This window comes from Vibrio mediterranei (genome assembly GCF_013364395.1).
Taxonomy (GTDB): domain Bacteria; phylum Pseudomonadota; class Gammaproteobacteria; order Enterobacterales; family Vibrionaceae; genus Vibrio; species Vibrio mediterranei.
In genome coordinates this window covers 1841468-2302840 of record NZ_JABXGK010000001.1, presented here as the reverse complement: position 1 = coordinate 2302840, position 461373 = coordinate 1841468, and the positions used below count along the sequence as shown (strand labels likewise).

Here is a 461373-nt window from a genome sequence, read left to right as displayed (position 1 = left end):
TCATTATTTTGACGTAAGTGCCACTAAACATCGCGATGGCAACGCTTCTATTCGCGGCAAACACGACTCCTATAATGACAATCCCCCAAAATATAAACAGCCATCGGTAAACCGGATGCCAGTAAAGCTGTATTTTTCCACTAATTAAGGTATGCCAAAGTAACGCGGACAGGGCGGCAGCCGAGAGCATTAACGGAATTTTCAATGGATAGAGTGCGGGAAAAACTTCATGAATTCGGAAAAAAGAAAATACGATAAATAGCGTTACCAACCAAAAGGTCTGACTCAAAACAACCAATATAGCGATTGGAATTAGTCCGATAGCCAGACCCACAATAGGGTGAGGTACCAATGCCCATATAAGGCCTACCAGAGCGCACAACGTAACACTCAGTAGTGTATGTTTAGAGTGGTTAGAAGAAGGAGTGGCGGTATTCATCGCCATACCTTGCTTACAACGACATCTAGCCCATTCCAATTGGAATCGTGCTCATCGACGCTAGTCATGACTAAGCTCCAACTCAAGAATGGAATTGCATGTAGCGAGTACGTAAGTAGTGATTGGGCGATAACTCTTCTCAGCATCGTAACACTGAGCAACCTTCATCGCTTCGACGGCAATCGCATCCCTTGAGAAGGGGTCTTTGTAACAATGGTGGAGAACTTTTGCGAGAGAACTGGGTTCATTGCCATTATATTTCAGACAGCTGTAACCGTCTGATAACACTCGACCCCAATATCCATTGTCCCTCGGAATGATAGGGCACATGCCCGCAGCCATCGCTTCTAAAATTAACAGGTTAGCCGATTCATCAGGCGCAGTTGATACAAAAATACTGCATTGCTGTCTTATTTCATCGATATTTCGACAGCCCTGATACCAATGTAGCCCTTTAATTGGGCGGGGGATAGAGGTGCTTTTATCAGCTGATTTCAGTAATGATTGAGAGTAGTAACAGATGTCTCCGTCAATAGGCCGAGGAACTTGTGCCACCGCAGTTAAAAGGTGCTCGATATGATCTTGATTAAGGTCTCCTGCCCAGAAAATTCTCGAGTCTGCGGTTTTTCTTACGGTTGGCCAATCAGCGATTGTGATACCACTTTGGAAGCTTTGCCAGTTTTCATCTTTCAACGTGTTGTTTTGTTGTAGCAGATGTCTGTTTAATTCTTCAGTACCAGCTAGGTAGAAAACTTTCGTGGCTTTTGTTAGGCACCACAGGTTTGTGGCAGAGTCATAGAGTTTTGAATAAACCAAGTGAACGAGCGCATAGCCCCAACACACTCTCAACCAGTAGACTGGGAGGGCCATTTGAGGCTGAGAAAACGATAGCATCACATGCACCTTTGGGAGTGTTGTTAAGAAGTAGAGACAGTAACAAAGCTGGCAGAAGCTTTTGAGCCAATCAGTAATTGATAACCGCTTTTTAGAGTCAATAGGGAAAGGGAGTGAGTATATCTGCAACGGGATTTCGTAGTCTTTCAGTCGTGTCCAATGACTGGCTTTCGCGGCTAAGACGCTTATCTGCACACTTTCATTACCGAGCTGACGCAGCAAAGAGTGCAACGCTAAAGTATCGTTGTCTTTAGTGGAATAAGCATCGAAGACTACAATATGTTTTTGGCATTGTTTGGTCATATCTAAGGCCTGATTGAGATGAATAACTATCTCGAGGGATAGCCCATCAATTTGCGTAATAGATATGTTTAGAGCAAGTAAGATGCCACGTTACTAACTCTTTATATTACAAATAGTTAAGGATAAAACTCTTCAGGTGCGGTTGCACTTGATAATGGAATTCTCAATATAGGAATCACAATGACAGCTTAATGATAGGTGTTACTGGGTTACGGCATCGCCAAAACCATAAATGGAGAGTACTTGGGGAATGATGACTTTGGTGGAGTAGTTCTGTTCTATCGTTTGTTGCGCGTTAAGCTTTACTTGCGCTTTTTCAGCGGGGGAGAGTGAAAACCAGTGCTTTAGCGCGTCATACATCTCCTGGTTACTGTCAACGATCCATCCATTGATCCCCGAGTCTATCATGCTAGGCAGTTCACCCAGTTTAAAGCTAATAAGTGGAATGCCACGAGACATCGCCTCTAACGCAGCCATGGGCAGCCCTTCATACTTCGAGGTGATGAGTAATACATCGATGTCAGGCCATACACGGGCCATCTCTTTTTGGTGGCCATGGAAAGTGACGTTAGGTGAATTGTGTTGTTTTAACTCTAGCTCCATATCACCAGAGCCATAAACATGAAAGGCATTGCGAGGAAACCGATTTGCGATATCTAGAAAAGTGTCTGGGCCTTTTTCTGGACTTAATCGCCCTACGAACGCTACGTTTTGATTTGTGGATTCAAGAAACTCAGTTTGTGGGACAAAGTTATTGACCAGTACACTAGAATAAGGAACTTTCCCTTGGATCGCGCGACTTACACAAATCCGCTTATGACTGACTATGGCACTGACTCGATCTACAGCGTCGTACCAGCGAACTTTTCCGATCGGTGTTTCACCAGCATGAAAAGTCGATACTATGTTAATTGCAGATGTCGCGCCGCAAAGGCGAGATAAGCGAAGTAGTATGTTCGCTTTGTAGCCATGTGCATGAATAACAGTGGGTTTTTGGTTTTGCGAAGCCGCTTTGTCAATGGCTTTGTTTAGCCTCAGCCAAATAGAGTGTTGCGGATAGTCGACATCCAATATAGTGGTATCAATATTAGCGGTTTGAAGCTGCGCAATGAGTGGCGGCGTAGGTTTATGCGACGTTAAAAATACAACTTTTACGTTTTGCTTAAAGGCAATCAAGCCTTTTGCTAGCTCAAGGACGTGCGTCTCTATACCGCCAAAAGTACTACTGTCTAACAGTAGCCAAACCCGCTTGCTACGAGGCACTGTCTTCTGCCTCCCAAGCTTGTTTTTTTCGGTAGACAGTGGATGGGCTTAACTCTAGAAGCACGGCCGCATTGAGCACATTGCCATCACAAAAATCGATAGCCTGCTGTATGGTTTCTCGCTCAACCTGCCACATAGGACGAATGTTAGGTGTTCTAGGCTCAGTATCGCTGTCAGGCTGAGGTTGCACGGCGGCCATTTGGACCGTCTCTACCATATTGTGGTCAACGGTGCTTTCCTGCGTTGGGTGTTGTACAACTGAGAGCATACTTTGCGGAGTGCTAGGACGAACAACTGTTGCTGGTCTTGTTTGGACCATTTCGGCGGGCAGATGATTAACGCCCAAAGATTTGTCGTCGTTAAGAACCACAATGTTACGTATTACGTTTTGCAACTGTCGAACGTTCCCAGGCCAGTCATATCGTTTGAGATAACGCTGTGCTTCTTTGGAAATGGATTCAAAACGGCGTTTATCTTGCTTCGCGTAACCTTTCAAGAAGTGTTCTGCCAGAGTGACGATGTCACGGTCTCGCTCACGCAGTGGCGGCATATGAATTGGAACTACATGCACGCGATAATAAAGGTCTTCACGGAAACGACCTTCTTTTACTTCAGCTAATGGGTCACGGTTCGTCGCGCAAATAATGCGAACATCTACTTTTTGTTCTTTGGTTGCACCTAGTGGTGTAAACGTGCCAGTTTGCAAAAAGCGCAGAAGTTTCTTCTGCATTTCTAAGTCCATTTCGCACAATTCGTCCAGGAACAAAGTACCGCCGTGTGCAAGTGACGCAGCGCCCTTACGATCCGTTGTCGCCCCTGTAAATGCGCCTTTGACATGTCCAAAAACTTCACTTTCCATTAAATCTTTAGGAATAGCGCCACAGTTTATGGCAATAAAAGGCTGCTCTCGACGTTCGCTTTCGTTGTGAATGGCGTTGGCGCAAACCTCTTTACCGGTGCCACTTTCACCAATAATAAACACGCTGGCGTTGGTATCCGCTACTGCATCGATAATTTTGTAAACACCTTGCATGGGAATACTGGCGCCAATAAAATCATGAAATCGCTCACGTTCCATCTGCTGTTGAATATCATCGAGCATAGTTTCCAATTGAACTTGCTTTAGATGAATGTTGACGGACGTTTTTAAGCGGTCAGCTCGAATTGGTTTTTCAAGGAAGTCTTTCGCGCCTTTTTGAATAAGCTTGACGGCAGTATCTACACTGCCATGTGCGGTAGCGACGATAACCGGAATCTGCAGGTTTTTTTCTTCCATCCATTCAAGGATCTCGTCTCCCTGCATATCGGGCAATTGCAGATCTAGGATTATCAATGAAGGCAAGGTTCGTTCTAACAGACGCTTTGCTTCCGCGCCGGTAGCCACATGCAATAATTCGTAGGGCTCGTTCTGCAAAAACTGTTTATAAAGTACTGCGAGTGAAGAAGAGTCTTCAATAAGGAGCACTTTCGGTGTCATATTTACTTCCTTGTTTAATATCACTGCTGATTAAAGGATAGTACAAATAACGACGATTTTTAGTAAATTACTGTCTAACGCGCTGAATATAAAGAATTTGCGCAAAAGAGTGTCAAATAGGCAACGACAGGAATCTATTGCTGATCACTTTCTTCTTAGCCCACGATGTTATTTTGGAAGGTAACCAACCCAGACGATCAATCTCGCGGCAAATCTCACTTGCTAGTGAAGGTTGATCCCGGTAGTTAAGTACGGTTCCCAATAAGTGGGTGTGGGTACCTTCTTGTAATGCCTGAACTGCATCGGCTACTTGGTTGGTGAGCGTGACCCCGCTTAGCACAACCAAATAAGTACCATCACATGCGTTAGCGACACAGTGCGCTGGGATGTTGTTTTGATTAACGTTGAGGATAGGTGACGTATCAATAACCACTCGATCGTATTGAGTTAGCCATTCCGCAACTTGTTGCCTTAAGTTGGTTGGGTCCTTATACAACAAACGAGTTCGTGGGTCGCTAGGTGCGGATACCCCAAGAAACACTTTTGGGGAGTGTTTATCTTGCACCCAGTGGCTGTTCTTCGGCGTGAGTTCTGATGAAAGAGAGGGAACATCAGACAGTTCTATGCTCATCAGACTTGGGTGGTATAGATTGAGGTCGACCAACAGTGTTTTATGACCAGCAAGAAGGTAGCGCTCAGTCAAAGCTTGCGCTATCGAAGAGGTGCCTTCTTCGCTGTTGCAGGCTGTAATACTGATTGAGCGGCATTGCTTCAATTCTGCATTGAGATAAAGCTCTTCAATTTCAGCATGAGTCGCGGGAATAGACATTATAGCGCTCCTATTACAGCGATCGTCGAGACGATCCTGAAGATATCGGTTAAGCCCAGTCGAGCTTGTTCTGCAAAGCTATTACGGCGGTCCGGGATATAAATAGTATCGCCTGCGCGAATCACGGGTAACATTTTGATATCAGCAGTTTTACTGAACTCCACCAGATCAAAGGTTCTTGCTTGTCCTTGGCAGCAAGACATGTTGACGACGCTAATCTTCTCTACATAAGCTCTATCACTTGGTCCTCCTGCCTCTGCTAAAACGTCAAGAATTGTCATATTGTCGTTAAACACGTATCGTCCGGGGTTATTGACAGCACCTAATATGCGAATGGTTTTCTCTTTAGGCGTATCTAACCAGTTACGGTTTTTCTCTGGGACATAAATCGTATCTCCGCGCTTAACCAGTGGAATAATGGACTCATCACCGGTCTCAAAGTAAAGCGAGAGATTGAGCTTGCTTACTTTCGAATAAGGCTTGTCTCGGTGAGTCACGCGAATGTTGTGAATGTCCGCGTCTTTAGTTGGTCCGTCTGCCGCAGATAAAATATCAAGAAAATGCATATCGTCCGTGAATCGATAACGGCCCGGAGCATTGACTTGGCCGAACACGTAGATGGAGGCATCGGAGCTTTGTCTTACCCACTGAGCTTTGTTATCTGATGGATCTTGTGGTAAATCATGAACACGGACAATAGCGCCAGCTGAAATGTAAGGCAGCTCTGATTGAGGAGCCCCTCGTTTTATGAAGGCATCAAGATCAAACACCACCATTTTATTGCCGTTAGCGACTTCGATTTTTGAGGTGTCTGCGCGGCCGCTTGGACCTCCAACATGCGCCAGTAAGTCCATCAGATCCATTTCATCTGACCATTCAATTCGGCCAGGTCGAACTACTTCACCGATTACGTTGACTGCTCGGTCTGGGGATACTTTAAGCCACGATTTCTCGTTGATATCGGTTTTCTCTGGTACAAAGATAGCGTCACCAGGCTCTATTTTTGGTGCTTGACTGCCTTTTAGACCTTCGGTGTACGCCGTCATATCAAAAGGGACTACTCGGCCATCGGACTTTATTACGCGAATCTGTCTAGACTCTGCAAATCGTGTTGGGCCTCCGGCATTGGCAAGGATATCCATAAAGGTCGCACCTTTTTTACCTTCAAAAGCACCGGGAGCGGCTACTTCACCCATGACATACACGGTATTGGAGCCGGATTTAATTTCCTCTTCTTGTTTGGGTACAAAAATCGTCGCTCCGGCTTGCAGAGGAGGTAACAAGGAAACATCACCACTGTCTAAATAGCGTTTTAAGTTGAATAGTGTAGGGGTGTTATTGCTGATTACTCGAATTTGCTCCACGCTAGCATAACGCGTAACGCCGCCTGCTCGCATCAGCACGTCTACTAGGTCGCTATTCGATTTATAGGAGAAGGAGCCAGGTGCATTCACTTCACCAAATACTTTAATGGCTTGGCGTGAGTCGGCACTATCACCCGAATCAGCAAGTTTAGCCGGGTCAAACTCTTGTTCAATATTACCGACTAATGGGGAAGCTGGTACAAATAAGGTGTCCAAAGATTGCAGGGCTGGGAGGTTTTTGTCATCACCAGTATCAAGGAATCGCTTGTAGTCGAATTCCTGTCTATCTGCACCTCGTTTTAACAACATTTTGTTTAACTGGGCTCCGGAGCGCAGTCCGCCAGCGGCGTGCAATGCCATTTGGACATTTGAGTTGTAGGGAAGCGTATATTCTCCTGGTGAGGCAACATAGCCTTGCACTGAAATTAGAATTTGCCGTTCTGCGACATAAACTTGGACGTTTGAGGTGTCACGAAAAACTTTATCAAGCGCACCCTTTACCGCCGTGGTGAGCTGTTCTTCGTTATAGCCGGCAACGAATACAGGGCCTACTTCTGGTAGTGTAATTCGACCACGTTTATCAACCTGAAATCCCCTATTTAAGCTCGATTCGCCAGGCAAATCGACTTGAATGAGGTCGCCGACTTGTACCTGCTTCTCGTTAGCTAGGGAAAGTGGTGCAAATAAGGCGAAGAGAACAGTTACGCATAGTAGTACTATTACTTTAGCTTGGTTCATCACAACGCTCCTTGAGTGGCATTGCTATTTTTATCCGCGATGACTTCAATGCTGACTCTTCGGTTGGTAAGTCGAACTCCCGGGCTGTCACCCTCGTAGAGAGGCAGTTCTTCACCAAGTGAGTGTGTTTCGATACGACCAGGAGCTAGGCCAAATATAGTTAGGTAACGCTTAACTTGCTGCGCACGTCCTTTCGCAATCTTTTCATTGTATTCGGTACCTCCGGTAGCATCGGCGTGTCCGGTAACAGAAAGGCGAATGGTAGGATGTTGCTTAAGGATGTTTGCTGCTTCCGCGAGATGACCCATGTATTTGGGATTAACTTCGACAGAGTTATACGCGAACTGGTTATCGACATTAAGAAGTTGGTAGACACGCTTAACCACTTGCATTAGATCATCAAAATCCTTGCCTTTGAGAGGGGGCGCACATGTCGCCTCATTCAATACGTAGTCGAGACGCAACTCCAAATCATTGAGCTTTTTACGTTGAATGACGATGTCGTTAGCAGCGTCAATCCATAGGCCGCCCTCTAACTCTCTTGCGATGCGATTTTGTTTTTCTTGTGCCTGAAGAACGGCAGCGGGGAAGCACCATTGTGCTCCTTCTTCAATCAAGGAATCTAGGTGCAGCGCGGCTAGCTTCCAGTCAAATCGCAAACCGTGCTCAGGTCCCAAGGGTTCATCTGGCATCACTGGTGAAAAATCAGAACCTGCATAGTTCTCGGCAATACCACCTGTTCCCTCATCTGGGTAGCTTGTACAAGCTAAAAGGAGATATGCCGAGAGACAGGTAATGCATAGCTTTACACCCGTTTTTACGTCCATGTAGTTACCACCTATTCTGCCAACAAATTAGTATAATTATGTGTTACAGGTATTCGTTACTCGCATGCGTGTTCACAGGAATTGCCTGACCAATTCGAAGCAACTGTATGATTTGTAGCGGTTGTCCCGTTACGTTCTCTAATCGCATTTTGCGTTCGCGTTCAACTAGACGCTTATATAGATAAACAATAGCACCGATGCCTGAAGAATCCATAAAGCGGACTTGACTTAGGTCAACCTCTATCTCTTGGTGCCAATCATTGTGGATAATGTCATCGATTTGAGGCTGTGCTTCACGGCTTCCTCGAGCATCAAAATCACCATACAGTTCTAGTTTCAAAGTGTGGTTGTTGGTCTCTGCTCTTAGTAGTTCCATCTTGCTGTCCTTATCAAGGGGAGTGTGTTTCGAGTAACAGAGCACGGACTGTGCCAAACTTATAAATATCAATAATTCAATGGCTTATTTGCATGCAATAGGGTCTGTCGCAAAATAAAAAAAGCGCTTCTCAAATTGAGAGGCGCTTTTTTATATTGACGTTAGGCTTAACGAGGTCGTCGTTTAGGGCTTCTGGATGGTTTTCCATTGCCAGATGGTTGCCCAGACTTTTTCTTGGGTTTCGAACCTTTACCTGAGTTTCTTTGGCCGTCAGTTCTGATATCCGGTTGACCTTTAGTATGTTTGGTCGCGAATCTGTTTGCACCGTGTCGACCTGACTTTCTTCGTTGGGCTGGCGTCTTAGCATCAAGATCTTCTGCAGGGACTAAACAGCCCGGTTTGTCACCGATCAGGTACTGCTTGCCCATGCTCGTTAATGCTTCTCGGAGCAAAGGCCAGTTTGCTGGGTCATGATAACGTAACAGCGCTTTATGCAACCGACGTTGACGATCTCCTTTAGCAACAGGCACATCCTCACGTTTTTTATACTTCACACGCTTGAGTGGGTTGGTCTCTGAGTAATACATTGATGTGGCATTACACATCGGTGATGGATAGAAGTTCTGAACCTGATCACATTCGTAGTTGTTCTTTTTCAACCACAACGCGAGGTTCAACATATCTTCATCTTCAGTGCCGGGGTGCGCAGAGATAAAGTAAGGAATGAGGTATTGTTTTTTACCAGCCTCTTCACTGTACTTTTGGAACATCTCCTTGAAGCGGTCGTAAGTTCCCATACCCGGTTTCATCATTAAGTCGAGCGGATTCTTCTCGGTATGCTCAGGAGCAATCTTCAAATAACCACCGACGTGATGCGTAACAAGCTCTTTCACATATTCCGGTGATTCTATTGCCAAGTCGTAGCGAACACCCGATGCAATCATCACCTTTTTGACCCCTTTAACTTTGCGAGCTGCACGATAAAGGTCAATAGTGTGTTTGTGGTCAGTATTGAGCTTGTTACAGATGCCAGGGAAGACGCAAGAAGGACGACGACAGTTGGCTTCTGCTTTTGGATCTGAACAGCCAAGACGATACATGTTAGCTGTTGGACCACCTAGATCAGAAATCGTACCCGTGAAGCCTGGAACTTTATCGCGAATCTCTTCAAGTTCGTTAAGAATTGAGTCTTGCGAACGGTTTTGAATAATGCGGCCTTCATGCTCAGTAATCGAACAGAATGAGCAGCCACCAAAACAGCCACGCATGATGTTCACAGAAGTCTTGATCATGTCATAGGCAGGAATCTTGGCCTTACCGTACATAGGATGTGGTACACGTGCATAAGGTAGACCGAATACGTAATCCATCTCTTCGGTAGAAAGTGGGATTGGTGCTTGGTTTACCCAAAGCTCACGATTACCGTGCTTTTGAATCAAAGCACGCCCCGAATAAGGGTTTGTTTCCAGATGCATGACACGACTGGCGTGCGCGTACAAAATACGGTCGTTGTTAAGTTTCTCGTACGGTGGCAGTCTCACTGCCGTTGTTTTTGCATCATGACGAGAAGGGCGAATCGTAATTGGCTTAGTTTCAGGTTCTTTCTTTTGTGTATCGCAATTTGATTCTACTTCGTAGGGGTTTTGAGGCACGAATGCTTTACCCGGCTTTTCAATGCGAGAAGAATCAATAATCGTGTAGTTTTCTGGTTCTGCAGGAAGGTTAACAGCAGTCCCGCGAATATTGGTCATGTTGCTAACAGTTTCTCCATCAGCAAGACGGTGTGCGACCTCAACTAAGGCACGCTCGGCATTACCAAATAGCAAAATATCCGCTTTAGCATCAAATAACACAGAGCGGCGAACTTTATCAGACCAATAGTCATAGTGCGCAATTCGGCGCAAACTCGCTTCGATACCACCCAATACAATGGGTGTCTCTTTATAAGCTTCACGACAACGCTGAGAATAAACAAGTGTTGCACGATCGGGTCTTTTTCCACCTTCGTTATTCGGCGTGTACGCGTCATCGTGACGTAGCTTACGATCGGCAGTATAGCGGTTTATCATCGAGTCCATGTTACCTGCAGTAATACCGAAAAACAGATTCGGTTGACCAAGCTTCATGAAGTCATTTTTGTTGCTCCAATCTGGTTGGGCAATAATGCCAACGCGAAAGCCCTGCGCTTCTAATAAGCGTCCGATGATCGCCATGCCAAAACTAGGGTGATCGACGTAGGCATCACCAGTAACAATGATGATGTCGCAGCTGTCCCAACCAAGGGCATCCATTTCTTTTCTGCTAGTTGGCAGAAAACGAGCCACACCGAAGCACTCGGCCCAGTATTTTTTATGCTCATGGATTGGGGAAACGTCGTTGTACATATTTTAACCTCTAGTTTTGGAGGCGGGCATTATATACCCCTACGTTGATGACTTCAAAGCCCAAAGAAATTGTGGTTTTTCAATGTGAATAGCATTCGAGGGTTACCTGATATATTATCAGCGCCATCAATTACCACTTTGAATGTCAAACCATGATTACCGCTGTTTTAACCCTTCTAGCGCCTGCTTTAACGGTAGCTCTGCTTATCCTGACCCTAATACTGGCAAAAGGTGATATTTGCCCTGGTCAACGCGGACGTATCCACAAGTTGTTTCCAGCTATCGGAATTTTGTGGTTAGCAATCGCATCATTAAAAGTTGAGGCGTTTCTTGTGGTATTCGCGGTGTTTTACTTCTATTCCCAAGTTAAAACTGGCAAAACGCGAGAGAAAGGCCCTTTTTGGGTAGTGCATTTAGCCAATGGTTTCAGTATTGCGTTTGCGGGTATCATTGTTGCTCAACAGCCAAATTTAGCTCAGTCTCTTTCTCTAGTCTGTTCTGGCCTACTGCTAGGTACGGCTTTTGCTCACCTGCTTTTGACTATCGCGAGAACCCGCTTACAGGCGTTTCATCGTATTTTGCCTGTCTCTGGGGTGATCTTTTCAATGCTTCTTGCGGTGAGCTTTGTCGTAAATGCTTACCAGTGGGAACCAGAAATCGTGACTCAATACACGTCTGCTGTGGTTAGTTCATTGGTGATGCTGGTGGTCGGAATAGTTATCTGGAGTTGGCACATCATTCGTCATAGCACGCCAACCAAAGGTCAATTGACGATCGCTTTTCTTAGTTTAATGGTTACTAACGTCGGGTTGTTGCAACTCTATTGGCTGGCGTAATCTGCCACTTAGGTCACTTTCTATTTTACTAAATAAGGCTAGTCTTTAAAGGCTAGCTTTTTTTATGGAGTACGATTATGGATTTAAGTAACGTGAGCCGTTTTGATAGCATTATCTTATTGGGCATCGTTAATGAAAAGCTTCGCTTAGAATGTGATTCGTTCGAAGAGCTTGTTAGCATGTACGAAATGGATGTAGAAGGGGTCGTTGGCAAGCTAGATATGCTGGGTTATCAATATGATCCTTTAACCAATCAGTTTAAAGCGTATGAACGCTAACTCCAGTTCAGCGCTCAGTCGTAGCGAATCCAATGTATGAAATAAGGGAAAGTGAGTTGATTCGCTTTCCCTTATGATCCTCTATCCGCAGCACTTTTTGTATTTCTTGCCGCTGCCACACACACATGGATCGTTTCTGCCGACCTTGAGCGCTTGCGTGGTGAGTGGGCGAGGCGGAATAGAATCGTCTAACTCGCCATCGATGTAATACCATTGATCGTCTTCAAAAATGAAGCGAGATCGTTCGGTAAGACAATATTCAAAGCCGTCCTCTTCAAGATAAGCTTCAAAAGACACGAAACCTTCATGTTCATTCGTTCCGCTCTCAGTACCAGTAACCTTGAGCTTGGTCCAATTGCTATTAATTGAATCAGCGATTGAACTGCGTTCGGCTTCGGCATCGCAGCTAGGGTGATAGGTGGCGACAACAAAGTCGACGTTTTTTGTCTTATGAGCACTAAACCGAGCGCGCATAAGCTGTTCAGGCTTGTTCGCCTTGCGAACGTCTTGGTGTATTGGTAGGCAGCACGACTCAAACGGTGCATCGTTACCGCAATAGCATGATGTCATAAAAAATCCAAGTTAAGCGTGGGTGTGGTATTCCGTTTCGATCGCTAATAGATCTTCGGTCCATTTGATGGCTTCATCGTAATACTTAGCTAACATCTCGTCATTAAGAGCAAGTTTATCTCTGCAGGCAATCACCGTCGTCCAGTCTGCGGCTTCATAAGCTTTCACCAAGGTTAAGAGTTTTCCAAGTGTGCCTTGTTTGGTCACAAGGGCACTTTTAACCAGATTATCAATTGGCATCTTTTGAACCAACTCTTCTAGAGGTTGATCGAATAACGAGTCAAGTAATGAGAACATGCCAGTCAGAAAACCCAATCCATCATCCAAGTTGGTGTTCATGTCATTAAGCAATAATTCACAAAAACGGGCGCGCTGAATCGATAAGCTATATAAGCTGTCAGGCTTATCGTCTTGCGTTGAAGTGATTGCGACTAACGAAATGAACTTTCTCAGGCGATCTTCGCCGAGATAGACCAGAGCTTGTTTAAATGACTTTATCTCTGCTCGTATCAGGTATGAGGCGTTAACAAATGTGAGCAGCTTATATGAAAGCGTGACATCTAGAGAGATAAGTCGCTCAAGCTCATCGTAATTGATATTTGGGTTTGAAATCTCTTTACAAAGCTGAACTACAGTCAAAAAGGAAGGTTTGATCTGTTTTCTTCTTATCAGCTGAGGACGGCTAAAAAAGTAGCCCTGAAACTGGGTGAAACCAACTTGTTTTGCGAGCTCAAACTCTTCATAGGTTTCAACCTTTTCCGCAAGAAACACGATGTTTTGATCCTTGAGACGCTCGATCAAAGTCTCAGCTTTCGACAAAGAATATTGGCGAATGTCGATCTTGATAATCGAAGTATACGGCAAGAATGGTAGCCATTCTTTACGTGGCACAAAGTCATCAAGTGCAATGGTATAGCCTGCTTTCGACATCTTCTTTATCGCGGCGAGGAGTTCCGCAGTGGGCTCGCAACTCTCTAAGATTTCGATCACCAAGTTATCTTTAGGGAATAGAGTAGGGACCAAATTCACTAAACTCTGGTACGGAAAGTTAACAAAACCTAGCTTATCACCAATAGTACTATAGTGAGTTGCAAGGAAGTGCTCAGAAAGGAGACGGTTTGTCGCCAGTTCTGGATCGATATCTGGAAAGGTATTGTTCGGCCCGTCTCTAAATAGCAACTCATAGCCAACAGTCTTCTGTTCGCTATTTAAAATAGGTTGCCGAGCAATGTAGGAGTATTTCAAATTTTGCATCGTGATCTCAAAAACGTTGGACTATCTTAACGTTTTATTGCAGTCCTTGACTAATTATATGTCGAATTTTCTGCGGTTTGGCTCATGCTTTAAGCAAAACGGCGTACTTCTAAATGTTGCGACTCTGGTGTACAAACCAAAACAGATCCTTGTTGGTACCAGTCACCAAGTACGATGCGTGTGTAAGGCTTATTATCAACCTCGAATTGGTGAATATTAGGTCGGTGTGTATGACCATGAATCATCAAGTCGGTTCCGCATTGTTTCATCAGTGTTTCCACTTCTGATTGAGTGACATCCATGATATCGAGCGATTTTTGCGCCTTTACATCACGAATATCGCCTTGGATTTTATTTACGATATGCTGTCTTGTAAAGAATGGAAGCCGATTAAATATCCACTGCAGCCAAGGCATATGAACCTTGGCTCTGAATGCTTGATACTTGTGATCTTCAGTGCATAACGTATCGCCGTGAAGGATCACGGTTTTGCGACCATAAAGATCGATCACGCTATGTTCATCGAGTAGTTTTATCCCTGTTTCTTTGCAAAAACGTCTGTTAAGCAAAAAATCACGATTTCCCTGGATGAAATAGCAGGAGACACCTGATTGAGTGAGAGTTTTGAATTCGGCTTTGATCGCTTGAGCAAAATCAGAGGGGTCATCATCGCCAATCCAAAATTCAAACAGATCGCCTAACACATAGAGTGCTTCTGCGTGAACTGCTTCTTCGCGCATAAACTTAACGAAACAATCCGTTATTTGGGGCTGAGAGGGAGAAAGATGAAGGTCGGAAATAAATAGTGTAGTCATAGTTGAGTTAGGGAGGGCAATGCCCTCCCTCGAACGATTATTCGTGAATCGTAGTACCAGTGATGATGACTTCTTCTAGTGGTACGTCTTGGTGCATACCCATAGAACCTGTGCTCACGCCTTTGATCTTGTTGACGATGTCCATGCCTTCAACAACTTCACCAAATACACAGTAACCCCAACCATCTAGGCTTTCTGAGCGGAAGTCTAAGAAAGTGTTGTCGTTTACGTTGATGAAGAATTGAGAACTAGCAGAATGCGGTTCCATTGTACGAGCCATTGCTAAAGTGCCTACTTTGTTGCTCAGGCCATTGTTAGCTTCGTTTTTAATTGGCGCGCGAGTTGCTTTTTCTTTAAGGCCAGACGTCATGCCGCCACCTTGAATCATGAAACCATCGATAACACGGTGAAATAGTGTGTTGTCGTAAAAACCATCGCGGCAGTACTGAGCAAAGTTAGCACTCGTTTCTGGTGCTTTTTCTTCATTTAGCTGAATCTTAACGTCGCCGAAATTAGTATGAAGGGTGATCATGATGAATACCTATTCTGTGTTTTTTATGTTAGAGACAACGATTCTAGCCTAACTGCTGTCACAAGCAAACGTCGAAATCCGGTTATCTGGCATTATTGAGCTCGTTTTTATGCTGACTCGATTGGAGTTAGCTCATTCTTCACGCAAAATGCAAGATTTATTCGCTTAATGACTCCATTATGACAAGGATTATGGTTATAATCGCCGTTACTTTTTAAACGTAATAATCCAGATAGAGATCATGTTAAAAATATACAACACACTGACGAGACAAAAAGAGGAATTCAAACCTATCCATGCGGGCAAAGTCGGCATGTATGTCTGTGGGGTCACTATTTACGATCTCTGTCATATCGGCCATGGTCGTACTTTTGTATCTTTCGATGTGGTTTCACGTTACCTTCGTTATGTTGGTTACGATTTGAAATTCGTGCGTAATATCACTGATATCGATGATAAAATTATCAAACGTGCTAACGAAAATGGTGAATCGTGCGAGTCGTTGACTGAACGCCTTATCGGTGAAATGCACGCGGACTTTGATGCGCTAAATATGAAGCGTCCAGATGTGGAGCCTCGTGCTACTGAATTCATTGCGGAAATCATTGAGCTGGTTGAAAAACTGATCGATCGTGGCTTTGCTTACGTTGCCGATAACGGTGACGTTATGTTTGAAGTATCGAAGTTCGATGAATACGGTAAGCTTTCAAAGCAAGATCTTGACCAGCTTCAAGCTGGTGCTCGTGTAGATGTTGAGAGTGCGAAGCGTAGTCCACTGGATTTCGTACTTTGGAAGATGTCTAAGCCAGGTGAACCTACGTGGGAGTCGCCATGGGGACCTGGACGCCCAGGTTGGCACATTGAATGCTCGGCAATGAACTCATCGATTTTAGGTAATCATTTTGACATTCATGGCGGTGGTTCAGACCTTCAATTCCCACACCATGAAAATGAAATTGCTCAATCTTGCTGCGCACACGACACTCAATATGTGAACACTTGGATGCACAGCGGTATGGTGATGGTTGATAAAGAGAAAATGTCTAAGTCTCTTGGCAACTTCTTTACGATTCGCGATGTATTGGATCATTACGATCCAGAGACGGTTCGCTATTTCTTAATGTCAGGTCACTACCGTAGTCAACTGAACTACAGTGAAGACAACTTAAATCAAGCTCGTTCAGCACTTGAGCGTCTATACACTTCACTTCGTGGTTTGGATTTAGATGCAGAACCAACGGGTGGCGAAGAGTACGTGACTCGCTTTACCGCAGCCATGAACGATGATTTCAACACACCTGAAGCGTACTCAGTGCTATTTGATATGGCACGTGAAATCAACCGTCTGAAAACGGTGGATTTAGGTCAGGCGAGCCAACTTGGTGCGCTAATGCGTGAATTGGCTGATGTTATCGGTATCCTTCATCAGGATCCAGAAGCTTTCTTGAAAGGTGATGCAGGCGATAACGATGAGGTGGCTGAAATTGAAGCTTTGATTAAGCTACGTAACGACTCTCGTGCATCTAAAGATTGGGCGAATGCTGACATGGCACGCGACAAGCTGACGGAAATGGGCATTGTTCTAGAAGATGGTCCTGAAGGTACGACGTGGCGTCGTAAGTAATTTCTCGTAGCCCTTGCATGCAAGGGCTTCTTTTTAAGTTTTGAATTTGGTGTATCACTTTGGCTCAGATGTACTTCTATTACTCAGCAATGAATGCGGGTAAGTCGACAACTCTTCTTCAGTCTTCTTTCAATTACCAAGAGCGAGGAATGAATCCTCTAATCTTCACTGCCGCACTTGATGATCGCTATGGCATTGGTAAGGTTAGCTCACGTATTGGGCTTCAGTCCGAAGCGCAGCTTTTCCAGCCAGACTCCAATTTGTTTGATGAAATCGCAACGCTGAATGCCGAGACTAAACGACACTGTATCCTCATTGATGAATGTCAGTTCTTGTCAAAGGAACAAGTTTATCAACTTACAGAAGTGGTTGATAAGCTGAATATTCCAGTTCTTTGCTACGGTTTGAGAACAGACTTCTTGGGTGAGTTATTTGAAGGCAGTAAACACCTACTGGCGTGGGCGGATAAATTAGTCGAGCTAAAGACAATTTGCCACTGTGGTCGTAAAGCCAATATGGTAATCCGAACCGATGAAGACGGTAAAGCTATCGCAGAAGGTGACCAAGTAGCGATTGGTGGTAATGATAAATATGTCTCAGTTTGCCGTCAGCATTATAAAGAAGCGCTGGGCAAGTAAAGCACATAATGAAAGTAAAAAAGGAAGCATAATGCTTCCTTTTTTAGTAGTGGACTATTCAGTAATCTATAGCGCATCAAGCGTATGATGGAATTTGAAGTGATAACCCAGACCTTGCAGTTTTTCACTAGAGATGGTTTTGTCTGGCTCTGAGTTCACTAAATTCAACGAGGTATCTAAACCTACCGAACGCAAGGCAGCACGATAAAAGGTCACTTTGTCGCAGGTCTCTGGTGTGGTGGCGTTTACCACGCTCGCATCCACATGTTCTAAACAAAAAATAATTGCGCCAACAGCGTCGTCAAGGTGCAGCATATTTGCGGATGCTTGATCACTCACAGTCTTGAGTTTCGAGGCAAATCGAGATGGATGACGATTTGGACCAAACAAACCACTGCAACGCACGATGACATAATCTAAAGTTGAGTTTCTAACGTGTTCTTCTGCAGTGAGCATAATAATAGACTTAGCGCTAAAGTCTTCTCTGCCTTTTGCTATCGGTAGCCTAGCCATATCTTCAGTCATGATTTCGGCTCGTTCTGGATAAACAGAGCTAGAGCTAATCATGATGATCTTTTCCACACCAATTCGTTTTGCCACTTGAACAAGCTGCGCCCATTGAGAAGCGTAAAGCGCACCGCCTCCTTGCCTAAAGCCTGGAGGAAAGCAGCCAATAATCACATTTATCTGCTTCTTGATGAGTTGATCTGTTAGTGTCAGCTCCTCTTCTTCTGAACGGATAGCATTCAGATCCAAGCAGAGGCTATCCACGCCAGCTTGGGAGATTTCAGCTACGCCTTCAACGCTGGTTCTTGTTGCTATAACCTTATAGCCTCGGCTTTGCAAAGCATGGGCCAGCGGTAGGCCAAGCCAACCTGCCCCTACGACGAGTATTTGCTTTTCTGTCATGTTATACATCCTCGAAACGGTGTCGAAGTAATTCTCGCAGTCGCTTATGACCGGCATCTTTACTCTTACTTGAGTGTTGGATTAGATCGATGTTGGTGATTGCGGATATCTTTTCAAATTCTATCGGAACCTGCACTAACTTACCTTGAGCAAGCGCTTCTTTTGCCATATAAGAAGGAGCATAGGTCCACCCAAATCCTGCAAGGCACCATTCTATAATCATAGCGTAGCTATCAGAGTACCAAACATCAGGACTAAGCACTTGATGAAAGCTACTCTTTTGAGAACTTCTCGAGCTGACGACAAGCTGTCGGTGCAAACTCAACATTTCAAGGTGGGGAGTGATAGTTTTAGCGAGCGGGTGCTCTGAAGACACAAAAATGTCGAACTCTAAATCCCCAACATGTTCAAAGTCTAATGAGAAGGGGATAACGTGCTCGCCATAGACTAAACCTGAGGTTGCTCTGCCTGATTGAACCATTTCTATAATATCGACACTGGAGGCAAGCAAACATTCCAATTGTAGAGAGGGGAACTCTTTCGAGAGTGTTTTGAGTATTGGGGTGATTCTTTCCAGTGGAATACCTTCATCTACTGCTAAAACGATAGGTTGTATCTCATCATGTCCTAGTGTGTCGACTAAATCCGCAAGTCGCTGGTGTTGGGTAATTGCTGCGCGAGCATAGGGAAGTAGTTTATTACCAGCATCGGTAAGAACTGGATAACGACCGCTTCGGTCAAAAACATCAACACCACAATCGATCTCAAGATTCATGATGTTCTGACTAACAGCAGATTGGACCTTGCCAAGCTTTCGTGCTGCAGCGGAAAAAGAACCGGTTTCAACCGTAGTAATAAATGCTTCTAATTGTTCGATACTAAACATATCAGGTTTCCTGATGTTATCTCGTTTCCGTCTTTCTAAAGCATAACGGATAATTACTTTATTGGTAAACGATGTTTCATATTTACAAGGTAACTTCATGAATAATAAAGAAAGAATGTTTCATGCCGTTCTGTTTGAGGCGTTAGCATTAGCTATCATAATTCCTATTGCATCTATAGCTACAAGTAGTAAATCAATGGAACTAATGGTTGTAGGTGTCGGTATGAGCTTATTCACCGTAGTATGGAACTATCTCTATAATGTATTGTTTGATAGATATATTCCTGGTGAGAGGAGCAAGCGTTCCTTGCTTTTGCGTATCGGTCATGCAGTAGGATTTGAAGCTGGGTTGATTGTCATGACCATACCGGCCATAGCATGGTTCTTGCAGGTTTCATTACTGACAGCTTTGATTATTGAAGCAGGTTTTCTTGTATTCTTTTTCTTCTACACGACGGGGTTTAATTGGGTGTATGACAGATGGCAGCCCTATCGTCGTCTTTTTTTAGCTTAAGAGGTAGGAGTTAATTACAGCGGCAATGAGATGCCGCTGCTAGAGACATATCACGTTAGTGCTAAGACGTTAAGACACGAAGGACTCTGTCTGCGTGCTCCGCCACTTCAATTCCCTCGTCCGTAAGGTAGCCACCGTCAGGTAGGGTACAAAGTCCTTTATCGAATAATCGTTGGACTGCTTCTTGCATCTCTTTGCTTGCATCGTGATGGACCTTGATACCTGTTGCCGCGCTGCTTAAGTCAAATTGCAATAACAGGTTCATTTCAGAAAGATGCGCTGGAGTGAATTTCATAGATTTGCCTCTTGGTTGAGATTCTCCACTCAACATAGTGGGGATTGAACGAGTTGACAATCACACAGTTAATAAAGTGTTAGCTTGCGCCGCCTTCTAAAGGAAAACGGTAAATTTTTGTTATTAAGTGGATGAAATATAATCACTTAGGGCTCTATGTGATGTATTTTAGTGAGTAATTTGAATATAGTTCGTAGGTTATGGCCTGTCGATTTGATAGGACGATTTTTCTTGGTTCATATGATGAATTCAAGTTATTAGGAGAGTAGATGTCTACACGCAATTTGGCTGTTGTATTAATGTGTGTTTTGGGCCTTGCATCGTGTGCGAGTACCCCAACGGCTAATGAGTCCCATGCCAATTTGACGCCGGAAGAGGTTCGTCAAACAAGAAGTAGGGTATTTAGCGAGATTTCAGGCACCTATGCCGTATGGTCGAAGAAATTGGAAGGTGCGGATGCACTTCGAATTTATGCGCCAGAAAACTACCGCGATATGATGTCATCTTGGAAAAGTGCGCATGATCTATTCATAGAAATGCGTAAAGACCCGACGCAAGTCGATGCGAAGCATTCCGTCTTTTCTAGTGAGACGTATGCGGTTGGTTTCCGAGACCGCATTAATTCTGTGGAGTATAACTATAAAGCAATTCAAGGACTCAAAAAGCAAGCGGATGTCTTGCTCGCACCAGCGATGAGTCAAATGGCCTACCTCAATAAAATAGAGGCTGGCAAATATTTCAGACATGCGATGAACAACTTAAATCGTGATTATCAGCGCTTGTTTGAGTATCTAGTCGTATCTGAAACTGAGCATGCTGAAAGCTATCAAGAGACATTCCTCAATAACGCTTTGGCACTTGAAGTTCGCGTTATTGATGCCATGTACGTCAAGCCATTGGAGCAGCGACTGGCAGATCTAAGTCGGCTAAAATACAATACATTGGCACCGGTGAGCTATGGCTATGTAGAGCAGGGGACCGCTGAATTGGCGAAGTATGTTGCTAAGTCACCGCGAAGTTTTGCTGAGATAGAACATCAAGTCGATCAGATCAACTTTCAGTTCCGTCGCCTCGAGGCGGTTGTCGCTGAAGTAAACAAGTTGATTAATGTCGAGAAATCTCAATTTGAACCCATGGTGCTAGAGGCTGAATCACGTTTGCACAAGATATCTTCGGTGGCAAAGGGTAACGATTATCGAGATCAATCTCTTACAGCACAGTCTGAACGTATTGCTCATGATGTTGAGCAATTGAGGAAGGCGGATCGTTCTGAAGCGCTACAGAAAGAAAATCAACTACTGAAACAGCAAATAGCTCTGTTACAAGAGCAAAATACCGAAGGACATTCAGAGGATACTCAAGTAGCACTAGACCGAGCCGAGCAGAATCAAGCAGACATTGAAGCTTTGAAGAAATTGGTGTCCGCACTTCAAGAGAAATCAGACAAATCTTAATGGCTTGTTTTAAAGTCTCGCATCTTTCAAACCAACGCCGCTTCATGCGGCGTTTTTTTATCAGTTATCTTTATTACCGATATTCAAGTTCAACATTTTCAATAGTGAAATATAAACACTTATTTTTGAAAATCGACGAGTGATCCTTGTCACATAAACCTTAATGCGGATTCATTTTCCACCTGTCAAGAAAAACGCGATTAAAGTGATAAATAGATCTTGCTTTATCTATTGATTGGAGCGATTATCCGCGCCCAGTTGACATGTAACCAAATATGTATAGAGCAAAATGGAAATGAATCAGTTTGATGCCTTACTGCCACCACAAATGGCAGAACGTGCGGCCGAGGCCGGTGTAGGTAAAGCAACAAAAGACCCAATGAAGTCTTTTCTTTTGGCGATTACTGCAGGTCTGCACATAGGTATCGCATTTATATTTTATACAACCATTACAACGGGTGCTGGTGATCTCCCTTGGGGTATCACTCGCTTTCTTGGTGGACTGGCGTTCAGTTTAGGTTTAGTACTGGTCATTATTACTGGTGGAGAACTCTTTACCAGTTCGGTACTGACGTTAGTTGCTCGTGCCAGTGGCAAGATTACATGGCGCTCACTGTTCAAGAACTGGTTCGTTGTTTATTTTGGCAATATGCTAGGGGCGCTACTTCTTGTTGGAATCATGCTTACAGCAAAACAATATATGTTTGATGCAGGGCAGGTGGGACTGAACACCATGCATATCGCTCAGCACAAACTGCATCATGGTTTCTGGCAAGCGGTTGCACTTGGTATTATGTGTAACGTACTGGTGTGCGTAGCTGTCTGGATGACATTCAGTGGTAGAACCTTAACTGACAAAATCATTGTGATGGTTTTGCCAGTGGCGATGTTTGTCTCTGCGGGCTTTGAGCACTGTATTGCGAACTTATTTCAAGTACCAATGGCGATCGGTATTAAGAACTTTGCGTCACCAGAGTTTTGGCAAATGATTGGCGCAAATCCTTCCGACTTTGCAGATTTGAATGTTGCTACGTTTGTTGTCAACAATTTGATTCCGGTAACACTGGGCAACATTATCGGCGGTGGTGTTTTCGTCGGTATGCTTTACTGGTTGATCTACCTAAGAGATTAAATAACGGACTCATTGTAGAAAAGCGCCTTTTGGCGCTTTTTTTGTGTCGGTCTAAATGGCTTTAAGATATAACCACTCTTTTGGTACTGCTGCCTTCCATAAAAAAGGGAATGTCAGCCATTATGTCCTTAAGCTCTTCAGGTTCGTGAATGAGCCAGTTTTTAGCCTCGTTATCTATACCGTCTTCAAAATCTATGTTATTCGGCATGGGTTCCTTCCTCTCTTCGATAATACGAACTGCGTTAAGCCACTGCCCGAGTGTGTTTCTATATAGGAGTGACTGTTTAGAACACAAAATAACCAGAAGGTATGACAATAAGATGAAGAAATCTGATCCAGTATGATCAGTACACCATATGTAGTAGTGATAACCAATAATTATACTAAACTCAATAGCTTGGTTATCCACATAAGCTGTGGATAACTTGGTTTAAATTTGGTGAGTAACAATGAAGGTTGAAGATCTATTGAGGATCAATAAATCGAATTTTCGGCTTGCCGGCTTCGTTGAAACTTCGGCGTACTACTAAGTTAAGACTGATGGTTATTGAGATCGTCATCATTACAAAAATCGCAATCATAATGACAAGCTGATATTTGATCGCTATCAGCGGGCTAGCACCGCCTAAAATTTGACCAGTCATCATGCCAGGGAGAGAGACTAACCCGGTTGTCGCCATAGTCGCTAAAATAGGAGCTAAGGACTTCTGGAGTGCGACCTTAATAAAAGGCAGGGTCGCTAGAGGAATCGGTGCTCCTAACGCGATAGAGGCTTCATATTCGCTCCATCGGTTTTCTAGAGAGCCAAAAAAGTTTTGTAACGCGACGATATTGCCACTTAGGCTGTTTCCTAACAGCATACCCGCCAAAGGAATGACGTATTGAGCACTGTAAAATGGTTCTGGTTGAATGATGGCAATGCACAACAACCCGACAATAGGAAATAGACCGACTACTAGACCAATGCTGACGAAGCCCATCAATGGGTATTTTGGCAGCTTTGCTTTATTAACAATAGCGTTTGAGCCTACCACTATCATCACCGCTAACCATATAAGATTGATGACTAAGCTATTTAAATAAAACAAGTATTCAAGGTAGAGACCGACTAATGCCAGTTGTACAGTCATTCTCACCAAACCGACAATGGCATCGCGTCCAATGTTGATTTTGTAGTAGCTATTGATAGAAAACGGGATCAGCAGAGTGAGTGAAAACAAGAGTATTTGCCACCAACTTATATCGACGACTTGCTGCATATTGACCCTATTTAGTGGTGTTCGAGAGACTAAATTCTACCGCAAACTGAATGCTTAACCACCTATTTTTAAACGAGAAAAGATACATTTCATTAACAAATGTGTTGTTTAAATCTAAAAATATCACGTCAAAAATCGAATTTCCGAGCTTACTCTAAAGGGTTAAAGTTGCAAACTTGTAATGTGTTTCACATACTTATAACGATATTATTTTTTCATAACTGTTAACAAAATTACACATCGATTTTTAATTAAATACAACTCTGGATGAACTCAAAAAACGGTTGATTAATAAGGTATGAATGGTCGGAATTGATTGAACCACACGGTTAGTATGGTTTAGCATTTTCCAATAGAGATATTAAATAATTGAGTTGCAAACTAGTGCAATTCGCAAACTATACACGATACAAAATAGGCAAATGTATGAGTGATGTTAACAAAGTTGAGAGTGCTGAAAAGCATGGTATGGAGTGGAAATCATTTTTCTTCATCTGCGCCGTCTTCTTCCCTCTTTTGAGTGTAGCTATCGTAGGTGGTTACGGATTTATCGTTTGGATGCTTCAAATCTTCGTATTTGGTCCTCCTGGTGTACACGGCTAATTCCATAGCCCTTTATTCATTTACGATATTCAAGAGAGTTAGTCATGAAATCCTTTTTAATCAAACTTTGGCGTACTATCAGTCGCCCAGCAGTTCACATCAGCTTGGGTGTGTTGACTGCTGGTGGTTTTATCGCAGGTGTTATTTTCTGGGGTGGTTTTAACACTGCGCTAGAAGCAACAAACACAGAAGAATTCTGTATTAGTTGTCACACGATGCGTGACAACGTATACGTAGAGCTACAAGAAACCGTTCACTGGAAAAACCACTCAGGTGTTCGTGCTACTTGTCCAGACTGTCACGTTCCTCATAACTGGACGGACAAAATTGCACGTAAGATGCAGGCTTCTAAAGAAGTATTCGCGCAAGTATTTGGCGATCTAGATACACCAGAGAAATTCGAAGCGCGTCGTTTCGAGCTCGCTCGTCACGAGTGGGATCGTTTCTCTGCCAACAAATCTTTAGAATGTAAAAACTGTCACAACTATGAGTCAATGGACTTTGAGCAAATGTCTCCAACGGCTCGTATCCAAATGAAATCAGCGGCTGAACGTGACCAAAGCTGCGTTGACTGTCACAAAGGTATTGCGCACAACTTGCCTAAAGATATGGCTAAAGCAAGCGGTATTGTGGGTGACCTAGAGCAAGTTGCAAATAGCACGTCTTACTCTAAAGGCGGTGAAGTGGTGTCCATTCGTCACTTACCTCTTTATACAGACGAAACGGGTACAACTGAAGCGGGTCTACTAAGCCCTGCAAGTAAAGTTGAAATCCTAGATGTGAAAGGTGACATGATTAAAGTTGAAATTGATGGCTGGCGTAAGGCGAAAGGCTTCGGTCGCGTTATTCAAGAAGACTTTGGTAAGAACATTTCTACCGCGATTCTAACTCGTGAAGTATCTCAGAGCAGTGACGTTCATGTCGGCGAGAAGAAAGAAGATGAGTTAACGGGTCTTCCTTGGGAGAAAGTTGCTGTGGATCTTTGGATGAAACAAGGTTCTATGGTGTCTGACTTCAATCCAATTTGGGATGCAGCTGGTGAAGCGTATCAAACCAACTGTTCTACATGTCACACACAACCGGATGTTGCGCACTTCAGTGCTAACGGTTGGGTAGGTATGCTAGACGGTATGATCGCATTCGTGAACTTCGACACAGATACAGAAGCGCTTGTTCTTAAGTATCTACAGAAGCACTCTTCAGATTATTCTGAAGGTCACCACTAATAGACGTCAATTGGAGTAATAAAATGGCAATTACAAGAAGAAGCTTCCTTAAAGGCGCAGCTGGCTCAAGTGCAGCAGCACTGATTGGACCAAGTTTGCTGGCTTCGGCGTCTGCAAGTGCAGCGGAAACTGATGGTACTTGGAAGACATCTGGTTCTCACTGGGGCGCGTTTCGCGCCCGTGTATGGGGCGGAAAAGTTCAAGAAATTAAACCGTTAGAACTTGATAAATACCCAACTGACATGCTTAACGGCATTAAGGGTATTATTTACAGCCCATCACGTGTGCGTTACCCAATGGTTCGCCTTGATTGGTTGAAGAAGCACAAATATGCTGCTGAAACTCGTGGTAACAACCGTTTTGTACGTGTGACGTGGGATGAGGCACTTGACCTGTTCTACCGTGAACTAGAACGTGTACAGAAAGATTACGGTCCATGGGCACTGCACACAGGTCAAACAGGTTGGCGTCAAACAGGTCAGTTCCACAGCTGTACTAACCACATGATGCGTGCCATGGGCCTACACGGCTATTCTGTTAAGAAAGTGGGTGACTACTCAACTGGTGCAGGTCAGACAATCCTACCTTACGTGCTTGGCTCTACAGAAGTTTACGCACAGGGTACGTCTTGGGAACTGATCCTTGAGAATAGTGACAACATTATTCTTTGGGCTAACGATCCAGTGAAAAACCTGCAGGTAGGTTGGACTTGTGAAACACATGAGTCGTTTGCTTACCTAGAACAGCTTAAAGAAAAAGTAGCGAAGAAAGAGATCAATGTTATTTCTGTTGACCCAGTTAAAAACAAGACTCAACGCTATCTAGAAAACGAACACCTATATGTGAACCCGCAAACAGACGTGGCGTTCATGCTAGGTATGGCTCACACTCTTTATAACGAAGACTTGTATGATAAAAAGTTCATCGATACGTATTGCCTAGGTTTCGAAGACTTCATCAAGTACGTTCAGGGTGAGACCAAAGACAAGGTTGAGAAAACTCCAGAGTGGGCTGCAGACATCTGTGGTGTTCCTGCGGACAAGATTCGTGAGTTTGCACGTATGCTGGTTCAAGGGCGCACTCAAATCCTATTTGGTTGGTGTGTACAACGCCAAGAACATGGTGAGCAACCATACTGGATGGGTGCCGTACTTGCCTCAATGATCGGTCAAATCGGTCTGCCAGGCGGCGGTGTATCATACGGTCACCACTACTCAGGTATTGGCGTACCATCAACAGGCTTCGCAGCACCGGGTTCATTCCCATTGAATATCGACCAAGGTCAAAAGCCTAAGTACACCAACCAAGACTTCAACGGTTACAGCCGAGTTATTCCTGTAGCGCGTTGGGTAGACAGTCTTGTGGAGCCGGGTAAGAAGATTAATTCAAACGGTTCTGTTGTAACGCTACCAGATCTTAAGATGATGGTGTTTAGTGGTAACAACCCTTGGCATCACCATCAAGATCGCAACCGCATGAAGAAAGCGTTCCGTAACCTTCACACTGTTGTCGCTGTTGATTTTGCTTGGACGGCAACGTGTCGTTTCTCTGATATCGTATTACCTGCTTGTACTCAGTGGGAACGTAACGATATTGATGGTTATGGTGCATACTCTGGCCGTGGCCTAATCGCGATGCATAAGCTGGTCGACCCGCTATTCCAATCGAAGACAGACTTCGAGATCATGACTGAGCTTACTCGTCGTTGGGGTCGTTCAGACGATTACACTCGTGGTATGTCTGAAATGGAATGGGTTAAGTCGCTTTATAACAACTGTAAAGAAGCGAACAAAGGCAAGTTTGAATTGCCAGAGTTTGAAGAGTTCTGGGAAAAAGGCTTCCTTGACTTCGGTACTGGTAAACCTTGGGTTCGCCACGCCGACTTCCGTGAAGATCCAGAGATCAATGCACTGGGTACGCCTTCAGGCTTTATCGAAATTACTAGCCGCACCATCGGCAACATGGGTTACGAATATTGCCAAGAGCACCCAATGTGGTTTGAAAAGTCTGAGCGTTCACATGGTGGTCCTGGTTCTGACAAGCACCCGTACTGGCTACAATCGTGCCACCCGGACAAGCGTCTTCACTCACAAATGTGTGAATCTGAAGAATTCCGCGCGACTTATGCTGTACAGGGGCGTGAGCCAATCTACATCAACCCTCAAGATGCGAAAGCAAAAGGCATTAAAGACGGTGATTTGGTTCGCGTATTCAATGACCGTGGTCAGCTTCTAGCGGGTGCTGTGGTTACTGATAGCTATGCACCTGGTGTGGTTCGTATTGAAGAGGGTGCTTGGTATGGTCCTCTAAACGAAAAAATCGGTGCGATCGATACCTATGGTGATCCAAATACGCTAACTCAAGATATTCCTTCTTCTGAGCTGGCACAGGCGACATCTGCAAATACTTGTCTTGTAAACTTCGAGAAGTTCACAGGCAAAGTGCCGCCAGTGACGTCGTTCGGTGGACCGATCGAAGTAGCTTAATTGCAATTGGTCTCCCATAGTTTTAACTAGTACACAAAACCCATCCATTAGGATGGGTTTTTTTTTACCTAACAATATACTTATTAAGCAACTTCCTAATTTATGGTCGAGGGTTCAATGACCGAATATATCCCTGTATCTCAAGAGCTTGATGCATTGGCTATCAATCCTGAAATTAAGGTAACCAAACAAGGCAAAGAGCTGCATTTTGAAAATGTTAGTCTTCATTTCTCTCCTTTGTCGTCCCGTACCGCATTAGTGCAGTTTGAAAATCAGATCGAATCTGGAGCGTACGTTCTTGGTGATGGTTTCCAAATGCTGTGCCAAACCGCAGGAAAACTTGATGGCTTTATCGATATAGGCCGATGCCCAGACAACAACAGTAGTTATCGAATATATCCTGAAGATGCTCCGCGCCGTTTCTACAATTATCTGGTTGTTGAGCAGTCTACTGGCTTTCACCTATATGGTTTTACCTCATGTCATCGCTTCGCCGGTTATTTTGAACTGCAACATACCGGTCATGGCGTAGACATTGTGGCCTTGATTGATGGTGAGGAAAGCTCTCCGCAGCATTGGGAAAACAACCAATTGGAATCGCTAACGGTCTTGCATGGCGATAGCCTAGAGTCGGTCTACAACGAATACGCTAACCTCATTTCAAATCATCATCCCACCAGAATTGGCGTCTCAGGTGACAGTCCCATCGGTTGGTGTTCTTGGTACGCATACTATGCCGATGTAACTAAGCAAAACGTGCTTGAAAACGTCGAAATCATGGCTGATAAGATGTTTGACTTGGAGTGGGTGCTGCTTGATGACGGTTACCAATCTTTTATGGGAGACTGGTTAACACCGTCGGAAAAATTTGAAGGTGGCGTAAAATCACTGATCAACAATATTCGTGAAAAAGGAAAAAAACCGGCCATATGGATGGCACCATTTATCGCTCAAGCGGAATCGGAAGTATTTAAAAATCACCCTGAATGGTTTCTAAAGCATGACAATGGTGAACTGCTTAAGGCGGAGGATATTACTTATGGCGGTTGGCGCTGTACGCCATGGTACATCCTTGATGCGTCACATCCAGAAGTTCAAGAGCACTTAACTCGTGTTGTTAAAACCATGAGAGAAGAGTGGGGTGTGGAGCTGTTCAAGCTGGATGCCAACTACTGGGGAACCTTAAAAGGTCAACGTTACCAGAAAGGAGTCACTGGTGTTGAAGCTTATCGCCTAGGTATGGCAGCAATAAACGAAGGTGCTGGCGACGCCTTAGTTCTGGGTTGCAACGCACCAATGTGGCCTTCACTTGGGTTGGTTGATGCAATGCGTGTTTCTGATGACGTAGCACGCGATCCACATCGATTTGAACAAATTGCCAAGGAGACGTTCTATCGCAGTTGGCAACATCAGAGGTTGTGGTTGATTGACCCAGATTGTGCCACGTTTACTTCACTACCTAATCAAGGCACCGATAGAGCCAGTTACGAATTCCATCGTAATGTTCTGTTGGCGAGTGGCGGGTTGTTGTTATCGGGAGACCCATTACCAGAACTCACACCATTTGCTGAGGAAACGCTCGCACGTTTGGTGTCACGCCAGCGACACTCGACCAATGCGTCAACATTTACATCACTATCGATGAATCACGCAACGTTGAAGCTGTCAGAAGATCGCAGAGTGCATTGTTTGTTCCACTATGACGATGATGTAACGGAGTACACCCTGACCGCTGAGTTACCTTGTGACTGGTTCGATTACTGGACGGGAGAAAAACTTAATAAAGAACCGGTTCAGATCCAAATTATCCCGGTTAATCGAGGCTTAGACAGTCGTGCAATCGTATCGGTCATGCACTTAACTAATTGACCAAGTTATAGTTCAAATAACCAGTAATACCCGTAGCCGACGATGATTGCGGGTATTGCCGAGTAAAATGTAGCGGCTAACGCAGCTTTAGGGGCGAGTGCAATCGCAGGAAACAGAGCATCCCCATCGTTAGAGATGGCATTCGAAATTTGTGCGGACATTGGCATCGCACCAGTAATATAAAGACTAGTTACCAAAATTTGCGGTCCGCAACCCGGTAGTAGACCAACCAGCATCCCTACAAGAGGCATATAAATGCCATAACCAGATAGCGCAGAACCTAAATCGAGATGTGCAAAGTGGACACTTAGCTCAAAAAACAAAAATGCCACTATGACCCAAGCACTCACAAAATGAGTGTCTTGCGCTGCTTTTTGCATTGGGTGTGATGACGCGATTTTAGCGTCTTCTGCGACCGTGCTTTGATAGTCGTTGATTTCTTTGGTGAAGGCCCACAAAAACATCATTACCACGGCTAAGACCGCACCAGTCCACTCAATACTGTTGGCTGGCAAACCAAGTACTTGGTTTATGTCGACCTGAAATGACATAGCAAAGGCAACTATCAAAGCGGGCACAATAATCCACTTCCAGAATAGTCCTTGTAGATTGATCGCTGCTCTTTGAACCCCCGTTGATTCCTGTGTGGTTTTACATGTGCAATCGGTATTATCTGTATTATTTACTTGTGAGACGCGTTTTGCCGAAGGATTAGCGGATTTCGGGCGCAGGAAATCGGCAGCGTGTATTTTGTTTACAATTAACCCTGAGATCATCCCGACAACGACACCCATCGCGACAAGGCCTAATCCCACGCTAGGTTTACTCGCTAGAATCAAGAATGCGGCATCACCCATTGTTGCCGTTAATACCGCGACGACGGAACCGAAGCCAAGTCGACCGGAAACAAACTGCGTCGTGACAATTATCGCGCCACCACAACCGGGTAGAGCTCCTAACAACGAAGAAAAGACAACTTGATGTGTTGGTGAGTGGTGATAAAGCTCGACGAGTCGGTTTTGACTAGATATCAGTTGAGATATTTGATGATAAACGACTAAGGTAAATACGACATAGCAGGAGACGGCCCAGAAAGCATCGGAAAGCGCATTTATTGTGACTTCTCTTGTAACACTAGAGGCGAGTAGGGCAGCCATAGCAATAGGTAATATTAGACGCTTATACTTTGGTGTGAACTGGTCGATAGTTAATCCATTCACGATAGCGAGGTTCTTTACCTGTTGCATACACTTTACCGATATTAAATGAGAATTATTATCATTATACATGTATGAGAATAATTCTCAATGCTATTAATGTGGTTTTCTACGCGAAGAAATAGAACGAATCTGACATCAACCGATGACAAATTTAGAAATTCAGGTAAAGTAACGACCTTTGTGAGATGTAAAGCAGGCGCATGAGCCTGATGATCAGAATTAGTTAGGAAGCAAAATGATTTTAGTTGTCGGTCATAAAAACCCAGATAGTGATAGCATTTGTGGTGCACTCGTTGCAACAGAACTTCTAAAAGCTCGTGGTCTTGAAGCACAGCCAGTTCGCCAAGGTGAAATTAACCGTGAAACTCAACATATCCTTGCAACAGCAGGTGTTGACCAACCAGAACTTCGCACTAGCGTTGCTGGTGAAAAAGTATGGTTAGTTGATTATACCGATTTAGCTCAAGCACCAGATGATATCAATGAAGCTGAAATTCTAGGTATTGTTGACCACCACCGTTTAGGTGACGTCATGACCGTTAACCCTCTTGAAGCTTGGATTTGGCCTGTGGGTTGTACATGTACTATCTTGTTCAATCTATTCAAGATGGAAAACGCTGAGATCACTCGTCCTCTCGCTATCCTAATGATGTCTGCAATTTTGTCTGACACTGTAGGCTTCGCTTCACCAACGTGTACTCAAAAAGATAAAGATGCAGTAGCGGAACTAGCAGAGATCGCTGGTGTTGAAGATCTTGATGCATTTATCAAAGATCTTCTGATTGCAAAAACAAACATTGAGGGCCTGTCTGCTGCTGAGCTAGTAGAAAAAGACCTTAAAGCATACCCATTCAATGGTCGTGACGTGGTTGTTGGCCAAGTTGAACTTGCGACTCTTGAGCAAGTAGATGGCATGATTGACGCGCTTGAAGCAGACTTAACTCGTCGTTGTGAAGAACAAGGTCTAGCGTTTGCAGCGGTAATGCTAACGGATATCACAACAGCACAAACTCGCCTAATCTACAAAGGTGAGTGGGCTGAGAAGCTGGTTAAGCACGAAGAAAACGGCATGCTTATGATGGAGAATACACTAAGTCGTAAGAAGCAAGGTTGGCCTTGGCTTCAGAACGAGCTGGTGTAATTATTCACTAAGTTTGAAAAAAGCCCTAGTATCTAAGGTACTGGGGTTTTTTAATTTTCGAATCTACATAAAGGTGTTCAGTGATGGCATTAGAGCAACAGCAAATCGATGAAATCTCCAGCTATGACGAAGAGAAACGGCTGAAGTACAGTGTGAAGACTATGGTTCAAGAACGTCAGATTTGGATTCTGACCGATGAACATGGTTGTGTCATGTTAAACACGGAAGATGAAGATTGTGTTCCAGTTTGGCCGCACCAAGAACTAGCTGAGCAATGGGCTACAGGAGAGTGGGATCACTGCAAAGCAGAAGCAATCTCTCTAAATAAATGGCATAGCCGCTGGACCTATGGTTTGGAAGATGACGAATTGGCTGTGGTCGTGTTCCCAAATCAAAATGAAGAAGGGGTTATTTTATTCCCTGATGAGTTTGATTTCGAGCTAAAGAAGCAGGCGACTAAGCTTTCCAGAAAATAAGCTTTCCAGAAAGCAACTGAGTATTGAAATAGTAAATAGACATTGCATGACGTATTCATTTTCCTGAAGTTCAGGTAGACTCTTTGCCAGTTTTCTTACGGTAAGTTTCTGTCATGCAACGTTTCTTTCTATTAATCTTGGGCGTACTTATTAGCTCGCTGGCGTCTGCCTCTAATAAGGATAACTGGGATTTATTCAGCGATATTGGCGCCTATGGATTGGTTGGTTTAGCGGCGGGGTTCCCAGCCTACCAAGAAGATTGGGAAGGTGTTTGGCAGGCAGGTTTGAGTATTGGCTCTGCCTCGGCTATCGGTTTGGTAGGAAAACATACGATCGATGCACCGAGACCGGACGGTAGCGATAACAAAAGCTTTCCATCAAACCATACGGCAAATGCATTTGCTTCTGCAACTACCTTACACATAAGGCATGGGTGGCAGGTCGGCTTACCCGCATATGGAGTCGCAACTTTAGTAGGCGTTGGCCGTGTACAAGCGGACAAACACTATTGGCGCGATGTTGCTGCGGGTGCGGCTATCGGTGTCTTTACTGGCTGGATGTTTACCGACAAGTTGGACCCAAATGTTCAACTGTTGCCGTGGGCTTCATCTCAGGGTGCCGGTATTTCTATGACCTATGTTTGGTAGTGATTTATGTCAGTACTCAATACTTAGCGTAAAACAAAAAGCTCAGCGTTTGCTGAGCTTTTTTAATGGATGGAAACCAACGATTAATCGCGCTTCCAAAGGATATGACAGAACTTATTCTCTGGATCACGGCTTACCAATAAGCGCGCGAACACATCATCAAGAACATCGTCTTCTTCGTTTACCAACCCAATACGCACTTCTGCGTAGGTTTCATCAACGTCGAATCCTACCTGTTCAGCCCAATCCAAACCTGTTTCTACAACCTCAGCAGCCCCACGGTCGTCGAACTGTGCGGTGAAAAGAATGACATCTGCAGGTTCAAGATTATCAGGGGCCATCTCTAGGAAGATGTCGTAGGCCGCTTCGATAACGTCATCGTATGAAATCAGTTCTGACATAACTTATGCTCTGTTCATGTATTTACGTTCTGCAGTGTTGATCACTACACGGTCACCTGTTGCGATGTACTCAGGTACTTGTACGGTTAGACCTGTTGACAGACGAGCTGGTTTTGTACGAGCAGATGCTGATGCGCCCTTGATTGACGGGTCAGTTTCTTCGATAACGAGCTCGACAGATGAAGGGAGTTCAAGACCCACAGCACTGCCGTTTACTAGAATAACTTGTACACCTTGAGTGTCTTCATTGATGAACAGTAGATCGTCTTCAATTTCGTTATGTTTGAACGTGAACTGGCTGTAATCTTCGTTATCCATAAAGATATACTCATCACCATCAACGTAAGAGAACGTCACGTTACGCTTGTTCATTTCAACGGTTTCTAGAGTATCATCAGACTTGAAACGCTCATCAACTCTTGAGCCTGTTGCCAAATCAGTACAACGCAATTTATAGATCTTTGCACCGCCACGACCGCCTGGAGTCGTTACTTCGATATCTTTGATTAGCAACGTTTTGCCATTTGACTCAATCGCAAAACCTTTTTTTAGCTCACTTGCCTTAGGCATGGGAATATTTCCTTCGTTTTTTGTTTAGACAGACAATTATACGTCCGAAGTCGGGCTTTGCTCAAGAAACATGTGATGCTGGCCATGATTCATTTGAGCATTGAATCTCGACATTTCGAAACGTAGAATAGATCTATCCGCAGTACTCTAAATCGATATCGTGCATACTCCGAATTCACTTTCATCGCTGGTAGCTCAACCTCAATATGTTGATGTCGTCCAGGACCTATTAGCTTGTTTGAAAGCTGGGCTTAAAGACAATCTCCACAGCGTTTATATCTATGGTTCCGTGGCGCAGGGGCGAGCCATCCCTAGCATATCCAATCTGGATGTTGTTGTGGTTACTCATCAATCATTCAGTGACAGTCGAACGTCTCTTTTCAACAGTATTAATTGGCGCTTTCAAAAAGAGTTTTCCTTTGTACGAGGTATCTCGATACGTACTGCGCTCGTAAAGCAAGTGGTATCACTTGATGCATTGTTTACGTGGGGTTTCTTACTTAAGCAGTGCTGTATTAATGTGTATGGTGAAAATTTGGCCGAGTGTTTTGGCGAGTATATTCCTAGCTGGGAAATTTCTAAGCAGTGGAATATGGATATTGCAGAGAGCTCTATCAATCTGCGTAGCGAAATTGCGCAAGCAACAACAAAAGACCAAATGCTAATGGCGCAGCGCCAGATGGCGAAGAAACTCTTACGTGCTGCTTATGGACTTGTTCTACATAAACACAAAAAGTGGATAGATGAACCCAAGGAGTGTGGTTTGCAATTCTTAAACTATTTTCCGGAGCGCCAGCAAACTGTTGAACGTCTTGGGATCTTGTTAGGTAATCGAGTCATTCCCAAACGTTCAGTGGTGGGTATCTTGGATGAATTTGGCACATGGATTGCTAATGAGTACAAGAAAACAGAATTCAAAATTGGCTAACTTTACTATTAGAAGAGCCCCATTTGAGGCGCACTCAAATCATCAAAGCTTTGACCAATAAAAGGTAATATTGCCTCAGCAATCGGCCGCAGTTGCTTATCAATGTAGTGTTGATAATCAATGGGTGAACGCTGATACTCAACCGGCTCGGGTCCATTTAAAGTAATGACATACTCTATTCTTCCCTTGTTTTGGTATTGCAATGGTCGTCCCAATTGTTGGTTGATGTCGTCTGCCATGCGAGCCGCTCGTACTTGAGGGGGAATATTCTTTTGATACTCATGCAGCTTTCTGCGCAGGCGCTTTTGATAGACTAATTGGTCATCAAACTCACCTCGTGAAGTGCTTTCCACAAATGAACGGACATAGTCAGATGGATCTTGGTTTTTGAACACCATCATATAGAGTTTTTGCTGAAACTGTTGCGCCAGTGCAGTCCAGTCGGTTCTGGCACTTTCCAATCCTTTGAAGATCAGTCGTTCCTTGTCACCATCTCCAATTAACCCTGCATAACGCTTTTTAGATCCGGTTTCGGAACCTCTTATTGTTGGCATTAGAAACTTCTGATAGTGGGTTTCATACTCCAATTCCAAAATGGACGTTAAGTTGTACTCGTTCTTGAGATGATCGGCCCACCACGTATTCAGATAGTCGATAAGTTGGTTACCAATATTATCCGCACTTTGAGCATCGAACTTACCATTCAATGAGACAAAGGTTGAATCGGTGTCACCATAAATAACTTGATATCCTTTTTCTTCAATCAAGCGTTTCGATGTTTTCATTATCTCATGGCCACGCATGGTAATTGAGGAGGCTAGACGAGTATCGAAAAATCGACAGCCTGATGAGCCCAAAACACCATAAAACGAGTTCATAATGATCTTGATGGCTTGAGAAAATGCTTTTTCATTGTTGGCTTTTGCGACATCGCGCGCTTTCCATAATTCTTCGATTAAATTTGGAAGAAAATGCTGCGTCCGATGGAATTGACCTCCTCTAAATCCTGCTACAGCTTGGTCGTCATTTTTACCAATTTCCAATTTCAAGCCTTCAATCAGTCCCATAGGATCGATCAAGAAGGAGCGAATAATGGATGGATAAAGGCTTTTAAAATCGAGCACAAGTACTGAATCATACAACCCTGGGATGGAGTCCATGACGTAACCGCCTGGACTCGCGACCCAGTTTTCAGGGTGTAAATTAGGTGCCGCGTAATGAGAGCGATGTAGACGAGGGAGATAAAGATTAGTGAAAGCTGCTACCGACCCGCCTACTCGGTCAAGCTCAACGCCTGTTAATTTGGTACGTTCAATGGCGAATTCTAGCAAGTGGGTGTGTGCAAAGATGCGGTTAACCAACACACAGTCTTGCAGGTTATACTTAGCGAGTGATGGCTTGTCTTGGCGGAACATGGTGTTAATTTCTGCCATTCGGTCATGCACGTTATGAATCGCTTTTCCTTCGCCTAACAGTTCTTGAGAAACCGACTCTAGAGACCAAGAGCGGAAACTGTAAGTGGCGGTTTTTAAGGTATCAATACCGTCTAACACCACACGTCCCGGAATAGTGATAAAGCTTTGCTGACTAGAAGGTAAGGTACGAAAGTATATATTCTGCTCGCCTCGACCCAAACTGAGCTTCACATGGTTCAATTCTGCTCGTTTATTAAGTAACTTAAAATCAAAATCAATGACACTCCACCCTACGATGACATCGGGGTCGAACGTTTTAAACCAGTCATTTAACGCTACAAGTAGGGCTTTTTCGTCGTTGACCCATTGAACTTGGGTCGCGCACGCTTGCGCTTCACCGACCATAATAACGCGACTATCCCTCGCGCTATCAAGGCCAATGGAATACAACTGGCCTTTCTCAGAGCACTCTATATCCAGAGAAACTACTTTTAATTCAGGCGTGTAGTCGTAGGCTTTGCACTTGGCATTAGTGATTCGAATGTACTGGTTGCAAGTGTTGGCATTGATCACTTCACAGTTACCAGTGACCGCTAAACTGCCTTGGATAAAACGCTCCATTAGAAAGCGATCTGCTAACTTAATATCTGCTTCAAGAACCAGAATGTCATTATTCAACAAGAGTTCGTGAAGCTTGCGCGCACCGGAAATTGATTGGCTGTAGACCGCGAAGAGGTCTTCACCCTCAAAACTTTTTAGTTCTACAGGCTTGAGGGCAATAGGAAGTCGAGCATCAGATGCCAAGTCATCGACCAGCTCTGCAAAATGTCGTGGCACGAAGAAAACTGGTTTATGACCCTCAATTAGAATTTGGACGGGCCCATTCACAGTGGAAATCCACAACTCAATCTGTGGTCCTTGATGCGTGTCTCTTGATTGTCGGGTTAATAGAAACCCTTTATGGATGTCCAACTCAGTTTTTTCCTACCGGCACAATGGCTTTGCGTAAATTTTAAGCAAAATATCATTGGTTGATAATCACATGTAAGGAAGTAGTGTAACAAAGGCTTACCAACCGCGAAAATCTATGAATATGCGCTAAACTTTAGTAACGAACAGTATAAATTAGAATAGTGATTTATATCGAGTTTTTGTGATTTTTTGGCATATGATGTGTACTGGGTTTCATAGGTGAACATTGGGAAATAATCGTAGTAAAACGAGGAGTTACGTTTAAGCACTAGGATGAGTGACTAATTTGTAACCTAATGATTTTAAAGTTTTTATGATTGACGACGCTTCATCTTCATCGTAATGTGTTTGCCAAAGTTTGCGCTTGTGCACGATTTGTACGAGAGCAATTTAGTTTCAAATGAGGTAAGATAGCTAGCCATGCTGCTATCCACTAACCTCAAGTGGTCGCAGAGCCAATAGACAAGTGTGGAGATACAAGTTTGATTAATGTTTTCCTTGTAGATGATCACGAACTGGTTCGCACAGGGATACGACGTATTATCGAAGACGTCCGTGGAATGAATGTAGCAGGAGAAGCTGACAGTGGTGAAGAAGCCGTAAAATGGTGTCGTAGCAACCATGTTGACGTCATTTTAATGGACATGAATATGCCTGGTATTGGCGGTTTAGAAGCAACAAAGAAGATTCTACGCCACAATCCAGACATTAAGATCATCGTGCTAACTGTACATACGGAAAATCCGTTTCCGACGAAAGTAATGCAAGCGGGTGCCGCCGGGTACCTAACCAAAGGTGCAGCGCCTGATGAAATGGTCAACGCTATTCGACTCGTCAATAGTGGTCAGAGATACATTTCTCCTGAAATTGCTCAGCAAATGGCACTTAGCCAATTTTCATCAGCGTCTGAAAACCCGTTTAAAGACCTGTCTGAACGTGAACTTCAAATCATGATGATGATCACCAAAGGACAGAAGGTAACAGATATTTCAGAGCAACTGAGCTTGAGCCCGAAAACAGTTAATAGCTACCGATACAGACTTTTTAGTAAGCTGGATATCAATGGTGATGTTGAACTGACTCATTTAGCTATTCGACATGGAATGTTAGATACTGAGACATTGTAGTGTCGGAACACATTTTTGATTCAACATCATTTCTAAAGACTGTAACAAACCAACCCGGCGTCTACCGAATGTACGACGCCGAGTCGGTCGTTATTTATGTCGGTAAAGCCAAAGACCTCAAAAAACGCCTTACTAGCTATTTTCGCAAACGAGTCGATAGCGAAAAGACACGTGCCTTAGTCAGCAATATTGCGAAAATCGATGTAACTGTTACTCATACAGAAACCGAAGCACTGATCCTTGAGCACAATTATATTAAGCAGTACTTGCCCAAATATAATGTATTGCTGAGAGACGATAAGTCTTATCCCTATATTTTCTTATCTGGACACAAACATCCACGGCTCTCGATGCATCGAGGGGCACGTCGTAAGAAAGGGGAGTATTTCGGTCCTTACCCTGACTCTGGCGCTGTTAGGCAAACTCTTCACCTTCTTCAAAAGATCTTTCCGGTTCGTCAGTGTGAAGACTCTGTTTATGCTAACCGTAGCCGTCCATGCCTAATGTACCAAATCGGCCGTTGTGCTGGTCCGTGTGTCAGCAGCATTATCTCCGATGAAGAATATGCAGAACTGGTTGGATTGCTACGCCTGTTCCTGCAAGGAAAAGACAGTAACGTATTGCAAATGCTGGTGGAGAAAATGGATGAAGCAAGCCGTAATCTGAAATTCGAAGATGCGGCTAAATATCGCGACCAGATACAAGCTATTAGACGGGTTCAAGAGCAGCAATTCGTTTCCGAAGACAGCGATGATGACATGGATGTACTTGGGTTTGCTCAAGAGAAAGGTGTCGCTTGTGTCCATATTCTAATGATTCGCCAAGGTAAAGTACTCGGTAGCCGCAGTCATTTCCCGAAAATCCCAAGTAACACCGACCGAAAAGAAGTGTTTTACAGTTTCTTAAGCCAATACTATCTGAATCAAACAGAATCTAGAACCATCCCTACGCGAATCATCCTCAATGATGACCTTGTGGAGGATATCAGTACGTTAGGTGAAGCGCTGTCTGAAATTGCTGGAAGGAAAGTTATTTTCCACGTCAACCCGACGGGATCCCGTGGTCGTTACCTTAAACTATCAAACACCAACGCATTAACGGCAATTACCACCAAAATCAATCATAAGATGACAATCAACCAGCGCTTCAAAGCCCTTCAAGAAGAACTTGAGTTGGAGAGCATAACTCGCATGGAATGCTTCGATATCAGTCATACGATGGGTGAAAGTACGATTGCATCTTGCGTGGTGTTTAATCAAGAAGGGCCGTTAAAGCAAGAGTATCGTCGCTACAACATTACTGGTATTACTGGCGGTGACGATTACGCTGCTATGGGACAGGTGCTTGAACGTCGCTACTCTAAGCAAATCGACGTAGATAAAATTCCTGATGTTATTTTTATTGATGGTGGTAAAGGGCAACTCAACCGTGCGGTTGAAATCGTTTCTCAGTATTGGGGAGAGTGGCCTAAGCATCCATTACTAATTGGTATCGCTAAAGGGGTGACTCGTAAACCGGGACTAGAAACTTTAATTACCCCAGAGGGGCGTGAGTTTAACTTACCAAGTGACGCTCCAGCACTTCATCTAATTCAGCATATTCGAGACGAGAGTCATGATCATGCGATAGCAGGCCATCGAGCCAAACGTGCTAAAACAAGACGTACCAGTCCGTTAGAAGGGATTGAAGGAATCGGTCCTAAGCGTCGTCAAGCCTTGCTGAAGTACATGGGTGGTTTGCAAGAACTTAAGCGAGCCAGTGTAGAAGAAATCGCCAAAGTACCCGGAATTAGCAAATCTTTGGCAGAAAACATCTATCAAGCATTGAAACACTAGAGAAAATCCCGCAACATAAAGGCGCAGTAGAAAAGAGCCGATAATAATATGCGTTTAAACATACCTAACATTCTGTCTTTGTTGAGATTATTTCTCATCCCCGTATTCATTGTAGTTTTTTATCTCCCATACAGCTGGGCGCCGTTTGCTGCCGCAATGGTGTTTTGGATGGCCGGTTTTACCGACTGGTTAGATGGGATGTTAGCAAGGAAGCTGGGTCAAACCTCTCGATTTGGCGCTTTCATCGACCCTGTCGCTGACAAAGTGTTAGTTGCTACTGCGTTGATTCTAATTACTGAACACTACCACAGCATTTGGGTAACTATTCCTGCTGTTACCATGATTGCACGTGAGATTATCATTTCTGCTTTGAGAGAGTGGATGGCTGAAATCGGCAAGCGCGCCAGTGTTGCTGTTTCATGGGTAGGCAAAGTTAAGACGCTGACACAGATGTTTGCTCTATGGGTACTTATCTGGCGCTATGACGATTGGATGGTATGGCTAGGCTTCGGTGCACTTTATGTTGCAACGGTATTAACCTACTGGTCAATGTTCCAATATCTAGCTGCTGCTAAAGATGATTTATTGAATGCAGATGATTAGAGATAATGAATAATAGAAGGCGAGCGATGAGCTCGCCTTTTTTGTCACTATTGAATGCTTTAATACTCGAAGAGAGGCACTTCGGTAAGTGATATCAGAGTTCTTAGGTTTTGTAGATATAAATACAACAACAAAGCAAAACAAGTTTTCTAGTGCTAAATGTGCATGTTTTTGCTAGAAAATTGAGCAAATTAGCGCTTTTTGGATGTTTCTTAGACAAACGATTCAAAATATAAAAAAACGTGTTGACTCATTTCTCTGATTGCGTAAAATGCCTCCCGTACTCAAGAGGAACTGCTTAAAGCAAAGCGATTAAGTTAGAGTCCAGAGTGACAAGAAGGCGCCTTGGCAGAGTGGCTATGCAGCGGATTGCAAATCCGTGGACCTCGGTTCGACTCCGGGAGGCGCCTCCATTCTCTCTTAGAGAATATGCGACACTAGCTCAGTTGGTAGAGCGCAACCTTGCCAAGGTTGAGGTCACGAGTTCGAACCTCGTGTGTCGCTCCAAGTTTTAAAGATATGGCGAAAGCGGTATCTAGATGGTGTCTCCATCACAATGAATTTTGTGTGCCCTGGTGGTGGAATTGGTAGACACAAGGGATTTAAAATCCCTCGGCGTTCGCGCTGTGCCGGTTCAAGTCCGGCCCGGGGCACCATCTCAAATTAGTCTGAAAAGACAAATGCGACACTAGCTCAGTTGGTAGAGCGCAACCTTGCCAAGGTTGAGGTCACGAGTTCGAACCTCGTGTGTCGCTCCAAACAAGAAAGCCCAGCAACTATGCTGGGCTTTTTCGTTTTTCCTTTCTACTCTCTTTATCTTCTTGATTCTTTTTGTAATGATGTCCGTACTAAAGGCACTTCACTAGTGAAATGAGGCATCTATGTTTACGGGAATTATCCAATCTGTCGCGACAATCGACAAAATTACTGATCTTAACGGCATTCGTACCTTTGAAATCGATTTTAAATCTGGGTTTTGCGTCGATGTTGAAATTGGAGCCAGTATCGCTGTGGATGGGGTATGTTTAACGGTTACCGAAATTCAAAGTGAGACGCGTCTCTCTTTTGACGTCATGCTTCAGAGCCTAAACATCACCACATTGAGTGCATTTGAAGAAGGCCAGAGAATCAATGTGGAGCGTGCGGCAAAAGATGGCGCAGAGATTGGTGGTCATCCGCTTTCAGGGCACGTGGACTTCAAAACGCCATTGGTTGCTATTCATCAACAAGAAGATAACTACCGTATACAATTTCAGTTGCCAAAAGAGTGGAAACCATACGTGTTCCCTAAAGGCTATATCGCTATCAACGGGGCAAGCTTGACGGTTTCAGAAGTAGATAAGCAAGAAGGGTGGTTTGATGTGTGGCTGATTCCAGAAACTCGCCGTATGACGACCTTTGAAGGCAAACTGGTGGGTGATGACGTTAATATAGAGATTGAGCGTGGCACTCAAGTTGTTGTTGATACCGTGCGCGATACAATTGCTGACACTTTAGGCCCACTGTTACCGATGTTTGAAAGATTCTTGGAACAAAATGGTGTTGACGTAGATACCATAGGCCAAGCGACCACCAAACGCCTAAGCGATCAAAAGGATAAGTAGCAAAATAAAATAACGCCGCCTCCCACGAGGCGGTTTTTTTATCTAACCAATTTCATATTTTTGGTAGTTGTTTCCATAAGTTAGACAAAACGTAACTGGAGAAAACGGTTGCGATGATAATGATTTCTATGTTACTTTCCCGCGCAATCTCGGAATGAATCTGGGGGAGACGCGTTGTGACCATTCAAGCTGATTGTGACACAACGTAGGGTAGGTACTGGTTATGCCAATAACCAGTAGACGGGATACTGATGCCTAGAAGGGCATGTTAATGGGAAACCCAACATTGAAACAGATTAACTCACACTCAAAAATCAGCTTTGTACTTCCAAACTGTGTATTGCGCTTAAACCGTAGTATCACAGAGCCTTGATTTCAAAACGCTAATACCTTTCTAAATGAAGCAGTTCATTTAGGCCTTTGTCACATCTGAAATACGGTGGGACTTGTTTTGCTATGCGCGTAGCGAGTGATTTCGCACGCCTAATCTAGGTTACAAAAAATGAGTACAGCATTCGAATTTGATTCCAAAGAATTCGCGTCTTCAATTTCGGTACACGTTCCACACGTTGAGGGCACCTATGACCTGACACCTGATCAGGTTCTACTTGATCAAGCGGAGCACGAATCAGAAGTTCGTTCCTATCCACGTCGTCTGCCTATCGCCATCAAGCGTGCGTTTGGTGCTTTGGTGGAAGACACTCGGGGGCAAATCTTTCTTGATTGTCTTGCTGGAGCAGGCACGCTTGCGATGGGTTACAACCATCCTGAAATCAATCAAGCTCTCAAACAGCAGCTTGATTCAGGTTTACCGTACCAAACTCTTGATATTACGACAGAAGCGAAAGATCGTTTTATCAAACGAGTGAAAGCGTTTCTACCGCAAGAATTCGCTGACCAATCGGTGATTCAGTTTTGTGGCCCTTCGGGTGCTGACGCTGTTGAAGCCGCTATCAAATTGGCGAAGCAAACTACGGGTAGAAATACTATGTTTGCCTTCCGCGGTGCATATCATGGTATGACGAATGGCACCATGGGCATGATGGGTAACCTTGGCACCAAAGCTCGTCGTACTGGGCTGATGTCCGATGTTCACTTCATGCCATTTCCTTATAGTCTTCGTTGTCCGTTTGGTCTTGGTGGCGATGCGGGCGCAAAACAGAGTATTCGTTATATCGAACGACTATTGAACGATGATGAAGCCGGTATCATGAAACCAGCTGCCATTATTGTTGAGCCAGTTCAAGGAGAAGGGGGCGTTATCCCTGCTCCGGCGTTTTGGCTGAGAGAACTACGCCGACTTTGTGATGAGCATGAGATCTTGCTCATTTTGGATGAAATCCAGTGCGGCGTAGGCAAAACAGGCTACCGTTTTGCATTTGAAGAAGCGGGGATTAGCCCAGATATTCTTTGTTTATCCAAAGCGATTGGCGGCGGCTTGCCGATGTCGCTACTGGTATTTAACAAAAAAGTGGATACGTGGAACGCAGGTGAACACACGGGCACGTTCCGCGGTAATCAACTGGCCATGGTTTCGGGCGAGAAAGCACTTGAGATCATCGAGCGCGACAATCTTGTTGAGCATGCCAGAGTCGCTGGAGAGTATTTACGTCTTGGCCTCAACAAAATAAAGCAACGTGTAGACTGTATTGCTGAGGTTCGCGGCAAAGGACTGATGCTGGGCGTCGAGATTGTCAAGCCAACGGGTGAACACAACAAGTTTGGTGAACCTGTTGCCGATGGTCAGCTTACTCTAGACATACAGCGCGCCGCGCTAGAACGCGGTTTGATGGTTGAAAAAGGTGGGCGTGATGGTGCCGTTATTCGCTTTCTTCCACCACTAATCATCAGTTTCGAGCAGATCGATTTTGCATTACGCACTATTGAAGAGGCTATCGTTGTAGCCGGTGGCGGGCAAAAGTCACAGCAAGATAACAAAGCAAAGTCGTGGAAAAAGTACTTCATCCACACGGGTGTGCAAGGTGCGACCGAGTTTTCTCAGGTAATGAATCACACCACTCAAGCGATGAAAGAAGTGTTTGAGGGTGTCTCTAAACCGTATTCGGGGTTAGATCCAAAAGTGCTTGAATCGGCCATTAACAATGTCAATCTTGACGGCAGTCATCACGATCTACAACGTGTTGTTGATGAGACTGCAAGTTTGGTTGCAGACCATTCAATATTCACTCAACACCCTAATTGTATTGCACATTTGCATACACCACCTTTAATGCCGGCTGTCGCTGCAGAGGCGATGATCGCGGCGTTGAATCAATCTATGGATTCTTGGGACCAAGCATCGGCGGCAACTTATGTTGAGCAGAAAGTACTGGATTGGCTTTGCGAGCGCTATGAGCTTGGTGCGTCAGCAGATGGTATTTTCACCAGTGGTGGCACACAGAGTAATTTAATGGGTCTTCTGTTGGCACGTGACCGAATTGCGGATGTGACGGATGGTCATTCTATCCAAAAGCAAGGTCTTCCGAGTTATGCCGATAGACTTCGTATTGTCTGTTCCGATAAGTCGCATTTTACGGTTCAAAAGTCAGCCTCGTTGTTAGGCTTGGGTGAAAAAGCCGTGCACTGCGTTGCAACCCACGACAACGGTACCATCAAAACGGATGCACTTATCACTGACTTACAAGCGATGAGAGCTGAAGGCTTGATACCTTTTGCTTTAGTCGGAACAGCAGGGACGACAGATCACGGCGCTATTGATGATCTAAACTCTCTCGCCACCATTGCTGCCGAAAACCAGCTTTGGTTTCACGTTGATGGTGCTTACGGTGGCGCCCTTATTCTAAGCAGTCACAAACACAAGCTTAATGGTATTGAAAAAGCGGACACTGTCAGCGTCGATTTCCATAAACTGTTCTATCAAACCATCAGTTGTGGCTCGTTGCTGGTAAAAGATCGCAGCAACTTTAAGTACCTGCTTCATCATGCGGATTACCTCAATCGAGAGCACGATGAGCTGCCAAACTTGGTCGATAAATCCATTGCTACAACCAAGCGTTTCGATGCTCTAAAAGTCTTCATGACGATGCAAAACGTTGGTCCACAGGCACTAGGTGATATGTATGACCATCTGATGGCACAAACGCAAGAGGTGGCCAAACTTGTTCAAGCGCATGAACGATTTGAGCTATTGGCACAGCCATCATTATCAACGGTCTTATTGCGCGTTATTAATGATGACGTCAACGATTTGAATGAGCTGAATAAAGCGATCCGTTTACAAGCACTAACACGTGGCGTTGCGGTGTTAGGGGAAACGGTAGTGAACGGTCAGTCAGCACTGAAGTTAACGATTCTAAACCCATGCTTAACGCTCTCAGATTTTGAGAGCCTACTGAATAACATTGATCAGTTAGCACTTGAGCTAGCTAACTCGTACTAACCGATAAACAGAATAAGGAAAGAAAATGGCAGTTTTACAGATTGGCGCTGGTGGTGTTGGTTGGGTAGTCGCGCACAAGGCGGCTCAGAATAACGATGTATTAGGTGATATTACGATTGCGTCACGCACCGTCGCGAAGTGTGAAAAAATCATTGAATCCATTAAAGGCAAAAACAACTTAAAAGACACGACTAAAAAGCTAGACGCTCGTGCCGTTGATGCGGACGATGTTGAAGCGCTGGTTGCCCTGATCAATGAAGTGAAGCCCGACCTAGTGATTAACGCGGGTCCTCCTTGGGTAAACATCACCATCATGGAAGCGTGTCTGCAAGCGAAAGTCTCTTATTTAGATACTTCTGTCGCTGTCGATCTATGCTCGGAAGGTCAGCAAGTTCCTCAAGCTTATGATTGGCAATGGGGTTTCCGTGACAAATTCAAAGAGGCAGGTATCACGGGTATTTTAGGCGCAGGTTTTGATCCTGGTGTTGTAAGCGTATTTGCAGCTTACGCAGTGAAGCATTTATTCGATGAAATCGACACCATCGATGTTATGGATGTCAATGCTGGCGACCACGGTAAAAAGTTTGCCACTAACTTTGATCCAGAAACCAACATGCTAGAAATTCAAGGTGACTCTTTCTATTGGGAAAACGGTGAATGGAAACAAGTTGAATGCCACACTCGTATGCTTGAGTTCGATTTCCCATTAGTCGGCAAACACAAAGTCTACTCAATGGCACATGATGAAGTTCGTTCAATGCAAGAGTTCATTCCTGCAAAGCGCATCGAGTTCTGGATGGGCTTTGGCGATAAATACTTGAACTATTTCAATTGCATGCGTGATATTGGTCTACTTAGCCCTGACCCTCTAACTCTACATGATGGCACTGTGGTTCAGCCACTACATGTGTTAAAAGCACTGCTTCCAGACCCAACTTCTTTGGCACCAGGTTACACAGGTAAAACTTGTATCGGGACTTGGGTTCAAGGTAAGAAAGACGGTAAAGAACGTTCAGTATTTATCTACAATAATGCAGACCATGAAGTGGCGTACGAAGATGTAGAGCATCAAGCCATTTCTTATACAACGGGTGTCCCAGCCATCACGGCGGCACTGCAATACTTCCGTGGTCAATGGGCAGACGCTGGAGTGTTCAATATGGAGCAATTAGACCCTGATCCGTTCCTAGAAACCATGCCTGAAATCGGTTTAGATTGGCATGTTCAAGAGCTGGAAGTCGGTGCTCCGGATATCAAGATTCTTAAATAAAGTGACAGACCCTAGGTAGCTATCTAGGGTCTTTAAACTTAGGTCTACAAAATGATTAAAAACGAACTCAAAACTCCATACTTCATGATTAATGAAGACAAACTGGTTGAGAACCTAGAGAAAGCAAAACACCTTAAAGAGGTCTCTGGCGTAAAGCTAGTGCTGGCGCTTAAGTGTTTCTCGACTTGGGGTGTGTTTGACATTATTAAACCATACTTAGATGGCTCAACCAGCAGTGGTCCATTTGAGGTAAAACTTGGCTACGAGACTTTTGGTGGTGAAACGCACGCATACAGTGTTGGTTACACCGAAGACGACGTACGCGAAGTGGCTGATATTTGTGACAAGATGATCTTCAACTCGCAGTCTCAATTAGCCGCTTATCGTCATATCGTTGAAGGCAAAACGTCCATCGGTTTACGTCTTAACCCGGGTGTAAGCTATGCAGGGCAGGACTTGGCCAACCCTGCTAGACCGTACTCTCGCCTTGGAGTGCAAGCCGATCATATCGACCCAACAATCTTCGATTCTATCGATGGTGTTATGTTTCACATGAACTGTGAAAATAAAGATGTCGATGCATTTATCGGTTTACTTGATGCTATTTCAGAGCGATTTGGTACTCATCTAGATAAGCTCGATTGGGTTAGTATGGGGGGCGGTGTGTTTTTTACGTGGCCTGGTTATGATATCGATAAACTTGGTGCTGCATTGAGTGCGTTCTCGAAAAAGCATGGTGCGCAGCTCTACCTAGAGCCAGGTGAAGCGATCATAACTAAAACGACTGACCTAGTTGTTACCGTTGTGGACATTGTAGAAAATGAGAAAAAGACGGCGATTGTAAATTCTGCGACGGAAGCGCATCGTCTGGACACGCTCATATACGATGAACCCGCTTCGATTTTAGAAGCCAATTCAGAAGGTGATCATGAATACGTCATTGGCTCATGTTCTTGCCTAGCTGGTGACCAATTCTGTGAGGCCAAGTTTGATGAGCCGTTAGAGGTGGGGCAACGACTGCATATTATGGACAGTGCTGGCTATACCATGGTGAAACTCAACTGGTTTAATGGTCTGAAGATGCCGTCAATCTACTGTGAGCGCTCAAGCGGTCAGATCGAAAAGCTTAATGAGTTTGGTTACGATGACTTTAAATGCTCATTGTCACGGTGGTCGATTAGCTAAGTTATTCTGACTAAGTTAACACTTGCCTGTGACACAAAAACACCCTACCTTTTAATAAAATAAAGCAGACTCAAAGGTCTGCTTTATTTTCTCTTATTCCGATATTCTGAGAGTGCCACCCGTTATGAAAAACAGATTCGCCAAACTCCTCTGGGCTTCATCAGTGCTGTTATTGTCAGGTTGTGTGAGTTACAGCATCACTGAACAAGAAATGACGAATTATCTCAATGACAACCTACAACTCAACCAATCTATTGGTGTTGAAAACGTCATGTATGCCAAGCTTTCAGTCGATGATCTTCAGGTCAAAATTGGACGCTCTGACGCTGATCGTGTAGCGGTATTTGCCAACACCAAGGCTCAACTACAGTTGTTGGATGAACAGGATATTAACCTTGATTTGGATATAGAGTTCAGTGCCATACCTAGATATGAACAAGAAAGTGGTGAGATTTTTCTACAATCACTCCGTCTAGAAAAAATTGATCAAGAAGGGCAGCTTCTAACCCCAGAAATCAAGAAGCTGATTAATCCCGCAGTAAGTATGATTGGTGCCGCTGTATCTACCTATCCTGTTTACAAACTCGATAGCAATACGGTTAAAGAGGCGCTACTGAAATCCTCTAATCCAGAAGTTGTGATAAAGAACAACCAGTTAGTAATAGAGTTTTTCGAATAGCTTCTTATAGCCCGTCAAATGATCACTCGTTAAACGACAATCAAATATGGCTGCGCATTAACTGAGTTTAGGCGCAGTACTGTCTCTTACTTCGAGATGGTAGGGAATAAAGCTTACGTGGTCGGTCAAATCCAGATCGGGCTTTTCAATCAGCATATGCAGTAAATGTGCACTGGTTTTACCTGACTCCTCAAAGTCATAAACCAGCGAGGTAATCTTAGGGTTGTAATAACGAGACATATTACCACCACCAACGCCACACACGCTGACATCCTCTGGGACCTTAAAGCCATGTTCAAGTAAGTAGGTAATCGCACCAATAGCCATTTTGTCGTTGGCAGCGAAAATAGCGTCTGGGCGCTGCATTCGCTCTTCATAAAGTTCCTGACAGGCGGTATAACCACTTTCTACAGAGAACTCACCATTGACCATCATATCGGCAGAAATGGGTAATCCATGCTTTTCTAAACTGTTTAAGTAACCTTGCTTTCGTTTCACACCCACAGATACGTCACTTTCAGATACACCGATAAGCGCAATATTACGATGTTGCGACGCTACAAGATAGTCAATGATTTCTTCCACCGCCGTCACTTCGTCGAACAGCACACAAGGTGTTCCATCGGTGGTGGATTGCCCCATAACTACAACGGGTTTGCCTACCTTTCTGATTTTTTCTTTGTGTTCACTCGTAATCGTAGTCGCGATTAGGATGATGCCATCGACTTGCTTTTCTGCAAATAAATCGAGAAATTCTAGCTCGCTTTTTATGCTGTGGTTGGTGTTACCTAAGATGATACTGTAGCCGTTATTGGCAAAGTATTGATCAATGCCAGCGATGTTGTCACCAGAGGAGGTGGCGTTTATTTTTGGAAGAATAACTCCGATAGTCTGACTGCGTTTTGAATGCAGTGCTTTGGCCAAGGCGTTGGGGCGATAGCCCGTTTCATCAAGCACTTTTTGAATGCGCTTTCGAACGGGCTCACTGACATAGCCAGAACTGTTTAAGACACGGGAAACACTTGAAATTGAAGTTTCTGCTAACTTGGCTATTTCTTTAATTGTCGCCATTTCCCGTTAATCCTTTGGTCAGTAATCGTATTTAATAAAGCGCTTGATTATACATGACTTTCCAGTTTCAAGTGTGATTTTTGACTGATCGGCTTGCGGGAACACGCGAGATGTAAACACGGCTTCACCATGATTGATGAAGACTTCAACAATAGACTGATCAAAGAAAATCTGCAGATTGAGGGATTGCTCACTGCCTACTTTGCACTGTCGTTTCCCCGGTAAATAGTCGGAGTTTGAACGATCTAAAGTGACTACGCCAGTCTCTGCTTGATAGTTTAATGCCAGCCAACGGTCACCTTCATCTGATAACTTGATCGTGACATCATCAGTAATATGCTCGATATCCAGATTCAATTCAAAGCAGTGGTTGCTGTCCAGTGATAAGTGATTCTGATTGGTAAGCTGCACCTCTTCAAACGAAGACATCGCACCGCGCAAAGATTCATGCTCGCGAGCGGGTTTTTGATGCACCTTCCCATCAACGACGGAAAGCTCTCGCACTAAGGATAAAGCGTGAATCCAGTCATTGGTGACGCTAGGTTGTTCATCTTCCTCAGGAATACCAACCCAAGCACTCATCAGGCGGCGTCCATCAGTCGATTCGGTGGTTTGCGGAGCATAAAACTCAAACCCATGATCGAGTGGCTCAAAGTTGCCGTGTGTATAGCACGTATTTAGGTAATCCATCTTACCTACAAAATAGCCATTATTGTGGCGATTTTGGAAGCTTAACCCATTGGGCTTAATTCCTTGTGGGCAACCTATCAAAACATCAGTGTTATCTAGATGGAACAGATCTGGGCATTCGAACATATAGCCAAAGTCGCGAAGTCCATTGATCTGGTTGCCAGCAATTGGGCCGAGAAACGCCCAGTTAGAAGCATCTTTTGAGCTGAAAAGAAGCACCTGACCAAGTTCATCATTTGTCTGAGCACCAAGCACGCAATACCAAGTGCCATCGTGTTGCCAAATTTTAGGGTCGCGAAAGTGCGCCGTATATCCCTCAGGTTGTTTTGGGATAACCGGGCCTATTTTCTCGAAATGAATGTTGTGGCTATCAATAGATTTGGCGAGACATTGAGTAGTAAGACGAACACCGTCGTCGGTTTTTACATTTCCGGTATAGAAAAGATGAAGTCGCTCATCCAATACGAACGCGCTACCTGAGTAGCAGCCGTGGCGATCGTAGCTTTCGTCTGGGACTAATGCTTGACCTTGCAGTGTCCAGTTTACTAGATCCTGACTGGTGCTGTGTCCCCAATATTTTGCCCCGTGCTCACAAGCGTGTGGGTTCCATTGGAAAAACAGATGATACTCTCCATCGTATTCAATAAAGCCGTTTGGGTCATTAATCAGTCCGTACGGTGCAGTTAGGTGAAACCGTGGGCGCAAGTGGTCAGTGTTTGGTTGGTGCGACACTGAAGATTCGCTTTGTGAACACAGTTCTGTTGAAGTCATTGCTATTAATACACTCTGTAGTTGGACTTGTTGCTAACATTGAATTATTCAATGTTTTAAAACGAACCGTGGCGGTGACCCTAAGGTACACCGCCACGAGGGGAAGTTTACTTATCTAAAGCAACCGTCATCGTTGCTTCGTTGCTTGTTGGCTTTACTAGTAATTTAGTTAGCATTGCTGCGCTACCCATACCAATAACAATCATCACTAGGTACATGCCAAGACCATTGCCTAAGTAGGCAGGAATAGCTGGAATGAAAGTGACACCCATAACAGATGGTGCGATGTGCATGATGGTTGCGAATGCACCCGCAATGGCACCGCCGATGATACCTGATACAAATACACGGCTATTAGTTAGCGTCACACCAAACAGAAGTGGTTCAGTGATGCCGAAGAAACACGGTACGATTGAAGAGTAGTTAAGCGCTTTTTGTTTCTTATCTTTGATCGACATGGTGTAGGCAATCGCTGCGCCTGCTTGACCTGCCATTGATGCAGTAATCAGTGCATTTAATGGGTTGATCTTGATAGTCGATAGGAAGTTAAGCTCTACAACCATTAAGCTGTGGTGAAGACCCGTTACAGTTAGAACCTGTTGTAGACCGCCAAAGATTGCACCGCCGATGCCCATTGGTAAGTTAATAATTGATTCTGTAGAAACCATTACGCCATGTTCAACAATGTTGAATACCGGGCCAATAATGAACAGACCTGCTAGCATGCCAATAGTGATCGTCAAAAATGGAGTAAAGATCAGCGAAACCACTGATGGCATCCATGAGTTAATCCAACGCTCTAGGTTAGCGCCCAAGATACCTACAATTAGAGCTGGAATTATGGTGCCTTGGAAGCCTTGAATCTTAAACATACCAATGCTCAGCATTTCTGCGTTACCGCTTGCCACATCCCATGCGTTTGGCAGCATCGGTGCGATAAGCATTAGACCCAGCACCATGCCGATAACAGGCGTACCACCAAAGCGTTTAAAGGCAGACCACACGACAAGCGCTGGTAGGAAGATGAATACTGTATCAGTTACAACTTGCGTCATAGTGAGTAGCTCAGGAGAGAACTCAAAGCCTAGCTGTTGGGCGAATCCGCGTAACCCCATGAACAGACCGGTCGCAACCAGCACGGGAATCAAAGGAATGAATACGTCTGCTAAAGAACGTAGGGCCTTTTGGAATGGGCTCATGTTTTCGTAAGCAGCGCCTTTCGCGCTCTCAAGTTCGCCATCTAGTTCTTGCTGGATAAGGGCGAAGACCTTGTTAACTAAGCCTGTGCCAAGGATGATTTGGTGTTGGCCCGATTGGAAGAAGTAACCAGCTACATTATCTGTTGATTTGATTTGGTCGACATCGATAAGTGCATCATCTTTTACAACAACACGAAGTCTTGTCGCGCAATGTTCTAGGGCTCGAATATTATTTTTTCCGCCGAGAGCCGCAAGCAAGCGGACCGCGATTTTCTTATTCATTTGTTCTATCCTGATACGTTTTAAGAAAAGGTTTTCACATAACATGAAAAGGTTTTCATGTTTCAATGTGGTAAGGTTTTCACATTTGCATCATTCGATCAACTTGATCAGTAGGATTAAGTATAGTTTTTATTTATGGTTTTGAAGCTTGTCACAATTGTTGAGCAGCTCAACGCGGCGTTTGTTATGTCGAATAAGCGCCAGAGTGCTATGCGTATTAATGAGCATCGTTGCTTTTGTTTTAGAGGACAATTGAAAGCATTGCTGTTGTTGGCGGGTCTATATGGCCAGTCTTCTTTATTGGAGGAGAGGCAAATGCAGCTGCGATTAACTCTTTTGGTCTTCATATTGTTGTCGTTTCCGATATCACTATTGGCGAAGGTGCTCAATGGATTCAACATAGACAATGCATCTGTGCCCTCACAATTCATTCAAAAAGGCGGGCCACCTAAAGATGGCATTCCGGCGCTCAATCAGCCCGAGTTTATTAAAGGCAACGAGGCAAAATTTATGCATGCACAGGATATCGTATTGGGGTTGCAGGTTGGTGATGTGGTGAAGGCGTATCCTATTCGAATTCTCAACTGGCATGAAATCGTTAATGACCAATTCAGCGGAACACGTTACGTTATCAGTTATTGTCCATTATGTGGCAGTGGAATGGCATTTCTTAGCCAGCCGACGGGAGAGCGTGAAGCTCTGGATTTTGGAGTTTCTGGTTTGTTGTATAACTCAGACGTACTTATGTACGACCGCAAAACTGAATCGCTATGGTCCCAAATTCATGGTGAGGCTATAGCTGGAGCATTAGTTGGCCGTAAACTCAAACAAGTGCCGCTTACACTTAGTCGTTGGTCGAATTGGCTAGCTCGTTACCCTGACTCGCTAGTTCTCTCCACCAACACAGGTTATCAACGCGATTACCAGAGAGATCCTTATGCGGGTTATGGAAAAAACGCTGCCATCTACTTTCCTGTAGCAAATCAAGCACCCAATGAGTATCACCCGAAAGAGATGGTATTAGGGTTTAAAGTGGAGCAGTCAACTATCGCGTTTCCATTTAGTGAGATATCTCAGTTAGCAACTCAGCAGCAAAGCTTTGAATTGGGCGGGGATCGCTATTATGTTCACTGGGATAGCAGCAACCAGTCAGCTTGGATAACTGATGAGAAGGGTGAAACCCAACCATCAACCTTACTATTTTGGTTCGCGTGGTACGCTTTTTATCCAGAGACCCAAGTCTATAAATGGCAATAGACAACAATACGTGTCGTGAGAACGTTGCGTTACGTTAACACGACACGAACGGTTACAGCTGTGACAAAAGTTAAGATAAAGCCGCTACGATCGCTTTTCCGACAGCGTGAGCGCTGGTTGGGTTTTGGCCTGTGATTACACGTTCGTCAACAATTACAAACTCTTGCCAAGGTTGTACTTTGCTGTACTGAGCAGCGGTGCGTGCCAGTGATTCCTCAAGTAAGAAAGGAATATCGCCGATAGTGCCGAAGTCGATTTCTTCTTCTCGTGTAAATCCAGTGACTGACTTCGATGCCAGTAATTTGTCGCCATTGCTCAGAGTAATAGGTAGAAGAGCTCCGGGGCCGTGACACACTGCTGCAATTACACCACCTTGCTCATAATGAGTAGCTGCAAGCGCAGCGACATCCTCGTTACTTGATAGATCAGATAGCAATCCAAACCCTCCCGGGTAAAAAATAGCATCGTAATCATTGATATTGATTTGCGAGACAGGAATGGTGTTGTTAATACGATTCTGAAACGCCTCGTCCGTTAGGATTTCTGTATTGACACTGTCACCCTCGATGTCAGTACCGTAAAGTGGCGCTTTGCCACCTTTAATGGATGCGATGTCATAGTCATAACCTGCCGACTGGAGTTCACGTAAAGCGTGAGTGAGTTCTGGAGCGTAAGTTCCGTTTGCTTGGTCTGTCTCACCTAATGTTGCATGGTTAGTGACGGGAATAAGTACCTTTTTCATCGTTATGTCCTTCTGGCTGATTCGTTGTTGTAATTACCTTAGTTATACTAATTGCTAACTGATTTGGTGATAATATAGCTAAATGACAAAATATTATTGCTATATGACAAAGGTGAGATGTGGATAGCTTTGAAGGAATCAACGAGTTTGTAGCGGTAGCAGAAAGCCACGGTTTTTCTGCGGCAGCTAAGCAACTTGGTTGCAGCACAAGTCATGTGAGTCGACAGGTATCGCGTTTAGAAGAACGCTTGGGCGTCGCTTTGCTTGCCCGCTCCACTCGAATGGTGAATCTCACACAGGCGGGGCAGGTGTATTATCAGCAGTGCAAAGACTTAGTTATTGGACTTCAACAAGCTAACGAGCAGCTTAGTTCCGAGCAAATACAGCTAAATGGCACTTTAAGGGTGAGTGCCGCTGGTGCGTTTGCCGAAAACCACGTTGCTCCTGCATTGATGGAATTTGCGAAAGGGTACCCGGAACTAACGGTTGAGATGGATTTTGATACTCGAATGGTCAATTTCATCGAAGATGGTATCGATTTTGCGATTCGGTACGGCCGATTAAGTGATTCGGGATTAGTTGCCCGGAAGCTGGTGGACAGGCCAATGGCAGCCGCGGCCAGTCCTGAATATCTAGAACGATACGGAGTACCAACTCATCCTGATCAACTTCGACACCATAGTTGTATCATCGCGAATAATGACCATTGGGTATTTGAAGATAATGGCAAACCGATGGGGAGTATTCGAGTAGATGGACGTTGGCGCAGCAATAACTCCAGTGCTGTGGTCAATGCTTGTGAACAGGGGTTAGGCATTGTCTATATGCCAAAAAGCAGTTTTAGTGACGCTTTCCATAACGGGCGACTGGTTCCCGTCTTAATACCCTATTGGGGCAAAGGCTCTAGTAGTTGGATTGTTTATCAGAATCGACGGTTTTTGCCAATGAGGGCTCGTTTAGCGATAGACTACTTGGTTTCGCATTTCGCCAACTGGCAGGAGTGATGGAATCAGGTAGTACCCAGTTAAGGTCTCAAATGATAAACTGCGGGCAATTTCATTTGATATTGATAAAGGTAGTGAAATGAATCCAATAATTGCAATGCTAAAAGAGAACAACATCAGTGATGAGCAAATCAGTGAAATTTTTGAAGTACTGACACAGAACCCTCTTGCAGCAATGGCAACAATCAGCCAGCTTGGTTTGCCACAAGAGCAGCTTCAAGCGCTAATGGGTCAAGTTATGCAAAACCCTGCGTTGATCAAAGAAGCAGTTGAAGAGTTAGGACTTGATTTCGCAAAAGTTGAAGCAGCAAAAGAGCAACTTCAAAAGTAATCGTTTGAGATTCCTCGTCGCCGTTTCAGGGCCTGCAGGCTCTCAAATGGCGGCTTGACTTACAAAGCGCCCACAACATCCTTTTCCTTATCGATCCATTTCGCCAGCGTCATTGTCCATACTTAACAATACAAAATCTCAGTTGCTTCTGTGAAACGAAATTAATACCCTTTTAGGGTTATTTCTTACCCTTGTAGCCACTATGGACTCCATTAAATACTACGTATTGCAGCTCGAATCTCCGATTGTTTTTTATCCAAGCAAAAATAAGCTTGAAGTCGATGGTGCAGAACTGCATTTAGAACCATTGCAATCTCGTTTGTTGAAGTATTTTGTTGAAAACCAAGGGCAAGTCCTGACGACTCAACAAATCGCAGACAATGTTTGGCAGCGTAATCATGTGTCGGACAATTTGGTTCGCCAAGTGATTAGCTCATTAAGAGGCCAGCTTAAAGACAAAACGCGGCCTTACCGTACGATCAAAACTATCCCGAAGAAAGGGTACCTATTTGATCTTGAAGTGATTGCTCACATTGAAAAAGCACCACAAGTCGTCGCGGTTGAAGTCGATGATATTGAGGAGCCACAATTTTCGGAAAAAAGTGGGCGCAAAGGCGGTAACAACAAGCTTTGGGCTACCCTTGCTGGGTGTTTAGCGATATTGGCAATGGCGTCATGGATTGTCACTTATATTGTTGAAGAGAACACAGACATCGTGGCAGAAAATACCAATCCGCTTGGTACTGTGCCGGTTTATATCCATGATATTACTTCAGATTCGATGCAAGACTATCAACTGTCGGAAAGCGTTTACAATTATCTATTCTATGGCCTCAACTCGTCGCGAGCGTTAACCGGCTATCACTTTTCCCAGTTGTCTAAGGAGAGTAAAGCGGCATTAAAGCAACAGGGTATTGAGCTTAAAGGCTGGCTTAAAAAGAGCGGCGAGAGTGAGTTCTTACTTACTTTGATGATTCAGAACAACCAATTACCATCTAAGAATCAGCGTATTGAAAAATCTTTCAACAAAGAAGATTTTTTCACCGCCATTGGCGATGTAGTATTGGAAATTAAGGCGTTGGTAGAACCTAAAGAAGGCGGGTATGAAGTGACCAGTCATCGTGTGAGTGCCATTAATAACTACGATGATTGGGAAGTGATTTCAGACGGTATTTCTCAGTTCTACTTAGGTGGCGGAAACGATGCCTTTGTAAAGCTCTCACCTATGTTAGAGAACATTCAGTCTCAAGGTCGCGGCAACTATTTAGTCAGTGCTTTACTCTCTTACTCAGCCTCCGTTGACTATTTGCAATCGGGTGATGCTCAGACACGCCTTGAGGGTCTTAAATTGGGACAAAAAGCGTTCGAACTTAACCCTCGTTGTGATATCGCGAACCTGACGTTAGGGCTTGCCTTGTTGTTAAACCAACGCGCTGACCAAGCCATTCCTTACCTTTTCTATGCTGCAGAGAGCACGCCAACTCCCATTGGCTACTACCTATTAAGTGTGGCTGACAAACAAGTTGGTAATCTAAAAGGTGCCGATTTTAACTACCAACACTATGTCGCGATGAAGAAAGAGAGTGGTGGGCAACTCTATGATTTAATTGAATCTTTACAAAAATCAAATTTAATTCAAACCTTGCCATAGTTCATAGGGCTACGGAGAATGGTTTATTTGAATTTACTTTGTAATTAACGCCGATTGCCTTGCATCAAGCGTCTTTAATAAAGGCAAACTCATAATTGTTCTTGTGTTATTTATGCTAACAGGAACAAAAAATGTTAAAGAAGCTCGCGTTTCAAATCATTCCAGTGCAAATCTTTTTATTTGTATTCTGGTTTAAGAATGGCTTTATCGACAAGGTAATGGGCGTACTACTTGGGGCTGTCACTCCTGAGACGGCCTATGCGGGTGATACTTGGGCCGGATGGAAAGGCTATATTGTGGGGACATGGGATAAAAGTCAGGTTGGTCATGCTTTGTTAAGTCCAACATTCGACTTTATGTTTCCGATTCTGATTTTGTTGCAATGCCTACCTTTTATTCTCATTATTCGTTCGGTATTGAATCTAGAATTTATGACTGATAGAGAACGTCCTTGGTTGCTTTATTCGGCAATCGCCTCTCTTTTCGTCGCAGGTTGTATGGCATTTACTCAAACGATTTCGGGAGCTAGTGACGGTCAGTACCTATGGCAATTTATGGGTTTTAGTATGGTCGCAATTATGTATATCCGAAATGAGCAAAAGCGTTAAACTAATCGAATAATGACTTGATAAAGCAGTCAATGCACTGCGGTTTTGAACTCATGGCTTGCCATAACGAAACGTTAGGCAAGCCTTTGTTATTTTGTCAAACCGTTGCATTGGCTAGCGATCAACTCCTGCTTCGTCCTGAACAATGATGTCTTGCTCATGACTTGCTTGTATTAACCACGTTTTTATTGCGTCACTATTTAGCACTTTTTGTTGATACTGCTGCGCTAAAGGTGACAGTTCAATGCCATAGGTTCGGAAACGAAGTGCAACAGGAGCAAACATGGCGTCGGCAATGGACCAATCGCCAAATAACCATTGACCATCGTGCTTTGACATCTGCTCTGCCCATAAGGTGTCAATCCGTTGGATATCTTTTCTAGCTTCTGCAGAAAGTACGACCTGGCGCTTGGCTCGGCAGTTCATTGGTAATTCATTGCGTAGAGCCAAGAATCCAGAGTGCATTTCGCAGGCTACTGCTCTTGCCTTGGCTTTTCTCACGCTGTCATTTGGCCAGCAGCAACCATTGAGATATTGCTCATTCACATATTCTAATATCGCAAGAGAGTCCCAAACTGTGGTTTCGTCATCAATGAGTGTAGGAACCTTGGCTGTTGGCGTCAGCGTTTCAAGTGTTTGATAAAACTCGGTTGAAAACAGTTTGAGTTTTTCTACTTCGACCTCAAGCTGGTAATGCTCAAAGATAAGCCACGCACGTAATGACCAACTCGAGTAATTCTGATTTCCAATATACAGTTTCATATTTGACTCCTTTGCCTGTTTGATTTTGATACTAATCAATGGTGAGATGGGTGACTAACGCAAAATTTGAATGTATTTCATCAATGAAATCGATGGATTGGGGGCGATATGGATATCGATGCGCTGAGAAGTCTTCTCGCTTTTTCCGAGACGGGGAGCTTTACGCGAGCAGCAAAACAAATAAACCGAACTCAATCTGCGTTTAGCGCGCAGATGAAAAAGTTAGAAGCCGAAACTGGGGCTGTATTGTTTGAGCGTGACGGCCGGAATATGGTGCTAAGTGAAGCTGGACTATCATTGAAAGCACACGCTGAACGCATACTCTCCTTACATGATACCGCCTTGCACCAGGTGAAACGCTATCAAAACAAAACGGCGTTGAGGCTTGGTTGCCCTGAAGACTACAATGACACTGTCCTACCGAAAGTGGTGGCGGCAATTAACGAAGTTGAACCTACTTGTTCAGTTCAAATATTCAGTCAGCCCAGCATTATGCTAAGAGAGTGGTTAGACGAGGGGAAGTTAGACGCCGCGATTGTGACGCGAGCACCTGACAGTGAAGAAGGTTATTGGTTAGAGTCAGACAAAGGCGTTTGGATTGCGGGGCATGATTTTGATACCGCCATCACCCCATTGCCGTTGGTACTGTTTCAAACCGACTGTAAGTACCACGCCGCGGCGTTGGATAGTTTAACCAAGCGTGGGATCGCTCATCGACTACTTGCTTGTTGCAATACTGCTTCAGCTCAGCGAGCATTAGTGGCTAAAGGAATGGGCGTCGGTGCGATGGGGCGTCTAAGTACTAACAAAGACGTCCAGATATTAAACGGAATGCCACCACTCCCTAGTGTGGATATTGTACTGTTGACTGGCACTAATCCTCATCCAACGTTGGCGAACGTATTTATTAAACACCATTAAATGGTATTTTTCTTTGAGATCAAATGGTGTTGATATTCATTTATAAAATGGAATGCCTATCAATACGATAATTTGCCTTTCAATTAAATGGCAAATTATTTGTTTCTATAAATGAGTGATTTAAAAATATTCCACCAAATGTCAGAGAATTGTCAATCCACTAACCATTAAGTAGTAGTGTTGATTTTTATCAACAGTTTCTAAAGGTTTCGTTAGTAACATTCGCTCGATGATGCATAACTATAATCGAGCATGTCTTTATGAATAATAAACTGAAGCAATTATTGACGCCGTCGCTGACGCGTAGAGGGTTCATAAAATCCTCTTCGGCCATCGGCGGTCTTGCTGCTGCAACCAGCGCCATTTCTCTTCCTTTTAAATCTGCCCAAGCGGAAAGCAAACCACAATCAAACGATGAAAAAGTGGTGTGGAGCGCTTGTACCGTAAACTGCGGCAGTCGATGCCCACTGCGTATGCATGTCGTTGACAGTGAAATAAAGTGGGTAGATGCAGATAATACCGGCAAAGATGATTACGCAAACAAAGATGTCCAGGTGCGCGCATGCTTACGTGGGCGTTCTATGCGTCGTCGCGTGTACAATCCAGACCGCCTGAAGTACCCAATGAAGCGTATCGGTAAACGTGGCGAAGGCAAGTTTAAGCGTATTACTTGGGATGAAGCTTACACCGAGATCGTAAATAGCCTAGACCACATTAAGAAAGAATATGGTAATGAAGCGATTTATCTTAACTATGGTACTGGCACATTAGGCGGTACGGTCACCAAGTCATGGCCTCCTGGTAGCACGTTAATCGCGCGTCTGATGAACCTAACGGGTGGTTATCTGAATCACTATGGCGATTATTCGACGGCTCAAATTGCCAAAGGCCTGAGTTATACCTATGGCGGTTGGGCGAACGGTAACTCTTTCTCAGATACCGAAAACAGTAAGCTCATTGTTCAGTTTGGCAATAACCCAGCCGAAACACGTATGTCTGGCGGTGGTTTGATTCATCACTTGATTGAAAGCAAAGAGAAATCCAACGCAAGAATGATCATGATTGATCCACGCTATAACGATACTGCGGCGGGTCGTGAAGATCAGTGGATTCCTATCAAACCGGGTACTGATGCAGCGTTCATAGCAGCAATGGCCCACGTGATGATCAAAGAAGACTTGGTCGACCAAGAGTTCTTAGATACCTACTGTGTTGGTTACGATGAGAAAACCCTGCCAGCATCTGCGCCAGCAAATAGTGATTACAAATCTTATATTTTAGGTTTGGGTGAAGATGGTATTGAGAAAACGCCAGAATGGGCGGCACCAATTACTGGTATTCCAGCGGATATCATTATCAAGACAGCTCGTGAGATTGGTTCAACTAAACCTTGTGCAATCTATCAAGGTTGGGGTCTTCAGCGTACGCAAAATGGTGAAATCGCGTCACGTGCGATTGCCATGCTAGCGCTCTTAACCGGTAACCTAGGCATTCATGGCGGTGGTTCTGGTGCTCGTGAATCGGATTATAACATTCCGTTTGTGCGCTTCCCAACCTTAGAAAACCCAGTGAAAACGTCGATCTCTATGTTCCTGTGGACTGATGCGATTGTTCGCGGTCCTGAGATGACTGCGACACGCGATGGTGTGCGTGGTAAAGACAAACTCGATGTGCCAATCAAGTTCATTTGGAACTATGCGGGCAACTGTGTCATTAACCAGCACTCAGATATCAACCGTACTCACGATATCCTTCAAGATGACAAAGCATGTGAAATGATTGTCGTGATCGATAACCACATGACGTCTTCAGCAAAGTACGCCGACATCATTTTGCCTGACCTCACTACGTCTGAGCAGGCAGATTTCTGTATGGATGGTAAAGCGGCAAACATGCCTTACTTTATCTTTGCTGACAAAGCGATCGAGCCTCAATTTGAAGCACGCAGCATCTATCAAATCTGTTCTGATTTGGCGGAGCGCATGGGTGTGGGTCAGGCATTTACCGAAGGTCGTGACCAAGAAGGTTGGCTACGTCACTTGTATGCTGAAACATTGAAGTTAGACCCGACATTGCCAGATTTCGAGACGGTACGTCAGCAAGGTATCGTCAAACGTAGCGACCCTAATGGTCACTATGTCGCTTACCAAGCTTTCCGTGCAGATCCGGTGAATAACCCGCTTAACACACCTTCAGGCAAAGTAGAGATCTACTCGGAAGAGTTAGCTCGTATTGCTGCTGAATGGGAGCTGCCAGAAGGTGATGTGATTCATCCACTACCTATTTACGTGAGCACATCAGAAGGCTGGGATTCACCAAAACGCGATAAGTATCCATTGCAGTTAACGGGCTTCCACTTTAAAGCACGTTGCCACTCAACTTACGGTAACGTCGATGTGTTGAAGCAGGCCGCACAACAAGAAATGTGGATCAACCCTGTAGATGCTGAACGTCGCGGAATTAACAATGGTGACCGAATTAAGATCTTCAACGATCGTGGTGAAGTTCGAATTAACGCTAAAGTCACGCCAAGAATGATGCCGGGAGTTGTGGCTCTCGGAGAGGGAGCATGGTATGCACCTGACGGCAACAAGGTTGACCATAATGGTTCGATCAACGTTCTGACGTCTCAACACCCAAGCCCGTTGGCGAAAGGTAACCCTCAACACACTAACTTAGTCGAAGTTCAACTGGCAAATAAGGCGTAAGGACTAACTCATGAAACAATACGGTTTTTATATCGATTCGAGTAAGTGTACTGGTTGCAAAACCTGCCAGTTAGCTTGCAAAGACTTTAAGGATCTTGGTGTTGATCGCAGCTTCCGTCGAGTTTACGAATACGCTGGTGGTAACTGGATCGAAGATAACGGCACTTACCGTCAAGACGTGTTTGCCTATTACACCTCTATTGCATGCAACCACTGTGACGAACCGGCGTGTGCAAAAGTGTGTCCATCGGGTGCAATGCACAAACGTGAAGACGGCTTTGTGGTCGTGGATGAAAAGGTGTGTATTGGCTGTAAACACTGCGCTAACGCTTGCCCTTACGGTGCGCCACAGTACAGCAAAGAAAAGGGTCACATGACGAAATGTGACGGTTGTTTCGAGCGCGTAGCAGAAGGGTTTGAGCCAATCTGCGTCGGTTCTTGCCCACTTCGTGCGTTGGAGTTCGGTCCTATTGCTGAGCTTCGTGCCAAGTATGGAACCAACGCAGACGTAGCGCCACTTCCATCGTCAACGTTAACGAAACCAAATATCGTGATCAAACCAAATCGCAATGCGCGTCCAACGAATGACACCACTGGTCACCTAGCAAACCCTAAGGAGGTTTAACATGGGATGGCATGAATGGCCTCTGATTTTCTTTACTGTATTTGCTCAAACAGCAGTCGGTGCGTTTATCGTAATGGGCTTAATCACATTATTTGGTAAGGCGGATGCACACGTTAAGACAGCGATAACTCGCAATATGTTCTTTATTTGGGTTTTCATGGGACTTGGCTTTATGGCGTCAACCATGCACTTAGGTAGCCCAATGCGTGCAATCAATGCGTTAAACCAAATTGGAACATCTTGGTTATCGCGTGAGATCCTATTTGGTTCGATGTTCTTTGGCTTAGGTGGTCTATATTGGCTATTGTCTGTCATCAATAAAGGCAGTGAATCGATTCGTAAAGGGTTGATGGTAGCGGCGATGGTGATCGGCGTGGCCTTTATGGTCGCCATGACGAACGTCTACATCATTGATACGGTTCCAACTTGGGATACACCGTTTACGGGTCAATCATTTACGCTTACGGCTGTCATTTGTGGCGTGATGCTGTCACTTATTTTGATGCGTGGCGCTAAGTTGGAATGTCCACGTTTAGGTAAAGTTACGGCGATTGTGGCAAGTGTAGCCGCAGTGACAATGGCAATGGTCACTATGTCAATGGTCGCCAACTTGCCTAATATTCATTCTGCGATTGTTGCAGCTAGTGAGTTAGTGCCAAATATGGCAGAGATTCAAAACTTACGTTTTGTCCTAGTGTTCGTTGGCCTAGCTGCATGGATGTGGGCGATGCGCTCTGAGTCTCGTTCTATGCCGATTGCCGTCATTGGCTTTGCGATGGTGTTAGTTGCGGAACTCATCGGACGCAGCGTGTTCTTTGGTCTGCACATGACAGCAGGCATGTAGCAAAGATAAGAGCAGGCTGACCGGCCTGCTCTCATTTATTGGTTCAACTTAGTCATTTTTGAAATTTGGTAAATTCATGTCAGAAAATCAATCTATCGATCTACTTAGTCTACAAACCATGGCAAAGGTATTCGGTTCGCTGTTTTATTTCCCGCTTACCGACAACAACAACCAGACCTTATTGACTGCGTTGCTACAAGATGAAAACTTAAAAGACAGTGATCTTCAGGCATGGTGTCATCAGGTTAAAGGAGAAAGCAACGAAGCACTAAATCAAGACTTCTTCTTACTTTTTGAAGGAGGAGAGGCGATGCTGGCACCACCGTGGGGCTCAGTCTATATGGATAGAGAAGAGGTGATTTTTGGTGATACCACAGTAGCGTACCGTCAGTTTCTTCGAGATCACGATATTGCCTTAGATACTGGGATGAGAGAGCCAGAAGATCAAATTGGCTTAATGTTATTTGCAGTGAGTCAATTGGTTGAGCAAGAACACGACATTGAGTCGGTCAAGGCGCTGTTTTCACAGCACTTACTGACTTGGTGTTACCGTTATTTCGAGTTGGTTGAGAAGCATGCTTCAACTCAAAGCTACAAACAACTAGCTGCCTTGGTATCGCAATGGTGTGAAGCCGTTCAGGAGCTGTTAAATATTACGCCACTTGCCGTGAAACTGTATCGTTAGGGTTGGTAAGCGCTCATGACCAGAGATGAAAAATACTACAAAGCGTATATGGAGCACAAAACCATAAGTCGTCGTGGTCTTTTTCGCGCTTTGGCGAATGGCAGTACGCGGAATTCACCTGTAATGGCCAGTGATGACTCATTATCTGCTAAGTTAGATTGCCAAGAAGTATCACGAACAATCCCTAGACCACCAAAAGCTGTTGATGAGTTGCTCTATCAACAGATTTGTAATGCTTGTGGAGATTGCGTCAAGGCTTGTCCTGAGCAGGTTATTGCTATTGAAGATGAACTGGCTCGGCTTGTACTTGATTATGGGTACTGTAGCCAATGTGGAGAATGTAGCCAAGTATGCCCAACAGGTGCATTGCATGGACAGGACAACGATACTGGTTTGATTCCGCAGTTCTCGGATGGATGTCAAAATGCACTGTTTAGTGATTGCCACTTATGCCAAGAAGCCTGCCCAAAACAGGCGATAAGTATCAAGTCGTACAGCCTACCGGAGTTGGATAAGAAAGCTTGTGATGGCTGCGGACGTTGTAAGCAGGGATGTCCTTTTTCCGCTATATCTATGGCGTTATCCATGCAGTAGCGAATACAAAAACAGCTCTATGTATTAACGAAGAGCTGTTTTTGATGGAGTTGAAGGTTAAGCTTTGATGATTCGAGCGCGGAAGTTTCGGCCCTTCATCTTGCCATTGGTAATCTTACCTAACGCTTGCTTAGCTATCGCTTTCTCGACCGCCACATAAGCACTCATTGGGAACATATTGATCTTACCAATTTGATTGCCGGAGAGTGTCTTATCACCGGTTAGCGCCCCTAAAATATCACCAGGGCGCAATTTTTGCTTCTTACCGCCTTGAATTTGAATCGTCACCATTTTTGCTTGAAATGGTTGGTTGCTTGACTTTGCAGGCAATTCGCTTGGTTCAATCGGCATATCCATGTACTCATCGATACGCGCTACACGATAGAACTCTTTCTCGCTATAGAAGCTAAAGGCTAAACCTTTATTACCGGCGCGCCCAGTACGACCAATGCGATGTACGTGTACTTCTGGGTCGCGAGACAGATCATAGTTGAATACTGCATCGAGGTTATCGACATCGAGACCACGAGCTGCAACATCCGTTGCCACTAAAATAGAAACACTTTTATTGGCGAACTGTACGAGTGCTTGGTCTCGATCTCTTTGCTCTAAATCACCGTGGATATCGATCACGCTAAAGCCACGATGATGCAGTTCATCCGCAACGTTCTGAACTTCTTTTTTAGTATTACAGAACACCACAGCAGACTCCGGTTGGTGAGTCAGAAGCAAGTTTTCAAGTGTATTATCACGTTCTTCGAGAGTGTTAGTTTGATAGAAGAACTGTTTGATGCTTGAGTGATCGTGCTTACTCTCGACCTTCACCACTTCTGGTTGCTTCATAACTCGAGCTGCAATGGTTTGGATTTGCTCAGGGAATGTAGCGCTGAAAAGCAGCGTTTGTCGCTCCTTTGGAGCTTGGTCGATAATAGCGTCTAAGGCATCTTTGAAACCCATATCTAGCATACGGTCCGCTTCATCAAGTACCAGAGTATTCAGTTCGCTTAGGTTGATACGACCTTTTTCTAGATGATCAAGGATGCGACCAGGCGTTCCCACTAGAATATGCGCACCGTGTTCCAGAGAACCAATTTGTGGTCCCATTGGCATACCGCCACACAGTGTTAGTACTTTGATATTGTGAATACCACGAGCTAGGGTGCGAATCTCTTTAGCAACTTGGTCCGCAAGCTCACGAGTTGGGCAGAGAACAAGAGACTGCACACGGAAGCGCTTTACTCTTAAGTTGCTAAGTACGCCGAGAGAGAAGGCTGCGGTTTTTCCTGAACCTGTTTTTCCTTGGCCGATAACGTCCTTACCCGCCAAAATCTTTGGTAGTGCCTCGGCTTGGATTGGCGTCATAGAAGCGTAACCAAGACTGTCTAATGTGCCGAGTAATTCAGATGGTAAGTTTAAGGTAGAAAAGGCTGGAGTGTTCAAGAGCTGTCCTCAGTCGGTATGCAGAGCGGGTATTATCAACATTCCCGCTCTAGATGCTACTTTTATCTACGCTTTTGTAGATTTAGTAGTGAGAATAGCAGCTGAAGATTATTTTGCCGTTGGTTGTGCTGTACTCATCCAATCGCGATATTCATTGGCGCCATCTTCACCTTCTGCTGGAGACCAAGGTGCGAAATCTTCTTGAGGAGTAGGGATGTATGCGCCTTCCTTGATTTCAAGGCCGACGGTGCCCGATTGCATACAAGCGTAACCATGCCAAGTGCCTGGTGGGATTTCGATAGCACGGTTAGTTTCTGGTGAGAGACTGTGACGCTCTGTGAGGTTGCCTTCATCATCAAAAATCAATAAATCCAGTTGCCCTTTAAGAACAAGGAATAATTCCCATTTGTGCTCTTCACTATGACGGTGAGGGCGCATGTAGGTTTCTGGCTCTGTAGAGATGAACAAACGTTGAACGCCAGCGTCCAATTGCTCGTGTAGGTTATGATGACTGCGTTTGCGTGGCGCTTCTTTTGCGTTTTGCGCAAATGTATCGAAGTCTTGGTTGCTGATGATTTTTAACATGACATTGTTCTTTGAAGTGTAAAGTGTCGATATTCTACCGCCTCGATAAAAAAGTTCAGTAACAAATTGCCGCCTTCGTCCGCTGTGGGATAAAGTTTAGAAAATTCTAGGTAAAAACCAGTTAGATTGTGACAGCAGTTCCAGAAATGTTTGAAAAAGCTGTACGATCTGATCAGAGTGGTATTATCGCATTGTTTAGGAAATAACCCGTAAGTAAGGTGGTACAGCAGTGGAAGCAGTCATCAGCCAACTCAAAAAAGACTTTTATGCACACCTTAAATCTGCCAATGGTGCGAGCTCGGGTGAGTCTTCCCAGACCATCTCTCTATTAACAAAAGAAGAGTTAGCGGAACTGGAAAATGTGTGGGTCCAACTCGCTGTATGGAAACAAAAACAAGCGTAAGACCTATCTTTTTATCGCCTAACTAAATGATTTTTATGGGCCTCGAGTATTGATACTCGGGGCTTTTTTAGTTTCTTATATATAGTAATTGTTATAATATAACAATTACTATATTGATCTTATTGTTGAAAAGTCGAGTACTAGCCCCCATAGTTCACTTTATGGAGAATAGAGCGATGGCTGAGATAAGTTCATTACTAGCCTCAGATAATCTAGTGAGAGAGACTATGGCGGAAGTACGTGCCAGAATACAATTAAAAGTCGGTTCCAGGAGTGATATAGACGCAGAGATGCTGTCGTTTCGTGGACTCAAGACAGATAAAGAACATGTAGCGATTATTTTTAAATCATCTGACAAGACCCAATCTTTACCTTTGGTAAGGATGCACTCAGAGTGTCTTACCGGTGATGTTTTCCACTCGTCACGTTGCGATTGTGGTGAGCAATTGGAAGAGACCATTCAGAAAATGGGCGAAGAAGGTGGCATCATCCTATATCTACGCCAGGAAGGGCGAGGAATCGGTCTTTACAACAAACTAGACGCCTACAAGCTCCAGTCTGATGGTATGAATACGTATGAAGCCAATAACCATTTAGGTTTTGGCGATGACTTACGTGACTTTACTGAAGCCGCTCAAATGCTTAAAGCGCTGGACGTACACTCTATTCGTCTGGTCACTAACAATCCTAAGAAAGTGCGCGAGCTTCGCGAGCACGGCATCAATATTGAAGAAGTTGTGAATACGCACGCTCATATCAAAGATGGTAATGAAAACTACCTTAAAGCAAAGGTCTCTCACGGTAAGCACTACCTCAAGCTTTAGTCAGTAATCTAGGTCACCAATCATAAAATTGTTAGTAAAATGATAGAAAAGCCTCACTTTTGTGAGGCTTTTTTGTATTTATTCTTGAAAATAAATTGTAACTGAGTATTATCGCACTTCGTAGTATAAATGATAATAATTCGCACTACTGATAACTATTAAGCTCAACAAGGATGCTTTTCATGAATGTAACAACCATGGTGAAGGGTGCAGTGGCAGCCTCTCTTGTAATGACTTCAAGCGCTGCATTTTCTGCAGTTACTAAAGACCAAGTGGTAGAACACTATGCTGATCTGGCTCACGCGGTATTCGCAGATGCGCTAATTACAGCAAAAGATTTAGACACATCTATTAACACATTCTTGGCAAACCCTTCAGAGAAAGGTCTTGCCGATGTTCAACAAGCATGGCTAGCGTCTCGCGTACCTTATCAGCAAACGGAAGTATTCCGTTTTGGTAATGCTATCGTTGACGATTGGGAAGGACAGCTTAACGCATGGCCACTTGATGAAGGTCTTATCGACTATGTGAGTGCGGATTACCAATATGAGCTAGGTAATGAAGGTGCACAAGCGAACATTGTTGCTAACAAGAGCCTAAAAATCGGCGCGACAACTCTTGACGTTAAAGAAATTACACCTGAAGTCATTGCCAACCTTAATGAAGTTGGTGGCTCTGAAGCAAACGTAGCATCAGGCTATCATGCGATTGAGTTCTTACTGTGGGGGCAAGACCTTAACGGAACCAACGCAGGTGCAGGTGAACGTCCTTATACTGACTATGTTGTCGGTGAAGGTTGTACTAATGGTAACTGTGAGCGTCGTGCGCAGTATCTTCAAGCTGCATCAAAACTGTTGATTCAAGATCTTCAATGGATGGAGAAACAATGGTCAGCTTCCGAGAAAGGCAACTACCGCTCTGAACTACTCGCTGACAAAGCTGACAACGGCATTCGTAAGATGCTATTTGGTATGGGTTCACTTTCTCTAGGTGAGCTTGCGGGTGAGCGCATGAAAGTGGCTCTAGAAGCCAACTCTACTGAAGATGAGCACGATTGTTTCTCTGATAACACGCATAACTCTCACTATTACAACGAGCAAGGTATCTATAACGTTTACACGGGCACTTACGTTCGCGCTGATGGAACGTTAGTTGACGGTCCAAGTATCGCTAACCTTGTTGAAGCAAAAGACAAAACAGCAGCGAAAGAGATTCAAAAGCAATTTGATCTTGCACGCGCGCAAGTTGGCAAACTTGTTACCTCGGCAGAAAAAGACAACCAACACTTTGACCAGTTGATCGCGTCTAATAATCCTCAAGGTAACAAACTAGTGAATGAGACCATTGTTGCACTTGTCGCGCAAACTGGTTCAATTGAGCGTGCCGCTGGCATCATCGGTATTGATAGCCTAAATCCAGATACTGCTGACCACGAATTCTAAGCACAATAACCATAATAAATAGGGGGCTACTGCCCCCTTTTGTCGATCTTTTTGTGAGCGCTGTATGTCAAGATCTTATCCTTTTTTAGCCACGCTACTATTTCTTTTTGTCGGCTCGGTGTTTGCCGGGTCTGAGTCTTCTCATCTGTCGGGCGGTAAAACCACAGTAAAAAAAGAGGGGCCTAATGCTTACTCAATGCCTGCAGCCAACTTGCCTATGTCAAAGCGACTAGATTTTAGCGTCGGTAACAGTTTTTTTAGAAACCCCTGGGTTCAAGCTCCCGCTTCCACAGATGCGAGGGATGGACTTGGACCACTATTTAATACCAATGGTTGTCAAAACTGTCATATCAAAGACGGTCGTGGTCATCCTCCTGAAGAAAATGATCAACATGCCGTATCTATGTTGGTTAGGTTGAGTATTCCGGCTGTGACTGCGCAGCAGAAAGCGGCCTATGAGCTTGACGGTGTAATACCTGAGCCGACGTATGGCGGTCAGTTGCAAGATTTTGCTTTGCCGAACATGCAGCCAGAAGGACAAATTGATATTACTTATGATGAGGTTGCGGTAAGTTTTAAAGATGGCACGGTCGTCATGTTACGCAAACCTAATCTCAAGATTGTTGAACTAGCCTACGGCGATATGCACCCTGACGTTTTAATGTCGGCACGAGTTGCTCCGCCAATGATTGGCTTAGGGTTGCTCGAATCGATTCCAGAGTCGACGATTTTAGCATTTGCTGAAGCGCAGAAAGCGGACAGCTCATCAGTAACAGGAAAGCCGAACTATGTAATGGATGTGCGCACCCAAAAGATGGCATTGGGGCGCTTTGGATGGAAAGCAGGCCAGCCTAATTTGATGCAGCAAAATGCGGCCGCTTTCAATGGTGACGTAGGCTTGACAAGTTCGCTGTTTCCGAATGAGAACTGTACCAGTAATCAGGACGTTTGTACGGCACAGCATAGTGGCGGAGACCCTGAGGTGAGCGACAAAATTCTCAACTTCGTCGAGTTCTATACTCAGCATTTAGCGGTGCCTCAACGACGTAATATCGATGACCCTTTGGTTGTCGCAGGTGAGAAGCTATTCAACAATGTTGGTTGCCAAAACTGCCATAGAACAGGCATTCAAACCGGTACACAAGAAGGGTTACCTGCCATTTCGAACCAGACGATTCACCCTTATACCGATATGCTATTACATGACATGGGAGAGGGACTATCAGACAATCGACCAGAATACGCAGCTTCAGGCCGTGAGTGGCGCACAGCACCGCTGTGGGGCATTGGTTACACGGAAGAAGTTAATGGTCACACCTACTTTCTTCATGATGGGCGAGCGAGAAATCTCACCGAAGCGATTTTATGGCACGGTGGCGAAGCAGAAGCCGCAAAACAAAACGTGTTAGCTTTATCTAAATCAGAACGTGATGCGCTATTGGCGTTTCTAAATTCACTGTAAGGAGAGCAACGTGAATTACAAACTTTCATCTATAGCGTTGAGCTTGCTTTTTTTAACGGCTTGTCAATCGAGTAGTGTGATCCAAGCCCCAGAGCCAGAAGCCACAACACACCTTAGCCAAGCAGTATATGAAGTTGAATTTGACTCTGCGTTGAAGTTCAAAACGGCAATGATGAACTTGCAATCGCAAACTGCACAGTTTTGCCAAGGGGAATCGGACCTGACGCAGGTGTCTGCGGCATGGCAACAAGGAATGTCTCGTTGGATGTGGTTGCAAGGGCAAGAGCGAGGTCCTGCTATGGCACTGGAGCAGAATTGGAATGTTCAATTCTGGCCAGATAAGAAGAACACCACCGGTAGGAAGATGTCGCAAGCGGTTAAAACCGACGCGTGGAGCATGGAGTCAGTACAATTGCAAAGTGTCACCATTCAGGGACTAGGAGCAATTGAATGGCTGCTTTATGATGATGCTTCAACACTAGCAAAGGGCTCACGAGAGCATTGCTCATTGGCGACTGCCATTACCGCTTCTCTTACCGATCGCGCCGACACGATATTCATGGCATGGCAAACCAATCCATGGTCCTCTTTAGACAAAGAGGGGTGGGAGTCAGAATATCTGGCTTTGCTGTCTAACCAGCTGGATTACAGCATGAAAAAACTGTCTCGTCCGTTAGCAAAAATCGGTGCTCCGCGACCTTATTTCTCTGAGTCTTGGCGCTCGAAAACGTCGATGAGCAATTTAAAAACCAACGTAGAAGCTATGCAAGCACTCTATCTGGCGAAAGGAGAAGGGCTAGATAAGCTTTTGCGTGATGAAGGTCATGCACCTTTGGCGGATAGTATCGTTCACCAATTTGAAGATACGTTGGAAACTTGGCCGAGCGAAACCAGCCTATTTGTGCTTTTGCAATCTAAACAAGGCTATCGAACAGTGCTGTCGCAATTCAATAAGCTTGAACAACTTAAGTATCTTATCAATGAAGAGGCTGCGGTTCAGTTGGGAGTAGTAATAGGATTTAATGCGACTGATGGCGATTGATATTTCTAGACGCAACTTCACAAAGTTGGCAGGCATCACGGTGATGTCGCCTTCTTTGCTTACGGCTTGCGCTTCCACGACGAAAATGGCTCAGGAAACTTTGATAGGCGGTTCGGTTCGCAACAAGGGTGACTACGAAGTTATTGTTTCTACCGAAAATGCTACTGCTATGCATCGACTGCCTTTACCAGACCGTGGCCATGGCATTGCTGTATCGCCGAATACTCATCACGCGGTGATGTTTGCTCGAAGGCCAGGTAGCTATGCCATGGTGTTTGACTATCGTGAAGGAGAAGTAAGAAAGCTCATTTTAGCGCCAAATAACCGACATTTTTACGGGCATGGCGTGTATTCAAATGATGGTCGATGGTTGTACGCTACAGAAGGGGAGCGGTCGAGCAGTCGCGGAATTATTGGCGTTTATGATGTTGCGAATGGCTATAAAAAAATAGAAGAGTTTACCGGTTTCGGGTTAGGTCCTCATGAAGTGATCGTGATGGCAGACGATTCGTTAGTCGTTGGAGTCGGTGGCGTACATACCAATGGCAGGCAACCTAAAAATCTTGCAACCATGCAACCTAGCTTGAGTTATCTTTCTCCTCAAGGAGAGCTTCTAGAGCAAGCAACGCTTGGCGACCATCATAAGAGTATTCGCCACCTTGCTCATGATGGTGACACTACGGTGTTAACAGGTCAGCAATATCGGGGTGAAGCGGAGGAATACGTCCCACTCGTAGCCATTCATCAGCGAGGTTCGGTGATGGAAGAACTGGGTGGAGAGCCAGAGCAGTGGGCAAGATTTAATCATTATATTGCCAGTATTGCAGCGACAGAAACGCATATTCTAGCTACATCACCGAGAGGAAGCTGCTACGGTATTTGGGACAAGACAACACGTGAATTACTAGAAATTAATTCGCTCCCAGATGCTTCAGGAGTGGTAGTCAGGAATGGCGACTTTCATGTGAGTTCTGGTGCAGGGCAAGTAATCAAAATTAATCCACAATTGGACAAACAACGCTTTTATTCTGGAATTCAGTGGGATAATCACTGGAGTGCCATCACATAAATGAGACGGTAGCTGGTTTAGTGTAAAATTGTCCGGTTGATAGTGTGATTTCTGCCATACTTAAGATCCTTGGTTGAAAGGAGGTTGGTAGATGCGAAACTGGCTACTCTCATTGTGTGTTGGTTTATTCTCTCTAGCTACAACCGGATTGACGGTTGCCGCGCCAGATCAGCTTGTCTCAAATTCGACCGAGCTCACCTCATATTCTGTAAAACACATCAAGCCAATTCTTCAGCAAGACAATACAAAAGGCTCAACTGAGCTTATAGATAATACCCAAGACGTGCTTCTCTATCCCTCGTTAGTTGACTACTTATATTCCAGACTGGATGCTGAGCGTATATGGAGCGGCAATGAGCTTAACGCTCAGCTAAATCTGCAACTAGATATGATGAAGCTCGCTGGCTTTAGTCCGCTGTTCCAATCAAGAGTCGAACTCCTGCAACAGTATTATCAACAAGGGGAGATGGATCGTTATGATAGAGTGGCTTCGGATACTTTCTTACTTTATTTAAGCTATGTTGCAGCGTCTCAAGAACTTGGCAAAGAGTGGTATTTTACTACCGATTTAATTGAACCTCTTCCGCGTCCTTCAGCAACTGAAGTGGATCTGATGGTAAAAGCTTTCGAAGCACAAGATGCACTGGCTTACATCACCTCGTTTGCGTCGCCAATGTTACAGCAAGATGGATTCGAGAATGCCTACATCGACTTAGTGTCGAAATCGCAAATGACCAAAATAGAGTATCAGCAAGTTGGGCTCACGAGACTCGGTGATACGTTACCTCAAGAAGCATATTTAATTCTTATTGAAAGACTGTCCGAATCCAATGTCTTCATTACCGCTAGGGAAGACCGGTATTTCGACGAATTGCTCGACCTTGCTATTAGAGAATTCCAGACCATTTACGGGTTAAACGATGATGGCATTATAGGTCCCAATACCATCGAATGGTTGAACAAGTCCGCGTCCGATAAACTGCGTATATTGGCACTCAACTCGGAACGTTCTCGTTTGTGGCCACAACAGCGCGAAAACATCATTGTCGTCAATGTGCCGAATTTTCAGCTTGAATATTGGGATGAAGGAAAGGAACGATTTGAGTCTCGCGTAATTGTAGGTAGAGCGTCGCGTCAAACGCCTTTACTGGAAACTAAAATGGACTCGCTTATCCTAAATCCTACTTGGAATGTGCCTTGGAAAATTATGGTTAAAGACATCATTCCTAAAGTAAAACAGAATCCAACTTACCTATTTTCGCAACGAATTGAAATTTTAGAAGGTTGGAACAATCAGGCACGTATCGACCCTACGATGATTGATTGGCAAGAGGTAAATGCGCGGCGCTTCCCGTATCGTATGCGTCAGCAAGCTGGGGAGTTAAACGCGCTTGGCCAGTACAAGTTCAACACACCCAACGCACAAGCCATCTTTCTACACGATACACCTAGTAAGCATCTCTTTGATGAGAGTTTACGTGCATTCAGCTCTGGTTGTGTAAGAGTGGAAAACGCTGACCAGTTCGCTCAAGTGCTACTCGAAGCACAAGGGAAAACACTAGAAGATGTCGCAACGGATCGCCCAAATAAAGCGATAGCCCTTAAGCAGCGAATTCCGGTTCATATCATTTATCAAACCGCTTGGATGTCTGATGGGAAGGCACACTTCCGCGGCGACGTATACCAATACGATGCCAAACGAGAAAGTATGAACAGTGCGGCATTTTCAAAAAATTGACACAAATTTGAACAATCTAAAAAACGCTTTCTGCTCAAAGGTTAACCACTAATGGTTGCAAAAATAATCGCTTTTCGCTCATCTCTGCATTTGAACTGGGCTTGAGAAACACGTATCTTGCGCCGCAATTCCGTAGTTTCCTTTCTTTGAGTAGTATGATCCAAACAAACATTTCTAGACGAGACGCCCTCAAACTTGCTTTGTGTGGTGCAACGGCGTCATTGGTGCCTTCACTATCTTTTGCAATGCCTTCTTCTGCACCAAGAACATTAGCAATGAATAACTTACACACAGGAGAGAGTTTAGAAAGTCGTTACTTTGACGGTGCTAAGTATATTCAAGCCGAACTTGCTCGCCTCAATACACTTTGTCGTGATCATCGACGTAATGAAACCCATAACATGGATAAGCGTTTGTTCGACCAGATATCAGAGATTCAGAGCCTATTAGGCGTTAAATCAGAGGTGTTGATCATTTCTGGCTATCGATCTCCTGAAACCAATGCTTCATTGCGTTCAGGCTCTAATGGAGTGGCGAAAAAAAGTCTTCATATGTTAGGTCAGGCTATCGACTTTAGATTAGATGGAGTAAAACTCAGTCATCTTCACGAGGCGGCGCTAACCATTAAGGCAGGTGGAGTTGGTTATTACCCAAGAAGCCAGTTCGTCCATATTGATACGGGCCCTGTGAGAAACTGGTAACACTTGTCATTCCGCTAGCGTGATGTCATAGTCCCGCTAATTGCAAAATTAATAGGGTTTATGATGAGTCTTCAATATCAAGTAGTGCCTGTCACTTCATTTGCGCAAAACTGTTCTATCGTTTGGTGTGACGAAACCATGAAAGGTGTGGTTGTTGATCCTGGCGGTGATGTAAAACAACTAGAGATGCTGATCAAAGAACTTGGAGTCCAAGTTGAACAGCTGGTACTCACCCATGGGCATTTAGATCACGTTGGCGGAACTGAGCCACTTGCAGAGGCGCTTGATGCCAACATTGTTGGTCCTCATAAAGCTGATAACTTTTGGTTACAAGGGTTAGAAAACCAGAGCCAAATGTTTGGTTTTCCGTTGACTAAAGCGTTTGAACCCAATCAATGGTTAGATGATGGTGATACTGTAGAGTTTGGTAATCAAACTTTTAACGTCATTCATACGCCGGGTCACACTCCAGGTCACGTAGTGTTGTTTAATGATGAATCAAAAGTCGCCTTTGTTGGTGATGTTCTCTTTAATGGTGGTATTGGACGCACAGATTTCCCTCAAGGTGACTACGCTACTTTGATTAACTCGATTAAGACAAAGTTGTGGCCGCTGGGTAATGACGTAACATTTGTACCGGGTCACGGCCCACAGTCTACCTTTGGTCATGAGAGAGCCTCCAATCCGTTTGTTGCCGATGAGATGCCGCTTTACTAACAGGCGCCTAAGAGAAGCGTACTGACAGTAAGCGATTAAAAGTAACGCTTCTCTAGGACAACTCTCTATCCGCCGCAGCTAAATAGCGGCGGGTAAGACCCACAAACTCGTCCGCAGACCTGTCTAAGTCTGCCTCGGCTACAAATACATCGAACCCATAAAACTCTCGCTGATAACGCATTCGATTTGCCAACATGGCGAGAAGTCCTCTGTACTCTTTTCCCTCATTGGTAACGTAAGCCTCAGAGTCCAACACTATGTCTTCAAAATTAAGTGCGGGTGAGGTTTGCTGGGCACCCAAATAAAGCAATGCACGTTGGCTTAGCAAAAGGTCGGTGGCCACTCTAGGACAGATGGCATCTAAGTAGGGTTGATAGTGTTTAAGTCTGATCCCAATCCAAGGCAGTGGTTTATGCCAACCTTCTTGGTGATGTGTGCATACGCCGATTCGTTCAATATTACTCCATTTAACGACCCAGCCACCTTTGAATACGTGTTGCTGGAAATGAGTCGCTGTCAGTGTGAAGGTGACACGGCTTTTGATAAGCATAAAGTAAGCAAAGGTCATGACCGCAGCGACGAGCGTAATAAACACCAACGCTTGCTGCCAATTGGGTGACAGTAGAAGAAAACTAAAACAGGCCAACCCTCCGACCGCAGCGACCACTTTAATGGTCGGAGATTGCCAAGTGTAGTTATGATTGCTGAAATGTAGTGTATCCATAATGACGACTGTTTTTTAACCCTATCTGGTTCTTTATACCGATGAAGCGATAATAAAGTTTATTGTTTAAATAATAGCCATAAACGTCCTGGGTCTGCATTTTTGACGCCACTTTGTGTCAATCCTCTACAAAAGCTATCAAAATTTTGGTATAAAACGCGCTTCGAATTTTGACCACTGTCTTGGTGCAGTGAATTGGAGAGAAAACTAAATGAGACTTGCTCATAAGCGCAAAGTGCAATCTAAGTTGCAAAAGCGCGTTAAAGCGGTAGTTGCCAACACAGCAGCTGCAACAAAAACAGAAAAGCCTGTTGTAGCGAAAGCGCCTGTAGTTGAAACCGCAACTGCGACAAAAAAAGTTGATGTAGCCTTAACTCCTAAGCAGCAACAAGTGCTAGACATCGTTGCTAAAAATGCTGACGGTATCAATCCAAAAGGCATCGGCCTAGAAGCTGGCCAAGAAGAAGCGAAAGCAGCATCTTGGGCGACTGGCGCACTTAAGAAGCTTCTAGAAGAAGGCTTAGTGGCTAAAGAACAGCTTGCGGGCAATAAAGTGATCTATAAAGCGCTTTAAGCGTTCACTTTACCCATTTTCAAAAAGACCCCTTATTTAGGGGTCTTTTTGATCCAGAAGACTAAAATGCACTAATGTTAGCGACTGATGTCACAAAAGTAGCGATTGTGTAATTGGTGTCTGATAATAAATGCCTAAGTGTTTTTACTATCTCCTTTCTAACCCTGCTCTATTAACTTATTGATTTATCGAAATTAAGGTTTTTGTTGTGGTTATTTCCTACGTATTTCTACGTAATACCAAGGTCTGATAACGCTAATTAATGGTTTTATCACTGCGTGCTCTCACTAATACCCGTTATTCAGAATTGCATCCATAGTTGTGTGGAATGTGAAACTTGGAGTCGCGACAGTGACTTCAACAGGGAACCTACTCAAGGAACTGAATAATGAGTCTAATCAAGAAATCAGTAACACGTGTCATGAAGAGCACGGCGATTGTTGCAGCAACGTGTTTAGCGTTTGTTGCAGGTACCGCAAATGCAGCCGATAAAGTTTATCGTTTAAAGTTAGCCGAAACATGGGGGCCAAACTTCCCTATCTTTGGTGACGCAACGAAGAACATGGCGAAAATGGCAGAAGAAATGTCAAACGGTCGTTTGCAAATCCGCATTGACTCTTCGAACAAGCACAAAGCGCCTTTCGGTGTGTTTGATATGGTTAAATCTGGTCAATATGACATGGGTCACTCAGCGTCGTATTACTGGAAAGGTAAAGTGCCAAATACCCTCTACTTTACGACAATGCCTTTTGGTATGACGGCACCAGAACAGTACGCTTGGTTCTATCACGGTGGTGGTATGGAACTAATGGAGAAAGTGTATGCACCGCATAACATGATGTCTTTCCCTGGTGGTAACACTGATGTTCAGATGGGCGGATGGTTCCAAAAAGAAATCAATAGTGTAGATGACCTACAAGGTCTGAAAATGCGTATCCCAGGTTTTGCCGGCGAAATCCTAGCAGAGGTTGGTGCTAAGCCAACAAACATCGCTTCAGGTGAGCTGTATACCTCTTTAGAACGTCGTACCATCGATGCACTTGAGTGGGTGGGACCATCACTAGACCTTCGTATGGGCTTCCACAAAATTGCGCCTTATTACTACACCGGTTGGCATGAGCCAGCAACAGAGCTGCAATTCCTAGTAAACAAACGTACTTGGAACAAACTTCCCGACGATTTGAAAGCAATTCTACAAATCGCTATGAAGACAGCTGCGTACGACATGTATATCCAATCGACTCACGAAAGTGGCAAAAACTGGGCAACTATCCAAACAGATTACCCAGATGTGAAAGTTAAAGACTTCCCACGTGAAGTAATGGATGCACTGCGTGATGCGAATGACAAGTTGCTAAAAGAGCACGCAGCTAAAGATGAGATGGCAAAAGAAATCCAAGCTTCTCAAGCCGCTTATCTACAGCAAGTGCGCTCTTGGACTGATATTGCGTCTAAAGCTTACCTAAATAAGTTCGACAATTAATACCCCCTTTAAGTGGCGCAGCTCCTGCGCCACTTTTTCCCAAAAAATGGTCATACGCCCTTAACTAAAACAATGAACTAAATATGGCGGATAGGCGGAAAGTTGTATGCGTAGTTTAATTTACATTGAAAGACTGTTTAACAAGGTAGCGGATTTGCTAGGTTGGTTATCCAGTATTTTGTTTTTGCTCTTATTGGTGAATGTTGTTTATGACGTAGTGATGCGCTACGTATTTAATGATGTTTCTATCGCCTTCCAAGAAATGGAATGGCATTTGTTCTCAGCGGTGTTTTTACTAGGCGTCCCATACGCGATTAAGGCGGGTGGACATGTACGAGTAGATGTATTCTACGAGCGTTTATCTATCAAAGCTCAAGCCATCATCGACCTACTAGGCACTTTTGTTTTTCTTTTCCCATTTTGTTTATTGGTCGCTTGGTTTGGTATCGATTTTGCCAAAGAAAGTTACGCGCTAGGAGAAACCTCTGGTGACCCTGGTGGCTTACCTTATCGCTGGATCATCAAAGCGATGATTCCTCTTTCATTCTTCTTTATGGCGATTGCTGGTGTTGGCTTAGTTCTGCACTCATTGAACAAACTGTTCAATCCACACCTCATTTACGCTAAGTCTTCCGGCTCAAACGAATAAGGACATTCTCATGATCGGTATTGTGATGTTTTTTGTAGCCTTATTCGCGCTACTACTCGGCTTTCCTGTTGCTTTCACTTTTGGCGGCATTGCGCTGATCTTCGGTGTGTGGGCGGAAGGGATAGAAATGTTTGCGTTTATGCCATATCGCATACAGTCCATTATGGAAAATACGGTATTAATGGCTGTACCTCTGTTTGTTTTTATGGGGTTAGTTTTACAAAAGACTCGACTAGCTGAACAGCTTCTTGAGTCGATGGGTCGTCTGTTTGGTGGTGTTCGTGGTGGTATTGCTATTTCAACGGTACTCGTGGGTGCATTGCTTGCAGCATCAACGGGAGTTGTAGGGGCATCCGTCGTCGCCATGGGGCTTATCTCACTGCCAGTGATGCTCAAGTACAACTATGATAAAGGGTTGGCCTGCGGCACCATTTGTGCGTCGGGTACTCTAGGGCAAATTATCCCACCATCCATCGTGCTTATTCTTTTGGGTGACGTGTTAGGTGTTCCAGTAGGGGATTTATTCCAAGCTGCGTTATGGCCGGGCTTTGTCTTAGTTGGCGCTTATGTCGTTTACATACTCATTTATGCAAAGTTAAACCCAGAGAGTGCTCAACCGATTCCAAGAGATGAAACTATTTCACGCTCAGAGGAAGTAAAAACGGCGTTGAAAGCGATTATTCCGCCGTTAGCACTAATTGTTGTGGTATTAGGCTCTATCTTTGCCGGTATTGCGACGCCGACGGAGTCTGCTGCTCTCGGTGGAGCAGGCGCAATTGTTCTATCACTTATGTATCGCCAATTCAGTTGGGGCATGCTCTATGATGCGTCCAAAGAGACGGTGAAAGTGACGGCGATGGTATTTGCGATTCTGCTTGGTGCAACAGCGTTCTCAATGGCGTTTACTTACACCGGTGGTGATATGCTGGTAGAGGAGTGGATGCTTGAACTGCCTGGTGAGAAATGGGGCTTCCTAATCATTACCATGGTGGTGATTTTGATTCTGGGTTTCTTTATCGACTTCGTAGAAATCTGTTTCATTATCGTACCGATGATTGCCCCTGTGGCAGAGCTAATGGGTATCAATATGACGTGGTTTGCTATTTTAATTGCGATGAATCTGCAAACATCGTTCTTAACCCCACCATTCGGTTTTAGCTTGTTTTATTTGAAAGGCGTAGCCCCTAATGGCGTGACCACAAGAGATATTTACCGAGGCGTAATGCCATTTATCGCGATACAAATAGTCGTCTTAGCGTCGATACTTATGTTCCCAGAATTTTATGGAATGTGATCGGAGCTGCGTTAGCTCGGCATAGTGGTTCATTTCTATTTTAGACATTGCTACTGTTTACAATAGGAAACAATAAGCTACATCCAATGCAGCTTAGAAAAAGGACTTCTATGCCGCTCAAAGCAAAACTTATCTTACTGACACTCATCCCACTTATCATTGTGACGGCGAGTGTTAGTTGGATAACTCTTCACCAAGCAAAAGCCCTCGGAGAAAATGAAATTAACATTTTCCGAGAGAGCCTTATTCGCTCAAAAGAATCTGCTCTTAAAGATAGCGTCGAAATGGCCTTTGATGCCATTGAGCAGGTCTATAACAACTCCTCATTAACTGAAACTGAAGCTCAAAGCCAGGTCAAAGAAACGCTCAATCGTCTACGTTATGGAACCGATGGCTACTTTTTTGCCTACGACAAAAACGGCACCAACCTTGTCCACCCAATTCTTCCGCAGCTTGTCGGTCGAAACTTGTTAAAACTTCAAGACCAAGATGGTGATTACCTGATTGAAGCTTTGTTGTTTCAAGCTCAATCAGGAGGGGGCTATCACCAGTACTTATGGCAAAAACCTTCTACTGGAGAAACGGTCACCAAACTTAGTTATGCAGGTTGGCTGGATAAGTGGGACTGGATGATAGGGACCGGGCTGTATATCGAAGATGTGGCGCAAGAAGTGGCAATATTAAGGGCCGCCATTGATAACAATATCGAGACCACGATATTTTCTATCGTGACAATTTTCGCAGTAACAGTAGCGGTGATTATTGTACTGACCTTAGCGGTTAATTGGCACGAACATAAATTAGCTGATAAAAATCTAAAAGAGCTCGCCCATAAAACGGTGATGTTTCAGGAGGATGAACGTAAGCATTTAGCCAGAGAGCTTCATGATGGGGTAAATCAATTGCTGGTGTCGAGTAAATGTCATCTTGAGTTGATGGACACGAGAAGCGTTGATGATCGTTCTATGGGGCACTTACAGCAATCTCAATCTTCATTGTCAGAAGCAATAATGGAAGTTCGTCGAATTTCCCATCACTTACGTCCTAGTGCTTTGGATGATATAGGTTTGGAAGCAGCGATTACCACTCTCTTGCAAGATTTTAAAACTTACTCCATGGCAAGTACTGAACTGGTTTTAGACTCCAATGCCTCGAAACTCAAATCTGAAGTGGCGACTACACTCTATAGAGTGGTTCAAGAGTCTCTTAATAATATCGAAAAGCATGCTCAGGCGACCAAGGTCACCGTGTTCTTGAAGCAATTTGGCGGTGTACTACAGTTGATCGTCACCGATGATGGAGTTGGATTTGATGTTGGAAATGCGATGAATAGCCGTGGGATTGGATTAAGAAACATGCGCGAACGAGTGGAATTCATCGGGGGAGAGTTCGAGCTGATTAGTGAATATGGAAAGGGAACAGAAATTACCGTGTTGTTAAAGGTAGAGGAGGCAGTGTAATGGATGCCAAGATCCGAGTCGTCATTGTCGATGATCATCAGGTTGTTCTTGAAGGTTTTATGGCTAGGCTAGAGCGCGAGCCGGAAATCGATGTGGTTGCAACTGCAAGCAATGGTGTAGAAGCTATTGAGGTCGTCAAAAGCACTTTGCCGGATGTAGTCTTAATGGATGTAAGTATGCCGATAATGAACGGCATTGAGTCCACGCAAGTGCTTAAAGAAGAGCTTCCCAATATCCGAGTTCTAATGTTAACGATGCATGATAATCGTGAATACATTATGAAGGTAATGCAGGCAGGAGCGGTAGGTTACATGCTAAAGGAAATCTCCGCAGAGAAAATGGTGCAGGCAATTAAGACTGTTCACCAAGGGTCGACCTACTTTTGTGAGTCAGTCACCCAAACATTGTTCTCTCAAGAGATTACCCCTGTCGTAGCAAAGTCCAACCCATTGAGTCGACGTGAAGAGTCTGTGCTCAAGCTAGTAGCTCAAGGTTGTAGTAGTAAGAAAATAGCTCAGATGTTAGACATCTCCTATCGAACGGTGGAGACTCACCGTCAAAACATCAAACATAAACTGGATCTACATTCGACGGCAGAGTTGGCAAAATACGCTCTAGAAAATGGTTTGTCGTAGGGTGCTTAAACGATTTGGTTTAATATGCTCTTAACGAGTATAAAATAGGTGTGAAGCTAGATTTAGCGAGGGTTTAGGTTGTTTAAGTGGATAAAAGCTGTGATCAATTGAGATTTTTACTAAAATCACGACGCATTCTGTTTCGCGTTCTGTTATAAAGAGCGCGCTAACTCTTTGAAAGACTGGATTGGAAATTGGAAAAACACGAAGAAGTATTGGTGGCGTTACGCCAGATTATCCGCGCGATTGACCTACACTCTAAAAAGCTTAAGAAAGAGTGCGGCTTGACGGGGCCTCAGCTTATTTTGATGAAAGCTATCAAAGATATGGGTGATGTGACAATTCGTGAACTTTCAAACTCAACCAATATCAGCCAAGCCACGGCAACGACGATCATAGACCGCCTTGAAGCTCAAGATTATGTCCAACGTATTCGGAGTCAGCAAGACAAACGCAAAGTGCACGCAACTTTGACTGAGAAGGGGGAGGAAGTATTAAAAGATTCTCCTTTACCACTTCAGGATAGTTTTGTTCAGAAATTTCAGCGTCTAGAAAGTTGGGAGCAAACTTTATTGCTGTCGTCGATCCAGCGTATTTCGTTGATGATGAATGCCGACGATATTGACGCGTCTCCGGTTCTACAACTCGATAGTAATATTTCAAAGAACTAGTATTTTATTGGAATAGTGGCTTCATCAATTTGGGGCCATATGTCTCTTCTATTTTGGCCCTTAAACTCCCGCCCACTCCGATTTAATTCGAGTTCTAATCGTTAATTGTCTCAGTTCCATTTGGTACGAATTGTCTGACTTTCCTAACATTTTGTGAAATTCCGCTTATAATTTGGTAAAATACAGCGTTTGCAAAGCAGATATCGTTAAGGGTCAGCTGTTCGTTGTAGTCCAGCATTCATAGTTTTGACCTAAAATGCTTTGAGTTGAAAGGAATGGGTCATAGAGAGGATTAATGACAAAGGGTATTGATAAGTACAGTATTGATAGTACTGACTACACTATTGGGCAAGATAATGTCCAGAAATGGGGGTTTGATGTTCACAACCCTGTCTTCGGGATTAGTGCGGGATTTATTGCACTACTTCTCTTACTAACCGTCATTGTTGACGCGGATACCGCAAAATCTGCTCTTGATGGTATCAAACTAGCAATCATTGATAAATTTGATTGGCTATTCATGTGGTCTGGGAACATATTTGTTGTTTTCTGCCTAGCATTGATAGTGTCCCCATACGGTAAAATCCGCCTTGGTGGTAAAGATGCGGTCGCGGATTATTCGTTTATGTCATGGCTTGCCATGTTGTTCGCTGCTGGTATGGGTATTGGCTTAATGTTCTGGAGTGTAGCTGAGCCCGTGGCTTACTTTACTGGCTGGTTTGAAACTCCACTAGGTGTAGAGCCAAACACTGCGGCGGCAAGAGAGCTTGCAATGGGTGCTACTATGTTCCATTGGGGTCTACACCCATGGGCAATCTACGGCGTTGTTGCTCTTTCACTTGCCTTTTTTGCCTACAACAAAGGTTTACCTTTGTCGATGCGTTCAATTTTCTATCCGATTCTTGGCGACAGAGCTTGGGGTTGGGCAGGTCACATCGTTGATATTCTTGCGGTATTGGCGACATTGTTCGGCTTAGCAACATCTCTTGGTTTAGGTGCGCAGCAAGCAGCGAGCGGTATTCATCACGTGTTTGGTGTTGAGTCAGGAATGACTTTGCAAATTGTCGTTATTGCGGTCGTAACATTATTGGCGGTTGTTTCTGTATTACGCGGTATTGATGGCGGTGTTAAGGTAATTAGTAATATCAACATGATCATCGCCTTCTTGTTGCTTATATTAGTTGCTTTTATTGGTTATGCCGTTACATTTGCCGCGATTCCTGAGACGTTGTTTGCGTATATTAAGAACATTATTCCACTAAGCAACCCTCATGGACGCGAAGATGAAGTATGGATGCACGGCTGGACTGTGTTCTACTGGGCGTGGTGGATTTCATGGTCCCCATTCGTAGGTATGTTTATCGCGCGTGTATCTAAAGGTCGTACTGTTCGCCAATTTATTACAGCTGTACTTATCGTACCGACCGCAGTGACCGTGGTGTGGATGTCAGTATTTGGTGGCATGGCTATTGATCAAGTGATTAATCAAGTTGGCTCACTGGGTACCAATGGCTTAGGTGATGTTCCATTGGCGATGTTTGAAATGTTCGATGAATTGCCTATGGGTACGATGCTCTCTATCGTTGCTGTTGTGCTTGTTTTGGTGTTCTTTATTACGTCGTCAGACTCAGGCTCTTTGGTAATCGATAGTATTACAGCGGGCGGTAAAGTCGATGCACCAGTTATTCAGCGCGTATTCTGGGCGTTTATGGAAGGTGCTATCGCAGTTGCGCTACTTTGGATTGGTGGTAATGAGGCGATTGCAGCATTGCAAGCCGGTGCGATTTCATCTGCATTACCGTTCACCATCATTTTGCTGATGATGTGTGTGAGCCTATTGCTTGGTATGAGAACTGAAAAATACTGATTGCAATCTGAGCAGATAAGAAAGAGCGGCTAATTAGCCGCTCTTTTTGTTTATCGATGTTCAAATTATGATTGCTATTAACGGCTTTCATAGAGTGTGTGAGCACTTTCAAGTGCATCGATATCGCTGGCGCAAATGAAGTGTCGTAGCGCCTCGAATTTTTCTTCCCTCCATTGATAGATATTGAGTGTTAGCAAACGCTTTATGCTGTCGGCATCAAACCTATGCTTAATGACCTTTGCTGGGTTACCGCCAACAATGGAATAAGGCGCTACATCTTTCGTCACCACGCTATTCGTCGCAACTACTGCACCTTCACCAATAGACACTCCTGGCATGAGCATCGCTCGCATGCCAATCCATGCACCATCAGAAATAATGGTATCGCCTTTCGATTGATAAGCTTGTTCGACATTGTCCAAAAATGGATAGAGTGAAAACCAATCGAGTCGATGAGTGTGGTTGCCACCCATAAGTATTATTGCTTCCGCCCCGATACAGACATAATCGCCTATATATAGTTGGTCAATGTCCCATGGCGGCGACTTATGTCGAGTTTGCTCGTCGCCATGCAGGTAGCGGACGACCGACGACTCGAAACCATTGTCGTAAGCGTCGCTGTAATAACTATGCGTACCTTTAATGTGGATATTAGGGTTAGTCACAGTTTGATGGAGTAGTTCAAACCGAGTCCAATGTTTGGAGTTCATAGTGAACCTCTAAAATTAGCCAAAGTGAATGTCGAGAAATTCTCGCGAGTTTTTGAGTGCTGTCAGCACAAAAGTCAACATTAGCTAATGAATGTGAGGTTGCTTCAAGTAGGCAATGGCCTCGACAATTGCATATTGTCTTTGGTAGATCTTTAACATGTCGAGCCCTAAAGAAATGGAGTGATCAGCCGATTATAGTGGAGTTGATTAAATCTCCAGCATAATACAAATAAAAACATTGTTTGTAAAATTAGTGGGGTCAATGAAACGTCACTACAAAATGCTTATAAGTCAATATATTGGCGCTCGATTTTGCTGCTGAATATGTATATTATTCGCACGCCACGTAGTGGTTAACAATAAAAATAACAACCAAAATCCGACAAAGACAGAATAATAAACTATGAACTTATCATTAAGACAAAAGCTTATTGCTGCCACACTCAGTGCGGTGGTGCTCATGGCGGTCGCGTTGACCATTCTTGCCGCTAATCAATTATCCTCGCAAACTAATGCTGCAATCAGTGCACGTGCGAACAACGTCTCATACGCTGCTGTAGAAGGCATTAAAAACTGGGTCGATATTCGCAAAACTATCGCCACTGCGTTCAACGGTTTTGTTGATCAAGAGGATAAAGTTCCATATTTACAGCAAGCTCGCATAGCGGGTGGCTTTGACGACATTTTCTTTGGCACTCCGGCTGGTGAAATGTTCCGCTCTCACCCTGAGCGTAATCGTGCTGATTACGATCCTCGTACCCGTCCTTGGTATCAAGAGGCTCAGGCTGCGAATAAACAGATTATCACTGAGGCCTATCAAGATGCCATTACCAACGCACTGTTGGTGACAATTGCAGAGCCAGTAAAACAGCACGGCCAACTTATGGGGGTCGTTGGGGCTGATGTTCTCATTGACCAATTAGTTAACGATGTAATCAGCTTAAACGTCGGTAATAATGCGACAGCAATGCTCATTGATCTGACTAATGGCACTTTCTTAGCGCACCCTAACAAATCGCTACTTCTAAAGCCTGTGACGGCATTGGGTCAGAGTTTTAATATCCAAACTATTCAGCAAAAAGCGTCCGATAACTCAATGTTGGAGCTTAAACTAAACGGTACTGAGAAGCTGATGTTCTTCTCGAAGGTTCCCGGAACAAACTGGGTGTTTGCGGTTGAACTTGATAAAGCGACAGAACTAGCGGGTCACAAAACGGCATTAACTCAACTGATTATTACCTCTCTGATTATTGTTATTTTGGTTGGTATTGTAGCGTCGTGGTTGATGAGTTTCTTAGTGAATGACCTCGCTCGCGTGTCAAAAGCATTGAAAGAGATTGCTTCTGGTGAAGGTGACCTAACTCAGCGTTTAGAACCGCGTAGTAAAGATGAAGTAGGGCAGTTGGCTAGAAACTTCAATACGTTCGTCAGCTATATGCATGAAACGGTCATGCACCTGAAAGATGTATCATTGGCTCTATCGGAGCAAGCTAAAGATACGGCAACGCATGCCCGAGTGCGTAGCCAGCGTATTCAAACACAGCAAGATGAAATCAACATGGTTGCGACAGCGATTAACGAGATGGCTGCGGCCACTCAAGAAATCGCAAGTAATGCCGACATGACAGCATCTAATTCGTCAGAAGCGGTTGGTGCGAGTAATCACGGTGCCGGCCAAGTTTCTCAAACTCAAGGCTCTATTCAAAATCTGGCGGCAGAAGTTCAAGTGGCGACGGGCGTAATTCAAGAGCTTGAGACGCACGGTAATAGCATCAATACCATTCTTTCGACTATTCAAGACATCGCTGAACAAACGAACTTGCTCGCTCTTAATGCAGCAATTGAAGCAGCACGTGCAGGAGAGCAGGGTCGTGGTTTTGCGGTTGTTGCGGATGAGGTTCGTGTGCTTAGTCAGCGTACTCATGCGTCGACTCAAGAAATTCAAAGTACGATTGAAACCTTGCAAGCAACCACTGCAAAAGCGGTGGGTATTATGAACGATAGTCGAAAACTGGCTGACACTAGTGTTGACGATGCGAACTGTGCAGCAGCGAGCCTAACGCAAATTCATGCGGCTGTTGAACAAATCAGTGATATGGCTGCGCAAATAGCTACGGCAGCGGAAGAACAAGCGTCTGTGACCTCTGAAATCACTCGAAATACCCAAGGTATACGTGATGTGTCTGATGAGTTAGCTGAAGAAGCTCAGGAAGCTGCACAGCAAGCCGTTGACCTATCTAATTTATCTCAGAAACTAGAGAAAGAGATTGGTCGCTTTAAGATCTAATCTTATTTCCCCTCTGACCAAACGTGGTCAGAGGGGAATGCAAAGTTATAGCCAAATCTCGCTAATCGTATGTTTGCCTTCGAAATGATAAGCAAGCTGAGCTTGCAAAAGTTCTGCTGTCGCGATGGCATCGGTCAGCGCATGATGAGGTGGGTAATCAGGTAAACCATATCGACGTCGGCTTTGGCCAAGTCTCACAGAGTCTGCTCGTTTCCCTTTCAGTTTATTAATAATGCCTCCGGTCAGGCGCGATTGATAATCCGATTCGATTTGCATGGTATCGACAACCGGAAACTCAATGCCTTCTCCAATCATTCGCTTAAGCGCACTATTTAGAAAGCCTCTCTCAATGGGTCGATAATGGACAACGATAATTTTTCCCGCTAGCGCTGAAAGGACATCGCCCAATACTTCATCCAATGTTGGGGCATCAAGAATGTCGTTGTGCGTAATCCCGTGAATGACAACGGATTCTTCTTCAAGCTTAGCTTTGGGTCTGATGGTCCAATGCGCTGCTTGCTTGAGACGAATACGAGACGCGGTAAATGGCACTAAACCGATAGAGAGAATTCCGTCCTTATCTGGATTTAGTCCGGTGGTTTCGAAATCCAGTGCAACGAACTCTAACTCACTTAATGGCGTGTCTGCGGCAGGTAGTCCAGCAGAGTAAAATGCTTGTAGACGCTCATCATTAACTCGTTCTGCCAAGGTCGCAAACTTGTTTGCCCACTGGACGGAAGGGGGCTGAAGTAATTTCTTAATCATTTGAACCTACTTTAACGCGTTATTTGCTTGGTAACGGAATTTGAGGAAATTTTGACCGTTACTTAAGATCTGGAACGCGTCTTTTAAGTTTCGACGCTCAAAGTCAGAAAGATTTTCAGGCTCGATATTGTTATCTGGTTCTATTCCTTGCTCTACGTCGATAGCTTGGTGGCTAATGCGTACCATAGAGATAAACTCAAGCGCGTCTTTGAGATCTCGGGCACGGCCTTTGGGTAATATTCCCGCTTCATGAATGTCGTCCAGTCGTTCAAATGAATTAGTAGAGCGAGAACCTACCGCCAACGCGTGTACTCGAATTAGGTCGACCAAAGGTGCAGTACCACGACGTTTGAGGTTGATGGAGTTGTTATGTTGACCATCTTTTTCCATCACAAAATCTTTAAAGAAACCGAGAGGCGGTTTTCGGTTTAAGGCATTTCGCGCCAAACAGGCGAGGAATCGGTTGTTACGACGGGCACGGCGGACAATAAAGCTATTTAGTTGCTCGGCCCATTTCAACTTGCCGTACACACCATCGAGGTCAAAGAAGATCGATGCATTCAACAGGGCTTTCGGGTTAGGATCATCAATCCAATCAGAGAAACATGCTTCCCACTCTTTGCGAGTCATGCGCCATTCCGGGTTGGTGGCCATGATGTCACCCGTGCAGTAACTGTACCCACAGTCTGCCAGAGCATCACAAATGAACTTAGCAAAGGCTTCGAAGTACTTCCCATGTTTCTTCTCATCGTAGCTGTCATCAAGAATAATGGCGTTATCCTGGTCTGTGACAACAAGTTGTTCGTCTCGTCCCATTGAGCCAAGTGCTAAGAAGCAGTAAGGGATAGGCGCACTTCCGAGTTCTTCTTCTGCAAGTTCAATTATGCGCTGCTTGAAGCTTCTGCCAATGACCGACATGGCGGTTCCTACCATGTGAGCATTAGCATCTTCGTTAACTAAACGGACAAAGCTGTCTCCAACTTGTTCGGAGAGCGATTTAAGCTCTTCAACGGACTGTTGTTGGAAAATACTGCTCACCAGTAATAACGAATTCTGCGATTCGTAACGGACGATATCGGTAGTTTCTATGATGCCGATAGGCTGTTTGTTTTTGAGTACCGGCAAGTGATGCACGTTGTAACGAAGCATGGTAAGCATGGCTTCGTAAACATAAGCATTGTGGTCGAGAGAAATCACATCGGTAGACATCACGCTACCCACTTCATCTTGTGGGTCAAGGCTCTCTGCTAGCACACGAGTACATAGGTCCCGATCAGTGATAATGCCGAGGACTGGAGAAGTGTCTTCCTCATCATTGTCTACAATTTCTGGGTCAATGATCAGTAACGATGATACTTGTTCGTCCGCCATCAATCTTGCAGCGTTTTGGATGGTACTGGAACGCTCAATAGTTGGAGCGTCACGCGTTAGTAAAGTTCTTACTTTGGATGTGGTCAGGTCATTCTCATTGGTATTATTGGAAACCGCTTGGCGTAAACGTACCGTATCTTCTACTTCTACAAAATCAGCAAATGAATCGAAGCCGTCATAAAGCTCCTGAAAGATCTCGGCTGACAAGCAGTAAACTAACGTGTCCTCGACAGCTTTTGCAGGAAAACGGACTTTGTTGTTCGTCAGCAGTCCCATCTGCCCAAATAGGTCTCCCTCATCCAGGCGATTATATAGCTCTCCTTTACGACGGTAGATTTCAACCACACCACTGCGAACCATATAAAGGTCGTGAATATCATCACCAAAATGGATGATGGGGGTGTCTTGTCGGTAGTACGCAATTTCCATATGTTGAGATACATAAAGTACGGTCTCTTCTGGAAGTTCGTCAAAAGGAGGGTGGGAGGCTAGGAAGTTTTGAATTTCCAAGATTTCTGCGTCCATGTGCGGCCTTAGCTGTCGGTCAATGCTTTAATACTACACGCAGATACAAAAAAGGTCAGCCGAAGCTGACCTATTATTTGCACCTGCTAGTTGCATTTGTTCAATGCTAAGGCTTTGATTCTATGAGCTAGAGCTTATAGAACTGCGGCGATACCTTTACATAGTGGACCCATGTTTGACTTTGTCATACCAGCAACACTGATACGTCCAGAACCAACGATGTAAATACCGAACTCTTCTTTTAAGCGGTTAACTTGCTCTTTAGTCAAGCCTGAGAAAGAGAACATGCCATTTTGGCGCTCGATGAAGCTAAAGTCTGCATCTACGCCTTCAGCTTTAAGAGTTTCAACGAATAGTTCACGCATTTCTTGGATACGGTCGCGCATTTCTGCCACTTCTTGTTCCCATTCTGCGCGCAATGCTTGGTCATTTAGAATGTGAGTGACTACTGCAGAACCGTGCGCTGGTGGGTTAGAGTAGATTGAACGGATGATGCTCTTAACTTGAGAGAAAGCCGTAGTTGCTACTTCTTCGGAAGTCGCAACCAATGTGAACGCACCAACACGCTCGTTATATAGACCAAAGTTCTTAGAGAAAGAGCTTGCCACTAGAATCTCTTTGTTGTGTTTAGCGAACGCACGTAGACCTTGAGCGTCTTCTTCTACACCTTTAGCAAAGCCTTGATAAGCAAAGTCAAATAATGGGATTAAGCCTTTTTCTGCAACAAGTTTAGCTAATTGGTCCCACTCATCGGCAGTAGGATCGATGCCTGTTGGGTTATGGCAGCAACCGTGTAGCAACACAATATCGCCAGCTGACGCTTGTTCAAGATCTGCAACCATGCCTGCAAAGTCTTTATCTTTAGTTTCAGCGTCGTAGTAACGATATTGCGCGGTTTCGATACCTGCAGCGCTAAATACGCCATTATGGTTCGCCCAAGTAGGGTTGCTGATCCAAATCTTCACTTCACCAAGCTGACGCTTGATGAACTCACCAGCAACACGAAGTGCGCCAGTACCACCTGGAGCTTGAGCTGTTTTGGCACGTTTTTCGGCAACGATCTCTGAATCAGCGCCGAAAAGCAGTTTTTGAACAGCTAGACCGTATTCAGCTGTCCCTTCAATCGTTAGATAAGATTTGGTTTTCTCAGTCTCCAGCAGTGCCGCTTCTGCTTTCTTAACAGTCGCTAGAACGGGAGTTTCACCTTGTTCATTCTTATAGATACCAACACCTAAGTTAATTTTCTCTGCGCGAGTGTCTTTTTTAAACTCTTCTGTAAGACCAAGGATTGGATCGGCGGGTGCTGCAACAACTTTTTCAAACATATTCTTCATCCATGTTAATTGAAGGGGCAATCAAAACGTTTGTTAACAAACGACAACAGCCTATTTATACCTTTCAAGGCTATAGGAGACAACCACATTAAAGAAGAAAACAGAAAATTATTTTGATTTGAAACAGAAAAGGACACTAATTCATTGTTTGTGTATGTAAAGTTCTAGAAATAGTGTTTGAGTTGCTAGGTTAAGTTATAACTAACGTGCTCTTTATGCAGCAATGGAAAGCACGTTAGCTAAGATAGATAACGATTAATCGTCTTTGCCTTTAAGCTCGTGCTCAGATTCTACAGCTTGAGTTTCTATATCTGGGTTTTGGTCTAATTTATCTTTTAGCCATTCGTTGAGATGTTTAACAATAGCGGTTGTTGCATGCTCTTTTGTTGCGCTTTCATTGTCATCCACTTCTAGCGCTTGTTTTGGGTGCAATCCGGTTTCATCTTCGGCAACATGTAGCCAATCAGGATGCCAGTAATATGGTTGACCACTTGAAGCTTGCCATTTATGAACGCCGTCTGATTCACCATAGTATTCAATGTCTTTTACTGTAAATTTTCCCATCATGAGACCTCGTTCTATATAAAGTTTACACTCTAAATGTAGTGCTAATAGGATGAATTACCAACTGAATATTCGATTCGAATTTGCAAATTAAGCATTCAGTTATCCGCTCTTGAATTGGCATGTGATGAAATAAAAAGACCACCTTAAGCGGTGGTCTTTAAATTGGATTCTATCTCTGCTCGTAAGAGCAAAATGAGTAAGAATTAGAAGTTCGCGCTGCGAGGTGCACGTGGGAACGGAATCACATCGCGGATGTTTGCCATGCCAGTCACGTAAGATACTAGACGTTCAAAGCCTAGACCAAATCCTGAGTGAGGTACTGTGCCATAACGGCGAAGATCGCGGTACCAGTTCATGTGCTCAGGGTCGATACCCATTTCTACCATACGCTTGTCTAGAAGTTCTAGACGTTCTTCACGTTGAGAACCACCGATGATTTCACCAATGCCCGGTGCCAGTACGTCCATAGCCGCTACTGTTTTACCGTCATCGTTCATACGCATGTAGAACGCTTTGATGTCTTTCGGGTAATTCTTAACAACAACTGGTGCGTTGAAGTGCTCTTCCGCTAGGTAGCGCTCATGCTCAGAAGACATATCGATACCCCATTCAACAGGGAACTCGAACTCTTTACCTGAATCAAGCAGGATTTGAATTGCGTCAGTGTAGTCTACCTGCGCGAAGTCAGATTCCACAAACTTCTCTAAACGAGTAATTGCTTCTTTGTTGATGCGTTGAGCAAAGAACTCAAGATCATCACGACGTTCTTCCAATACCGCTTTGAACACATATTTCAGCATGTCTTCAGCCAGTTTCGCTGCGTCATCAAGGTCTGCAAACGCGACTTCAGGCTCAACCATCCAGAATTCCGCTAGGTGACGGCTAGTATTTGAGTTTTCAGCACGGAAAGTTGGGCCGAATGTGTACACTTTGCTTAAAGCACAAGCATATGCTTCAGCGTTAAGTTGACCAGATACCGTCAGGAATGTTTCTTTACCGAAGAAATCTTCGTTGAAGTCTACATCACCTTGCTCTGTCAATGGCAGGTTAGCCATATCTAGCGTAGAAACGCGGAACATCTCACCAGCACCTTCTGCATCAGAAGCCGTGATAAGTGGTGCAGACATCCAGAAATAGCCTTGCTCGTGATAAAAGCGATGGATAGCTTGAGATAGGCAGTTACGTACACGCGCAACAGCACCAATAACATTGGTACGTGGACGCAGGTGAGCAACTTCACGCAGATACTCGATTGAGTGACGTGTTTTCGCCATCGGATAAGTATCAGCATCTTCAACCCAACCAACAACCTTAACGTCTGTCGCTGCAAGTTCGAAGTCTTGACCTTTTGCTGGAGACTCTACGATGGTACCTGTTACTTCAACAGAACAGCCTGTTGTTAGCTTCAGTACTTCATTCTCGTAATTATTAAGATTATTAGGGACCACGGCCTGAATCGGGTCGAAACAAGAGCCGTCGTAGATGGCAAGGAAAGAGATTCCAGCTTTGGAATCACGACGTGAACGGATCCAGCCGCGTACAGTGACTTCACTGTCAACAGCTAGCTTACCGCTTAGTACGTCAGTTACAGGCGCGTAAGTCATGTTATTAATCTTCTCCATGGAGGTAACAATACAACCCAATGACTTTGGCTAACATTTAGCCAATTCATTGGGTTGCTACTAAATTTCTTTTCAAAGGGACATATTACCTGTCAATTTTTACGGTTCAACCTTTATTGTGGTTATTCAGCATAAATTGATTCAGTAACGTATCGAGTTGGTGGGAGAGTTGCTGCAAATCCATGCTAATTTGGTGAGTTTGAGTCGCCGAGTCCGAGGCTTCATTGGCATGCTCACTAATTACGACGGTTTTTTGACCAACGTTTTCGCTGGTTTCTCGGTTAGCTTGTATTTGCTCTTGCACTTGACTAGCGATGTCAGTCGTAGCCTCAATTTGAGATACAACGGTCTGCATTTTATCTGCCAGTGCTTGAACCTCATCCGCTCTTTGGTGAGCTGTTTCGGAGACGTTTCGAACCGCTTGAACGGAATGGCTACTGCCTTGTTGGAATTTGGCAATGATATCTTCAATATCATTAGTCGCTTGCGTGGTTCTGCTAGCCAGAGAGCGAACTTCATCTGCTACAACCGCAAAACCACGCCCTTGCTCTCCAGCTCGCGCAGCTTCAATAGCAGCGTTTAGTGCAAGCAAGTTTGTTTGGTCTGCGATTCCTTTGATTGTCGACAGAATTGCTGAGACTTGCTCTGTCTGTTCATTAAGCTCAGAGATATGAGAGGAGACTTGGGTAATGTCTTGTACCAACGATTCGATATCATTACTTGCAGATTGAGCTTCGGTGCTGCTCGCTTTTGTCAGTTCACACGTCTCTTGCATCAACTGCGATGCGCGTTCGGTTGCGTCACTAACAGTGGCCTGTTGCTGTTTCAGCATCTGCATGTTGGATTCTACTGCCGCGGTTTCATCAAGCTGACGTTTGGCGATAGATTCGTTATTTTCGGCAATGCTTGTTAGTTTGTCTGCATTTGAACTGACAGTTTGCGCCGTAGATTGCACTTTAGTCAGGCTATCTGAGACCGTGTCTAGAAATGCATTGATGTCATTAGTTAAATCACCGACTTCATCATTTTGTTTTTGCGATAACCTAATGGACAGATCTTTGCTGCCACTTACACGAGTCATAAATTTGGATGTTGTCTGGACTGGCCCAACAATAAATCGACGAGCAATAAATATCGTTGCTAAGTAACCAAGAAATGCGATGGCAGCCATAATCGCGACAGCAATAGCGGTTCGCTTATTGATGAATCCATTGACTTGATTCAGGTTGTATTCGATGCGAATGGCACCCAATACTTCGCCTTCTTTTGTCATGTGGCAGGTAACGCAATTTGTACCTCGATAGTTGGTACTTGCTTCCATTGGCAGGGCAACGACTAGGCCGCTTCCCCAATCTGCTTTGAACGGCTCTATAACCGTTTCGCCATTGAGGGCACGTTTATCGATGTCATCGACCGCCACTTGGTTTTCTAAACCTTGTCCATATAGCTTGGAAACAGCATCTCCTCTAAGAACACGAACGTTTTCAATATTCTCCTGAGCTAGTGCTTTATTTCTCAGCGTTTCCTTTTGAGCCATGGTACCTGTGAGCATCATCATGTTTAAGCTATCGAAATAGTTACTTGCTTTGTCATGAAGTTGTTCACTGAGGACTGAATAGATGAGATCCCTTTGTTGGTTATATTGATAAGTTGTCGAAATAATAACCACTGTTCCAAAGACCAATATAAGCGCTATTAAAAGTTTATTTGTAATTGTTAGACGCATAGTTTTTATTGTTAATGATATGGGCTGACAGAGTGAATATTAAGTTAACTTACCGGTGCTCTGGAAGGCATTTATTGGTAAAACCTCGAAAAGCTCATGGTTTTTTATGCAACTAATCTTGGAATTGAGAAATGAGACAAATATAAGTTGAGTTGGTATTTGTTGGTATGAGTTTAAATCGATGATGAAATACAAGGTGTGGATGAGTGGTGGTTTGTACCCTAAGTTTAATTATCGGTTGATCAAATCTTAATAAGCTTCTGACTAAATGTTGACAGTCTTTCCGTTAGGCAGGAGTAAAACATCATGAAATGTAACTAGTTGTAAATTAATTATGACCGAACAAAATCTCGAAAACACAACGTCTAGAGGCAATGTTAAAGGTAAAGAGTGTCGACTTAGAACAAGTCTAATTGCCATTCTGATTACGTTGTCTGGCTACTATTTGTGGGTTTTATATTTAGCGGCAACACCTAATGTAACGGTGGGCTATCAAACGTATTACATTGATAAAGCCACGCTTTTTTGGGGCAAGGATAATAACAACTTAGTGCTGCCTTTGTCAGGAATTATTGAGCCCGGAGAGCAGTCCCCATTTATTAGTCGTGAAGGCTGGAACTACGACTTACACACCGAGCTTGAGCGTAATAAAAATGAAGGTAGGAGACTGGTTCATTCTGGCGGTGTGTATTTTAACTTTGACCAAAACCCAACTCGTTCCGTGTATGTAAAAATTGATCTAGCGAAAAGCATTACTGAGCCCGTTTACGTTTCCATCGATGGTGAACATAAGACACGATTGGAGCCTATCGGTCAGCTGTCTCTTGCAGCTACATTGCCCGCAGCAAATATCGATGCGGCGCGTCCCATCCAATATATGCAATTTGAAACTCCGGCGAGTCTAACGGTCACCAAAATAACGATTAAGGACGGGGCTGATGAAAAGTAGCAACGAGTTTAGTTTATCCATATTAGTTCCCGTGTTTAATGAAGAAGAGTCGATCATACCGTTTATTGATGCGCTGGATAATGCCCTCAATGGAATGCGTCATCAATTAGATATTGTTTTCGTCAATGATGGTAGCTCTGATCGAACTCGCACGGTTATTGAAGAATTGATAGGCAAAGATAAACGGGTCACTTTAGTGAATTTGGCCCGAAATTTCGGTAAAGAAGCGGCGATGACAGCAGGTCTTGATCATGTTAGAGGTGATGCATGTGTCATTATGGACGTTGACCTTCAAGACCCTCCTGAACTCATATTAGAGTTTGTTAAAGAGTGGCAGACAGGTGAGTGGGACACTGTTTATGGCGTGCGCGAAGATAGAAGCAAAGACACGTGGATGAAACGAGTCTCTGCTGGTGGCTTTTATCGAGTCTTCAACTGGCTCGCATCAGAAACAACCTTGCCGGAAAATGCAGGTGACTTTCGTTTGATTGATCGAGTAGTGATAGAGGCGATGCGTCAACTACCGGAGAGAAATCGCTTTATGAAAGGCTTATTGGCTTGGGGGGCATTTCGTTCTAAAGGGATTACTTTTAAGCGTCCTGAAAGACATGTTGGTGAAACCAAATTTAATTACTGGAAGTTGTGGAATTTTGCAGTAGACGGTTTACTGAGTTTTACTGCATGGCCGTTGCGAATATGGGGATTTGTAGGGTGTGTGATTTCTCTACTCGCTTTTCTGTTTATGTTAAAGATAGTGATTGGCGCAACCTTCTTTGATATTAAGACTCCGGGATATGCCTCGACTATTAGTGTTGTACTTTTCTTAGGTGGCATTCAGTTGATCTCGCTTGGCATTATCGGCGGCTATATCAGCAGAATGTATCGTGAAATGAAACAGAGACCAATTTACCTTGTAGAAGGAATATATGGTCAATATGACAAGAGAAATAACCCAGAACAACCCCCTCTATCCGGGACGCAGAAAGTCGAGAAAGTGAGTTCAGTCCATGCATAATCCAAACTCTTCAATAATGTTAACCAAAGACCAATGGATAACACTCTTGCTGGCAGTGATCACTAGTCGTATCGTTTTTGCCGCTTTTGGTTTAATAGGAACGTACTCATTCAACCCTGAAGCGATCAAGGACATCGATATTTGGCATCAAATGTGTCGCTTTGACTGTGTATGGTTTAGGCGAATAGCGGAAGATGGTTACGCGCTAGTGCCTAGCTATATGAGGCAAAGCAACGGAGCTAACTGGGCGTTTATGCCCATGTCCCCTTATCTCGCGAAAACAGTGAATTACGTCGTTAATAACATCAACCTGTCATTGGTCTTAGTGTCTAATGTGACCCTCATTGCTGGCACTGCTGCTTTAGTGATGGCATTGAAACAGATGAAGCTCAGCAATAATGCGCAAGATACGGCAATATGGTTAATGTGCTTCTCGCCTTATACGGTTTATTCATTAGCGGGCTATTCTGAGCCGCTGTATATTGCCTTGGTAGCAGGACTCTTCATTGCTTGTTATCGCCAGAATTGGTTATTGGTCGCTGTATTAGGGATGTTAGCTGCAGTGACGCGAAATCTAGGTGTGATGTTAGTATTCTCTGTACTCTTTATTGGCATCCAGCACTATGGGCTAAGTAGTTTTTATCGATTTAAAACTCGCGGTTTGGCGGTTATTGCGGCTATTTGGGTCATCCCATTAGGCTTCTTTACTTACATGGCTTATTTGTACTTCCATATGGGAGATGCATTGGCATTCGGTCATATTCAAGTGGCGTGGGGCAGAACCTTTAGTAATCCATTTGTTTGGTTGGAATATGGATTTGAAAGAGGTGGTCCAAAGCTCTATCTCACCATTGTTTCTTTACTTGGCTTCGCACTTAACGGCTATCTAATCTACAAAAAGCGTTATGCTGAAGCGCTATTTATGTTTATCAACTTAGTGATACCTTTATCATCGGGTGTCAATGCGATGCCACGTTATATCTTTGGTTTGTATCCTACTTATCTGGCGATTATCTTGTTGCTTGAATCTTACCCAAGAGCAAAAATGCCAGTACTGTTGTGCGGTGCAGCCATGTCGACATTTATATCTATCGGGTTTTTCTCGTCGTCGTTCTTTACGGTATAGCTTGAGATAGAGCTCGGTTTTCAGTAGGATTGCGTGTCATTTTTTAACAGAGATATCCTATGAAAACTGAGTTGTATAAAGAGTTCATGTTCGAAGCTGCACATCATCTTCCGCATGTGCCAGAGGGCCACAAGTGCGGTCGTCTGCATGGACACTCTTTTTTAGTGCGTCTCTATGTTGAAGGTGAAGTCGATCCGCATACTGGTTGGGTAGTCGATTTTGCAGAGATCAAAGCAGCATTCAAACCAATTTACGATCGTTTAGACCACTACTACTTGAACGATATTGAGGGACTAGAGAACCCTACCAGTGAAGTACTGGCCAAATGGATTTGGGGGCAGCTTAAGCCTAACCTACCGCTATTAAGTAAAGTAGAGATCAAAGAAACGTGTACTGCAGGTTGTATCTACAAAGGCGAATAAACCGCTAGCTGCTAAACGTTACTATGACCATAAAAAAACCGAAGCTCAGGCTTCGGTTTTTTGTTATTGGAATTTACCTATTAGCAAACAACCTTGATTGCCAAACCGCCTTGAGAGGTTTCACGGTATTTAGCATTCATGTCTTTACCCGTTTCAAGCATAGTTTCGATAACTTTATCCAATGACACACGAGGTGCAGAAGCACGACGAAGCGCCATTCGAGTCGAGTTAATTGCCTTAACCGCAGCAATACCATTACGTTCAATACATGGTACTTGAACTTGTCCTGCAACAGGGTCACAAGTTAGACCGAGGTTGTGTTCCATTGCGATTTCAGCTGCCATACAAACTTGCTCAGGGCTTCCACCCATAAGTTCAGCAAGACCTGCCGCCGCCATAGAACATGCAACACCAACTTCACCCTGACAACCTACCTCGGCACCAGAAATCGATGCATTTTGCTTGTACAGTCCACCGATTGCGCCCGACGCAGCAAAGTAGCGGATGTAGTCTTTTTCAGTCACGGTTTGGATAAACTTGTCGTAGTAAGCAAGTACCGCTGGAATGATGCCACAAGCACCATTGGTTGGAGCGGTAACAACGCGACCACCTGCTGCGTTTTCTTCGTTTACAGCAAAAGCAAACATGTTCACCCAGTCAACTACCGACATCGGGTCAGTTGTGGTTTTTTCTGATGTGATCAATTGTTGGCGAAGTGCTGCTGCACGACGTGGAACACGCAGTGGACCAGGCAGAATGCCTTCAGTGCTCATGCCGCGTTCCATACACTCACGCATTGTTTTCCAAATATTAGCGAAGTACGTACGAGTCTCTTCATCTGAGTGTACAGCGTGCTCATTAGCCATAACCAGTGTGCTGATTGATAGGCCATTTTCTTTACACAGTTCTACCAGTTCTTCTGCTGAGTTGAACTCATAAGGAGCTTTTAATGCTGATACTTCTTCTTTTCCGAAGTGCTCTTCATCAACAATAAAGCCGCCGCCAATAGAGTAGTAAGTTTTTGAATACGCTTTTTCGTCATCGATCCAAGCGTGGATCTGCATGCCGTTTTCGTGAAGCTCTAAATTAGTGGAGTGGAAATTCATGCCGCCGTCACGAGGAAATGAAACGGTGTGACAGTGCATGCCAACTGGAAGACGCTCTGTTTCTTCAACACGGGCAATGAAACTTGGGATTGAGTCGATGTCGACTTTTTCTGGTGAGTTACCAGCCAAACCCATAATGATTGCGATATCTGTGTGGTGACCTTTCCCTGTCAGTGATAGTGATCCATAAACATCTACAGTGATCTTGGTGATGTCTCTTAGCTTACCCATTGAACGCAGGTCGTCGATGAACTCTTTACCAGCTTTCATCGGGCCTACGGTGTGAGAGCTTGAAGGTCCAACACCAATTTTGTAGATATCAAAAACACTGATCATACTGATTTACCTCTAGAAAAGCCCCCAAAGTACATGGAGGCTTATATTATCGTTATTGTTTAACCGAGATGTTCAACTGACGAAGTCAATTAAAAAGCGCCGTAGATTACAGAAGTAATCGCTGCAATACCACAGATTGCTGTAAAGATTTGTACAGGTGCTGAAGTTTGGAACTTAGCCATAGCCGGAACTTTCTTCATTGCATATACAGGCATTAGGAATAGGATTGCCGCAATCATTGGCGCACCCATTGTTTCAATCATGCCTAGGATGCTTGGGTTGATGATAGAAACAATCCAAGTAGTAATAACGATGAATAGTAGAGATGCTTTCTCGATCTTAGAAACTGGTGCTTTAGAACGAGACTTACCTAGACCTACAAGACCTTCGTGTGCACCTAGGAAGTGACCAAAGTAGCTTGAAGTGATTGCGGCGAACGCAACAACAGGGCCAAGGATAGAAATCAGTGGAGATTCGTGAACGTTAGCTAAGTAAGAAAGAACAGAGATGTTTTGCTCTTGTGCAATCGCTAGTTGCTCTGGAGATAGAGATAGAACAACAGAGAATACGAAGAACATTACAAAACCCATTAGCATCATCGCTGCACCGCCAGTGATCATGTCAGTCTTCTTAACCGCATCTTCACCGTATACACGACGCTGTTCTTTAGAGAACTGGCTAATAATTGGGCTGTGGTTGAAAGAGAAAACAATGATTGGAATCGCTAGCCAGATAACTGCTGGCATTGAACCCCAGTCAGGGCTAACGCTCATCATTGAAGTATTCCAATCTGGGATTAGGTATACAGATAGAGCAAGTAGGATGAATACTAGTGGGTAAACCATCGCGGAAGTCGCTTTCAGCATAAGCTCTTTCCCGAATACTACACCACAAGTCATCGCTGCAATCAGACAGCCTGAAAGCAACCAGCGTGGGATAGATTCCATACCCATTTGGTTCACTAGGAATGAATCAACTGTGTTTGTGATACCTACACCGTAGATTAGAACGATTGGATAGATAGCGAAGAAGTATGCAAAAGTGATGAGGTTCGCACCAGTTTTACCAAAGTGTTCTTCTACTGTGTCGGTAATATCCGCTTCTGGGTTCTTAGCAGAAAGAACGAAGCGAGCTAAGCTTTTGTGTGCAAACCAAGTCATTGGTGCTGCAATTAGGGCTAGGATAACTAATGGCCAAAAGCCGCCAGCACCTGCTTTAATTGGAAGGAAAAGTACACCAGCACCAACCGCCGTACCGAATAGAGAAAGAGCCCAGGTGAAATCCTTATAGGTCCACTTAGACGAAGAACGGCTCGTTGCCGTAGTAGTTGTGGTAGTCATAGTTTGTTACTCATTTTGGGAACAGGAAATAAGTCGGGGGCATTTTGCATGCTTTTCTCACGTGAAAATTAGATCTAGGTCATGATTTGTAGCGGGATATTGATACTAATGATGGATTCGTTATTTGGGTCACGTTTTTTACGTGCCAGAGATTAGATTGACTATTGCGATGCATTAGTAAAACTAATGAAAAATAACGCAATCGATTGGCTGGTGTTGGTGGTCTGTTAACTAAGTTGCAGCTGTGTTTGTAAACTTTCAATAATTTGTGCGGTCACGCCCCAAATGAAGTGCTCTTTATATGGAATAGAGAGAACGCGGTGTGGTTTTCCACGTACAGTAAATTGCAATGCTGACATGTTTTCTGGATGAGCGAGAAACTCAAGTGGTACCTCAAATAGAAAGTCCACTTCATTAGCATCTATCGAAGGGCGGTAATTACTATCCACAAATGCAAGAACAGGTGTAACGTTAAATTGGGTAACGGTGACCAGACGAGGAAGATGGCCAATGACGGATACTTCATCATAGCGTAAGCCTATTTCCTCTTCAGCCTCGCGAAGAGCAGTGAAGGTTGCGTCTAGGTCATCTTCTTCAACTTTTCCTCCGGGAAAACTAATTTGTCCCGGATGATGCTTCAAATGGCTAGCGCGTTTCGTCAATATGACATGCAGACACTGATTTCTTTCAACTAAACCAATAAGAACGCTCGCTTCCCTGAGCGCTGATTTATCAAGATGTTCCGTCCTTGATTTAGAACCATCATGATAGTCTGCTAACTGATGTAACTGGAATCGTTCTAAAAACTCGTGCTTAGTCATTGGTGCCTTACTGTTTAGTTACACGGCGGAAGCGAGATATTCATTGATTTGCCCCTTGATAACATCGAGCTCTTGAACAACAAACTGAATATCTTCGCTGTTAGGAGCATCACTGTTTCTGGTTGAACCTTCTATAGCTTCGAGTTTTTCGACGGCCTTAGTCTCACCAAAGCTGGCTAGTATGCCTTTTAATGAATGGGCGGTAATAAATAGCTCACTCCAGTTTTGTTCGTTGAACAAGGCTTGGATTTTTTCCGCACCATCCTCGTGTTCTTCCATAAATGCCATGAATACCGCAGCGATGATATCGTCGTCATTATCCATGTAGCCGCGCAATACCTCAAAATCTATCATTGTAGCGTCCCTGTTGTTGTAAAGAGTGAATAAGTAGTGTTCCTAAGTAGATTACCTACCAACTTCAGATAGTTACCAAAATAGTATAGTTCATAGAAAATTAAAATCTGCAGAAACACACGATCTAAACTTGAACGACCATGAAACTAAATTTCTAATACTTTTATACTATTTTTAAGAGAATTTAGCTTATTCGATAGGACTAAATTTTGATGCATAGCATAAACGCGTCTATGCTTATTCGTGCGACTTAGATCACACCAATAATAATTAATTGGCTAGGAGTAGCGCCATACAAAGGAGCTAATGATGAGCACAAGGACAGAAAGGCTTAACAAACAGTATGAAGAGCGTGGTACAGATTTCTATTCAAAGTATATCCATGACGTCGTGGGTATCGACTTGCTATCGCCCGAGCAAGAGTATCATTATGCGACGTTAGCACGCCGGGGTGATAAGGCTGCTCGAGACGTATTAATCGAATCTAACTTACGATTGGTAGTAAAAATCGCCAGAAATTATACGAAGAGAGGGTTGAGTAATCACACGATTCTTGATCTCATCGAAGAAGGGAATTTGGGACTTATTAAAGCGATTGACAAATTCGAACCAGAAAAAGGTTTTCGCTTTAGCACTTACGCAGTTTGGTGGATTCGTGAAAGCATCGAGTCTTCACTAATGAACACGGGACGAACCGTTCGCCTGCCAGTTCATGTTATTAAAGAAATAAACCGATTATCGAAGCAAACTAACGAGATTATTGCTGATCTTCAACGCCCGCCATCTGTTAAGGAAATCGCTGAAAAAACCGCGAAATCTCAAGCTCAAATCAGTGATTTGATCCACATGAGTGGCTTTATTGAGTCGAGTTCATCTGTTGATACTATTGATAAAGAATTTCAAAGTTTAGAAACTTGTAAGTCAGAGGCTATCCCAGAGCCATACGATATATGTCACAACGAGAAGTTATTGCAGAGTCTAGAAAGTGTGGTCTTGTCTCTTCCAGAAAAATACCGTGACATTGTGATTCATCGGTTTGGTTTGTTTGGCAAAGAAGTGCTAACACTGGACAATCTGGGAGAAATGTTTGGGCTATCGAAAGAGCGAGTACGTCAGCTTCAACAGGAAGGGATCAGCAAGTTGCAAAACAAACTTAAATTTGACGGTTGGATCAACTAACCAGGCGAAGTGAGTTAGTGAACTTTTAAGACGTTTTCTACTTGTTCCAGCAGAAGCATTAATCGATCTTTTGAGCTCGATGGCTTCATAGCTGTCATAAGACGTTTGAACGCGGCTCTGTAAACTCGGTTTTTGATAACCAGTAATAGAGTCGCTTCTAATTTCCGTAATCGTGTTGCACTGTCCTCAGCGTCAATCGAAAGTTCGTCAATTTTGTTGGATGAACTCAGTTTGTGTTTTTCAAAACAGGGTACATACCCTGATAAATACCACGCTTCAACCATCTCTCTAACTTCAATTTCCTCAAGTGGAACCTCATTCTCAGTGAAAGTCACTTGATCAGGAAGCGATTGATTATATTCCGTGTCGAATATGTCATTTACATATTTATACATACGTATCTACGGTAGCAGTATGGCTAACGTCCGCTATCTATTGATAATATTAAATATAAGCTAACAGGATGAAAATTAAAAGTAATTGTATTAGTTGCATATCTATTCGTGTGACTCTAATCCAATATGCTTTGTTAGCAAATATTCCAAATATGCTTTCTCGATAGACCCGCGTCGCCATATTGTTGCGACACGCTTTGCAGCAAAATAGTAGGCTTTGTGTTTTAGCAGAGTATTCAAAGTACAGCTAAGCCGTGAGAAGTTATCTGCATGTGTCCAGAAATCCATTTTGATATCTGCAGCGGTTTGAAAAGGAGATAGCCCTGTTTCCATCCAGCAACGTAAAATCTCTCTTATTTCAAGTTCTTCTTCCGGAATATCGCCGCTAACGAGGTTAACTTTAAGGGGAGGTGATATTCGATATCGTTCATCGTATACGTCATCTACATACACATATCGCATGACTCGCTCCTTGCTCCTAAATCTAGTCAACAAGCTAGGAGGGAATCTGAAGTATTCAACTTTAAATTCTCAGCTAAGGTTAACTTGATTTCATATTCCTATTGCCTAGTTTACTTCTGTACACGTTGTTGGCAGATAACTATAAGAAGTGAGAGGCGAATGCTTTCTACCACACATGACGAAAATAAAACATTTTGGTCGGAAGATCTCTCGGAGATTACGTCGGTAATTTCCAAAGGCGAGTTCTGGCGTAATGTGCTGTGTTGTGAGGATAAGTTAATCACAGTTCAACCTCCGTCGATTGATTATGTTAACCAAATCTTGCTGTTGATCCGTGATGTTCAGTTTAACGGTCTACCTGCAGCTGTGCCCATTGCACTTGAAACAACAACCGAAGATCTGTTTATTGTTAAGTTCGAAATCTATCTGATTTTGGACAACAAAGTGAAAGGTAGTGTTGAACTACTGTCACAATCACAGGCTCAGATTAGTGTGTTCTCAATGATTGAACATCTGCTTGATGATCCACATCGTGGTGTTTTAGTGACTAATCATGAACATAATGTGTTATTCACCAACAACCGCTTGTGCTACGAACATAATGTATCGCCCATTAGTGTGTTGGGTAGAAACATTTCTGACATACAATTGCTCCAAAGTGATAGTAGTCATATGGAAGTGTTTAAAAGTATGATTTCTCAGGCTTCACGTTGGCAGGGCGCTGTTATCACGAGAGCTCGCGATTCCCATGCTCGTCTTGAGACGATCAGTGTGAAAAAGATCGAGTTGTCAGACGGCAAGCATATCTTTGTGTACATTTTTTTTGGCGATAATTTTACAGAGAAGAGCACGGATAAATCAGCGCATATCAATTTTAAGCAGGAGACAGCGCAGGATGAAGCCTCTTTTAGAAAAAGTGCCAGTGAGTTATCCAAAAAGAACGGAAAATATATTGTTATCAGCTTCAAGCCGCACTTTTATAGTGAGTTAGAAAAAGAGTCACGTGGCAAAGTCCTTGCTGCACTAAAGTCATCACATGACAAATCCAGCTTTGGGTATTTGGGGCGCAACACGTTCATTGCACTTGTCAAAATTCGACAAAGTGACGTCGAAGATCTGGCGACTATCAATCTATGCATCAAGCAGTTTTTCAAGGGCATGAGAAAATACCTCGATGACCATTTGGTTAATGATATAGCCGACGGTCAGGTTGGTGTTGCACTTCATGGATTCAATGGCTGTGGTATTGATGAAGTTATCTCTCAGTCGGTACAAGCTATGTTCGTTCATGACTCAAGCGGCAGTAGCGTCAATTTTTACGATGAAAAGCTAGTTCAAGGCAATATACGCAGAAAGCGCTTAGAACAGCTTTTGATAGATGCAATACGAAATAAAGCTATCGACGTCAACTTCCAACCAATTGTCGATACGCATACGGGGGAAATAGTAAAGCTTGAGGCGCTTTGCCGATTCCGTTTTCAAGATATGTCGTACACGGTTCAAGAAATGATCCACCTAGCAGAAGAACTCAAACTCATTTCTGCACTGGATCTAATGGTCGCTGAAAGAGCCATTGAGGAGTTTGTTAGCATAAACTCAGGTGTCTCTAAAAAACTATCGTTGTCACTTAATTGCTCAATTGCTGAATCGGGTCAACCTTCGATTCATCTCCTGGATTTATTCGAACTTATTAAACGGTCTCCAGTCGACAATGATGCGGTGACAATTGAAATAACAGAAACGGCCTATTTCGAAAATAATGTGAACAATGCCAACCTGTTAGAGAAAATTCGCTCTGCTGGTATTAAGATTGCGGTTGATGATTTTGGTACCGGTAGTTCGTCCTTTTCTTATTTTAACGACTTCCATTTTGATGAGCTAAAAATCGATCGTAAGTTCATTACCAATATCAATGAGGTTAAACAGAAATATTTTGCCGTAAATATGCTTCGGCAGCTTTCTCACGACTTGAATATTAAAGTCGTCGCTGAAGGGGTAGAGAAAGTCTCTGAGTTGGAAACGCTAAAGTCTATTGATGTCGATTATATCCAAGGCTATTTCTTTTATCGTCCATTGTCCTCTAGTCAGGTTCGTGAAGTTCTTAAGTATGCTTCTGACGCTAAGCGACATTGATTTTATTCAGACGGGTAGAGTATGTGATGAGTGTAGATAGCTATCGACATCAAATCGTTGAATTTCAGTCTGGCTTACTCGTGTTTTCGAGAGATTACCTAATAACTCATATTGAAAAACTCAACGGAATAACACCGGAGCAAGTTCTTTGTGACAGTGGTGTAGGTATCTTTAGAGACTATGGAAATGGTGTCTATGCTTACTTACCGAACAAAGAGTTTGGAGGAACACTGGAGCTCCGCTGCTTGATCGAAGGTGTGCCATTGCGAGTGCAATGTAATCTTCTATCGGTGCCTCACATCGTGGTTCCCGAACAATTTCAATTAGCGCAATCCAAGAGCAGTCCAATTGGTTATTCAGTCCTTTCGGACGGAACCATAGCTATCAGCCGAAGTGCTCTTGTCAAATTTGTGAATAAGAGCGCGGGTCATTCAGATGCCTCGATACAAGGAAGTGAGTTCCAAGTTAGGTCAGTAATGACTGCCACAGCAAATTATCAAAGTAAACTGACGAAAGAGTTTTGTTTTATTTCTCCACCGTATACACATTCCAACAATAGTTTTCAGCCCCTGTCTTGTGAATTGTTAGTTGAGGCGCTCAATCTTCACAGCGAGCAGAGTTTGGACTTAGTTCTGCGTTTTGATTTTACTTTGTTGAAGGACCTAATAGTAAAGACAGAGAACGGTATGTGTTCACGAAAAGCACTTGAACAAAAAGATCTTGTTGGTTCTCCTACACAGTTTGCAAGTCCGATAGTGTATGTTGATGCTGTTTATTCATTTTCAAATCAGAGCTTTTTACGTCGTTTGCCGAATGGTTCTTTCAGTCAACCCAAAACTGAGTCGGAAGGATATATTTACTTATTGTCTGATGCGGTTGACTACATTGCCACTGGAATTTTCATGCCACACATGCAAGCGGCACCGATTCAGACCAGCCTTAAAGCGTCGAACAAGTGGTGTGATATCGAAGTAAATAAAAAAGATCTTATTTCCAACTCGGTTAGCCGGCAATGTGCAAAATCTATTCACCAATTAGCGTTCGAGCATTCTGATTTAGTTCAAGTAAAATCAGAAAGCGAGGGTGACCTAACCTTGTCGTCTGTTAATCGTAGCAAAGGACTCGGAAAACTCTCTTTGTCAGGTGATGATGGAGAAAGTAGTGAAGGCTATTTAACTTTCGATCTGGTCTTTATGCCTAACTTGATTTTCGATAACTGTATTCAAACTAAAAGCGGCAACTATTGGGAAGTTTCGACTCGCGAGATTAAAGCACTGCTGAGCCGAAGAGTTCGCAAGCGTATCGCACATATTGATGTTAATTGCAGTGATGGGTTAGTGACTGCCAACAACATTAATACATTTACGTTATGGTCTGTGAACTGCCAAGCACAAACACAACTGAACTTAACCTTGAGTTTTGATGATGGAACATTGGGCTTTTCATCAATAACCATTTAACTAGGTTATTGATTGTGAACACGTATTAACTTGGATTTAGTGTGAATATTGTTCTAGAACTTAACTAAGAGGATTAATTATTCATCGAGCCTACCAATGATTAGGTTCAATATCGAAAAGAGAGTACCTCAACTCTCAATCTTGGGGAGATTGGCTATGAAAGGAATCATTTTTACCGAGTTTATGGAGCTCGTTGAAGAAAAGTTCGGCTTAGAAGTATTGGACGAAGTTCTTGAAATGTCAGGGGATGAAGGTATCTATACAGCTGTTGGGAGTTACGATCATAGAGACCTTGTGAAGCTAATTGTTAACCTTAGTAAGAAAACCGATATTGCGCCTGATACATTGCAGCAAGTGTTTGGTCAGACCGTGTTTAAAGCACTACTGGCATCTATTCCGGACAGTGCCAGTATTGGCCAAAGCACATCTACATTTCAGTTCATTCGCCACGTAGAAGATTACATTCATGTTGAGGTGAAAAAACTCTACGCGGATGCAGAACCTCCTAAATTTCATTTCATTAGTGAGACAGAAACAGAAATGGTCATGGACTATCAGAGCGCTCGCTGTATGTCTAACGTATGCTTGGGGTTAATAGAAGGGTGCGCAACCCACTTTGGGGAAACCGTAGATGTCAAAATGAGTCCTCAAACAGAAGACGGAAGCGTGGTCAGGTTTAGCTTATCTTTAGTGTGAATTGACTATGACGAGTAGTGCGGCGATTGAAAGGAAACTCAAGCGTGAAATAGCGGCCAGAAAGGCGGCTGAGAGTTTACTCGAAGCTAAAAGCTTAGAATTGTTTAATGCCAATCAACAATTAGAAGTGGCTCTAAAACAAGTAGAGCAGCGCTCAGAGGCTAGCTTTAAACGGCTGGAGTTTCAGCAGCATATTGAGCGAATTCTAATTCAGTTTGGAAGAACCTTTTTACGTAGCAACCTTGATGATGTACTACTTGCGGATTTAGTCAAACAATTAACGGATGCTGCTGAGGGCATTTCTTATAGTATTGAGTTGACTGAAAACCTTATACCTACCCTTAAACATAATCTTTTCAACTCAACTAAGGTAATAAATGAAGCCAGCACGTCTCCGGCCTTACAAGCTTCTATACCAATTCAAGTCGAACAGAAAAACGTTGGGAAATTGGAGGTTAACCTTGTTGGTGAAGATTTTGACTTGGCCTTTATTGAAAGCCAAATGTCATTAGTTTGTGAACTGTTGTCGAGCTCCATAACACGCCAGTTAATCAACTTAAGACTTGTTAAATCGAAAGAGCGCGCAGAAGCGTCGGAACGTTCGACTCGTGAGTTTCTGGCAATGATCAATCATGAATTGAGGACTCCTTTAAATGGATTACTAGGGAGCGTTGAGTTGTTGGCAGATACTGATCTGAAAGGTGCTCAACAAGAGCTTCACAGTAATTTAAGTCAATCTGGTCAACTACTTAGGTCGATTATTAATGACCTCTTGGATTTCAGTAAGATTGATGCAGGAATGTTAGAGTTAATCGAATCAACATTCAAATGGACCAACCTTCAATCAACGTTGTGCAGTATTTTTGAGCACAAAGCGGCGGAGAAGCAAATTGGATTTACAATTTGCGCTGACGGCTTCTCTAACAAGAACTTCAAAGGCGATTTAGAACGTATCACACAAATTTTCGTCAACCTTATTGGTAATGCAATTAAATTCACCGATGAAGGAAGTGTTAAAGTTACGCTAACCTCGCAGGAAGGTGGGATTGGCTTTTCAGTAACAGACACGGGAATTGGTATCAGTCAGACGGCTCAGAAGAAACTGTTTCAACCGTTTATTCAAGCAGATAGGTCGAGTTCACGTAACTACGAGGGAACAGGGCTCGGATTAGCCATCTGTAAAAGACTTGTCGAGCTAATGGGTGGCTCAATTTCGTTAACCAGTGAGTTAGGGCAGGGTACAACGTTTTATGGTTTTTTACCGTTGCAGGTTGAAGATGTTGACGATAACGAACGGATAAAACAGAACCTTGATACTGTGGTACAGGACTTTTCTGCCCTTAAAATTCTGGTCGTTGACGATATCAAAATGAATCAGGTCGTGATTACCAAAATGCTGAGCAAAGTCGGTATCACACCTGATCTTGCTGTTAATGGCCTTGAAGCGGTTGAACATGCGACCAATCAGCAATACGACATCATATTTATGGATTGTAGAATGCCAGTGATGGATGGATTTGAAGCAACGAAACGACTACGAGACGCAAGTTACGCCAAACCCATCGTGGCGCTAACCGCAGGCACAACACGAGAAGAACGACAAACTTGTTATGATGTGGGTATGGACGATATCCTATCCAAACCTTATACCGCAAAAGACTTGACCCTCACACTCTCTAAATGGGGGCCAAGCTCTGGTTTAGATGCGCTCTGACTGAAGGTTGCCAAGGGTTGGCAAAATTCTACCTAATTTATCGAAGGTTTCTTGATACTCTGCATCACATTCGCTATCGGCGACGATACCGCCACCGGCCCAAGCATAGATTTTACCTTGTTTTGCGATGAGTGTTCGAATGGTAATGCTGGTGTCCATAACGCCATGAGCACTGATGTAGCCAATGCTACCGCAATATACACTGCGAGTGTGAGGTTCTAGTTCCTCAATGATTTCCATGGCTCGTATTTTAGGTGCGCCAGTTATTGAACCTCCGGGGAAACAAGCTCTAAGAAGGTCTGTAGCGCAGTATTCTGGAGCTAACTCGCCAGTTACCGTGCTTACCAAGTGATGAACTGCAGGGAAGCTTTCGATATCAAAAAGCTTAGGCACTTTAACACTGCCTGGAGTTGCTACTCGTCCGATATCATTGCGGAGCAAATCCACAATCATCAAATTTTCTGCCTGATCTTTGGTCGCTGCTTTTAGCTCTTCTGCGTACGCTTTATCTTGTTCCACATCGACTGATCTTGGTCGAGTACCTTTAATTGGTTTGGTTTCAATACAGTTTTGATGAAGCTGTAAGAAACGCTCAGGGGAAACACTGATTATCGCGCTATCGTTGGTTCGGATAAAGGCACTAAACGGTGCTTGATTCTGGTTGTCCAATAGATTAAATGCCTGCCACTCACTACCAGTATATTGAGCTTGATGTCGTTGCGCTAAGTTAATCTGATAGCAGTCTCCTGCAGAGAGATAGTCTTGCACCGAAAGAAATTTGTCTTGGTATTGTTGTTTGGTCATGTTGGACTGCCAATTCGACACCAACGTAAACGGATCTTCTTGAGGGGAGACCTTACGTTCTAACCATTGCTTATGAAATTCAGGGTTGTTACCTACGATGGCAGCTCGCTGTTCTTGATGGTCAACGACTAATGCCCAATCATAAATACCGATAGACATATCGGCGGCTTGGATGTCGTTTTCTGCTTTTATTGGCAAACGTTCCACTCTGCGTCCTAGATCGTATGCGAAGTAACCAACCGCACCTCCAATGAATGGCCAGTTGGTAGAATCTTTCCTGAAACCAACTAAGTTCTCTATCAAATCATTAACGATGGCAAATGGATCTTGGTCACTTTCTGACACTTCGTCTCCAACTATAACTTTGGTGATAGCACCAAACGTTTCGACGGTTGCGACTGGTTGAGAGACCAAAATATCAAATCGGCTGTTCTCATGACTGGCGTCTGACGATTTCAGTAGCATCGACCAAGGAAGTTGCTCAATCTCAGCAAACTTGTCTCGGGCTAGGTCTTGGTAATAAGGAAGGTCAACGAATTGAATAGATAGTCTTTCTTTTGTGTTCATTTGCTTAAATTGTGACAGAAACGTTGTCGCACTCATGGCGCATAGTGGAAAGCAAGAGTATCATATTTTCACAATAAAAAGTCGGACAATTATCCCTGAAAATACTGCGGGTTAAGGCGTGGTACAGGTTCAAAGAAAGTTCGTAATTCTGGAAGCTAAAATTATAAAGAGGTATTCAATGGCGGTTATTCGTAAAGAAGATGTGATCAGTAGTGTTGCTGATGCATTGCAATACATCTCGTATTACCATCCCCTCGACTTTGTTCAAGCCCTAGATAAAGCTTATCAAAAGGAAGAAAGCCAAGCGGCAAAAGATGCCATCGCGCAAATTCTCATTAACTCGCGCATGTCCGCAGAAGGTCATCGACCAATTTGCCAAGATACAGGTATCGTTACCTGCTTTGTGAACATTGGTATGAATGTCCAATGGGACTCTGATCTAACTGTTCAAGAGATGATCGATGAAGGCGTTCGTCAAGGTTATACCAACCCTGACAATCCGTTGCGTGCATCTGTGCTAAAAGATCCAGCAGGTAAGCGTATTAACACCAAAGACAATACGCCAGCTGTGGTTCATATCAATATGGTGCCAGGGGATAAAGTTGAAATTCAAATCGCAGCGAAAGGCGGCGGTTCTGAAAACAAAACCAAAATGGTCATGCTTAATCCATCTGACGACATCGCAGAATGGGTAGAGAAAACCTTACCTACTATGGGGGCAGGTTGGTGTCCACCAGGTATGTTGGGTATAGGTATTGGCGGTACGGCTGAGAAAGCGGCAGTACTTGCAAAAGAATCTTTGATGGAGCATATCGATATTCAAGAGCTTATCGAACGTGGTCCTTCTAATGCAGAAGAAGAGCTTCGCCTTGATATCTTTAACCGTGTCAACAAACTGGGCATTGGTGCTCAGGGTTTGGGCGGCTTAACGACCGTCGTCGATGTTAAAATCAAAACCGCACCAACTCACGCAGCTTCTAAGCCTGTGTGTATGATTCCAAACTGTGCGGCAACCCGTCACGTTCACTTCACTCTCGATGGAACCGGCCCAGCAGAGCTTACGCCACCAAAATTGGAAGAGTGGCCAGATATTACATGGGAAGCTGGCGAAAATACTCGTCGAGTGAATCTTGACACTATCACTAAACAAGACGTTCAAGAGTGGAAAACAGGTGAGACTCTATTGCTCTCTGGGAAAATTCTGACAGGTCGTGATGCAGCGCACAAACGTATTCAAGGGATGTTGGAGAGTGGTGAAGGCTTGCCAAAAGGTGTCGACTTTAAAGGCAAATTTATCTACTACGTAGGTCCAGTAGACGCCGTTGGCGATGAAGCAGTAGGACCAGCTGGCCCAACAACATCAACTCGTATGGATAAATTTACTGACATGATGCTGTCTGAAACTGGACTAACTGGCATGATTGGTAAAGCGGAGCGTGGTCCTGCGGCGATTGAGTCTATTAAAGAGCACAAGGCTGTGTACTTAATGGCTGTCGGCGGTGCGGCATATTTGGTAGCTAAGGCGATTAAGAAAGCCAAAGTGGTTGCGTTTGAAGACTTAGGTATGGAAGCTATTTACGAGTTTGAAGTAGAAGATATGCCTGTGACTGTCGCGGTAGATTCAAGCGGAGCGAATGCTCACCAAATTGGTCCAGATACGTGGAAAGTTAAGATAGCGGAAGCAGAAAAAGTTTCTTAATCCGCTTAGAAAAAGTGGGTGTGTGAACGCATACTCACTTTTTTTTATCTATAATTCAGGCGTATACTAAAAAACATACTAGAAAAAGAACCAAGGAGAGAGCAACAATGCCTCGATTCATACAAATATTACAAATTGCGTTATTGCTAGTAGTGGGATTTTTCGTTGGCTACGATTTAATACTGCACGGTATCAGCATCTTTAATGAAAAATACGTCACCATGGCTTGTGTGCTGACGGTTCTGTTGGAAATCGCACTGTTCGTCATTTATAAGTTAATTGAAGACGATTAGGACGCTCTCAAAGTTTCACGTAAACCCCTGAATATTTTCAGGGGTTTTTTGTTCATGTTTCGTTAATCTCGTATAGTGCAAACTTATCCCATTAGTTTTATTGGAGTACGTTAAATGAGCCGAATTGGTCAAGAAGTATCTGATCTTCTGCATCGTAGTATGGACTCTCATGTTCGAATTGCCGTGACGGGTTTGTCGCGAGCAGGTAAAACGGCGTTCATCACTTCACTGGTTAATCAACTGTTGCATACCTCTACGCACGAGAATTTACCTCTGTTGGACTGTGCTAGAGATGGACGATTGATCGGCGCCAAGCGTGTCCCGCAGTCTAACTTAATGGTTCCACGTTTTGCTTATGATGACGCGATGAGTCAACTGCATGCAATGCCACCAAGTTGGCCTGAGCCTACGCGCGATGTAAGTGAAATACGATTAGCGGTTAAGTATAAGCCAGCAAAAGGGGCGAAACGTTTAATCAGCAAAACGTCGACTCTGTATATTGATGTCATTGATTATCCGGGAGAGTGGTTACTCGATTTACCACTACTCGATTTGACCTTTGAGCAGTGGAGTGAGTTGCAGTTTGAGAATCTAACGGGCATTCGCCGCGAATGTGCCCAAGACTGGCTGACTAAACTTGAGCAGTTTGATGCCACTGGAGAAGAAAACGAAAAGCAAATAGCCGACATTTCCGAGAGCTTTACTCAATATCTGTATGCCTGCAAGGAGCGTGGATTACATTGGGTGCAACCAGGGCGCTTTGTTCTTCCGGGTGAATTAAAAGGCGCACCAGTACTGCAGTTTTTCCCTTGTCAGGCTCCGTCAGACAAAGTCACGAAAACGAGCGGCTATGCGATGCTCAAGCGCCGCTATGAAGAGTATCAAACCAAAGTAGTGAAGCAATTCTACAAGAATCACTTTGCGACATTTGATCGTCAGATTGTGCTAGTGGATTGTTTACAGCCACTAATGGCAGGCTCAGAAGCGTTTCATGATATGAAAGATGCGCTGCAACAAATTATGAAGAGTTTCCGTTATGGACAATCTAGCTTACTACGTCGCTTGTTCTCTTCACGAATAGATAAAATTCTGTTTGCCGCCACAAAGGCTGATCATGTCACACCAGATCAGCACAACAACTTAGTGAGCTTGTTACAGCAAATGGTACATCCAGCGTGGCAAGATACTGCGTTCGAAAATATAGAAATGAGCTGCATGAGCGTCGCTTCCATCAGAGCGACCGAAGCAGGATTTGTAGGTAAAGGAAATGAGAGCAGTGCTGCGCTAAGAGGAACGACCTTGGATAATGAAACCATGACCTTGTATCCCGGTGATGTGCCAGCCCGCCTCCCAAAGGCTGAGTATTGGAAAAACAATCAGTTTGAGTTTACCTCATTTAGACCGCTTGAAACGGCGGTTGACGAACCTTGTGGGCATATTCGACTTGATAAAGCATTGCAGTATTTGATTGGAGATAAACTTCGATGAGTGATATCAAAGGTAGAAAAGTCTTCACTGAGGATACTTCCGAAATAGAATCTTCAGTGGATATAAACAGCCAAAAGCTGTTTGAACCAGAACAGGCGTTCATACCTGTTGAACATGAAGCAAATGATCAACAGGACGAGCTAGAGCTTGAAAGAGTAGTCAAAGGAAGCAGCAAAAAAGGCTGGATTGCCACTACTTTATTAACGGCATTTGCAGGCTTAGTTGGTTGGCAAGCGATAGATAACGTCGTGACTGCTGCCAATACCGGAGACTGGTTGTCTTTAGGTTGGTCAGGCTTGATTACCGCAGTAGCGGCAATGGGTATTGGGGCGTTTGGTAAGGAGCTGTATAAGCTTCGCAAACTGAAAGACCACTTTTCGGTTCAGGAACAGGCCGAAGCACTGATTGCCAACGATGGAGTGGGGCAGGGTGAGAAATTCTGTCAAAAGCTAGCTGATGAGGCGGGGATACAACCTGAAAACCCTTCGTTTGACCGCTGGAAGAACAGTATTCACAGTGCGCATAGTGATGCTGAAGTGCTAAATATGTACCAGTCCATGGTACTGAAAGAGCAGGATAAGCAAGCACTGGCCGCAGTGTCGAAGTTATCGGGGGAAGCGGCAATTTTGGTGGCTCTGAGTCCATTGGCTATTGCTGACATGCTTCTCATCGCTTGGCGTAATTTCCGAATGATCGACAAATTATCAGAGGTTTACGGCGTAGAGTTAGGTTACTGGTCAAGACTTAAGTTGTTCAAACTCGTATTAATGAACATTGCATTAGCGGGTGCCAGTGAACTTGCCATTGAATCAAGTGCGGATATATTGTCGATGAACTTGGCAGAAAAACTCTCAGCCCGAGCTGGACAAGGCCTTGGTGTGGGGCTGCTGACAGCTCGTTTGGGTTTGAAAACGATCAGTCTTATGCGACCAATCCCGTTTCCAAATGAGGAGCGTCCAAAACTGGGTTCAATTCGTAAGTCTGTATTGGAAAGTTTGAAGAGCAAGCTTAGTTAAGCGTTTGTTCATTTGAATCAACTGAAATAGTAACGGCAGTTCTTGTCACGAGAACTGCCGTTAATCGTCTTAAAACTCTAAACCCAAGTCTCGAAGTGCATTCTCCGCTTGTTGTGCGTCGCTGAACTGAATGGCATGCAGTCCACATTGCACTGCGCCGTCGACGTTGTATGGCATGTCATCCAAAAATACGGTCTCTTCCGCGATAAGATTGTTGCTGTTGAGTAGCGACTGATAAATGTCAGCAGAGGGTTTGAGCACACCCAACTCAGCCGATACGGTAGCAGCTTCGAATAGTGGCCAGAAGTCATAACGATGCTTTAAGTGCTCGACAATTTCATGGACGTTGTCCGTTAATGCATAAATGTTGTAGCTGGCTTGTTTCAGGCGCTTAATGAGATCGACCGTACCAAAAATCTGAATTTGGGTTTCTTTGATGTAGTAGAAGAGTCTCTCACACTCAGCCTCAGATAGCCCTAATGCAGTTTGATATTCTTCTTGTGCTTGATGTTCGGTCAATAGACCCTTGTTAAGAGCCATCCAAATATCATGTTGAAAAATAGCTTTAGCCTTTTGCTCTGCTTCATGAGCACTATACCCAAATGTTAGTCGGACGATCTCAACGGGAGACCAGCGCACAATCACGTTGCCAACGTCGAAGACCACGTTGCGAATTTTACTTGTGTTCAATTTGATACCTCGTAGTAGGGACAATGTATCCATGAAAAGAGCCGCCATCTAGTTATAGCTGCTTGGTTTTTTCTATCAAAAAATCAATCAATACACGGACACGTTTAGCCTTTTGTGTGTTTTTATGAAAGTAGACATAAAGTCCAGAATATGGGTACCAATAGTCTTCTAAAATTGGTACCAGTTGCTTTTGGGCGATATGCGATTGAATCATAGGTTCGACAAGTCTGCCTATTCCCAAACCTTTTATGGCTGCATCTACCATTAAGTTCGTGTCATTAACAACCATGGAGGTAGGCATCTCCACCGAAAGCATCTCTCCCTGTTTGTTTAGCAATAGAGGTGCAATTTTGTTTGATGAGATGAATCGATACTGTATCAGCTTGTGATGTTTCAAATCATCTGGGCATGATGGTTGTCCATAGTGTTCTATATAGGCAGGGGACGCAAAAAAGGCTTCTTTCATAGAAGTCGTAAGTGGTCGAGCGACCATGCCTTCTTCCACTTTATCACCAAAGCGGATGCCAAGATCAAAGTTCTCGTTAAGTATGTCGATTGTGGCGTCAGAAACTGAAATTTCTAGTTGTATATGAGGGTATTGCTGACAGAATTCAGCGTAAATGGGCTCGATTAAATACTGATAGACAAACCGTGGCATGGTGACGCGAACCGTGCCAGTGGGTTCTCTGCTTAAATCGCTGACACTTTCGAAAGCCAAACTCAATTCGGAAATAGAATGCAAGGTGCGTTCATGCAGTAATCGACCTGCTTCAGTGACTTCAATGCGTCGTGTTGTACGTGTAAACAACGGTAGACCTAATTCTTGCTCTAAAGCTTTCAACGCATTGCTGACTGAAGGAGGTGCCATTTCGAGCTTCTTAGCCGCTCTGGTAATGCTACCTTCCTGAACGATCGTATTAAATACAATCAGTTGGTTGAATATTGTTCCGTTCATGATTATGACCTAATACTATTATTAGCTTTAAACTAATAATTATTTAGCTAAAAGTCATCTAAAAATTATCAATGATACTAATTACACTACTCACATGTTAAGTCAGTAACCGATGAGAAAGTCATTATGAGCCAGGTTTTAGTTATTTCAGGTCATCCAAATTTGGACGCGTCAAATACCAATAAAGTTATTTTGAACCAATTAAGTGATCATTTTGATGACATTGAAGTGCGTCAACTAGACCGTTTATACCCTAACTATCAGATCGATGTAGAGGCAGAGCAAGCGGCTTTAGTGAAAGCTGACGTTGTTGTACTGCAGTTTCCGTTCTACTGGTACTCCATTCCTGCATTGCTAAAAAAATGGATTGATGATGTATTCAGCTATAACTTTGCTTATGGCGCTAAAGGCGACAAGTTAAAAGGCAAAGATTTGGTGCTATCGTTCACAATCGGTGGTCCTGAGGAGTCTTATACCCCGCTTGGCTATAACCATTTCTCAATTGAAGAGTTGTTAAAACCTTTAGAGCAAACCGCTTATCTTGCAGGAATGAATTACGTTAAGCCAATTTACACTCATAGCATGGTTTACATTGCAGGCGTGTACAACAAACTGGAGGAGGTAGAAACTCGTGCTAGGAGTCATGCTGACCGCTTGCAAACGAGGATTGAAGACCTTATCCAATCACCAGAAAACCGTATTAGTAAGTTTGTGACTCAATGGTTCGCCCAGTTTGATGAACTTCCTGAGTCGACTGATGATTTTACGCGTTATTTAAGCGCGGATATCAAATGGTCAGCGCCAGAAGGAACATTTTCAGGTCATGATGGGTTTAGAGATTGGTATTCTATCGTTAAGCGCACCTTTAAACCGGATTGTCATCATCAAATCGAGCAAATAGAAGTGCGTAGAGAAGACAATAATTACGCAGTCGAACTCAGAATACGCTTACTTGCAGACACCTATCCCGAGTCAACGCTACGTGGTGAAAGCATTAACTTGCTGGTTAACGAAGTTTGGAAAGTAAGCTTGGATGACACCAGAATCACAATTCATGATTATCATGTCGATCCAGTGAGTTAATATAAAAACAATCCAAGTGGAGCAAGGGAAGCTTATCTTAACCCTTGCTCTCTTAGGCGTTTGTACAATGTATTGCGACTGACATTAAGCGCCTTTGCAGTGGCCGAAATATTCCTTCCATATTCCTCATAAATATCAAGCCACTCTTGATTGTTTGATACTTGCTCTGTGACTTGTTCAACCAAATTTGGGGCGGCTGATAAGTCTGATGCGGTAGCGCCCAATATAGGTTGAATCGGCGCACTTTCATAAGGTTTGAGGTCATTTATGAAGTCATCAGGTAAGTGTTCTGAGTTGATGGTTTCATCGCCCGCCATGGCGGCTGCAATTTGAATCACGCTAACCATTTGTCTGATATTGCCAGGCCAAGGGTGTTGTTTGAACATCGCCAATACTTCCACGCTTAGATTTGGTACCTCGTTGCCGTATGCGTATTTTCTTAGAATGAATCGGATCAGAGCCTCTTTATCCGTTCGTTCCCTCAAAGCAGGGAGCGTGATGTTAAGACCTGTTACTCGATAATAGAGGTCTTGGCGAAACGTACCGCGCTCTACGTCAGCTTTTAGGTTCCGGTTGGTTGCGGAAACTAACTTAAAATCAACTGGGTAAGAGGTTGTGGAGCCAAGTGGTGTCACCTTGCGCTCTTGCAGTACTCGAAGCAGTCGAGCTTGAACATTTATCGGCATGTCGCCAAGTTCATCGAGAAACAGTGTTCCTTTATCGGCTTTTCTAATTAATCCCACATAGCCTTTAGTATGAGCACCGGTAAATGCCCCTTTCTCGTATCCAAACAGCTCGGATTCAACCAGTTCAGACGGGATAGCGGCACAGTTTACTGCAATGAGTGGGGCGTGACTGCGTCTACTTGATTGGTGCAGTGCGTTAACAAAAACTTCTTTACCCACCCCGGTTTCGCCATGGATCAAAATGGGTATATCGGTATCAAGGATTCGACTTGCTTGATTAATCGCTTTCGCCAATCTTGGGTCACCGGTATTCAACTGTTCTAAATCAAGTGGTCTGTCCGTTGGAGTAGCTATATCTGTGGTTTGCGGTGCCAACCTAAAATCGAGTTGACGACCTTTTGGAATCGTTGGAGGTATGGTCAAGCCATAATAATTAGACTGGCTGCGAGAAGTTAGAGCAAATGGCGTAAAAGGAGGGTGCGATAGCACTTGCTCCATCTTTACATCGAACAATTGTTCCAAACGCTGCAGCGCAAGATTCTGACCAAGTACCACTTCAGCGCGACGATTGGCTGAAACAATAATACCTTCATCGTTAAACACCAACAATGAAGACCATTGACTATCAATGTTTTCAGGAGAAGTATTGAACCAAAATAGGTGATGGGTCGCTTGAAATCGACTAGCTATTAATTGGTTCTCAATGGCCTGTGACATCAGTTTTACCATACCAAGTGTATGAGAAGAGGGCATATAAGCGTCACTTGATATCGACAAAACGCCCGTCATTCTTCTGTCTGCATCAAACAAAGGTGCTGCGGAACCTGCCATAAATCGGTTTGAACTAAGAAAGTGTTCATCGTGAAAAACTTGCACAATGGAGCCCGTCTCTAAAGCCGTGCCTATGGCGTTCGTGCCAATTAACTGTTCCTTCCATTGCACGCCATTTTGAAACACTTGTGGTTGATGTTGGGTAAAAAAACGTTGTTCTCCCCAGCTATTCAAGACCTGGCCTTTAGTATTTGCCAAGGTAATGAGGCAGTTACTGTTTGCCAATAAACTGTCGTAAAACGGCAACACTTTTTGTTGTGTAGTTTCTATTAAACCGGAGTGCTCTTCTGTTGTTCTCGCCAGTGAGGAGCCTGTCTCCATCTCTATAATTGGAGCACTGCTGTGTGACAACCCAGCTTCTCTACATCGTTGCCAAGAGTTTTTAATGATCGTGCTGTGTTTACTGTTCATTTCTACGACCAGCCAAATTAGAGTCAAAATACTAAAAGCGCGTTTGCGAACAAAGATTGTTCACCAATTGCTCAATAAACATATCATTGCTCTGAACAGTTTGAACACATTTAGTTAACAAATGTTACTTGGATCATAAAACGCTTTTGTAGGATAAGTGCTTTCTTTCTATGGGGTTAGCGTTTAAAACTACGCTCATTCAATAGTTTATCGCATGCCTTGTAATTAAATTGTTACAATTTTCGCAAGTTGGCACGACTCTAGCAATCATGAGCAATATCGAAAACGACATTGTTCGAGATGAAAGGAGTTTTTAGTGTCATTAACACTTGAGCAGGTAAGCAAAGTAGTCGACGGCGAGCATCACATATCCGATGTGAACCTCACCTTTGAAGCAGGATCGTTTAACGTTTTGCTTGGGCGAACACTCGCAGGTAAAACCTCATTGATGAGATTGATAGCAGGTTTGGATAAACCTACATCAGGACGAATTCTGGTTAACGGCGTTGATGTAACAGGGGTTTCGGTAAGAGAGCGAAACATCTCGATGGTTTACCAGCAATTTATCAATTATCCCAATCTAACGGTATTTGAAAACGTCGCTTCTCCACTGCGACTTGCTGGTACACCTGAAAAAGAAATCATCGAGCGTGTGCACGCAACAGCAGACATGCTTCGCATTACTGAACATCTAAAAAAGCACCCATTAGAACTTTCTGGTGGTCAGCAGCAAAGAACCGCAATGGCTAGAGCATTGGTCAAAGATGCTGAAATTATCTTGTTCGATGAGCCTCTGGTGAACTTAGACTACAAGCTTCGCGAGGAACTGCGTCAGGAAATGCGTGAGTTGTTCAAAACCCGTCACACGATCGCTATCTACGCTACTACAGAGCCTAACGAAGCTCTAGCACTTGGCGGAACGACAACCATTCTCCACGAAGGAAAGGTCATTCAGTCAGGCCCGACCGCAGAGGTGTATCACACCCCAGATTGCGTGACCTCAGCCACTCTGTTTAGTGAGCCTCCTATTAACTTACTAAAAGGTGACGTTACTGAAAGTGAAGTCACGTTTGATCAAAGTGCTCACTTCCCGCTTAACCAGTCGTTAAGCAAGCTTGAAAAGGGTAGCTACAAGTTTGGTATTCGACCCAGTCATCTTAGTTTGTTACCGAAAAACGACGACGATGTTGAGCTGACGGTTCAAGTGGAAGTCGCCGAAATTAGTGGCTCAGAGACATTTCTTCACGTTCGTAATGCGCATTTTGAGTTGGTGCTTCACTTGGCTGGCGTTCACAGCTATGAAGTGGACGAAACCATCAAAATCTACATTCCAATCCACAAATTCTATGTATTCGGTATGGACGAAAAACTGATTCATGCTCCGATTAATGATGTGAGAGGTTAGTCAGTCATGGTCCAAATTACACTCAATTCACTGGCTCATACTTATGACAAACAGCCAAGCGAGTCGTCGCTGTATGCCATTAAAGAAATGAACCACGTTTGGAAACAAGGTGGAGCATACGCGTTATTAGGTCCATCGGGCTGCGGAAAATCGACACTACTCAACATTATTTCTGGGCTCATGAGTCCTTCGCAAGGTGAAGTGCTTTTCGATGACATGAAAGTGAATGAACTGCGCCCTCAGGATAGAAATATTGCTCAGGTTTTCCAGTTTCCGGTGATATACGACACTATGACGGTGTACGACAACTTAGCGTTTCCGCTGCGAAATATGAAGGTGCACAAAGCTAAAATTCATTCCAAAGTGACGGAAATTGCCGAAATTCTCGAGCTGACCGCCGTGCTGAACAAAAAAGCAAAACACCTTACTGCGGATGAAAAGCAAAAGGTATCGATGGGAAGAGGGCTGGTTCGTGATGATGTCTCGGCGATTCTATTTGACGAACCACTAACGGTTATCGACCCGCAGTTGAAGTGGAAACTAAGACGCAAGCTTAAGCAGATCCACCAACAGTTCAATATCACCATGATTTACGTGACCCATGACCAACTGGAAGCGTCGACGTTCGCAGATGAAATTGCGGTTATGTACAACGGGCAAATTGTGCAATTCGGTACACCAAGAGAGCTATTCGAAACCCCTAACCACACCTTTGTCGGCTACTTCATTGGCAGTCCTGGAATGAATCTAATGGAAGTGACACCAACTGAGGTTGGCGTGCGATTTGATGATGTCGATGTGCCGTTGTCGTCAAGTTATCGAGACGCTATTGCAAAGGCATCGAGTAACAATATCAAGATTGGAATAAGACCGGAATTTGTTCATGTATGGGAGAAAGAAAACCCTTCTGCTTTAAAAGCACAGGTATTGCATGTTGAAGATTTGGGTACCTACAAAATTCTCACTTTAAAGCTGGGTGAACAGCACATCAAAGCACGCCTTCAAGAAGACCAACATGTACCTAAAAGTGTCTCGTACATCAGCTTTCCAGAGCAATGGACAATGCTCTATGTCGATGAATTCTTAGTTAATGTAGGAGGCCACTAATGGACAAGGCAGTCAACAACAAGGCATGGTTTCTAGTTCTTCCGGTTTTCGCCTTGGTGGCTTTTAGTGCCATCGTGCCATTGATGACGGTAGTGAACTACTCGCTACAAGATATCTTTGACGCTAATACCGCCTACTTCGTTGGAACGGAGTGGTATCGAGAAACATTAAATGATGAACGACTACACGGAGCGTTGCTGCGTCAGTTTGGATTTACGTTTACGGTGCTAATGATTGAAGTTCCCCTTGGGATTATTGTGGCACTCACCATGCCAACCAAAGGCAAGTGGTCGGTGTTTTGCCTAATCGTATTGGCTATTCCATTGCTTATCCCACTTAACGTCGTGGGGACTATCTGGCAGATCTTTGGTCGTGCGGACATTGGCTTATTTGGTTGGGCTCTAAACGGGCTTGGTGTTGATTATAACTATGCAGGTAATCCGGTCGATGCTTGGTTGACTGTGATTCTGATGGATGTATGGCACTGGACGTCACTCATCGCTTTGCTGTGTTATTCAGGTCTGCGCGCTATTCCGGATGCCTACTATCAAGCGGCCAATATTGATCGCGCCTCTACATGGTCAATCATCCGTTACATTCAGCTTCCAAAGTTGAAGAGTGTGTTATTGATTGGTGTGTTAGTGCGCTTCATGGACAGCTTTATGATTTACACCGAACCCTTTGTGCTTACTGGAGGGGGGCCAGGTAACTCAACCACGTTCTTAAGCCAAACCTTAACCAAGATGGCCATCGGACAATTTGATATTGGTCCTGCTGCGGCTTTCTCCATCATTTACTTCTTGATCATATTACTCGTCAGTTGGGTGTTCTATACCGCGATGACGCACGGTGAGAATAAATAAAGGGATTTAACCATGACGAAGTCAAAATACACACGCTATACCCAAATTGTCGGCTTAGCACTTTATATCATCTGCTTGATGCTGCCGATTTATTGGCTGCTCAATATGTCGTTTAAAGAAAACCAAGAGATATTGGGAAGCCTAAGCTTCTGGCCAGAAAACTGGACATTTAAAAACTATCAGACCATTTTCTCCGACCCTAGTTGGTATATGGGATACGTCAATTCCATCATCTATGTAGTAATGAATATGTGTATTACGCTGGCAGTGGCTCTGCCTGCAGCGTATGCCTTTTCACGCTACAAATTTGTCGGCGATAAACACTTGTTTTTCTGGCTGCTGACCAACCGAATGTCACCGCCTGCAGTATTTCTGTTGCCGTTCTTCCAGTTGTATTCATCGGTAGGCCTGTTCGACACCCATATTGCGGTCGCGCTCGCTCACTGCTTATTTAACGTGCCTTTGGCGGTTTGGATCCTTGAAGGATTTATGTCAGGTGTTCCAAGGGAAATCGATGAAACCGCCTATATCGATGGTTACAGCTTTCCAAAGTTCTTTATGAAGATATTTCTGCCAATGATCCGTTCCGGTATTGGTGTGACGGCGTTTTTCTGCTTCATGTTCAGCTGGGTTGAGTTGCTGCTTGCTCGAACACTTACATCAGTTGATGCCAAGCCTATTTCTGCGGTGATGACGCGAACCGTCAGTGCCTCGGGGATAGATTGGGGCGTGTTAGCTGCGGCCGGGGTACTGACTATCGTACCGGGCATTCTTGTCATTTGGTTTGTTCGCAACCACGTTGCGAAAGGTTTTGCACTGGGTCGAGTTTAAGGAGACACATTATGGCTTGGATGGCATGGACGACTCCGTCTGCACTGTTTTTTATTGGCATCGCACTGATTTTGTTAACGATGACCATTGCTGAAATTAAAGCGCCATGTATTGAGCGCAAAGGGTTTCTCCCAATCAGTACAACACGGGGAGACCGACTGTTTATTGGCTTGCTGAGTTCAGCCTATATACACCTTGGGTTTGTGGGACTAACGGAGCTCTCTATTTGGGTGCCGTTTGCGATTTCCACGGTTTGGATTTTGACCGTTTTGAAATGGGGGTAATAACAACTTTCACCGATAAGTGCCTAACCATGCTCAACATGCTGTATTTGGCTTCAATGTCATAGGGCTCGCTTAGGTGTGACTAATAACGTACGAAACAAAACACTCATAATTGGAGTAAAACAATAATGAAAAAGGATATGAAGAAGTCTTATCTTACCCGCTGCGTTGCTTTATCTATTGCATTCGCAGCACTCTCGCCAAACGCGTTTGCCGATATGGACGCGGCTAAAAAGTGGATGAGTGAAGAGTTCACTCCGACGACGTTGACCGCTGATGAGCAAGCGAAAGAGATGCAGTGGTTTATTGATGCTGCCAAACCTTTCAAAGGCATGGAAATCAACGTTGCTTCGGAAACCATCACTACCCACGAATATGAAGCAAAAGTTCTTGCTAAAGCGTTCTATGAGATAACCGGCATCAAAGTGAATCACGATTTGATTCAAGAAGGTGACGTGGTAGAAAAGCTGCAAACGCAAATGCAGACAGGTCGCAATATCTATGATGGCTATATCAATGACTCAGACTTGATCGGTACCCACATTCGATACGGAAAAGTGGTACCAATCTCTGACTTTATTGAAGGTGACGGTAAGAGTGTGACTAACCCATATTTGGATCTTCCCGACTTCATTGGCTTGGATTTCACCACAGGTCCTGACGGTAAGATTTACCAGCTGCCAGATCAGCAGTTTGCGAACCTATATTGGTTCCGTGCAGACTGGTTTGAGCGCGACGATCTTAAAGCCAAGTTTAAGAAGGAATACGGTTACGAGCTAGGAGTGCCACTTAACTGGTCTGCATACGAAGACATTGCAGAATTCTTTAGTGAGAAGGTGAAAATGATCGATGGCGAACGTGTCTATGGTCATATGGACTACGGCAAAAAAGACCCATCACTAGGTTGGCGTTTCACTGACTCGTGGTTCTCCATGGCTGGTGCGGGTGATAAAGGGATTCCTAATGGTTTACCAGTTGATGAGTGGGGGATTCGTGTAGAAGGCTGTAGCCCTGTCGGTTCTGATGTGGCTCGCGGCGGTGCGACAAATGGTCCAGCGGCGGTGTATGCGACCACCAAGTATGTGGATTGGCTAAAACAATATGCGCCACCTGAAGCCCAAGGGATGACGTTTGGCGAAGCAGGTCCGGTTCCCGCACAAGGTTCTATCGCGCAGCAGATCTTTTGGTATACCGCGTTTACTGCTGACATGACCAAGCCAGGGCTACCTGTGGTTAATGAAGATGGCACACCGAAATGGCGTATGGCACCATCACCTCGTGGCCCATACTGGGAAGATGGCATGAAGCTTGGTTATCAAGATGCGGGCTCGTGGACATTCCTAAACAGTACGCCAGTGGATCGTCGTCAAGCCGCTTGGTTGTATGCTCAGTTTGTCGTGTCTAAGTCTGTGAGCTTGAAGAAAACACTGGTTGGTTTGACGCCAATTCGTGAGTCAGACATTAACTCTCAAGCGATGACAGATGCTGCTCCTAAGCTGGGTGGTTTGGTTGAGTTCTACCGCAGTGATGCACGTAAACAGTGGACCCCAACTGGTACCAACGTGCCAGACTATCCAAAACTTGCACAGCTATGGTGGCAATATGTTTCTGAAGCGGCAAGTGGAGAAAAAACACCACAAGAAGCTCTGGACGGCCTAGCAGCAGCTCAAGACAAAGTGCTTAAGCGTCTAGAAAGAAGTGGCGCTCAGGGTGATTGTGGTCCAAAACTGAATCCTAAGAAGGATCCAGAATATTGGTTATCACAACCAGGAGCGCCTAAAGCTAAGCTCGCTAATGAGAAACCTCAAGGCAAGACTATCGCTTACAAAGACTTAATCGCGCAGTAATATCGTTAAGTTGTTCATCAATAAAGGCGACCTCTGGTCGCCTTTATTTGTTTACTTGCACATTTATTCACAAGGCGGGGCCAAATGAATTAGCGCCAATCCACCTTGCGAGGTTTCACGGTACTTCTTATTCATATCTTTGCCTGTCTGATACATAGTATCGATGACTTTATCTAAAGAGATGAGACACTTACTGGTTCGCTTAAGCGCCATGCGCGAAGCATTGATTGCCTTCATTGCACCCATGGCATTGCGTTCGATACAAGGGACTTGAACCAAACCGCCGATAGGGTCGCAGGTCATACCGAGTGAGTGCTCCATGGCAATCTCTGCCGCGATACACATTTGCTCGTTACTACCACCTCGTAGTGCGGTTAGGCCAGCCGCTGCCATGGATGATGATACGCCTACCTCACCTTGACAGCCCACTTCAGCACCGGAAATGGAGGCGTTGGTTTTGTAGAGGATACCGATGGCTCCGGAAACCGCTAAAAAGTCTTTGAGCTGTTTGGTATCAAGCTCTTTAATAAAACGATGGTAGTACATTAATACGGCTGGAATAACGCCCGCAGCTCCGTTTGTTGGAGAGGTGACCACTTGACCGCCCGCAGCATTCTCTTCACTTACGGCAAAGGCAAACAAGTTGATCCAATCCATAATTTCCATCGGATCATTTTCGATGGCGGCATTTGCTTCCAGCTTTTTCAGTAGATTAGGAGCACGACGGGTGACGTTTAGACCGCCATCCAAGATACCTTCAGTTTCAAAACCGCGCTCCATACAACGTAACATGACTCGCCAAATCTGCTCGGCTTTATCATTGATTTCTTCAAGATCTTTGAACGCCAATTCATTGCGAAGTACCATACCACCGAGGCTCATACCGTGTTCTTCTGCTAGCTCTAACATTTCGTCAGCGCTGCTAAACGGGAATTCGACACTGACGTCTTCTTCGTCTTTACCGTTTTGCAATTCATATTCTGTGGCAATAAAGCCACCGCCGATGGAATAGTAAGTCTCAAAGCCAATGCGTTCACCTTGTTTATCGAATGCAGAAATGGTCATGCCGTTTTCGTGTAAAGGCAGATTGTCTTCATGAAACAGCATGTCTGTTTCGTAGTTAAACGGAATATGGTGAGTGCCTGAGAGAGGTAACACACCATCTTCGATAGCATTTCTCATCGCTTGATTTGCGCTCGAAATCTTAATAGTGTCAGGTTTGTTGCCCAATAAGCCTAAAATAGTGGCACGATCAGTGTGGTGACCGATGCCTGTCAGTGAGAGTGAGCCGTATAAATCAACTTGAACTCGAACCACATTTTCTAGAGAGTCTGCGATCAACTTAGTGAACTGATAGCCAGCAATCATTGGACCATTAGTGTGAGAACTAGATGGGCCGACGCCAACCTTATAAATGTCGAAGATGGACAACATAACCTATTACCTTATTACAGCAGTACTGAACCAAGCCAGTCGGGGATATATATACAAATGACCACTGTGAACGCAGCGAAGGCAAATAGCCCGTAATGACTGGCTTTCGGTTTAGCGATCAAGTGCTTCTGTTTATGAATAAAGTCTAGCTGCTCGGGCGTTACTTCGCCCCATTTATAGCTAGCGGTCAATCCTACGACCAAAAATACCAATGTCCCTATTGGTGCAAACCACGGCCACGCGATGTTCATTCCTTTAGCAGCAAACACTACAACCATGCTAACAATACTTCCAAGAATAATGCCTTTTTCGTTGGCTTTCTTAGACGCTATTCCTAACACAAAAGAGCCTAGACGAATACCTACAAAAATTGAGGTCAGACTAGCGATCGTCTTTAATACGGATTCGTTGGATACCGCCAAAATTGCCGGTACGACCACCGAAGCTGCTGCAACTAAACTCATCTTTCTCGCGGTACTTTCATAATGAGCATCTTCAGCATCGGTTTTAATAAAGCGCTTATAAATATCAAATGTCGCTACGGTTGCCATTGAGTTGTAGGTTGAATCCAGTGTCGACATCGCTGCAGCTGCTAATGCTGAAATGATCAAACCGATAATAATTGGATTGGTGTGGTTGAACACAAAATCTAAGATGACTTCATTTTGGTTATCAAATACTTGACCATCGTAGAACAAGTTAAGAAGCACACCTAAAATGGAGAACAGTAGATAGATAAAAAACGCCCCGTAACCGCAAAGCAGCATCGACTTTTGGGCTGAATTAATGCACTTGGTTGCAAGAGTGCGCTGGATTATCAGTTGATTGGTGCCGTAGACGCTGAGATGTAGAAAGGCAACCGCGACTAGCCCTGCCCAAAGTGTAGTATCGACACTTGGATCCATACTCAGGTTAATGACGTTGAGCATCTCAGGTGTCGATTTCACGCCGCTATCTATGTCGAAAATTAAAATAAAGAAAATAGCGATAGTACCAATAACTAGGATCAGCGACTGAAGCATGTCTGTCCATATGACCGTCGAGATACCGCCCGCATAGGTGTAGATAGCGGTAAATACGCTTATACACAAAATCGCTTGGGTAATGGTGATGGGTAAAACCTGGACCAAAATCAATGACACCGCATACAAAATCACACCTGCAGAGATACATTGCACCACAAGAAAAACGATTGAGTTGATGGTTCTGGCATAGATACCAAAACGCATTTCTAGATACTCATAGATAGAAGTCAGTTTGAGCTTGTAGAAGATAGGAACGAAAAACACCACGGTAAAAAAGATCACCAAAGGGTAGTTGAGGTGGATCGCCATCGCTTCCATCCCTGTTCCATAGACCCAACCTGGCATTCCAATGAAGGTCATTGCACTTATATAAGTCGCGAGAATGGAAACTCCCGCAGTAAACCAACCGAATTGACGTCCACCTGTCGAAAAGTCTCCACCCGTTTTCAGCTTCTTATTTACTAAGTAGCTGATAAATATGGTTGCTGTAATGTATAGGGCGATTACAACGAGGCTTGAGTACGTAACCATTATTGATTGTTCCAAAACATATTTTGCTTCAAATTCGAGTGGATTCTATCGTCATTGTAGGCGAATGATACAGTTCTGAGTCAATAAATGTGAGATTCATCGACTAAATTGACTATAAATACATCGAAATGGCGAATTTTGCACGTTTGCGTGATCGTTGTCACCAAAATTTGCATAATGGGTGCGTATTCATTGGTTTTTGATATGGATCACGGATCTTTAAACCACAAAAAAAGTAAGATTCATCTCGCAGGACGGGGGCAGTCAAATAAAGTTTAGAAACACTGTGCTCGCCATTAAAAATACTATACCTAATTAAAATAAGGGTTTAACGGCTATGACCGCTAAAAAACACATGAGCGAAGTTCCAATGATCCAAAGGGTAGCTGCCTACTTAGCTATCTTGGTTGGTTACTTCTTTTACTGTTATAACTTTGTAATTATTGACTACGTACGCCCCTACATCGTTGAAGCGTACGACGGAATTAGCTTGTCGGATACGGCTCAGTTCTATACATGGCAGTCAGTTGGTGCCCTGATTGGTGCATTAAGCTGTGCTTGGTTCGCAACCAAGTTTGGTAAAAAGAACACCTTGATTGCTATTACGGCACTAAACGGTGGCGCAACCATCATCAATATGATGTTTACCGACTACGCAACATGGGCTGCAATGCGTTTCATCATCGGTCTATCGTTGGGTGGCTACTTCACGGTTGCTGTTTCATTGATGATTGGTCTATTCACTCCAACAGTGCGCGGTAAGTTGACTGCCTTTGCATCTTCTATGTTCTCTGTCGCTTTGATGGTAATGGGTGCGTATGCGGCATTTATCACAAGCATCGATGCTCCATGGCAAAGCCTCATGTGGGTTGGCGGTGTGCCACCACTAGCGGCAGCTGTGTTAATGATCTTCGTTCTACCAAGTGATAAGAAAGTGATTGCTTATGGTGAAGAAGAGCAAGCGAAGGCTGAGGCTTCAGCAGACTCTAACGTGACAGCGAAGAAAGGTTCTTGGGGCGAGATGCTAAGTAAGCCTTACCGCACTATCACAATTACCTGTTTGCTACTTGCCGGCCTAAACTTCTACGGTTTCCAATTCTTTGGTGGTTTCGTAACGACTTATCTACGTGAAGTGCGCATGTTTGATGGTGCAACAATCGGTCTTATCTTCTCTATCTCAGCATTTGGCTCGCTATTCGGTGCTTGGTTCTGGGGTTGGGCAGCAGATAAGTACGGTCGTAAGGTGAACGCATTTGGTTTTATCCTAGCCGGTATCATGGTGTCAATCTTCTTCATCGCACCGGGTGACAAGGTCATTGGCGGCCTGAACATGCTCGCTATTCTTGGCTTGATTTATAACTTCGGTCTGTCTTCATCAGCAGTATGGGGTGGTTACTTCTCAGAGCTATTCCCAGCACACCTTCGCAGCTACGGTGCAGCATTGTTCCACGGCGGTCGTATCCTAGGTATGTGGGCACCAATGGTACTTATCTTTATCCAAGAGCGTACCGACCTTCAAACGGCAATGTGGGGTTCACCAATCGTATGGATCATCGCAGGTCTTCTATGGCTAACATTGCCTGAGACATTAAAAGGCGGCGTGTTCCATAAAGAGAAGAAAGTAGAAAAAGCGAGCGCTTAATCAAAGAGCCTAGTCTTTAACGAATCTTATTTTTTAACGAATTTAGTCGACGGGTAAATTCTCTCCGGTATCTGAAGATACCTGTCGACGACCTAACTTAATTACGAGTCCTGTTCCAACAATGACTCATCATTAATAAGAGAGATGATTATGTCTAAATATCAAGAAGCAAAACGCGTTGTACGTGATTACTTCGACGCAATGGAAAACGCAACGCACGAAAACGTTGCTGAAGTACTAAAAGCTCACACTTCAAAAGATTACCTATGGCGTGGTGTTTACCCATTCCGTGAGCAAGAAGGTGCGGAAGCTGCTGCAGAAGTTTTCTGGGCTCCTTTGATGAAATCTATGACTCGCATGCAACGTCGCCAAGATATTTTTATCGGCGGTGAGAACGAAGTAACGTCAGGTGAAATCTGGGTTATGAGCATGGGTCACTTCATGGGTCTATTCGATGCTGAATACCTAGGTATGCGTCCAACAGGCAAAATCATGAACATCCGTTACGCTGAATTCAACTGCGTAGAGAACGGTAAAATTACTAAAACAGGTCTTTTCCTAGACCTACTAGGTGTAATGGATCAAGCGGGTTGCTACCCACTTCCACCATCAACTGGCAAGCACTTTACTTACCCAGGTCCACGTAACCATGACGGTCTTCTATTCGAAGACGCTGCGCCAGAAGAGGGAGTTGCAACACTAGCACTAGTGAACAAGATGGTTGACGATTTATCGGCACTTAACGACAGCGGTGCTATGGGGTGCCCACCAGAAGTACTAGCGAAGAGCTGGTCTGAAGATATGATCTGGTACGGTCCATGTGGTATCGGCGCGTCTTACACAATTCCTCGTTACCAACAGCAGCACCAACTGCCGTTCCGTAACAACCTAAAAGACAAGAAGTTTAACGGCCACGTATGTCGTTTCGCAGAAGGCAGTTTCTCTTGCTTCTTCGGTTGGCCAAACCTATCAAACACGCCAATCGGTGGTTTCCTAGGTATGACTGGCGGTGAAGTTCGTGCGGACATGCAAGTCGTTGACGTTTACTACCGTGACGGCGACAAGCTATCTGAGAACTGGGTACTGATCGACCTACCTTACTGGCTAAAACAGCAAGGTCTAGACGTGTTCGAGCGTACTTCAAGCATCCTTAACCCTTCTCTATAAGAGCAATACATACGGCTTGAGCGTCCTCTCAACCTCAAGCCTGCTCCCAACCGATGCCACAGGGTGTGGCATCGTTTTTCCTGATTATTATTTTTAACGGGCTGTTAGGCACGGAGGCTTTCTATTGCCTGTAAAGTAGGAAGCAAATGAAAAAGTCTGTATTAAGTGTACTAGTGGTAACTGCACTTACTTCTGCCTCTGCAATGGCCGCACACACTTTTACCAATGAAAATGGTGACTCTTTAACTATTGACGGTCGTTTTGAAGTTCGCTACCAAAACAAGGCACGTAATTTTGATGACAACGCTGGTGAGTATGAAGCTCGTACTGATGAGTTCAACAGCGGTAGCTCTCGTTTCGGTTTTAAAGGCGTTAAGCAACTTGAAAATGGTTGGCAAGGCTTTGGTCACGCAGAGTGGGGGTATAACTCTTCTTCGACTGCTAACGACATCTACAGTCGTCTTCTATACGCAGGTATAGAGCACGAAAAATGGGGTAAAATCGCTGCAGGTACTAAGCAGTGGAGTACTTTCTATGATGTGGCTTGGTACACCGACTTAGGTCGTACCTATGGTTCACGTGGTACTGGTTATTACAACCTAGCTGATTGGGGTATTGCATCAGGCACGGGTCGTGCAGAAAACTCCATCACTTATCGCAACAACTTGGGTGGAGACTGGAAATACGGCTTTACTTACCAAACAACACGTAACGATGTTGCTCTATCTGGCAATGCAACAGCAACATTGAAAAACGGTATGGGCGCTTCTACCTCTTACTCTTTTGAAAATGGTCTAACACTTGGTTTGGCTTATCACCAGAATGAACTTACTGATATCAAGAATGCGTCAAACATCAATGATGGGGACATTCAACGTATCGCGTTGCTTGGTGCGAACTATTCACTAGGCGGTTTCTATGTTGGTGCGACATACAGCGAAGGCTCAAACTGGGAAGTAAACGACAACGCTGAGTTTTATGATTCGCGTGGCGCAGAACTTTACACCTACTACCACTTTGAAAATGGTCTTCGCCCAACCCTTAACGTTAACTATCTGACTAGCACAGATGACAATGGTAGTGGCTACGAGCGTCAAACCATCATTCCAGGTCTAGAATATCACTTTACAAAGAATACCTTCCTTCTTTGGGCTGAATACCAGTTTGACCAAGGTAATGATCAATACGTTCAAGACCACTATGATAACCGTGATAACCAATTCTCTGCGGGTATTCGTTACTACTTCTAGTGGTTTGTTCCCGCAACCTTCAGTAATTTGGGAACAGGTAATTGCCGGAGGTTGATGGGTACAACCCATTTTATATGGTATCTAAGCACTAAAGCCTTACATTTAAACGATGTAAGGCTTTTCTATTTATGCATACGTACCAATTTATGCTACATTTAGCGCAACTGGCTAGATGAATTAAACAAAATAAATGAATATTCCAAAACAGACGGTCACGTCAAAAGATGTCGCTAAACTTGCAGGGGTCTCACAATCGACGGTATCTCGCGTCTTTGTTGAGGGAAGCTCTGTTTCAGAGAAGACCAAACAAAAGGTGTTTGAGGCAGCAAAAGCGCTCAACTACCGCCCCAATGCGTTCGCACGAAGTCTTACGACTAATCAGTCTAAACTTATCGGTCTAGTCTTCCCAGATGCGGATTATCCCATCCACATGAAAACGCTGCAGCTCATCAGTAGCGAGCTGCAAAAAATTGGTTACTCAGCAGTGCTAATACCGTGGCAAGTTGATGGTGAGAATCAACACTCGATTCCTAATATTTTCCAATATCGAGTAGACGGCGTCATTGCCGCATCCGCTACGTTCAACACAGCACTTTATGAAGAGTGTGAAGAGTTTAATATTCCTATCGTGCAATACGCCCGTGTCGTCGAGGGAACTAAGAGTAGTTATGTGATCAGTGATAACTACTCTGCAGGGCAAATCGCCGCACAGCGCTTTGCGGATAGCAAGTTGTCTGACGTCGTTTATCTAACGGGTGAAGTTCCTACTTTTACGAACCAAGAGCGTGTCAATGGTTTTTGCGATGAGTTTAAATCGCTGACAGGTAAGAATCCAAAAGTCGTTGAAGCCAACTACGATTATGGTGGCGCTCTAGAAGAGATCCGTGCATTGCTGAAGAGTGGGGCAAAGCCACAAGGTGTGTTCTGCGCGACAGACAACCTTGCCATGGCTTTTATGGACATCGCCCGTTTTGAGTTTGATTTGAAGATCCCGGAAGATGTTCAGGTGATTGGTTTTGATGATATTCCACAGGCTACTTGGCTAAGCTATGAGCTGTCGACCTTCCGCCAAGATTTTACACGTCTTGCGAGAGAGTCAGTAAAAATCATTTCAAATCAAATCAAAGAAAAGGACTCAAGTTTGGTTCGCTTGATGGTTCCAGTACGCTTTATTGAGCGAAATAGCACTAACTAACCTCTAATATCTTTAAACTGACTATAATAGTCGTGGTCAGACCTTATCATTTGAGTGAATTTGCCTATCCTTTGGATAGGCAAAACTTATTTTCTTTTTCTCTAGCACGCTGTTAACATTGCGTCCGCTAAACAATTGCCCCCATTGTCTAAGGAAAAAAGATGGTAATACCTGAAAACAGCAGCATCGTGATTTTTGGTGCTTCAGGCGACCTTACTTATCGTAAGTTGATCCCTGCACTTTACCATTTGTATGCTAGCGACCAGCTACCTAAATCTTTCGCAATTCTTGGTGTAAGCCGCACTCAATACAGCGACGAATCATACCGAGAAAAGCTAAAACACTCCCTTCAGGAGATGGAAAAAACAGAACCTGAAAAACTAGAAGCCTTCTGTAATCATCTTCACTATCAAGCCATTGATACTTCTGATACTCAAGACTACGCGAAACTGGCAACCCGCCTTGATGATGTTGCTGACCAATATGGTTTCGAGCAACGTAATACGCTTTTCTATTTGGCGACACCGCCAAGCCTTTATAGCATTATTCCTGCAAGTCTTGCTGCTCACGGTCTCAATGATGAAGCTGATGGCTGGAAGCGTTTGATCATCGAAAAACCATTTGGTTATGACCTAGCGTCTGCGCGCCAATTGGACAAAGAAATTCACGAGCATTTCCAAGAGCATCAAATCTATCGTATCGACCATTATCTGGGTAAAGAAACGGTACAAAACCTATTGGTTTTACGTTTCTCAAATGCCATGTTCGAGCCACTTTGGAATCACCAGTATGTCGACTATGTTGAGATCACAGGTGCCGAGTTCCTTGGTGTGGAGGAGCGCGGTGGCTACTATGATGGTTCTGGCGCGGTACGTGATATGTTCCAAAACCACTTATTGCAAGTGTTAGCAATGGTCGGTATGGAATCTCCAGCTCAAATTAACGCTGACGCTATTCGTAACGAAGTAGTTAAAGTGCTGCAGTGTTTGCGTCCTCTTTCTGATGAAGACCTGCGTAACAACCTTGTACTCGGGCAGTACACAGAATCTAACGTACGTGGTCAATTCCTACCAGGCTATCGCAACGAACATGGTGTTGCTGACGACTCTCGCACAGAGACTTACGTTGGCTTGAAAATGTTTATCGACAACTGGCGTTGGAACGGTGTTCCTTTTTATGTTCGTACAGGTAAACGATTGCCGACACGTGTGACAGAGGTAGTGATTCACTTTAAACAAACGCCGCACCCAGTGTTTGGTAAAGATGCGCCAGAGAATAAGCTGATCATCCGTATTCAACCGGATGAGGGCATTCAAATGAGCTTTGGTTTGAAAGAACCAGGTGCTGGTTTCAATGCAAAAGAAGTAAAAATGAATTTCCATTACGCATCACTGCAAGAGACACAGATGCTTACAGCTTATGAGCGTCTATTACTTGATGCACTTAATGGTGATGCTACGCTGTTCGCACGTAGCGATGCAGTTGAGGCATGTTGGGAATTTGTTCAACCAATTCTGGACTACAAGCAAGATCCGCAATCCCTGTTTGGTTATGCGTGTGGTACTTGGGGTCCACAAGAGTCAGATCAGCTACTACATAATGATGGTCGCGCGTGGCGCTTCCCATGTAAAAACCTGACTGATACCGATTACTGCGAACTGTAATCACAAATAATGTCGAGCTAGGAGAGCTGCACAACTTGGCTCGACGAAAAGATTTCAAAGCAGCAAGTTAAGTTGCCGAATTGATGGAGAGAACAATGAAAGGTGATATTGGTGTAATTGGTCTGGCGGTAATGGGTCAGAACCTTATCCTAAACATGAATGACCACGGCTTTAAAGTAGTGGCTCACAACCGTACTGCTGCAAAAGTTGACGAGTTTCTGGAAGGTCCAGCAAAAGGCACGAATATTGTTGGTGCATACTCGCTAGAAGAACTCGTTGAGAAGCTAGAAACGCCACGCAAAGTGATGCTAATGGTACGTGCTGGTGATGTTGTAGATAAGTTCATCGAAGCGCTAGTACCACTACTAGACAAAGGCGACATCATCATTGATGGCGGTAACACAAACTACCCAGACACAAACCGTCGCGTTGCTGAGCTACGTGAAAAAGGTATCCACTTTATCGGTACTGGCGTTTCTGGTGGTGAAGAAGGCGCTCGTTTTGGACCTTCAATCATGCCAGGCGGCGCAGTTGAAGCTTGGGAAGCAGTTAAGCCTATCTTCCAAGGTATCTCTGCGAAAACTGATGCTGGCGAGCCTTGCTGTGACTGGGTTGGTAACGATGGTGCAGGTCACTTCGTTAAGATGGTTCACAACGGCATCGAATACGGCGACATGCAGTTGATTACTGAAGCGTACCAGTTCATGAAAGACGGTCTAGGTATGTCTGCAGATGAAATGCAGGCTGTATTTGCAGATTGGAACAAGACAGAACTAGACAGCTACCTAGTAGAAATCACCGCCGATATTCTTGGTTACAAAGATGAAGACGGTGAGCCACTAGTAGAGAAGATCCTTGATACTGCGGGCCAAAAAGGTACGGGTAAATGGACAGGTATCAACGCACTAGACCTTGGTATTCCTCTAACGCTTATCTCTGAGTCTGTATTCTCTCGTTGTCTATCAGCTCTTAAAGACCAACGTGTTGAAGCTGAATCTCTATTCGGCAAGACTATTACTCCAGTAGAAGGTGATAAGCAAGAGTGGGTTGATGCACTGCGCCAAGCACTACTTGCATCTAAGATCATTTCTTACGCTCAAGGTTTCATGCTAATGCGTGAAGCGTCAAACGAGAACGGTTGGGATCTAAACTACGGTAACGTAGCATTAATGTGGCGTGGCGGTTGTATCATCCGTTCTGCATTCCTAGGTAATATTCGTGATGCTTACGAAGCTAACCCAGATATCGCATTCCTAGGTTCAGATGATTACTTCAAAAACATCCTACAAAGCAGCCTAGCGGCATGGCGTAAAGTAGCAGCGAAATCTCTAGAAGCGGGCATCCCAATGCCATGTACGATTTCAGCGCTATCTTTCCTAGACGGTTACACAACAGCACGTCTACCAGCTAACCTGCTTCAAGCTCAACGTGACTACTTTGGTGCTCACACTTATGAGCGCACTGACCGTCCACGTGGTGAGTTCTTCCACACAAACTGGACTGGTACAGGTGGTAACACGGCTTCAACGACTTACGACGTGTAATTCGTTTGTGAAATGACAAAGGCCTCGCTAATTAGCGAGGCCTTTTTGTTTGGTGTGAATTAGAGTGATGTCGGCTCTGGTTTAATGCCAAAGAATAGGGCATAGAATAGAGGAATCACCACCAAGGTTAAGATGGTAGCAAACAGCAAACCAAACATGATGGTTACCGCCATACTCTTGAAGAAAGGATCAACGAGCAGCGGAGCAACACCAAAGATGGTAGTGAGCGCGCCGAGTAGAACCGGTCGTGCACGACTGGTTGCCGCGTCAATAATCGCTTGGTAAGGCTGTTTACCTTGTAAGATCTCCACATCGGCTTGATCTACCAACACAATCGCATTTTTCACCATCATACCTATTAAGCTCAAGAACCCTAGGATTGCCATAAACTCAAACGGAGTTTGGAATGCAATCAGGCCAACGGTCACACCGACGACAGCCAATGGCGCTGTTAACCAAATCACGAGAGGCTGACGTATCGCGTTGAACATAAATATGACCGACAAAATCATCGCAGCAAACCCGTAAGGTGCAGAAATGACAAGACCTTCATTGGCATCTTTAGACGCTTTATATTCACCGTACCAAATCAACTCATAACCCGGTGGCAATTCGATGGTTTCTATTTTTGTACGAATCTGATTGAACGCATCAGAGGTCAAGACGCCCGGAGCTGGGTCCGCTTGAACCAAAATAGTAGGTACTCTATCGATACGGCGCAAAATCGCATCCTGCCATACCAAGTCCACCGAATCGACCAACTGACTGACCGCAATGAAACCATTTACGTTTGAGGCATAAACCTCAGTATTCTCAACGGCTCGCTGGTGGTAACGTTCTGATTCTGGAGAGCGAACCACAATAGGAATTAGATCGTTCCCTTCACGGTACACACCCACATTGCGGCCACTTAGCGTCTGAGCAATCGCTTGGTTAATTTCTTGAGTTGTTAAGCCAAAACGTTGCGCTTTTTCTGCTGAATAAATCGGACTCAACACCGGCACTTGCTGGCGCCAGTCGTCTTGAATCGCGATGAGGTTTCCGTCTTCAAGCATAATCGCCTTTGCCTGTTCGGCTAAAGAACGGAGTACCTGACTATTGGGCCCCTTAAATCCAGCTTCGATTTTCTTACCGCCCCCGCGGCCCAACATAAACTTCCAAACCTTAATCGAAGCGTCTGGGTATTTAGCGGACAGCTCGTCTTGCAGCTCACCAATTAATGGCGCGATTTTTCTATAGTCGTCAACATCGATTAATAACTGCCCATAGCTACTGTTACGTGGCTCAGGGGAGTAGGTCAACATAAAGCGTAAACCGCCACCGCCAATGAAGCTGGTGATATTGGTCACATCGCTTTTCGCTTTCACATCTTGTTCAATATTAGCGACCACACGTTCTGTGCGTGAGATATCCGAACCTTGTGGTAGATATACATCGACAACAAATTGCGGGCGCTGTGAATCCGGCATAAAACCTGGAGGCACATATTTGAGGCTATATATCGCTACCACCATTATTGCTAGCAACATACCAAGACTCATCCAACGATGGCTTAGTACCCAATTAAGTACCGCTTTGTAGGTCGTCATAATGCGGCCGGGCTTAGCACCTTGTTTACTCGCTTTGACTTTTAAAAAGTCGAAACACAGCATTGGCGTCACCGTCACGGCGAATATCCAACTCAATAGCATTGAATATAAGATAACCCAAAATAGTGACCCAGCGTATTCACCCATATCTGAAGGAGATAAGCCAATAGCACTAAACGCGCAGATACCAACGACAGTGCCTCCTAGCAGTGGCCATTTTGTTGCATCGACCACTTCAGAGACGATCGTTTCTTTATTTTGCTCTGGATTGTTTTGCAGTCGTACCAAGATGCCGTCAGTAACGACAATGGCATTATCGACAAGCATACCTAGAGCAATAATCAGCGCTCCGAGAGAGATACGTTGCATGGCAATGTCATCGATAAACATGATGCAAAGCGTACCCGAAACCGTCAGCAATAGGACAAAGCCGATAATTACGCCGGAGCGCAGCCCCATGAAGACCAACAACACGACAAATACGATGACCACTGCAGCGATAAGGTTGTCGATGAAGTTTGCTACCGATGCGCGCACTGAATCAGACTGCATCGAGATCGTGTGCAGCTCCATACCAATCGGTCGCTGGCTATCAAGCTCTAGTAGCCTTGCTTTAACCGCGTCGCCCATTTCAACGACGTTGCCGCCATTGACGTTAGAAATACCAAATCCGACAGCACGCTGACCGTTATAGCGCATAAGCATACTCGACGGTTCTTGATAGCCTCGAGTCACTGTTGCGATGTCGCCAAGTTGCATGACAGCATTATTTTGCCCAATGCCCACTTGAAGATTGCGCAAGTCATCAAACGAATGAATGTTTGAGCGTGGAATCACTGGGATGCGCATGTCTTTCGTATCGATAGCTCCGGCAACAGTGACTAAATTCTGCTTCTGCAGTACTTGAAACACTTGCTCGGCAGAGAGGCCAAATTTAGCCAGGCGTTCACCTGAAACTTCAACAAAAATGGTCTCTTGTCGCTCAGCTAAGGTTGCGGTTTTTGCAACCCCAGGAACCAGCACGAGCTCACGTCGTAGTTGATCGACATAGTCTTGTAGCTGTTTGTCGGTGTAGCCTTCCCCAGTGACTGCAAAGAATAGAGCATACACGTCTGAGAAGTCATCATTAACCATGGACGCCCCTGCTCCTGGAGGCAACAAGCGTTGTACGTCACTAACTTTTCGTCTCAGTTTGTCCCAGACTTGCTGTAGCTCGGCGCTGCTGTTAGCGAACTCAAGTTTAATCTCAACGGTCACTTCAGACATGCCTTGTTTTGAGACGGACTTGACTTCCTTCAGTTCCTGTAAGGTTTGTACTGCACCTTCAATCACATCCGTAACTTCGTCGGAAACTTCCTGAGCGGTCGCGCCAGGGTAGGAAGTATTAATCACCGCCTGACGAATGATGAACTCAGGATCTTCAAAGCGACCTAACTTTAGGTAGCTAATATATCCCCCTAGTAACGTCAGAGCGATTAATACCCAAACACTGGTGCGTTTAGCGATGGTGTAACGAACAATGTTCATTGTTGAGCCTCTTGACTACCATTGCCGACAGACAGCACTGGGCGCACTTCCATACCTTCATGCAAGCTAGAAACACCCGCGATGACCACTGACTCACCCACTGTCAGCCCCTGGCTGATTTCCAATCGATCTTGGCTAAGTGCGCCCACTTGAACATAACGACGAGTGATAAGGTTATTGTCGTTCACCAACCACACGAATTGTCTACCTTGGTTATCAGGAACAACAGAGGTGACAGGCAGCGTAATGTATTGGCTTCCTGAGACAACGTGATCGTCAACGGGTCTCACTTTTGCGGTCATACCCGGTAGTAAGCGAAACCCTTTCAAATCATCAAACCGCAAAACCACAGCGTAGCTCTGACTGATAGGGTCAGCTTGAGTAGCGTGGGTCCCTAAGCTTAGATCGAACACTTGTGAGGGGATGGCGGTAATTTCAGCGATGGCTTTGGTACTTTTAAGTCCTGACATCATCACGTTGTCAGGAATATGAATGACCACCTCCATCGTGTCGAGGTCATGTAATGTAAATATGGCCTCATTCGCCTGGATCTGCATGTGGTTGTCGACCCATTTGCGTCCGATTACGCCATCAAAAGGAGCTTCAACTTTGGTGTATTCCACCTGACGAAGCGCTTCATCACTGCGATTTTGTGCCAAGTTGTAGCGGGTCGTTAGCTCATCAAGACTACTCTTAGAAATGGCGTTGCTTTTCTCATAAATAGTCAGAGCTCTTTTGTACTCAGCGGCCAAGTTATCCAATTCTAATTCGGCAGAAGCTAATGCTATTTCTGGGTCTTTTGAATCCAATGTTGCGAGTAATTGACCACGTACAACTCGATCGCCTTCTTCAACCAGTATGTCAGTGAGTCGACCGTTGATACGAAAAGATAAATCTGCACGTTCAGCAGCTCGAACTACACCGTTAAAACTCAGATGATCGTTTTTGTGTGCTGAGACTGATTCAACAAGAGCAGGGCGAACGACAGCCGTCGTTTCGACTGTTTTTGATTGAGAGTTGCAGCCCGTTAAAAGTAATCCTGTTAGAGAGATACCAAAAAGCCATGCCATTGCTTTTGGCTTATTACGAAAAGTGGCAGTGCGCGTATCGTTCACGTTGTGCTCCAAAAAGAAGATAAGATAAAAGAGTTCATCAATATAGAGGTAAACTCATGGGTTTATTTTTTTGAATTCTATTTGAGGTTTTTTAAAAAGTAAACCTTAAAGTTTACCTGCGATAATTGATTTGTTAGACTCGGTATCAATGAATAGGAGATAACGAATGACTCGCTCAGAACAAAAGCGAAAAGCAATCCTTGATGCAGCAAAAAAAGAGTTTATCGACAACGGTTTTTCAGCTGCGAACATGAATAACGTTTGTACGTCAGCAGAAGTTTCTAAACGAACGTTATATCGACACTTTGAGAGTAAAGAAGTTTTGTTTGAAGCAGTGTTGGCGATCGTACAAGATGGTGTCGAGAGAGCGGGGCATTACCCCTACAACAGCGACAGCAGTTTGCATCAACAGTTGATGGCGATTACGGTCAATGAGGTCAATATTTCTTATGATGTTTACGGTATTGCTTTTTCGCGCACCATCATTATGGAGTTTTTCCGTCAGCCAGACTTAGCTAAGAATATCAGTCAACGAATCTATGAAACACGTGCTGTTACTCGTTGGTTCGAGCAAGCGATTGCTGATGGTAAATTGTGTGCTAAAGATGCTCAGACTATTACAAGCTTTTACCTCAGTGTTCTGCAAGGTCTACTGTTTTGGCCGCAAGTGTTAGATTTGGCGTCTAAACCGGATGAAACAGTTCTCCAAGAAAAAATTGAGCTCATTGTTGTTTCAGTACTAAAAACATTTGCACCTGAAAGTTAATCGGCAACACTTGAAAACTTAAATACCTCTAAAACTATATAGTTTTAGAGGTGGCGCACACTTTGTGATTCTGAGTTATAGTAAGTTTTAACTTTGACTCTTGCTGGATAAGAGTGTCCACCGAATATATTCAAGGAAAAACTATGTCTCTTTCTATTCCAACTCTTGGCGCTGGTACTTTTCGTTTAAAAGGCGACGATGCTTATAAGTCTGTTGAAATGGCATTAAATGCTGGCTATCGCCACATTGATACCGCTCAGATTTATGGCAATGAAAAAGAAGTGGGGCAAGCGATAGCAGATTCCGGAATTCCTCGTCAGGAGCTTTATATAACCACCAAAATCTGGATGGATAAACTGGGAAAAGACTCATTTATACCGAGCTTACAAGAGAGCTTAAAAGACCTTCAAGTAGACTACGTGGATTTACTTCTTATTCATTGGCCTCTTAAAGATGAAGCAGTATCAATGGAAGAGTACCTTAAAGAACTTAAACAAGCTCAAGATAGTGGACTCGCTCGTCATATTGGCGTATCTAATTTCACTGTTGCTCAAATGAAACAGGCAATCGAAATCTTGGGCGATAACGTGCTTTATACCAACCAAGTTGAAGTTCATCCTTACCTTCAGAATCAACAAGTAGTGGAGTATTGCCGTCAACAAAATATGATTGTGACTGGTTACATGCCATTTGCGTATGGGGATGTACTTAAAGATGGTTCAATAAAACACATTGCCGACAAACATCGAGCGACGCCTGCTCAAATCGTATTGGCTTGGATGGCGAAATGTGGATTTGTGACTATTCCATCATCGACTAAGCAAGCGAACATCGAAAGTAATTTAGCGTATGTTCACGTTAAATTAGACGATGAAGATATGGAGAGTATCTCGAAACTAGATAGAGGGCATCGATTAGCCAATCCAGACTTCGCTCCTGAGTGGGACTAAGTTTCGACTGGGTGAAAACAAACGTCAGGGTAAGCCCTGACGTTTTTCGTTTAACGCGCTTACTTTTTCTTCATCATATTTGCTAAGTCTGCAAACGGATTATGCGTAGCGGCCTGATGGTTATCTTCTCCTGGTTTTACTTCGCTACCGTATAAATCGTGCTCAGTATATTTTGAGTGCTCATGATCATGGCAGTACAAACATAGAAGTTCCCAATTACTTCCGTCATCGGGGTTATTCGTGTGGTCATGATCTTTGTGATGGACCGTTAGCTCTCTCAGGTTTGAATAAACAAACTCCCTAGCGCAGCTTCCACATACCCACGGATAAAGCTTAAGGGCTTTCTCACGGTAATCGCTCTCTTTTCGTGCGTAGGCTGCACTGGTTCCAAAGTAGTCTGAAGACATATCGATCCTTTCATCGTATTAACCGAAACAACTAATGCTGAATGTACCACAACAAAAGTGGGTTCTAACTTGATTTCGGTAGCGTTTATCGCAATGTGTGAAAACCTGAATAAATGCGAGTGAACGTTGTAAACCAGCACGCAGCCCCGAAGACGAACGCAATGGTAGCAAAATGTTCAGGTAATAAGCATAAAAGAACAAAGCAACCAATGGTCTCGGTGCCTTCGGTAAGGCCACTCATATAGTACAAAGATTTATGACGATAAACTGGATTCTCAATACCGCGTTTACCTGCCATCACAGCGAATGCCAAAAAGCTAGTTCCTGTGCCGATAAAAGAGAAAATCAAAAAAGCGCCAGCAATGGCATTCTGCTCAGGGTTGGCAATAACAAAACCAAACGGTATCAGTGAGTAGAATAAGAAATCCAAGCTTATATCTAAAAAACCTCCGGCATCTGAAATCCCTTGAATACGTGCTAAAGCGCCATCAAGACCGTCGCAAATTCGGTTTAACAAAATAAATATCAGGGCGATGGAATAATGCTCAAACGCTAAAGCAGGAAAAGCAAGGCAACCCAAAGCGAAGCCAAATAGTGTAGTTTGATTGGCTGTTATCCCTAATCGGTTAAGCACACGTGCCGATTGAGATAACGGCCAGCGAATAACTTTGATACTAATGCTGTCTAACATGCTGCACTCTCCCAAGGCCATTTAAGGACTTGGCTGCCATCAGGAATATCATCCTCATCATGTGTGACCATTAAAGCGGGAATATTGGCACTGCGAAGCTGTTCCACAACCCAATCTCTGAACTGAACCCGCAGTTCTTTATCGAGTTTACTGAATGGCTCATCAAGTAGGGCGGCCTTTGGTTCAGCGAGCAGCATTCGTGTTAAGCTGATGCGGGCACGTTGTCCTCCGGATAATTGCTCTGGGTAATGATTAGCCACACCATTGAGTTGAATACTAGCAAGAGCGTTCATTGCATGTTCTTGTCGTTCAGTTCCTTTAATTCGATTAGGCAAGGCGAAGGCAAGGTTCTCCCATACATTGAGATGAGGAAACAGCAGGTCATCTTGAAACAAAATTCCGACTTGTCTCTTGTGTGGTTCTAGCATGTCGATACGTTTGTCTTCGAGTAGAACTTGTCCTTGGTAGACAAACTCTGACGACAGATGACCCGCAACGACGTCAAGCAGCGTGGATTTTCCACAACCACTTGGGCCCATTAGCGTCAATATTTCGCCCTGTTTTACGTTGAAACTGCAGTCAGAAAACAGCACCTCGCCTTCCTTCTTACGGATGGTGAGGTTTGCCAGCGATAGTGTCATTAAATAAAAGTCCTTTGATCTTGATTCGTCGATAACGAGAGTGAATGCGATTAACCAATACGGCAACAGAGAAAAATAGTAGTGGTAAGAAAGCCTGGAAGAGTGCATAGATGGCGGTGACTCTGCGATCAAATCCACTCGATAAGGCTACCGCTTCGGTTGTAATAGTGGCAACTCGACCCGCTCCTAATACCAGCGTAGGTAAGTATTGAGCAAGGCTCACACTAATGCCTACCGCCCATGCAAATACCATTGCAGGGAAAAGAAGCGGCAATTTGACGTGCAACCAAGTATGAATAGGGCTCTTCCCAAGGCTCAGTGATACCTGGGTAAACTTACTATTGAAGCCGCGCCATGGCCCATCTAGTGCAAGGAAAACAAACGGGAAGGCGAAGAATACATGTGACCAACAAACCCAAAGCAAATAACTCGAGTCACTAAGTAATAGCGTGGTAACTTGCAATCCGAACAAGATACTTAATTGCGGCAATAGCATGGGAATCGCAATCACGTAACCTGGTATATGTAAGCGATATTTATTGCGATACTCATGCCCTACAACAGCAAGTATGAGAGCAATCGTTGCCGAGATAAGCGCGATGGCTAAGCTCTGTGCCATCACTTCAAAAATACCGTTCCATTCATATTCCCAGAAACGCAATGTATAGCGGCTTGGTAAGACGTCCGGAAAACGCCAACGCTGTGCAAATGTCCAAATAACCGTCAGCGGTATCATGGCGGCAACAATGGATACAAGTACGGTGAATATTGGTTTGCCAGGAATGCGCAGCGATGTACGGCCTGAATATTGCCATTGATTGCAAATGGCAACGACGAGATGCTCGATGAGACGAGCGATACCAATCAAGATTGAAGCAATAGCAAATAGCACAACAGCACCAGCACTGGCGCGGGGAAGCAAGCTCAGGTCGGGGTCATTGAACCATTGCCAAACTAAGACAGCGAAGGTTGGTGGGTTAGTTGGTCCGATAATTAAAGCAACGTCGACGACAGATAAACTGTAGGCAATCACTGCGAGCATCGGGAATCGAATTTTAGTAAACCATTGTGGCAGTATGATCTTCCACCAAGCTGCACTTTCAGTGTATCCGAGTGATGTAGCGATACGCAGTGACTCACTGACTCTAAGTTGTCGTAGTATTGGGATGCTCATCAGCAGTATAAACGGTACTTCCTTGAGGGCTAGCATCAACGTCAAGCCAACGCCATAAGGGTCCTTGACTAGCCAAGCTGAACTGGCAGAGTTTCCGCTTAGATCCATTCCCAAAAGGTCAACTAAGGCTCTCGCGCCAAATCCGGTAGGAGAAAACAGAAAAGCAAAACCAATAGCAAAGGCGACGTGAGGCAGAGCAAGTAAAGGAGATAGCGATAGTTCGATTCGTTTCCACCAACTACTGTTCCAACAAGAGGCAATAATGGCAAAGGATAAGAAGCAGGCGAGATAGCTGCTCAGTATTGCAGAGCTAAACGTCAGCAAAATAGAAGTTTCTACGCCTTGCCATGCAAAGACCTGATTGAATCCGGCTAAATCAAAATGATGTAGACCTAAAGGGGGGATATAACCCAAAGAGGATATCACCACCCCAAGTAAACCAGGTACTGTAGGGAAAATGCAGACAACGACTAAACAGACGTACAACAGTCTTAGCATAATCTTATTATCTCGTAAGCCGTTAGCTGCCGTAGCGCTTGAGCCACTCTTGCTCAAGGGCGCTCTGCCAGCTTGGGTGAGGCTCGGCGACAGACTTAAATTGTTGAGTTTTCGCTGCACTGCCAGTGAGATATTGCTTGCTGAGTACCGAAGGGTCACCCCAAATTGCGATATCACCTTTTCGCGATTGTGCTTCTGGACTCAGTAGGAAGTTAATAGCGACTAGAGCCCCTGCTTTAGCATTAGCATTCCAAGGGATTGCAAGAAAATGAATGTTGGACAATGCACCACTATCCATTGCATACACGGTAGTGGTATCGCTAAGGTTACCATTCGCTTGAGCAGAGTAGACAGCGTTTGGATTGAAAGTAATAGCTAGATCAAGCTGACCATCGTCTAGTAATTGGATTGTTTCAGCGGTTCCGGCAGGGAATTGCTTACCAGCCCGCCATGCAACCTTATGAAACTCATCCAGATAATCCCAAAGCGGCTTGGTGACGCCTTGAAAGTCAGCTTCTGAAACGGGTTTTGCTAACGCAGGATCGTTATCTGTAAGGTCAATTAACAGAGACTTCAAGAAGCTAGTACCATGAAACTCTGGCGGTTTTGGGTAGCTTAACTTATTCGGAAACGCTTTAGCGTAGTTGAGCATCTCCATATAAGACGTCGGTGGGTTATTGAGAGTTTGTGTATCGTGAATAAACACGAGTTGACCCACTCCCCAAGGTGCTTCAAGCCCTTCCGTTGGTTCTGAGAAGTCGCTGTCAACGGGAAGCGATTTATCGACGTATTGCCAATTCGGAAGGTTGGGTACAAAAGGTCCATAAAGTAGGGCGTTGTCCTTCATGGATTTGAAGTTCTCACCATTAATCCACACCATATCGACACTGCCACCGTCATTTTTTCCTGCTGCTTTTTCAGCGAGTAAACGAGAGCCAGTTTCGGCGATGTCGGTGACTTTTACGTGATTAAAGTTAACGCCATATTGGTCTTTTAGTTCTTTACCTGCCCACTGGAGGTAACGGTTAATTTCTTGGCTACCTCCCCATGCGTGGAAGTATACTGTTTGTCCATTGGCTTGTTCTAATACCGAATTCCATTGAGTCGTGTCGAGTGTTTCGCTAGAGACAACGGTTGACCAAGAAGAGACCGTCATTGCGAGAGTGGAAAGCACTGCAGATTTGAACATCTTATTATTCATTATGTTATCCATTTTATACTGTTTGTGGCGAACCTTGCCCTGTTGTTAACAATTGATACTAAAGGTTGAGACACGATAATCAATAGTCTTGAGGCTATCTATTGAGGTCGTCCAAAAAATATCGGTTCAAAGCACTAGACCGCTAGACAAGATATTAAATTTCAAGATGTTGATATTTAATTTGTCAGTAATAGAAGTGGGTAAATCAATAGAAATAGAAAAGGAAGGGAGATTCACATCCGTGTGACAATATTATCGGAAAATACGAGTGATCGTGCTTAGTTAACAAGACCGTTTCGAACCAATCCTCGTCTTACACTAGAACACAACTTTCCAAACCTTCGGAGTTCTTCAAAGTTGGGTGTAATCCCACGTGATAATGCCGATTCCCAGTAACTTACTTCGGTCTCTACTAATTCCATTAACTTTTTAGGACAGCCGATACAAGAATTATCAGGACCACAAACAAACGTATCTTCGGAGTAAAGAGGTAATTGTTTCTTAACGTCGGAAATGAGTTGCAGAGTAGCATCAGTAAGACTAGGTTTGGAGGTCATTGGCAAAGTACTTGTGGTTTAACTGGGGAGAATAATAAGCCAGTCACTCACGCGATAAAATGCCACTTTATAGGTAGATAAAACGCCTGTACGACAATGTCTCATTTTTGAGTAATTGATTAATAACACCATTCTATCGGGCAAGATTAAGCATATTCTGTTTAAGTTTTGGCTATAGTTTCTGAACAATAATCAAAAGACAGTCAGCATTGATGTTACATATTTTAATGTTCTGGGCTGTGTACAGTAGTGACATGTTGGCTAGCTTTCACGTGTTACGACTATAGAAAAGCGGGGATGGTATGGATAAAAATTCCGCTCAAATGGATAACTCTATTCGTCGGCTATTCGATATAACGCCGATACCAACAGCGATTAGCTTACCAACAGGTAAGTTGGAATATACTAATGCTGCTTTGCGTAAACTGCTCGGCTATTCGGAAGCCGAGTTAATGTCTGACAGTGTTGTTATTACTCACCCGGACGACCTTGCGCTAAATAAGCGGATAAGGGCGCAACTTCTTGAAAACCCAACTGACTCCGTTCAAACCCATAAACGGTATATTCACAAAGACGGCCATTCAATATTAGCTCTACTCAATATGTCTGCTGAATGTGATGATGAAGGAAATATTACCCGTTTAGTCTCGCAAATAATTGATTTGTCTGGGCCAAGACAATCGCAAGCCGCTGAATTATTACTTGACCAACTAGTGCGTAAATCACATGACGCGATTTATGTCGTCGATATGGAATTTGGTCAGATCTTGAACTGCAACGAACTTGGTTATCAACGTCTAGGCTACACCAAAGAGGAGCTGTTACGTCTAACTGTGCCAGATATCAACCCTTTGTTTAATAGAGAAATAACCTGGAAAGACCACGTTGAAAAAATGAAACAAGCTCAAAATCGTTTCGTCGAAGCAACGCACAAACGTAAAGATGGAGTTGAGATCCCTATCGAGGCTAACATCAGTATGGTGGAGTTTAATGGTGAGAACTATTTTTTGGCTATCGTCCGTGATATTTCTGAACGAAAGGCTAGAGAGCAACTCGTCATAGAAAAGCAGAACCTTGATCCTTTGACGAGTCTTCCCAACCGCCGCCTTCTAGACGTGAAACTTCAAGAAATGATCTGCCATTGTTGGAATCGTTCAGAGAAAATCGCGTTTATGTTTCTAGATATCGACAATTTTAAGGTGATCAACGATACCTATGGTCACGTGATAGGAGACGAAATATTGGTAGCGCTTGCCGAGAGATTGCAGGATTTCACTAGACAAACGGACGTGGTATCAAGATTAGGTGGAGATGAGTTCTTGGTCGTATTACCTGGACTTAATAGTCGAGAACATGTTCTAAGTATCGCTAATCATCTATTGCAAGTCTCATCTCACCCCATCGATGTTCATAATGGTGATAAGGTAACGCCAGAGCTCAGTATAGGTACCACACTGTGTTTAAGTGGACATATTGACATTCAGCAAGCAATACATATCGCTGATACTGCAATGTATGAAGCTAAGAAAACTCAAGGTTCCTCTAGCTACTTTATTGATTATAAAAAGAAAAGCCTAATGTAAATTCGCTGAGTTAAGGCCGTTAGCGACTGAAACACCATTCTGTCTCCCTAAACGCGTTTATTTAGGACCACTCTCAAACTCGTCCCACATCCCAGAGTGTCATACTTTGATGGTCAAATTCATTATTACAAATCTGTATAAGTTAATATGAATTTAGCTGGATTATCATAATAAATCGTTCCAATACAATGTCGCCATTCTGTTTGATGTCAGGCGTTGGGTTTGCGCAAACAATTGGTTTTAGAGCGCAATCTAGATTGGTTGTACAGTTATTGGAGCATACGATGTCAAAAGTCGTGGTAGTAGGCGGCGGTGCAGCCGGCCTTGAATTAGTTACTCGTTTAGGAAGAAGTTTTGGCCGTGTAGGTCAACACGAGGTCGTACTGGTGGAGTCCGCTAGTCACCATTATTGGAAGCCGCGTTTACATGAAATTGCTTCTGGTACTTTTGATTCTGAGCTTGACGCGGTGAGCTATTTACAACATAGCTATTGCAATCAATATCAATACGTTCAGGCATCGATGAAATCGCTAAATCGAGGTCAAAAGACCATTGAGATTCAAGATCAACAAGGTATGGTCTCTGAGTTGGCTTACGATTATTTGGTGATCGCCGTTGGTGCGGTGAGTAATGATTTCAAAACAGAAGGTGTTAGTGAACACTGCTTATTTTTAGACTCCGCTTTGCAAGCACAACAAGCATGGGATCAGATAAATCCATTGTTACGTACGCAAGGTGAGCAAAGAATCTCGATCGTCGGTGCTGGAGCAACCGGTGTGGAACTGGCGGCCGAATTGGCAAAAGTCAGTCAGAAACTGACACGTTATCGCCATGACATGAATCTCACCATTACTCTGATTGAAGCGTCAAGTCGAGTCTTGCCTGCTGGCCCAGGATGCATGTCAGAGAAAGTGCGTAAGGCCTTGGTAAGAAATGGTGTCGAAGTGAAAACGGAGACCCGCATTAAACGTGCCGACGCGGGTAAATTGGTGACTGATAGCGGTGAGGTTATTAACGCTAACTTGCAGCTATGGGCGGCTGGTATCAAGTGTGCACCATGGCTGGCAACGCTTGATGGTCTAGAAACCAACGCGCTAAATCAATTAAAAGTAGACGCTAATCTAGTCACCACTCTTGATGATGCCATTTTCGTGATTGGCGATAGCGCGGAATGTCCTCAGCCCAACGGCAGTTTTGTCCCGCCTCGCGCACAGGCAGCTAATCAAGCTGCAGGACATTTAGCGAATCAGATCAAACGACTGCTGAAAGGCAAAACCATTAAGCCGTTTATTTTCAAAGACGGTGGGATGGTTATCGCGGTGGGCCACAACTACGCGGTGGGTACTTTGATGAACAATAAACTGATTTTACGTGGGCGATTAGTGCGCAATCTCTACGATACTATTTTCAGACTTCACCAGCGTATCTTATTTGGGTGGGGTCGAGTCACGGCATTGGTGGTTCTGAAGCGACTAAAAAGTGCTTTGAATCCTTTTTATAGAAACAACATCTCTTAATTGTTACTAGCACCAAGGTTCAAAGATGAGAAGGCCAATGAGCCTTCTCGTTACACGTTTCATCGTTTATGGATATCACCATCATGTGGGCAAAACTGCGTCTTTCTCTACCACTGCAATTGTTGTTTGCTGCGTTTCTCGCTTGGAGTATAGCGACCTTTCTACCGTTACCTAATAACCTGACTCAGACGAGTTGGTATCAGCTGATTATGTTAGGTAAAGTCACCTATATTGGCTTGTTAAAAATGGTTGTAGGTATCGTGGTTATGCTGTCGCTACTACAAGGCATTACGAGCATAGGCTCGACGGTCAAACTGAAGAGCATCGGACGCCACACACTACTGTTTTATACTTCCACAACACTTCTAGCGGTCAGCTTAGGTCTTGGTGCTTCGCTATTGTTACCAGCATGGCAACCGCTCACTAGTCATGTGCCTTTAGAAAGTCATGTCCAACTCATTGACACAGAGTCCACAACGGGTGGCGCCATTGTGGAAAGGCTACTGAATATGGCGTTGGTGAACCCTGTAGCAGCTTTAGCTCAAGGGAATCTGCTAGCAATTGTAACATTCTCATTTTTACTAGGTATTGCATTGCTGGTTTCGTTGCCAGAGAAACACAGTATCTTTGAGTCCTTGTCTGGACTGAACAAAGCCGTCAATACGGTAGTCAGTGGTATCATTAAATTGGCACCAATCGCTGTATTTTCCATCGTGTTTGAGTTTACCACCAACGGCAACAGTGGCTTGTTTCATCAACTGATCTTATTTGCTTTACTCGTGTTCTTATTGACGGTGTTCCACGGTGCAGTTGTTCTGCCAGCAATCGCCAAGTTGGTGACGGGAATCAGTTATAGAACTCTGTTTAAAGCGATCTATGCACCGATGGCGATGGCATTTGCGACGTCATCCAGTTCGGCTACGTTACCACTCTCGATGCAAGTAGCAGAACAAGAGCTTAAAGTATCACAAAGCACGAGCAGTATGGTGTTACCGTTAGGCGCAGTTATGAATATGGATGGAACGGCTTTATTTGAGGGCGTTGCGGCAATCTTCTTAGCACAATTGTTCGGTGTTGATTTAACCACCACGGGCTTGGTGATGATCTTTATTATGGCGATGATTTCATCAATTGGGGCACCCGGTATGCCTTCTGGTTCTATGTCTGGGATGCAGATGGTTTTATTGGCGGCGGGAATCCCGCTCGAAGCAATAGCCATTCTGCTCATTATAGAACGTCCCCTTGATACTTTCAGAACGGCAGTAAATGTAGAGGGTGATTTGATTGCATCACTGGTCGTGGAAAAGTGGCATCAAGCAGATGATGTTAAGGGGATACGTTCACCTGAAGCGATGTAAAGAAGGGGGGACCGAGCATACTTAATAACATCGGTGCATGACCCAACAGGGCAAACGGCGGCGATTAGATAGGTTTCAGATGGCGCATTGTTACAAAGTATGTACTCAATAATCATAAACTCGATGTTTGAACTTTGATAGAGATGTTTTTGTGTTGCTTTTTACCGTATTACTGACATACCAAAATAAGTAGGTGGCTATAAAACAATATAGTAAACGTGAGGTGAGTAAAGGAGAGAGTTGCGTAAAGTAGGCGATAATTGTAGCGAGCAATACCCCGAAGAGTTATTTCGAGATGCCGTAATAAATCTTACAAAAATTCTGAGCTAACTTGCGAATATTATTCTAGTTTGTGGGTAGGGGGAAAGAAATCTTTCTGCTCCGTGTTGATGCCGATGTTTCAAATGACGAGTTGTAGTCAAGATTCCCTAAATCGGTGGTTCAACGGAGTGCTCACAGAATAAGGAGTCCGTGAGATGAATAAAACTATGTCACTGCTGTTTGCGTCTTTAGCCTTGAGTTCATCGGTGTCTGTCGCGGCGTTGGTGACACCAAACCCACCCACTCTTAATGCCAAAGGCTACGTGCTCATGGACTATCAGTCTGGAGCTATACTCGTGGGAGGCAACCAAGATGCCGCTTTAGCACCTGCTAGTTTAACAAAATTGATGACTGCCTATGTAGTTGGCAAAGAAATCGAAAATGGCCGTACTTCTTGGGATAGTAAAGTAGCGGTCAGTGAGAACGCGTGGTCAGTTAAATTTCCAGATTCTTCCAAAATGTTCATTAAGCCGGGTGACAACGTCACGGTTGCGGACTTGTTGCGTGGTTTGATTGTTCAATCAGGAAATGATGCCGCGGTCGCACTTGCTGAACATGTAGCCGGAACGGAAAGTGGTTTCGTTGCCTTGATGAATCAGTGGGCAGTGAACTTGGGTATGAACAATACTCAGTTCATTAATGCACATGGCTTAGACGGGCAGGGTATTCACACTACGCCAAACGATATGGCAATATTGATGAGAAAGATCATCGAAGATGTGCCAGAGGTTTATGAAATATACTCAGAAAAACGCTTTGTTTGGGCGGATATTAAGCAATACAACCGCAATCGACTGCTATGGGATAACTCTCTTAATGTCGACGGTGGAAAAACTGGATATACCTCAGATGCAGGGTACAGCCTAGTCAGTTCAGCGACACAAGGACAGATGCGTCTGATTTCCGTAGTCATGGGGACACCAAGTACTCAAACTCGCGTGGAAGCATCAAGACAACTTCTCAATTACGGTTTCCGTTTTTATGAAACAGACCAACTTGCCGTAGCGGACGAAAGTGAAGCGACGATTAGAGTTTGGAAAGGGAAAAACGCCAATATTGACGTGGGGTTTGATCATGATGTTTATGCGACTTACCTTCGCGGTAACAGCCGTGGAGTGACAAAGGAAACCGAAATCTACGCACCGTTGGTTGCTCCCGTGAAACAAGGTGATATCATTGGTAATGTCACTTGGAGTGTTGGTAATGATGAAATTGCCTCAGAGCCTCTGATTGCCATGTCTAATGTAGAGCAAGGCTCTATTTTTAAACGAGCATGGGACTCAGTTGTTCTTTGGTTTAAGTCGTTGTTCTCTGATACAAAAGGACTTTGGGAGAGTTAATTCTTTGGGATTAGTTTGAACACAAGTTCCGGTACTTACTCTTTGAATAGGTAGGTACCGGAATGAAATAGGTAGGCAAATAGGTCATTGCTGCCTAAAAAGGGGTTTCCTCAACTTCGGCAAATCCTGGAATCACATATGGAGCTTTCATGTAAGTACACCCCATCCATTTGCTCCCGACCTTTTGGCCTCCAATAACCGTCGCTCCAGCTATCATTGGTGGTAGCAACCCGTTAGGTAGAAGTGATTCTGCTCCAATATACTGTGGCATTGGGTCAGGCACCATTGTCATCCCTGTATGCATTTGAGCTGGCACAATAACTTTTAGCATCAGTTTTCCCATAGAAGCTCCTAGAATCGTTACTTGATAAGTCATAATGACAATAATGTCACTATGGCGTCTTGTTTAGGATAAGAGAGAAAACACGACTTTTCCTGTCAACTGAGAGAAATGTGAAGTAAACGGGAACAATAAGTTGAAGCCGTGCAATGCACTAGTTGTTACATTGCACGGCTATTTTATTGCTGAGCGTCTAAATTAAGAATGGTGATCGCGTTGGCGACGCTAGTCGCTAGTATGTCTACCGCTCCGGTACGCAAAGCTCCAACAATAGACAGTGGCTTACTGCTTTCTGCAGCAATAGCGATTACCTGTGGGATTTTTTGGTAGTCAGCGATGGTTAGTCCGATTACACGGTTACTCATTTTGGTATCTTGGACGTTGCCTTTAATATCGTAAAAATCATAACCGCCGACTTCACCGACTACACCTTGCTGGATTCGTGCTTCGACCATTTCCTGAACTGAAAACCAGCCTAGGTTCACCATATAGCTACTTTCATTCAAGTCACCAATTCCGACTAATGCCACATCGGCTTTTTTTGCGATGTCCATTGTTTGCTGAACGGTTTCGTCTTCAAGCAAGGCTCTACGAAGATCGGGGTTGCGAACATAAGCAGGAGCGTACAAGGTTTCACTAACGCCACCAAAAGTTTTAGCAAAGCGCCGCGAGATATGGTCCGCATTGAGCATGCCACCACGGGGATGAATACCTCCAATACTAGAAACGAATGTACATTTTTTCGGATTAACGACGCCGATATGCTCAGATACAGACGAGACGTTACGTCCTTGACCGATTGAGACAATCATGCCGTCCTTTAACGTTGAGGAAAGGTAGGTAGAAACGACACCGGCTAATAGTGCGCGTTGCTCATCTTCGGTCGGTTGATCGAGTGCTATTAAAGCTCGCTTTAAACCAAAGCGTTCTTTGAGCTGCTCCTCGAGCTTAGCGCCAAAAACAGGATGGTACTTGACTTTGATTTCGACAATGCCTTGATCTCTAGCACGTTTGAGTAAGCGTCCTATTTTGACACGTGACAGACCAAAACGTTTTGATATTTCTTCTTGTGTTGCACCATCTTGATAATAGGCTACGGCAATCTCAGTCAGAAGGTTAGTTTCTTCTGTTTGTTCTATGTTGGTTAAGTCCATTCTGTTCCTTTAAAGGCGTATCACTGCAAGCAATAGATTGCTAAGCAATAAGCTTAAGTAGTTCTTTATTGGTTTTATTTAGGTCGTGATTAGACTTTATCATTCTAATCGTTCTGTTGTGACCTTGTATAAGTAAGGTTTCAGTTGTGAGGTACGACCCATGTTTTTGAACACCATCAAGGAGGTCACCTTTGGTAATACCCGTTGCGCAGAACACAATGTTATCGTTTTTCACCATGTCGTTGAGCGATAAGATAACATTTTCACTTACCCCCATCTCCTGACAGCGTTGGCGCTCTGATTTGGCATGTTTGATATTGGCTAAGGTTTCGCCTTTGACTACATCACGTGTTAATAATCGAGCCTGCATGTCTCCATCTAATGCACGTATTACCGCTGCTGTTACAACACCTTCAGGTGCTCCACCAATACAGTACATCATATCAACATCACTTTCTGGCATGCATGTGAGTAGGGAAGCGGCGACATCCCCATCTGGGAAAGCATAGACTCTGACACCCATCGATTGCATAGTGTGAATGATGGCATCGTGTCTCGGTTTTGCGAGCGTTGCGACAACAATATCTTGTACTGGTTTATTGAGTTTCTTAGCGACAGCGAGAATGTTCTCTTCAATAGGGAGTGTTAAATCTAACGCACCTTTCGCCTCTGGGCCGACAACTAATTTTTCCATATACATGTCGGGAGCTTGAAGCAATGTACCTTTTTCAGCGGCAGCTAACACCGCGAGGGCATTCGATTGTCCCATAGCCGTCATTCGTGTGCCTTCAATAGGGTCTACAGCAATGTCAATAGCAGCTCCGCCTTTTCCTAACTGTTCACCAATATACAGCATGGGAGCATCGTCGATTTCTCCTTCCCCAATGACAATAGTCGCGTCGACATGTGACTCGTTAAGTTGATGTCGCATTGCAGCTACCGCTGCGTCGTCTGCTTTGTTCTTATCTCCACGCCCAAGCCATTTGTATCCAGCTAGTGCTGCTGATTCAGTTACTTGAGAAAGCGTTAAACCTAATTCGTTATGCATTTTGGCAAGTCCTTTTGTTATAGGTGTTGTTCATATGTTCAGTCAATATAACATCTGAACAATGCATTTAGAATGTTCGCGTTCTCATTTCTTTGTTTGTGTGAACAAACTATCAAACTGGGTGTTTTACAGTTATAGAGTAGAGCTTATGCTCTACTAAGTAAGTGGTGGTAATTTTGATAATTGATTTTAAGTTATTGAATAATTTAAAGATAAATTCTCTTCAAGATCTAAGGTGTGTTCTGTTTTATAAAAGCTACAGGCATTTATTAAATTGGAATTTAGGCTAGGTTGATCACGATAATGTTAATAAATTGTATTGTTTTGGTGATTGATATCTCATTTGAAAGATGTTCATCTGTAACTTTTAGGAATAAAAGTTCAATATCATTTGCAATCTCGATGGACAAATGAACATAAGGATAGCGACATGATAGCAATTGGATGTGATGACGCAGCAGTAGATTTGAAGGAGTGCTTGAAAGCTCATTTAGCTGCGAAAGGTATTGAGTATGTCGACTACGGAATCGACCCAGAGAACGCATCACTATATCCGGATATTGCCAAAGAAGTCAGCTTAGCAGTGAGTGCTGGAAAGCATGAACGCGGCATCATTCTTTGTGGTACCGGAATCGGTGTATCTATTGTGGCAAATAAAGTACCAGGTATTAGAGCTGCACTTTGCCACGATACGTTTTCTGCTGAGCGAGCTCGTAAGAGCAACGACGCGCAAATTATCACTATGGGTTCTCGCGTGATCGGTTCTGAGCTCGCAAAAGCGATATTAGATACATGGTTAGATTCAGAGTTTTCTGACGGACCCTCGACCCCTAAGGTAAATAGAATTAAGGAGATAGAGAAAGAATTTATTGGATAACCCTCCCTCAATGTTTAATGGAATAACGTGGAAACTAAAATGAAAAAAACAACACTTACTTTTACTGCACTCGCTGTGTCTGCTGTTCTTTCTTCAGCGACATTTGCCAAAGACCTAAAAGTGGCGACTAGCGCGCAGGTAGGTTCACTTCAATACAACACGACACAATATTTTACTGAAGTGGCAAACGAAGAATTCAAAAAACAAGGTATTGACTACAACCTTAAGTTCTTTGGTGCAGCTCAATTAGGTAAAGATAAAGATGTGCAGCAGAAGTTGAAGCTTGGCACAGTAGACTTGGCTCTACTCACTTCAACACTACCAACGCATGTATCAGAAATGGCGTTGTTTGAACTACCATTTTTAGTCTCAGATCGTGACCATGTCGCTAAGATCGAGGAGCAAGTATTCTGGCCATATATCGCGCCGGCTGCTGAAAAGAAAGGTTATAAAGTCATCGGTTTTTGGGAAAACGGCTTTAGAAACATCACTAATGCGCAGCGCCCGGTTAACACACCAGAAGATCTTGATGGTTTGAAAATTCGCACACCAAACAGTTCATGGCGCGTGAAGATGTTCAAAAACTGGGGGGCGAACCCAACGCCTATGAGCTTCAGTGAGGTATTCATTGGTCTACAAACTGGTGTTATCGATGGGCAAGAAAACCCGTATACCAACATCTATGCAGCGAAATTACATGAAGTGCAAGGCTACTTGAGTGTGACAAACCACGTGTACACACCAGCATACCTAACTGCAGGTGCACGCCACTATGGGAAATTCCCTGATGAAGTTCGAGCAGTGCTTGAAGACTCTGCTAAGCAAGCACAGCAGTGGGGTTATCAAGAAGCCGCGAAGCTAGAAGGCGAACTGAAAGATAAGCTGGTTGCTGGCGGTATGAAGCTTAACGTAGCGAACCGTCAAGCCTTCGTAGATGCAAGCCAACCTATCTACGACGATTTTGTGAAAAACGTAAACAACGGCGAAGTCATGCTAAATAAAGCAATGGCAACAGCTAACTAAGAAGTTCCTTGGCTGCACCTTGGGTGCAGCCACTCATGTGTTTTTCGCGAGGGTTTATGATGTCTTTTCTAGCTGTGTTAAATAGAGTTTCTAGCGTTCTAGAAAAAGTGTTGATCGCTATTTCAATGACGATCTTACTCGCACTCAGCACCATTATCATTGTTGCGGTTTTTTCACGCTTTAGTGGTGCTTCTCTTTATTGGTACGACGAAGTCTCCGCTATTTTGTTGGCTTGGTTAACCTTCTATGGTTCAGCGCTTTGTGCAATCAAACGATCTCATATGGGCTTTGGCGGTTTAGTGGCGAGCATGACGTTGCCATTACGTAAAGCGCTGTTCTTATTTAGTGAACTGGTGGTGATTGGATTCTTTGCAGTGATTGCTTGGGCCAGTTACTACATTTTGGAGATTTTTGGAGAAGAGACATTAACGAGTCTCGACTTTATTACACTTTCCTTTGCTCAATCCGCGTTACCTATTGGAGCGGTGCTGTTTATCGTGGCACAAATCTGCTCATTGCCAAAAGCATGGAACTTACTCTGTGATGGTTCAACGCAAGAAGACGAAGAAATAAAAGAAGCAATTCGTGATGCCAAAAAGGATATGTCAGAAGCAATGGAGGCTGTGAAATGAGTGCGTTAGTCGTTTTGTTTTGTTTGATCGCTTTAGTAATGATTAATGTACCAATTGGTGTTGCTATCGGAGCGGTTGCTATTGTTGGGATGGTCGCGACGTCAGGCATTGACGCAATTTACAACGCTGCGCTGGCAATGTTTGAGGGTGGCTCTAAATTCACGCTACTGTCTATTCCATTATTTGTCTTCGCTGGTGCACTAATGAACACCGGTGGTATTTCTCTTCGATTGATCAATTTCGTTAACGCTATTGTAGGCTTCGTTCGCGGCGGCCTATCTATGGTAAATGTTGGTGTCTCGATGATTTTTGCTGAGATTTCTGGCTCGGCAGTGGCCGACGTTGCCGCGCTAGGTTCTATCTTGATTCCAGCGATGAAAAAACGTGGTTATTCAGGAAGCTTCTCTGCGGCGGTCACATCGTCTTCAGCTTCTTTAGCGGTGATCATTCCACCATCGTTACCAATGATTATTTACGGTGCGATGGCAGATGTGTCGATTTCACAGCTGTTTGTGGCAGGCATCGTGTCGGGTCTCCTAGGCGCAGCTGGCATGTTTGGAGTGTGTTACTACTACGCGGTCAAATACAACTTGCCAAGAGAAGAGTCGTTTAGCCTTCGTAAGCTTTGGGTAGCATTTAAAGATGCATTTTGGGCGCTAACGCTGCCGTTCGCTATTCTTGGTGGCATCCTTTCAGGCTTTATGACCGCGACCGAAGCAGCGGGCATCGCGGTGTTACTAGCGTTAGTAATCAGTATCTTTATCTACCGTGAGATGGATCTAAAGCTGTTCTATAAAGCGATGATGGAAGGGGTGACAGGTACATCAGTAGTTATGCTTCTTGTCGCAACCTCGGCAGTACTAGGTCTGTTCCTAACCGAGCAAGAAGTACCACAACAAATGGCAGCTGGCATCTTAAGTATCTCTGAAAACAAGTACGTTGTTCTCATGATGCTTAACGTGATGCTTTTAATTGTTGGTGTATTCCTGCACGGCGCTGCGGCCATCATTCTAACTGTACCTATCGTACTTCCATTGATTCATGAATTAGGTATCGACCCAATTCACTTCGGAATTATGCTGGCACTGAACATCTCTATCGGTCAGCAAACGCCGCCAGTGGCAAGTGTACTTATCACGGCCTGCTCTATTGCGAAACGAGACATTTGGCAGGTAACAAAAGTCAACGCACTGTTCATTGGAGTACTGTTCTTTGTACTGCTACTGGCAACGTATGTACCCGCGCTCTCTGTAGGTTTTGTGGACTTCATTTATAAATAACTTTCAAGGAATTAAAACATGACTAAACCGACTATTGCTCTTGTATTAGGTGACCCTTCCGGAATTGGCCCTGAAGTTGCGGTTAAGGTGCTCGCTGACGAGGCAAACAGACAGCAAGCCAATATTCTTATCATTGCTGATGAATACGAACTTCGCAAAGGCATGGACATTGCTCAGGTGACATTTGATTACGATGTGGTGGATTCATTCGAGCAAGCCAAATTTGTCGACAATAAGCCTGTTCTACTGAAATTTAGCAGTTCTCATGCCGAGCCTATTGAGTACGGTAAAGCCACGGCGCAAGGCGGAACTTATGTACTTGAAACACTCAAGATAGCGGTTGATTTAACCCTAGCCCATAAAACCCACGGTATTTGCTTTGCGCCTTTGAATAAGCAGGCGATGAGCATGGCAGGTTTGGCTCACCGTGATGAACTGTCGTGGTTTGCAGAGCTAACTGGGTATCAAGGATTTGGTTGTGAAGTCAACGTTGTTGACGACATTTGGGCTGGTCGCGTTACCTCTCATATTCCATTCAAGAATGTTGTCGATAACCTCACGGTTGATTCGGTTTTGGAAACCATTGAGCTGATGGACAAAACATTGCGATCTGCAGGTTTTGAGTCGCCACGAATTGCCGTTCAAGCTCTTAACCCACACGGTGGGGAAGGTGGACTGTTCGGTGATGAGGAAGTTACCACTATTACACCGGCAATTGAAAAAGCGAAGCAAAAAGGCATCGAAGCATTCGGGCCATTCCCTGGTGACACGACTATGTGGGTTGTAGAGAAAGAATCGATGAATTCGATTGTTTCTATGTACCACGACCAAGGCGCGACAGCGCTGAAAATGATGGGCTTTGACCGCGGTGTAACAGTTCAGGGAGGAATCCCAATTCCAATCGCAACCGCTAACCACGGCTCTGCCTTTGATATTTACGGCAAGAATGTTGCCTCAACGCCTGCAATGGAAAATGCGCTGAAGCTGACCACAAGAATGGCGACTAGTTATCAACTAAAACAACAATAAATCAAATGGTGAACCCCATGAGAAAGCCAAAAAAACTGATTAATGATCCAATGGCGGTGGCAAGAGAGCAATTTGATGGTCTCTTAGTTGCGATGAATGGCAAGCTGGAAGGCTTACCGGGTATTACCGCAGCAATGCGTACCGATTTTCCTCAGGATAAAGTCGCTATCGTGACAGGTGGTGGTGCAGGTCACGAGCCATTATTTGCAGGCTACGTCGGCAAGGGGCTCGCGGATGCCGCGGCTCTGGGTGATATTTTCGCCGCTCCTGCTCCTAACGTGATTTTGCAGACGACTGAAGCGGTCAACAATGGCAAAGGCGTGATTTACATTTACGGTAACTATGCGGGCGACAATATGAATTTCGATATTGCTGCCGAACTTGCGGACGATGATGACATCAAAACTCACACCATTCGTGTTTGGGATGATGTGGCTTCTGCACCGCTAGAAAAAATCGAAGAAAGACGCGGTACAGCGGGTGATTTATACGTGCTAAAAATCGCGGGTGCAGCGTCTGAAAAATACGATGACTTTGACCAAATTGTGGCAGTGACTGAACGCGCTCGCGACTACACCCGCTCAATTGGCGTGGCATTGTCGGCGGGTTCAGTACCACAAACCAATACCTTTAACTTTGAACTGCCAGATGATGAGCTAGAAATTGGTATGGGGTTGCATGGTGAACCGGGCGTATCCCGCGAGAAAATGACCTCTGCTGACGAAGTCGTCACCCGTCTCATTAATGATCTGTGCACTGACCTTCCGTATCAATCTGGCGATGAAGTGTGTCTTTTGGTTAATAACCTAGGCGCATCGACTTATATGGAACTTCTTATTGCTACCAAGCAAGCGCATGCGCTTCTGGCAGAGCGCGGCATCACTGTTCATGACACGTTAGTCGGTAACTACTGTACGTCTCAGGAAATGTCTGGCTACTCAATTACTTTATTAAAACTGGATGATGAGCTGAAAGCGCTCTACGACCTACCTTGTGAATCATTTGCTTTGAGGAAATAACAATGGATGTATTAACAGCGAAAAACATGATGGCTTATGTGGCAAAGAACATGGTCGATAGCGAACCTATGCTGACTAAGTATGATCAAGCGATTGGTGATGGTGACCACGGCATAGGTATGGAGCGAGGCTTTCTAGCCGTTCAGACGCTGCTGACGGACGAATTTCAACCAGAAGATGTCAGTAAGCTGATGCTGAAAATTGGCTCTACTATGATGGCTACCATGGGCGGGGCTTCTGGGGCGATCTTCGGTACCTTGTTCCGTAGCGGTGCTAAGTCCATCAAAGGTGCAGAGCAACTAGATACCGAAACACTGGCGACATTCTTAGCCGGCGGCTTGCAAGGTGTTTATGACCGTGGTGGTGCAAAACCAGGGGACAAGACGATGATTGATGCCCTAGTAGCAGCTGTTGAAGCATCTGAAAAACTTTCTGGTGACTTGACGAAAAACCTACCTGCAATTGCTGCTGCCTCCAAGCAAGGTGTTGAAGCAACTAAAGATATGATTGCCACAACTGGTAAAGCGAAAACTCTTGGCGAGCGTTCACTGGGTCATCCAGACCCAGGCGCGGTTTCTATGTCTCTTATCTTACAGTTCATGTCTGAGTATGCGTGCGAGCAGGTTCCAGCATGAAGAAAATCTGGGTCGGCACAAGCTGGAAAATGAACAAAGACGCTGCCTCGGCAGCGTCATGGGCAGCGGCAGTGGAACAGGCGGTCGAACGGTCAGATGGCCGAATTCAACCTTTTGTTATTCCGCCATTCCCTTACCTTTCTCAAATGGCACAAACGATAAATGCAGATGCGCTCAAACTTGGCGCACAGAATATGTGCTGGCAAGACAGCGGAGCATTTACCGGTGAAGTGTCACCATTGATGCTGAAAGATTGTGGTGTCTCTATTGTGGAGATCGGTCATTCTGAGCGACGCGCCATGTTTGGCGAGACGGACAAAACCGTCAATCTTAAAGTACTCGCGGCTTTAAAGCATGGCCTAACGCCACTGGTTTGTGTCGGTGACACCGCAGAGGAAAAGATGTGGGGCGTATCAGTAGAGTCTGTTGTGCGTCAGGTTAAAATTGCGTTGTATGACGTTCCTCTAGATAAAGTAGCCAACGTTGTTCTTGCTTATGAGCCTGTATGGGCAATTGGGGAAGGAGGCACTCCGGCAACCAAAGAAGAAGCCGAAAAGGTACATTGCGCAATCCGTGATGCACTGGTGGAGTGCTATGGTCAAGAGGTCGCGGATAATGTGGTACTTCTATACGGTGGCAGCGTCAATCTAACTAATGCCTCAGAGCTACTAGACCAAGCCAATATTGATGGCGTGTTTGTTGGTCGTACGGCATGGAATGCCGAAGGCTACGTTGAACTGCTCAGTATTGCCAATAGCAAGTTGGAGCACTAACTATGGAGCAAGTGAAGTTACTATCACTCATTGTGTTTGGACTGTTAGTCGCCAAAACGTTACCAATCATGACGAAAAGTCGCATTGATTGGAGTAGAAATGTGGCTTTCAGTTATCTCACGCCTTGTTTGTTCTTTACTTCGCTTGTTCAGGCTGACCTCTCTCAACTTCCTTCACCAAAGCTACTAGCTACCTATGGTTTGGGATTGGGAGGTTTATTTTTCGCCGTCCGTTTCTGGCTCTCCGTCAAAGGCAATGACACTGCAGCGGCGGCGACGATCAAATCGATTTCTGCGCTGTACCCTAACGCCGTTGGTATTGGGGTGCCATTGGTGTTCTCACTGTATGGTCCAGAAGCTGAATTGATCTTGATGGGAATTATCGTGACCAATTTGGTCGTGGTGTTGCCCATGGTCAACATACTTATGATTCGTTCGGGGGAGCCGGGTTTCTACTCTTATAAAAAAGTCGTGACCGACCCGATTCTACTCGCAATTGCCACAGGGTTATTGATTAATGTATGGGGCATTACTCTTTATCCGGCAGTTGTTGATGGCCTCGCGCTCATTGGCTGGGCCGCTCTTCCGGTTATTTTATTTATTCTTGGTGCAAGCCTAAGTTGCTATCCGTTCCGCTCATTGATGCAAGAGAAAGTGTTACTTCTTCTTACTGTGAAAATCGTCGTATTTCCACTAACAATGCTGCTCTTCGCAAGCTTGGTATTTGAACTTTCTCAAATAGAAGTTCAAGTCCTGGTGATTCTAGCCAGTCTACCAACGGGTATTAACGTGTACTTATTGTCTGAGCGATACCAGGTGGCAAAAGAAGCAACGGCGAGCGTGATACTGTTCACCACTATGCTCTCGTTGGTGTCGCTAGTGACATGGGAAAAGGTGCTCCAAGTAACATAATTAAGGGATTAATGTGATGGGAATATTAGATAGATTAGCCATCAATACGGCAATTTTTGATGGACATGATTTAAAAACGTCGTTGAAAACAATCAGTCAATTGGGCTTAGGTAAAGTCGAATTTGCCTTCAACCAAGGCTATGTTGGTCAACTTGATAGTGACATGTTCTCCGAGAGCCATGCTCAATACTTATTGTCTCTGTTAGAGAAAGAGCAACTTAAATCAGATGCGCTGGGCTGTACCATGAATTTGGCGGCACCGAGTGCGATAGATGACTTTATGATGAGAATCGATTTTGCGCATCATCTAGGAGTGACTTACCTTAATACCTGTACTGGTCCCATTGCCGATCGTGCAACCATTATCGCCAATCTTAAAGTGTTATCGGAATACGCCAAAGACAAGGGCTGTGTCATCTGCATTGAGAATGGTGGTGATCATAACTTTAATGCGTTTGCGACGGCCCACGATGGTGTTCGAATGCTTTCAGAAGTTAACCATGATGCGTTAGCGCTAAATTTCGATCCGGGTAACTCAGTCTCTCTTGTACCCAATTTAAGCCCGAGTGAAGAAGCTAAGATGGCGTTGCCTTTCTGTCAGCATTTCCACATTAAAGATGTGCAAATTCATGATGACAAGTTTACGTTCCCAGCGCTAGGGCAGGGGGTAATTAACTTTGAGCCAATTATCCAGACGCTTGCTAACCGTCAACTGCCATTCAGTATTGAAAAGCCCCTGCGTATGTATCGACGCAAAGACACCTTCCCAATTCGTGGGCGCTCGCCAGAAAGTATGGAAAACATTGTAGCAGCACTACAATCTAGCGTGTCCTACATTCAACAACTTGCCGAACAATAACATAGGTTTTCTTATGCCAATTAGCTGTATCAAAGATGTCATTGAAGACTATAAACAAGGAAAAATGGTCATCCTAATGGATGATGAAGATCGTGAAAATGAAGGCGATATTATGATGGCGGCTGAATGTATCTCAGCCCAAGATATCAACTTTATGGCAACCCATGGTCGAGGGCTGATTTGTCTCACATTAACGCAGCAGCGTTGCCAAGAGTTAAATTTGTTCCCTATGGTTCAAAATCCTACTGAGCCTTGGGCAACCGCGTTTACCGTATCGATTGAAGCAGCGCAAGGTGTCACGACTGGTATTTCTGCTGAGGACCGAGCAGTGACTGTGCAGGCTGCTGTTGCCAAAGGTGCGCAACCTCAAGACTTAGTACAACCGGGGCATATTTTCCCGTTGGCGGCCAAAGATGGCGGGGTGTTGGTTCGCGCTGGGCATACAGAGGCAGGCTGCGATTTAGCGAGATTAGCTGGTCACGAGCCAGCTTCAGTTATCGTTGAAATCCTCAATGACGACGGCACGATGGCTCGACGTCCGCAATTGGAAGTGTTTGCTGAAAAGCACGGCATTAAACTAGGGACGATTGCCGATCTTATCGAATACCGAAACGCGACAGAAACGACCATTAAACGCGTTGCAAGCTGTCAGATCCCGACAGAATTTGGTGAGTTCTCAATGGTGACTTATAAAGATACCGTGGATAACCAAATTCATCACGCCATGGTGAAGGGGAGTATTGATGAGCAGCCGACTAACGTTCGAGTTCATGTGAAAGACACTTTCCAAGATGTGCTGTTCTCTACTCGCGAATCTCAATCATCATGGACACTAAACAAAGCCATGGCCACCATTGCTGATCGAGGAGGGGTATTGGTGATCCTAGAAGGGCAGGATAGTACCGAGTCGCAGATAGCAAAAGTAAAACGTTATCAGGCGTTAGACCAAGGGGAAAACTACCCACAAAGCAAGAAAACCAGCTCATCACGACAGGTAGGAGTTGGTTCCCAGATCCTTGCTGACCTCGGTGTCTCCAAGATGAATCTCCTGTCTTCGGCAGACAAAAAATATCACTCGCTGTCTGGCTTTGGTCTGGAGGTTGTGGATTATATTGAACCCATTTAATCGTTAACCATGACACTAATAATCAAAAAGCAGCTTTCGGCTGCTTTTTTGCTTGTTGGTTTAGAGCAGTTAGATTGGCAGAACCATCTTATGGCTTTCAAAAAGGGACTTCTATAGAATGGCGACAAACTTAACCTAGGATGCGCTAAAAGCGGATGAATAGTAGTCTCAAATACATTGCGGGGTATCCGCAAAACCTTATTGAACAAGTATCTTCACTAATAGAAAGCGGACGTTTTGTCACGTGGTTTGAAAAGCGTTATCCCGAACGTCATCAAATCCAAAGTGAAAAAGCCTTATTCGACTACACCATGGATATCAAGCAGCGCTACATGAAAAAAACAGCGCCGATTTCAAAAGTCATTTGGGACAACAAAATTCACTTGATAAATAACGCGCTTGGTTTGCACACCTATGTGTCCCGCTCTCATGGCGGCAAGCTAAAATCTAAGAACGAAATTCGCATTGCTAGCGTGTTTAAGCATGCGCCGGAGCCGTTGTTGCGGATGCTAGTGGTGCACGAACTTGCTCATATCAAAGAAAAAGAGCACGACAAATCGTTTTACCAATTATGCTGTCATATGGAGCCTGACTATCACCAGTTAGAGTTCGATGCGCGCCTATTTATGATCTATCAGGAACTTAAGCATGAAGCCCGACAACAATAAACGTGCTCAGAGCAAATCGGGTCACACTAAGAAGAACAAAAAGGTGAGCTCAGAAACCACGCTAGTTAAGCGTCATGCTGAGGGTCTTCACAAAGACAATTTACACCATGGACGCTACGATTTTGTAGAGCTCACGCAGGCACTCCCTGAACTGAAGGACTATGTTATCAGCAATCCTAAAGGGGAGGCGACGATTATGTTCTCTGATCCTGCTTCGGTTAAGCTCCTCAATCGCGCTCTGCTCAAGGCCTACTATGGTATAAACTTTTGGGACATTCCTGAGAGTTACTTGTGTCCTCCTATCCCCGGCAGAGCAGATTATGTACATCGACTTAATGAGTGGCTGCAATATGACTTAATGCGAGAGCAGTCTGAGAAAGCTCGTCTTAAGGTTAAAGCGCTTGATATTGGCACTGGCGCAAACTGCATCTATCCGATTGTTGGTGCGACGCGTCATCACTGGAATTGGATAGGGTCGGATATCGACCCTGTCTCGGTGAGTTGTGCCAAAGAAATCGTCAATAATAACGACAAACTGGCGCGGAAAATTGAGATTCGTCATCAGCAAAACAGCAATCATATCTTTGCTGGTGTGATTGCTCCTGATGATTTCTTCGTCGCGACCACTTGCAATCCGCCTTTCCATAAATCGATGGAAGACGCGCAAAAAGGCACAGAGCGAAAAAACAACAATCTCTCGAAAAACCAAAAGTCGCGTGGTCAGTCCGGTGCAACCAAGTTGAATGGGAAGCTCAATTTTGGCGGACAAAATGCAGAACTGTGGTGTCCCGGAGGAGAGGAAGCATTTGTCCTCAATATGGCTCAGGAAAGTAAAGACTTTGCATCACAAGTGATTTGGTTTAGCACCTTACTGTCCAAAAAAGACAATATCCGCCCACTTAGAAAGCGTCTAGAAAAACTAGGTGTCTCTGAAATTGTGATTCAAGAAATGGCACAAGGGCAGAAGAAAAGTCGTTTCTTGGCATGGACGTTCATGTCGGCAGAAGAAAGACAAGATAGGGTCAAAGCACTACTTTAATACGTTAACTTGCTCAAGCAACGCTTGGTACTTGTTGACTAACATCCAGTTCTCCGATTTTCGCTCAAGCTCGATTAATAACACGAGGTTGTTTCGCTGATAACCATAACGTTGGCTAAAGTCGAGCAATCTCAATCGAGCTTGATGCAATTGGTCCTGTTCTATTTCTAACGCCGCTAATTGCAAACTAGAGGTTGGACGCAGCGGTTGGTGTTCAACTGACTTGCTGAAATAGTATTTGGCTTGATGACTCTTTCGCGCTTTTAGAGCGCATAACCCCGCATTTTCATAGGTTTCGGCGACAGCATAATAATTAGGCTTGTCGATCGCTTGATTAAATAAGACATCAGCCCTTTGAAATTCCCCTTGCTTACACAAAAAAGTACCATAGTTATTGTAAACATTGCCGTTGTTTGGATGTTCATCAAGTGTTTTCTTGTATAGCTCTGCCGCTCTATCAACTTCTCCGACTACATCGAGATAGTACGCTAAAGACAAACTGCTTTTGTAGTAGTGGGGTGCATATTTCATGGCTTTTTCTAAGCTTTGACGTGCTTTGGAATACTGTTCAAGTTTGACGTAGTTAAGACCCAAAGCAATACGTGTATCAGCCATATCTATGGGGCTGTGTTGAGCATTGCTATTATCCTCATGCACGGTAACACAACCACTTAATGTCATCGATGCGAGCATTACGATATGAGTATGGATTTTCATAGTTCTGTCCCAAATTCCTAAATGTCATACTGTGATTTTGTTCCGATCATCATAAGTAGATGCCGGAACTAACGTAGGAAAACGGGGTAACTGTGCGAGCGAATCGTCAAAACTCAATGATGGTTGTGTAGTGCGTGCAAATCATTTTGCTTATAAAGTAGCCAGTTAAGATAGAATAATGACTCTAATCTATATCTATTGTGTGAACTTCGTTAGAGTACTCGAGACAAAATAAATAGGTGTAATAGCAATGAGCACAAATAACAAACCTTGGTTAAAGACGTACCCCGATGATGTTCCTGAGTTTGTCGATATCGACCAATACGACAACATCAATGAGATGTTCGTTAAGCCGTTCGAGCAATTCGCGGACAACACAGCGTTTGTCAACATGGGACATTCACTCACGTATCGCGATTTAAACGAGAAAAGTGATGCCTTTGCTGCCTATCTTCAGAACGAACTTAGGGCGAAAAAGGGCGATAGAATTGCTCTGATGATGCCGAACTTACTGCAATATCCGATCACCATTCTTGGTGCATTGAAGGCAGGACTTGTTGTGGTTAACGTCAACCCACTTTATACGCCAAGAGAACTTGAGCATCAGTTGCGTGACTCGGGTGCGACGATCATTGTGGCAGTGACTAACTTTGGCAACAGCTTACAACAGGTGATTGCTAAGACCAGCATCAAGCATGTCATCTTGACGAGCATTGGTGATGAACTTGCGCCACATAAACGAACGCTAGTGAATTTTGTGGTTAAGTACGTGAAAAAAATGGTGCCTAAGTACCATTTGCCAGGGGCGATTTCATTGAGACGTGCGCTTACTGACGGTAAACGTATGGACTTTAACCCTCCTGTGATTGAAAGCAGTGACCTTGCTTATCTGCAGTACACTGGCGGCACCACAGGTCTTGCGAAAGGCGCAATGCTAACCCACAGAAACATCATTGCGAACGTGCTGCAAGTCTATGGCCATTTCGGTCCTAGAACCTCGAAAGACAAAGAGCGTGCGGTAACTCCTTTACCGCTTTACCACATCTTTGCCAATTCAGTCAGTATGATGTTGATGATGTACATGGGTGGTAGCAATCTTTTGATCACGAATCCTCGTGATTTGAATAGTTTTGTCAATGACTTAAGTAAATATCCGTTCACGATGATATTTGGGCTTAATACGTTATTTGCTGCATTGAACAATCACGCCAAATTTAGAGAGTTGGATTTCTCCAATGCTGAGTTCACCATTGCTGGTGGCATGGCTACTCAAAAACACATCGCAGACGAATGGCAAAAGGTTACAGGGATGCCAATCATTGAAGGCTACGGTTTGACGGAATGCTCGCCTGTAGTCGCAGGTGGTGTTCATACGCAGCAGTCCTACGTGCCTGCGGTAGGAGTGCCCTTGCCAAGTACCGAACTGCGTATCGTAGATGAAAACGGTCAGCCACTGGGTGTAAATGAAGTCGGAGAGATTCAAATCCGTGGTGACCAAGTAATGAAAGGCTATTGGAAGCAAGAAGCGGAAACCAACGCTATCTTAACCAAAGATGGCTGGTTGTATTCGGGCGATATTGGTCGTATGGACGAAGACGGTATCTTTTATATCGAAGACCGTAAGAAAGATATGATTTTGGTTTCTGGATTCAATGTGTTCCCAACGGAAATTGAAGAGGTAGCGACGCTACACTCGAAAATTGTTGAGGCTGCAGCGGTAGGCGTGCCTGATGATGTAGCTGGGGAACGCGTCAAGTTAATCGTAGTGACTAGTGGTCCAGTTACCGTTGATGACATTAAAAAGCACTGTCGTCAACACCTCACAGGATACAAGATCCCTAAAGTAATTGAGTTTAGAGATGAGCTGCCAAAAACCAACGTAGGTAAAATTTTACGTCGAGTTCTACGTGATGAATAAGATCGGACAGCTCACGCAATAGTCGGATAAAATTGGCGCTCTGCATATTCATAAGCCACACTTTTAGTGTGGCTTTGTTTATTAGGAGGCAGCGATGAAAAACGAACTGGACCCCGGAAAAGTACTTCAAGCCTACGACAACATAATGGAACATGGCGCTGATACAGAGTTTGGCAAGATCTATGGCGGTGTTGAAGCGTTCTCAGATTATGATGGTTATAACGTGTATATGAGAGGTAATGGTGTAGAGCTGAAAGTGGGCTTTCACAATACCTATCATTTGGAATACGACCAAGAACACTTGCGTGATAGCTTTTTGAAAAAAGTAGCGTTATTGGCGAAGTAAAATCGTAGGAAAGCAGATGATATCTCCCCAATAGCTGGGGAGATAGGTAGATATTGCCGCAATAGGATTTAGAAAGTAGGTCGCAAGACTGCCTTACTCGTCTGTGGTAAACGCATCTGCACTGAAGTGTTCCAAATCGTAAGGCGTTTGCTGGTATACACAGTAGTTGAGCCAGTTGGCAAACAATAAGTGCCCATGACTTCGCCAGCTCGCAATAGGTTTATTATCAGGGTTGTTGTTCGGATAATAATTGACCGGAATTGCGGGCTCCATACCTTCACCAAGGTCACGGACATACTCGCCGTGTAGAGTGTGTGAGTCGTACTCAGGGTGACCTGTCACAAATACATTTCGTTTGTCCTTGGTTGCCGCAAGGTAGACACCTGCTACATCTGAGGTCGCTAGGATATCTAGATCCGTATGTGACTCCAGATACTCGGGCGAGAAATCCGCATAGCGCGAATGGGGGGCAAGGAAAGAATCATCAAAACCACGCAGTAGCGGGTGGTATTGATGCTGAATAGTATGGTGGTAAACACCGGACAATTTCTCTTTGCGAGTTCTTTTCGGCAGGTCGAATAACAGCTTCAGTCCCGCTTGAGCCGCCCAGCACACATACAAGGTAGAGGTCACGTGCTTGTTGGCCCAATTCATAATGGTTTGCAGATGTTCCCAGTAAATCACGTCTTCAAATTGAACTAGACCGAGTGGTGCTCCGGTAATAATAAGTCCATCGAAGTTACGATCTTTGATCGTTTCAAACTGACGGTAGAAGGTATCTAGGTGTTCCGTTGGTGTGTTCTTGCTTGGTCTGTCATCAATGCGCAGCAGCTCGACATCAACTTGTAGTGGACTATTAGAAAGCAATCTTAGGAACTGGGTTTCCGTTTCAATTTTCTTTGGCATCAAATTGAGGATCAGTACTTTGAGTGGTCGAATTTCCTGCGTGGCAGCACGCGTCTCCGACATCACGAAGATATTTTCGTTTCTCAATACGTTGGATGCAGGCAGTTGATCGGGAATCTTAATTGGCACAGCTTTCTCCCTAAGCTAATGTTTGGTCATCTGGACGTCTATACATCTAAAGTTAACGCAAACGTTTTTGCTTGTCGATAGTTAATTTTAGTTCAATTCGAGTATGACCAACGAATCAAACCGTGTACTGAGCCTGAAATTGGGTACAATGCTTGGTTCTATATGTTTGAAGGTACCAGCAATTGAAATTGACGCTAATCCGTGGCTTACCTGGCTCAGGAAAAACAACGTTAGCAAAGACATATGATGCACAACATTTCGAAGCCGACATGTATTTTGTTAATGTTCACGGAGACTACTGCTATGATCCTGACTTGATTGAACAAGCACATTTGTGGTGCCAGAAGCAGGTCGAACTGGCTCTTGCCAAAGGTGAGAATGTAGTAGTGGCAAATACCTTCGTGCGACGTTGGGAAATGAAGGCGTATAAAACGCTAGCGCAGCAATTCAATGCGGATTTGGAAATTATCGTTTGTAACGGTAAATACCAAAATATCCATGGAGTTAGTGATGCTGTCATTGCTAAAATGCGTGCTCGCTGGCAAGACTGAACGCATGAAATGTAGCGCAGTGTCGTGATAATGATGTATCAAATAACGCTGATCAAATTAAAGGCTCAATGGGACAATGGCTAAACGTTCACCCGTCATCGAAATGACGTCTTATGGTATTTATTCCACTTGGGATTCCGGCTCTAAAGAGCTGCCTAAAATTCAAGATTTCACCACCATAGTGCCAGCCGATGAGCACATTGAATTTGGCTTTATTGTTAATATCAAAAAGGCCAAAGGGGAGCGCGTTCGATACTGTATTTACCATCCTGGCATCCTTGGTAAGAAAGGGCAGGTGTTGGAACCTTTTGATGGTGAAGAGCATATCGGCAGTAATGATTGGGACTTCTATCTGGGGGACACCATTCAGCTGCTTCACCCTATCGATGGCTTTGAAAGCAATCTAGGGGAGTGGCGCATGGTACTTGAAATGCAAGGACGTGTGGTTGCGGAGAAGAAGTTCAAAGTAACAGCAAGAGATGAAGGTCAGTTTTGGAAAAATCGCGGCTTTTAATATCAGTTCGTCTTAATAGCTTCGTCCATCGAGTTGAGGATAAAGCACAGGTTATCGCAAGCGCTTCCCAATCCGGATGCACGCTCAAACGCATCCGCCGCTCACGCAATTGGCTCGTTACTGGTCGCAAAGAACAACTGGCGTCGTTCGCATTAGATGCCAGTGTAGGTTGGATATCGGTTGCGATAGAGAAAGTGTTATCGGAGTATAAGTCACCCATTCAACAAGTATTAGAGCGAAACCCTGAAGTAACCATTGCAGAATTGATGCATGAGTCGGGTTGTACTTTAGTGGAAGCTCGTGCAGCCATTGATGAATATGAGGGGCTATAAAAAACGCTGCATTCCACAGGTGTGAAATGCAGCGCTAAGTTCTATTGCTAGATTTAAGCCGTTACGTAGCCAATAACGAAGTCAGTGATTTTCACCATATCGTCAATAGCGATGTACTCTTCAGTAGTATGAACTTTTGCCATACCAGTAGAAAGGTTTACAGTTGTTAGACCTTTACCGTTGAAGTTGTTCGCGTCACTACCACCACCAGTATGTTTTGTGTTGGCTTCGATGCCGTTTGCTTCAAAGACTTGTTTAACCTTCAGAACGTGTGCGTCGTCTTCTGCGATAACAAAAGCGTCGTAGGCACGTGTTGATTCGATCTCGACTTCTGCACCGAATTTCTCAGCCGACGCTTGGAAAGTATCAACCATATGCTTAACTTGAGCGGTTAGCTTGTCGCTGTTTAGTGAACGTGCTTCGGCAACCACAGTTAGCTCTGGCATTACGATGTTAGTTGCTTGGCCACCGTTAACAGAACCGATGTTTGCTGTAGTTTCTGAATCGATGCGAAGCAGCTTCATGTTTGCGATAGCATCTGCGGCAACCATTGCTGCGCTGATGCCTTCTTCGGGAGCTAGACCTGCGTGAGCTGGGCGACCTTTGATTTTAGCAACAATTTTTTGTTGGCCCGGAGCACCCGTTACGATGGTTCCGATTGGGCCACCAGTATCAAGTACTATCGCGTTGTTTGATTGGATGTAGGACATATCGAAGTGTTCCGAACCGAACAGGCCACCTTCTTCGTGAACGGTGAAAGCAACTTCGATAGTTTTATGTTCACGGTTTTGCTCTTTAAGACAACGTACCGCTTCCATTACTGCTGCAATACCAGACTTGTCGTCTCCACCAAGAATCGTATCGCCCTTTGAGCGAATAATACCGTCTTCAATGATTGGCTCGATGCCAATACCTGGAGTTACTGTGTCCATGTGAGCACTGAATACAATGCTACCGTCAAGCGTACCTTCAAGGCGACCATATACATTAAACCCATTGGTATACTGTTCTGGTACAGGAAGTTTGCTTACGGCGAAACCTAGCTCACCCAGCTGTTCAGCAATAGCTTCAGCAATGGCTTTTTCATTGCCAGATTCGCTGTCGATTTTAACAAGATCAAAGAAGTGGTTAACAAGGCGGTCGGTATTTACTAGTGTCATAGGATTACTTCACGTTATGAAACAGGGACACTCACTTTACACCCTATGTTTACGTGCTAGACCTGAGGTAAATCAAAAAAAGTGCCGCATTTTAGGTAAATCGACTGACATCAAGGCTGTTTGTGCTTAGAAAATTGGTAACAAGCTGCAACAGTGGTGGAAATGATAAGAAAACTACCCAACCATTGAAGGTTTGTAAGTTGCTCTTGCAAGAAAATTGCCGCGAAAATCAACCCAAATAGTGGCTCTGTGCCCATCAAAAGTGATGCTTGACTTGCGTGAAGAAACTTGACGGCGTAGTTCTGCAGAAAAAACGCCATAAGGGTACAACCTAAAGCAAGATATATTAAGCAACTCGAGGTGACCCAATCAAGTTGCATCATAGTTGTTGTAAACTGGGTAGCCGACCCTTCTTTGAACATTAATAACAAGCTTACGACAGTAACAACCGAGAGTTGAATAAAAGTAATCAATTCGGTATTCAACTCGTGTCCCGTGAAGGCTTTTCGGCAGGTAACAACCATGATCGCTCTGAGTACGGCCGCGATTAGAACTAATGCGACTCCCAAATTGAAGGTAAAGTCCTGTTGAGTCACGTTGGAAAGCAAAGCGACACCTACCACCCCTATAAAACAGTATCCTACCAAGCCTTTAGGCAATGAAACCTTAAGCCATACCTTTTCCAAGAATGGAGTGAACAGGATACAGAGACTGATGAGGACAGCAACTTGTCCTGCTTGAGCGAGCATCACAGCCCATGTTTCGGTAATGAATATGCTGCTCAAGATAGCGCCAGTAAGTAATCCTACTTTTAAATAGCCAATTGCGTTGTTAGTAAATTCAATGAAGAGCTTTTTCTTATATAGGATTACGACTAGTACGGCACAGCTTAAAGCGAAACGGGCGAACAATAGTTGTGGGACACTAAGTGTTTGAAGAACCTGTTTTGACGTTCCGTAACTGGTACCCCAGACGATTGATACCGCGAGTAACCCTATAACCGCCCAATTCACTGTGAAACTTTGTGCGTAATTCCTATCCATTTGTAATTGCTCTTAAATATTTTTTGTGAATAATTCTATCGATATGCTAACTTATGAATAACAAAGTGATAATACTTCCGAAATGCATAGGACTTATGACTGATGGACACAAATAAACTCATGGCACTTTTGCCGGATATTGCTGCGTTTGTGACAGTTGTTGAAGCTGGGAGCTTCACCGCCGCCTCGCAGAGGTTGGGTATGACGCCATCAGGAGTAAGCCGCCAAATAAGTCGACTTGAGGCTGCGCTTAATGCTGACCTACTTGAACGAACAACGAGAAAACAGGTAACAACAGACACTGGCAAGGTAGTGTACGAGTTCAGTAAGAAAATCATGGAGTCTGCTTCTGATATCGCCAATATTGCCAGTCAGGAAGGGGGAGAAGCCCAAGGCGAACTAAGGATTTCAGCTCCCAAAGCTTTCAGTCGCCACATTTTAGAGCCATTAATGCTGCCGTTTCTCGATTTGTACCCGAAGGTAAAACTTCGCCTATTGGTTAGTGATGAGTTCGTTGACCCTTTTGGTCACAACCTAGATATCGTTTTCGAGCTGACACACTTCCCAAGAGAAAATTTGGTAGCAAAAACACTTGGTGAAATCAAAGCCGTGCTGTGTGCAAGCAAATCATACCTTCAAGAGCATGGTATTCCGTTCCATCCAAATAACTTATTGAATCACAATTGCTTATTTCTCAATGAACAACCAAACGATAATGTATGGCTTTTCAATAAGGATGGGGAAAACGTTAAAGTTCAAGTTGACGGCCGTTACTCAGTTAACCACTCCGAGATGCGGTTAAATGCAGTGAAAAGTGGAATTGGTATTGGTATCTTCCCAGAATTTGTGGTGGAAAAAGCTTTGAGAGAAGGTGACGTCTTACAGGTGTTACCGGAATGGCATATTAATTCTCGGTATCAAGGGGAAATAGTGATGCAATTTCCCCAGTCAAAGTTTATGCCCGCCCGAAGACGAGCATTTATTGACTATATGGTTGCGTCAATGAAGCCCACTAAAGTAAGTTCATAAATCGCTGCGGGTAGTCACTGAAAATTGCATCAACTTGTTGTAAATGCTTAAAAGATTTCGGGTTATTAACGGTATAGCACCAGATCTGTAAGCCACGGTCTCGCAACGTTCTAATGTGCTTTTGGGTAAGCCAACGATAATTGAGATGGCAGCTGAATGCCTCTACCTCATCAATAGTTTTTAAAAGACGGTTATTAAGCCGGTTACCTAGCACACCTAGGCGCACGCCAAGTTTTTCTTGATACAGTGCGAGCATTACCTCACGACTAAAACTTGAGATAAGCAACTGATTTCTGTCTATCTCACTGGCATTGAGCCGCTCTGCAAGTAGAGCAACGACGTGCTCCGCTTCATGTTTATCAACCTTGACCTCAATATTGATGCTCAGCTGGTTAGTCTGACAGTAGTTGAGTAATTCATCGAAGCTCATCAGTCGCTCACCAGCAAACTGTGGTGCTTTCCATGACCCAAAGTCGAACTGACTAAGTTGTTCGAATGTTAATTCATCGATTCTGCCAGTACCATTACTGCATCGGTTAATAGTGTGGTCGTGACAAACCACTAGTATGTCATCTTTAGTCGGTTGAACATCCACTTCAACCCAGGTGAGGCCCGCTCTTTTTGCTGCTTGAATACTTGCTAGGGTGTTTTCTGGATGGGTTCCAGCAACACCGCGATGACCCGCAATTAATGTGCTCATAAATATTCCTAGACACTTATCAATTCAACATAGATGAATGATGTTTATGTTGCAAAAATGTTACCTGAAGGCTATCTTGGTGAAAAGACATCAGACCAGTCAGTGAAAGATGAAGATTCATCAAATTAAAGGATATATACAACAAATCTATTTGGTTGAGTACCCAGATAAATTGCTCTTGTTAGACGGTGCAAGCCGAGCTGACGTGGGCACTATACTGCGTTTTATCACCGATGATTTACAGAGGCAAGTTTCTGATTTAAAAGTTATCGTCGTGACCCATATGCACCCAGACCACGCTGGAGCTGCTCATCGGCTCAAAGCTATTACAGGAGCTAAAATTGTCTCAGCGGCGAAAGAGCGCGATTGGTATTCCGGGATAGATGGCTTTTTGATGCATGTTACAGACTTAGTGTTGGCTTGGTATATGGCGAAGCGGTTAGGGCAACCTAGAAAAAACCTATGGTACAACAAGGCATTAAATGCGGATTACCAACTGATTGATGGTGATACTGTACCGTTATTTGCTGATTGGCAAATACTTGACACGCCGGGTCACACAGACCGAGATATCTCGGTCTATAACCCTAATGAGTCGATTGTTTATGTTGCGGACTTAATGGTGCAAGTGAAGCAGCATCTCATCGCACCATTTCCTATATTTCATCCAAATCAATATCGAAGATCAGTGGAGAAAGTGTACAACTTAAACGCTGAGCAGATTCTGTTGGCGCACCGAGGCCCTGTGGTTTTTGATGAGCGTGCAAAAGAGCATATTCTTGACACCGCGCCAATGAGACCAGTGACTCATTGGCGGGTAACGAAAATCAAACTTAAAGGGATGTTTAAGTCCGTGCTGACTGCCCGTTAATTTTGCTTAGGCTTATCGTGTTTAGGGAAGATAAGCGCCGATGTGTCGAATCCGGCTTCATAAGCGATTTTCAAATACTGGTCTAACTTTGCTTCCTTGATGGTAGGCGTTCTCGATAAAATCCAAAAGTAATCGGAATTGTAGCCACTGACTAGTGCAGCAGAATAATCTGGTTCTAAATAATAGACCACATAGCTACCATAAAAAGGTCCGAAGAAAGACACTTTAAGGTGCGCGATATCGGGTGACGAGACAAATTTTGCTTTGCCTTCCGCTTCCGACCATTCCTGCTCTTTTGTGTCCCAACCACGATTTAGCACTTTTACAGAGCCATCGTCATTCAATGAGTAGGTAGCGGTCACATTGTCTAGCCCCCGCTCGAAGCTATGGTCCAGTCGAGCCACCTCGTACCATTTGCCAAGATAGCGGTCGAGATCGAAACCTGTAACGGGCTGTACTTTGTCGGGAATGCCAGTACAACCGAGTAACAACAGTGGTAAGCTCACCACAAAATAGCGAAGAATTATTTTTATCAAGGTAGACTCCTTTTAATACCTAACTGACTCTTTCTAAATAGAATATACGACAAAAATCAGAGTTCAGCTTACAATGATTGCATCTATATCCTATTGCGAATACTCTGGAAACGAACATGTTCATTAATTCTAGGTATTACTGCGTCAATGTTTGAGATATTCATTGTATTAGCGTTACTGGTGGGGTTGTTCCTTGTTGCTCAGAAATATTTTGTAAAGCAGGAAGACACAAGATCGTATCAGTACAAAGTGAAGGGACCAATTCTCTCTTCGGCACAAACAGCTTTCTATAATGCATTAAAAGAAGCTGTAGGGGAGCATGGTGTCATCTTAACTAAGGTCAGCATGGCTAATGTAGTGACTCCTCAGAACATTAGTAATAAGAAGCAATGGTTCATTGCTAACAACGTGATTGCCAAAAGCTACTTCGATTTTGTTATTTGCGATCCGAGAACGATGCAGCCCAGAGTCGTGATCGAGTACGACAATGGTCAAAAGTTGGATAAAGGCAAAGTCGAACGTCAAAAGCTGATTATGCAAGTGTGTAAATCTGCAAATATCCCACTAATAGGTGCATCTGTTAAGTTGAGCTACCAAGTCAGTAAGATAAGACGTTTGCTTGCTGCACATATTGATCTTATTGAACCCGAAAAAGAAGTCCGTTTCTGTAAACGTTGTGGTAGCCCTATGACGATAAAGACGGCAACCCAAGGCGATTTCAAAGGACGACGCTTCTTCACTTGTAGTCGCCAACCATTATGCCAATACACCGAAAACTACAACGTCGTTTTCGATGATGAGGAATAAATACGTAGTACCATTAGGTTCAACAAACTGATGTAATTCACATTTTTACTGGTTAAAAGCATAAAAAAGAGTCGAATTGATGGCTTCTAAGCCAAACGATACCAAAAACACAAAAATCTACTTGCACAGCTTGGTATCTCTCGTTAATATCCATCTCGTTCCAAAGACGATGGGTCCGTAGCTCAGTTGGTTAGAGTACTACCTTGACATGGTAGGGGTCGGCGATTCGAGTTCGCCCGGACCCACCATCCTCACTTTGAATCACGATTCAAAGGGAACACAAAATTTGGGTCCGTAGCTCAGTTGGTTAGAGTACTACCTTGACATGGTAGGGGTCGGCGATTCGAGTTCGCCCGGACCCACCAAATTTTCGAAAGCCCGCTTCTCTGAAGCGGGCTTTTTCGTATGTAAAAAACTCATGTTCCAAATAGTAACTGTTTTAAGCCTAACCGTGATTTATTTGTTATCCCCAAGATAGATAACCATAATTCACATAACTTAGATACTCTTCAAATAACTAACTATGCCGTTCTTTTTTGGCAAAGTTCCCCTTCAAAAACGCTGAGAAGTACGGCTCGCCCTCAGTGATCTTTAATTTTTACATGACGCCATGTGGTTATATATATCCAAATATGAACATTATATTTACCAGAATACATAGTTCTTATGGTGAATGTGGACTATTTTTAATTTTTTCTAGCCTATTAACTGTTAATTATTCAGCATCCCATACGGAGGTTTTTATTTCTCTATGACGTAATATTACTTATTCCGACACTCCATTACCTTTTGTTCTAACATTGGTTTAAATTGAGTTGTTATTGATTTTAATGTTATTAGTGTAGTTGTGTAATGTGATCTGTGTATATTTTTAGCTCGCACTTTGCTCCTGCCCTAAAATAGAATTCTTGCTCTAAATAATAATAATCATTAAACGTCATGTCAGTTGGTCTGTTTGTTAGCATTTTCGCTTACGGGGGAGTAACTAATGGAATGTCTTAAAAGTCTTGAATGTTTTAACTGTATTCGAATTAAGAATATTGAGTACCGGTTTGATCTTCAATTAGAGAAGAGAAAGAACAAAGTAATAGACCGAAAAAGCAATCGAGTATGGAGTGAGACATGTTTAAGAATGCTTTGCTGCTTAAACCAAACACCTCAAGGTGTGGTTCTATCGAAAAATGAGATTGTTGATTTTGTTTGGGACGGAGAACCAATAAGCGAAAGTAGTTTGCTCCAATTGGTGTACTGCACGAGAAGGAATCTGGCAGATAAAAATATAAGGATTATAAGCATACGGGGCGTAGGCTACGCACTCGTAGAAGGGGAGAACGCCATTTATGTGTGTGCAAATTGACAGATTTATTAAAGGAATCAAGCATAGCAGCGCAAATTACCAGTACAAAATGCAAGGTATATATAGTGCAAGTGGGCAATGTATAGGGTATGAGGTTCTAATTGACCAAATAAGAAGTCGAGAAACTTTGCTTGGTCCCAATGTTCATAGTGACTTAACGTTTTCATCATCAGCTAATTATTTGCTAGAACGAATAAAAGTCGCCGTTGAGAATGGTAGGTTTGAATGTGATTGGTCTGGGAAGTATATCTTTCTCAACATAGAGCGAAGCAATCTATGTGATATTACCTTGTTAGCGAGACTTATTGAGTTAAATAGCTATCTATTAGAAAAACAAATTGGGCTAGTTGTGGAAATGACTGAACGAAACGTGTGTGGCAGCTGCGTACGAATCATAGAGGGGCTTACTCTGCTAAAACAGAATGGCGTAGTGACGGCAGCGGATGATTACGATATTTACAAGTCGGACTTTCGTGCTAATGAATTGGATATGAACTTATACGAGTTCATCAAAATTCAATCTCCCAGTTCGGCAAGAGAAGTGGATATGCTTGAAACCTTCGCACAGGTAAGGCCGGAAAAAATAATCATGGAACATGTTGAGTCTACGTCGATATTCAAAATGTTAGTTGGCTTAAATCGATTCTTTTGGGGATATCAAGGCTACTGCTTTGACAAAGGTACCCCAATCTATATTTAGCTGAGGGTTTAATTTTGACTGATATCGAGAAGTATGCAGAGACCGCTTCAAAGTTAGAGAGACAGCGTCAATTTAATGAAGCATCTATTTACTGGAAGAAGGCCGTAGAGCAAGCCACTGCCCGTCAGGATAAAGCGTGGTATCAAATAAGGTACCGATTTTGTGCCAAGCAAAGGGAAAAATTATGAGTTCTTTCGTTGAACAGCATACTGAAACGATTACTGCTTCTTTGCAGGAGTTTGGGTTCACTGAAGTTCAGCGTGGGAGTGATGACTCTAACTTCTTTATTATAGGAAAACTCAAATATGTAAATATCTGTATATCTTGCAACTTGATAAGTAAGAGTTACGAGTGCGATATCCTAGCTAACAATGGCTATCACAACCTTGTATCAGATATTCCAACGATGGTTTTTTCGATTGATGCGCCATTGGAGGTAAATGTACTTGGTGCCATCAGGGTGGCTCATATCCAAGAGAGAGCCTTGGCGAAGTATGTACAGACGCGTGCTAAGTTCAGTGCTATTAACCAACTAAAGAGGTTAAAAGAACAAAACCAAATAGGTTAACCTTAGAGTTTTGAAAGCTCGTGAGGCGTAAATTGCTTTACGAGTTTTGCTACATTATATTTTTCAGAAGTAAATGAAATTAACTCTATCCGTATATTTCATCTTGGTATCGAATTTATGGTTACAGTCGGTTAAAACTTAACGTTGAAATAACATGACCCCACTCCTTTAATTCGAAATAATCGTTCTGAAAATACTGAACATTCGAGAAATATTATCTAGAAGATTTTACGCTCTCGGGTTAAGCAAGAGTGCTTTGATGTAGTGACCTCAACTGACTAGTAGCTAAGTGTCATTCTTTCACGATAGCCTGTCAGTAATGAACTGTTGTACTTTACGAAATGAAAGAACGCAGCGATTCAGTCATCCGCGTTCTTTCATAATGCAATATGTTAAGCGTCTTCTGGTACTAAATTAGGAAGCTGCCAATCTCCGCCTAGTGATTTAAAGACTCCTACTGTCACTTGTGCGGTCTGCAACCTTGCCGCTAGTAATCTATCTTCCATAATACGCTGCTGGCGTTGTGCATCGAGCAATGCAAGATGGTTGATAAGGCCCGCTTTGTACAATGATTGTGCTTTACTTAATGCGTTGTCAGAGGCGTTTAGTGCTTCTTGAATACGTTGCTCATTTTGCTGGCTTCGCCCATACGCAAACAGCATAGAGTCGACCTCGGTGATTGCAGTGTTGACCGAGTGTTCGTAGCCAAGTACTGCTGCGTCAAAGCGTGCTTCGTTCAACTCAACCAGTGCTTCGCCTCTTCCTCCATCAAACACGTTCCAGCTCACGCCAACCGCACCAGCCCACCCAACAGAGTCAGAATCAAATAGATCATCAAAGCTGCTTGCCGATACTCCCGGAGTTCCAGTTAGGAAAAACTTGGGGTAACGATTGGCAATGCTAGCTGCGACTTCTTCGTTTAACGCAGCCATTTCACGCTCAGCAATGCGTATATCTGGGCGACGTTTTAGAAGATCAGATGGCAGGCCAACGGGGATAGCACCTTCTAGACTTGGCAGACCAGCACTGCTAGCAAGGCGAATATCGACTTGAGTAAGAGGTTCACCTAATAGAGTTGCCATCCGTTGTTTATGAACTTGTTGGGCGATTTCCAGTTGTGGAATAACCGACTCAGTTGCAGCCAGCATAGTTTGAGCTTGTGCTAAGTCGAGTTCAGAGCCATAGCCACTTTTTACCAGTTTCTTTACTAGCTCTAATGTCTTAGTTTGGTCGGCCAAGTTTGCGTCAATCAACGCCATTCTCTCTTGAGCGCCACGATACTGTAGGTAGTTGTGCACCAAGTCTGCGGTAATTAGGGTATTGAGCCCACTGCGGTAGATTTCTGCTTGTTCAACACGAATCTTGGCGGCGTTCGACTGTCTGTCGATACGCCCAAACAGATCCATTTCCCAACCTATGCTAGCGCCAGCAAACACGCCATCATGCTGATTATTTAGCAAGGTTGTGGAGTCTAAAGGTGTGCCAGTTGGCAGCGAGTCTCCGATAGGGTTTAATGCTGGACCTAACAGGGGATCATTCTTACTCAACTGATAGTTAAAGTAGCCCGCCCCAATGTTAACAGTAGGGACTTTAAAAGAGCTCACTACAGATTGATAACTGTTGGCCATTTTTATCCGCTCGGCTGCCATTTTAAGCGGGATATTTTGACGCTGCACATCTTGTACCATTTGATTTAGTGAGTCGTCGTTAAAGCTTGTCCACCAGTAATCGTTCTCAGCTTGTTGCTTGTTACTACTATATAAGTAAGTGTTTGATAGAGTCATCGTTGGTTCTGTGTAATCAGGCCCAACAGCACAGCCCGCTAATGTTATTGCGAGAGCCAAAGGAGCAAGTTTTATCGCCTTAAGTAGGCATTTACGTGAGTGATGCGTTTTCATGTTTTATGCCTTTTGTTCTGACGCGACGATAGTGCCGTGTGTCGATGATTTTGCTGTTGTTGGTGTCTCTTTGTAGGTCAAGCGATAAAGAGCTGGCATAACAAATAGTGACAACACCGTTGCGGCTGCCAGTCCACCAATAATGGTTGCGGCCATTTGATCAAATAACAGGTCACTGAGCAGTGGGATCATCCCCAAGGCCGTGGTTAATGCGCCCATAGATATAGCCATCGTACGATTAATCGTCGCTGACTTAATGGCTTCGGAAAGTCCCAAACCGTTCTGCCTTTCTAGTTCAATTTGATCCATGAGCACGATGCCATTTTTAATAATCATACCCATGAGCGTTACGGCACCGATGAGCGCCATGAAACCAAATGGCTTATCAAAAGCAAGTAGGGCAAAGGTGGCACCTGTTGCTGCTAATGGAATCGTAGAAAGAATAATCACAGGCTGTTTAAAGCCATTAAACATCGCGACGAGGATAATCACCATGATGAGCAGTGCTTTAGGCAGCTGCTTCAAAATGTCTGACACTGCTTTGTGTTCGTCGTAATACTCGCCACCCCACGTCATTGTGTAGCCAGGTGGCAACTCAATTGCTTCAATCTGGTCTTTAATGGCATTTCGAACTCTCGCAGGAGTGCTGGTACGTTCAACCCCCGCCTGAGCTGTGATGGTTTTCACGCGGTCACGACGCCAAATCATGCTCTCTTCGGCTTTTAACTCGAAGCCATCCACAACTTGCCCTAGTGGAACACTGTGCAATCCAAGAATGGATTTAACGGGTAATGTCTCTAGTGATGCCATGGTTTGTTCAGAACCACGAAGCTGAATGGTAATTAACTCATCATTGAGGTTCATTTGACCAAGTGGCATGCCATCCGAGGCGCGCTTCATGGCAAAGGCGATATCGGTTCGATTGATGCCTGCACGGCGCGCTTTATCTTGGTTAATAATTGGAGTCAGTACCTTACTTTGTTGGCGCCAATCGTCTCGTACGTACTTCGCTTCAGGGTGCTGGGCCATAATGGCTTTAGCTTGATTAGCGAGTTGGTGTAGTACAGCTTCATCTGGACCAGAGAAGCGAGCTTCGACCGCGTATTTATCAGCGGTGGCAAGCTTCAAGGCTCGGAATCGAGGCTCCGCATTAGGAAACTGCTCCTCTACCCAAGCATCACCACGTGCAACAAGTGCAGATATTGATTGGTAATCTTTGGTGTTAATTAGTATTTGACCGTAAGCTGGGTCAAACGGTTCTGGTTCAACCGTCACAGAGAATCGAGGAACGCTACTACCAATTGCTGTGGCGATGCTCTCCACTTCTGGTTGCTGTAACAGCCAGGATTCCATTTTCCTCATATCTATTGAGGTTTGTTCTACTTTGGCTCCATTAGGTAGCCAATAGTCGAAGAATACAATTGGGCGATCTGATTGTGGGATAAAGTTAATAGCAATGTACGGAACAGCCATTGCGGTAACCGCAATTAATGGAATCAATGCTGCTAGCGCTTTTTTTGGATTATCGACTGTCCAGTTTACGCATTGTTTGTAGCGAGCCATTTTGTCTTCGCTGCTTTCTGAATTAGGTTTGATGAACAGCCAACACATGAGAGTGGTGAATGTCATAGCAACAAGCCAAGAGAGTAAGAGTGAAGACGCTATGATATAAAATACTGAGCCTGCGAATTCGGCAGCGTCCGTTTTCGAGAATAGAACTGGACTTGCTCCCATGATGGCGATAATAGTCGCACCCAATAAAGGAACACCAGTTTCCTTAACAGAGTCTAACGCCGCTTGTGTTCGCTCAACACCTTTATTTAACTTTGCGATCATCATGTCAGTGATAACGATGGCGTTATCTACTAACATCCCAAGTGCTAAGATAAACGTACCTAGGGATACTCGGTGTAAATCTATATCGTTGATGTTCATATAGATAAGCGTTAACAGTATCGTCAGAAGAAGACTGCCGCCAACAATTGTTGCACTCTTAAAACCCATGAAGATCAGTAGCACCACAAAGACGATCGCAACACTTTCTAACAGGTTGCCGACAAAGTTGTCGATAGCTTTTTGTACTTCGTCAGGTTGAAATGCAATAGTCGAGATATCAACCCCAAGAGGCAAGCTCGCTTGGTAGTCATTGATAATATCTTGGATCGTATCGCCTAACGACACGACATTAATCCCCGGGACTGGACTTACTGCCAATGTGACCGAAGCTTGTCCGTTGTAGCGGTTTTCTGTAAGTGCTGGTGTTTGATAGCCCATGGTGACATCTGCAACGTCACCGAGTCGAATAAGCCCAGTGCCAAACTCACTGACCCCGCCTTTAATTACGAGATTGCGAATATCGGCTAGAGATTGAAATTCACTACCTTGGTGGATTCGAATACGTTCTGAACCAGCATCGAATTTACCCGTTTCGAAGGTGGTATTGGTACTATTAAGTTGATTCCAAACTTGAGCTACAGACAAGCCATACTGAGCAAGGCGTTCATCGGGAAGGTCGATATAGACCACACGTGGTTGGACACCGTGTAATTCAATTTTCTTAATGCCTTTTATGGTTTTTAAACGACGTTGGAGTTCTTCTGAATAACGACGAAGTTCTTTCGGCTGAGCATCGTTGCTATGAATGGCAAACAACATGCCATAGACTTCGGAAAACTCATCTTGCACTAGGCTGATTTGCGCTGTAGCAGGGAGCTGCAGTTTTACATCTTGTACCTTACTGCGAAGTATGTCCCATTGCTGAGGTAAGTCTTGGGAGTTCAGACTTTCTTTAAGGTCTACGAATACCATGGACATGCCTGGGCGAGACAGTGATCGTAACCGATTTAGTTCCCCCATTTCTTGCAGCTTGGTTTCGACCGTATCGGTCACCTGTTTCTCGACCTGTTCAGCCGATGCTCCTGGATATAAGGTAACGACAACCGCGGTTTTTACGGTAAAGCTTGGGTCTTCTAGTTTACCAAGATCAAAATAAGAATAGATGCCAGCGATGATACTAAGCGTGATAAAAAACAACAGAAATGTTTTTTGTCGAATGGCGAATTCGGCGAGTTTAATCATGTTCTATGTCCTATAGATCCCTAAGTACAAGTTTGTCTGCTACATCACCATCTTTTAAATAGAAAGATCCGCTCACTACTACGTAGTCGTCGCCTATCACATTTCCAGAGATACAAGCTTGATAAGCATCTAAAGATCTCAGTTCAACGGGTGTCGAGACCACCTCGTTATTGCGTACCACATTGATATGTAGTTCCTCTTTCTCTCCCACTAGCGCCGAGTAGGGAATACAGAATGAATCTTTAGCCACCGTTGTTTTTGATGACACCGTAACGGACTTGCCCGAGAAGAGATGTTGGTTTGCATTGTCCAATGTGTAGGTAACGGTATAGGTCTGTTTGATCAGATGAGGAAGTGGAGCTATCTCGGTGACATACCCGTTGATAGGAGTGTCTGATTGATACCAGCTAATAGAACCTGAATCGTTGATACTAAACTGGTCGATCATATTTTCTGGCACATCAATCTCAACGTCCAATGCGGAGTTATCTTGCATGGTTGCTACGGCAATACCGGGTAGAACCTGCTCATGGGCATCAAATTCTACGCTGGCGATAATACCGTCAAAAGGTGCGACCAACTGTGTATAGCCTAATGTGTCTTTGGCTCTCTGAATGTTTTTATTGACGACTTTCACTGCTGAAAGGCTACGTTCATAACCACTCGTGGCACGGTCTAAATTTACACTGGCAATCGCATTGTCAGCGATTGCTTGTTTAACCCGTTTTAACTCGGCTTTTGCTAGTTTGTGAGCTGACTTTGCTTCAAGCATCTTTGCTTCTAGTTCTTCGAGTGCTACTTGATAGTCATGAGGATCTAAGCGAGCAATTACGTCACCCTTTCTAACACTATCGCCTGCTTGTACGTGAACTTCGCTCAGCGTACCGGGAACTCGAAATGCCAAGTTAGCGCTATCATGAGCACGGACTACACCACTAAAATGCTTGGTTGAATTATCTTCTAAGCTATTGAGTCTGATGACCTGTAAAGTGGTTTGTTTTGGTTCAGGTTGCTCTAGCACCTTGGCTTGATTGCATCCAAGCAACGCGATGGACGTTGCGATGCAGAGTGTGATTGTGTTTATTGTTTTCATAATAGATAGCTCCGTAATAATGGAGCTATCTTAATATTGAACAGTGTTCAAATAAGCCGTCTCTGATGAGACTTACTGTCATAAAAATTATGACAATTGATTGAGGCGCGGTATTTCTGAAGAGAGGTGCTCGATGAGCACTTTACTGGCTTTATTCAATGTTTTTGGCTGAGGGTAGAGTAGCCAACCATCTTCTTTTATGGCTGTTTCTTGAGGTAGCAAAGGCACGAGCGTTCCTTGTTTTAGCTCTCGTTGTATCATCATTGTCGGTAAGAAACTAATACCTCGGCCCCTTATGGTCGCGCCTTTAATAAAGCCGACACTGTTGGCGATTAAACTTGCTTTCACAGAAGCGGTACCTGAATCAAAGTGCCACTGGCTGTCGATATCACCACTAGGCCAGCGAAAACAAATACACTTATGTTGGTCAAGTTCGTCTAACGACTCTAGAGCTCCAAACTCTTCAACATACTCAGGCGAAGCGACTAATGCTCGGCGATATTGAATCACTTTTCGGGCAACAATATCAGAGTCGAATATGGTTCCGCCGTGAATAGCGATATCTAAACCCTGCTGAAAAATCTCATTGAATCCGTTACTGATACTGCGGATGTCGAGTTGAATCTCAGGGTATTTGTCATGAAATTCGAACAAGATAGGCTGCAGAAGGTCATAAGTCTCGGGTAGGACTCCGAGCTTAATTTTCCCTGTAAGCATATCTCTAGAACTGGACAGTGATTGTTGAGCACGGTCGAACAACTCTATGGCTTGGGTAATTTCGTCAAAATAGGTGCTACCACTGTTTGTCAGCGATAGGTTGCGGGTTGTCCGGTGAAATAATTGCGACCCTACTGCCTTTTCGAGTTCATTGATTCGTCGACTGACATTGGCTCTAGGCAGATCAAGTGCATTGGCCGCGGCAGTAAAACTGCCTAGTTCTACTACTTTTGTGAACAGTTTTAGGTCTGCAATTTTCATATCAGAATCGTAGTGCTAAAAAGACGGAATTTTCGAGCGTATGATAGTAATTAAAAAGATGAACAACATGGTCTAAAAAGGACTGATTGCCTCATTAGCTAGCGTGATATGAATAGATTGGTATGGAATATTGAAGAGGAAGGGTAGGTTGGTAGTATGCATTGACTGTATCGTTTGAGTTTGCCAGCTGCATACTACCTTTGTTGTTTTAGATAATACTTTCTAGACGAGAGAGTTATTTAGCCAGAGGCATAATTTCGAAACCTTGCTTAAAGCTATCTAGCGAACTAGCCAAATCTTTGAGCGTGTTCGCATCACCTTCAACTTGAGCTTTGTTGGACTTAATCAACTCATCAAGCGTAGTTTGACCTAACACCACCTTGGTCAAATCGGTTTTGTTGATGCGTAGGGTGGTATCGGTATCTTTCACTATTTCATCGACTTCAAGGCTTGCCATATTGGCGTTAGACACTTCAACGTAATAGGTTTCTTGAACGTCCGGATGAACCACATTCATATTGAATTCTAAACCTAGTGCTTCTGCTTTAGGAGCATTGAGGCGCACGGCGATGAAATCTAGGAAACTCGAAGTTGGTGTGTTGGCGATAACATCCGCCGATGCTACTTTAGTTCCTTCACCGATTTGGTTGGTACGAAGCTCAACCGCAGCTTGTAAGTAGCTATTACGCCACGCCATGGTTTCTGACTGATAGCCTTGCTGCTCAAAGCTGTCAGCTAACAACTCGCGTGCTTGTTTGTTATCGGGATTACACATCACGACATCATTGAGCAGTTGAGAGGCTTGTTGATACTCGCCCGCCGCAAAATGTTCTCGGCCGACTTTCATGAAGGTATCGATACCAGCAGCGTTAACATAGGTACATGACTTATCAACTGTAGTCAGTGGATTGGTGTTAACTGGATTCATGTCGTAATAACCCAAATACATGTTCACAACAGCACGTGCATTATGCGAGTAGGAGCCGTGGTAACCTCTTGAAGCCCAGTTGTTTTGCTGCGTTTTCGGAATGATCTTGTCAATTTCACGCCCAACATCATTAATGGTGACACCGTGGTTAGCAAGGCGCAGCGACTGGTTATGGACAAATCCATAGTTATCGCGCTGAAGGGTAATGTAGTCGGAAATTTCATTCCCTTTATCATTCCACACCGGAGCAGAGTGAGCCGCGTGAATACTGTCGACTAATCCAGAGTCTACAAATCGCATTTTCAGCTCTGTCAGGTACTTAGTCCAGATTAACGAGTCACGGACTTTAGCACCGCGGAAGGTATAGATATTGTGTTGGCCGTCATAGGTCAGTTCTGCAGTATGCAGTGTGCGGTATTCTGGGATGTAATGAACAATCTCTGCGGGTGCTTCTGCTCCTGGCATATTGATAAAGTGGAACTCTAGCCCACCAATATCAACGGTCTCTTCTCTTTCTTCAATGTACTGAGTTGGCGCTACGAGCGTAACATTACCTTTTGATAAGCCCATGCCCAGTGCATTATCAACAATACCAGTGACATCGTTACCCAGTTCTGAGCCGTATTGATAAGCTGAACGACGTCCCATAGCGTTGCCCGCTAATACATTTTCGTCCGCCATTTCACGGATGAAATCTACCGGTGCGATAATAGGAGCACCTTCTACAAAGTCACCTGACTCGTAAATACCACGCGAGCCGCCGAAGTGGTCAACGTGCGTATGCGAGTAAATCATACCTACGATGTTATGCTTGCCGTTGATTTTCGGAAGATGCTTTTTCGCAAACTCCCAACCTGCTAGTGCGGTTTCAGCCGTTACCATAGGGTCGTGAATTATGTAGCCTGTTTTTGCTTTGTAGATAGTCATGTTTGAAAGGTCTGCACCACGAATCTGATACACACCTTCAGTGACTTGATACAGACCGCCTGACGTAAAGTTCATCTGTGCTTGTCGCCAGATCGAAGGGTTAACCGAGGCCGGGATTTCATCATTATCTAAGTGAGCCATGCGGTTTTTTAGCTCTCCTGCACGATGGTCACCAAACTCGGCTATTAGACCTCGCTTAGAACGATCAAACGCGGTGGTATCTTTCCATGGAAGTGTTTTGGCGAGCGCATTGTTGGCTTCGATAGTGTGTGAAGTTGCTGGTTTACCTTGGTAAGTCTCTACTGACTCGTAATCTGCAAATGCATGTGCAGAAACGATAGATAATACGGAAACAGCTAGAATGGATTTTTTCATAATGGCCTCATTGTTTGTGGGCTTTTAGTGTCTGAGGCGCATTGTAGATAGCGAGCTAAGGACCAACAATGCAGTGGGAGCGATAGCTGATATCACAGCGATAAATATCAGTATGTCTATTTGTGACAGAATAATGATGTCAGGTAGACTAATGGTTATGGGAAGCAAAAGAGTGTATGAGGACTAAAAACAACAAACCTCCACTCAATGAACTGAGCGGAGGTTAATAGCGACTAACTGTATGTATGACGCGTAGAACGTCTACTTATATTTCTTAAAAATAATCGATGTATTGATACCACCAAAAGCAAAGTTATTGCTCATGATGTATTCAGCGTCGATATTGCGTCCTTCGCCGGTGATGTAATCTAATGCACCACATTCTTTATCAAGGCTGTTCAGGTTTAACGTTGGGCTAAACCAGCCAGAGTTCATCATCTCTAAACTAAGCCAGGCTTCAATAGCACCACAAGCCCCTAAGGTATGACCAAAATAGCTCTTAAGAGAACTGATAGGAATGTTGCCAAAGACATTGGCTGTTGCGTTACTTTCTGCGATATCACCACGCTCTGTAGCGGTTCCATGGGCAGAAACGTAGCCGATCTTATCGGCGGTGATACCGGCATCTCGTAACGCCATCTCCATACAGATTTGCATGGTCTCCATTTGAGGCTGTGTTACATGTGCAGCATCGCAGTTACTGGCAAAACCGATGATCTCGGCGTAAATAGTCGCACCCCTAGCAACGGCGTGTTCGTAATCTTCAAGGATCAATGTGCCAGCACCTTCGCCAATAACTAAGCCGTCTCTGCTTGAGTCGTAAGGACTCGGCGTGGACTTTGGATCATCGTTTTTTAAACTGGTGGCAAATAGCGTATCGAAGACGGCCGATTCCGTTGGGCAGAGCTCTTCGCCACCGCCTGCAACCATCACCGTTTGATAGCCATGTTTGACAGCTTCAAAAGCATAGCCAATAGCCTGACTTCCTGATGTACAAGCACTACTGGTAGGAATGACGCGACCTTTAAGGCCGAAGAAGAGGCCAACATTAACCGCGGTAGTGTGGGGCATCATCTGAACATAAGTAGTTGCGGTGATGGCCTTAGTACTCTTTTCATTGAGCATCACACCAAATGCACCAATGGCATCGGTACTTCCAGTAGAAGAACCGTAAGCAATACCAGTTTGCCCATTGGTTAGAACGTCTTTGCCTATAAGCCCTGATTGCAGTAATGCATTTTCAGTAGCAACAGTAGCGAGTTTAGAAACACGCCCCATACCGCGCACTTGCTTACGTTTATAATGCTTTGGCAGTTCGAACTGATCAATTGGTGCGGCTAATTTAGTATTCAACCCGTCATATTGCTCGTAACTCGGCATATATTGAGTGGCGTTTTCACAGGCGCGAAGCTTCGGCTCGACCGCCGCCCAGTCGTTGCCAAAAGCGGTAACGCCAGACATTCCTGTCACAACAACACGGCGACTCATACTAGGCCTCCGTTAACAGAGATAACTTGGCGGGTGACATAAGAGGCAATATCAGACATCAGATAGCTTACCAGACCAGCCACTTCTTCAGGCTCACCCATTCTTCGGAGTGGAATTTGTGGCATCGCGTGCTCTTTCACGTGTTCGTCCACCATTCCAGTGTCAATCAAACCAGGTGCTACGCAGTTCACCGTGATTTTGCGCTTTGCCAGTTCTAGAGCAAGCGATTTTGTCGCGCCAATGACGCCAGCTTTTGCAGCGCTGTAGTTCGTTTGCCCGCGGTTACCCATGATTCCTGATACCGATGCAAGAGTGACGATTCTGCCGCCTTTGCGTTTTTGAACCATTGGCATTACACAAGGGTGAAGTACGTTATAAAAACTGTCTAGGTTAGTGTGAATAACCCCGTCCCATTCTTGTTCCGTCATTGCCGGAAAAGCGGTATCTCTAGTAATTCCCGCGTTGTTGACCACGCCGTAGTACGCACCATGCTCTTCAATATCCGCCTCAATTTGCTCACGACATTGCGCACGATTGCTGATATCAAACTGAATCAAGCGACCATTGCCGCCGTTCGCTTCGATGGTTGATAGCGTTGCTTGAGCGCCTTGTTTATCGCCCATGTAATGCACGGCGACGGTAAAACCATCATTAGCGAGTTGTATAGCAATGGCTTTACCAATACCTTTACTGGCACCAGTGACTAAAACTTGTCGGCTCATTGGGAGTTCCTATTTTTCATTTCTTCTAATTTTTGTTCAGATGGCACGTAAACATTGAGTTGGCATGAAGCAAGTTGAACTCCATCAAGCTCAAGTCGGGCAGAAAATACCGCCATTCCACTATCTTCAATCACTTTCTCTGCATGGACATCGAGAGTTTGTCCCTGCTCAAAACGGTCACAATCAACCTGGTAACGTCGGCTACCTAATAGAAAACCGATGGGCGGTGTCTCACCTTTTTGTTTGGCATGAAACCCTGACCAAGCAGCGATAGATTGTGCCATGAACTCGATACCGACGTATGCGGGAGTGGTCTTAGATTCGTTATCAAAAAACAATTGGTGCTCACCAATATCCACTTGGCAGTGCACAGACTCTTCTTGTACATCAATCAAACGGTCCACCAAAATCATCGGTGCATCATGAGGAAGCAGCTCGGCGATGTCTGGAAAATTAGTCATTCCATTCTCCAAAAATAAGACTGATGTTGTTGCCGCCAAAGGCAAATGAGTTACTCAATATTGCTTTTCCATTGAGTTTGAGGTCAGTCTCCACAAGGCTAATGTCGATGTCGGGTGCTTTGTTTTTGCAGGATTGCTTAGGCAAAGACAAATCCGATTTGAGTATGTGGTAAGCAATCGCTGCTTCTGTTGCACTGGCTGCGCCAAGTGTATGGCCCGTGAATGGCTTGGTAGAGCTGACTGGCACGTTAGTACCGAAAACACGAGAAATGGCTTTGCTTTCCATACTATCGTTTAATGGTGTCGCGGTTCCATGGGCATTAATATAGCCAATATCTGCAGGGCTTAATTGAGCATCTGCTAGGGCTTTTTGCATTGCTTCTTCCGCACCACGACCTTCCGGGTGAGGCGCTGAGATATGATGGGCGTCAGAACTGTCACCAGCCCCTAGCAAAGCGATTGGCTTGTTATCGGTGTCTAATGGTTGATGACCAAGCAGCATAAAGGCGGCGGACTCACCAATATTGATTCCATCTCGATCTGCATCGAATGGACGACAAAGCGTATTGGATAGCGCTTCTAAGCTATTGAATCCGTTCAGTGTTAGTGCACATAGCGTATCTGCGCCGCCTACAATAACCGCATCTACCAGCCCTGACTTGAGTAGTCGTTTCGCTGTGATGAATACACGCCCACTGGAAGAGCAGGCTGTTGAAATCGCATAACAAGGACCTTTGATGCCAAAGTACTTAGCAATAAAGTCACTACAGTTACCCAGCTCTTGTTTGGTGTAATGATATTCTTTTGGAAATTGGCCTGTAGCCAATATTTCAGTGTAAGCCATCTCACCGTCGGAAATCCCAGATGTGCTGGTCCCTACAATGACGGCGACGCGCTCTGAACCATAATGATTAATGGCGGCTCGCACATTGTCTTCTATTTGTTGCAATGCAGAAAGCGCCAATCGATTGTTTCTTGAATCGTAGCGGCTAAGCTTGGCGGGAAGCTCAGGTAGTGCTTCTTTAACGCGTCCTACGACAGTCTCTTTTCCCGAATTCAACAATCCATGGTCGCGTTCCATATGGTTGCAATAACCTTGAGACAAGCTCCGTCTTACACCTTCAGGTGTATGTCCTAGAGCTGAGTGGAACCCGCAATCTTGGATGAAAATGGGTATTGGGGGAATGCTTTGCTTCATACCTATCTATTATTTACTGCCGTTGAGTTGAAAGTTGAGCGTTTGGATTACGATTGAGTACCCCAATTGTTGGTGCTCAAAGTAAATTTTACCACGAAGTGGATCTGGGTTGCTGTAACGGATTGTGATTACCGTAGCCCCAGTCTCATCGATGAGCTGACGTTGTTGCGTGGAATCTTTGATTCGCCAACCTATTGCGCTAAGTGAGGCTTCCCAAGCGCTCTTTGGCCAGAGCGTCATCATGAGATTAAACAAAATTTGCTCCGGCTCAGGAAGTGTATTCTCCAAGCCGTTCAGTACGTTCGCCTCGATATCGTTATTCTGATAACTCAGAGACATAATGCGTGTTCCCCAAGAAGAGAACCCCGCGAGTACAAGTTTGTCTTTATCCACTTGCAACTGCACTGGCAGCTGCGAGGACTCTGGTCCCTTTGGAGTTTGCCAGGTCGCACTGATCAGTTGACTGGCGCTGAGCTGATACCCTAGTTGAGCTGGAGTCGGCAGTTCAACCGATGTATTTGGGTTTAATTGCACTTGTGTAGAGGCATCTTGTGGTTGTAAAGCACAGCCTGTCGTCACTAGGAGAAAGAGCGTTGCGATCAACATACCGATACGTTGCTTTAGCCTATTAATAATCTTTATCGGTGTGTGAGCCAGAGTAGGAGAAAAGGTTAAGGTCATTTCATTTCCTTATTATCAACAATGGCTAAAGGCGAGAGCAGCCATGCCACGAAAATACCGACTAATACGGTAATTCCGAAGCTGTGAATAGCGTGTGTTTGACTCAAAGACAGCAAACCGAATGACAATAATGTCGTGATAGCAGAAAGCGTGATCGCTAGTAAGGTGCTTTGGCATCGTTGTTGTTCAGCAAAAAACAAGGTGTAATCGATGCCAATACCAATGATTAGAATCAGTGCCAGTAGGTTAAACAGGTTTAATTCTCCACCAGACAACACTGTCACGGCCAATCCTGCAACACATGCGATGAGTGAGGGTAGAAGGATTCGTATGCTGTGAGCCAGACCATAGCGCCACACTAAAACGGCGGCGATAGTTGCAATGGCAAAACCCAACAACTCCATAATCTTGACTCGGTATTGAGCAAAAAGATCAGACACTTCTTCTGCCTTGTTCAGGTAGGTGATGTTGTTATGCTGGTGGGCTAGCTGTTTAATACTTTCAGCGCTAGACACATCTTTTAGTAAAATCACTGAGGCGACTTTACCTTCGATATCGCCGAGATATAAGAAACGAACTGGCTCAGATACCGCCTGTTTAAGGTAGTCAGTTAACGTGATCAATTGAGGCTGTTTCGCCATAGGCGGCAACTGACTTATTTGCAGCGCCGCTTTTAATGGTTCGGCTTGATCTGCGTATAAATTCTGAATTAACTCAAAATCTTGTGCCTGTCTTTGCTGCGAAGGAAGGTAGCGGCTTAGACTTTGGTAACCGGTAATCACGTGATTGTCTTGCCACGAGTCCAATTGCGGCTCTAGCGATTCTAAAGTTTGCATTAGCGCTTCGTTGTTTTGAGCGGTAATCACTAACATCTGCTGAGAGGATTGCATTCCGGTTAAACCAGAAATAGTAGATTCTTGCTGTTTTAAGTCCGCTGGCATCGCCTGCAACTGATGGATGTCATCGTTATAGCGTACTTTGGTGACAGCGATAGCGCTTAGCAGCAAAACAACCAGAGGTAGGCCCAACCAGACACTTCGATTCTGCCAATAGCCAAGCCACAGCTGACTCAACTTCTGACCCGGCAGAGCACGCGGCTGACTTGGTGTTTTTGCTAAGATTGGGTACCACGCGACTACAGTGACATAGGCCGAGATCAGTCCAATTGCCGAGAACAATGCCAACTGTTGTAAGCCGGGGAAAGGGGCAATTAATAAACCTAGGTAACCAATTAGACTAGTGAGTAGCCCAAAAGTGATCGCTACAAAAATATGTTGCAACCCTTTAAGGCTGTTCCAATTATTACCCGCTGCTAAACGGTCAGTAAGAAAGTGAAAGGCATAATCAATAGACACACCAATCAAGCTAGCACCAAACACTAAGCTAAATAGGTGAACCTGTCCAAATATCGCTGTTGTCACTGCTAAAGCAACCAACAAACCCATGGATACTGAAAGAAGTGCTAGAGCAAGTGGCACGACACTTCGAAAAACGAGAACAATTAACAGCACTACGCCAACGAGCGAAAATACGCCAATTGTACTGATTTCGGACTTAGCACTGCGAGTACCGAAATCGGCATAAAAAAGTACACCAGTATGTGCAACATCAACGTCAAACTTGTGCTTGAGTTGCTGCTGCCAGTGCTCGATGTCAGGCACGGCTTTCTGCGCCTTCATACTATAAGGTGAGTCGTTGAGTTCAGCCGTCACCAGTAAATAGGTTTTGCCTTGATATTCTGTGGTTAAGAAACCGTTCAGTAATTGGAACGCTGAAGAAGAGTGACTTACTTGACTTAAATAATCGCGAAACAGTAGAAAGGGGTCATTCTCCAATTCGCTACCTGTAACGCCAGAAAATGGGTTGTAAATCGCTTGAATAACTTGTTGTGTTTGGGCGCTAGGGTTAGTGGTTAGTCGCTCTCTTTGATCTTTGGTCAGTTGCTGCCAGCGGTGTTGAAAGTAATATTGAGCCCATTGCTTTTGTTGGTCTTGCGATATTTTCGCAGTGACCGTAGCAAAATAGGGACTGTCTTTCAGTTGATTAGCAAAAGCGTTTGCAGCGTTGAAGAGAGACGAGTGCTCTTGTGAGTTACCGTCAGTCGATAGCACAAACACCACTTTGTCACTCATACTGGCTGTCACTTTATTAAATGCACTTTCCGCGATAGGGTTTTGCTGGTTGACGGGGAGCAGCTTTAGAATGTCAGTCTCAATTGGTGAGGTCGCTGAGAATCCCCATTGCTTGATCAGTAAGAAAACAGCAAATACAACGATGCCAGCCCACAATGTGGCCAGTTGATAACAACGTGTTTGAGTGAACTGTAGGCGGCGCATAATGTTAGAACTTGAATTGAGCTTGTTCGGCATCCGTTAAGCTTTCAGGTTGGTAGCTTTGGTTGCTGAAAAGGATGTCGGTTTTATCGCCACGTATCTCTTGCAGTGTTAAGCGCTCAAGGTCGCTTTTTCCACCTAGTGTGATGGTATTAAAAACGGCATTGAGTGGTGCGGCTTTAGGCGTTAAAGCTAAGGTCCATTGGCTATTGTCGGCTTTAAACGTCATATCAAATTGCTGCTTAAGCTGGTCGGTATCACCATGAAACACGGCTAGGAAAATATGGCTAAAATAAAATGCCATAGGATTATCCTTTGCTGTGATAACTTGTGCAGGTTGGTCCGCGAAAGTCTGGCGTAACTTGTCTTTTGTTAACACTAACTGCACCGTAAAGGGCACATCTTGCCGCCATAATAAACCGTGCGTTTTATCGAGTGTAAATTGACCCGTTGAAGTTAAAGGTTGGTCAAACATTGCGAGCGTGCGCTTCTGTTCAAAATCGCCACGTACGATAGGATGTTGAGCGAGTTGCTGTTGCAACTCTTCCATTGTGTTGACTTGGGCCAACGCAAAAGGAGAAGCAATGAGCAGCATCATTGTAGCTATAGTTCTCAAGGCTGAACAATAGCGTCTAACGTGGATATTTTGTCTAATTTTCATTATTGAAATGTCCTTGTTTATGCCATTGCTCAACTTTATCGGTGAAAATAGTTGGAGAGACGAAACACATCTCTTCAGTTTCAATGGCTACTGCCACCTGTGTGGTATGCGCTTTACACATACGAGCACCAGTTTGCGCATCGTAAATCACATAGTCGACTCTCAGACGGTTTTCCCATTCAGTTAACTCTGCCGTTATTCGGATCTCATGATTGAAGGGAATGGCTTTCACGTATTTCACTCGAGTATCAATGATCGGCCACGCATAGCCAGAGGCTTGCATGGCACGATAATCGTAGCTAATTTTACTCATCAAAACTCGGCGGGCTTCTTCGAAAAATCGAAAGAAATTCCCGTGATAGATGACGCCCATAGGATCCGCATCTTGAAAAGAGGTAATGATGTTGACCTCAGCCGTAAGCGGATGTTGAATATCAGTCATAACGATTCCTAATACTGTATAAACCCATGGGGTTAACTAAACAATTTAACCAGAGAATGATTTACGTTGTAACGGTAAATCTAGCTTAATAAAGAGACCAGTGGCGCTGTTGTATGCGCTGCATGAAATGGCGCAATTCCGCTTCTAAAGGACGATCTTCAATGACCATTTCAAACTCACTTAATATGGATTCTCGAATTGCCTTCAGATTGTCGCTCATATGATGTTCATCTAACTCATTTTGGCGTTTTCTGAGTTCTATGGCTTGAATACCAGCTAACAAAGAAGCCGCGGCAACTTGCTCAGTGAGCTCTAAAACGCGTAAACAATCACGAGCAGCAATGGTACCCATGCTGACTTTATCTTGGTTGTGACACTCTGTAGAGCGAGAGAAAACACTTGCTGGCATCGTGTGTTTTAGAGCTTCAGCTGTCCAAGCCGAGATACCGATTTGTACCGCTTTAAAGCCGTGGTTAATAGGCTTACGTTCACCTTCAGCGCCCGTTAGGTTATACGGTAAACCATTGTTGAACTTGTAATCCATTAACTGTGCCATTTGACGATCAAGTAAGTCTGCGAGGTTGGCAACACCCGTCTTGAGCGTGTCCATTGCCATAGCTATATGTCCGCCATAGAAATGACCTCCGTGCAGTACGCGCTCGTTATCACCGTCAATGATCGGGTTATCGTTGGCGCTGTTAAGCTCGTTTTCAATCAGCTGTCGTAACCAAGGCAGTGAGTCTTGAACAACACCAATGACATGTGGTGCGCAGCGCAACGAATAGCGGTCTTGCAGACGGTCACTGTTACGAGGCGGTCGCTCAGCCTGAAGATCATCACGTAGCCACGCTGCAATTTGCTGCTGACCTGGGTGCGGTTTTACAGCAAATAGTGCTTCATCAAAGTGGAAGTCATTGCCGTGGATCCCTACTGAAACCATCGCAGTGATCTTGGTGCACAGTTGTGCAAGGTATTCTGCACGCTTATACGCCAAACAAGCGAGAGCAGTCATCACAGAGGTGCCGTTCATGAGTGCCAAGCCTTCTTTTGGCCGCAGCGTGATAGGCTTGATGTTCAGTTCGTCAAAGACGTCTTTAGTCTCACGAATCTTGCCTTTATACAGTACATCTCGTTCACCGATGAGGGCCGCGGCAAGGTAAGACAGCGGTGTTAAGTCACCACTGGCACCTACAGAACCTTCTTGAGGAATTCTTGGTGCTATATCGTGATTGATCAGCGTTGTAATTTGGTTGAGTAGATCGTGAGAAACGCCTGACATACCTTGCGCTAATGAGCATAAACGGGTCGCAAGCACAGCGCGAGATTGTTCATGAGTGAGTATGTCGCCCAAGCCACAGCCGTGAAAACGAGTTAAATGAAGTGGCAGCTCATCGACAAGGTTTGGTGGAATGGCAACAGTACATGAGTCGCCATACCCTGTGGTGACACCGTAAATAACGCCTTCTTCTTTAAGAAGACGTTCTAAAAAAGCCACGCTGCGGTCAATTTTGGCAACATACTCAGGAGCGCTATTCATACTAGCCGTTGCGCCAGCAGAAATGGCGACGACGTCTTCAATAGAAAGGCGCTCTGCGCCGAAGGTGATGTTATTTTTCTTGGTCATTGTGCTTACTTAGCGTCCAAAAGTTGAAAAAGTTGTACCACTGTAGTGGCGACTTTACGGCATAATGCTCTAAGCGGTTCGCATACCGCTGGACAACGTGTTCCAAAGCGTCTTGTCGATTGTTACGTGGCAAGGCTATTTTGTCACTAAAGTGCTCAAAATAGACATTAAAGTGTGGTTCTTTGCGGCTATCGTCTCGAAAACCAAAAATAAGGTAGACCGGAGCTTTGAGCACCGACGCCAACATAAACGGTCCTTGAGGAAAAGGAGCTGGTTTATCTAAGAAGTCGGCCCAGACGCAGCGTTGCTCTTTGCTTGTCGATGTTCTATCGCCAACAATAACGACCCATTCACCTTGCTCGATTTTTTGTTGCAGCATGATCGCCGTATCTGGGCCCATCTGACTGACCTGAATTAGGTTAAGGTCAGAGTTTGGATTAATTGCTCTCATTACTGAGTTAAATTGCTCAGCATGTTCTGTGAAAACTAAGGCATTAATTTTGATATGAGAATAGCGCTGGCTGAGAGCACGGCACAACTCAATATTACCAAGATGAGAACCCAGTAATAAAACACCCCGTTGGCTATCAATCAAAGGCTGAAACTGCTCTTGGCCATGAATCGTTAGATTATCTAGAGAGAAATCCCCTTGCCATGCTGCCAGTTTGTCGAGCATGGTATGACCGAACGACAATAGGTGTTTCTGACTGGTTAAATCATCTGGCAAAGCAATGTTGCGACATTCCGCGTAGTGCCTTAAATTGGCGAGGTATTGCTGCGAAGCATTACGCGCTCGGGCATTGGTTAAATGGTAGTAACCAATAACCATGGGTAAAACGAGATTGAAAGCTCGACGCCCCAGCAAACGGTAGACCCAAAGTAAGGTTTTGATGCCGACAATGGTGCCACGTTCTTTTTGTGTTGACCAATGAGCACCCGATTTGTCTGAAGAGCCATGAGGCGTGTTCACATTTTGGTTGTGAAAATGGCGGGCGATCAACTTAGGGCTACGCGGTAACATGCCAAAGAACAACTTCGTATGCATCTTGCTTATCTTTACGTTGTCCCACAAGGCATCAAAGTGAGAGATACCACCCTCTGGGTACATAACGCGGGTATCAATAAACTGAATGTCACAACCTTCCCAATACATACGAACCAAGATCTCAATATCAAAATCCATTCGCGTGCCGATATTGTATCGATTGAGAACATTGAGAGTAGCCTCAACCGGATAGGCTCTAAAGCCACACATGCTGTCTTTTATTGACAGCGAAAGTGTTTCAACCCAAACCCAAAAGTGCGTGACATAGCGCCCATACAAACGGGATTTGGGGACGCTACTGTCATAAACCGGTTTGCCAGAGATAAGCGAATATGGCTGGTTTTGTGATGTTTCGATTAAAACAGGCAGTGACTCTAAATCGTGTTGACCATCAGAGTCAATTTGTATGGCGTGAGTGAACCCAAGCGAACTTGCATGACGAATTCCTGCCATCACGGCGCCACCTTTCCCTTGATTTTGTTCAAGGGTAATAAGGTGCACGTCATGAGCGATAGCCACGGCGTTAAGCGCTGTTTTTGTAGTCTGGTCACTGCCGTCGTCGATAAGGATGATTGCAAAACCATATGGCTTTAACGATTTCACTACACTTTCAACAGTAGAGCCATGATTAAAACATGGTATGAGAAAGCAAGGCTGATACTGACGGCCTTGTTCTTGGATGCTCTCTGCATGTCCACGTTCTTTGCTGTTACTCACTCGAACTACCTAGTTTCATTTTACCGGAGGAATGCACGACGATGTCTTCTCCAGATATTGACGTATATTTAAACGCTAACTTTTGCGTCTCTTCATTCCAATTCAGAGTCAGTGTGATGATTGCATCAGGCAGAATAGGCTCTTGAAATTTAATCACTTCCATTCCTTTAAATGCAGAAGGAACGTTAAGGTACTCAACAGCGTAGTAGAGTGCCCAATCAATTTGAGTTACACCAGGAAGTAAAGGGAAGTGATTAAAGTGACCGCAAAAATCCAGAATATCGGCGTCTGCTTGAATACAAAGCGTTGCAGACGCTGATTGTACATCAGAATTTAGTACGGTCGGTTTTCTTTTTGTCATGGTCGTGTCGGTCTTAGTCTTTTAAATGTAAGTCGTGTAAATGTAAGCAGTGTTCTTTGAGATAAACGAACTATAGCGAGTCGGCAAAAAGCTTCTCGAGTTCAGATACTTGCCTTTTACCTTGGCTGTTCAATGGTATTTCTGCAACGACTCGAAAACGTCGTGGAACCGCGATTGGCTCAATCCATTGCCTCAATTCCGCGCGCAGCAGTAGCCAAAATTTACCTTTCCCAAGGGATTTAAGCTTATCAAGACCCGGGGGCGTGAGTACGATAGCAGCATTGAGTGACAAGCGTTGTTGATCGTGACAGCAGAATACGGCACTTTCGTAAATCCAGTCTAGCTGATCGAGACGTTTTTCAACCTCAACTAACGAAATGCGCTTTTCTTCTATTTTGACAATACGGTCGGTTCGTCCTTTTAATTCAAAGTGTTGTGCATCATGAAATACACAAGCATCCGCAGTTTGGTACCAGTTGTCAGCATCAATATGTGGTGATTTGAGCTTTAAACATTGTTCGTGATTTAGCTCAGCTTCGATGCCGGGAAATAGTCGCCAAAATTCACTTGGACTGTATTGTTGCTTGTAGGCAATACCACCAGTTTCCGTGCTTCCGTAGACCTCGATAGGTAATTGTCCAAAAAGTCCGTGCGCGTGCTTCGCGGCGTCGTAAGGTAATGGTCCTCCTGATGAGAACAAGGCGCGTATCTCAACAGGGTCTGTCTGGGTCGATAACCGCTTGAGTAGAGCTGGGCTGCTCACTAGCACACGATTGGCCGATGCATGAGTCATCACTTGCTCAGGATACTCTAGGTTTCGGCAAGCAAATGCACGCCCAGTGCATAGTGGCCAAAGTACGCGAAACAACAATCCGTAGATATGTTGATGAGAGACCGTGCTTTCGACTAGGGCATTGCCCAGCAGATCGCCCCAAATAGATTCTAGGATGGCAATTTCTGTGTCTAAGTGCTCGAGTGTTTTAACAATAGCTTTAGGTGTTCCACTCGAGCCAGAAGTAAATAAGATGATTTCAACTTGCTTTAAGTCAAGGGCGGAAAATGATTCTAGGTTCTCAAGGTGAGAATCAATAGCGACCTTTTCGCATTGCTTGGTCGCAATGGGTTCAATGCCAGCGTCATGGAGTAATAAATCGAATTGGGAGGAAAGCTCAGTCAATGCCGCATTTTGGTAGTTACCGGGAAGGACCACACTTTTGCCCGCATAGCAGCAGGCTAAGAATCCAACGGCAAATTGATAGCTATCTAGTGTGCACACTGCAACGCGCTGTGAGGTCGAGTGTTCGAGCATGTCACTCGTGGCACGAATGTCGTGTAGAAATTGCTGCCACGTCCACTGTTTTTCCATATCGAATGCGACAGTGTCTTCACCGATTTTAGAGGTGGAGAGTAAGTGCGCAAGCGTCCGGTGTTTGTTGTTAGGGCGGTTCATGTGATCAACATTTGCCATATTGAATTAATCCTTGCGTACAAACTGTCTGATTATCCACTCACCTGCAAAAAGACTTCCGGCTGCTAGATAGCTAATCAATCCGTTGTACAAAGTCCAAACCTCTAGTGTTTGAAAGCAAGTGTAGAGAGCAATGCCCGCGTTGATAATAAAAAAGGCACACCATACTTTGGTAACATTTCGAGTATAAGAAATGGCACTTGCGGGTAAGTCGGGTTCCTGAAGACGAGCAAAACGCTCGATGATGGATTGTGGCTGCGTTAAACTGATGGCGAAAACGGCCAACATACAAAGATTAACGACGACGGGATAAAAGGTTAGCCATCCGTGCTGTTTAAATAGAGCACCTAATACACTAAGCGTGATTCCAGTGAGGCCACTTATCCATGCGAGCTGTTTGAGTTCCTTGAACTTTGCCTGCTTGCTAGAAATGATTCTTACCACAAATACTGTGATAAGAATCAGACTGATAGCTTGGAGACCAAATCGTTCTGCACCGAAGTAGACGGCAAAAGGATAGGCAAAAATTACGATTGCAGACAGTATGGTCAGCAAAGCTCGCATTATTTATCTTTCAATAGCTCAGTCACAGAGACCACAACGTCATTAACGGTGCGTACAGCTTTGAACTCTTCAGGCTTGATTTTTTTGCCCGTTACTTTTTGCAAGTGAACTACTAGATCAACAGCATCAATGCTATCTAAATCAAGATCTTGATAAAGGTGGGCTTCAGGTTGAATATCCGCTTCGTCAATTTCAAACAGCTCCACGAGAGCGTCTTTTACTTGGTCAAATACTTGCTGTTGGTTTAATTCTGTCATGCTGATATCTATCGATTAGTTGCTAGTTTGAGACGAAATGTACTTTGCAAGGTTTGCTACAGATGCAAAGTGTTCACGTGTATTGGTATCGTCCGCGTCAATTACGATATTGAACGTTTTCTTAATGGCTAAGCCGAGTTCAAGAGCATCAATGGAATCTAGGCCTAGACCATCACCGAACAGTGGTGCATCAGTTTCGATATCGTCAATAGTAATATCTTCAAGGTTTAGGGCGTCAATAATTAGTTGTTTGATTTGGTTTTGTAGTGCTTCCACAGGGTCCTACTTATTGGTGTTCATTTTCGGGGAAAATCGCTTCGGCCAAATAACGGTTTAGTTTTCTTGCCGCTAAAGTCGGAGAATTAGTTTGCTCAATAAAGGGCGTGATTTCAATCTTACCCTTTATTTCGACATGGAAAAAGGGCTTGGTCTCTGGAACTTGGTACCACTTTTTTTGTTTCGTGAGAAAAGAGGGAGTTACAGTAATGTGAACTACCCGCAAATCACGCTGAGTACGCACGGCAATTTGAGCCGCACCTCGTTGTAGCTTTGATTCGACACTAGGAGTGGTGCGTGTTCCTTCAGGGAAAACGAGTAACACGTTGCCTTGATCAAATCGTTGCTCGCAAATTGTAATAACATCATCTGGGGCTTCATTAGGAATATAGCCTGCCGCTTGGACGATGTGCTTCATAAACGGGTTACGCCATATTGCACTTTTCACTAAGCAATCACATTGCTTAAGTTGCGAGGCAATCAAAACGTAATCAATTAGACTTGGGTGATTAGCCACAATTAGGCAATTGCGGTCGTTTTCTAACGCTTCAGCGCCAGTTATCTTGTAATCGATAGCACCAGTAAATTTCATTAACCGACAAAATACATGGAAAGAAGATTGAATCAATGCCTGTACGCGATGTTCTCTTAGTTCTGTCTCAGATGTGGTTCGGATAATGAACGGAATTAGCACAAAACTAAGCACTAATCCTCCAATGCCAAACACACTAAAGCAAAAGCCTGTCGCAGCAATGCGCCAGATCTGATTCACTTTTAGATATAGAGACTTCACTATCATGCGATTATTTTTAGGTTATGACTGCGTTGAGGCTAAAAGATGTCGAAGAAAGTCCAAAGCTTGCGGTTGATTAGACGCCGTTACGGGAGGGACTTGTATCGAATTTCCGCGAGACAATACCAAACCAAGGCTATAGCCGCAAAACTCTTGATCTTTGAATTGTTGATAAATCTCAGGTAGAGGTTCATCAAAATCTACAACCAAGACTCGATGCTCAGGGTTTTCTTCTAAGTAACTCCACGCTTCAATTAATGCACTATTAAACGTATTGTCCGATGCTGCAATGGAAGTGACTGGAATGGCCTTCTTTGCTGCAATGGTAGTGAGTCCGGCTGCCGTATTGTGTACAGATTGAGAAAAAGCCATTGGAGACGCGTCGTCACCACTGACAATAGTTTTAATTAATTCGGAACTGCGTCGTAGCTCACCATGTCTACTAGAAAAAACAATATAATCAATATCCTGTTCTTCCATAAGCTCAAGTGCACATTGGACGGCCAGCTTACTTAATGTACTCATACGACGGCGCATCATGGCAGGTATGCGGTTCACTTCTAACGTGCCTTCGCTAGGGCAGTTGCCTGTGTGGTACCAATCTTGCCAATCAGAAAAAGTATGCAGACCGTTTGATTTTGCACTCCATGCGTCAAGGTGAAAGGAAATTAATGGAGTTGAATTTGACATAAGGTATTGATTTATTTAGATACGACTGGATAATTATATCGTTTTATAAACTAAAATGTAAGGAATTAATATGAAAGCGTTAAAGTTCGCGATGGCAGTTGTTGTAGCATTGGTTGTAGTAGGTTGTGGAAGAGTCCAACCTGTACTGAATTTTGACAATGAGCCGGTAACATATGATTTGACCGCAGCACAAGTCAAGTCGGCGATTACCGAAGCTGCGACGAATCGCGGTTGGGTGATCACTGAACCTGAAGAAGGCGTTTTAAAAGCAGCAATTCTGGTTCGTAGCCATGAAGCTGAAGCTAAAATTCCTTACACTAATAAATTCTATTCAATTACTTATGTAAGCTCTAAGAACCTAAAAGCTGCAGACGGCGAAATTCATAGAAATTACAATCGCTGGATCAACAATTTGAATACTGATATAAGAAAGCAACTTGCCGCTATCGCAGCAGCAAAATAATTGAACAGAACAACCACCAGGAATTGATGTGTCAAAACAAAATATTGATCCATACAATGCATTTGAAGCAAAGACAGCGGCTCAAGAGCTGTCTTTTGCCCCAATTGTATTTCAAGCCGCTCGCACTTTACGAGACCTAGGGATTTTAGCTGAGCTCGATAAAGCGGGAGAGCAGGGACTAAGTGCTCCTGAAATTGCCCAAGCAACTGGTGTCTCTGAGTATGGTGTCAAAGTACTACTCGACATGGCAATCAGTGCCCATATCGTATTGTGGAACAAACCTAACTATTCGCTAGCTAATATGGGCTTCTTTTTGCTTCATGATGGTATGACTCAGGCAAATATGGATTTCACAGCTGATGTTTGTTACGCCGCTATGATGCATTTGACGGAATCGATTAAAGAAGGCAAACCAGCGGGTTTAAAGGAACTTGGTGAATGGGAAACCATATATCAAGGCTTGTCTCAGTTGCCAGAGAAAGCAAAAGAGAGTTGGTTCAAGTTTGATCATTTCTACTCGGACAGATCGTTTCCTATTTTATTGAAAGAAGTGTTTAGCCAAGAGCCGAAACATATTGTGGACATTGGTGGTAACACCGGTAAATGGGCGATGCAATGTTGTGGCTACAATAGCGATGTCGAAGTAACAATAGTCGATTTGCCTCAACAGCTTAATGTGGCAATGAAGAATGTGGCAGACAATGGCTTTGCGCAGCGTGTACATCCTTTCCCTGCTAACATGCTGGACAAGTCTCAAGCCTTACCCGAGAAAGCAGATGTCTGGTGGATGAGCCAGTTCTTAGATTGTTTCTCTCCAATGGAGATTCTAACGATTTTAAGAAATGTTCGTTCTCAGCTGACTCCAGATTCAACGGTCTATATTCTTGAGCTATTTTGGGATGCACAGAAATACGATGCGGCGTCGTTTAGTTTGAACGCGACGTCTCTATATTTCACCTGTCTAGCAAACGGTAATAGTCGTTTCTATCGCAGTGAAGACTTTTTAGAAATTGTCGAAGAGTCCGGATTAGAAGTGGTGGAACGTACTGACGATATTGGTTTAGGTCATACTTTACTGAAATTAAAAATAAAGTCGTAATAGTACGTGATTCATGCGCACCAACTTTTAAAGTTATAAAATGCAACAAGCCCAGCTATCGAGCTGGGCTTTTTTACCTGTGAAATTCGCTGCTGTTAATCGCGAATGATCATCTGGTCACGCTCTGGACCAACGGATACCATGCGTACAGGCACTCCCATTAAGCTTTCGATACGTGTCACATAGTCTTGAGCTGCTTTTGGCAACTCCTCGAAACTACGACAGCCGGTGATGTCTTCATCCCATCCTTCCATTTTCTCGTAGACTGGAGCCAGTGCAGCGGTTTGAGGCCAAATAGGGTTTTCAGTATGTTCGCCATCGTATGCGACGCAGATTTTTAAATCTTTTAAGCCCGTCAAACAGTCGATTTTCGTCAGTGCAATTTCTGTGGCCGCTTGTAGCTCAACGCCGTTTTTGGTGGCTACGGCATCAAAGAAACCCATGTCACGTGGGCGACCCGTTGTTGCACCGAACTCGTTAGCGCTTTCACGGAAGTTATCTTGCTCTTCCATCGCAGTAACCAATGTACCTGTCCCAACGGATGAGCTAAATGCCTTAGCTACCGCGATCACGCGTTCAGGTCTAAGGGCTGGTAGACCACTGCCGATACCTGCATAAGCGGCTGTTACGTTAGATGACGTTGTCCAAGGATATTCACCGTATACTAGGTCGCGACCTGCACCTAACTGTGCTTCAAACAACAAGTTCGCATCTTTAGCTTGCAATGCTTTTAGTGGTTCGGTGACATTACAAATAAATGGACGCCAAGATTTAGTCACCTCTAGTAGCCATTCCGTGATTTCTTTTGCGCTTTGTGAATAGTCACATTGTGGATAAAGCGCTTTTAGCTGAGGCATTTTCCAATCGAGCATAAATTGAAGGCGTTGCTCTAGGACTTCAGGCTGTTGTAACCAACCGACTAAAATACCTTTTTTCATCACACGATCGCCGTAAGCTGGTGCGATACCTTGTCGAGTTGAACCGTAAGCGGCATCGCCTAGACGTTGCTCTTCTAAAGTATCCTCAAGAGCGTGAAGAGGCAAACATAATGTCGCACGGTCTGAAATACATAGATTAATTTTAACGCCTGCTGATTCGACCTCAGCAATTTCTTCACTTAGTGCGGCAGGGCTGATGACCATACCCGGGCCAAGCACAGCGGTACAATCAGGATTAAAAATGCCACTAGGAAGCTGGTGCAGTTTGAAGGTACCGAAGTCATTGACTACAGTGTGACCAGCATTGTTTCCACCTTGAAAGCGAATGCTTGCAGACGCGTCTGCAGCTAGAAAGTCAACGATGCGGCCTTTGCCTTCATCACCCCAGTTAGCACCTACAACAACGATAGACGACATAATAAGTTCTCCTAATTGATTAGGGAGTCAGCTTAACCCTGTAGTGTGAATAAGAAAAATTAATTATAATTATTAAGTTAATAAGGAACTCATATCGGAACTATGATTATTCTATTGACTAACTCACGCATTAAGAGGGAAGAAAAATGTTAGATATTCATTGGTTAAAGACGTTTGTAACGCTGGCTGAATACAAGCATTTCGGTAAAGCGGCCAATGCGTTGCACATGACTCAGCCTAACGTGAGCTTACAGTTAAAACAGTTAGAGCAAACAACAGGCGTGAAGCTGTTAGATCGTAATCCTTTTCATCTCACGCAAGCGGGTGAGCGTTTACTACAAAGCAGTATCAAGACGTTGGAAGAGTTACAGGTGTGTCAATCCGATCTGAATGCACTTAATGAGTTAGACAAGGGAACCATCACCGTAGCAGCAAGCGATATAATTTCACGTATGCTACTTATTGGTGCGTTTAAACTGTTCAGAAATGCTTATCCTGGAATGGATATCGTGCTTTTAAATACCACGTCATCTCAAGCAGCAGATTTAGTTAAAAAGGCCGAGGCCGATGTGGGATTTGTTATTTCCCAACAGCAATCTCAGCCGTTGCACTTTGTAGAGTTACAACAGGTCAAATGGGTGGCGTTTGGTGAAGGGTTTCAACAAGCTATCGCCAATCAAAGCGAAATTACTTTGATTCTACTTGGCCATGACACCCGAACGCGGGATCTAATTGATGACGCGTTACCCAGATTAAATCTTTCGAATTATCGTGTGATGGAAGTAGGGAGCGTCGATGCACAAATTGATTGGGCTGAAGCTGGTTTTGGGGTGGCAATTATCCCTGAGTTTGCGCTGTCAACGAAAAGAAATATCCAGACAGATGTTACGCCGTTATCTGATTTCCCGACAACGAACCTTGGCTACATTGTTCGTCAGAATCAAATCTTGTCTAAAGCGACTAAACAATTACTTCAATGGGTCGGAGATGAGATGATTATTTTACAGAAATAATGGTTTATGTGAATTTTAGTGTAATTTATATGTTAACTTGAAATCCTAAATTCATGAATAAAATCACATTTCCATCGTTATGTTGATAACAATAATGCAACAAATGACGTGTTATTGAACGCATTTGATAACAACGTAAATATACCTTCAAGTACCTTTTTAATTATTTAATATCAATTAGATAGTAATGCTATCTCGCCTCAGTTCTTACTATCACATCCCGTTGTCTAACTTGATTCACGCAAGCTTAGATTTCAAATACGACAGATGTGCTTCACATTTTATCTACGCATAATGCACTTGCTGTAACAATATATTTCAAAGTGTAACAATAAATCCATGTTTGAAGCATGGGTTTTACGCTTCACCTTGATGATTTTGCTTACACACGCTCAACAAAAACATAATTCTAACTAATGGGTTTTGACAACGAGTTCCGACAATGTAGTCAAGCCCGAATATACTCGAGAAAGTTAATGAAAGCCTCAAGATATCAAAGCATCTTGCTTAGGGGAGGTGTGGCGACTGCCATACTTACTCTTTCTGGATGCAGTTCTGCTTTACTTGACCCCAAAGGTGCAATTGGCGTTCAAGAAAAAGAGCTGATCATCACTGCTCTTTTGCTGATGTTGATAGTTGTCATTCCTGTGATTCTGATGACGGTTTATTTTGCTTATCGGTATCGTTCAACTAACACCGAAGAAGAGTACGCTCCAGACTGGGCTCACTCGACCAAAATTGAGGTGGTGGTTTGGACTATCCCGATTATTATTATCGCGATTTTGGCGGTTATCACTTGGCGTTCTACTCACGCTTTAGAGCCATCTAAACCCATCCCACATCCAGAAAAACCTTTAACAATCGAAGTGGTTTCACTCGATTGGAAGTGGCTGTTTATCTACCCAGAACAAGGGATAGCAACGGTTAACTATGTAGCCTTTCCTAAGGATGTTCCGGTCACATTCAAAATCACTTCTGACAACATTATGAATGCGTTCTTTATCCCGAGGCTCGGCTCTCAGATCTACGCGATGCCCGGCATGGTGACGCGACTGAATCTGATTGCGAACCATCAAGGAGATTACAAAGGCTTTGCTTCTAGCTACAGCGGTAAAGGGTTCTCCGAAATGAAGTTCACTGCCGCCGCTTTGGAAAACAAACAGGCCTTTTCTCAATGGGTGGACAAAGTGAAACACAGTCCAAAACAGATCGAAAACTGGCAGCAATATCGAGCGCTGGCAGAACCGAGTGTGGCTGATCCTGTCAGTCTTTATTCGAGTGTCCCTCCCGCGCTGTTTAATGATGTTGTAACTCAGTATCCAGGTTCGATGAACCGTTTACCCGAACACGAAGGATAAACGTTATGTTTGGAAGATTATCGCTCAATTCGATTCCATACCATGAGCCGATTATTGTTGTCACTTTAGTCGTGATTGCGCTTGCTGGATTAGCATTAGTCACGGCCATTACTAAAGCTAAAAAGTGGCAATATCTTTGGAATGAATGGTTTACCACAGTTGACCATAAAAAACTGGGATTCATGTACATCGCTGTGGCAATGGTGATGTTGATTAGGGGCTTCTCTGATGCGGTGATGATGCGCAGCCAACAACTGCTGTCGTCTGCTGGTGAAGCCGGGTACTTGCCACCCCACCACTATGACCAGATTTTTACTGCACACGGCGTGATCATGATATTTTTCGTTGCCATGCCACTTGTGATTGGTCTTATGAATATCGTCGTTCCTTTGCAAATAGGAGCGCGAGATGTCGCCTTTCCTTATCTAAATAATCTCAGTTTTTGGCTGTTTATTGTTGGCGTGATACTCACCAACCTATCGCTTGGTGTTGGTGAATTTGGTCGCACAGGTTGGTTGGCGTACCCACCATTGTCAGGGATTGATGCAAGCCCCGGGGTCGGGGTCGATTATTGGATATGGGCGTTACAAATATCTGGTGTCGGAACAACCTTAACCGGTGTGAACTTCTTTGCCACTATATTGCGCATGCGAACTCCATCTATGCCGTTAATGAAAATGCCGGTATTCACTTGGGCATCTTTGTGCGCCAATATTCTGATTATTATTTCATTCCCCATCTTGGCGGTTACCATTGCACTGTTGACTTTAGACCGTTACTTAGGAATGCATTTCTTCACCAATGACTTTGGCGGCAACATGATGATGTACGTCAACTTGATTTGGGCATGGGGACATCCAGAGGTGTACATCCTAGTACTGCCAATTTTCGGTGTCTTTTCGGAAGTCACAGCGACGTTCTCACGCAAAAAACTGTTTGGCTATACCTCACTAGTTTGGGCGACCATTGCGATCACTATCTTGGCGTTTGTCGTTTGGTTACATCACTTCTTTACCATGGGATCTGGTGCAAACGTCAATGCATTCTTCGGCATTGCGACCATGATTATTTCTATCCCAACAGGGGTGAAGATCTTTAACTGGTTGTTCACTATGTACAAGGGACGAGTGCGCTTTACCACGCCAATGTTATGGACACTAGGTTTCTTGATTACCTTCTCGGTCGGCGGGATGACTGGTGTATTGATGGCGGTACCGGGTGCCGACTTCGTACTACACAACTCGGTCTTCCTAGTGGCGCACTTCCACAATGTGATTATCGGTGGTGTGGTGTTTGGTTGCTTTGCTGCTATCACTTACTGGTTCCCTAAAGCAACAGGTTTCATGATGAATGAGACGTGGGGAAAACGAGCATTCTATCTCTGGATTATTGGCTTCTTGATGGCGTTCTTACCTTTGTATGCGCTGGGCTTTATGGGGATGACGCGACGTCTTAGTCAAGATATCAACCCTGAATACTTCCCATTACTTGCTGTTGCAGCAGCAGGAACTGCCGTAATTGCACTCGGCGTTGTGTGCCAGTTCATTCAAATCTATGTCAGTGTTCGTGATAGAAAAGCGCATCTAGATCTCACTGGAGACCCGTGGGGTGGCCGTACTTTTGAATGGGCAACCTCGTCACCTCCGCCGTTCTATAACTTTGCACATTTACCAAAAGGCGACCAAATTGATGCATTTTGGTATCAGAAAGAAAGCGGTGAGTTTGATCCAATGAAGAAAGTGGAATATCAACGTATTCACATGCCGAAAAATACGCCGACAGGTATCTATATTTCAGCTTGGGCACTAGCCTTTGGCTTTGGAATGATTTGGTACATGTGGTGGTTAGCGGCCATTAGTTTCGTTGGCATTGTCGTAAGTTGTATCAAACATAGTTACAACGATGATGTGGATTATTACGTCGAGGTTGAGGAAATCGAAGCCATCGAAAACGCTAGACGACAGCAGCTTGAACTAGCCAAGCAACACACTCATGCCGACGGAAATAAGAAGGACGATATGGAGGTGAATTATGCAGGGTAGTGTGAGTGCACCAGTTCATGATAGCCACGATCATAGTGATAACAAGCTGTTTGGTTTCTGGATTTACTTGATGAGTGACTGCGTGCTTTTCGCAACGTTGTTCGCTACTTATGCGGTACTTGCCAGTAACCCTATGACGGGGTCATTAGCGAGAGAACTGTTTGAGTTGCCGTTTGTCTTCGTAGAAACCATGTTGCTGCTACTGAGTAGTATCACGTTTGGTTTTGGCATGATTGCGATGAAGCGTCAGGATATTACCAACCTCAAGTTGTGGATGAAAGTAACCTTTCTGCTTGGGCTAGGTTTTATTGGCATGGAAGTGTATGAGTTTCATCACCTGATAGTTGAAGGATATGGACCTCAAACCAATGCTTTCTTGTCAGCATTCTTTACTTTAGTTGGGACTCACGGCCTTCATGTGACATTTGGCTTGATCTGGATGGCGGTGTGTTATCACCAGCTGTCGAAGAAAGGGTTAAACAGCAACATGACGATGCGTTTTAGTTGTTTAAGCCTGTTCTGGCACTTCTTAGATATTGTTTGGATCTGTGTATTTACCATCGTTTATTTACTGGGAGTCATGTCATGAGCAGTAATACAGATATAGCTGCATCAGACTACATCAAAGGGTTTTGTGCGGCTTTGGTACTGACCGTAGTACCGTTCTATTTGGTTTGGGCACAATCTCTGCCAGCGAGTACAACGTATTTTGTTTTATTTGCTTGCGCGATTGTTCAGGTGTTTGTTCACTTCAAATACTTCCTACATATGGAAGCGAAGACCTCTGATGGGCAGTGGAATTTGGTTTCGTTGCTGTTCACCATCGTTGTGGTGTTTATCCTCATCGCCGGGTCGCTGTGGATAATGTACAACATGAATATGAACATGATGATGTAGAGGCAGTATGCTCAAAAATTATCTGACGATTACAAAACCAGGTATTATTTTTGGCAACATGGTCTCAACAGCGGCAGGGTTTTTCCTTGCCGCTAAAAGTGAGCATGTCGATATTACCTTGTTCTTTGCAGCACTCGTTGGTGTGGGGCTAGTCATAGCGTCAGGCTGTGTTGTGAACAATATTTTCGATAGGGATATTGATCAGAAGATGGAGCGAACTAAACATCGCGATTTAGTTCAGGGTTATGTCAATATGGATGTCGCGTTTGTTTACGCGCTATTCCTCTTGCTTGTTGGTACAGCGTTGTTATATCAGATGACCAATCCACTATCTGCGGTTGTTGTGCTCATCGGCTATGTCTTCTACGTGTTCTTTTACACCATGTGGTACAAGCGACATTCAGTGTATGGAACCTTGATCGGAAGTATCTCAGGAGCAGTACCTCCACTTGTCGGTTACTTAGCGGTCACTAATTATTTGAGCGTTGAATCTGTCTTATTGTTTCTGTTGTTCTGTCTTTGGCAAATGCCACACTCTTACGCTATTGCGATTTTTCGAATGGAAGATTATCGTCAAGCGGGTATTCCTGTTTTACCTGTTAAGGAAGGCTTGAATAAAGCGAACCAACATATTCGACACTATGTGTTGGCATTTTGCGCGGTTGCTACCGCACTTTTCTTTGTTGGTGAGGCGAACTACGAATATCTGATTGTAGTAGGAGCGATGAGTGCGTTCTGGGCTCGAGTTACATTCCGCGATATGAATAGCAGCAATTATATTGATTGGTCCAAAGCGGTATTTAAAGTTTCGTTGCTGGTGGTGACAAGTTTCAGCGGAGTGCTAGGACTAGAGCTACTACCCCTTCATTTTTAATTGACAGGTTCACAGCCGTGATTGACGATTCGTGAACCTTTTATCCTTAAACTTTTCAGATTGTTTATTGAATGGACTGCACATACGCCAAGATATCAATAGCATCTTTCTCGGTAAGTAATCCCTTAAAAGCAGGCATACCTTCGTCTATTTTTCCCGCTAACACTTTATTCGCAATTTGGGTGGGTGTTTTGAAAGGTTTGTTGATCTTCTGAGCGATATCGGCTGGTTCATTTGGCAGAGCGTTAGCCGCTACACCATCACCATGCCCCTTAGAACCATGACAGGAGATACACAGCGCCTCGAATTTTTGTTTTCCATTAGCGACGTTGCCGTCAATGGGTGGCTTTGCTGCTGAAACGAAAGTGAAACTGCCAATGAAAAGCGCCATTGCACCTAATAATGTTGCGATGAGTAATTTCAATTTGATCTTCATATTGTGTACTTCCTATGTGTTTTCTCGAATCCTAACGACATAAGAATGAATAGTGGGTGAATATAAAGTTATATTTATATTCATCAGTTAGTTATGTGAATATTCTCAGTGGATAGACTAGCAATCAAAAAGCAGAAGGGTTGAGACGCGGCTTATTACTTCCAAGAATAAAGAAATCAGCAAACACAATCGTGGAAGAATAAAGTGAAGTGTAAAGTTACCTGAAACTTAGCAACAAATTATTGTTGCTTTTATTAATTTGGTGAAAAGTGTGCTACTAGTGACTGGAATAGGCTTTAAAGTGCTTATAAGTAATGATCTCTATATCACATAAAATCGATCGTCAATATTAATAATGTGATTAAGTTCAATATTTATGTTATTTAAGAAATGTCCAAAAGTGATGCGTGTATCAACTTTGTTCTATTGACTTGTAATTAAAATAAAATATTTACCAAAAATTTCAATTGCAATATGTTAACTTGATCATTACTTGCCTATTGACAGGTGATTTTTTGTGATTTGTGTCGCAATTGGTGCGGAATTGCATGTCCTCAGGAAAAGAACTCATAATGAACTCAACGAAACGACATTCATTATGGGACAAGACAATGCTGTATGACTTAATCGACCATGACCTAGTAGACGTTGTAGAACATGATAACACATCATGGGAACAGGCTGTAAGAACGACAACACAATACCTCGAAGAGAAGGGCTATGTGACGTCGAATTACGCTGATGCCATTATTCAGTCTACCATCGACAATGGTCCTTACTACGTTTTGTGCCCGGGCATCGCGATGCCGCATGCTCGCCCTGAGGCCGGTGTATTAAAAACCGGTTTAGGCATTCACATCTTCCCTGAACCAGTAGACTTTGGTTCAGATCTTGGCCCCGCTAACGTACTGCTAACCTTAGCTGCCAAGGATTCAGATACTCACATTCAAGTAATCCAATCTTTAAGTGAAATGCTTGTCGACGAGACAAATATAGAGAAGCTCGCAGCAGCAAAATCGAAAACAGAAGTATTGGATATTATAAAAACCTGCTAATAAGGAATGTAACGTGACTACAAATATGAGAGCGAAAGTGCAATCATTTGGCGGACATCTTACCGCCATGGTATTGCCCAATATAGGCGCATTTATTGCGTGGGGTTTTATCACTGCGCTATTTATCCCAACAGGCTGGATGCCTAACGAAGCGTTTGGCAGCATTGTTGGCCCAATGATCACTTACTTGTTACCGCTGTTAATCGGTTACACCGGTGGTCAACTTGTTGGTGACAAGCGTGGTGCAGTAGCGGGTGCTATCGCTACGATGGGTGTCATCGTAGGTGCTGACATTCCAATGTTTGTTGGTGCAATGATTATGGGCCCACTTAGTGCATGGGTTGTGGTGCAAATGGATAAGCGAATCCAACACCGTATCCCGTCTGGCTTTGAGATGGTCGTGAACAACTTCTCACTGGGTATCGTAGGTATGCTTTTGTGCCTATTTGCTTATGAGATTGTTGGTCCTGCTGTGACTGCTGCAAACTTGTTCGTTAAATCAGGCATTGAAGCTTTGGTAGCAACAGGTTTCTTACCTCTACTTGCGATTATCAATGAGCCAGCAAAAGTATTGTTCCTAAACAATGCAATCGACCAAGGCATTTATTACCCTCTAGGTCTTCAAGCTGCGGCTGAAACTGGTAAATCCATCTTCTTTATGGTGGCGTCTAACCCAGGCCCTGGTCTAGGTATGCTACTTGCGTATGCAAAATTTGGTGAAGGTTTGTCGAAGCGTTCAGCGCCAAGTGCCATCATCATCCACTTCTTCGGAGGTATCCACGAGCTTTACTTCCCATATGTTTTGATGAAGCCAATCATGATCGTAGCAATGATTGCTGGTGCAGCGACAGGTATCGCAACCTTCAATCTACTTGATGCAGGTCTAGTAGCGGGTCCAAGTCCAGGTTCTATCTTCTCTTACTTGGCGCTAACGCCGAAAGGAAGCTTCCTAGCTACTATCGCTGGTGTGACAACAGCAACAATTGTTTCTTTCTTGGTAGCGAGTGCCATTCTGAAAATGTCCAAGAGCACAGAGTCTGAAGAAGACTTCGAGCAATCAGTCACCAATATGAAGGACATGAAAGCGGAAGGTGCTATCAACACAGCGGCTGCAACTCAAGCTACGGCTGAAGGCAAAAACATCAAGTTCGTTGCATTTGCTTGTGATGCTGGTATGGGCTCAAGTGCTATGGGAGCGTCTACCTTCAAGAGAAAACTGACACAAGCGGGCTACGATGTCGAAGTGAAGAACTTCGCTATCGAAAAAGTACCTAGCGACGCAGATATAGTTGTGACTCATGAGAGCCTAGAAAGTCGAGCAGTGAAAGCAACAGGGTTGCCTGTAATTACTATCAAGAACTTTATTAATGACCCAGCACTAGATGAGCTGCTGGTGACTATCGAACAACAAGCTTAATAACTATTATTTCGGGGGCGTCTCGGCGCCCCTATGAGGAGAGAGAACATGGTTGAAACTACGGCAGCTGTCATCTGCGGAGAAAAGAACATTCAACTTCGCACTTTTGACCTACCAGCTATTTCGGCGGATGAACTACTGGTCAAAAACATTTCTAACAGCGTTTGTTTATCAACGTACAAAGCAGCGCTTCTAGGTAGTAAACATAAGCGTGTACCAGAAGATATTGCAGAAACACCAGTTATCACGGGTCACGAGTATGCCGGTATTATTGTTGAAGTTGGTGACAACCTAAAAGACAAGTTCAAGCCAGGTGACTCTTTTGTACTCCAACCAGCAATGGGCTTACCATCTGGTTATTCTGCCGGCTACAGCTACGAGACATTTGGTGGTAACGCTACTTATTCAATTATCCCAAAAATCGCTATCGACCTTGGCTGCGTGCTTCCTTATGAAGGGAACTACTTTGCTGACGCTTCGCTAGCAGAACCAATGTCGTGCATTATTGGCGCCTATCATGCGAGCTACCATACAACTCCTTACGTGTATGAACATGATATGGGTATCAAAGAGGGCGGGTCACTCGCGCTTCTCGCTTGTGCTGGTCCAATGGGTATCGGTGCTATCGACTACGCGATCAATGGTCCAGTAAAACCTAAACTACTGGTTGTTACTGACATTGATGCGGAACGTCTCGCACGCGCTGAGAGCTTAATTCCAGTAAGCACAGCGGCGGAGAATGGTGTTGAGCTTCACTATGTGAATACGGCGAATGTGGAAGATCCAGTTGAGTACCTTAAATCACTGAACGGCGGATTAGGTTACGATGACGTTATGGTCTACGCTGCTGTATCACAAGTATTAGAGCAAGCGGATGAGTTGCTGGGTAACGACGGCTGTTTAAACTTCTTTGCTGGTCCTACAGATAAGAAATTCAAAGTACCGTTTAACTTCTATAATGTGCACTACGAAGCGACTCACATTGTCGGGACGTCAGGTGGCTCTACCGGAGACATGATTGAGTCTCTAGACCTCTCTGCAAAAGGGAAGATCAATCCATCGTTCATGATTACCCATGTAGGCGGCCTACAAGCAGCACCAGATACGATTCTGAACCAGCTCGATATTCCGGGTGGTAAGAAGCTGATTTACCCTCATATCGACCTGCCTTTAACAGCAATCGACCAGTTTAAGACTCTAGAAGACAGTGACCCATTCTTTGGGGAATTGGACGCGATTTTGCAGCAAAACAACTATGTTTGGAATGCAGAAGCAGAAAAAGCGTTACTGGAGTTTTATGACGTGAGTTTGACGGTTTAGTCGAAGCTTATTTATGTGGTAGCCTCACGGTTACCACATAATCAAAAGGTTAGAAACTTTGTCACGAATTGAAGATTTATTGGAGAAATTGGATGAGTGCGATAACGCCACCGCTTTTCTTCAAGTTTCAAACAAAATTATAAACCTCAAGTTAAAAGCCATACTTCCATCGGTATTCGTCCAAGACGAACTAGTGAAGGAGTATGCTGTGGACCCGTTGCTGAAAGAAGATGGGCCTCTCGTGACCACCGATGTGGTGTCAAAGTTAGTATTCGCAATGGGTAAGATTTCGCTAGAAACCTATTCGGATATCGGCCTTTACGACCAAGTGCTGGAGTACGCCTTGTCTAGGCCAGAAAAAGTGTCGTTTAGCGATGACATGATTTATGACTTTATCGAGAACCAAGCCATTTTATCTTCGCAACAAGATAGCTTTTATATTGAATCTCTAAAACAACTTAAGTTCTCTTCATTTGAGACGTTTTCACAGATGAGATACGAATCTCTCATCATCACAGTTCTTAAACTGTCTTGTGAAATGCTTATTCAAAAAATAGAAGAGGAGATCCATCAGTAAGGTGTCACTATGAAAGTGAATTTAAACGTTAGCGGCTTTGAAACCCAAGCTGAATTTCCCAATAGCGACGTTGAACAAATCCATAAACCCCTAGTCGAAAAATTCTCCAAACTCTACAAAGAAAAACAAGACCGAGTCATTATCTTTCTTGCTGCGCCTCCAGGCAGTGGAAAATCCACACTTGCAGCATTTTGGGAACATCTGTCAGAGCAAGACGAAGCCCTAGAAACCTTGCAAGTATTACCGTTTGATGGCTTTCACTTTCCAAATGAAATCTTAGACAGCAATAGCACGACTCGAAATGGTAAAGAAGTATTACTTCGCTCAATAAAGGGCGCTTATGAAACCTTCAATCTGACTGAACTGGTCAGAAAACTAAGACAGTTAAAAAACCCGGCGCCTAAATGGCCTTATTACGACCGAAATCTTCACGATCCCGTGGACGATGCATTGATTGTCGATAAGAACATTGTAGTTATCGAAGGAAACTATTTATTGCTAGATCAACCGGTTTGGAATGGGTTAAAGAATTTTGCTGATTTCACGGTGTTCATCGATACCGACCCTCAGTTCTTACAAGATCGTTTGGTGAACCGTAAGATTCGCGGTGGTACATCCGAGGAAGATGCCTTGGACTTCTACTACAAGTCAGATGCTATCAACGTCGATAACGTACTGAACAACTCTCAAAAAGCAGACTTGAACCTATATCTAAACCAAGATGGTTCCTTCAAGATTTAAGCGATAGAGGACGAGAGGTCATGAAAATAGTCATTGATACCCATACTCATACTATCGCTAGCGGCCATGCTTACAGTACGGTCTTAGAGAATGCGTTAGCAGCAAAAAATAAGGGGCTGGAGCTTCTTTGTATTACGGATCATGCTCCTGAAATGCCAGGTGCCCCCCATTACTGGTATTTTAACAATCAAAGGATTCTGCCCCGATTTCTCCATGATGTCGGCATCTTGCGTGGTGTCGAAGCCAACATTCTAAATACAAAGGGGGAAATTGATCTTCCTAACTCCAGTGACCAACATTTGGACTGGGTTATTGCCAGCTTTCATGAACCCGTGTTTTCACCGTCCACGGAAGAAGCGCACACAGAAGCGCTGATCAACGCTATGCAAAGTGGCCGAATTGATGTGTTAGGGCATACAGGGAACCCTAACTACCCGTTTGATATGCGCAAAGTTTTACAGTGCGCGAAAGACTTAAACATTGTTGTCGAAGTAAACAACACCTCACTAACTGGTAAAAGCCGTAAGGGCAGTGACAAGCGTTGTGACGAAATTGTCCGTCTAGGAAATGAAATAGGTGTGTATTTCACCACGGGTTCAGACGCGCACTTTTGTGAGGAAATTTCAAAACTCGACAAAGCCATAGACCTGCTCACTAAACACCAAGTACCGGAAGAGAGAATTGTATCGACATCGTCGAGCCGCTTTCTAAATTTCCTGCGTCTACGCGGCAAAGCAACAATCCAAGAATTTGAACATTTATATTAATTTTCGAGAGTTAAAATGACTGAAACAAACAACAGAAAAAAACTCGCCAATGCAATCCGCGCGCTAAGCATGGATGGTGTTCAACAAGCTAACTCAGGTCACCCAGGTGCACCAATGGGTATGGCTGATATCGCTGAAGTTCTTTGGCGTTCTCACCTAAATCACAACCCGTCAAACCCAGAGTGGGCTGACCGCGACCGTTTCGTACTGTCAAACGGCCACGGCTCAATGCTGATTTACTCTCTGCTTCACCTAAGCGGCTACGAGCTATCAATTGACGATTTGAAAAACTTCCGTCAACTGCACTCAAAAACACCAGGTCACCCAGAGTACGGCTATGCACCAGGTATCGAGACGACGACTGGTCCTCTAGGTCAAGGCATTACCAACGCGGTTGGTATGGCGATTGCTGAGAAATCTCTTGCAGCACAATTCAACAAAGAAGGCCACGACATCGTTGACCACTTCACTTATGTCTTCATGGGTGACGGCTGTCTGATGGAAGGTATCTCTCACGAAGCATGTTCTCTAGCAGGTACGCTAGGTCTAGGTAAGCTGATTGCTTTCTGGGATGACAACGGTATTTCTATCGATGGTGAAGTCGAAGGTTGGTTCTCTGACGATACACCTAAGCGCTTCGAAGCATACGGCTGGCACGTAATTCCTGCAGTAGACGGTCACGATGCTGACGCGATCAATGCAGCGATTGAAGCGGCAAAAGCGGATCCACGTCCAACACTTATCTGTACTAAAACCATCATCGGTTTTGGTTCACCAAACAAAGCGGGCTCTCACGACTGTCACGGTGCACCACTAGGTCACGACGAAATTGCAGCAGCACGTGAATTCCTGGGTTGGGAACACGGTCCATTCGAAATCCCTGCTGACATCAAAGCAGAGTGGGATGCAAACGAAGCGGGTAGCGCAAAAGAAGCAGCTTGGAACGAGAAGCTAGCGGCTTATGAAGCGGCTTACCCAGAACTAGCAGCTGAGTTTAAGCGTCGTGTGAACGGTGAGCTTCCAGCTCAGTGGGAACAAGAAGCAAGCAAGATCATTGCTGATCTTCAAGCTAACCCAGCAAACATTGCATCTCGTAAAGCGTCTCAAAATGCTCTAGAAGCGTTCGGTAAGATGCTTCCAGAATTCATGGGCGGCTCTGCTGACCTAGCACCATCAAACCTCACCATGTGGTCTGGCTCTCAGTCGCTAACGGCTGACGATGCGTCTGGTAACTACATCCACTACGGTGTACGTGAATTCGGTATGACCGCGATCATCAATGGTATCGCTCTGCATGGTGGTTTCGTCCCTTACGGTGCAACCTTCCTAATGTTCATGGAATACGCTCGTAACGCAATGCGCATGGCTGCACTGATGAAAGTGCAAAACATCCAAGTTTACACTCACGATTCTATCGGTCTGGGTGAAGATGGCCCGACACACCAACCGGTTGAGCAAATCGCATCACTACGCGTAACGCCGAACATGAGTACATGGCGCCCATGTGACCAAGTAGAGTCTGCGGTGGCTTGGAAATACGCAATTGAACGTAAAGACGGCCCAACATCGCTTATCTTCTCTCGTCAAAACCTAACACAGCAATATCGTGACGCTGAGCAGCTAGCAAACGTTGCTAAGGGTGGTTACATCCTGAAAGATTGCGAAGGCACGCCTGAGCTAATCTTTATTGCGACAGGCTCTGAAGTTGAGCTAGCAACAAACGCTTACGCTGAACTGACGGCTGAAGGTAAGAAAGTACGTGTAGTGTCTCTTCCTTCTACTGACGTATTTGATGCGCAAGATGAAGCATACCGTGAAGCGGTTCTTCCTGCGGCAGTGACTAAGCGTATTGCTGTTGAAGCAGGTATTGCGGATTACTGGTTCAAGTATGTTGGCTTCGGTGGCAAGATTATCGGCATGACAACATTCGGTGAATCTGCGCCAGCGGGTGAGCTGTTTAAGATGTTTGGCTTCACAACTGAAAACGTTGTAGCGACTGCGAAATCGCTACTGGCGTAAGTGCTTTTGTACGGTATAAGAAGTGAGATGTTTCTCTTATGCCGTACAACCTGCCTCAAGAATCGACAGTCATCCCTCTCATTAACACTCTTATGAATGTGATTTTTTGAGCCACATTTACCTTCATAGTGTTAATATTATTTAACTGCTCGTGTATGCCTAGAATGATCAGTTTCTAAATAATATTATCTTTCGATGGAAATATCTTATCCCTTGCCTAATTAAAAGCAATATATCAGAAAATAACAGCGAATAATTTACCCACGATTCACATTAATCTTTTGAGAAAGTATGTTATCTAGACATTACTCATTATAAATGGACAATAACGGATATTTTGTTGTGTGTAATAAGTCGTAGAGCACTGCAGGAAATTAGAAATAATGTTCGAAACAACACGAATAAGATTGATGCTTCATATGGCAGATGTCTACATTAACGGCCCTTTGAGGCATAAAGGTGCTAAAAATATCCATAAACAACTCACCCGAAGCCAAGAGCAAGCTCTAGACTGCTTGTTCAAGCGATGGTCTCCAAGTCCTCTTCATGTATGGAACTTAGTCGATCCACACCATACATTTGACCCTGAAGAAATCAAAGTTATTGAGCAAGTAGTCACTATTATCGGCGCTGATTCATTCCAAGCAGATATAGATAAAGTAAAACAATTTCTATGATAATAGAATGATTTATAGGTGCTGTTTGACATTAATATAATGTGATAAAAACGTTACCTATCTATCAAATTTCCTTAATGTGAATAAGAATTATCTTTTTGTGTTACATCTTTGCGTAAAAAATACTTTTGAATCAAACGGAGTTAATTCTCCAGTTTAATCACAATAAAAAGATGCAGGCACAACATGTTAACTATTAATAAAACGAAAATAGCACTACTAATTAGTACGGGCATACTTAGCTCTACTATTGTTCAGTCATCCTATGCAGCTAACGTTCCAGCCGGAACTAAACTAGCAAAAAAACAAGAATTTGTACGAGGTAACGGTACCGAAGTGGCAACCATTGACCCTCAAAAGTCAGAAGGCGTTCCAGAGTCAAACGTCATTCGTGATTTGTTGGAAGGTCTGGTGACACAGGATGCCAATGGTGAAACCATTCCGGGTGTGGCCGAATCTTGGGATACTCCTGACAATAAGACCTTCACTTTCCACCTCCGTCACAATGCTAAATGGTCCAATGGCGATCCTGTGACCGCGGGAGATTTCGTCTACAGTTTTCGCCGAGCAGTGGATCCGAAAAATGCGTCACCTTACGCTTGGTATCTTTCCTCAACCAAGATGAAAAACGCGCAAGATATTATTGAAGGTAAGAAAGATATATCTGAATTAGGTGTTGAGGCCGTTGACGACTACACACTTAAAGTCACATTGGATACCGAAGTACCTTATTTCGTTAAGATGTTGGCTCACACCACTATGATGCCTGTACATAAGGCGACAATTGAAAAATGGGGCGAGAAGTGGACCAAACCGGAGCACTTTGTTGGTAATGGCGCATACCTTCCGGAAAAGTGGGTGGTGAATGAGCGATTAGAGCTGAAGCGAAATCCTAATTACTGGGATAATGAACACACAGTGATCAACAAAGTCACTTTCTTGCCTATTGAGGATCAAGTCGCTGAAATGAACCGTTTCCTGTCGGGTGAAATTCAGATGACTAACGAAGTGCCAAACGAGCATTTCCATCGCCTTCAAAAAGAGTATCCGCAGGATGTCGCCATCAAGGGCAACTTATGCAGCTATTACTATCAGTTCAACGCAATGAAAGCACCGTTTAACGATGTAAGAGTCCGCAAAGCACTGTCTTATGCTATTGACCGTGACATTATCACTAAAGCCATTTTAGGGCAGGGACAGAAACCCGCTTACTTCCTAACGCCAGAAATCACCGCGGGATTTTCGCCACAATTGCCGGAATACGGCAAGCTAACGCAAAAACAAAGAGATGAGAAAGCGCGGGCGTTGCTGGCAGAGGCTGGTTACGATAGAGACCACCCGCTAGATTTCAGCCTGCTGTATAACACGTCGGGAAATCACAAGAAAATTGCGGTAGCTATTTCGTCGATGTGGAAGAAAAAACTCGGGGTTAATGTTCACCTGGAGAACCAAGAATGGAAGTCTTACCTAGCGAGTAGGGACCAAGGCAACTTTGACGTCACGCGTGCTGCGTGGTGTGGAGACTACAACGAAGCATCGACCTTCTTAACTTTGATGATGAGCGATAACGTCAATGGTGGTGTTCATTATAAGAGTCCAGCTTATGATGCCATTATCGACAAAGCCCTCAACTCAAAATCCGAGTCTGAGCGCACTCAGCTCTACTATGACGCAGAGGCACAACTGTCGAAAGACATGCCTTTAGCTCCAATCTATCAATACGTGACGACACGTCTCGTTTCACCTCAACTTGGCGGTTATCCCGAAGGGAACGCGGAAGACAAGATCTACGCAAAAGACCTATACATCAAAGCTAAGTAATCATTGTTAAAAAGTCAGCAAGGACTCTGTATGTGATCGTACATGCAGTGTCCTTCTGTTATTCATAATTTCAAACTGGACACGTTTATGATTAAGTTCATCATGAAGCGGATATTGGAAGCAATACCAACCTTATTGGTGTTGATCACCGTATCTTTTTTTCTGATGCGTTTTGCACCGGGTAACCCTTTTTCAAGTGAACGCCCACTTCCCCCTGAAGTCATGGCAAATATTGAAGCTAAATATGGCCTAGACAAGCCAGTATTTGAGCAGTACACGACCTACCTATCTAATGTCCTCCATGGAGATTTTGGTCCCTCATTCAAGTATCAAGATTACACGGTTAACGAATTGATCGCTGTGGCACTGCCGGTATCGGCGAAAGTGGGGTTAGTCGCGTTTATCTTTACCCTCATTATGGGAGTCACAGTCGGTACGATTGCCGCCTTAAAGCAAAATACCTGGGTCGATTACACCATTATGTCGACCGCGATGTTAGGTGTCGTGATGCCATCCTTCGTGTTAGCTCCGGCACTGATTTACTTGTTCTCACTACACTGGCACCTGTTTCCAGCAGGGGGGTGGCACGACGGTGGTCTGAAGTACATTGTACTACCCGTCATCGGGATGTCGCTTTTGTATGTGGCAACCTTCGCTCGTATCACTAGAGGCAGCATGATAGAAACGCTCAACAGTAATTTCATTCGTACAGCGCGAGCCAAAGGGCTGAGTTATTCCTACATCGTTCTTAAGCATGCGTTAAAGCCTGCGTTACTGCCTGTAGTGTCGTATATGGGGCCTGCTTTCGTCGGCATTATTACTGGCTCCGTTGTTATCGAAACTATTTTTGGCTTACCGGGTATCGGCAAGCTGTTTGTTAATGCGGCTTTTAACCGAGACTATTCGTTAGTGATGGGGGTGACCATTTTGATTGGTTTCCTCTTCATTCTATTCAACGCCATCGTGGATATTTTGCTTGCGATGATCGACCCGAAAATTCGTTACTGAGGAAGTGAGTGATGCTAACGAAAAAAGAAAACTTGGAAGCTGTCGAGAAGTTTTCAGAAAGTTTAGAAATTGAAGGTCGAAGCTTGTGGCAAGACGCGCGAATTCGTTTTATGCGCAACAAAGCTGCGATGGTGAGTTTGTTGATTCTGTTTGTAATGACCATGGCAGTGATTTTCCTTCCTATGGTTGCAAGTTACACCTTTGATGATACGGATTGGTATGCCATGCACGCTGCACCAAGTGCAGAGCACTGGTTTGGGACGGATAGCTTAGGACGAGATCTCTATGTGCGAACGCTAATCGGTGGACGTATTTCATTGATGGTTGGTGTGCTCGGTGCTCTGGTTGCTGTGCTTATTGGGACCTTGTATGGGGCGACCTCTGGATTTATCGGAGGCAGAGTGGACCGCGTGATGATGCGTGTGCTTGAAATTCTCTATGCAGTGCCATTTATGTTTCTGGTGATCGTGTTAGTAACCTTCTTTGGTCGCAACATCGTGCTGATTTTTGTCGCTATCGGCGCAATTGCCTGGTTGGACATGGCCCGAATAGTACGTGGTCAAACGTTAAGTCTTCGTAGTAAAGAGTTTATCGAGGCAGCTCATGTCAGTGGTGTGAGCAACTGGCGAATCATTACACGCCATATTGTGCCGAATGTATTGGGTATTGTTGCGGTTTATTCGACACTACTTATTCCGAGCATGATTTTAACCGAGTCGTTCCTATCGTTCCTTGGATTAGGCGTGCAAGAGCCAATGACAAGTTGGGGCGCGCTGCTGCAGGAAGGGTCTCAGACAATGGAAGTGGCTATTTGGCAACTGGCTTTCCCTGCTATTTTCATGGTGGTCACACTATTTTGCTTTAACTACGTTGGCGATGGTCTTCGTGACGCACTGGATCCGAAAGACAGATAGTCGTGACTAAGGAAAAATAATGAGTTTATTAGATGTAAAAGATCTGCGAGTTGAGTTTAAGACGCAGGATGGCTTAGTGACGGCAGTGAATGACCTCAACTTCGCGTTAAACCAAGGCGAAACGTTGGGGATCGTCGGCGAGTCTGGTTCCGGTAAGTCACAAACCGTTTTCTCGATTATGGGTTTACTGGCAAAAAATGGCATTGTCTCTGGTAGTGCTAAATTTGAAGGTCGTGAAATTCTTAATCTGTCTGAAAAAGAACTGAATAAAGTTCGTGCAGAACAGATTGCAATGATCTTCCAAGACCCAATGACTTCTCTCAATCCATACATGAAGGTCAGTGACCAATTGATGGAAGTCCTGATGCTGCACAAAGGGATGGGTAAAACGGAGGCGCTTGAAGAATCTGTGCGCATGCTAGAGGCGGTGAAGATTCCTGAAGCCCGTAAGCGTATCTCGATGTACCCTCATGAATTTTCAGGAGGTATGCGCCAACGCGTGATGATCGCCATGGCTCTGTTGTGTCGCCCTAAGCTGTTGATCGCCGATGAGCCCACCACTGCGTTGGACGTAACAGTTCAAGCACAGATCATGGACCTATTGAATGAGCTGAAAACTGAGTTCAATACGGCGATCATTATGATTACCCATGATTTGGGTGTAGTCGCTGGTTCCTGCGACAAGGTATTGGTTATGTATGCAGGCCGTACCATGGAGTATGGAACTGTGGATGATATTTTCTATAACCCAAGTCATCCTTATGCAGAGGGCCTGCTCAAGGCTATTCCTCGATTGGACACGGAAGGGGAGATACTCCCTACTATTCCCGGCAATCCACCTAACTTGCTTCGCTTACCACCGGGCTGTCCTTATCAAGAACGTTGCCATCGTGCTGTTCCACAGTGCAGCGTTACGGCGCCAGCGTTAGAGAACTTTGCCGATAATCGCCAGCGAGCCTGCTTCTCTGATTGGGAGACTTGGACCAAATGAATGCTATGAAAGATAACAAAAACCTGCTGTTAGATGTAAAACAGCTCAAAGTACACTTCAGCATTGCTTCGAAATCCGCATGGCCTTGGAGTAAGGCTTCTCAGTTGAAAGCGGTCGATGGAGTCAATGTCCGTCTTTATGAAGGAGAAACGCTCGGAGTAGTAGGTGAGTCAGGTTGCGGTAAATCCACATTCGCACGAGCGATAATTGGTTTAGTTGAAGCTACAGATGGTGAGGTGGTCTGGCTTGGGAATGACCTTACTAAAATGCACTCTGTGCAGCGCAGGGAAACGCGCAAGGAAATCCAGATGATTTTCCAAGATCCGTTGGCGTCTCTCAATCCTCGCATGACAGTAGGAGATATCATTGCTGAGCCCCTAGAGACATTTTATCCTGAGCTTGGCAAACAAGAAGTGAAGCAACGCGTTAAAGAAATGATGGCGAAAGTCGGTTTATTACCTAATGTGATTAATCGCTACCCCCATGAGTTTTCGGGTGGCCAGTGTCAGCGTATCGGTATTGCCCGAGCACTGATTCTGCGTCCCAAGATGATCATCTGCGATGAGCCAGTATCAGCATTGGATGTATCGATTCAAGCACAGGTAGTGAATTTATTGAAAGCACTACAAAAGGAACTAGGACTGAGTTTGGTCTTTATTGCTCACGATCTGTCGGTAGTCAAACACATATCAGACCGAGTGTTGGTGATGTATTTAGGAAACGCGGTAGAGTTGGGAGAGTCAGAGGCGTTGTTTGCTGAGCCAAAGCACCCTTATACTCGAGCTTTGATGTCAGCGGTACCAATACCAGATCCTCACATTGAGCGCTCGAAAACCATCGAGATGTTGGAAGGGGATTTGCCTTCTCCAATCAATCCACCTTCAGGTTGTGTGTTCCGTACTCGCTGCCCACTAGCCAATGAAACCTGCGCCAAGGAAAAGCCGATACTAACTGGTGACGAAGCGCACTCGGTATCTTGCCTGTTAGCATAATAAAACGGCGGCAGTGACTCTGCCGCCTTTATGCAACGTTTTTATCGCCTCCTTCCGTAACTTAAACTCAGTCTTATCAACCAGTTCTGCCACCATGGTTCCAATAGTGAGGGGGGATGTAACTCGGTGATTCAGCACTGTACTGGTGTTATATCAATGTTATGATGACGCTTTGTGCCAGCGCCGGAGTTACTATGTCTAAACCACTCAACCAATGTATTGTGCCTATGTATCCAACGATACAAGCTCTGGATGTGGAAGGTTTAGAGCCGGGTGAGCATAAATTTTGGTTTGCGGTCGCCACCGACGCCATAGGTCATCCCCAGACGTTGCCCGTTCGTGTGTTCAAGGGCTTTCGCCCTGGAAAACGAATTATGATTACCGCTGGTATCCATGGTGATGAGCAAAACGGGATCCTAACGGCTCAGCAGTTGGCTAGAGAGCTGATTGGTAAAACGAATGCCGGTACGGTCACCATTGTGCCGACAGTGAACCTGTCTGGGATCGCACGCCATAGTCGTGATTACCACTCCGCTGCTCCAGATAGTTCCACCTCGAATTTGAATCGTGTTTTTCCCGGCAGCCCAGACGGCGATGATGCGAATCGTTTTGCGCACAGCCTTTGGACCAACCTTCTTCAGCCCAACGCCGATCTGGCCATTGATCTGCATTCCCAAACTTCGGGCGCGGCGTATCCACTGTATGTGTTTGCCGATTATCGACTTGATGACGCCATTCGAATGGCGCGTCTGCTGAACCCCGATGTGATTTTAAACGACCCAGGAGACCCTGGCATTCTTGAAACTGTGTATAACCGAGCAGACATTCCCTCAATTACGATTGAAGTTGGAGTCGGGCGCTATTCTGACCTAGACATGGTGCAACGTGCGGTAGATGGGGTGCTGAATATTCTGCGATCGTATCAGTTAATTGATGGTGAAGTGGTGCCGCAAACTCTACCTTGTACAGAGGGCGAGCAAATTGTCAGTATTCGAGCGAATCAAGGTGGGTTTGTGATCTGCCATGTTGAGTTGCTCGATAAGATATCCGAGGGTCAAAAAATAGCGACGCAATACAACAGTTTTGGTGATGTTATCGAAGAGTACTTGTCACCTTCAGACGGCGTGGTGATCAGTCACAATGTAGAGTCTGTACGAGCACCGGGTTCACTGCTTGTTCGGTTAATTAAATAACCGTACGTTTCGAGCGTTCTACGATACGATAGTTTTAAATAACGGCCACAAAAAAGCTCTCTAAATAGAGAGCTTTTTCATGATTTCAAACGGCAAATTGACTAACTCAGCAAAATAGAGGTTTCTAAAAGGTGCTGAGCGTTATCTAGTAGCTGTGGGTAGCTATTCATGATTTGCTTAAATTTGTCATCGATAGAGTCTATGCAAACCAAAGAGTTGAACATCTCTACTGCCTGATCAGGGTTAACACTCAGTGTGTTTTTGAGTGCTTCCAAATTGATATGGTTAGCGTGTTCTACTCTTGTGATTGCTGTGTCGACCATATCGAAGGTAATAGAGTTTATATTTTGTGTCATCGGATAGGTCACTTATATAGTTTTTACTAGAAAAAAGTAAGTCCAGTGCGTCTCGATGATACTGGATAAAAAGTGAGTTTCTTATGACTAAGATCATGTCTTGTTTGATTTTCGGCTGGACGACCTATAACACACTGCTACAACTTAGAAGAAGTAGAACAAATATTAGTGAGTTTAGTTTGGGATAATTTTTATGAATCCATTCACAAGACTAATTAAAGTTGATATTATCAACCATATTCTAAAGCTAATCCTATGCTACTGACACAATCTGGTCATATCAGCATCGACTAGTACGCCCCTAAATCTTTCCAAATAAAGAGCTTTATGAACACTAGGCAGTTGATTTCGCACTATTTGTATATGAATCGCAAATCCTATATTTTCGCGATCATTTTTATTTTTCTCGTTAACTGGCTGCAAGTAGAAATTCCACGCTATATCCAACTGGCGATAGATCTGATTGATGATGCGTCGAATGACGGTCATCAACAATTGCAAACTTATGTCGCCATCGTAGTGGGCATGTCTGTAGCTATGGTTGTGGTGCGTATTCTGTCTCGAGTGTATGCGCTTAACCCCGGAAGGATTGCAGAAGCTGCACTTAAAAATAGACTGTTAAAACAGCTCAATCGGCTACCAAATAGCTACCACGAGAAGTTTGCATCAGGTCGACTCATTTCTATCATGAACAACGATGTGATGGGGGTTCGACTGATGTTTGGGATTGGCTTTCTCCAGTTCTTTAACACTATGTTTGCTCTTTCTCTGACACCAATTTGGATGTGGCGTATCGCTCCAGAACTGACTATGTATTCAGTCATTCCAATCTCCATTGCTTTTGTGATTTTCCGCATTGGATTTAAGCGAATGAAAGTGTTGCACACTGAGCATATGAATCGGCTACAAAGTTTGTCTGCTCAGCTTATGAGCTACTTGTCAGGCATCGACTTGATTAAGAATCAACGCATGTCACCTTGGGTAACTACAGAAATAGAGAAGCTCAATCAGCAACTGCTGCGTTGCCGAATGCAGATTACTCGAATCCAGGTGTTCTTTTTACCGGTACTTGATTACGCCAATGACCTAATGAAGATATTAATTCTCGGTCTAGGTGGTTACATGCTGATGAATCAAGAGCTAACTCTTGGCGAAATTACCGCATTTCTTACTTATTCTGTGTTATTAGCTATGCCATTGATGCAGCTTGGTCGAATCGCGACTATCTACCAGCGAGGTATTGTTGGTATTCAAAGTGCTCAAACTATCCTCAATGTTCAAATCCCTGAAACTGATCAAACTCGTTTCACTGATGAGGATGTTGAACAGTTGAAAGGGGAGTCGTTATCGGTAAGAAATTTGAGTTTTCATTATCCAAATGATGAACGGCTGATTTTGGACAATATCAGCTTTGACATTCCAGCGGGGAAAAAAGTAGGGGTACTTGGTGGAATCGGCTCAGGCAAAACAACCTTGGTGAACTGCCTGAATCATCATTTAGATGTTCCCACTAATGCCATTTTCTTAGGTGGTAAAGACATTACGGATTTTGCCCGCAGTGACTTGCGTCGCTATGTTAAGACCGTCACCCAAGATCCTTATCTGTTCTCGGCCACGGTAGAAGAGAATATTCGATTTGGTAGTGCCAACAATGATGCCACAAAGGAGCAAGTGGACGAAGTGCTCTCGCTGAGCCAGCTCGCAAACGATGTGGCTAGGTTTGAGGATGGTGATCAAACTCTGGTAGGTGAAAAAGGCATTATGCTCTCTGGTGGGCAAAAGCAGAGGTTGAGCATTGCACGAGCACTCTTAGAGCCTGCAGACCTTGTCATTATGGATAACGTACTCTCTGCGGTTGATTACGAAACCGAACGTAAAATATTGAATGGGTTATTTGAGCGACTCAAACACCAATCGGTGCTCGTGGTATCGCACCGTGTTAACGCTTTAGAATATATGGATGAGATCATCGTACTTAATGAAGGCAAGATAATTGCGAAAGGTGACCATAAAACGTTACTGAAAACATGCCCGTACTATTTGGAAACGTGGCAGCTTCAGCAAAATGAAGCGGAGGCGAGCGCATGTTAAAAGGTGTCGACGTAAAGTATCTCAAGCACTTCTTCAAGTTCGCTAAGAAATACAAGAAAACCGCTCTGATTGGTATTGCTATGCTTCCTCTGTCGGTCGCAACCAGCTTGTTATTCCCTTGGTTAATTATCCAAGTTATTGACGTTCAGTTGGGACAAAATGACTTCGCTGGGTTAATGCAATATGTGGTGTATTTGGTCCTAGTCCTTATTGCAGGGTACGTGGTGGACACCACTTATGCTTACAATTTAAGAAAAACTGGTCAACTAACGATTACCGACATGCGCGCAGTGTTGTTTGAACGCGTACTCAGACTTCCGCGTAGCTATTTCGACAATACGCCAGCAGGCGTCACGTTGTCACGTTTGACGAGTGATTTAGAGACTATCGGTGAAACGTTTGTGCAATCAGTTGTCGGGTTGGTAAAGGATTCAATAAACACCATTGCCTTGTTGGTAATGATGCTATTTATCGATTGGAAGCTGACTTTGATCGTATTAGTAGTCATGCCACCTGTTATGTATTTAACGGTGTATGTACGTAATCGTCTAAGAGCTTTACATAAGATAACGCGCGCATCCTTAGCAAGAGGTATCGGTTATCTGCAAGAATTGTTGTTCGGTATGAGTACCGTTCAAATGTACCGCGCTGAAGAGAAAGTAGAAGCGAAATACAATGGGCATATTGATGAGTTTTTGGTTGCTCAAAAGAAAATCAATAAGTATGACGCCATCTTATTCTCTTTCATTTCAGGTGTGACGTCGGTAACCATTGGTCTCATGATTTGGTATGGCTCTGAACAAGTGCTAGCCGGAACGCTGACTTTAGGTGTACTGATTGCCTTTATTAATACGCTAGAAAAAGTGTTTGTGCCGATTCGTGATTTCACTTCTCAAATTGCCTCTATTCAAAGCTCGTTTGCGGCGTTTGATCATATCGAAGAACTGTTTGTTGAGCCGACGGAGGAACAAGGTCGAACCTTGTTACCGAGTCATCAGGTCCAACAACCATTGCAAGAGTTTGTGAGCTTAGAGTTCATTAATGTTAGTTTTCGATATAAACAAGATGCTCCGTATGTACTGAAAGACGTTTCTTTCGTACTTAAAAAAGGCCATCAAATTGCCTTGGTAGGTTCTACTGGCTCTGGAAAATCAACCATCATGAGATTGATTTCAAAAACCTATCAAGATTATGAGGGCAGTATTCTGTTAAATGGCATTGAGTTATCGAAGATTTCAGTGGATGACTCGGCACACCTATTTTCGATGATGATGCAAGATGTTCATTTGTTTGAAGAAAGTATCGAGTTCAATATCGCCCTTGGTAAACCGGGGATTGATCGTGAACAAGTCGAGCAAGCCGCACGCTATGTCTATGCAGATCGATTTATAGAACAGTTACCTCGAAGTTATGACTCGGTTTTAGATAAGAATGGTTCGAACTTATCGGTGGGGCAGACGCAGCTTATCTCGTTTGCTCGAGCAGTTGCTCAAGGTGGGCAGATTATGATGCTTGATGAAGCGACAAGCTCTGTAGATTCGATTACTGAAGATCTTATTCAGAAAGCCATGCAGCGTTTATTTGAGGAAAAAACGGTTATCGCTATTGCTCACCGTTTAAGTACCATCAAACACTCGGATCAAATTTTAGTATTAGAAAAGGGTCGAATAGTCGAACAGGGCAACCATCGACAATTGGTGTCTATTAATGGCATCTATGCAGGGTTGTTAAGTGAGTCGACAGGGGACACAAGTGAGATCGATTCTGCAGAAGCTATATGATTCAAGCAAGCTTCGCTTAGTCACTTTGACGATTATAGGCATATACTTTAGTACTGTTCTTCAGAGGGCGAGTATATGTCTAAAAACAAATTTATCCTTCATTCCGCATACCCACCTTCAGGAGATCAACCTGAAGCCATCGCTCGTTTAATCTCAGGCATCGAAGCTGGCAAAAGCCATCAAACATTACAAGGCGTAACGGGGTCGGGTAAAACATTCACGATGGCGAATATTATCCATCGCTTGAAACGACCCACGTTGATTCTTGCTCATAACAAAACATTAGCTTCCCAGTTATATAGCGAGATGTGTCACTTCTTTCCTGAGAATGCCGTTGAGTATTTTGTTTCCTATTACGATTACTTTCAGCCAGAAGTCTACATTCCCGGTAGCGACCGTTTTATCCGCAAAGACTCCGCGATTAACGAACAGCTAGAGCGACTAAGGCTCTCGGCAACCAAGTCACTGATTGAGAGAAGAGACGTTATCGTGGTGGCTTCCGTTTCTTCTGTCTACGGGTTAGGCGATCCGCAAGCTTATCGAGACTTACAAATATCGCTCGCAGTAGGTGAGGCACTAGATAAAGCTGATTTAACTGAACGATTAGCACGCTTACAATATACTCTTACCGAGCCCAAATTAGAGCGCGCTGGTTTTCGCATTCGTGGCGACGAAATAGATGTGTTTCCAGCTGATTCTGCCCAAGATGCTATTCGCATTACTTTAAATAGCGGTGTTATTCAGCACCTTGATTGGGTCGACCCTATAGCAGGTACACTCTTAAAATCTTGCACAGAGTACAAGATTTCACCTAAAACACTCTATGCGTCGTCACCACAAAAAGTCCGTAAAGCCAGTGAGTTGATCCGTATTGAAATGGAACAAAGAGTTAAAGAGCTCAACGAAGAAAACCGATTAACCGAGGCGGCAAGGCTTTACGAACGGTGTATGCAAGATATTGAAATGATGCAGCAATACGGTTATTGCTCCGGGATCGAAAATTATGCCTGTTATCTTAATGAACGAGATCCTGAGCTACCGCCGACGACATTAATGGATTACCTACCTAAGGATGGGCTGGTGTTTATCGACGAGTCTCACGTGATGGTTCCTCAGATTTCAGCAATGTCGAAATCAGACCGAAGTCGTAAAGATACCCTTATTGATTACGGGTTTCGTCTTCCTTCAGCTTTAAATAATCGTCCACTGACGTTCAGTGAATTTGAAAAGGCAAAACCGCAGACCATTTTTGTTTCTGCGACGCCAGGAAAATACGAAGTTCAGCGTTCAGGTGGAGTGGTGGTTGAACAAATTATTCGACCAACAGGTTTGCTTGACCCTGAGGTTGAGGTGCGCCCATCAGCTAACAATATGGAAGACCTGTTAAAGGAGATACGTCAGCGTACCAGTAATAATGAACGAGTGCTCGTGACCACTTTAACTAAGGTAAGTGCGGAGTCGTTAAACGACCATATGGCGGAGCAGGGAATACGCGTTCGTTACTTACATTCCGATATTAAAACCTCAGAAAGAGTCGATATTATCAATGGATTAAGGGCTGGGGAGTTCGATGTCTTGATTGGTATCAACCTACTCAGAGAAGGGCTGGATATTCCAGAGGCTTCCTTGGTTGCCATTCTCGACGCGGACCACGCAGGATTTCTACGTTCGGTAGAAGCGCTGATTCAGATCATTGGTCGAGCAGCACGAAATGCCAATGGTAAGGCGATTTTGTATGCCGATAGAATCACACCCGCCATGAAGCAAGCGATAGACGAATCGCTACAAAGACGCAAAAGACAACAAGTTTATAATCAAGCAAATGCCATTGTGCCCGCTACATCGCGTCGTAAAGTGGCATCAGCAATGGAAGAGGCGCAGCAACAGGCTTGTCATAATGTCGCGTTTTGCGACAGTCTTGCTAGCCTTTGTCAACAAATCACCGCGCGCGAGAAAGGACTGCTTGAAGCGGTCTCTGTGCAAAATGATGCGCAAATTCGTCAAATACGAGCGGAACTGGATAGTTTATATAGGCAGTTCATATTTATGTAGTTCTAGCTCACCTTGTTCGTTGGACGAGAGGTCAAAGTGCGTTACGATTTCGCTAACGCACTTACTTAACAGGATATCGGATGCTCAATTACATTGAACCGGTTTTTAGACCACCGTCAGAGTGGAAGTCGCTGATATTACAAGTAACCAATGGTTGTAGCCATAATCAATGCACTTTCTGCGATATGTATACTCAGTCTCAGAAGAAGTTTCGTCCTAAGAAACTAGAAGAACTAGAGCAAGAATTGCAGCAAGTGGCCGCGTCTGGTGCACGAGTTCACCGAGTTTTCCTTGCGGATGGTGATGCGATGACATTACCATTTCATCGCCTTAAAGCGATCTGTGAGTTAATTCATCGCTACCTTCCCAACATTCAACGTATCTCAAGCTACTGTTTACCACGAAATTTAACCAACAAGACATCGGAGCAACTCGCAGAGCTTAGAGAGCTTGGGTTGAGTTTGATGTATATCGGTTGTGAAAGCGGAGATGACGAAGTACTAGCTAAAGTGAAAAAAGGTGAGACATTTGAATCATCGTTGGCCGCGCTAAACAAGATAAAAGCGGCAGGCATGAAAAGTTCTGTCATGATCCTAAATGGTCTAGGCGGCCCTATTTTGAGTGAGCAGCATGCACTGAATTCGGCCAAGCTAATGAATGCCGCTCAGCCAGACTATCTCTCAACCTTAGTAGTGTCTTTTCCATTTGGTGAAGAGCGCGTCGCGGCTGAATATAACGGTGACTTTCGCCAATTGACTCAACCCGAGTTATTCAAAGAAATAAAATTATTGCTTGAACACTTACAGTTAGACAAGACAATATTCCGCTCAGATCATGCTTCCAACTATCTAGTGCTCAAAGGAGTACTGGGTAAAGATAAAGAGGCATTATTGCAACAAGTTGAGCTGGCAATTCATCATCCAGAGCAAATTTCGCTCCGCCAAGAGTGGCAAAGAGGTTTGTAAAAATCCCCTTTTTTACTCGTTCACACAGTGAATTTTACAAAACTCGCTTTTAGCGGGTTTTGTGTTTTTTGCATGTCTGATTTTATTAACGTATTGAAAAATTGAGAATAAATATGATTTCCAAGAGTGCTTTATCGATTTTTACAAAGAGTGATTTTGTAAAATTGACAGTGTGAAAATTTCGTTGTGAAATTGTTGTCAAAAAAGCGCTATTCTAATAATCAAGCAATAACGAGACAAACCAACAAGGTGTTAAGGGTATTTGCTTAAGCTGTTATTAATTGCCTCTGAAGGAATAGACTATGAATATGCAGACATTCGATAAAACAGAACTACATAACCCACAAAATTTTATCGCTGAAGCCGTGTTTGCCGTGGAAATGGTCAACGCTGATAAGCCAACTCAAAAACAACAAATGACTAAGCAACTTCTTGATACCTTGTTCCCGCTAGAGAATGGTTCTCACGAGGATGTAGTAAGTTATGAAATTGACTATCGCCACGTTCAAGCGTACTTCAAAAATGGTCAACATAGCGGCCTGCGCCATGCCAAACAGTTTGTTGCTTATACTGGCGACAAGTGTTCTCCGGATTCGATTCTGTTCCGCGACGAAAGTGGCACTCACGTAGAAGTTACGTTCGCTCGCCGTCAAGGCAACGGGTTTCTACAGCTGGTTCAAATTGCTGATATTCAATTAGAAACGTGTACTACGTTTGGTCAGTCTGAAGGCCATCAAACCACGGGTCTTCGTCACTGGGTAAGCTTGGTAAAAGGCGATGATAAATGTCGCCCAACGGCGAGTAATGAAGACAAGGAATATACAGCGAAGAGTGGTGAAGATTACATGCTAGGTTTTTGTTTCGCCATTTAATGCTACTCATCCACCTTCAATCTAGGATGTGATAGCGAGCCTAAATATCGTAGATGATACCGATTAAAAAAGCCGTGCCTTCAAAGGTACGGCTTTTACGTTACATCGGCTTCTAGGCAAACGTCACCTTTAAATCACGCTAATTTTCATCTGTAGCTCCATTGATTCTCCCCCTTCTAAACGAACCAATGAATCACTCTGTCTATGATGGTGAGCACCGACCCAGTGAGATTGCGGCTCTATACAGATGAAGCCACTCCTGTTATTGGGTTGGTAGACCTGTAGGTACTTCATAGGGCTTACTATGGCAAGGGTTATTCCATTGGGGTGTTCGATAGAAACATCACAGTGTTCGGACCTGAGGTAACCATTGTTTATCCAAATATCGGGTATTGCTTTGGAAACCGAAAAGTCAAAACTCTCGGGGATTTCCGAGACATACTTCGTTGGCAGATAATCATCACCCTCTAACCAAATCCCATCCGCATTGAATTGAACTTTGGTCCCATCAAGAGTATTGAAAAAAGGATGGAACCCGCCGCCAAAAGGAAACGGTGTATTGGTTAAGTTGGTCATCGATAAGGTGATTAACAAGCTTGTATCTTTAAGTGCATAGCAAAGGGAAGCACGATAGGAACAACACCCATAAACATTGGACTCCATGGTTAAGGTTATTGAGTTTGTATGTGGTCGCCATTGCTCGGCTTGCCATTCACTTATCCATGCGTCGCCATGAAGAAAGTAGTAATCATCAAACCGATGATGAGGAAGGTAAAAGTCTCTTTGTTCAAACAAAAAGCGGTTTCCTTTTACTCGATTTGCCATTGGAGCCATAGGAAACAGCCCTGATTCTTCTGCAGATTTAAGGTTACCTTGACGCAATAGATGAAAGTTCTTTGGCTTGTAGAACAGTTGATGAACGGCGGCGCCGTTGCTGGAAACCTGAAGCTTTAAGTAGTCGTTTTCTAAGGTGTAAAGAGTGTTCATGGATGTGTCCTGGTTGCTATGTAGCGATACTACTAAACCGGACCCAAATTAAACTTGGATAACTTCAATAAAAGAACTAAACCACGTTTACTGAAAAGGCGGGAGGGCGTTAATTGAAAATCTGCTTAGTCAATTGACCACTTGTTTTCACGTAACTTTGTTTACTAAACAGCGTGATAAACCCGCAGTTAACAGCGTTAGAAAGTGATTACCATTATTGCCAATCATCACCATCAATTTCAGAAGGTCATCATGGCAAAGAATGTAAAAGTGTGGACAGAGACAGTCACTCTACCCACTTATCAAGTCGGAAAGGTTGATACCAATCCTATTTTTCTGGAAAAACGTGTTTATCAAGGTTCTTCAGGGTCTGTTTATCCGTATGGCGTCATCGACTCAATCACTAACGAATGTGTTAACCAGGAATACAAAGCAGTATTCCTTGAGAACGACTTTATTTATGTGATGCTTTTGCCAGAACTTGGAGGACGAATCCACAAAGCCTATGACAAAGTCCATCAGCGCGACTTTGTTTATTGCAATGATGTCATCAAACCAGCATTGGTAGGTTTAGTTGGGCCATGGATCTCTGGGGGGATAGAGTTTAATTGGCCTCAGCATCATAGACCGACCACGTATATGCCTGTTGACGTCAATATCAGAGAACTAGCAGATGGCAGTGCAGAGGTATGGTTGGGTGAAGTTGAGCATATGTATGGCTTGCAAGTTAGTACAGGCTTTAAGCTCTATCCCAACAAGGCTCTCATTGAGATCACTGGTCGCGTTTACAATTCAAACCCAACGCCTCAACAGTTCTTATGGTGGGCGAATCCGGCAGTAAAAGGTGGCGATGATCACCAGAGCATTTTCCCACCTGATGTCACGGCAGTTTATGACCACGGTAAGCGCGACGTGAGTGCGTTCCCAATCGCCAAAGGAACGTATTATAAAGTTGACTATTCAGCGGGCGTCGATATTTCTCGCTACAAGAACTTACCTGTACCTACGTCATATATGGCTGCAAAATCGGATTACGATTTTGTTGGAGCCTACAGTCACGACGAAAGAGGCGGTCTACTACATGTTGCAAACCATCATATCTCCACAGGTAAAAAACAATGGTCATGGGGTAATTGCGAATTTGGTCAAGCCTGGGATAGGCAGTTAACCGATAGCAATGGCCCATATATTGAATTGATGACAGGTGTCTTCACGGATAACCAACCTGACTTCACTTGGATCGACCCCAACGAAGAAAAAATCTTTGTTCAAAACTTTTTGCCATACAGCGAGTTAGGTCTTGTCCACCAAGCGAACACTGATGTGGCTGTGAATCTAATCAGACAGAACGAACAAGTGCGTATTGGGGTGTACGCTATCTCTGCTATTGAGAATGCCGTCGTTACTGTAAAAGTAGACACTACGACGGTCTATAGTGGCGTAGTATCATTGCTGCCATGCCAATGTCAGTTTGATGACTTCGTGTTCGGTGGTAGTGAGCAGCTGACGCTCGAAGTGCTGACACAGCAAGGACGTAAGACGCTGACCTATACAGAGCAGCAAGAAAGTGAAGAGCCAACACCGGATCCTGCGACTGCACCGAAAATGCCGACAGCCGTCGAATCCATTGATGAACTTTACTTTATCGGCCAACACCTCGAACAATACCATCATGCGACGCGCCATGCTGTTGATTACTATTTAGAAGCGTTAAGACGAGACGAGTTTGACTATCGTTGTAACGTCGCTATGGCCAATCGCGAGTTTGAGCGGTGTGATTACGAACGTAGTTTACATTATGCGAACAATGCGCTGCACCGTGCTCATCAATACAACAAAAACCCACTATGTGGACGAGCAAGCTTGATGCGAGGGCACGCTAACGAGAAGTTGGGGTTGCTACAAGATGCTTACGCAGATTTCTACAAGTCTACTTGGAGTGGTAATTGCAACGATGCAGGTTTCTTAGCTGCAAGTCGGATCTCATTTAAGCAAGGCCGCTATCTTGATGCACTTGAAGAAGTAGAGCGAGTTCTTGAGCTCAATAGCATGAGTTACGAGGCTGCATTTGTGAAGTTGGTGGTTTTAGAGAAACTTCAATCTAAGCAAGCACTCGACTTTGCGAAGCAGTCCCTTGAACGCTTCCCGCTTGGTTACGCACTAGCGATGCATCACTACTTATTGACACTGCAAGAGACTGAGAAGCAAGTATTTATCGAGCTGTGTCAATCTAGACAAGCGAACGCCATCCATGTTGCGAGTTTATATACCTCGCTTAACCTTAACGAAGAAGCGTTGCTGGCACTTGAGCTGATTAATGCCAAAGGTGCTGCCTCTAATATTATCCGTGCGTCCCTGCTTCCAGACTCTGCCAACGTATTGCTAAATCAAGCAGAACAAGAGTTTGCGAGCCATGTCCTTTTTCCCAATGCGCAAGTTGAAGTGAATGCGCTAATGCAATTATCGGGTTACCCGTTTGCCGATTATCTCTTGGGTTGTTTCCACTATGCCAAAAAGTCCTACGACAAAGCAGTGGCATTGTGGGAGCAGGTAATCGAAGCGCGCCCTGAGTTCAAAGAGGCGCATCGAAACCTTGCAATTTACTATGCCAATAAGAAAAAAGACATCGAGACCGCGCTTAAGTACATGGACGCTGCGTGGCAGTTGGATAACAACGATGCTCGAGTACTTTATGAGCTGGATGACCTTAGAAAAATCGCTTTGGTCGACCCTAAAACACGCTTGATGTTACTTAAACCTCATCAAGGCATCATCATGCAACGCGATGACTTAGTGACCGAGTTCATTACTCTACTCAATATTTGTCATGAACATGATAGAGCGTTAGCAATCCTCAAGGAGCGGACTTTCGCACCTTGGGAAGGCGGTGAAGGCCGAGTCACTGGGCAGTATGTGAATGCTTTGATACGTAAGTCGCTGTCTCTGATTAAAGACAAAGAGTACGTATTAGCGAAACAAGCGCTAATTGAAGCACTTGAGTTTCCTGCAAACCTAAATGAGGGGCGACTAGTTGGTCAAATGGATAACGACATCTATTACCTATTAGGGCTGATCGAGCAGAAGTTAGGGGAGGAAAGTGCTGCAAAACAAATGTACCAGCGAGCACTAACGGGAGACTCGGAAGTAACAGAAAGCCGCTATTACAATGACATGCCTGCAGATTACCTGCTGTTTCAAACCTTGGCTATGTATCAGCTTGGTGAACAAGAGCGAGCAGTCAATAAATTCAAAGATATGGCAGCGTGGGTGACCTCAAATGAGAGTCAGCAGGTTGAACACGACTTCTTTGCAGTCTCTTTACCTCAACTTAACGTCTTTGATAAAGATATCCAAACTAACCATCGCACTCATTGCCTGTTTGTCGACTTGTTAGCCAAGCTGGGTTTAGCGCAGATCCAGAGTCAAACATCTGACGAGGTAAACTCCGCGCAACATGCGTTGTTGGATAGTGACCCGAGCCACGCAAAAGCTCACTTATTGTCTTATTTGTCATCAGTTAGCTTAACAGAGTTAGCTTAATGTTTCGTATGCAGCTCACCTCAGTTTGTGATGAGCTGCTTTTTTTTGAATTTTACTCGCGATTACTAAACAGAGATTAGTAAATATCGTGACTAATGATAGCAACATCAACAACCAATTGACTTACTATCGATTGCGCTTTCAGCAAAACAATAGATAGCTAAGTTTTAATCAAACGACGTGATACACCTACAAAGAGTTGGAAGAACTATGAAAACATGGACTAAGAATCTTACCAAAATCGCACTAGCAACTTCGTTAGTGGCTATGGCTACTGGCGCTATTGCGGAAGAAAAAAAGAAAATCGGTTTCATCGTAAAACAGCCTGAGGCAGGTTGGTTCCAAGATGAATGGCGCTTTGCAGAAGTAGCAGCAAAAGAGAAGGGGTTCGACCTAATCAAAATTGGTGCTCAGGATGGTCAAAAGCTGATGTCAGCTCTAGACAATCTAGGCACGCAAAATGCTGATGGTGTCATTGTTTGTGTTCCTAACGTTAAGCTTGGTCCTGCTGTTGTAGCGTCCGCGAAACGCAATGGCTTAAAGCTCATGTCCGTAGACGACCGTTTAGTCGATGGCAATGGCGAACCTATTGAAGACGTAGTTCATATGGGGATTTCAGCCTATAACATTGGACGTGAAGTTGGACAAGCATTACTGGATGAAATTAAAGCTCGAGGTTGGAACACGGAAGAAGTGGCAGTAATGGCACTGACCTACAAACAGCTTCCTACGGCATTTGAACGCTCACAAGGTGCAACGGATGTACTGATGGAGAATAATTATCCTAAACAGAACATTTTCGATACGCCTCACCGTTTGGATAACACAGAACAAGCTTTCAATGCTGCAAACAGCTTAATCACCCAGAAGGGCAATTATAAGAAGTGGATTGTATACGGCATGAATGACCAAGTCGTCATTGGTGGTGTACGTGCTCTCGAAGGCAATGGTATTTCGGCTGACAATATTATCGGTATTGGTATTAATGGTACAGAAGAAGCGATCAATGAGTTCCGCAAACCTATTCAAACTGGTTTCTACGGTACGGTAATTCTGAGTGCAAAAGCTCACGGCTATCAGACTTCTATCAACATGTACAACTGGGTAGCAAATGGTATTGAACCTGAGAAATTGATTTACACCTCTGGTCATTTGGCGACGCGTGCGAACTACGAGCAAGTACGAGCAGACTTAGGTATGTAATAGTTATTAATCGGGGCGAAAGCCCCGATTAAACAAGGAATTAGTCATGAAAAACGAACTCGAATTTCGCGGCGTATCAAAGAATTTCCCAGGAGTAAAGGCGTTAAGCAAGGTGAGCTTTCGTATTGGTCATGGTGAAGTTCATGGATTAATCGGCGCGAATGGTGCCGGAAAAAGCACTTTAATGAAGGTGCTAGGTGGAATCCACAAAGCGAGTGAGGGGGAAGTGCATATTAATGGGGCTTCGGTCAACTTCCAATCCCCTATAGAAGCGATCAATGGCGGTATCGCCATTATCCACCAAGAGCTTCAACTCGTTCCAGAACAGACCGTGGCGGAGAACATCTTTTTAGGAAGGTTTCCGACCAAAGGTGGTGTCATTGATTGGCCAACTATGAATCAACAAGCTCAGCTTCAGTTGGACAAACTAGGGTTGACGTTCGCACCGAGCGACAAGGTTAATACGCTTTCTATGGGTCAGCAGCAAATGGTAGAAATTGCCAAAGCGCTGATCCTAAATGCCAATATTATTGCGCTGGATGAGCCGACCAGTAGTTTGTCTGCTGCGGAAACCGAGACTTTGTTTCGCGTAATTAGACAGTTGCAATCAGAGGGCAAGATTCTCATTTATATTTCTCATCGCATGGCAGAAATATTCGAGGTTTGCAGCTCTGCAACCGTCATGAAAGATGGCTGTCATGTGATTACTTATGATGATATTCGCGACACTGACAGGCCAACTCTCATTGAAAAAATGATAGGGCGAAACCTCGGCGATATGTACAGCTTTCGTGAGCGTTCTTTAGGTGATGACTGTTTGGTGTTGGGGGCTATTGAAAGTAACCAGTTTGCCAAACCAGTCCAATTTAGAGCTCGTACCGGAGAGGTGTTAGGCTTCTTTGGATTGGTCGGTTCAGGTCGAACGGAGCTAATGAAATCCCTCATAGGTGCGTTGCCAACCAAATCTATTTCAATGCAACTTGACGGGATCGATTTACAAGCATTAACGCCAAAAACAGCCATTCAGAACGGCATCATTTACTGTTCCGAAGACCGAAAGAAAGAAGGCAATATCACTTTCCGATCAGTACTTGAAAACATCACTATCAGTAGCCGTCGAAATTACTGGAAGTTAGGCGGAATCTTAGACCTTATCAAAGAGACAAAATCGGCGGAGCATTTCGTTAATCGGTTGGACATTAAAACCCCTAACTTAGCAAAAGAAATCCAGTTCTTATCGGGAGGGAATCAACAAAAGGTGATCTTAGCCAGGTGGTTAAGTGAGTCGAGTATGAACGTGCTGATCGTTGACGAGCCAACTCGTGGTATAGACGTGTCAGCCAAAAATCAAATCTATAACGTCCTTTACGAGCTTGCTGAACAAGGTGTCACAATTATTGTTATCTCCAGTGAACTGCCTGAGGTAATGGGTATCACCGATAGACTTTATGTGATGCGAGAAAATGAAATTTCAGCTGAATTCTTACGCCATCAATATAGCGAAGAAAAAATACTATCTAAAGCATTCCCTGAGAAGGAGATCACTGTATGACCGCTCTTAACAAACCATTGAGCGTAGCACCTAAAAATGACAACTCAATTTGGAAACGGATAAGAGGAAGTGAGAACTTCAACATTATCGTTGTTTATATTGTGTTGTTCATCTCGCTGTCGCTTTTCGTACCGTACTTTTTCTCTGCACGAAATATGGTAGGTCTAGGCCTTTCAATTTCTCAAATAGGGATGGTCGCGTGTACTATGATGTTTTGCTTGGCATCCAAGGACTTTGATTTGTCTGTGGGATCTCAAGTTGCCTTCTATGGCGTATTGACTGCATTAGTCGTCAATGCGACAGGCAGTTTTATGCTGGGTATTTTAGGAGCACTATGTGCCGGCCTATTTATCGGCTTAATGAACGGAATCTTTGTCACTAAGGTACGGGTGAATGCTCTAATCGCTACATTAGCAATGATGGAGATTGTTCGAGGTGGCGCTTACATTATCTCTGGGGGTAATGCGGTGGGTGTCGTTAACATGAACTTCTTTATGTTAGGACAATCAACCATTTTAGGTCTGCCAACGCCCATCGTGATTACCATTATTTGTTTTATCGCCTTTGGCTTTTTGCTCAAAAATACGGCCTACGGACGCAATGCTCTTGCGGTGGGTGGCAACTCAGATGCTGCTAAATTGGCGGGCGTAGATGTCGACAAGGTACGCATAGCAAACTTTGCCATTCAAGGCGCGGTGTGTGCTGTCGCTGGTATTATTTTGGCTTCTCGTATTACCAGTGGACAACCGAATGCCTCACTGGGATTTGAGCTCAGTGTTATTTCTGCCTGTGTGTTAGGTGGTGTGTCATTGAATGGCGGCAAGGCGAGTATTGTTGGTGTTGCGATCGGTGTATTGATTATGGGTACGGTGGAAAATGCGCTCAACCTTCTAAACGTTGACTCTTTCTATCAGTACTTAGTACGTGGTGGCATACTTCTATTAGCTGTGGGTGCAGACCAATATAGACAACGACTTGCTGAGAAAGGTTAACCCAAAGGACTAAGAGGCACATATGATTAAGGGCATGAACAACAAATCTGTTCGTAGCTTCAATTCGAAGCAGGTTATGCGCCTCCTATTCCAACATAGGAAGTTGTCTAAATCACAACTGGCCACTAAGTTGGAGTTGAGCATTCCTGCATTGACAAAGATATTAAATTATCTGATTGACTTAGAGCTAGTTGAGCATATTGACGTCGTACATTCTGGACGAGGGAACGCTACTGGAATGTACCAAATGACACAGAATACAACGCCTATTCTGTGTCTTCACATCACGCCTTATCGTATATCAACTACCGTACTTAATGGATTAATGGATCCCATTGTTGATTATCGCAGTCTAGAGATAAACCCAACGCACCCATCAGAGTTAGTTGCTTCCGTGTTTGCGATTTATCGACAATGCATAAAAGAAACGGGTAGCTCGAGATTCAAAGTTGCTATGGCGTTGCACGGCCAAGTGGATCGACGCGCTGGGACCTCTGTTTTGATGCCACAAGCTAGGTGGGCTGAGCCAATAGATTTCAAATACTTACTAGAAGAGGAGTTTGGTGCTGAGGTTCAGGTCGATAATGATTGTGTTATGTTGGCACTGGCCGAAAAGTGGCTCACCAAGGACCATCCTAAAGATTTTTGCGTTATCAATGTTGATTATGGGATTGGTTCATCATTCTTGGTCAATGACAAAATATTTCGTGGCGAGTTGTTTGGCAGTGGACAAATAGGACATTCGATTATCGACCAAGATGGACGAAAATGTTGTTGTGGTAGATATGGTTGTCTAGAAACCATCGCCTCAACCAAGGCGATAACATCTGAAGTTCGTAAGATGCATAAGACCAATCATAATCATAGCGGTGAGCCTTCGCAGATATCCTTTGAAGATGTGGCTACACTTTATCACTCGGGTGACATGGTGACTAAGCAAACTATCCAAAAAGCAGCAGGGTCGTTTGGTATCAGTTTGTATAACTTTCTTGTGACTTTGAGTGTCAACGATATTGTTATCTATGGTGATATTCGACGTCTTGGTCATGAGTGGTTAGACATTGTCAAAAGTAAAGCGCTATTCAATCCGTTTGAAGCTAACACTAATGCCCTAAAGGAGCAAAGGGCATCGGTGCGATATGGTGAGTTGCCAGACTCTAGGTTGCTCAATGGTATAGGTTTCCTATACATAGAAGCACTAATAGACAATTTCTGAACAGGCTAGGCGTATGCCTCCTTTTCGGCTTACAACGTCAGGGTAAATCCGTGTTCTGTCTTTTCAATCTGAATATCAGAAGGCTTGAATATATAGCCATCCGCGTCAGGCAATTCACTTCTTGAGCTATGACTGAGCACCGCAATGCTCTGGCAACCTGCTGCGATCCCTGAGTTGAGGCCAGCGACCGCATCTTCAAAGCAGATGCATTCTTCAGGATTCAGATTCAGTTCTTTCGCCCCTCTCAAATAAGGTTCGGGGTGTGGTTTGCCTTGGGAGAGCAACTCGGGTGTAACAAGGATTTTGGGCTGAGGGAGGTTTGCCGCTTTCATTCTAGCTGTTGCTACTGGCAATGTGCCAGAGGTAACGATAGCCCACGGGATACCGAGCTCATTTAAGCTGTTTAGTAGCTCAACGGCGCCAGGTAGCGCAGTGGTGCCTTCGGTGTGGGTGGCTTCATAGCGTTCTAGATAGTCAAATTCGGCTTGAACTTCTGGTGTATCTACTGATGCATTAAGCAGCTCAGCGATTGATTCGATAGCAGACCTTCCGTGAATCCTCGACATCACGTAGCTAGGCTCGAGACCTTTAGATTCTCCCCAGCGTGACCATGCACGTGTCACTGCTGGGATTGAGTCGACTAATGTACCGTCTAGGTCGAATAACAGACCTTTAAATGAAAGCGTCGTCACGATAACTATTCCTTTTTCAAATACTGTGAGAGCACATCTACGATTAGCTGGTGGTCTTCGTGTTGAGGCAAACCTGAAACCGTAATCGTTCCTATCATACCTGTGTTTTTAACTCGAATAGGAAAAGAACCGCCAAATGGGCTGTAATCTTTCTCATCAATGAAAGAAGCTTGTTCTATATTCTTTCCCTTCATTTCTAGGTAATGCTTCATATACCAAGAACTGCGCTGAAAACGCTTGGTAACGTTTGATTTTCTTCTCACCCATTCTTGATTGTCTAATGTTGCTCCGTCAAGTGCACAGTGGAAAAGGCACTGCTCGCCAACCGAAATATTGATGGCAACCTTGGCGTGCTTTTCGATGGCGTTGGCACGCAGCTCATTACCGATATCCCAAGCGACTTGCTGATTGAAATAGGGGAACTGCAACAGGTTTTCTTCCGCAATAAGAGTGTCGAGTCTTGTTTGAGTGTTTGATGTCGTAGTGGCGGGCATATTCCGCTCCTTTCTAAAACGAAAAAGGGCGAAGTAACACTGGACACGAATGATGGTTACTTCGCCAAAAACTTGGAACCGAACAAGTAGTCAGCCCAAGTCCGAGGTGAGAAGGTTTTGAATCCTTCTTACTTCCATTTGGAATTGGGGACTATAGCTCTAGCTCCGTCATGAGTTTCTGCTCTATTTCACTGCTCGATTGGGCGTTAAACAAGGCATCACGAAATTCGGCATGCATAATTTTACGTGCCAACTTAGAGAAGATCTTCATATGTTGGTCGCCGGCTGCGTGTTTGTTCAGCGTCAACATGATGACAAACTGCGCCTCTTCATCGCCCCATTGAATAGGCTTCGCTAGACGGCATACGCTCACCGCTGATTGCTCAATGTGTTCACTCTTGGTATGAGGGATAGCAAAGCCAAAGCCTAGACCGGTTGAGAACACATCTTCTCGAGCCCAAAGATCGTCCGCCAATTTATTCGGATAACGGCAACGTCCTGTTAGGAATAGGTTGTCAGCGAGTGTCTTAATCACTTCCTCTTTGCTACGCAGGTCGAGATCAAGCTTGATACAATCTTCTGAAATCAGTGGCGCTTCGGTTTGTGCCATACGGAACTGCGCAAGTAGATGCTCTACTTCCAATGGCGTACGGCATTGCATTGCTTTGTTTAACAACTGTCGACATTCTCGGCTATCTAGTTTGGAAATGCGTTCCTTGGTCGCAGCAATACTTGGTGCGCTCATGCTGATTTCATCAAGTCCTAGACCAACGAGCAGGGGCAATACTGAGCCTTTAGCGCCAAGCTCCCCACACAGTCCAATCCATTTACCATGACGATGCACTTCATTGACGACGTGATCTAACGTTCTCAAGAATGCTGGATTTAGACTGTTGTAGTGTTTCGTTACTTTTGCATTGTCACGATCAACGGCCATCAAATATTGAGTTAGGTCGTTAGAGCCGATGGAGAAGAAATCCACTTCTTCACAACATTGATCGATGATAAAGGCCACTGAAGGGACTTCCATCATAATGCCAAGCGGGATTTTTTCATCGAACGGAACCTGTTCTTTACGAAGTTCTTGGCGAATCTCAGCAAGGATGTCTTTGACCCATAAAATCTCCTCCATCGAAGAAATCATTGGAATCATTATCTTTAGCGGACCATGTGCCGACGCACGCAGAATAGCTCGTAATTGGGTTTTAAATAGGTCAATAAACTCTTCGTAGATACGTACAGCACGGTAGCCAAGGAATGGGTTGTTTTCTTTTGGGATATTGAGGTAGTCAACTGGTTTATCGCCGCCGATGTCGATAGTGCGAACGATGATCGCACGACCTGAAGCTGCATCCAGTGCTTGGCAGAAGATGTTGTACAGCTCATCTTCTTTCGGTGCACTTTTGCGATCCATATATAGCATCTCGGTACGGAATAGACCGATGGCTTCTGCTCCCGAGTCAAATGCTGATTTTGCTTCTATGGAATGGGCGATGTTCGCTGCAACTTCAAGTTTTTTTCCATCTTGTGTCATACCCTGTGTATCTTTGAACGCAGCCTGGCGCTCTCGAACCGTATTGATGATTCGGCTTTCTTGTTCGTAGTAACGAACCACAGGTTCAGTTAGGTCGGTGACGATTGCACCTAAATTGGCATCAAGATAAACCTCTTGGCCGATGTCAGCCTCCAATGCACCATCTTTCATTCCAACGACTGTTGGAATACCAAAAGAGCGAGCAAGAATAACTGTGTGAGATGTGCTGCCACCATGGGTCAAAACCAAACCTTTTAGCAGTGACTTATCCAGCTCTAAGAACTGACTAGGGGTGAGGTCCTCAGCCATACAGATAGATGGTTCAGTCAGCGCGAGTTGGCTGGTGTAATGTTCGTCACCGTAGATTGTTTGCAGTAATTGGAAGCAAACATCTCGAATGTCGAGTTCACGCTCACGAAGGTACTGGCTGGAAGATTTCTGTAGTTGCTCTGCATAGTGTTTTGCGGTTGCGACCACTGCCTGGGCACAGCTTCTTCCTTCTACGAGATTAGTATTCAGTTGTTGTGCGAACGACTCATCCCTCAATATAGATAGATGCGCGGCAAGCACTTCGCTTTCCGTATCTACTGATGTGTTGGCTTGCACTTCAATGGCCTTAGAAAGCTGAGCGAGACCGCTTTTTAGTTCAGACTTTTCTTCTTCAAGTGCTCTTGTTTCAGGAAGGTAGGGCAGTTGATCAAAGTTGATTGCACCTACTTTAACCACGACGCCACGACCAATCCCACTGCTCACGGAAGTTGCACGAATCGCTCCTTCCGTGAGGTTGGATAAGTTACGTGGTAGTGGTTGCTGTTCTTCATTAGCGTGTGTTTGTTCTAGTGGAGAATCGCAATGTGGAAACTCATTCGCAATAAAGTTCTGTATAGCTTCCAGAGCAGACTCCTCATCCTCGCCGTCTATGGTGATCATACATGTGTCACCGAGTAGTGTGTCTGTCCCTATTAAAGACAACACACTTTTTGCATTTCCAGATAGACCAGTACGTTCGTTCTGCCACTCAATGTTAGATAGGTATTGATTACAAAGGGTTTCTACATGACCAGCTGGTCTTGCGTGAACACCATTGGGTAGCTCACAAGAAAAGGTAAAACTTCTCATAGGGGTTTAGTCCTTAGTTTCGAGTTTGTTATTAGTCGTTTATGTCTACAACTTTAACAAAAAGCACCGTGTGGACTATTGGATAAAAGTGCTAAAAACTGGATATTTGTAAGGTGGTGGGCTGTTTGTGATAGCGTTCAAAAATACAGTTTATTATGTGACTTTAATCAAGCTTTATAAAAGGCATGCCAGTGTTTGATGTTTAATTAATCCTTTAATAACAGTTATTTAATTTATTTTGTTGAATCTTTTGATAAAAGTACTAGTAAAGTGTGCTCAAGATCAATATTCACACTGCATCTAACAAATATCCAGTAAAAAGCAGTTTTGTCCTCTAACTGGTTAGCACATTTGCTCACTATTATAACCCTGTGCTGTAGAGATGGAGTTTCTCTGAAGCTTAATCAGAAACGTGAGCCAATAAATACAAAAGAAGTACTTCCTTTAATAAAAATTTTAATACTTATGTACTCAAAGGAGAGGTCAATGAATGACTTAATCTCAATTCTTAAAAATACGAGACAACATCTAATGACAGGTGTATCTCACATGATTCCTTTCGTGGTTGCGGGGGGGATCCTACTGGCGGCTTCCGTCATGTTATATGGGGAAGGTGCTGTGCCTGAAGAAGGAACGTGGCTGCACGATCTATTCTTTATTGGTGTAGCCGGCTTCCAACTTATGGTTCCCATTCTAGCTGCTTACATCGGTTATTCGATTGCTGACCGCTCAGCGCTTGCGCCTTCTGCTATTGCAGCGTTCATTGGCGCAAACATGTACAACACTGGTTTCTTCGGTGCGATCTTCGCGGGTCTATTAGGCGGCATTGTTGTTTTCTATCTGAAGAAGATAAAAGTGCCAGCGTTTGCTCGTTCAATTATGCCAATCTTCGTGATTCCAATTATAGGTACATTTATTACCGCAGGTGCCATCGTTTGGGGTATCGGTGAGCCAATTGGCGCGGCAACGGAAGCGCTTACTGGTTTCCTAAAAGGTATGCAGGACTCAAGTATCGTTGTACTCGCTATCATCATGGGCCTAATGATTGCCTTTGATATGGGTGGTCCAGTTAACAAAGTTGCGTATGCATTCGTCATCCTTTGTGTCGGTGAAGGCATTTACAACGTCGCGGGTATTAGTGCAGTTGCGGTAGCAACACCGTCTGTAGGCATGGGGCTAGCGACATTCTTGAACAAGAAGCTATACGCTGCTGACGAACAGGAAGCTGGCCGCGCGTCCATTCTAATGGGAACAATGGGTATTACTGAAGGTGCTATTCCATTCGCGGCAGCCGATCCACTTCGTGTGCTTCCTTCCATCATGATTGGCACCGCAGTAGGTGCGGCGACTGCAGCGATTCTTGGTGTTGAGTGTTTCGCGGCATGGGGTGGTTTGATTGTACTGCCAGTTGTAGACGGTCGATTCGGTTTCCTAATTGCACTTGGTGTTGGCTCTTTAGTGACCGCACTACTGGTTAACTTTCTTAAAGCTCGTCGTAAAGTAGAACAGCCGCAGAAAGAAGAATCTGATGATTTAGACCTAGACATATCAATCGGTTAACTCTAAGTCTTTGATTTAAATATTATCCAATAAAAACAGAACATTAAAATAAAGGTGAGAATTATGACTAATATCGTAGCAGTTACAGCGTGCCCATCTGGCGTAGCGCATACCTACATGGCGGCGGAAGCCGTAGAGGCAGCAGCAAAAGCAAAAGGCTGGAATTGCAAAGTTGAAACTCAGGGCTCAATTGGTATTGAAAATGAGCTGACAGCAGAAGAGGTCGCTCAAGCTGACATCGTGATTCTAACTAAGGATATCGGTATCAAGAATGAGGATCGATTCAAGGGTAAAACAATTGTTCGTATCGGCGTGAGTGATGCCGTCAAGCGTGCAGATGCTGTGATGAGTAAGATTGAAGCTCACTTAGAGAAAGCGACAGCATAACCAGTCAGGCTCCCTTAACGTGAGGGAGCCTTCATAACAGAGTTACTTTCTTCAAGCGTTATCGAAAGTGACTCTGTTATGAATCAAGAAAATGCCCATCAGTGGCAATAGACAATAATAATGGAGCCTATTGTGAGCACCGAAAGAATTACTCGATTAAAGTCCGCCCTGTTTGAAGCTCAACGTGAAATCTCTCTAGAACGTGCGTTACTGTATACCGAGAGCCATCAGCAGACGGAAGGGGAACATACGCTTATCCGCCGAGCAAAGGCAACAGCACACGTTTTGGATAATGTCGCGATATCAATTCGTGATGATGAACTGATTGCCGGAAACCGCACTATCAAGCCGCGTGCTGGTATTGTCTCACCAGAAATGGATCCTTATTGGATTGATAAAGAGTTAGATATCTTTGAGTCACGCCCACAGGATAAATTCTATATCTCTGAAGAAGATAAAGTGGTCTATAAAGAGAAGCTGCTGAGTTACTGGTCCGAGCGTTCTATGAAAGATTTTATCAACGCTCAAATTCCTGAAAACGTCAAACAAGCGGTGTCCGAGAAAGTATTCAGTGTTAACCAAACCGATAAAGGTCAAGGCCACATCATTATCGACTTTGATCGCTTACTTGAAAGCGGGTTAGGTGCATTGACCGATGACATATCTACGCTAGCAACCGTTAATAGTGACAACGAGTTTTATCAATCGGTACTGATTCTACTGCAAGCCTCAACTAGACATATTCGTCGTTACGAAGCGTTAGCCAAACAGATGGCCTCTGAGTGCGATTGCCCCGTTAGGGCGGCAGAGTTAATTCGTATTGCAGGTATCTCTGGCAAAGTCGCCACACAGAAACCGCAAGGTTTTTATGAGGCGTGTCAGTTGTTCTGGTATATGAATATCATTCTTCAGTATGAGTCGAATGCGAGTTCACTATCTCTTGGGCGTTTTGACCAATATATGATGCCGTTTTATCAGGACTCTATCGCCAACGGTGAATCTCCTGAGTTTTTGCAAGAGTTACTTGAGAGTTTGTGGGTCAAAACAAACGACATCGTCCTACTGCGTTCATCCAGCAGTGCTAAGTTTTTTGCTGGCTTTCCAACCGGTTATACCATCTTGCTCGGCGGTCTGACTGAAAATGGGCGTAGCGCAGTCAATACGTTGTCAACACTCTGTCTTGATGCGTACCAAAGCGTGCAACTACCGCAGCCAAACCTTGGTGTTCGAGTAAACGAATTCATTGACCGTGCGTTTCTCAATAAAACCGCAGAAACCATTCGTTTAGGCACAGGTATTCCGCAAATATTCAATGATGAAGTAGTGGTGCCGGCGTTTTTGAATCGTGGTGTCTCTTTGGAAGATGCGCGTGATTATTCTGTCGTGGGCTGTGTGGAGCTGTCGATTCCGGGGAAAACCTATGGGCTGCATGACATAGCGATGTTTAACCTGCTTAAGGTCATGGAATTGGTACTTAAGCGCAATAAGGGCAATCAAGACGTCAGTTTTGAAACATTACTCGCTGAGATTCGCACCGACATTTGCCAGTATGTGCAGCTAATGGTTGAAGGGTCAAACATCTGTGATGTGGGGCATCGTGACTGGGCTCCTGTTCCACTATTGTCCTCGTTCATTAGCGACTGTATCGAGAATGGGAAGGACATTACCTATGGTGGTGGTCGTTATAATTTCTCTGGTGTGCAAGGGATTGGGATTGCCAACCTTTCTGATTCGTTAATGGCGTTAAAGCGTTTTGTATTTGAAGAAAATCGCATGAACTTTGCGGAGTTTATCGCGGTTCTTGAATCTAACTTCGAAGGTAAAGAGGGCGAACGAGTTCGTGCTCGTCTGATGAACCGCTACGAAAAATATGGCAACGATATCGATGAAGTGGATGCGTTGGGTGCTGACTTGTTAAGACTGTTCTGTAAAGAAGTCGAAACCTACCAAAACCCGCGTGGTGGTTATTTTACTCCGGGGTCATACACGGTATCTGCTCATGTTCCTCTTGGTGCTGTGGTTGGTGCGACACCAGATGGAAGATTGGCTGGTGAGCAATTGGCTGATGGTGGCCTATCTCCTATGTTGGGCAAAGATCAGCAAGGCCCGACTGCGGTACTGAAATCGGTCAGTAAGCTGGATAACTACTTATTGTCGAATGGTAGCTTGCTCAATGTGAAGTTCACGCCATCAACCCTAGAGGGAGATCAGGGCATTACCAAGCTAGGGGATTTCTTACGAGCATTTATGAAGCTCAAGCTGCAACACATTCAGTTCAATGTATTAAATGCAGACACGTTACGTAAGGCGCAAGAAAAGCCCGAAGATTACGCAGGACTGGTGGTGCGAGTAGCCGGCTATAGCGCTTTCTTCGTGGAACTATCGAAAGAAATTCAAGATGACATTATCCGAAGAACCGCTCATGAGCTGTGATTGCCAAACGAGCGAAACAGGTTGTTCAGAATCTGGGGAGTTTAGTGCGCCCCAGCTCAAAGCGCGAGTATTTAATATCCAGCGATACTCGTTAAATGATGGTGAAGGTATTCGTACCGTGGTCTTTTTTAAAGGCTGTCCTTTGAAATGTCCTTGGTGTGCTAACCCAGAGTCACGTTCGATTGATTTGGTAAACATTCGCAGGGAAGCCAAGTGCTTACACTGTGATGTTTGCGAGCAAGACGCGGATGAGTGTCCAAGTGGTGCGTTTGAACAAGTCGGTTATGACGTCACCATTGATGAGCTGCTCAAAGAAATTGCTAAAGATGATGTGTTCTATCAAACATCAGGCGGTGGCGTCACCTTGTCTGGTGGTGAGATTCTGGTGCATGGCCGATTTTGCATCGAACTTCTAAAGCAGCTAAGAAGACTGGGATACAAAACGGCGATTGAAACCTCAGGACATGGAAATAGTAAGCAGTTGAGCGATATGGCTCAATATTGCGATGAAATTCTGTTTGATTTCAAATTGATGGATGAGGTCAGAGCTAAGGAGATCATCGGCATTAATCTGGATAAGGTACTCGAAAGCTTTAAGACGTTAATGGCCAAACCTTGCAAGGTCATCCCCAGATTACCGCTAATACCAGGCTACACCCTCGATCTCATTAATGTTGATAGGGTACTTGGCTTTATTGCTCCTTACGATATTGAAGAGGTCCACTTATTGCCATTTCATCAATTTGGCTCAAATAAATACGACACATTGGGGATGCACTACACCATGAAAGACACCCCAGTACCGACAAAACAAGAAATTGATGCGATTCAGCGCCATGTCGAAGCGCATGGATATAACGTCGTCATAGGAGGCTAGACATGAGCAAGAAACGAATTTTGATTACAGGAGCGGGTGGTTTTTTTGGTACTCGATTTATAAATCGTTACCAAGGTGAATTTGAGATTAAAGGGACGGACGTTGCGCAACTGGATATCACTGATAACAGCGCCGTTAACCAGATATTTACCGAATTTCAGCCTGATTTCGTGATTCACGCTGCTGCTATTGCTGTAACGGATTTTTGTAATGAGCATCCTGAAGTTGCTCATAAAGTGAATGTCCAAGGTGCAATCAATGTCGCCAAAGCATGTAAGCAAGTTGGCGCGAAGCTGGTATTCATATCTACTGAGCAAGTTTTCAATGGTAACTCTGAAGCGGGTCCTTACACAGAACAATCAATCCCGGTTCCTGACACCGTTTATGGTCAGAACAAACTGGAAGCAGAGCGAGAGTTAGCGAGCATTCTGCCAGAAATGTGGGTGTTGAGGTTCACGTGGTTGTTTGGTTTGCCTGAAAGAAACACCACGATCAATCCCAATGTGGTTTGGAATGCCATTCAAACCTTATTCAAAGGGGGAGTGATGCACGAACGTGGTAATGAGTTCCGAGGTTTAACCTATGTGCACGAGCTTATCGAGCAGTTTCCTAAGATCTTTGACATCCCTTATGGCACCTATCATACCGGCGCGCACAATGACGCGAGTCGTTATGACATTGCCGAGCATATTCTGACGGAACTCAAATTAGAGCAGCGTTTGCCGGACATCTTGGTGCAATGCGATGCGCCTAAGACACGTGATGTTCGTTTAGACACGAGCAAGCTCGCGGCACAGGGCATCTGCTTTACTGAGAGTAAACAAGCCATTACTCAGTGTTTAAAAGAATTTGGTTATTAAAAAAGTAAACGACGAACCGAAATGAGAGGGCGTCGTGACTAGTGAAAGTTATTGGAGATGTACCATGATTTATATGTTAGATACCGCCAATTTAGATGCGATTAAGAAAGCGGTAGACCTGTATCCGATTGCGGGTGTGACGACCAATCCAACGATCATCGCAAAAGAAAACCGTTCACTGCGCGATATCATTTTGGATATTCGTGAGTTAATTGGCTCTGAGCGTATGCTTCATGCTCAGGTGGTAGGTGACACTGCAGAGGTGATGCTGGAAGAAGCAAAGGCACTGCGTAAGCTTGACCCTGAAATCATTATTAAAGTGCCGGTGACACCGCAAGGTATTAAAGCGATGAAGCTGATCAGCGCTGAAGGTATTCGAATTACTGCAACGGCGATTTTGACTCCGCAGCAAGCATTGATGGCCGCTATGGCGGGTGCTGAATTCCTTGCTCCTTATGTGAACCGCTTGGACAACATCTGTGGTGATGGCACGTTGGTTGCGGCTGAAATGGCCCACCTAATTGATGTCTATAATCTAGATGCAAAAGTACTTGCTGCTTCATTTAAAAACGTTCAACAAGTCCATGAAGTGGCAAAAGCAGGGGTTCAATCCGTTACGATTGCACCAGATGTGTTTGACCAATTGCTTGTTCATCCGTTAACCGATTCTGGTGTCGCTGGCTTTATGAGTGATTGGCATGGCGCTTACGGTGAAGGCAAAACGGTTCTTGATCTATTATGAACATGATTAAAAACAAGTTTAGCTAGGATAGACAAAGACACGGATGCCTAGTGAGATTATACTCACTAGGCTTTTTGCTATAGGAAGATCTTAGGGTAATAATGAAGTTAGTTGGAGTTACGGCTTGTATCAGTGGCGTTGCGCATACCTATATGGCAGCGGAGTTGCTGGAGAAAGCAGCCAAAAAAGCAGGTTATAAAATCCAGGTGGAGACACAGGGAGCATTAGGCGCTGAGAATTCCTTAGAGCAAGCAGCAATTGATGCCGCGGACGTCGCATTTATCATTTCAGAGATCAACATTGAAGGGGCTGAGAGGTTCGAGCAATCACGCTTAATCAAGATGTCGATTTCAGATTTTTTGCGTAGTCCAGAGCTGGCGATTAACGCTATCGAGCGCGCTAAAGTAGCCCCAGCAGGGACTGTTATAAGCGTTTAGCTTTATTCTATCGTTCCGCTTTGGTAATGCGCCCGATATTCAGAAGGGGAGCGGTCTGTCTGCTGTTTAAAGACTCGGCAGAAGTAGTTGCTGTCGTTAAACCCGCAGCGATGAGCAATCTCTTTCACTTTGGTGTCATACTGTTTGAGTAAGTACTTTGCCCTCTCTAAGCGAATATGCGTTAAATATTCATTGAACTTCACTTTTCCCTCTTTGTTAAAAAGTTGCGACAGGTAGTTCGGTGAGACGTAGAAATGTTTAGCGACTGACTCTCGCGTCAATGGCTCATGATAGTTCTGCTCCAAGTAATCTCTTACTGCATCGAACAACGCCTTACTCTTAGACGGCGTTTCGGGTGGGTTATGGATCAGGTCATGGATATGACTAAAGAGGCTGCTAGCCAAAAGGTGCAACGTATTCTGATCTTGAGAGTGCCATGATAATTCCTCAATGGCTTGAAGAATGAAGGAGCCTGTTCTCGGTCCGCGCCTTGCGACGTTCTCTTTTATTGCCGAATCGAACTTTTCACCATCCCAACTCAAAAGACTCATCCCAAAACTTTGCTTACCCACAAGGACTGACATGGTGACCACAGGTTTATCCCAATTAGGTTTATTCCAACTTTCGGCTGGTAAGTAGAGAACATCACCTTGTTTGAGAGTGACCTCCGTATCTGTTCCTATGCTATTACCAACGTCCATTTCCAGTTCACCAATTAACACCATTTCAATACGAGGAAAGTGAACTTGATAAGCAAGCGGCGGTGGACTTGGTAGGTTACCTGCAAACAGCAATGAGTGGATTTGCTCCGTATGCGTTGCGTAGTGTTCTAAGGCTTCGATGAGGTAGGTTCTATCTAACATGCTTTATAACATTCTTCTAGGTGGTGGAGGCGGAACTAAATAAGAATCCAGTATACGCGACAAGCTTAATTGGTCTATTTGCGTTGCTTCACATTTAGTAAACGATCTTACAAATATCCAGTTTATCGTAGATATTGCCTACAGGATTATTACGGCTTTAACAGTAGATTGATAGGGGAAAAGTCAGCCGAGAAGGATAATAAAATGAGTCACGAATCTACAATAACTAGCCTCTACTCTTTAGAGGGATTAACACCGCATCAATATGATGATTTAGACACTCATGGCTTCACCATCATTCATGATGTGATTGACCCGGAGTGGCTTCAAGAACTCAGAGCAAAGTTTGACAACCTTGTAGAGAAAGAGGGAGATAACTTAGCCATTGAGCACCACCAAGAAGAGACGGTGACTCGAATTGCCAACTTGATCAATAAGGGCACCGTCTGGGAAAAAATCTGGTGTCATCCATTAGTGCTTGATGCCTGCGAGCATATCTTTAATGGCGAATTCAAACTGTCGAGCTTGAATGGCCGCGAGGCTCACCCTGGTGGTGGCTTGCAACCGCTGCATGGCGATTGGAAGAAACCAAGGCCCGATTTCCCCAAAGTGCATTTAGTGAATTCTATCTGGGCACTTGATGATCTTTGCAGAGACAATGGCGCCCCTCGGATTATTCCGGGCACTCATTTACGTCCAGAGTTACCAGAAGATGTTTTAGAAGATACCGAAGCAACGCATCCAGATGAAGTCTACCTTGAGTGTCCTGCTGGCAGTATTATGATTTTTAATGCCCACACCTGGCACGGAGGTACGGTTAATACGCTAGGTACGCGTCGCCGTGTATTGCATGGGTTGTATGTCGCTAAAGACGGGGTTCAGCAGCAAGATCAGAAGAAGTGGTTAACGGCGGAGACCTCAAAGAGGCTTAATCAGTCGCAACGTCGACTGTTGGATGTTTAAGTTAACGGGTGTGTTGGGGTAAATAAGTTGGCGCTAAGTATTCAACGCCAACTTTTCGTCTCCTTAGCGAACTTCTAATCCTAAATTGTACTGAGCGAGACAGCGCGTAACATAACTCACTTTCAGCAAGCCCGCGATGACGATAGTACTAATGTGCGCAGCGATTTGTTGAGGTAGCGTAAACAGGTGTGCATAGGGGTAAGACACCAGAATACTCACGATCATGGCAACAAAAGTGGCCACCAATGCGACGTTTGAGAAAGTGAGTAAGCGGTCGAAGTTAAATTTATTATGTTGAGCAGTCATAAGTTACCTCACTAGGGTATTGTTTTTTTAATACTAATCTCACCTATATCATTATCTGTGCCATGTTGTACTTTTGTTTTATTACAGTTGCTTATGGTTCTTTCTTTCCTTGTTTTTGTCAAAAAGACAATGATTAATATGTGTCACATTGACTCTAATGTGTTTGAGTTGTTGGTAATTTGAGCGTAAATAAAGATAACAAAAAAGGCTTCTTACAAGATTGAAAGAAGCCCTGAAGAATTAGTAGAGGTAGATTAAGCTTTGCGAATCTTTGCGGGCAATGATTGGCGAGCAGCCGCGCCAACAACCCAATCCAGCATGACGCCTTTACCCTCTCGGGTAGGGTCAGTTAAGCCGATGTCATTGATATTTACTCCATCCATTTGACGACTTTTGATAGGTTGCTGCTTGTCACCAATCCAGTGAGCTCGTTGCCCTAATTCCGTATGCCCAAAACCATGCTCGAATCCAAGTGTGCCTTGAAGGATTCCTGGCACAATCATCGCAAGGGCGGTGGTACTCGCTCCGGGCGTTTCGATGATGAACTTATCACCTGTTTTAATTCCTGCGTTGCTGGCATCATCTGGATGAATATAGACCGGATTGATACCTTTAATTGAGTTTAACCTTGGTGAAAGGTTGGAGACCGCACTATGAATATTGGATTTAAAGTTTGTTAAGCTAAATGGCCATTTGTCTTTTGGATAGCGATCTTCTAATGGTGTCCCATCCGCTAGCTTCTGCGGGTGCCATGTAGGGCAGCCACTGTAGTATTCACCAGTCATTGTGTTTCTTGAGCTGCCCACACGCTCGTTCCAAACAGCAAGCGGACGAGACCATTTGTACTTCATCTGTTCGCCTTTATAAGCCTCGGTAGCATTTTCAAATCGTCCTCCTCGAGCGAAAATGTAAGCGACGCGACTCACTTCCTCTGGTGTTAATGTCTTTTGCATACTCGGTAGTAATCGTTCTAAGCCTGACCAGGCGATGTCTTCTGCACTGACGTCAGGTACTCCACCTTTCACATAAGCTAGGTTAGCGGCTGAACGCAAATAATAGTCGTCCGCAGAATGGATCCCATGCCATTGACCATTGGTATCTCGAATTGCTTTTTCACCGAAACCTCCTAATTCCATTTCTTTAGCGACATCGATTAAGAAGTTTTCTAAACAGGCAGAGCGACCGTCGGCAGATTTTTCTGTTCGAGCTTCGACGATAGGCCAACGTGCAGTTACAGTTTTTACTGGAACATCATGCCAAGGTGTTGCCATCCCCCAACTTTCGTAGGTGACAGTATCAGGTACGATGTAATCAGATAATGCAGTGGTTTCGTTGATAAAGGCATCGACAGAGACAATTAATCCGAGTTGCTTCGGATCTCTTAGCTTGTCCTCTAATAATGTCTTTAGTCCTGGTACACCGTAAATAGGGTTTGCCATATGGTTAATCCATGCCTTAATGCGATACGGGTAACCATCAATGGCAGCGGATAAGTGCTCAGTCAGTAAAGGCGCTGCAAACGGATACCACGGCGCTCGTGTAGGGTATGGGGATTCTCCAGCTGCAACACGACGTTTGTACTCATTGGTCTTTTCATATGGAAATTTGCTGCGTGACAAGAAAACGCCTTTTGGCGCAGTTTTGCCAGGGAACTTCGTAAAGTCATAACGCGGGCCAGCAGCAGATGTAGGATAGCCGCCGGCTTTCGCCATTGCGCCTCCTTTCATGTTGATATTACCGATGAGCGCATTGAGCATCATTATGGTAAACGCGTTATAGAACCCATTGGTGTGCATGTTGCCACCGTGTGTATCCACTACCGCCTTAGTGCCATAGCTTGTGAATTTCTTAGCCAAAGCAGTGATTTCATTAACGGGGACTTCACACTGTTTGCTATAGAAGTTTAAATCATGTTTAAAAGCTTCTTCTTTTAATCGCTGCAGAGACGATTTAACTCGGACTTTGCCTGAGGATAGCTCGACGGTTTGGTCAACAAACAACTCCGCTGAACCCGTTTGTGTGTTTAAACCAAATTGCCCAGATCGCGCATCAATAATCACGTAAGGATCGTTGTCAGATAGCGCTTCACCTTCGAATGGAAGGTTTAAATCGGAGGCGCGCAAAAATGTACCATAGCGCGGATGATTTTCGTCACTAATCACCAAGTGCGTAGCGTTACACCAATGTGCGGTCCCCGCGTTATGCATGGCATTCACACCAGGTTGGCTTAGGAAATTCTCATTGTAGCGCTTGTTTTTGATGATCCACTGAATCATTCCTAGCACTAATGCGGAATCTGTCCCTGGTTTGATAGGTAGCCAATGGTTGGTATCAGCTGCAGCGAGACTAGAAGAGCCTGCCGGCAAGCTCGGAGTTACTATGGTGTAGGTAAGCTTGCCTTCTGTTCGTGCTTTAGCAAGTTGGCGTGCTTGACGTTTGAACGGATTACCAGCTTGAGCGGGAGACATGCCGATGAAAATGATGTACTCAGCGTTGTCGAAGTCAGGTTTAAGATGGGCAAATTTGTCTAGGTCATTCATAAATGCACCACTGCCTGCTCGGAACGCATAACCGCAATATGAGCCGTGATGGCCGAAGTTTCTGGTTCCAAAACTGTTGAAGGCAAATCGTTTAAAGATGTCATCTCTACCTTCATTACCAGCGTTGGTCATCAAAAGTTGATTGGCTTTAGGTCCATATTCTGGGTTATCTGCATCGACAGGAGTTACAAGATCTCGAATATCTTTGAGACCTTCGACATGCCCCTCACCGAATAAGTCTCCGCCGTGTACGACTTCTTGAATCAATTGCTCATAACTGATGGGTTGCCATTTCCCATCACCTCGCTTGCCCACACGTTTCAATGGTTGTGTAATTCGATAGGGACTATTGCGAATCTCCATCATGCCGTTGCCGCGAGCACAAGCTGTAGAGCGTCCTTCGAGGCCAGATTCGCCTGCCATGCCTAGATAAGCATCCTTAACAGGCGTATTGAATGGAATATGCTGTTGATGAGAGAGCGGATGGTATGGGTTACCTGCAATACGCAGTATTTCGTCATTGCGATTGTCGATACGTACACGTAAACCACATAAGGTCCAACATCCAAAACACATAGAAGGTGCCACGCGCTGGTTCGGGTTTGGTATTAGGTCGCCCGTTGGTGTCACTTTGTATTCAGGTTCGAGTGAGTTTCCATGGTGAATATTACTGGTTTTCTGTCCTGCAGTGCCTTCAACGACTCCATCGAACATATGCTTAGTAGTGGTTGAATAGCCAGCTGAAAAAGCACCCAGACCACCGACAGCTAGGCCAGATTTCAGAAACTGACGACGTTTGTTATCCATAGTGAAATCCTCTTAAATCAGTGTTGGTTTAGGGTAGTGGAGTTGATGTTCTGTTTAGGCTGAACAAGCTCAGAGCAAAGTAACGCAAGAGCAATCCACAGGCCAAACATACCTATAATCCCGAGTAAGCCATTGCTGCCCACAGGAAGGTGATAAGGGTAAGGACCAACATCAAATTTCGCGATGGTTTGTACTTCCATCATGGTGACCCAGCGAACACTCCATGCGCTGGCAAGGCAGATAAAGGACACGATAAGCAAATAGAAAAAATGTGTTTTGCTGTCGCGTAGGCAGAAGAGTGACAACAGTATGTTGGCAACAAGCAGAACGGTAAGCAGTGCAATTTTATTAACCCACTGCGAGTTGGCATAAAGTGAAAACGCGGAATTATTCGATGCCCAAAGAGGGATTAATATGAGGGCTAATACGCTACTCAATATCATAGTCTGTTTCACTAGACGGGTATCTCCCAATGACAGTGCTTTCGGTCTTGAGGGAATAAGGAGCAGAATTAGTAGAGTGAAGCCAATTGCTGCTGAGAAAGCTGTGACGAACCAAATGAGTGGTGAGGCAGGTTGATTCCATAATGGACGAGACTGAACAACGGCTATCTCTGCGCCGGTATAGAGAGCAATTGTCAAACCAGAAATCACGGTGGTAATGGCTGCACTCATCATTAGTTTACGGCTGGTGGTCCATTGCCCTAGTGATAACTTAGCAAAGAGTCGTAGCAGTTTATTGTTCTGATGTTGCAGCGCCACTAGGTCATTTCGAAGATAAAGCCAAGCTGTCGCTATCGCCAATAACGAAAATAGAGGTAGAAAAATCGAACCTAAAGACATCCAAGACCAAGGTGTGAAGTGTGTGTAAAAATGCCAAGCTCTACCTGGTTGATGTAAGTCTCCGGTTAAGGCAAGTGGGCCAACAATCGCACCGATGGCTAAGGTCAGTGCTAAAGCAGCACGCAAATGATGGCTGGTATGAGATTGAAACGTGAGAGCAATCAAAAACAAAATGGCTGAGGCATAGGCTGAGCCAATGTAAAAAAAATACTGTACCGCCCACGGGAGCCATGCGATAGCCTGAGGTTGAACTAGAACTTCAGTAATGTTCATACTTGCTCTCCTTGTGGTTCGTAAATAGCGGGTTGACCTTCAATGTGCTGAGTAAAACGTTCAATCATGCCGATATAAAACACGTGGGGATCGGTTCCTTCTTCCGGTTTTAATACCTTAATATCGTCACTATGCTCGCTCATTAAGCGTCGAACTTCGCTGTGGGGATCATTCAGGTCACCAATGACACGTGCACCTCCAACACAAGTCTCGACACAGGCAGGTAGTAAGCCTTGCTCCAGCCTATGTGCACAGAAGGTACATTTATCTGCAGTCAAAGTGTCTTCATTGATAAAACGCGCGTCGTATGGACATGCTTGAACGCAGTAAGCACAGGCAACACAACGACTGTTATCAACCATGACGATGCCATCTTCACGTTGAAAAGTAGCTTGAACTGGGCAAACTGCTACGCAAGGCGGGTTATCGCAATGGTTGCAAAGGCGCGGCAGCATAAAGGATTTCACTTCTTTGGTAGCGGTTGAACCGTCATCCAAAGTGACTTCATACTGTTTTACCGTGGTTCGGAACTGACCAATAGGAGCTTGATTTTCGATACTGCAACCGACTGTGCATGCTTGGCACCCTACGCATTTGCGAAGATCGACAATCATGGCAAATCGTTTTCCAGTTTGGCCTTTTCGGTTGGGTTCCTGATTGTTCCTTATAACTGTACTGGCGGTAGCTGTACCAACGCCTGCAACAGGGATAAGTGCAGCGCCAGCTGTAATGGCGCTAAGAAAGCGACGTTTGGTGGAATCCATAACTCACCTGCTAAGATTAATGAAAGCCTGTTGGTATTGTCAGAATTGTTACTCGCTGTCGATATAGTGGATTTCCACATACCACGATCAAAGTTGATCTAAGACAAATGCCGAAGTGCCTCTATTGCTGCTATTCTGGTGCTCTAAATCTTAAGGATTAAAAACAATTCATGGTGAGAAGCACGCTACGTTGGGTTCGTTTATTGATGGTTATCGTTGGCACGATAACTGGAATTGCCTATGCAGGGCAGCAAGACCAAGGGACGAAGATAGATTCAACAACTAAGGCACAAGTGGATGTAGGGGTCTTAGCTATCAGAGGGCATTTATATGCTCAGCAACGTTGGCAGCCGACTATTGACTGGTTAAATCAACAGATCCCTGCCGCGCATTTTGTGCTGCATCCTTTAGATCTTGATGGAATGGCGCAATCGGTTAGAGAGCAGCGCATGGATTTCGTTTTAACGAATCCAGGGCAAGCCGTTCAATTAGGTCGTCAATACCCATTATCGTGGATAGCGACGATAGTAAGTCAAGCGCCAGAACGCTCAAACTACGGCATTGGTTCGGCTTTGGTTGTTCGGTCTGCCTCCCCATATAAGACACCAAGTGACGTTGCAGGTTTATCGATTGCTGCTGTTTCTAAAGATGCTTTTGGTGGATATCTAACGATGCGATACCAAGTTCTAACCGACGGAGGCGATCCTAATAGTTTCTTCTCCGATGTGCGCTACTTGGGGTTTCCAATTGATGCCAACCTATATCAACTTCGTGATAAGGCGGTAGAAGCGGCGGTTGTACCAGCGTGCTTGTTGGAACAAATGGAGAAGGAAGGATTGATAGATAAAGGGTTGTTGCGTGTGCTGAACCCTCTTGAACAAACGCATTCATCATGTGCTGTTTCTACACCTCTGTATCCTAACTGGTCGTTTGCAAAAACTGAACGCGGCTCATCTCAACTCGCCAAAGAAATCAGCCGAGCTTTGCTTGCTATGCCTGCTGACAGCCCAGCTGCGATTGCCTCAAAAGCGTCAGGCTGGACTTCTCCGGTTAGTTTACTCTCCATTGATAAACTATTTCAGGCTATGGATTTGCATCCGCTTCAGCAGCCTTGGTGGAAGGAAGCGATTCGTTGGTTAAGATTGCATCAAGAATGGGCATGGACACTGTTTTTATTCGTGATTGTATTGAACGTGTATCACTTTTGGCTTGAATATCGTTTTAGCAAGAGTAAACACGATTTAGAACAGACATTACTGCGCCTCAAAGAAAAAAGTGAAATGTTAGAACATACACAGAGAGTTGCGATTATTGGTGAATTAGGCAGTAGTTTGGCACATGAAATTAACCAACCATTAGCTGCCATTCGAAACTACAGTGAAGGTGGCTTGCTGCGCCTTGCCAAAAAGCGTCCTCCAGAAGACATTGTGCCAGTGTTGGAAAAAATCCAAGACCAAGTTGAGCGCGCCGATGCAATTATCAGCAGACTAAGGGATCTCATAAAGAAACGTGCGATCGCGAAGACAGAATGTGATGTTGAACAGTTGCTAGGGGATAGTATCGAGCTACTTAAATATCGATTAGACAAAAATGGTATTGAGACGGTTCGGAGTACAGAAGGGCAACAACGACTCGTCAATGTTGACGCGGTGGGTATACAACAAGTACTTGTTAACGTGATCAACAATGCTATTGAGGCCTGCTCAAAGCTTGCTGAAAAACAACGTGACTATAAAGGAACGATAGCTCTTCATACTGAGTATCAATCTCAAATGTTATCTATTCGAATCGCAGACAACGGCACTGGTTTGGAGCAAGATAACCCGACGCAAGCTTTTATAAGCAGTAAAAAAGATGGCCTAGGGTTAGGCCTGGCAATATGCCGCGATGTAGTGGAGATGCACAACGGAGAGTTACAAATACAATCAACGCAGCCGCATGGCTGTTTAGTCGTGATTACTTTGCCATACCATCCACCAGCAGACACCATGCTCACCGACGAGTAGCCAAGGAGTGATATAAATTGTGTGATAACCAACTGCCTGTATACGTCGTTGATGATGACGAATCTGTCAGAGATTCATTGGCGTTTATGCTTGAAGAGCACGACTTTAATGTAACCAGCTTTCCTGATGGTGTGACTTTTTTAAATAGCGCTGATATCCAGCAAGCGGGTTGTGTGATTTTAGATAGTCGTATGCCAAAGCTTCGCGGCCAACAAGTACATCAAATCCTGACAGAAGCACACAGTCCACTCGCGGTTATTTATCTGACGGGACATGGTGATGTTCCAATGGCTGTAAATGCCTTACAGTCTGGAGCCGTCAACTTCTTCCAAAAGCCAGTGAAAGGTTCAGAGTTAGCTCAAGCGATAGTCCTAGGGTTGGCTCAGTCATCTGCCAACCTAGATACAATGGAAGCAAAAAACGCGTATGCGTCGCTAACACCGCGAGAAAAAGATATTCTGCGCTTGATCATAGCCGGAAAGCGCAATATTCGTATTGCTGATGAATTGTGTATCGCTATGCGGACGGTGGAAGTTCATCGAGCCAGTTTACTAAGAAAATTCAAAGCAAAAACGGTGGCTGAGTTGGCGTTTATTTATGGTTTGACCAAAAACAGCTAGTCGACACAACTGCTTGTCCGCTGGGAATAGTTCGTACTACGTCTGTCGACTCAACCTCTTCGCGGCGCAGCGCCGAAACGCTATATCCCAGGGATTTAGCATTTCGGTAACTCTTTGTGAATACGCTAGTTTATACGAGTTCTAGTAAATTGCCTGAGGGATAAAGATTATTCTAGAGTAACTGCTATACCTGTCTCATTTCTATTTCCTGTTTATGCAAAGCTACTTCCTGAAATTGGCTCTATCAAAGATAAAATAAATGCGTTGCAATAATGTGAGAAATGTTAATTAGAAGTGGAGCTTATAGGCTTCATAGGTTGGGAAAGATTTTCCAAGGATCTAAGGAGATAGACATGTCTACCCAAACACTTTCACACAAACCCGTAGGGTTAATGCAACGTTTTGCTTCGGCTTGTACCACTCTTGTACAGCGATTTTTACCAGACCCATTCTTATTTGCCGCCATACTAACCTTTGTTGTTTTCTTGGTCGCCATGCCGGTTACAAAACAAAATCCGCTACAGATGGTTGATGCTTTTGCTGGTGGTTTTTGGAAGCTACTGGCGTTTAGTATGCAGATGGCGTTGGTTGTCGTAACAGGGCATGCTATGGCATCCGCCCCAGTATTTCGTCGCGGACTAAGTTCATTAGCACATTCTGTAAAGACACCCGGTCAGGCAATATTGTTAGTAACCACGGTGTCAGCTGTATCTTGTTGGGTAAACTGGGGTTTTGGGCTGGTGGTAGGTGCAATTTTCGCCCGTGAATTAGCCATCAGGGTTAAGGGTGTAGACTACCGTTTATTGATTGCTTCAGCTTACACTGGTTTCCTTTTCTGGCATGCTGGTTTATCAGGTTCGATTCCACTGGCGTTGGCATCCGGCAGCAACCTTGAAGCAGTAACCGCAGGGGCAGTTCTATCGCCTGTTCCAGTTAGTGACACGTTATTTGCTAGTATGAACTTGGTTATTATTGCGGCGTTGTTCGTGACACTCCCGCTTTTGAACCGCTCTATGCATCCAATGCCCAATGAAGTCATCACTATTGCTCCTGAAACACTAGATAATGAGGTGAAGACAGATCAAGACGAGTCGGCTGAATTGACGCCTGCCGCTAGGCTAGAGAACAGTGTATGGGTGAGTCGTCTTTTGGCAGCATTGGGCTTTACGTATGTGATCAGTTATTTCTACGAAAATGGCTTCGCACTCAACCTTAATATCGTTAACTTTATTTTCCTGTTTACCGCGATTCTATTGCACGGTACACCTAAAAGGCTCATAGCAGCAGTAGCGGAAGGGACAAGAAACACTAGTGGGATCTTGCTTCAGTTTCCATTTTACGCGGGTATTATGGGGATGATGGTAGCAAAAGGACCTGAAGGCAGTTCATTGGCAGGGGCAATGTCAGATTTTTTCGTCAATATTTCTAATGAGCAAACCTTTCCACTCTTTACCTTTATTAGTGCTGGTATCGTTAACTTTTTTGTCCCTTCTGGCGGAGGCCAATGGGCGGTACAAGCGCCAATTATGATGCCTGCTGGTGAAGCATTAGGTGTGCCGGCTGCTAAAACTGCTATGGCCATCGCGTGGGGTGATGCGTGGACCAATATGATTCAACCTTTTTGGGCGTTACCTGCACTCTCTATTGCTGGCTTAAGCGCTCGAGATATCATGGGTTTCTGTCTTGTCTCTCTGTTTGTTTCTGGCGCTATTATCGCAATGGGTTTGTTATTATTCTGATTCAATCTGGTCGCAGTATTTCAGTCTACTAAGACTACGCCACGCTGAAAGGGCAGTGCTGCGGCCCTAGTCTGATGTTCTATCTGCTTCTGATAGAGATGACACAGAAAATCGATAGTGATATTGCAAGATGTTTATAGAAATTTGAGTCTTCGGCATGAGCCGAGTTGGAATTGTGATTGAGGAACTGAATAAGAGTACTGCAATGTTTGTTTTAAACATTAAGTAATTTAGTTTTAATGGTTTTTGAAAACCCCAAGAACGCTGAAACCCCGATGCTGGTAGCATTGTGCCTCGTTTCCTTTTTTTATTTTAGAACCAGACAATTACCGACGTTTGTTAGATTTTTCTTCACCCGTAAAATGCGGTTTTGCCTCCTTTAAAATCAATGAGTTACAAGAGCAAAATCACTATGTAAATACACGCTAATATAGTGGTTTTTATTATGAGATTTCCGGAATGTTTTCTCTATGGGATGGCGTACGTTTAATACGTCATTTTTCCTAATTATCACCGTCGCTTTATTACATATTGACGTGTTCTTTCTTTTGTCTTGCGAGAACCGTTTAGCATTGGCATCACGGATATGTGCAATCCATGTTATTCTTTCATAAATTAAAAGTGACTTAAATCAAGCTTTTATCAATTCATTACTCAATATAACCCACCTATACCGTTTCATGTTCCTGCTGAAGAAAATCAAGGTCACAGATGTTTAATATTTGTTAGTAAAAAGATCTTTTTGTGTTATCGGATAGGCTTGATTGGTGTGGTTAAATGACGATGGCTTTACCAATTAACATGATATTAACGTAATGATTCATAAGAATTATCATTAACGTGCTTTGATCACATATTTCTGGGGTGGCAACAATTGCCTATTGAATTGCGCGTTAACATTTTCTCATCGATTCCCCCTATAACCCCCTACAGATAACAAAAGGATTGATGAAGATGAAAAAGGTCATATTGAATGCGGCGGCTTTGTCGCTCGCTCTCGCTACTGCTGGAGTACATGCCAAAGATTACGAAATCGTAAACGTGGTGAAAGTATCTGGGATCCCTTGGTTTAACCAAATGAATAAAGGAATCGAACAGGCAGCGACAGATTTCGGCGTTAATGCTCGCCAACTTGGCCCATCAACACCAGACCCTGCTCAACAAGTAAAAATCATTGAAGATTTAATTGCTAAGGGTGTGGATGCGATCACTGTTGTTCCAAACGATGTCACTGTACTTGAGCCTGTGTTCAAAAAAGCACGTGAGAAGGGGATCATTGTATTGACTCACGAATCTCCAGATGGACACGGTGCTGACTGGGATATCGAAACTATTGATAACCAAGCTTACGCTAAAGTTACAATGGACGAGCTTGCTAAGAACATGGATAAGAAAGGTGGATATGCCATCTATGTTGGTTCATTAACTGTGCCTTTACATAATAACTGGGCCAACCTAGCAATCGATTATCAGAAAAATACCTACCCAGATATGTACGAAGTGACGAGTCGGATGCCTGTCGCTGAAAGCATCGATCAATCTTACGCTGCTACCAATGATTTAATGAAAGCTCACCCAGATATGACGGGTATTATTTCTTATGGTTCATTAGGGGGTATTGGTGCCGGTGAAGCCATCAAGAAGAAACGTGCGAAAGACAAAATCAGTGTCGTCGGTATTTTAATGCCAAGTCAAGCGGCACCATATCTCATGCGTGGAGAAATCGATAAAGGCTTCCTATGGAATCCTGCCGACGCAGGTTACGCCATGGTTGCCGTAGCCAAGCAAATGCTTGACGGGAAAAAAGTGGAAGACGGTGTAACGGTAGAAGGTTTAGGTAAAGCTGAAATTGATACCGAAAAACGCGTAGTGAAATTCAATAAGATCCTTGAAGTCGACAAAACCAACGCTCGTGAGCTGGGTTTCTAATACTCCTCTCAGTTCAATTTAAAGACAGTAATAATGTGGGGCAGTGCAAAGCTGCCTCCTTGATTTCAGGAAACTCATATGTCTGATACTCCTTTTATTACGCTTAAGCAAGTGTCCAAGCACTTTGGTTCCGTCAAAGCGCTGGATGGCATTAACCTCACATTTAATCAAGGTGAAGTTCACTGTTTAGCGGGCAAAAATGGTTGTGGTAAAAGCACGCTGTTCAAAGTCATTTCGGGTGTTCACGCTCCGGAAGATGGTGCGGAGATTTTACTGGGTGGAAAGTCCTATTCACGTTTAAACCCTCAGCAATCCATCGAACATGGTATCCAAGTTATTTATCAAGATTTATCGCTATTTCCAAACTTGACCGTTGCGGAAAACATTGCCATTCAAGACCACGTTAAGTGGACAAAGGGATTAGTTAGCCAAAAACGAATTAAAGAGATCGCAACTACAGCCATGGCGAAAGTGGGTGTGACACTGCCCTTGGATAAACGTGTTGAGCAGCTTTCAATTGCAGCCTGCCAATTAGTGGCCATATGTCGAGCAATGGCTTCTGATGCCAAATTAATGATTATGGATGAGCCCACTGCTTCATTGACGCGAACTGAAGTTAACCACTTAATTCAGGTGGTCGCTGACCTGAAATCGAAAGGGGTGACCGTTGTGTTTGTTAGCCATAAGCTTGATGAAGTGATGGAGATATCCGACCGAATTACGGTAATTCGTGATGGTCGCACGGTAGGTACATATCGTGCTGAAGAGGTTGATAGTGATGAGTTGGCGTTTTTAATGACGGGCCAACGTTTCGAGTTCACTCCCTTACCTCCATACCACCAAAGTGGTGACGTGAAGCTTGAAGTAAAGAACCTAACCAAAACAGACCAGTTTAACGATGTGTCTCTTTCGGTTCATGCCGGCGAAATTGTTTCAATAACTGGCTTATTGGGGGCTGGTCGTACTGAACTGTGTATGGCTTTGTTTGGCATGACGAAACCTTGTAGCGGGCAAATATTGATTAATGGCAAAGTGACGTCTTTTTCCTCAAACAGAGATGCGATTGCACAGGGTGTCGGTTACGTTTCTGAAGATCGTATGTCGATAGGCTTGGTGATGGAACAAGCCATCCAAGACAATATAACGGCTTCGGTCTTGAAACGCTTACAAAAGCCATCAGGCATTCTAGACCACTTAAGAGCCGATAGACTGGTGAAAAAGCTAATTTCTTCATTGTCCATTAAAGTGGCAGATCCAAAATTACCGGTGACGAGTTTATCTGGTGGTAATGCACAGCGAATTTCGATAGCAAAGTGGATAGCTGCGGAACCAGAGGTGTTGATCCTCGATTCCCCAACCGTTGGAGTGGATGTCGCGAACAAAGAAGCGATATACGACATAGCGAAAGACTTGGCAGCTAGTGGTATGGCAATAATCATGGTCAGTGATGAAATCCCTGAAGTGTTTTACAACAGCCATCGTGTCATTGTGATGAAAGAGGGGCGTTTTACTCATGATTTCCAGCCTACGCAGTGCACAGAGCAAGACATTATGGAGGCAGTCAATGCTTGAACAATATCGAGGTCTACTCGCATCATTTAGCAAGCGACACGAATTCTATCTGTTAATCATGATTGCCTTGATTGTTGTGGTACTGACCGCTACTACGGCAGACTTTTTGACGTTAGGTAATATTTTCGACATGTCAGTGAGCTCGGCTTTGCTTGGCATTATGGCTTGCGGTCTCTTTGTAGTACTTATCGCTGGAGGCATTGATATTTCTTTTCCTGCCACAGCAGCTATCGCTCAGTATGTAGCGGCAACATACATCCTTAACATTGGCGGTAATTTCCTAATCGCTTTTGGGTTGGCGGCCATCGTCGGGATACTGTTGGGGATGATCAACGCGACGCTAGTATATAAGCTGAAGGTCCCTTCAATCATTATCACGATATCGACCTTAAACCTATTCTTTGGCTTGCTGATTTACTTTAGTAACGGTGAGTGGTTATACGGCTTTCCAGATTGGTTTATGGATGGTGTAGAGCTCTTTAGCTTTACAGGCAGCGACGGGTATGACTATGGAATGTCCCTGCCAATTTTGACGTTAATTACCATGATTGCGTTGACTTCCTTTTTAATGTCGAAAACGCGCTTAGGCCGTCAGATTTACGCGGTCGGCGGTAACGCTGATGCGGCAAGTCGCATTGGTATCAACCTCTTTGGTATCAATCTGTTTGTATACAGCTATATGGGGGCTTTGGCTGGCATCGCTTCGGTAGTGCAAACACAAATTACTCAATCAGTGGCACCAAACTCGTTGATGGGCTTTGAGCTAACGGTTCTAGCGGCTGTCGTGTTGGGCGGTACGAGTATGACTGGCGGCAAGGGAACATTGTTCGGTGTGATTTTAGGTGTGATTTTGTTAGCTGTCGTCAAAAACGGATTAACGCTGCTTGGCGTTCCTTCTTATTGGCATACGGTTGTCACGGGCTTAATCATAGTTTGTAGTATTAGCATGACTGCGATAAATGAGAAAAAACAAGCGGTACAGGGGGCATAATGGAACAAGTTTTGAACAGTCTAAAGCTGCCAACGGATAATAACATTCGTTACCTGTTGGTGATTTTGGTGGGTATTTTGTTGGTGATGGGATTCGCAAGTGGGCAAGCGTTTTTCTCGCTCGATAACCTAACATCTATGTCTTCGCAGATGCCACTTCTTGGTTTGCTCGCCCTTGCTATGGCGGTATGCATGCTGACGGGGGGGATCAACCTATCCATTATTGCAACTACGAATGCGTGTAGTTTGGTCATGGCAAGCATTATTACCCAAGCCCCCGATAGTACCATGATGTTACTCTTTGCCTTAGTGGGTGGTTTAGTGACTGCTGTGGTCATTGGACTCATCAACGGAGCTTTAATTGCTTACGTGGGGGTGTCACCGATCCTTGCCACACTCGGTATGATGACGTTGATAAATGGGCTAAATGTCTTGATTTCAGGTGGCAGCGTTATCTCTGGTTTCCCTGATGCCTTGCTCGTTATGGGTAATGGCTCTTTATTGGGGATCCCAATGCCTTTGCTCTTATTTATTGGCTTTGCGGTGGGGTTATGGGGCCTTCTTGAACATACGAGCCTTGGACGTACCATATATCTAATGGGCTCCAATGAGAAAGCAACGCGCTTTTCAGGCATCAACACCCAAAAGGCCATTCTGTACGTTTATATCATGTCATCGATACTTTGTTGGGTTGCAGCGATCGTGATGATGGCAAAATTCAACTCAGCAAAAGCCGGATACGGTGAATCCTATCTGCTAATTGCAATATTGGCATCCGTTCTTGGTGGCATTAATCCAGATGGTGGCTTTGGGCGAATCATTGGCATTGGCCTGGCTTTAATCGTGTTACAAACCCTTGAAAGTGGTCTTAATTTACTGGGAGTGAGCAGTTATCTCACTATGGCGTTATGGGGCGCTATCTTGATCCTATTTATCTTCTTACAAAAAAATAAGGCTTAACGAGGAAGTATATGAGTATTTATTTTATCGGTGTTGACGTAGGTAGTGGTAGCGCACGCGCTGGTGTTTTTGATGCAGTTGGACGTAAAGTGGGTGAGGCTAAGCGTGACACGCTCATGTTTAAGCCTCAAGCAGATTTTGTTGAGCAATCCTCTGATGATATTTGGCAATGTGTATGTTCGGCGGTAAAAGATGCCGTGTCACAAGCGAATATTGCCCCTATACAAGTCAAAGGCATAGGCTTTGACGCGACCTGTTCTTTGGTGGTTTTGGATAAAAAAGGGCAGCCTTTAAGTGTTAGCCCTACCGGACGACGAGAACAAAACGTTGTGATGTGGATGGATCATCGTGCTATCTCCCAAGCCGATCGTATCAATGCCACTGAACACCCGGTACTGGCGTATGTTGGAAACCGTATTTCTCCAGAGATGCAAACGCCGAAACTGTTATGGTTAAAACAGAACATGCCTAATACCTGGTCTAACGCAGGGTATTTCTTCGATTTACCGGACTTTCTTACTTGGAAAGCCACTTTTGATGATAGTCGATCCTTATGCTCCACTGTTTGTAAATGGACATACCTTGGCCATGAAAGTAAATGGGATAAGAGTTTCTTTGAATTGATTGGCTTAGAAGATGTATTGGAAGACAATGCCAAGCTTATTGGTGAGCGCATCCTACCAATGGGTCAGCCGGTGGGTGATGGCTTAACAATTAACGCTGCTGATGATCTTGGCCTTGTACCTGGAACTGCGGTGGGAACGTCGATCATTGATGCTCATGCTGGTGGTATTGGAGTGTTAGGGGCAGCGGGCATGACCGGGGATCAAGCGGACTTTAACAAACGTCTCGCATTGATTGGTGGAACGTCGTCTTGTCATATGGCGGCCTCTAAAACGGCACGTTTTATTGACGGTGTATGGGGAGCCTATTTCGGTGCGATGATCCCTGACTATTGGCTCAACGAAGGGGGCCAATCAGCCACGGGGGCATTAATTGACCACATTATCACGTCTCACCCCTTGTATCAGAGTGTGAAAGATCTAGCAGAAAAACAAGGAAAGACCGTCTATCAATTGTTGAATGACCGTTTGTTGGAGCTAGCAGGAAGCAAAGAAGATATCGCATTTTTGACCAAAGATATTCATGTATTGCCTTATTTTCACGGAAATCGCTCGCCAAGAGCCAACGCACATTTAACCGGCACTATTACTGGACTGAAGATGTCGAAAACGTTTGACGATATGGCATTGGCGTACTTGGCGACAGTGCAGGGTATCGCGTTAGGCACGCGTCATATTATCGAAGTCATGAATGAATCCGGCTACGAAATCGATACGATTATGGCTTGTGGAGGTGGTACCAAGAACAGCGTCTTCCTGCAAGAGCATGCTAACGCCACAGGAAGTATGATTTTACTGCCCGAGGAAAGTGAAGCGGTGTTACTCGGTTCGGCAATGCTTGGATCGGTTGCGGCTGGTTTCTATGGAGACATTCCTGAAGCAATGAATGCAATGAGTCGAATTAGTAAGAGCATCATGCCACAAACAGAAAAGAACAAACTCTTCTACGATGCGAAATACAAGATATTCCACAAAATGTATGAAGATGACCGGGAGTACAAACGTCTGATGGAAGCATTTTAACAGCAATCAGATTAGTGTTTGAGAATAAGGGGCTGAGCATTGTTGCAAGGCCTCCCATTGGGGCCCCTAAAGCTATTTGATTAAAACGGTAAGGGCTTTAACTTCATTGCACACGAGAGAGTCTGTGTTCGTGTAAATTTTAGTGGTCTTTTCATTTGCATGTGCCATACGGACAGTGGCCGATTCCCCCATTTTTTCAATGAGTCTAGCCGACAAGCCACGTATTTCGTGGTAAGTAGGCCGCAGTGGTTTATCTAAGTGCTCATACAAACCGAGCTTGTCCCTCACTTCACTAAATTCTCGACTGATAAGGTTGTAGTGTACCTGATAGGGGTGTTGGCATTCCTTGGCGACGCCTCGGGTCGCCTGAAGTGTTTTTCTGTGAACAATATATGGGCAATGAAGGCGGTCGGTTTTGGAAAGATCGACAATTTCTTTGATGGCTTCTGTGACAGGAATGGCCACCATCGCTGTATCCGAGGCTTTCGCTTTTTTATGATGATTCTAATAAGGTTTTCGAGGCTCACATAGAGACCGATAGAGGGAAGAAGTAACCATAGAAGTTGGAACAGTCAGCTTTTGTTTATTATCTTAGTTACTTAAAAACGGTGAAACCCCGATGTTGGTAGCATCGGGGTTTCGAATTTTTCAAGAATTCTTGGTTGGTAAAGCCGAGAATCTTTTTTATGCAAAAGGTTTGGATTTGATCCGAATAATTCCTTGGTAGGGAATTAGATGCGGATGAAGTCCATGTGCTCAACTTTTGGCTTGAACGCGTGACGTTGAACGTCTTGTGGCTTAACCTTAACTTCTGCGCCGTCGATCACTAGAGTGATGCCTTCGTAGAATGCTGGCTTATCCATTTGGTTGATCACGTCATCGTGGTTTAGAGCGATAGAAACAGGTGCTGCTTCACCACCGTAAACGATTGCTGGGAATTGGCCAGCGTGACGTAGGCGGCGGCTCGCACCCTTACCTAGTTCAGTACGTACTACTGCTTCGAATTTCATAGTATTTACTCTCAAAATAGTAAAATTAAAGTAACTGTTTTGACGTAGCGACCTAGTCAAAACTATAGCCGTTCCGAAGTATCGAATCGATACATTCAAAACGAGCGCGGATACTAACATTCAAATCTAGGCGGAGCAATAGCAAATCGCTTATAACGTTACAATTTTTACTCTTTTGCACGTTGCAGTTTAAGGACTGCTCGTAAACCGCCCAATTTGCTCGATTCCAAAGCTAAATCACCTCGATAGCTATGCGCCATCTCATTGACTATATTAAGCCCTAAACCGGTACCGGGAGTCGTTTCATCTAGGCGAACTCCACGTTTCAGCACTTCTTTTAGCTTCTCTTGAGGTATACCGGGACCATCATCTTCGACGATGATAGCGATCTCGTGATTATCGAGCAGTTCGGAATATACGCGGATGAAGCTGTTACCCCATTTGTAGGCATTTTCTAGTAAGTTACCAAGCATCTCGTCGAGGTCCGCTTTTTCTACGGCGACGTATTGATCGGTATCCAGTTCGCTCACCAAAGCGATATCGCGCTGAGCGTAAACCTTATCGAAAGCCAATGAAATAGCATCGACGCGTTCACTCGGAGATGACTTAACAGAGAGAATATTCATTGCGCCTGCCATTCGAGTTCGACCCAAATGGTAATCGATATGTGCTTGAATCTGCTCTATCGAGGGTTGTAGTCTTTGTCGGTCTTGTTCTGAAAGTTGGTGTAACTCATTCTTTAACACCGAGAGCGGTGTTTTGAGTGCGTGCGAGAGGTTACCTGCGTGATTACGTGCGCGCGCTAATAACTCTTGATAGTGGAACAATAAGGCATTGAGGTCGCTTACGAGTGGGGCAATTTCTTTTGGATATTGTTCGTCCAGTGTTTGTTGCTCACCCGTTTTTAATAGTTTCAGTTCTTTCTGCATCTTCCCTAAAGGTCTGAGTGACCAGCTGACTTGAACCACCACTAAAGTAAGAATACCAATGGAAAGAACACCTAAGATCAGCCAAAGTTGGCCTGTTAGTAAATTTAGGGTGTCATCGATACGATCTTCATCTTGCCCAATAATTATTGTGACGCCGTCACTTATGTCAGGTAAGAAGACTGTTCGCTTTATGGCAATAAGTTTCTCGTCTTTGGCACCGAAGTAAGTCGCTTTGTGTTTCTCATTCTTTATTCGAATGGTGCGATCCCATAAAGATCGAGAGCGTAGTTTGTCTGAACCACTGTCGACGCTCCAGTACATACCACTGTATGGCTGATTAAAGCGTGGGTCTGAAAGACGAGTTTGTAAAACCAGTTGTCCTTGTTTATTCACTTCTAGATTAGCGGCGATTTCATCCATAGTCAGTCCAAGCTTAGTTTCTAAGTCTTGACTAAGGTAATCACGGACTAGACCTGGAATGAGAATACCGGCGGCGATCATCATGGCTGACAACCACAAGGTGGCTGCCAGCAATAATCGCGTTTTTAGACTGAGTCGCTTGAACTCTGTTTTGAGCCGAGTCGCGCTAATATCAGGCATTAAGTTGATACCCTAAGCCACGTACGGTTTTGATGATTTTGGGAGCGATTTTTTTACGGATTCTACCGATGAACACTTCAATTGTGTTTGAGTCTCTATCAAAGTCTTGTTTGTAGATATGCTCGACTAACTCAGTACGAGAAATGACCTTGTCGGCATTATGCATAAAGTAAGCAACGACCTTATATTCCAGTGCGGTTAAGCTTACTGCGTTACCTTGCCACATTACTTTTGAAGTTCGTGTATCTAAGCTTAAGTCACCGACTTGCATCAACGGAGAGGCGTTGCCAGAAGCGCGTCGTAGTTGAGCTCGGATACGTGCAATAAGCTCAATCATCTCAAATGGCTTGGTAAGGTAATCGTCTGCACCAGCATTTAGGCCCTTAACGCGCTGACTTAAAGTGTCACGTGCGCTAAGAATGACGACTGGTGTGTTAATGTTTTCGTCTCGAATGCCTTTAAGTACCGTCAAGCCATCAATCTTAGGAAGTCCTAAATCCAAAACAATAGCATCCCACTCTTCTGACGTAGCGCGGTAAAGCGCATCGATTCCGTCTTGGGCAAGTTCTGGCACCCAACCTGCGCTTTCTAGAGTTTCTAATATTTGTTCACCCAGTCTTGGGTCATCTTCCACGACAAGAATTTTCATTATTGTTCTCTATTTTATTTTCTTATGACTCTTTGAAGATTATGGCCTTTGATTTCCATCATCTCCAGTGTGGTGGCGTTATATTCGACTTTAATAACATCTTGTTCATGAAGCAATTTTAGCTCGTAAATCCACTCATCGTCGTCTTCTTCTAGTTCGACTTTGATCACTCGACCATTGAGGTCGCGTTCAACCGTCGCAAACAACTCAGAAAATGGTTTGATAAGCCCTTGCTGTACAGCGTCATAGACCTCGTCTTGGTCCTCTTCAAACTCAATGCGGGCGCCATCCGGTTGCACATCCTGCACGAGGTCGTGACCACTTGGCTTGCTTGAGTCTGAGAAAAATTCGGCATGGGCGCTAAGCGGTACTGCCAATAATAGGGAGAGCGAGACGATAGATATTGTCTGTTTGGTTTTATTTAGCATGGCGGAGACCCAATATTTTCAACATAGTTAAAATATACATTTGCAAACATGAATGAAAGCTGAACAGTGATTAGTTCAGTTCGTCGTCAAAAACTTTGTCTCTCATTTTCCAAAATCGACCACTTTTTCTGGCTATGACGAATGCGGGCAATCGGAAACGATGTTGATTGTTCACGACTTTTGTTGGCGAAGTGGCATCAAACTCACGATGCTTGTCGGCCAAATGTGGGCGTACAAACTTAGCGAGAAACGATTCTTTCTGCTTTTTGGTATTTAATGACCAAAACTCGCTGACTTGGGCATCGTTCTCTCCAATATAGTTAACTCTGAGACTGTTTTTACCTTTTTCATCTTTATGAACAACAAGGTTCATGTCGGTGCATTCGAAGACTAGCGCATCTTTGAGATTAAGGGCTTCTTTGAGTTTTTTATCTGGGTCTACCAAAGTGGCGTCGCATTCGTGGCAGATTCGCGCGGCGATATCGTTATCCGCGCCGCATTCAGAGCAGTACTTGGCTCTAAAGCGATAGTCACAGTGTTCACGTTCTCCGGTTTCTTCGTCGGTGAAATAGCCCTGACATTTGCGACCAAAGTGCTCAATTAAAAAGCCATTGGCATCGAGTTTACCCCAGAAGTCATTATTGAACCCGCACGCAGGGCAGGGGATGGTGATAATTTCGGAATCAGAATCAGGTTTAGGGTTGCCGACTTCAGGTTGATACAAATCGTACGTGTTGCCCGCATAGTCTAGAACGAGACACTCTGACTTGCCCTCTGATAATCGTAAACCACGGCCAACGATTTGCTGATATAAACTGACGGATTCGGTTGGACGAAGAATTGCAATCAGATCAACATGGGGCGCATCGAATCCAGTAGTTAAAACCGAAACGTTAACCAAGAACTTGATCTTACGATTTTTGAAGTCACTGATGATAGCGTCGCGCTCAGGTGTTGGCGTATCACCAATGACAATTTGGCTGTTTTCACTCGGTAGCAGCGACAGGATTTCCTGCGCATGACGAACCGTCGCAGCGAAAATCATGACACCTTGTTTGTCTTCACTATAGCGTTTTATTTGCTCCACAATTTGCGGTGTTGCGCGCTTTGATTGCTCAATGACAAGATCCATTTCAGATTCTTTGTATTTACCCATACTGGTAGGTTTGAGCTGAGAAAAGTCGTAACTAAGGACTGGAGCGTCGATGAGTTTCGCAGGTGTTAAAAAGCCCTCATCGAGCAAGTATTGGATAGGAAGCTCGAAGATACAATCTTTAAAGAAACGAGCTTCGTCGCTGCGAACCAGTCCTTTGGTGTGATATTGATAGATCCAGCCAACGCCAAGACGATAGGGGGTTGCGGTTAAACCGAGGATCTTAATTCCAGGATTAATCTCGCATAGGTGGCTGATCACTTTTTGATAGCTTGATGTTTTGGTTTCTGGTACACGGTGACATTCGTCGATAACAAGCAGTGAAAATTGATTGGCAAATGCATCCAAGTTTCTCACTACTGATTGAACGGAGGCGAACACCACTTGTTCGGATGTCTCTTTTCTACCTAAGCCGGCAGAGAAAACAGAGCCTTTGAGTCCATAGCCTTCGTATTTTTCGTGATTTTGTTCTACGAGCTCTTTAACGTGCGCTAGAACCAAAACACGACCTCGCGCTAGCCTTGCAAGTTCGGCAATAACTAAGCTTTTTCCAGCCCCAGTGGGCAATACGATCACCGCTGGGGTATCGTTTTTGCGGAAATAATGGATAACAGCTTTAACAGAATCGGCTTGGTAGGGGCGAAGCGTGTACATACGGCTCAGTTTTACTCTACATTTCAAAAAACCGCTCTATAATACCTCACGAAATGAAAACGAGGTATTCATGCGTTTAGATAAGTTTTTGTGTGACGCTTTAGGCGCAACACGTAAAGAAGCAACAAAAATCATTAAATCCGGTGATGTTACCGTTGATGGCGTAGTACAAAAGAGCGGTGCATTTAAAGTCACTGAGGATAACAGTGTCGAATGGCAAGATAGAGAGGTCCGCATGCAGGGTCCGCGCTATATCATGCTATTCAAACCAGATGGCTTTGTTTGTTCTCATGAAGATGGCTTTAATCACACTGCGTTTGTGTTGCTCGATGAGGTCAAAATGGAGAACCTTCATTTTGCAGGTCGCTTAGATGTTGATACTACAGGTTTGGTGTTAATTACAGACGATGGTCAATGGTCTCATCGAATTACCTCACCGAAACATAAATGTGCAAAAACTTATCGCGTATGGTTAGCAGACCCTGTGCAAGATAATTACATCAAGGCATTCGAAGAGGGCATTGAGCTTAGAAATGAGAAAGCGCCAACTCTGCCAGCACAACTTGAAATTATTGATGAAAAAGAAGTGTTATTAACCATTCACGAAGGCAAATATCACCAAGTCAAGCGTATGTTTGCGGCGCTAGGTAATAAAGTTGAAGGTCTACATCGTGAAAGCGTCGGTGACATTGTTCTTGATGAAATGCTTGAGCCAGGAGAGTATCGATATCTCACTCAAGAAGAAATTGACTCTGTCTGGAAAAAGTAATACTAATAAACTGTTTTGATAGATAAAACGTCTACTCGTCCAGAGTAAAAGTAATACCCGTAATGAGTCATTACTCTCGAACTCTGAGAGCCTTCCTTATATTACGGTTACCCCGAAGATAGCGCTCTGTTGATGCGCTATCTCACATCACTCAATGGGATAAATTGAGTCTAGGTTGTTTATTTGTTGGCACGGATCGCACACAAATAAAGATTTCATTAGGAGCGATATGAGTTCTAAACCAGTATCGCAGCCCGACATACCTCAACTAGGTTTAGTTCTTTTCCTAGTTCTCGGAGCCATAGGCGCGTTAACGCCTCTTGCTATCGATATGTACTTGCCCGCGATGCCAACTATCGCACAAGATTTAGGGGTAACAGCCGGGGCTGTTCAGATTACATTAACGGTATACACTGCCGGATTTGCTATCGGCCAACTTTTACATGGTCCTCTCGCTGATAGTTTTGGTCGCCGGCCGATCCTGCTATTTGGCGTGTTCTTTTTTGGCGTTGCTTCAGCGATATCAGCCACCGCGACAACCATTGAATCTTTAACTTATATTCGTACTGCCCAAGGCTTTGCGGGTGCAGCGGCAGCGGTCATTATCCAAGCAGTGGTTCGCGACATGTTCGATAAGGAAGATTTCGCGCGTACCATGTCTTTTGTCACCTTGGTCATTACCTTGGCTCCGTTAGTTGCGCCTATGATAGGGGGCCATTTGGCGGTCTGGTTTGGGTGGCGTTCGATATTTTGGGTGCTGACAGCATTTTCTGTAGTGGTAATAGCAGCGGTACTTTGGAAAATTCCGGAGACTTTAGCGCCAGAAAACAGACAGCCACTTCGTTTTCGAACCACGATCAGAAATTACCTGAGGTTGTGCAAGAATCCGGTCGCGATGGGACTGATGTTCTCTGGAGCGTTTTCGTTCGCTGGTATGTTTGCCTTTCTTACCGCGGGCTCGTTTGTCTATATTGATATCTATGGTGTGACGCCAGATCAGTTTGGATATCTGTTTGGCCTGAACATTGTCACAATGATCATCATGACCAGCATTAATGGCCGTATGGTGAAGAAAGTTGGCTTACATGGCATGCTTCGTTTTGGGCTAAGCATTCAGCTGTTCGCAGGTCTAGGACTGTTAGCGAGTGGTATTCTAGATCTTGGGATTTGGGGTACGGTTCCTTTCGTTATGCTATTTATTGGTACGCTGTCGACCATCGGTAGTAATTCAATGGGCTTGTTGTTAAGCGGTTATCCAACGATGGCGGGCACGGCTTCCTCACTTGCAGGAACATTGCGATTTGGCACTGGCTCAGTCATTGGGGCGATTGTGGCAATGCTTCCGGGTGGAACAGTTTGGCCTATGATTGCATTAATGGCTATTTGTTCGGTATTATCCGCCGCCTTATATTGGACGTTTGGGAAAAAAGCATAATGTCTGACTACTATTCAGAGATCCAAAAAGTCGTAAACAGTGCACTAGAAGAATTGGCGAATGAGCATGCTTCAGGCAAGTTGATTAATTCTCCAGTGACTAACAATCACTTTCTTGTTCGATGGGTAACAAAAGCGATAAAAACTCAGCGTTTTGGGAAAACGACCAGTGCTAACCTAATTCAATGGCAGAAATCTGGGCGTTCCAAGGGTAATGATTCAATGCTTGAACCTTTGTTTAAGCGCATTTCTGCTTACTATGCTGAGTTTTTTTCTGGTGACGTACAGCCAGTAACTGATGCAAAGATTGAACAGTTTATTGAAGATATGGAAGAGGCGGGTTGGGGTGTCTGCACCTCAGAGATTCTGACTGATGGCAGTAAAGTTCAATTCTTCACCGATGGTCATAACTCTTTCGCACTGTGCGCGAATCAATGTGACGACTGCTTTGATGCAGAAAATCTGGTGAGGCCGATGAGTTGGTTTGTACGTGGTAATCATGCGGAGTTTGTGACTAAAGCGTACGAGGCTGGCTTTATGCTCCACAAACGCACTGATTACAAATCGAAAGTAAAGTATCACGGCGAATATCTTATTTATCCAATGAACAAAGGGACTCAGCTAGCTGAAATCCCTCTGTCATTTAAAGCTTAAGTTAAAGCTTAGTGGTATGAGAGCATAATTGTCGCAAAGCATAGAGGTTGAAGTATTTGTAACGACTAGGCTTTGCGACAGATCGCCCATACCATTCCTTTAAAAATGAACAAGTGTGCAGGCATCATTGCAAACCAATAAAGCAGCCCTTTGAATCCTTGCGGGTGCCACCACGCAGTCACGTTGATTTCTCTTTTGTCGCCATGATCAGTAATGGTGAATTCCAGTCGCCCCAGTCCAGGGCCTTTCATTCCGAACAATAGTGACAGAAAATGCGGCTTGTCACATCGAATGACTTTCCATGAATCGATAAAGTCACCCACTTTTAATTCTGGTCCTTCAGGTGAGCGCCTTATTGGTCTTCCTGCACCAAACAGTACATCTAACCATTCTCGAGTGCGCCACAGTGTGTTAGCAAAGAAATAGCCTTCTTTCGGACTGCCGATTTGTTTGACGACCTCCCAAAGCTGCTCAGTGGATTTATCAGTGAAATAGCTGGCCCCAGTCTTCTTTGGGTAATAGCCAAATCCTGCTTGCCATCGCGTTAATGCCGCAGGGTCGTAGCCCCAAACATTGCTACGAACAAAGGTACCTTCTTTTTCTATGGTTTCTGAGACTGAGTCAGAGTAGGAAACCATATCTTGTGGGTAACGAGCTCTGATTGCTTGAGAATCGGCGATAAAGTCATGCTCTAGCCCCGCCAATAATGCTTTGCCAATGCTTGAAGGAACCGAAGTTACAACACCGAGCCAGTATGAGGCGAGTTTGGGTGTAAGAAATCGCGTTGACCAGAGTCGTAGTGGTTTGTTTATTTTGCTGCAAATAACGGCGAACTGCTCGCGGTAAGACAAGGTATCGGGGCCACCAACCTCATAAATAATTGAATCGGGTGATGTCTCTTTAGCCAGTTCGATTAGGTAATAATTGAGGTTTTGTAAAGCAATAGGATTCGCTTTAGAGTCCACCCATTTGGGGGCGATTAAGATAGGTAGGTTATAGACGAAATCCCTCATGATTTCGTAAGCGGCAGAGCCGGGGCCTATAATAACACCTGCACGCAGTTCGGTAATTGGCACTTTACTGGTACGAAGAAGCTTGCCGGTTGCTTTTCTGGCTGCAAGGTGCTCGGAATTACCAGTTTGAGGTTGCATTGCGCTGAGATAGATGACGTGTTCAACATGACTAATATCGAGTGCATCTTTGAAGTTTTGAGCAAGAGAGAGCTCGTAGTCCAAAAAGTCATGGCCATGAGCCATACCATGTACCAAGAAATAAACGATATCGAACTTAGGAATGAGTGCAATTGTGGCGTCTCGATTAGCGAGATCAAGATACTCAAACTTAAGCATCGAGTGGGGGACGACACGGCTTTTTAGGTAGTCTATTTGACGAGCCGCTGCTGTTACTTCGTAGCCTTGGTCCAGTAGGATAGGAATGAGCTGAGAACCGACATAACCCGACGCCCCTAATACCAATACGCGCTTCATATTCCGTTATCTCTCTTAATTGTTATCTCTATAAAATTTAACACATTTTTCTAGTTTATCTTCATTTGTTTACAATACATGATGGCTGATTAGGGTGTTTTCACGCGTATATGTTCCAAATTCCAATTCTTTTAAAAAACGATATCTTGAATCGAAATTGAGCTAAACCGACTCAATGTAGGGGCTTTATGGCCAAATTTGCTTCCTAGAACTGCAAATTTAGTGTAGATTCACACTCCAAATTTACCAGTGATTGAAGAGATTGAATGCTTAAGTTGTCAGACCTTTGTAAAGGCTATATTGACGGTGGAGAATTCCATCCTGTATTGCAAAGTGCAGAGCTAACACTGTCGCAAGGTGAACAACTGGCATTGATGGGTGAAAGTGGCTCGGGTAAGAGTACACTACTTAACTTAATCGCTGGCATCGATAAGGTCGATTCTGGGGAAATCTGGTACCCCGATTTTGCTATGCATGACGCAAAAGAAAGTCTTAGAACGGCTTATCGAAGAAATAACATTGGTCATATCTTTCAGCAGTTCAATTTGCTACCAACTCTTAATATTGCCGACAATATTCGATTCTGCAGACAGATTAAAGGACTGCCAGAAGATCGAGGGCTTTGGCGTCAGATTTTATCCGCTTTAGATTTAATGGCGTTGCTTGGTCGTTATCCAGAAGAGCTTTCTGGGGGGCAACAGCAGCGTGCGGCTATTGCTCGCGCGCTCTATATGGAGCCAAAAATCCTGCTAGCCGATGAGCCAACGGGTAGCTTGGATGAGCGTAACGCTGAAGCGGTAATGCGACTTCTTACTTCACTCACAAGACACCTAGAGTGTACCTTGCTTGTCGTCACCCACAGTGAAAAAGTCGCTTCTCACATGGACGGTTCTATCCGCCTTCAAGGGGGGCAACTTCATGTTATGGCCCGTAGTTAAAGCACTACTTGGCCATTATCGTCGCCACCCGCTACAAATACTTCTCGTCTGGCTTGGTTTAACGCTTGGTGTATCGTTATTAGTTGGCGTTACGGCTATAAACCACCACGCTAAACAGGCTTACGCAAGCGGTGAAAAACTTTTCGCTAATCCCGTTCCATACCGCATTCGCCCTAAGCACGCAGAAACCAAAATTCCGCAAGGCTTCTATATCCAACTGCGCCGCGAAGGGTTCAAACAATGTGTTCCTTTTGATATCCAAAAAGTAACTACAGTCGATGGTTTGGAACTTAACCTAGTTGGTGTAGATCCAATTTCTTTATTGCAGCTGCGTAATGTCGTCACTATTGGCGATATCGCATCGCAAGATATGATAAAAGTCCCGACGACAATTATTGTGAGTCATGATCTTGCCGAACTTAAGGGTTGGCAAAATGGTGATACGTTGACGCTCAATAATGGAATTCAGTTAGGCCCTATCAAGATTGATTCTAAGAAAGGTATTCGCGGCACGCGTATCTTAGCGGATATGTCTTTAGTCCGTGCGATGAAAAAATCGTCTGGGTTGTCTGTCATTGCGTGTGGTGAGATGAGTGCAGCCAAACTTGAGAATCTTCGTAAGATGATTCCAAATGGTATGACGTTATCACGCAGCTCACAATCAGAACTGGAGTCGCTCACTAAAGCATTCCATACCAACTTGTCTGCGATGAGTATGCTGTCTTTCGTTGTTGGCCTGTTTATCTTCTATCAAGCGATGTCGTTGTCTTTAGCTCAGCGTCAGCCTTTGGTTGGTAGTCTGCGCCAAGTCGGTGTCTCCGGGTGGCAGTTGACTCAAGCCTTGTGTCTTGAACTGGCGGCTTTAGTGTTCTTGAGCTGGCTAGGTGGCAATCTGTTTGGCTTAGCATTGGCAAATCAGTTGATTCCAGCCGTCTCACAGAGCTTGAATGACCTTTATGATGCGAACATTGGTTTGAGCATTGAGTGGAGCTGGCAATGGAGCCTTTATAGCTTCTTATTAGCATTCACAGGTGCTGTGGTCTCGTGCGGCTGGCCGTTAGTCCGACTTTTGAAATCTCAACCTATTCGACTTTCTGCTCGTCTATCGTTAATGCGATTTACCGGGGCAGAGTTTACATGGCAAGCGTTTGTAGCATGCGGATTTTGTGTGGCTGCAGTTGCAATTTATCAAGCACCTAAGTCGCAGAACTCAGGTTATGCCATCATTGTTTTGATGCTGTTAAGTGTCGCATTGATTACGCCGTTTATTACTTGGAAAATCTTCACGTTATTCTCGTACTCTCTCCGCTGGGTGAAAGTCCGTTGGTTCTTTGCGGACGCGGCAGCCAGTATGAGCTACCGCGGTGTTGCCAATATGGCCTTTATGTTAGCTATGGCTGCTAATATGGGGGTTGAGACTATGGTTGGTAGTTTTAGAGATACTACTGACCGATGGTTAACCCAAAGGCTTGCGGCCGATATTTACGTCTATCCAACCAACAATAATGCAGTTCGCATGAGTAAATGGTTGGAAGCTCAGCCCGAAGTTGATCGCGTCTGGTGGCGCTGGGAAGAGGAGATCCCGACAGATCATGGCATGATGCAAGTGGTTAGTACCGGTGACTCAGAAGGTGAACGCGACGCGTTAACTGTTAAAATTGCTGTTCCTAACTATTGGTATAATCTTCACCACTCTCGCAGTGTCATGATCAGCGAATCTATGGCACTTAAGTTAGATATTCGTCCGGGCGATTATGTCGATTTAGGCCCGCCACTGGGTGGGAACTGGCACGTGATTGGTGTCTACTATGATTACGGAAACCCTTATCATCAAGTATTGTTATCGCAAAATCGTTGGCTAGCCAACTTAGAAGGTTCTGGTGATGTGGCGTTAGGAGCGGTACTGAATGATAAGTCTCAATCGTTGTTTGTCGAAAGACGCCTGCAATCGACATTTAGGTTAAACAGTGAACGGATTTACGACAACACTTCTATTCACGCTAAAGCGATGACGACCTTTGATCGTACTTTTGCGATTGCAGACACCCTGGGCAATATCACCTTGGTGATTGCCGTGTTTGGTATCTTCTTTGCAACAATAGCAGGGGAAATATCTAGACAACGTCATACCTCGTTGCTGCGCTGTCTGGGTATTTCCGCAAAAGAGCTGGTGTTAATGGGTGGCTTACAGTTGCTGGTGTTTGGGCTTATCTCTGCCATTATTGCTATGCCGCTTGGTATTGCACTGGCGCAACTGATTGTGGATATTGTGATCAAGCAGTCGTTCGGTTGGTCTTTACAACTGCAGATTGTCCCATGGCAGTATCTCACCACATGTTTGTGGTCTCTGTTGGCATTGGTAGTTGCAGGAGCGCTACCAGTGCTGAAGTTGATACGTAATACACCGATTCATTCGTTAAGGGATGCGTTATAGATGAATCGTATGCAGAAGCTTATTTTCTCATGCTTACTGGTAGTGGTGGTCGCTAGCACTTCAATTTGGCTAACGGAATCACGCGAGTCAAAGCCCAGTGTGACTAAAGCGACCTATATCAATACTGTATTTGGTTCTCCAGGACGTAAGGTTTTTGAACCTGTTTTACCCGACCGAGAGGTTGAGCTACCAAGAGACTTCCGTTTTCATCCTGAATTCCAACATGAATGGTGGCAAATGGTGGTGCAGCTGAAAGACGAATCTGGTCAGGCATACTGGCTAAGATGGCGCTTTTTTCGCTATGCCAGCGATGACCGTATTGCAACGGGTTGGCAAGATCCACAGATCTACATCGCAAATTTAGTGATGAATAGCCATTTAGGAATGTTTACCGATCAGCGCATCGCTCGTGGTGGTATCGGTCAGGCGGGAGGTCTTAGCCGTCCATTTCGCGTTTGGATTGATGAGTGGTCTTGGCGTTCTCTGTCTAATCAGCCACTGCCTGGGAATCTGCGCTTATCCAGCGATAACTTCAGTGTGAATCTTCAGTTAAAACAAACCGGGCCATATGCTCTTATTGGCGAAAATGGCTACCACGCCAAACATGATCTACTCCCTCGCGCATCTTATACTTTTGAATCGCCGTTTATTGCATCAACAGGAGAGTTGACCCTATCAGATGGTAAGGTGCTGAAAGTGACAGGCCGCGCTTGGTTAAGTAAAGAGTGGGGTAGTGAGCTTGTTGGTGCAAATTATGTCGGCGAAGATAACTTTCTTCTTTGGCTGAGCGATACTGAAGCGCTACAGGTGAGCCAATATCGTTACAAAGACAATATGCCCTATACCACGGCTGCTTTGATTGATATTAAAGGTAACATCATTAACATCCCATCGGAGGACATCATACTTAAGGCACTCAACTATACGGAATTTGCGTCAGGAACTCGTGTGCCTCTATCCTGGAATCTACAAATCCCCAGCCAAAATATCGACTTGGTTATTAATGCTCGTAAGCGAGATAACTGGGTGAATTTCGTCGTACCACAATGGCAAGGGTCAGTTACGGCCAAAGGTTCAGATTCTGCCATTGGCTTTATGCAACTTAGTGGTTATTAGGTAAGAAAAACCTTTTTGTTGTTATATAGTTACAAGTAACAATCTGTTACTAATTCTCTTCTGCCTTCAACTCTCAAATGATATTGACTACAGCTAAGTGATTGAATTTATCAATGACTAGCTGCTCATCTATGCACTATACTTCTATCTAACACGGCCATTACTTGTGAGGATATCTCGAACGGTTTAGTTTTATATTTCGGAAATTCCTTAGTATAAACTCCGTAGAATCGATTTTTTCTGAAAATTAACTAGATATACAATTTTTAACATTCTGACAAGATGAATAACTATTAAGGGCTTTACAACATGAATGACGTCATTCGTAATTTTTTCAAGATGGAGTCAGCTGGAGGTATCATCCTCGTTATTGCTGCTGCGATCGCTATGTTCGTCGCAAACTCTCCATTGAACGAAATGTATCAAGGCGTGCTTCATACCTACGTGTTTGGTCTGTCTATCTCACACTGGATCAACGATGGTTTGATGGCGATCTTCTTCTTCCTGATCGGTTTGGAAGTAAAACGTGAGCTACTCGAAGGTGCATTGAAGTCTAGAGAGACTGCTATCTTCCCTGCGATTGCCGCAGTCGGTGGCATGTTAGCTCCAGCACTTATTTATGTACTGTTTAACATGGGTGATCCTGAAGCTATGAGTGGCTGGGCAATCCCAGCAGCAACGGATATCGCGTTTGCTTTAGGTATTATGGCGTTGTTGGGTAAACGTGTCCCTGTAGCTCTGAAAGTATTCCTACTCGCACTTGCTATCATTGATGACTTAGGCGTTATCGTTATTATTGCGTTGTTTTATAGCAGCGATCTGTCTACGTTGGCGTTAACTATTGGCTTCATAATGACCGCTGTGTTGTTCATGTTGAACGCGAAGAAGGTGACAAGCATACCTGTTTACCTCTTAGTTGGTGCGGTTCTTTGGGTGAGTGTATTGGCCTCTGGAGTGCACGCAACCTTAGCTGGTGTGGTATTAGGCTTTGCTATTCCTCTTAAAGGTAATGAAGGTGAAAAGTCACCGCTGAAACATATAGAACATGCGCTTCATCCATACGTCGCATTCTTGATTCTACCTATCTTCGCGTTTGCCAATGCAGGCATTTCGTTGGAAGGCGTATCAATGTCGGGTCTAACGTCGATGTTGCCACTTGGTATTGCACTAGGTCTCTTGGTTGGTAAACCACTAGGTATCTTCAGCTTTAGTTGGTTAGCAGTGAAACTTGGTGTGGCAAAACTGCCTGGTGGTGTGGACTTTAAGCAGGTGTTTGCGGTGTCTGTTTTGTGTGGTATTGGCTTCACCATGTCGATTTTCATATCATCTCTGGCGTTTACTGGAGTGAGCCCCGAGTTTGATACATACGCTAGATTGGGCATTTTGATGGGCTCAACAACAGCAGCTGTTCTTGGCTACATATTGCTTAACTTCTCGCTTCCTAAAGAAGAGGCGCCAGAACCGAAGGTTCAATACTAACTGCCAGAAACTATGATTACACAAACCCAGCTTAGGCTGGGTTTTTTTATGTTTGAAAAACGGATAAAAAAAGCCCAAACCAATGTTGGTTTGGGCGGATACAAAAATAGGAGTTAATAAGAAAAAGCAGCATATGTCATCAACAATAACAATGGAAATCAGTGTCATGTCGGTAAAACAAGTCATTGTTGATAACACTTAAATAGACCCGATAACGATGAGTTAGTTCATTAAAAAAACACGTTTTTTTTAGAAAATTTTCAAAGTTTAATGAAAACAGGTGGTTATAAACCTTGTCCGACCAGTCTTGCGTATTTATTAAAAAGTTTGATGTTAATCACTTGTTATCTTGCTGTTGCGAGAGTATATTCAAACATGTGTTTGATACGGATGATTGAAATGACCAATAGAGTAACTACCAAGGATAAGATTCTCGATGTCGCAGAGATACTGTTCGCTGAGCATGGATTCAACGATACCTCTCTACGAACTATCACTAGCAAGGCTAACGTGAATTTAGCCTCCGTGAACTATCATTTTGGCGATAAAAAAACTCTGGTTCGAGCAGTACTTAATCGTTATCTAGAAGCGTTTATGCCGGCTGTAGAAGCGGCGCTCTACGAACTGAATGAGCGTGAGCACTACACAATGGCCGATGTATTTGGTGCGCTGAAGTCACCTTTGCTTAGCTTGAACCAAGTGAAGCCGGGAGGAGCGAGCAGATTCATGTCGCTAGTTGGACGTGGCTATACTGATGTTCAAGGCCACTTGCGCTGGTTTATCACTACTCGGTACACCGAAGCGCTAGCGATGTTCACTCAATCTGTGATGAAAGCGAATCCAAAGTTAGATGCAGAAACCCTGTTTTGGCGTTTGCACCTAACACTGGGTACATGCGTATTCACTATGGCATCGAGTCAAGCATTATCAGAAATTGCTTTGAGTTCCTTTGATAAAGAAGTAGACGCAGAAGCAATCATCAACCAAATAATTCCCTATCTCGCTGCAGGTGTAGCGGCGGAATAATGACTACCAAGCTAAAACCTTAATCAAACTAATAACCCAAATAATAACAAGAAATAATCTGAACAAAAGGATAGGTATCATGAGCTCTCTGAGAAGAAAATGGATAAGTGACCCTGCATTCAAAATGTTTAAGAAGGTATTGCCACCACTATCGGCAACCGAGAAAGAAGCAATGGAAGCAGGGAGCGTATGGTGGGATGGAGAGTTATTCTCTGGAACGCCTAACTTTAAAACACTGCACCAGTACCCTAAGCCGACGCTGTCAGCAGAAGAGCAGTCCTTTATGGACAATGAGCTTGAAACACTGCTAGAGATGCTAGATGACAACAAAATCGTGAAAGAAGACCGCGATTTACCGAAAGAAGTATGGGAATACTTGCGTAAAGAGCGTTTCTTTTCTCTCATTATCTCTAAAAAGTTTGGCGGTAGAGAGTTCTCGCCACTAGCGAACTCTACCATTGTAACTAAAATTGCGACTCGCAGTATTAGTGCTGCCGTATCGGTTATGGTTCCAAACTCACTAGGCCCGGGTGAGCTTCTGTCTCACTACGGAACGCAAGAGCAGAAAGATTATTGGTTGCCACGCTTGGCTGACGGTACTGATATCCCATGTTTCGCATTGACGGGCCCTGAAGCGGGTTCTGACGCTGGCGGTATCCCAGATAAAGGTATCGTGTGTTATGGCGAGCATGAAGGCAAAGAAGTATTAGGGATTCGCCTTAATTGGAATAAGCGTTATATCACGCTTGCACCAGTTGCGACTGTGTTGGGTCTCGCTTTCAAATTGCACGATCCCGACAAACTTATGGGTGACAAAGAAGATATCGGTATCACTTGTGCACTGATTCCAGCAGACCATAAAGGTGTTGAGATCGGTGAGCGTCATGACCCATTGCATTTGGCATTCATGAACGGTCCGACACGTGGTAAAGATGTATTTATCCCAATGGATTGGCTGATTGGTGGTCAAGAGTATGCTGGTCGTGGATGGAGAATGTTGGTTGAATGTCTGTCCGCAGGTCGAGGTATCTCACTTCCAGCACTAGGTACCGCTATTGGACACCTAACAACACGAACAACGGGGGCTTACGCTTATGTTCGTAAACAGTTTGGTATGTCTATCGGTAAGTTTGAGGGTGTAGCAGAAGCTATGGGCCGTATTGGTGGCTTAACCTACCTACTTGAAGCGACTCGAACATTAACGACTACCTCGCTGGATATGGGGGAAAAACCAGGAATCGTTACAGCGATTGCCAAATACCATATGACTGAGATGGCACGTACTATTCTCAATGACTCTATGGATATTCACGCTGGACGTGCCATCCAAGATGGTCCTATGAATTACCTTGCTTCGAGCTATTTGGGTATCCCGGTAGCGATCACAGTAGAAGGTGCAAACATCCTCACTCGTAACTTGATGATCTTTGGTCAGGGCGCAACACGTTGTCATCCATATGTCCTTAAAGAGATGGAAGCAGCAGCCAACCCAGATGAGAAACAGGCTGCTGAGGACTTTGATAAGCTACTGTTCAAACATATCGGTCATGCAACTAAAAACACCTTGGGTGCCTTTACTGCAGCATTAACAGGTTCTGCATTTGTCGGTGCTCATATGAGTGGTCCAACGAAACGCTACTACAAAGACCTAACTCGCCTAAGTAAAGCCTTAGCAGTGAGTGCAGACTTTGCCATGTTGACACTGGGTGGTGATCTGAAACGTAAAGAGATGATCTCAGCACGTTTAGGTGACGGTCTTGCTTACCTGTTCATGGCTTCTGCGGCGTTGAAGAAGTATGAAGATGATGGTCGTCAGCAAGCTGACTTGGATTACGTTCATTACTCGGTTCAACACTGTTTCTACCATGCAGCGAAGTCACTGAACGAAGCTTACCGCAACTTCCCAGCACGATGGGCAGGGGGGACTTTGAAAGGTCTATTATTCCCGATTGGTAACCATTTTGAGAAACCTTCAGACGATCTAGGGTTGAAACTAGCAAAAAGTATGATGGTACCGGGTGCGCATCGTGATCGCCTGACTCACCTATGTTACATCGGGCCAAAAGAGGACGATAATGTCGGTCTTATGGAAAACGCTTTTATCGCGATGTACAACATTCGTGACCTAGAGAAAAAGCTGTTTGTTGGTGTGAAAGAAGGCAAAGTGGCGAAGAAAGGTCTATTGGAAGATCGATTGAATCAAGCACTTGAAGCTAATGTTCTGACTGAAGAAGAAGTCGCTAGAATTCGTGAAGCGGATGCTCTTCGCTACAAAGCGATTCAAGTTGACCACTTTAGCCATGACATGTCTGAAGTAAGAACGCACTCAGAGTCCAAACCAAAGTTGAATAGTGTTGCCTAACTAGGACAGAAACTATTCTTGTTAATAGCAAAAAGCGCCTTTTTATAGGGCGCTTTTTTTATAGAAATCGAGGATTAGGCGCCGAAAGTGCTCCAACCACTTAGAAAATTCAAGGAAATTGACAGAAATAAGATGCGAACTGGGATTGAAACTCTTATCCTACTAGGGATTTTTTGAGGAACTGAATATGATCATCAAACCAAGAATTCGTGGATTTATTTGTACTACTACTCACCCAGTAGGTTGTGAAGCAAACGTAAAAGAACAAATCGCTTATACCAAAGCTCAAGGACCAATTGCAAACGCGCCAAAGCGTGTACTTGTTGTTGGTTCTTCTAGTGGTTATGGCCTGTCTTCTCGTATCGCTGCGGCATTCGGTGGTGGTGCGGCGACAATCGGCGTATTTTTCGAAAAACCAGGTACAGAACGTAAGCCTGGTACAGCAGGTTTCTATAACTCTGCTGCTTTTGACAAGCTAGCAAAAGAAGAAGGCTTGTACTCGAAGAGCATCAACGGTGATGCTTTCTCTAACGAAGCAAAACAAAAAGTTATTGATTTAATCAAAGAAGATCTTGGTCAAATCGACATGGTGGTTTACTCATTGGCTTCTCCAGTACGTAAGCTTCCAGAAACGGGTGAGTTGATTCGTTCATCGCTAAAACCAATTGGTGAGACTTACACTTCTACAGCAGTAGACACAAACTCAGACACAATCATTGAAGCAAGTGTTGAGCCAGCGACAGAACAAGAGATTGAAGATACTGTTACTGTAATGGGCGGCCAAGATTGGGAGCTATGGATTAACGCGCTATCAGATGCTGGTGTACTTGCAGACGGTTGTAAGACGGTTGCGTATTCATACATTGGTACTGAGCTGACATGGCCTATCTATTGGGAAGGCGCACTAGGTAAAGCAAAAATGGACCTAGATCGTGCCGCTACCGAGCTTAACGATAAGTTGGCTAAAACTGGTGGTAGTGCCAATGTAGCGGTTCTTAAGTCTGTTGTGACTCAAGCAAGTTCGGCGATTCCTGTTATGCCTCTTTATATCGCAATGGTATTTAAGAAGATGCGTGAAGAGGGTATCCACGAAGGCTGTATGGAGCAGATCTTCCGTATGTTCTCTCAGCGTCTTTACAAAGCTGACGGTAGCGCTGCAGAGGTCGATGAAAAGAATCGTCTACGTCTAGATGACTGGGAACTGCGTGATGATATCCAGAAGCACTGTGCAGAACTTTGGCCACAAATCACAACTGAAAATCTGAAAGAGCTAACTGACTACGTTGAGTACAAAGAAGAGTTCTTGAAGCTATTTGGTTTCGGTGTTGACGGTGTGGACTATGATGCAGATGTATCACCACTTGTAGAGTTTGATGTTATCGACCTATAATTGAGACATTAGCTGATAATGAAAAGGGGCGCTTTATGCGCCCCTTTGCTATTTGCTGTATATAGAAATAACAGTTTTGATAGAACCGTTGCCCTAGAGCTTTCGTTATAAAAGACTAGGACAAAATGATAAGTATGGTACCTGCTAGTGTCATTAGTATATTAGCAATAGCATAGGTGCCCGCATAACCAAGTGCCGGTATAGTTGAACGTGCGTGTTCATTAACAACATCCATAGCCGGTGCGCAAGTTCGTGCACCCACAATCGCACCTATCAACAACGCCCGGTTCATTTTCAGAATGTACGCTCCAACAAGGTAAGCTAAAACAACAGGCACAACGCTAACTAAGAAAGCTATCGCTATGACCTGAGGACCGACTTGAGTTAAGTGCTCAAACATCTTGCCGCCTGCACTCAAGCCAATACCAACCATAAAGAACATCAAGCCAAGATCTTTGACCATGTTCAAGGCTCCCTGAGGAACATAACCAAAAGTAGGGTGGTTGGCTCTTAAGAAACCGAGCGTGATCCCTGCAAGCAAAAGACCTACAGCGTTACCTAGACCAAACGAAACTTGTCCAAAAGTCATGGTAATCAAACCAAACATAATGCCAAGAATAAAGAAGCTACAAAACGCGAGCAGGTCGGCCATTTGACTGTGGATCGAAATGAAACCAATTTTCTCTGCAAGGCCATGTACACGACTCTTTTCACCACTGACTTGAAGAATATCCCCTTTTGCCAGCACGATATTGGCGTCCATTGGCATTTCAATTTGCGCTCGAACGACTCGGTTGAGGAAACAGCCATACTCGGAAAGGTTTAGGCTCGATAAGCTCTTTCCTGCAATGTTGTCACTTTTTACTACGATCTCTTCTTCAACGATTCGCAGGTCGAGCAAGTTGCGGTCGAATACTTCTTTACCGTTGCGGAAGCTTGGGTCTAGACGAGCGTGACTATCAGGGAAGCCAACCAAGGCAATCTCATCGCCTTCTTGTAAAATAGCATCGCCATCTGGGTGCGCCAAGATGCCATTGCGGCGAATTCGCTCGATATAACAGCCTGTTTGGCGATAAATACCAAGCTCTCTCAAGTTTTTCCCGTCCGTCCAGTCGATTAGCTCTTGTCCGACACGGTAAGCACGAATAATAGGCAGATAGACTTTTCTCTGGCCTGAGCCGCCCAACCCTCGTTCTTGCGCGATTTGCTGTGCAGAGTCATGCAGGTTTTGCTTTTGCAACTTAGGCAGTAACTTGGCAAGCATGATCATACTGATAAGGCCGATCAGGTAAGCCATTGCATAACCTACAGAAAGGTTCTCTATGACCAAAGAGAAGTCCATTCCACGCGGAATCGTCGCAAGCCCTGAATTTAAGGCGTCTTGAGCACCTACTAACACTGGTGTAGCGGTCAAAGCACCGGCCATCACACCCGCGGAAAGACCGTAATCAAGTCCCAAGTAGTGGCTAGCAAAATAGGTCACTGTCAATGCGGTGACCAACACAACAAGACTGAGAATTAAATAATGTTTTCCGTCACGGAAAAAGATGCCAAAGAAGTTGGGACCAGCTTCAATACCCACACAGTAGATAAATAGCATAAAGCCGATGGTTAAGGCTTCCGCATTAAAACTGAAACCTAAATGTCCCATGACGAGAGAGGCAATTAAAACACCAATAGAGTTGCCGAGTTGAAGATTACCAAAGCGAATTTTGCCAAAAGCAAGGCCAATCGCTAAAGCGACAAAGATGAGAAGAATCGGGTTTTGATCTAGCAAATTTACTACGTCGATATTCACTGTATGTAGCTGCTCGAAGAGGCTTAAGTTGAGATTAATAAAGTGTGGCGATTGTAGCCGAAATAATCAAAAAGATAAGTGATTTTTTTTATGTTTTACTATTAGATTACGTATTTCTATCCTAATCCAGACAAAGCCTGACAATCGATGACAGTCTTGATGAAAACGGATGCAGCTCGCAAATAAAAAAGCCAGCTTATATCAGCTGGCTATTGAGACTCTTTTTTCAACTATACTATTGATAGTGCAGACGATTATTCGTCAAAAAGGCCAAGATTTTCTTTAGCGTAGGCTTCGAATTCAGTACAGCCGCCAATGTGCTCTTGGTCAATGAAGATTTGAGGTACTGTTTCAACAGGTTTACCTACAGTTTTCTCTAAATCTGCTTTTGAGATACCTTCTGCATGGATATCAACGTAACGGTAGTTAAAATCGTCACGTTTTTCTTTTAGCTTTTCAGCGTGCTCTTTTGCACGAACACAGAATGGACAACCAGGGCGACCAAAAATCACTACGAACATTGACTTTCTCCTTGAAGATTAAACTTTTTCTGAGCATCTAAAGAGACCAAGTCTCAGCTCTTTCATATTGTTGGAAACCACTATGCCTCAAGATGAAAAGGAAATAAAGTGGCAAATCCCACTTGCTCTAATAGGTGAAAACTATCAGAGCATAATTTACTCAGTTAGATGCAAAGTTGAACATAACGGAGTGTGATTTATGGCAAAGTTGTCGATATAAAATAGAGCAAAAACTAAGTAGCTTGGTTTAAATCAAGTTTTTGCAGCAAAGGAAACTGCATGCTTATCGAAGCTTTTCTTTTCTATGTTTGCACTACCAATAAGACTCACACTTAGAGTATTTGTATTGCTAGTTTCATAGGCAATGGTTTGATTAGTGAGTCGAATGGTATACCTAAAGGATATTGGTATGTTTCAGTTCATGACGTCTAGTCGTATTATCTTCGGAGAGGGCGCGCTTCAATCTTCCCTCTCAATCATCAATCAGTTTGGATACAGTGTGTTGCTGGTAACAGGGCAGGAGCGTCAAAGAGCCGACCCTGTGATTCATTATCTTCACAGCCAAAACATGCGTTATCAGCATGTCGCCATTCGTGGCGAGCCTAACATTACCATGGTCGAGGAAACGGCGATCATGGGTAGGCGTTTTAAGCCTGACATGGTGGTTGCTATTGGTGGTGGCAGTGTTTTAGATATGGGTAAGGCACTTGCTGCGATCATTCCCAATCAGGGTGATGTCTACGACTATGTTGAAGTTGTGGGTCGAAATGTGCCATTAAAAACCAAACCTATTCCCATGATCGCAATTCCAACTACAGCCAGTACCGGAGCTGAAGTGACCAAAAATGCGGTACTTAAATCTGGACAAGATAAGGTTAAAGTGAGTTTACGGAATCCGGATATGTTGCCTGATGTGGCGATTGTCGACCCTGTTCTAACCTACGGTACCGATGCTTACACTTCGGGGCGGGGTGCAATGGATGCATTTACTCACTTAATGGAAGCGTACGTTTGTGGTGAACCCAACCCATTGACTGATATGGTTTGTGAAGAAGGTTTGAGACGCCTCAGTTATTCCATTATCTCAGGTTGCAAACAAGATAATCCCAAATCACGTGCGGATCTGTCCTTTGCCGCGATGCTCGGCGGGATGGCGATAACTAATGCCAAATTGGGGGCTGCTCATGGCCTTGCCTCAGCGCTTGGTGGCAAAATTACCGCGCCACATAGCGTGATTACCGCACGACTTGCTCCACATGTTATGACCGAGAACATTAAAGCAGCGAAAAGAGCAGGACGCAGTGACGTGTTGAATCGATACCGTAATATGGCGCAAATTCTTACTGGACGAACCAATGCCAGTATTGAAGACAGCGTGCTTTGGGTGAATATGATACTCGAAAGGCTTGAACTGCCGCTACTATCGGAGTTTGGCGTTTGTAATACGTCTTTCGAGCAGGTTGCTGCTGATGCAATGAAGTCAGTAGCTATTAAAGGCAACCCTATACCATTAACTGAAGACAGACTTATTTTTATTCTGAATCAAGTGTGTCAATGTCAGTGCGATGGTCATCCGCAAACCCATGAGGACTCAAACCAAGTAGAGATTCGCAATAATCCAGTCGAGACAGATTAACGAGCAATAAAAAAGAGGCCATTGGCCTCTTTTTTTAACGGATTTTCTATGACTAGTAGTTAGGCATTTTGTTGTAGCGAGAATCTTTTAATGCTTCTTTCACGCGTTTTAGGTTGTCTCTGAAGCCAGAGCCACGACGCAATGTAAAGCCTGTCGCTAAGACATCGATGATGGTCATCTGTACCACACGGCTAGCCATCGGCATGTAAACGTCAGTGTCTTCTGGTACGTCAACAGTAATAGATAGTGAACTGGCCTTATCTAACGGCGAGTCTTTCGCGGTAACGGCAATAACTGTTGCACCGTTCTCCCTAGCAAGGTGAGCAATTTCAACTTGGCTCTTAGTACGACCTGTGTGAGAAATCAGTACGATAACATCGTTGTCTGAACAGTTGATGCAGCTCATACGTTGCATTACTACGTCTTCGTAACAAGAGATCGGAATGTTGAAACGGATAAACTTGTTTTGAGCATCTCGAGCAACCGATGAGGAAGCACCTAGACCAAAGAAAGAGATTCGCTTTGCTTGAGTCAGCAAGTCAACCGCACGATTGATTTGCATCGGGTCTAGGCTGTTCTTAGCAACGTCCAAGCATGCCATTGTCGACTCAAAAATCTTGTGAGTATAGGCATCCGGACCGTCGTCTTCTTCGACGTTACGGTTCACATAAGGTGTACCATTCGCCAAACTTTGTGCGAGGTGCAGTTTAAAGTCTGGGAAACCTTTGGTGTCTAAACGACGGCAGAAGCGGTTAACAGTTGGCTCACTAACATCCGCCATCTTAGCGAGTGTCGCGATACTTGAGTGTATGGCAGTCTGGGGGGATGCCATAATAACTTCAGCAACCTTACGTTCAGATTTGCTGAAGTTCTCTAAATTTTTTTGGACTTTCTCTAGTGTATTCATAGTGTTCACAGGGTAAAGAGAACAACTTGCTGGCGATTCTATTAGTGAAGAGCAAAAAGTAATTTCGCAAATCTCAATCTAACATTGAGTTCTTATAGTACGTTAGAAATACGCCAACTCCATGTCCTCAGTATAAACGAAGCAGCATACGAGCTGTAATAAAAGCTCACATGAAATCTTTAGAATATGACAGGCATCAAACAAAAAAATGGAAGAAAAAAACAATTGAAGAAAAAACAGCCAGAAATCGCCAGTTTCTAGCTCGTTTTTACCGTATTACTCCCACAAAACAGAAAGAAATTTTCATAACTGCGAGAATGAAATTGATTTCACTTTTAGTCTTTTGTACGAAGGATCTCGTGAGAGACTTGATCAAGTCTTGCCATTAAGTTAGGCACCGTTTTAGCAATATCTCTTTGTTCTTCAAGTACTGAACTTAACACATCCGTTGTAGTTAAAGGGTTGGCTAGTACTACTCTAAACACAATAGTGTCGCGCAGTGTCCATTGAATTGGATTAAGTTGTGTGCGAGATACAAAGGAGAGCCCAGTTTCTCGCTGTTTTTTCTGAATGACTTTGGTCAGTTCATTTAGCAAGTTATGGATCTCGGTTGTCTGCTCGGTTGAAGCACTAGCCAGTGCATTACGGACATATTTTGGAACGTAGCGATAGGTCAGGAGACACAATTCTGGTTCGCTTACGAGCTCGAAATCGTCTTGTTGTTTAATGAGGTCAGCAAAGTAACGAGCTTTCTCTATGCTTTGATTGATCAACAGCTCATAACCTGGACGGCTAATTATATGCATTGCGGCATACACGAGCATTGCCATGCCTGAGCGTGAACCTTCTAGAGTGTGACTGCCCAAGTCTTTCGACCCTTTACGCAAAATATACTGAGCGTGGTGTTCGATGCTCTTCATGGCATCTGGTTGCTTGAACAACACCATACCCGCACCCATAGGGATATAAAGCTGCTTATGCGCATCAATTGTCACTGAATCCGCCAGTTCCACACCATCTAGTAGATAGCGATATTTAGCCGACATCAAAGTAGCGCCGCCCCATGCCGCATCAACGTGAAAGTGACAAGACTCTTGTTGGCAGATTTGAGCGATTTCTCTTAATGGATCAACGTTACCTGTTTCGGTTGTCCCGGCAACGCCAATGACCGCAAAAGGTTTGATCTTATCTTCTTTGAGCTGAGCAAATTTGGCTTTTAGATCTTCAGGGCAGATTCGGTTAGAACTATCCGTTTTAACTGCGACCAGACCTTGTTGACCAATTCCAAGGACGTCGGCAGCTTTTTTTAGAGAATAATGCCCACGTTCAGAGACAAGCACGGCTAGACCTTCATAACCGTAATGCTTCATTGCCTTAAACAACCCTTCTTTTTCCACGCCAAGGAAATCACCTTGCGCTTTTAAAGCGTTGTTGCGTGCCACCCAAAGTGCGGTGATATTGGCAATGGTGCCTCCCGAGCAAAATGCACCAAGAGAATGGTTAGCACTGTGCATCCATCGACTATAGAAAGGGTCGGACTCACCATAAATCAGTTTATGGAGCATACCCAGAACTTGGCGTTCTAGAGGCGTAAATGCTTTGGAGGTTTCAATCTTTACCAAGTTCTGATTTAGCGCGATCATAATTTTCGACAACGGCATCAAGAAATAAGGCAAGGCCGAGGTCATATGACCAATAAAACTTGGTGAAGAGGTGTGTACCGAGTGCGATACGAGCGTATCAAGAAGGTGTTCAGTATGGTCCGAAACAAACGCTGGTTGTTCTGGAATAACAGCACTAGAAAAGTCCTTTTCAATTTCATGTAAAGGCTTTTCTTCTGCCACTATATGTTCGCGCAAAAACTGGTTTAAGTTCTTGGACAATCCTTCTTCGATTTGGGTCAGAGTTGAATCTGGTCCTTCAGGGATAGTGAAGATTCGAAGAAGGCTTTCGAAGCTGACATCAGCAATTTTCTGCTCAGATACCATACCGTGATCTACTATTATTCCGTTACTGCAAGCGGCACAATCTAAACCAATTAGCGGTGAAAGTCTCGCAAAAATTGGAATGGGAACTTAATTTTCATGGGGTTGCGTGCGAAGCATTGTGTGAATGGTCAAATAAAATGCAAAAAGCTGGCAGTTTGCCAGCTTTTTAAATGTCGTTAATCCACTATTTACACTCGGTTTTTTCTACCTTCTGGATAGCCGAGTTGTATTTATTAAGTGCGGTGTCGATCTTCTTTGGGTGGCTGAGTAAATCAGCAAATGCGCTACGCAGATCGTAGTTCTGTTCATGAGGTTTAGCTTGACGATCAGCGAAGCTCTTAGCAGCAGCTTTACCTAACATATCATTACGCTGTGCTAGCGCTTTTACATCTTGTTGTTCTAGTTGTAGCCAACTTTCGATAGAGCGCTCAGTTGCTACTTTGGTTGGTTCGTTCTTTAAGTAGTAATGAACGGCCTCGCGATTAAGTTCAAAATGGTTTTTACGACCATCTAGAAACCATTGTCCAACGCTTTCAAGTTCTGGATATTGCTGGGTCGTTAATTGAACGAGATCATCATACCATTGGATAGATGCATCGATATAAGCATCGTATTTCTTCTCTAAGCATTGCGTGTCAGCTGAAAATGAGGAAAAAGAAGTTCCGACGAGCATTGCTGCGATAAGCCATTTTTTCATTATATTGTCCTTTGAATTGGGCTAACTAAATTATTAATACGTCTTTATTGTTGTTTTGATAGCGAAGCATATCTGAAAAATCGCTGTTTTCCTGCGATCTAACCAGCAAGTGATACAAAAAATAACATCATCACTGGTACCAATAGACTCAAAATAAAACCACTAACGATGGCGACTGGGACGCATCTTACGCCACCAGTGCTTTGAATGACGGGTAGGGTAAAGTCCATCGCAGTTGCTCCTGCATAACCTATGGCGGTACAGGGTTTTCTGGTGATTAACAATGGGATAAAGACAAGTGCAACCAGCTCTCTTAACAGTTCAATCATAAAAGATGCGCCACCGTAAACTGGTCCAAATGCATCGCCCATTAGAATTCCTGCTAGTGAATACCACCCAAATCCTGACGCCATAGCAAGACCTTTGTAGACAGAGATATCAAGTACCATTGCAGCAATTGCACCACCTATGAGAGAACTCACGACAATAATGAGTGCGATCGCCATGCCTTGCTTATTTACCAGAATCTGTTTTAGCGTGAGTCCGCTGTTTCTTAATTGAATACCGATAAAAAATAGTAGAGCGAGCAGAATCCACTCACTGGCAGTTTCTACCCAGCCTAAACCTATTGGCAACAATAGGCCGGCTACTAGGCCTGAACCGACCACTAATATAAGCTTTAGTGATTCTAACGCCATGGCTGAAAGGGGTAGGTTACTTGTCAGATTTTCGGTCTTTAGTGGCAGAATACGGTCGACCAGGGGTAAAGACAGCAAATTGCAGGCACCGATTGACACAAAGAACACCAATGTCATGGTAACAATGGTCTTGAGGTTGCTTCCGAAGTTATCTAATGCGGCTAGGCTCAGTCCCATTAGGAACAAGATGATGTAAATCAGCCATGAGGTCGCTTTATTTAACGTCTCAAGCAATGATTTATTATTAATAGAAAAAAAATAACCGATGACTAGCGGCGTAAAAATATACAGCATCCCTGAAAACATTGACGCGACGATCCTTCGTTATTATTAGCGTATGCGGTATTGTGAGAGGTTTACTTCACAAAAACAAGAGTGAGATAGGAGATTGCTCTCCTACATTCCTGCTGAGCGGATAATTTCTGATGTCTTGGTTTTGAATTCCTGATCAGACATCGTCGTTAACTTATACAGCACTTCTGCGCCATCTACGTTTATTTCAACTTCATGTTCTTCTAATGCTTCGTGATCTTGCTTTCGATACAACAACACGTGATTGGCGATTCGTGCTATATCGAGATAAGACACTTCCGGTCGCTCTAGAGACTTAGGTTGATTCGACGCCACTTCGATAAAGTCATTGTCGAAGCCCCAAGTTTTTAATACTTGCTCACTGGTGATAGGGCATCGCGAGTGGAATATTTGCATCGCGAGGTTGGAGTCAAGGTAGTTGCCTTTCTCTAAATAGAGGTGATACTCGTTGACTAGGCAGAACAGTCCAATGTCTGCTAGGAAGCCAACAAGTAACGCTTTTTCTTGCTCAAGATATTGATAGGTTGTCGGCGCTTGATCTTGGAAAGCTTGGGTGACCATCACCATGGTCGCAGCGAGCTCTCTTGATACTGCTGCACTTTGTACCAAAACATCCTTACATTCCTCAGTCAGATTGACGGAGTGCTTAAGAAGTTCTATTGATTGGGCAGTCACAATATCTCTGACACGAAGGATACCTAAGCGAGAGACTGCGGTATTAAGGTCCTTACAGGTCACATTGCCACGATTAAAGATGACAGAGTTGGCGACTTTGAGCACGATGGCTGCTAGTCCAGGATCTTCTAATAGGCAATTTGCGATGTCCGAAATCCCGGTGGACTCTAAGGAGCACAGTTTTTGAATCTTGAGAACAACTTCGGAAATTGGAGGAAGAGATATTTTTCCGGTATTAATTGATTGTTCTACGAGCTCAGCAAATTCGGTTTCTAAGCTCTCTATAAATAATTGTTGGTTGTCTGGTAGCCAGTAAAAAGATAAGTGGTTCATAAGATTTCGACAGCTGGAGATAGAAGGTCAGTTTACCTGTCAGGCTTTACAATTGACAATAACCTAAATGCCAAAATGTAGTCTTAGGTCAATTGTTTGACGTTTGAAACACCATTCAATTAGAAAATTGTTAATGAAATCGGTTGTATAATAGGAATCATGTGAAGTGACTCGCAAAGCTTTTGCTTTTAAGTCGCACATTTGTGACGTTGAGCCAGACTTATTTTGCATTGTGAACTATTATAATTACACATAAAACAAACAGAGCAGTTACTACTTATCTTGACTGACTCTAAATAATATTTTTTCGCATTTATCCGCTGCTATTTCTGGTGATCGTATTAATCGGGGTAAAAGATTAAGGATCAAAGGAAATGATAGAGCAATCTTTTTACGACTACACAATTCAATTCGGTATCTCTCAAAAGCGCTCCATGTTTGGTGGTACAGGGCTGTTTAAAGACGGTGCTATGTATGCGCTTATCAGTAACGATAGAGTTTTTATTCGTGGTGGCTGTGCTTTAGACGAGACGCTACAAAACCTAAATTGTGAAAAGTTTAGGCATGTTAAAAAGCAATCTACAGCAACCGTTAATTACTATGACATTACGGCGTTGTTTAATGAAAGAGCACCGATGCTAAGTGACTTAGTGCAGCGTTCCATTACTAATTCTGTTGAACAGCAATCGAGCAAAAAGTCTGTAGAAAATAGAAGACTTAGAGACCTACCGAATATGCAGCTCACGCTCGAACGTATGGTGAAGAAGTCTGGCATTGAAGATGTAAAAACATTCTTGGAGTTGGGTGCGCCGCAAGTGTTCAATAAAGTAAAAAGAACCTATGGCAATGATGTGGATGTAAAATTGCTTTGGAAATTTGCAGGGGCGGTTGAGGGAATACACTGGAAGTTGATTCAAGACCCCCGTAAACAGCAACTGCTACAGTACTGCTCAGAAATTGATTAAATAAAAAAGGTCGTGCTTAGCACGACCTTTTTCGAACCGTTCGCTAATAGCCTTAGAATGCAAAGCGAGCAGTAAACATAAGTTGATCACCATAGATATGGTTGATACGGCCCTCTAAGCCTAGTGAGAATAGTTCAGTTGAGTGGAAGCGACCATATACGCTACCCATCCAACGATCTTTATCACCAACGTTCAGGTAACCGGCTTTACCACCAATCTCAAGCTGTGGACCTAACCATTGGCGCACACCTAGGTTAACTTCCATACCTGTGTCTGTTTTGTGATGCTCACCGCTATCGTGGATGTGAGCAAGCATTTCACCAGTAAAGTCCGCCCAGTTATTTACCGGAGCGTGGAAGCCAACACCACCAGAAAAGTCGTAATCGCCTTCAAACTTAGAATCAATGCTACCAACGATATGAGCGTTAGGGTGGATTGACTTGCTAATTGCAGCACCGAATGTCATCGGACTTGCACCAATTCGAGCTTCAGCGTAATCATAGTTGAAGTTACTCATTGTAGCTCGTGGTTCTTCTTGGTTTGCAAACGCCTGCTGAGAAGTGATTACCATCAGAGCGGCTAATAGAGTTTTGCGCATAGTGTCTCTAAACCTTTTTGTTGAAATTAATTCCTTGCCCATAAGAAGCACGCGCGTCGCATCAAGCTTATGGCGACAATCATTATCGGAGTATGATAATCCAATTTGTGATTGATTCACCAATAAAAAGTGTCTTTAACGAGGGCAAATTCCCAAAAATTTACATTGTCATACAGATTTCAATCAAAACGTCCGCATTCTGTAAGGAATTAGTAACAGAAAACCTGAGAGTAGCCACGCTATAATTCCCACAACTACAGTCTGTTATAAAGTTATAGTTCACAGAATTAGCACTTGGGATAAAACTCGGTCATTCGCCAAAGCTCATTCGATTATCTGATAGGGCCTTAAAAATCCGTTCGGTGTCTAAGATTCGTCCCCAAGGGGCGAGGTTCTTATCGTGTTCTATCACAAAATCAGTAAGTTGCTGTTTAACTACTTCTCTCAGGTGATCGCCTTTCCATGGTTTACTAATGTAGAAATCAAGACAGGCATGATTGACAGCTTCTATTGTATCTTCGTGGCCTGCTTGTCCTGTTAGTAATACCTTACGACAGTGCTTGAACTCTTCATTTTCACTAAGCTCGATAAGGAAGCTGACGCCTGTTTGTTCCGGCATGATGTGATCGCAGAGAATCAATGCCAGTCTTGTACCATCTTTAGCGTGTTCTTGAATCACTTCTCTTGCTTCATCAACTGATTCAGCACCTTCGACAACAAAATGTTCCTCATAATCATCGAGGTCCTGTAGAACACTGTCCAACACTTCTCGCTCATCATCTACACATAGGATTAGGTATTCGCTCATCGTAATAGTCCTTATAATTTGTCATCGTTGTCGACAGGGATGAGTACAGACATATTGGTATAAACACCAACTTCAGAGTCGACTTCTATCCAGCCTTTATGTTGGTTCAAAATTTGTTGGCAAACAGAAAGACCGATACCCAGCCCGAAGTTGCCTTCTTTCTTGGTCGTGAAGTTAAGTTCGAATATCGACTCAAGTTGATCGGGAGGAATGCCAGCACCATTGTCGATAAACTGATACATGTTATATGGCGAACCTTCCCGAGCGACGCAGTCAGTCCGAATTGTCAGCTGCCCTTTTTCAGGGAGTGCGTCTAGCGCATTAGAAATAAGGTTGGTCCAAACTTGCTGCAAGGCGATGGGTTTGCACAGTACCGGTTGGAGCTTTCCATACTCTTTAATGAGAGAGTGCCGTTTTAGTCGGTTCTCAAAAATGACTAACGTATCTTCGATGCCTTCATGTAAGTCGACACATTCGTAAGATTCATTATCTGGTCTCGCATAGCCTTTTAGGCTCTTGACCATGTCGGCAATTCGTTGGGCACACACTTGAATAGAACGCAGAGTGGCCCCGGTTACTTGAAAGTTCTCAAGTTTATCTAGCTCACTCGTTAGCTTATCTGGTGACAGCGTTGCTTGCGCTAAAAGCTGTTCATTACCTTGTAAGTTGAGGTTGACCAGTCGTTTGGCTAGTCGGCGCTCTTTGAGCGTCTCTTGAAGCTTTTTAGTTCTTGCTCTTATTTCCGAGGTGGAGAGTGGTGTGGAGTGTCTAGCTTGCTCAAGGACATTCAATCCGAGTTCAAAAGTGGCTGGGTCATGGTTTTGCTTAAGTATAGAATCAATTTTCTCTGAAACGGTCTCTGCACCTCTCAAAATCGCAGAAACTGGGTTGTTTAGCTCATGGGCAACACCTGCGACAAGCTGCCCTAACATTGCCATTTTTTCTTGTTCTATGAGCTGTTGATGGGCCGATTCCAATGATTCCAATGTCTTTTGCAGCTCGAGTTTAGTATCAATACTACGTTGTAAGCGACGGTTAAAGTGTCTCAGCAACAAGTTAGTGAAGAGTGGCAGTAAGTCGGTATTAGAATGCATTACTTGAGTGAATACCTTTCTATCTAACTTAATAACTTGCGTTGCGGTCAATGTCATAGCGGTTGAGAACGAGCATTCGCCAGTTACAAAAGACATACCGCCGACAATACCGCCTCGACTGTGTCGTACTACTTCACGCTGTTGACCTAACTCATCTTTTTTATACAGTGTCACCTGACCTTCGACGATAAACCACAGAAATTCATTAGGCTGGCCTTCAACGGTTAACAGGTGTTCGGGCGAATACTCTCTTACCGCACGAGTTTCGTCTTTTTCGGCAAAAAATCCCAAAAGAGATTCAATGACTTGGGCGGCGAGTTCTTTGTCTGATAGTTCATGAAAATCGTGAATAAAACTGGCCCGATAGGAATGCATTTTTTGGTCAATGTGGGCGCGGAGAATCTTCTGTTGATCGAGTACTTTGCCGTAATGAAGTAGGTTGTCTTTCTCGTGAGTAATAACGAATTGAGTGAGCTCTTTGACGACCGTTTTGTGTAACTCTTTTTGTTCTAAGGGTAGAGTAAGGCAGTGGTCTAGTCGTCCTTCGTTGACGGCATTTAAAATCGCTTGAACGTCTTGGAAGTTAGTTCGGCTCACCAGTATCTTTCGCGCTGATTGAGCATGACGAGTTTGTTCTAGCTGAACAAGAAACTCTCCACCATCGAAAAGACGACTATGTCTGGCAATTACCATCGCCAGCTGTTGTCCTTGAGCACCGATATATTGCAACAGTTCGTGTCCTTCACTGATGGACGTCACCAGATGAATATCAAAGTGCGACTGATAGAGAGACAGCTCAGTATCCAGAGTGTCCAAATTAATCAGATCATTGTCTAAACAGAGTACGGCGTATTGATTTCGCTTTGTCATGAACCTGCGCTATTCGATTCTCTCAACAGTAATTTTAATATATCAATAAAAAGCATGGGGTTATGAGAACTAGGTATGAGATTGGAGATCCTAGCGACTTGAGTTAGACTGAATGAAATATACTTCACAAAATGTCTTAAATACTCTATGAATCAATTGAAAAAATATGGCGCAATCGGCGGTGCAGTAGCGCTTGTTTTATGTTGGCCACTGGCTGTTGGACATATCGGGCAGCAAGTTGTTGAGGATGGTGTAGAGCAACTAAACAACGAAGGTGTCACAGCAGAGATTGTAACTTACGATCGCGGTTACCTTTCTTCTAACGTAGAAACACGCTACCAAGTTAACGATCCTGTTCTGAAGGAACAGTTAGAAGTGGATGGTTTGCCCACAGAAATTGTGGTTCAAAGTGAAATTAGTCACGGTTTATTCAGCTTAACAGCGAACTCGCATATCCAGAATTATCCTGATTTCCCTCTCGCGTTAAAAACAGTGACGCAGCTGAATGGTAATACTGAATTTGAATTGTCACTCGATAGTTGGAGTTATCAAGGAGATGATGCACAGAAAGTTAGCATGTCTATTTCTCCGTCAGTGGCAACAGGTACTGCAACCGTTCTAGGTCAGTTGACGTTCAATGCTAATATCCCTTCGATTCAATTGGATTTTGAAAACGGTGAACAACTGACATTAACAGACTTGTCTGCAAATGGTGTTGGGAAAAAAGAGCAAGGTTTTTGGCTTGGTGATCAGAGTGTGACGTTAAAAAACTTCACCATTCTCGATGAAATGCATACTAGCATTTTGAATATTGATGATCTTGGCTACACCTTCAAATCGTCTTTTGATTCTGAAGCGGATCGCATTGATACCCAACACATATTCAGTATGAGCAATATGAACTATCCGGATGGTGGTCAACTGAGCGACCTCAAGGTCGACTTTGCGCTAACCTCGCTAGATAGAAAATCATTCGAAGGACTGGTCGACTTGTATCAAACTAATCCAACTATCGCGCAAGCAGATATTACTACTTTAGCCCCTTTGATTGAGACGTTGTTTGCGCGTGGCTTTAACGTTGCGATGAACGACATGCACTTCAAAGTAGCGGACGATGAGTTCAAATCTAACTGGCTACTAAAAGTGCCTGAAGGGACTGAAAATGTATCACGTGATCCAAGTGTGGTGATGCCAGCGCTGACTGGTAACATGAACGCGTATATGTCAGAAGGCATGGTGAATGTTAACCCGATGCTTGCTCAAGGTATTGATGAATTGGTAGTGATGGAGATGGTGACGCAACAAGATGCAGGCTATCAAATGAAGGCTGATATTGAAGGCGGTCAACTGGTATTTGCCAATGGCCAGAAAATTCCACTAGTTGCACTTTTCTTGCCGCTCTTGATGGGGCAATCAATGGGGCAATAATCGCTAAGTGAGTACAAATTACACTCGTGATTAGAAAAGAGGTCTGATGGCCTCTTTTCTTGCTTTTTATCTCCGTAAAAACGTGATATTACTGGCACTTCTTTATGTATTTAGTCAGGAGTATAAAGGTCATGGAGCCGATTTCACAAAACGTATTCAATTTCAGTGCTGGTCCTGCTGGGTTACCTCGAGCGGTACTACAAAAGGCACAATCTGAGTTGCTTGATTGGAATGATTTGGGTACGTCGGTGATGGAAATCAGCCATAGAAGTAAACCTTTCATCAAGGTTGCGGATGAGGCTGAACAAGATTTAAGAGACCTGCTAAATATTCCTTCCAACTATAAAGTACTTTTCTGCCAAGGTGGAGCGAGAGCACAATTCTCTGCTGTACCACTTAATTTATTGGGTTCAAAGACCAAAGCAACTTACATTGACGCAGGTTACTGGGCCGAAAGTGCGATTGATGAAGCTGAAAAATACTGTACACCTGTCGTGCATAAAGCGAAGACAGAAATAGATGGAAAAATTGCGGTTCAACCTGTGAGTGAATGGGTCATTGATGCCGACTCGGCATACGTTCACTTCTGTCCAAATGAAACCATCGACGGTATTGAAATCAATGAACTACCGCAGACTGATCTACCAATTGTAGCGGATATGTCTTCGACGATTCTTTCACGTCAAATCGATGTGTCTAAGTACGGCGTTATTTATGCGGGCGCGCAAAAGAACATTGGACCTGCCGGTATCTGTATTGCGATTGTACGCGATGATTTGCTTGATCTAGCCAACGATGTCCTACCGACATTTTTAAATTACAAAGTGCTCGCTGAAAAAGACTCTATGTACAACACGCCGCCAACTTTTGCGTGGTATTTGTCTGGTTTAGTGTTTAAGTGGCTGAAAGAGCAGGGCGGTGTTGCTGCAATTGAGAAGATTAACCGAGACAAAGCGGCGATTCTTTACAATCACATTGATGCTTCTGACTTCTACCACAACAATGTACACGAGAACAACCGTTCGCTAATGAACGTGCCGTTCCAGCTATCAAAACCTGAACTAGATGCTAAATTCTTGGAACTGGCAGATGAACGTGGTTTGCGCGCACTGAAAGGCCACCGCGCCGTAGGTGGTATGCGCGCATCAATCTACAATGCGATGCCGATCGAAGGTGTACAGGCGTTAGTGGATTTCATGAAAGAGTTTGAAGAGCAGTTCGCTTAAACGGTACTGACTATTTCTAATAAAGCCGAGCAGTTAAGCTCGGCTTTTCTTTTGGGTAAATGGCAATTTTCTCTCTTATTAATATTATCTATTGTGTCCATAAATAACCCAATAAATAGGACTCAGTAATTATGCACTGATTCACAGCTTCATCGCTGACAACTCGTTTATGCTTGCTATGTGTGCATCACTGGATCGGTTTATGGACATTATCTTATTAGCAAGTTTAATTGGGCTGAATGGTTTATTTGCCATGTCAGAAATCGCATTAGTGGCAGCGAAAAGTGGTCGACTGCGAAAAATGGCAGAACGACAGAAATCTGCGCAACTTGCGTTAAAGCTTAAAAATAACCCCACATTATTCCTCTCTACTATTCAAATCGGTATTACTGCAATCGGTATTCTCAGCGGGATATTTGGTGAGGCAGTTTTATCTGCGCCCTTGTCAGTCTGGTTGCACTCAAAAGGCGTAGACCCTGAACTTGCGAATATTTTGGCTACAGCAAGCGTAGTTATATCGATTACTTATTTCGCAATCGTCGTAGGAGAGTTAGTTCCAAAGCGGCTTGCGCAAAACAACGCAGAGCGAATTGCTATTCTCGTTGCCTATCCAATACATTGGCTATCATTATTAACCAGCCCTTTTGTTAAGCTTTTATCGGTATCCACTGATGCGGTGCTTCGTCTCCTTGGTCAAAAGGAGGGACAAAGCGATTGCGTGACCGAAGAAGACATCATTTCTTTAGTGCGAGAAGGTTCAGAAACAGGCGCTATAGAACAGCAAGAATTGGTGATGATCCGCAATTTATTGCATCTAAATGATAGAGCGGTAACGTCACTTATGACGCCCCGTAGCGACATACATCATCTTGATATAGATAAACCAATTGAACAAGCACTCAAAGAGCTTAGGCAAACCAAGCACTCTGTATGGCCCGTGTGTCGTGGCGGTCTTGATAACATCATTGGTACGGTATCTTCAAAGAATCTATTGGATGAGTATGAAGTGCTTTCGGCGGGTAAACTCGCGAAAATGTTGCGTAAGCCAAGATTTGTTCCTGAATCAATGAAAGGATTAGCTCTTCTCAACCACATGCAGCAAACCAGCTCTGAGATGGCGTTTTTAGTTGATGAGTATGGTGACGTCCAAGGGTTAGTTACTCATTATGACTTGCTTAAGTCTATTGCTGGGGAGTTGGGGATGGCTCCGCAACAAGTTTGGGCTAAGTTGCTTGCTGATGGAAGTTGGATTATTGATGGATTAATTCCAATCAATGAGCTGAAACATAAGCTGGATATTCAAGAACTAGAGGGAGAGTTTGATGAGGGCTTCCAAACCTTGAACGGTTTTTTGTCCTGGCAGGTTGGGAGTGTGGCAAAAGCCGGGACACACATTTGCTATCAACAATGGGACTTTGAAGTACTGAAGGTTAAGAATAATCGCATCACCCAAGTAAGAGCACACAGAGTGTGTGGAACTCAAGATTCAGAGAAACAGGATAAATAGAAAACTGTTGCCATTAAAATTAAGTGGATGAAAAAGCCCGCTTCAATATGTTAGTGACATAGGGAAGCGGGCTTTTCGTATGGTGAATATGAATATTAGCCGTTAAAGCGTTTGATGCAGTTCGTAGTATCGACCTTTCTCGTCAAGAAGCGCTTGGTGCTGGCCGTACTCCAAAACTTCACCGTCTTCGAGTAAGCAAATGGCATCAAACGTTTCTAAATGCACTAAGCGGTGAGTGATGAAAATAACCGTTTTACTGTTAAAGTGTTGGTCAAACAACTGCATGATTTGTTGCTCAGTTTTTTTGTCTAAGCCTTCAGTAGGCTCATCAAGTAATAAGATCGGCGCATCATGTAGCAGTGCTCGTGCGATACCAATACGGCGCTTTTCGCCACCGGAAAGTTGACGTCCGCCATCACCCAACCATGCGTCCAAGCCATTGCCTTCAGCCAAATGTGCCAAGTCTACTTTATCTAGAGCAGCGATAAGCTCATCATCAGAAGCGGACGGTTTCGCCATAAACAAGTTATCACGTAGTGTGCCATTCAAGATGTCGACTTTCTGGCTAACAATGCTAGTTGCTTCACGAAGTTGACGTTCACTCCAGTTTTGAATCTGAGCACCGGCAAGGGTAATCTTCCCTTGGTCGACATCCCAGTAACGTGAAATGAGCTGCAACAGCGTTGACTTACCTGAACCAGTTTGACCAACAATAGCCAAACGATGTCCACCCTTCACAGAAAGTGACACATCGCGAAGTGCTTTTTCGTTAGCGTCTGGGTAGCTAAAGCAAACGTGATCGATATCTATGGAGTACTCGTTCGAATGCGTCACAGGATCGTCAGGGAAGGTGACTTCCGGCGTTGCTAGAATCACCTCATTTAGTCTCTTGGCGGAGGTCAGCGTCTGACCTAGATACTGGAATGCACCTGCAATAGGCATAAGCAGTTCAAAGCTTGCCATGGTCGCAAAGGCCATTAACGCGATTAGAGGATCAGGTTGATTTCCACCCACGCCATCCGCTGCTAGCCACAGCATCAGTATGAGCAGCCAACCATTAGCAAGAATCAGCAGACCCTGAGCCATACCAGATATTTTTGCATGAACCAACTGATTGGTAATCAACTTGTCTTGCGCAGTCACAATAGCTTTTCGGTAGCGAGATTCAGCGCCAAAAAGCGTCAGTTCACTATAACCTTGTAACCAGTCTAAGGTACGAATGCGAAGCTCAGCTTTATTTAGTGTTAACGCTTCCCCATTCTTGCTTCCCAAGCGGTAGAAAACGATTGGCCACGTGATAAGCAGCAGCATTAGAATTGCGCCAAGCGTGAGGCCTAGCGTCATGTCAAACCAACAAAGAACAGCGGTCAGACATAAGATACCAAATACACCGACGATAATTGGGCTAACAAGACGCAAATAGACGTGGTCCATGGCATCAACATCTGCCACAAGACGGTTGAGCATATCCGCATCGCGAATGTTGACGGCTTTACCGGGAATAAGCGGCGCTAACTTGGTGAAAAAGAAGATTCGAAGATCGGTGAGTAGTTTGAAGGTAGCGTTGTGGCTGACTACACGTTCACCCCAACGTCCAGCGGTGCGCGCCATTGCCGCGCCACGTACACCGGCACCTGGCAACATATAGTTAAAAGTTTCGCGAGCAATGGTTAAGCCTGCGACCGCAGCCGCAGAAATAAACCAGCCTGATAGAGTGAGTAGGCCAATGGACGCAAAAAGTGTTGCAAAGGAGAGAAGCATACCCAAAGACAGGCCAAACCAATGCTTTTTATACAGTTTTAAGTAAGGGAGTAAATCACGCATCTAAATTCCCCTTATCTTGAGCAACGGATGATTGATGGGCAGACAACATGGTGCTGAATAAGCCATCTGAGTCTGAAAGCGAATCATAACTGCCTTGTTGTTCCAGACGGCCTTGATTCATCACTAATATGGTATCTACGTTCTTTAGTTGAGAGAGCTGGTGGGTGACCATCAATGTCGTTTTACCTGCGGTACTGGTGTGTATACCTTGAGTAACAAGACGTTCACTTTTGGCGTCCAGACTTGCAGTCGGTTCATCTAGTAACCAGAAGTTACCGTTTTGTACCATTGCTCTTGCTAACGCGATACGCTGAGCTTGACCGACCGAAAGACCTCCGGAACGATCGGTAACTTGATAATCCAAACCATGTTTTTCGACAAACTCAGCCGAGAACGACGCCAAAAGAGCATTGTTGACTTGCTCTTGGTTAACATCATTATTACCTAGGGTGATGTTGTCGCGAATCGTTCCATGAAGTAGCAGTGGGTTTTGGCCAACCCAGCTGATGTTTTTACGCCAGTCGGTTTGGTTGAGGTCTTTAAGTTCAATACCTGCCACTTTTAATGAACCTTGATAAGGCATAAATCCTAAAATGGCGTTGACCAAACTGGTTTTGCCTGCGCCGCTCGGGCCGACTAACGCAGCGGCTTCGTTGGCGTTTATTTTGAAGCTAATTGGACCGACAAGGCGAGTCCCCTCAGGGCTGAAAACTTCTAGATCTATTGCTTCGATAGAGATGCTTTGAGGGTGAGAAATGTTCTGACTGCCCTGTGGTAATGCGGTAACTTCTGTATCCAAGAACTCGACAATACTTTCTGCTGCACCGACGGCTTGTGCTTTAGCATGGTAGAAAGTACCTAAGTCGCGCAGTGGCTGATAAAACTCAGGCGCTAAAATCAAAATGAATAAGCCAGCGAACAAGGTAACGCCGACACCATAATGACCAAAGTTAAGCTCACCAATATAGCTGAAGCCAAAATAGACGGCAGTGATGGCGATGGAGATTGATGTGAAGAACTCCAAAACCGCAGACGAAAGGAAAGCAAGTCGCAATACATCCATTGTGCGTTTACGAAATACTTCAGACGCACCACGTAGTACCTCTGTCTCAGTTTCTGTGCGATTGAAGAGACGAATTGTTGTCATGGATTGCAATCGGTCATAAAAGTGACCAGAAAGACGTTGTAAAGCCTTAAAATTTTTACGGTTAGCGTCGGCAGCCTTCATTCCGACGAATGCCATAAACAGAGGAACAAGTGGTGCGGTGACAAGGAAAATCAGACCGGCAGCCCAGTTGATAGGAAATACAACAATAAGGATGATAATAGGGACAGCAACAGCGAGGGACATTTGCGGCAAGTACTTAGCGAAGAAATCTTGCATTTCTTCCACCTGTTCAAGAACTAGCGTTGCCCATGTGCCGGCAGGTTTGCCTTTTATATAAGTTGGTCCTAGTTCTCGTAACTTATCAAGGATGAGCTGCCTTATGTAACAACGTATCTGCTCGCCGCATTTGAATCCAGCGATTTCGCGCCCCCAAGCACATCCAGCACGCCCAGCAACGGCTACTAGTAACCCTAAGAAGTGCGGAATGAGTTCATATTTGTCGACATGCTCAATAATGAGTTGGTGCAATATTGTGGCGATAAGCGCAGCTTGCGCTAGCAAAAACAGGCTTGAAAGAACGCCAAGGCCAATCGCAATAGCGAGCCAGCGTTTAGCAAGCTTACTTTGCGTCTTGAGCCAATTATTCAAGCTCCGTTGTTTTTTCTTATCCATGTAGAAGGCTTAATGAGTATTATTATTAGAAGAAACGGCGATTATACAAAAAGAAACCCACAGGGCATACCTATGGGTTTCTTGTTTTCAAAAATAATGAGACGAAATGTTAAATTTATGACTGTGCGTCTAGGAAACGCTCAGCATCTAACGCTGCCATACATCCTGTTCCGGCTGAAGTAATCGCTTGGCGGTAGTTATGGTCCATCACGTCTCCAGCAGCGTAAATACCGGGAATACTTGTTTGAGTAGCATTGCCTTCTAGGCCGGATTTCACAACAATATAGCCGTTGTTCATTTCAAGCTGACCTTCGAACAAGTCAGTATTCGGCTGATGACCAATGGCAATAAATGCACCCATAACATCGATGTGTTCAATTTGTTCTGACTGTGTGTCTTTAATTCGTACGCCAGTGACGCCCATATCATCACCAACGACTTCTTCCAACGTGCGGTCGGTATGCAGGACGATATTGCCTGACTCTACTTTGTCCATCAAACGCTTAACGAGAATCTTTTCCGCACGGAATGTGTCTCTACGGTGGATTAGGTGAACCTCTGAAGCGATATTCGATAGATAAAGAGCCTCTTCAACAGCGGTATTGCCGCCGCCAACAACCGCAACTTTCTGGTTGCGATAGAAGAAACCGTCACATGTCGCACAAGCTGAAACGCCACGTCCTTTGAACGCTTCTTCTGATTCTAGGCCAAGGTATTTGGCTGATGCGCCCGTTGAGATGATAACTGCATCGGCAGTATAGCTCTGAGAGTCGCCAAACAACTTAAACGGGCGAGTACTGAAATCGACTTTATTAATGTGATCGAAGATCATCTCGGTCTCAAACTTCTCAGCGTGCTCTTTCATACGATCCATTAGAGCAGGGCCCGTCAATCCTTCGGCATCACCTGGCCAATTTTCCACTTCAGTGGTCGTTGTGAGCTGTCCACCTTGTTGCATTCCAGTCACTAGAACAGGATCGAGGTTGGCACGTGCCGCATAAACAGCCGCGGTATAACCAGCAGGGCCAGAACCTAAGATAAGCAATTTACAGTGTTTTGTGTCAGCCATTTTGTTGTCTCACTTCAGTCATTCTTATTGCACCTTCTATCGGTGCATCTTAATTACCTAATATATTGGGGTTACGGTGAATTAATCAATACTAGATTTGTGATAACTGATGTCATTTTGAGCAGTTAGTTGTTAATCGAACGCATCAAATGCATATTTTCCATTTGTTCCGTCCGATTAGAGATAAATACTAGGATTGATAATCTAGATGGTGGCTAACACTTTAACGATTCACCTTTGCAAAGACGATGAGTTAATAGTTATTTTTGCCATAAATCATTGTTAAATAACATAATATTTTCTTGTCTAGTTAACAATGCTAGGTTTTTAGTGGGTTGAAAACGATAATTAGAGCATACTGCTGTTCAGTTGGTTTATTGTAGGCGATTGTTCCTTTTTGTTGGAATGTATGGTTTAAAAGGCTGTGAAATGTTGATCTTGCAGAATTGTTAATATTTAATGGTTTGTAAATAAAATGTGAAACACATTGTTTTTGGCATAACATTGAAAGGAGTTAATGATGCTACATAGTGTTGAAAGTACATTACATCTTACTAGCCTGAGTGGCCGTTCCACTGAACAATTGGCCCCATCTTTTGCCACGCTACCTAACACGGAACATGCTGATGGCAAATATCGCTTACGTCGTTATTCGGTGGTGCGTTTTGAAAAAGGTCAAATTGTAGACAAAGGTGATAATTGCTTTGTTCAGTCTGAGCATTTTAACCACTTTCAAGGCGATGTGATTAGACAGTTTGAACCTGTTTTAGAATCGACTCTGCAGAGCTCTGCGATGTTGGAACTGGTTACGCTTTTTGTTAACACGAATGCCTTACCTGACGGACAGGAAATTGAAATTCATCAGATGAGGATCGCAGCGGTTTACGATGAAACCGAGGTTGCTCCAGAAGGTGTACATCAAGATGGATTTGACCATATTGCCTTGGTCGGTATTGGTCGAGAAAACATCGTAGGCGGTGAGATCATGCTCTACAACGATAATGGTGAAGCTCCGTTTTTCAGAAAAGTACTGGAAAATGGGGAAGTAGCTATCCTTGACGACTCTAAGCTTTGGCACAATGCTCAGCCAATCCGCTGTATTGATAATCAAAACGCAGGCTACATGGACGTGTTTGTATTAACCGCTAAGGATATGCGCAATGCACTTCACTCCTAGTTCTGCTCGAGAGCACTTTTCTGCTCTTCATCAATCTTATAACGGCCAGTCAGTGGTATTCCTTGATGGTCCCGGAGGTTCTCAAGTACCAGGCTCAGTTCTTAAAGCCATGACGGATTACCTTGGCCAGTACAATTCTAATGTAGGTGGTCACTACTTTTCTAGCAAAGAAACAGTGGAGCTTGTTACAAAAGCCCGCCACCATGGAAAAGCACTACTTAATGCCGAAGAGGTGGACAACATCGTGTTTGGCGCCAACATGACATCGTTGACATTTCAGTTGAGTAGAGCGATAGCGAGAAACTGGCAGCCTAATGATGAAGTCATCGTTACGGCGCTGGACCATTACTCAAATGTATCAAGTTGGCAACAAGCTGCAGAAGACAAAGGTGCGGTGGTCAAACAGGTTAAAGTCGATGAAAGTGACTGCTCTTTGGATTTTGAACATTTAGAGAGTCTAATTTCTGAAAAAACCAGATTGATCGCCGTGACTTACGCGTCCAATACCACTGGTTCTATAACTGATATTAAGCGTATTGTGGAGCTGGCAAAACGGGTGGGGGCACTAGTCTATGTCGATGCGGTTCACTTTGCGCCACATGCATTGGTAGACGTACAAGACCTAGAGTGTGATTTTCTGGTCTGTTCTGCATACAAGTTCTTTGGACCTCACTTAGGGTTAGCCTATATCTCACCGACGTGGTTGCAGTCATTGAAACCATATAAAGTCGAACCAGCAACAGATATTGGCCCAGGGCGGTTTGAAACTGGCACGCAAAACTTTGAAGCGATGGCTGGTTTCATTGAGGCGGTTCGTTATCTAGCTAGCTGGGGTAAAGGGCAGAGTTTACGGCAACAACTTGTGTCCGCGTTCAAGGATATTGGTTACCATGAAGAGCAAATAAGCCGCTACTTTTTGGAGCGACTATCGCGATGTGATTCGTTAAGCCTTTATGGAATAGCTGATTCGGCTCATAGCAGGCGCACACCGACGTTTGCCCTTCGTTCAAGTAAGCATTCACCAGAATTGATGGCAAAATCTCTTGGTGAACAAAATATCTGCGTATGGAATGGCCACTTCTACGCACTAGGATTAGTCAAACAACTCGGACTAGAAGATAAGGGCGGTGTATTACGGGTCGGTTTTATGCATTACAACACTCTCGAAGAAGTTGACCGATTTTTCGATGCCATAGAGAATATCTAGTGATAGAAAAGCCCGCGTTTGCGGGCTTTTCTTTGGATGTCCTTCGTTAGGCGGAAACTTCAACTTCATAGGAGGTGAATTTGCGAATATTGATCACTCCGGTATCAAAGATTAAGTATTGACCTTTGATACCCTGTAACGTTCCTGTGACCACGGGCTCTTTATCAAAGTTATGCGACTTAATCTTGGTCGGATAAACTTCAACTGGATAGCTGATCGGCGTAATCACTTCGCTTAGTACTTCTATCGCATCGTTACCATATTGAGCTTTAATCTCCGCAATTTTGTCGGCGACAAGCGGTAATAGTTCTTGTGCTTTTTCCACTAACTCCATCGGGTCACCATCTTGCTTTAACAAGGTTCTCCAGTTGGTTTTATCCGCAATGTGTTTGGCAAGCTCAACTTCAATCAAGCCTGATATCTGACGCGTTTTAACTTTCAGAATCGGTAAACCTTGTGTTGCCCCTTGGTCTATCCAACGAGTAGGAATTTGCGTATGACGTGTAATACCTACTTTCAAGCTGGAGGTGTTAGATAAGTAGACGAAATGATCAACCATGCAATTGGCTTCGCCCCACTCGGGTTCACGACAAGTGCCTTGATCATAGTGGCAAGTTTCAGGCTTCATAATGCACATATCGCAGCTTGCTAGTTTTTTCATGCAAACAAAGCAATGGCCTTGTGAATAGCTCTTCTTTGTTTTTTTGCCACAAGAGCTACAGAAAATGTTACCAGTATGGGTAAGGGTCAGCGTCTTTCCAATAAACGAGGTGAGTTCTACTTCTTGTTCACCAACGGGTAAACGGTATTGAACTTGCGAATCTAGAGAGGCACGCATTTTGGACAGCGTACCTGAGGCTAATAGTGACATGACATTACTCTTTTAGTTGTTTTGCCCAGTGTAGCAAAAACAAGAGTTAGAATCTGTCGAAAAAACTATCGAAAGGGAGTGTGCCAATAAGTTTGAGCATGGCCATTTTTCTTTGCTTCATACATCGCTTTATCAGCCAATTGAATGAGTTCTATGGGCTGACTAGAAGATTCTGGGTAAATGGCAACACCTATACTAAGTGATAGATTTTGATGGTGTAACCTTTCACAGCCAACGAGTCTCTCCATCGACTGATGCAGCTTGTCGCAAATCGTATGTATGATGGTCAACTGCCTAAGATTTGAAAGCAAGATGATGAACTCGTCACCACCATGCCGACATACCAGATCACTGCTACGCAGCTCTCCAGCCAGAACATGAGCTATTTTCTTTAAGAGTTCATCTCCGGCATGGTGTCCGATATGGTCGTTGACCAGTTTAAAGTTATTAACATCAACAAACAGTAGTGCAAAGTGAAGTTGATTGATTCGATGGTGTTGGATTTCGTTCTCTAACCGAACAGAAAAATCTTTTCTGTTCGGCAGGCCTGTTAAATCATCCTTGCGAGCAAGTTCTTGAAACTTTTGTTCCGAGTTCTTGAGCTTTTCATACTGGACGTTGAGATTGTTTTGAAGGTAATTGAGTGCTTGCGCGACATCTCCAATCTCATCTCGTTGGTTATATTGATAAGGAGTTGTTTTCTTTCCCAACGTAATCCTTTGTGCAAAGGAGGCAATGTGAGTGAGGGGCAGCGTAACGTATCGAAATAGAGAAAATGAAAGTACAGATGCGATTGACAGCAATACCATAGTAGTAATCAGTACGCTCTTGATTGTGTTTTCCCGCCACAGGCTACCGATGGAGTCTTGTCTGACGTGGCCCAAAATATAGGCACTCGAAGTTTGATGGATCTGAAACTTTGCTAACGCGAAGCTTGCGTAATACAAGCTGTTATCTTTAGTGTTCGTATTTAGTTCAAAGAAGCTTGAATGTCCGTGATTAACGGTTGTCAGCGCATTTGGATAGTCATTCTGGACTTGTTCAACTTTTCCTCTCATAAAACTAAACTGCTTGTCTCTGTCTGGGTGAAGCAAATAATCTCCATTGGTGTTAGCGATCATAAACGTTGTCGGGTCATCCATTAAAGAGGTCGCTTTTTCCATTAAGGCTTTGATATCGATAGTGAACAATAAAGATGTACTTTCATCACTCTTGAGATTGAGAGGATAAACAATAAATACGTAAGGCGTAGATTCATGATGAACGATACGGTCATAATGGGTTGAAACTGGAGAGACGTAGATTTCTCCCGCATAAATTTTCGTAGCTTCGACAAACAATGGAATATGAGTAAGGTTGTTGAGCTCATTTGGTTCTACAGCATGTATTTTTTGGTTAGGTCCTGTTTGAATTCTGAGGATTTCTCTAAGTGCTGTGTTTTGCTGGATAATCGAGACACTGTTATAGGTTGAGTTGTTTTGAATAAATGGAATGATGGCTGCTGCCAGCTCAGTTTTAGCATACTGTTTGTCGAGCTTATCTTTGACCAACATCGCTAACATATCATTGGTTCGCTCAATATCTTGCAGTTTCTCCTGCAAAGCGCGAGTGGCAATTCCTGTGGTTTGTACCATTTTTGTTTTGATATTATCAGCAAGCAGTGCCTTAGAGCCTTGATAGCTTAGCCAAGCTAGAATAGAAAATGAAACTAACAATGTACATGTGAACATCAGTGCAATTTTCGTAGAAAGCTTCATTGCCTCGTTCTCTTGGTATGTTCCATTACCTTGGGAAGTGGTTTACCGCTGTATACTGAATCCCACATGGCTTCACGTTTTTCCGGTGATTCTACAGGTGAAAGCCATATCAACTTTTCCTTATTATCGCTTTCAGAAAACTGGTTAAGAGGACTTTGTAGTCCATGACGCTTAGCTAGTTCAAGTTGAACCCATGGTTCTAGCACAAAATCGATCCAGCGGTGAGCAAGTTCAGTCTGTTTGGAAGTAGACAAGATTGACCAACAATCTAACCAAGCCAATGCTCCCTCTTTTGGAATCGTATATTCTATATTGGCACCCGTCTTTTTAAGCGAATCAACTTGTTGATGGCCAAAATTCGCAAACATGATTGATAGTTCAAAGCGATTAAATAGCTCTGTTGCCTCCTCGAGTGAACGATAGAACGTTAACGTATTCTCTCTCAGCGATATCAGTTTTTTAGCAATGAGCTCGTCGTCTGATTTTGGAATCTGAAAAGGATCGGGTAGCTTCAATGCCAGTGCGGCTAAACTCACATTATGTGTCCCGCCATCATATCCAAGTGCTTTGTGATGGTATTCCGGTGACCAGAAATCTTGCCAAGAAGTTGGAGCAGATTTTACACGATCGGCATTGTAGATGATTCCCATTGATGAATAGGTATAGGGGAGGCCGTAGATATTACCTTTAAAGGTGATTTCTGGGTTTGTTGACAGTGGTGCGAATTGATTGCTGATCCATTTACTATTTTCTATTTTGGATATGTCGATTGGAATAAATTTTCGCAATTTGATATATCGTTGTAGCTCAGAGGAGTTTAGGGCAACAAGGTCATAATCTTGATTTCTATCATCAAGTTTCTCTCTTAACTGTTTGTCATTATTTACATAAGTTACTTCAATGTCGATGTTATTTTTATTTTCGAAAATAGATACAATATCTGTGTCGGTATATCCATGCCAAGATAATATTTTTAAAATCTCTTTTCCGTAAACAATATGACTGAAGAAACTCATGCACAAAATTGGTGCAATATAAATGCGCATCATGATAATGCCTAGGTTAATTAGCTTTTTAGATTATATGAATCAGTCATCTCTAATTTCAAATTGTTAGTCTGGTATTAAACGAAAGTTTATTAATATAGTTATCAAAATGCGATTTGTATCACAATATTGCTTATTTTTGTGATGATTAACGCATTAATTGTGTAATATTTATGCAACGGTCTCAAAAAGTGGAACAAGTGTGGTTGGTTAGGGTTGGCCGAGCATTTTGTAAATAAAGTGTCAGAAATAGGTCTAATATCGAAGTCGGCAATATTTAAATAATTCCTTTGTCATTCTTATTTATTAAATCAATGACAAGGATAAATAACCGTCTGAGGCTAACATGACGTCTACTTTAAGCAAGGATGCTGGTAGTTTAAATAATACGCAGTACTTTAAAATAAACAAGAAAGTTCTTATTTTTATTACCGTGGTTTCTATTGCGGTAAATGTGCTTTTTCTTGTGCTTCCTTTATTTTCGATGCAAGTTTTTGATCGTGTTCTTTCTTCCGAAAGTCGCGAAACGCTTGTAATGCTTGCAATAGTTGCATTGTTCCTCTTATCTATTCAAGCGCTACTCGATTGGGTTCGCGGGCAAGTAATGTTGCGTTATGGATATGGCGTTGAGCAACAGTCCGCAGACTTCGCCTTTAATGTTTCTATGCTCAAGTCACAACAAAGCAATGGAATATTCAGCCAATCTCTAACTGATTTATCTCGAGTTAAAGAAACTCTCACTTCTCCTGGGATCTTTGCGTTATTTGATGCTCCATTTGCACCTGTTTTTTTAGCTGTCATGTATCTCATGCACCCGCTGCTTGGGCACTTTGCGTTAGCAGGCGCAACGGTTCTCTTTGTTATATCGATCATAAGTATGATAGTGACGAAGCGCTTGCAGAATAATGCAAGCCAGCATGCGAGTACGTTCAATACATTAACTAGTGATTGGCTTAAAAACGCTGAGATTGTTCAAGCATTAGGTATGAATGACAATTTGGTCGCGAAGTGGCGTAAGGAATCAATAAATCCGACAGTAGACAAAGCGAACGCAGACAGAATTTCTCGAGCGATTTTAGCACTTGCTAAGTATGCTCGGATGCTGTTGCAAATTGGAGTGTTATGCGTTTCGGTCATTCTGGTATTAGAGAACGAAGTTGGTGCTGGAGTATTGATTGCCGCATCGATGATTATGAGCCGAGTTTTAGCACCAGTTGAGCAGGCGATCCATAACTGGCAAAGCTGGTTAGAAGGTTGGAAAGCACATCAAAGATTACGCAAGTCTTATCTCGAACAACCAAAAGAAGTCGTCGAACTACCAAAGATTAAAGGCGCTGTCGGATTCGACAAAGTTTTCTTAGGTCATCAAGGTAGTGAGAAGCCGTTGCTCGAAGACCTTACTTTTTCCATTCCTGCTGGTGCATCGGTAGCTATTGTTGGAGGTAGCGGTGTAGGCAAATCAACATTGGTCAAAGCTATTCTAGGTTTGGTTAAACCTGTAAGCGGTGAGGTGCGCATTGATGGCGCAACACTTAACCAGCGCCAAGTATCAGAACTAGGGAGGCAAGTTGGCTATGTTTCCCAAAATAGTCAGTTGCTATCGGGCACGATTGCGCAAAATATTTGCCGATTCGATGAGAATGTTGATGCGAAGGACATCGTCGATGCGGCCAAATTAGCTGGTGTTCACGAGATGATTTTGTCACTCCCAAATGGCTATCAAACACTGGTTGGTGCACTAGGAATCCGATTGTCTGGTGGACAACAGCAACGAATTGCCTTGGCTCGTGCGCTATATACAAAACCAGCCTTACTTATATTGGATGAGCCCGATTCTAATCTTGACCATCCAGGGCAGGCGGCACTGATCGATTTCATTGCTCATGCACATCACAAGCAAATTACCGTCATTGTCATTTCACACCGTATGTCGATTATTCAGCATACCAGCTTATGCATGGTGTTAGGTGAAGGACGCCTCCAGCAATACGGTAAAACGACCGAGATCTTAAATATTCCAGCATCGTCAGCAAACAGCATAGGGAGTGTGTCATGAAACTAAATCATTCAGAGACATCTCGTTCGTTCAATCTCTCTTTGACCAACTTCATTCTGTTTGGTTGGCTCGTATTGTTGGTTTGTTTTATAGGAATCGGCTATTGGAGCTATAGCGCACCATTAAGTTCAGCCTCGTTGGCACCGGGGAAATTGGTGACAGAGCTCGAGAATCAGAAAGTGCAGCATCATACGGGAGGGGTAGTCGAAACGCTTCTCGTCAAAGAAGGTCAGCGTGTCGAAAAAGGAGATTTGTTACTGGTGCTCTCGGATCCGTTGCTTGTTAGCCAACTCGAACAACTGAATCAAAAACGTTTTATCGTCCAAGCTCGCCTAGCTCGAATTGACGCAGAACTTTCAGGAGAGGCGATTAATTGGGGGAACGAGGAGAACCTGACTCCAATTCAAAGTCAGATACGTCGTGATCAAGCATCACTGTTGAACCAGAATCGTCTGATTCATAAAGAACAAATGATGTCACTCCGCCAGCAAATGGCTCAATCAGAGAATGATAGAGACAGCTACAAGGCTTGGCTTTCAAGCGACGAACATTCTCTGACATTGCTCAACGAAGAAATCGAAGCGAACTCAGCTCTATTAGAAAAAGGGTATGTATCAAAAGTTGCCTTTCTAGAACTAAAGAGAGAGTACTCAAGCTTGGTGGCAAAAATAGCGGAGCACCGTACTCGAATCAAAAGAACCAATAACAAAGTTGCTGAGCTTGAATCTCAAATGGACGCACTAAAAATAGACTTTATGCGCACCGCTCAAGAGAAAAAGCAAGAGCTAGTTTCAGAAGAGCAAGCAATCTTAAAACAGCTAAAAGCGTCTAATACGCTAAACGACCGCATAGAAGTACGCGCTCCAGTTGGAGGCGATGTGATCAATCTCGTTATTCACACTCAAGGTGGTGTTGTTGCTCCAACAAGCACGATACTGGAGATCGTCCCTAACAACACCCGAGTGGTCGCAAGCGTTAACATTCAACCCAAGGATATCGAATCGGTGTATGAAGGTTTGTCGGCAAACATCCGCCTGACTTCATACAGCTTTCGACAAGTCCCAGCGGTAACAGGTGAGCTTATACACCTCTCCGCGGACAGCATCGTAGATGAGCGGCTAGGCGGTCATTTCTATCAAGGAAAGATAGCCCTCGATGCAACGGAGCTTCTGGATCTTGGCTTAGATCTGAAACCGGGTATGCCGGTAGAAGCACAAATAGTACTAGAGGAACGCACTGTTCTTGATTATCTACTTTCTCCGCTGATACAGAGTATGGAGAAGGGGATGAGAGAGATTTAGTGAATGATGTTGAATAGTGTACACGTGCACTTGATGTATCAACAACAGATTGGCAAAGGAAATAGGGAATTAATTATGGCTACTGAAAAAGTTTTTTTAGATGGAAGTGAGACTTTCATTCGACTTGATGCCGATGATAATCATGTGTTTGGAAGTAATAAAGCGAGTGAACATATCATAGGAAAAGCTGGTGATGACCAAATTATTGGTGGTAAAGGAGAAGATATTCTCGAAGGGAATCGTGGCGATGATACTCTGAAAGGTGGAGATGATAGCGACCTGTTATTCGGCGGCGTTGGCAATGATAGGCTCATCGGTGGGGAAGGTTCGGACACGTTTGCAATGCGTATCACACATGGCGGTGAAAATACCATTACGGACTTTAAAGTCGGAACCGATAACTTACAGTTTATTCTTGACCGAAAACACTTTATTTCAGAAAACGAGTTAACACGTAATGAGAAACATGAATCTAGAGTTGACGAAAAACTTAGTACTAAAGTCGAGAAGTTAGACAATAAGTTTTTTGGTGAGGACTTGACCTTTAACGAAGACGCTACCGGATTAGAAAAAGCTGATGTGTTTGTTGATAAAGCCATTGCGGAAAAACTTTCGATTTCGGTAGAGAACAGTAATCTTGTGCTCACTTTTTTCGAAGATGTTGGCAAAGGTAACAAGGGTACGACTATTACGTTGAATGGCTTAGCCGAAGATCCGTATATTGCACGAATCCTCGATGATGCTGAAGACCCAGTTGATGCGCAGACAACAGAAAATATCGTAGGTATCCTAACTGGTGAAATTCCGGTATTTGAGGGTTCAGTATTAGACTATCACTATCAAAATCGCCTTACAGTAACAGATACTGTTGATGACCGAGATGGAATAGTCCAACTCGATAAAACCGTTGAGAAGGCAAGTTTTGCCGACGGCACGTATACATTAGTGACAGGTCATAACGCATACGATAATTTGAAAGCTGAAGATGGAGTTGATTCTCTTCTAATCGGTACACATGGTCATGATGATCTTACTGGTGGTACAGGCAATGACGTGTTGATTGGCGATAATGGTGTTGGTTTTACCTACAACGGTGGAAACGACAACCTCAATGGTGGAGCAGGTGATGATATTCTCCATGGAGGTGCCGGTAACGACCGTTTAGATGGTGGGGAAGGTGTCGATAAGGCCATATTTAGTGGTTCGGTATTGGACTACAACTATTTACACCAATCTGGCGGTAATACCGAGGTTAGAGATTTAGTTGGTGGACGGGACGGTAATGATTTCGTCAAGAATACAGAAACTTTTGCTTTTGCTGACGGTGAGTTTGCATTCTTACGCGGTCATAATGCGGGTGATAATCTAACCGCTAGTAATGCGGATACACTATTAGTTGGATTTACCGGCGATGATACTTTAAATGGTGGTAGCGGCGATGATGTCCTACTAGGAGACAATGGAGTTGGCTTTACTTATCAAGGTGGTAACGATGTTTTAAATGGCGGGGAAGGTGATGATCTTCTTCATGGTGGTGCCGGAAATGACTCTCTGAATGGTGGTACGGGTGTGGATACTGCTGTATTTAGTGGCTCGTACAAGGAGTACCATTTCCAAAATCGTCTGACCGTAACTGATACGGTTGCTGGGCGCGACGGTAAAGACCAACTTCAAGATGTTGAAAAAGTAACCTTTACAGAAGGAACGTACACATTAGTGACTGGACATAATGCCTACGACAATTTGAAGGGTGAAGATGATGTTGATTCGATGCTAATTGGCACACATGGGCATGATGATCTAACCGGTGGCTCAGGTAATGATGTTCTATTTGGCGATAATGGTGTTGGATTCACCTATCAAGGTGGTGATGATACATTGGATGGCGGTGCGGGAAGTGACTATATTCATGCTGGGTCTGGTGATGATACGATCTACGCAGATAAAAAAGCGCCCGCACATCTGGCGACTTATGCAGAGAGTGATGTTATTGATGGAGCTGAAGGTATTGATACGCTTACCTACAATGACACGTACAAAAACGCTGATTCTCTCAACGTATTTGTAGCTGAGAATGGTAGTAATACATTCAATGTAGAGACGGTGCTTTCTGGCAAAGTGACATCCACGGACATTGTTTCTAACGTAGAAATACTAAACGGTACCCGAGGTGATGATGTCATTGATTTCAGTGGCTTAGGGCATGGAATGACCTATAATGATAAGTGGACCGATGCTGGAGAGGATACAGTCACTGGCTCCGATTACGATGATATTATCAATGTTATGCATGGTGATGATACGGTCCACGCAAGCTCAGGTGAAGATTATGTTGATGGCGGACACGGTGTAGATAGTTTGGTATTTGCAGCTGGAACGGCAATTACCGTTGAAGCTCATGGGGCTACTTATCGAAATGAGTATAAAGTTAGTGTCGATGGTACTGATGACTTTACGATCATCAAGAATGTTGAAGTTATCAAGATAGGCGAAGCTGAAACCTCTTTAGATGATTACTTTCCAACAGTATAACCCGTTATAAACTGGCAAGGCCTTCGGTTTTATTCCTGAAGGCCTTTTTCATACGGTGCAATTGGTTCATCGACTAACCCTTCTTCTTCCGTGTCCATAATCGGCTCCTTCGGCCCCAAAAACTTCGGTTGAGTATTCATAATATACAAATCCAAAAACGCCTTAGTTCTGGCAAATACTTCCCTTAATCTTACTGAAAACCCTGACTTGGATGTCGGTCCAGACACCGCTAAACATGTCGCATTAATATCGTATGATCGTGCGATAAACAGAGCTCGTTCACAGTGAAACTTCTGCGTGATGATTAAGAAGTCATCGGTATCAAAGATCTTTTTGGCACGAACAATCGAATCTAGCGTTCTAAATCCGGCGTAGTCCAAGTGGATAGCTGGCTCAGGAACTTCTGCTCTCAACAAGTCTCGTTTCATTGTCCATGGTTCATTGTATGAACGGTGGGCGTTATCGCCACTGAGTAGGAAATGAGACACTTTACCTTCGTTGTAAAGGTCAATCGCCGCCTCAATGCGATGGGAGTAGTACTCGTTGAGAGTTCGACCTAGATACTTACTCGTGCCAAGAACGACTGCGACCTGAACATTATCAATATCGTCGATAGAGGTGAGAATCCGGTCTTCGGCTTGCCAACTCACCCAACGGTCAATGGACGCGATGAAGACGACGAACAAAACAAGTGTATAACAAGCGATACGAAGTGCTCTCTTTAAGAAAGAAAGCACGGTGCTGGATAACAACGTTTCCTTGTTAAATCTAAAGGTCACTAAATCTGACGATTCCTTTGAGCCCAAATACCTATACTCACAAAGCTTAGAACCACGATGGCGAACATCAAGCCTGGTTCTGTATTAACTAATACGTTCTTTAACAATGGGGTGGCTTTAATAATGATCAACCCATAGCCAAATGCATTGAGTAGTATAAAGCAGACCGTCCGAATTACGAAATTTGTATCTCGTAATGCGTTCCTTAAGAGGCGGTTGATATCCGCACCTAGTACGACAAGAGAACATGCGATTAGTGCCGTAGAAACTTCAAAAAGATAAGGAGCAATAAAGCGTCCTCCCGGAGCGAAAATATCGAGCATGTCAATGTCCTTGCTGCAGTATAACGATAGAAATGAGCTGACTATTAAACAAAAAAAAGGCTCTTGTAAACAAGAGCCTAAATGTGATGTCGATTCAGATTAGAATGCTGAACGTTTGTATTTACGGTAAACCGGCTGCCAGAAGTTGTCGTCAATAGCTTCACGCAGAGTTTCATCTGAGCGTTCTTTCGCCACTCCTTGTTCAATGGCTTTTTTCGCCACGGCGTAAGCAATTTTCTTAGACACTAAATGAATCTCTTCAAGTGGCGGTAACAGTTGACCTGATCCTTTCTGTGCAAGAGGAGAACACTCTGCGAGCGCACGACTTGATTCCATCAACATTTCGTCTGTAACGCGTGATGCTTGCGCTGCAAGTACGCCTAGACCAATACCAGGGAAGATGTAGCTGTTGTTACATTGCGCGATAGGGTAGGTTTTACCTTCGACAACTACAGGGTCGAATGGGCTGCCTGTTGCAACCAGTGCCTGGCCATTTGTCCAACGTAAGATGTCATTTGGTGTTGCTTCAACACGGCTAGTTGGGTTCGATAGCGGGAATACGATTGGACGGTCGCAATGTTGATGCATCTCTTGGATGATCTCCTTGCTGAATAGACCAGGCGCACCTGACACACCAATAAGAACTGTAGGTTTACCATTACGAATAACATCATGTAATGAGAAGCCTGAGTTCTCCGATGTCCATTCTTTGGTTCGTTCGTGTTTTTGTACCAGACGTTGTTGGAAGTCGAGTAGGTTAGGCATGCCTTCTTGTAGAAGTCCCCAACGGTCAACCATGAATACTTGAGAGCGCGCTTGCGCATCACTGATGCCTTCAGACACCATCTGCGCGATGATCGCTTCAGCAATACCACAACCTGCAGATCCTGCACCTAAGAAGGTAACTCGCTGTTCAGAAAGCTTGCTACCTGCTGCTTTACATGCTGCAAGTAGAGAGCCTACGGTCACTGCTGCGGTGCCTTGAATATCATCGTTGAAACAGCAAATACGATCCTTATAACGTTCAAGTAACGGCATTGCATTTTTCTGTGCAAAGTCTTCAAACTGAACGAGTGCATCTGGCCAGCGACGTTGAACCGCTTGAATAAAGTCTTCTACAAACGCTCGGTATTCATCACCAGTAATTCGCGGATGGCGCCAGCCCATGTACATTGGATCAGCAAGTCGTTGTGGGTTATTCGTACCAACATCAAGAACAATAGGCAGTGTATAAGCTGGGCTGATACCACCACACGCTGTGTACAAAGCCAGTTTACCGATAGGAATGCCCATACCACCAATCCCTTGGTCGCCCAGTCCTAGAATACGCTCACCATCGGTTACAACGATTACTTTTACGTTGTGGTTACGTGCATTGTTTAGCAAATCGTCAATACGATCACGATTTGGGTAAGAAATGAAAAGACCACGACCACGGCGATAGATGTTGGAGAAGTTCTCACACGCTGCGCCTACAGTCGGCGTGTAGATAATCGGCATCATTTCAGAGATATGATTTTGTACTAAGCGATAAAACAAAGTTTCGTTAGTATCTTGGATGTTACGCAGATAAATGTGTTTATCCATATCGCTTTCAAAGCTGGTGTATTGCTTGTAAGCGCGATCTACTTGTTCTTGAATTGTTTCTGTTGTTTCAGGTAGAAGCCCTTCAAGGTTAAAGGACATTCTTTCTTCAGCAGAAAATGCACTGCCTTTGTTCAAAAGTGGGGTACTGAGAAGTGCAGGGCCCGCGTACGGGATATAGAGCGGTCTTTTGTTGTTGTTCATTCGGTTACCTGTCTAGGAACAGTCATTTGGGATTGGGAACAATTTGCGGGTTAATTTAACACAATTACCTATTCTAAGCGACGACGAAATGTTAACTATTTGTATTCGGTTTGCGGTAAAAAGCGAAGTGAGTCGAATGTTAATCCTCCTATGGGTATACTCCTTCACAACGACCTTGATTAGCAAAGCAAAATGACAGCCTTACCTATTGATTCTATTGAACAAGAATTTAAACAAGCTCTGAAACAATCACACCTTATCGTTGAAGCTGAAACGGGTTCAGGAAAATCGACGAGACTGCCTCTTTGGTCGATGGATCAAGGACGAGTGTTGGTGGTAGAGCCGAGGCGAATTGCCTGTACGTCGCTGGCACACTTCGTGGCGCATGGACTTGGTGAAAAGGTTGGAGAAAGCGTTGGTTATGCAATCAAGCTTGAAAACTGTTATACCGAGGCGTCAAAAGTGGTGTTTGTCACGCCAGGTGTCGCCTTGAGGTGGTATGCCGAAGACCGCCTGAAGAGCTTTGATGTGGTTATTGTGGATGAATTTCATGAACGACGTTGGGACACCGACTTACTGGTTTCGATGTTAAAGCGCAATCAAACTCATAAAACAGTAATTACTTCGGCTACCATTGAAGGTCAAAAGCTAGCTGACTACTTTGATGCCGAGCGCTTGGTCGCACAAGGAAGAGTGTTTGATGTGGCAGTTCAGCACCATCGAAACGACAGTCGACAACTGCCTGATGCAAGGCATCTAGAAACACGTGTTAAAAGTGCGATTGAGTCATTGTTAGACGAGCTTGCAGCAGATATCTTGGTGTTTGTTCCCGGGCGAAAGGAAATTCAGCAGGTAGTATCCTCGCTAAAACCCCTTGCGGAGCAGTATGACCTTATTCTAGCGCCGCTGCATGCTTCTGTGACTGAGCAACAGCGTTCTGTTGCAATGTCAGTTCAAGATAAGCGCAAGGTCGTGATTGCAACAAATGTTGCGGAAACCTCTTTGACGATTCCTAATATCGCGGTTGTTGTGGATTCAGGATTAGAAAGAAGAAATGTACAGCGTAACGGACAAACCACGTTAATGCTGACTCATATTTCTAAGGCGAGTGCTGCTCAGCGTTCTGGCCGAGCAGGACGAGTAATGGCAGGAACATGTATCCGTCTTTATGGTGAGCATGCTGCTCTTGATCTGGTCACCCCACCAGAACTTCAACGTGAATCTATTGTCGAGCCTATGTTGGCTGCTGCGACATGTGGGTTAGCGCTTAACGATCTCGAATTCATTGATGCGATACCTGATAAATCACTTCAAGCCGCCAAAGAGCAGTTATTACAACTTGGTGCGATAGATGATATTGGCATTACTGAGCATGGAAAAAAGCTATACCCATTACCGATTGATACTATTTACGCTGATTTGGTCACTAAGATGCCTTCACGAGCGCTGAAGGAGGCTATGATTGACCTAACGGCTGCACTATGTGCGACAGGTAAACTGTTTCAAATCACCAGTAATGAAGAGCTATTGATCAAGCTGGACCTAGAAGAGCCGTTAGGTTGTGACGCAAGTATTCTTATTGGCCTAGTAAGAGGCAAGCAGTACACAGGCTTGACGGTCGACCAAGAATGTTTGCGTGAAGCACAAGGGTTATCGGAGCAGATGCGTAGTGTATTTGAATTGCCGAGTCTGGAAGTGGCTTCTAGATATCAACGTGATGAATTGATAAAGCAAATTATCCAAGCGAACAACGCCTTGCTGTATGTGAGAAGAGAGCGGCGACGTGACGCTTTTGGTAACGGTTTTGTCGAAGTGCTGTTAGGAAGACAGAATCGAATTAAACCGAAAACAGAAGCAGGGTTGGTATTAGCCACTCATAGCTTACCTGGCCGAGGCGTTAAACAGACGATGACACTGGCCACATTACTTTTACCAGTGGACATCACTCAGCTCAAAGAACTTAATGTTGGGGAATGGGTGAGCGGAGAAACTGTCGAGACCGACGAGGGTCTTCAGCATTGTGAACATTTGATGTATGCAGGTCGCAAACTGGCGGAGCGCAGGATTGCGCCTAAAGGCAATGTCGCTTTGAAAGCCATCGCCCAATCGATCATTGAAGGAGTTATCTTTCCCACGTTGGCAGAACAGCTTACCGAACGTATGCTGCATTGGAAGCTGTATGTTGAACTGGGTCTATCTGACCAAACCGGTCCAGTAGACGAAGTATCATTGGAGTCTTGGATAGCTGAACAACTGTCAATGCTCGGTGTAAGTTCATTTGAAGATCTTGAGCTTATTGATGAGCGAGATTTTGTGTTTAACGGCGTTCCAGATTGGGAGTATTCAGATTTTGCAGCTAAGTACCCATTGGTCATTCAGTTAAGTGGTCTGCGTTTAACTGTCGAGTATTTTGGCAAAGGCAAGCTTATACACGTCCACTTCCATTCAGGCTCTCGAAAAGACGATCCTAAACGCAAAGAACTGCCTGCTTGGTCTGGATGGAAAGTAAAGTACAAGAAGGCGAGTCGCGTGTTAGATCTTCGTTGAGTTTGTGATGTTTTACTCAACAAAAGATGGATGAATGCTGCTATTGATAGATGTGCCATACATAGTTAACCAAGTGGCATTGTGGTGATGTACTTTTGTTCACATTATGTTGCTATTTGGATTTTTATATCACCTTTTGATGTCTAAGTAGGGTATAAAAGATGATTTTTATATATCCTATTGCTATATAAGAAAGTTTGAATAATAGTAGTTGCATAGCATTCTGTAATTGGGAGTGGTTATGTGTGACAAGAAAACATCGCCGGTAGAATTTGATTACACCAGTTTCCTCGGTGCATCTTGTAGTAAAAAATGGACGTTCCTTGAAGCGCTCACTTCTGTAGCGCCAGTGTTTGGCGAAGCGTGGAAAGAGAGTACAAAAAATCAGAATATTGATCCAGATAGCCGTCTTTGGGAGAAAGCGCTGAGTGCATTATCGAGTCGACGAAGTGATGAGTCGAATTTGGTCGCGCTGATGAAAATCGCTCGCAAAGAAAATATCGCTTGTCTTAAGGTTGTTATGCCTTACTCACTAGAATCTGAACAGATTCAGCTTATTCAAGATAAAGGTAACGTGAAAATTGTCGTGATACCTAACGAAGATATATTAATCGCTGAATTTCACTAGATCACGTTGTGCCATGTAACCAAAAAGGGAGCTTTAAGCTCCCTTTTTTGATGTGCGCAGCGACTAGGAACCTAGTCTGCGATGAGGTCGTAGTTGGTACGAAGTATGTCTATAATTTCTTGCTTTGGATTGCTGCTTAATTCAATCTTGCGACCAGTAATTTTCTCTGCGATACCAACATATGTTTTGGAAACATCCATAAGCGCAGATAGGGGAAGTTCGTTGTCGGCTGCAAGTGCTTCACGCTCTGGCATACGCTCTTTGTTTAAAAGGATATCAGGATCAGGGAAGTGGTTTAGCAGGAACTGGCGGAAGCCTTCTTTTGAGTTCTCAACGATATCGCCTACTTGATACGCTTTAGTATCCCAAATGCGGGAAGAGTCCGGTGTTCCAACCTCGTCCATATAGATGAGCTTTTCTTCGCCTTTTGAATCGGTAACGTAGCCGAATTCAAATTTGGTATCAACAAACGTTTGATCGATAGCTTCTAAAGCATCACTGATGACGGAGAAGCCTTCTTTAAGAAGTTTTTCGTAGCCATCGATGTCGGCTGCATTCGTAAAATTAAACGCTGCAAAGTTGTCGCTAATGTTGTCGCGTGTGATGTTTACATCATCTGCTTCAGGGACTCCAGGGATACCACGTAAGATACCTTTTGTTGAAGGAGTAATTAGGACGTCATCCAGTTTAGAGTCTTTCTTTAAGCCTTCAGGTAAAGTGATACCGCAGAATTCGCGCTCACCCTTCTCATAAGCACGCCACATAGAACCGGTAATGTATTGGCGACAGATAGCTTCGATCATTACAGGTTTTGCTTTTTGAACGATCCAGACAAATGGATGAGGAATATCTAGAATGTGGCTATCCGCTAAACCATTATCCTTAAACAATTGGAACCAGTGATTAGAAATCGCGTTGAGTGCGGCGCCTTTGCCAGGAACGCCCCTTAAGTTACCTTCACCTCGCCAGATACAATCAAAGGCAGAAATGCGATCACTGATAACCATAATGGCTAACGGTGCATCTTCTGCAACATCGTAGCCTTTGTCTTTGATTAGGCGGCGGCTATCCTCTTCGGTCAACCAATAAACCGAACGAACCTTGCCGCTATGAACAGGCTTATCAGTGCGGATTGGTAGATCATCGTTTACAGCTAGAACTTGATCAGCGAGACTCATGGAGACATTCCTATCTAATGTTGTGTCGTAAAAAGTGCGACGATTATGGGGAGTGGTAATACTCTTTGCTGCACGCATCATACCAGAACTATTCTATGCTGCCAGAAAAATAGCAAACGTTTGCGCAATTTTTATATAAGTTGCCTAAAGAGCGGATAAAAAATACGGTAAGTACTATTGAACAAGTACTTACCGTCATAAAAAAGGGATTACATGATTAACTTAACGAGTGGTCGGAATTTGGATTAATGTAAATAACTGTCTTTACCAAGAAAGATGACTTCGCATTGATAGTCAGCGGCCAATTCTTGAAGTTGATTTTGTTCTGTTAGAGAGAACTCACCATTTGCGATAACAGCACACGCGTTACCTGAGCGAATGGCTTTTTTGACAACCTGATACTGCGATAAATGCAATGAAGCCTTCATCTGAACCATATGGTTACCTAGTTTATGAAAGTGCATGATTTGTCCAATTGAAGGGCGAGGACATTCTGCCGTCAATAAAATCCACTGTGGCTTAGAAGCCAGCTGCGAAACCTTTTCAAGTACATCATCCTGAATTCGACGAAGCTGTTGTGAAGTTCCTTGATCATCAAAAACTCCGTATTGGTTTGGGACATTGTATTGTGAGTGAATTGTATTGTTGAGCAACATAACCCTGTTCCTTTATACATGCTGTATGTGTATACAGTAGTTTTTAGGCGTGAAAAGATCAAGCACTTTTTGCATAAAAAAACGACAAAAGAAACTAAGTTGTTGATATTTAATTGTTAAAATTTCTATTGGAATGGGCGGCAATCTCATACTTTTCGTTTTACACAGGTATAAGCTAACAACTACTGTATAAGAATACTGTATAGAGCAATGGTTTTTACTGGGTGACAATAGAGAAGGATATTGAGAAACAAAAACGCCTCTCTAAGAGAGGCGCGGTTCCTTTAGGATTGAGCTGACGATCGGTTTCTAAATTCGATTTCTGCTTGATTGAACTGCTTAACGTCCATAATGGCGAAACTCAGACACTTTTCACATGAGTGGTGACATAGACCGTCTATATACTCATGCTTGGTCACAAAACTTGGCGTTTGGCACCAATCACAGAAACCTTCGATAGTGAATGTATGCATTTTTACTCCCCACCCTTATTTGTACGGGTGTTATTATCGGGACGTATTATGACATAAAATTGCATGCAATGTTAAATAAATGTTTCTTAATTTGTTTCAAATGTTTTTCAAGATTGCGATTTTCTGAGAAATTGGTATATCAATGGATCTTTTGAGTGGCTTTTAGATGTTCCACGATCGCTTTGAAAGCAAGGTTTAATTGCCTCATTTCATCATCACTACCTTGAGCATCAGGGTGATAAATACGACACAACTGCTTATAGCGTGCTTTTACTTGCTTTGGTGTTAAGTTGTTAATTTGTCCTTGAGTGAAGCCAAAACGAAGGTAAGCATCATTAAGTGCAGAAGTGGTTGAACTAGATGCTGTGGATGATGCTCTTTTCTGAAGACTTGCAGCGTTCTTAAGTTGTAATTTTAGCTTAGTGATCAGGTCTTGTTGTTGAGAGAGCCTTGTTTTCATTTCTTGAATAGATGAGCGACGGTGTTGGCTTGCCATATTGAATCTCTTGAAAAAGATCAATGCGGAGAAGCAAGCGCTCAATAGAATTGAGATATAGATTAGGTGTAATGACCAGTTTATGCTTGGGGTAGTTGGTACTGAGTTAGATGTTGTTAGGCTCGTCTGTGTACTTGTGACAGATTGCTCTTGCTGCTTAAGCGCGGCAATTTGCTTTAACTGATGAGCATCGAATTGTTTTTTCAAAGCGAGCGCGTATTCGGCGTCAAACTCGGTTGATTGGGTTCTTGCGAGATCATACCAAAGCACGGCTTGATCTTCGTTGGCAATGTCGATATTAAAATCGCGGTAAAGCCGAGCGATTTTTCCATAAGTAGAATGGTCGCCTTCAGCGGCGAGCTTCGTATAGAGCAAAACGGCTTTTGCAGGATTGGATTTTATACCGCGTCCATATTCTAGTGCTTGTGCGTAATTATAGGTTGCCGCGCGATGTCCGTTTTCGCTCGCTTGTTGATACCAGTGAGCTGCTAAACTGAGATCTCTGCGAACACCTTCACCAGTCTCATATGCCAGTCCTAGACGGTACTGAGCTTCAGCATTGTTAAGTTGTGCCTGTTGTTCAAGCTGCGCAATGGAGGCGAGAGAGGAGAATGAAAGTAACAGAGCGATAAAAACAAACAGTAACTTGGAGCATGTCTTTGCCAAGTTGATCCTCATATTTATCGCTCTCCTTGTTGTGTGGTCTTTCTATTTCAGCATCTTTGGGGCTTGAGCGCCGTCTATCGGACGATTAACTGATACTTTTCGACCTTTTTTCAGCCCAACTTCGTAGTCAGCGGTGATATTTTTCATCGCTTCTCTTAGCTGCTGTTTGAATGTCTCTCTATCGATGTTTTTGAACTCTTTATCGATATAGTTATTAATTTTATTTGCCGATTCATCATCAGGGGCAATAACAGGCAGTTTTTCTAGCGCGCCTTCTATCCACCCGGAGACAAATGAATTAACACGTTTTGTCACTTCTGTATTTGAAGTACCAGAACCTGCGAAGCTATTTCTAAACTGACCCGTTTGCTCATTCATCTCACGATAAATGATATCAAAAGCAAAAGCTGCAAAGATGGCACGGTCAGCTTCGCCGATAAACTCAACTCGCTTTAGACCTTTATGGTTGAGTAAAACAGCTTCGACGCCAAATTTGGTATTGATGCCCCTGATCACCCGCAGCAGTGTAGAACTTATCGTTGTAGGCAGTAAGTGCGTCGATTGTGTTTTACCCATCTTAATAAACTCAATATCGTCCTTGTCTAGGCCGTATTTGAGCATGAGGCGGTGTGCCATTTTTATGGCGTTGGCTGCTTCATTGACGTTCGCTGAGTTACCTAATTCTAAGCACTTAGCAATCTTTTTGAGGGCTTTCTGTTTATCCATCGACAATCTGAGTTCTCTGTACCGCGAAAGAAAAAGGGCACTATTTTAACGATTTTCGGCTAAAAGGGGAAGGGTAGAAGGTGCAGGGTGGGACTCTAAGCGGTAACTAGAGTCCCAAAAGAATTCATAGAGCCGCCGCTTAAATACCTAGTTCATCGAGCAAATCTTGATTGTCGTTTTCTGGTTTGGTGTCTGTACGCTGTTTTTTGGCTGCGATGGCTTGCTCAATAATGGTATCTGGGCATTCGTCTGGTTGAACCTCAAACTCTTCCATTTGAATAAACTCGGTTTTGTCCATAGCAAATTCAAGATAAAAAATGTTGTTATTAGCTGTAGAGAAAGTAACTCGACGGGCTTGAGGTCGTTCTAAGTTTGTGTCGACTGACAGAACCACTTGCTTATTGATCGATAACATTTTCGGTTGGTTTTGGGTAATGTTGGTCTGCAGTTCTTTGCGAACTTTGTTGGTGAAGTCGCCAACAAGCTGATTCATGAGTTCGCCGAGGACATCGCCAACTTCATCTGCATTGTGGTGAATTGCGAGCTCTTCCTCAGGCATACCCATGTGACGCATATAATTACTGTAAACTTCAAGTGCTGCTTGTGAAGTGAAATTAATAACCACTAAACCCGAGAAACCGCCATCAAAGAGGACGAAGCAGCCAAAGTCAGGTTTTAACGTGGTTTTGGTGATTTTCTGAACCATTGCTGAGTATGTCACACTTGATTGTGTCGCAGAGGTCAAAACAGTTGAAACGGACTGGCAGAGTTTTAACAGAATATCTTCGGTGGTGATTACTTTGGTTTTTTTCATTATTGATTACTTCGTTTAATCATTTCTTCCGTGGTTAAAGGAGTGTGTCACGAAGCAAACCTCTTGAAAAGGCATAAACCATAGTCAATCGCTATGACTTTCCGATTTGATCACATTTTTAATTGTTGTAAAGTGTCCAATACCTATAAAATCTATTCGGTTTCAGCTACGTACAATAATTAAAAACGCGTTTATTTAAACGACCATGCGACTAAGTAGGTGAACTTTTTATTTTACATACACTCCTTTGCTGAGCGGATCAGCAGAATTAGGGGCAGGAAGCTAAATGTTACCAAGATTACACTCTCAAACCGACATTAACCCCACCGTACTGGTTTATCTGAAACAGCTTGAGGCTGAAGGGTTTACCGGGGATATCGAAACTCAATATTCGAGTCGCCTTGCCGTTGCAACGGACAACAGCGTTTACCAAAAATTGCCGCAAGCGGTAGTGCATCCAAAAACAACGGCAGATGTACAGCTTATAGGTAAACTTGCTAATCAAGAAAAATTCGCGGCTATTGCGTTTTCTCCGAGAGGCGGCGGTACAGGGACTAACGGACAGTCCTTGACGTCAGGCATTGTTGTCGATTTATCCCGACATATGAACCAGGTCCTTGAGATTAATGAACAAGAAGGGTGGGTAAGAGTTCAAACTGGTATTGTAAAGGATGCGCTAAATGATGCCGTGCGTCCTTATGGTTTCTTCTTTTCCCCAGATCTTTCTACCAGTAATCGCGCGACGCTGGGTGGAATGGTCAATACCGATGCGTCCGGTCAGGGCTCATTAAAGTACGGTAAGACATCGGATCACGTGCTATCTCTGCAAGCGGTGTTTGCTGACGGTTCACTTTTGGAAAGTGACGGTTCATTGAATCAGCTAGAGCAAGACAGTTTCGCTGCCAATGCATTACAGATTGCTGAACAGGTATGTAAGCAAAACCGAGTACTGATTGACGAAAAGTTTCCACCATTAAATCGCTTCTTAACCGGCTATGATCTAAAAAACGCTTATGACCCAAAGACAGAGAGTTTCAATGCTACGCGAATTCTCTGTGGTGCAGAAGGTTCACTGGCCTTTATCACTGAAGCTAAGCTGAATCTTACGCCGATCCCTAAAGCTCGTACTCTCATCAACGTCAAGTACAACAGTTTTGATGCTGCATTGAGAAATGCTCCCTTCATGGTTGAAGCAAATGCATTATCTGTGGAAACAGTTGATTCACGCGTATTGAATCTGGCCAAGCAGGATATTGTTTGGCATACAGTGAGCGACCTTATTAGTGATGTGCCAGGCAAAGAAATGCAGGGTATCAATATGGTTGAGTACGCGGGGCAAGATGAAGAAGAAGTGACTCAAGCGGTAGCGGCTTTAACTAAGAGTCTAGATGAGAAACTGAAGACAGAGCAGGACGGTATCATTGGTTACCAAGTGACCAGTGACGTTGCTAGTCTTGGACGCATTTACAATATGCGAAAGAAAGCTGTTGGCCTCTTGGGTGCCGTGAAAGGCAGCGCGAAACCTATTGCGTTTGCAGAGGATACTTGTGTGCCCCCGGAGAACTTGGCTGACTTTATTGCCGAGTTTCGCGATTTACTCGATGGACACGGGTTGAACTATGGCATGTTTGGTCACGTGGATGCAGGTGTGCTTCATGTAAGACCTGCACTTGATATGTGCGACCCCGAACAAGAGTCGTTAATGCATCAAATCTCAGATGAAGTCGTCAAGCTTGTCGCCAAGTACGGCGGCCTTATGTGGGGGGAGCACGGTAAAGGTTTCCGTTCTGAATATGGCCCTGATTTCTTCGGTGAGCAACTGTTTAATGAACTCAGACGCATTAAAGCCGCGTGTGACCCGTTGAACAAAATGAATCCCGGTAAGATATGTACTCCGTTAGAGAGTACGGATGAGCTCGTTAAAGTCTCGGATACCAAGCGAGGAACATACGACAGACAGATCCCGATTGAAGTTCGTGATAGTTTTGCCCAAGCAATGGAATGTAACGGTAATGGTCTGTGCTTTAACTATGACACCGCTTCACCTATGTGCCCTTCGATGAAAGTAACCGCAGACCGACGTCATTCACCAAAGGGTAGGGCTGGCTTAGTGCGCGAGTGGTTAAGACAGCTATCGGAACAGGGCTTCGATGTTCTTGAGTTAGAGACCAATATTAATCGCTCAAATAGTGCGAAAGGGTTAATTGAGAAGTGGCGGAACACGTTTAATAAACGTCATGAATATGATTTTTCCCACGAAGTATATGACGCCATGAATGGCTGCCTCGCTTGCAAAGCGTGTGCTAGCCAATGTCCAATAAAGGTTGATGTACCAAGCTTCAGAGCTCGATTCCTAAACCTTTATTACTCGAGATATCAAAGACCTGCTAAAGATTATCTAGTGGCAAATATCGAGACACTATTGCCATATATGGCCAAATTCCCCAAGGTGGTCAATTTTGGATTGAACCAGAGAGTTGTTCAGACGCTCACCGAGAAAACAGTTGGCTACATTGACGCGCCGCTTCTTTCTGTTCCTACTCTCAAACAACGTTTGAAATCGCAACCTGTTGCTCAGTTTAGCCTGGGGCAGTTACAGGCCATTCCTGCGGGTCAACGCAGTGACTATGTATGCATCGTCCAAGATCCTTTTACTAGTTTCTACGATGCTGAAGTGGTCGAAGATTTTGCCAAACTAATACTCAAAATGGGTAAGAAACCGGTGTTGTTACCTTTTAAGCCCAATGGCAAAGCAGCTCACATTAAAGGGTTTTTAAGTCAGTTTGCAAAAGGGGCAAAATCAACGGCGGATTTCTTAACACAGGTGTCTCAGTTGAATATTCCATTGGTTGGAGTCGATCCCGCCCTAGTGTTGTGTTACCGCGATGAATATGTAGAGATTCTTAAAGAGGAACGTGGGACATTTAATGTGTTAACCGCTCATGAGTGGCTCATGCCTCTGGTACAAGATAAAGACGCTCTTGAGATGGTGGATGAAGCAGATTGGTATTTGTTTGCACATTGTACAGAGAAAACCAAGATGCCTAATGCGGAAAAAGAGTGGGGCGCTATTTTCCATCATTTCGGCGGTCGACTAACAACAGTACCTGTAGGCTGTTGTGGTATGGCAGGAACGTTTGGGCATGAATCAGACAAGTTGCAAATGTCGAAAGATATTTATGGCTTAAGTTGGCAGCCAAATCTAGACAAGTTGCCAAAAGAGCGCTGCCTAGTCACAGGTTATTCGTGTCGAAGTCAGGTAAAAAGGTTTGAAGATGTGAAGGTCAAGCATCCTGTACAGGCTCTGCTACAACTACTGAACTAACTTTATGAAGCGCCCCAGATTGGGGCGCTTCTATTATTGATAAAGGAATAATCAATGAAAGCGCTTGAACTAAAAATCCCCCCAGTACTGCTGTTTATCCTGTTTGCCGTTTCGATGTATGCACTAGCTGCTATTGATAACGGTTGGCTATATATGCATATTCCACTTAAGTCGATTTGGGTTACAGCACTGTTTGTTTTTAGTGGTTACATGGGTATTTCAGGCGTGCTTGAGTTTAAGAAGGCTAAAACAACGGTTGACCCGACTAAGCCGACTAAAGCAAGCAGTGTGGTTGACACTGGTATTTTTTCGAAAACTCGAAACCCGATGTATGTTGCTTTATTTACGTTGTTATTGTCTTGGGGCTTCTGGTTAGAAGATGGGTTGAGCCTGTTCTTGTCGATGTTTTTTATACCGTATATGAACCGTTTTCAGATTAAACCCGAGGAGCGGGCGTTGGAAAAAATATTTGGTGATGATTATCTTTCGTATAAAGCGAAAGTAAGGCGTTGGATATAGAGTTGCAAATGATATTTATTTGCAATTGATTCTAATTTGCATTTAAATGGTTGTCGGTATTGTGGACTGGAACTATTTAGCGATGAATATTGAGGCGTGTTGGAATCGTTTTTTAAAAGCAGAACAATTAGTAGAACAAGGTCATTGGCCAGAGGCTTACCATCTTTTTGATGAAGTTTTGCACCACCTTCCTCAACATATTTATGCTGCTCTTGATGATACAAGTATAAAGCCTTGCCAGTTTGCCTGCATGTTGACCGGTTTTTATGACGCGGCGGTATCACAGTCTGCTATTTTTAATCAATTAGGTAAGCAACACCAAGCGTTTGGTGTACTAAACAATGCTCATGCTACCTTTCAATTCCTTTCAATTGAACAAACTTCCCTGATACATAGTGTCAGAGAAGTATTGGACAAACAAAGCAATGCACTGCTCGACAAAATCGCTAAGTTTTGTTGCTGCCAAAGAAACGCCACTTGGATGCTAGAACTCGAGCATGTGCAGAAAGCACATTACTATTTCGATAGCTTAAAGCAATACCGAGATATTCAATCGGCTTCTATAACGCTCAACTAGTGAAAAATGCGTGCATAACAAACCAAAAAGCCTCGACATAAGTCGAGGCTTTGAATGTTCATTTTTACTTTTGATTAGGCCGCGTTGTTAAACTGCTCGAGAAAATAGGTCTTTCTTTCGTTGAAACGTGATACTAGGTCATCAACGGCATCGTTGTCATAAGGTTTAAGACCACTTGCAACCATTCGCTTAATGCCTTTGCCCACAACAATCCCATCTTCTTTAAACGCAAAGTTCAACGTAACCACACCGCGCTTACCCTCTACATCAAAAGTCGCGCCAGTAAACTCGACTTCAGGATGGGTGAGGTTCAGGTGTTCAAATTCCACTTCCATGCTCTCGTAAATAACTAGAGGGCGCTGGCAGTTAATCATCATCTGTTGCTCTTGCATGAGCGGAACCATGATGTGAGGGAAATTCATACCAGAGAACTGAACGTAGTTAGTGACTACGTGTTCGATAAACTCTTGGTTGTGGCTTGTCTCACCATCGTGAGTCATCTGAAGGTATTCTTTGCCAGTTTGATCGACAACAGTACTTTCTGTTTCGCCCTTTTCTACAACGTTTAGAGCTACGCCATCGCTGACCATTCCTGAGAAATCAAAGCGCATTTTCTGACTGATTCCTTCTTTTTGCAGTAATACTGCAAACAGTAGATCGCCAGGAACACAGAAACGCTTGTTGTCTTCGTCATGGATAGGGTTAAAGTCGCCCGCTACTTTTTTCGCAAAGTGGCTTGCTTGTTGGCGTGTGAACTCGAATTGTTCGTTGTTAGTAGAAACGTAAGGAGCTAGAAACATAATACTCTTAGATTAAACTCAATTGTCACGAATTATATATGAGTAATCGGCTTTAATGGTCCATCCAGTATGTGATATGACACGAATTTTGCTTTTCTTTCTGAAACTCAGCTAGTGTGTGAGTAATAATTCTCTGATAACTGGTCCGGCAGTGTGAAAAAAACGTCAACTTTTTGCTTGTTTGATGCTGAGTAATATCTAAGCCCTCGTAAGGATGTGCACGATGAGTGGCACAGTAACAGATAGCTAAGGCATACCAATCCAATATAGGCTCTATGTTACCGACCGCGTCTATTTGCTGTGGTGGAGAGTATGACGGTGAGTAGTGGCGAAAAGGCAGTGTTTTCAATGAACTGCCAATTTTAATAGCCATTGAAAGATCAATTAGCGTAGCGTGTCCATCAGGTCCAATGACGATATTACTGGGCTTGATATCACCGTGTACGTAACCAGCACGATGTAAAGCTAGGATTTGCTGTTCAATATCATGATGCCAACTTACAGGTGGTGTATTGCTTCGCGCGAGTTGACTCAATGTTTCACCTTCTATCCAAGTATTTAGGAGTAAATGAGTCTCATCTAAAGAGGTCAGAGACTGCCGCGAGGACACATTTTGTGGGGAAATGAGCGCAGTTAGTTCAGCTTCAAGTAGTAGTTGTTTTTTAGCAGTTATTCCTCGACCTAAACGGCCTTTCAAATGACCTAACTTTGCTGAGTGGCACTCAAAAACATGGTCTGAATGCCATTCAATATCTTCAGGTTGAACTTCAAGGACTGACGCTATGAGTGATAGCCCTTGTTGATCATGTCTAAACTCAATTCGAAACATCGTTAGATATTTTCAGGTAACTTAAATTGAGTAAAAAAACCGGGTGTAAATGGGTTTACTTGACCTTGCGTCTTCACCGAAAGACGAATTTGCTCGCCTTTGTTGCCAATGGAAATCTCCGCGCCTTGATTATCCGCCTTAACCAATTGTGAGTTGATAAGCTTAAACCAGTTCCAATTACCACTGAAATTGGATTGGGACAACGATGTTACGCTGTCTTTAAGTTCAATATTAAGGTTATCCTCTGCCTGTTGCTCTCCATCCCAACTTATGGACTTCCACAGGGTTGGCCCATGTCGGTAGGTGAACAGTGGTTGATCGCTATAAATCATAAATTCTGTTGCTTTTGGACTCATTGTTAAGGCTTTCATTTGGAACTTAACCGAAACATTGTCTGGTGATGCCAGAAATAGCGCGCTGCGTATTTGATTAGCAACATCAACCATATCCCAGACTTCCGGTGTGATCTCTAACCCAGAACGCGGAAGCAGCCCTGGAAGGTAAGGGCTTCCTTCAGTGCCTTGTAAGAATGAGTTTAAGTATTTTTTATTGAAAGCCTCAAAAGCACCACTCGAAGAAAAGAACGCTTTTACATCAGCAACACTTGCGTCAGTTTCTGCATTTTTGCTGAATGGGTAGTAACTGGCTAAGCTCGACTGGAATGTGGTTAGTACTGAGTTTTTCCACTGCAGGTTCAAATGCTGATGCGCCAGCGATAACACAGCATCATTGCTAAGTTGAGTAATCGCATCAGACAAACTCTTTGTCATAGTAGGTTGAGTTGAGGCGGTGAGTTGTATAGCGGCGATCGGGTTGGAGCTTTGTAATGGCTTTGCTAACGTGTCATAGGCGAGTTTGCGAGCATCCTCAGCTTGATAAAAAGTATCAAGATAAGCTTTCGCAGCTTTGACTGCAGCTAGCCATTGATCTACTGGTTTTGGTGCATCGTTTACCGAACTGACATAGCTATGAAAGTCGGAAAAACTGACATTAATCAGTCTCATTGCCTCCATTTGGTCTTGGTCAATCGGTGTCTGTTCTTTTTCGGCCGCTTTCTCGTCTTTCGCTGGTTCTACTGGCTCTATGTTTATCGTCGTATATTTACTGATCGTATTATAATAATTTTGGATCGGGTTATCTCCCGCGTTGGTCAATAATGTCAGAAGGCGACTGAGTTCAGTATCATCTTTAACCGGATTGACGACGATGTTATTGGTGAAGTCTTTCCAATAGTTGATGTAATCATTTTTATAGAGTTGGCGTAGGTCTCTACTAATCCGATACATTTCCAATGCGCTCGGTGCTTCGCCAGCAACACCCGCGTAGGCTGATAAAGCTTCCTTGATAATAGGGGAATCTACGGAAAGATCTAACTCGGTAAATCCACTCGGGGTAAAGATATGGGGAACAAGATAGCCTACAAAGCCAGAAGAAAATGAGTAGACTTGAGAGTAGTTGCTACCAAGCTCTGAGCGAATATCTATTCGATTGGCGTATTTAGTTTGGCTCTTAATATGTTGATAAAGCAGCGTTTCGATACCTGTTTGATTAATGACTTTACGAGCCAGTTGCTCTAAATCAGTATTAGATTCTTCAGGTATCAAATGATTGGCGAAGGCATCATCAAGTAAACTGGTCAATTGATTGAGAGTACTCGTTGTACCTACTCCTTGATCCTCCAGAGATTGAACAAAATAGGCTCTTAGTTCCTCTGTATTGTTCTTGTTAGGAGTAAATAGCAGACGATAACTATTGAGTAATGAAAGTGTTGTCGCTTGCTCTTCAAGATTAACGTATACGAACAAGTCATTGGCCAAAGACTTTTCTAAAGACGGCATCAACACGGCTTGTAACTCAGTGATATAGGCTAGTTCAACCTCTGGCTTAATAGTGTAAGAAGGCATGAACGGTAACACGTACCAAGGTTCTGGCTTATTATAAAGTTCGTAGATCTTACGGAGTGAATAAAGGTTAGGAATATTGTCTGCAAGATTTTCCACGTCATAAGGTGACGCGGTTATTGCTTCTTTGTAGCGTTCCAGAAGAGCATCAGCGCGAGCTTCCCGCTGGCTTTGGAAGTCGAAATCCAATTTGATGATTGCAAGTATTGCAATTAATAATAAGGCGCACAGAAGCGTATAAGTGGTTTGCATGGTCAGCAACCAGTTTTCTTTCTTCTTATTTACTCCCACAAGCATATGTTCAGGGATTAAAGCATGAGTCATAAGATGCTGGGCAAAAAGTACTTGCTTAACTGGCTGACTAGATTTTGGATGATAGAACTCGTGACCTAAGTCGTTGCTGATTGTTGCGGCAAGTGCATCGACGTTCTTACTGTCACTTCCTTCATGAGTGAAGAAAAAGCCACGGAACATCAAGCCATCACCCAGTTGATTGACGCCAAATATACGGTTTAATTGTAGCCACAAGTTTTGTTTTAACAGTCCAAATTGAAGTGGAGCCGCAGCGATAGACTTGCGGTAGTCTAGGTTGAGCTGCCCTGAGAGGGCACTTGTCATATTGGCAATCAGTTGACCTATCAAGGCGTCATAAGCGTGATCATACCAGTCTGCGTCTATACCACCGTGTTCTCTAAATGGCATCATAGAGCCAAATGCGTCTTCACGCCTTGCGTCTTCAAAACCAGAGAAGTATTGGCAGAAGTCACTGATGCTGCTGCTGTGAGTGATAATGCTGTACACCGGAATAGACAAACCAAAGGTTCGATTCAATCGCGTTAAATCGGCTTTTATCTGATCCGCTCTCATCTTTATGGCTTCTTTTTGCCCTAGTAATGCGTCAGCATTGGTTGCTAGCAGTAACCCGTTAAGGGCCTGTCTAGGACGCCATTTTTTCAAGCAGTTGTAGAGTGTCTTGAGGTATTCCGGGTGTTGGTCCTCTCCTTGACTAACCGATATAACCAAAGAGTGTTCGCTGAGCCAGAAAAGAATAGGGAACTCGATATCATTGCCAAACTCGTCTACTTGGTAAGCTTCATAGCCCATTTGAGTAATGACATTGAAATCGTTTTGCGGTTTGTCACTGAACCAAAGATAGACGGGCAAATCATAACGACTCTGTAGTCTCTTGTTTGTCTTCTGAACTTTAAGAACGTTTTGAAAGTGCTTTTGTAGCAACTGACATCGTCTAGCAATAAGCTCTTTCTTTTTACTCTCATCAGGGTCGTTAAGTTTATTGTTCTTTCGGCTCAACCAATAGATGAAGAAACCGAGGATGCCAGATAGAATGATGCAAAAAGCAATCGCTATGACGAGGTAGGCCTTAAGTGCTGGCGTAAACCACACAGTTACCAACAGTAATATACAAAGCAAAAATCCGGAGGAAATACCGCTGATTAATGGCTTTGCTGTTGTCTTCTGTTTTTTTCCATCTGCCATGTCTATTTTCTTCCCTGAAAACTGTCTTTAGATCGTTATTGTTGTTTGTTTGTCTTGATCACAATTGAATCGATATTTTGGTTATCTTTGAGCCATTTCTGGGTTTCAATCGCTTGTGAACGATCATCAACATCGACTACTACTCTAAAATACTGTTTGTAACTATCGACTCGGGGCTCGTACTTGCTAGCGCTCAAACGCTCGATAAACAGCTGTGCATTTTGTTCATTCGAGAAGGTAGCGAGCTGAACTAACCAGAGTTTAGAGTCACTATTAATTGGAGAGGCGGCAACACGTGGACTCTGTTGAGCTTCTACTCGGCTTCCTCTAATAGGAGGGGACGAAAGGTCGCTATCGCTCGAAATAAACACAATATCGTTAACTTGTCCGGACAGAATATATCGCTGGCTGAAATCTGGAAGATAAGTAAAATCTCGAGATCGTTGTGGTAGAGTTTTACTGTACCAGAAGTAGGTGAGGGCTAGCGTTGAGCCGATAAGTGTAGCGAACAGTAAGCTGATAACGGCATAGCGCTTTTTGCGGCTAGGACGACGAACTTTAGGGTGAGTCACGCGAGTTTGGCAATGAATGCGAGTTGATTGGCGGTATTGACTTAATATTTGTTCTAGCTGGTGGATAAAGCGTTTAAGCTGCTCAGAACCTTGTGAGTGATACTGCCCTTTGAATCCAATACTCAAGAAAAGATAGATGATCTCGATAAGGTCGATCATTTTATTGGGTTGTCTCGCAGCCTTATCTGCTACGGAGAAGAACAGCTCCCCACCATTTCTCATTCCAAACAGCTCACTGAGAAGTGTTTTGTTTTCCCAACCGCGTTTTTCCCCCCAGTCGGTGTAGACGATAAATTCGTCAAGAACTACGGCAAATAAGAAGCACAACTTATCAATGACAGCTACGGGATAATTGAGGTGACTCCCCTTATCCTTGAGGTCACTAATCCTCGCTACCAATTGTTCTCTTAACTCGGCGATATCGTCTGGTTCGGGAATACTGTCGATTTTTAATGTCACCGCCAAGAGCTCAGCACTGATATTGATAAGCTGATTTTCTGATTTGTCGAAGTGCTTAAGAAACTCCATTTGTGTAGCATCTGGTGTTCGAAATACCGCAGGCTTATCAGAATTAACTTCTGATAGTTTCTTTTTTGGGTCTTGTTCCCAAATGACGGTCTCTTCATCCAAATAGTCGAGCATGGATTACCTCAGCGCATATAAGTGTACTTCAAGATCAGGCACACGAGTATCGACGTGAAGTGCCAAGGCATCCCTCATAGTTAGCATCTCTTGCCACATAGGGTCTGAAGTATTGAGTTCAAAATAGGTAGTACCTTGAACCGGTTTAAGTTCGCTTGGTGCAACAGGAAGAGCTGTGAGGCTGATACCCGAGAGAGAGTTGCGAACCAATTCAACAATACGGGTATTACTGCTTAATTTCGCCGCTGCTATGAAGGTGTCACTGAGTTCACCTGCTGACAATGAAGAGGTCACACTGAGTACAAAGCGTCTTGATTGGACAGATAATGGGTCTTTAATAATGGTTCGGAGTAGTCGGCGTTTCTCAAATAGTGCAGTATCCCAAGTAAACTCTATTACTGAGTCTTGTTGAACAAGCGTCAAGAGGTTACGTAAATCGGCAAAAAGTGGACTGAAGTTACTGTACAACTTATCGACTTTTAGCGCGCTAGCTTCTGGAGCGAGTTCAGGGCTCAATGCCATTAACTCAGCTCGAAAACGATTGAGGTGCACGTACAAGTCATAAGTGCTATATCGCTCATTTTGTGATGTCAAATCAAACCAAGGCATCCAACTATTCAAAGTCTGTAGCCATAGGTAGTCAAGCATTAACGACTGGTCACTTTTTTGACTTTGACCTGCTTGAATGCGCTTAAACAAGTTCTGCGTCCGACTGACCAATAAGGCGTGAGTTTCTTTAACTTTATCCGTCAAATAACGTGAAGCTCCGTAGTGAAGGCACGCTGCGATAAATGCTCGGTCTAAAATGACCTCGCCAGCCTCAGTACATTCAAGTATACGAGCAACAGGAATCAATGAGTGACCTGAGTGATCATCGTGGTCAGAGAGAAGTTGAACGTTTAATCTTGCGACATCTACTTCAAGGCTGGTGTTTTCATGAGTCGCTGAGTCAAATACATTGATGGACTTGGTGACATAACGGCTTGTCCCACTCTCATCCTCACAATAATCGTTATTGCCCTGCAGAGCTAAAGGTAGAGCAAGATATATAGTGTTATCGACAGTACCAACAGGGATATTTATGGCGACTTCTTTGACGGTGTTAAACTGAGTGCCGTCGGGGAAAATCCCAGAGCATTGGGTGATGGCTAACTTTCCAATCTTTAACAGGTCTGTGTTAATAGAGAGCTCCGTCAAACCAAAAAATGGGGCAAAATGAGAGAGTGTGTCGACGTTTTGTCTGACATAGTTTTGGACAAATCTATCCTGCTGTTGAAAATGTTGAGGGGCAATAAACATGCCTTCTTTCCATACTACTTTCTTATGCGCGTCCACGAAAAATCCTTTTTATCGTTCTATCAGAATATCTGCCACCAACTAGACTCAGGAGCGACGATGTCAAGCTCTACATTAAGTCCAGATAGTCTAAGCGCGATGCTACTTTCACCATCAGTGGGTACAGCAGTTACTGCTTTTCCATTGCTTTCACGGTAGTTGGCATACTCCACTAATGCGGCGATGTACTGGGTATTTTTGTTGATATCTAGTGAGATAGTTTGGTTACTGTCAGGCATCACTGACGGTAAAACTTGTTTGACCACCAGACTACTTCCTAGCGCTTGGAGGTCGGAGTTATACAGAGTAATAAAACTGCTTTGCTCGAAGCTCTCTTTACTTGCGAGTTGATATAATCTGACCACGACAGGGTTGGCCGAGTCAGATTGATATTTGTTAATGGTATCGTCCGCATTAACAGTCATGCTATAGGCCGTGGTCACTGGGACAGGGTCGGAAGAACATGCTGTAATGCTGAGTACAAACAAAGCGGTCGATAGCATTGAAAACCGCATTAGTCTTCTCCTCCACGCTGCATATTTTCGATAAACAGCGCCTTAAATTGGCGGCGAAAATCGCCATTTTTCTGTCTGCGCTCAAAGGTCTTTCTATAAATGCGCCAGTAACGCTTTTCTTTGTTAACAAACAGGCTGTTGCCTACATATTCATTAAACTGAGACTCCAGTTGTTCAGGGCAGAACTCATCTAAAAACTGTTCTATGGTCTCTTCCAAGGCAGTAAAAAGTTGGTCGTGTTGAAATGATGGGTTTTGCAACAGGCTTTGGTTTTCTTTTGATAGCGCAATGAGCTGCTGTAACGAGGAGGTGATGTCATCGTTTTCTCTATTCATAGGAACGAATTCAATGGTCGAAGATGGCGCTGATTCTTCGCTAAAGTTGACGTGTTGGACGTTGTTTATTGGCTCTTCAAATCGAGAAATCTCTTCCTGTTCAAAACCGTCAAAAGGATCCGATGAAAATGGGTCATCGGCCAGTACGTTCTGGGTAGAAAAATCGTTGGTCATAGGGTCGACTTGTATTGAACTGAGTGTGCTGGTTTCAAGAAAATCAACATCATCGCTGGCGTCGATGTTGAAACTAAGGGTATCAACATCGACTTCCTTATTGACCACAGCCGCTTTCGAAGCCGTCAATGTGCTGACGAGAAGACTGTAATCTGCTACTGCAATGATATCGCCATCGCTAATAGGTAGCTGAAGTCCACCTTGTACCGATTTATCATTGAGATTAATGCCATTGCGACTTAGGTCTTGAATAAAGTAACCGTCACTGGTGAGAGTGATGGCAGCATGTTTACGCGATATTCGACTGGAGTGATCTGGCAGAACTACATCACAATCTGGGCTGCGGCCAATCACACCACCTTCCTCTGGAAGGTGGACAATTCGGGACGCGACGGCTTCCTGCTCCGGAATTGACACTAAATGAATACTAATGGCCATGGTTACCCCTTACACTTTTCCACTGCGCGATTAAAGCTTGTTAAGAACCCAGAGTATTCGTTGAGGAATCGATTTGAAAAGTAGACCCCCATCTTTTTTGTTTCCATATGCTGTGAGCGAAAGTAGTCTTTGGACAATCCAGCTACGTCTAACTCATTTTCAAAAACCAGTTGGTCTTCAAGTGCAATGTCGATTTCACGTTGTTTTAACAGCTTTAATAAAACTTTAGCATCTCTTGGCTGCTTCACTACGTTAAATCCCTGTCTTTTAAGCCAAAACCACTTGTTTGACCCAAATTTTGCAGAAAATTTGAGGTTGAGTTTATTTAATTCGGTGATCTTGGGATCGACACCAGCCCCGAAGTACCAGTTAATCTTCTGTTCGGCGATTGGGGTTGAAACTGCTGCATACTCATTTCGCTCCAGAGTTTCGGTCGCGACAAAAAAACCATGCTGATTGCCATTTTGGACTCGCATTTGGGCATCAGACCAACTGGTCATAGTAAATTGGTATGGTTGACCCATTGAACCAAGTGCGCACTTCACTGTAGTAATCGCAACACCTTTCATCTCGGCGTGTTCATAATATTGATAGGGAGGCCAGTCTTGGGTTGTTAACATCAACCTAGATGGACCTATCGTATTAGCCGTAGCACCATATGCAACTATGGTGCTAGCGAGCAACAAAGTACATCGCCTTGAAAATGATAGATAACTTGTCATGTTATGGGGTTTCAAGAACATCCTTATTCCTTACTAACTCTGAAATTTTCAACATAGAAACGGGAGGGAAATACCCAATTAGATTTGCGGTATCGGCATTAACGATATAGGAAAACTGTTGGAGCGTTTCAATGGGTATATCTCCAGCAAAAGTGTCTTCGGTGAGTATTTGCTGCGCTTTAAAGGCCGCAAATTGACCAGCATAATAATAGCGGCTAACAACACCAACAAGCGCACCGCTATTGCGTATTGGTGATTCTGTGGCTGAGAAAGTAGGTAGCCCCGCACTGTGAACAATATCAGTAATTACTTTAGCATTCGATATCAGTAGCGAGTCTGCCGGTAGGTACACTAAATCCACGTCGTCGTTCTTCATTTCGACGACCAAAGATTGAATATTGGCCTTTTCTATTCCGTTAGTCGTTTTCTGGACTGGGTAGCGTTTGACGTTAATACCGTTTTGTGTCGCGACGGCCAGTAAAGTGTTCGCGGCTATTTGCGAATTGTTTTCTAAAGGGTTAAACAAAATACCAACAGTACGGATGTCTCCCAGTTCTTTGATGACGTTAAGCTGCACTTCATAGGGGACAATATGGCTAACCCCAGTATAGTTTTGGGCTCTTTGTGAACAATCCACACTATCTACTATTTTTGAGCCAATAGGGTCGCTTACAATATTAAAGACAACCGGTATTTCACCGCTACTATTAAACTTTGTAGGGGCATTAGTGCTACCCAAAAGTGACAAGGTAATGGTGGTCCCAAAGGTATAAACAAGATCAGGTCTAAGACCTTCAAGGGAGTCGATGTGCTTTGCTAAAGTTTCTCGGTTCTTATCCGCATCTAAAATAGTGATTCGGACGCTATCATTCTTATTCATTTCATCAACAAACCCTTGCTCTGCTTGAGTCACTCCTCGCCAAAGCAGCATGACGACATGTTTGGAGTCCTGCAAGTTAGAGTTAGGACTATCTTCATTTGCCGAGACTATCGACGTCAGCAGCAAAGTTACGATTAAGACGATGGATTGAAGCGATTTAATCATGCGGAAGCTCCTTCAACGTCACTAAATATTTTGTCTTTCTTTTGCCAAAAGTAATACACCAATACAAGGCTTATAGTGCTGACAAATAGCAGTCCGCCTAGGATCATTACGGTGTTAATAAACCCATAAATGCCAAGCAATGCTCCAGTTAAAATAGGGCCTGTCACATTACCGATCCTCTCTGTAAGTCTAAAAATACCAATCGCTTTTCCCCGTTCACTGGTGGAGACTTTCATTAGACTCATCACCAAAGGGATCTGTGGTGAAATACCGATGCTGTGAGCTACACCAACAACGAGAACAACAACTAGCAATCCAAGGGTGCCATTAAAGTAATAGATGTTGAGCAAAGCAAATGAGGACAACAGTCCGCCAATCACTACGAAGATAAGTTTGTTTTTAAATCTGTCTATCCATATCGCGGTTAAGGGCGAGATAACCACAATGGCTAACCCATAGATCATCAAAATACGTCCGGACATGGCATTGCTCTCGCCAAGATGCTGCAGATAAACGGGGCATAAATAATAGAGAAAGCCGGTAAGAACTACTTTGGCTGGAATAGCGCTGCAAAAGCTTATAAGAGCAAAGTGTTTATTGCTCAATAGATCACTGAAGTCGGATAGCTTAATTGGCACTGAAGACTGGTTATTGTCGCCTTGTTCGAAGAAGCGCCAAACTAACAACACGCCAACGATGCTGATCCCCGAAGCTAAGAAGAAGGTGCCACTATATCCAATACGGTCAGCAAGCAAGCCTCCTATAGCTGCTCCGCACAAGGAGCCCGAGAAGAACGAAGACAAGAACGTCGCCATACCTTTGGTTCTATTTGAATTGTCGGTATAGTCACTGACAAAACCTTGCGCTGAAATAAACACTAATCCATAGCCTAATGCGGTAATCGTTCTGCTGAGAAGCATCGCAGATAATGTATTGCACAAACTGGTGGAAACCATGCCAACTGTGATAACCAAACCACCGATAATTAGCGCCTTACGTCGTCCTAATTTATCTGACCAGTATCCTGCAAAGGGTAGAGAAATCGCCCAGACCAACATGAATAACGAGATAGGAAAACTCGCTTGCATACTTGATGGTATCCAAGAGACATCCATCACTAAGGTCGAGACATAGTTGGGGAAGAAAGAGAGAGATGCCGCCTCGGCAAAGACAAACAAAAATAAGGGCAGGCGGACAAAACGATAGTTCTGATGTTCAATTATCGATGTTTGTGAGGTGTTTTCTGCTAGAGTTGTTCGGTTAATTTTTGCAAGCAGCGAGCTGATTTCATCGCGGCTTGTGACCTTAGCAGTCATGTCTGTAAAGCCTTTACTGAGCCGAGCAACTAACTGTTTTAATTGGTGCCACGGTGACATGATCATATAGTTACAAAGGAAAAGAATCACTTCAGTAACGACTAGCAAAGAGGCAACCAATATGGATAACATATCGAGCAAGTTCTCTTTAAGGAGAGTGGCAACGAGATTCTTGTCCGATGATATGGTTAAGGCGATGGTGTCGTGGTTATTGAGTGGAAATAAATGGGTGTTGAGTTGCAACTCATCGAATTGAGCACCAGCGTTCACTAATGTTTGTGATTCTTGGACGATAGAAATCGCGATAATGTCGTTGTGATTGACCAGATAGTTGGCTAGTTCACTATCAAGACCACGTAGATTAGCGACATCAAAGCCACTAGCGATGAGGTAATCTAGTAATTGAACGAGGGAGTAGGCAATAATGGAGGCTTTTTCGTTTAATTCTTGTTGATAGATATCCGCGAAGTAGTCCATCATTTGTAATGAAGTCATAAAGTTGGCAACAAAAGTGGTGGTGAATGCCAACACCAGAATCAACATCGTGGTGTGTCTTTGTCTGAATTTTTGCCAACGGGTTAAATGCTGTTGGTTGCCTTCCATAATTTGGCTTGCAAGCTCAAATTTACATCCTGCAATTTCTTGCGACGACAAGCATTGATCGACCTCGGAGGTTCGGCGCAACATGTGCTGTGTGATACCGTGAATGAAAATTAAATTACACAGTGTCGCAATAACGATCCAAATTACAGCGTAGAAAGCACTTTTTGAAATGAGCCCACTGCGCAACGAGCCTAAATGTTCGAGGGAGTAAGTGAGTGAGATCTCGCCGTCCAACTGACCGAATGCATTGTAAATAGGTGTGCGTAGCTGTTTAGTTTGGCTTTCTGCGATAGAGACCTCTGCGTGGTTGGCAAAGTAGAGCCGCTCAGTTTGTCTATCGGTAACTTCAAGAGCGATTAGGCCAGAAACGCTGGCTAAATGACGTTCCAATAGAGACTGTACATTGCTGATGCCATGCAAAGGAACACCGAAGGCAATAGCATTGTTGATGTCGGACAAGGTTTCTTGCATGACCACCTTATATTTGGAGTCAGTCGTCTCAGTTAAACGCTTATCAAAATTTAGGTAGTTTAAGCTGGTGGTCAGGAAAATAGACAGTGACAAGACGACAAAAATAGCGAAAGAAAGCTTGAAGCTAAGCCCCGGTAACATACCGCGAGACTTGCTGTTTACGCTTTCATCCTGAATATCCGTTTTTTGTCGACTCATCACTATCGCCTTTTTGCTAGCTAATACTTAAAGAGAAACCATTTTTGTCATCACCGGAGACCTCCACATGATTTATGGCTTCTTGTCTGCTCAAGCGATTAATACACTCTTCAGCTAACTTGGGCATGAGCGAGCGATTAATGATCTGCTCTACCGCACGACCGCCAGTTGTTGGGTCGTTGTTTTTCTCCACAACGTAGTTAATGAACGACTCATCCCATCGGAATGATGCTTGGTATTGCTCAGCCAGTTTTTTCTTAATACGATTCAGTGATATTTCGGTTATCTTGCCTAACTCACTATCGTTAAGTGGGTAGTAAGGCACAATGGTCGTACGGCCTAAAAATGCAGGTTTAAAGTAACGTTGAAGGTCAGGTCGAATCATTTCTAACAGCGTGCTGTTATCAAGCTGGGATTCAGCTTCGTCACAAGCATCGCAAATAGCTTGGTCAGCCGCATTTGAGGTCATGATAATAATGGTATTTTTAAAATCGACACTGCGGCCTTCACTGTCCTTGATATGTCCTTTATCGAAGATTTGATAAAAGAGATCGTGGACACCAGGATGTGCTTTCTCCATCTCATCAAGTAACAGAACAGAGTAGGGGTTGCGTCTAATCGCTTCGGTTAATACACCGCCTTCACCAAAGCCCACGTAGCCCGCCGGACTACCGAGCAACATTGATATTTTATGTTCTTCTTTAAACTCCGTCATGTTAATGATGGTCATGTCGTTGCTACCACCATAGAGCTGTTCTGCAAGTGCCATAGCGGTTTCAGTCTTACCAACACCACTTGGGCCGCACATCAAGAATACGCCGATAGGTTTACGGTTATCCGTCAAGCCAGCTCTGGAAATACGAATTGCTTTAGCGAGCTCTTGTTTTGCCACATTCTGCCCAATCACTCGTTTATCGAGCTCGGTTTCCAGAGTAAGCAGCTTATTAATTTCATCACTCAACATGCTTCCGACGGGAATTCCGGTCCAGTTTGCAATCACTTCAGCGATCGTTCCTTCATCAACTAATGCGTGAACCAGAGGAGTCTCTCCTTGTAACTCTGCCAATTCATCTCTCAGCTTGTTCAGTTCTTCAGTCATTTGCTCAGGGTTTTCGGTTTCTTCGCTCGCATTGCTGATATCAGATTGTATTGCTTTAATTTTATCAACTAGCTCAACTTCTTGATTCCACTGGCTATTCAAGGCATCGAGTTTGTTTTGTTTTTGCTCTTTTTGCTGTGTGACTTCTGCAATATCGGCTTCATTGCCACCGAACAGCGCTTGCTCTTTAGCCAATGCCATCAATTCGTTTTCTTGATAACGAATCATTTGCTCTAAAGACTCGATAATTTCTGGCTTTGCGCCTTGGGTTAAGGCAATTCGAGCACTTGCAGTGTCGAGCAAGCTAATGGCTTTGTCTGGAAGCTGTCTTGATGGTAAATAGCGTATTGATAGATTAACGGCGGCTGCAATGGCTGATTCGGTAATGAAGGCACCATGATGTCCTTGAAGTGAGTCGGCAACCCCTCTTAGCATCTGCATTGCGTCTTCTGCGTTTGGTTCTTCAATGGTGACAACTTGGAATCTTCGGGTTAGAGCAGGATCTTTCTCAAAGTACTTTTTGTATTCCGCCCACGTTGTTGCTGCGATGGTTTTGAATTCTCCACGAGCCAGGGCCGGTTTCAGCAGATTAGCAGCGTCATTTTGTCCGACTGCACCGCCAGCACCAATTAACGTGTGTGCTTCATCGATAAAGACGATAATGGGCTCCTCGGAGCTTTTAACTTCGTTAATGACATCTTTTAGTCGGTTTTCAAATTCACCCTTAACGCTTGCTCCTGCTTGGAGGAGCCCAAGGTCGAGAGAGTGAATTTGAACACCTTGAATCGCCGCTGGCACCTCGCCAGTTGCAATTCGAAGCGCTAATCCTTCAACCACTGCGGTTTTACCGACGCCAGGTTCTCCTACGAAAATAGGGTTGTTTTGTCTCTTACGGCACAAAATATCAATAGCTTTGCGCACTTCACTGTTGCGTCCAGAAATGGGGTCGATCTTGCCATCTTGAGCTTGTTGGGTCAGGTTGATAGTGTACTTTGAGAGCGCATCGCCACCGCTAGACGACTCACCACCTGTGCTGGTGCCAGGGGAGGTGGTAGAAGTCGACGCACCACTTTTTCGAATAAGACCTTGTAAAGATTCAGTGGAAACATCTTTCAAACTCTCAAGTTTCAAAGCGGAAACACCCATTACGTTTTGTTGAAGCATGGACTGAATAAGGTGCAGACTGATTATTTCACCATGTCCGTAGTTTACCGAGGCAATCATCCACGCATCTTTAATCAATTCAGTGAGCTCATGGCTTAGTGTTGGTTGTCCTTCACTTCCTTTGGGAAGACGCGTGATTTTATCCGTGAGTTCACTAACCAAAGCATCTTGAGCAATGTTTTGAGAACGACAGAGATTTTCTAGACCTTTGTCTTTCTGTGAGATGAGCTGCAAAATCCAATGCTCTACTTCGATAGCAGGCACCCCTTGGTTCATTGCTGCTCCAGCCGATACTTCTAGAGCCTGCTTTAACTCGGGTGAGAGTTTGCTAACTAAATTAGTGAGTGTTACTTGTGCCATGTATAAATTCCCTTTTTTGATGTCCCTAGAGTCCTAAAGCTAGATCAGCGTAGCCTTATTCGTACCTTGGATTGTGGAAAACGCTCAGGAGCTAAGCAGTCGACTTCTCCCAGTTTCGCAGAGCTTAAAGCGTTGGAGCTAAGAACTGGTGCATTTAGATGCTGCCTAAGAATGAGAAGATAGATCGTTACTGGAGTATCATCTTTGAGATAATGTTGAACCGTTGACTTCACATCGTTTGCTAATCTTGAATCCCGTTTGAGCTGTTCGACTTCGCGTCTATTCTGAGGCTCGATATAAACTTTAATGCTGGCACTAGGTACATCACAGCGACTTCCTATTAATAAACCGTGTCCTAATTTATTGTTTTTCCTAGACCTAACAGATTTACCAATATTGCTAGTTGCGGCTTCAGGTAGCTTTCGAGTCTCATATGGGGTGACTTGTACCGATATCTTTAGTTCGTAGTAGTCGTTTAATAGTTGCTCTAACGTACGAATGTTTCTGCTATTTTGACCGAGCAGCATGGTATATTGAATCAAATGACGATTGCTATTTTCCAATCCTGACAAATGATAAAGCGTGTTACTTAACTTATTGTTTTGCTCATTTTGAAGCAGTAACCAAGCGCGTGTCTCTTGTTTGTAAGTAAGCTCAAATTGACGTTGGTTGAAGACATCAAGAAAGGCTTTTAATCCTTCGTCTTCCTGATGTAGTGCTTCAAGCAATTCTTCATAGATGTAATCAGGGATGACACCATATACACCGGACAAAGCCGTCTTTGCGATAGATAAACGTATTTGTCTATTGGTGACTTCTATCTGACTAATGTCATTTAAATCTCCACTGGGAATGACTTCTGATTCTAGTTTCAATTGAGTCCGGTTCTGAGGATTGTCAGAACAATACGATTGAAGAACACGAATAGCTTGAGCAAACTCAAAATCATCGGGCTGATTGCAGAGACCGTTCATAGGTGAACTAGATAGGTTTAAAGACATAACTGATTCCCGTGAACTTTCGCGAAACAGAGGCCGCTTTGCGGCTTACCATATAGATTGACACTAAGTTGTATATAGCGGTCAAAACTGCAGAATTGTTTGAAAAACTCGTTCATGACTATTGAGAACGAGTGATAGGGCATCTCAGAGTTGAGCTCTACCGTGATTTCTGTACCCGGGACAAATACATTTTTATTGTGAACTCGCAGCGTAGAGACTTGCGTTTGGAATTTCACATTGTTGATGGTGTTAATTTCATCGAGGTTTTTGGCATCATGCGCGAATAGCTTAAAAATTCCTTTTAGCATGGATGCGGGATCATCGCTTTGCAGCAAGGAGTTAAAGTTACATGTTAAAAGTCCAATCAGCTGGCTTAATGACTTTTCACTATTTTGTACATCTTGCGGCGCGGATGGCGGGTACATCAGGGTCATGACTCCGGGGAGATCAATGCTCTCTCGGCATTCAAGCTCACCAGACGCACTACAGGCCAGTTTGTCATTGCAGCACAATAAACGTGCAATTAGCGTGGCATTTTCCGATTGATAAAGAGACTCTGAAACGACGACTTCAAACTGTCGCTCTAAGTTCATTTTCGCTTCCCAATAGGCAGTACTTGTACCGTGTGTCTTTTTGCTGTGTTTGTATTTGTCCCCTAGAACAGGCACCAGTTCGACATCTCCGTATGCAGTGATTTGTTTGACTGATTGGATCTTGATGATGTCGATGACAGAGTCATTGCCACTGTTAGGTTGAATAGGATAAGCGAGGCGACGCCCATCGACAGTAATCGGTTCGCTTATGTGCTCGAAAGTATTAATTACGGGCACAACATTTAGACGAATGACGTCGGTATCAAATAAGCGCAAAAACTCAGAAGGAATGTCATTCAGGAAGATATTCAAAGTACATTGATGGTCATTAACTTTGCTAATAGCGCTAGCGAAATTTCTTATAATGAAAAACTGTCGTTTTTCTTTGAATAAGAAAAACTCTCTTATGATTTGAAAGCCATCAAACTGATTACCTTTTGCGGGTAAAAACTTAAAATCAGGATCGCCGACACGGCTCTGTAGTTGCACGCCACTCAACTCTGCAATTGTGTTGTTTTCATGATCTGACAGAGAGATAGCGAGACAGTTCGAGAGCAGAAGTTCTACTAATAAGTCTGCGTTGTTAGCAAAACCTTTTACAAAGAAGTTTAAGTCAGAACAAGCTAGCGAGGAAAAGTAGACACCTTCATCTCCCGTTGATAATTGAATCTGAAGCGCAGCATTGGCCAGTTCCGCCTCTTCTGGCTTATGGACTGAGAACGGTGCAGTGGTTGCTGAAATATCTGTTATGCTGAATGGGTTGATCGCTAAGTTATCAACCGTTTGAAACAAGCACTCTTGCTCCCCAATCATATTTGAAAATTGACTACCCAATGGAATATTCGCGTTCTCTGTAATACCATCCGGTGCATTCAATTCTGCGTAACCAATACTTGGAACTCGTTGATTGATGGAAGGGTATATCACGTCTATCAAGCTATCGATAACTTGCGAATATTGGGTCTCCAATGCCATTTCTGTTTTAGCGTTGAGCAAGGCAACACCGTCCAGCAAACGCGCGAGGCTGGGATCTTCGATTTGCCCCTGATGCATATCGAGTAATGAGGCAATATGAGAGTGCTCCTCGGCATAGAACCCTAAGGAACGCTTTACTAAAGCTAACTCTCTTTCATAATATCGAAGCAAAGGATCAGTCATATTCTTCCTCTGATATCTTGGCACTGAAGTCACCAAGCGCTATTTTCGAGTCAAAGACGAGGGTTTGTTCTCCGTCCTGAGATAGATGCTTGGCTACAATGGTAAATTGAATACAGTTTTGACCTTCCCGGCGTTCTAACATCTCCACAGAAACATCGGATAATCGCGGTTCATATGTGGTAAGCCATGTTTCTATTTTTCTTGCCAACTGTGTTTGGTCGAGGTTGGCGGTCAACAGCTGAACATCAGTAATACCGAAGGTAAAACTAGAACATCTGACCTCAGAAAGACTGTTTTCGACAGCAATTAACGGTGCTTCAGACTCTAGTAATCGAGTCAGATGGTAGCGAATATCGTCAATCTCATCGTCTTGGCGAGATGATTGAATAAAAGCATTGTAGAAACTCACTGCCTGACCTCCCCAAGCTCCGTAGTTAACACCACTTCACCGTTAAAATGGTCGAACTGATATTGGGGAACCATTCGTAACGTGCAAGAGAAATGGCCGGGAAGGGACTCTATCTCGTTAACGGCAATGTGTGCTTTGCTGAGAGGATATTTTGCCAAGGTCTCTTCGTTGGCGTAGTTCACATTACTGGAGAATTTCTCAATCCAGTTTCGTAGAAACTGTTCACATTCTCGCGCATCACTGAAGTTACCAATCATTTCACGCACTTGAACTTTGAGAAAATGGGCGACACGGCAGCACATCAGTGTCGTTTGTAGTTGAGCCAAAACTTTGTCGTTATCGCTATCTGATGGTGCCCACACTGAATTGTTACCAGAGAAGTAGAGCTTGCCTGTTAGTGCGTTTCTTGCGAGAGAGATGAAACCTTGATTGGAATAAAAGCTAGCGATTCTACCAAATAAATAACTGTCACATTCGCTGTAAGTAAGCTCAGATGTTTTGTGTTTCCATGCCAGAAGAGCCCCTTGTTCTTTATCACTCCAACGAGCTTTTAGGAAGCCAAACCAACCGATACGATGGTGTTCCTTCATGACCGTAGATAGGAAAGCAATATTGGCATATCCCCAAAGCGTGTCGCCTTTTTCTTGATAAAGGAATCCACAGCGATGATCTTTGTACGGTTGACGCAATTTGATACGTGGCATCGCTAAGCCAAGAAAACGAGCACTAGGTTGCTTGCGCAGAGCTTGCCAAGCTGTGTAATCTGGGCCGTTTAAGACCTTTTCTATTCTTTGTGTATTGGAAAGCCAATCGGCGCCCGAGTCGGCAAAAAAAAGTGAATCAGGAGAAGCTAGCATGGTACATAAAGTTTGTTCACCCAGTTGACCAATTAGACCCAGTGTGTAGATGTCGTCAAATTCGCTATTGACGTCTAGGTCCATGGAAATAGGGTGTGTGAAGGCGATACAACCAAAGGGTTGTCCACCTAGCGTATTAAGTTCTTTATTGCCAATGGTATTGAACAAAAAAGTTTGTTTGATGGAATATGATTGATTGAGGTCGTTTGATACCTCTTCCCAGCTCATATCAAGAATTTTGAGTTTGGTTCTTTGCCTGCTGACTGGTTGTGTTGCAAGGTAAAGCGCTTGACGCCAACTAGCCTCTAGAGCTTGAAAGTCGTCATTGTGCAGAATGAGATCCATTTGTTTGGAAAGGCGCTCATCTAAGACAAGAATGAGTTGAGTAATTTGCGCAATAATACGCTCTGCTGAATAAGTAGAGTATTGGTGTTCTTTTTTTGCTAGTTCGACCATCATTGCGAGTGCGTCAAACAAGTATGAATCTTGTTTGGGGTCGAGCGCGTTAAATTGTTTTTGCCAGTCTGTACTAAACATCTACATCAACTACCGCAGCATTTAGCCGCAACCACAAAGGTTGCGGCTTATCACAATTAACCAGGAATCTTCGCAACCATGCGAACAGAGGTGGTAAGTTCTTCGAGTTGAAGCCATGGTCTTAGGTGTGCAATCGCAGAGTAAGCCCCAGGTTTACCCGGCTGTTCAACCACTTCAATACGAGACTCTGCCAGTGGCGTACGAGCTCGAGAATCGTTACCAATCGCACCTGCGTTGGTGTATTGGTCGATCCAAAGTTGAAGTTCACGTTGAATATCGGGTGCTTCAATGTTTGAACCCAAACGATCACGTCCCATTACTTTCAAATAATGGGCAATTCGACCACTTGCCATGATGTATGGCAGTCGTGCGGAGATAGCAGCGTTAGCCGTAGCATCCGGATCGGTATAGGTTTTCGGTTTTTGGGTAGTTTGCCCGCCGATAAAAACGCCATAGTTGGTGTTCTTGTAATGAACTAGAGGAAGGAAACCAAGGTCGCTGAGTTCTTTCTCTCGTTCGTCGGTGAGATTCACTTCTGTTGGACATTGCTGGACTAGATCGCCAGCCTCAGTCTTGTACGTTAGGTTAGGCAGGTTTTCTACTTTACCGCCGTTATCAAGACCTCGAATAGCAGTACACCAGCCATATGCAGTAAATGCTTGAGTCATCTTAAGACCTAGATCATACGCCGCATTAGACCAGACAAGTTCATCGTTATTCTTCGGATTCGGATTACCATCCATATCAACATCCAGCTCTTCATAAGCGAAGACGTCTGTGCTTAGCCCTTTTTGTCCATATGGTAAGCGTGCCATAGTACGAGGAAGCGTCAGAGTGACATAACGCGCGTCATCACTTTCCCTAAACGAGTTCCAAGCAGCGTATGCAGGAGAGTCAAAGCCTGCTGCGACAGGTTTGCCTTCTTCAAATGTAGAGAAGTCATTGAACTCAAACATTTGCGCATTGGCTGCGGCAATGAATGGAGCGTGGCACGCTGCAGCTACTTCGCCCATGTAACGAAGAAGTGCTACATCTTCATCTTTTGCGCTGAACTCGTAGTCACCGATGAATGTGCCGTAGGGCTCACCACCTGCTGTACCGTATTCATCTTGATACAGGGCGTTGAAGAGAGGACTGCGGTCTATAGCTGGTGCATCTTCAAATTGTTCGAGCAATTCATCTTGTGAGAAATCAACCATTTTGATTTTCAATGAACGCCCAGTGTCGCTCTCTTTGACGAGTTTTTGTAGACCACGCCAAGAACCTTCAAGCTTTTGAAAGTCGTCTTGTTGCATCACCGCAGAAAGCTGCTTTGACAGCTTCTTGTCGATTTCGCCGATGGCGCTTTCAATAGTTTTAGTTAAGTTTTTATCCCACGTTACGGTGCCTGAAAGTGCCTGTTCAGCAAGTACTGAAAACAGCTCTTTAGTTGTATCCGCAGGAGTTTGTGTTGTGGCTTCAATCGCTCTGTCAAGGAAACTCAGTGAGCCTTCCTCAGCGGACGGTTGGCCTTGTACGTCTGATTCAGTGCTCATTCTTCTGCTCCTTTCTGTTCAATACCAAGTTCTTGAGATAAGGCGTTGATGGTGTCTGCACTTTGCAACACTTCTTTCAATAACTTCTCTAGATCACGAGAGCGATCAGCCTTAGAAAGTAGTACCTTCAACTGATTGCGAGTCTCTACGAGCTTTTTTAAGGGCTCGACTTGGTCAATGATGGCTTCAGGCTCGAAGTCCTTCATAGAATTAAACTTAAGGCTTGCTTCAAATTGACTATCATCTTCGGCAAGAACATTGTCTACTTTCATGGATAACTCAGGACCAACGCGTTTCATAACATGATCGAAGTTATCTTTGTCTAAGTTATAGAATGTGCGATCTTCAACATCTTCTTTGTCTTGTTTATGACCAGAATAATCACCGATTACACCCACAACAAAAGGCAGCTCTTTTGTTTCAACTGCTCCATTGGTTTCTACATCATATGTGATGCTAACGCGGTTCTTACTTACGCGTTTGTGCTGAGAATTTAGTGCCACAACATCTCTCCTTGATTAATTAGCTAGCGGTTGAAGTGACTTTCGCTTCAGTTGCATCAAAGCCGACTTCTGGGCCTTTCTCGATTTTTCCGCCTTCTCCCTCGATATAGTAAGCTTTTGAAATCTCGGTGTAGGTAAGCGCAAAGCTCTCACTTGGTAATGAACCGTTTGTTCCTGTCATTGTGTAGTTAGACATACGTGCGTTTTTCAGCGTCAAGATAAGGTACGGATCAGCACCAGAACCTTCGCGATTTGGTTTAGTCATCACCACTTCAATGGTTTTACCTTCAGCACCTGGTGCATATAAGAAAGTTGTAAGGTAAGGTGAGGCACCATCACAGCCACGGCCAATAGTGATTTCCCCTAGAGCTACCATACCTTGGTCAGCATTGTTGGCATTACCAACATCAATACCTACGCCACGAACGGCGCTCCAAGAAACATTATCAATGGCAAAGAACCCATCTTTACCACCAATTTTCTCAACGGTTGCTGCACCTTTAGGTTTGGTTCCGTCAATTCTCATAAAAATAGAAGCCATCAGTTTTCTCCTTCGCGTATCGCGTTAAACCGTTACCATTCAAAATCAGAAACGTCTGAATTTGCGGTAGCTTGAGTTACTTCATTGTTGTTGGATTGGTTTGAGGCCGAGGATTCGGCATCATTCGAGTTGCTAGTAGGAGACTCTGTGTACTGCTTAGAGTGACCACCAGACTGAGTTGATAGTGAACTGTTTTCCATGTTTATAGGGGCGTCATTCATTCCAATCAGTGAATCGATTTGATTAAGTGCATTGGAATTATTTCCTACCAGAATTTTCATCAGTTCTGGTAAGGGTAGTTGTCCCCAAACAATTGCCCGTTCAAGTAGGTAACTAGTTGGGTTATGTGGTTCAGTTTGCTTAAAGAAGTCCGCCAGAGTTCTCAATTGATTATAAGCGGCGTCTCTTGTGAGAGGCTGTGTAGAGATAGTTGAAACTGTCGCTGAAATAGGGGGTGTAGATTCTGGTGCTTTATTAGGCGTCGCATCGGGAATACTAACGGTATCTGGATTAGAACTGACCGAGTCTATATTATCGTGAGCGTCTGACTGCTCAGAGCTATCTGGTTGAGATTGAGCCTCGCCAGAAGCTGCTTCAGTGTTCATATCGTCTAAAGGCCACTGACTATATTGGTTACCGATTAATGTTCGCAGTGCCGTTAAATGGCTTTCGAAGATTTCACGGACGAATTTAAAGCTGAGCGCTTGGACGCCATGGCTTTGACAACGTTCTGCAAGTACAGTTTCTACCTGATTTACCTGCTCTACCAATTGCCCTAAGCCGAGAATCAAGTCGGTACATTCAAGGCTAAAAGCGTCGTTAGCTTCGTTTTGCAGATCACTCAATGTGCCGCTGCGTTCTGCTTGGAAATAGCGAGAATAAGTGATGTTGCCAACAAGAGGAATGAACTGTGTTGGCATAAAGAGCGCGGAGGCCTCGGGTGCGTCACCGATGAACTGCGATAACGGTTTGATGCGAAACTCCACCAGTTCTTTTTGTTTTCCAGACTCATCCGTCGCCTTGACCTTGTTGTCAGGCAGTGTTGGATGCAAGGTATCCCAGAAGTTGTCAATGTAGTTTTGAAGAAGCTTAAAACCTTCAATCAGCTTCGGTATAGGTTCTCGGTCAAATGACAAGCTAGTTATGTACCAGCTCCAAAGTTCCGTATCTTTTGTTTTCGAACCGAGTGCTTCGTTGAGCTGTTCTCTAAACTGCTGCCAGTTTTGATCATTGAGTTCAGACTTTTCTTCGTCAGCAAATGCATCTGGGGCTTCTAACATTTGTCTAAAGGATGAAAGGGCGGTGTTATATCCATTTCTGATCGCTCTATATTCGCCGCGATCAAGCTTTAAGTATTGTCCACTGGGAGCGTCTTCCGATAGAGCGCCTGATAGGTCATCGAAACTGTACATACCATTCCTTGGTTTATTTCATTTATGCATATCAAAGCAATTAACAAAACTATTTACTTTTTAAAGTGTCAATAGCTTAACAACATGATTACATTGCTTTAATATTAGAAGCGTTTTTCAGAAAGTCTCGGAAATTTGTGAAATTTCGTCATTTTTTTACTTTTCGGTAGGAATATTGGAACGACGTCACACGCGAACGCTAATTAACTATAATAAAATTAGGGGTTTATCCCCCTATTAGGACTGTGGGCATTCCCGCAACAATGGTACCTCCGTGTGCTGTTGTGTCACCTAATCTCGCTGCTGGCCGATTGCAAATAAGCACTGTCGCACTGCCCTTAATTATGCTGTCCGGTGGCCCTACGCATGTGCACATGTCTCCCATGACTGACGCAGGCATGTTCCCGATTAAAACGGTTGGTACTCCTGGCCCAATAATAGGCCCTCCTACGTGCGGAATAGGGGGCACTGCAGGTGTTTGCATTGGGCAGACATGCATGTCTGTTGAACGAGCTGCTGGCAAAGTCATAACTTTCCTAAGCCTCCATGAGCTATATTGAGAGCGACTGCGATGGATTGTTGATAATAGTCGGCATGCTTGTCCCATTCAGGTATCGCAGCGGCGGTGTTAATGGCCCCTGCGCAGGCTTTGGCGTATAGCTTGGGGTCGGGGAGTACACTGGGGAGTTCAGGTGACACAATACTACCAGCACCGTTCCAAAATACAGCTTGTGCTAACCATGATGGTGCGCACTTTAACTCTAATCGAGTTGCATAGAGTTCGCAGCGCCGCCTTCCCTCTTCACTTGGTTCAAATACCCATTGTTTGCAGCTTGCAAGGCAAGTCTGTTGTGTTTTGTTCCAGTCCGGCATCCGAATCTCAAGGCATAAGTAAGCCCAAAGGATGGCTTCCCTTACCGGTAAAGCGTGTGCAAGAAATTGAACCAGATCGAAATAGAGCTCTTTCTCTTGCAATGTCGCTATAAAATCTTCAATGCTCTGTGACTGAGCTAGTATCTCAGTGAGATCCTCTGAAGCACTAAACAATGGCGTGATTTGCTCAGGGTTTACGTAGGGTATCTTTCGATACTGAAGTTGTTGAGTCATCATTAATTTACCTTCACTATAGCGCCTTTGACTTCAGACATGACAGCACCGTTAATGGATGCTTTCAGGTTTGACTTGAGATCGGCTGAGAGCTTTCCTTGAGCGGTTAAAGTCGTCTGGGCGTCTAATGTCAAGCTCGCCCCTTTTATAGTTCCACTTCCTGAGGCGTCTACAGTTACAGACGCAGCGGATAATTTGGCAGACGTTGAGCCTTTGGCATCCAACGTCATGCCCTGAAGTTTTAGTGCGTTAGAGGCTTTAATTTCGATTGCACTAGATTCAATCTTGATAGAGGAAGAGCTGATGGTGATTTTGCTTGAGCCTACTTTTAGCTCTAGAGAGTCTTCGCCCTCAATGCTGACGGTCTTGGCTTTGCCGCTAAACGCTTTAGCAACGCTCATCGTCATCGCATCCTCAGCGGTATAGGTAATAGCTTTGGTCGCTTTATAGGCGACTTCACCTTTGATGGTCGTGGTGACGTTGTTTTCTACTTCTAAGGTAAAGTCCTTAGCGGCATGTTGATAAAACAGTTCGTTATCTTTTTTATCATCGAAGTACCACTCATTACTCTGACCTTTAAGCATGGTTTTAATACCAGTTTGAGTAGAGTTTGCTGTCTTATATGGAGGAGCATTCTGACTATTGTATACCGAGCCAGTAATAATTGGCTTATCCGCGTCGCCATTAATGAAAGTGACAAGCACTTCTTGGCCAACTCGTGGGATAAACTGTGTCCCGTAACCTTTCCCCGCCATTAGTTGAGCAACGCGAACATAGCAACTGGTATCATCGCCGCTCGTTTCGTTGTCCCACAAAAATTGGATTTTTACTCTCCCCTGGTCATCCTGACTAATATCACCACTTGTTTTTCCTGCAACTACGGCGTTGTGAACGCCTTGAATTGAAGGTTTGTCAATGACGGTTGGCAAATAGGGAGTGGAATTGGGCACTACAGTGATTTGAGTTTGGCAATTCGATTGACCGCTTGACTGGCCATCATATTGAACGGTTTGCGAGACTACTAAGTATTCACCCAACTGTGTATTGTCTGTGTGACTGGCTAGTGAAAAGTATTGCCCCACATAAAATGCGTCTACATCACTGGATGCCTGTATTGTACTGTACTGGCTTTCTATCGCTTCCACACGACGTTTGACCAGAGTGGACAGATCGGTCATGTCTCCAGAAACGCTATCGTTAGAAAAATGTGTTGCGGCTAGTTTAGTGTTATTGGCGATTTTATTGCTCGATTTACTTGCTTTACTGGAGAGCAACTTAGATTGACTGTAGTCGTAATCAGTGAGCTCCAAACTCGTTCCGTGAAACTGAAGGTCAGAATGCCAAGATTGAATGAGTGGGTTGCTACCAGAGGGTAGGTTAGCCATATCGAACTTATTGATATCCGCTTTGCTGTATGGTTTCTCCGCGTCTTGTAAGATCAGTTTATGGCTGCTTGATGTGTGTTCAAAGTGAAATTGAATTCCTTCTTGAGCAAGCAACCGACAGACAAAGTCATAATCCGTTTCATTGAACTGTATGCAGTACTCACGTTTGGTACTTGGTAGAGATTTGGCTGTAAATAGGCTTGAGAAACCAGCATCACTAAACACAGAAGAAACGATATCTTTGGTTGATTGGTTTTGGAAAACACGGCTTTTCTTAGAAAAGTTAAGTAACCATAGCCAAGGCCGTAAAGTGATGTTGTAGAACGCATATTGCTGAGTTTCATCGAAACCCGTGCAAACGATCTTTGCGATGTAGCCATGAAAGCTACGCACTAGGCTTTGTGAGCCTGACTCAAAAGTATAGCGATTAAGCGTCATTGTCTGACCGAGTTGATCAGAGGCAGAGAGCCCTTTTGCGACCAGTTGTAGATTGATCTCAAAAGGTTCAAAGAACCGCTCTTGAATTGTCGCATGAGTTACTAGGTACTCATTGTTCTTATAATCTTTGGCAGTGAACTCACTGGTCGATGCCAAGTATAGATCGGCCATTCTGTCTTCCTTGAACTAAGCCTTTGATAATATTCTAAGATTAGCACTAGATACTAAACAGTATAGGCAGTTAAGGAATAATGTGAGCAATATCAAAGCACAGTATCGAGTTACTGTGCTTTGGGAGTGTAGCGGAAAGGGGCTTTAAGAGGCAGAAATGGTACGTCGGTTTTTCTGGGTAGACAGGGTGAGTAATCCTATACACAAGAGCGCAATGATAATCCCGATTAATGACAAGGTGAATACTGATGCGTAGCCGAATTTATCAATGGATAAGCCAGCAAGCATTGCGCCGACACCAAAACCGCCTGCCATACATAACATCAAAAGACCCTGAGTTAACGCTGGAGAATTGGGACTCAAACGACCTGCGATGGATGGAATGATCATGTCATTCCAAGACATTGCTTGCATGAGTAACACTAACAGTGCGATAGGTACGAAAGCCTGAACATCATTTCCAGCGGTTAACCAAAATAGAGTGCCGACTATTAAATAAATCACTTGAGCGGCATACCAAACTTTAAATGGCCCGCTTCTTTGCATCCATCTTCCGGCCGATTCGAGCATAAAAATGCTGATAATGGCAGAGATAGCCATACCAAGTGCGGAGTTGCCGATATTGACTTGATAAACTTCTTTGATTAGCAAAGGACCAAGTTCCATCAGGTTAGAAGAGAGAAACATTGAGAAGAAGACTGCCAACAAAAAGAGAAACCAAGGTGCCGCACCTTGTTGTGAAGTGGTTTCATTAGCTGATTTCTTCTCAGCACCCTCAAAGTAGGATTTATCCGTTTCAATGGATGGAGGAGGGCAAACAGAAACCAAACAAAGCACGATGATGACCAAAGACATAAGTATAAGCAGCTGATCGTCACTTGGCACATGGTAGAAGTCAGCAATTGAAATAAGTAAACCAGTCACAACAACACCAAAGAACTGACATTGATATAAGCTGGCTAGACCCCGGCCTTCATCATTTTGGTTTTTGCTAGACGCGATTACAAAGGTCGGATTCAGTACTAACAATGCGACACTACCAATGCCTATCAGAATACCTACTGTCCAGTAGATTGCTGCGGTTGTCTCAGCGAAGTAAAGAATTAACAGAGCAATAAAATGAATAAACAAGGCCATTCGTTGTAGTAGACGATGACAACAATAACGATCGGCCATCCCACCAATCAACGGTGCTAATAAACCCGCACCTCCAATGAGTGCCATGACTTGGCCTAGTAGTGCGCCACTAGATGTTCTTTCAATGATGATTGGGTTGAGAAGAATCGCAATACCAACCCATTGGACAATACCAAGAGAAGCTTGTGCGAAATGCCACAGTCGAATGCCATTCATGAGTGAGAACCTCTATTAATAATTTACTCATGAATTTTCAAGGAATTGGAAAGAGAAACAAGTAACATACTCCCCGTTACCTTCTCACAATCGAATAATTACGCCCCGTCTTCTAATGACATCAAATGATGAAAGACCAAAAAGTGGTGCTTTCATCATTTGAAATTATGTTTTTAGCTTCTGCCTAACATACGTGAGAGTGTGCCATCTTTATCAACGAGTTGGTGTTTTAGGGCTGCCATAACGTGCAATACAAGTATAGCGATTACAATGTTCACAGATGAGAAGTGAATGGTAGAGCTAATTTGTTGTAGCCATTCGATTTTCTCTCCTGCTGAGATAAGACTTATGCCAAAAAACTCGACCGAACGTCCTCCTCCGATACTCATAGTGATTCCGGATAGCGGCATCATTATTGTAGCTAAAAGCAAAAACCAGTGAACAAAGTGGGCAGATTTCTCTTGCCACGCAGGTAGCTGTTTGATGGAACCGATCATGCCTTCTTTCAGGCGCCAAACTAGCCTGATGGAAGCTGCAAACATCACAAGTACTCCGAGTGATTTATGAAGATTCCTTAGCTCATTTTTGTCTGGGCCATTGGCCATATCGCCGAGATAAAGTCCTATGGCAAGCGTCGCTATAAAGAAAACAGCAGTTAGCCAATGAAACACCATGGTAGGTTTACTAAGTTTGTTGTTGAGCATATTAGTCCATATTTTTGTTGTGGGCTTATGGCGATAATTATTCCTTATGCTCTTTTTTTGTTCTAGATGCATATGTGTAAAGTTAAGTAAAGATAAGAATACTTATCATCTGGAGTTTTGAGCTTGTTAGATACATCGGTTTTTATTTGAAAGTGTTTCAAGTCTTTGGTGGTTTTTAGCTTCCTTCTCTCAACCTATAGTTAAGTCATTGAGCAAGAACACTTGCAGCTAGACACTATAGAGGAACACGTTATGACAACAATGATGAAAGCAATCGGTTTTAGTGAATCAAAAACTATCGATGAAGAAAACAGCTTGTATGAGTTTGAAATGGCTATGCCTGAAATCGGCGAATTTGACCTACTTGTAAAAGTTGCGGCCATTTCCGTTAACCCTGCAGATGCAAAAATACGTGTTCGTTCAGCAGTGAATAAAACATTAGAAAGTCCACGTGTTCTGGGTTTTGATGCCGTGGGAGAAGTGGTATCAGTGGGCAGTAAGGTTACCAACTTCACTGAGGGCGATCGAGTGTACTATGCTGGTGATGTCACTCGCCCAGGCACCAATGCACAATATCATGCTGTTGATTCTAGAATTGTCGCGAGAGCTCCAAAAGGACTCACTGATGCAGAAGCGGCTGTAGTCCCGTTGACTGCATTAACGGGATGGGAGGCTCTGTTTGATCGTCTTCGTGTAGACCCGTCAGAGCGTAAAACGCTATTAATTATCGGTGGTGCTGGTGGTGTCGGCTCTATTACTACTCAAATTGCAAAACAGCTCACTAACCTAACGGTTATAGCGACAGCATCACGCCCAGAGACCGAAGCTTGGGTAAAAGAGATGGGTGCAGACTATGTGGTCAATCATAGAAACTTAGTTGAATCTGTTCATGACTTGGGGTTTGAGACGGTAGATTATATTTTCAATGTCGCTGACACGGTTGGTCATTGGGATGCGATGGCAGAACTTATTGCACCTCAAGGCATGATCGGTTCAATCGTTGAGTTTGATAGCGGTATTGATCTTAGTAAGCTTCAAGGTAAGTCAGTCGGTTTTGTTTGGGAGCTTATGTTCACACGCTCAATATACAAAACACAGGATATGTACAAGCAAGGTGATATCTTAAAACAAGTCGCTAATCTTATTGACTCTGGACGAATTCAATCAACCTTGACCAAAGAGATCAATGGCTTCAATGCAGAGTCATTAAAGCAAGGGCACCGATTGATGGAAAGTGGCGCTATGATCGGTAAGCTTGCCATCAACTTTGATTAAACAATCAGCATGTTAGTTAAAAATACCTCTTCTTTTATGAGTCGAGGTATTTTTTGTATATGATGGAAAAGATTGTAGTGAATATGGTGAAAGTAACATGAAAGCACTGAATGAACTGACTTTGTTTGCCGAAACGGCCAAACAAGGTAGTTTTTCTAAAGTAGCGAATCAAATGGATATGACGCCTGCAGCCGTTAGTGCATCAATAAAGCGTTTAGAAGAGCAAGTAGGCTTCCCGTTGTTTGTTCGAACAACACGAAGATTGAGCTTAACTGGAGAGGGAGAACTATTCCTAGCCAAAGTTAATTGTGCTCTTGCAACTTTGAATGAAGGTGTCGAGGAGATCGCAAATGCTCGTGGCGCGCTAACAGGTAACATTTATGTGTCTGCACCGTCTGACTTTGGGCGAAACTTACTGCTTGATTGGATTAATGAGTTCACTGACTTACATGAAAACGTCACGGTTCGTCTTGAGTTATCTGACCAGTTGGTAGATATGTATAGCAAACCAATTGATGTTGCTATTCGATATGGGGAACTTCCAGATTCCAATATGGTGGCAATACCGTTATGTCCGCAGAATGTTCGAGTGCTTTGTGCTAGCCCAGACTACATTCGTCATCACTCTCCAGTGCTACACCCAAACGATTTGAATCAACATAACTGCATCAGCTTTATGGTGGCGGGCTCAGTACATAACCACTGGCCATTATCCTACGATTCTCAACAAGTTGTTATAGAGACCAAAGGAGCGATATCAGCCAATGATGGTGATGTCGTGAGGCGTTTAGGGTTAAAAGGCAGAGGAATCGTCAATAAGTCTTTAATCGACGCTAGTCAGGACATTATTGAGGGGAAGCTGAGAAAAGTTCTGCCTGACTGGCAAGGAGAGTCGGTGCCGCTTTATATGGTATGTGCTGATAAGAGGCAGTTAAGACCAATTATTCGAGAATTCCAAAAGTTCTTGAAAGAGAAGTGTCAAAGTCAGTTTGACAAGGTTAGTGACATTTTAAATAACTAGCCCCAATCGTATAAGGCTAGTTATTGTTTACCTCGTTTAAATAGTTAACATTCACTGAATAAGTAGTCTGGGGTGTGTCTCGACTTAGGCAGTTTTGCATTGAAGTCCTGCTCACTGTGTTTTCCGAGCGGTACGATAACCGAACTGCGGTATCCTTGCGCTGCCAAGTTGAATTCTTTATCAAGAACAGTGCTGTCAAACCCTTCGATAGGTACGGCATCAATACCCAGAGTCGAAGCGCCAAGTAGGAGCGTGCCTACATTAAGGTACACTTGCTTCTCCATCCAATGCTGAGCATCTTTCAAATCGGAGCGATGCATATTAACAAAGTAGTGTCGGCCATTCTGTTGTCCTAGTTTTGCATCTGGAGTAGCAAAGCGTCCGTCCTTCTCTTCATTTTCTAGCAACAACTGTAAGTAGTTGTCATCAATTTCTGTTCTTGTACAGAATACGATGACATGAGAAGCGTTAAGCACTTTGGGAGCATTGAAACTGTAGCGGTCTTGTGTGGCAGTCGCAACACGCTGTTTGGCCTCGTCAGTACTGGCAATGATAAAGTGCCATGGTTGAGAGTTCACACTGGATGGACTAAATCGGAGGAGTGTTTTAATCGCATCTACCTGCTGGGAAGATAGCTTAAAAGATGGGTCGAATACTTTGGTTGAATAGCGGTTTTTAGCGTTGTCAGCAATGTTCATAAACGTGTCTCTACTTAACGGGTGTTAGCCCGAGGATAGCGAAACCAGCCGCAAGTAAAAACACTGTGGAATTTGATGCAGTTTCAAATATTCTTTGAAGATACTAGAACTTAGATTACCCACACAATATGCGGAAAAGGTTGAAGTTTGATTAGATTCATCTAACTTTATCTAAGGTAAGTAAGAGGAAATAATATGAAAAAGAATAGCTTAAAATACCTTGCTGGTCTTATTGCGGTATCTACGCTGGCATTAGCTGGATGCTCAAACAGCGACCAGGCTAACAAAGAGCAACCTATCGGGATGGCTAATCCTGCCGCAGTATATTGTGAAGAGCATGGTTCTTATGATCTTCAAAGTGGTCAATGTACGTTAAAGTCGGGTGAGATGGTGGACGCCTGGGATTATTACCGAGAAAACCACAAGGAAATGCCAAACGAGGCGGCGAGATATTGTGAATCTACAGGTGGCGTCTATATGCAAGATTCGAGCAAATGTGCGCTCCCAGACGGTAAAGTTATGGATGCCGAAAGCTACTTCAGAGATCATCAATCTACCAGCAGCTAAGTTCGTATTGCTGCTAATAACAAGGACGGTATAGTGCAAAGGAGTAAAGTAACAGGTTTTTTCGTTTTCATCATTACACTCGTCATGGTTGGTTGTAGTAATCAAATTATCCAACAAGAGCCCGAAATGTATACCAGTTCGGGCTCTATCGCTCCTTATACACAATCCAGTTTTGAACAATATGTCGATGAGACTAGAACTTGGCTTGATGAAACTCGAGTATTTCACGGGGCCGGTTACCAAGTCGAAATGGATGTTGTAAGCCCTTACAGACTGCTACCTGACAATCCGAATGGGGAAGGTATATTACTGGTCCATGGACTGGGGGACTCGCCTTACTCCTTTGTCGATATTGCGCCTTACTTAGCAGAGCATGGCTATTTAGTTCATGTCATGCTGTTACCGGGTCACGGTTCTCGACCAGCTGATCTAATGAACCCAACCAATGAAGACTGGCGTTTGGCGGTGGAACATCAAGTAAACCTGCTGCGTGATGATGTCGACAAAATATGGTTAGGCGGTTTTTCAACAGGCACCAATTTGGTGACTGAATACGCTTTAGCTCATCCGAAAGCAATTCAGGGGCTTGTGCTATTTTCGCCAGCGTTTGCGCCAAAAGACCCACTAGTTTCAATGGCGAGTTTTGCGCGTCATTTTGTCGATTGGGTAAGTGTCCAGAAGGAGCAGAACTTTACTCGCTATGATTCATTGGCAATGAATGGGGCGGCGCTGTACTACCAAACTGCGGTTGATGTTCAAGACGCGCTAAAAGAGAAACCTTTTGAATTGCCAGCACTACTGTTAGTGACGGAAACAGATGAGTTAATAAACTCCAAAGTTATATACGATCTCTTTAAAACCCGCTTTAGTAACGAGAATAGTTCACTTATTTGGTTTGGTGAACAGAACTACTCAGATCCGCGCTTCGTGCAATTTAGTATGAAACTGCCAGATTCTAACATACAGAGTGGTTCACACATTTCTGTCTTGTATCGCGACGATAATATCTTGTATGGACGTAGAGGGTGGATGAGACAATGCGGTGGCTCTCAAGAAGGAGAGGTCTATATGGTCGACTGCGCTAAGATGCCAACTTTGTCTTACTCAGCTTGGGGATTGTTTAATGAAGATACCATCAGCGCGAGATTGAGTTGGAATCCTTACTTTGAACCTATGATGGTACGAGTTATCGAATTTATGACTCAAGAATAGTGATATTTATAGATTTATTTTTATTAATGGCTCGAAGTGTTTTTATTAACTAGTACGCTGTGTTGATCGTCGTCAAAAATAAACTTTATTAAACAGCCGTATATCCTGCATAATCAACTTTTTTGTTAGCGACTTCTCAAATTATATTCTATAGTAATGACATATACGGTTAATTATAGATAATTAACTTAGTTACTTTGGAATATACCTCACTCAGCAAGGTATTGAACATCTCAAGTAGGTAAACAAATGGAAAAGTTCAACATCACAAGTATCTGGATTACTCTAGATTACAAAATCGCTTTCTTCTTCCCTTCGAGATAACCCTGTCTCTCGCACTGTCCAGTGCGCATAGCCTATGTGCAGCTATACCTAACGAATTGATATGCAATAGAGTGCATTTTTGTGATGGTTTAAATATGTTCATAGATTAAATATAGAAACAAATTAAATCGTATCTGGATATATATTCTGGATAGGGTTCTCTTTAATTATATTTCTTGTCTTGCTGTTGGTTAATTAAATATTAGATAAGAAATAAATATATTAGGTAAATTAAAATGGAAAACTTCAAACATCTACCAGAACCGTTCCGTATTCGCGTTGTTGAGCCAGTAAAACGTACTACGCGTGAGTACCGTGAAGAAGCAATTATTAAAGCGGGTATGAACCCATTCCTACTAGATAGTGAAGATGTATTTATTGATCTACTAACAGACAGTGGTACAGGTTCAATTACTCAAGATATGCAAGCAGCAATGCTACGCGGTGATGAAGCATACAGTGGTAGCCGCAGCTATTACGCTTTAGCTAACGCAGTAAAAGACATCTTTGGTTATGAACTGACCATTCCGACTCACCAAGGTCGTGGTGCTGAACAGATCTACATCCCAGTACTAATTAAAAAGCGTGAAAAAGAGAAAGGTTTGGACCGTTCAAAGATGGTAGCACTGTCTAACTACTTCTTTGATACTACACAAGGTCACACTCAAGTGAACTGCTGCGTAGCTAAGAACGTTTATACAAAAGACGCGTTTGATACAGCAGTAAATGCAGACTTTAAAGGTAACTTTGACTTAGAGAAGCTAGAAGAAGCTATCATTGAAGCTGGCCCAGCTAACGTGCCTTACATCGTAAGTACTATCACGTGTAACTCTGCGGGTGGTCAGCCAGTCTCTATCGCGAACTTAAAAGCGGTATATGAAATCGCACAAAAATACGATATTCCGGTCATTATGGACTCTGCTCGCTATGCTGAAAACGCATACTTTGTCCAGCAACGTGAACCTGGATATAAAGATTGGACTATCGAAGAGATCACTCGTGAGTCATACAAGTATGCTGATGGCCTAGCAATGTCTGCGAAGAAAGACGCAATGGTTCAAATGGGCGGCTTATTGTGCTTCAAAGATGAATCTTTCATGGATGTATATACTGACTGTCGTACTCTATGTGTGGTTCAAGAAGGTTTCCCTACATACGGTGGCCTAGAAGGTGGCGCAATGGAGCGTCTAGCAGTAGGTCTTTACGACGGTATGCGTCAAGACTGGTTAGAGTACCGCATTAACCAAATCCAATACCTAGTCGATGGCCTAGAAGCTATAGGCGTCGTCTGTCAGCAAGCGGGTGGTCACGCTGCGTTCGTTGATGCAGGTAAATTGCTACCTCATATTCCAGCAGACCAATTCCCTGCACACGCTCTTGCTTGTGAGCTTTATAAAGTAGCTGGCATTCGTGCAGTGGAAATCGGTTCACTACTTCTAGGTCGCGATCCTGCAACTGGCAAACAGCATCCATGTCCAGCTGAATTGCTTCGCTTAACAATTCCACGTGCTACTTATACTCAAACGCATATGGACTACGTTATTGAAGCATTTGAGAAAGTGAAAGAGAACGCGCATAAAGTGAAAGGATTGGATTTCACTTATGAGCCTGAAGTTTTACGTCACTTTACTGCTCGATTAAAAGAAGTTGAACCCGTAGTTAATCCAGCAGAAGCGAAAGTGCTCGAAGAAGCATAACCACTTCAGAGCGCAGTCATTTGGCTGCGCTCTTTTTCTCTAGCAATACAAAAAATAAAAGCAGAGAAGTAGGGGGAATCTCCCTAATCTAATAACGTGAATTTGATGAGAACAGAATGATGAAAAAGAATCCGTCTCTGATAGGTGGTGCCTGTATTATAGCGAGTGTCTGTGTAGGCGCTGGTATGTTGGGACTACCAAGTGCAGGTGCTGGCGCCTGGACTATTTGGTCGATGTTGGCCATCGCAATAACTATGGTGGTCATGACAATTTCTGGTTGGATGCTATTAGAAGCATTCAAACACTACGAATTAAAAGTGTCTTTTGACACAGTTACAAAGGACTTATTAGGCGATAAGATTAATCTTATTAACAACATTACAGTGTATTTCGTGGGTGGTATTTTACTCTACGCCTACATTACTTCTTCAGGACTTATATTACAGGATGTACTCGGTCTTAATGCTAAAATCGCATCCGTTCTTTTTGTCTTGATTTTTTCTGCGTTTGTTTGGCATTCAACCCGTGCGGTAGACCGAATTTCGGTTGTGCTAATTGCTTTCATGATTCTAAGCTTTGTGTTTGGTGTATCGGGCTTGGCTGTGAAAGTAAATATGGCGGTACTTTTCGATACCATTAGTGAAGAGAATGCTTATGCGCCATACGCCATGGCAATGTTGCCTGTAGCACTGACCTCATTTGGATACCATCACTCAGTGTCTTCAATGCGCGCTTATTACGGTGAAGAGACAAAAGCCAAATACGCCATTCTAGGCGGTACTGTTATCGCACTTAGTCTTTATTTCCTATGGCTATTTAGTATTTTCGGCAATCTTCCTAGAGCAAACTTCGGCCCAGTTATCGAGCAGGGTGGTAATGTAGATGCATTGCTAAAAGCTCTTGGCTCAGTAATTGAGTCAGATAAAGTCGCGAACGCAATCAATACTTTCTCAATGGCAGCAATTTTGTCTTCATTTATTGGTGTTGGTCTGGGTGTTTTTGATTTCCTTGCAGACTTCTTTAAGTTCGAAGATACAAAACAAGGTCGCACCAAAACATGGCTCGTTACCTTCCTACCGCCACTTGTTATGTCTCTACTATTCCCATTTGGTTTCGTGATCGCTATTGGCTACGCGGGTGCTGCGGCAACGGTATGGGCATGTATCATCCCGGCATTATTGGCGAAGAAAACACGAGAAGTGCATGCAGGCGCTGATGGGTTTAAAGCACCTGGTGGTCAGGTGATGATTACTCTAGTGATTACTTTTGGTGTCCTGACTGCGGTGTTCCACATCCTTTCTATGATGGGTCTGTTGCCGACATTTGTTGGCTAAACCTTAAACAACTATTCGCAGCTAGCTTGTGCTTGCAAAAGACGAGCTAGCTTAACCAGATAAAAACAAGAGGAGACAACTATGACTGCAATAGCTACAAATAACGCACCAGCTGCTATTGGCCCTTATGTTCAAGGCGTTACATTTGGTGATATGGTTATTACTTCAGGGCAGTTGCCAATTGACCCCGAAACTAAGGCAATGGTTGAAGATGTGGCAGAGCAGGCAACTCAGTCATTAACCAATGCATTAGCGATCGTCAAGGAATCTGGCTTGGAAGCAAGTAATATTGTAAAAACGACAGTGTTTGTCAAAGACCTCAACGATTTTGCTTTAGTCAATGCAGCTTATGAAGCGTTCTTTAACGCTCACAATGCTCCTTTCCCCGCAAGATCTTGTGTAGAAGTCGCGCGTCTTCCTATGGATGCAAAAGTAGAGATCGAGGTAATAGCGGTTAGAAAAGGCTAGTGATGTAAGAAATAAGTTCTGGGGGCGCCGCTAGATTATGGCGCCTCATAGTGAGCTTTTCTGCTCAGTCCCAAGTTTTCAGATTAGATTAATCATGTGGTTGAGTGAAGCGAATATGTTATTTGCTCTGCCAAGTTTTACTGATCCATCCCCCTATGCTCTCATCAAAGTAATTTCCACTGAATTCTTGTTTATATTCAACGACATTATCCGCTTGTGGCCTTTCATCTAATAGATGGTTGATGTAGACCGCCATAGGATCATCGAACTGGTCGCGGCGTTTTTTCTCAGCTACTTCCTTGATGATTTGCATGCGATATGCCTTGCTCATTTTCTTCATGTTTTACCTCCTTTGCCGTGAGCGGTTTATCAAACATAGGAGTAAATTTGAAGCTGGTCAAATAATGAGCAGTGTTTTGTGGCATTCCATATGAAATGATGTTATCCGCGAAATTTGGGAGGTGTTTGAGCCTATGAAACTTGTTAGTTAAAGATCGTAAAGTGTAAAGCAACGAAAATAGAGCGTAACAATTGGAATTGTTATGATAGACTTAAATGAAAACAATAATCATTAAGAGAAAATCATGAAAAAGCCACGTCCTAAGACTCTCAAAGTCACTAAAGTGCATCCACTTTCTCCTAACATGCTACGTATTTCTTTTTATTCAGAAGAACTGAAGGCCTTTCCATCGGATAGTGTCGGTGGCTATATTAAGTTCTTGTTTAATGAACGTGGCGGTACAGATATCACCGGGCTTTCGGAAGATAATCGCCCCAAATTGCGTACCTATACCATAAGAAGCCTTAATGTCGAGTCAGGTGAAATGGATGTCGATTTCGTCACTCATATTACTGAAGACAAGTTGTGTGGATTTGGTGCACGCTGGGCAAGTTCTGCGAAAGAGGGCGATATGATATCCATCATGGGGCCAGGAACTCTTCAAGATGTTGATACTAGTAAAGACTGGTTTTTCTTCAATGCAGACATGACTTCTTTACCAGCGTTGGCGGTTAAGCTAAAAATGCTCCCAAGCGATGCAAAAGGATATGCTGTGATTCAAATAGAAGACAGCGCTGATGAACAAATATTGGAGGTCCCAGAGGGCATCAGACTGATTTGGACGACTGGCTCTTTGTCTAAAACATCAGAGGACTTAGATTGGTTAACTGGTTCACCTTTCGTTTGGTGTGCTTGTGAGTTTGATGAAATGAGAGCACTTCGCCGTTATTTCCGCAACGAAAAAGAAATTCCAAGACAAGACATCTATATCAGTAGCTATTGGAAGCGAGGGGTGGCAGAAGATGGTCACAAAGTGATTAAAAAGCAAGATCACGAAGAGTTTGAGTCCAACTAGCCACCATATTCCCTAGTGACGTGTTAATGATAGGAATGGTGTTGAGTTAGCCATTCCTTTTCTTGATTGAATGCGAAAAATAAGCTCGACCTAAGTCAGGTTCTTTTACGACTAAGGTTGGTATCATATCCTGCATTAATTCTACTTAAGTCACACTTTTCCTTATATATTCTGTCAATTATTTTTCCTAGCAGATTAAGTCTCTGTTTGTTACACTTCCGCGCATAAAAAATAACAACGCAATTACATCCCCCAAACAGCTCCTTATTTCTTGTACCCTACATTCAAGAGTAACGAGCCTTTAACTTATAGAGGTCCCCCAGTTACTATGAGTAATAGCAACATCTCGCAAACTGAAATTCACCAGAATCAGTGGCAACTAAACCAAACACTCGCTGAGTCCATGCTACCTATCTTAGGTCGACTGTACAGAGAGAAGGGCGTTGAAATATTGTTGTTCGGCAAAACTCTCGTCAATGCAACGACCATCGACATTATTAAAACTCATCGCGTATCACGACACTATTCTCCTCAAGCCATCAACATTGTTCAAACTGCTCCTCTCATCGAAAAACTGTCTCAATTAAACCTGTCTCCATGCTGCATCGATATCGGCCAACTAGCTCAACAGTATTGGGCGAATAACGATAATGAACAAAACATCGATGATTTCTTAATGACAGCGCTAGTTGAGAGTATAGAAAGCAATGGGGCACTTGAGTCTCGTGATGTTGTCTTATATGGCTTTGGTCGTATTGGTCGTCTACTAACTCGTATCTTGGTCGAGAAAAGTGGCCCAGGTTACCCACTGACTCTTAGAGCGATTGTAGTTCGTGGAGGTCGTGAAGGTGACTTACAAAAACGTGCTAGCCTTTTGCGTCGTGACTCCGTGCATGGCCAGTTCAATGGCAGCATAGTAGTTGATGAAGAGAATAAAGCGCTGATTGTTAACGGTAATTATATTCAAATTATCTATGCCAACAGCCCTGCTGACGTGGACTATACCGAATACGGAATCAACAATGCACTGGTTGTTGATAATACTGGCGTTTGGCGTGATGCTGAAGGTTTAGGTCAGCACGTAGCGTGCAATGGCGCAAATAAAGTGTTACTGACTGCTCCGGGTAAGGGTGACATTAAAAATATCGTGTTTGGTGTGAACCATGAGTCGATTCTGGAGGACGATACTATTGTATCGGCAGCGAGCTGTACGACCAACGCGATTACTCCGACTTTAAAAGCGGTCAATGATAAGTATGGCATTATTTCAGGCCACATTGAGACGGTTCACTCGTACACGAATGATCAAAACCTTATTGATAACTATCATAAAGGTGACCGTCGCGGACGTTCTGCTTCTTTGAATATGGTTTTAACATCAACGGGTGCAGCAAAAGCCGTTGCTAAAGCGCTTCCGGAGCTGGCAGGCAAACTAAGTGGTAACGCTATTCGTGTCCCTATACCAAATGCCTCGATGGCGGTGGCGAACTTAAATCTTGAAAAAGAAACCTCAAAAGATGAGCTTAATGCGTACTTGCGTGAAATCTCTCTCACCTCATCTCTATCGGCACAAATAGACTATACCGATTCAACAGAGATTGTTTCGACCGATTTAGTTGGTGCTCGTCATCCAGGTATCGTAGATGGCCAAGCGACAATCGCACAAGATAATCGCTGCGTATTGTACATCTGGTACGACAATGAATTTGGCTACAGTTGCCAAGTTGTACATTGCATGGAACAGATGATGGGCGTGAAATACAAAACCTACCCAGCTGTTGTGTAAATCCGACATCCACTGCTAGATATTGCCGTCATCGCTAGGTGACGGCTTTTTTATGCCTAAAGCTCTATCTTTGCCTGATTCTAAGGCTTGAGGGAACAAAGCGTAATTATCTCACTCTGGGCACGCTACGCTACTGACTTGAGTGTGATGTATACTGAGCGCAGGACCTATTGGGCTAAATCTGCAATGAATGATTGTTTTCTACTTACACTAGTTTGAAGTTTTCCTTTGATCCATTGATTAAACAAACTGAAGTCAGAATGTACCGGCCAGAAAAGGGAGGCAACGACTTTTTTGCCAAAGAAATCGGGGTGGTCGGTAATTACTTTTAGTTTGCTGTCTTTCATGTTTTTGTCGATAAGGAACTCAGGCAAAAATGCAATGCCACGTTGAGCTTTGCACAGATCGATAATAGTTCCTAAGTCATCTAGCCTCCATAGGTTGTATGAGGCTATATTTGAGAGATTGAGTAACTCCTCAATGCCATCCATTAACAGCACTCGTTGGGAGGGATGACTTTTAACGGATTTTAAGTCTTCATGAGCGACCCACCAACAGTTAACGTGAAATAGTTCGTCTATGTTAAAGTCATTATCAGTCTTGTGATAAGGGTTCCCTAACGCAAGATCTATTTTACCCTCATTAATGTAGTTCCCTAAAACGAAACTTGGTTTAGTAACAACGACCAAATCGACGTTGGGAAATGCTTCAGAGAAGTCCAACAGTGTTTTCTTCACTTCTTTATTGAACACTAAAGGATCAATACCCACACGGTAGACAATTTGCTCTGATATATTCATTTGCTTCGCAGTAGTGATCAACTCACGATACTTCGACACAACAGGTGTCGATAAATGGAACAGGCGTTTCCCTTTTTCAGTTAACCAGACTTTAGAGTGTTGTCTATTAAATAAATTGAAGCCTAAGTCTGACTCTAGATTCTGAACAGCAGTGCTAACAGTAGATTGGGATTTACCAAGCTTACGAGCAGCGGAGCTAAATGAACCTTCGTCAACTACAGCTACGAACGAAACAATATTTTCGAATTGTAGTTTCATGATTCAACCAACCTTTATAAAGCAAGCAGATTTTAATTATGTGAATTGTACATTTGCAACACAATAGCGTGATGATACTAGTATTTCAACTCGTTTTATAAAGCAGTGGAAATTAATGATGTTAATTATAGTGTGGATATATTCCCATATTGCATAAATTATCATCGCATCTATCTCTTTTTGTGCTAAGAATAATTATAACCAACAATAAAGTAATGGCTCTATTAATGATCTATATCTCACAGTACGAAATATGTTATCTGTGCTGAGGCTGTAATAAAAGTATAACATTTGTCTTTAAGTGTATGTTATATAAGTATTTGTATGATTTCTGTGTTGTTGTTTGAATTCTCATTTTGAACATTGTTTGTTAAGCCTATCGATTACATCGATAGGGTGTATTTTTTGTTGAATGTAAGTATTAATTAGAATGAGCAAGCTTTTGTAAATCGACCTTAAAGGAAGTTAAAATGATTACCAAACTATATGTAAAAACAAGCTTGTTTTTATCACAATTTAAAAACGACCAACGCGGTGTAACTGCAATTGAGTATGGATTGATTGGTGTAGCTATGGCTATAGCAGTGAGTGTTGCTTTTAGCGTGGGTGGCGATGGTGGTTTCTTGAAAGAACTGAAAGCTGCTTTTGCCAAAATAGGTACAACGATTGCGACCTCTACTAGTGGAAAGTAAGTTTAAATACTTACATAAGCCATAAGTGGTATATCAAAGTTAGACCAGTATTTTATTGGTCTAACGAATATATATACGATATGTCTTGCAGACATTGGAAATGACTATATCTAACTAATGAAATGTAATGCTAAGTAATGCAGTGTATTTAATTGTCTTGGCTATAGTGTGTTGTGTTATCTCTATAACGGACATTTCTTACAGGAAAATACATAATTCGATATTGGCAATGCTCTTCATTTTTCAATGTTTATTATCACCACTCGATATCCATATGACTACGTTTTTATTGGTGCTAACTCTAGGGTTAATATCTTACGTATTCATGTGGTTCGGGGCTGGTGATATTAAGTATGCTGCTATTTTGTCCTTAACGATTCCACTCACTGATTTACCATGGGCATACGTTCTCACTGGTTTTTCTGGTGGTTTAATTGCAGTAATTTACTGGATGAAAAGCAAAGTTATAAGTGATGAGTGTCATATTAAAAATGGTATCCCATATGGGGTAGCAATTAGTGTTGGGTTTTATTTAGTTATATTTGTCCAAATTGCGCCACATATTTGAATCTCTAAGAGTGAGAAAATTATGAGATCTCGACTGGTATTACTTGTCGCTGTTGTAGCGTTGGTAGTAGGGGCGCTAGGCGTTGTCGACTTATTCAAAAGTAAACCTCAACCGACTACTGTCACTGAAGTGACGGAAAACAAAGATGAAGAGCATGTTGCAGTTTGGATGACCACAGAAGCATACGAAAAGGGTCATGCAATCACTGCTCAAGGGGTGGTAAAAAAGCAATTACCTCTAAGTGAGGCACTAAGCCTTGGTGTTCGAGAAGACGCGAAAATTAGTTTTTCACCATCTGTACTATTAAACCGAACTCTTACACCGGGAGAGATCGTTCTACCTGAATATCAAGTTTCCCCTGGTCAATCGGGGTATATCGACTTGCTGGTCACTGAGGGAATGACGTTATATCCACTTGAAGTAAGTGATAAAAACCTTATCAATGATTACATTCGTCCCGGTTCGTTCATTGATGTTCTAACCGTGAGTTCGCCTAACGATAACTTAGCTGGAAATGTTGATAAGCCTAAACGCTTCAGAGGAGTTAAAGCCTCAATGTTTCTCAAACATGTCAAAGTACTTAACGTGGGTGATGACAAAGGCGATAACAGCTCTGTTACCGCTCGGTCTCCCACTAAGGAAAATGGGCTTACTACCGTGGTGATCGAAGTAAAGCCAGACGATTTAGCAAAGCTTGCGCTAGCGCAACGAACCATGCATATCGAAATCTATCGAAGTCAAACCTATAAGCAGCCGGAATACGCGGAAGTGCGTAACATTATTGACAACTATACGGGAATTGAAGAGTTACGTGGTAACGAAACGAATCCGAGAGAGGCCTTGTAATGATCATGCAACATCGACTCAAGCAAGCACTGTGGGTTTACATTACATCCGTGCTTATAGGCTTACTTTGGGTGAAACACGCTTACGCAGCGGATCGCTCAATTACTCTTAACGATGGTCAGCATATTCAATTGAAAATGCCTATTGGTAAGGTTTTTATAAGTAACCCTGCCATCGCAGACTACAAAATTATCAATGACAACACGCTTGTGGTGTTTGCTAATAGTGTCGGGCAATCAAGGCTTATTGTATATGGGACAAACAATGATGTTCTGCTTTCAGACCGCATTATTGTTGATCTCGATTTAACCGAGGTACGCCGCCAGCTTAAGTTCCATTTTCCCGACGCGAAGGTCAAGGTTCAGTCGGTAGGTGAGCAGGTTGCTGTTAGTGGTGTAGTGGACTCGGAGCAAACTCGAGACGATATCTACCGTTTGGTGGCGACGCTTCTGGGACGTAAAAAAACTGAGAAGTGGGATAAAACACAGAAAATGAAATTCAAATCTGACTCGCTGGAGCTTGAAGAGCCAGAAAGTATGGTTTTTGCCCGCAATATGACTTGGGAAGGGATTCTTGAACGTATTGAGGTCGCTACTACCCAACAGGTTAACGTCAAAATATCCGTTGCTCAGGTAACGGAGTCGTTTGGTAAAACGGTCGGTGTAGACTGGAGCTCAGTAGGCTCAAGTGTGGGAGAGTTCGTCTTTGACCAATTTGATGCCGCAAATCTTAGTACGCTTATCACTGCATTAGGTAATGACAGCATTGCAGAAGTGCTAGCAGAACCGAATCTGACCGTGTTGTCTGGAGAGTCTGCGAGTTTTCTCGTCGGTGGAGAAGTTCCCGTAATAGTGTCAACAAGCAACAACGTGAACATTACGTTTAAAGAGTTTGGTATCAAGCTCGATCTAACCGCGAAAGTGCTCAGCCAAGACAAAATTCGTATGCAGCTTTCTCCAGAAGTTAGTGAAGTGGAAAGTTATGTTGAAGCAGCCGGTGTCAAGGTACCTCAATTAGCGTCCAGACGTGCCATGACGACGGTTGAGTTAGCGGACGGTGACAGCTTCATTTTAGGTGGGCTGATGAGTAGTAGTGACCTAGAAAAAATGCAGAAAATCCCATTTATCGGTGATGTACCTGTACTCGGTGCTGCGTTTCGAAAAGCAACCACTCAACGAAAACGAACCGAACTTATCATTGTTGCTACCGTGAACTTGGTAGAACCGATGAAACCAAAGGATATCCAACTGCCATACATTAAGAAAACCTCGACCTTGTCGCGTTGGCTAAATGTTGACTCAGATGGAAAGCCTGTAGCGTCTTCAGATGCCACCATTCGTCTGTTATCGCAAGGAGGATTCATTCAATGAAGAAGCTAATCATAATTGTTTTCCTTGTTTCAACTTTATTAGGCTGTGCTTCCGAACGTTACTTTGGTGGGAATGGTGCAGAGGCTATTACCTATCAAGAACATCATAATTTCGACTTTGCAATTAAGAATTATGATGAAACGGCTAAACAAATTAGCGCATTGGTAAAGGACATTGAGTCGACTGATAAAGAGGCGACTTACGTTATCGACTATAAGAACACTCGCAGCAAAAAGATGTTAGAGAAGATCTTTGACCAGTATCCGTCTCACAAAGTTGCACAGCAACGAGTGGAGTTCAAACACGTTCACACCATGCGTAATGATCTCAATATTCAAGTCACGTTAACTCGACTGAAAACGCAACAATGCGCACCCGCGCAGATACAACAACAGATTGGACAGCCTGATTGTTTTGTTGAGTCAATGCGTTTGAAGCAAGTGTCCTACAAGTCTCGATTGGTAGGAGAATAAGATGTTTGACCTTACTAAAGCACTAACCACAAAGGCAAAGCCGGTTCCGAAAACACCAACAGGGGTCGCGGGTTGTACATTGTTTTATCAATCGCAGGAGTGCTTGAATCTTGTACAGGAAGTGTTCCGATTTGAAGGCTGGAATGATCCGGCATGTGTGAAAACCACGGCGGGACTGACGAAATTAACTGAGCAGCAAAGTAGCCACATCGTTATTCTTGAGCTTAATGAATCGAATAATGTCGTCGAAGATGCTAGAGCGTTTGCTAGCAAGCTGCCTACTCATAAAGGTGTGATAGTTATTGGTAAAGAAGATGCTATCTCTACTTTACGTTCACTTAAAGACATGGGCTTTTACTACGTTTTTTGGCCAGTGAACAAGCAAGAATTTGCTGATTTTTTAACTCACGTGAGCAAGAACCTCAAAACCTTTTCTGGGGTTAGCCAAAAGCGAAAAGCTAAGCGCGTGGCTGTAGTCGGCTCCAAAGGTGGTGTAGGCGCATCATTTTTGGCGACAGAACTGAGTTCTCTACTTTCTACTCATGGGACCGACACCATCCTTGTGGACCACCAATACTCCGGTACCAATATAGATGTTTTGCTCGCTCTCAAGGATTTTAAGCCTCGAGCGATTGACGAGTTTACCGCACCTTTGCATGAGATGGATGAAGAGGGGGCGCTAAGTTATCTGTTTAGTGCTAGAAAAAACCTGCGCTTGTTGGCCATTGATGGTGATATGAATCAAAACGATATTCTCACCTACAACCAGACGCTTTGTGAGTTACTAGCACGAAATACCAACTTTATTATCGAAGACTTCTCCGGAAGCGTCGATTTTAAAGTGGAACCTCAGTTGCTCGTTGAAAACTTTGACGTCGTCGTATTGGTACTAGACGCCTCGGTATCATCGGTCCGTAGTGCAAAGCGACTGTTTGAGAAAGTCGCTAACTTACAACTCACGCTATCTTCGCGTACGCGCGTTATTACGGTGGTGAACTATCATCGACCTGAAAATGCATATGTGTTGCAAAGGCTAGATCTTAAGAAATATTTAGGTGCGGATATCGACTTGGAAGTGGCCTACTGTAAGTCATTGTCTCACATCATTATTGACGGCAAACGTGGACACAAACACGACCGCCACATCAGTCGTTCTATAGAGCAACTGGTGAAACTAATTAATGGTCAGCCAGTGGATACTAAAGGCATGGGCTCTTGGTTAAAGAAGGTGCGCGCTAAATGAGTTCTAACAAAGACTTATATCTCGCATTTCGTGGTCAGATTTTTGAAGCCTTGGACGCAGAAGCGGTTCAGAAAATGAGTCGTCGAGACCTAGAGTCTCAGATACAAAGTGCTGTGGATCTTCTTGCTAATAGCTATCAAAGACCTATCACATCTATGATGAAGTCAGGCTTAGTAAAGAGCTTAATGGATGAGTTGTTTGGCCTAGGTCCTTTGCAGCCTTTGGTAGAGGATCAGTCGATTACCGACATTATGGTGAACGGTTCTAACAACATCTTTTTTGAAAGACACGGCAAAGTTCAAAAGTCTGAGGTGACGTTTGTCAACGAAGAGCAGGTGTTGGCGATTGCAAAACGTATTGCATCGCGTGTCGGGCGCCGCGTTGACGAACTTTCTCCTACGGTTGATGCCAGGCTAGAAGATGGCAGTCGTGTAAATATTGTTATTCCTCCTATAGCACTAGACGGCACGTCTATTTCAATACGTAAATTCCGAGAGCAGAACATTGGTTTTGAGGATTTGATTGGTTTTGGCTCTATGTCTTTAGACATGGCGCGGGTGTTGATGATTGCTTCTCGTTGTCGAATCAATGTGTTGATTTCTGGTGGTACGGGCTCAGGTAAAACTACCTTACTCAATGCCTTGTCTCAGTACATTGCCGAAGATGAACGCATTATAACCATAGAAGATGCCGCTGAACTGCGCCTTCAACAGCCTAACTTAGTTCGATTGGAAACAAGAACTTCGAGTATTGAGCAAACCGGAGCCGTCACGCAACGCGACTTGGTGATCAACGCACTTCGTATGAGACCAGATCGTATTATTCTCGGTGAGTGTCGTGGCTCGGAAGCGTTTGAAATGCTACAAGCGATGAACACGGGACACGACGGTTCGATGTCAACGTTGCACGCCAACACACCACGCGATGCTATTGCTCGTGTTGAATCCATGGTTATGATGGCGAACTTAAATCAGCCTTTGGATGCTATTAGGAGAACCATAGTCAGTGCGGTTCAAATGGTGGTACAGGTTAACCGTTTACGTGACGGTTCCCGTAAAGTTACCAGCATTTCAGAGATTGTCGGGCTTGAAGGCGACAGCGTGGTGATGGAGGAAATCTACCGCTTTCGCTATGACGATGCTCATTACGGCGAGGCAGTGAAGGGTGATTTCGTCACTAACGGTATTATGCAGCGCTCGGAACTGGTGAAAAAAGCACAGTTTTTCGGCTTATATGATGACTTAATGGCATCGTTTAAGGGGCTATAACATGCTTTGGTTGTCGTTAGTCCTCTTTGCCTTAGTCATCATTCTTTTGAGAGACTCTAAAGTCAAAAAAGTCGATCAGTTTTTCAACATAGAAGAAGCTGAAGCGGAAAACTTAAATGCTATTAACGTTAAGTCGTTGGTGAGAAAGCAGAATTGGCAGAAATTTAAGGAGTCGATTTCACCGACGCTTACCATCTTAGGGCCGCGTTCCTCGCTTTATATAGCTCTTTATATTACAGGCAGCATTATCGCTTCGTGGTATATCGTTATTGAATTATTATCCATGACCAATTCTTGGTTAGTGCTCAGTCTTTCTCTCATTTTCACTGTTTTCGGTTATCGCTTTTTGGTGGGAAGACGGCGACGTGATTTTGAAAATACCTTTCCTGATGCTCTGAATATTCTGATGAGCGCAGTAACGGCGGGTGATAGCTTGATGCAAGCAATTAGTTATGTCGGTGAAGCAATGAACAATCCGATAGGCCGTGAATTTAAGTTAATGGGCGATCGGTTGAAGTTGGGCGAATCACCGGAAGTCGTCTTGCAGCGTTCTTGTAAAAATTACCCTTATCCTGAGTTTTTATTTTTCACAGTGACTATTAGGGCAAACATTGCTCGTGGAGGACAACTCAAAGGAGTATTAGCTCGCCTTATAAGAGTATTGGTTGATTCTAGGACGCTAGAGAAAAAGAAAATGGCCATGACTTCAGAGGCGAGGATTTCTGCGAAAATCGTTGCGGCTATTCCGCTTATCTTTACCGTTATTCTAAATTATGTAAACCCAGCGAATGTCGACTTTGTTTTAAATGATCCGCAAGGTCAGTACGTCCTGTTTTACGTCCTTGGTAGCGAACTCATCGGCTTGTCTATTGTTTGGCTACTGGTAAGGGGAGTGCGCGCATGATGTTATTGACGGCGCTGATCGTCCTATTTGTTTCCCTGTTATTTCTGATTTTTGAGTCTTTACGAGCAGAGCAAAGGCGTAAGAAGGTAGAGGACTATATCGGCGGACAGACTTTAAATTCTTCTTCTCGTGTTAATCGCTTTTTTGTTCGGTTTGGTAAAGAGCACCGACATGAGCTCGAACAGAAGTTTATCGAAGCAGGTTATTACAACACTGAGTGGGCAAGATTTTACTTCCCAGCCAAGTTAGCGGTGCTCGCCGTGCTGTCGGTTTTAGTGTTAATGACAGATATGACGGCCAGTAACAAGTTATTGACGGTATTGGTATCTCTTGTTGCGGTGATTGTCGTTCCTGACATGCTGTTGCAGTTGCGACGCAAAGTGCTCATTGGAAAAACGTCCGCTCAACTTCCTTATCTACTGGACATGATGTCGGTGTGTGTACAAACCGGTATGACCATCGAGGCAGCATTGATCTATTTAGGTAAAGAGCTTGCAGAGTTTGATTCTGATCTCTGCTATCAGGTTAAGCGCACTTCCGATTCCGCCAAAATACATGGTTTAGAAAAAGCACTGAATGACCTCAGTGATCGCATACCTACGCCTGCAGTGCGAAGTTTTGTACTGACTATTATTCAAAACCTGCAATACGGTACTTCCGTGGCACAGGTACTGAGTGATTTGGCAGAAGATATGCGAAAAGTACAAATTTTAACTGTGGAAGAGAAAGTGGGTAAATTGTCCGCAAAAATGAGTATACCATTGATTTTGTTCATTATGTTTCCCATCGTAATTCTTATTCTCGCACCGGGAATTATGCAAATGTCCATAAATATAGGAGGGTAACGAGTGATTAGAAAACCGTTCTATATCGTCTTAGTTTTACTGATTTCGCTAGTCGGATGTCAGTCAGCTCCATCTCCAGAGCGTGAGCAACAGGACGAAATTGCCAGTATGGAAAAGGTAAAAAACTATGATGGTTTGATTAGTTACTACAAGTCTGAGTTAGAAAAAGGATCGAAAGATCCTCAAGTCAAAGAAAAGTTGGCTTGGGCCTACTTTCATAAAGGTGACCTAGAATCTGCCGATTTTTACGTCCAGCACTTACAGAAAGAAGGTGTCAAAAATCCAAGTTTGTACCAGTTAGAGGGGCAGGTTTTTGACGCTAAAGACGACACTGATAATGCGATTAATGCTTATTTAGACTCTATTAAATCGGGTAATCAATCCGGTCAAGTTCATGTCTTGTTGGGCGTATCGTATACCAAGGCTGGGAGCTACAAAGAAGCCTACAAGCAGTTGAATGAAGCAAGATTACGAGGTTATGACGACGTTGTCATTAAGAACAATCTAGCGATGATTCATATGGCAAATGGTGATTACCAAAAGGCGGTAGAAATGCTTACTCCTATCCTCAAAGAAAACCCGAGTAATAAGATCGTAAAAGCAAACTTAGCCATTGCACTTATGAAAGTGCAGCAGGTGGATGCCGCGAGAAAACTGCTAAAAGGTGAGTTTTCTGACCAAGAATTGCGTGATATTAGCGCCGAACTCACTCAGTACCGGAGTTAACAATGAATCGCCTGTACAAGCAAAAAGGAGTTACAACGGTTGAGTTTGCTTTGGGAGCCATCGTACTCATCTTCGCTACATTTGCTATTTTCGAATCGAGTTACCAAATCTACGTCGTCAATATGACCGAGTATTCGCTGAGAGAAACGATTAGGAACACCAAAATCTATGAAGGAAAGGGCATCAATCAGCAATACGAAGCAAAGTTTAAGACGCTTATCGAAGACGATAAAAACTTATGGCACTTCTTAATCGATAGCTCGAGATTTTCTATAGATGGCAAGTACTTCAAAACCTATGACGATTTCATTGCTAACCGAGGGCATTCGAGCCAAGGGTTGAATTTCAACTATGATTTGGCAGAAATCACAGTTACTTATCATTACTCTCCAATGCTCAAGCTTTGGGGAACGTCTGATAGCACCATCTCTCGTACTATGGTGCTCAATTTAGAACATGAGGGGTGGAAAGATGACGCTCCATAACCACGGTGTATGTTCCAAACATCGTCAAAAAGGGTCCTTCGCGATCGAATTAGCGTTCGTCATGATGGCTTTGTGTGCTATCTACCTCTTTTCGACAGATTTGAGTCATCAGCTTCTAGTTCGAGCTAAGTTGGATCGCTCGAGCTTCGCGCTCGCCAACGTGATCAAAGAACGTACTCGCTATTTCGATGCTGATGTTGCTGCCGGAAAGAATCTAGCAGTAACCAGCTCTGATCTAGTCAACCTTACTCAAGTTGCTAGTCGAATGCTAAATACAGCGCCTGGAAACGTAGCACTTAAAATTGAATCGCTGACCAATAAAACGACCGTGGTTGGGTTTACTAGTAACAAATTTAATAGCTTAAATTGTCAGACTGACCCACTCCAAGATCACGCTGATTTAGCTCCGGTGGAAAAAGGGGTTATCTATCCGCTGTATCGAGTGAGCATATGTCAGCAACAACACTCTTGGTTTGAACCCTTTATAAATGGCGGTACCAGTACCACCGTCAAAATTGTTTCATCCTCAATACTGCCCGGGAGATAGTGTAATGAGAATGCAGCGTTATCAGCATCGAAGTCTCCGTCGCCAGAAAGGAGTCGCCGCAATTTGGATGGGATTGATGCTTGTACCCATAATGGGATTTACATTTTGGGCAGTCGAAGGGACGCGTTATGTTCAGGAAACCAGCCGTCTAAGGGACGCTTCTGAAGCTGCTGCTTTAGCGGTAACCATTGAAGATCAACCAACGCTCGCTAACAATCTTGCGACTAAATATATTGAAAACTACGTGCGCGATATCAAGTCAATGGCAATGACCGCGCAGCGATTTCATCAGGCAGAGAACCAAAACGCAGGTGTACTGGAGTATATCCAATATACGGTTAACGCTAAAACGACACATGATTCTTGGTTTGCGAGCAGCTTTATTCCATCATTCGGTGACCAGCAAGATCTAGCAGGACGCTCCTTGGCGAGAAAATACCCAGTCTATTTGGGGGATAATAATATCGATATCGTGTTTGTTTCCGACTTTTCTGGTTCTATGGAATGGACATGGGGGCAAAACAGAAGTCGAAAGATCGATGATCTCAAGCGCGCAATCAATGAAATTGCGGACAAAATTCTTTGCAACCCCAGAGACTCTGATGCCCATAATGGAAATGAAGCGAGTACCTGCGATGAGAATAATGGTGAACTGGCCGATAAGGTTAAAAACAGGATTGGTATTGTACCTTACAACATTCGTACGCGGGAAAAACACGCTAATGGAACCGTGTCCTCTGTTAGCCAGTTAAGATACAAAACGGGTGTTGATGTGTTGTACCCTGAACGAACCTTTGAATCCGTTAATTGGAATAAGTGGCGTAGATACACTGGTAGACAAGTTTACAACTGCTCGGTTGATAGTTATTACTGTCCGAGTCGTACTGATGATGAACGCAATGAAGCTAATCGAGTCGTTCGAGCCCTTAGCATTAAGCCTTATTCTAACCAGCGCTATTACGTTGATTCTTATAAATATGTAGATTTCTCTGCCACAGTGTCACAAATGATGACCAATCATTTTCCTACAGTTTCCACGTATTATCGTGTTGACCGCAACAAGCTGTACTGGGGATTTGGTGATAGCTCATTTAATCAGTTTCACAATATATCCTTGACTAACAATATCGATAATCTTGCGCCACTAAGCTCTATGCGGGCCAGTGGGAGTACCGCGGCGTTTCAAGGAATATTAAGAGGAGCTCAGATACTAGCTGACGGTAACCCGAACAGTACTGATCTGAAAGAACAGCAAGCATACAACCAAAAAATAAAAATGCTGCTCATATTAAGTGATGGTCAAGAGAGCCCTAACAACGGCATTTTGAGGGGACTGGTGAATGCTGGCATGTGTAATAAAGCAAGACAGCAAATACCCGGTTTATACATAGGTGTGATAGGTATTAACTTTCAAGCGTCTCAACAAAGTGGTTTTCAAGACTGTGTAGTTGACCCCAACGAAGACATTATCGACGTATCCAACCTCGATGAATTGATTAAGAAGATAGAAGAACTCATCCGCAAGGGCTCTAAAACAAGCGGAATAACTAAGTTGTACTAGAGGAAAATATGAAGAAGTTAGTGATTGGTGCACTTGTCATGTCGATGTTGCCATACAGTTTGGCCGCGAGTGCAGGAGAGGGGCAAAGCGTTTATTGCGATAACACTTTTAATGAATTTCAGCACAGTGTGACAGTAGGGAATATCACAGGTATTGCGCAGCATCGAAAAGGCTTTTTGCAAATAGAACAAAAGTCAGATGACAGTGACTTAAAAAAGCTGTTGGCCGGGAAATCTAGTCTTGCTTTAAGTCAATCAGGCTGCACCACTTGGATAGGTGATGAGCACGGAAAGGCTAAACAAGGAGGCTTAGTGGCACGTCTTCATTTTGGTTTTGACCAAGCCAATCTCACTCCCATGGGCGATGAAGCATTAAATCGTTTAGCAGATACGCTAGGGAAACAGGCTAGTAATATCACTATAGACGGGCACACCGACAGTACTGGACCCGAAGGGTATAACCAAGCACTTGGGCTGAAAAGAGCGTTAACAACCTCAGATGGCCTAATCTCAAAAGGCGTGGATAAGAATCATATTGTTGTGCGTTCCTTTGGCGAAACCAAGCCGATTGCGAGCAACTCGACGACAGAAGGGCGAGCGCAAAACCGACGTTCGGAGATATGGGTTTCTTCCGATAGCACGGTTAAATCAGTGAACAAGTGATTCAATAACTAAGTGGTCATCTTGCTGTTTAGGGAAGTTGCCACATCAAACTGAATGGAGTCATGGTGGATAGCAATAGAGTGGCAGTGGATAGATACAAAAGAATGATCGCCATTATGGTTGTGATGACTTGGAGTGGTGTCGTTGCAGCGTCGGAGCTTATTGATTTTGAAGAACGAGACAAGTTAAACAACATTAACTCTTCGTATGAGCAGCAATACAGTGAGTTGAGAATCGATGAGAATATAGCACGATTTAATAAGTTGAATGCAGACATTGAATCAACCAAGATCAAGCTCGACAACAATATAGAAATGATAAAATCAGAGACGTCTAGGCTTAAGGATAAACTGGTGGAAGGCGTCTACGACGAATCGTTGATTCTGACTCTTCGTAACTTATCAGCGAAAGTCAACTCAATGAAGCATCAGATAGAGACTGCAGGAAAGCAACTTGCTGAAACTAAAAAAGAACTGTCTCATGGCCAGCAACAAGCCGCTCAGGTTGAAAGGGTTAAGAATGATGCAATTCTCGCTCTATATGAGCAAATAAAAAGCCGTCATATGAATGAAGCTAAGCAAGTAGTTAAAGATACATATGAGGGTAGTTTGCAATGTAATGTGGCGGAGAGCCTATCGACTTGTGTAAACCGAAATCTACCGTCGATAAAAAATGCATTTGTAATTAGCAAAGGTGGTTTATCTCGTATTAAACTCACTGGATTCAGAGTGGTCGATGCAACACAAAGGTTAAATGGTGATTTAAGCTTCATTGCTGATGCGAGTTATAAACACAGTTACAGCACTAACACTGAAGTTGAGCTTAGGAAAGCACTGAACTTGGATAATGTGCGTTTTGTGTTTCGATCTAACTCCTCTAAAACAAGTTTTTATATTAACGACCAGAAGGTCGGTTCTGGTGAACGTGTTGATGTAACTGGTAATTATGTCGGAGTCTACAGCGTGCGTGCTGTAAATAATGGAAAAGCACAGTCGCTAAAACTTAACTTAAAGAATGGTGGAGATTATTTCTTCCCATTTGCTAGCAAAACAAGCTCGGACAAGCTTGTTTTAAAAGAAACGAGCAATGCGATCAGTCGTACCATACCCAGCAGTCATAAAACAAAGTTCACTAAAAGCGTTCTAAATCCAAGCAAGATTAAGGAAGCGACATCAGCTAGTTCAAAAAATGAGACGCATTATACTAATAAGGTAATTTATAAAGATCAGGCATTTACCTATTTATCACCGAGATTTCAGGGGAACAAAAAGTCTCATGATCTATTCCTAAATCGTGAAGACGCTATTCAATATTGTGAGCAACGTTTGTCTTCTAAACTACCAACGCAAGCCGCTTATCAGTATTTAGAGCTATATACGGACCTTGCACCTGGAGATTATTGGACTCAAAAAGGTAAGGTGTATTCTTCGGAAAAACATGAAGAACTAGATAAAGCTTTTGATACTAATAGGTTTATTTGCATGGTAAGTATGAACTAACCTTATCGGTTTAGATATCGACTTTGCATTTCTACGACACGCGCAACATAGTTGCGCGTTTCTTTTATTGGAAACTCTTTAGTCAGCTTAACATAAAGTTGCTCAGTAGTGAGTTGACTGACTCTAAAAGTAAGGTGTGATAAAGATTGGGTATCGAATCCATATTTCATCAGATTGCTAAGGCCGCAGTTGTAAGCTGCTATGACGAGTAGCTTTCTAGAGTTTCGATCTCTTATATTGCGAAGGTACACGGTATCAAGAATACTAAGGTAAGCAGTTCCGATATCGATGTTAGTTATAGGGTCAAAGATTTGTTGAATGGAATAGCTCACACCCCCTCTGTATCTTTTTGCGACTTCTTGCGCCGCTCCATCTTCTGTTATCTGCATTAGTCCGTACGCATAAGCAGGGCTTTGTGCTGTAGGATTAAAATAACTTTCGACATGGATTACAGCATAAATCAAACTGGCATCAACGTTCCATTTTTCTGAAGAAGCGCGGATAATTGGTTGATACAAAGTGCTCTTAACACCACCCGCTGTGATATTGGGCGAGGGGAGAGGTTGATTTTGACTCCTGCCTCCACGAAGTTGGATAATATTATGATTAGACTGAGATGGATTAATTGTAGTCAATCTTGATTTAGCCGAGCTTTGACTCTTGAGTTTCTCTGAAGAAGAACTGTTGTCCGAGACAACCTCTATGTATTGCTTTCCATACACTTTATTTTGATATAGTAGAAAAACTACCGTTAACAATAGGTACAGGATACCACGTGAAATTATTAGCATAAGAGAATAGCAAGCAAGAAACCTAAAATTTAAGCTTAGCGTTCTTTTGAAAAATGGAGTGTATTGGTTTTGATACTACTAAGGAAACATGTTATTTCTTTCTTAATCGATCATGTAGCCATTGATGGTGAATGCTGTAATCACCATGTTGAGACCAAATTAGTGATGCATATATCTGTCGGCCAAATAGTAATGTTTGATCGTTAATCATCATAATTGAATCTCTTTTTATATGATTTTCAACAAGGTGCTGAGGAAGAAACGCTATTCCTTTTTTTGCTAAACATAGCTCTAGAATTGTAGAGGTATCATCCAGAACCCAAATATTGTGCCGAGCAATACTGGAGATATCAATGATGTCTTCGCTACCGTCGATGAGCAAAAGCCTTGCGGATATATAGCTATTGGTTTCAGAGAAATCCTTATGTGCAATCCAATGACAATTAACCAAGAATAACTCATCGACGTTGAAGTCAAACTCTGTCTTATGGTAAGGGTTTCCTATGGCGATATCTATTTGATGGTTGTTAATATATTGCCCAAGGATATAGCTCGGTTTTGTGACAACTGTAAGTTCCGTATCAGGATATATTTCAGAAAATTCCATCAGTGTGTGCTTGACATTATGGTCAAACACGAGTGGGTCGATACCTATCCTTAATTTACTTTCATCTTTAAAGCTCAGTGCTTCTGCAACATTAATAAGCTCCATATATTTTGACACAATCGGTGTTGCTAATTGAAAGATTTTCTTTCCTCGAGAAGTCAATTCAATAGAGTTGTTTTTTCTCTCTAATAAGTCATAACCAAGCTCATTCTCTAGGTTTTTGACGGCGCCACTAATAGTTGACTGAGATTTAGCAAGTTTTCTGGCGGCCTTGCTAAATGAACCCTTAGTAACAACGGAGTGAAACGATAGCAAATTGTCGAAAGGTAGCTTCATACATACGCTCTACGATAAGGTAAAGTAACGATTTAAGCGTAACAGTCTATTTGCAAATAGAATGTCATATTGAGAATAGTGTGACTTGCGTCACACTATAGATGGGCGATTTGAGATTTTAATTTTTAATGAGAATTAAGAAATTGAAAAGTAAGATATTGAAAATTGCGAAGGTTTAGTTATTCCTAATTATAAATTACTAAAAATAGTTTATTTATGTTTCTCAAACGCTATCGGTAATTCCGATAGCGTTCACTTTTGAGACGGTGATCCAATGCCTACCTTTACTAATGCCAAGGGCAAACAGTCATAAAAGGAATAGGATTATGTTGATGACATTATACGTAAAAGCTTTGTCATTTTTGACCACGCTTAAGAATGATGAACGCGGTGTTACCGCAATTGAGTATGGGTTGATAGCGGTGGCTATGGCTGTACTCTTGTCTGCAGTTTTGGTGTTTGGTGAAGGTAATATGCTCGGAGAGCTTCAACAAGCGTTTGATGCAATATCAGGCGACATTAACACCACTACTGGTTTAACCGCCCCTTAGTTGCACAGTGGTGATCTAGTGTTTAATAGCATTCTGCTAGCATCAATCGTTGTTCTATTGGTACTGATTTCAGTTTCTGATATTAGGAAAAGAACAATACCAAACTCTTACATCGCGATGCTAGCAGTATTGTCACTATCACTTGGGTTTCAGTATTATTCACCAGAATATCTTTTCAATTACTTTCTTCTAATTACCATTCTGCTAACGACTTTCTATTTTGGCTGGATGGGTGGTGGTGACGTTAAGTTAATAGCAATATTAGCGTTGGCATTACCTAGTGTTATAACAGTAGTAGCACTTTGGTTAACGATGATATTTGGTGGTGTATTAGCCGTCGTTCGATTATCGCAATACCGCTTTAGCCTAATTTCAGCGAAGAAAGATCAACGCGGATTACCCTATGGAGTTGCAATATCTATGGGTTTCTGCTTACCACTGATATATATTTATATATAGGTAAACATTATGAAGTCGAAGATAATATTTGCTGTCGCATTTCTAGCAATATTAATTGGGGTTCTTGGCGTTTATTCAAGCATGAATAAGCCCCTACAACAGCCAGTGGTAGAAGAAAAACAAGCAGCGACTCCTACCATCGAACCAAAAGCAGAATATGTGACCGTTTGGAGGTCTACCGAATCTATTTCTAGAGGCGAGCCAATTAATTCATCCAAGATCAAGCGAGAGCAATTATTACTCACTTCTGCTCTTGATGAAGGTATTCGATCTGATGTTGAATTGGATTTTGACCCTACAACATTATTCAATACCCCCATTTCGTCGGGTCAGCTTATTCTTCCCGAGATGCTCACTAAAAAAGATGCCCCAGGGTATATTGATCTTCTTGTTACCGAAGGAATGACACTTTACCCACTTGTGGTGAGCAGTAAAAACCTTATCAGCGACTTTATTCGCCCTGGAGAACATATTGATATTCTTACAGTAAGCTCTCCTAAAGATAACTTATCAGGAAAGCGTGAGAAACCAATTAAATTTAGAGGCGTCACAGCAACCCTATTTTTGCAAAATATAAAAGTGTTAAACATGGGCGGTTCGGAAGAAGAGCAAAGTGTTAAACCAGTATCAGAAAACAAAGAGGATGGTTTCACCACCATTATTATTGAAATCCCACCAGAGGAAGTGGCTCGGTTAGCTCTTGCGCAACGAACGATGCATCTCGAAGTTTATCGAAGCCGTGAATATCAAGAGCCTGTATATGCGGATGTCAGAAATGTTATGGACAACTATATTGGCGTAGAGGAGCTAAGGGGCTCGCCCTCAGGAAACGACCGTTTTGGAGGGGATTTGTAATGGACTACAAAATAATGAGGTATGGATATCGTCTTACCGTAATTTTACTGAGTTTCTTCTTATCATCAATGGCTTATTCGGGTGAAACTTACATAACTGTAAATGATGCTAAAAATATAGAGCTTAGTGAGAGAATCACTAAAGTTTTTGTAAGTGATCCCGATATTGTGGACTACAACGTTATTAATGAAAACTCCATCGTAATATTCTCAAAAGCTGTCGGTCAGGCAAGGTTGATGATTTATGGCGAATCAGAAAAATTGCTCTATTCCGAACGCATCATAGCTGACATAGACCTGAGTCAAGTGCGTCGCCAAGTCGCGCTATTGTTCCCTGATACTAGTGTGAAAATTGAGTCCGTAGGTAACCAAGTTGCAGTGAGTGGTATCGTAAACTCTGAAAGAGAAAGAGACGATATTTATCGACTTGTTGCAACTTTACTCGGTCGAGAAAAACTAGAGAAATGGGATAAAGTCCAGAAGCTAAAGTTCCAGAACGACAATATTTCGATCGAAGAACCAGAGAGTATGATCTTTGAGAGGAACATGACGTGGGATGGGATAATAGAACGACTTGAAGTGGCGACCGTGCAACAAGTCAACGTAAAAATATCCGTAGCCCAAGTGACTGAGCGTTTCGCTGAGACGGTAGGTGTCGATTGGTCTTCGTTTGGTGCCAACGTTGGCCAGTTCTTGTTCCAGCAATTTGAAGCTGCAGACTTAACAACTCTCATTACTGCGCTTGGCAATGAAAACGTCGCACAAGTGCTTGCTGAGCCCAATCTAACGGTTATCTCAGGCGAATCAGCAAGTTTCCTCGTAGGTGGGGAAGTCCCGGTGATTGTCTCTACCAATAACAACGTAAATATCACCTTTAAAGAGTTTGGTATCAAACTCGACCTTACTGCAAAAGTGCTAACTGAAGAAAAGATACGAATGCAGCTTTTCCCAGAAGTAAGTGAAATTGAGCGTTATATCAGAGCTGCGGGTATTGAGGTGCCTCAATTAGCGACACGCAGAGCTATGACCACCATAGAGCTAGGTGATGGTGATAGCTTTGTGCTCGGTGGTCTTATGAGTAGTGCAGACTTTGAAGAGATTCAAAAAACTCCCCTCATTGGCGATATACCAGTACTTGGTGCGGCGTTTAGAAAGTCTTCCACAGACAGACGTCGAACAGAACTGATCATTGTCGCAACGGTGAACTTAGTTAAGCCAATGAAAAGAAAAGACATCCAACTTCCGTACATCACCAAAACCAATACTTTACGCCGTTGGTTGAATATCTCTGAGCCTGAAGAAACGAATGAAGGGTCAAGCCCTACGATTGAGCTCTTATCCAAAGGAGGGTTTATCCAATGAATATTTCAATAAATACCTCAATTTGGTTACTGCCTTTGTTGCTACTTCTGGGATGCAGTGAACGTTACTACAACGGAAAAGGGGCGGAGTATCTTGTTTATCCAGAGACCCATGTGTACGAGTTTACGGCTAGAGACAAGGTTGAAGCAACGAAAAAACTGGCTCAAATCTTTGACACGATCGACGACATTGATACTGGTCCAACTTATGTCATTGAATACAAAAATAATACTGCAAAGTCGATCTTGAAGGATTCGATGAAAGACCTCAAATATCTACCTTATCGAGCGGACGCGTTTTCAATGACCAAGAACGGTGCTCTCAGCTCAGATATCAAGGTGATAGTGACATTTCATAATTTAGCTAAAGCCAAATGCAAACCGATTGAAATCGAAACTCAGAATAGCAGCAGGAATTGTTTTTCAGAAGCGGCAAGAGTTCAGCAGGTGGCTCATAAAGAACGTCTGGTGGAGGGAATCTAATGTTCGATATCACTAAAAAACTTCCGGAGTCAAACAAACCGCAAGTTGGAACGTCGAGTTCCAATATTACTTGCTCGTTGGTTTATCAAACGGATGAATGTCGAAATTTGGTGGAAGAGCTGTTTGAGTTTGAAGGGTGGGATTGCCCCACTGGTATACAACAACATAAAGCAGACAGTGAGTTCTATTCGAAACAAGAGAGTAACTTAATTCTCTTGGAGCTAAATGAATCATCGAATGTTGTCTCGGATGCGCAAGCGGTAGCGGCCAAACTTCCAACCCATAAAGGCGTGATCGTTATAGGTAAAGAAGATGCCATCTCGACGCTGAGAAGCTTGAAAGAGATGGGCTTCTACTATCTTTTTTGGCCTATTAACAAGTATGAGTTCGCTGAGTTTGTAATGCATGTTAACAATGACTTGAAAGCTCAAAAAGGGGTGAGTAAAGAAAGGAGAGCGAAGCGAGTAGCGGTTGTAGGTAGCAAGGGTGGAGTAGGTACGTCGTTTATTGCTACGGAGCTTGGGAACAAACTGGCTGGCGAAGGCGTAGACACTATATTAGTTGACCATCAGTACAATGGAAGTGGAACCGATGTCTTATTAGGTCTTACAGAGTTTTCCGCGAGACAGGTCGATGAGCTATCTGTCCCTCTTCACGAGCTTGATTTGGAAGGAGCGTTAAGCTACCTAACTTCGGTATCTCCTGAGCTTCGGTTGTTGTCGCTTCAAGGAAGTGCAGACCAAAAGGACTTGTTGAATTACAACCAAACACTTTGTGAACTTTTAGTTCATAACACTAACTTCATTGTAGAGGATTATTCGGGCAGCGTTGATTTCCCACTCGATTGCGACATGTTAGTAAGAAATTACGATGTTATCGCCATTGTCATCGAGCCAACAGTTACCGCAGTTAGAAAAGCTAAAGCACTTATTTCAGATATTGATACCTCGCGAGACCTAACCAAGAAACGGACTCGAATCGTTACTGTGGTAAATCATCACAGACCTAATAATAACTTCCCAATCGCACATGATGATGTCACAAAATTTCTGGGCGCAAGCGTCGATTTGGACGTCGAATACTGTAAACAACTTGCTCATCTTCAAATCGATGGCAAGCGTGTGTACAAGCATGATCGTTCTGTGAATCGATCCATTGACCAGCTGGCGCGTTTAGTTAACGGCCAACCAATTAACACTAATAGGGGCATTTTACAAAGGTTGGGATGGAGATGAGTTCAAACAAGGAAGTCTACGTAGCGTTTCGGTCGCAAATCTTTGAAGCATTGGACCCTGAAGCAATACAAACGCTAAGTCAAAAAGAGGTTGAGAATCAAATTCGCAATGCTGTGGATGTGCTTGCGAACAACTTCGAACGTCCGATTACAGCGATGATGAAAAGTGGCCTCGTTAAAAGCATGATGGACGAGTTGTTTGGACTTGGGCCCATTCAATCGTTAGTTGATGACCCAACCGTAACCGATATATTGGTCAACAGTGCAACGGATGTGTTTTTCGAGAAAAACGGCAAACTACACCGCTCTGATATTTCATTTGTGAGTGAAGAACAGGTTTTAGCCATTGCGAAACTTATTGCTGCTAGGGTTGGTCGACGCGTTGATGAGCTCTCTCCAACCGTCGATGCTCGACTGGAAGATGGGAGCCGTGTAAACATTGTTATTCCTCCTATTGCCCTTGATGGCACTTCTATCTCCATCCGAAAATTCAGAGAACAGAACTTTGGCGTCGAAGAGCTTGTCGAGATAGGTTCGATGTCATTAGACATGGCGAGAGTACTATCTATAGCCTCACGTTGCCGGATGAATATTCTCATTTCAGGTGGTACGGGTTCTGGGAAAACGACGTTACTTAACGCCTTATCGCATTATGTCGAAGACGATGAACGCATCGTAACGATAGAAGATGCAGCGGAGCTACGATTACAACAGCCTAATTTGGTAAGACTAGAAACTCGCTCAGCAAGTATTGAGGAAACGGGCGTAGTGACGCAACGGGATTTGGTGATAAATGCGCTGCGGATGAGGCCGGATCGGATCATACTTGGGGAGTGTCGTGGCCCTGAAGCGTTTGAGATGTTGCAGGCCATGAATACAGGCCATGATGGCTCAATGTCGACGCTTCATGCTAACTCTCCTCGAGATGCCATTAGCCGTGTTGAATCTATGATAATGATGGCTAACCTCAACCAACCTTTAGATGCCATAAGGCGTTCTATTGTCAGCGCAGTCCAACTTATTGTGCAAGTAAATCGATTGAGAGACGGTTCTCGAAAAGTCACTAGCATTTCAGAAGTGGTTGGCCTAGAGGGCGAGAATGTGGTGATGGAAGAAATCTATCGCTTTAAGTATGAAGAGTCAGGCTATGGTGAAAATGTCAAAGGATCGTTTCTTACTCAAGGGATTATGCAGCGTTCTGAGTTGGTGAAAAAGTCACAGTTCTACGGTTTATACGAAGAGCTGATGATGTCTTTTAATGGAGTAAGATAATGCTTATTTGGATCTCGTTCATATTACTCGGTGTCGTAGCAATGCTTTTGGCCATGGGCAAGAAGGACAAGGTCGCGCAGTATTTCCCTGACACAGGCACGCAAGAAGAACTAACCTCTGCGATTAACTTAGGTACATTAGTGCCTAAAAAAGGGATCAAGCAAGCTCAAGAGTCATTTAAATTCTCAGTTCAAACATTGGGACCACGTGCCAACATCATGGTCGGGCTGTTCGTTGTGGCTAGTGTGGTTGCTGCTTGGTACATTGCGTTTGAAGTACTGAGTGCTAATCAGATTGTTGTCTTTGTCGTCGCACTGTTAGTGTTTTGGTTTCTAGGATACCAATGGCTATCAAATCGTCGTCGAGTTCAGTTTCAACAAACGTTTCCGGATGCACTTAATGTTTTAATGAGTGCGGTGACCGCGGGTGAAAGCCTAATGCAAGCCGTCAGTTTTGTCGGTCAGAATCTTGATAATGAGGTAGGTAGGGAATTCAAAAATATGGGGGATCGGCTCAAGCTCGGTGAGTCGCCAGACCAAGTGTTGCAGCGTGCCGCTAAGCGTTTTCCTTATCCTGAGTTTATCTTCTTTACTATTGCTATCAGAGCGAATATGAGCCGAGGAGGTCAGTTAAGGGGGGTCTTAGCGCGCCTGATTCGAGTCTTAGTCGACGCGAGAACGATGGAGACTAAGAAAATGGCGATGACCTCTGAGGCAAGGATCTCTGCCAAAGTCGTCGCAGCGATTCCTGTTATTTTTGCAGTCATACTCTATAACGTGAATCCCGATAACATTAACTACATCCTCCATGATCCCAAAGGTGTTTGGGTATTGTATTACGTTGTAGGTAGTGAGCTTGTCGGCCTGTTTATCGTTTGGTTATTGGTTAAGGCGGTAAGATTATGATCATTTTGATGAGCTTATTAGTGATTACTTTAACCATTACCTTTTTAGTTTTTGAAATGGTAAAGGTCAATGGCAGACAGAAAAAAATCAAGTCATTTATTTCTAAGTCGCAAACACTAAGCCCAGTAAAGAGTAATCGTATAATTATTGGCTTTGCGAAAGAACAGCGAAAGGAACTAGAGCAGAAGTTACTTGATGCAGGTTATTACAACAAAAATCTGGCAAAGTACTATCTACCCACTAAATTTGCTGTCGCAGTATGTATATCGTTAGCAATATTATTCTTAAATATAGCAGTGCTTTATAAAGTAGTTACAGTTGTCGTTGTTATGATAACGGTAATAATTCTTCCAGATATAATTCTCGATATCAAAAAGAAGTTAATGGTCAGAAAGATTTCACGAAACTTACCGTACGTATTAGATATCATGTCTGTATGCGTTCAAACGGGTATGACAATCGAAGCTTCTTTTGATTACTTGCATAAAGAATTGGCGGCATTTGATAGTGATCTTAGCTATCAAATCAAGAAAACATCAGATGCAGGAAAAATCCATGGCATTGAAAAAGCACTTAATGACTTAAACAATCGCTTGCCGGCACCAGAGGTCCAGAGCTTTGTTTTAACCATAATTCAAAACCTTCAATACGGTACATCGGTTGCCAATATTTTGAGTGATTTAGCTGAAGATATGCGTCGGATTCAATTGTTAAAAGTTGAAGAGAAGGTTGGGAAACTCTCTGCCAAAATGAGCGTTCCTTTAATACTTCTCATTATGTTTCCAATCGTAATTTTAATTCTTGCACCTGGAGTGATGCAACTAGACTTCACGGACCTAAGGAAATGATATGGATATTCGAGGTATCTTGGTTTGTATAGTAACCATTTTTCTATTCGGTTGTGTATCAAGCTCAACGCCTAGTAATCAAGACATTGTTAACAGCATGGAGCGTGTTGACAATCATGACGGACTTATTCAGCACTATAAGGGGCATTTGCAAAATAAACCTGAAGATAATCAAATTACCCAAGAACTTGCGAAAGTGTATTTTGATAAAGGTGATATTGAGTCGGCACAATTCTATACAGATCATTTATTAAATGACGGAGTGCAGAATTGGCAGCTTGCCCAACTGCGTGGCCAGATCCACGATAAGATGGGTGAGAACAGCTATGCTGAAACTCGTTACAAGCAATCTTTGAACTTGGGTAATACATCGAGCGATATTCACGTACTTTTAGGTATTACTTATAGTAAGCAGGACAAGTTTAATCAAGCCGAGCAGGAATTTAATACAGCAAGACTGAAAGGTCATAATGATCTAATAATAAAAAACAATTTAGCAGTAGTGTATTTAGCGAAAGGTGATTACTTCAGAGTAACTCAGTTACTCACACCGGTATTTAAAGAAAATCCAAGCAATCAAGTGGTGAAAGCAAACTTGGCTATAGCGTTCTTTAAACTGGGAAGAATTGATCAAGCCAGAGAGCTGTTAAATGATGAGTATAGCGACAGCCAAGTGTCGAAGATATCACGACAGCTCTACAAATCTGATGGGTAGTAGTTATGTTTATTCGGATTTCTCGTCAAAAAGGAACTTCAACTGTTGAGTTTGCTGTAGGAGCGGTTGCGCTGATATTAACGACGTTGTTGATTATTGAAGCAAGCTATCAAATATACGTAACCAATTTGGTGGAGTATTCGCTTCGAGAAACAGTAAGAAATGCTAAGGTCTATGAAGGTTCTAGTGTCCATGACAATTATAAAAATAGGCTTGATGAACTGATTACATCTGATGGCAAGCTATGGAGTTATCTAGCGCCACAGGAGAATTTTCAAATTACAGGGAAATATTTCAATTCATATAGGGACTTTGTCGATGATGTAGGCTTTTCGGAAGACGATGATGGTTTTCAAGAGGGCTACGCTTTGGCGGAGATAACCTTGGATTATCAATACACCCCAATACTCAATGTCCTCGGTGCATCTGAAAAAACTATTTCCAGAACAACTGTGTTGACACTAGAGCACGAGGGGTGGGAGGGAGAATAATGAAGTACTCTCATAAAAACCAACGAGGCACGTTCATTATTGAGCTTACTTTAGTTGTTATTGTTTTAATTGGAATTTTCCTTTTTACGACGGATATCAGTCATAAACTTTTGGTAAGAGCTCAGTTAGATAGGGCGAGTTTTGCTCTTGCTAACATCCTTAAAGAGCGCGCTCGTTTCTATAATGATCGTCTGGTTCTTAGTGACGGTGATAGAGATGACATGCATGCCTTAGCATCTAGGATGCTTGATACGGCAGAAGCAGACATAGCGATAAAGATAGAAGCGTTGCATAACACCGCGACGGTGGATAGTTACACCAGTGTCCAATATGGAGCGATGGGCTGTGAAACGACATCGATTGACCAAAAGTCGGACCTTGTTCCCACCGAGGATGAAACGGTTTATTCCTTATATCAAGTATCACTGTGTGAGCAAAGAGACTCTTGGTTCGCGCGGTTTTGGGGAAACACTGGATCGCCTACTTTAACCATCACATCTAGCTCAGTCGTGGCGGGGAGGTAGCATGAGTAGTATATGTAGACAGTGTGCACGGCGACAACGAGGCATTGCAGCCGTTTGGATGGCATTTACACTTATTCCAGTACTTGGAATGACGTTTTTTGCTGTCGAAGGTACGCGATACATCCAAGAAACGAATCGCTTACGAGATGCAGCACAAGCCGCTGCTTCAGCAGTAACAATAGAGGACCAATCTGCTAACGCGAATGAAATGGCAAAAGACTATATCCGAGATTACGTCAGAGACATTAACAGTGAAACAGTAGTAGCTACGCGTTTTTATCAAGCCCCTGACCCAGAAAATGATGTGGATGAGTTTATCCAATATACGGTTGAAGCAACGACTAATCATAATTCTTGGTTTGCTAGCAACCTGATACCAGTGTTTGGAGAAACCCAAGATCTAAAAGGGGTCGCTGTTGCCAAAAAATACCCGTTCAACCTAGGCGATAAGAATATAGATATCGTTTTTGTTTCAGACTTTTCAGGCTCTATGAGTTGGCAATGGGGCGGGAATTCAAGTGACCCGTGTACCGCGACGAACTGCAAGATCGCTGACTTAAAAGTCGCGGTTAAAGAGATTGCTGATAAGTTGCTCTGTAGTGACATACAAACTGATCCAGCAACTAACGAAGACTATTGCGCTGACGATGACCAGCCTGAACTCACAAGTAAGTTGGATAATCGTGTAGCGGTTGTGCCGTTTAATATTAGAACTAGAGAGTCTAATGGCAGCAATGTGTTTACTGTGACTCAATTGCGCTACCGAGACGATGTCGATGAAGACGATTCTCCTCGGACGTATGAAGACGTTAACTGGAACAAATGGCGAGAGTATACATCTGGCGAAGTATACGATTGCTCTCAGGATCGAGATGATTGTCCCAATGGCCGGAATGGTGAAAGGCGACAAGCACAAAGGCTAGTTAGTGTTTTTGATATTGATGAAGATGATAATGACCGGTCGTATCATGTTGAAGTTTATGACTATGTTGACTTTGATTTGAGTGTGGCTGAAATGTTTATCAACAAATTTCCAGATGCGCGTACCGAGTATCGTCTAGACAGTTTAGAGCTTTATAGAGGTTATGGAAGTTCTAACGAGAATCAGTTTTATTCTATTGACCTTACCAGCGATCGAACAGAAATTGATGTCATAGATGATATGTGGGCTGATGGGAGTACTGCCTCATTTCAAGGTATGCTACGCGGTTTTCAACATATGCTTGCCGGTAAACCTGATACTTCGGATGAAGACGAGTTGGCTGAGTACAATGACAAAATCAAAATGGTTTTGGTGCTTAGCGATGGGGTAGAAAGTCCAAACAACGGTATTCTAAAAGGGCTTGTTGATGCAGGTATGTGTGACAAAGCTCGAGAAGAAATACCAGGGTTGTATATTGCGGTGATCGGCATCGACTTTGCGGCGTCGGAGCAAAGTGGGTTCCAAGATTGTGTGTTAAATCCGGATGAAGACATCACAGATGTAACGGATACCGAAGAGTTTATAGAAAAAATCGAAGAGCTAATTCAAAAAGGCTCACAAGGAACAGGCGAGACACGTTTATATGGGTGATTAGGATGTCGAAATTACAAGCTATACTAGCAATCGCAGTCGTTAGCAGTTTCAATGCCGTCGCTAATGAAGAAAGTGCTCACATTACAGAGTATTGTGGAGCTAAGCACTATGAGTATTCACATAATATAACCATTGGTGATATCGAAGGTGTGGGAACACATCGACAAGGTTATATGCAGGTAACGGAAACCAGCACGGATGATGAGCTTAAATGGCAGTTACTTAAGATGTCTGCACTCATTACCAATCCCGAGGAATGTTTGACTTACATATCGAATTTGGGCATTGCTAAGTTTGGTGAACCGACTGAAAAGGGATACTTGGTTGCGCGGGTACATTTTGCCTTTGATAAATACAATCTCACGCCTTTGGCTCACAAAACCTTAACTGGAGTCGCCAAGCAGTTAGCGGCTAACAATTTTGAGGTGACTGTAGAAGGGCATACAGACTGGGTAGGTTCTGATGAGTACAACCAAGCATTGGGGATGAGACGTGCAACGGCAACGGCTAATGAACTAGCCAGTAACGGGGTGAGGAAAGAGAATACAACGTTAAAGACATTTGGTGAATCTGAGCCATTAGCTTCGAATAAAACAGCGGACGGGCGATCTCAAAATCGACGTTCTGATGTTTATATACCGTTGGACTCGAAAGTAGATAATCAATAAATAAAGCCCAGCGAGATAGCTGGGCTTTTTTATATCAGAACCATTTCAACTTATCATGCAGTTGCGTAACACTTCCAACCACGATCAATGCAGGACTTTCAGCCTCACTTGCCATTGTAGGCAGCGTGTTAAGTGGCCCTTGGAAAACGCGCTGTTCTTTGCGTGTACCGTTTTCAATCACTGCGCACGGCGTATTTTCGTCAAGACCATGGGTAATTAGTTTATCAGTGATACGGCCGCTTTGCTTCAGACCCATGTAGAACACAAGTGTATTGTTTGATTGAGCCAGTGAACTCCACTCAATTTCTCGGCCGTCCTTTTGAACATGTCCGGTAATAAACTGTACGCTTTGAGCGTGGTCGCGGTGGGTGAGGGGGATGCCAGCATAGGCTGTGGCACCAGCCGCTGCGGTAATTCCTGGCACCACTTCAAAACTAATGCCATTTTCTGCCAGTGTTTCCAGTTCCTCGCCGCCACGACCAAATATGAAGGAGTCGCCGCCTTTGAGGCGCACCACTTTGAGTCCTAACTGTGCTTGTTCAACTAAGATCTGGTTAATTTGATCTTGAGGCACACAGTGGTAATCGAGCTTTTTGCCCACATAAATCATCTCAGCATCTGGTTTGGCAAGTGCAAGAATTTCTTTAGAGACTAAACGGTCAAAAACGACAACATCAGCCGATTGAATTACGCGATATCCTTTCACTGTCAACAAATCAGGGTCTCCCGGCCCTGCACCGACTAGAGAAACGAAGCCAGTGTTTAAAGATGTTTGATGAGTGGTCATAGTTATGCCTATCAATTTCAAATTTTGGATATAAAAAGTAAAACTCAGATAATGGCAAAGTTAATACTGTTTATAGCCAAAGAAGCTATCAACAAGGCCTCGCACATAGTACGAGGCCCAATAAGCTTATTTGCTCAGTGCTGGTTCAGCGTTCACTGACACTTCTGCGTCTGCTTGTGCATCTAGAGATGGTGCAGTTTTAGCGTGAGTTAGGTAAAGCGGGAGACAAGTCATGATAAGACCGCCAACGATGTTACCAAGAATGGTAGGGATTAGGTTGAAGTTCAACCAAGTTGCAATACCAAAATCAGCACCAAGAATCATACCTAGTGGGAATAGGAACATGTTTACCACAGTATGCTCAAATACTAGTGCGAAGAAGATGAAGATAGGGAACCACATCATCGCCACACGACCTGATACAGAACGTGCTGTCATGTTGCCGATAACGCCAAGACATACCATAAGGTTACAGAAGATACCGCGTACGAAACAGGTGATCCATCCGTCCATGCCCATGTTCTCAAAACCAAGGCTACGAGCTGTCGATACCGCTACAAACTTTTTAGCAACCGCATTAAGTTCCAGAGAGAAGTTACCAGTTAGTGAAACTGCTACAAGGTAAGCAACGATAAGAGAACCAATTAGGTTGCCCAAACCTACGAGTCCCCAACAGCGGAAAATACGGTTCCAAGTAATACCCGGACGGTTAGCAAATTTAGCCAGTGGCGCAAGACCGAATACACCCGTTACAAGGTCATAGCCCATTACACTTAGAATAACGAAGCCAACAGGGAAGACGAGTGCGCCTACGATACCGATACCCGTTTGGACGATTGTTGTGATTGCAACAACTACCGCTAAAGACAGGATGATACCGGCCATTGTGCCACGAAGGAGTAGGTCGCGAGTGCTTGTTTTTGTTTTCGCTTCGCCAACGTCGATCATGGTTTGCACAAACTGCGCAGGTTTAAAATCAGCAGACATAGAATTGTACCTATTAAAAGTTAAAGTTAAAAAGTTAAGATTGAATAGTGATAGGGGCTAGAGCTTCCAACCCCTATAGGCTATTCAGTCTCTTGGCTTACGCCGAAACTTCTACTGCACCTCTGGCAATACGAGTTTTGTATGCTTTCACGCTAAAGCGCTCATCTTCCATACAAGTACCTGTTACTAGGTTAAAGCGTTGTTTCTTAAGAGGGCTTGCTACCCAAAGCTCGCCTTGGTGCTCAACAATTAATCCACGTGATAGCACGTTAGATTGGTAGAACGGGTCCATGTTGCTGATCGCCATCACTTCTTCAGCGGCCGTTGGGCGGAAAATAGCAACCTGTTGGCCATCCACCAATGCACATACGCCAGTGCCAGGGATGATGTCTTGGATATCACATACTTTTTGAAATGCCATGATTACTTCTCCAACTCAACGTGTAGGATGTCACCTTTAGCTTCTGGGTGTTTCTCTGTAAATGTCGCTGGACGGTGTTGCTCACGCTCTTGAACGAAAACAACATTGTCATCGCGAAGATCGCTGTTGATGAAGTGAGAGAAGCGTTTAAGCTGAGACTCATCTTCAATTGTGTTCTTCCATTCGCAGCTGTAATCACCCACTAGACGTTGTACATCGGCTTCTAACTGTTCGTTGATACCAAGTTTGTTATCAACGATCACCTCACGTAGATAGTCGACGCCGCCTTCCATGTTTTCCATCCAAACTGAAGTACGTTGTAGCGGTGCAGCAGTACGGATATAGAACATCATGAAACGGTCGATATATTGAATTAGCGTTGCTTCGTCTAAGTCAGAAGCAAGTAGGTCAGCGTGACGTGGCTTCATACCACCGTTACCACATACATACATATTCCAGCCAGCATCCGTCGCGATAATGCCCAGGTCTTTACCTTGAGCCTCAGCACACTCACGAGTACAGCCAGAAACGCCAAACTTCATCTTATGAGGAGTACGAATACCTTTGTAACGGTTCTCGATGCGTGACCCCAGGCCAACAGAATCTTGAACACCATAACGACACCATGTTGAACCCACGCAAGTCTTGGCCATGCGAAGTGCTTTGGCATACGCTTGACCAGTCTCGTAGCCAGCCGCAATCAGTTTTTTCCAGATAGCAGGAAGGTCGTCTTTTTGCGCACCAAATAGACCAATACGTTGAGCACCCGTGACTTTCGTATATAAGCTGTACTCTGCTGCCACTTCAGCAAGCACTTTCAGTGCTTCAGGAGTAACTTCACCACCCGCCATACGAGGAATGACAGAGTAAGTACCGTCTTTTTGAATGTTACCTAGGAAGTTGTCGTTGGTATCGTGCAGTTTCACAAGCTCAGGCTTAAGAATATGCTCGCCCCAGCAAGACGCTAAAATAGAGCCTGCAAGAGGTTTACACACTTCACAGCCGTAACCTTTACCGTGTTTCTCAAGTAGTTCTTCGAACGTCTTGATTTCTTCGATACGAATTAAGTGGAACAGCTCTTGGCGAGAGTAAGCAAAGTGTTCACAAACGTCGTTTTTAACTTCGATGCCTGATTTTGCTAGTTCAGCATTAAGGACCGAGGTAACAAGAGGGATACAACCGCCACAGCCCGTACCTGCGCCCGTCACTGCTTTAATATCGCCAATCGTGTGGTGACCGTCAGCAACAGCTTGTGCAATCTTGCCTTTAGTGACATCAAAACAAGAACAGATAACGGCTGATTCAGGTAGAGAATCTGCACCTAGTGTCGGCTTTTCAGCACCAGCATGCGCAGGTAGAATCAAAGTATCAGGGTGCTCTGGAAGTTCGATTTCATTGAGCTTAAGCTGAAGTAGATCGCCGTAATCAGAAGTATCGCCAACCATTACTGCACCAAGCAACTTCTTGCCATCTTCAGAAACAATCAAACGCTTGTAAACTTCTTGTTCTTCGTTTTGGTATACGAAGCTCTTACAACCAGGAGTACGGCCATTTGCATCGCCAATAGAGCCCACTTTTACGCCAAGTAGCTTTAACTTAGCGCTCATATCTGCGCCTTCAAACTGACTGTCGTTACCTACCAAGTGGTCAACAGCAACTGTCGCCATTTTATAACCAGGAGCAACTAACCCGTAGAAAGTACGGTTCCACGAAGCGCACTCACCAATCGCATAAATATCTTGGTCAGTAGTTTGAGCGAAGTTGTTAATTTCGATACCGCCACGAGGTGCAACACCTAAGCCCATCTGACGAGCAAGTTTGTCTTGTGGACGGATACCCGCAGAGAACACGATGAAATCTACTTCAAGATCAGTACCGTCAGCAAACACCATAGTGTTGCGGGCTTCATTACCCTCGGCTTTGATTTCAAGTGTATTTTTGCTTGTGTGAACCTGAACGCCCATACGTTCAATCTTGTTGCGAAGTTGCAAACCACCTTGAAGGTCTAACTGTTCCGCCATTAATACTGGAGCGAACTCCACAACGTGTGTCTCGACGCCCAGTGCTTTAAGTGCTCCGGCTGCTTCTAAACCAAGTAGACCGCCACCAACAACAACGCCGCGTTTACTCTTTTTCGCCGTTGCTTCAATAGCTTTTAGGTCTTCGATAGTACGATAAACAAAACAGTCTTTGCTCTCGTTACCTTTAATAGGTGGTACAAATGGGTAGGAGCCTGTTGCGAGAATAAGCTTGTCGTACTTAATTTCACGACCAGTACTTGAATAAACGATTTTGTTTTCGCGGTTAACGTTGATTGCGCGTTCACCAATAAGGACATTGATGCCGTGCTTTTCGTAGAAACCTTCTTTAACTAGGGAAAGTTCGTCTGCAGTGTGGTGTGAAAAGTAAGAGGAGAGGTGGACACGGTCATACGCGACGCGTGGTTCTTCGCAGAAAACGGTGACGTCATAGTTAGCCATATCGGTTTTCTCGACTAAGTCCTCGAGATAACGATGACCAACCATGCCGTTTCCTATCACGACAAGCTTCATCTTGCTCATATTAATACCTAAGTGTTAGTTCTTCGAATCTTCGCGCATTGTTAAATGTGAAAGAAAATTAAAACATGATGTAAATCAATTACACTTTTAAACTACTCTAAAGTGGTAGGTGGGGTGATTAACTAATCAACAAGTTAATAGTAGAAGAAGCTATTTATAGGGGAAAAGCATAGCAATCGTTTTGCCGCAAGGGTGAACGCAGATTAGCATAGATATATTTGTCATACAATAGTGCTGTTTTTACATATATTGTAATTTACCTACATAAACCATGTAAGTTGTATGGTTTATAAGCAAATGCCATATGTATATGGGATTTTGTTCTATAAACTTATGTATCCATTATCCTAGGGTATTTATAACCACATTATAAATAAGGTTAGTTGGCGCGAATTACGTTCGTAAGTTGAATTACAAGGAGGAGATATGAAACGACTTCATATCCAAGCAGTAATCGCTACCTTTGTCCTAGGAATACTCTTCGGTTGTAATGGAAGTGGAGGAGACTCCAGTTCAGGTAATCAGACTCAAACCATTCCGACATCTCAGCTTTCGCTGCCTGAACAATTGGAGGTAGTGACCAATGAAAACGACTAAACTAATTCCACTTGTCTTGGCGCTAGCCCCTTTCACTATTCAAGCCGCATACAATGACGCGGGCACAGACTATACGCTCGCAGAGCAGCGGACACATGTCTGGAACGAAGCTTTAGAACCTATTGAACTCGTGAACAGCATTCTGTGCTTTACGGCGCAGTTCAACAGCGTCGAGTTTGCTAACCAAGGGCCTTACTTAGTGTTAGCTGATGAGTCGGTGTGTTTTGATGAAGAGAAATCAGGTGATAGCGGGCAATCATCAGGCGCGAGTAATCAAACCCAGTTGATGAAAGCGGTAAGTACGGTTGTTCGAGAGTCTGATTCCGACCCTTTACGCGTTAGTGTATGGCTTCCAGATATGGGACAAAGTGATGAGGGGGAACAAGCGATTAAGTTCAAAGCGGAAATTCGTAATGGCGCCACTGATGCCAATCCATTTGGCGACTTCACCTTTAACTTTGACTTCTTTGATAATTTTGACCAAAACAATCAATCAGGAGGAGGTGAAGTCAAAACGATCTCTGATCTTGATGGACAAATTGGTTTCACATTATATGAGCAGGGAAGCCACGGCGGTAACCAAAGCTACAAACAATGTGCCAGTGTTGTGATGTCTGAAGATAGAACTACAGGCGTTGCGTTAACGGGCATGGAATACTCTGGTCAATATGGTAGTGGAGGACAGACGTTTGCACTAGCATTCAATGAGAATCGCGTATTAGTTCAGAGTACCAATGGCGGTTTTGATGATTTGCCTTACAAGTCAGGAGACTTTGCAACTGGCTCTCAATGTTTGAGTCGGACAGAATTTACATCACACGTTCATCGATATGATTTATTTGATGCATCGACAGGGGCTGCTGTCGAACTCAATAGTGGCTTTCCTATTCGTTATGACTCTACGGGCAATGGCAATAACGATAACTACGGCTTTATAGGTTATTGGGGGCTTTGGACCGAAAGCGGTCATCAGTTCAGTAATGGTGACACCGTAGTGAAGGATAACAACGAACAACAGGAAACTTTGACTATCGTGACAGCGCCGGGCCGTTTAATCAAGAACACAGTGAATACGTTAGCGCTCACTGAATTAGCAGGGATAGACTTTAACTATTGGGATGATGATGTCTATCAAGACAACTCTTTCGATCAGTGGGTCGTGAACTATAGCAATCAACAGTTCATTAAAGTTGGTAAGCTGTCTTGGACGGATAATGGTCCTAGTGTGACTCAGCTAGAAACTCCAATCGTAATATCGCTTAGCGATTACGACAGTCTATATATGTATTCTGAGCAGCTCGGCGGAGAGGTGAAGTATCTCAACGGAGAGGATAGCATAACTTATTATGTCCAAACCTTTATTGATGGGTCACAAAACGGTGATGCTGCACTTCCTAACAACGGCACCATTACACTAACTTGTTACGATAATTGTCCGATCGGTACCATTGATGACCAGCATATCGCCCAGTATTGGGGAGAGAATAGCCCATTTGAAACTGTGCATGGCACTGCTTATCAATTTACGTTCTCGATTGATGGTGTTAACGCACTGACGCTCGTTAGCGTAACCAGTGGCGAAGCGGTTCATTTCGATTCGTCTGTTACCTCATCAAGCCTTGAATCTACACCTCACCATTGGGGATTGAGAACAGGACCAATGGTTCTATCGTCGCAGTCTATTTCTAATCCATGGGAAATTTACGATCCTAATGTTGTGCAAGAATTTTATGTGTGGGAAACAGGGGTCAATGAGTGGAATCGATTGACTACAGTTCGCAATGAATCGGGGGATATCGTGAGCTTCGACCGTCCAATTCAGTTTAGCTATGTTCATACCACTAACAATGATCGAAATGGTGATGCTGGTGACTATGCGAACCAGACCTTTATGCTTAACTACGGAGGGAATGGTGATCTATGGGGCATTCCAAGTATCAAAAATGACGAGGACGACCATTATCGTGCTGCCTTTTCAATCGGCGATGGTGTAGTTATGGGAGGAAGCAGTCAATACGTTATAAAAGCTCGTGAAATTGAAGAGTTGATGAAACCTTTGGCAACGTCTGAGTGCGACGCATTAACCTTGCAAGACCCTGCCGTTGCGGTACCAACTTCTGTCACGGGTAGTGCCGATATCGGTAGTATGCCTGAAGTGACGGGAGAGCCTTCAGTGATTGCAGGTGTAACACAATAAAATAAATGGGCTCCAAATCGGAGCCCATTTTTACCCAATAAACAACCAAACCCCAACACCACACATGAGTGTTCCCGCAATGCGGTTCATGGTCCGTACGTTGTTTGCATTACCCAATGTTCGTTTCAATCCTTTTCCGCCAGTCGCGTAGATAGTCATACAAACAAACTCACTGACCAAAATAATTCCGAGCATGATCGATACTTGTCCAAACATTGGCTTTGACTGGTCGATAAATGGGGGAAGAAGCGAAATCATAAATGCCCAACCTTTGGGATTCGCAATAGCGGTAACAAAGCCTTGAACGACTAGATCCCAATCTTTGTGTTCGGTTTGTTGTTCAACGTCAGAGGTGATGGCTAGTTTACCACGTGAGCGCCACATTTGGATGCCAAGATAGAACAGATAAGTTGCGCCGACGGCCTTAAAGACAGTGAATACTTCTGGGTATTTCAACATGACGGCAGCAATACCTAAGATAGCAGCAAGAGAAACGGCGGCAACACCGAGCAATTCACCGACCATCATCCACAACGTACGTCGGTAGCCAATACTCATGCCCATTGTAAGCGCCAGTGTCATGCACATTCCTGGGGTGATAGAAACAAAGAAAAATGTGGGGATGAATATTGAGAGTGTTGCCCAGTCCATAATGATGCTTATTAGAATATTTAACAATTTAACTATTAATAACAGAGATTTCGTGACAGAACTATCAATTTGTTAAACAGAATGGAATATTTTTGGCTAGTGAAAGGTTGGAGTTAAATAGAGTCGCTAGACGATGTGAAGTATAAAATAGGGATAAACGGTTAAATATTAGGCGTAATGACTGCTTAAGAAGAATATACCCAAACGGTAACACTTTGACATACATAGTGTTTACATCCATTGTTGTTGAGCTATCCAATAACGTACATAGGAATCTAAGAAATGGAATTCACAAAAACCATTCGTCGACTGAGTACTATCGTCATTGCATCCCTCACTGCTGTGGCAACCTTTCAAGTGCAAGCTGACGATAAAGTTTACCGTTTAAAACTGGCAGAAACCTGGGGGCCTAATACACCAATTCTGGGTGACGCGAGTAAGAATATGGCAAAGTTAGCCAAAGAAATGTCGAATGGACGTTTAATTATTCGAATCGACTCTGCTAACAAACACAAAGCCCCTTTAGGTGTGTTTGATATGGTTAAGTCTGGTCAATATGACCTTGGTCATTCAAGTTCATACTATTGGAAAGGTAAGGTCCCTAATACTCTGTATTTCTCATCGATGCCATTTGGTATGACAACGATGGAGCAGTATTCGTGGTTCTATCATGGTGGGGGTCTAGAACTCATGCAGCAAGTCTATTCACCGCATAATTTGTTGTCGTTTCCTGGCGGCAACTCAGATATACAGATGGGTGGTTGGTTTAAAAAAGAGATCAACACCGTTGAGGATCTGCAAGGTTTGAAGATGCGTATCCCTGGCTTTGCGGGTGAGGTGTTAGCGAAAGTTGGCGCGAAACCAACCAACATCGCGCCGGGCGAACTGTATACCTCATTGGAGCGAGGAACAATTGACGCATTAGAGTGGGTGGGGCCTGCCTTTGATTTACGAATGGGTTTTCAAAAAATCGCACCTTATTACTACACAGCATGGCATGAACCAGGCTCTGAGACTCAGTTCTTGGTCAACAAGAAAGTGTGGGAATCTCTGCCAGCAGATCTTCAAATCATTTTAGAAACTTCGTTCCGCGTTGCCGCGTTTGATATGTACACCCAAGCTTTGCATGAGAACGCGAACAGTTGGTCTAAGATGAGTTCAGAGTATCCGAATATTAAAATCCGTTCTTTCCCGCCAGAAGTAATCAATGCCCTAAAAGCAGCAAATGAGGAACTGCTTCAGCAGCAGGCGGCTAACGATAAATTGGCGAAAGAGATTCTTGATTCACAAGCCAATTATCTAGTGAAGATGCGTGAATGGACGAACATCTCACTTCAAGCTTATCTAAACGAACAGGCCAACTAGTTACAGTGGTTATATTGAAAAAACACCCCGCATTATGCGGGGTGTTTTTTTATAGAGGAGCTCGACTAGTGAATGAAATATCCTTTCCATGGCCAGAGCCAATCATGACCGCTTCAAAAATAGGGGCTGACGCTTGGTTTGGGTTCGACCATTCGATTAAGAAATTAGCCCCTGCGCCTCCACTGACTTCGCGCTTTTCAACCAAGTATTCAGAACTGGACATTGCCTCAAGTTTGTAACCTTCGGAGACAAACTGACGAACAAGTTGGCCGTTGGTGTCATAGTAATTGATGCTATGGATATTAATACTTGAGTTAGGGTCAGTGTTACGCACGACTAAGGTGCTTTCCAGCAATACGGGTTTACCACCATCGGTATAAATATGTGAATAGACAGGAACATAAGAGCGAGCGGTATCACCAAGACTACCATTTGTTGCTTTTAGAGAAGTTCTTTCTATTTGTTGTGCCTGATGGCTAAGCTTCTCTTCTATCGTATCAACAGACTTCACTAGAGTACCAAGATAGATAGCGAGTCCGATAACAAGTATGGTTGAGATAATGGACACGAATTGGCTAGCATTTTGTTTTGCAGTCATAAAGTCTCCTGTTTTTGTTTATTTCACTAAAACTATTATATTCGCAATCTCTTGCTAGGTGTCATAAATTGCTTCAAATCAGGGAGTTATGAGTGAGGTTTTCTGTTAGCAATTGTGTTTTTTTGAGGGTGAGTCTTTTCTAAGAAGCATGTTGGAATAAAGGTTAAGCAGTTTTACTTATCCTTTGGGAACATCACGATGTGAGCGTTTTTTGGGGTCATGAACGATAGCAAGATCTCTGAGTTTAGCCTCATCAATAATGACACTTCGGATCTTGTCATTACGCTTGGCTTCGTACATAGCGAAGTCTGTATAGATAAGTAACTGCTTGATACTTAACTCACTAGTGTCTGGCAAGAAGACTCCAACAGAGGCATACAGCGTCAATACAACCCCGGAACCGCGCACTATAAACGGATAGCTTTCTAGTTGGTCTAATATTGTTCTGAGTTCATTAGGGTCGAATTCAGTGATGGCAACGAACTCGTCACCACCGATCCGGTAAATTTGACCATCAATGGTTTCTTTCAAACGTTTGGCGTAGCAACGTAATACTTGGTCACCGACCGTATGACCATAAGTGTCGTTAATGTGTTTAAAGCGATTAAGGTCGATGTAAATTAGTCCGTGGCCTTTTTCTAGAGCCTGTTTACGGATACGGTTTAAAGCATGACGATTTTTAAGTTTAGTCAGTGCATCATGATTGGCGCGATGATTAGTTATGTAACCGAAGAAAAAGGTCACTAGCACTAGCAGCGCTAACAGTGTATTGATGATATTTAATCGACGTTTGTCACTCTCTTTTTCATTCAGTTCACGCCAGTTTGCTGGTGGCTGATAACGGCGGTTGATTGAGTTGGCGTCGATAAAGTCTAAGGTTCTATTAAACAACTGAGCGAGAATCTCGCCACGCTCAGTTTTAGGAAACCCAAAACTCAACTCAGATTGATAAAAAGGGCGAAAGTAACGGTCTTGTGTCACGTTGGTTATATTGTGTTCGTACAATAATGTGTCTAACGTAACTTGACTGGTAATGGCGTAATCGACCTCTCCGGTAGTGAGCGCGTTAATGAGCTTTTCAGTATTGCTATAGTAAACCAGAGTTTTGTTGGGCAATGAACGTCGAGTGATGGAGGCAAACACATCGTTTTCCACTACACCGACTTTTTCCGCGAACAGTTCGGAAATATGTCGGTAGACTTCTTCTTTGTAACCAACACGCTTGGCGATGGCACCATGAATAGAAGCGTAGGGACGACTGAAGTTTAGTATACGTTGACGGTGTTTTATGTCAGCAATAGGAGTCGTCACGTCACGTTCACCCAAAGTGAGCTTTTGCAAAGATGCTGACCACGATTCTGTAGGATCGTAGACCATTCGGCATTTTAGTTGATTGAGTTTGCAAATTTGCTTTGCAAACTCAACAGAAATACCCTCAGGTTGTCCATTCGCTCCTGAAAACACATAAGGTGGGCGAGGGTTAAGATAGATCTCAATAATAGAGTCTAGGTCTAACCCACTGGAGTTAACTTTGTGTCTCAGTTGTTTAATGGCAATTTCGGTAATGTAACTGTCGATGTAACGACGAATTTCTTTCTGGACAGAGTCTTTTGCAATAATGTCGCTAAAAGCCGCCAATAGTGGTTTGTTCTGTTGTTTGTTGGTAATAATGGATACAGGTGGAATGGAGACTTGGTCGTTGATCGAGGTTGCTTTAAACCCCGCAGATAAAAAGCTCTCTAATTGTAGGAAAGTGCCAATATAGCCATCTATATTACCAGCCAATAAGCTCTCAAATGCAACGTCATTGTCATTGAACCCCAATACACGTTTGTCTGGATAGTATCTCTGAATTATGTCGTTAAACGCTGTTCCCATTGTTGTTCCAATGACATGCATTTCATCAAACGACTCGCCACCTTTGTTAAATAAATAGGTTGGCTCAATGTTGATTGGCTCAGAGAAGATGAATCGTGAAGCTCGACTCTTGGTATAGGTAATATTAGCGACAAAGTCTATTTTACCGTCTTCAACAGCATCTAATCGCTCACCAAATACAGGATAGTCTGCGTACTGAAAAGAGATATTGGATTGTTTTTCAATGGTAGAAAAAATAAAACGGGCGATAAAGTCACGTTCATGAGCCGCGACAATATAGGTATCAGACTGAGCTAGAGTAACGTGCGTGGCTCCTAGTAATACGATCAAAACAACCATGCGAGCGAGCATGGTTTTAAGAGTGAGCACACATTTAAGTTTCAACTCCAATAACTCCTTCCTTGGGGTGAATCAGAGGTACAGACATAGTTTAATAATAGATATGAAGAATACAACGTTAACTGGCTGAATTAAAAATAAAAGCTGGTTTATTTTCGAAAACTGAGAGGAGCGTGTTGCTCTTTGATTACACATTACATGATAAGAATAGAGTCAACTCTAAAAGTTCCATCTAGTCCACTTAAGTTAGAGCACTTTGCCGTCCGCTCTTCGTTAGAAAGACCGTTAATGTAGGCATTCACTTGCTTCGAGAGGTTCATTATAGGAAAAGAAATCCCAGCAATAGGTCACAAAGCCATGTTGCTGGGTAAATGGTATTGACGGATGGCTACCTTATCAAAGAACGTTACCGTTTTGACTATTCGGTTATCGACAATATGCTCTGAGACGGTTGTTAATTGACCGACATCAACAAGTTCTCTCAAGAAAATCGGAAACCTCTAGACGGATTTCCGATCTTCCCTCGTTATTGCGTTAGGCTAATCGACTCTTTTCTAATTCAGAACTTCTTTTCAGTGACAATTACACGCCACTAATATAAGTCATTTACTGAATGTCAATTTTCTGTGACAAGAGATTTCTAGGGTCCAAACACGTATTTTCTGCGCAGTCCCAATTTCTTGGGGGGGAAACGGCAACCTTTTCGGATAATGAACGATCATCATTAAAACTCAGGGCTAATCCACTAAGTCGGTTAATTAATCTGACATGACCAGTTACGGTTTCTGAATTATCATGTTGGACAGATTTGTCTTTCAATATAATCCATTCACTTGCTAAGCAGTCTTTTGAATCTTTATCCCGAGTGCACACATCAGCCGTTAGATCTACTTTAGTCCCCCATTTACGGTAGTCGTCAATATTAGCTTTAGAGGTAGGTGCCACAGATAGATACCTTTGCGTGCTAGGGTCTAATAGAAGACCTTCCTCAATATTGATTAATCGAACGTATCCATCACCAGAGTAGTGGATCATCCAACGATTTCCTCTACCAGCCGTTTGTTCAGAGTTTGTGATTTCTAACGCCTTATGAGTGATATTCCAATATAAATACTCGTTGTTTCCATTTCTCAAGTACGGAAGGTAATGACCATGAATACTGTTTGTTGGGTCATTCAAAGTGATAGGTAAAGATTCTGATACGGAGTTATTTGAACAAGAATAATAACAATTCGAGGTAAATTCTTTTCCGGTAATGAAGTCATTGATTGCAGGATACTTTGTATCCATCATAAATCGGTACCAAGATCGAGAGATATATCCTTGGGAAGTTGCTAGTAAAGTCCACTTTTGAGACGATAAATTATCTGTAGCATACACGGATAAGGGGGCTGTCTGACCATTCTGAGGTCCACTACTATGCTCTGGTGTACCAATGTATTTGTTTAAGTAAGCATTCCATGAAACATTCATTACACGCAATGGAGAGTTTACAAGCTGTCTGTTCGTACGCATAGTAACAGCGTTTCCGGCGTTGTTAGGAGAGTACTCTACTGGGTAGTAACCTGTTGTCGATAAATCCGTAGGTACGATGTTACTGTCTGGCTTGGTGTTACCAAGTGAAAGATCAGCACCATCGTCCATTTTTAGCCACTGACCTCGATAATATTTAGCCCAACTACTTGGTGCCATTTTTTTAGAAATAGGGGCTCGCATCACATGTTCTTGCATGAATGAGCTAAACCCACTTGTAGCATAACCATTTTGAGTGTTTTGTACTCGACTAGTATAGAAAACATAAAAATAGCCAGTTGAATAGTCGATAAATAACCGCGGATCTCCCCCCCCATAATCGTATGTTTGAGCATGGGGATCATAATTGTGAGGCTGTTCTGCAGGGAGTTGTCGATAATCACGCATACCAAACTGTGAGGTTGCTAATGTTTTTGTAATGCGCCAATGTCTCCCTTTGTCCGTAGATTCAGCCAGTTCGATGGCGTCTTGGCGCGGCATTAGTCCAAAGATTTCATCGTGAATTAGACCATACCAATTCCCAGTGTCAGGGTCGACCCACACACTCATTAAACCGCAAAAATTATTATAAGGGTAAGTGTTCGTATTGGTATTTCCTTTGGGTTGAATGGTCTGCATTAATGGAGAGTTGTTACAAAGTGGTACGGTGTTTTGTACAGTAGCTCTGTCTAATATTGTTTGGAATTGAGATGCGTATTTTCGATTTACGTCATAGAAATCACTAGCTGAAAAAAAACGCCAAGCATGTTCATAATTATTAGGGCTATAGGTTGAATATTGTGAGAAAGTGTCGTGATAATAATATTTCCCGTTTTCATCAATAAACGAGAAGCCAGGGGAGTCATTGTGGACATTTAAAGATGTCGGAGTGCCGAACGATACAGTGGGGTTAGCTTGGAGTTGCAAAGAGGCAAGCCCCAAAAGTAATGGTAAAGTACTTCTAAAGATTTTGTGCCTTTGTTTCATTTTTCTAGCTCCATATGAAAGACTCCACTTTTAACGTGGAGTCAACGAATGATTAGTTATAGGCATGTGATTCTGTCTTTATAATTCCTCAAGTTATCTCGATTAATCTGCTCAGCATTTTCAGAGTTCACAGAGCGCCAAATATCGGGCGAAATTCCTCTGGCAACAAGCTCTTTGATGCATTCGCCTGTCATGGTATTTAACAAAGTAAAACCGATGACAGAAGAGATAGAGCCCGTTGAAAAGTCATGATTAGGGACCTTGATAGTCGCGTCTCCAGCGACGCCTCCCATGTCAAGAACTACGTCGCAAACATCGCACAGCTTTTTACCCGAATTATGGCGAGAAGACACTGCATCGGTGAATGCCAGTGATGTTAATCCTATTACTTTTAAGCCTCGCTTTTTGGCTTCTATCGCAAATTCAATCGGTACAGCGTTACGTCCAGAAGTTGAAACCACAATCAGCACGTCGCCAGTACGAATGTCTTTCTCGGCATTTAAAGCGATGCTTGCTAAGCCATGTTGACGTTCTGAGAATGTACTCATGGGGGCATAGGGATACAAAGCGAGGGTAGGTGGAAGAATGGCATTAATCTGTACCAAACCACCGGCTCGAAACCACATCTCATGAGCAAACATTTGTGAGTGCCCGCAGCCGGTCACATGGATAAGACCATCATTTTCGATTGTATTAGCCATTAACTGAGCACCTTTACGAATCGCTTCTTGTTGATTTGACGCTGTATCTAAATGCTCGAGTAGGCCGTTTAAATATTCTTTATACATGTTCCCTCCTTATAGGCAGCTGACGCGACCTTTCATTGATTTAATATGCTCTTTGTTAATTGCATCACCTTTATCGAGGTTTGAACTAACCCATACTTTAGGAGTGACACCTTCTTTACCTAACGAACAAATTGCTTGTGTTACTAAGGATTGAAGTACCGCAAAGCCGACAACGGATGATGCTGGACAACATTTCTCGTCCACGCCTTTAATATCAAGTACAGCGTCGCCATAAGGGATATGGAGATCTACTACAACATCAGCAATGTCGTTCAAGAACTGACCGCCGGAATGTTTTGGTGTTGTACATTTACTAAACTCAAGAGACTGTAAGGCAATCACTTTAATTCCCTTCTTTTTTGCAGCAAGGGCAATATCAATGGTAGGGATTGTACGACCTGCGATGGAAGCTAAAACAATGCAATCGTCCTGATTAACATGCTGGTCATCAAAGATTTTTGTCCCGACGCCCTCTATCTCATAGATATGGTCCGAGGCGAATTGCGTTCTGGGCCCTGTGGCAAATAAATGGGGAAGAAGTGGGTTTATAGGAACGAGGCCTCCTGCACGATAAAAGGCTTCCATTGCGTAGAACTGACAGTGTCCACCGGAGACATGAATGAGTCCCTCTAGTTTTAAAGTCTCTGCCATAATAGCTGCTGCTTTTTCTATATTTTGACTCTCCTCATTAATTATGGTTTTGAGGATTTCTTTGCAATTATCGATATATTCAAACATTTTTATTCCTTTTAGAGGACGCCTAAGTAGTGAAGTACAATGGAACCTATAATCATGATGAGCATGACTTTAACGGGAGAGATGCCGCGCATAATGAGCTTGTAGCAACCAATTACGACGATGAGTGGTAAGATATTGGGCATTATTTTGTCGAGTACATCTTGCTGAATATTGAGTACCGAGCCAGTTAATGGAATCTCCAACCCAAGTTTGACGCGCACGAACGATGCGGTTAATGCTCCCACAACGGTTAGTCCAACAATAGTGGCCCCGCGACTGAATGCTTTGCTTTGTTGTTGAAGCATCGCCAATGCATTGAGTCCCAGTTTGTAACCGTAGTGGAAGAGTGGGATATAAATCGAGAATCGAATGATGTTGAACATTAACAGAAATATGAGCGGCGCTATCGCTACTTTACTAAGTGCTAATGAAGCCGCAATAGAGGCGGTGATAGGTAGAACGGTTAACTGAGCCATAGCGTCACCAATTCCCCCAATTGGTCCCATCGCCGCCACTTTAAATGAACGGATAGTTTCCAGTGGTTGTTTGCCTTTCTCCATGGCTAGGATTACCCCCATCATAAAGGTGACGAGCCACGGTGACGTATTGAAAAACTCGTTGTGTAGTTTTAATGATGCAGAAAGGTCGGTTTTGTTTTTGTGAATGCGCCTGAGTGCGGGGATCATTGCATATAGGAAACCGCTGGATTGCATACGTTGATAGTTAAATGATGCTTGCACCCACAACATTCTTAACCAAGATTGACGCATCAATTTGGTGTCCAGTTCCGCGTTGATATCTTGATCAACGTATTCTTCAATGTTTGCGTTATTGTTGGCCATATTAAATTCCATCTTCTAAGTGGTCATCAGAGTTAAGAGGGGCGGTGTTGTTGCTATCTCTTGAGTTGAAATAATCTACAATTGCAACAGAAAGAGCGAGTAGAGCGACGGCAATGATAGGAAGCTTTAAGAAGGTCGCTAAAACAAAACCGATCACATAAAAAGGTGTGAATCGTTTTTCCTTTAACATCATTTTTAACAGCATCGAAAAACCTAGCGCAGGCATCATCGCACCAGCGATGCTCAATCCATCGATGATATCTTTAGGGACGCTTTCAACGATTGATTTTGCGACGACATCACCAAAATAGGTTGGGACGAAAGTACAAATAAAGAATGTAAGAAAATAAGTGGCTAATCCTAGGTAGTTAACTTTCTCAATACCTTTGATGTCACATTTTTCTGCCATCTTATCGACCTTAGGCATAAAGGTCGCGAAGGTTGTAAATTGAATTACGGTTAGCTGTTGCATCAATATTGCAAAGGGAATTGCGACGCCGACGACAGCAGTGGGAGACAGTCCAGATTGAATACCAAACACCACACCTACAGCGGAACCGATGGTAACATTTGGTGGTTGAGCACCAGCAAGTGGCATTAATCCTAACCAGGCTAGCTCTAGCGTTGCGCCAATCTCTAGACCTGTTTGCATATCTCCCATCAGGAAGCCTACTACGGTCCCAGTTACAATTGGGCGGCCGAACATGAGGCCAGAACCATAATAATCTACGCCGGCTAGACCAACCCACACTGAAATTGCTAATACAGTCAATATATCCATAATACGGTTACCCCCTAAATAAAGTCTTGAATATCAATAGGTACATCAGAAGGATTCCGTTGTATCGTACACTCAACGCCTAAATCGATAAGTTGTCGAAACGTATTCAGATCATCCTCACTCACCGAAACAGTGTCGTGGATTTGCTTCTTCCCTTCCTTGTAATGCATATTGCCAATGTTAATTTTGAAAATTGGCACCTTGCCTTTCACCAACGCTAGTGCGTCTTGCGGAGAACGAATAAGAATGAAGATCTTTTGCTTGTCACTTGCCTTATGGATGATATTGATGGTTTTTTCTAATGTGAAAAATCGAGTATCAAATTCACCGGCCGACATTTTGGCAAGTGCTTGTTGTGCAGGATCATTTGCTACGTCATCATTGGCAAACAAAATGAGGTTACAACCAGAATGTGGTCCATGGCCAACCGAAATTTGGCCATGTAACCCACGTTCATCTATTCTTGTGTAAACGATATTGGGCATAATTTATCCTTATTATTTAATGAGTAGTTTGTTTTCGGATCCGCAAACACGGATTTTGTGTTTTACTACTTCTTTCATTGCTTTCATCCCTGCAACCATATAATGGCGAGGATCGGTAGCGTCAGGGTGCTCAACAAAATATTCTTTGATGGCGTGAGAGAATGGGTATTTGAGATCAGTGGCTACGTTGACTTTAGCGACCCCCATTTTTATGGCTTGTTTGACTAACTCATCTGGGACATCAGAAGCTCCGTGGAGTACAAGCGGAATGTCAACGGAGGCACGAATTTTCTGTAAGCGTTCGAAGTCCAACTTTGGCGTCGCTTTGTAGGTACCATGTGCTGTTCCAATGGCAACGGCGAGGGAGTCAATGCCAGTTCTTTCGACAAATTCGGCGGCCTGAACTGGGTCTGTCAACATGGCATCTGTGTCACTGACCGATTTTTCATCTTCAATGCCGGCTAAAGCTCCAAGTTCAGCTTCAACCGATACATCATGGGCATGAGCAAATTGCACAACTTCCGAAACGGTATGAATGTTTTGTTCGAAATCTAAATGCGACGCATCAATCATGACACTTCGGATGCCTACGCCAATTTTAGAAAAAATATCGTGTGTATCTTCATGATGATCGAGGTGCAACGCCACAGGCATATTGTTTAGGGCACTGTACTCTTCGACCATCGCAACAAAAACACTAACCGGAGCGTGCTTAAACGTGCCTGGAGTCCCCGCAAGAATTACAGGAGAACACAGTTCTCTAGCGGCGTCTAAGATGGTTTGTAAGGTCTCAAGATTGTGAATATTAAATGCCGGTACGGCATAGCCATGTTGTTGGGCATGTGTTAACAGGTATTTTGTAGAAACTAATTTCATGGTCTGTGTACTTATTTTGCAAATGGGAAAATGGTTACGCCTTGAACTACGCGATTTACCTCGCCTGTAGGGCAAGGGGTGTCGGGAAGAACATGCTCATGAATGGATTTCTCGAGTGCCACTAGTTGAGCGAATACTAGATATGGGAAAGCAAGGAGGTCGCTTGAAATATCATCAACGTTGATTTTTGTTGTGTAGCCGATACCGTCATTGATGATTTCTTCATATACATCTTTGTCGTATTGAACGGTATAGACTCCTTTTGAAAACAGACTGATGATGTATGTGTTTGATGTAATAAAAGACTTTGGCCCATGGCGATAGGCTAGAGGAGAATCGAACTGGCATGCCACTTTACCTGCGGTTAGCTCAAGCATTTTTAAAGCACCTTCCTGAGCTATAGACTTTAGTGCTCCCGACCCCAAATAGACAATTCGATCAAAATCCTGACGAGCAATGTCTTGTGCTGAAATAGAATATTGTTCTAAAAGGGAATCAACGGCATCAGCCACTTCAATTATGGAGGCTTCGAAGCCCTTCGGCATAAATATACATAAGGCGGCCATCATCATGGATGAAATACTGGATGTCATTGCGAATCCGACATCATTTGTTCCTTGAGGCATTAACATGGCATCGTATTTATTGTGTGTCAGCGCTAATTTGTATAATGCCCCATCTCTATTGCATGTAATAAATAGGTGTTGAATATTACTGCAAAGGTGATTAGCTATTTCAATACAAGCCACGCTTTCTGGGCTATTACCTGATCTTGCAAAGCTGACCATTAGTATCCTCTCACTTTCATTCAAATGTAGTGTCGGATTCTCGACAATATCAGCGGTGGATAGGCTGATAACATTAGTTTTTAAATGTAGTTTTAAATAACTAGCGACAAAGCCTCCAGCAAACTCTGAAGAACCTGCACCAACAAATATTATTTTTTCATAACTGTCATTGGTTGATAAATATAGTTCACCAGGTTCCCAGTCTCGATAGATATCAACAACTTCACGCCATTTTTGAGGCTGGCTATATATTTCTTGAGCCGTATGAAAGGCCCCCAATTCCATTAGTTGTCCTTTCGTTCTACCGGTTAATAGCTTCATTTTAGTTCCTAATTTCCTGTTGACTTTTCACTTCTTGTTAAAAATAATAACGTCAAACAGCAGCAGTCAAACAAGATCAAAATCACAGTAGGAAATCTGAAAGAAAGTATAAGAAAAATAGTAGATCCATATCACCTTTTTTTGTTTTATGTCTTTCGTTATCTTTTGTATTTAAATCCTTAAAAAGGAGATTTATATTATGAATAATTCAGTATCGCCGGATGATGACAGCTTCACTACAATGGAACGTCGAGATGAAATAATTAAAATTCTTCACAATAAAGGTAAAGTGAGGGTGTCTTATTTATCTAACATATTGCGAGTTTCGGAAGTTACGATACGAAATGACTTAAAGAAATTGGAGAGTAGTGGAGAGCTTATTCGCGCACATGGATATGCATTGACATCAAACAAAGAAACTAGCGCAGAACTGACGATAGAGGAAAAAGAGTTTGAGAACAAAGGGTTGAAGCGTGACATCGCTGGGTTGGCGGCTTCGATAATACAAAATGGTGAAGCCATTATCCTCGACTCAGGCTCGACAACTGAACGACTTGCTGAGGAGCTTGAAGATGTACCGTTAACAGTCTTAACTAATGGACTAAATATTGCGATGCGTTTAGCTAAAAACGAAAATACCAATATAATAGTGAACGGAGGTCGGCTTAGAAAAAAAGCACTTTCATTTAGCGATGGATTTCAAGAAAGTCAAATGATGACATATAGATTTGATAAGTATTTCCTAGGTGTTGATGGTTTGGATATTAATGCAGGGGTTACTACGTTTGATGAGTCAGAAGCCAGAATAAACCGTTTGTTTTGTTCAATTTCAGATAAGATTATTATCGTTTGTGATTCCTCTAAATTTGGGGTTCGTAAACATAATGTAATTTGCCCCATTAAGAATATTGACACCATAATTACTGACTCTGGTGTTCCTAACGAGTACATTCACATGTGCAATAAATTCGGTATTAAATTGTTAGTTTCTAAAGAGGATTAGGACATGATAGGTATTATCATTAGTGGCCATTTGAATTTCGCATCTGGGATACAAAGTGCAGTGGAAGCGGTTTTGGGACAGCCTGAATATGTAACGTTTATTGATTACGATACATCGATGTCATCAAATGAACTCGCTAGAATATATCAGCGTGAATTGGAAAAGTATGATTCTACTTTATTTCTAGTTGATTTACTTGGAGGTACCCCCTGCAATGTGGCTTCTAGCTTTCTTTCAAGCCATGAGAAGGTACAGGTTGTTTCAGGAGTTAATCTCCCCATGGTTCTTAATGCAATCAATGAAAAAGATGACATGCTCTTAGATGAGTTAACGGAGTTTGTTGTTCAATTATCGTTTGAGTCAGTAAAGAGTATTAGGGAACTGATTGAAGTGCCTGCACAGAGTAATAATTCGAGCAATGAGGTGCTTTTATGAGAACTGCATTTACTGCCAATCAAATCGTAGTAGAAGGAGGCATGATACCTGATGGCTATGTCATTGTTGAAGATGGCGTCATTATTGATATCGTGTCACAGAGGCCTAGTGACTGTGATGTCATTCATCAATATGATGGCACAATAGCTCCGGGATTGATTGATATTCATGTTCATGGACGTGTTGGTTGTGATGTTATGGATGCGACACACGAGGCTTTATCTAGAATATCACGCGATTTATGTAAAATTGGCGTTACAAGTTGGGTAGCAACAACAGTAACTGACGAAATACCAAATCTTAAGGCAGCGTTGGCAAATGTGGATGCTTACATAAAAGTGCAACCCAACCAAGAAGCAACGATTCTTGGTTCATTTCTCGAGGGACCTTTTCTTAATCGTGCATATCGAGGAGCGCACCCAGAACAGTTATTGATTGAGCCACAGAAGCACCTTGTAGACGATATATTGGCTGCATCTGGTTCTACATTAAAGCGTGTGGCTATTGCCCCAGAACTCCCTTATGCCAATGAAGCTATTCGTCGTTTCCGAGAGTCTGGGGTAAAAGTTGCAGCAGCTCACACAAACGCAAATTTCTCGGAAATGGTAACAGCATATAATCTTGGAGTTGACTGCGGGGTGCACTTATTCAACGGTATGTCGCCGTTACACCATCGCGAACCAGGTTGTGCCGGCGCAGTACTCTACTTGGATATGTTAGCCGAAATTATCGCAGACGGGATCCATGTAAATGAAGTCGTTTTAAACTTAGCGTACCGAATGAAGGGTTACAAAAAGATGGCTCTTGTATCGGATTGCATGCGTGCTGGAGGACTAAGTGACGGAGAGTATAAGCTTGGTTCTTTAGACGTTGTTGTAAAAGGGGGTATAACCAAAACTCAGTCAGGTTCTTTGGCAGGGAGTACTTGCGATCTTGCTAGCTCTATCAAAAAGATGGTGACACAAGCCAATGTTCCTTTATGGGAAGCGATTCAAATGGCGACATCGGTTACTGCCAGATATATGGATGTTTTTGAAGTGATGGGCTCAATTAGTATAGGGAAAATAGCTAACTTAGCTATATTCGATACGAATCTAGATATTGTTGAGACAGTGATGAACGGGGAAATTATTGTCTACGATTAATCTGTCTAACATCATTAATCACTCCCTCAAAATTAGCATAATCCTAGCTTTTGGAGCGTCATCATATAGTTTGTATTTGCTTATGCTAATAAAGAGGAGGCTAATAAGCCTCCATTTACCAGTTAAAAGGGGTCTCTTTTGTTCTATTAGACATGCCCCTTTACCTTAAACTTATATAGTGGAAGGTGTGTATAGAGAAACAATGTTCGAGAAGGTGTAGAGAGTGTTCTCAGAACATTGGAGTTTGGAAATTAGATAATTGTGTTTGTTGACGTTCGTCAGCCAAGTATGACCTTAAAAGGATATATTTACATTTCACCGCACTTCGTTTAGTGACTCTATGGAGTTTTTTATCGGTTTATGCTTTATACAAGCACTTTTTTGCCAACAACTTTCCATCAGTGAAACCATCAGTACATTCATTCGTCTCAATATTTCCGACTTTACGTCATTATAAGGTTCGGTTAACGGGTCCTTATTTCATCTACGTGCACCTAAGACTGAGGTAGCCTTTGTTTCTTTTCTAGTTTAAACCATTACCGCATCGTCGGCGTTATCTGGACCATTGTCGCGCTTGGCGATATGCAAACCCCACATAGCTAACAACGCCATGATCAACATGATTACGCCCAGTGGTAGCTGGCTAGTAGCGGGTATAACAGATGCGCCTAAGGTTGCTAAACCAGCACCGAGATTTTGCATACCCCCTAACACAGCTCCACCTGTTCCCGCGTGGTTTGGGAAAGGGGTTAAGGCACCTGTAGTTGCAGCAGGGAACAAAACACCTGCGCCAAGGAAGTAAACGGTAGAGCCGATGGTAAGTGTCCAAGCGTCGGTCGAGCCTTGTAATCCAGGCACAAGGACGACCGCTGAGCCTACAAGTATCGAAACCAAACCAAACTTAAATGCTGCGTTGTTACCATACCGTTTTGCGATAATGGAAGAGAACCCAGCACCAAGTAAATAACCTGGAATTGGTAATACAAACAGGATGCTTACCGTTAGTGCCGAAAGCTTTAAAACACCACCAAACAACACACCAGCAGCGGCTTCAAACACGGCAACGCCTGCAAAGGTAGCAACTAAGCAAATGACATAGCCCTGAAAACGCTTGTCAGAAAGCACAAATCGGTAGTTATCCATCGCCGAACTTTGGCTACGTCTCTCAACTGGTAGAGTTTCGACCAGTTTGGAAGCCATGACTATGACTACTGCAACAGCAAACAGAGTCAGAAAAAGGTAGCTAGAGCGCCAACCCATAGTTTCAGTTAACACGCCACCAAGAACGGGGGCGAGCAGCGGTGAAAAGATCACGCACATACTAATGATGCTGTTGGCTCTGTGTAATTCTTCGCCTGAAAAGCAGTCACGAGAAAGAGTTCGTGACATTGCGCCGCCACTACCAATTCCCGCTCCTTGAATGAAGCTGCCTAGTAGAAAGAGTTCAAAAGAATGTGCAAATAAGCTTACGAGCGCTCCAATTAGATAGATAACAAGACCAACGATAATTATTGGCTTGCGACCTAATCGATCCGACAGTGGACCATAGATGAACTGGGACAAACCATAGGGAATTAAGTAACACGCCATTACTGCCTGCAGCATCGCTGGATTAACGCGGAACTCTTGCGCCATTTGCCCAATTGACGGTACGTACATTGTCTGGGTCATTTGGCCAACGGCAGTCAAAATTGCGATTAAAAAGGTCAGCCTAGCTAATGGGTATTTGGATGCCATTTCGTTTTTGTCTCGTCTCTGCGTGGTTCGTGCTTTTTGTTGTTCAAATTCGCCACTGTGGGCGGTAGGGCGCAGATATTAGAGTTTGAAATAGAATCAATCAATAGAAAAGTGTGATGACAATCACGATAAATATTTTGATTTTCCATAACTAAAACTAATGCGAACTTCGGTTGAAGTTCGCATTGGTGGTTATTTGCTTGCGACTTGAGTGACCAGGTCTAGTGTTGTGTTTTGAGCGAGGTCATGTTGATATACGTGAACGTCTCTTTGTGGGAAAGGAATACTGATCCCATTGCGGTCCAGTTGTTTCTTCACCTCTTCGGTCACTTCCCAATATACATCCCAATAGTCTTCTGTTCGTACCCACGGTCGAACAATAAAATCGACAGAGCTTTCATTAAGTGTATGTACATAGATCATCGGCTCTGGAGATTTAAGTACTTTCGGGTGCTGCTGCAAGATGTCAGAGAAGACCTGTTTCGCTTGATCTATATCGTCGCCGTAGCCAATACCAAAGGTCATATCAACACGTCGAGTTTTCTCTGCGGTAATATTATTGATAGTATCGCCCCAAATCTTATTATTCGGAATGACTAATCTTTGATTATCAACAGTCCGTATGGTCGTTGATACTAAGCTCATATGGCTCACTGTTCCTGATATGCCGGCAACCTTGACCAGATCTCCTACATCAAAAGGACGATAGATGAGTATCATCATGCCAGACGCAAAGTTAGACAGGGTATCTTGTAATGCAAAACCAATAATTACACCCGCCACTCCAAAACCAGTCAATAGCGGTCCTAACTCTATACCAAGCTGTGATAAGGCTATAAGCAGCCCTAGAGCCGTTACTCCTTTTTGTGCCATTGAAACAAAGAAATCTTGCATCAAAACACTGAATTTCATTGTTGAATGGCTAACGCTCTTCCTAACCGCCTTACCAACAATTTTAGCGAACGAACGTGACAACCAGAGTATGACGCCAAAGACGAATATCTTCACAATTAGTGACGGAGTATGCTCCATCGCCCAATCTTTAAATGCGCCTAACCACTCTTTCATGAGCCCGACAATTACGCTGAAATCGAGAACGTCCGTGCTAATATCCCCCGTTACAGTGAATAACAGCTGTTTATACTCTGTAGTGTCAACACCGTAGTTTTCCAACAGGGTAATACTGGACTCTAAGCTAAGAATAAGTAAATTAATCTGACCAGAAATTCGGATCCCATCTTCTTGCAATCCTGCTTTACCGTCTTCTGGTACGTAAGCAAGTCGGTCATTAATGTCACTTAGTTGGCTGTCTAAGAAAAGAACAGAGTTATATAAAAAGTCAGCACGTTTCTGTAAGTCTTGCTCTAATTGAGTTTCCGCTTTTGAAATGTCTACCCCTAATTCAGCGGCCCAAGATAACGTGGTGGACAGATCAGCATAATACTCATCCATCGCGGTAATACGTTTTTGCATTGCAAACTGAACGGCATCTTTTTCAGTGTCGCTCGCAATTTTGGATGCGTCGGAAAGTCGTTTAAGGTCTTGGTCGTTTGCCGCGAGTAATGTTTGTAAGAGGTGAATTTGTTGTGTAACAAGCTGCTTGTTCTCATCTACTTGGTTTGTATGTTGCAACTGTTCCGCAAGTGATTGTCTCAACGCGTCGTTTTTTCTGTCGATGATACTCTCTTCAAAACGGTTAAGTTCAGCCTGCTTTTGTAATGTATTTATGTCCTGTTGAAGTGCATCCATTTGCTCGAAGAGTGGGCTTGCAGTACCTACAGATGTGGCATGGCTATTTTCGGCTAGCGTAACAGGAGAGGCACATCCAATTGCCAATGCTAAAACAAGAGTTAATTTGCTTTTCATTCGCTGTCTCTGGTTGAGTTGATGTTGGATTATCGCTTAGCGATCCATGAGTAGGTTTTTTTAGCAAGCCATACTCCGGCTTTGGCTATCGCTGTGATTAGCGTAAAAAGAAAGGAAGCAATAGATGAGATTAACTCCCCTGTGCCAACCATCAGTTTGTAAGTGTCAGTGTGTTGAAATTCTCTATATGTCATATCGTGCCTCCTAAAGCGTTAAGCACATAGTAATGACAACGCATTATTGAATTTGTCATTTTGCGCCATTGTGGTCAGAAAGGAGCGAACTTTAGAGAAATGCTGAGCTGGGTTCGATATTGTTGGCAATAAAGCAGATATTTAGAATAGAAAAGTCAGTGTAAGAATTTATGAATGGGAATGGATAAGTTATTTAACTGCAATAAGTTTTCGAGTTAAAGCCGGCTAAGAGCCGGCTTTTTAGGTTGTATTTAAAGGGTAGGCTAAGTGAGTTTCATTTCTTGAATGATGTCTGACGCGATCTCTGGTTTGGTGCTCGTCGGTTTGGCGTGCAAGTCAGTTTTTAGTTGTCCTTTTCGGTTTCGCAAACCTGCTTCAAGCTTCTTCAACGCTGCGGAAATGGCTGGGTACATAATATCGTGGGTGGCTTTAGCTGATACTCTCACACCCTCATAATTGGTGAAAATCTCCACTTCGTGTTGGCCATGCTCTTTCTTGATAATGATGTCACAGCTGATCAACTGAGGAAAGTGAGCTGATACTTTGTCAAATTTGTTTTCAATCTCTTGACGAGACTCTTCTCCAATTGAAACGTGGTGGGTCTGAACGTTTATTTTCATTAATTGTACCTCTCCTTTCACTACGTCTTTTAAACGTAGCAAAGGAGGGCTATTTTGACAAAAATAGTTAGTACAAATGGAATAGAAATTGAGCCTTATTTAGAAAGGGACTTTTCTAGTTGCGTTAAAGAATAACTGTATGTGAACCAAGCGCTTAGACCCGCAAGGACATTTCCGACCAAAGCGCCCCAAAAGAGTCCTTCGATTCCTCCAAACTGTGACCCTAACCACAAGCAAGGCAAGAAGAAGGCAAATAAACGAAGCGCTGAAATGGTCAAAGCGGTTTTTGCTTTGCCAAGCGCATTGGATATAGACACCATTAACATACAGATGCCCAAAGGCCCAAGGCTGAAAGGGACTAAAATAAGATGATAATTGAGGATCTGTTGTACATTGTCTTCGCTGGTCATCAGTATTGATAAGTGACCTGCAAACAAGTAAGTGATAATGGCGACTAAGAGCTGGAACGCAAGAATATAACTTACGGCAAGGTTGACGAGTTTTTTGATATCTGTAAGGTTTTTAGCCCCCAATAGCTTACCGACCATAGGCGGCATAGACATGGTCAAAGCTAATACGGTTACAATGGCAAAAAACTCGTAACGAGAGCCCAGTGCCCATGCAGCTACTGCAGCAGTACCAAATGTTGCGAGTAGTTTAGTAGCCAACATCGAGGAAAGCGGGGGAAGTAATTGACTGACCATCGCGGGTGCCATAATTTTCCATATCGACTTCAAACTGTTTACTACATTGACATCTTTCCAATCAAACGATGCCCAATTCTTATTGACCACTTTCGGTGCGACAAAAGCGATACCAATACCAAAAGCGACGATAGTCGCGATTGCCGCGCCATTGATACCCAAATCAAAGGTAAAGATAAACAGTGGATCGAGAATTAAGTTAATGATACTCGTGGCGACCATCATCATTCCTGGTAGAACCGTATTCCCATTAGCGCGACAGACGCTGTAGTAGAAGTACAGCACCGCACCAACCCAAGAGCTTAGAAGCCAATAAGGCCAATAGCTGTCAATTACTGGATAGACAGATTCGGGTGCACTTAACAAGGCGAGGATTGGGTGTCGGATTAGCCAAATGAGTACGCCAATAGCCGCAACGCCTAAGCTACCGAAAACTAGGATCAAGCCCCCTAATTGTTTTGCGTAAGACTCGTCATTGGCCCCCAAAGCACGAGAAATGATTGCCGTTGTAGCGATACCAAGGCCTACTTGGATACCAATAATGACCATTTGCATCGGCAGTGTAAAACCTTGAGCAGCGAGAGGTAATACGCCTAGTTGTCCGATAAAGGCACTATCGACTAATTGAAAGCTCATAAGGGACAACACTCCCAGCACCATAGGAAGGGTCATGTTGAACAATTGTTTGGCTAACTGTTTTGAATCTTTATCCACGTTGTTCTCTTTATTTGTGCCTATTTACTTATCATTGTGTACTTGCGAAAAAGGAAAGACGGACTAAATGCCCGTCTCTGTTAACATCATAGCTTATGAGCCCATTAGCTACAGGGGGCTAAACAAAGCAAAGATTAATGTTACTTATGCTTTATTCCTCGAACTTATCCGCATAACCTTTTGGAGGTGGTGTCCATCCACGCTCGCGAGAATGTTTGTCATTTCGATCGACTTGCATGGCATCCTTTATGAAGCCTTCCAATTCAATGAATAAGTCACGGTAGTTGTTATCGTAGCGTTCTTCACCATCAGCACCGTCTGCCCAAGCTTTATATAGACGGTCGGATTGTTTGTCTTCAATCGTCTTATAGATGGATTTCTGCTGTTCAATAAAGAATGGGTGAAAGCCAAGACATTTCATGGTTTTAGCACCAAGCTCTAAAGCTGAATGGTAGGTTTCAGACTCTATATAATCTGCGCCGGCTTGCCTTAGTTGGTAACCGTGCCCTCTGTCGAATGCTCGAGTAAGAATTTTGACGTGAGGGTACGTATGTTTAACGTATTTTACAAGCTCAACATTGGTTTCTTGATTATCAATAGCAATAACAAGCAGTTTCACATCTTCGATTCCTGCAGTATGCAGGATATCTGGCTTGGACGCGTCCCCAAAATAAGCTTTGGTGCCAATTTGGCGCATGTTATCGACTTGTTCAGCACGTACGTCTAGTACCACCGTCTTCACATCATTGGCGACCAAAAGACGATTGACGATTTGCCCAAAGCGGCCAATACCCGCAATCAAGACAGTGCCTCGCTCTTCAACTGTGTCGGCCTCACGGTCATTACTGTCTTTCTCAAATTTAGGCAAGATGACTTTATCAAACAGAATAAACAGACCAGGAGTTAAGAACATAGATAAAGCAACAACCAGTGATAGTGTTTGGGCGATATCGGTAGGCAATACATGATTCTGAACCGAGAAGCTTAACAGAACAAAACCAAACTCACCGGCTTGAGCAAGACTCAAGGTAAATAACCATCGGGCACTATCTTTGATTTTGAAAATCATCGCGAGTACGTACAGCACTGCTGCCTTTAGGAGCATTACGCCCAAAGTTAAACCGATAATGACAAAGAAATCGTCAAATAGGATACCGAAGTTAATACCTGCGCCAACGGTAATAAAGAACAAGCCTAGGAGAAGCCCTTTAAAAGGGTCAATATTTGACTCCAGCTCATGTCTAAACTCACTGTTGGCCAATACGACACCTGCCAAAAATGTACCAAGGGCAGGAGATAGACCGACCAAGCTCATTAAGGCTGCAATACCAATAACAAGCATAAGCGCAGTAGCTGTAAAGATTTCTCTTAATCCAGATGATGCGACGAACCTAAACAAAGGTCTACTAAGATAATGACCACCAACGACGACCACCGCAATTGACGCAGTAATGACTAATCCATAAGCCCACCCTGGAAGTCCAGCTACCAAGCTTAATTCGTCATGATGCTCAGCCGCCTGCGCCGCGGCATTTTGCGCTTGTTCAACTAGTTCTGGCAAGGCGAGTAAGGGGATAAACGCCAACATTGGAATTACGGCAATGTCTTGAAATAGCAAGACTGAAAATGCACTCTGGCCACCTTCTGTTTTCGACAGTCCTTTTTCATTAAAGGTTTGCAGAACAATTGCAGTCGAAGAAAGAGCAAAAATAAGGCCAATAGTCAGCGCAACGCTCCAGCTTTGTCCGAGCATCAGTGCGATTCCCATAACCGCTGCTGCTGTGCCACCAACTTGAATGCCGCCAAGACCGATAAGTTTATGACGCATGCCCCAAAGCATCTTAGGTTCTAGTTCTAGGCCAACTAAGAACAGCATCATAACGACACCAAACTCAGCGAAATGTTGAATGGTAGTAGTTTCTTCGCCCACGAGGCCAATAATAGGTCCAATAACCACCCCAGCAATGAGGTAACCAAGTACAGATCCCAAACCTAAGCGCTTAGCAATAGGTACTGCGATGACGGCGGCTATAAGATAAACGAAAGCCTGGAGAAAGTAACCGGTCATGATGCGTCCTTATCTGATTCGATAGCCTGTTCTTGTGGCCAATAATGGTTAAGTTTTTCGAGAGGTTTTGCTCGTTCGATATCGAACGAGCTGGTAACAAGCAGGTTTAAAAGCGTTTTCCAACGCTCTCTATGCTCCGGTATACGTCGCTCTTCTTGAGCTGTACGTGAACCAAAAAGGCAGAAAGGCGGTAAATAGGTCATGCCCGTCAAACTAGCAGTCTGTTCTAATGGTTGGAGTAGTTCTCTAATAGTGAAATGGTTGTAGCCTTCTGTTTGATAAGCATCGGCCTTACCGCCAGCAGAGATTGCACATAAAAAAGTCTTACCATGAAGTGCTGTGCCATCTTGCCCATAAGCAAACCCATACTCTAATACCAAGTCTTGCCATTCTTTAAGGATAGAAGGCGTTGAGTACCAATAGAGAGGGAATTGAAAAATAACAATATCGTGATCAATTAATCGTTGTTGCTCTCTATCGATATTAATGTTGTAAGTTGGGTACTCATAATACAGATCGACCGCGGTGACTCCTTTAATGGATTGGGCATCTCTAAACATCGGAGCATTGACCTCTGAACGTCTCTGAGATGGATGTGCGTACAGCACCAGCACTTTGTTATTTTTTTCGGGCATAATGGCTTCCGGATAGCTTCATCTATGAGTTTTAATATCTAGTACACAAAAAGATATTTTTCAATTGGTTACCGTCTAGTAACCTTAACATTGAACCCCGTTAAACATCTTTAGCTTGCTACTATTAATCGCAAGAATTAACGGTCACTTAAAGGAGTCTAGATATGCGATTGTCGGTTAGAGCAGCGACGCAAGAGAATGCAAATGAGTTATTGGAATTATATCGGCAAACAATTCGCACTGTAAATCGCAATGATTACAATGAGATGCAGATTAGAGCATGGGCTCGTGATGAGTTAGAGACATCCGCTTTTGAAGCGTATATTGCTCGATGTAAGCCTTTTGTGGTGACAAACCAAACTCAGATACTGGGTTATAGTGATTTACAAGCCGATGGATTAATAGACCATTTCTATTGTCACCACCAAGCACAAAGGCAAGGGGTAGGGAGTGTGTTGATGCAGACCATTATGAATAAAGCGCGAGAAGCTGATATTTGTAGGCTGTATTCCTATGTAAGCATTACAGCAAAGCCGTTTTTCCTTCATTTTGGCTTTAACGTAGTGCGACCAAACCAAGCAGACATTCGTGGCATCGTGTTAGATAACTATCTGATGGAAAGAGTATTAAAAGATGAATAACTCGATGTTTGAAGTGAAAGAGATTGCTCAAGAACAGTTACCGCTGGATATTTTGTTATTGGCTGACCCAGAGGAAGCCGCGATTAACGTTTATCGAGGCCGATGTCATGCTTTTGCTGTGTTTATGCAAGATAGGTTGATTGGGGCAACGTTAATAGAAGTTGATCAGGTTAATGGTAAAGCTGAACTGTTCAATATCGCAACCTACCCAGAGTACCATGGCAAAGGATTTGGCGGAGTTCTACTTGATGAAACATTAGCGAAGCTAGCGAGCCGAGGTACTAGGGTTGTCGAATTAGGAACAGGTACATTTGGTTATCAACTCTCGTTTTATCAAAAGCACGGTTTTCGAGTAGAGAGAGTGATTAAAGACTTCTTTCTCGATAATTATGATGAACCGATCTTCGAACACGGTATTCAACACAAAGACATGTTACGCCTAGTTTGGCGAGCAGAAGAGATTGACGAGTAGTTATAGTAACGGTAGATTGCGCGACCCGAATGTGGAATTAATGGTTTGATAGTTGGAGGTATTTATATGGGTGAAATGTATACAAAACATGCAGAAAAGTACGCAGATGCGATTGAAAATAACGCGTATAATGGCCTTTATGAGCGTCCTTCAACACTAGCTTTAGTGGGTGAGGTAAACAACAAAGCGGTATTGGACTTAGGGTGTGGTCCTGGTGTTTATGCGCAGCACTTTGTTAATCAGGGGGCGACAGTAACCGCTGTCGATCTCTCAGAGCAAATGGTTCAAATTACTAAACAAAAACTAGGTGACGCTGTAACATGCTATGCGCAAGATCTATCTGATGGACTTCCTAAAGAAGCCGACGATAGTTATGACTTTGTTGTTTGCCCTTTAATGGTGCACTACCTTGAAGATTTGGTGCCTCTTTTTAAAGAGGTACATCGTGTACTCAAACAAGGCGGACAGTTCATTTTCTCTACCCATCACCCACTTGTTGATTTTGAAGATGACGCTTTTAACAACTATTTTGCAGTAGAGCGTATCACCGAAGATTGGAATACCGTTGGCGAACCCGTAGAGGTTTCATTCTTTAGACGTTCGTTTACTAACTTGTTTGATAGCTTAGCTGAAAGTGGTTTTACTCTCGACAAGTTTTCCGAAGGTCAACCTGATCCCGCGATGAAAGAAGTATCACCTGAGACATTTGATAAACTTTCGCGTCGTCCAAACTTCATTTTTATTCGCGCAAACGCGAATTAACCATTGCCGAATATCGGCAAATGGTCATCGTTTCCGGTGTGATTTCTGCTAAAAGGGCAAAAAACGAGTTTTTTTTGCCCAATAACCCGTTCAAATTACAAATCAATTTGGCATTAGCGGCGGGTTTTATTAGTATGTACAGCTATCAAAAAACACCCTTATGGATACTACCGGACGGTAGACGAGGAAACGATGCAACATCTAGAAGAGATCATTGCTAACGCGAGCGCAGCGATTGAAGCTGCAGACTCGCTAGTCGCACTTGACGAAGTGCGTGTTCAGTATCTAGGTAAGAAAGGTGAGCTAACCGCTCAGCTTCAAAGCCTAGGTAAACTACCACCAGAAGAACGCCGCAGTGCTGGTCAAGAGATCAACAAAGCAAAAGGCGTGGTTCAACAAACGATTGCTGCTCGTAAAGATGCACTACAACGTGCTGAACTTGAAGCAAAACTTGCAGCAGAGACAATCGACGTTACTCTACCGGGTCGTCGTATCGAGAACGGTGGTCTACACCCAGTTACTCGTACTGTTGAGCGTATTGAACAGTTCTTTGGTGAGCTAGGCTTTAACACTGAGTCTGGTCCAGAAATCGAAGATGCATTCCACAACTTCGACGCACTAAACATCGCAGAAGACCACCCAGCTCGTACTGACCACGATACTTTCTTCTTCAACCCAGATTTGATGCTACGTACTCACACGTCTGGCGTTCAAATTCGTACGATGGAAAATGGTAAACCACCATTCCGCTTCATCGCACCTGGTCGTGTTTATCGTAACGACTATGACCAAACTCATACACCAATGTTCCACCAAGTGGAAGGGATGCTAGTTGACGAGAATGTAAACTTCGCTCAGCTAAAGGGCATTCTGCATGACTTCCTATGCAACTTCTTCGAAGAGGAAGTTGAAGTTCGTTTCCGTCCATCTTACTTCCCATTCACCGAGCCTTCTGCTGAAGTAGACGTAAAAGGCAAGAACGGCAAGTGGCTTGAAGTTCTTGGCTGCGGCATGGTTCACCCGAACGTACTTCGTGCTGTTGGCATCGACCCTGAGAAATACTCTGGCTTCGCGTTTGGTATGGGCGTAGAACGTCTGACAATGTTACGTTATGGCGTAAATGACCTGCGTGCGTTCTTCGAGAACGACCTTCGTTTCCTAAAACAGTTCAAGTAATCCAGAGGGTTCATCACAATGAAATTCAGCGAATCATGGCTTCGTGAGTGGGTTAGCCCTTCGGTTACGACTGACGAGCTTACGCACCAAATTACAATGGCTGGTCTTGAGGTAGATGACGTACTACCAGTAGCTGGCTCTTTCACTGGCGTTAAAGTAGGTAAAGTGGTTGAGTGTGGTCAACACCCAGACGCAGATAAACTACGTGTAACAAAAGTTGATGTTGGCGCAGAAGAACTGCTAGACATCGTTTGTGGCGCTCCTAACTGTCGTGAAGGTCTTAAAGTAGCAGTAGCAACCGTTGGTGCTGTCCTTCCAGGCGATTTTAAAATCAAGAAAGCGAAATTACGTGGTCAGCCTTCACACGGCATGCTTTGCTCATTCACTGAGTTGGGTATCGACGTTGAGTCTGACGGTATCATGGAACTTGCAGAAGACGCTGTTATCGGTACTGATTTCCGCGACTTCCTAGGTCTTGATGACGTAACGGTAGACGTAGACCTAACAGCTAACCGTGCAGACTGCTTCAGCATTCGTGGTTTAGCTCGTGAAGTAGGTGTTCTAAATCGTGCTGATGTGACAGAGCCAGCAGTAAACGCGGTTGAAGCGTCTATTGCAGATGTTGCTTCTATCGAAGTGAAAGCGCCAGCAGCGTGTCCTCGCTACCTAGGTCGTATCGTTAAGAACGTGAACGTTCAAGCTGAAACGCCACTGTGGATGCAAGAAAAACTGCGCCGTTGTGGTATTCGTTCAATCGATCCAGTCGTTGACATCACTAACTACGTTCTACTAGAGCAAGGCCAACCAATGCATGCATTCGATCTAGCGAAGATCGAAGGTGGCATCGTGGTACGT

General features: G+C 43.8%; 413 protein-coding genes, 6 tRNA genes and 3 pseudogenes (2 of these 422 only partly in view). 239 read left to right on the top strand and 183 right to left on the bottom strand.

The annotated features are described in order from the left end of the window. The 9 genes from HOP38_RS10760 to HOP38_RS10720 all read right to left on the bottom strand — a co-directional run. Positions 1-439 carry the 5' end (the start) of an O-antigen ligase family protein gene (locus tag HOP38_RS10760; RefSeq protein WP_006074402.1) on the bottom strand. It extends 950 nt beyond the left edge of the window, so 439 of the gene's 1389 nt are visible here — the first part of the coding sequence; its start codon is at positions 437-439; its stop codon lies beyond the left edge, outside the window. Between the two features lie 60 nt (positions 440-499). Next, positions 500-1636 carry a glycosyltransferase gene (locus HOP38_RS10755; protein ID WP_198558039.1) on the bottom strand — a complete coding sequence of 379 codons (1137 nt, stop codon included), beginning with the start codon at positions 1634-1636 and terminating at the stop codon, positions 500-502. 201 nt (positions 1637-1837) lie between these two features. Next, positions 1838-2899, bottom strand: coding sequence for a glycosyltransferase family 4 protein (locus HOP38_RS10750; RefSeq protein ID WP_198558038.1), 1062 nt, complete (start codon positions 2897-2899; stop codon positions 1838-1840). After that, the gene (locus HOP38_RS10745) at positions 2889-4376 is read right to left on the bottom strand and encodes a sigma-54-dependent transcriptional regulator (protein ID WP_198558037.1); all 1488 of its coding nucleotides are present in this window, start codon (positions 4374-4376) and stop codon (positions 2889-2891) included. Before HOP38_RS10745 ends, HOP38_RS10750 begins: the two co-directional genes overlap by 11 nt. 112 nt (positions 4377-4488) lie before the next feature. Beyond that, a complete protein-coding gene (locus HOP38_RS10740; RefSeq protein WP_198558036.1) occupies positions 4489-5205 on the bottom strand; it encodes a CpsD/CapB family tyrosine-protein kinase in 717 nt (238 codons plus the stop codon). Next, a complete protein-coding gene (locus tag HOP38_RS10735; RefSeq protein ID WP_006074407.1) occupies positions 5205-7307 on the bottom strand; it encodes an SLBB domain-containing protein in 2103 nt (700 codons plus the stop codon). Before HOP38_RS10735 ends, HOP38_RS10740 begins: the two co-directional genes overlap by 1 nt. Then, on the bottom strand, positions 7307-8134 hold the full coding sequence (locus HOP38_RS10730) for an OmpA family protein (RefSeq protein ID WP_006074408.1): 828 nt from the start codon (positions 8132-8134) through the stop codon (positions 7307-7309). Before HOP38_RS10730 ends, HOP38_RS10735 begins: the two co-directional genes overlap by 1 nt. A 43-nt stretch (positions 8135-8177) precedes the next feature. Beyond that, complete coding sequence (locus tag HOP38_RS10725) at positions 8178-8510, bottom strand: STAS domain-containing protein (protein ID WP_006074409.1); 333 nt, start codon at positions 8508-8510, stop codon at positions 8178-8180. A gap of 167 nt (positions 8511-8677) precedes the next feature. Then, positions 8678-10894 (bottom strand): YgiQ family radical SAM protein, encoded by a 2217-nt coding sequence (locus HOP38_RS10720; protein WP_198558035.1) that lies wholly within the window; start codon positions 10892-10894, stop codon positions 8678-8680. A 152-nt stretch (positions 10895-11046) separates the two neighbouring features. Here HOP38_RS10720 and HOP38_RS10715 point away from each other — a divergent pair, with 152 nt between their 5' ends. Both HOP38_RS10715 and HOP38_RS10710 read left to right on the top strand, forming a co-directional pair. Further along, on the top strand, positions 11047-11730 hold the full coding sequence (locus tag HOP38_RS10715) for a hypothetical protein (RefSeq protein WP_038225976.1): 684 nt from the start codon (positions 11047-11049) through the stop codon (positions 11728-11730). 77 nt (positions 11731-11807) lie between these two features. Continuing rightward, positions 11808-12008, top strand: coding sequence for a DUF4250 domain-containing protein (locus tag HOP38_RS10710; RefSeq protein ID WP_006074412.1), 201 nt, complete (start codon positions 11808-11810; stop codon positions 12006-12008). Between the two features lie 81 nt (positions 12009-12089). Here the strand turns inward: HOP38_RS10710 and HOP38_RS10705 are convergent, their stop codons facing one another. From HOP38_RS10705 to HOP38_RS10690, 4 genes are all read right to left on the bottom strand, one after another. Then, a complete protein-coding gene (locus HOP38_RS10705; RefSeq protein WP_124939954.1) occupies positions 12090-12578 on the bottom strand; it encodes a YchJ family metal-binding protein in 489 nt (162 codons plus the stop codon). Positions 12579-12590: 12 nt separating this feature from the next. Beyond that, entirely contained in the window at positions 12591-13823 is a 1233-nt protein-coding gene (locus tag HOP38_RS10700) for an EAL and HDOD domain-containing protein (protein WP_164491465.1), read from the bottom strand. 98 nt (positions 13824-13921) lie between these two features. Next, positions 13922-14647 carry a UDP-2,3-diacylglucosamine diphosphatase gene (gene lpxH, locus HOP38_RS10695; protein WP_038222973.1) on the bottom strand — a complete coding sequence of 242 codons (726 nt, stop codon included), beginning with the start codon at positions 14645-14647 and terminating at the stop codon, positions 13922-13924. Between the two features lie 37 nt (positions 14648-14684). After that, positions 14685-15179 (bottom strand): peptidylprolyl isomerase, encoded by a 495-nt coding sequence (locus HOP38_RS10690; RefSeq protein WP_006074416.1) that lies wholly within the window; start codon positions 15177-15179, stop codon positions 14685-14687. A gap of 241 nt (positions 15180-15420) precedes the next feature. On the opposite strand from HOP38_RS10690, the gene cysS reads away from it, so the two are divergent. Further along, entirely contained in the window at positions 15421-16803 is a 1383-nt protein-coding gene (gene cysS / locus HOP38_RS10685) for a cysteine--tRNA ligase (protein WP_198558034.1), read from the top strand. Positions 16804-16862: 59 nt separating this feature from the next. Further along, positions 16863-17441: a thymidine kinase gene (locus tag HOP38_RS10680; protein WP_006075116.1), complete on the top strand. Its 579-nt coding sequence runs from the start codon at positions 16863-16865 to the stop codon at positions 17439-17441. A 66-nt stretch (positions 17442-17507) separates the two neighbouring features. Here HOP38_RS10680 and HOP38_RS10675 read toward each other — a convergent pair whose 3' ends face one another. Together HOP38_RS10675 and HOP38_RS10670 are read right to left on the bottom strand one after the other, a co-directional pair. Then, positions 17508-18350: an NAD-dependent epimerase/dehydratase family protein gene (locus HOP38_RS10675; RefSeq protein WP_198558033.1), complete on the bottom strand. Its 843-nt coding sequence runs from the start codon at positions 18348-18350 to the stop codon at positions 17508-17510. A gap of 1 nt (position 18351) precedes the next feature. Then, positions 18352-19236, bottom strand: a complete 885-nt coding sequence (locus HOP38_RS10670) for a LysR family transcriptional regulator (protein ID WP_198558032.1) — start codon at positions 19234-19236, stop codon at positions 18352-18354. A gap of 97 nt (positions 19237-19333) precedes the next feature. On the opposite strand from HOP38_RS10670, the gene HOP38_RS10665 reads away from it, so the two are divergent. Continuing rightward, entirely contained in the window at positions 19334-19750 is a 417-nt protein-coding gene (locus tag HOP38_RS10665) for a PACE efflux transporter (RefSeq protein WP_198558031.1), read from the top strand. A 61-nt stretch (positions 19751-19811) separates the two neighbouring features. On the opposite strand, the gene HOP38_RS10660 is transcribed toward HOP38_RS10665, so the two are convergent. Further along, positions 19812-20045, bottom strand: coding sequence for a TIGR02647 family protein (locus tag HOP38_RS10660; protein WP_038225957.1), 234 nt, complete (start codon positions 20043-20045; stop codon positions 19812-19814). Positions 20046-20314: 269 nt separating this feature from the next. Between HOP38_RS10660 and HOP38_RS10655 the strand changes: the two genes are divergently transcribed. Together HOP38_RS10655 and focA are read left to right on the top strand one after the other, a co-directional pair. After that, positions 20315-21499, top strand: coding sequence for a hypothetical protein (locus tag HOP38_RS10655; RefSeq protein WP_198558030.1), 1185 nt, complete (start codon positions 20315-20317; stop codon positions 21497-21499). Positions 21500-21788: 289 nt separating this feature from the next. Beyond that, positions 21789-22631 carry a formate transporter FocA gene (focA, locus tag HOP38_RS10650; protein WP_031496119.1) on the top strand — a complete coding sequence of 281 codons (843 nt, stop codon included), beginning with the start codon at positions 21789-21791 and terminating at the stop codon, positions 22629-22631. A gap of 61 nt (positions 22632-22692) precedes the next feature. Here the strand turns inward: focA and HOP38_RS10645 are convergent, their stop codons facing one another. Together HOP38_RS10645 and HOP38_RS10640 are read right to left on the bottom strand one after the other, a co-directional pair. After that, complete coding sequence (locus HOP38_RS10645) at positions 22693-22839, bottom strand: hypothetical protein (protein WP_198558029.1); 147 nt, start codon at positions 22837-22839, stop codon at positions 22693-22695. Between the two features lie 256 nt (positions 22840-23095). Next, positions 23096-23890 (bottom strand): ABC transporter permease, encoded by a 795-nt coding sequence (locus HOP38_RS10640; protein WP_124939945.1) that lies wholly within the window; start codon positions 23888-23890, stop codon positions 23096-23098. Between the two features lie 426 nt (positions 23891-24316). Between HOP38_RS10640 and torE the strand changes: the two genes are divergently transcribed. The 4 genes from torE to HOP38_RS10620 all read left to right on the top strand — a co-directional run bounded on the left by torE (position 24317) and on the right by HOP38_RS10620 (position 30074). Beyond that, a complete protein-coding gene (torE, locus tag HOP38_RS10635) occupies positions 24317-24493 on the top strand; it encodes a trimethylamine N-oxide reductase system protein TorE (protein WP_006075126.1) in 177 nt (58 codons plus the stop codon). A gap of 44 nt (positions 24494-24537) precedes the next feature. Continuing rightward, positions 24538-25719, top strand: coding sequence for a pentaheme c-type cytochrome TorC (gene torC, locus HOP38_RS10630; RefSeq protein WP_006075127.1), 1182 nt, complete (start codon positions 24538-24540; stop codon positions 25717-25719). A 23-nt stretch (positions 25720-25742) separates the two neighbouring features. After that, a complete protein-coding gene (gene torA / locus HOP38_RS10625; protein WP_006075128.1) occupies positions 25743-28205 on the top strand; it encodes a trimethylamine-N-oxide reductase TorA in 2463 nt (820 codons plus the stop codon). 117 nt (positions 28206-28322) lie between these two features. Beyond that, positions 28323-30074: a glycoside hydrolase family 36 protein gene (locus HOP38_RS10620; RefSeq protein ID WP_198558028.1), complete on the top strand. Its 1752-nt coding sequence runs from the start codon at positions 28323-28325 to the stop codon at positions 30072-30074. A 5-nt stretch (positions 30075-30079) separates the two neighbouring features. On the opposite strand, the gene HOP38_RS10615 is transcribed toward HOP38_RS10620, so the two are convergent. Next, complete coding sequence (locus tag HOP38_RS10615; protein ID WP_198558027.1) at positions 30080-31321, bottom strand: putative manganese transporter; 1242 nt, start codon at positions 31319-31321, stop codon at positions 30080-30082. A 208-nt stretch (positions 31322-31529) separates the two neighbouring features. Between HOP38_RS10615 and HOP38_RS10610 the strand changes: the two genes are divergently transcribed. From HOP38_RS10610 to HOP38_RS10600, 3 genes are all read left to right on the top strand, one after another. Then, positions 31530-32435 carry a manganese-dependent inorganic pyrophosphatase gene (locus tag HOP38_RS10610; protein WP_006075131.1) on the top strand — a complete coding sequence of 302 codons (906 nt, stop codon included), beginning with the start codon at positions 31530-31532 and terminating at the stop codon, positions 32433-32435. Between the two features lie 83 nt (positions 32436-32518). Next, positions 32519-32911 (top strand): DUF2750 domain-containing protein, encoded by a 393-nt coding sequence (locus HOP38_RS10605; RefSeq protein WP_006075132.1) that lies wholly within the window; start codon positions 32519-32521, stop codon positions 32909-32911. Positions 32912-33024: 113 nt separating this feature from the next. Continuing rightward, positions 33025-33558, top strand: coding sequence for a phosphatase PAP2 family protein (locus HOP38_RS10600; protein WP_198558026.1), 534 nt, complete (start codon positions 33025-33027; stop codon positions 33556-33558). 83 nt (positions 33559-33641) lie between these two features. Here HOP38_RS10600 and HOP38_RS10595 read toward each other — a convergent pair whose 3' ends face one another. Both HOP38_RS10595 and efpL read right to left on the bottom strand, forming a co-directional pair. Continuing rightward, a complete protein-coding gene (locus HOP38_RS10595; RefSeq protein ID WP_006075134.1) occupies positions 33642-33959 on the bottom strand; it encodes an HI1450 family dsDNA-mimic protein in 318 nt (105 codons plus the stop codon). 3 nt (positions 33960-33962) lie between these two features. After that, the gene (efpL, locus tag HOP38_RS10590; RefSeq protein ID WP_006075135.1) at positions 33963-34529 is read right to left on the bottom strand and encodes an elongation factor P-like protein EfpL; all 567 of its coding nucleotides are present in this window, start codon (positions 34527-34529) and stop codon (positions 33963-33965) included. 160 nt (positions 34530-34689) lie between these two features. On the opposite strand from efpL, the gene HOP38_RS10585 reads away from it, so the two are divergent. Then, the gene (locus HOP38_RS10585; RefSeq protein ID WP_198558025.1) at positions 34690-35457 is read left to right on the top strand and encodes a nucleotidyltransferase domain-containing protein; all 768 of its coding nucleotides are present in this window, start codon (positions 34690-34692) and stop codon (positions 35455-35457) included. A gap of 8 nt (positions 35458-35465) precedes the next feature. Here the strand turns inward: HOP38_RS10585 and HOP38_RS10580 are convergent, their stop codons facing one another. After that, entirely contained in the window at positions 35466-37844 is a 2379-nt protein-coding gene (locus HOP38_RS10580) for a DNA polymerase II (protein ID WP_198558024.1), read from the bottom strand. Between the two features lie 482 nt (positions 37845-38326). Between HOP38_RS10580 and uvrY the strand changes: the two genes are divergently transcribed. The 12 genes from uvrY (at position 38327) to HOP38_RS10520 (ending at position 49547) form a co-directional block, all read left to right on the top strand. Beyond that, the gene (gene uvrY, locus HOP38_RS10575) at positions 38327-38971 is read left to right on the top strand and encodes a UvrY/SirA/GacA family response regulator transcription factor (RefSeq protein ID WP_006075673.1); all 645 of its coding nucleotides are present in this window, start codon (positions 38327-38329) and stop codon (positions 38969-38971) included. Continuing rightward, the gene (gene uvrC, locus HOP38_RS10570; RefSeq protein ID WP_198558023.1) at positions 38971-40806 is read left to right on the top strand and encodes an excinuclease ABC subunit UvrC; all 1836 of its coding nucleotides are present in this window, start codon (positions 38971-38973) and stop codon (positions 40804-40806) included. Before uvrY ends, uvrC begins: the two co-directional genes overlap by 1 nt. Positions 40807-40854: 48 nt before the next feature. After that, the gene (gene pgsA / locus HOP38_RS10565) at positions 40855-41409 is read left to right on the top strand and encodes a CDP-diacylglycerol--glycerol-3-phosphate 3-phosphatidyltransferase (protein WP_198558022.1); all 555 of its coding nucleotides are present in this window, start codon (positions 40855-40857) and stop codon (positions 41407-41409) included. Positions 41410-41748: 339 nt separating this feature from the next. After that, positions 41749-41822, top strand: a tRNA-Cys gene (locus HOP38_RS10560). A gap of 18 nt (positions 41823-41840) precedes the next feature. Continuing rightward, positions 41841-41916, top strand: a tRNA-Gly gene (locus HOP38_RS10555). Between the two features lie 62 nt (positions 41917-41978). Continuing rightward, positions 41979-42065: transfer RNA gene (locus HOP38_RS10550), tRNA-Leu, on the top strand. Positions 42066-42091: 26 nt separating this feature from the next. Further along, positions 42092-42167, top strand: a tRNA-Gly gene (locus HOP38_RS10545). A 123-nt stretch (positions 42168-42290) separates the two neighbouring features. Then, complete coding sequence (locus tag HOP38_RS10540) at positions 42291-43013, top strand: riboflavin synthase subunit alpha (RefSeq protein WP_198558021.1); 723 nt, start codon at positions 42291-42293, stop codon at positions 43011-43013. Between the two features lie 502 nt (positions 43014-43515). Continuing rightward, on the top strand, positions 43516-46413 hold the full coding sequence (locus tag HOP38_RS10535) for a pyridoxal phosphate-dependent class III aminotransferase (protein WP_198558020.1): 2898 nt from the start codon (positions 43516-43518) through the stop codon (positions 46411-46413). Between the two features lie 25 nt (positions 46414-46438). Then, positions 46439-47683 carry a carboxynorspermidine synthase gene (locus HOP38_RS10530; protein WP_006075494.1) on the top strand — a complete coding sequence of 415 codons (1245 nt, stop codon included), beginning with the start codon at positions 46439-46441 and terminating at the stop codon, positions 47681-47683. Between the two features lie 51 nt (positions 47684-47734). Then, the gene (nspC, locus tag HOP38_RS10525; RefSeq protein WP_198558019.1) at positions 47735-48868 is read left to right on the top strand and encodes a carboxynorspermidine decarboxylase; all 1134 of its coding nucleotides are present in this window, start codon (positions 47735-47737) and stop codon (positions 48866-48868) included. A gap of 124 nt (positions 48869-48992) precedes the next feature. Further along, positions 48993-49547, top strand: coding sequence for a YceB family lipoprotein (locus HOP38_RS10520; RefSeq protein WP_198558018.1), 555 nt, complete (start codon positions 48993-48995; stop codon positions 49545-49547). Between the two features lie 57 nt (positions 49548-49604). Here the strand turns inward: HOP38_RS10520 and HOP38_RS10515 are convergent, their stop codons facing one another. From HOP38_RS10515 to HOP38_RS10505, 3 genes are all read right to left on the bottom strand, one after another. Then, positions 49605-50618, bottom strand: a complete 1014-nt coding sequence (locus HOP38_RS10515; RefSeq protein WP_006075497.1) for a LacI family DNA-binding transcriptional regulator — start codon at positions 50616-50618, stop codon at positions 49605-49607. A gap of 18 nt (positions 50619-50636) precedes the next feature. Further along, on the bottom strand, positions 50637-52079 hold the full coding sequence (locus HOP38_RS10510) for a glycoside hydrolase family 32 protein (protein WP_198558017.1): 1443 nt from the start codon (positions 52077-52079) through the stop codon (positions 50637-50639). A gap of 107 nt (positions 52080-52186) precedes the next feature. Then, positions 52187-53560, bottom strand: a complete 1374-nt coding sequence (locus HOP38_RS10505) for a PTS transporter subunit EIIC (RefSeq protein WP_198558016.1) — start codon at positions 53558-53560, stop codon at positions 52187-52189. Between the two features lie 315 nt (positions 53561-53875). Here HOP38_RS10505 and HOP38_RS10500 point away from each other — a divergent pair, with 315 nt between their 5' ends. Then, the gene (locus HOP38_RS10500) at positions 53876-54817 is read left to right on the top strand and encodes a DUF3179 domain-containing protein (protein ID WP_423250091.1); all 942 of its coding nucleotides are present in this window, start codon (positions 53876-53878) and stop codon (positions 54815-54817) included. Positions 54818-54887: 70 nt separating this feature from the next. Here HOP38_RS10500 and HOP38_RS10495 read toward each other — a convergent pair whose 3' ends face one another. Next, complete coding sequence (locus HOP38_RS10495) at positions 54888-55559, bottom strand: type 1 glutamine amidotransferase domain-containing protein (protein WP_198558014.1); 672 nt, start codon at positions 55557-55559, stop codon at positions 54888-54890. 119 nt (positions 55560-55678) lie between these two features. On the opposite strand from HOP38_RS10495, the gene HOP38_RS10490 reads away from it, so the two are divergent. The 4 genes from HOP38_RS10490 to HOP38_RS10475 all read left to right on the top strand — a co-directional run bounded on the left by HOP38_RS10490 (position 55679) and on the right by HOP38_RS10475 (position 59153). Further along, entirely contained in the window at positions 55679-56563 is an 885-nt protein-coding gene (locus HOP38_RS10490) for a LysR family transcriptional regulator (RefSeq protein WP_198558013.1), read from the top strand. Positions 56564-56642: 79 nt separating this feature from the next. Beyond that, positions 56643-56894 (top strand): DUF2999 family protein, encoded by a 252-nt coding sequence (locus HOP38_RS10485; protein WP_031497056.1) that lies wholly within the window; start codon positions 56643-56645, stop codon positions 56892-56894. A 202-nt stretch (positions 56895-57096) separates the two neighbouring features. Then, complete coding sequence (locus tag HOP38_RS10480; protein WP_198558012.1) at positions 57097-58545, top strand: winged helix-turn-helix domain-containing protein; 1449 nt, start codon at positions 57097-57099, stop codon at positions 58543-58545. A 131-nt stretch (positions 58546-58676) separates the two neighbouring features. Next, positions 58677-59153 (top strand): hypothetical protein, encoded by a 477-nt coding sequence (locus HOP38_RS10475; RefSeq protein ID WP_006074864.1) that lies wholly within the window; start codon positions 58677-58679, stop codon positions 59151-59153. Between the two features lie 114 nt (positions 59154-59267). Here the strand turns inward: HOP38_RS10475 and HOP38_RS10470 are convergent, their stop codons facing one another. After that, a complete protein-coding gene (locus tag HOP38_RS10470) occupies positions 59268-59915 on the bottom strand; it encodes a glutathione S-transferase family protein (RefSeq protein WP_198558011.1) in 648 nt (215 codons plus the stop codon). Positions 59916-60023: 108 nt separating this feature from the next. Here HOP38_RS10470 and HOP38_RS10465 point away from each other — a divergent pair, with 108 nt between their 5' ends. From HOP38_RS10465 to HOP38_RS10440, 6 genes are all read left to right on the top strand, one after another. After that, complete coding sequence (locus HOP38_RS10465) at positions 60024-60836, top strand: LysR family transcriptional regulator (protein WP_198558010.1); 813 nt, start codon at positions 60024-60026, stop codon at positions 60834-60836. Between the two features lie 260 nt (positions 60837-61096). After that, positions 61097-63544 (top strand): DmsA/YnfE/YnfF family dimethyl sulfoxide reductase, encoded by a 2448-nt coding sequence (locus tag HOP38_RS10460; RefSeq protein WP_198558009.1) that lies wholly within the window; start codon positions 61097-61099, stop codon positions 63542-63544. 10 nt (positions 63545-63554) lie between these two features. Next, positions 63555-64169 carry a DMSO/selenate family reductase complex B subunit gene (locus tag HOP38_RS10455; protein WP_198558008.1) on the top strand — a complete coding sequence of 205 codons (615 nt, stop codon included), beginning with the start codon at positions 63555-63557 and terminating at the stop codon, positions 64167-64169. Between the two features lies 1 nt (position 64170). After that, positions 64171-65013: a DmsC/YnfH family molybdoenzyme membrane anchor subunit gene (locus tag HOP38_RS10450; protein WP_198558007.1), complete on the top strand. Its 843-nt coding sequence runs from the start codon at positions 64171-64173 to the stop codon at positions 65011-65013. Positions 65014-65089: 76 nt separating this feature from the next. Beyond that, on the top strand, positions 65090-65698 hold the full coding sequence (locus tag HOP38_RS10445) for a molecular chaperone TorD family protein (RefSeq protein ID WP_240206100.1): 609 nt from the start codon (positions 65090-65092) through the stop codon (positions 65696-65698). Between the two features lie 15 nt (positions 65699-65713). Next, a complete protein-coding gene (locus HOP38_RS10440; RefSeq protein WP_198558006.1) occupies positions 65714-66292 on the top strand; it encodes a ferredoxin-type protein NapF in 579 nt (192 codons plus the stop codon). 57 nt (positions 66293-66349) lie between these two features. On the opposite strand, the gene dbpA is transcribed toward HOP38_RS10440, so the two are convergent. Together dbpA and HOP38_RS10430 are read right to left on the bottom strand one after the other, a co-directional pair. Further along, complete coding sequence (dbpA, locus tag HOP38_RS10435) at positions 66350-67732, bottom strand: ATP-dependent RNA helicase DbpA (RefSeq protein ID WP_198558005.1); 1383 nt, start codon at positions 67730-67732, stop codon at positions 66350-66352. A 108-nt stretch (positions 67733-67840) separates the two neighbouring features. Then, entirely contained in the window at positions 67841-68317 is a 477-nt protein-coding gene (locus HOP38_RS10430) for a WbuC family cupin fold metalloprotein (RefSeq protein ID WP_006074874.1), read from the bottom strand. Between the two features lie 229 nt (positions 68318-68546). On the opposite strand from HOP38_RS10430, the gene HOP38_RS10425 reads away from it, so the two are divergent. The 9 genes from HOP38_RS10425 to HOP38_RS10385 all read left to right on the top strand — a co-directional run bounded on the left by HOP38_RS10425 (position 68547) and on the right by HOP38_RS10385 (position 77715). Then, positions 68547-68720 (top strand): hypothetical protein, encoded by a 174-nt coding sequence (locus HOP38_RS10425; RefSeq protein ID WP_006074875.1) that lies wholly within the window; start codon positions 68547-68549, stop codon positions 68718-68720. Between the two features lie 176 nt (positions 68721-68896). Continuing rightward, positions 68897-69544, top strand: coding sequence for a GTP cyclohydrolase II (locus tag HOP38_RS10420; protein WP_006074877.1), 648 nt, complete (start codon positions 68897-68899; stop codon positions 69542-69544). A 182-nt stretch (positions 69545-69726) separates the two neighbouring features. After that, complete coding sequence (locus HOP38_RS10415; protein ID WP_198558004.1) at positions 69727-70986, top strand: imelysin family protein; 1260 nt, start codon at positions 69727-69729, stop codon at positions 70984-70986. Positions 70987-71050: 64 nt separating this feature from the next. Continuing rightward, complete coding sequence (locus HOP38_RS10410; protein WP_198558003.1) at positions 71051-72448, top strand: di-heme oxidoreductase family protein; 1398 nt, start codon at positions 71051-71053, stop codon at positions 72446-72448. A gap of 10 nt (positions 72449-72458) precedes the next feature. Beyond that, positions 72459-73490, top strand: coding sequence for an imelysin family protein (locus tag HOP38_RS10405; RefSeq protein WP_006074880.1), 1032 nt, complete (start codon positions 72459-72461; stop codon positions 73488-73490). Beyond that, entirely contained in the window at positions 73471-74559 is a 1089-nt protein-coding gene (locus HOP38_RS10400; RefSeq protein ID WP_198558002.1) for a DUF1513 domain-containing protein, read from the top strand. Before HOP38_RS10405 ends, HOP38_RS10400 begins: the two co-directional genes overlap by 20 nt. Before the next feature lie 91 nt (positions 74560-74650). Next, on the top strand, positions 74651-76297 hold the full coding sequence (locus HOP38_RS10395) for a L,D-transpeptidase family protein (protein ID WP_198558001.1): 1647 nt from the start codon (positions 74651-74653) through the stop codon (positions 76295-76297). A gap of 155 nt (positions 76298-76452) precedes the next feature. Then, positions 76453-76998: a peptidoglycan L,D-endopeptidase MepK gene (gene mepK, locus HOP38_RS10390; RefSeq protein WP_063603768.1), complete on the top strand. Its 546-nt coding sequence runs from the start codon at positions 76453-76455 to the stop codon at positions 76996-76998. Between the two features lie 63 nt (positions 76999-77061). Then, a complete protein-coding gene (locus HOP38_RS10385) occupies positions 77062-77715 on the top strand; it encodes an MBL fold metallo-hydrolase (RefSeq protein ID WP_198558000.1) in 654 nt (217 codons plus the stop codon). Positions 77716-77767: 52 nt separating this feature from the next. On the opposite strand, the gene HOP38_RS10380 is transcribed toward HOP38_RS10385, so the two are convergent. Beyond that, positions 77768-78439 carry a DUF2982 domain-containing protein gene (locus tag HOP38_RS10380; RefSeq protein ID WP_006074885.1) on the bottom strand — a complete coding sequence of 224 codons (672 nt, stop codon included), beginning with the start codon at positions 78437-78439 and terminating at the stop codon, positions 77768-77770. Between the two features lie 211 nt (positions 78440-78650). Between HOP38_RS10380 and HOP38_RS10375 the strand changes: the two genes are divergently transcribed. The 8 genes from HOP38_RS10375 (at position 78651) to HOP38_RS10340 (ending at position 87072) form a co-directional block, all read left to right on the top strand. Beyond that, positions 78651-79013, top strand: coding sequence for a MarR family transcriptional regulator (locus HOP38_RS10375; protein ID WP_038225886.1), 363 nt, complete (start codon positions 78651-78653; stop codon positions 79011-79013). A 388-nt stretch (positions 79014-79401) separates the two neighbouring features. After that, positions 79402-80496, top strand: coding sequence for a TRAP transporter substrate-binding protein (locus HOP38_RS10370; protein ID WP_006073745.1), 1095 nt, complete (start codon positions 79402-79404; stop codon positions 80494-80496). 106 nt (positions 80497-80602) lie between these two features. Next, complete coding sequence (locus HOP38_RS10365; RefSeq protein ID WP_062457260.1) at positions 80603-81145, top strand: TRAP transporter small permease subunit; 543 nt, start codon at positions 80603-80605, stop codon at positions 81143-81145. 10 nt (positions 81146-81155) lie between these two features. Then, positions 81156-82439 (top strand): TRAP transporter large permease, encoded by a 1284-nt coding sequence (locus HOP38_RS10360; RefSeq protein ID WP_198557999.1) that lies wholly within the window; start codon positions 81156-81158, stop codon positions 82437-82439. A 110-nt stretch (positions 82440-82549) separates the two neighbouring features. Further along, on the top strand, positions 82550-83899 hold the full coding sequence (locus HOP38_RS10355; RefSeq protein WP_198557998.1) for a cache domain-containing protein: 1350 nt from the start codon (positions 82550-82552) through the stop codon (positions 83897-83899). Next, a complete protein-coding gene (locus HOP38_RS10350; protein ID WP_006073738.1) occupies positions 83899-84534 on the top strand; it encodes a response regulator transcription factor in 636 nt (211 codons plus the stop codon). The genes HOP38_RS10355 and HOP38_RS10350 overlap by 1 nt, the downstream gene beginning before the upstream one ends. 194 nt (positions 84535-84728) lie before the next feature. Further along, a complete protein-coding gene (locus HOP38_RS10345; RefSeq protein WP_006073734.1) occupies positions 84729-85205 on the top strand; it encodes a MarR family winged helix-turn-helix transcriptional regulator in 477 nt (158 codons plus the stop codon). Positions 85206-85500: 295 nt separating this feature from the next. After that, positions 85501-87072, top strand: coding sequence for a BCCT family transporter (locus tag HOP38_RS10340; RefSeq protein WP_006073732.1), 1572 nt, complete (start codon positions 85501-85503; stop codon positions 87070-87072). Between the two features lie 77 nt (positions 87073-87149). On the opposite strand, the gene HOP38_RS10335 is transcribed toward HOP38_RS10340, so the two are convergent. After that, positions 87150-87782 (bottom strand): CatB-related O-acetyltransferase, encoded by a 633-nt coding sequence (locus HOP38_RS10335; RefSeq protein ID WP_198557997.1) that lies wholly within the window; start codon positions 87780-87782, stop codon positions 87150-87152. 403 nt (positions 87783-88185) lie between these two features. Between HOP38_RS10335 and HOP38_RS26230 the strand changes: the two are divergent. Beyond that, positions 88186-88899: pseudogene (locus tag HOP38_RS26230) on the top strand (cache domain-containing protein); the annotation flags it as partial. Further along, positions 88897-90069, top strand: a pseudogene (locus tag HOP38_RS26225) (methyl-accepting chemotaxis protein); the annotation flags it as partial. The pseudogenes HOP38_RS26230 and HOP38_RS26225, both read left to right, overlap by 3 nt. 45 nt (positions 90070-90114) lie before the next feature. Here HOP38_RS26225 and HOP38_RS10325 read toward each other — a convergent pair. The 6 genes from HOP38_RS10325 to HOP38_RS10300 form a co-directional block, all read right to left on the bottom strand. Then, entirely contained in the window at positions 90115-90831 is a 717-nt protein-coding gene (locus HOP38_RS10325) for a 3'-5' exonuclease (protein WP_198558277.1), read from the bottom strand. 9 nt (positions 90832-90840) lie between these two features. Continuing rightward, entirely contained in the window at positions 90841-92730 is a 1890-nt protein-coding gene (locus HOP38_RS10320) for a putative nucleotidyltransferase substrate binding domain-containing protein (protein WP_038225878.1), read from the bottom strand. A 134-nt stretch (positions 92731-92864) separates the two neighbouring features. Next, entirely contained in the window at positions 92865-94055 is a 1191-nt protein-coding gene (locus HOP38_RS10315; RefSeq protein ID WP_062457275.1) for an amino acid aminotransferase, read from the bottom strand. A 264-nt stretch (positions 94056-94319) separates the two neighbouring features. Continuing rightward, positions 94320-94628 (bottom strand): hypothetical protein, encoded by a 309-nt coding sequence (locus HOP38_RS10310; protein WP_006073723.1) that lies wholly within the window; start codon positions 94626-94628, stop codon positions 94320-94322. 206 nt (positions 94629-94834) lie between these two features. Beyond that, positions 94835-96235: an asparagine--tRNA ligase gene (gene asnS, locus HOP38_RS10305; RefSeq protein WP_063603779.1), complete on the bottom strand. Its 1401-nt coding sequence runs from the start codon at positions 96233-96235 to the stop codon at positions 94835-94837. A gap of 124 nt (positions 96236-96359) precedes the next feature. After that, on the bottom strand, positions 96360-97979 hold the full coding sequence (locus tag HOP38_RS10300; protein ID WP_198557995.1) for a methyl-accepting chemotaxis protein: 1620 nt from the start codon (positions 97977-97979) through the stop codon (positions 96360-96362). A gap of 334 nt (positions 97980-98313) precedes the next feature. Here HOP38_RS10300 and HOP38_RS10295 point away from each other — a divergent pair, with 334 nt between their 5' ends. The 4 genes from HOP38_RS10295 to queD are packed head-to-tail and all read left to right on the top strand — an operon-like array spanning position 98314 to position 101491. Then, positions 98314-98928, top strand: coding sequence for a hypothetical protein (locus tag HOP38_RS10295; protein WP_198557994.1), 615 nt, complete (start codon positions 98314-98316; stop codon positions 98926-98928). Beyond that, positions 98918-99943 carry a glycosyltransferase family 2 protein gene (locus HOP38_RS10290; protein ID WP_006073716.1) on the top strand — a complete coding sequence of 342 codons (1026 nt, stop codon included), beginning with the start codon at positions 98918-98920 and terminating at the stop codon, positions 99941-99943. Before HOP38_RS10295 ends, HOP38_RS10290 begins: the two co-directional genes overlap by 11 nt. Beyond that, the gene (locus HOP38_RS10285; protein WP_198557993.1) at positions 99936-101069 is read left to right on the top strand and encodes a hypothetical protein; all 1134 of its coding nucleotides are present in this window, start codon (positions 99936-99938) and stop codon (positions 101067-101069) included. Before HOP38_RS10290 ends, HOP38_RS10285 begins: the two co-directional genes overlap by 8 nt. Before the next feature lie 59 nt (positions 101070-101128). Continuing rightward, a complete protein-coding gene (gene queD / locus HOP38_RS10280) occupies positions 101129-101491 on the top strand; it encodes a 6-carboxytetrahydropterin synthase QueD (RefSeq protein WP_006073712.1) in 363 nt (120 codons plus the stop codon). A gap of 80 nt (positions 101492-101571) precedes the next feature. On the opposite strand, the gene HOP38_RS10275 is transcribed toward queD, so the two are convergent. The 4 genes from HOP38_RS10275 to HOP38_RS10260 all read right to left on the bottom strand — a co-directional run bounded on the left by HOP38_RS10275 (position 101572) and on the right by HOP38_RS10260 (position 105448). Beyond that, complete coding sequence (locus HOP38_RS10275) at positions 101572-102933, bottom strand: L-serine ammonia-lyase (protein WP_006073710.1); 1362 nt, start codon at positions 102931-102933, stop codon at positions 101572-101574. 89 nt (positions 102934-103022) lie between these two features. Further along, positions 103023-104273: an aromatic amino acid transport family protein gene (locus HOP38_RS10270; RefSeq protein WP_038225865.1), complete on the bottom strand. Its 1251-nt coding sequence runs from the start codon at positions 104271-104273 to the stop codon at positions 103023-103025. A 227-nt stretch (positions 104274-104500) separates the two neighbouring features. Then, positions 104501-105094: a CoA pyrophosphatase gene (locus HOP38_RS10265; protein WP_006073708.1), complete on the bottom strand. Its 594-nt coding sequence runs from the start codon at positions 105092-105094 to the stop codon at positions 104501-104503. Between the two features lie 18 nt (positions 105095-105112). Continuing rightward, on the bottom strand, positions 105113-105448 hold the full coding sequence (locus HOP38_RS10260; protein ID WP_006073707.1) for an Hpt domain-containing protein: 336 nt from the start codon (positions 105446-105448) through the stop codon (positions 105113-105115). 309 nt (positions 105449-105757) lie between these two features. On the opposite strand from HOP38_RS10260, the gene HOP38_RS10255 reads away from it, so the two are divergent. After that, positions 105758-106627, top strand: coding sequence for a sigma-70 family RNA polymerase sigma factor (locus HOP38_RS10255; RefSeq protein ID WP_031494304.1), 870 nt, complete (start codon positions 105758-105760; stop codon positions 106625-106627). Between the two features lie 14 nt (positions 106628-106641). Here HOP38_RS10255 and HOP38_RS10250 read toward each other — a convergent pair whose 3' ends face one another. Together HOP38_RS10250 and HOP38_RS10245 are read right to left on the bottom strand one after the other, a co-directional pair. Beyond that, entirely contained in the window at positions 106642-107022 is a 381-nt protein-coding gene (locus HOP38_RS10250; RefSeq protein ID WP_006073701.1) for a hypothetical protein, read from the bottom strand. A gap of 102 nt (positions 107023-107124) precedes the next feature. Next, positions 107125-107484: a hypothetical protein gene (locus HOP38_RS10245; protein ID WP_198557992.1), complete on the bottom strand. Its 360-nt coding sequence runs from the start codon at positions 107482-107484 to the stop codon at positions 107125-107127. Positions 107485-107643: 159 nt separating this feature from the next. On the opposite strand from HOP38_RS10245, the gene HOP38_RS10240 reads away from it, so the two are divergent. The 4 genes from HOP38_RS10240 (at position 107644) to HOP38_RS10225 (ending at position 113487) form a co-directional block, all read left to right on the top strand. Then, positions 107644-109617 carry an EAL domain-containing protein gene (locus tag HOP38_RS10240; RefSeq protein WP_006073697.1) on the top strand — a complete coding sequence of 658 codons (1974 nt, stop codon included), beginning with the start codon at positions 107644-107646 and terminating at the stop codon, positions 109615-109617. A gap of 26 nt (positions 109618-109643) precedes the next feature. Further along, positions 109644-111077: a hypothetical protein gene (locus HOP38_RS10235; RefSeq protein ID WP_198557991.1), complete on the top strand. Its 1434-nt coding sequence runs from the start codon at positions 109644-109646 to the stop codon at positions 111075-111077. Positions 111078-111233: 156 nt separating this feature from the next. Further along, on the top strand, positions 111234-111773 hold the full coding sequence (locus tag HOP38_RS10230) for a heme NO-binding domain-containing protein (RefSeq protein WP_006073693.1): 540 nt from the start codon (positions 111234-111236) through the stop codon (positions 111771-111773). A gap of 7 nt (positions 111774-111780) precedes the next feature. Next, complete coding sequence (locus HOP38_RS10225) at positions 111781-113487, top strand: ATP-binding protein (protein ID WP_198557990.1); 1707 nt, start codon at positions 111781-111783, stop codon at positions 113485-113487. Here HOP38_RS10225 and pabB read toward each other — a convergent pair. Further along, the gene (gene pabB / locus HOP38_RS10220) at positions 113473-114858 is read right to left on the bottom strand and encodes an aminodeoxychorismate synthase component I (RefSeq protein ID WP_198557989.1); all 1386 of its coding nucleotides are present in this window, start codon (positions 114856-114858) and stop codon (positions 113473-113475) included. The genes HOP38_RS10225 and pabB overlap by 15 nt on opposite strands. Before the next feature lie 178 nt (positions 114859-115036). Here pabB and HOP38_RS10215 point away from each other — a divergent pair, with 178 nt between their 5' ends. The 4 genes from HOP38_RS10215 to HOP38_RS10200 all read left to right on the top strand — a co-directional run bounded on the left by HOP38_RS10215 (position 115037) and on the right by HOP38_RS10200 (position 119354). Continuing rightward, complete coding sequence (locus HOP38_RS10215; RefSeq protein WP_006073689.1) at positions 115037-116557, top strand: fumarate hydratase; 1521 nt, start codon at positions 115037-115039, stop codon at positions 116555-116557. Between the two features lie 107 nt (positions 116558-116664). Then, positions 116665-116850: a hypothetical protein gene (locus tag HOP38_RS10210; protein ID WP_006073687.1), complete on the top strand. Its 186-nt coding sequence runs from the start codon at positions 116665-116667 to the stop codon at positions 116848-116850. 114 nt (positions 116851-116964) lie between these two features. Next, positions 116965-118338, top strand: a complete 1374-nt coding sequence (locus tag HOP38_RS10205; RefSeq protein ID WP_038225843.1) for a YcjX family GTP-binding protein — start codon at positions 116965-116967, stop codon at positions 118336-118338. After that, complete coding sequence (locus HOP38_RS10200) at positions 118335-119354, top strand: YcjF family protein (protein ID WP_006073684.1); 1020 nt, start codon at positions 118335-118337, stop codon at positions 119352-119354. The genes HOP38_RS10205 and HOP38_RS10200 overlap by 4 nt, the downstream gene beginning before the upstream one ends. A 69-nt stretch (positions 119355-119423) precedes the next feature. Here the strand turns inward: HOP38_RS10200 and HOP38_RS10195 are convergent, their stop codons facing one another. Both HOP38_RS10195 and HOP38_RS10190 read right to left on the bottom strand, forming a co-directional pair. Then, positions 119424-120044, bottom strand: coding sequence for an HAD family hydrolase (locus HOP38_RS10195; protein WP_107307006.1), 621 nt, complete (start codon positions 120042-120044; stop codon positions 119424-119426). A gap of 52 nt (positions 120045-120096) precedes the next feature. Further along, entirely contained in the window at positions 120097-120999 is a 903-nt protein-coding gene (locus HOP38_RS10190; protein ID WP_038225842.1) for a LysR family transcriptional regulator, read from the bottom strand. 126 nt (positions 121000-121125) lie between these two features. On the opposite strand from HOP38_RS10190, the gene HOP38_RS10185 reads away from it, so the two are divergent. Further along, positions 121126-122082: an NAD(P)H-dependent oxidoreductase gene (locus HOP38_RS10185; protein ID WP_198557988.1), complete on the top strand. Its 957-nt coding sequence runs from the start codon at positions 121126-121128 to the stop codon at positions 122080-122082. Between the two features lie 32 nt (positions 122083-122114). Here HOP38_RS10185 and HOP38_RS10180 read toward each other — a convergent pair whose 3' ends face one another. Continuing rightward, positions 122115-124010 carry a sigma-54-dependent Fis family transcriptional regulator gene (locus HOP38_RS10180; protein ID WP_198557987.1) on the bottom strand — a complete coding sequence of 632 codons (1896 nt, stop codon included), beginning with the start codon at positions 124008-124010 and terminating at the stop codon, positions 122115-122117. 316 nt (positions 124011-124326) lie between these two features. Here HOP38_RS10180 and HOP38_RS10175 point away from each other — a divergent pair, with 316 nt between their 5' ends. The 6 genes from HOP38_RS10175 to HOP38_RS10150 all read left to right on the top strand — a co-directional run bounded on the left by HOP38_RS10175 (position 124327) and on the right by HOP38_RS10150 (position 130347). Continuing rightward, positions 124327-125415 carry an ABC transporter ATP-binding protein gene (locus HOP38_RS10175; protein WP_006073675.1) on the top strand — a complete coding sequence of 363 codons (1089 nt, stop codon included), beginning with the start codon at positions 124327-124329 and terminating at the stop codon, positions 125413-125415. A gap of 6 nt (positions 125416-125421) precedes the next feature. Further along, positions 125422-126522, top strand: coding sequence for an ABC transporter ATP-binding protein (locus HOP38_RS10170; RefSeq protein WP_198557986.1), 1101 nt, complete (start codon positions 125422-125424; stop codon positions 126520-126522). Beyond that, positions 126522-127385 carry a carbohydrate ABC transporter permease gene (locus tag HOP38_RS10165; protein ID WP_006073672.1) on the top strand — a complete coding sequence of 288 codons (864 nt, stop codon included), beginning with the start codon at positions 126522-126524 and terminating at the stop codon, positions 127383-127385. The genes HOP38_RS10170 and HOP38_RS10165 overlap by 1 nt, the downstream gene beginning before the upstream one ends. A 12-nt stretch (positions 127386-127397) precedes the next feature. After that, positions 127398-128216 (top strand): carbohydrate ABC transporter permease, encoded by an 819-nt coding sequence (locus tag HOP38_RS10160; RefSeq protein WP_006073671.1) that lies wholly within the window; start codon positions 127398-127400, stop codon positions 128214-128216. An 11-nt stretch (positions 128217-128227) separates the two neighbouring features. Next, positions 128228-128500, top strand: a complete 273-nt coding sequence (locus HOP38_RS10155) for a DUF2160 domain-containing protein (protein WP_006073669.1) — start codon at positions 128228-128230, stop codon at positions 128498-128500. A gap of 128 nt (positions 128501-128628) precedes the next feature. After that, on the top strand, positions 128629-130347 hold the full coding sequence (locus HOP38_RS10150) for an ABC transporter substrate-binding protein (protein WP_038222822.1): 1719 nt from the start codon (positions 128629-128631) through the stop codon (positions 130345-130347). Between the two features lie 63 nt (positions 130348-130410). Here HOP38_RS10150 and HOP38_RS10145 read toward each other — a convergent pair whose 3' ends face one another. After that, a complete protein-coding gene (locus HOP38_RS10145) occupies positions 130411-131781 on the bottom strand; it encodes an L-serine ammonia-lyase (RefSeq protein ID WP_006073665.1) in 1371 nt (456 codons plus the stop codon). A 14-nt stretch (positions 131782-131795) separates the two neighbouring features. Then, complete coding sequence (locus tag HOP38_RS10140; protein WP_038222829.1) at positions 131796-133337, bottom strand: sodium:solute symporter family transporter; 1542 nt, start codon at positions 133335-133337, stop codon at positions 131796-131798. Positions 133338-133674: 337 nt separating this feature from the next. Here HOP38_RS10140 and HOP38_RS10135 point away from each other — a divergent pair, with 337 nt between their 5' ends. From HOP38_RS10135 to gnd, 6 genes are all read left to right on the top strand, one after another. After that, a complete protein-coding gene (locus HOP38_RS10135; protein WP_031494084.1) occupies positions 133675-134979 on the top strand; it encodes an MFS transporter in 1305 nt (434 codons plus the stop codon). A gap of 150 nt (positions 134980-135129) precedes the next feature. Continuing rightward, entirely contained in the window at positions 135130-136146 is a 1017-nt protein-coding gene (locus HOP38_RS10130; protein ID WP_006073842.1) for a nuclear transport factor 2 family protein, read from the top strand. Between the two features lie 146 nt (positions 136147-136292). Beyond that, a complete protein-coding gene (locus HOP38_RS10125; RefSeq protein ID WP_006073841.1) occupies positions 136293-137396 on the top strand; it encodes a porin in 1104 nt (367 codons plus the stop codon). A 190-nt stretch (positions 137397-137586) separates the two neighbouring features. After that, positions 137587-138591 (top strand): LacI family DNA-binding transcriptional regulator, encoded by a 1005-nt coding sequence (locus HOP38_RS10120; protein ID WP_038225819.1) that lies wholly within the window; start codon positions 137587-137589, stop codon positions 138589-138591. A gap of 161 nt (positions 138592-138752) precedes the next feature. Next, positions 138753-140255: a glucose-6-phosphate dehydrogenase gene (gene zwf, locus HOP38_RS10115; RefSeq protein ID WP_088877605.1), complete on the top strand. Its 1503-nt coding sequence runs from the start codon at positions 138753-138755 to the stop codon at positions 140253-140255. A gap of 95 nt (positions 140256-140350) precedes the next feature. Next, a complete protein-coding gene (gene gnd / locus HOP38_RS10110) occupies positions 140351-141799 on the top strand; it encodes a decarboxylating NADP(+)-dependent phosphogluconate dehydrogenase (protein ID WP_006073836.1) in 1449 nt (482 codons plus the stop codon). 59 nt (positions 141800-141858) lie between these two features. Here the strand turns inward: gnd and HOP38_RS10105 are convergent, their stop codons facing one another. Together HOP38_RS10105 and HOP38_RS10100 are read right to left on the bottom strand one after the other, a co-directional pair. Next, complete coding sequence (locus tag HOP38_RS10105; protein WP_198557985.1) at positions 141859-144915, bottom strand: efflux RND transporter permease subunit; 3057 nt, start codon at positions 144913-144915, stop codon at positions 141859-141861. Beyond that, complete coding sequence (locus HOP38_RS10100) at positions 144912-145985, bottom strand: efflux RND transporter periplasmic adaptor subunit (RefSeq protein ID WP_198558276.1); 1074 nt, start codon at positions 145983-145985, stop codon at positions 144912-144914. The genes HOP38_RS10105 and HOP38_RS10100 overlap by 4 nt, the downstream gene beginning before the upstream one ends. Positions 145986-146196: 211 nt before the next feature. Here HOP38_RS10100 and HOP38_RS10095 point away from each other — a divergent pair, with 211 nt between their 5' ends. Beyond that, the gene (locus HOP38_RS10095; RefSeq protein WP_124939900.1) at positions 146197-146796 is read left to right on the top strand and encodes a TetR/AcrR family transcriptional regulator; all 600 of its coding nucleotides are present in this window, start codon (positions 146197-146199) and stop codon (positions 146794-146796) included. Positions 146797-146939: 143 nt separating this feature from the next. Then, on the top strand, positions 146940-147746 hold the full coding sequence (gene dkgB, locus HOP38_RS10090; RefSeq protein WP_006073828.1) for a 2,5-didehydrogluconate reductase DkgB: 807 nt from the start codon (positions 146940-146942) through the stop codon (positions 147744-147746). A 59-nt stretch (positions 147747-147805) separates the two neighbouring features. Here the strand turns inward: dkgB and HOP38_RS10085 are convergent, their stop codons facing one another. The 6 genes from HOP38_RS10085 to HOP38_RS26105 all read right to left on the bottom strand — a co-directional run bounded on the left by HOP38_RS10085 (position 147806) and on the right by HOP38_RS26105 (position 152915). Then, complete coding sequence (locus tag HOP38_RS10085; RefSeq protein WP_006073826.1) at positions 147806-148153, bottom strand: YajD family HNH nuclease; 348 nt, start codon at positions 148151-148153, stop codon at positions 147806-147808. 85 nt (positions 148154-148238) lie between these two features. Then, positions 148239-148844 (bottom strand): CDP-alcohol phosphatidyltransferase family protein, encoded by a 606-nt coding sequence (locus HOP38_RS10080; RefSeq protein ID WP_062457342.1) that lies wholly within the window; start codon positions 148842-148844, stop codon positions 148239-148241. Beyond that, positions 148838-149485 (bottom strand): ATP-binding cassette domain-containing protein, encoded by a 648-nt coding sequence (locus HOP38_RS10075; RefSeq protein WP_198557984.1) that lies wholly within the window; start codon positions 149483-149485, stop codon positions 148838-148840. Before HOP38_RS10075 ends, HOP38_RS10080 begins: the two co-directional genes overlap by 7 nt. Next, positions 149451-151157 carry an ABC transporter permease gene (locus HOP38_RS10070; RefSeq protein ID WP_171388607.1) on the bottom strand — a complete coding sequence of 569 codons (1707 nt, stop codon included), beginning with the start codon at positions 151155-151157 and terminating at the stop codon, positions 149451-149453. Before HOP38_RS10070 ends, HOP38_RS10075 begins: the two co-directional genes overlap by 35 nt. Before the next feature lie 22 nt (positions 151158-151179). Continuing rightward, on the bottom strand, positions 151180-152313 hold the full coding sequence (locus HOP38_RS10065; protein ID WP_420883077.1) for an ABC transporter substrate-binding protein: 1134 nt from the start codon (positions 152311-152313) through the stop codon (positions 151180-151182). A 323-nt stretch (positions 152314-152636) separates the two neighbouring features. Continuing rightward, complete coding sequence (locus HOP38_RS26105) at positions 152637-152915, bottom strand: hypothetical protein (protein WP_006073815.1); 279 nt, start codon at positions 152913-152915, stop codon at positions 152637-152639. A gap of 302 nt (positions 152916-153217) precedes the next feature. Here HOP38_RS26105 and HOP38_RS10060 point away from each other — a divergent pair, with 302 nt between their 5' ends. The 4 genes from HOP38_RS10060 (at position 153218) to HOP38_RS10045 (ending at position 159034) form a co-directional block, all read left to right on the top strand. Beyond that, on the top strand, positions 153218-154498 hold the full coding sequence (locus tag HOP38_RS10060; protein ID WP_006073814.1) for a sensor domain-containing protein: 1281 nt from the start codon (positions 153218-153220) through the stop codon (positions 154496-154498). Between the two features lie 284 nt (positions 154499-154782). Continuing rightward, complete coding sequence (locus tag HOP38_RS10055; protein ID WP_198557983.1) at positions 154783-156015, top strand: NAD(P)/FAD-dependent oxidoreductase; 1233 nt, start codon at positions 154783-154785, stop codon at positions 156013-156015. Positions 156016-156098: 83 nt separating this feature from the next. Beyond that, positions 156099-157373, top strand: coding sequence for a dicarboxylate/amino acid:cation symporter (locus HOP38_RS10050; RefSeq protein ID WP_198558275.1), 1275 nt, complete (start codon positions 156099-156101; stop codon positions 157371-157373). Positions 157374-157849: 476 nt separating this feature from the next. Beyond that, entirely contained in the window at positions 157850-159034 is a 1185-nt protein-coding gene (locus tag HOP38_RS10045) for a D-alanyl-D-alanine carboxypeptidase family protein (protein ID WP_006073810.1), read from the top strand. A gap of 94 nt (positions 159035-159128) precedes the next feature. Here the strand turns inward: HOP38_RS10045 and HOP38_RS10040 are convergent, their stop codons facing one another. From HOP38_RS10040 to glpX, 3 genes are all read right to left on the bottom strand, one after another. Continuing rightward, the gene (locus HOP38_RS10040; RefSeq protein ID WP_006073808.1) at positions 159129-159377 is read right to left on the bottom strand and encodes a hypothetical protein; all 249 of its coding nucleotides are present in this window, start codon (positions 159375-159377) and stop codon (positions 159129-159131) included. Positions 159378-159553: 176 nt separating this feature from the next. Continuing rightward, on the bottom strand, positions 159554-160528 hold the full coding sequence (locus tag HOP38_RS10035; RefSeq protein WP_006073807.1) for a sugar-binding transcriptional regulator: 975 nt from the start codon (positions 160526-160528) through the stop codon (positions 159554-159556). Positions 160529-160568: 40 nt separating this feature from the next. Next, entirely contained in the window at positions 160569-161576 is a 1008-nt protein-coding gene (glpX, locus tag HOP38_RS10030; protein WP_124939894.1) for a class II fructose-bisphosphatase, read from the bottom strand. Between the two features lie 430 nt (positions 161577-162006). Here glpX and rpiB point away from each other — a divergent pair, with 430 nt between their 5' ends. The 13 genes from rpiB (at position 162007) to rlmF (ending at position 173447) form a co-directional block, all read left to right on the top strand. Continuing rightward, positions 162007-162453, top strand: a complete 447-nt coding sequence (gene rpiB / locus HOP38_RS10025; RefSeq protein WP_006073804.1) for a ribose 5-phosphate isomerase B — start codon at positions 162007-162009, stop codon at positions 162451-162453. A 39-nt stretch (positions 162454-162492) separates the two neighbouring features. Next, positions 162493-163476, top strand: a complete 984-nt coding sequence (locus HOP38_RS10020; RefSeq protein ID WP_198557982.1) for a TRAP transporter substrate-binding protein — start codon at positions 162493-162495, stop codon at positions 163474-163476. A gap of 56 nt (positions 163477-163532) precedes the next feature. Then, complete coding sequence (locus HOP38_RS10015) at positions 163533-164108, top strand: TRAP transporter small permease (RefSeq protein WP_231892927.1); 576 nt, start codon at positions 163533-163535, stop codon at positions 164106-164108. Then, positions 164105-165388: a TRAP transporter large permease gene (locus HOP38_RS10010; protein ID WP_006073799.1), complete on the top strand. Its 1284-nt coding sequence runs from the start codon at positions 164105-164107 to the stop codon at positions 165386-165388. The genes HOP38_RS10015 and HOP38_RS10010 overlap by 4 nt, the downstream gene beginning before the upstream one ends. An 18-nt stretch (positions 165389-165406) precedes the next feature. Beyond that, on the top strand, positions 165407-166417 hold the full coding sequence (locus HOP38_RS10005) for a 4-hydroxythreonine-4-phosphate dehydrogenase PdxA (protein ID WP_198557981.1): 1011 nt from the start codon (positions 165407-165409) through the stop codon (positions 166415-166417). 17 nt (positions 166418-166434) lie between these two features. Beyond that, a complete protein-coding gene (locus tag HOP38_RS10000; protein ID WP_062457364.1) occupies positions 166435-167436 on the top strand; it encodes a dihydroxyacetone kinase subunit DhaK in 1002 nt (333 codons plus the stop codon). Between the two features lie 2 nt (positions 167437-167438). After that, entirely contained in the window at positions 167439-168071 is a 633-nt protein-coding gene (gene dhaL / locus HOP38_RS09995) for a dihydroxyacetone kinase subunit DhaL (RefSeq protein ID WP_062457366.1), read from the top strand. Then, on the top strand, positions 168068-168844 hold the full coding sequence (locus HOP38_RS09990; protein ID WP_124939892.1) for a triose-phosphate isomerase: 777 nt from the start codon (positions 168068-168070) through the stop codon (positions 168842-168844). The genes dhaL and HOP38_RS09990 overlap by 4 nt, the downstream gene beginning before the upstream one ends. Positions 168845-168846: 2 nt before the next feature. Next, positions 168847-169755: an AEC family transporter gene (locus HOP38_RS09985; protein ID WP_006073791.1), complete on the top strand. Its 909-nt coding sequence runs from the start codon at positions 168847-168849 to the stop codon at positions 169753-169755. A gap of 16 nt (positions 169756-169771) precedes the next feature. After that, entirely contained in the window at positions 169772-170614 is an 843-nt protein-coding gene (locus tag HOP38_RS09980; protein ID WP_006073790.1) for a sugar phosphate isomerase/epimerase family protein, read from the top strand. 13 nt (positions 170615-170627) lie between these two features. Continuing rightward, a complete protein-coding gene (gene ribB, locus HOP38_RS09975) occupies positions 170628-171740 on the top strand; it encodes a 3,4-dihydroxy-2-butanone-4-phosphate synthase (RefSeq protein ID WP_124939890.1) in 1113 nt (370 codons plus the stop codon). A 155-nt stretch (positions 171741-171895) separates the two neighbouring features. Beyond that, the gene (locus HOP38_RS09970) at positions 171896-172408 is read left to right on the top strand and encodes a M48 metallopeptidase family protein (protein ID WP_031495766.1); all 513 of its coding nucleotides are present in this window, start codon (positions 171896-171898) and stop codon (positions 172406-172408) included. Further along, positions 172389-173447, top strand: a complete 1059-nt coding sequence (rlmF, locus tag HOP38_RS09965) for a 23S rRNA (adenine(1618)-N(6))-methyltransferase RlmF (protein WP_198557980.1) — start codon at positions 172389-172391, stop codon at positions 173445-173447. The genes HOP38_RS09970 and rlmF overlap by 20 nt, the downstream gene beginning before the upstream one ends. Here rlmF and pilW read toward each other — a convergent pair. Further along, positions 173439-174164 (bottom strand): type IV pilus biogenesis/stability protein PilW, encoded by a 726-nt coding sequence (gene pilW / locus HOP38_RS09960; protein ID WP_198557979.1) that lies wholly within the window; start codon positions 174162-174164, stop codon positions 173439-173441. The two genes, rlmF and pilW, sit on opposite strands and share 9 nt — an antisense overlap. Positions 174165-174414: 250 nt before the next feature. On the opposite strand from pilW, the gene HOP38_RS09955 reads away from it, so the two are divergent. Together HOP38_RS09955 and HOP38_RS09950 are read left to right on the top strand one after the other, a co-directional pair. Beyond that, positions 174415-176082 carry an AMP-binding protein gene (locus tag HOP38_RS09955; protein ID WP_198557978.1) on the top strand — a complete coding sequence of 556 codons (1668 nt, stop codon included), beginning with the start codon at positions 174415-174417 and terminating at the stop codon, positions 176080-176082. 94 nt (positions 176083-176176) lie between these two features. Beyond that, complete coding sequence (locus HOP38_RS09950; protein WP_006073778.1) at positions 176177-176428, top strand: DUF3081 domain-containing protein; 252 nt, start codon at positions 176177-176179, stop codon at positions 176426-176428. Positions 176429-176521: 93 nt separating this feature from the next. Here HOP38_RS09950 and metA read toward each other — a convergent pair whose 3' ends face one another. Next, positions 176522-177463: a homoserine O-acetyltransferase MetA gene (gene metA, locus HOP38_RS09945; protein WP_038225793.1), complete on the bottom strand. Its 942-nt coding sequence runs from the start codon at positions 177461-177463 to the stop codon at positions 176522-176524. Positions 177464-177645: 182 nt separating this feature from the next. Here metA and HOP38_RS09940 point away from each other — a divergent pair, with 182 nt between their 5' ends. The 3 genes from HOP38_RS09940 (at position 177646) to HOP38_RS09930 (ending at position 178860) form a co-directional block, all read left to right on the top strand. Continuing rightward, complete coding sequence (locus HOP38_RS09940) at positions 177646-178014, top strand: ATP-binding protein (RefSeq protein WP_088877588.1); 369 nt, start codon at positions 177646-177648, stop codon at positions 178012-178014. A gap of 76 nt (positions 178015-178090) precedes the next feature. Continuing rightward, positions 178091-178528: a DUF3859 domain-containing protein gene (locus tag HOP38_RS09935; protein ID WP_006073772.1), complete on the top strand. Its 438-nt coding sequence runs from the start codon at positions 178091-178093 to the stop codon at positions 178526-178528. Beyond that, positions 178507-178860, top strand: a complete 354-nt coding sequence (locus HOP38_RS09930; protein ID WP_031493027.1) for a ribosome recycling factor family protein — start codon at positions 178507-178509, stop codon at positions 178858-178860. Before HOP38_RS09935 ends, HOP38_RS09930 begins: the two co-directional genes overlap by 22 nt. A gap of 53 nt (positions 178861-178913) precedes the next feature. Here the strand turns inward: HOP38_RS09930 and HOP38_RS09925 are convergent, their stop codons facing one another. Both HOP38_RS09925 and HOP38_RS09920 read right to left on the bottom strand, forming a co-directional pair. Continuing rightward, positions 178914-180020, bottom strand: coding sequence for a M20/M25/M40 family metallo-hydrolase (locus tag HOP38_RS09925; RefSeq protein WP_062457403.1), 1107 nt, complete (start codon positions 180018-180020; stop codon positions 178914-178916). Between the two features lie 110 nt (positions 180021-180130). Then, entirely contained in the window at positions 180131-181063 is a 933-nt protein-coding gene (locus HOP38_RS09920) for a DMT family transporter (protein WP_124939884.1), read from the bottom strand. A 102-nt stretch (positions 181064-181165) separates the two neighbouring features. Between HOP38_RS09920 and HOP38_RS09915 the strand changes: the two genes are divergently transcribed. Then, on the top strand, positions 181166-182092 hold the full coding sequence (locus HOP38_RS09915; RefSeq protein ID WP_062457409.1) for a LysR family transcriptional regulator: 927 nt from the start codon (positions 181166-181168) through the stop codon (positions 182090-182092). Here the strand turns inward: HOP38_RS09915 and HOP38_RS09910 are convergent. After that, complete coding sequence (locus HOP38_RS09910; RefSeq protein WP_198557977.1) at positions 182076-182792, bottom strand: glycerophosphodiester phosphodiesterase family protein; 717 nt, start codon at positions 182790-182792, stop codon at positions 182076-182078. The two genes, HOP38_RS09915 and HOP38_RS09910, sit on opposite strands and share 17 nt — an antisense overlap. A gap of 109 nt (positions 182793-182901) precedes the next feature. On the opposite strand from HOP38_RS09910, the gene HOP38_RS09905 reads away from it, so the two are divergent. After that, entirely contained in the window at positions 182902-183663 is a 762-nt protein-coding gene (locus tag HOP38_RS09905; RefSeq protein ID WP_124939882.1) for an MBL fold metallo-hydrolase, read from the top strand. On the opposite strand, the gene HOP38_RS09900 is transcribed toward HOP38_RS09905, so the two are convergent. After that, complete coding sequence (locus HOP38_RS09900; protein ID WP_198557976.1) at positions 183660-184199, bottom strand: lipocalin family protein; 540 nt, start codon at positions 184197-184199, stop codon at positions 183660-183662. The two genes, HOP38_RS09905 and HOP38_RS09900, sit on opposite strands and share 4 nt — an antisense overlap. Before the next feature lie 147 nt (positions 184200-184346). Between HOP38_RS09900 and HOP38_RS09895 the strand changes: the two genes are divergently transcribed. The 7 genes from HOP38_RS09895 to HOP38_RS09865 all read left to right on the top strand — a co-directional run bounded on the left by HOP38_RS09895 (position 184347) and on the right by HOP38_RS09865 (position 187631). After that, positions 184347-185006, top strand: a complete 660-nt coding sequence (locus tag HOP38_RS09895; RefSeq protein ID WP_038225778.1) for a DUF2726 domain-containing protein — start codon at positions 184347-184349, stop codon at positions 185004-185006. Positions 185007-185177: 171 nt separating this feature from the next. Next, a tRNA-Val gene (locus HOP38_RS09890) sits at positions 185178-185254 on the top strand. Positions 185255-185294: 40 nt separating this feature from the next. Then, positions 185295-185371, top strand: a tRNA-Val gene (locus HOP38_RS09885). Positions 185372-185994: 623 nt separating this feature from the next. Continuing rightward, complete coding sequence (locus HOP38_RS26220; RefSeq protein WP_006071887.1) at positions 185995-186363, top strand: winged helix-turn-helix domain-containing protein; 369 nt, start codon at positions 185995-185997, stop codon at positions 186361-186363. 355 nt (positions 186364-186718) lie between these two features. After that, positions 186719-187063, top strand: coding sequence for a hypothetical protein (locus tag HOP38_RS09875; protein WP_143081534.1), 345 nt, complete (start codon positions 186719-186721; stop codon positions 187061-187063). A 14-nt stretch (positions 187064-187077) separates the two neighbouring features. Next, positions 187078-187251 (top strand): ANR family transcriptional regulator, encoded by a 174-nt coding sequence (locus HOP38_RS26215; RefSeq protein WP_006071884.1) that lies wholly within the window; start codon positions 187078-187080, stop codon positions 187249-187251. Next, positions 187248-187631 carry a hypothetical protein gene (locus tag HOP38_RS09865; protein ID WP_006071882.1) on the top strand — a complete coding sequence of 128 codons (384 nt, stop codon included), beginning with the start codon at positions 187248-187250 and terminating at the stop codon, positions 187629-187631. The genes HOP38_RS26215 and HOP38_RS09865 overlap by 4 nt, the downstream gene beginning before the upstream one ends. 392 nt (positions 187632-188023) lie before the next feature. On the opposite strand, the gene HOP38_RS09860 is transcribed toward HOP38_RS09865, so the two are convergent. From HOP38_RS09860 to HOP38_RS09755, 22 genes are all read right to left on the bottom strand, one after another. Beyond that, positions 188024-189529, bottom strand: a complete 1506-nt coding sequence (locus tag HOP38_RS09860) for an efflux transporter outer membrane subunit (protein ID WP_198557975.1) — start codon at positions 189527-189529, stop codon at positions 188024-188026. Positions 189530-189532: 3 nt separating this feature from the next. Then, the gene (locus HOP38_RS09855; protein ID WP_198557974.1) at positions 189533-192607 is read right to left on the bottom strand and encodes an efflux RND transporter permease subunit; all 3075 of its coding nucleotides are present in this window, start codon (positions 192605-192607) and stop codon (positions 189533-189535) included. Between the two features lie 10 nt (positions 192608-192617). Further along, positions 192618-193700 carry an efflux RND transporter periplasmic adaptor subunit gene (locus HOP38_RS09850; protein WP_198557973.1) on the bottom strand — a complete coding sequence of 361 codons (1083 nt, stop codon included), beginning with the start codon at positions 193698-193700 and terminating at the stop codon, positions 192618-192620. A gap of 87 nt (positions 193701-193787) precedes the next feature. Further along, the gene (locus HOP38_RS09845) at positions 193788-194678 is read right to left on the bottom strand and encodes a LysR family transcriptional regulator (protein ID WP_063603842.1); all 891 of its coding nucleotides are present in this window, start codon (positions 194676-194678) and stop codon (positions 193788-193790) included. Between the two features lie 235 nt (positions 194679-194913). Then, positions 194914-196908, bottom strand: a complete 1995-nt coding sequence (locus tag HOP38_RS09840) for an alkyl/aryl-sulfatase (protein WP_198557972.1) — start codon at positions 196906-196908, stop codon at positions 194914-194916. 261 nt (positions 196909-197169) lie between these two features. Continuing rightward, positions 197170-198396, bottom strand: coding sequence for a beta-ketoacyl-ACP synthase (locus tag HOP38_RS09835; protein WP_198557969.1), 1227 nt, complete (start codon positions 198394-198396; stop codon positions 197170-197172). Next, positions 198393-199118: a 3-ketoacyl-ACP reductase FabG2 gene (locus HOP38_RS09830; RefSeq protein ID WP_006071869.1), complete on the bottom strand. Its 726-nt coding sequence runs from the start codon at positions 199116-199118 to the stop codon at positions 198393-198395. The genes HOP38_RS09835 and HOP38_RS09830 overlap by 4 nt, the downstream gene beginning before the upstream one ends. Further along, positions 199115-199579: a hotdog family protein gene (locus tag HOP38_RS09825; RefSeq protein WP_198557968.1), complete on the bottom strand. Its 465-nt coding sequence runs from the start codon at positions 199577-199579 to the stop codon at positions 199115-199117. Before HOP38_RS09825 ends, HOP38_RS09830 begins: the two co-directional genes overlap by 4 nt. Continuing rightward, positions 199572-200777, bottom strand: a complete 1206-nt coding sequence (locus HOP38_RS09820) for a beta-ketoacyl-[acyl-carrier-protein] synthase family protein (RefSeq protein ID WP_198557966.1) — start codon at positions 200775-200777, stop codon at positions 199572-199574. The genes HOP38_RS09825 and HOP38_RS09820 overlap by 8 nt, the downstream gene beginning before the upstream one ends. A gap of 9 nt (positions 200778-200786) precedes the next feature. Next, on the bottom strand, positions 200787-201383 hold the full coding sequence (locus HOP38_RS09815; RefSeq protein WP_164491464.1) for a DUF3261 domain-containing protein: 597 nt from the start codon (positions 201381-201383) through the stop codon (positions 200787-200789). Between the two features lie 71 nt (positions 201384-201454). Then, positions 201455-203827, bottom strand: a complete 2373-nt coding sequence (locus HOP38_RS09810; protein ID WP_198557964.1) for an MMPL family transporter — start codon at positions 203825-203827, stop codon at positions 201455-201457. Next, positions 203799-204389 carry an outer membrane lipoprotein carrier protein LolA gene (locus HOP38_RS09805; protein ID WP_198558274.1) on the bottom strand — a complete coding sequence of 197 codons (591 nt, stop codon included), beginning with the start codon at positions 204387-204389 and terminating at the stop codon, positions 203799-203801. The genes HOP38_RS09810 and HOP38_RS09805 overlap by 29 nt, the downstream gene beginning before the upstream one ends. A gap of 52 nt (positions 204390-204441) precedes the next feature. After that, entirely contained in the window at positions 204442-204894 is a 453-nt protein-coding gene (locus HOP38_RS09800) for an acyl-CoA thioesterase (RefSeq protein ID WP_088877568.1), read from the bottom strand. 85 nt (positions 204895-204979) lie between these two features. Next, on the bottom strand, positions 204980-206518 hold the full coding sequence (locus HOP38_RS09795; protein WP_198557963.1) for an HAL/PAL/TAL family ammonia-lyase: 1539 nt from the start codon (positions 206516-206518) through the stop codon (positions 204980-204982). After that, complete coding sequence (locus HOP38_RS09790) at positions 206502-208280, bottom strand: glycosyltransferase family 2 protein (protein ID WP_198557961.1); 1779 nt, start codon at positions 208278-208280, stop codon at positions 206502-206504. The genes HOP38_RS09795 and HOP38_RS09790 overlap by 17 nt, the downstream gene beginning before the upstream one ends. Then, positions 208273-208641 (bottom strand): ApeI family dehydratase, encoded by a 369-nt coding sequence (locus HOP38_RS09785; RefSeq protein WP_031495227.1) that lies wholly within the window; start codon positions 208639-208641, stop codon positions 208273-208275. The genes HOP38_RS09790 and HOP38_RS09785 overlap by 8 nt, the downstream gene beginning before the upstream one ends. A 70-nt stretch (positions 208642-208711) precedes the next feature. Beyond that, positions 208712-210109: an AMP-binding protein gene (locus tag HOP38_RS09780; RefSeq protein ID WP_198557960.1), complete on the bottom strand. Its 1398-nt coding sequence runs from the start codon at positions 210107-210109 to the stop codon at positions 208712-208714. Positions 210110-210115: 6 nt separating this feature from the next. Beyond that, on the bottom strand, positions 210116-210673 hold the full coding sequence (locus HOP38_RS09775) for a COG4648 family protein (protein WP_006071852.1): 558 nt from the start codon (positions 210671-210673) through the stop codon (positions 210116-210118). Further along, positions 210673-210930, bottom strand: a complete 258-nt coding sequence (locus tag HOP38_RS09770) for an acyl carrier protein (protein ID WP_006071849.1) — start codon at positions 210928-210930, stop codon at positions 210673-210675. Before HOP38_RS09770 ends, HOP38_RS09775 begins: the two co-directional genes overlap by 1 nt. A 15-nt stretch (positions 210931-210945) precedes the next feature. Next, positions 210946-211206: a phosphopantetheine-binding protein gene (locus tag HOP38_RS09765; protein ID WP_006071847.1), complete on the bottom strand. Its 261-nt coding sequence runs from the start codon at positions 211204-211206 to the stop codon at positions 210946-210948. A gap of 10 nt (positions 211207-211216) precedes the next feature. Beyond that, the gene (locus HOP38_RS09760) at positions 211217-212005 is read right to left on the bottom strand and encodes a lysophospholipid acyltransferase family protein (protein WP_198557959.1); all 789 of its coding nucleotides are present in this window, start codon (positions 212003-212005) and stop codon (positions 211217-211219) included. A gap of 15 nt (positions 212006-212020) precedes the next feature. Beyond that, positions 212021-212689, bottom strand: a complete 669-nt coding sequence (locus tag HOP38_RS09755; RefSeq protein WP_006071844.1) for a beta-ketoacyl synthase chain length factor — start codon at positions 212687-212689, stop codon at positions 212021-212023. 70 nt (positions 212690-212759) lie between these two features. Here HOP38_RS09755 and HOP38_RS09750 point away from each other — a divergent pair, with 70 nt between their 5' ends. Beyond that, positions 212760-213152 carry a hypothetical protein gene (locus HOP38_RS09750; protein ID WP_006071843.1) on the top strand — a complete coding sequence of 131 codons (393 nt, stop codon included), beginning with the start codon at positions 212760-212762 and terminating at the stop codon, positions 213150-213152. A gap of 28 nt (positions 213153-213180) precedes the next feature. Beyond that, positions 213181-214251 carry a class I SAM-dependent methyltransferase gene (locus HOP38_RS09745; RefSeq protein ID WP_006071841.1) on the top strand — a complete coding sequence of 357 codons (1071 nt, stop codon included), beginning with the start codon at positions 213181-213183 and terminating at the stop codon, positions 214249-214251. A 95-nt stretch (positions 214252-214346) separates the two neighbouring features. Here HOP38_RS09745 and HOP38_RS09740 read toward each other — a convergent pair whose 3' ends face one another. Then, on the bottom strand, positions 214347-215606 hold the full coding sequence (locus tag HOP38_RS09740) for an adenylosuccinate synthase (RefSeq protein ID WP_198557957.1): 1260 nt from the start codon (positions 215604-215606) through the stop codon (positions 214347-214349). Positions 215607-215752: 146 nt separating this feature from the next. Here HOP38_RS09740 and HOP38_RS09735 point away from each other — a divergent pair, with 146 nt between their 5' ends. The 6 genes from HOP38_RS09735 (at position 215753) to cyoE (ending at position 221790) form a co-directional block, all read left to right on the top strand. Then, positions 215753-216619 carry a LysR family transcriptional regulator gene (locus HOP38_RS09735; protein ID WP_006071838.1) on the top strand — a complete coding sequence of 289 codons (867 nt, stop codon included), beginning with the start codon at positions 215753-215755 and terminating at the stop codon, positions 216617-216619. 476 nt (positions 216620-217095) lie between these two features. After that, complete coding sequence (gene cyoA, locus HOP38_RS09730) at positions 217096-217977, top strand: ubiquinol oxidase subunit II (RefSeq protein WP_124939862.1); 882 nt, start codon at positions 217096-217098, stop codon at positions 217975-217977. A gap of 5 nt (positions 217978-217982) precedes the next feature. Then, a complete protein-coding gene (gene cyoB / locus HOP38_RS09725) occupies positions 217983-220019 on the top strand; it encodes a cytochrome o ubiquinol oxidase subunit I (protein ID WP_006071832.1) in 2037 nt (678 codons plus the stop codon). Next, a complete protein-coding gene (gene cyoC, locus HOP38_RS09720) occupies positions 220009-220608 on the top strand; it encodes a cytochrome o ubiquinol oxidase subunit III (protein WP_006071829.1) in 600 nt (199 codons plus the stop codon). The genes cyoB and cyoC overlap by 11 nt, the downstream gene beginning before the upstream one ends. Then, positions 220605-220916, top strand: coding sequence for a cytochrome o ubiquinol oxidase subunit IV (cyoD, locus tag HOP38_RS09715; protein ID WP_006071828.1), 312 nt, complete (start codon positions 220605-220607; stop codon positions 220914-220916). The genes cyoC and cyoD overlap by 4 nt, the downstream gene beginning before the upstream one ends. A 7-nt stretch (positions 220917-220923) precedes the next feature. Beyond that, the gene (gene cyoE, locus HOP38_RS09710) at positions 220924-221790 is read left to right on the top strand and encodes a heme o synthase (protein ID WP_031495586.1); all 867 of its coding nucleotides are present in this window, start codon (positions 220924-220926) and stop codon (positions 221788-221790) included. Between the two features lie 64 nt (positions 221791-221854). Here the strand turns inward: cyoE and HOP38_RS09705 are convergent, their stop codons facing one another. Then, entirely contained in the window at positions 221855-222226 is a 372-nt protein-coding gene (locus HOP38_RS09705) for a c-type cytochrome (protein WP_198557956.1), read from the bottom strand. Positions 222227-222837: 611 nt separating this feature from the next. On the opposite strand from HOP38_RS09705, the gene HOP38_RS09700 reads away from it, so the two are divergent. From HOP38_RS09700 to HOP38_RS09635, 14 genes are all read left to right on the top strand, one after another. Continuing rightward, a complete protein-coding gene (locus HOP38_RS09700) occupies positions 222838-223281 on the top strand; it encodes a PTS sugar transporter subunit IIA (RefSeq protein ID WP_038222468.1) in 444 nt (147 codons plus the stop codon). Positions 223282-223294: 13 nt separating this feature from the next. Further along, on the top strand, positions 223295-224698 hold the full coding sequence (locus HOP38_RS09695) for a PTS mannitol transporter subunit IIBC (protein ID WP_086027628.1): 1404 nt from the start codon (positions 223295-223297) through the stop codon (positions 224696-224698). A gap of 48 nt (positions 224699-224746) precedes the next feature. After that, positions 224747-226018 carry a zinc-binding dehydrogenase gene (locus HOP38_RS09690; protein ID WP_006071821.1) on the top strand — a complete coding sequence of 424 codons (1272 nt, stop codon included), beginning with the start codon at positions 224747-224749 and terminating at the stop codon, positions 226016-226018. 58 nt (positions 226019-226076) lie between these two features. Beyond that, the gene (locus HOP38_RS09685) at positions 226077-226595 is read left to right on the top strand and encodes an MltR family transcriptional regulator (RefSeq protein ID WP_006071819.1); all 519 of its coding nucleotides are present in this window, start codon (positions 226077-226079) and stop codon (positions 226593-226595) included. Positions 226596-226604: 9 nt separating this feature from the next. After that, positions 226605-227336, top strand: coding sequence for a nucleoside/nucleotide kinase family protein (locus tag HOP38_RS09680; protein ID WP_198557955.1), 732 nt, complete (start codon positions 226605-226607; stop codon positions 227334-227336). A gap of 20 nt (positions 227337-227356) precedes the next feature. Continuing rightward, the gene (locus HOP38_RS09675; protein WP_006071815.1) at positions 227357-228103 is read left to right on the top strand and encodes a phosphatase; all 747 of its coding nucleotides are present in this window, start codon (positions 227357-227359) and stop codon (positions 228101-228103) included. 15 nt (positions 228104-228118) lie between these two features. Further along, positions 228119-230122: a transketolase gene (tkt, locus tag HOP38_RS09670; protein ID WP_198557954.1), complete on the top strand. Its 2004-nt coding sequence runs from the start codon at positions 228119-228121 to the stop codon at positions 230120-230122. 383 nt (positions 230123-230505) lie between these two features. Beyond that, entirely contained in the window at positions 230506-230799 is a 294-nt protein-coding gene (locus HOP38_RS09665) for a hypothetical protein (protein WP_006071813.1), read from the top strand. 186 nt (positions 230800-230985) lie between these two features. Then, positions 230986-232620, top strand: coding sequence for an ABC transporter substrate-binding protein (locus HOP38_RS09660; RefSeq protein WP_198557953.1), 1635 nt, complete (start codon positions 230986-230988; stop codon positions 232618-232620). Positions 232621-232707: 87 nt separating this feature from the next. Then, positions 232708-233628, top strand: coding sequence for an oligopeptide ABC transporter permease OppB (gene oppB, locus HOP38_RS09655; RefSeq protein WP_031495785.1), 921 nt, complete (start codon positions 232708-232710; stop codon positions 233626-233628). An 11-nt stretch (positions 233629-233639) separates the two neighbouring features. Beyond that, entirely contained in the window at positions 233640-234542 is a 903-nt protein-coding gene (oppC, locus tag HOP38_RS09650) for an oligopeptide ABC transporter permease OppC (RefSeq protein WP_006071809.1), read from the top strand. Positions 234543-234561: 19 nt separating this feature from the next. Beyond that, positions 234562-235533, top strand: a complete 972-nt coding sequence (oppD, locus tag HOP38_RS09645; protein WP_198557952.1) for an ABC transporter ATP-binding protein — start codon at positions 234562-234564, stop codon at positions 235531-235533. A gap of 5 nt (positions 235534-235538) precedes the next feature. After that, the gene (gene oppF / locus HOP38_RS09640; RefSeq protein ID WP_275664854.1) at positions 235539-236525 is read left to right on the top strand and encodes a murein tripeptide/oligopeptide ABC transporter ATP binding protein OppF; all 987 of its coding nucleotides are present in this window, start codon (positions 235539-235541) and stop codon (positions 236523-236525) included. Positions 236526-236719: 194 nt separating this feature from the next. After that, positions 236720-237718: a succinylglutamate desuccinylase/aspartoacylase family protein gene (locus HOP38_RS09635; protein ID WP_198557951.1), complete on the top strand. Its 999-nt coding sequence runs from the start codon at positions 236720-236722 to the stop codon at positions 237716-237718. A 101-nt stretch (positions 237719-237819) separates the two neighbouring features. Here the strand turns inward: HOP38_RS09635 and HOP38_RS09630 are convergent, their stop codons facing one another. After that, on the bottom strand, positions 237820-238074 hold the full coding sequence (locus HOP38_RS09630; protein WP_006071801.1) for a hypothetical protein: 255 nt from the start codon (positions 238072-238074) through the stop codon (positions 237820-237822). 327 nt (positions 238075-238401) lie between these two features. Between HOP38_RS09630 and HOP38_RS09625 the strand changes: the two genes are divergently transcribed. From HOP38_RS09625 to HOP38_RS09605, 5 genes are all read left to right on the top strand, one after another. Beyond that, on the top strand, positions 238402-240165 hold the full coding sequence (locus HOP38_RS09625) for an ABC transporter ATP-binding protein (protein WP_198557950.1): 1764 nt from the start codon (positions 238402-238404) through the stop codon (positions 240163-240165). Further along, positions 240159-241946, top strand: a complete 1788-nt coding sequence (locus tag HOP38_RS09620; protein WP_198557949.1) for an ABC transporter ATP-binding protein — start codon at positions 240159-240161, stop codon at positions 241944-241946. The genes HOP38_RS09625 and HOP38_RS09620 overlap by 7 nt, the downstream gene beginning before the upstream one ends. Positions 241947-242021: 75 nt before the next feature. Next, on the top strand, positions 242022-243998 hold the full coding sequence (gene uvrB / locus HOP38_RS09615) for an excinuclease ABC subunit UvrB (RefSeq protein ID WP_198557948.1): 1977 nt from the start codon (positions 242022-242024) through the stop codon (positions 243996-243998). 80 nt (positions 243999-244078) lie between these two features. Then, positions 244079-244963: a radical SAM protein gene (locus HOP38_RS09610; RefSeq protein ID WP_063606160.1), complete on the top strand. Its 885-nt coding sequence runs from the start codon at positions 244079-244081 to the stop codon at positions 244961-244963. A gap of 302 nt (positions 244964-245265) precedes the next feature. Continuing rightward, the gene (locus HOP38_RS09605; protein WP_124939851.1) at positions 245266-245835 is read left to right on the top strand and encodes an aldolase/citrate lyase/malate synthase family protein; all 570 of its coding nucleotides are present in this window, start codon (positions 245266-245268) and stop codon (positions 245833-245835) included. Between the two features lie 129 nt (positions 245836-245964). Here HOP38_RS09605 and HOP38_RS09600 read toward each other — a convergent pair whose 3' ends face one another. Then, positions 245965-246822 carry an aldose 1-epimerase gene (locus HOP38_RS09600; RefSeq protein ID WP_198557947.1) on the bottom strand — a complete coding sequence of 286 codons (858 nt, stop codon included), beginning with the start codon at positions 246820-246822 and terminating at the stop codon, positions 245965-245967. 252 nt (positions 246823-247074) lie between these two features. Between HOP38_RS09600 and HOP38_RS09595 the strand changes: the two genes are divergently transcribed. The 5 genes from HOP38_RS09595 to HOP38_RS09575 all read left to right on the top strand — a co-directional run bounded on the left by HOP38_RS09595 (position 247075) and on the right by HOP38_RS09575 (position 255325). Further along, positions 247075-250362, top strand: a complete 3288-nt coding sequence (locus HOP38_RS09595; RefSeq protein WP_198557946.1) for a DUF5107 domain-containing protein — start codon at positions 247075-247077, stop codon at positions 250360-250362. 210 nt (positions 250363-250572) lie between these two features. Then, positions 250573-251565 carry an arabinose ABC transporter substrate-binding protein gene (locus tag HOP38_RS09590; protein ID WP_088877537.1) on the top strand — a complete coding sequence of 331 codons (993 nt, stop codon included), beginning with the start codon at positions 250573-250575 and terminating at the stop codon, positions 251563-251565. 46 nt (positions 251566-251611) lie between these two features. Next, entirely contained in the window at positions 251612-253117 is a 1506-nt protein-coding gene (locus HOP38_RS09585; protein WP_031495367.1) for an ATP-binding cassette domain-containing protein, read from the top strand. Further along, on the top strand, positions 253114-254109 hold the full coding sequence (gene araH, locus HOP38_RS09580) for an L-arabinose ABC transporter permease AraH (RefSeq protein ID WP_031495369.1): 996 nt from the start codon (positions 253114-253116) through the stop codon (positions 254107-254109). The genes HOP38_RS09585 and araH overlap by 4 nt, the downstream gene beginning before the upstream one ends. Before the next feature lie 22 nt (positions 254110-254131). Continuing rightward, entirely contained in the window at positions 254132-255325 is a 1194-nt protein-coding gene (locus tag HOP38_RS09575; RefSeq protein ID WP_198557945.1) for an ROK family transcriptional regulator, read from the top strand. A 29-nt stretch (positions 255326-255354) separates the two neighbouring features. Here the strand turns inward: HOP38_RS09575 and HOP38_RS09570 are convergent, their stop codons facing one another. The 3 genes from HOP38_RS09570 to ptsP form a co-directional block, all read right to left on the bottom strand. Continuing rightward, positions 255355-256017, bottom strand: coding sequence for an HAD-IA family hydrolase (locus tag HOP38_RS09570; RefSeq protein WP_198557944.1), 663 nt, complete (start codon positions 256015-256017; stop codon positions 255355-255357). A gap of 5 nt (positions 256018-256022) precedes the next feature. Then, complete coding sequence (locus HOP38_RS09565; protein ID WP_198557943.1) at positions 256023-256511, bottom strand: heme-degrading domain-containing protein; 489 nt, start codon at positions 256509-256511, stop codon at positions 256023-256025. 151 nt (positions 256512-256662) lie between these two features. Further along, entirely contained in the window at positions 256663-259164 is a 2502-nt protein-coding gene (ptsP, locus tag HOP38_RS09560) for a phosphoenolpyruvate--protein phosphotransferase (protein WP_198557942.1), read from the bottom strand. Between the two features lie 486 nt (positions 259165-259650). On the opposite strand from ptsP, the gene HOP38_RS09555 reads away from it, so the two are divergent. From HOP38_RS09555 to HOP38_RS09525, 7 genes are all read left to right on the top strand, one after another. Then, positions 259651-260724, top strand: a complete 1074-nt coding sequence (locus HOP38_RS09555) for a PTS fructose transporter subunit EIIC (protein WP_038231172.1) — start codon at positions 259651-259653, stop codon at positions 260722-260724. A gap of 63 nt (positions 260725-260787) precedes the next feature. Continuing rightward, entirely contained in the window at positions 260788-261111 is a 324-nt protein-coding gene (locus HOP38_RS09550) for a PTS fructose-like transporter subunit IIB (protein ID WP_006071781.1), read from the top strand. Between the two features lie 132 nt (positions 261112-261243). Then, positions 261244-263544, top strand: coding sequence for a formate C-acetyltransferase (locus HOP38_RS09545; protein WP_277950886.1), 2301 nt, complete (start codon positions 261244-261246; stop codon positions 263542-263544). Next, positions 263510-264421: a [formate-C-acetyltransferase]-activating enzyme gene (locus HOP38_RS09540; RefSeq protein WP_006071777.1), complete on the top strand. Its 912-nt coding sequence runs from the start codon at positions 263510-263512 to the stop codon at positions 264419-264421. Before HOP38_RS09545 ends, HOP38_RS09540 begins: the two co-directional genes overlap by 35 nt. Positions 264422-264423: 2 nt before the next feature. Then, on the top strand, positions 264424-265281 hold the full coding sequence (locus HOP38_RS09535) for an SDR family oxidoreductase (protein ID WP_198557940.1): 858 nt from the start codon (positions 264424-264426) through the stop codon (positions 265279-265281). 64 nt (positions 265282-265345) lie between these two features. Next, positions 265346-266023, top strand: a complete 678-nt coding sequence (locus tag HOP38_RS09530) for a fructose-6-phosphate aldolase (protein WP_006071774.1) — start codon at positions 265346-265348, stop codon at positions 266021-266023. 101 nt (positions 266024-266124) lie between these two features. Continuing rightward, complete coding sequence (locus HOP38_RS09525; RefSeq protein WP_006071772.1) at positions 266125-266460, top strand: PTS fructose transporter subunit IIB; 336 nt, start codon at positions 266125-266127, stop codon at positions 266458-266460. Between the two features lie 2 nt (positions 266461-266462). Here HOP38_RS09525 and HOP38_RS09520 read toward each other — a convergent pair whose 3' ends face one another. Beyond that, positions 266463-267323, bottom strand: coding sequence for a helix-turn-helix domain-containing protein (locus HOP38_RS09520; protein WP_006071770.1), 861 nt, complete (start codon positions 267321-267323; stop codon positions 266463-266465). A 204-nt stretch (positions 267324-267527) separates the two neighbouring features. Between HOP38_RS09520 and HOP38_RS09515 the strand changes: the two genes are divergently transcribed. Then, a complete protein-coding gene (locus HOP38_RS09515; protein WP_198557939.1) occupies positions 267528-268286 on the top strand; it encodes a phytanoyl-CoA dioxygenase family protein in 759 nt (252 codons plus the stop codon). 63 nt (positions 268287-268349) lie between these two features. Here the strand turns inward: HOP38_RS09515 and HOP38_RS09510 are convergent, their stop codons facing one another. From HOP38_RS09510 to dsrO, 4 genes are all read right to left on the bottom strand, one after another. Next, on the bottom strand, positions 268350-268592 hold the full coding sequence (locus tag HOP38_RS09510; RefSeq protein WP_088877526.1) for a hypothetical protein: 243 nt from the start codon (positions 268590-268592) through the stop codon (positions 268350-268352). A gap of 254 nt (positions 268593-268846) precedes the next feature. Beyond that, complete coding sequence (locus HOP38_RS09505; protein WP_198557938.1) at positions 268847-271939, bottom strand: tetrathionate reductase subunit A; 3093 nt, start codon at positions 271937-271939, stop codon at positions 268847-268849. Between the two features lie 17 nt (positions 271940-271956). Next, positions 271957-273054 carry an NrfD/PsrC family molybdoenzyme membrane anchor subunit gene (nrfD, locus tag HOP38_RS09500; protein ID WP_198557937.1) on the bottom strand — a complete coding sequence of 366 codons (1098 nt, stop codon included), beginning with the start codon at positions 273052-273054 and terminating at the stop codon, positions 271957-271959. After that, positions 273051-273818, bottom strand: coding sequence for a sulfate reduction electron transfer complex DsrMKJOP subunit DsrO (gene dsrO / locus HOP38_RS09495; protein ID WP_198557936.1), 768 nt, complete (start codon positions 273816-273818; stop codon positions 273051-273053). The genes nrfD and dsrO overlap by 4 nt, the downstream gene beginning before the upstream one ends. Before the next feature lie 170 nt (positions 273819-273988). Here dsrO and HOP38_RS09490 point away from each other — a divergent pair, with 170 nt between their 5' ends. From HOP38_RS09490 to HOP38_RS09455, 8 genes are all read left to right on the top strand, one after another. After that, complete coding sequence (locus HOP38_RS09490; protein WP_198557935.1) at positions 273989-275824, top strand: sensor histidine kinase; 1836 nt, start codon at positions 273989-273991, stop codon at positions 275822-275824. A gap of 17 nt (positions 275825-275841) precedes the next feature. Next, a complete protein-coding gene (locus HOP38_RS09485) occupies positions 275842-276444 on the top strand; it encodes a response regulator transcription factor (protein ID WP_198557934.1) in 603 nt (200 codons plus the stop codon). A gap of 353 nt (positions 276445-276797) precedes the next feature. Then, positions 276798-278183: a short-chain fatty acid transporter gene (locus tag HOP38_RS09480; protein WP_006071757.1), complete on the top strand. Its 1386-nt coding sequence runs from the start codon at positions 276798-276800 to the stop codon at positions 278181-278183. A gap of 954 nt (positions 278184-279137) precedes the next feature. Continuing rightward, complete coding sequence (locus HOP38_RS09475) at positions 279138-280112, top strand: autoinducer 2 ABC transporter substrate-binding protein (RefSeq protein WP_006071752.1); 975 nt, start codon at positions 279138-279140, stop codon at positions 280110-280112. 78 nt (positions 280113-280190) lie between these two features. Further along, positions 280191-281684: a sugar ABC transporter ATP-binding protein gene (locus HOP38_RS09470; protein WP_006071751.1), complete on the top strand. Its 1494-nt coding sequence runs from the start codon at positions 280191-280193 to the stop codon at positions 281682-281684. Then, the gene (locus tag HOP38_RS09465) at positions 281677-282675 is read left to right on the top strand and encodes an ABC transporter permease (RefSeq protein ID WP_198557933.1); all 999 of its coding nucleotides are present in this window, start codon (positions 281677-281679) and stop codon (positions 282673-282675) included. The genes HOP38_RS09470 and HOP38_RS09465 overlap by 8 nt, the downstream gene beginning before the upstream one ends. Beyond that, positions 282675-283634: an ABC transporter permease gene (locus HOP38_RS09460; RefSeq protein ID WP_198557932.1), complete on the top strand. Its 960-nt coding sequence runs from the start codon at positions 282675-282677 to the stop codon at positions 283632-283634. The genes HOP38_RS09465 and HOP38_RS09460 overlap by 1 nt, the downstream gene beginning before the upstream one ends. An 11-nt stretch (positions 283635-283645) precedes the next feature. Further along, positions 283646-285280, top strand: coding sequence for an FGGY-family carbohydrate kinase (locus tag HOP38_RS09455; RefSeq protein ID WP_198557931.1), 1635 nt, complete (start codon positions 283646-283648; stop codon positions 285278-285280). A 72-nt stretch (positions 285281-285352) separates the two neighbouring features. Here HOP38_RS09455 and HOP38_RS09450 read toward each other — a convergent pair. From HOP38_RS09450 to radD, 6 genes and pseudogenes are all read right to left on the bottom strand, one after another. Beyond that, positions 285353-285781: pseudogene (locus HOP38_RS09450) on the bottom strand (site-specific integrase); the annotation flags it as partial. A gap of 230 nt (positions 285782-286011) precedes the next feature. After that, entirely contained in the window at positions 286012-286290 is a 279-nt protein-coding gene (gene rplY / locus HOP38_RS09445; RefSeq protein WP_006071740.1) for a 50S ribosomal protein L25, read from the bottom strand. A gap of 167 nt (positions 286291-286457) precedes the next feature. Continuing rightward, the gene (locus HOP38_RS09440) at positions 286458-287819 is read right to left on the bottom strand and encodes an ATP-binding protein (protein WP_063606199.1); all 1362 of its coding nucleotides are present in this window, start codon (positions 287817-287819) and stop codon (positions 286458-286460) included. Then, a complete protein-coding gene (locus HOP38_RS09435) occupies positions 287812-288468 on the bottom strand; it encodes a response regulator transcription factor (RefSeq protein ID WP_198557930.1) in 657 nt (218 codons plus the stop codon). The genes HOP38_RS09440 and HOP38_RS09435 overlap by 8 nt, the downstream gene beginning before the upstream one ends. 14 nt (positions 288469-288482) lie before the next feature. After that, complete coding sequence (locus HOP38_RS09430; protein WP_031497177.1) at positions 288483-288896, bottom strand: PepSY domain-containing protein; 414 nt, start codon at positions 288894-288896, stop codon at positions 288483-288485. A 70-nt stretch (positions 288897-288966) separates the two neighbouring features. Beyond that, on the bottom strand, positions 288967-290703 hold the full coding sequence (gene radD, locus HOP38_RS09425; protein WP_198558273.1) for a DNA repair helicase RadD: 1737 nt from the start codon (positions 290701-290703) through the stop codon (positions 288967-288969). 70 nt (positions 290704-290773) lie between these two features. Here radD and rsuA point away from each other — a divergent pair, with 70 nt between their 5' ends. From rsuA to HOP38_RS09410, 3 genes are all read left to right on the top strand, one after another. Continuing rightward, entirely contained in the window at positions 290774-291472 is a 699-nt protein-coding gene (gene rsuA / locus HOP38_RS09420; RefSeq protein WP_038230206.1) for a 16S rRNA pseudouridine(516) synthase RsuA, read from the top strand. A gap of 229 nt (positions 291473-291701) precedes the next feature. After that, entirely contained in the window at positions 291702-292907 is a 1206-nt protein-coding gene (locus tag HOP38_RS09415; protein ID WP_031495648.1) for a Bcr/CflA family multidrug efflux MFS transporter, read from the top strand. After that, positions 292907-293560, top strand: a complete 654-nt coding sequence (locus HOP38_RS09410) for a DUF2913 family protein (RefSeq protein WP_006074747.1) — start codon at positions 292907-292909, stop codon at positions 293558-293560. Before HOP38_RS09415 ends, HOP38_RS09410 begins: the two co-directional genes overlap by 1 nt. 65 nt (positions 293561-293625) lie before the next feature. On the opposite strand, the gene HOP38_RS09405 is transcribed toward HOP38_RS09410, so the two are convergent. Further along, positions 293626-295047: a DUF2867 domain-containing protein gene (locus tag HOP38_RS09405; protein WP_198557929.1), complete on the bottom strand. Its 1422-nt coding sequence runs from the start codon at positions 295045-295047 to the stop codon at positions 293626-293628. 266 nt (positions 295048-295313) lie between these two features. On the opposite strand from HOP38_RS09405, the gene HOP38_RS09400 reads away from it, so the two are divergent. The 7 genes from HOP38_RS09400 (at position 295314) to fabV (ending at position 305792) form a co-directional block, all read left to right on the top strand. Continuing rightward, the gene (locus tag HOP38_RS09400; protein WP_006074745.1) at positions 295314-295985 is read left to right on the top strand and encodes an ABC transporter ATP-binding protein; all 672 of its coding nucleotides are present in this window, start codon (positions 295314-295316) and stop codon (positions 295983-295985) included. Beyond that, the gene (locus HOP38_RS09395; protein ID WP_006074744.1) at positions 295966-298419 is read left to right on the top strand and encodes an ABC transporter permease; all 2454 of its coding nucleotides are present in this window, start codon (positions 295966-295968) and stop codon (positions 298417-298419) included. Before HOP38_RS09400 ends, HOP38_RS09395 begins: the two co-directional genes overlap by 20 nt. Further along, positions 298420-299535 carry a lipocalin-like domain-containing protein gene (locus HOP38_RS09390; RefSeq protein WP_198557928.1) on the top strand — a complete coding sequence of 372 codons (1116 nt, stop codon included), beginning with the start codon at positions 298420-298422 and terminating at the stop codon, positions 299533-299535. It begins immediately after the preceding gene. 309 nt (positions 299536-299844) lie between these two features. Continuing rightward, on the top strand, positions 299845-301014 hold the full coding sequence (nhaA, locus tag HOP38_RS09385; protein WP_198557927.1) for a Na+/H+ antiporter NhaA: 1170 nt from the start codon (positions 299845-299847) through the stop codon (positions 301012-301014). 390 nt (positions 301015-301404) lie between these two features. Further along, a complete protein-coding gene (psrA, locus tag HOP38_RS09380; RefSeq protein WP_081411584.1) occupies positions 301405-302040 on the top strand; it encodes a TetR family transcriptional repressor PsrA in 636 nt (211 codons plus the stop codon). A 79-nt stretch (positions 302041-302119) separates the two neighbouring features. Then, the gene (locus HOP38_RS09375; protein ID WP_198557926.1) at positions 302120-304402 is read left to right on the top strand and encodes an acyl-CoA dehydrogenase; all 2283 of its coding nucleotides are present in this window, start codon (positions 302120-302122) and stop codon (positions 304400-304402) included. 187 nt (positions 304403-304589) lie between these two features. Next, positions 304590-305792, top strand: coding sequence for an enoyl-ACP reductase FabV (fabV, locus tag HOP38_RS09370; protein WP_006074739.1), 1203 nt, complete (start codon positions 304590-304592; stop codon positions 305790-305792). A gap of 115 nt (positions 305793-305907) precedes the next feature. Here fabV and HOP38_RS09365 read toward each other — a convergent pair whose 3' ends face one another. Then, positions 305908-307590: an aspartate:alanine antiporter gene (locus HOP38_RS09365; protein WP_006074738.1), complete on the bottom strand. Its 1683-nt coding sequence runs from the start codon at positions 307588-307590 to the stop codon at positions 305908-305910. A gap of 254 nt (positions 307591-307844) precedes the next feature. Next, entirely contained in the window at positions 307845-308111 is a 267-nt protein-coding gene (locus tag HOP38_RS09360; RefSeq protein WP_006074737.1) for a GrxA family glutaredoxin, read from the bottom strand. Positions 308112-308520: 409 nt separating this feature from the next. Between HOP38_RS09360 and HOP38_RS09355 the strand changes: the two genes are divergently transcribed. Further along, a complete protein-coding gene (locus tag HOP38_RS09355; protein ID WP_006074736.1) occupies positions 308521-309747 on the top strand; it encodes an iron-containing alcohol dehydrogenase in 1227 nt (408 codons plus the stop codon). 52 nt (positions 309748-309799) lie between these two features. Here the strand turns inward: HOP38_RS09355 and HOP38_RS09350 are convergent, their stop codons facing one another. From HOP38_RS09350 to HOP38_RS09330, 5 genes are all read right to left on the bottom strand, one after another. Further along, positions 309800-310654, bottom strand: a complete 855-nt coding sequence (locus HOP38_RS09350; RefSeq protein ID WP_006074735.1) for a MurR/RpiR family transcriptional regulator — start codon at positions 310652-310654, stop codon at positions 309800-309802. A gap of 335 nt (positions 310655-310989) precedes the next feature. Then, positions 310990-312642 (bottom strand): pyridoxal-dependent aspartate 1-decarboxylase PanP, encoded by a 1653-nt coding sequence (gene panP / locus HOP38_RS09345; protein ID WP_198557925.1) that lies wholly within the window; start codon positions 312640-312642, stop codon positions 310990-310992. A 184-nt stretch (positions 312643-312826) separates the two neighbouring features. Further along, entirely contained in the window at positions 312827-313339 is a 513-nt protein-coding gene (locus HOP38_RS09340) for a hypothetical protein (protein WP_006074733.1), read from the bottom strand. 98 nt (positions 313340-313437) lie between these two features. Further along, positions 313438-314343: a LysO family transporter gene (locus tag HOP38_RS09335; RefSeq protein WP_006074732.1), complete on the bottom strand. Its 906-nt coding sequence runs from the start codon at positions 314341-314343 to the stop codon at positions 313438-313440. Positions 314344-314433: 90 nt separating this feature from the next. After that, entirely contained in the window at positions 314434-315357 is a 924-nt protein-coding gene (locus tag HOP38_RS09330) for an HDOD domain-containing protein (RefSeq protein ID WP_006074731.1), read from the bottom strand. A gap of 374 nt (positions 315358-315731) precedes the next feature. Here HOP38_RS09330 and HOP38_RS09325 point away from each other — a divergent pair, with 374 nt between their 5' ends. Then, positions 315732-316322 carry a TfoX/Sxy family DNA transformation protein gene (locus tag HOP38_RS09325; RefSeq protein ID WP_006074730.1) on the top strand — a complete coding sequence of 197 codons (591 nt, stop codon included), beginning with the start codon at positions 315732-315734 and terminating at the stop codon, positions 316320-316322. 52 nt (positions 316323-316374) lie between these two features. Here the strand turns inward: HOP38_RS09325 and HOP38_RS09320 are convergent, their stop codons facing one another. The 3 genes from HOP38_RS09320 to HOP38_RS09310 all read right to left on the bottom strand — a co-directional run bounded on the left by HOP38_RS09320 (position 316375) and on the right by HOP38_RS09310 (position 319692). Continuing rightward, a complete protein-coding gene (locus tag HOP38_RS09320; RefSeq protein ID WP_006074729.1) occupies positions 316375-316920 on the bottom strand; it encodes a hypothetical protein in 546 nt (181 codons plus the stop codon). 310 nt (positions 316921-317230) lie between these two features. Continuing rightward, complete coding sequence (locus tag HOP38_RS09315) at positions 317231-317728, bottom strand: response regulator (protein WP_062459398.1); 498 nt, start codon at positions 317726-317728, stop codon at positions 317231-317233. Between the two features lie 11 nt (positions 317729-317739). Then, positions 317740-319692, bottom strand: coding sequence for an ATP-binding protein (locus HOP38_RS09310; RefSeq protein ID WP_198557924.1), 1953 nt, complete (start codon positions 319690-319692; stop codon positions 317740-317742). 147 nt (positions 319693-319839) lie between these two features. On the opposite strand from HOP38_RS09310, the gene HOP38_RS09305 reads away from it, so the two are divergent. From HOP38_RS09305 to HOP38_RS09295, 3 genes are all read left to right on the top strand, one after another. Continuing rightward, positions 319840-321120 (top strand): DUF945 family protein, encoded by a 1281-nt coding sequence (locus HOP38_RS09305; protein WP_198557923.1) that lies wholly within the window; start codon positions 319840-319842, stop codon positions 321118-321120. A gap of 131 nt (positions 321121-321251) precedes the next feature. Further along, positions 321252-322346, top strand: a complete 1095-nt coding sequence (gene serC, locus HOP38_RS09300; protein ID WP_242456519.1) for a 3-phosphoserine/phosphohydroxythreonine transaminase — start codon at positions 321252-321254, stop codon at positions 322344-322346. Between the two features lie 202 nt (positions 322347-322548). After that, positions 322549-323853 carry a hemolysin family protein gene (locus HOP38_RS09295; protein WP_423250084.1) on the top strand — a complete coding sequence of 435 codons (1305 nt, stop codon included), beginning with the start codon at positions 322549-322551 and terminating at the stop codon, positions 323851-323853. Between the two features lie 102 nt (positions 323854-323955). On the opposite strand, the gene cydC is transcribed toward HOP38_RS09295, so the two are convergent. From cydC to trxB, 3 genes are all read right to left on the bottom strand, one after another. Then, positions 323956-325677: a heme ABC transporter ATP-binding protein/permease CydC gene (gene cydC / locus HOP38_RS09290; RefSeq protein WP_198557920.1), complete on the bottom strand. Its 1722-nt coding sequence runs from the start codon at positions 325675-325677 to the stop codon at positions 323956-323958. After that, on the bottom strand, positions 325670-327457 hold the full coding sequence (gene cydD / locus HOP38_RS09285; protein ID WP_198557919.1) for a heme ABC transporter permease/ATP-binding protein CydD: 1788 nt from the start codon (positions 327455-327457) through the stop codon (positions 325670-325672). Before cydD ends, cydC begins: the two co-directional genes overlap by 8 nt. 115 nt (positions 327458-327572) lie before the next feature. After that, positions 327573-328526: a thioredoxin-disulfide reductase gene (gene trxB, locus HOP38_RS09280; RefSeq protein WP_107307306.1), complete on the bottom strand. Its 954-nt coding sequence runs from the start codon at positions 328524-328526 to the stop codon at positions 327573-327575. A 517-nt stretch (positions 328527-329043) separates the two neighbouring features. Between trxB and HOP38_RS09275 the strand changes: the two genes are divergently transcribed. Both HOP38_RS09275 and HOP38_RS09270 read left to right on the top strand, forming a co-directional pair. Next, on the top strand, positions 329044-329703 hold the full coding sequence (locus tag HOP38_RS09275; protein ID WP_171389159.1) for a 2OG-Fe dioxygenase family protein: 660 nt from the start codon (positions 329044-329046) through the stop codon (positions 329701-329703). Further along, a complete protein-coding gene (locus HOP38_RS09270; protein ID WP_198557918.1) occupies positions 329687-330910 on the top strand; it encodes a cysteine desulfurase-like protein in 1224 nt (407 codons plus the stop codon). Before HOP38_RS09275 ends, HOP38_RS09270 begins: the two co-directional genes overlap by 17 nt. A 46-nt stretch (positions 330911-330956) precedes the next feature. Here HOP38_RS09270 and HOP38_RS09265 read toward each other — a convergent pair whose 3' ends face one another. From HOP38_RS09265 to HOP38_RS09255, 3 genes are all read right to left on the bottom strand, one after another. Next, entirely contained in the window at positions 330957-331781 is an 825-nt protein-coding gene (locus HOP38_RS09265; RefSeq protein WP_038230250.1) for a DUF2797 domain-containing protein, read from the bottom strand. Between the two features lie 65 nt (positions 331782-331846). Next, positions 331847-333538 (bottom strand): GGDEF domain-containing protein, encoded by a 1692-nt coding sequence (locus HOP38_RS09260; RefSeq protein ID WP_198557917.1) that lies wholly within the window; start codon positions 333536-333538, stop codon positions 331847-331849. Beyond that, the gene (locus tag HOP38_RS09255) at positions 333535-334584 is read right to left on the bottom strand and encodes an extracellular solute-binding protein (RefSeq protein WP_198557916.1); all 1050 of its coding nucleotides are present in this window, start codon (positions 334582-334584) and stop codon (positions 333535-333537) included. Before HOP38_RS09255 ends, HOP38_RS09260 begins: the two co-directional genes overlap by 4 nt. Positions 334585-334930: 346 nt before the next feature. Between HOP38_RS09255 and HOP38_RS09250 the strand changes: the two genes are divergently transcribed. The 3 genes from HOP38_RS09250 (at position 334931) to HOP38_RS26155 (ending at position 340473) form a co-directional block, all read left to right on the top strand. Continuing rightward, entirely contained in the window at positions 334931-336640 is a 1710-nt protein-coding gene (locus HOP38_RS09250) for a type I secretion system permease/ATPase (RefSeq protein ID WP_124939815.1), read from the top strand. Next, on the top strand, positions 336637-337941 hold the full coding sequence (locus tag HOP38_RS09245; RefSeq protein ID WP_062459431.1) for an HlyD family type I secretion periplasmic adaptor subunit: 1305 nt from the start codon (positions 336637-336639) through the stop codon (positions 337939-337941). Before HOP38_RS09250 ends, HOP38_RS09245 begins: the two co-directional genes overlap by 4 nt. Before the next feature lie 75 nt (positions 337942-338016). Next, positions 338017-340473, top strand: coding sequence for a calcium-binding protein (locus HOP38_RS26155; protein ID WP_198557915.1), 2457 nt, complete (start codon positions 338017-338019; stop codon positions 340471-340473). A 29-nt stretch (positions 340474-340502) separates the two neighbouring features. Here the strand turns inward: HOP38_RS26155 and HOP38_RS09235 are convergent, their stop codons facing one another. The 3 genes from HOP38_RS09235 to HOP38_RS09225 form a co-directional block, all read right to left on the bottom strand. After that, on the bottom strand, positions 340503-341180 hold the full coding sequence (locus HOP38_RS09235) for a SanA/YdcF family protein (RefSeq protein ID WP_242456535.1): 678 nt from the start codon (positions 341178-341180) through the stop codon (positions 340503-340505). A 71-nt stretch (positions 341181-341251) separates the two neighbouring features. Further along, positions 341252-341575, bottom strand: a complete 324-nt coding sequence (locus HOP38_RS09230; RefSeq protein WP_006070787.1) for a DUF3392 domain-containing protein — start codon at positions 341573-341575, stop codon at positions 341252-341254. Between the two features lie 99 nt (positions 341576-341674). Continuing rightward, on the bottom strand, positions 341675-343363 hold the full coding sequence (locus HOP38_RS09225; protein WP_198557913.1) for an NAD-dependent malic enzyme: 1689 nt from the start codon (positions 343361-343363) through the stop codon (positions 341675-341677). Positions 343364-343555: 192 nt separating this feature from the next. Between HOP38_RS09225 and HOP38_RS09220 the strand changes: the two genes are divergently transcribed. Both HOP38_RS09220 and HOP38_RS09215 read left to right on the top strand, forming a co-directional pair. Continuing rightward, on the top strand, positions 343556-345910 hold the full coding sequence (locus tag HOP38_RS09220) for a DEAD/DEAH box helicase (RefSeq protein ID WP_198557912.1): 2355 nt from the start codon (positions 343556-343558) through the stop codon (positions 345908-345910). Between the two features lie 241 nt (positions 345911-346151). Further along, a complete protein-coding gene (locus HOP38_RS09215; RefSeq protein WP_006070783.1) occupies positions 346152-346538 on the top strand; it encodes a hypothetical protein in 387 nt (128 codons plus the stop codon). Positions 346539-346609: 71 nt separating this feature from the next. On the opposite strand, the gene HOP38_RS09210 is transcribed toward HOP38_RS09215, so the two are convergent. The 6 genes from HOP38_RS09210 to HOP38_RS09185 all read right to left on the bottom strand — a co-directional run bounded on the left by HOP38_RS09210 (position 346610) and on the right by HOP38_RS09185 (position 351547). Next, positions 346610-347716 (bottom strand): phosphoribosylaminoimidazolesuccinocarboxamide synthase, encoded by a 1107-nt coding sequence (locus HOP38_RS09210; RefSeq protein WP_062459440.1) that lies wholly within the window; start codon positions 347714-347716, stop codon positions 346610-346612. A gap of 245 nt (positions 347717-347961) precedes the next feature. Continuing rightward, positions 347962-348372, bottom strand: a complete 411-nt coding sequence (locus tag HOP38_RS09205; protein ID WP_198557911.1) for a hypothetical protein — start codon at positions 348370-348372, stop codon at positions 347962-347964. A gap of 284 nt (positions 348373-348656) precedes the next feature. Continuing rightward, positions 348657-348845 carry a hypothetical protein gene (locus HOP38_RS09200; RefSeq protein WP_006070780.1) on the bottom strand — a complete coding sequence of 63 codons (189 nt, stop codon included), beginning with the start codon at positions 348843-348845 and terminating at the stop codon, positions 348657-348659. Positions 348846-348984: 139 nt separating this feature from the next. Continuing rightward, a complete protein-coding gene (locus HOP38_RS09195; protein ID WP_198557910.1) occupies positions 348985-350019 on the bottom strand; it encodes a J domain-containing protein in 1035 nt (344 codons plus the stop codon). Positions 350020-350049: 30 nt separating this feature from the next. Further along, positions 350050-350733 (bottom strand): DUF2786 domain-containing protein, encoded by a 684-nt coding sequence (locus tag HOP38_RS09190; protein ID WP_006070778.1) that lies wholly within the window; start codon positions 350731-350733, stop codon positions 350050-350052. Between the two features lie 139 nt (positions 350734-350872). Continuing rightward, positions 350873-351547, bottom strand: coding sequence for a DUF3334 family protein (locus HOP38_RS09185; RefSeq protein WP_038230274.1), 675 nt, complete (start codon positions 351545-351547; stop codon positions 350873-350875). Positions 351548-351833: 286 nt separating this feature from the next. Between HOP38_RS09185 and ydiJ the strand changes: the two genes are divergently transcribed. From ydiJ to HOP38_RS09170, 3 genes are read left to right on the top strand one after another with little or no spacing between them, the layout of a single operon-like run. After that, a complete protein-coding gene (ydiJ, locus tag HOP38_RS09180) occupies positions 351834-354872 on the top strand; it encodes a D-2-hydroxyglutarate dehydrogenase YdiJ (protein ID WP_198557909.1) in 3039 nt (1012 codons plus the stop codon). Positions 354873-354926: 54 nt separating this feature from the next. Continuing rightward, positions 354927-355391: a methyltransferase family protein gene (locus HOP38_RS09175; RefSeq protein WP_006070775.1), complete on the top strand. Its 465-nt coding sequence runs from the start codon at positions 354927-354929 to the stop codon at positions 355389-355391. A 46-nt stretch (positions 355392-355437) separates the two neighbouring features. After that, positions 355438-355968 carry a hypothetical protein gene (locus HOP38_RS09170; RefSeq protein WP_006070774.1) on the top strand — a complete coding sequence of 177 codons (531 nt, stop codon included), beginning with the start codon at positions 355438-355440 and terminating at the stop codon, positions 355966-355968. A 74-nt stretch (positions 355969-356042) separates the two neighbouring features. Here HOP38_RS09170 and HOP38_RS09165 read toward each other — a convergent pair whose 3' ends face one another. The 24 genes from HOP38_RS09165 to HOP38_RS09050 all read right to left on the bottom strand — a co-directional run bounded on the left by HOP38_RS09165 (position 356043) and on the right by HOP38_RS09050 (position 385688). Then, on the bottom strand, positions 356043-356768 hold the full coding sequence (locus HOP38_RS09165; protein ID WP_006070773.1) for a DUF3581 domain-containing protein: 726 nt from the start codon (positions 356766-356768) through the stop codon (positions 356043-356045). Between the two features lie 52 nt (positions 356769-356820). Continuing rightward, positions 356821-357597 carry a protein kinase domain-containing protein gene (locus tag HOP38_RS09160; protein ID WP_198557908.1) on the bottom strand — a complete coding sequence of 259 codons (777 nt, stop codon included), beginning with the start codon at positions 357595-357597 and terminating at the stop codon, positions 356821-356823. A 2-nt stretch (positions 357598-357599) separates the two neighbouring features. Then, positions 357600-360995 carry a type VI secretion system membrane subunit TssM gene (gene tssM / locus HOP38_RS09155; RefSeq protein ID WP_198557907.1) on the bottom strand — a complete coding sequence of 1132 codons (3396 nt, stop codon included), beginning with the start codon at positions 360993-360995 and terminating at the stop codon, positions 357600-357602. A gap of 35 nt (positions 360996-361030) precedes the next feature. Next, complete coding sequence (gene icmH / locus HOP38_RS09150) at positions 361031-362209, bottom strand: type IVB secretion system protein IcmH/DotU (RefSeq protein WP_006070770.1); 1179 nt, start codon at positions 362207-362209, stop codon at positions 361031-361033. 3 nt (positions 362210-362212) lie between these two features. Further along, on the bottom strand, positions 362213-363544 hold the full coding sequence (gene tssK / locus HOP38_RS09145; protein WP_124939804.1) for a type VI secretion system baseplate subunit TssK: 1332 nt from the start codon (positions 363542-363544) through the stop codon (positions 362213-362215). A 23-nt stretch (positions 363545-363567) separates the two neighbouring features. Continuing rightward, positions 363568-364059, bottom strand: a complete 492-nt coding sequence (gene tssJ, locus HOP38_RS09140; protein ID WP_006070768.1) for a type VI secretion system lipoprotein TssJ — start codon at positions 364057-364059, stop codon at positions 363568-363570. Continuing rightward, positions 364059-365006: an FHA domain-containing protein gene (locus tag HOP38_RS09135; RefSeq protein WP_198557906.1), complete on the bottom strand. Its 948-nt coding sequence runs from the start codon at positions 365004-365006 to the stop codon at positions 364059-364061. Before HOP38_RS09135 ends, tssJ begins: the two co-directional genes overlap by 1 nt. A gap of 2 nt (positions 365007-365008) precedes the next feature. Beyond that, the gene (locus tag HOP38_RS09130) at positions 365009-365749 is read right to left on the bottom strand and encodes an ABC transporter substrate-binding protein (RefSeq protein ID WP_420883062.1); all 741 of its coding nucleotides are present in this window, start codon (positions 365747-365749) and stop codon (positions 365009-365011) included. After that, positions 365730-366773 (bottom strand): ABC transporter substrate-binding protein, encoded by a 1044-nt coding sequence (locus HOP38_RS09125; RefSeq protein ID WP_198557905.1) that lies wholly within the window; start codon positions 366771-366773, stop codon positions 365730-365732. The genes HOP38_RS09130 and HOP38_RS09125 overlap by 20 nt, the downstream gene beginning before the upstream one ends. Next, positions 366770-369361, bottom strand: a complete 2592-nt coding sequence (locus HOP38_RS09120; RefSeq protein ID WP_198557904.1) for an MFS transporter — start codon at positions 369359-369361, stop codon at positions 366770-366772. The genes HOP38_RS09125 and HOP38_RS09120 overlap by 4 nt, the downstream gene beginning before the upstream one ends. Before the next feature lie 16 nt (positions 369362-369377). Beyond that, positions 369378-371984 carry a type VI secretion system ATPase TssH gene (gene tssH / locus HOP38_RS09115; RefSeq protein WP_198557903.1) on the bottom strand — a complete coding sequence of 869 codons (2607 nt, stop codon included), beginning with the start codon at positions 371982-371984 and terminating at the stop codon, positions 369378-369380. Positions 371985-372028: 44 nt separating this feature from the next. Beyond that, entirely contained in the window at positions 372029-372985 is a 957-nt protein-coding gene (locus HOP38_RS09110) for a type VI secretion system baseplate subunit TssG (RefSeq protein ID WP_198557902.1), read from the bottom strand. After that, the gene (tssF, locus tag HOP38_RS09105) at positions 372976-374736 is read right to left on the bottom strand and encodes a type VI secretion system baseplate subunit TssF (protein ID WP_198557901.1); all 1761 of its coding nucleotides are present in this window, start codon (positions 374734-374736) and stop codon (positions 372976-372978) included. The genes HOP38_RS09110 and tssF overlap by 10 nt, the downstream gene beginning before the upstream one ends. Then, entirely contained in the window at positions 374729-375145 is a 417-nt protein-coding gene (gene tssE / locus HOP38_RS09100; RefSeq protein ID WP_171389136.1) for a type VI secretion system baseplate subunit TssE, read from the bottom strand. Before tssE ends, tssF begins: the two co-directional genes overlap by 8 nt. Then, on the bottom strand, positions 375142-376539 hold the full coding sequence (locus tag HOP38_RS09095; RefSeq protein ID WP_171389135.1) for a type VI secretion system contractile sheath domain-containing protein: 1398 nt from the start codon (positions 376537-376539) through the stop codon (positions 375142-375144). Before HOP38_RS09095 ends, tssE begins: the two co-directional genes overlap by 4 nt. Positions 376540-376595: 56 nt before the next feature. Then, positions 376596-378074, bottom strand: coding sequence for a type VI secretion system contractile sheath large subunit (gene tssC, locus HOP38_RS09090; protein ID WP_006070758.1), 1479 nt, complete (start codon positions 378072-378074; stop codon positions 376596-376598). Then, positions 378071-378577, bottom strand: a complete 507-nt coding sequence (gene tssB / locus HOP38_RS09085) for a type VI secretion system contractile sheath small subunit (RefSeq protein ID WP_006070757.1) — start codon at positions 378575-378577, stop codon at positions 378071-378073. Before tssB ends, tssC begins: the two co-directional genes overlap by 4 nt. Before the next feature lie 19 nt (positions 378578-378596). Next, positions 378597-379118 (bottom strand): type VI secretion system tube protein Hcp, encoded by a 522-nt coding sequence (locus tag HOP38_RS09080; protein ID WP_006070756.1) that lies wholly within the window; start codon positions 379116-379118, stop codon positions 378597-378599. A 32-nt stretch (positions 379119-379150) separates the two neighbouring features. Further along, the gene (locus HOP38_RS09075; protein WP_124939798.1) at positions 379151-380530 is read right to left on the bottom strand and encodes a type VI secretion system protein TssA; all 1380 of its coding nucleotides are present in this window, start codon (positions 380528-380530) and stop codon (positions 379151-379153) included. A 226-nt stretch (positions 380531-380756) separates the two neighbouring features. After that, positions 380757-381059 (bottom strand): PAAR domain-containing protein, encoded by a 303-nt coding sequence (locus tag HOP38_RS09070; RefSeq protein WP_038230304.1) that lies wholly within the window; start codon positions 381057-381059, stop codon positions 380757-380759. Then, on the bottom strand, positions 381056-381640 hold the full coding sequence (locus tag HOP38_RS09065) for a DUF6931 family protein (protein ID WP_006070753.1): 585 nt from the start codon (positions 381638-381640) through the stop codon (positions 381056-381058). The genes HOP38_RS09070 and HOP38_RS09065 overlap by 4 nt, the downstream gene beginning before the upstream one ends. Next, a complete protein-coding gene (locus HOP38_RS09060; protein WP_124939797.1) occupies positions 381640-383631 on the bottom strand; it encodes a type VI secretion system Vgr family protein in 1992 nt (663 codons plus the stop codon). Before HOP38_RS09060 ends, HOP38_RS09065 begins: the two co-directional genes overlap by 1 nt. A gap of 144 nt (positions 383632-383775) precedes the next feature. Continuing rightward, positions 383776-384984 carry an MFS transporter gene (locus HOP38_RS09055; protein WP_198557900.1) on the bottom strand — a complete coding sequence of 403 codons (1209 nt, stop codon included), beginning with the start codon at positions 384982-384984 and terminating at the stop codon, positions 383776-383778. Between the two features lie 173 nt (positions 384985-385157). After that, positions 385158-385688, bottom strand: a complete 531-nt coding sequence (locus tag HOP38_RS09050; RefSeq protein WP_198557899.1) for a cytochrome b — start codon at positions 385686-385688, stop codon at positions 385158-385160. A 252-nt stretch (positions 385689-385940) separates the two neighbouring features. Between HOP38_RS09050 and HOP38_RS09045 the strand changes: the two genes are divergently transcribed. Both HOP38_RS09045 and HOP38_RS09040 read left to right on the top strand, forming a co-directional pair. Next, on the top strand, positions 385941-386963 hold the full coding sequence (locus tag HOP38_RS09045; RefSeq protein WP_198557898.1) for a zinc-binding alcohol dehydrogenase family protein: 1023 nt from the start codon (positions 385941-385943) through the stop codon (positions 386961-386963). A 97-nt stretch (positions 386964-387060) separates the two neighbouring features. Beyond that, on the top strand, positions 387061-387984 hold the full coding sequence (locus HOP38_RS09040) for a LysR family transcriptional regulator (protein WP_006070748.1): 924 nt from the start codon (positions 387061-387063) through the stop codon (positions 387982-387984). A gap of 44 nt (positions 387985-388028) precedes the next feature. On the opposite strand, the gene nfsB is transcribed toward HOP38_RS09040, so the two are convergent. Beyond that, complete coding sequence (gene nfsB / locus HOP38_RS09035; RefSeq protein WP_198557897.1) at positions 388029-388682, bottom strand: oxygen-insensitive NAD(P)H nitroreductase; 654 nt, start codon at positions 388680-388682, stop codon at positions 388029-388031. 195 nt (positions 388683-388877) lie between these two features. Between nfsB and HOP38_RS09030 the strand changes: the two genes are divergently transcribed. From HOP38_RS09030 to HOP38_RS09005, 6 genes are all read left to right on the top strand, one after another. After that, on the top strand, positions 388878-389249 hold the full coding sequence (locus HOP38_RS09030; protein ID WP_006070746.1) for a DUF333 domain-containing protein: 372 nt from the start codon (positions 388878-388880) through the stop codon (positions 389247-389249). 33 nt (positions 389250-389282) lie between these two features. Beyond that, a complete protein-coding gene (locus HOP38_RS09025; RefSeq protein ID WP_198557896.1) occupies positions 389283-390461 on the top strand; it encodes an alpha/beta fold hydrolase in 1179 nt (392 codons plus the stop codon). A 249-nt stretch (positions 390462-390710) separates the two neighbouring features. Further along, entirely contained in the window at positions 390711-390785 is a 75-nt protein-coding gene (gene tnaC / locus HOP38_RS26210; protein ID WP_081411542.1) for a tryptophanase leader peptide, read from the top strand. A gap of 236 nt (positions 390786-391021) precedes the next feature. Beyond that, positions 391022-392482, top strand: coding sequence for a tryptophanase (gene tnaA / locus HOP38_RS09015; RefSeq protein ID WP_006070744.1), 1461 nt, complete (start codon positions 391022-391024; stop codon positions 392480-392482). Positions 392483-392601: 119 nt separating this feature from the next. Then, on the top strand, positions 392602-393816 hold the full coding sequence (locus HOP38_RS09010) for an aromatic amino acid transporter (protein WP_006070743.1): 1215 nt from the start codon (positions 392602-392604) through the stop codon (positions 393814-393816). A gap of 81 nt (positions 393817-393897) precedes the next feature. After that, positions 393898-394284: a RidA family protein gene (locus HOP38_RS09005; RefSeq protein ID WP_198557895.1), complete on the top strand. Its 387-nt coding sequence runs from the start codon at positions 393898-393900 to the stop codon at positions 394282-394284. A gap of 118 nt (positions 394285-394402) precedes the next feature. Here the strand turns inward: HOP38_RS09005 and HOP38_RS09000 are convergent, their stop codons facing one another. Further along, entirely contained in the window at positions 394403-394624 is a 222-nt protein-coding gene (locus HOP38_RS09000) for a hypothetical protein (protein WP_006070741.1), read from the bottom strand. A 241-nt stretch (positions 394625-394865) separates the two neighbouring features. Between HOP38_RS09000 and HOP38_RS08995 the strand changes: the two genes are divergently transcribed. Both HOP38_RS08995 and HOP38_RS08990 read left to right on the top strand, forming a co-directional pair. Further along, the gene (locus tag HOP38_RS08995; RefSeq protein ID WP_198558272.1) at positions 394866-395639 is read left to right on the top strand and encodes a siderophore-interacting protein; all 774 of its coding nucleotides are present in this window, start codon (positions 394866-394868) and stop codon (positions 395637-395639) included. Positions 395640-395967: 328 nt separating this feature from the next. Continuing rightward, positions 395968-397425, top strand: coding sequence for a glyceraldehyde-3-phosphate dehydrogenase (locus HOP38_RS08990; RefSeq protein WP_198557894.1), 1458 nt, complete (start codon positions 395968-395970; stop codon positions 397423-397425). Between the two features lie 167 nt (positions 397426-397592). On the opposite strand, the gene HOP38_RS08985 is transcribed toward HOP38_RS08990, so the two are convergent. Beyond that, positions 397593-398483, bottom strand: coding sequence for a LysR family transcriptional regulator (locus HOP38_RS08985; protein WP_006070738.1), 891 nt, complete (start codon positions 398481-398483; stop codon positions 397593-397595). Between the two features lie 470 nt (positions 398484-398953). Between HOP38_RS08985 and HOP38_RS08980 the strand changes: the two genes are divergently transcribed. From HOP38_RS08980 to HOP38_RS08910, 15 genes are all read left to right on the top strand, one after another. After that, the gene (locus tag HOP38_RS08980; protein WP_124939789.1) at positions 398954-399175 is read left to right on the top strand and encodes a Flp family type IVb pilin; all 222 of its coding nucleotides are present in this window, start codon (positions 398954-398956) and stop codon (positions 399173-399175) included. A 142-nt stretch (positions 399176-399317) separates the two neighbouring features. Then, positions 399318-399743 (top strand): A24 family peptidase, encoded by a 426-nt coding sequence (locus HOP38_RS08975; protein ID WP_124941167.1) that lies wholly within the window; start codon positions 399318-399320, stop codon positions 399741-399743. A 21-nt stretch (positions 399744-399764) separates the two neighbouring features. Then, the gene (cpaB, locus tag HOP38_RS08970) at positions 399765-400589 is read left to right on the top strand and encodes a Flp pilus assembly protein CpaB (RefSeq protein ID WP_124939788.1); all 825 of its coding nucleotides are present in this window, start codon (positions 399765-399767) and stop codon (positions 400587-400589) included. Then, complete coding sequence (locus tag HOP38_RS08965; RefSeq protein ID WP_198557893.1) at positions 400589-401959, top strand: type II and III secretion system protein family protein; 1371 nt, start codon at positions 400589-400591, stop codon at positions 401957-401959. Before cpaB (HOP38_RS08970) ends, HOP38_RS08965 begins: the two co-directional genes overlap by 1 nt. Continuing rightward, positions 401956-402432 (top strand): hypothetical protein, encoded by a 477-nt coding sequence (locus HOP38_RS08960; protein WP_198557892.1) that lies wholly within the window; start codon positions 401956-401958, stop codon positions 402430-402432. Before HOP38_RS08965 ends, HOP38_RS08960 begins: the two co-directional genes overlap by 4 nt. A 1-nt stretch (position 402433) precedes the next feature. Continuing rightward, a complete protein-coding gene (locus tag HOP38_RS08955) occupies positions 402434-403675 on the top strand; it encodes a CpaE/TadZ family protein (RefSeq protein WP_198557891.1) in 1242 nt (413 codons plus the stop codon). Then, positions 403672-404943 carry a TadA family conjugal transfer-associated ATPase gene (locus HOP38_RS08950; protein WP_124939784.1) on the top strand — a complete coding sequence of 424 codons (1272 nt, stop codon included), beginning with the start codon at positions 403672-403674 and terminating at the stop codon, positions 404941-404943. The genes HOP38_RS08955 and HOP38_RS08950 overlap by 4 nt, the downstream gene beginning before the upstream one ends. A 1-nt stretch (position 404944) precedes the next feature. Beyond that, complete coding sequence (locus tag HOP38_RS08945; RefSeq protein ID WP_006070729.1) at positions 404945-405847, top strand: type II secretion system F family protein; 903 nt, start codon at positions 404945-404947, stop codon at positions 405845-405847. Beyond that, positions 405844-406692 carry a type II secretion system F family protein gene (locus HOP38_RS08940; protein ID WP_088877443.1) on the top strand — a complete coding sequence of 283 codons (849 nt, stop codon included), beginning with the start codon at positions 405844-405846 and terminating at the stop codon, positions 406690-406692. The genes HOP38_RS08945 and HOP38_RS08940 overlap by 4 nt, the downstream gene beginning before the upstream one ends. 3 nt (positions 406693-406695) lie before the next feature. Next, a complete protein-coding gene (locus HOP38_RS08935; protein WP_006070727.1) occupies positions 406696-407418 on the top strand; it encodes a tetratricopeptide repeat protein in 723 nt (240 codons plus the stop codon). 2 nt (positions 407419-407420) lie between these two features. Then, positions 407421-407903 carry a TadE/TadG family type IV pilus assembly protein gene (locus HOP38_RS08930; protein ID WP_006070726.1) on the top strand — a complete coding sequence of 161 codons (483 nt, stop codon included), beginning with the start codon at positions 407421-407423 and terminating at the stop codon, positions 407901-407903. Next, positions 407890-408450: a tight adherence pilus pseudopilin TadF gene (tadF, locus tag HOP38_RS08925; RefSeq protein ID WP_006070725.1), complete on the top strand. Its 561-nt coding sequence runs from the start codon at positions 407890-407892 to the stop codon at positions 408448-408450. The genes HOP38_RS08930 and tadF (HOP38_RS08925) overlap by 14 nt, the downstream gene beginning before the upstream one ends. Positions 408451-408454: 4 nt before the next feature. Continuing rightward, positions 408455-410011, top strand: a complete 1557-nt coding sequence (locus tag HOP38_RS08920; protein WP_198557890.1) for a TadE/TadG family type IV pilus assembly protein — start codon at positions 408455-408457, stop codon at positions 410009-410011. An 8-nt stretch (positions 410012-410019) separates the two neighbouring features. Then, positions 410020-410673, top strand: a complete 654-nt coding sequence (locus HOP38_RS08915) for an OmpA family protein (RefSeq protein ID WP_198557889.1) — start codon at positions 410020-410022, stop codon at positions 410671-410673. A 104-nt stretch (positions 410674-410777) separates the two neighbouring features. After that, a complete protein-coding gene (locus tag HOP38_RS08910; protein WP_124939780.1) occupies positions 410778-412172 on the top strand; it encodes a hypothetical protein in 1395 nt (464 codons plus the stop codon). 2 nt (positions 412173-412174) lie between these two features. On the opposite strand, the gene HOP38_RS08905 is transcribed toward HOP38_RS08910, so the two are convergent. Together HOP38_RS08905 and HOP38_RS08900 are read right to left on the bottom strand one after the other, a co-directional pair. Further along, entirely contained in the window at positions 412175-412690 is a 516-nt protein-coding gene (locus HOP38_RS08905) for a transglycosylase SLT domain-containing protein (RefSeq protein ID WP_164491409.1), read from the bottom strand. A 364-nt stretch (positions 412691-413054) separates the two neighbouring features. After that, the gene (locus HOP38_RS08900; RefSeq protein WP_198557888.1) at positions 413055-413906 is read right to left on the bottom strand and encodes a LysR family transcriptional regulator; all 852 of its coding nucleotides are present in this window, start codon (positions 413904-413906) and stop codon (positions 413055-413057) included. Between the two features lie 326 nt (positions 413907-414232). Between HOP38_RS08900 and HOP38_RS08895 the strand changes: the two genes are divergently transcribed. The 14 genes from HOP38_RS08895 (at position 414233) to HOP38_RS08830 (ending at position 425847) form a co-directional block, all read left to right on the top strand. Then, positions 414233-414457 carry a Flp family type IVb pilin gene (locus HOP38_RS08895; RefSeq protein ID WP_124939778.1) on the top strand — a complete coding sequence of 75 codons (225 nt, stop codon included), beginning with the start codon at positions 414233-414235 and terminating at the stop codon, positions 414455-414457. Positions 414458-414475: 18 nt separating this feature from the next. Continuing rightward, positions 414476-414916, top strand: coding sequence for an A24 family peptidase (locus HOP38_RS08890; protein ID WP_164491408.1), 441 nt, complete (start codon positions 414476-414478; stop codon positions 414914-414916). Positions 414917-414925: 9 nt separating this feature from the next. After that, positions 414926-415771, top strand: coding sequence for a Flp pilus assembly protein CpaB (gene cpaB, locus HOP38_RS08885; RefSeq protein WP_198557887.1), 846 nt, complete (start codon positions 414926-414928; stop codon positions 415769-415771). Positions 415772-415839: 68 nt separating this feature from the next. Beyond that, positions 415840-417132: a type II and III secretion system protein family protein gene (locus HOP38_RS08880; RefSeq protein ID WP_420883076.1), complete on the top strand. Its 1293-nt coding sequence runs from the start codon at positions 415840-415842 to the stop codon at positions 417130-417132. Next, positions 417129-417614: a hypothetical protein gene (locus tag HOP38_RS08875; protein WP_096443253.1), complete on the top strand. Its 486-nt coding sequence runs from the start codon at positions 417129-417131 to the stop codon at positions 417612-417614. The genes HOP38_RS08880 and HOP38_RS08875 overlap by 4 nt, the downstream gene beginning before the upstream one ends. Next, positions 417614-418849, top strand: coding sequence for a CpaE/TadZ family protein (locus HOP38_RS08870; RefSeq protein ID WP_006070714.1), 1236 nt, complete (start codon positions 417614-417616; stop codon positions 418847-418849). Before HOP38_RS08875 ends, HOP38_RS08870 begins: the two co-directional genes overlap by 1 nt. Then, positions 418846-420120: a TadA family conjugal transfer-associated ATPase gene (locus HOP38_RS08865; protein ID WP_006070713.1), complete on the top strand. Its 1275-nt coding sequence runs from the start codon at positions 418846-418848 to the stop codon at positions 420118-420120. The genes HOP38_RS08870 and HOP38_RS08865 overlap by 4 nt, the downstream gene beginning before the upstream one ends. After that, on the top strand, positions 420120-421025 hold the full coding sequence (locus tag HOP38_RS08860) for a type II secretion system F family protein (protein WP_006070712.1): 906 nt from the start codon (positions 420120-420122) through the stop codon (positions 421023-421025). The genes HOP38_RS08865 and HOP38_RS08860 overlap by 1 nt, the downstream gene beginning before the upstream one ends. After that, entirely contained in the window at positions 421022-421873 is an 852-nt protein-coding gene (locus HOP38_RS08855) for a type II secretion system F family protein (RefSeq protein ID WP_198557886.1), read from the top strand. The genes HOP38_RS08860 and HOP38_RS08855 overlap by 4 nt, the downstream gene beginning before the upstream one ends. Position 421874: 1 nt before the next feature. After that, positions 421875-422588, top strand: coding sequence for a tetratricopeptide repeat protein (locus HOP38_RS08850; protein ID WP_006070710.1), 714 nt, complete (start codon positions 421875-421877; stop codon positions 422586-422588). Between the two features lie 5 nt (positions 422589-422593). Further along, complete coding sequence (locus HOP38_RS08845) at positions 422594-423079, top strand: TadE family protein (protein WP_006070709.1); 486 nt, start codon at positions 422594-422596, stop codon at positions 423077-423079. After that, positions 423079-423603, top strand: a complete 525-nt coding sequence (gene tadF, locus HOP38_RS08840; RefSeq protein WP_006070708.1) for a tight adherence pilus pseudopilin TadF — start codon at positions 423079-423081, stop codon at positions 423601-423603. The genes HOP38_RS08845 and tadF (HOP38_RS08840) overlap by 1 nt, the downstream gene beginning before the upstream one ends. A 1-nt stretch (position 423604) precedes the next feature. Continuing rightward, entirely contained in the window at positions 423605-425176 is a 1572-nt protein-coding gene (locus tag HOP38_RS08835) for a TadE/TadG family type IV pilus assembly protein (protein ID WP_124939775.1), read from the top strand. A 5-nt stretch (positions 425177-425181) separates the two neighbouring features. Next, entirely contained in the window at positions 425182-425847 is a 666-nt protein-coding gene (locus HOP38_RS08830; protein WP_062459588.1) for an OmpA family protein, read from the top strand. 34 nt (positions 425848-425881) lie between these two features. On the opposite strand, the gene cobA is transcribed toward HOP38_RS08830, so the two are convergent. The 4 genes from cobA to nirB form a co-directional block, all read right to left on the bottom strand. Next, entirely contained in the window at positions 425882-426634 is a 753-nt protein-coding gene (cobA, locus tag HOP38_RS08825; protein ID WP_006070705.1) for a uroporphyrinogen-III C-methyltransferase, read from the bottom strand. Positions 426635-426760: 126 nt separating this feature from the next. Beyond that, the gene (locus HOP38_RS08820; RefSeq protein ID WP_006070704.1) at positions 426761-427621 is read right to left on the bottom strand and encodes a formate/nitrite transporter family protein; all 861 of its coding nucleotides are present in this window, start codon (positions 427619-427621) and stop codon (positions 426761-426763) included. Positions 427622-427718: 97 nt separating this feature from the next. Beyond that, entirely contained in the window at positions 427719-428042 is a 324-nt protein-coding gene (gene nirD, locus HOP38_RS08815) for a nitrite reductase small subunit NirD (protein WP_198557885.1), read from the bottom strand. 2 nt (positions 428043-428044) lie between these two features. Further along, the gene (nirB, locus tag HOP38_RS08810) at positions 428045-430603 is read right to left on the bottom strand and encodes a nitrite reductase large subunit NirB (RefSeq protein WP_006070702.1); all 2559 of its coding nucleotides are present in this window, start codon (positions 430601-430603) and stop codon (positions 428045-428047) included. Positions 430604-431029: 426 nt separating this feature from the next. Between nirB and HOP38_RS08805 the strand changes: the two genes are divergently transcribed. Together HOP38_RS08805 and HOP38_RS08800 are read left to right on the top strand one after the other, a co-directional pair. Next, positions 431030-431200 carry a hypothetical protein gene (locus tag HOP38_RS08805; protein WP_006070701.1) on the top strand — a complete coding sequence of 57 codons (171 nt, stop codon included), beginning with the start codon at positions 431030-431032 and terminating at the stop codon, positions 431198-431200. After that, positions 431187-433397 carry a hypothetical protein gene (locus HOP38_RS08800; protein ID WP_198557884.1) on the top strand — a complete coding sequence of 737 codons (2211 nt, stop codon included), beginning with the start codon at positions 431187-431189 and terminating at the stop codon, positions 433395-433397. Before HOP38_RS08805 ends, HOP38_RS08800 begins: the two co-directional genes overlap by 14 nt. A gap of 30 nt (positions 433398-433427) precedes the next feature. On the opposite strand, the gene HOP38_RS08795 is transcribed toward HOP38_RS08800, so the two are convergent. Further along, complete coding sequence (locus HOP38_RS08795; protein ID WP_038222142.1) at positions 433428-434048, bottom strand: LysE family translocator; 621 nt, start codon at positions 434046-434048, stop codon at positions 433428-433430. Positions 434049-434330: 282 nt separating this feature from the next. On the opposite strand from HOP38_RS08795, the gene HOP38_RS08790 reads away from it, so the two are divergent. Beyond that, positions 434331-435413, top strand: a complete 1083-nt coding sequence (locus HOP38_RS08790) for a TRAP transporter substrate-binding protein (RefSeq protein WP_198557883.1) — start codon at positions 434331-434333, stop codon at positions 435411-435413. A gap of 49 nt (positions 435414-435462) precedes the next feature. On the opposite strand, the gene HOP38_RS08785 is transcribed toward HOP38_RS08790, so the two are convergent. The 10 genes from HOP38_RS08785 to HOP38_RS08740 form a co-directional block, all read right to left on the bottom strand. Further along, entirely contained in the window at positions 435463-436011 is a 549-nt protein-coding gene (locus HOP38_RS08785; protein ID WP_006070696.1) for a DUF3124 domain-containing protein, read from the bottom strand. 177 nt (positions 436012-436188) lie between these two features. Beyond that, positions 436189-438273, bottom strand: a complete 2085-nt coding sequence (locus HOP38_RS08780) for a transporter substrate-binding domain-containing diguanylate cyclase (RefSeq protein ID WP_124939771.1) — start codon at positions 438271-438273, stop codon at positions 436189-436191. Positions 438274-438834: 561 nt separating this feature from the next. Beyond that, entirely contained in the window at positions 438835-440727 is a 1893-nt protein-coding gene (locus tag HOP38_RS08775) for a hypothetical protein (protein ID WP_198557882.1), read from the bottom strand. Between the two features lie 56 nt (positions 440728-440783). Further along, a complete protein-coding gene (locus HOP38_RS08770; RefSeq protein WP_198557881.1) occupies positions 440784-441515 on the bottom strand; it encodes a sugar isomerase domain-containing protein in 732 nt (243 codons plus the stop codon). A 9-nt stretch (positions 441516-441524) separates the two neighbouring features. After that, the gene (locus HOP38_RS08765; RefSeq protein ID WP_198557880.1) at positions 441525-442253 is read right to left on the bottom strand and encodes a sugar isomerase domain-containing protein; all 729 of its coding nucleotides are present in this window, start codon (positions 442251-442253) and stop codon (positions 441525-441527) included. An 11-nt stretch (positions 442254-442264) separates the two neighbouring features. After that, entirely contained in the window at positions 442265-443095 is an 831-nt protein-coding gene (locus HOP38_RS08760; RefSeq protein WP_242456518.1) for a PTS system mannose/fructose/sorbose family transporter subunit IID, read from the bottom strand. Between the two features lies 1 nt (position 443096). Continuing rightward, positions 443097-443876, bottom strand: coding sequence for a PTS N-acetylgalactosamine transporter subunit IIC (gene agaW / locus HOP38_RS08755; RefSeq protein ID WP_031496354.1), 780 nt, complete (start codon positions 443874-443876; stop codon positions 443097-443099). A gap of 14 nt (positions 443877-443890) precedes the next feature. Further along, the gene (gene agaV / locus HOP38_RS08750; RefSeq protein ID WP_198557878.1) at positions 443891-444361 is read right to left on the bottom strand and encodes a PTS N-acetylgalactosamine transporter subunit IIB; all 471 of its coding nucleotides are present in this window, start codon (positions 444359-444361) and stop codon (positions 443891-443893) included. Between the two features lie 12 nt (positions 444362-444373). Then, the gene (locus HOP38_RS08745; protein ID WP_198557877.1) at positions 444374-445237 is read right to left on the bottom strand and encodes a tagatose bisphosphate family class II aldolase; all 864 of its coding nucleotides are present in this window, start codon (positions 445235-445237) and stop codon (positions 444374-444376) included. Between the two features lie 11 nt (positions 445238-445248). Then, the gene (locus tag HOP38_RS08740) at positions 445249-446346 is read right to left on the bottom strand and encodes an SIS domain-containing protein (protein WP_198557876.1); all 1098 of its coding nucleotides are present in this window, start codon (positions 446344-446346) and stop codon (positions 445249-445251) included. Positions 446347-446545: 199 nt separating this feature from the next. On the opposite strand from HOP38_RS08740, the gene agaR reads away from it, so the two are divergent. Genes agaR through nagA form a run of 3 tightly spaced genes read left to right on the top strand, consistent with a single transcriptional unit; the run spans position 446546 to position 448929 of the window. Beyond that, positions 446546-447349 carry a transcriptional repressor AgaR gene (gene agaR, locus HOP38_RS08735; RefSeq protein WP_198557875.1) on the top strand — a complete coding sequence of 268 codons (804 nt, stop codon included), beginning with the start codon at positions 446546-446548 and terminating at the stop codon, positions 447347-447349. Between the two features lie 3 nt (positions 447350-447352). Further along, positions 447353-447784: a PTS sugar transporter subunit IIA gene (locus tag HOP38_RS08730; RefSeq protein ID WP_198557874.1), complete on the top strand. Its 432-nt coding sequence runs from the start codon at positions 447353-447355 to the stop codon at positions 447782-447784. Then, complete coding sequence (gene nagA / locus HOP38_RS08725; RefSeq protein ID WP_198557873.1) at positions 447781-448929, top strand: N-acetylglucosamine-6-phosphate deacetylase; 1149 nt, start codon at positions 447781-447783, stop codon at positions 448927-448929. Before HOP38_RS08730 ends, nagA begins: the two co-directional genes overlap by 4 nt. Positions 448930-449457: 528 nt before the next feature. Here the strand turns inward: nagA and emrD are convergent. The 7 genes from emrD to HOP38_RS08690 all read right to left on the bottom strand — a co-directional run bounded on the left by emrD (position 449458) and on the right by HOP38_RS08690 (position 457467). Beyond that, entirely contained in the window at positions 449458-450666 is a 1209-nt protein-coding gene (emrD, locus tag HOP38_RS08720; protein WP_124939770.1) for a multidrug efflux MFS transporter EmrD, read from the bottom strand. Between the two features lie 192 nt (positions 450667-450858). Further along, complete coding sequence (locus HOP38_RS08715; protein ID WP_198557872.1) at positions 450859-452532, bottom strand: mechanosensitive ion channel domain-containing protein; 1674 nt, start codon at positions 452530-452532, stop codon at positions 450859-450861. A 29-nt stretch (positions 452533-452561) separates the two neighbouring features. Beyond that, positions 452562-452726 carry a hypothetical protein gene (locus tag HOP38_RS08710; protein ID WP_006070692.1) on the bottom strand — a complete coding sequence of 55 codons (165 nt, stop codon included), beginning with the start codon at positions 452724-452726 and terminating at the stop codon, positions 452562-452564. Between the two features lie 263 nt (positions 452727-452989). Then, positions 452990-453346 (bottom strand): ribosome hibernation-promoting factor, HPF/YfiA family, encoded by a 357-nt coding sequence (gene hpf / locus HOP38_RS08705; RefSeq protein ID WP_006070691.1) that lies wholly within the window; start codon positions 453344-453346, stop codon positions 452990-452992. Between the two features lie 95 nt (positions 453347-453441). Further along, entirely contained in the window at positions 453442-454722 is a 1281-nt protein-coding gene (locus HOP38_RS08700) for an MATE family efflux transporter (protein ID WP_198558271.1), read from the bottom strand. 193 nt (positions 454723-454915) lie between these two features. Beyond that, complete coding sequence (locus HOP38_RS08695) at positions 454916-456832, bottom strand: monovalent cation:proton antiporter-2 (CPA2) family protein (RefSeq protein ID WP_006070689.1); 1917 nt, start codon at positions 456830-456832, stop codon at positions 454916-454918. After that, positions 456829-457467: an NAD(P)H-dependent oxidoreductase gene (locus HOP38_RS08690; RefSeq protein ID WP_198557871.1), complete on the bottom strand. Its 639-nt coding sequence runs from the start codon at positions 457465-457467 to the stop codon at positions 456829-456831. Before HOP38_RS08690 ends, HOP38_RS08695 begins: the two co-directional genes overlap by 4 nt. Positions 457468-457631: 164 nt before the next feature. Between HOP38_RS08690 and HOP38_RS08685 the strand changes: the two genes are divergently transcribed. The 5 genes from HOP38_RS08685 to pheT form a co-directional block, all read left to right on the top strand. After that, positions 457632-458108 (top strand): GNAT family N-acetyltransferase, encoded by a 477-nt coding sequence (locus HOP38_RS08685; RefSeq protein ID WP_198557870.1) that lies wholly within the window; start codon positions 457632-457634, stop codon positions 458106-458108. Further along, positions 458101-458580 carry a GNAT family N-acetyltransferase gene (locus HOP38_RS08680; protein WP_198557869.1) on the top strand — a complete coding sequence of 160 codons (480 nt, stop codon included), beginning with the start codon at positions 458101-458103 and terminating at the stop codon, positions 458578-458580. Before HOP38_RS08685 ends, HOP38_RS08680 begins: the two co-directional genes overlap by 8 nt. A gap of 66 nt (positions 458581-458646) precedes the next feature. Then, entirely contained in the window at positions 458647-459342 is a 696-nt protein-coding gene (locus tag HOP38_RS08675; RefSeq protein ID WP_006070685.1) for a class I SAM-dependent DNA methyltransferase, read from the top strand. Between the two features lie 192 nt (positions 459343-459534). Further along, on the top strand, positions 459535-460518 hold the full coding sequence (pheS, locus tag HOP38_RS08670; RefSeq protein WP_006070684.1) for a phenylalanine--tRNA ligase subunit alpha: 984 nt from the start codon (positions 459535-459537) through the stop codon (positions 460516-460518). 18 nt (positions 460519-460536) lie between these two features. Next, on the top strand, positions 460537-461373 hold the start of the coding sequence (gene pheT, locus HOP38_RS08665; RefSeq protein ID WP_198557868.1) for a phenylalanine--tRNA ligase subunit beta. The gene runs 1551 nt beyond the window's last position; the window shows 837 of its 2388 coding nt (coding positions 1-837); it begins with the start codon at positions 460537-460539; its stop codon lies beyond the right edge, outside the window.

Bases quoted from the DNA above. Each gene is read 5' to 3' on its own strand.
- HOP38_RS10125 (WP_006073841.1), top strand. From the start codon at position 136,293: ATGAAAAAGTCTGTATTAAGTGTACTAGTGGTAACTGCACTTACTTCT.
- pilW (WP_198557979.1), bottom strand. From the start codon at position 174,164: ATGAAAATCCATACTCATATCGTAATGCTCGCATCGATGACATTAAGT.
- HOP38_RS09465 (WP_198557933.1), top strand. From the start codon at position 281,677: ATGCTTGAACAATATCGAGGTCTACTCGCATCATTTAGCAAGCGACAC.
- HOP38_RS09320 (WP_006074729.1), bottom strand. From the start codon at position 316,920: ATGCGCAAAACTCTATTAGCCGCTCTGATGGTAATCACTTCTCAGCAG.
- cyoC (WP_006071829.1), top strand. From the start codon at position 220,009: ATGCAGGGTAGTGTGAGTGCACCAGTTCATGATAGCCACGATCATAGT.
- HOP38_RS08785 (WP_006070696.1), bottom strand. From the start codon at position 436,011: ATGACTGCAAAACAAAATGCTAGCCAATTCGTGTCCATTATCTCAACC.
- tadF (WP_006070708.1), top strand. From the start codon at position 423,079: ATGAAGTACTCTCATAAAAACCAACGAGGCACGTTCATTATTGAGCTT.
- HOP38_RS08965 (WP_198557893.1), top strand. From the start codon at position 400,589: ATGATCATGCAACATCGACTCAAGCAAGCACTGTGGGTTTACATTACA.
- HOP38_RS09535 (WP_198557940.1), top strand. From the start codon at position 264,424: ATGAGCAAGAAACGAATTTTGATTACAGGAGCGGGTGGTTTTTTTGGT.
- HOP38_RS10245 (WP_198557992.1), bottom strand. From the start codon at position 107,484: ATGCGATATGTGTATGTAGATGACGTATACGATGAACGATATCGAATA.
- HOP38_RS09335 (WP_006074732.1), bottom strand. From the start codon at position 314,343: ATGTTTTCAGGGATGCTGTATATTTTTACGCCGCTAGTCATCGGTTAT.
- HOP38_RS08915 (WP_198557889.1), top strand. From the start codon at position 410,020: ATGAAGAAGTTAGTGATTGGTGCACTTGTCATGTCGATGTTGCCATAC.
- rlmF (WP_198557980.1), top strand. From the start codon at position 172,389: ATGAAGCCCGACAACAATAAACGTGCTCAGAGCAAATCGGGTCACACT.
- HOP38_RS09075 (WP_124939798.1), bottom strand. From the start codon at position 380,530: ATGTACAGTTTCGATGACCTATCAGGCGCTCTATCGGAAGACGCTCCC.
- nhaA (WP_198557927.1), top strand. From the start codon at position 299,845: ATGAATGACGTCATTCGTAATTTTTTCAAGATGGAGTCAGCTGGAGGT.
- HOP38_RS09460 (WP_198557932.1), top strand. From the start codon at position 282,675: ATGGAACAAGTTTTGAACAGTCTAAAGCTGCCAACGGATAATAACATT.
- HOP38_RS09395 (WP_006074744.1), top strand. From the start codon at position 295,966: ATGTTATGGCCCGTAGTTAAAGCACTACTTGGCCATTATCGTCGCCAC.
- HOP38_RS10420 (WP_006074877.1), top strand. From the start codon at position 68,897: ATGGCTGAGATAAGTTCATTACTAGCCTCAGATAATCTAGTGAGAGAG.
- HOP38_RS09185 (WP_038230274.1), bottom strand. From the start codon at position 351,547: ATGAAAAAAACCAAAGTAATCACCACCGAAGATATTCTGTTAAAACTC.
- HOP38_RS10475 (WP_006074864.1), top strand. From the start codon at position 58,677: ATGTTAAAGAAGCTCGCGTTTCAAATCATTCCAGTGCAAATCTTTTTA.
- HOP38_RS10140 (WP_038222829.1), bottom strand. From the start codon at position 133,337: ATGGTTACGTACTCAAGCCTCGTTGTAATCGCCCTATACATTACAGCA.
- HOP38_RS08790 (WP_198557883.1), top strand. From the start codon at position 434,331: ATGGAATTCACAAAAACCATTCGTCGACTGAGTACTATCGTCATTGCA.
- HOP38_RS09480 (WP_006071757.1), top strand. From the start codon at position 276,798: ATGTCTACCCAAACACTTTCACACAAACCCGTAGGGTTAATGCAACGT.
- HOP38_RS10300 (WP_198557995.1), bottom strand. From the start codon at position 97,979: ATGCGTCTAACAATTACAAATAAACTTTTAATAGCGCTTATATTGGTC.
- HOP38_RS08800 (WP_198557884.1), top strand. From the start codon at position 431,187: ATGAAAACGACTAAACTAATTCCACTTGTCTTGGCGCTAGCCCCTTTC.
- cydD (WP_198557919.1), bottom strand. From the start codon at position 327,457: ATGGATAAGAAAAAACAACGGAGCTTGAATAATTGGCTCAAGACGCAA.
- HOP38_RS10225 (WP_198557990.1), top strand. From the start codon at position 111,781: ATGACGAGTAGTGCGGCGATTGAAAGGAAACTCAAGCGTGAAATAGCG.
- ptsP (WP_198557942.1), bottom strand. From the start codon at position 259,164: ATGAGAAGTTTTACCTTTTCTTGTGAGCTACCCAATGGTGTTCACGCA.
- psrA (WP_081411584.1), top strand. From the start codon at position 301,405: ATGATTGAAATGACCAATAGAGTAACTACCAAGGATAAGATTCTCGAT.
- HOP38_RS09475 (WP_006071752.1), top strand. From the start codon at position 279,138: ATGAAAAAGGTCATATTGAATGCGGCGGCTTTGTCGCTCGCTCTCGCT.
- HOP38_RS09660 (WP_198557953.1), top strand. From the start codon at position 230,986: ATGTTAACTATTAATAAAACGAAAATAGCACTACTAATTAGTACGGGC.
- HOP38_RS08850 (WP_006070710.1), top strand. From the start codon at position 421,875: ATGGATATTCGAGGTATCTTGGTTTGTATAGTAACCATTTTTCTATTC.
- HOP38_RS09315 (WP_062459398.1), bottom strand. From the start codon at position 317,728: ATGAGCGAATACCTAATCCTATGTGTAGATGATGAGCGAGAAGTGTTG.
- HOP38_RS10675 (WP_198558033.1), bottom strand. From the start codon at position 18,350: ATGACAGAAAAGCAAATACTCGTCGTAGGGGCAGGTTGGCTTGGCCTA.
- rplY (WP_006071740.1), bottom strand. From the start codon at position 286,290: ATGAAATTCGAAGCAGTAGTACGTACTGAACTAGGTAAGGGTGCGAGC.
- nrfD (WP_198557937.1), bottom strand. From the start codon at position 273,054: ATGAACATTACTGAAGTTCTAGTTCAACCTCAGGCTATCGCATGGCTC.
- HOP38_RS09250 (WP_124939815.1), top strand. From the start codon at position 334,931: ATGACGTCTACTTTAAGCAAGGATGCTGGTAGTTTAAATAATACGCAG.
- oppB (WP_031495785.1), top strand. From the start codon at position 232,708: ATGATTAAGTTCATCATGAAGCGGATATTGGAAGCAATACCAACCTTA.
- dsrO (WP_198557936.1), bottom strand. From the start codon at position 273,818: ATGGATTCCACCAAACGTCGCTTTCTTAGCGCCATTACAGCTGGCGCT.
- HOP38_RS10385 (WP_198558000.1), top strand. From the start codon at position 77,062: ATGAGTCTTCAATATCAAGTAGTGCCTGTCACTTCATTTGCGCAAAAC.
- HOP38_RS09935 (WP_006073772.1), top strand. From the start codon at position 178,091: ATGGCTAAACGTTCACCCGTCATCGAAATGACGTCTTATGGTATTTAT.
- HOP38_RS09430 (WP_031497177.1), bottom strand. From the start codon at position 288,896: ATGCTAAATAAAACCAAACAGACAATATCTATCGTCTCGCTCTCCCTA.
- HOP38_RS08715 (WP_198557872.1), bottom strand. From the start codon at position 452,532: ATGAAAAGCAAATTAACTCTTGTTTTAGCATTGGCAATTGGATGTGCC.
- HOP38_RS09920 (WP_124939884.1), bottom strand. From the start codon at position 181,063: ATGGATAGGAATTACGCACAAAGTTTCACAGTGAATTGGGCGGTTATA.
- HOP38_RS09980 (WP_006073790.1), top strand. From the start codon at position 169,772: ATGGGAATATTAGATAGATTAGCCATCAATACGGCAATTTTTGATGGA.
- HOP38_RS10060 (WP_006073814.1), top strand. From the start codon at position 153,218: ATGGATAAAAATTCCGCTCAAATGGATAACTCTATTCGTCGGCTATTC.
- nirB (WP_006070702.1), bottom strand. From the start codon at position 430,603: ATGAGCAAGATGAAGCTTGTCGTGATAGGAAACGGCATGGTTGGTCAT.
- HOP38_RS09210 (WP_062459440.1), bottom strand. From the start codon at position 347,716: ATGAGTCTCGCTGATCAAGTTCTAGCTGTAAACGATGATCTACCAATC.
- HOP38_RS09490 (WP_198557935.1), top strand. From the start codon at position 273,989: ATGGTGAGAAGCACGCTACGTTGGGTTCGTTTATTGATGGTTATCGTT.
- HOP38_RS09825 (WP_198557968.1), bottom strand. From the start codon at position 199,579: ATGACTAATTTTCCAGACATCGCCGAGCTGCTTCCTCATGATGCACCG.
- HOP38_RS10250 (WP_006073701.1), bottom strand. From the start codon at position 107,022: ATGTATAAATATGTAAATGACATATTCGACACGGAATATAATCAATCG.
- HOP38_RS10145 (WP_006073665.1), bottom strand. From the start codon at position 131,781: ATGTTGTCCATCTTCGACATTTATAAGGTTGGCGTCGGCCCATCTAGT.
- HOP38_RS09985 (WP_006073791.1), top strand. From the start codon at position 168,847: ATGGAGCAAGTGAAGTTACTATCACTCATTGTGTTTGGACTGTTAGTC.
- agaW (WP_031496354.1), bottom strand. From the start codon at position 443,876: ATGGATATATTGACTGTATTAGCAATTTCAGTGTGGGTTGGTCTAGCC.
- HOP38_RS10290 (WP_006073716.1), top strand. From the start codon at position 98,918: ATGAAAAGTAGCAACGAGTTTAGTTTATCCATATTAGTTCCCGTGTTT.
- HOP38_RS10655 (WP_198558030.1), top strand. From the start codon at position 20,315: ATGTCTACACGCAATTTGGCTGTTGTATTAATGTGTGTTTTGGGCCTT.
- HOP38_RS09340 (WP_006074733.1), bottom strand. From the start codon at position 313,339: ATGAAAAAATGGCTTATCGCAGCAATGCTCGTCGGAACTTCTTTTTCC.
- focA (WP_031496119.1), top strand. From the start codon at position 21,789: ATGGAAATGAATCAGTTTGATGCCTTACTGCCACCACAAATGGCAGAA.
- HOP38_RS08710 (WP_006070692.1), bottom strand. From the start codon at position 452,726: ATGACATATAGAGAATTTCAACACACTGACACTTACAAACTGATGGTT.
- HOP38_RS10395 (WP_198558001.1), top strand. From the start codon at position 74,651: ATGCGAAACTGGCTACTCTCATTGTGTGTTGGTTTATTCTCTCTAGCT.
- HOP38_RS10410 (WP_198558003.1), top strand. From the start codon at position 71,051: ATGTCAAGATCTTATCCTTTTTTAGCCACGCTACTATTTCTTTTTGTC.
- cpaB (WP_198557887.1), top strand. From the start codon at position 414,926: ATGAAGTCGAAGATAATATTTGCTGTCGCATTTCTAGCAATATTAATT.
- HOP38_RS10335 (WP_198557997.1), bottom strand. From the start codon at position 87,782: ATGAACTCCAAACATTGGACTCGGTTTGAACTACTCCATCAAACTGTG.
- HOP38_RS10350 (WP_006073738.1), top strand. From the start codon at position 83,899: ATGGATGCCAAGATCCGAGTCGTCATTGTCGATGATCATCAGGTTGTT.
- HOP38_RS10515 (WP_006075497.1), bottom strand. From the start codon at position 50,618: ATGGCGACAATTAAAGAAATAGCCAAGTTAGCAGAAACTTCAATTTCA.
- HOP38_RS09470 (WP_006071751.1), top strand. From the start codon at position 280,191: ATGTCTGATACTCCTTTTATTACGCTTAAGCAAGTGTCCAAGCACTTT.
- HOP38_RS10380 (WP_006074885.1), bottom strand. From the start codon at position 78,439: ATGGATACACTACATTTCAGCAATCATAACTACACTTGGCAATCTCCG.
- HOP38_RS10050 (WP_198558275.1), top strand. From the start codon at position 156,099: ATGTGGGCAAAACTGCGTCTTTCTCTACCACTGCAATTGTTGTTTGCT.
- HOP38_RS08760 (WP_242456518.1), bottom strand. From the start codon at position 443,095: ATGGCCAACAATAACGCAAACATTGAAGAATACGTTGATCAAGATATC.
- dhaL (WP_062457366.1), top strand. From the start codon at position 167,439: ATGGATGTATTAACAGCGAAAAACATGATGGCTTATGTGGCAAAGAAC.
- HOP38_RS08690 (WP_198557871.1), bottom strand. From the start codon at position 457,467: ATGCCCGAAAAAAATAACAAAGTGCTGGTGCTGTACGCACATCCATCT.
- HOP38_RS09110 (WP_198557902.1), bottom strand. From the start codon at position 372,985: ATGTCTTTAAACCTATCTAGTTCACCTATGAACGGTCTCTGCAATCAG.
- tssM (WP_198557907.1), bottom strand. From the start codon at position 360,995: ATGGCAGATGGAAAAAAACAGAAGACAACAGCAAAGCCATTAATCAGC.
- HOP38_RS09590 (WP_088877537.1), top strand. From the start codon at position 250,573: ATGAAAACATGGACTAAGAATCTTACCAAAATCGCACTAGCAACTTCG.
- HOP38_RS10295 (WP_198557994.1), top strand. From the start codon at position 98,314: ATGACCGAACAAAATCTCGAAAACACAACGTCTAGAGGCAATGTTAAA.
- panP (WP_198557925.1), bottom strand. From the start codon at position 312,642: ATGGTATCTGAGCAGAAAATTGCTGATGTCAGCTTCGAAAGCCTTCTT.
- HOP38_RS10160 (WP_006073671.1), top strand. From the start codon at position 127,398: ATGACGAAGTCAAAATACACACGCTATACCCAAATTGTCGGCTTAGCA.
- HOP38_RS08955 (WP_198557891.1), top strand. From the start codon at position 402,434: ATGTTTGACCTTACTAAAGCACTAACCACAAAGGCAAAGCCGGTTCCG.
- HOP38_RS09055 (WP_198557900.1), bottom strand. From the start codon at position 384,984: ATGAATGGCATTCGACTGTGGCATTTCGCACAAGCTTCTCTTGGTATT.
- HOP38_RS09555 (WP_038231172.1), top strand. From the start codon at position 259,651: ATGAATGACTTAATCTCAATTCTTAAAAATACGAGACAACATCTAATG.
- nirD (WP_198557885.1), bottom strand. From the start codon at position 428,042: ATGGCATTTCAAAAAGTATGTGATATCCAAGACATCATCCCTGGCACT.
- HOP38_RS09830 (WP_006071869.1), bottom strand. From the start codon at position 199,118: ATGAGCCGACAAGTTTTAGTCACTGGTGCCAGTAAAGGTATTGGTAAA.
- HOP38_RS09820 (WP_198557966.1), bottom strand. From the start codon at position 200,777: ATGAAGCAAAGCATTCCCCCAATACCCATTTTCATCCAAGATTGCGGG.
- HOP38_RS09175 (WP_006070775.1), top strand. From the start codon at position 354,927: ATGAAAGCGCTTGAACTAAAAATCCCCCCAGTACTGCTGTTTATCCTG.
- HOP38_RS10605 (WP_006075132.1), top strand. From the start codon at position 32,519: ATGGCATTAGAGCAACAGCAAATCGATGAAATCTCCAGCTATGACGAA.
- HOP38_RS08685 (WP_198557870.1), top strand. From the start codon at position 457,632: ATGCGATTGTCGGTTAGAGCAGCGACGCAAGAGAATGCAAATGAGTTA.
- HOP38_RS09620 (WP_198557949.1), top strand. From the start codon at position 240,159: ATGTTAAAAGGTGTCGACGTAAAGTATCTCAAGCACTTCTTCAAGTTC.
- HOP38_RS09750 (WP_006071843.1), top strand. From the start codon at position 212,760: ATGAAAGCGTTAAAGTTCGCGATGGCAGTTGTTGTAGCATTGGTTGTA.
- HOP38_RS08805 (WP_006070701.1), top strand. From the start codon at position 431,030: ATGAAACGACTTCATATCCAAGCAGTAATCGCTACCTTTGTCCTAGGA.
- HOP38_RS26105 (WP_006073815.1), bottom strand. From the start codon at position 152,915: ATGACCTCCAAACCTAGTCTTACTGATGCTACTCTGCAACTCATTTCC.
- hpf (WP_006070691.1), bottom strand. From the start codon at position 453,346: ATGAAAATAAACGTTCAGACCCACCACGTTTCAATTGGAGAAGAGTCT.
- HOP38_RS10730 (WP_006074408.1), bottom strand. From the start codon at position 8,134: ATGGACGTAAAAACGGGTGTAAAGCTATGCATTACCTGTCTCTCGGCA.
- HOP38_RS10505 (WP_198558016.1), bottom strand. From the start codon at position 53,560: ATGAATAAGAAAATCGCGGTCCGCTTGCTTGCGGCTCTCGGCGGAAAA.
- HOP38_RS09610 (WP_063606160.1), top strand. From the start codon at position 244,079: ATGCTCAATTACATTGAACCGGTTTTTAGACCACCGTCAGAGTGGAAG.
- HOP38_RS10075 (WP_198557984.1), bottom strand. From the start codon at position 149,485: ATGACACTATCGCTGGCAAACCTCACCATCCGTAAGAAGGAAGGCGAG.
- HOP38_RS09310 (WP_198557924.1), bottom strand. From the start codon at position 319,692: ATGACAAAGCGAAATCAATACGCCGTACTCTGTTTAGACAATGATCTG.
- HOP38_RS10400 (WP_198558002.1), top strand. From the start codon at position 73,471: ATGCGACTGATGGCGATTGATATTTCTAGACGCAACTTCACAAAGTTG.
- HOP38_RS10470 (WP_198558011.1), bottom strand. From the start codon at position 59,915: ATGAAACTGTATATTGGAAATCAGAATTACTCGAGTTGGTCATTACGT.
- HOP38_RS09850 (WP_198557973.1), bottom strand. From the start codon at position 193,700: ATGAAAACAATAAACACAATCACACTCTGCATCGCAACGTCCATCGCG.
- HOP38_RS10150 (WP_038222822.1), top strand. From the start codon at position 128,629: ATGAAAAAGGATATGAAGAAGTCTTATCTTACCCGCTGCGTTGCTTTA.
- HOP38_RS10640 (WP_124939945.1), bottom strand. From the start codon at position 23,890: ATGCAGCAAGTCGTCGATATAAGTTGGTGGCAAATACTCTTGTTTTCA.
- HOP38_RS10205 (WP_038225843.1), top strand. From the start codon at position 116,965: ATGAGCCGAATTGGTCAAGAAGTATCTGATCTTCTGCATCGTAGTATG.
- fabV (WP_006074739.1), top strand. From the start codon at position 304,590: ATGATCATCAAACCAAGAATTCGTGGATTTATTTGTACTACTACTCAC.
- HOP38_RS10120 (WP_038225819.1), top strand. From the start codon at position 137,587: ATGAATATTCCAAAACAGACGGTCACGTCAAAAGATGTCGCTAAACTT.
- torA (WP_006075128.1), top strand. From the start codon at position 25,743: ATGGCAATTACAAGAAGAAGCTTCCTTAAAGGCGCAGCTGGCTCAAGT.
- radD (WP_198558273.1), bottom strand. From the start codon at position 290,703: ATGTACACGCTTCGCCCCTACCAAGCCGATTCTGTTAAAGCTGTTATC.
- lpxH (WP_038222973.1), bottom strand. From the start codon at position 14,647: ATGACTACACTATTTATTTCCGACCTTCATCTTTCTCCCTCTCAGCCC.
- HOP38_RS09845 (WP_063603842.1), bottom strand. From the start codon at position 194,678: ATGAAAATTGCAGACCTAAAACTGTTCACAAAAGTAGTAGAACTAGGC.
- HOP38_RS09795 (WP_198557963.1), bottom strand. From the start codon at position 206,518: ATGACCAAGAAAAATAACATCACCTTCGGCGCAGAGCGCCTTTCTATT.
- HOP38_RS10535 (WP_198558020.1), top strand. From the start codon at position 43,516: ATGAGTACAGCATTCGAATTTGATTCCAAAGAATTCGCGTCTTCAATT.
- HOP38_RS08740 (WP_198557876.1), bottom strand. From the start codon at position 446,346: ATGAAGCTATTAACCGGTAGAACGAAAGGACAACTAATGGAATTGGGG.
- HOP38_RS09080 (WP_006070756.1), bottom strand. From the start codon at position 379,118: ATGGCTTCTATTTTTATGAGAATTGACGGAACCAAACCTAAAGGTGCA.
- HOP38_RS09970 (WP_031495766.1), top strand. From the start codon at position 171,896: ATGAATAGTAGTCTCAAATACATTGCGGGGTATCCGCAAAACCTTATT.
- gnd (WP_006073836.1), top strand. From the start codon at position 140,351: ATGAAAGGTGATATTGGTGTAATTGGTCTGGCGGTAATGGGTCAGAAC.
- HOP38_RS09130 (WP_420883062.1), bottom strand. From the start codon at position 365,749: ATGTTCTTGAAACCCCATAACATGACAAGTTATCTATCATTTTCAAGG.
- HOP38_RS09225 (WP_198557913.1), bottom strand. From the start codon at position 343,363: ATGAACAACAACAAAAGACCGCTCTATATCCCGTACGCGGGCCCTGCA.
- HOP38_RS09835 (WP_198557969.1), bottom strand. From the start codon at position 198,396: ATGAGTCGCCGTGTTGTTGTGACAGGAATGTCTGGCGTTACCGCTTTT.
- HOP38_RS09665 (WP_006071813.1), top strand. From the start codon at position 230,506: ATGTTCGAAACAACACGAATAAGATTGATGCTTCATATGGCAGATGTC.
- HOP38_RS09805 (WP_198558274.1), bottom strand. From the start codon at position 204,389: ATGATGCTGCTCATTGCTTCTCCTTTTGCGTTGGCCCAAGTCAACACA.
- HOP38_RS08770 (WP_198557881.1), bottom strand. From the start codon at position 441,515: ATGTATAAAGAATATTTAAACGGCCTACTCGAGCATTTAGATACAGCG.
- HOP38_RS09165 (WP_006070773.1), bottom strand. From the start codon at position 356,768: ATGTTTCTAGCTCCTTACGTTTCTACTAACAACGAACAATTCGAGTTC.
- HOP38_RS10000 (WP_062457364.1), top strand. From the start codon at position 166,435: ATGAGAAAGCCAAAAAAACTGATTAATGATCCAATGGCGGTGGCAAGA.
- HOP38_RS10375 (WP_038225886.1), top strand. From the start codon at position 78,651: ATGAGACTTGCTCATAAGCGCAAAGTGCAATCTAAGTTGCAAAAGCGC.
- HOP38_RS10035 (WP_006073807.1), bottom strand. From the start codon at position 160,528: ATGGACTTAACCAACATAGAACAAACAGAAGAAACTAACCTTCTGACT.
- HOP38_RS09600 (WP_198557947.1), bottom strand. From the start codon at position 246,822: ATGAACACTCTTTACACCTTAGAAAACGACTACTTAAAGCTTCAGGTT.
- efpL (WP_006075135.1), bottom strand. From the start codon at position 34,529: ATGCCTAAGGCAAGTGAGCTAAAAAAAGGTTTTGCGATTGAGTCAAAT.
- HOP38_RS10360 (WP_198557999.1), top strand. From the start codon at position 81,156: ATGATCGGTATTGTGATGTTTTTTGTAGCCTTATTCGCGCTACTACTC.
- HOP38_RS09635 (WP_198557951.1), top strand. From the start codon at position 236,720: ATGTCTAAACCACTCAACCAATGTATTGTGCCTATGTATCCAACGATA.
- HOP38_RS09190 (WP_006070778.1), bottom strand. From the start codon at position 350,733: ATGGATAAACAGAAAGCCCTCAAAAAGATTGCTAAGTGCTTAGAATTA.
- HOP38_RS09605 (WP_124939851.1), top strand. From the start codon at position 245,266: ATGAATATGCAGACATTCGATAAAACAGAACTACATAACCCACAAAAT.
- HOP38_RS09690 (WP_006071821.1), top strand. From the start codon at position 224,747: ATGGTTGAAACTACGGCAGCTGTCATCTGCGGAGAAAAGAACATTCAA.
- HOP38_RS10665 (WP_198558031.1), top strand. From the start codon at position 19,334: ATGAATAATAAAGAAAGAATGTTTCATGCCGTTCTGTTTGAGGCGTTA.
- HOP38_RS10320 (WP_038225878.1), bottom strand. From the start codon at position 92,730: ATGGACGCAGAAATCTTGGAAATTCAAAACTTCCTAGCCTCCCACCCT.
- HOP38_RS09275 (WP_171389159.1), top strand. From the start codon at position 329,044: ATGATGCTACATAGTGTTGAAAGTACATTACATCTTACTAGCCTGAGT.
- mepK (WP_063603768.1), top strand. From the start codon at position 76,453: ATGATCCAAACAAACATTTCTAGACGAGACGCCCTCAAACTTGCTTTG.
- HOP38_RS08895 (WP_124939778.1), top strand. From the start codon at position 414,233: ATGTTGATGACATTATACGTAAAAGCTTTGTCATTTTTGACCACGCTT.
- HOP38_RS09045 (WP_198557898.1), top strand. From the start codon at position 385,941: ATGACAACAATGATGAAAGCAATCGGTTTTAGTGAATCAAAAACTATC.
- HOP38_RS09860 (WP_198557975.1), bottom strand. From the start codon at position 189,529: ATGAAAACGCATCACTCACGTAAATGCCTACTTAAGGCGATAAAACTT.
- nfsB (WP_198557897.1), bottom strand. From the start codon at position 388,682: ATGAACATTGCTGACAACGCTAAAAACCGCTATTCAACCAAAGTATTC.
- HOP38_RS09065 (WP_006070753.1), bottom strand. From the start codon at position 381,640: ATGATGACTCAACAACTTCAGTATCGAAAGATACCCTACGTAAACCCT.
- HOP38_RS08795 (WP_038222142.1), bottom strand. From the start codon at position 434,048: ATGGACTGGGCAACACTCTCAATATTCATCCCCACATTTTTCTTTGTT.
- HOP38_RS10415 (WP_198558004.1), top strand. From the start codon at position 69,727: ATGAATGTAACAACCATGGTGAAGGGTGCAGTGGCAGCCTCTCTTGTA.
- HOP38_RS09050 (WP_198557899.1), bottom strand. From the start codon at position 385,688: ATGCTCAACAACAAACTTAGTAAACCTACCATGGTGTTTCATTGGCTA.
- HOP38_RS10500 (WP_423250091.1), top strand. From the start codon at position 53,876: ATGCAGCTGCGATTAACTCTTTTGGTCTTCATATTGTTGTCGTTTCCG.
- tadF (WP_006070725.1), top strand. From the start codon at position 407,890: ATGACGCTCCATAACCACGGTGTATGTTCCAAACATCGTCAAAAAGGG.
- HOP38_RS09125 (WP_198557905.1), bottom strand. From the start codon at position 366,773: ATGATTAAATCGCTTCAATCCATCGTCTTAATCGTAACTTTGCTGCTG.
- HOP38_RS09405 (WP_198557929.1), bottom strand. From the start codon at position 295,047: ATGAAGCGCGTATTGGTATTAGGGGCGTCGGGTTATGTCGGTTCTCAG.
- HOP38_RS09895 (WP_038225778.1), top strand. From the start codon at position 184,347: ATGTTTGAGATATTCATTGTATTAGCGTTACTGGTGGGGTTGTTCCTT.
- HOP38_RS08930 (WP_006070726.1), top strand. From the start codon at position 407,421: ATGAATCGCCTGTACAAGCAAAAAGGAGTTACAACGGTTGAGTTTGCT.
- HOP38_RS09625 (WP_198557950.1), top strand. From the start codon at position 238,402: ATGAACACTAGGCAGTTGATTTCGCACTATTTGTATATGAATCGCAAA.
- HOP38_RS10460 (WP_198558009.1), top strand. From the start codon at position 61,097: ATGAATAATAAACTGAAGCAATTATTGACGCCGTCGCTGACGCGTAGA.
- HOP38_RS09800 (WP_088877568.1), bottom strand. From the start codon at position 204,894: ATGACTGATATTCAACATCCGCTTACGGCTGAGGTCAACATCATTACC.
- HOP38_RS09675 (WP_006071815.1), top strand. From the start codon at position 227,357: ATGAAAATAGTCATTGATACCCATACTCATACTATCGCTAGCGGCCAT.
- HOP38_RS10670 (WP_198558032.1), bottom strand. From the start codon at position 19,236: ATGTTTAGTATCGAACAATTAGAAGCATTTATTACTACGGTTGAAACC.
- HOP38_RS10540 (WP_198558021.1), top strand. From the start codon at position 42,291: ATGTTTACGGGAATTATCCAATCTGTCGCGACAATCGACAAAATTACT.
- tkt (WP_198557954.1), top strand. From the start codon at position 228,119: ATGACTGAAACAAACAACAGAAAAAAACTCGCCAATGCAATCCGCGCG.
- HOP38_RS10690 (WP_006074416.1), bottom strand. From the start codon at position 15,179: ATGATCACCCTTCATACTAATTTCGGCGACGTTAAGATTCAGCTAAAT.
- rpiB (WP_006073804.1), top strand. From the start codon at position 162,007: ATGATAGCAATTGGATGTGATGACGCAGCAGTAGATTTGAAGGAGTGC.
- HOP38_RS09910 (WP_198557977.1), bottom strand. From the start codon at position 182,792: ATGAGCACATTAATTGCGGGTCATCGCGGTGTTGCTGGAACCCATCCA.
- HOP38_RS08985 (WP_006070738.1), bottom strand. From the start codon at position 398,483: ATGAAACTACAATTCGAAAATATTGTTTCGTTCGTAGCTGTAGTTGAC.
- HOP38_RS09060 (WP_124939797.1), bottom strand. From the start codon at position 383,631: ATGGCCGATCTATACTTGGCATCGACCAGTGAGTTCACTGCCAAAGAT.
- HOP38_RS08675 (WP_006070685.1), top strand. From the start codon at position 458,647: ATGGGTGAAATGTATACAAAACATGCAGAAAAGTACGCAGATGCGATT.
- HOP38_RS08990 (WP_198557894.1), top strand. From the start codon at position 395,968: ATGAGTAATAGCAACATCTCGCAAACTGAAATTCACCAGAATCAGTGG.
- rsuA (WP_038230206.1), top strand. From the start codon at position 290,774: ATGCGTTTAGATAAGTTTTTGTGTGACGCTTTAGGCGCAACACGTAAA.
- HOP38_RS08830 (WP_062459588.1), top strand. From the start codon at position 425,182: ATGTCGAAATTACAAGCTATACTAGCAATCGCAGTCGTTAGCAGTTTC.
- HOP38_RS10100 (WP_198558276.1), bottom strand. From the start codon at position 145,985: ATGGCATGGCTTTTTGGTATCTCTCTAACAGGATTACTTTTAACGGGC.
- HOP38_RS09530 (WP_006071774.1), top strand. From the start codon at position 265,346: ATGATTTATATGTTAGATACCGCCAATTTAGATGCGATTAAGAAAGCG.
- HOP38_RS10755 (WP_198558039.1), bottom strand. From the start codon at position 1,636: ATGACCAAACAATGCCAAAAACATATTGTAGTCTTCGATGCTTATTCC.
- HOP38_RS09760 (WP_198557959.1), bottom strand. From the start codon at position 212,005: ATGATAGTGAAGTCTCTATATCTAAAAGTGAATCAGATCTGGCGCATT.
- HOP38_RS08945 (WP_006070729.1), top strand. From the start codon at position 404,945: ATGCTTTGGTTGTCGTTAGTCCTCTTTGCCTTAGTCATCATTCTTTTG.
- HOP38_RS09735 (WP_006071838.1), top strand. From the start codon at position 215,753: ATGTTAGATATTCATTGGTTAAAGACGTTTGTAACGCTGGCTGAATAC.
- pabB (WP_198557989.1), bottom strand. From the start codon at position 114,858: ATGAACACAAAAGAAAGACTATCTATTCAATTCGTTGACCTTCCTTAT.
- agaV (WP_198557878.1), bottom strand. From the start codon at position 444,361: ATGCCCAATATCGTTTACACAAGAATAGATGAACGTGGGTTACATGGC.
- HOP38_RS09040 (WP_006070748.1), top strand. From the start codon at position 387,061: ATGAAAGCACTGAATGAACTGACTTTGTTTGCCGAAACGGCCAAACAA.
- oppF (WP_275664854.1), top strand. From the start codon at position 235,539: ATGAAAGATAACAAAAACCTGCTGTTAGATGTAAAACAGCTCAAAGTA.
- HOP38_RS09525 (WP_006071772.1), top strand. From the start codon at position 266,125: ATGAAGTTAGTTGGAGTTACGGCTTGTATCAGTGGCGTTGCGCATACC.
- asnS (WP_063603779.1), bottom strand. From the start codon at position 96,235: ATGACTTACGCGCCTGTAACTGACGTACTAAGCGGTAAGCTAGCTGTT.
- HOP38_RS10155 (WP_006073669.1), top strand. From the start codon at position 128,228: ATGGCTTGGATGGCATGGACGACTCCGTCTGCACTGTTTTTTATTGGC.
- oppC (WP_006071809.1), top strand. From the start codon at position 233,640: ATGCTAACGAAAAAAGAAAACTTGGAAGCTGTCGAGAAGTTTTCAGAA.
- HOP38_RS10720 (WP_198558035.1), bottom strand. From the start codon at position 10,894: ATGTACAACGACGTTTCCCCAATCCATGAGCATAAAAAATACTGGGCC.
- HOP38_RS09990 (WP_124939892.1), top strand. From the start codon at position 168,068: ATGAAGAAAATCTGGGTCGGCACAAGCTGGAAAATGAACAAAGACGCT.
- HOP38_RS10370 (WP_006073745.1), top strand. From the start codon at position 79,402: ATGAGTCTAATCAAGAAATCAGTAACACGTGTCATGAAGAGCACGGCG.
- HOP38_RS08940 (WP_088877443.1), top strand. From the start codon at position 405,844: ATGATGTTATTGACGGCGCTGATCGTCCTATTTGTTTCCCTGTTATTT.
- HOP38_RS10015 (WP_231892927.1), top strand. From the start codon at position 163,533: ATGATGTCTTTTCTAGCTGTGTTAAATAGAGTTTCTAGCGTTCTAGAA.
- HOP38_RS09230 (WP_006070787.1), bottom strand. From the start codon at position 341,575: ATGCTCGATATTTTCGCTCCGGGAGGACGCTTTATTGCTCCTTATCTT.
- HOP38_RS10365 (WP_062457260.1), top strand. From the start codon at position 80,603: ATGCGTAGTTTAATTTACATTGAAAGACTGTTTAACAAGGTAGCGGAT.
- HOP38_RS08880 (WP_420883076.1), top strand. From the start codon at position 415,840: ATGGCTTATTCGGGTGAAACTTACATAACTGTAAATGATGCTAAAAAT.
- icmH (WP_006070770.1), bottom strand. From the start codon at position 362,209: ATGCTCGACTATTTGGATGAAGAGACCGTCATTTGGGAACAAGACCCA.
- HOP38_RS09700 (WP_038222468.1), top strand. From the start codon at position 222,838: ATGCTGTATGACTTAATCGACCATGACCTAGTAGACGTTGTAGAACAT.
- HOP38_RS08835 (WP_124939775.1), top strand. From the start codon at position 423,605: ATGAGTAGTATATGTAGACAGTGTGCACGGCGACAACGAGGCATTGCA.
- HOP38_RS09955 (WP_198557978.1), top strand. From the start codon at position 174,415: ATGAGCACAAATAACAAACCTTGGTTAAAGACGTACCCCGATGATGTT.
- torC (WP_006075127.1), top strand. From the start codon at position 24,538: ATGAAATCCTTTTTAATCAAACTTTGGCGTACTATCAGTCGCCCAGCA.
- HOP38_RS09875 (WP_143081534.1), top strand. From the start codon at position 186,719: ATGACTGAACGAAACGTGTGTGGCAGCTGCGTACGAATCATAGAGGGG.
- HOP38_RS10040 (WP_006073808.1), bottom strand. From the start codon at position 159,377: ATGGGAAAACTGATGCTAAAAGTTATTGTGCCAGCTCAAATGCATACA.
- HOP38_RS10275 (WP_006073710.1), bottom strand. From the start codon at position 102,933: ATGATCAGTGTTTTTGATATCTACAAAATTGGTGTTGGACCTTCAAGC.
- cyoA (WP_124939862.1), top strand. From the start codon at position 217,096: ATGAAAGCCTCAAGATATCAAAGCATCTTGCTTAGGGGAGGTGTGGCG.
- HOP38_RS09030 (WP_006070746.1), top strand. From the start codon at position 388,878: ATGAAAAAGAATAGCTTAAAATACCTTGCTGGTCTTATTGCGGTATCT.
- HOP38_RS10745 (WP_198558037.1), bottom strand. From the start codon at position 4,376: ATGACACCGAAAGTGCTCCTTATTGAAGACTCTTCTTCACTCGCAGTA.
- HOP38_RS09815 (WP_164491464.1), bottom strand. From the start codon at position 201,383: ATGTTGATCGCAACGCTCTTTCTCCTAGTGACGACAGGCTGTGCTTTA.
- cyoE (WP_031495586.1), top strand. From the start codon at position 220,924: ATGCTCAAAAATTATCTGACGATTACAAAACCAGGTATTATTTTTGGC.
- HOP38_RS08700 (WP_198558271.1), bottom strand. From the start codon at position 454,722: ATGACCCTTCCTATGGTGCTGGGAGTGTTGTCCCTTATGAGCTTTCAA.
- HOP38_RS09925 (WP_062457403.1), bottom strand. From the start codon at position 180,020: ATGACACTAGTAAATACCGACCGCCTTGTTAACCACTTCTTTGATCTT.
- HOP38_RS10045 (WP_006073810.1), top strand. From the start codon at position 157,850: ATGAATAAAACTATGTCACTGCTGTTTGCGTCTTTAGCCTTGAGTTCA.
- HOP38_RS09360 (WP_006074737.1), bottom strand. From the start codon at position 308,111: ATGTTCGTAGTGATTTTTGGTCGCCCTGGTTGTCCATTCTGTGTTCGT.
- HOP38_RS08920 (WP_198557890.1), top strand. From the start codon at position 408,455: ATGAGAATGCAGCGTTATCAGCATCGAAGTCTCCGTCGCCAGAAAGGA.
- HOP38_RS10170 (WP_198557986.1), top strand. From the start codon at position 125,422: ATGGTCCAAATTACACTCAATTCACTGGCTCATACTTATGACAAACAG.
- HOP38_RS09220 (WP_198557912.1), top strand. From the start codon at position 343,556: ATGACAGCCTTACCTATTGATTCTATTGAACAAGAATTTAAACAAGCT.
- araH (WP_031495369.1), top strand. From the start codon at position 253,114: ATGACCGCTCTTAACAAACCATTGAGCGTAGCACCTAAAAATGACAAC.
- HOP38_RS09510 (WP_088877526.1), bottom strand. From the start codon at position 268,592: ATGACTGCTCAACATAATAAATTTAACTTCGACCGCTTACTCACTTTC.
- HOP38_RS09540 (WP_006071777.1), top strand. From the start codon at position 263,510: ATGACATTATCCGAAGAACCGCTCATGAGCTGTGATTGCCAAACGAGC.
- HOP38_RS08875 (WP_096443253.1), top strand. From the start codon at position 417,129: ATGAATATTTCAATAAATACCTCAATTTGGTTACTGCCTTTGTTGCTA.
- HOP38_RS09435 (WP_198557930.1), bottom strand. From the start codon at position 288,468: ATGAAAATTCTTGTCGTGGAAGATGACCCAAGACTGGGTGAACAAATA.
- HOP38_RS09865 (WP_006071882.1), top strand. From the start codon at position 187,248: ATGAGTTCTTTCGTTGAACAGCATACTGAAACGATTACTGCTTCTTTG.
- pgsA (WP_198558022.1), top strand. From the start codon at position 40,855: ATGCGTTTAAACATACCTAACATTCTGTCTTTGTTGAGATTATTTCTC.
- HOP38_RS10010 (WP_006073799.1), top strand. From the start codon at position 164,105: ATGAGTGCGTTAGTCGTTTTGTTTTGTTTGATCGCTTTAGTAATGATT.
- tssC (WP_006070758.1), bottom strand. From the start codon at position 378,074: ATGAGCACTGAATCAGACGTACAAGGCCAACCGTCCGCTGAGGAAGGC.
- HOP38_RS09000 (WP_006070741.1), bottom strand. From the start codon at position 394,624: ATGAAGAAAATGAGCAAGGCATATCGCATGCAAATCATCAAGGAAGTA.
- HOP38_RS09905 (WP_124939882.1), top strand. From the start codon at position 182,902: ATGAAGATTCATCAAATTAAAGGATATATACAACAAATCTATTTGGTT.
- HOP38_RS10190 (WP_038225842.1), bottom strand. From the start codon at position 120,999: ATGAACGGAACAATATTCAACCAACTGATTGTATTTAATACGATCGTT.
- HOP38_RS10620 (WP_198558028.1), top strand. From the start codon at position 28,323: ATGACCGAATATATCCCTGTATCTCAAGAGCTTGATGCATTGGCTATC.
- HOP38_RS10065 (WP_420883077.1), bottom strand. From the start codon at position 152,313: ATGACGGTCTCTTCTTGGTCAACCGTTGTCTCTAGCGAAACACTCGAC.
- HOP38_RS10465 (WP_198558010.1), top strand. From the start codon at position 60,024: ATGGATATCGATGCGCTGAGAAGTCTTCTCGCTTTTTCCGAGACGGGG.
- HOP38_RS10070 (WP_171388607.1), bottom strand. From the start codon at position 151,157: ATGCTAAGACTGTTGTACGTCTGTTTAGTCGTTGTCTGCATTTTCCCT.
- cpaB (WP_124939788.1), top strand. From the start codon at position 399,765: ATGAGATCTCGACTGGTATTACTTGTCGCTGTTGTAGCGTTGGTAGTA.
- HOP38_RS10105 (WP_198557985.1), bottom strand. From the start codon at position 144,915: ATGAACATTGTTCGTTACACCATCGCTAAACGCACCAGTGTTTGGGTA.
- HOP38_RS08745 (WP_198557877.1), bottom strand. From the start codon at position 445,237: ATGAAATTAGTTTCTACAAAATACCTGTTAACACATGCCCAACAACAT.
- HOP38_RS09740 (WP_198557957.1), bottom strand. From the start codon at position 215,606: ATGTCGTCTATCGTTGTTGTAGGTGCTAACTGGGGTGATGAAGGCAAA.
- HOP38_RS10310 (WP_006073723.1), bottom strand. From the start codon at position 94,628: ATGGGAAAATTTACAGTAAAAGACATTGAATACTATGGTGAATCAGAC.
- HOP38_RS26155 (WP_198557915.1), top strand. From the start codon at position 338,017: ATGGCTACTGAAAAAGTTTTTTTAGATGGAAGTGAGACTTTCATTCGA.
- HOP38_RS09770 (WP_006071849.1), bottom strand. From the start codon at position 210,930: ATGACAGAATTAAACCAACAGCAAGTATTTGACCAAGTAAAAGACGCT.
- HOP38_RS10180 (WP_198557987.1), bottom strand. From the start codon at position 124,010: ATGAACAGTAAACACAGCACGATCATTAAAAACTCTTGGCAACGATGT.
- HOP38_RS09505 (WP_198557938.1), bottom strand. From the start codon at position 271,939: ATGGATAACAAACGTCGTCAGTTTCTGAAATCTGGCCTAGCTGTCGGT.
- HOP38_RS09325 (WP_006074730.1), top strand. From the start codon at position 315,732: ATGATAGAGCAATCTTTTTACGACTACACAATTCAATTCGGTATCTCT.
- pheS (WP_006070684.1), top strand. From the start codon at position 459,535: ATGCAACATCTAGAAGAGATCATTGCTAACGCGAGCGCAGCGATTGAA.
- HOP38_RS09810 (WP_198557964.1), bottom strand. From the start codon at position 203,827: ATGCCGAACAAGCTCAATTCAAGTTCTAACATTATGCGCCGCCTACAG.
- HOP38_RS09550 (WP_006071781.1), top strand. From the start codon at position 260,788: ATGACTAATATCGTAGCAGTTACAGCGTGCCCATCTGGCGTAGCGCAT.
- glpX (WP_124939894.1), bottom strand. From the start codon at position 161,576: ATGCATAACGAATTAGGTTTAACGCTTTCTCAAGTAACTGAATCAGCA.
- HOP38_RS09355 (WP_006074736.1), top strand. From the start codon at position 308,521: ATGTTTCAGTTCATGACGTCTAGTCGTATTATCTTCGGAGAGGGCGCG.
- HOP38_RS10080 (WP_062457342.1), bottom strand. From the start codon at position 148,844: ATGTTAGACAGCATTAGTATCAAAGTTATTCGCTGGCCGTTATCTCAA.
- HOP38_RS10455 (WP_198558008.1), top strand. From the start codon at position 63,555: ATGAAACAATACGGTTTTTATATCGATTCGAGTAAGTGTACTGGTTGC.
- queD (WP_006073712.1), top strand. From the start codon at position 101,129: ATGAAAACTGAGTTGTATAAAGAGTTCATGTTCGAAGCTGCACATCAT.
- HOP38_RS10255 (WP_031494304.1), top strand. From the start codon at position 105,758: ATGAGCACAAGGACAGAAAGGCTTAACAAACAGTATGAAGAGCGTGGT.
- HOP38_RS09170 (WP_006070774.1), top strand. From the start codon at position 355,438: ATGGTTGTCGGTATTGTGGACTGGAACTATTTAGCGATGAATATTGAG.
- HOP38_RS09840 (WP_198557972.1), bottom strand. From the start codon at position 196,908: ATGAAAAAATCCATTCTAGCTGTTTCCGTATTATCTATCGTTTCTGCA.
- nagA (WP_198557873.1), top strand. From the start codon at position 447,781: ATGAGAACTGCATTTACTGCCAATCAAATCGTAGTAGAAGGAGGCATG.
- HOP38_RS10495 (WP_198558014.1), bottom strand. From the start codon at position 55,559: ATGAAAAAGGTACTTATTCCCGTCACTAACCATGCAACATTAGGTGAG.
- HOP38_RS08775 (WP_198557882.1), bottom strand. From the start codon at position 440,727: ATGAAACAAAGGCACAAAATCTTTAGAAGTACTTTACCATTACTTTTG.
- HOP38_RS10340 (WP_006073732.1), top strand. From the start codon at position 85,501: ATGACAAAGGGTATTGATAAGTACAGTATTGATAGTACTGACTACACT.
- HOP38_RS10480 (WP_198558012.1), top strand. From the start codon at position 57,097: ATGGACTCCATTAAATACTACGTATTGCAGCTCGAATCTCCGATTGTT.
- HOP38_RS09120 (WP_198557904.1), bottom strand. From the start codon at position 369,361: ATGAGTCGACAAAAAACGGATATTCAGGATGAAAGCGTAAACAGCAAG.
- HOP38_RS10240 (WP_006073697.1), top strand. From the start codon at position 107,644: ATGCTTTCTACCACACATGACGAAAATAAAACATTTTGGTCGGAAGAT.
- HOP38_RS09915 (WP_062457409.1), top strand. From the start codon at position 181,166: ATGGACACAAATAAACTCATGGCACTTTTGCCGGATATTGCTGCGTTT.
- HOP38_RS10020 (WP_198557982.1), top strand. From the start codon at position 162,493: ATGAAAAAAACAACACTTACTTTTACTGCACTCGCTGTGTCTGCTGTT.
- HOP38_RS10260 (WP_006073707.1), bottom strand. From the start codon at position 105,448: ATGATAGATTTTGAGGTATTGCGCGGCTACATGGATAATGACGACGAT.
- HOP38_RS09245 (WP_062459431.1), top strand. From the start codon at position 336,637: ATGAAACTAAATCATTCAGAGACATCTCGTTCGTTCAATCTCTCTTTG.
- HOP38_RS10005 (WP_198557981.1), top strand. From the start codon at position 165,407: ATGACTAAACCGACTATTGCTCTTGTATTAGGTGACCCTTCCGGAATT.
- ydiJ (WP_198557909.1), top strand. From the start codon at position 351,834: ATGTTACCAAGATTACACTCTCAAACCGACATTAACCCCACCGTACTG.
- HOP38_RS08865 (WP_006070713.1), top strand. From the start codon at position 418,846: ATGAGTTCAAACAAGGAAGTCTACGTAGCGTTTCGGTCGCAAATCTTT.
- HOP38_RS10230 (WP_006073693.1), top strand. From the start codon at position 111,234: ATGAAAGGAATCATTTTTACCGAGTTTATGGAGCTCGTTGAAGAAAAG.
- HOP38_RS09195 (WP_198557910.1), bottom strand. From the start codon at position 350,019: ATGAGGATCAACTTGGCAAAGACATGCTCCAAGTTACTGTTTGTTTTT.
- HOP38_RS10705 (WP_124939954.1), bottom strand. From the start codon at position 12,578: ATGACATCATGCTATTGCGGTAACGATGCACCGTTTGAGTCGTGCTGC.
- HOP38_RS09095 (WP_171389135.1), bottom strand. From the start codon at position 376,539: ATGTTTAGTACAGACTGGCAAAAACAATTTAACGCGCTCGACCCCAAA.
- uvrB (WP_198557948.1), top strand. From the start codon at position 242,022: ATGTCTAAAAACAAATTTATCCTTCATTCCGCATACCCACCTTCAGGA.
- HOP38_RS09350 (WP_006074735.1), bottom strand. From the start codon at position 310,654: ATGAATACACTAGAGAAAGTCCAAAAAAATTTAGAGAACTTCAGCAAA.
- HOP38_RS10735 (WP_006074407.1), bottom strand. From the start codon at position 7,307: ATGAACCAAGCTAAAGTAATAGTACTACTATGCGTAACTGTTCTCTTC.
- HOP38_RS10430 (WP_006074874.1), bottom strand. From the start codon at position 68,317: ATGTTAAAAATCATCAGCAACCAAGACTTCGATACATTTGCGCAAAAC.
- HOP38_RS09775 (WP_006071852.1), bottom strand. From the start codon at position 210,673: ATGCGAGCTTTGCTGACCATACTGTCTGCAATCGTAATTTTTGCCTAT.
- HOP38_RS08860 (WP_006070712.1), top strand. From the start codon at position 420,120: ATGCTTATTTGGATCTCGTTCATATTACTCGGTGTCGTAGCAATGCTT.
- HOP38_RS09205 (WP_198557911.1), bottom strand. From the start codon at position 348,372: ATGTTGCTCAACAATACAATTCACTCACAATACAATGTCCCAAACCAA.
- HOP38_RS09135 (WP_198557906.1), bottom strand. From the start codon at position 365,006: ATGGCCATTAGTATTCATTTAGTGTCAATTCCGGAGCAGGAAGCCGTC.
- HOP38_RS09565 (WP_198557943.1), bottom strand. From the start codon at position 256,511: ATGCCCGCCACTACGACATCAAACACTCAAACAAGACTCGACACTCTT.
- zwf (WP_088877605.1), top strand. From the start codon at position 138,753: ATGGTAATACCTGAAAACAGCAGCATCGTGATTTTTGGTGCTTCAGGC.
- oppD (WP_198557952.1), top strand. From the start codon at position 234,562: ATGAGTTTATTAGATGTAAAAGATCTGCGAGTTGAGTTTAAGACGCAG.
- HOP38_RS09785 (WP_031495227.1), bottom strand. From the start codon at position 208,641: ATGACAAAAAGAAAACCGACCGTACTAAATTCTGATGTACAATCAGCG.
- HOP38_RS10315 (WP_062457275.1), bottom strand. From the start codon at position 94,055: ATGTTTGAAAAAGTTGTTGCAGCACCCGCCGATCCAATCCTTGGTCTT.
- cysS (WP_198558034.1), top strand. From the start codon at position 15,421: ATGTTAAAAATATACAACACACTGACGAGACAAAAAGAGGAATTCAAA.
- HOP38_RS09270 (WP_198557918.1), top strand. From the start codon at position 329,687: ATGCACTTCACTCCTAGTTCTGCTCGAGAGCACTTTTCTGCTCTTCAT.
- nspC (WP_198558019.1), top strand. From the start codon at position 47,735: ATGATTAAAAACGAACTCAAAACTCCATACTTCATGATTAATGAAGAC.
- HOP38_RS10645 (WP_198558029.1), bottom strand. From the start codon at position 22,839: ATGCCGAATAACATAGATTTTGAAGACGGTATAGATAACGAGGCTAAA.
- agaR (WP_198557875.1), top strand. From the start codon at position 446,546: ATGAATAATTCAGTATCGCCGGATGATGACAGCTTCACTACAATGGAA.
- HOP38_RS10200 (WP_006073684.1), top strand. From the start codon at position 118,335: ATGAGTGATATCAAAGGTAGAAAAGTCTTCACTGAGGATACTTCCGAA.
- cydC (WP_198557920.1), bottom strand. From the start codon at position 325,677: ATGCGTGATTTACTCCCTTACTTAAAACTGTATAAAAAGCATTGGTTT.
- HOP38_RS09410 (WP_006074747.1), top strand. From the start codon at position 292,907: ATGTCTGACTACTATTCAGAGATCCAAAAAGTCGTAAACAGTGCACTA.
- HOP38_RS10600 (WP_198558026.1), top strand. From the start codon at position 33,025: ATGCAACGTTTCTTTCTATTAATCTTGGGCGTACTTATTAGCTCGCTG.
- HOP38_RS10135 (WP_031494084.1), top strand. From the start codon at position 133,675: ATGACCGCTAAAAAACACATGAGCGAAGTTCCAATGATCCAAAGGGTA.
- HOP38_RS10055 (WP_198557983.1), top strand. From the start codon at position 154,783: ATGTCAAAAGTCGTGGTAGTAGGCGGCGGTGCAGCCGGCCTTGAATTA.
- HOP38_RS08910 (WP_124939780.1), top strand. From the start codon at position 410,778: ATGATCGCCATTATGGTTGTGATGACTTGGAGTGGTGTCGTTGCAGCG.
- HOP38_RS10520 (WP_198558018.1), top strand. From the start codon at position 48,993: ATGAAAAACAGATTCGCCAAACTCCTCTGGGCTTCATCAGTGCTGTTA.
- ribB (WP_124939890.1), top strand. From the start codon at position 170,628: ATGCCAATTAGCTGTATCAAAGATGTCATTGAAGACTATAAACAAGGA.
- HOP38_RS10265 (WP_006073708.1), bottom strand. From the start codon at position 105,094: ATGACTAAGCACGAGTTTTTAGAACGATTCCAGTTACATCAGTTAGCA.
- HOP38_RS10595 (WP_006075134.1), bottom strand. From the start codon at position 33,959: ATGTCAGAACTGATTTCATACGATGACGTTATCGAAGCGGCCTACGAC.
- HOP38_RS09575 (WP_198557945.1), top strand. From the start codon at position 254,132: ATGATTAAGGGCATGAACAACAAATCTGTTCGTAGCTTCAATTCGAAG.
- torE (WP_006075126.1), top strand. From the start codon at position 24,317: ATGAGTGATGTTAACAAAGTTGAGAGTGCTGAAAAGCATGGTATGGAG.
- HOP38_RS09415 (WP_031495648.1), top strand. From the start codon at position 291,702: ATGAGTTCTAAACCAGTATCGCAGCCCGACATACCTCAACTAGGTTTA.
- HOP38_RS10095 (WP_124939900.1), top strand. From the start codon at position 146,197: ATGACTCGCTCAGAACAAAAGCGAAAAGCAATCCTTGATGCAGCAAAA.
- HOP38_RS09455 (WP_198557931.1), top strand. From the start codon at position 283,646: ATGAGTATTTATTTTATCGGTGTTGACGTAGGTAGTGGTAGCGCACGC.
- HOP38_RS09755 (WP_006071844.1), bottom strand. From the start codon at position 212,689: ATGTCAAATTCAACTCCATTAATTTCCTTTCACCTTGACGCATGGAGT.
- tssJ (WP_006070768.1), bottom strand. From the start codon at position 364,059: ATGCGGTTTTCAATGCTATCGACCGCTTTGTTTGTACTCAGCATTACA.
- HOP38_RS10270 (WP_038225865.1), bottom strand. From the start codon at position 104,273: ATGACTACCACAACTACTACGGCAACGAGCCGTTCTTCGTCTAAGTGG.
- HOP38_RS09855 (WP_198557974.1), bottom strand. From the start codon at position 192,607: ATGATTAAACTCGCCGAATTCGCCATTCGACAAAAAACATTTCTGTTG.
- HOP38_RS10185 (WP_198557988.1), top strand. From the start codon at position 121,126: ATGAGCCAGGTTTTAGTTATTTCAGGTCATCCAAATTTGGACGCGTCA.
- HOP38_RS10660 (WP_038225957.1), bottom strand. From the start codon at position 20,045: ATGAAATTCACTCCAGCGCATCTTTCTGAAATGAACCTGTTATTGCAA.
- HOP38_RS10445 (WP_240206100.1), top strand. From the start codon at position 65,090: ATGTCAGAAAATCAATCTATCGATCTACTTAGTCTACAAACCATGGCA.
- HOP38_RS08695 (WP_006070689.1), bottom strand. From the start codon at position 456,832: ATGACCGGTTACTTTCTCCAGGCTTTCGTTTATCTTATAGCCGCCGTC.
- emrD (WP_124939770.1), bottom strand. From the start codon at position 450,666: ATGGCATCCAAATACCCATTAGCTAGGCTGACCTTTTTAATCGCAATT.
- HOP38_RS10615 (WP_198558027.1), bottom strand. From the start codon at position 31,321: ATGCAACAGGTAAAGAACCTCGCTATCGTGAATGGATTAACTATCGAC.
- HOP38_RS26220 (WP_006071887.1), top strand. From the start codon at position 185,995: ATGGAATGTCTTAAAAGTCTTGAATGTTTTAACTGTATTCGAATTAAG.
- cyoB (WP_006071832.1), top strand. From the start codon at position 217,983: ATGTTTGGAAGATTATCGCTCAATTCGATTCCATACCATGAGCCGATT.
- HOP38_RS10210 (WP_006073687.1), top strand. From the start codon at position 116,665: ATGCCTCGATTCATACAAATATTACAAATTGCGTTATTGCTAGTAGTG.
- tnaA (WP_006070744.1), top strand. From the start codon at position 391,022: ATGGAAAACTTCAAACATCTACCAGAACCGTTCCGTATTCGCGTTGTT.
- HOP38_RS09680 (WP_198557955.1), top strand. From the start codon at position 226,605: ATGAAAGTGAATTTAAACGTTAGCGGCTTTGAAACCCAAGCTGAATTT.
- HOP38_RS10215 (WP_006073689.1), top strand. From the start codon at position 115,037: ATGGCGGTTATTCGTAAAGAAGATGTGATCAGTAGTGTTGCTGATGCA.
- HOP38_RS09215 (WP_006070783.1), top strand. From the start codon at position 346,152: ATGTGTGACAAGAAAACATCGCCGGTAGAATTTGATTACACCAGTTTC.
- HOP38_RS08820 (WP_006070704.1), bottom strand. From the start codon at position 427,621: ATGTCTGCTGATTTTAAACCTGCGCAGTTTGTGCAAACCATGATCGAC.
- HOP38_RS10355 (WP_198557998.1), top strand. From the start codon at position 82,550: ATGCCGCTCAAAGCAAAACTTATCTTACTGACACTCATCCCACTTATC.
- HOP38_RS09330 (WP_006074731.1), bottom strand. From the start codon at position 315,357: ATGAACCACTTATCTTTTTACTGGCTACCAGACAACCAACAATTATTT.
- HOP38_RS09705 (WP_198557956.1), bottom strand. From the start codon at position 222,226: ATGAAGATCAAATTGAAATTACTCATCGCAACATTATTAGGTGCAATG.
- HOP38_RS10440 (WP_198558006.1), top strand. From the start codon at position 65,714: ATGACCAGAGATGAAAAATACTACAAAGCGTATATGGAGCACAAAACC.
- cobA (WP_006070705.1), bottom strand. From the start codon at position 426,634: ATGACCACTCATCAAACATCTTTAAACACTGGCTTCGTTTCTCTAGTC.
- HOP38_RS10165 (WP_006073672.1), top strand. From the start codon at position 126,522: ATGGACAAGGCAGTCAACAACAAGGCATGGTTTCTAGTTCTTCCGGTT.
- HOP38_RS10130 (WP_006073842.1), top strand. From the start codon at position 135,130: ATGTCTAAATATCAAGAAGCAAAACGCGTTGTACGTGATTACTTCGAC.
- HOP38_RS09390 (WP_198557928.1), top strand. From the start codon at position 298,420: ATGAATCGTATGCAGAAGCTTATTTTCTCATGCTTACTGGTAGTGGTG.
- HOP38_RS10740 (WP_198558036.1), bottom strand. From the start codon at position 5,205: ATGTCTATTCCCGCGACTCATGCTGAAATTGAAGAGCTTTATCTCAAT.
- HOP38_RS10510 (WP_198558017.1), bottom strand. From the start codon at position 52,079: ATGACTTCAACAGAACTGTGTTCACAAAGCGAATCTTCAGTGTCGCAC.
- serC (WP_242456519.1), top strand. From the start codon at position 321,252: ATGGAGCCGATTTCACAAAACGTATTCAATTTCAGTGCTGGTCCTGCT.
- HOP38_RS08900 (WP_198557888.1), bottom strand. From the start codon at position 413,906: ATGAAGCTACCTTTCGACAATTTGCTATCGTTTCACTCCGTTGTTACT.
- HOP38_RS09260 (WP_198557917.1), bottom strand. From the start codon at position 333,538: ATGAAGCTTTCTACGAAAATTGCACTGATGTTCACATGTACATTGTTA.
- cyoD (WP_006071828.1), top strand. From the start codon at position 220,605: ATGAGCAGTAATACAGATATAGCTGCATCAGACTACATCAAAGGGTTT.
- HOP38_RS09440 (WP_063606199.1), bottom strand. From the start codon at position 287,819: ATGCCTGATATTAGCGCGACTCGGCTCAAAACAGAGTTCAAGCGACTC.
- HOP38_RS09255 (WP_198557916.1), bottom strand. From the start codon at position 334,584: ATGCGCATTTATATTGCACCAATTTTGTGCATGAGTTTCTTCAGTCAT.
- HOP38_RS10715 (WP_038225976.1), top strand. From the start codon at position 11,047: ATGATTACCGCTGTTTTAACCCTTCTAGCGCCTGCTTTAACGGTAGCT.
- HOP38_RS10485 (WP_031497056.1), top strand. From the start codon at position 56,643: ATGAATCCAATAATTGCAATGCTAAAAGAGAACAACATCAGTGATGAG.
- HOP38_RS09780 (WP_198557960.1), bottom strand. From the start codon at position 210,109: ATGGCAAATGTTGATCACATGAACCGCCCTAACAACAAACACCGGACG.
- HOP38_RS08855 (WP_198557886.1), top strand. From the start codon at position 421,022: ATGATCATTTTGATGAGCTTATTAGTGATTACTTTAACCATTACCTTT.
- HOP38_RS09630 (WP_006071801.1), bottom strand. From the start codon at position 238,074: ATGACACAAAATATAAACTCTATTACCTTCGATATGGTCGACACAGCA.
- HOP38_RS09010 (WP_006070743.1), top strand. From the start codon at position 392,602: ATGAAAAAGAATCCGTCTCTGATAGGTGGTGCCTGTATTATAGCGAGT.
- trxB (WP_107307306.1), bottom strand. From the start codon at position 328,526: ATGGCTGACACAAAACACTGTAAATTGCTTATCTTAGGTTCTGGCCCT.
- HOP38_RS08845 (WP_006070709.1), top strand. From the start codon at position 422,594: ATGTTTATTCGGATTTCTCGTCAAAAAGGAACTTCAACTGTTGAGTTT.
- HOP38_RS10450 (WP_198558007.1), top strand. From the start codon at position 64,171: ATGGGATGGCATGAATGGCCTCTGATTTTCTTTACTGTATTTGCTCAA.
- HOP38_RS08870 (WP_006070714.1), top strand. From the start codon at position 417,614: ATGTTCGATATCACTAAAAAACTTCCGGAGTCAAACAAACCGCAAGTT.
- HOP38_RS10725 (WP_006074409.1), bottom strand. From the start codon at position 8,510: ATGGAACTACTAAGAGCAGAGACCAACAACCACACTTTGAAACTAGAA.
- HOP38_RS08960 (WP_198557892.1), top strand. From the start codon at position 401,956: ATGAAGAAGCTAATCATAATTGTTTTCCTTGTTTCAACTTTATTAGGC.
- HOP38_RS10610 (WP_006075131.1), top strand. From the start codon at position 31,530: ATGATTTTAGTTGTCGGTCATAAAAACCCAGATAGTGATAGCATTTGT.
- HOP38_RS08950 (WP_124939784.1), top strand. From the start codon at position 403,672: ATGAGTTCTAACAAAGACTTATATCTCGCATTTCGTGGTCAGATTTTT.
- tssF (WP_198557901.1), bottom strand. From the start codon at position 374,736: ATGACTGATCCTTTGCTTCGATATTATGAAAGAGAGTTAGCTTTAGTA.
- HOP38_RS09160 (WP_198557908.1), bottom strand. From the start codon at position 357,597: ATGTTTCGAATTGAGTTTAGACATGATCAACAAGGGCTATCACTCATA.
- HOP38_RS09375 (WP_198557926.1), top strand. From the start codon at position 302,120: ATGAGCTCTCTGAGAAGAAAATGGATAAGTGACCCTGCATTCAAAATG.
- tssH (WP_198557903.1), bottom strand. From the start codon at position 371,984: ATGGCACAAGTAACACTCACTAATTTAGTTAGCAAACTCTCACCCGAG.
- HOP38_RS09400 (WP_006074745.1), top strand. From the start codon at position 295,314: ATGCTTAAGTTGTCAGACCTTTGTAAAGGCTATATTGACGGTGGAGAA.
- HOP38_RS08680 (WP_198557869.1), top strand. From the start codon at position 458,101: ATGAATAACTCGATGTTTGAAGTGAAAGAGATTGCTCAAGAACAGTTA.
- HOP38_RS09520 (WP_006071770.1), bottom strand. From the start codon at position 267,323: ATGTTAGATAGAACCTACCTCATCGAAGCCTTAGAACACTACGCAACG.
- HOP38_RS10530 (WP_006075494.1), top strand. From the start codon at position 46,439: ATGGCAGTTTTACAGATTGGCGCTGGTGGTGTTGGTTGGGTAGTCGCG.
- HOP38_RS09585 (WP_031495367.1), top strand. From the start codon at position 251,612: ATGAAAAACGAACTCGAATTTCGCGGCGTATCAAAGAATTTCCCAGGA.
- HOP38_RS10285 (WP_198557993.1), top strand. From the start codon at position 99,936: ATGCATAATCCAAACTCTTCAATAATGTTAACCAAAGACCAATGGATA.
- HOP38_RS10235 (WP_198557991.1), top strand. From the start codon at position 109,644: ATGAGTGTAGATAGCTATCGACATCAAATCGTTGAATTTCAGTCTGGC.
- HOP38_RS09595 (WP_198557946.1), top strand. From the start codon at position 247,075: ATGGCAAAGAATGTAAAAGTGTGGACAGAGACAGTCACTCTACCCACT.
- HOP38_RS09265 (WP_038230250.1), bottom strand. From the start codon at position 331,781: ATGTCACTATTAGCCTCAGGTACGCTGTCCAAAATGCGTGCCTCTCTA.
- HOP38_RS08730 (WP_198557874.1), top strand. From the start codon at position 447,353: ATGATAGGTATTATCATTAGTGGCCATTTGAATTTCGCATCTGGGATA.
- HOP38_RS09515 (WP_198557939.1), top strand. From the start codon at position 267,528: ATGAGTCACGAATCTACAATAACTAGCCTCTACTCTTTAGAGGGATTA.
- dkgB (WP_006073828.1), top strand. From the start codon at position 146,940: ATGTCTCTTTCTATTCCAACTCTTGGCGCTGGTACTTTTCGTTTAAAA.
- HOP38_RS09005 (WP_198557895.1), top strand. From the start codon at position 393,898: ATGACTGCAATAGCTACAAATAACGCACCAGCTGCTATTGGCCCTTAT.
- HOP38_RS09070 (WP_038230304.1), bottom strand. From the start codon at position 381,059: ATGACTTTGCCAGCAGCTCGTTCAACAGACATGCATGTCTGCCCAATG.
- HOP38_RS09295 (WP_423250084.1), top strand. From the start codon at position 322,549: ATGGACATTATCTTATTAGCAAGTTTAATTGGGCTGAATGGTTTATTT.
- HOP38_RS08765 (WP_198557880.1), bottom strand. From the start codon at position 442,253: ATGTTTGAATATATCGATAATTGCAAAGAAATCCTCAAAACCATAATT.
- HOP38_RS09305 (WP_198557923.1), top strand. From the start codon at position 319,840: ATGAATCAATTGAAAAAATATGGCGCAATCGGCGGTGCAGTAGCGCTT.
- HOP38_RS10085 (WP_006073826.1), bottom strand. From the start codon at position 148,153: ATGTCTTCAGACTACTTTGGAACCAGTGCAGCCTACGCACGAAAAGAG.
- HOP38_RS10710 (WP_006074412.1), top strand. From the start codon at position 11,808: ATGGATTTAAGTAACGTGAGCCGTTTTGATAGCATTATCTTATTGGGC.
- HOP38_RS09200 (WP_006070780.1), bottom strand. From the start codon at position 348,845: ATGCATACATTCACTATCGAAGGTTTCTGTGATTGGTGCCAAACGCCA.
- HOP38_RS08980 (WP_124939789.1), top strand. From the start codon at position 398,954: ATGATTACCAAACTATATGTAAAAACAAGCTTGTTTTTATCACAATTT.
- HOP38_RS09950 (WP_006073778.1), top strand. From the start codon at position 176,177: ATGAAAAACGAACTGGACCCCGGAAAAGTACTTCAAGCCTACGACAAC.